The sequence below is a fragment of the Streptomyces sp. NPDC007896 genome (assembly GCF_042959425.1).
In the GTDB taxonomy this organism is placed as follows: domain Bacteria; phylum Actinomycetota; class Actinomycetes; order Streptomycetales; family Streptomycetaceae; genus Streptomyces.
This window is the reverse complement of record NZ_JBIBKX010000004.1, coordinates 1-461373: the sequence shown is the minus strand read 5'-3', so window position 1 is coordinate 461373 and position 461373 is coordinate 1. Positions and strand designations below refer to the sequence as shown.

The 461373-nt window shown below is 70.1% G+C and carries 403 protein-coding genes, 2 tRNA genes, 9 pseudogenes and 1 riboswitch (1 of these 415 only partly in view); of the genes and pseudogenes, 187 read left to right on the top strand and 227 right to left on the bottom strand.

Annotated elements, in window-relative coordinates:
- Positions 1-496 carry the 3' portion of a Shedu anti-phage system protein SduA domain-containing protein gene (locus tag ACFZDJ_RS16685; protein ID WP_391059699.1) on the top strand. 740 nt of this gene lie to the left of the window's left edge, so only the last 496 of its 1236 coding nucleotides appear in the window; the start codon falls outside the window, past its left edge; its stop codon occupies positions 494-496.
- 10 nt (positions 497-506) lie between these two features.
- On the opposite strand, the gene ACFZDJ_RS16680 is transcribed toward ACFZDJ_RS16685, so the two are convergent.
- Both ACFZDJ_RS16680 and ACFZDJ_RS16675 read right to left on the bottom strand, forming a co-directional pair.
- Complete coding sequence (locus ACFZDJ_RS16680) at positions 507-878, bottom strand: hypothetical protein (protein ID WP_391059696.1); 372 nt, start codon at positions 876-878, stop codon at positions 507-509.
- A 28-nt stretch (positions 879-906) separates the two neighbouring features.
- The gene (locus tag ACFZDJ_RS16675; protein WP_391059840.1) at positions 907-1785 is read right to left on the bottom strand and encodes an IS5 family transposase; all 879 of its coding nucleotides are present in this window, start codon (positions 1783-1785) and stop codon (positions 907-909) included.
- A gap of 499 nt (positions 1786-2284) precedes the next feature.
- Between ACFZDJ_RS16675 and ACFZDJ_RS16670 the strand changes: the two genes are divergently transcribed.
- Positions 2285-4564, top strand: coding sequence for an NACHT domain-containing protein (locus tag ACFZDJ_RS16670; RefSeq protein WP_391059693.1), 2280 nt, complete (start codon positions 2285-2287; stop codon positions 4562-4564).
- 342 nt (positions 4565-4906) lie between these two features.
- On the opposite strand, the gene ACFZDJ_RS16665 is transcribed toward ACFZDJ_RS16670, so the two are convergent.
- Positions 4907-6133, bottom strand: a complete 1227-nt coding sequence (locus ACFZDJ_RS16665; protein WP_391059690.1) for a DNA sulfur modification protein DndB — start codon at positions 6131-6133, stop codon at positions 4907-4909.
- Positions 6134-6909: 776 nt separating this feature from the next.
- Here ACFZDJ_RS16665 and ACFZDJ_RS16660 point away from each other — a divergent pair.
- Both ACFZDJ_RS16660 and ACFZDJ_RS16655 read left to right on the top strand, forming a co-directional pair.
- Positions 6910-7920 carry a DUF6215 domain-containing protein gene (locus ACFZDJ_RS16660; protein ID WP_391059687.1) on the top strand — a complete coding sequence of 337 codons (1011 nt, stop codon included), beginning with the start codon at positions 6910-6912 and terminating at the stop codon, positions 7918-7920.
- A 520-nt stretch (positions 7921-8440) separates the two neighbouring features.
- Positions 8441-8713, top strand: a complete 273-nt coding sequence (locus ACFZDJ_RS16655) for a hypothetical protein (RefSeq protein WP_390932119.1) — start codon at positions 8441-8443, stop codon at positions 8711-8713.
- 300 nt (positions 8714-9013) lie between these two features.
- On the opposite strand, the gene ACFZDJ_RS16650 is transcribed toward ACFZDJ_RS16655, so the two are convergent.
- The 3 genes from ACFZDJ_RS16650 to ACFZDJ_RS16640 all read right to left on the bottom strand — a co-directional run bounded on the left by ACFZDJ_RS16650 (position 9014) and on the right by ACFZDJ_RS16640 (position 12676).
- On the bottom strand, positions 9014-10243 hold the full coding sequence (locus ACFZDJ_RS16650) for a ricin-type beta-trefoil lectin domain protein (RefSeq protein WP_391059684.1): 1230 nt from the start codon (positions 10241-10243) through the stop codon (positions 9014-9016).
- 573 nt (positions 10244-10816) lie between these two features.
- Positions 10817-11320, bottom strand: coding sequence for a CAP domain-containing protein (locus ACFZDJ_RS16645; RefSeq protein WP_390932122.1), 504 nt, complete (start codon positions 11318-11320; stop codon positions 10817-10819).
- Between the two features lie 516 nt (positions 11321-11836).
- Complete coding sequence (locus ACFZDJ_RS16640; protein ID WP_391059681.1) at positions 11837-12676, bottom strand: patatin-like phospholipase family protein; 840 nt, start codon at positions 12674-12676, stop codon at positions 11837-11839.
- Between the two features lie 236 nt (positions 12677-12912).
- Between ACFZDJ_RS16640 and ACFZDJ_RS16635 the strand changes: the two genes are divergently transcribed.
- The 8 genes from ACFZDJ_RS16635 (at position 12913) to ACFZDJ_RS16600 (ending at position 28897) form a co-directional block, all read left to right on the top strand.
- On the top strand, positions 12913-14586 hold the full coding sequence (locus ACFZDJ_RS16635) for a M1 family aminopeptidase (protein ID WP_391059678.1): 1674 nt from the start codon (positions 12913-12915) through the stop codon (positions 14584-14586).
- Positions 14587-14954: 368 nt separating this feature from the next.
- Positions 14955-16919 carry an N-acetylmuramoyl-L-alanine amidase gene (locus tag ACFZDJ_RS16630; RefSeq protein ID WP_391059675.1) on the top strand — a complete coding sequence of 655 codons (1965 nt, stop codon included), beginning with the start codon at positions 14955-14957 and terminating at the stop codon, positions 16917-16919.
- A gap of 637 nt (positions 16920-17556) precedes the next feature.
- Positions 17557-20121: a Pls/PosA family non-ribosomal peptide synthetase gene (locus ACFZDJ_RS16625; protein WP_391059672.1), complete on the top strand. Its 2565-nt coding sequence runs from the start codon at positions 17557-17559 to the stop codon at positions 20119-20121.
- A 17-nt stretch (positions 20122-20138) separates the two neighbouring features.
- On the top strand, positions 20139-23387 hold the full coding sequence (locus ACFZDJ_RS16620) for an amino acid adenylation domain-containing protein (RefSeq protein WP_391059669.1): 3249 nt from the start codon (positions 20139-20141) through the stop codon (positions 23385-23387).
- Between the two features lie 150 nt (positions 23388-23537).
- The gene (locus tag ACFZDJ_RS16615; RefSeq protein ID WP_390932131.1) at positions 23538-24542 is read left to right on the top strand and encodes a TauD/TfdA family dioxygenase; all 1005 of its coding nucleotides are present in this window, start codon (positions 23538-23540) and stop codon (positions 24540-24542) included.
- Positions 24539-25609, top strand: coding sequence for a 2,3-diaminopropionate biosynthesis protein SbnB (gene sbnB, locus ACFZDJ_RS16610; RefSeq protein ID WP_391059666.1), 1071 nt, complete (start codon positions 24539-24541; stop codon positions 25607-25609). The genes ACFZDJ_RS16615 and sbnB overlap by 4 nt, the downstream gene beginning before the upstream one ends.
- A gap of 156 nt (positions 25610-25765) precedes the next feature.
- The gene (sbnA, locus tag ACFZDJ_RS16605) at positions 25766-26851 is read left to right on the top strand and encodes a 2,3-diaminopropionate biosynthesis protein SbnA (protein ID WP_168511165.1); all 1086 of its coding nucleotides are present in this window, start codon (positions 25766-25768) and stop codon (positions 26849-26851) included.
- 285 nt (positions 26852-27136) lie between these two features.
- Positions 27137-28897: a beta-ketoacyl-ACP synthase II gene (locus ACFZDJ_RS16600; RefSeq protein ID WP_391059664.1), complete on the top strand. Its 1761-nt coding sequence runs from the start codon at positions 27137-27139 to the stop codon at positions 28895-28897.
- A gap of 61 nt (positions 28898-28958) precedes the next feature.
- On the opposite strand, the gene ACFZDJ_RS16595 is transcribed toward ACFZDJ_RS16600, so the two are convergent.
- The gene (locus tag ACFZDJ_RS16595) at positions 28959-30062 is read right to left on the bottom strand and encodes a Ku protein (RefSeq protein WP_391059662.1); all 1104 of its coding nucleotides are present in this window, start codon (positions 30060-30062) and stop codon (positions 28959-28961) included.
- 159 nt (positions 30063-30221) lie between these two features.
- Here ACFZDJ_RS16595 and ligD point away from each other — a divergent pair, with 159 nt between their 5' ends.
- Entirely contained in the window at positions 30222-31088 is an 867-nt protein-coding gene (ligD, locus tag ACFZDJ_RS16590; protein ID WP_391059660.1) for a non-homologous end-joining DNA ligase, read from the top strand.
- A 148-nt stretch (positions 31089-31236) separates the two neighbouring features.
- Here the strand turns inward: ligD and ACFZDJ_RS16585 are convergent, their stop codons facing one another.
- Positions 31237-32040 carry an NERD domain-containing protein gene (locus ACFZDJ_RS16585; protein ID WP_390932141.1) on the bottom strand — a complete coding sequence of 268 codons (804 nt, stop codon included), beginning with the start codon at positions 32038-32040 and terminating at the stop codon, positions 31237-31239.
- Between the two features lie 97 nt (positions 32041-32137).
- Here ACFZDJ_RS16585 and ACFZDJ_RS16580 point away from each other — a divergent pair, with 97 nt between their 5' ends.
- The 8 genes from ACFZDJ_RS16580 (at position 32138) to ACFZDJ_RS16545 (ending at position 40465) form a co-directional block, all read left to right on the top strand.
- The gene (locus ACFZDJ_RS16580) at positions 32138-32644 is read left to right on the top strand and encodes a dual specificity protein phosphatase family protein (RefSeq protein WP_101403744.1); all 507 of its coding nucleotides are present in this window, start codon (positions 32138-32140) and stop codon (positions 32642-32644) included.
- Between the two features lie 198 nt (positions 32645-32842).
- The gene (locus ACFZDJ_RS16575) at positions 32843-33661 is read left to right on the top strand and encodes a hypothetical protein (RefSeq protein ID WP_390932143.1); all 819 of its coding nucleotides are present in this window, start codon (positions 32843-32845) and stop codon (positions 33659-33661) included.
- Entirely contained in the window at positions 33658-34995 is a 1338-nt protein-coding gene (locus ACFZDJ_RS16570) for an ATP-binding protein (RefSeq protein ID WP_390932145.1), read from the top strand. Before ACFZDJ_RS16575 ends, ACFZDJ_RS16570 begins: the two co-directional genes overlap by 4 nt.
- 101 nt (positions 34996-35096) lie before the next feature.
- Positions 35097-35615, top strand: coding sequence for an SH3 domain-containing protein (locus ACFZDJ_RS16565; RefSeq protein ID WP_390932147.1), 519 nt, complete (start codon positions 35097-35099; stop codon positions 35613-35615).
- An 80-nt stretch (positions 35616-35695) separates the two neighbouring features.
- Positions 35696-37090 carry an FtsW/RodA/SpoVE family cell cycle protein gene (locus tag ACFZDJ_RS16560; protein ID WP_390932149.1) on the top strand — a complete coding sequence of 465 codons (1395 nt, stop codon included), beginning with the start codon at positions 35696-35698 and terminating at the stop codon, positions 37088-37090.
- Entirely contained in the window at positions 37087-38541 is a 1455-nt protein-coding gene (locus tag ACFZDJ_RS16555; RefSeq protein ID WP_391059657.1) for a penicillin-binding transpeptidase domain-containing protein, read from the top strand. The genes ACFZDJ_RS16560 and ACFZDJ_RS16555 overlap by 4 nt, the downstream gene beginning before the upstream one ends.
- A 131-nt stretch (positions 38542-38672) precedes the next feature.
- Entirely contained in the window at positions 38673-39743 is a 1071-nt protein-coding gene (locus ACFZDJ_RS16550) for a permease (protein ID WP_390932153.1), read from the top strand.
- Entirely contained in the window at positions 39740-40465 is a 726-nt protein-coding gene (locus ACFZDJ_RS16545; protein ID WP_390932154.1) for a TIGR03943 family putative permease subunit, read from the top strand. The genes ACFZDJ_RS16550 and ACFZDJ_RS16545 overlap by 4 nt, the downstream gene beginning before the upstream one ends.
- Before the next feature lie 18 nt (positions 40466-40483).
- Here the strand turns inward: ACFZDJ_RS16545 and ACFZDJ_RS16540 are convergent, their stop codons facing one another.
- Both ACFZDJ_RS16540 and ACFZDJ_RS16535 read right to left on the bottom strand, forming a co-directional pair.
- A complete protein-coding gene (locus ACFZDJ_RS16540) occupies positions 40484-41392 on the bottom strand; it encodes an ADP-ribosylglycohydrolase family protein (RefSeq protein ID WP_391059654.1) in 909 nt (302 codons plus the stop codon).
- A 69-nt stretch (positions 41393-41461) separates the two neighbouring features.
- A complete protein-coding gene (locus ACFZDJ_RS16535; protein WP_391059652.1) occupies positions 41462-42568 on the bottom strand; it encodes a diiron oxygenase in 1107 nt (368 codons plus the stop codon).
- A gap of 150 nt (positions 42569-42718) precedes the next feature.
- Here ACFZDJ_RS16535 and ACFZDJ_RS16530 point away from each other — a divergent pair, with 150 nt between their 5' ends.
- The 4 genes from ACFZDJ_RS16530 to ACFZDJ_RS16515 all read left to right on the top strand — a co-directional run bounded on the left by ACFZDJ_RS16530 (position 42719) and on the right by ACFZDJ_RS16515 (position 46172).
- On the top strand, positions 42719-43648 hold the full coding sequence (locus ACFZDJ_RS16530; protein WP_385386586.1) for a diiron oxygenase: 930 nt from the start codon (positions 42719-42721) through the stop codon (positions 43646-43648).
- Between the two features lie 206 nt (positions 43649-43854).
- The gene (locus tag ACFZDJ_RS16525; RefSeq protein ID WP_168511145.1) at positions 43855-44580 is read left to right on the top strand and encodes a TetR/AcrR family transcriptional regulator; all 726 of its coding nucleotides are present in this window, start codon (positions 43855-43857) and stop codon (positions 44578-44580) included.
- A gap of 25 nt (positions 44581-44605) precedes the next feature.
- Positions 44606-44914, top strand: coding sequence for a hypothetical protein (locus ACFZDJ_RS16520; protein ID WP_384911312.1), 309 nt, complete (start codon positions 44606-44608; stop codon positions 44912-44914).
- A 103-nt stretch (positions 44915-45017) separates the two neighbouring features.
- Positions 45018-46172: an NlpC/P60 family protein gene (locus ACFZDJ_RS16515; protein ID WP_390932161.1), complete on the top strand. Its 1155-nt coding sequence runs from the start codon at positions 45018-45020 to the stop codon at positions 46170-46172.
- Between the two features lie 5 nt (positions 46173-46177).
- On the opposite strand, the gene ACFZDJ_RS16510 is transcribed toward ACFZDJ_RS16515, so the two are convergent.
- The 5 genes from ACFZDJ_RS16510 to ACFZDJ_RS16490 are packed head-to-tail and all read right to left on the bottom strand — an operon-like array spanning position 46178 to position 51903.
- Complete coding sequence (locus tag ACFZDJ_RS16510; RefSeq protein WP_384911317.1) at positions 46178-47431, bottom strand: styrene monooxygenase/indole monooxygenase family protein; 1254 nt, start codon at positions 47429-47431, stop codon at positions 46178-46180.
- Between the two features lie 24 nt (positions 47432-47455).
- On the bottom strand, positions 47456-48130 hold the full coding sequence (locus tag ACFZDJ_RS16505; protein ID WP_168511136.1) for an ATP/GTP-binding protein: 675 nt from the start codon (positions 48128-48130) through the stop codon (positions 47456-47458).
- Positions 48111-48518, bottom strand: a complete 408-nt coding sequence (locus tag ACFZDJ_RS16500; protein ID WP_075028888.1) for a DUF742 domain-containing protein — start codon at positions 48516-48518, stop codon at positions 48111-48113. Before ACFZDJ_RS16500 ends, ACFZDJ_RS16505 begins: the two co-directional genes overlap by 20 nt.
- Positions 48515-49018, bottom strand: coding sequence for a roadblock/LC7 domain-containing protein (locus ACFZDJ_RS16495; RefSeq protein WP_099920685.1), 504 nt, complete (start codon positions 49016-49018; stop codon positions 48515-48517). Before ACFZDJ_RS16495 ends, ACFZDJ_RS16500 begins: the two co-directional genes overlap by 4 nt.
- Positions 49015-51903, bottom strand: coding sequence for a nitrate- and nitrite sensing domain-containing protein (locus ACFZDJ_RS16490; protein ID WP_391059647.1), 2889 nt, complete (start codon positions 51901-51903; stop codon positions 49015-49017). Before ACFZDJ_RS16490 ends, ACFZDJ_RS16495 begins: the two co-directional genes overlap by 4 nt.
- 392 nt (positions 51904-52295) lie before the next feature.
- On the opposite strand from ACFZDJ_RS16490, the gene ACFZDJ_RS16485 reads away from it, so the two are divergent.
- The gene (locus tag ACFZDJ_RS16485; RefSeq protein WP_391059644.1) at positions 52296-53084 is read left to right on the top strand and encodes a protein phosphatase 2C domain-containing protein; all 789 of its coding nucleotides are present in this window, start codon (positions 52296-52298) and stop codon (positions 53082-53084) included.
- 18 nt (positions 53085-53102) lie between these two features.
- Here ACFZDJ_RS16485 and ACFZDJ_RS16480 read toward each other — a convergent pair whose 3' ends face one another.
- Both ACFZDJ_RS16480 and ACFZDJ_RS16475 read right to left on the bottom strand, forming a co-directional pair.
- Positions 53103-53546 carry a MarR family winged helix-turn-helix transcriptional regulator gene (locus ACFZDJ_RS16480; protein WP_168511132.1) on the bottom strand — a complete coding sequence of 148 codons (444 nt, stop codon included), beginning with the start codon at positions 53544-53546 and terminating at the stop codon, positions 53103-53105.
- Positions 53547-54065: a MarR family winged helix-turn-helix transcriptional regulator gene (locus ACFZDJ_RS16475; protein ID WP_384911332.1), complete on the bottom strand. Its 519-nt coding sequence runs from the start codon at positions 54063-54065 to the stop codon at positions 53547-53549.
- 289 nt (positions 54066-54354) lie between these two features.
- Here ACFZDJ_RS16475 and ACFZDJ_RS16470 point away from each other — a divergent pair, with 289 nt between their 5' ends.
- Positions 54355-55176, top strand: coding sequence for a GH25 family lysozyme (locus ACFZDJ_RS16470; RefSeq protein ID WP_390932171.1), 822 nt, complete (start codon positions 54355-54357; stop codon positions 55174-55176).
- A 173-nt stretch (positions 55177-55349) separates the two neighbouring features.
- On the opposite strand, the gene lon is transcribed toward ACFZDJ_RS16470, so the two are convergent.
- The 3 genes from lon to ACFZDJ_RS16455 form a co-directional block, all read right to left on the bottom strand.
- Positions 55350-57767 carry an endopeptidase La gene (gene lon / locus ACFZDJ_RS16465; protein WP_391059640.1) on the bottom strand — a complete coding sequence of 806 codons (2418 nt, stop codon included), beginning with the start codon at positions 57765-57767 and terminating at the stop codon, positions 55350-55352.
- 776 nt (positions 57768-58543) lie between these two features.
- The gene (locus tag ACFZDJ_RS16460; RefSeq protein WP_391059638.1) at positions 58544-59464 is read right to left on the bottom strand and encodes a rhomboid-like protein; all 921 of its coding nucleotides are present in this window, start codon (positions 59462-59464) and stop codon (positions 58544-58546) included.
- 144 nt (positions 59465-59608) lie between these two features.
- Positions 59609-60013 (bottom strand): hypothetical protein, encoded by a 405-nt coding sequence (locus ACFZDJ_RS16455; protein WP_391059635.1) that lies wholly within the window; start codon positions 60011-60013, stop codon positions 59609-59611.
- Between the two features lie 116 nt (positions 60014-60129).
- On the opposite strand from ACFZDJ_RS16455, the gene ACFZDJ_RS16450 reads away from it, so the two are divergent.
- From ACFZDJ_RS16450 to ACFZDJ_RS16425, 6 genes are all read left to right on the top strand, one after another.
- Positions 60130-60441: a hypothetical protein gene (locus ACFZDJ_RS16450; protein ID WP_391059854.1), complete on the top strand. Its 312-nt coding sequence runs from the start codon at positions 60130-60132 to the stop codon at positions 60439-60441.
- 55 nt (positions 60442-60496) lie between these two features.
- On the top strand, positions 60497-61174 hold the full coding sequence (locus tag ACFZDJ_RS16445; protein ID WP_168511119.1) for a spermidine synthase: 678 nt from the start codon (positions 60497-60499) through the stop codon (positions 61172-61174).
- A gap of 113 nt (positions 61175-61287) precedes the next feature.
- Entirely contained in the window at positions 61288-62025 is a 738-nt protein-coding gene (locus ACFZDJ_RS16440) for a response regulator transcription factor (protein ID WP_054236710.1), read from the top strand.
- Between the two features lie 47 nt (positions 62026-62072).
- Complete coding sequence (locus ACFZDJ_RS16435; protein ID WP_248296980.1) at positions 62073-63215, top strand: HAMP domain-containing sensor histidine kinase; 1143 nt, start codon at positions 62073-62075, stop codon at positions 63213-63215.
- 282 nt (positions 63216-63497) lie between these two features.
- Entirely contained in the window at positions 63498-67334 is a 3837-nt protein-coding gene (locus tag ACFZDJ_RS16430; RefSeq protein WP_391059632.1) for a multifunctional oxoglutarate decarboxylase/oxoglutarate dehydrogenase thiamine pyrophosphate-binding subunit/dihydrolipoyllysine-residue succinyltransferase subunit, read from the top strand.
- A 177-nt stretch (positions 67335-67511) separates the two neighbouring features.
- Complete coding sequence (locus ACFZDJ_RS16425; RefSeq protein ID WP_005312030.1) at positions 67512-67694, top strand: DUF6104 family protein; 183 nt, start codon at positions 67512-67514, stop codon at positions 67692-67694.
- A 27-nt stretch (positions 67695-67721) separates the two neighbouring features.
- On the opposite strand, the gene ACFZDJ_RS16420 is transcribed toward ACFZDJ_RS16425, so the two are convergent.
- Complete coding sequence (locus tag ACFZDJ_RS16420) at positions 67722-68549, bottom strand: hypothetical protein (RefSeq protein WP_391059628.1); 828 nt, start codon at positions 68547-68549, stop codon at positions 67722-67724.
- Positions 68550-68780: 231 nt separating this feature from the next.
- Between ACFZDJ_RS16420 and ACFZDJ_RS16415 the strand changes: the two genes are divergently transcribed.
- Positions 68781-69656 carry a DUF4097 family beta strand repeat-containing protein gene (locus tag ACFZDJ_RS16415; RefSeq protein WP_390932186.1) on the top strand — a complete coding sequence of 292 codons (876 nt, stop codon included), beginning with the start codon at positions 68781-68783 and terminating at the stop codon, positions 69654-69656.
- 1 nt (position 69657) lies between these two features.
- Positions 69658-70707 (top strand): helix-turn-helix transcriptional regulator, encoded by a 1050-nt coding sequence (locus ACFZDJ_RS16410; protein ID WP_391059625.1) that lies wholly within the window; start codon positions 69658-69660, stop codon positions 70705-70707.
- 92 nt (positions 70708-70799) lie between these two features.
- Here the strand turns inward: ACFZDJ_RS16410 and ACFZDJ_RS16405 are convergent, their stop codons facing one another.
- The 4 genes from ACFZDJ_RS16405 to ACFZDJ_RS16390 all read right to left on the bottom strand — a co-directional run bounded on the left by ACFZDJ_RS16405 (position 70800) and on the right by ACFZDJ_RS16390 (position 74662).
- The gene (locus tag ACFZDJ_RS16405; RefSeq protein ID WP_391059622.1) at positions 70800-71366 is read right to left on the bottom strand and encodes a Clp protease N-terminal domain-containing protein; all 567 of its coding nucleotides are present in this window, start codon (positions 71364-71366) and stop codon (positions 70800-70802) included.
- Complete coding sequence (locus tag ACFZDJ_RS16400) at positions 71366-71575, bottom strand: helix-turn-helix domain-containing protein (RefSeq protein ID WP_010984411.1); 210 nt, start codon at positions 71573-71575, stop codon at positions 71366-71368. The genes ACFZDJ_RS16405 and ACFZDJ_RS16400 overlap by 1 nt, the downstream gene beginning before the upstream one ends.
- A 169-nt stretch (positions 71576-71744) precedes the next feature.
- Positions 71745-72710: a zinc-binding dehydrogenase gene (locus ACFZDJ_RS16395; protein WP_168511106.1), complete on the bottom strand. Its 966-nt coding sequence runs from the start codon at positions 72708-72710 to the stop codon at positions 71745-71747.
- A gap of 677 nt (positions 72711-73387) precedes the next feature.
- Positions 73388-74662 (bottom strand): malic enzyme-like NAD(P)-binding protein, encoded by a 1275-nt coding sequence (locus ACFZDJ_RS16390; RefSeq protein WP_390932193.1) that lies wholly within the window; start codon positions 74660-74662, stop codon positions 73388-73390.
- 540 nt (positions 74663-75202) lie between these two features.
- On the opposite strand from ACFZDJ_RS16390, the gene ACFZDJ_RS16385 reads away from it, so the two are divergent.
- From ACFZDJ_RS16385 to ACFZDJ_RS16375, 3 genes are read left to right on the top strand one after another with little or no spacing between them, the layout of a single operon-like run.
- Positions 75203-76159, top strand: coding sequence for an ABC transporter substrate-binding protein (locus ACFZDJ_RS16385; RefSeq protein WP_168511102.1), 957 nt, complete (start codon positions 75203-75205; stop codon positions 76157-76159).
- A 38-nt stretch (positions 76160-76197) separates the two neighbouring features.
- Positions 76198-77136 (top strand): amino acid ABC transporter permease, encoded by a 939-nt coding sequence (locus ACFZDJ_RS16380; RefSeq protein WP_384911372.1) that lies wholly within the window; start codon positions 76198-76200, stop codon positions 77134-77136.
- Positions 77133-77930: an ATP-binding cassette domain-containing protein gene (locus ACFZDJ_RS16375; RefSeq protein WP_390932196.1), complete on the top strand. Its 798-nt coding sequence runs from the start codon at positions 77133-77135 to the stop codon at positions 77928-77930. The genes ACFZDJ_RS16380 and ACFZDJ_RS16375 overlap by 4 nt, the downstream gene beginning before the upstream one ends.
- Before the next feature lie 108 nt (positions 77931-78038).
- Here the strand turns inward: ACFZDJ_RS16375 and ACFZDJ_RS16370 are convergent, their stop codons facing one another.
- Complete coding sequence (locus tag ACFZDJ_RS16370) at positions 78039-78827, bottom strand: methyltransferase domain-containing protein (RefSeq protein WP_390932198.1); 789 nt, start codon at positions 78825-78827, stop codon at positions 78039-78041.
- 110 nt (positions 78828-78937) lie between these two features.
- Between ACFZDJ_RS16370 and ACFZDJ_RS16365 the strand changes: the two genes are divergently transcribed.
- Positions 78938-79567 (top strand): ABATE domain-containing protein, encoded by a 630-nt coding sequence (locus ACFZDJ_RS16365; RefSeq protein ID WP_168511098.1) that lies wholly within the window; start codon positions 78938-78940, stop codon positions 79565-79567.
- Here the strand turns inward: ACFZDJ_RS16365 and sodX are convergent.
- Positions 79471-79905: a nickel-type superoxide dismutase maturation protease gene (gene sodX, locus ACFZDJ_RS16360; protein ID WP_390932201.1), complete on the bottom strand. Its 435-nt coding sequence runs from the start codon at positions 79903-79905 to the stop codon at positions 79471-79473. The two genes, ACFZDJ_RS16365 and sodX, sit on opposite strands and share 97 nt — an antisense overlap.
- Before the next feature lie 144 nt (positions 79906-80049).
- On the opposite strand from sodX, the gene sodN reads away from it, so the two are divergent.
- On the top strand, positions 80050-80445 hold the full coding sequence (gene sodN, locus ACFZDJ_RS16355; RefSeq protein ID WP_004983535.1) for a superoxide dismutase, Ni: 396 nt from the start codon (positions 80050-80052) through the stop codon (positions 80443-80445).
- A gap of 198 nt (positions 80446-80643) precedes the next feature.
- Here sodN and ACFZDJ_RS16350 read toward each other — a convergent pair whose 3' ends face one another.
- A complete protein-coding gene (locus ACFZDJ_RS16350) occupies positions 80644-81597 on the bottom strand; it encodes a zinc-binding dehydrogenase (RefSeq protein WP_391059618.1) in 954 nt (317 codons plus the stop codon).
- Positions 81598-81729: 132 nt separating this feature from the next.
- On the opposite strand from ACFZDJ_RS16350, the gene ACFZDJ_RS16345 reads away from it, so the two are divergent.
- From ACFZDJ_RS16345 to ACFZDJ_RS16325, 5 genes are all read left to right on the top strand, one after another.
- The gene (locus ACFZDJ_RS16345) at positions 81730-82623 is read left to right on the top strand and encodes a helix-turn-helix domain-containing protein (protein WP_391059615.1); all 894 of its coding nucleotides are present in this window, start codon (positions 81730-81732) and stop codon (positions 82621-82623) included.
- A 40-nt stretch (positions 82624-82663) separates the two neighbouring features.
- On the top strand, positions 82664-83089 hold the full coding sequence (locus ACFZDJ_RS16340) for a helix-turn-helix transcriptional regulator (protein ID WP_054228117.1): 426 nt from the start codon (positions 82664-82666) through the stop codon (positions 83087-83089).
- 9 nt (positions 83090-83098) lie between these two features.
- Positions 83099-83515: a VOC family protein gene (locus ACFZDJ_RS16335; protein WP_391059611.1), complete on the top strand. Its 417-nt coding sequence runs from the start codon at positions 83099-83101 to the stop codon at positions 83513-83515.
- 113 nt (positions 83516-83628) lie between these two features.
- Positions 83629-84483, top strand: a complete 855-nt coding sequence (locus ACFZDJ_RS16330; RefSeq protein ID WP_168511092.1) for a hypothetical protein — start codon at positions 83629-83631, stop codon at positions 84481-84483.
- A 20-nt stretch (positions 84484-84503) separates the two neighbouring features.
- Positions 84504-85262, top strand: coding sequence for a VOC family protein (locus ACFZDJ_RS16325; RefSeq protein WP_391059608.1), 759 nt, complete (start codon positions 84504-84506; stop codon positions 85260-85262).
- Positions 85263-85276: 14 nt separating this feature from the next.
- Here ACFZDJ_RS16325 and ACFZDJ_RS16320 read toward each other — a convergent pair whose 3' ends face one another.
- The 6 genes from ACFZDJ_RS16320 to ACFZDJ_RS16295 all read right to left on the bottom strand — a co-directional run bounded on the left by ACFZDJ_RS16320 (position 85277) and on the right by ACFZDJ_RS16295 (position 90127).
- On the bottom strand, positions 85277-85609 hold the full coding sequence (locus tag ACFZDJ_RS16320) for a DUF952 domain-containing protein (protein ID WP_101400591.1): 333 nt from the start codon (positions 85607-85609) through the stop codon (positions 85277-85279).
- A 127-nt stretch (positions 85610-85736) separates the two neighbouring features.
- Complete coding sequence (locus tag ACFZDJ_RS16315) at positions 85737-86150, bottom strand: YciI family protein (protein ID WP_391059605.1); 414 nt, start codon at positions 86148-86150, stop codon at positions 85737-85739.
- Between the two features lie 105 nt (positions 86151-86255).
- Entirely contained in the window at positions 86256-86534 is a 279-nt protein-coding gene (locus tag ACFZDJ_RS16310) for a hypothetical protein (protein WP_390932212.1), read from the bottom strand.
- Between the two features lie 127 nt (positions 86535-86661).
- Positions 86662-87273 carry a GNAT family N-acetyltransferase gene (locus tag ACFZDJ_RS16305; protein WP_390932214.1) on the bottom strand — a complete coding sequence of 204 codons (612 nt, stop codon included), beginning with the start codon at positions 87271-87273 and terminating at the stop codon, positions 86662-86664.
- A 233-nt stretch (positions 87274-87506) separates the two neighbouring features.
- Positions 87507-88553 (bottom strand): family 2 encapsulin nanocompartment cargo protein polyprenyl transferase, encoded by a 1047-nt coding sequence (locus ACFZDJ_RS16300; protein ID WP_391059603.1) that lies wholly within the window; start codon positions 88551-88553, stop codon positions 87507-87509.
- 167 nt (positions 88554-88720) lie between these two features.
- Positions 88721-90127, bottom strand: coding sequence for a family 2B encapsulin nanocompartment shell protein (locus tag ACFZDJ_RS16295; protein ID WP_384911403.1), 1407 nt, complete (start codon positions 90125-90127; stop codon positions 88721-88723).
- A 266-nt stretch (positions 90128-90393) separates the two neighbouring features.
- On the opposite strand from ACFZDJ_RS16295, the gene ACFZDJ_RS16290 reads away from it, so the two are divergent.
- From ACFZDJ_RS16290 to ACFZDJ_RS16280, 3 genes are all read left to right on the top strand, one after another.
- Positions 90394-90627 (top strand): hypothetical protein, encoded by a 234-nt coding sequence (locus tag ACFZDJ_RS16290; protein ID WP_101400585.1) that lies wholly within the window; start codon positions 90394-90396, stop codon positions 90625-90627.
- A gap of 170 nt (positions 90628-90797) precedes the next feature.
- Positions 90798-91388, top strand: a complete 591-nt coding sequence (locus ACFZDJ_RS16285; RefSeq protein ID WP_391059600.1) for an N-acetylmuramoyl-L-alanine amidase — start codon at positions 90798-90800, stop codon at positions 91386-91388.
- Between the two features lie 55 nt (positions 91389-91443).
- Positions 91444-92400: a pyridoxal-phosphate dependent enzyme gene (locus ACFZDJ_RS16280; RefSeq protein ID WP_391059597.1), complete on the top strand. Its 957-nt coding sequence runs from the start codon at positions 91444-91446 to the stop codon at positions 92398-92400.
- 24 nt (positions 92401-92424) lie between these two features.
- Here the strand turns inward: ACFZDJ_RS16280 and ACFZDJ_RS16275 are convergent, their stop codons facing one another.
- The gene (locus tag ACFZDJ_RS16275) at positions 92425-94020 is read right to left on the bottom strand and encodes a Na+/H+ antiporter (RefSeq protein WP_391059595.1); all 1596 of its coding nucleotides are present in this window, start codon (positions 94018-94020) and stop codon (positions 92425-92427) included.
- Between the two features lie 61 nt (positions 94021-94081).
- Here ACFZDJ_RS16275 and ACFZDJ_RS16270 point away from each other — a divergent pair, with 61 nt between their 5' ends.
- The 3 genes from ACFZDJ_RS16270 to ACFZDJ_RS16260 all read left to right on the top strand — a co-directional run bounded on the left by ACFZDJ_RS16270 (position 94082) and on the right by ACFZDJ_RS16260 (position 96111).
- Positions 94082-94342, top strand: a complete 261-nt coding sequence (locus ACFZDJ_RS16270) for a UBP-type zinc finger domain-containing protein (protein ID WP_384911418.1) — start codon at positions 94082-94084, stop codon at positions 94340-94342.
- A gap of 261 nt (positions 94343-94603) precedes the next feature.
- Positions 94604-95017 (top strand): anti-sigma regulatory factor, encoded by a 414-nt coding sequence (locus tag ACFZDJ_RS16265; protein ID WP_054228129.1) that lies wholly within the window; start codon positions 94604-94606, stop codon positions 95015-95017.
- A gap of 17 nt (positions 95018-95034) precedes the next feature.
- Complete coding sequence (locus ACFZDJ_RS16260) at positions 95035-96111, top strand: SigB/SigF/SigG family RNA polymerase sigma factor (RefSeq protein WP_390932224.1); 1077 nt, start codon at positions 95035-95037, stop codon at positions 96109-96111.
- Positions 96112-96182: 71 nt separating this feature from the next.
- On the opposite strand, the gene ACFZDJ_RS16255 is transcribed toward ACFZDJ_RS16260, so the two are convergent.
- Entirely contained in the window at positions 96183-96632 is a 450-nt protein-coding gene (locus ACFZDJ_RS16255; protein WP_168511068.1) for a hypothetical protein, read from the bottom strand.
- A gap of 158 nt (positions 96633-96790) precedes the next feature.
- Between ACFZDJ_RS16255 and ACFZDJ_RS16250 the strand changes: the two genes are divergently transcribed.
- Both ACFZDJ_RS16250 and ACFZDJ_RS16245 read left to right on the top strand, forming a co-directional pair.
- Complete coding sequence (locus ACFZDJ_RS16250) at positions 96791-97759, top strand: diacylglycerol kinase family protein (protein WP_390932227.1); 969 nt, start codon at positions 96791-96793, stop codon at positions 97757-97759.
- 319 nt (positions 97760-98078) lie between these two features.
- Entirely contained in the window at positions 98079-98336 is a 258-nt protein-coding gene (locus tag ACFZDJ_RS16245) for a WhiB family transcriptional regulator (protein WP_006380970.1), read from the top strand.
- Positions 98337-98569: 233 nt separating this feature from the next.
- Here ACFZDJ_RS16245 and ACFZDJ_RS16240 read toward each other — a convergent pair whose 3' ends face one another.
- From ACFZDJ_RS16240 to ACFZDJ_RS16230, 3 genes are all read right to left on the bottom strand, one after another.
- Entirely contained in the window at positions 98570-100036 is a 1467-nt protein-coding gene (locus ACFZDJ_RS16240; protein ID WP_384911703.1) for a sensor histidine kinase, read from the bottom strand.
- 437 nt (positions 100037-100473) lie between these two features.
- On the bottom strand, positions 100474-101550 hold the full coding sequence (locus ACFZDJ_RS16235) for an SIS domain-containing protein (protein WP_390932230.1): 1077 nt from the start codon (positions 101548-101550) through the stop codon (positions 100474-100476).
- 154 nt (positions 101551-101704) lie between these two features.
- Entirely contained in the window at positions 101705-104611 is a 2907-nt protein-coding gene (locus ACFZDJ_RS16230) for an AAA family ATPase (protein ID WP_391059592.1), read from the bottom strand.
- 508 nt (positions 104612-105119) lie between these two features.
- On the opposite strand from ACFZDJ_RS16230, the gene nagB reads away from it, so the two are divergent.
- On the top strand, positions 105120-105905 hold the full coding sequence (nagB, locus tag ACFZDJ_RS16225; RefSeq protein WP_384911432.1) for a glucosamine-6-phosphate deaminase: 786 nt from the start codon (positions 105120-105122) through the stop codon (positions 105903-105905).
- Positions 105906-106007: 102 nt separating this feature from the next.
- Here the strand turns inward: nagB and ACFZDJ_RS16220 are convergent, their stop codons facing one another.
- From ACFZDJ_RS16220 to ACFZDJ_RS16205, 4 genes are all read right to left on the bottom strand, one after another.
- Positions 106008-107519 carry a glycoside hydrolase family 3 N-terminal domain-containing protein gene (locus ACFZDJ_RS16220; RefSeq protein WP_391059589.1) on the bottom strand — a complete coding sequence of 504 codons (1512 nt, stop codon included), beginning with the start codon at positions 107517-107519 and terminating at the stop codon, positions 106008-106010.
- A 9-nt stretch (positions 107520-107528) separates the two neighbouring features.
- Complete coding sequence (locus ACFZDJ_RS16215) at positions 107529-108377, bottom strand: ABC transporter permease subunit (protein WP_391059587.1); 849 nt, start codon at positions 108375-108377, stop codon at positions 107529-107531.
- A complete protein-coding gene (locus ACFZDJ_RS16210) occupies positions 108374-109360 on the bottom strand; it encodes a carbohydrate ABC transporter permease (RefSeq protein WP_384911440.1) in 987 nt (328 codons plus the stop codon). The genes ACFZDJ_RS16215 and ACFZDJ_RS16210 overlap by 4 nt, the downstream gene beginning before the upstream one ends.
- Before the next feature lie 727 nt (positions 109361-110087).
- A complete protein-coding gene (locus ACFZDJ_RS16205; protein ID WP_384911443.1) occupies positions 110088-111374 on the bottom strand; it encodes an extracellular solute-binding protein in 1287 nt (428 codons plus the stop codon).
- 425 nt (positions 111375-111799) lie between these two features.
- Here ACFZDJ_RS16205 and ACFZDJ_RS16200 point away from each other — a divergent pair, with 425 nt between their 5' ends.
- The 9 genes from ACFZDJ_RS16200 to ACFZDJ_RS16160 all read left to right on the top strand — a co-directional run bounded on the left by ACFZDJ_RS16200 (position 111800) and on the right by ACFZDJ_RS16160 (position 123574).
- Complete coding sequence (locus ACFZDJ_RS16200) at positions 111800-112564, top strand: GntR family transcriptional regulator (protein ID WP_101400572.1); 765 nt, start codon at positions 111800-111802, stop codon at positions 112562-112564.
- A 382-nt stretch (positions 112565-112946) separates the two neighbouring features.
- Entirely contained in the window at positions 112947-113228 is a 282-nt protein-coding gene (locus ACFZDJ_RS16195) for a DUF3311 domain-containing protein (protein ID WP_390932241.1), read from the top strand.
- Positions 113225-114835, top strand: a complete 1611-nt coding sequence (mctP, locus tag ACFZDJ_RS16190; RefSeq protein WP_384911447.1) for a monocarboxylate uptake permease MctP — start codon at positions 113225-113227, stop codon at positions 114833-114835. The genes ACFZDJ_RS16195 and mctP overlap by 4 nt, the downstream gene beginning before the upstream one ends.
- A 279-nt stretch (positions 114836-115114) precedes the next feature.
- Positions 115115-115621, top strand: coding sequence for a GNAT family N-acetyltransferase (locus ACFZDJ_RS16185; RefSeq protein WP_390932243.1), 507 nt, complete (start codon positions 115115-115117; stop codon positions 115619-115621).
- Between the two features lie 77 nt (positions 115622-115698).
- Positions 115699-115791: riboswitch (cobalamin riboswitch) on the top strand.
- Positions 115792-115932: 141 nt separating this feature from the next.
- Entirely contained in the window at positions 115933-118344 is a 2412-nt protein-coding gene (locus tag ACFZDJ_RS16180; protein WP_391059583.1) for a ribonucleoside-diphosphate reductase subunit alpha, read from the top strand.
- Complete coding sequence (locus ACFZDJ_RS16175; RefSeq protein WP_390932247.1) at positions 118344-119357, top strand: ribonucleotide-diphosphate reductase subunit beta; 1014 nt, start codon at positions 118344-118346, stop codon at positions 119355-119357. The genes ACFZDJ_RS16180 and ACFZDJ_RS16175 overlap by 1 nt, the downstream gene beginning before the upstream one ends.
- A gap of 389 nt (positions 119358-119746) precedes the next feature.
- Positions 119747-121828, top strand: a complete 2082-nt coding sequence (locus ACFZDJ_RS16170; protein ID WP_390932249.1) for a putative Ig domain-containing protein — start codon at positions 119747-119749, stop codon at positions 121826-121828.
- Between the two features lie 107 nt (positions 121829-121935).
- A complete protein-coding gene (locus ACFZDJ_RS16165) occupies positions 121936-122394 on the top strand; it encodes a hypothetical protein (RefSeq protein WP_168511046.1) in 459 nt (152 codons plus the stop codon).
- Between the two features lie 217 nt (positions 122395-122611).
- On the top strand, positions 122612-123574 hold the full coding sequence (locus tag ACFZDJ_RS16160; RefSeq protein ID WP_391059580.1) for a helix-turn-helix domain-containing protein: 963 nt from the start codon (positions 122612-122614) through the stop codon (positions 123572-123574).
- A 47-nt stretch (positions 123575-123621) separates the two neighbouring features.
- On the opposite strand, the gene ACFZDJ_RS16155 is transcribed toward ACFZDJ_RS16160, so the two are convergent.
- The 10 genes from ACFZDJ_RS16155 to ACFZDJ_RS16110 form a co-directional block, all read right to left on the bottom strand.
- Positions 123622-124992, bottom strand: coding sequence for a cytochrome P450 (locus tag ACFZDJ_RS16155; RefSeq protein WP_384911462.1), 1371 nt, complete (start codon positions 124990-124992; stop codon positions 123622-123624).
- Positions 124989-126074, bottom strand: a complete 1086-nt coding sequence (gene cyc1, locus ACFZDJ_RS16150) for an epi-isozizaene synthase (RefSeq protein ID WP_391059838.1) — start codon at positions 126072-126074, stop codon at positions 124989-124991. Before cyc1 ends, ACFZDJ_RS16155 begins: the two co-directional genes overlap by 4 nt.
- A gap of 349 nt (positions 126075-126423) precedes the next feature.
- The gene (gene def, locus ACFZDJ_RS16145) at positions 126424-127074 is read right to left on the bottom strand and encodes a peptide deformylase (protein WP_168511040.1); all 651 of its coding nucleotides are present in this window, start codon (positions 127072-127074) and stop codon (positions 126424-126426) included.
- 139 nt (positions 127075-127213) lie between these two features.
- Positions 127214-128194, bottom strand: coding sequence for a hypothetical protein (locus ACFZDJ_RS16140; protein WP_168511038.1), 981 nt, complete (start codon positions 128192-128194; stop codon positions 127214-127216).
- A gap of 153 nt (positions 128195-128347) precedes the next feature.
- Positions 128348-129628 (bottom strand): HD domain-containing protein, encoded by a 1281-nt coding sequence (locus ACFZDJ_RS16135; protein ID WP_390932253.1) that lies wholly within the window; start codon positions 129626-129628, stop codon positions 128348-128350.
- Positions 129625-131139: an HD domain-containing phosphohydrolase gene (locus tag ACFZDJ_RS16130; protein ID WP_391059576.1), complete on the bottom strand. Its 1515-nt coding sequence runs from the start codon at positions 131137-131139 to the stop codon at positions 129625-129627. Before ACFZDJ_RS16130 ends, ACFZDJ_RS16135 begins: the two co-directional genes overlap by 4 nt.
- A 155-nt stretch (positions 131140-131294) precedes the next feature.
- On the bottom strand, positions 131295-131597 hold the full coding sequence (gene rsrA / locus ACFZDJ_RS16125; RefSeq protein WP_054228151.1) for a mycothiol system anti-sigma-R factor: 303 nt from the start codon (positions 131595-131597) through the stop codon (positions 131295-131297).
- Positions 131594-132277, bottom strand: a complete 684-nt coding sequence (sigR, locus tag ACFZDJ_RS16120; protein ID WP_054228152.1) for an RNA polymerase sigma factor SigR — start codon at positions 132275-132277, stop codon at positions 131594-131596. The genes rsrA and sigR overlap by 4 nt, the downstream gene beginning before the upstream one ends.
- 255 nt (positions 132278-132532) lie before the next feature.
- Positions 132533-133165, bottom strand: coding sequence for an alpha/beta family hydrolase (locus ACFZDJ_RS16115; protein WP_391059573.1), 633 nt, complete (start codon positions 133163-133165; stop codon positions 132533-132535).
- A 63-nt stretch (positions 133166-133228) separates the two neighbouring features.
- A complete protein-coding gene (locus tag ACFZDJ_RS16110; RefSeq protein ID WP_391059570.1) occupies positions 133229-134044 on the bottom strand; it encodes an SOS response-associated peptidase family protein in 816 nt (271 codons plus the stop codon).
- Between the two features lie 50 nt (positions 134045-134094).
- Between ACFZDJ_RS16110 and ACFZDJ_RS16105 the strand changes: the two genes are divergently transcribed.
- The 4 genes from ACFZDJ_RS16105 to ACFZDJ_RS16090 all read left to right on the top strand — a co-directional run bounded on the left by ACFZDJ_RS16105 (position 134095) and on the right by ACFZDJ_RS16090 (position 137733).
- Positions 134095-134817, top strand: coding sequence for a M50 family metallopeptidase (locus tag ACFZDJ_RS16105; protein ID WP_391059567.1), 723 nt, complete (start codon positions 134095-134097; stop codon positions 134815-134817).
- A 79-nt stretch (positions 134818-134896) separates the two neighbouring features.
- A complete protein-coding gene (gene aroA / locus ACFZDJ_RS16100; RefSeq protein ID WP_168495373.1) occupies positions 134897-136237 on the top strand; it encodes a 3-phosphoshikimate 1-carboxyvinyltransferase in 1341 nt (446 codons plus the stop codon).
- A 16-nt stretch (positions 136238-136253) separates the two neighbouring features.
- The gene (gene rsgA / locus ACFZDJ_RS16095) at positions 136254-137264 is read left to right on the top strand and encodes a ribosome small subunit-dependent GTPase A (RefSeq protein ID WP_385385632.1); all 1011 of its coding nucleotides are present in this window, start codon (positions 136254-136256) and stop codon (positions 137262-137264) included.
- Positions 137265-137409: 145 nt separating this feature from the next.
- Entirely contained in the window at positions 137410-137733 is a 324-nt protein-coding gene (locus tag ACFZDJ_RS16090) for a multidrug efflux SMR transporter (protein WP_054228157.1), read from the top strand.
- A gap of 89 nt (positions 137734-137822) precedes the next feature.
- Here the strand turns inward: ACFZDJ_RS16090 and ACFZDJ_RS16085 are convergent, their stop codons facing one another.
- Positions 137823-138428 carry a TetR/AcrR family transcriptional regulator gene (locus tag ACFZDJ_RS16085; RefSeq protein WP_384911490.1) on the bottom strand — a complete coding sequence of 202 codons (606 nt, stop codon included), beginning with the start codon at positions 138426-138428 and terminating at the stop codon, positions 137823-137825.
- A 234-nt stretch (positions 138429-138662) separates the two neighbouring features.
- Between ACFZDJ_RS16085 and hisN the strand changes: the two genes are divergently transcribed.
- Entirely contained in the window at positions 138663-139463 is an 801-nt protein-coding gene (hisN, locus tag ACFZDJ_RS16080) for a histidinol-phosphatase (protein WP_067369310.1), read from the top strand.
- Between the two features lie 37 nt (positions 139464-139500).
- On the opposite strand, the gene xerC is transcribed toward hisN, so the two are convergent.
- Positions 139501-140505, bottom strand: a complete 1005-nt coding sequence (xerC, locus tag ACFZDJ_RS16075) for a tyrosine recombinase XerC (protein WP_391059564.1) — start codon at positions 140503-140505, stop codon at positions 139501-139503.
- A 180-nt stretch (positions 140506-140685) separates the two neighbouring features.
- Positions 140686-140901 carry a hypothetical protein gene (locus ACFZDJ_RS16070; RefSeq protein WP_391059562.1) on the bottom strand — a complete coding sequence of 72 codons (216 nt, stop codon included), beginning with the start codon at positions 140899-140901 and terminating at the stop codon, positions 140686-140688.
- A gap of 755 nt (positions 140902-141656) precedes the next feature.
- Here ACFZDJ_RS16070 and ACFZDJ_RS16065 point away from each other — a divergent pair.
- Positions 141657-142049 (top strand): cyclic nucleotide-binding/CBS domain-containing protein, encoded by a 393-nt coding sequence (locus ACFZDJ_RS16065; protein WP_217567773.1) that lies wholly within the window; start codon positions 141657-141659, stop codon positions 142047-142049.
- Between the two features lie 103 nt (positions 142050-142152).
- On the opposite strand, the gene ACFZDJ_RS16060 is transcribed toward ACFZDJ_RS16065, so the two are convergent.
- Entirely contained in the window at positions 142153-143622 is a 1470-nt protein-coding gene (locus ACFZDJ_RS16060) for a catalase (RefSeq protein ID WP_391059559.1), read from the bottom strand.
- 142 nt (positions 143623-143764) lie between these two features.
- Between ACFZDJ_RS16060 and ACFZDJ_RS16055 the strand changes: the two genes are divergently transcribed.
- Positions 143765-144181, top strand: coding sequence for a Fur family transcriptional regulator (locus ACFZDJ_RS16055; RefSeq protein ID WP_054228161.1), 417 nt, complete (start codon positions 143765-143767; stop codon positions 144179-144181).
- A 108-nt stretch (positions 144182-144289) separates the two neighbouring features.
- Here the strand turns inward: ACFZDJ_RS16055 and ACFZDJ_RS16050 are convergent.
- The 4 genes from ACFZDJ_RS16050 to ACFZDJ_RS16035 all read right to left on the bottom strand — a co-directional run bounded on the left by ACFZDJ_RS16050 (position 144290) and on the right by ACFZDJ_RS16035 (position 150133).
- A tRNA-Met gene (locus tag ACFZDJ_RS16050) sits at positions 144290-144363 on the bottom strand.
- A gap of 510 nt (positions 144364-144873) precedes the next feature.
- Positions 144874-146697, bottom strand: a complete 1824-nt coding sequence (locus ACFZDJ_RS16045) for a sel1 repeat family protein (RefSeq protein ID WP_384911498.1) — start codon at positions 146695-146697, stop codon at positions 144874-144876.
- A 265-nt stretch (positions 146698-146962) separates the two neighbouring features.
- A tRNA-Met gene (locus ACFZDJ_RS16040) sits at positions 146963-147036 on the bottom strand.
- A gap of 109 nt (positions 147037-147145) precedes the next feature.
- On the bottom strand, positions 147146-150133 hold the full coding sequence (locus ACFZDJ_RS16035) for a UPF0182 family protein (RefSeq protein WP_391059836.1): 2988 nt from the start codon (positions 150131-150133) through the stop codon (positions 147146-147148).
- Positions 150134-150296: 163 nt separating this feature from the next.
- Here ACFZDJ_RS16035 and ACFZDJ_RS16030 point away from each other — a divergent pair, with 163 nt between their 5' ends.
- Positions 150297-150839, top strand: a complete 543-nt coding sequence (locus ACFZDJ_RS16030; RefSeq protein ID WP_101400551.1) for a PPA1309 family protein — start codon at positions 150297-150299, stop codon at positions 150837-150839.
- Between the two features lie 93 nt (positions 150840-150932).
- Here the strand turns inward: ACFZDJ_RS16030 and ACFZDJ_RS16025 are convergent, their stop codons facing one another.
- The 4 genes from ACFZDJ_RS16025 to ACFZDJ_RS16010 all read right to left on the bottom strand — a co-directional run bounded on the left by ACFZDJ_RS16025 (position 150933) and on the right by ACFZDJ_RS16010 (position 154773).
- Positions 150933-152030, bottom strand: a complete 1098-nt coding sequence (locus ACFZDJ_RS16025; protein WP_390932269.1) for a PDZ domain-containing protein — start codon at positions 152028-152030, stop codon at positions 150933-150935.
- Between the two features lie 84 nt (positions 152031-152114).
- Entirely contained in the window at positions 152115-152321 is a 207-nt protein-coding gene (locus ACFZDJ_RS16020; protein WP_101400549.1) for a hypothetical protein, read from the bottom strand.
- A 150-nt stretch (positions 152322-152471) separates the two neighbouring features.
- The gene (locus tag ACFZDJ_RS16015) at positions 152472-152933 is read right to left on the bottom strand and encodes a molybdenum cofactor biosynthesis protein MoaE (protein WP_168495359.1); all 462 of its coding nucleotides are present in this window, start codon (positions 152931-152933) and stop codon (positions 152472-152474) included.
- Between the two features lie 724 nt (positions 152934-153657).
- Complete coding sequence (locus tag ACFZDJ_RS16010; protein WP_079065022.1) at positions 153658-154773, bottom strand: SDR family oxidoreductase; 1116 nt, start codon at positions 154771-154773, stop codon at positions 153658-153660.
- A 191-nt stretch (positions 154774-154964) separates the two neighbouring features.
- Between ACFZDJ_RS16010 and ACFZDJ_RS16005 the strand changes: the two genes are divergently transcribed.
- Both ACFZDJ_RS16005 and ACFZDJ_RS16000 read left to right on the top strand, forming a co-directional pair.
- Positions 154965-156395 carry a zinc-dependent metalloprotease gene (locus tag ACFZDJ_RS16005; RefSeq protein WP_168495355.1) on the top strand — a complete coding sequence of 477 codons (1431 nt, stop codon included), beginning with the start codon at positions 154965-154967 and terminating at the stop codon, positions 156393-156395.
- Entirely contained in the window at positions 156392-156919 is a 528-nt protein-coding gene (locus tag ACFZDJ_RS16000; protein ID WP_391059556.1) for an NUDIX domain-containing protein, read from the top strand. The genes ACFZDJ_RS16005 and ACFZDJ_RS16000 overlap by 4 nt, the downstream gene beginning before the upstream one ends.
- Positions 156920-156985: 66 nt before the next feature.
- Here ACFZDJ_RS16000 and ACFZDJ_RS15995 read toward each other — a convergent pair whose 3' ends face one another.
- The 4 genes from ACFZDJ_RS15995 to ACFZDJ_RS15980 form a co-directional block, all read right to left on the bottom strand.
- Positions 156986-157741 (bottom strand): AIM24 family protein, encoded by a 756-nt coding sequence (locus ACFZDJ_RS15995; RefSeq protein ID WP_060900241.1) that lies wholly within the window; start codon positions 157739-157741, stop codon positions 156986-156988.
- Positions 157742-157757: 16 nt separating this feature from the next.
- Complete coding sequence (locus tag ACFZDJ_RS15990; RefSeq protein WP_054228171.1) at positions 157758-158438, bottom strand: AIM24 family protein; 681 nt, start codon at positions 158436-158438, stop codon at positions 157758-157760.
- A gap of 11 nt (positions 158439-158449) precedes the next feature.
- Positions 158450-160123 carry a TerD family protein gene (locus ACFZDJ_RS15985; RefSeq protein ID WP_391059553.1) on the bottom strand — a complete coding sequence of 558 codons (1674 nt, stop codon included), beginning with the start codon at positions 160121-160123 and terminating at the stop codon, positions 158450-158452.
- A 135-nt stretch (positions 160124-160258) separates the two neighbouring features.
- Positions 160259-160855: a SprT-like domain-containing protein gene (locus ACFZDJ_RS15980; RefSeq protein ID WP_391059550.1), complete on the bottom strand. Its 597-nt coding sequence runs from the start codon at positions 160853-160855 to the stop codon at positions 160259-160261.
- Positions 160856-161072: 217 nt separating this feature from the next.
- Between ACFZDJ_RS15980 and ACFZDJ_RS15975 the strand changes: the two genes are divergently transcribed.
- Both ACFZDJ_RS15975 and ACFZDJ_RS15970 read left to right on the top strand, forming a co-directional pair.
- Positions 161073-162254, top strand: a complete 1182-nt coding sequence (locus tag ACFZDJ_RS15975; protein WP_391059547.1) for a TOMM precursor leader peptide-binding protein — start codon at positions 161073-161075, stop codon at positions 162252-162254.
- Positions 162247-163638: an ABC1 kinase family protein gene (locus ACFZDJ_RS15970; RefSeq protein ID WP_384911520.1), complete on the top strand. Its 1392-nt coding sequence runs from the start codon at positions 162247-162249 to the stop codon at positions 163636-163638. The genes ACFZDJ_RS15975 and ACFZDJ_RS15970 overlap by 8 nt, the downstream gene beginning before the upstream one ends.
- Positions 163639-163678: 40 nt before the next feature.
- Here the strand turns inward: ACFZDJ_RS15970 and ACFZDJ_RS15965 are convergent, their stop codons facing one another.
- From ACFZDJ_RS15965 to ACFZDJ_RS15945, 5 genes are all read right to left on the bottom strand, one after another.
- A complete protein-coding gene (locus ACFZDJ_RS15965; RefSeq protein ID WP_390932282.1) occupies positions 163679-163903 on the bottom strand; it encodes a hypothetical protein in 225 nt (74 codons plus the stop codon).
- Between the two features lie 118 nt (positions 163904-164021).
- Positions 164022-164345, bottom strand: a complete 324-nt coding sequence (locus tag ACFZDJ_RS15960; protein WP_101400540.1) for a hypothetical protein — start codon at positions 164343-164345, stop codon at positions 164022-164024.
- Positions 164342-164710: a WhiB family transcriptional regulator gene (locus tag ACFZDJ_RS15955; protein ID WP_054228178.1), complete on the bottom strand. Its 369-nt coding sequence runs from the start codon at positions 164708-164710 to the stop codon at positions 164342-164344. Before ACFZDJ_RS15955 ends, ACFZDJ_RS15960 begins: the two co-directional genes overlap by 4 nt.
- Before the next feature lie 175 nt (positions 164711-164885).
- Complete coding sequence (locus ACFZDJ_RS15950) at positions 164886-165209, bottom strand: hypothetical protein (protein WP_168510998.1); 324 nt, start codon at positions 165207-165209, stop codon at positions 164886-164888.
- A gap of 164 nt (positions 165210-165373) precedes the next feature.
- Positions 165374-167569 carry a UvrD-helicase domain-containing protein gene (locus ACFZDJ_RS15945; RefSeq protein WP_391059544.1) on the bottom strand — a complete coding sequence of 732 codons (2196 nt, stop codon included), beginning with the start codon at positions 167567-167569 and terminating at the stop codon, positions 165374-165376.
- A gap of 226 nt (positions 167570-167795) precedes the next feature.
- On the opposite strand from ACFZDJ_RS15945, the gene ACFZDJ_RS15940 reads away from it, so the two are divergent.
- Positions 167796-168038 carry a mycoredoxin gene (locus ACFZDJ_RS15940; RefSeq protein ID WP_054228181.1) on the top strand — a complete coding sequence of 81 codons (243 nt, stop codon included), beginning with the start codon at positions 167796-167798 and terminating at the stop codon, positions 168036-168038.
- Between the two features lie 123 nt (positions 168039-168161).
- On the opposite strand, the gene nudC is transcribed toward ACFZDJ_RS15940, so the two are convergent.
- The 5 genes from nudC to ACFZDJ_RS15915 form a co-directional block, all read right to left on the bottom strand.
- Entirely contained in the window at positions 168162-169112 is a 951-nt protein-coding gene (gene nudC, locus ACFZDJ_RS15935; RefSeq protein ID WP_180362056.1) for an NAD(+) diphosphatase, read from the bottom strand.
- 119 nt (positions 169113-169231) lie between these two features.
- Positions 169232-170644, bottom strand: a complete 1413-nt coding sequence (locus tag ACFZDJ_RS15930) for a dipeptidase (protein ID WP_391059541.1) — start codon at positions 170642-170644, stop codon at positions 169232-169234.
- Between the two features lie 10 nt (positions 170645-170654).
- The gene (locus ACFZDJ_RS15925; protein WP_391059538.1) at positions 170655-174245 is read right to left on the bottom strand and encodes a UvrD-helicase domain-containing protein; all 3591 of its coding nucleotides are present in this window, start codon (positions 174243-174245) and stop codon (positions 170655-170657) included.
- A gap of 123 nt (positions 174246-174368) precedes the next feature.
- A complete protein-coding gene (locus ACFZDJ_RS15920; RefSeq protein ID WP_391059535.1) occupies positions 174369-177764 on the bottom strand; it encodes a UvrD-helicase domain-containing protein in 3396 nt (1131 codons plus the stop codon).
- Positions 177765-178066: 302 nt separating this feature from the next.
- A complete protein-coding gene (locus ACFZDJ_RS15915) occupies positions 178067-178432 on the bottom strand; it encodes an MGMT family protein (RefSeq protein ID WP_248296975.1) in 366 nt (121 codons plus the stop codon).
- A 186-nt stretch (positions 178433-178618) separates the two neighbouring features.
- On the opposite strand from ACFZDJ_RS15915, the gene ACFZDJ_RS15910 reads away from it, so the two are divergent.
- The 3 genes from ACFZDJ_RS15910 to ACFZDJ_RS15900 all read left to right on the top strand — a co-directional run bounded on the left by ACFZDJ_RS15910 (position 178619) and on the right by ACFZDJ_RS15900 (position 184746).
- Positions 178619-181417: a lysylphosphatidylglycerol synthase domain-containing protein gene (locus tag ACFZDJ_RS15910; protein ID WP_390932294.1), complete on the top strand. Its 2799-nt coding sequence runs from the start codon at positions 178619-178621 to the stop codon at positions 181415-181417.
- A gap of 98 nt (positions 181418-181515) precedes the next feature.
- On the top strand, positions 181516-183060 hold the full coding sequence (locus tag ACFZDJ_RS15905; RefSeq protein ID WP_390932296.1) for an alpha/beta fold hydrolase: 1545 nt from the start codon (positions 181516-181518) through the stop codon (positions 183058-183060).
- A gap of 138 nt (positions 183061-183198) precedes the next feature.
- Positions 183199-184746, top strand: a complete 1548-nt coding sequence (locus ACFZDJ_RS15900; protein ID WP_391059533.1) for an alpha/beta fold hydrolase — start codon at positions 183199-183201, stop codon at positions 184744-184746.
- A gap of 227 nt (positions 184747-184973) precedes the next feature.
- Here ACFZDJ_RS15900 and moeZ read toward each other — a convergent pair whose 3' ends face one another.
- The 12 genes from moeZ to ACFZDJ_RS15840 all read right to left on the bottom strand — a co-directional run bounded on the left by moeZ (position 184974) and on the right by ACFZDJ_RS15840 (position 199786).
- Positions 184974-186152 (bottom strand): adenylyltransferase/sulfurtransferase MoeZ, encoded by a 1179-nt coding sequence (moeZ, locus tag ACFZDJ_RS15895; RefSeq protein WP_168510986.1) that lies wholly within the window; start codon positions 186150-186152, stop codon positions 184974-184976.
- Positions 186153-186215: 63 nt separating this feature from the next.
- Positions 186216-186965, bottom strand: a complete 750-nt coding sequence (locus ACFZDJ_RS15890) for a spherulation-specific family 4 protein (RefSeq protein ID WP_390932300.1) — start codon at positions 186963-186965, stop codon at positions 186216-186218.
- Positions 186953-187912, bottom strand: coding sequence for an NAD(P)-dependent oxidoreductase (locus ACFZDJ_RS15885; protein WP_168495319.1), 960 nt, complete (start codon positions 187910-187912; stop codon positions 186953-186955). The genes ACFZDJ_RS15890 and ACFZDJ_RS15885 overlap by 13 nt, the downstream gene beginning before the upstream one ends.
- A gap of 156 nt (positions 187913-188068) precedes the next feature.
- Positions 188069-189262, bottom strand: a complete 1194-nt coding sequence (locus ACFZDJ_RS15880) for a hypothetical protein (RefSeq protein ID WP_391059530.1) — start codon at positions 189260-189262, stop codon at positions 188069-188071.
- Positions 189262-191031: a DUF3492 domain-containing protein gene (locus ACFZDJ_RS15875; protein WP_391059527.1), complete on the bottom strand. Its 1770-nt coding sequence runs from the start codon at positions 191029-191031 to the stop codon at positions 189262-189264. The genes ACFZDJ_RS15880 and ACFZDJ_RS15875 overlap by 1 nt, the downstream gene beginning before the upstream one ends.
- A 189-nt stretch (positions 191032-191220) precedes the next feature.
- On the bottom strand, positions 191221-192801 hold the full coding sequence (locus tag ACFZDJ_RS15870; RefSeq protein WP_391059525.1) for a dipeptide ABC transporter ATP-binding protein: 1581 nt from the start codon (positions 192799-192801) through the stop codon (positions 191221-191223).
- Entirely contained in the window at positions 192798-193796 is a 999-nt protein-coding gene (locus ACFZDJ_RS15865) for an ABC transporter permease subunit (RefSeq protein WP_390932305.1), read from the bottom strand. The genes ACFZDJ_RS15870 and ACFZDJ_RS15865 overlap by 4 nt, the downstream gene beginning before the upstream one ends.
- Complete coding sequence (locus ACFZDJ_RS15860) at positions 193793-194953, bottom strand: ABC transporter permease subunit (protein ID WP_391059522.1); 1161 nt, start codon at positions 194951-194953, stop codon at positions 193793-193795. The genes ACFZDJ_RS15865 and ACFZDJ_RS15860 overlap by 4 nt, the downstream gene beginning before the upstream one ends.
- 4 nt (positions 194954-194957) lie before the next feature.
- Positions 194958-196676, bottom strand: a complete 1719-nt coding sequence (locus ACFZDJ_RS15855) for an ABC transporter substrate-binding protein (RefSeq protein ID WP_391059520.1) — start codon at positions 196674-196676, stop codon at positions 194958-194960.
- Between the two features lie 178 nt (positions 196677-196854).
- The gene (locus ACFZDJ_RS15850; protein ID WP_384911571.1) at positions 196855-196947 is read right to left on the bottom strand and encodes an Ms4533A family Cys-rich leader peptide; all 93 of its coding nucleotides are present in this window, start codon (positions 196945-196947) and stop codon (positions 196855-196857) included.
- A 68-nt stretch (positions 196948-197015) separates the two neighbouring features.
- Entirely contained in the window at positions 197016-198788 is a 1773-nt protein-coding gene (locus tag ACFZDJ_RS15845; protein WP_391059517.1) for a DUF3152 domain-containing protein, read from the bottom strand.
- Positions 198789-198796: 8 nt separating this feature from the next.
- Positions 198797-199786 carry an alpha/beta fold hydrolase gene (locus tag ACFZDJ_RS15840; RefSeq protein WP_384911576.1) on the bottom strand — a complete coding sequence of 330 codons (990 nt, stop codon included), beginning with the start codon at positions 199784-199786 and terminating at the stop codon, positions 198797-198799.
- Between the two features lie 187 nt (positions 199787-199973).
- Between ACFZDJ_RS15840 and ACFZDJ_RS15835 the strand changes: the two genes are divergently transcribed.
- The 4 genes from ACFZDJ_RS15835 to ACFZDJ_RS15820 all read left to right on the top strand — a co-directional run bounded on the left by ACFZDJ_RS15835 (position 199974) and on the right by ACFZDJ_RS15820 (position 201906).
- Positions 199974-200195 (top strand): hypothetical protein, encoded by a 222-nt coding sequence (locus ACFZDJ_RS15835; protein ID WP_389602692.1) that lies wholly within the window; start codon positions 199974-199976, stop codon positions 200193-200195.
- 198 nt (positions 200196-200393) lie between these two features.
- The gene (locus ACFZDJ_RS15830; protein ID WP_148010337.1) at positions 200394-201035 is read left to right on the top strand and encodes a TetR/AcrR family transcriptional regulator; all 642 of its coding nucleotides are present in this window, start codon (positions 200394-200396) and stop codon (positions 201033-201035) included.
- 146 nt (positions 201036-201181) lie between these two features.
- Complete coding sequence (locus ACFZDJ_RS15825) at positions 201182-201409, top strand: DUF3107 domain-containing protein (RefSeq protein ID WP_028801993.1); 228 nt, start codon at positions 201182-201184, stop codon at positions 201407-201409.
- 227 nt (positions 201410-201636) lie between these two features.
- Positions 201637-201906 carry a hypothetical protein gene (locus ACFZDJ_RS15820; RefSeq protein ID WP_168495303.1) on the top strand — a complete coding sequence of 90 codons (270 nt, stop codon included), beginning with the start codon at positions 201637-201639 and terminating at the stop codon, positions 201904-201906.
- Between the two features lie 73 nt (positions 201907-201979).
- Here ACFZDJ_RS15820 and ACFZDJ_RS15815 read toward each other — a convergent pair whose 3' ends face one another.
- The gene (locus ACFZDJ_RS15815) at positions 201980-202741 is read right to left on the bottom strand and encodes a ferritin-like fold-containing protein (protein WP_390932315.1); all 762 of its coding nucleotides are present in this window, start codon (positions 202739-202741) and stop codon (positions 201980-201982) included.
- A gap of 472 nt (positions 202742-203213) precedes the next feature.
- Between ACFZDJ_RS15815 and ACFZDJ_RS15810 the strand changes: the two genes are divergently transcribed.
- Both ACFZDJ_RS15810 and ACFZDJ_RS15805 read left to right on the top strand, forming a co-directional pair.
- Complete coding sequence (locus ACFZDJ_RS15810) at positions 203214-205658, top strand: DEAD/DEAH box helicase (protein ID WP_391059515.1); 2445 nt, start codon at positions 203214-203216, stop codon at positions 205656-205658.
- Between the two features lie 224 nt (positions 205659-205882).
- A complete protein-coding gene (locus ACFZDJ_RS15805; RefSeq protein ID WP_391059512.1) occupies positions 205883-206752 on the top strand; it encodes an alpha/beta fold hydrolase in 870 nt (289 codons plus the stop codon).
- 21 nt (positions 206753-206773) lie between these two features.
- Here ACFZDJ_RS15805 and ACFZDJ_RS15800 read toward each other — a convergent pair whose 3' ends face one another.
- Positions 206774-207679, bottom strand: a complete 906-nt coding sequence (locus ACFZDJ_RS15800) for an NYN domain-containing protein (RefSeq protein ID WP_384911712.1) — start codon at positions 207677-207679, stop codon at positions 206774-206776.
- A gap of 217 nt (positions 207680-207896) precedes the next feature.
- On the opposite strand from ACFZDJ_RS15800, the gene ACFZDJ_RS15795 reads away from it, so the two are divergent.
- A complete protein-coding gene (locus ACFZDJ_RS15795; protein ID WP_095852725.1) occupies positions 207897-208049 on the top strand; it encodes a hypothetical protein in 153 nt (50 codons plus the stop codon).
- Between the two features lie 121 nt (positions 208050-208170).
- Here ACFZDJ_RS15795 and ACFZDJ_RS15790 read toward each other — a convergent pair whose 3' ends face one another.
- The 3 genes from ACFZDJ_RS15790 to ACFZDJ_RS15780 form a co-directional block, all read right to left on the bottom strand.
- Entirely contained in the window at positions 208171-208776 is a 606-nt protein-coding gene (locus ACFZDJ_RS15790; protein ID WP_384911589.1) for a MarC family protein, read from the bottom strand.
- A 170-nt stretch (positions 208777-208946) separates the two neighbouring features.
- Positions 208947-209804 (bottom strand): PHP domain-containing protein, encoded by an 858-nt coding sequence (locus tag ACFZDJ_RS15785; protein ID WP_384911592.1) that lies wholly within the window; start codon positions 209802-209804, stop codon positions 208947-208949.
- A 223-nt stretch (positions 209805-210027) separates the two neighbouring features.
- Positions 210028-210669 (bottom strand): DUF6758 family protein, encoded by a 642-nt coding sequence (locus ACFZDJ_RS15780; protein WP_101400516.1) that lies wholly within the window; start codon positions 210667-210669, stop codon positions 210028-210030.
- A 189-nt stretch (positions 210670-210858) separates the two neighbouring features.
- Between ACFZDJ_RS15780 and ACFZDJ_RS15775 the strand changes: the two genes are divergently transcribed.
- Entirely contained in the window at positions 210859-212112 is a 1254-nt protein-coding gene (locus ACFZDJ_RS15775) for an MFS transporter (protein WP_391059509.1), read from the top strand.
- A gap of 62 nt (positions 212113-212174) precedes the next feature.
- On the opposite strand, the gene ACFZDJ_RS15770 is transcribed toward ACFZDJ_RS15775, so the two are convergent.
- Positions 212175-212759 carry a suppressor of fused domain protein gene (locus ACFZDJ_RS15770; protein WP_391059506.1) on the bottom strand — a complete coding sequence of 195 codons (585 nt, stop codon included), beginning with the start codon at positions 212757-212759 and terminating at the stop codon, positions 212175-212177.
- Between the two features lie 551 nt (positions 212760-213310).
- On the opposite strand from ACFZDJ_RS15770, the gene ACFZDJ_RS15765 reads away from it, so the two are divergent.
- Both ACFZDJ_RS15765 and ACFZDJ_RS15760 read left to right on the top strand, forming a co-directional pair.
- Positions 213311-214423 (top strand): magnesium and cobalt transport protein CorA, encoded by a 1113-nt coding sequence (locus ACFZDJ_RS15765; RefSeq protein ID WP_054228210.1) that lies wholly within the window; start codon positions 213311-213313, stop codon positions 214421-214423.
- A 43-nt stretch (positions 214424-214466) separates the two neighbouring features.
- Positions 214467-215012 (top strand): hypothetical protein, encoded by a 546-nt coding sequence (locus ACFZDJ_RS15760; RefSeq protein WP_390932324.1) that lies wholly within the window; start codon positions 214467-214469, stop codon positions 215010-215012.
- Between the two features lie 27 nt (positions 215013-215039).
- Here ACFZDJ_RS15760 and ACFZDJ_RS15755 read toward each other — a convergent pair whose 3' ends face one another.
- A complete protein-coding gene (locus ACFZDJ_RS15755) occupies positions 215040-215801 on the bottom strand; it encodes a hypothetical protein (RefSeq protein ID WP_391059503.1) in 762 nt (253 codons plus the stop codon).
- 328 nt (positions 215802-216129) lie between these two features.
- Here ACFZDJ_RS15755 and ACFZDJ_RS15750 point away from each other — a divergent pair, with 328 nt between their 5' ends.
- The 3 genes from ACFZDJ_RS15750 to ACFZDJ_RS15740 are packed head-to-tail and all read left to right on the top strand — an operon-like array spanning position 216130 to position 219338.
- Entirely contained in the window at positions 216130-217587 is a 1458-nt protein-coding gene (locus ACFZDJ_RS15750; RefSeq protein WP_391059500.1) for a magnesium transporter MgtE N-terminal domain-containing protein, read from the top strand.
- Positions 217577-218161, top strand: coding sequence for a DUF1003 domain-containing protein (locus ACFZDJ_RS15745; protein ID WP_384911609.1), 585 nt, complete (start codon positions 217577-217579; stop codon positions 218159-218161). Before ACFZDJ_RS15750 ends, ACFZDJ_RS15745 begins: the two co-directional genes overlap by 11 nt.
- 43 nt (positions 218162-218204) lie before the next feature.
- The gene (locus ACFZDJ_RS15740; RefSeq protein ID WP_384911612.1) at positions 218205-219338 is read left to right on the top strand and encodes an Mrp/NBP35 family ATP-binding protein; all 1134 of its coding nucleotides are present in this window, start codon (positions 218205-218207) and stop codon (positions 219336-219338) included.
- Between the two features lie 134 nt (positions 219339-219472).
- Here ACFZDJ_RS15740 and ACFZDJ_RS15735 read toward each other — a convergent pair whose 3' ends face one another.
- The 5 genes from ACFZDJ_RS15735 to sigE all read right to left on the bottom strand — a co-directional run bounded on the left by ACFZDJ_RS15735 (position 219473) and on the right by sigE (position 224634).
- On the bottom strand, positions 219473-220129 hold the full coding sequence (locus ACFZDJ_RS15735) for a hypothetical protein (RefSeq protein ID WP_390932331.1): 657 nt from the start codon (positions 220127-220129) through the stop codon (positions 219473-219475).
- Between the two features lie 180 nt (positions 220130-220309).
- Complete coding sequence (locus tag ACFZDJ_RS15730; protein ID WP_385374470.1) at positions 220310-220771, bottom strand: sec-independent translocase; 462 nt, start codon at positions 220769-220771, stop codon at positions 220310-220312.
- A 209-nt stretch (positions 220772-220980) separates the two neighbouring features.
- Entirely contained in the window at positions 220981-222816 is a 1836-nt protein-coding gene (locus ACFZDJ_RS15725; RefSeq protein ID WP_391059497.1) for a trypsin-like peptidase domain-containing protein, read from the bottom strand.
- 139 nt (positions 222817-222955) lie between these two features.
- Positions 222956-223936, bottom strand: a complete 981-nt coding sequence (locus tag ACFZDJ_RS15720) for a zf-HC2 domain-containing protein (protein WP_391059495.1) — start codon at positions 223934-223936, stop codon at positions 222956-222958.
- Complete coding sequence (sigE, locus tag ACFZDJ_RS15715) at positions 223933-224634, bottom strand: RNA polymerase sigma factor SigE (RefSeq protein WP_054228218.1); 702 nt, start codon at positions 224632-224634, stop codon at positions 223933-223935. The genes ACFZDJ_RS15720 and sigE overlap by 4 nt, the downstream gene beginning before the upstream one ends.
- Before the next feature lie 414 nt (positions 224635-225048).
- Here sigE and ACFZDJ_RS15710 point away from each other — a divergent pair, with 414 nt between their 5' ends.
- The gene (locus tag ACFZDJ_RS15710) at positions 225049-225573 is read left to right on the top strand and encodes an O-methyltransferase (RefSeq protein WP_054228219.1); all 525 of its coding nucleotides are present in this window, start codon (positions 225049-225051) and stop codon (positions 225571-225573) included.
- A gap of 144 nt (positions 225574-225717) precedes the next feature.
- On the opposite strand, the gene ACFZDJ_RS15705 is transcribed toward ACFZDJ_RS15710, so the two are convergent.
- On the bottom strand, positions 225718-225885 hold the full coding sequence (locus tag ACFZDJ_RS15705) for a DUF3117 domain-containing protein (protein WP_003966491.1): 168 nt from the start codon (positions 225883-225885) through the stop codon (positions 225718-225720).
- A 374-nt stretch (positions 225886-226259) separates the two neighbouring features.
- On the opposite strand from ACFZDJ_RS15705, the gene ACFZDJ_RS15700 reads away from it, so the two are divergent.
- Positions 226260-227063 (top strand): enoyl-CoA hydratase-related protein, encoded by an 804-nt coding sequence (locus ACFZDJ_RS15700; protein ID WP_391059492.1) that lies wholly within the window; start codon positions 226260-226262, stop codon positions 227061-227063.
- 81 nt (positions 227064-227144) lie between these two features.
- Here ACFZDJ_RS15700 and ACFZDJ_RS15695 read toward each other — a convergent pair whose 3' ends face one another.
- Both ACFZDJ_RS15695 and ACFZDJ_RS15690 read right to left on the bottom strand, forming a co-directional pair.
- Positions 227145-227726: a DNA-3-methyladenine glycosylase I gene (locus ACFZDJ_RS15695; protein WP_390932341.1), complete on the bottom strand. Its 582-nt coding sequence runs from the start codon at positions 227724-227726 to the stop codon at positions 227145-227147.
- Positions 227723-228073, bottom strand: a complete 351-nt coding sequence (locus ACFZDJ_RS15690; protein WP_391059491.1) for a DivIVA domain-containing protein — start codon at positions 228071-228073, stop codon at positions 227723-227725. The genes ACFZDJ_RS15695 and ACFZDJ_RS15690 overlap by 4 nt, the downstream gene beginning before the upstream one ends.
- Positions 228074-228265: 192 nt before the next feature.
- Between ACFZDJ_RS15690 and folP the strand changes: the two genes are divergently transcribed.
- On the top strand, positions 228266-229126 hold the full coding sequence (gene folP, locus ACFZDJ_RS15685) for a dihydropteroate synthase (protein WP_101400502.1): 861 nt from the start codon (positions 228266-228268) through the stop codon (positions 229124-229126).
- Between the two features lie 57 nt (positions 229127-229183).
- Here folP and ACFZDJ_RS15680 read toward each other — a convergent pair whose 3' ends face one another.
- The gene (locus ACFZDJ_RS15680) at positions 229184-229942 is read right to left on the bottom strand and encodes a TIGR00730 family Rossman fold protein (RefSeq protein ID WP_390932345.1); all 759 of its coding nucleotides are present in this window, start codon (positions 229940-229942) and stop codon (positions 229184-229186) included.
- A gap of 108 nt (positions 229943-230050) precedes the next feature.
- Positions 230051-231130 carry a succinyl-diaminopimelate desuccinylase gene (gene dapE / locus ACFZDJ_RS15675; protein WP_391059488.1) on the bottom strand — a complete coding sequence of 360 codons (1080 nt, stop codon included), beginning with the start codon at positions 231128-231130 and terminating at the stop codon, positions 230051-230053.
- Positions 231131-231227: 97 nt separating this feature from the next.
- Between dapE and ACFZDJ_RS15670 the strand changes: the two genes are divergently transcribed.
- Together ACFZDJ_RS15670 and ACFZDJ_RS15665 are read left to right on the top strand one after the other, a co-directional pair.
- Positions 231228-232214, top strand: a complete 987-nt coding sequence (locus ACFZDJ_RS15670; protein WP_391059485.1) for a heavy metal transporter — start codon at positions 231228-231230, stop codon at positions 232212-232214.
- A 350-nt stretch (positions 232215-232564) separates the two neighbouring features.
- Positions 232565-233008, top strand: coding sequence for an ATP-binding protein (locus ACFZDJ_RS15665; protein ID WP_168510944.1), 444 nt, complete (start codon positions 232565-232567; stop codon positions 233006-233008).
- A gap of 182 nt (positions 233009-233190) precedes the next feature.
- Here the strand turns inward: ACFZDJ_RS15665 and ACFZDJ_RS15660 are convergent, their stop codons facing one another.
- Positions 233191-234285, bottom strand: a complete 1095-nt coding sequence (locus ACFZDJ_RS15660) for a bifunctional succinyldiaminopimelate transaminase/glutamate-prephenate aminotransferase (RefSeq protein ID WP_384911639.1) — start codon at positions 234283-234285, stop codon at positions 233191-233193.
- A 154-nt stretch (positions 234286-234439) separates the two neighbouring features.
- Positions 234440-234760, bottom strand: coding sequence for a ferredoxin (gene fdxA, locus ACFZDJ_RS15655; protein WP_018089397.1), 321 nt, complete (start codon positions 234758-234760; stop codon positions 234440-234442).
- A 140-nt stretch (positions 234761-234900) separates the two neighbouring features.
- On the opposite strand from fdxA, the gene ACFZDJ_RS15650 reads away from it, so the two are divergent.
- Positions 234901-235941, top strand: a complete 1041-nt coding sequence (locus ACFZDJ_RS15650; RefSeq protein ID WP_391059483.1) for a GNAT family N-acetyltransferase — start codon at positions 234901-234903, stop codon at positions 235939-235941.
- A 17-nt stretch (positions 235942-235958) separates the two neighbouring features.
- Positions 235959-236810 (top strand): tetratricopeptide repeat protein, encoded by an 852-nt coding sequence (locus ACFZDJ_RS15645; RefSeq protein ID WP_391059480.1) that lies wholly within the window; start codon positions 235959-235961, stop codon positions 236808-236810.
- A 1-nt stretch (position 236811) separates the two neighbouring features.
- Here ACFZDJ_RS15645 and ACFZDJ_RS15640 read toward each other — a convergent pair whose 3' ends face one another.
- From ACFZDJ_RS15640 to ACFZDJ_RS15605, 8 genes are all read right to left on the bottom strand, one after another.
- A complete protein-coding gene (locus ACFZDJ_RS15640) occupies positions 236812-237426 on the bottom strand; it encodes a DNA-binding response regulator (protein WP_168510936.1) in 615 nt (204 codons plus the stop codon).
- Positions 237423-238598: a histidine kinase gene (locus ACFZDJ_RS15635; protein ID WP_391059478.1), complete on the bottom strand. Its 1176-nt coding sequence runs from the start codon at positions 238596-238598 to the stop codon at positions 237423-237425. Before ACFZDJ_RS15635 ends, ACFZDJ_RS15640 begins: the two co-directional genes overlap by 4 nt.
- Positions 238595-239335, bottom strand: coding sequence for an ABC transporter permease (locus ACFZDJ_RS15630; RefSeq protein WP_390932360.1), 741 nt, complete (start codon positions 239333-239335; stop codon positions 238595-238597). Before ACFZDJ_RS15630 ends, ACFZDJ_RS15635 begins: the two co-directional genes overlap by 4 nt.
- The gene (locus ACFZDJ_RS15625; protein ID WP_201264300.1) at positions 239332-240258 is read right to left on the bottom strand and encodes an ABC transporter ATP-binding protein; all 927 of its coding nucleotides are present in this window, start codon (positions 240256-240258) and stop codon (positions 239332-239334) included. Before ACFZDJ_RS15625 ends, ACFZDJ_RS15630 begins: the two co-directional genes overlap by 4 nt.
- 154 nt (positions 240259-240412) lie before the next feature.
- Positions 240413-242677: a hypothetical protein gene (locus tag ACFZDJ_RS15620; RefSeq protein ID WP_391059474.1), complete on the bottom strand. Its 2265-nt coding sequence runs from the start codon at positions 242675-242677 to the stop codon at positions 240413-240415.
- A 160-nt stretch (positions 242678-242837) separates the two neighbouring features.
- The gene (locus ACFZDJ_RS15615) at positions 242838-243257 is read right to left on the bottom strand and encodes a DUF6113 family protein (RefSeq protein ID WP_389598194.1); all 420 of its coding nucleotides are present in this window, start codon (positions 243255-243257) and stop codon (positions 242838-242840) included.
- Positions 243257-244222: an N-acetyl-1-D-myo-inositol-2-amino-2-deoxy-alpha-D-glucopyranoside deacetylase gene (gene mshB / locus ACFZDJ_RS15610; RefSeq protein WP_391059471.1), complete on the bottom strand. Its 966-nt coding sequence runs from the start codon at positions 244220-244222 to the stop codon at positions 243257-243259. Before mshB ends, ACFZDJ_RS15615 begins: the two co-directional genes overlap by 1 nt.
- Positions 244223-244291: 69 nt before the next feature.
- Positions 244292-244486: a hypothetical protein gene (locus ACFZDJ_RS15605; RefSeq protein WP_054228237.1), complete on the bottom strand. Its 195-nt coding sequence runs from the start codon at positions 244484-244486 to the stop codon at positions 244292-244294.
- Positions 244487-244662: 176 nt separating this feature from the next.
- On the opposite strand from ACFZDJ_RS15605, the gene ACFZDJ_RS15600 reads away from it, so the two are divergent.
- A complete protein-coding gene (locus tag ACFZDJ_RS15600; protein ID WP_390932368.1) occupies positions 244663-246792 on the top strand; it encodes a prolyl oligopeptidase family serine peptidase in 2130 nt (709 codons plus the stop codon).
- A 247-nt stretch (positions 246793-247039) separates the two neighbouring features.
- Here ACFZDJ_RS15600 and ACFZDJ_RS15595 read toward each other — a convergent pair whose 3' ends face one another.
- The 11 genes and pseudogenes from ACFZDJ_RS15595 to ACFZDJ_RS15545 form a co-directional block, all read right to left on the bottom strand.
- Positions 247040-248089, bottom strand: coding sequence for a dipeptide ABC transporter ATP-binding protein (locus ACFZDJ_RS15595; protein ID WP_390932370.1), 1050 nt, complete (start codon positions 248087-248089; stop codon positions 247040-247042).
- Positions 248082-249095 (bottom strand): oligopeptide/dipeptide ABC transporter ATP-binding protein, encoded by a 1014-nt coding sequence (locus tag ACFZDJ_RS15590; protein ID WP_390932371.1) that lies wholly within the window; start codon positions 249093-249095, stop codon positions 248082-248084. The genes ACFZDJ_RS15595 and ACFZDJ_RS15590 overlap by 8 nt, the downstream gene beginning before the upstream one ends.
- 5 nt (positions 249096-249100) lie before the next feature.
- Positions 249101-250087, bottom strand: a complete 987-nt coding sequence (locus ACFZDJ_RS15585) for an ABC transporter permease (protein ID WP_168510922.1) — start codon at positions 250085-250087, stop codon at positions 249101-249103.
- The gene (locus tag ACFZDJ_RS15580; RefSeq protein ID WP_168510920.1) at positions 250080-251003 is read right to left on the bottom strand and encodes an ABC transporter permease; all 924 of its coding nucleotides are present in this window, start codon (positions 251001-251003) and stop codon (positions 250080-250082) included. Before ACFZDJ_RS15580 ends, ACFZDJ_RS15585 begins: the two co-directional genes overlap by 8 nt.
- 73 nt (positions 251004-251076) lie before the next feature.
- Positions 251077-252702, bottom strand: a complete 1626-nt coding sequence (locus ACFZDJ_RS15575; RefSeq protein WP_391059468.1) for an ABC transporter substrate-binding protein — start codon at positions 252700-252702, stop codon at positions 251077-251079.
- 184 nt (positions 252703-252886) lie between these two features.
- Positions 252887-253236: pseudogene (locus ACFZDJ_RS15570) on the bottom strand (VOC family protein).
- A 127-nt stretch (positions 253237-253363) separates the two neighbouring features.
- Entirely contained in the window at positions 253364-254509 is a 1146-nt protein-coding gene (locus tag ACFZDJ_RS15565; protein ID WP_382182884.1) for an ABC transporter ATP-binding protein, read from the bottom strand.
- Positions 254502-255560 carry an oligopeptide/dipeptide ABC transporter ATP-binding protein gene (locus tag ACFZDJ_RS15560; RefSeq protein ID WP_390932378.1) on the bottom strand — a complete coding sequence of 353 codons (1059 nt, stop codon included), beginning with the start codon at positions 255558-255560 and terminating at the stop codon, positions 254502-254504. The genes ACFZDJ_RS15565 and ACFZDJ_RS15560 overlap by 8 nt, the downstream gene beginning before the upstream one ends.
- An 11-nt stretch (positions 255561-255571) precedes the next feature.
- Entirely contained in the window at positions 255572-256513 is a 942-nt protein-coding gene (locus ACFZDJ_RS15555) for an ABC transporter permease (protein WP_384911687.1), read from the bottom strand.
- Positions 256506-257435: an ABC transporter permease gene (locus ACFZDJ_RS15550; protein WP_384911690.1), complete on the bottom strand. Its 930-nt coding sequence runs from the start codon at positions 257433-257435 to the stop codon at positions 256506-256508. Before ACFZDJ_RS15550 ends, ACFZDJ_RS15555 begins: the two co-directional genes overlap by 8 nt.
- Positions 257436-257570: 135 nt before the next feature.
- Positions 257571-259202, bottom strand: a complete 1632-nt coding sequence (locus ACFZDJ_RS15545; protein ID WP_390932381.1) for an ABC transporter substrate-binding protein — start codon at positions 259200-259202, stop codon at positions 257571-257573.
- Between the two features lie 808 nt (positions 259203-260010).
- On the opposite strand from ACFZDJ_RS15545, the gene ACFZDJ_RS15540 reads away from it, so the two are divergent.
- Together ACFZDJ_RS15540 and ACFZDJ_RS15535 are read left to right on the top strand one after the other, a co-directional pair.
- Entirely contained in the window at positions 260011-260598 is a 588-nt protein-coding gene (locus ACFZDJ_RS15540; RefSeq protein ID WP_391059465.1) for a Uma2 family endonuclease, read from the top strand.
- A 190-nt stretch (positions 260599-260788) separates the two neighbouring features.
- Positions 260789-261553, top strand: a complete 765-nt coding sequence (locus ACFZDJ_RS15535) for an alpha/beta fold hydrolase (RefSeq protein ID WP_391059834.1) — start codon at positions 260789-260791, stop codon at positions 261551-261553.
- A 507-nt stretch (positions 261554-262060) separates the two neighbouring features.
- Here the strand turns inward: ACFZDJ_RS15535 and typA are convergent.
- Positions 262061-263968, bottom strand: a complete 1908-nt coding sequence (typA, locus tag ACFZDJ_RS15530) for a translational GTPase TypA (protein WP_329364706.1) — start codon at positions 263966-263968, stop codon at positions 262061-262063.
- Positions 263969-264355: 387 nt separating this feature from the next.
- On the opposite strand from typA, the gene ACFZDJ_RS15525 reads away from it, so the two are divergent.
- Positions 264356-264943, top strand: coding sequence for a hypothetical protein (locus tag ACFZDJ_RS15525; RefSeq protein ID WP_384912591.1), 588 nt, complete (start codon positions 264356-264358; stop codon positions 264941-264943).
- Positions 264944-265021: 78 nt separating this feature from the next.
- On the opposite strand, the gene ACFZDJ_RS15520 is transcribed toward ACFZDJ_RS15525, so the two are convergent.
- Positions 265022-267271, bottom strand: a complete 2250-nt coding sequence (locus tag ACFZDJ_RS15520) for an ABC transporter substrate-binding protein (protein WP_391059461.1) — start codon at positions 267269-267271, stop codon at positions 265022-265024.
- A 395-nt stretch (positions 267272-267666) separates the two neighbouring features.
- Between ACFZDJ_RS15520 and ACFZDJ_RS15515 the strand changes: the two genes are divergently transcribed.
- Genes ACFZDJ_RS15515 through ACFZDJ_RS15500 form a run of 4 tightly spaced genes read left to right on the top strand, consistent with a single transcriptional unit; the run spans position 267667 to position 271537 of the window.
- Positions 267667-267957, top strand: coding sequence for a hypothetical protein (locus ACFZDJ_RS15515; protein ID WP_099920808.1), 291 nt, complete (start codon positions 267667-267669; stop codon positions 267955-267957).
- A 24-nt stretch (positions 267958-267981) separates the two neighbouring features.
- Positions 267982-268803: a hypothetical protein gene (locus ACFZDJ_RS15510; RefSeq protein WP_390932390.1), complete on the top strand. Its 822-nt coding sequence runs from the start codon at positions 267982-267984 to the stop codon at positions 268801-268803.
- A 17-nt stretch (positions 268804-268820) separates the two neighbouring features.
- On the top strand, positions 268821-270764 hold the full coding sequence (locus tag ACFZDJ_RS15505; RefSeq protein WP_384912582.1) for a fumarate reductase/succinate dehydrogenase flavoprotein subunit: 1944 nt from the start codon (positions 268821-268823) through the stop codon (positions 270762-270764).
- On the top strand, positions 270761-271537 hold the full coding sequence (locus ACFZDJ_RS15500; RefSeq protein WP_391059458.1) for a succinate dehydrogenase/fumarate reductase iron-sulfur subunit: 777 nt from the start codon (positions 270761-270763) through the stop codon (positions 271535-271537). The genes ACFZDJ_RS15505 and ACFZDJ_RS15500 overlap by 4 nt, the downstream gene beginning before the upstream one ends.
- Here ACFZDJ_RS15500 and ACFZDJ_RS15495 read toward each other — a convergent pair.
- Genes ACFZDJ_RS15495 through ACFZDJ_RS15480 form a run of 4 tightly spaced genes read right to left on the bottom strand, consistent with a single transcriptional unit; the run spans position 271512 to position 274443 of the window.
- On the bottom strand, positions 271512-271856 hold the full coding sequence (locus ACFZDJ_RS15495) for a hypothetical protein (RefSeq protein ID WP_168510898.1): 345 nt from the start codon (positions 271854-271856) through the stop codon (positions 271512-271514). The two genes, ACFZDJ_RS15500 and ACFZDJ_RS15495, sit on opposite strands and share 26 nt — an antisense overlap.
- The gene (locus ACFZDJ_RS15490; protein WP_391059456.1) at positions 271853-272164 is read right to left on the bottom strand and encodes a hypothetical protein; all 312 of its coding nucleotides are present in this window, start codon (positions 272162-272164) and stop codon (positions 271853-271855) included. Before ACFZDJ_RS15490 ends, ACFZDJ_RS15495 begins: the two co-directional genes overlap by 4 nt.
- A gap of 45 nt (positions 272165-272209) precedes the next feature.
- Positions 272210-273217: a phosphotransferase gene (locus tag ACFZDJ_RS15485; RefSeq protein WP_391059454.1), complete on the bottom strand. Its 1008-nt coding sequence runs from the start codon at positions 273215-273217 to the stop codon at positions 272210-272212.
- Complete coding sequence (locus tag ACFZDJ_RS15480) at positions 273214-274443, bottom strand: hypothetical protein (protein WP_391059452.1); 1230 nt, start codon at positions 274441-274443, stop codon at positions 273214-273216. The genes ACFZDJ_RS15485 and ACFZDJ_RS15480 overlap by 4 nt, the downstream gene beginning before the upstream one ends.
- A gap of 166 nt (positions 274444-274609) precedes the next feature.
- Here ACFZDJ_RS15480 and ACFZDJ_RS15475 point away from each other — a divergent pair, with 166 nt between their 5' ends.
- Positions 274610-276094 (top strand): hypothetical protein, encoded by a 1485-nt coding sequence (locus tag ACFZDJ_RS15475; protein ID WP_391059449.1) that lies wholly within the window; start codon positions 274610-274612, stop codon positions 276092-276094.
- Positions 276095-276185: 91 nt separating this feature from the next.
- On the opposite strand, the gene ACFZDJ_RS15470 is transcribed toward ACFZDJ_RS15475, so the two are convergent.
- The 6 genes from ACFZDJ_RS15470 to ACFZDJ_RS15445 all read right to left on the bottom strand — a co-directional run bounded on the left by ACFZDJ_RS15470 (position 276186) and on the right by ACFZDJ_RS15445 (position 283277).
- Positions 276186-279089 carry a SpoIIE family protein phosphatase gene (locus tag ACFZDJ_RS15470; protein WP_391059446.1) on the bottom strand — a complete coding sequence of 968 codons (2904 nt, stop codon included), beginning with the start codon at positions 279087-279089 and terminating at the stop codon, positions 276186-276188.
- 403 nt (positions 279090-279492) lie between these two features.
- On the bottom strand, positions 279493-279924 hold the full coding sequence (locus tag ACFZDJ_RS15465; RefSeq protein ID WP_168495203.1) for an ATP-binding protein: 432 nt from the start codon (positions 279922-279924) through the stop codon (positions 279493-279495).
- A gap of 248 nt (positions 279925-280172) precedes the next feature.
- Positions 280173-280574: a (deoxy)nucleoside triphosphate pyrophosphohydrolase gene (locus ACFZDJ_RS15460; RefSeq protein WP_168495201.1), complete on the bottom strand. Its 402-nt coding sequence runs from the start codon at positions 280572-280574 to the stop codon at positions 280173-280175.
- Positions 280575-280663: 89 nt separating this feature from the next.
- Positions 280664-280846, bottom strand: a complete 183-nt coding sequence (locus ACFZDJ_RS15455; RefSeq protein ID WP_101400465.1) for an SPOR domain-containing protein — start codon at positions 280844-280846, stop codon at positions 280664-280666.
- A gap of 340 nt (positions 280847-281186) precedes the next feature.
- The gene (locus tag ACFZDJ_RS15450) at positions 281187-281939 is read right to left on the bottom strand and encodes a GntR family transcriptional regulator (RefSeq protein WP_390932404.1); all 753 of its coding nucleotides are present in this window, start codon (positions 281937-281939) and stop codon (positions 281187-281189) included.
- Between the two features lie 147 nt (positions 281940-282086).
- On the bottom strand, positions 282087-283277 hold the full coding sequence (locus ACFZDJ_RS15445) for a DUF4190 domain-containing protein (RefSeq protein ID WP_391059442.1): 1191 nt from the start codon (positions 283275-283277) through the stop codon (positions 282087-282089).
- Positions 283278-283793: 516 nt separating this feature from the next.
- On the opposite strand from ACFZDJ_RS15445, the gene ACFZDJ_RS15440 reads away from it, so the two are divergent.
- The gene (locus tag ACFZDJ_RS15440) at positions 283794-284900 is read left to right on the top strand and encodes a pyridoxal-phosphate dependent enzyme (RefSeq protein ID WP_391059439.1); all 1107 of its coding nucleotides are present in this window, start codon (positions 283794-283796) and stop codon (positions 284898-284900) included.
- 42 nt (positions 284901-284942) lie between these two features.
- Here the strand turns inward: ACFZDJ_RS15440 and ACFZDJ_RS15435 are convergent, their stop codons facing one another.
- Positions 284943-285776: an oxidoreductase gene (locus ACFZDJ_RS15435; RefSeq protein ID WP_391059436.1), complete on the bottom strand. Its 834-nt coding sequence runs from the start codon at positions 285774-285776 to the stop codon at positions 284943-284945.
- A gap of 573 nt (positions 285777-286349) precedes the next feature.
- Here ACFZDJ_RS15435 and ACFZDJ_RS15430 point away from each other — a divergent pair.
- The 3 genes and pseudogenes from ACFZDJ_RS15430 to ACFZDJ_RS15420 all read left to right on the top strand — a co-directional run bounded on the left by ACFZDJ_RS15430 (position 286350) and on the right by ACFZDJ_RS15420 (position 289135).
- On the top strand, positions 286350-287900 hold the full coding sequence (locus ACFZDJ_RS15430; protein ID WP_391059432.1) for a hypothetical protein: 1551 nt from the start codon (positions 286350-286352) through the stop codon (positions 287898-287900).
- A gap of 190 nt (positions 287901-288090) precedes the next feature.
- Positions 288091-288279, top strand: a pseudogene (locus tag ACFZDJ_RS15425) (hypothetical protein); the annotation flags it as partial.
- A gap of 58 nt (positions 288280-288337) precedes the next feature.
- Complete coding sequence (locus tag ACFZDJ_RS15420) at positions 288338-289135, top strand: DUF6177 family protein (protein ID WP_391059429.1); 798 nt, start codon at positions 288338-288340, stop codon at positions 289133-289135.
- Between the two features lie 153 nt (positions 289136-289288).
- Here ACFZDJ_RS15420 and ychF read toward each other — a convergent pair whose 3' ends face one another.
- Positions 289289-290377, bottom strand: a complete 1089-nt coding sequence (gene ychF, locus ACFZDJ_RS15415; protein WP_390932417.1) for a redox-regulated ATPase YchF — start codon at positions 290375-290377, stop codon at positions 289289-289291.
- 347 nt (positions 290378-290724) lie between these two features.
- Between ychF and ACFZDJ_RS15410 the strand changes: the two genes are divergently transcribed.
- On the top strand, positions 290725-291156 hold the full coding sequence (locus tag ACFZDJ_RS15410; protein WP_384912511.1) for a DUF6542 domain-containing protein: 432 nt from the start codon (positions 290725-290727) through the stop codon (positions 291154-291156).
- Positions 291157-291249: 93 nt separating this feature from the next.
- Here the strand turns inward: ACFZDJ_RS15410 and ppgK are convergent, their stop codons facing one another.
- Both ppgK and ACFZDJ_RS15400 read right to left on the bottom strand, forming a co-directional pair.
- Entirely contained in the window at positions 291250-291996 is a 747-nt protein-coding gene (ppgK, locus tag ACFZDJ_RS15405) for a polyphosphate--glucose phosphotransferase (protein WP_168510867.1), read from the bottom strand.
- Between the two features lie 29 nt (positions 291997-292025).
- Complete coding sequence (locus tag ACFZDJ_RS15400) at positions 292026-293051, bottom strand: 4-hydroxy-3-methylbut-2-enyl diphosphate reductase (protein WP_384912508.1); 1026 nt, start codon at positions 293049-293051, stop codon at positions 292026-292028.
- Between the two features lie 166 nt (positions 293052-293217).
- On the opposite strand from ACFZDJ_RS15400, the pseudogene ACFZDJ_RS15395 reads away from it, so the two are divergent.
- The 4 genes and pseudogenes from ACFZDJ_RS15395 to ACFZDJ_RS15380 all read left to right on the top strand — a co-directional run.
- A pseudogene (locus ACFZDJ_RS15395) lies at positions 293218-293424 on the top strand (hypothetical protein); the annotation flags it as partial.
- A 10-nt stretch (positions 293425-293434) separates the two neighbouring features.
- Positions 293435-294643, top strand: coding sequence for an exodeoxyribonuclease VII large subunit (gene xseA, locus ACFZDJ_RS15390; protein WP_390932421.1), 1209 nt, complete (start codon positions 293435-293437; stop codon positions 294641-294643).
- Positions 294644-294652: 9 nt separating this feature from the next.
- Positions 294653-294898, top strand: coding sequence for an exodeoxyribonuclease VII small subunit (locus ACFZDJ_RS15385; RefSeq protein WP_390932423.1), 246 nt, complete (start codon positions 294653-294655; stop codon positions 294896-294898).
- 285 nt (positions 294899-295183) lie between these two features.
- On the top strand, positions 295184-295774 hold the full coding sequence (locus ACFZDJ_RS15380) for a malonic semialdehyde reductase (protein ID WP_060901389.1): 591 nt from the start codon (positions 295184-295186) through the stop codon (positions 295772-295774).
- Positions 295775-295940: 166 nt separating this feature from the next.
- On the opposite strand, the gene ACFZDJ_RS15375 is transcribed toward ACFZDJ_RS15380, so the two are convergent.
- Positions 295941-296459, bottom strand: coding sequence for a DUF4245 domain-containing protein (locus tag ACFZDJ_RS15375; RefSeq protein WP_384912502.1), 519 nt, complete (start codon positions 296457-296459; stop codon positions 295941-295943).
- 125 nt (positions 296460-296584) lie between these two features.
- Between ACFZDJ_RS15375 and glpX the strand changes: the two genes are divergently transcribed.
- Positions 296585-297616, top strand: a complete 1032-nt coding sequence (gene glpX, locus ACFZDJ_RS15370; RefSeq protein ID WP_391059425.1) for a class II fructose-bisphosphatase — start codon at positions 296585-296587, stop codon at positions 297614-297616.
- A gap of 241 nt (positions 297617-297857) precedes the next feature.
- Here the strand turns inward: glpX and ACFZDJ_RS15365 are convergent, their stop codons facing one another.
- Positions 297858-298229: a WhiB family transcriptional regulator gene (locus ACFZDJ_RS15365; RefSeq protein ID WP_168510855.1), complete on the bottom strand. Its 372-nt coding sequence runs from the start codon at positions 298227-298229 to the stop codon at positions 297858-297860.
- 199 nt (positions 298230-298428) lie between these two features.
- Entirely contained in the window at positions 298429-299121 is a 693-nt protein-coding gene (locus ACFZDJ_RS15360) for a DUF1707 domain-containing protein (protein WP_168510853.1), read from the bottom strand.
- Positions 299122-299298: 177 nt separating this feature from the next.
- Here ACFZDJ_RS15360 and ACFZDJ_RS15355 point away from each other — a divergent pair, with 177 nt between their 5' ends.
- The 7 genes from ACFZDJ_RS15355 (at position 299299) to ACFZDJ_RS15325 (ending at position 309166) form a co-directional block, all read left to right on the top strand.
- Entirely contained in the window at positions 299299-300969 is a 1671-nt protein-coding gene (locus tag ACFZDJ_RS15355) for a fumarate hydratase (protein WP_168510850.1), read from the top strand.
- Positions 300970-301146: 177 nt separating this feature from the next.
- The gene (locus ACFZDJ_RS15350) at positions 301147-301650 is read left to right on the top strand and encodes an SH3 domain-containing protein (protein ID WP_391059422.1); all 504 of its coding nucleotides are present in this window, start codon (positions 301147-301149) and stop codon (positions 301648-301650) included.
- A gap of 240 nt (positions 301651-301890) precedes the next feature.
- Positions 301891-302784 carry a DUF2690 domain-containing protein gene (locus ACFZDJ_RS15345; protein WP_391059419.1) on the top strand — a complete coding sequence of 298 codons (894 nt, stop codon included), beginning with the start codon at positions 301891-301893 and terminating at the stop codon, positions 302782-302784.
- A gap of 80 nt (positions 302785-302864) precedes the next feature.
- Positions 302865-304265, top strand: a complete 1401-nt coding sequence (locus tag ACFZDJ_RS15340) for an aspartate ammonia-lyase (protein WP_390932434.1) — start codon at positions 302865-302867, stop codon at positions 304263-304265.
- Between the two features lie 126 nt (positions 304266-304391).
- A complete protein-coding gene (locus tag ACFZDJ_RS15335) occupies positions 304392-305084 on the top strand; it encodes a DUF402 domain-containing protein (protein ID WP_180362044.1) in 693 nt (230 codons plus the stop codon).
- A gap of 319 nt (positions 305085-305403) precedes the next feature.
- Positions 305404-307569: a SpoIIE family protein phosphatase gene (locus ACFZDJ_RS15330; RefSeq protein WP_384912481.1), complete on the top strand. Its 2166-nt coding sequence runs from the start codon at positions 305404-305406 to the stop codon at positions 307567-307569.
- A 133-nt stretch (positions 307570-307702) separates the two neighbouring features.
- Positions 307703-309166: a catalase gene (locus ACFZDJ_RS15325; RefSeq protein ID WP_391059417.1), complete on the top strand. Its 1464-nt coding sequence runs from the start codon at positions 307703-307705 to the stop codon at positions 309164-309166.
- A gap of 63 nt (positions 309167-309229) precedes the next feature.
- Here the strand turns inward: ACFZDJ_RS15325 and ACFZDJ_RS15320 are convergent, their stop codons facing one another.
- Positions 309230-311530 (bottom strand): transglycosylase domain-containing protein, encoded by a 2301-nt coding sequence (locus tag ACFZDJ_RS15320; protein ID WP_391059415.1) that lies wholly within the window; start codon positions 311528-311530, stop codon positions 309230-309232.
- Positions 311531-311886: 356 nt separating this feature from the next.
- Between ACFZDJ_RS15320 and ACFZDJ_RS15315 the strand changes: the two genes are divergently transcribed.
- The 5 genes from ACFZDJ_RS15315 (at position 311887) to ACFZDJ_RS15295 (ending at position 317063) form a co-directional block, all read left to right on the top strand.
- The gene (locus ACFZDJ_RS15315) at positions 311887-312837 is read left to right on the top strand and encodes an SPFH domain-containing protein (RefSeq protein ID WP_391059413.1); all 951 of its coding nucleotides are present in this window, start codon (positions 311887-311889) and stop codon (positions 312835-312837) included.
- The gene (locus ACFZDJ_RS15310; RefSeq protein ID WP_384912470.1) at positions 312834-313112 is read left to right on the top strand and encodes a hypothetical protein; all 279 of its coding nucleotides are present in this window, start codon (positions 312834-312836) and stop codon (positions 313110-313112) included. The genes ACFZDJ_RS15315 and ACFZDJ_RS15310 overlap by 4 nt, the downstream gene beginning before the upstream one ends.
- A gap of 398 nt (positions 313113-313510) precedes the next feature.
- Positions 313511-314035 (top strand): PadR family transcriptional regulator, encoded by a 525-nt coding sequence (locus tag ACFZDJ_RS15305; protein WP_095852791.1) that lies wholly within the window; start codon positions 313511-313513, stop codon positions 314033-314035.
- The gene (locus ACFZDJ_RS15300) at positions 314032-314718 is read left to right on the top strand and encodes an ABC transporter ATP-binding protein (RefSeq protein WP_384912466.1); all 687 of its coding nucleotides are present in this window, start codon (positions 314032-314034) and stop codon (positions 314716-314718) included. Before ACFZDJ_RS15305 ends, ACFZDJ_RS15300 begins: the two co-directional genes overlap by 4 nt.
- Positions 314715-317063: an FtsX-like permease family protein gene (locus tag ACFZDJ_RS15295; RefSeq protein ID WP_391059409.1), complete on the top strand. Its 2349-nt coding sequence runs from the start codon at positions 314715-314717 to the stop codon at positions 317061-317063. The genes ACFZDJ_RS15300 and ACFZDJ_RS15295 overlap by 4 nt, the downstream gene beginning before the upstream one ends.
- A 22-nt stretch (positions 317064-317085) precedes the next feature.
- On the opposite strand, the gene ACFZDJ_RS15290 is transcribed toward ACFZDJ_RS15295, so the two are convergent.
- A complete protein-coding gene (locus tag ACFZDJ_RS15290) occupies positions 317086-318039 on the bottom strand; it encodes a LysR substrate-binding domain-containing protein (RefSeq protein WP_352046034.1) in 954 nt (317 codons plus the stop codon).
- Between the two features lie 233 nt (positions 318040-318272).
- Between ACFZDJ_RS15290 and ACFZDJ_RS15285 the strand changes: the two genes are divergently transcribed.
- Together ACFZDJ_RS15285 and ACFZDJ_RS15280 are read left to right on the top strand one after the other, a co-directional pair.
- Complete coding sequence (locus ACFZDJ_RS15285; RefSeq protein ID WP_390932444.1) at positions 318273-318827, top strand: redoxin domain-containing protein; 555 nt, start codon at positions 318273-318275, stop codon at positions 318825-318827.
- Between the two features lie 6 nt (positions 318828-318833).
- The gene (locus ACFZDJ_RS15280) at positions 318834-319367 is read left to right on the top strand and encodes an alkyl hydroperoxide reductase (RefSeq protein WP_101400409.1); all 534 of its coding nucleotides are present in this window, start codon (positions 318834-318836) and stop codon (positions 319365-319367) included.
- Positions 319368-319633: 266 nt separating this feature from the next.
- On the opposite strand, the gene ACFZDJ_RS15275 is transcribed toward ACFZDJ_RS15280, so the two are convergent.
- The 4 genes from ACFZDJ_RS15275 to ACFZDJ_RS15260 form a co-directional block, all read right to left on the bottom strand.
- Positions 319634-321076, bottom strand: a complete 1443-nt coding sequence (locus tag ACFZDJ_RS15275) for an AI-2E family transporter (RefSeq protein WP_390932446.1) — start codon at positions 321074-321076, stop codon at positions 319634-319636.
- Positions 321077-321210: 134 nt separating this feature from the next.
- Positions 321211-321903 carry a transglycosylase SLT domain-containing protein gene (locus tag ACFZDJ_RS15270; RefSeq protein ID WP_391059405.1) on the bottom strand — a complete coding sequence of 231 codons (693 nt, stop codon included), beginning with the start codon at positions 321901-321903 and terminating at the stop codon, positions 321211-321213.
- 455 nt (positions 321904-322358) lie between these two features.
- Positions 322359-323684, bottom strand: coding sequence for a PhoH family protein (locus ACFZDJ_RS15265; protein WP_101400406.1), 1326 nt, complete (start codon positions 323682-323684; stop codon positions 322359-322361).
- Between the two features lie 297 nt (positions 323685-323981).
- Positions 323982-324755: an isoprenyl transferase gene (locus ACFZDJ_RS15260; protein WP_101400405.1), complete on the bottom strand. Its 774-nt coding sequence runs from the start codon at positions 324753-324755 to the stop codon at positions 323982-323984.
- A gap of 575 nt (positions 324756-325330) precedes the next feature.
- Here ACFZDJ_RS15260 and ACFZDJ_RS15255 point away from each other — a divergent pair.
- Both ACFZDJ_RS15255 and ACFZDJ_RS15250 read left to right on the top strand, forming a co-directional pair.
- Positions 325331-325666, top strand: a complete 336-nt coding sequence (locus ACFZDJ_RS15255; RefSeq protein ID WP_390932451.1) for a DUF192 domain-containing protein — start codon at positions 325331-325333, stop codon at positions 325664-325666.
- A gap of 278 nt (positions 325667-325944) precedes the next feature.
- A complete protein-coding gene (locus ACFZDJ_RS15250; protein ID WP_391059403.1) occupies positions 325945-327093 on the top strand; it encodes a DNA glycosylase AlkZ-like family protein in 1149 nt (382 codons plus the stop codon).
- 37 nt (positions 327094-327130) lie between these two features.
- Here ACFZDJ_RS15250 and ACFZDJ_RS15245 read toward each other — a convergent pair whose 3' ends face one another.
- From ACFZDJ_RS15245 to ACFZDJ_RS15165, 17 genes are all read right to left on the bottom strand, one after another.
- The gene (locus tag ACFZDJ_RS15245) at positions 327131-327904 is read right to left on the bottom strand and encodes a methyltransferase domain-containing protein (protein ID WP_391059400.1); all 774 of its coding nucleotides are present in this window, start codon (positions 327902-327904) and stop codon (positions 327131-327133) included.
- Positions 327905-328003: 99 nt separating this feature from the next.
- Entirely contained in the window at positions 328004-328255 is a 252-nt protein-coding gene (locus ACFZDJ_RS15240; RefSeq protein ID WP_391059398.1) for a hypothetical protein, read from the bottom strand.
- A 38-nt stretch (positions 328256-328293) separates the two neighbouring features.
- A complete protein-coding gene (locus tag ACFZDJ_RS15235; RefSeq protein ID WP_390932459.1) occupies positions 328294-329166 on the bottom strand; it encodes an LLM class flavin-dependent oxidoreductase in 873 nt (290 codons plus the stop codon).
- A 40-nt stretch (positions 329167-329206) separates the two neighbouring features.
- Positions 329207-329827: a dihydrofolate reductase family protein gene (locus ACFZDJ_RS15230; RefSeq protein ID WP_391059395.1), complete on the bottom strand. Its 621-nt coding sequence runs from the start codon at positions 329825-329827 to the stop codon at positions 329207-329209.
- Positions 329828-329839: 12 nt separating this feature from the next.
- Entirely contained in the window at positions 329840-330496 is a 657-nt protein-coding gene (locus tag ACFZDJ_RS15225) for an OmpA family protein (RefSeq protein WP_391059392.1), read from the bottom strand.
- Positions 330497-330498: 2 nt separating this feature from the next.
- Positions 330499-331092: a hypothetical protein gene (locus tag ACFZDJ_RS15220; RefSeq protein WP_391059389.1), complete on the bottom strand. Its 594-nt coding sequence runs from the start codon at positions 331090-331092 to the stop codon at positions 330499-330501.
- Positions 331093-331107: 15 nt separating this feature from the next.
- A complete protein-coding gene (locus ACFZDJ_RS15215) occupies positions 331108-331704 on the bottom strand; it encodes a pilus assembly protein TadG-related protein (RefSeq protein WP_391059832.1) in 597 nt (198 codons plus the stop codon).
- On the bottom strand, positions 331704-331943 hold the full coding sequence (locus ACFZDJ_RS15210; protein WP_101400396.1) for a hypothetical protein: 240 nt from the start codon (positions 331941-331943) through the stop codon (positions 331704-331706). The genes ACFZDJ_RS15215 and ACFZDJ_RS15210 overlap by 1 nt, the downstream gene beginning before the upstream one ends.
- 105 nt (positions 331944-332048) lie before the next feature.
- Complete coding sequence (locus ACFZDJ_RS15205; protein ID WP_390932468.1) at positions 332049-332780, bottom strand: response regulator; 732 nt, start codon at positions 332778-332780, stop codon at positions 332049-332051.
- A complete protein-coding gene (locus ACFZDJ_RS15200) occupies positions 332773-334206 on the bottom strand; it encodes an ATP-binding protein (protein ID WP_391059386.1) in 1434 nt (477 codons plus the stop codon). Before ACFZDJ_RS15200 ends, ACFZDJ_RS15205 begins: the two co-directional genes overlap by 8 nt.
- On the bottom strand, positions 334206-335096 hold the full coding sequence (locus ACFZDJ_RS15195) for a DUF5936 domain-containing protein (RefSeq protein WP_095852807.1): 891 nt from the start codon (positions 335094-335096) through the stop codon (positions 334206-334208). The genes ACFZDJ_RS15200 and ACFZDJ_RS15195 overlap by 1 nt, the downstream gene beginning before the upstream one ends.
- A 16-nt stretch (positions 335097-335112) precedes the next feature.
- Positions 335113-336054, bottom strand: coding sequence for a type II secretion system F family protein (locus ACFZDJ_RS15190; RefSeq protein ID WP_384912429.1), 942 nt, complete (start codon positions 336052-336054; stop codon positions 335113-335115).
- Positions 336055-336082: 28 nt separating this feature from the next.
- The gene (locus ACFZDJ_RS15185; RefSeq protein ID WP_391059383.1) at positions 336083-337423 is read right to left on the bottom strand and encodes an ATPase, T2SS/T4P/T4SS family; all 1341 of its coding nucleotides are present in this window, start codon (positions 337421-337423) and stop codon (positions 336083-336085) included.
- Positions 337424-337467: 44 nt separating this feature from the next.
- A complete protein-coding gene (locus ACFZDJ_RS15180) occupies positions 337468-337833 on the bottom strand; it encodes a TadE/TadG family type IV pilus assembly protein (RefSeq protein ID WP_390932474.1) in 366 nt (121 codons plus the stop codon).
- Complete coding sequence (locus tag ACFZDJ_RS15175; protein WP_391059830.1) at positions 337830-339449, bottom strand: AAA family ATPase; 1620 nt, start codon at positions 339447-339449, stop codon at positions 337830-337832. Before ACFZDJ_RS15175 ends, ACFZDJ_RS15180 begins: the two co-directional genes overlap by 4 nt.
- Positions 339450-339572: 123 nt before the next feature.
- The gene (gene cpaB, locus ACFZDJ_RS15170) at positions 339573-340286 is read right to left on the bottom strand and encodes a Flp pilus assembly protein CpaB (RefSeq protein ID WP_168495122.1); all 714 of its coding nucleotides are present in this window, start codon (positions 340284-340286) and stop codon (positions 339573-339575) included.
- 133 nt (positions 340287-340419) lie between these two features.
- Complete coding sequence (locus ACFZDJ_RS15165) at positions 340420-341295, bottom strand: hypothetical protein (protein ID WP_384912418.1); 876 nt, start codon at positions 341293-341295, stop codon at positions 340420-340422.
- 364 nt (positions 341296-341659) lie between these two features.
- On the opposite strand from ACFZDJ_RS15165, the gene ACFZDJ_RS15160 reads away from it, so the two are divergent.
- Positions 341660-343360, top strand: a complete 1701-nt coding sequence (locus tag ACFZDJ_RS15160; RefSeq protein WP_390932478.1) for a glycosyl hydrolase family 18 protein — start codon at positions 341660-341662, stop codon at positions 343358-343360.
- Positions 343361-343466: 106 nt separating this feature from the next.
- Here the strand turns inward: ACFZDJ_RS15160 and ACFZDJ_RS15155 are convergent, their stop codons facing one another.
- On the bottom strand, positions 343467-343835 hold the full coding sequence (locus tag ACFZDJ_RS15155) for a hypothetical protein (protein WP_390932480.1): 369 nt from the start codon (positions 343833-343835) through the stop codon (positions 343467-343469).
- A gap of 150 nt (positions 343836-343985) precedes the next feature.
- On the opposite strand from ACFZDJ_RS15155, the gene ACFZDJ_RS15150 reads away from it, so the two are divergent.
- From ACFZDJ_RS15150 to ACFZDJ_RS15140, 3 genes are all read left to right on the top strand, one after another.
- Positions 343986-344501, top strand: a complete 516-nt coding sequence (locus tag ACFZDJ_RS15150) for a SigE family RNA polymerase sigma factor (protein ID WP_390932482.1) — start codon at positions 343986-343988, stop codon at positions 344499-344501.
- 94 nt (positions 344502-344595) lie between these two features.
- Positions 344596-345891 (top strand): hypothetical protein, encoded by a 1296-nt coding sequence (locus ACFZDJ_RS15145; RefSeq protein ID WP_391059381.1) that lies wholly within the window; start codon positions 344596-344598, stop codon positions 345889-345891.
- Between the two features lie 190 nt (positions 345892-346081).
- Complete coding sequence (locus tag ACFZDJ_RS15140) at positions 346082-347419, top strand: M14 family metallopeptidase (RefSeq protein ID WP_385382698.1); 1338 nt, start codon at positions 346082-346084, stop codon at positions 347417-347419.
- A 67-nt stretch (positions 347420-347486) separates the two neighbouring features.
- Here ACFZDJ_RS15140 and ACFZDJ_RS15135 read toward each other — a convergent pair whose 3' ends face one another.
- From ACFZDJ_RS15135 to ACFZDJ_RS15115, 5 genes are all read right to left on the bottom strand, one after another.
- On the bottom strand, positions 347487-348077 hold the full coding sequence (locus ACFZDJ_RS15135; protein ID WP_391059378.1) for a hypothetical protein: 591 nt from the start codon (positions 348075-348077) through the stop codon (positions 347487-347489).
- An 86-nt stretch (positions 348078-348163) separates the two neighbouring features.
- Positions 348164-349651 carry a gluconate:H+ symporter gene (locus ACFZDJ_RS15130; RefSeq protein WP_391059375.1) on the bottom strand — a complete coding sequence of 496 codons (1488 nt, stop codon included), beginning with the start codon at positions 349649-349651 and terminating at the stop codon, positions 348164-348166.
- A gap of 131 nt (positions 349652-349782) precedes the next feature.
- Positions 349783-350193, bottom strand: a complete 411-nt coding sequence (locus tag ACFZDJ_RS15125) for a Rid family hydrolase (RefSeq protein ID WP_390932493.1) — start codon at positions 350191-350193, stop codon at positions 349783-349785.
- Positions 350190-350963, bottom strand: coding sequence for an IclR family transcriptional regulator (locus ACFZDJ_RS15120; RefSeq protein WP_168510774.1), 774 nt, complete (start codon positions 350961-350963; stop codon positions 350190-350192). Before ACFZDJ_RS15120 ends, ACFZDJ_RS15125 begins: the two co-directional genes overlap by 4 nt.
- Entirely contained in the window at positions 350960-352033 is a 1074-nt protein-coding gene (locus tag ACFZDJ_RS15115; RefSeq protein WP_391059373.1) for a PfkB family carbohydrate kinase, read from the bottom strand. Before ACFZDJ_RS15115 ends, ACFZDJ_RS15120 begins: the two co-directional genes overlap by 4 nt.
- Positions 352034-352185: 152 nt before the next feature.
- On the opposite strand from ACFZDJ_RS15115, the gene ACFZDJ_RS15110 reads away from it, so the two are divergent.
- Positions 352186-353469, top strand: a complete 1284-nt coding sequence (locus ACFZDJ_RS15110; protein ID WP_391059370.1) for an alanine racemase — start codon at positions 352186-352188, stop codon at positions 353467-353469.
- Positions 353470-353507: 38 nt separating this feature from the next.
- Positions 353508-355130 (top strand): amidohydrolase family protein, encoded by a 1623-nt coding sequence (locus ACFZDJ_RS15105; protein WP_391059367.1) that lies wholly within the window; start codon positions 353508-353510, stop codon positions 355128-355130.
- Between the two features lie 21 nt (positions 355131-355151).
- Here the strand turns inward: ACFZDJ_RS15105 and ACFZDJ_RS15100 are convergent, their stop codons facing one another.
- Positions 355152-356039, bottom strand: coding sequence for a trypsin-like peptidase domain-containing protein (locus ACFZDJ_RS15100; protein WP_391059364.1), 888 nt, complete (start codon positions 356037-356039; stop codon positions 355152-355154).
- A gap of 168 nt (positions 356040-356207) precedes the next feature.
- Positions 356208-356915 (bottom strand): hypothetical protein, encoded by a 708-nt coding sequence (locus ACFZDJ_RS15095; protein WP_391059362.1) that lies wholly within the window; start codon positions 356913-356915, stop codon positions 356208-356210.
- Between the two features lie 126 nt (positions 356916-357041).
- Between ACFZDJ_RS15095 and ACFZDJ_RS15090 the strand changes: the two genes are divergently transcribed.
- Both ACFZDJ_RS15090 and ACFZDJ_RS15085 read left to right on the top strand, forming a co-directional pair.
- The gene (locus tag ACFZDJ_RS15090) at positions 357042-358253 is read left to right on the top strand and encodes a pyridoxal phosphate-dependent aminotransferase (protein WP_075032310.1); all 1212 of its coding nucleotides are present in this window, start codon (positions 357042-357044) and stop codon (positions 358251-358253) included.
- A gap of 104 nt (positions 358254-358357) precedes the next feature.
- Positions 358358-358774 (top strand): hypothetical protein, encoded by a 417-nt coding sequence (locus ACFZDJ_RS15085; RefSeq protein ID WP_391059359.1) that lies wholly within the window; start codon positions 358358-358360, stop codon positions 358772-358774.
- A gap of 94 nt (positions 358775-358868) precedes the next feature.
- Here ACFZDJ_RS15085 and ACFZDJ_RS15080 read toward each other — a convergent pair whose 3' ends face one another.
- Together ACFZDJ_RS15080 and ACFZDJ_RS15075 are read right to left on the bottom strand one after the other, a co-directional pair.
- Complete coding sequence (locus ACFZDJ_RS15080) at positions 358869-359744, bottom strand: helix-turn-helix domain-containing protein (RefSeq protein ID WP_391059356.1); 876 nt, start codon at positions 359742-359744, stop codon at positions 358869-358871.
- 230 nt (positions 359745-359974) lie between these two features.
- Entirely contained in the window at positions 359975-361198 is a 1224-nt protein-coding gene (locus ACFZDJ_RS15075) for an RNA-guided endonuclease TnpB family protein (RefSeq protein WP_391059354.1), read from the bottom strand.
- Positions 361199-361223: 25 nt separating this feature from the next.
- Here ACFZDJ_RS15075 and tnpA point away from each other — a divergent pair.
- Positions 361224-361472, top strand: a pseudogene (gene tnpA / locus ACFZDJ_RS15070) (IS200/IS605 family transposase); the annotation flags it as partial.
- A gap of 35 nt (positions 361473-361507) precedes the next feature.
- Here the strand turns inward: tnpA and ACFZDJ_RS15065 are convergent.
- A pseudogene (locus tag ACFZDJ_RS15065) lies at positions 361508-361639 on the bottom strand (protein phosphatase 2C domain-containing protein); the annotation flags it as partial.
- A 294-nt stretch (positions 361640-361933) separates the two neighbouring features.
- Between ACFZDJ_RS15065 and ACFZDJ_RS15060 the strand changes: the two are divergent.
- The 3 genes from ACFZDJ_RS15060 to ACFZDJ_RS15050 all read left to right on the top strand — a co-directional run bounded on the left by ACFZDJ_RS15060 (position 361934) and on the right by ACFZDJ_RS15050 (position 364243).
- Positions 361934-362071, top strand: coding sequence for a hypothetical protein (locus tag ACFZDJ_RS15060; protein ID WP_391059351.1), 138 nt, complete (start codon positions 361934-361936; stop codon positions 362069-362071).
- Between the two features lie 331 nt (positions 362072-362402).
- Positions 362403-362972 carry a tetratricopeptide repeat protein gene (locus tag ACFZDJ_RS15055; protein ID WP_391059349.1) on the top strand — a complete coding sequence of 190 codons (570 nt, stop codon included), beginning with the start codon at positions 362403-362405 and terminating at the stop codon, positions 362970-362972.
- On the top strand, positions 362969-364243 hold the full coding sequence (locus ACFZDJ_RS15050; protein ID WP_391059341.1) for a glycosyltransferase: 1275 nt from the start codon (positions 362969-362971) through the stop codon (positions 364241-364243). The genes ACFZDJ_RS15055 and ACFZDJ_RS15050 overlap by 4 nt, the downstream gene beginning before the upstream one ends.
- Positions 364244-364311: 68 nt before the next feature.
- On the opposite strand, the gene rfbD is transcribed toward ACFZDJ_RS15050, so the two are convergent.
- The 3 genes from rfbD to ACFZDJ_RS15035 form a co-directional block, all read right to left on the bottom strand.
- Positions 364312-365232: a dTDP-4-dehydrorhamnose reductase gene (gene rfbD / locus ACFZDJ_RS15045; RefSeq protein WP_391059339.1), complete on the bottom strand. Its 921-nt coding sequence runs from the start codon at positions 365230-365232 to the stop codon at positions 364312-364314.
- A complete protein-coding gene (gene rfbB / locus ACFZDJ_RS15040) occupies positions 365229-366200 on the bottom strand; it encodes a dTDP-glucose 4,6-dehydratase (RefSeq protein WP_391059337.1) in 972 nt (323 codons plus the stop codon). The genes rfbD and rfbB overlap by 4 nt, the downstream gene beginning before the upstream one ends.
- 172 nt (positions 366201-366372) lie before the next feature.
- Positions 366373-366573, bottom strand: coding sequence for a hypothetical protein (locus tag ACFZDJ_RS15035; RefSeq protein ID WP_391059335.1), 201 nt, complete (start codon positions 366571-366573; stop codon positions 366373-366375).
- 27 nt (positions 366574-366600) lie between these two features.
- Between ACFZDJ_RS15035 and ACFZDJ_RS15030 the strand changes: the two genes are divergently transcribed.
- Positions 366601-367302 (top strand): hypothetical protein, encoded by a 702-nt coding sequence (locus ACFZDJ_RS15030; RefSeq protein ID WP_391059332.1) that lies wholly within the window; start codon positions 366601-366603, stop codon positions 367300-367302.
- Between the two features lie 376 nt (positions 367303-367678).
- On the opposite strand, the gene ACFZDJ_RS15025 is transcribed toward ACFZDJ_RS15030, so the two are convergent.
- Positions 367679-368278, bottom strand: coding sequence for a dTDP-4-dehydrorhamnose 3,5-epimerase family protein (locus ACFZDJ_RS15025; protein WP_168510750.1), 600 nt, complete (start codon positions 368276-368278; stop codon positions 367679-367681).
- 275 nt (positions 368279-368553) lie between these two features.
- Here ACFZDJ_RS15025 and ACFZDJ_RS15020 point away from each other — a divergent pair, with 275 nt between their 5' ends.
- Positions 368554-370011, top strand: a complete 1458-nt coding sequence (locus tag ACFZDJ_RS15020) for a DUF2079 domain-containing protein (RefSeq protein WP_391059329.1) — start codon at positions 368554-368556, stop codon at positions 370009-370011.
- Positions 370012-370132: 121 nt separating this feature from the next.
- On the opposite strand, the gene rfbA is transcribed toward ACFZDJ_RS15020, so the two are convergent.
- Positions 370133-371077, bottom strand: coding sequence for a glucose-1-phosphate thymidylyltransferase RfbA (gene rfbA / locus ACFZDJ_RS15015; protein WP_168510746.1), 945 nt, complete (start codon positions 371075-371077; stop codon positions 370133-370135).
- 292 nt (positions 371078-371369) lie between these two features.
- Positions 371370-373193, bottom strand: coding sequence for a phosphoenolpyruvate carboxykinase (GTP) (locus tag ACFZDJ_RS15010; RefSeq protein ID WP_168495060.1), 1824 nt, complete (start codon positions 373191-373193; stop codon positions 371370-371372).
- Between the two features lie 333 nt (positions 373194-373526).
- On the opposite strand from ACFZDJ_RS15010, the gene ACFZDJ_RS15005 reads away from it, so the two are divergent.
- The 4 genes from ACFZDJ_RS15005 to ACFZDJ_RS14990 all read left to right on the top strand — a co-directional run bounded on the left by ACFZDJ_RS15005 (position 373527) and on the right by ACFZDJ_RS14990 (position 377329).
- Positions 373527-374240, top strand: a complete 714-nt coding sequence (locus ACFZDJ_RS15005) for a hemolysin III family protein (RefSeq protein WP_054234786.1) — start codon at positions 373527-373529, stop codon at positions 374238-374240.
- A 114-nt stretch (positions 374241-374354) separates the two neighbouring features.
- The gene (locus ACFZDJ_RS15000; protein WP_391059324.1) at positions 374355-375923 is read left to right on the top strand and encodes a DHA2 family efflux MFS transporter permease subunit; all 1569 of its coding nucleotides are present in this window, start codon (positions 374355-374357) and stop codon (positions 375921-375923) included.
- On the top strand, positions 375920-376582 hold the full coding sequence (locus tag ACFZDJ_RS14995; RefSeq protein WP_391059323.1) for a TetR family transcriptional regulator: 663 nt from the start codon (positions 375920-375922) through the stop codon (positions 376580-376582). The genes ACFZDJ_RS15000 and ACFZDJ_RS14995 overlap by 4 nt, the downstream gene beginning before the upstream one ends.
- 12 nt (positions 376583-376594) lie before the next feature.
- A complete protein-coding gene (locus ACFZDJ_RS14990) occupies positions 376595-377329 on the top strand; it encodes a Mut7-C RNAse domain-containing protein (RefSeq protein ID WP_390934640.1) in 735 nt (244 codons plus the stop codon).
- On the opposite strand, the gene ACFZDJ_RS14985 is transcribed toward ACFZDJ_RS14990, so the two are convergent.
- From ACFZDJ_RS14985 to ACFZDJ_RS14965, 5 genes are all read right to left on the bottom strand, one after another.
- A complete protein-coding gene (locus ACFZDJ_RS14985) occupies positions 377316-379718 on the bottom strand; it encodes a galactose oxidase-like domain-containing protein (protein WP_391059828.1) in 2403 nt (800 codons plus the stop codon). The genes ACFZDJ_RS14990 and ACFZDJ_RS14985 overlap by 14 nt on opposite strands.
- Before the next feature lie 5 nt (positions 379719-379723).
- Positions 379724-380935, bottom strand: coding sequence for a glycosyltransferase (locus ACFZDJ_RS14980; protein ID WP_391059320.1), 1212 nt, complete (start codon positions 380933-380935; stop codon positions 379724-379726).
- Complete coding sequence (locus tag ACFZDJ_RS14975; RefSeq protein ID WP_391059317.1) at positions 380932-382602, bottom strand: phospholipid carrier-dependent glycosyltransferase; 1671 nt, start codon at positions 382600-382602, stop codon at positions 380932-380934. Before ACFZDJ_RS14975 ends, ACFZDJ_RS14980 begins: the two co-directional genes overlap by 4 nt.
- Before the next feature lie 131 nt (positions 382603-382733).
- Entirely contained in the window at positions 382734-383987 is a 1254-nt protein-coding gene (locus ACFZDJ_RS14970) for a glycosyltransferase (RefSeq protein WP_391059314.1), read from the bottom strand.
- A gap of 202 nt (positions 383988-384189) precedes the next feature.
- Positions 384190-386220, bottom strand: a complete 2031-nt coding sequence (locus tag ACFZDJ_RS14965; RefSeq protein ID WP_391059311.1) for a DUF255 domain-containing protein — start codon at positions 386218-386220, stop codon at positions 384190-384192.
- Between the two features lie 137 nt (positions 386221-386357).
- Between ACFZDJ_RS14965 and ACFZDJ_RS14960 the strand changes: the two genes are divergently transcribed.
- From ACFZDJ_RS14960 to ACFZDJ_RS14950, 3 genes are read left to right on the top strand one after another with little or no spacing between them, the layout of a single operon-like run.
- Positions 386358-389558, top strand: coding sequence for an AAA family ATPase (locus ACFZDJ_RS14960; protein WP_391059309.1), 3201 nt, complete (start codon positions 386358-386360; stop codon positions 389556-389558).
- Positions 389559-389593: 35 nt separating this feature from the next.
- Positions 389594-391558, top strand: coding sequence for a tetratricopeptide repeat protein (locus ACFZDJ_RS14955; RefSeq protein ID WP_391059306.1), 1965 nt, complete (start codon positions 389594-389596; stop codon positions 391556-391558).
- 5 nt (positions 391559-391563) lie between these two features.
- A complete protein-coding gene (locus tag ACFZDJ_RS14950) occupies positions 391564-392937 on the top strand; it encodes a hypothetical protein (RefSeq protein ID WP_391059304.1) in 1374 nt (457 codons plus the stop codon).
- Between the two features lie 45 nt (positions 392938-392982).
- On the opposite strand, the gene ACFZDJ_RS14945 is transcribed toward ACFZDJ_RS14950, so the two are convergent.
- Together ACFZDJ_RS14945 and mca are read right to left on the bottom strand one after the other, a co-directional pair.
- Positions 392983-393255, bottom strand: a complete 273-nt coding sequence (locus ACFZDJ_RS14945) for a hypothetical protein (RefSeq protein ID WP_391059301.1) — start codon at positions 393253-393255, stop codon at positions 392983-392985.
- Positions 393248-394108, bottom strand: a complete 861-nt coding sequence (gene mca, locus ACFZDJ_RS14940) for a mycothiol conjugate amidase Mca (protein WP_168517782.1) — start codon at positions 394106-394108, stop codon at positions 393248-393250. The genes ACFZDJ_RS14945 and mca overlap by 8 nt, the downstream gene beginning before the upstream one ends.
- A 158-nt stretch (positions 394109-394266) precedes the next feature.
- On the opposite strand from mca, the gene ACFZDJ_RS14935 reads away from it, so the two are divergent.
- From ACFZDJ_RS14935 to ACFZDJ_RS14920, 4 genes and pseudogenes are all read left to right on the top strand, one after another.
- Entirely contained in the window at positions 394267-394668 is a 402-nt protein-coding gene (locus ACFZDJ_RS14935; RefSeq protein ID WP_168495038.1) for a DUF4307 domain-containing protein, read from the top strand.
- Positions 394669-394889: 221 nt separating this feature from the next.
- Positions 394890-395387, top strand: a complete 498-nt coding sequence (greA, locus tag ACFZDJ_RS14930) for a transcription elongation factor GreA (protein WP_054234773.1) — start codon at positions 394890-394892, stop codon at positions 395385-395387.
- 101 nt (positions 395388-395488) lie between these two features.
- Positions 395489-395623, top strand: a pseudogene (locus ACFZDJ_RS14925) (flavin reductase family protein); the annotation flags it as partial.
- Positions 395624-395768: 145 nt separating this feature from the next.
- Entirely contained in the window at positions 395769-396716 is a 948-nt protein-coding gene (locus tag ACFZDJ_RS14920) for a zinc-binding dehydrogenase (RefSeq protein WP_391059826.1), read from the top strand.
- A gap of 61 nt (positions 396717-396777) precedes the next feature.
- Here ACFZDJ_RS14920 and ACFZDJ_RS14915 read toward each other — a convergent pair whose 3' ends face one another.
- The 3 genes from ACFZDJ_RS14915 to ACFZDJ_RS14905 form a co-directional block, all read right to left on the bottom strand.
- Entirely contained in the window at positions 396778-397908 is a 1131-nt protein-coding gene (locus ACFZDJ_RS14915; RefSeq protein ID WP_391059298.1) for a catalase family protein, read from the bottom strand.
- 55 nt (positions 397909-397963) lie between these two features.
- Positions 397964-399316 (bottom strand): Dyp-type peroxidase, encoded by a 1353-nt coding sequence (locus tag ACFZDJ_RS14910; RefSeq protein WP_391059295.1) that lies wholly within the window; start codon positions 399314-399316, stop codon positions 397964-397966.
- A 114-nt stretch (positions 399317-399430) separates the two neighbouring features.
- On the bottom strand, positions 399431-399904 hold the full coding sequence (locus ACFZDJ_RS14905; RefSeq protein ID WP_391059292.1) for a hypothetical protein: 474 nt from the start codon (positions 399902-399904) through the stop codon (positions 399431-399433).
- A gap of 621 nt (positions 399905-400525) precedes the next feature.
- Between ACFZDJ_RS14905 and ACFZDJ_RS14900 the strand changes: the two genes are divergently transcribed.
- Positions 400526-401203, top strand: a complete 678-nt coding sequence (locus tag ACFZDJ_RS14900; RefSeq protein ID WP_390934652.1) for a GAP family protein — start codon at positions 400526-400528, stop codon at positions 401201-401203.
- 107 nt (positions 401204-401310) lie between these two features.
- Here the strand turns inward: ACFZDJ_RS14900 and ACFZDJ_RS14895 are convergent, their stop codons facing one another.
- The 3 genes from ACFZDJ_RS14895 to ilvA form a co-directional block, all read right to left on the bottom strand.
- Positions 401311-402165, bottom strand: a complete 855-nt coding sequence (locus ACFZDJ_RS14895; RefSeq protein ID WP_384912277.1) for an ABC transporter permease — start codon at positions 402163-402165, stop codon at positions 401311-401313.
- A complete protein-coding gene (locus tag ACFZDJ_RS14890; protein WP_248296950.1) occupies positions 402162-403232 on the bottom strand; it encodes an ATP-binding cassette domain-containing protein in 1071 nt (356 codons plus the stop codon). The genes ACFZDJ_RS14895 and ACFZDJ_RS14890 overlap by 4 nt, the downstream gene beginning before the upstream one ends.
- A 217-nt stretch (positions 403233-403449) precedes the next feature.
- Positions 403450-404679 carry a threonine ammonia-lyase gene (gene ilvA / locus ACFZDJ_RS14885; RefSeq protein ID WP_391059289.1) on the bottom strand — a complete coding sequence of 410 codons (1230 nt, stop codon included), beginning with the start codon at positions 404677-404679 and terminating at the stop codon, positions 403450-403452.
- Positions 404680-404844: 165 nt separating this feature from the next.
- Between ilvA and ACFZDJ_RS14880 the strand changes: the two genes are divergently transcribed.
- The 3 genes from ACFZDJ_RS14880 to ACFZDJ_RS14870 all read left to right on the top strand — a co-directional run bounded on the left by ACFZDJ_RS14880 (position 404845) and on the right by ACFZDJ_RS14870 (position 406396).
- Positions 404845-405348 carry a MarR family winged helix-turn-helix transcriptional regulator gene (locus ACFZDJ_RS14880; protein ID WP_101400352.1) on the top strand — a complete coding sequence of 168 codons (504 nt, stop codon included), beginning with the start codon at positions 404845-404847 and terminating at the stop codon, positions 405346-405348.
- A gap of 216 nt (positions 405349-405564) precedes the next feature.
- On the top strand, positions 405565-406089 hold the full coding sequence (locus tag ACFZDJ_RS14875; RefSeq protein WP_391059286.1) for a sigma factor-like helix-turn-helix DNA-binding protein: 525 nt from the start codon (positions 405565-405567) through the stop codon (positions 406087-406089).
- Positions 406090-406147: 58 nt separating this feature from the next.
- Positions 406148-406396, top strand: coding sequence for a hypothetical protein (locus ACFZDJ_RS14870; protein WP_390934655.1), 249 nt, complete (start codon positions 406148-406150; stop codon positions 406394-406396).
- Positions 406397-406418: 22 nt separating this feature from the next.
- On the opposite strand, the gene ACFZDJ_RS14865 is transcribed toward ACFZDJ_RS14870, so the two are convergent.
- Positions 406419-407573 carry a cystathionine gamma-synthase gene (locus ACFZDJ_RS14865; RefSeq protein ID WP_054234766.1) on the bottom strand — a complete coding sequence of 385 codons (1155 nt, stop codon included), beginning with the start codon at positions 407571-407573 and terminating at the stop codon, positions 406419-406421.
- A gap of 187 nt (positions 407574-407760) precedes the next feature.
- Here ACFZDJ_RS14865 and ACFZDJ_RS14860 point away from each other — a divergent pair, with 187 nt between their 5' ends.
- The 3 genes from ACFZDJ_RS14860 to ACFZDJ_RS14850 all read left to right on the top strand — a co-directional run bounded on the left by ACFZDJ_RS14860 (position 407761) and on the right by ACFZDJ_RS14850 (position 412193).
- Positions 407761-408879, top strand: coding sequence for a hypothetical protein (locus tag ACFZDJ_RS14860; RefSeq protein ID WP_390934656.1), 1119 nt, complete (start codon positions 407761-407763; stop codon positions 408877-408879).
- 94 nt (positions 408880-408973) lie between these two features.
- Complete coding sequence (gene msrA / locus ACFZDJ_RS14855) at positions 408974-409642, top strand: peptide-methionine (S)-S-oxide reductase MsrA (RefSeq protein ID WP_390934657.1); 669 nt, start codon at positions 408974-408976, stop codon at positions 409640-409642.
- A gap of 115 nt (positions 409643-409757) precedes the next feature.
- Positions 409758-412193 (top strand): SpoIIE family protein phosphatase, encoded by a 2436-nt coding sequence (locus ACFZDJ_RS14850; RefSeq protein WP_391059283.1) that lies wholly within the window; start codon positions 409758-409760, stop codon positions 412191-412193.
- 117 nt (positions 412194-412310) lie between these two features.
- On the opposite strand, the gene ACFZDJ_RS14845 is transcribed toward ACFZDJ_RS14850, so the two are convergent.
- Complete coding sequence (locus ACFZDJ_RS14845) at positions 412311-413624, bottom strand: vanadium-dependent haloperoxidase (RefSeq protein ID WP_391059280.1); 1314 nt, start codon at positions 413622-413624, stop codon at positions 412311-412313.
- Positions 413625-414173: 549 nt separating this feature from the next.
- Between ACFZDJ_RS14845 and ACFZDJ_RS14840 the strand changes: the two genes are divergently transcribed.
- Positions 414174-414458 (top strand): hypothetical protein, encoded by a 285-nt coding sequence (locus ACFZDJ_RS14840; protein ID WP_384912240.1) that lies wholly within the window; start codon positions 414174-414176, stop codon positions 414456-414458.
- A gap of 269 nt (positions 414459-414727) precedes the next feature.
- Positions 414728-415675, top strand: coding sequence for a SpoIIE family protein phosphatase (locus ACFZDJ_RS14835; protein WP_391059276.1), 948 nt, complete (start codon positions 414728-414730; stop codon positions 415673-415675).
- Positions 415676-415992: 317 nt separating this feature from the next.
- Here ACFZDJ_RS14835 and ACFZDJ_RS14830 read toward each other — a convergent pair whose 3' ends face one another.
- Entirely contained in the window at positions 415993-416673 is a 681-nt protein-coding gene (locus ACFZDJ_RS14830; RefSeq protein ID WP_391059273.1) for a hypothetical protein, read from the bottom strand.
- Between the two features lie 122 nt (positions 416674-416795).
- On the opposite strand from ACFZDJ_RS14830, the pseudogene ACFZDJ_RS14825 reads away from it, so the two are divergent.
- The 3 genes and pseudogenes from ACFZDJ_RS14825 to ACFZDJ_RS14815 all read left to right on the top strand — a co-directional run.
- Positions 416796-416975: pseudogene (locus tag ACFZDJ_RS14825) on the top strand (DUF4291 family protein); the annotation flags it as partial.
- 306 nt (positions 416976-417281) lie between these two features.
- On the top strand, positions 417282-419540 hold the full coding sequence (locus tag ACFZDJ_RS14820; protein WP_391059271.1) for a tetratricopeptide repeat protein: 2259 nt from the start codon (positions 417282-417284) through the stop codon (positions 419538-419540).
- A 320-nt stretch (positions 419541-419860) separates the two neighbouring features.
- Positions 419861-420781: pseudogene (locus tag ACFZDJ_RS14815) on the top strand (transposase); the annotation flags it as partial.
- 33 nt (positions 420782-420814) lie between these two features.
- Here ACFZDJ_RS14815 and ACFZDJ_RS14810 read toward each other — a convergent pair.
- Positions 420815-422353 carry a MauE/DoxX family redox-associated membrane protein gene (locus ACFZDJ_RS14810; protein ID WP_391059268.1) on the bottom strand — a complete coding sequence of 513 codons (1539 nt, stop codon included), beginning with the start codon at positions 422351-422353 and terminating at the stop codon, positions 420815-420817.
- Positions 422354-422620: 267 nt separating this feature from the next.
- Here ACFZDJ_RS14810 and ACFZDJ_RS14805 point away from each other — a divergent pair.
- From ACFZDJ_RS14805 to ACFZDJ_RS14795, 3 genes and pseudogenes are all read left to right on the top strand, one after another.
- Positions 422621-422689 (top strand): annotated as a pseudogene (locus tag ACFZDJ_RS14805) (transposase); the annotation flags it as partial.
- Between the two features lie 524 nt (positions 422690-423213).
- Positions 423214-423450, top strand: coding sequence for a hypothetical protein (locus tag ACFZDJ_RS14800; RefSeq protein ID WP_391059265.1), 237 nt, complete (start codon positions 423214-423216; stop codon positions 423448-423450).
- Between the two features lie 120 nt (positions 423451-423570).
- Positions 423571-423795 carry a hypothetical protein gene (locus ACFZDJ_RS14795; RefSeq protein ID WP_391059262.1) on the top strand — a complete coding sequence of 75 codons (225 nt, stop codon included), beginning with the start codon at positions 423571-423573 and terminating at the stop codon, positions 423793-423795.
- 25 nt (positions 423796-423820) lie between these two features.
- On the opposite strand, the gene ACFZDJ_RS14790 is transcribed toward ACFZDJ_RS14795, so the two are convergent.
- The 5 genes from ACFZDJ_RS14790 to ACFZDJ_RS14770 form a co-directional block, all read right to left on the bottom strand.
- A complete protein-coding gene (locus ACFZDJ_RS14790) occupies positions 423821-424750 on the bottom strand; it encodes a YhjD/YihY/BrkB family envelope integrity protein (protein WP_390934664.1) in 930 nt (309 codons plus the stop codon).
- 118 nt (positions 424751-424868) lie between these two features.
- Positions 424869-426083, bottom strand: coding sequence for a cytochrome P450 (locus ACFZDJ_RS14785; protein ID WP_391059259.1), 1215 nt, complete (start codon positions 426081-426083; stop codon positions 424869-424871).
- A 23-nt stretch (positions 426084-426106) separates the two neighbouring features.
- The gene (locus tag ACFZDJ_RS14780) at positions 426107-427498 is read right to left on the bottom strand and encodes an FAD-dependent oxidoreductase (protein ID WP_391059256.1); all 1392 of its coding nucleotides are present in this window, start codon (positions 427496-427498) and stop codon (positions 426107-426109) included.
- Positions 427495-427722: a 4Fe-4S domain-containing protein gene (locus ACFZDJ_RS14775; protein WP_391059253.1), complete on the bottom strand. Its 228-nt coding sequence runs from the start codon at positions 427720-427722 to the stop codon at positions 427495-427497. The genes ACFZDJ_RS14780 and ACFZDJ_RS14775 overlap by 4 nt, the downstream gene beginning before the upstream one ends.
- A 320-nt stretch (positions 427723-428042) precedes the next feature.
- A complete protein-coding gene (locus tag ACFZDJ_RS14770; protein ID WP_391059250.1) occupies positions 428043-428573 on the bottom strand; it encodes a hypothetical protein in 531 nt (176 codons plus the stop codon).
- 509 nt (positions 428574-429082) lie between these two features.
- Between ACFZDJ_RS14770 and ACFZDJ_RS14765 the strand changes: the two genes are divergently transcribed.
- The gene (locus tag ACFZDJ_RS14765; RefSeq protein WP_391059247.1) at positions 429083-429313 is read left to right on the top strand and encodes a hypothetical protein; all 231 of its coding nucleotides are present in this window, start codon (positions 429083-429085) and stop codon (positions 429311-429313) included.
- Between the two features lie 153 nt (positions 429314-429466).
- Here the strand turns inward: ACFZDJ_RS14765 and ACFZDJ_RS14760 are convergent, their stop codons facing one another.
- On the bottom strand, positions 429467-431098 hold the full coding sequence (locus tag ACFZDJ_RS14760) for a multicopper oxidase domain-containing protein (protein ID WP_390934669.1): 1632 nt from the start codon (positions 431096-431098) through the stop codon (positions 429467-429469).
- A 131-nt stretch (positions 431099-431229) separates the two neighbouring features.
- Between ACFZDJ_RS14760 and ACFZDJ_RS14755 the strand changes: the two genes are divergently transcribed.
- Genes ACFZDJ_RS14755 through ACFZDJ_RS14745 form a run of 3 tightly spaced genes read left to right on the top strand, consistent with a single transcriptional unit; the run spans position 431230 to position 434404 of the window.
- Positions 431230-432291: an ABC transporter substrate-binding protein gene (locus tag ACFZDJ_RS14755; RefSeq protein ID WP_391059244.1), complete on the top strand. Its 1062-nt coding sequence runs from the start codon at positions 431230-431232 to the stop codon at positions 432289-432291.
- Positions 432292-432335: 44 nt separating this feature from the next.
- Positions 432336-433322 (top strand): iron chelate uptake ABC transporter family permease subunit, encoded by a 987-nt coding sequence (locus ACFZDJ_RS14750; protein ID WP_391059825.1) that lies wholly within the window; start codon positions 432336-432338, stop codon positions 433320-433322.
- Positions 433319-434404: an iron chelate uptake ABC transporter family permease subunit gene (locus ACFZDJ_RS14745; protein WP_391059241.1), complete on the top strand. Its 1086-nt coding sequence runs from the start codon at positions 433319-433321 to the stop codon at positions 434402-434404. Before ACFZDJ_RS14750 ends, ACFZDJ_RS14745 begins: the two co-directional genes overlap by 4 nt.
- 84 nt (positions 434405-434488) lie before the next feature.
- Here the strand turns inward: ACFZDJ_RS14745 and ACFZDJ_RS14740 are convergent, their stop codons facing one another.
- Positions 434489-435532, bottom strand: a complete 1044-nt coding sequence (locus ACFZDJ_RS14740; protein WP_391059238.1) for an alcohol dehydrogenase catalytic domain-containing protein — start codon at positions 435530-435532, stop codon at positions 434489-434491.
- Between the two features lie 175 nt (positions 435533-435707).
- Here ACFZDJ_RS14740 and ACFZDJ_RS14735 point away from each other — a divergent pair, with 175 nt between their 5' ends.
- Complete coding sequence (locus tag ACFZDJ_RS14735; protein ID WP_390934672.1) at positions 435708-436598, top strand: helix-turn-helix domain-containing protein; 891 nt, start codon at positions 435708-435710, stop codon at positions 436596-436598.
- Between the two features lie 83 nt (positions 436599-436681).
- Here the strand turns inward: ACFZDJ_RS14735 and ACFZDJ_RS14730 are convergent, their stop codons facing one another.
- The 6 genes from ACFZDJ_RS14730 to ACFZDJ_RS14705 form a co-directional block, all read right to left on the bottom strand.
- The gene (locus tag ACFZDJ_RS14730) at positions 436682-437452 is read right to left on the bottom strand and encodes an antibiotic biosynthesis monooxygenase (RefSeq protein ID WP_391059235.1); all 771 of its coding nucleotides are present in this window, start codon (positions 437450-437452) and stop codon (positions 436682-436684) included.
- A 91-nt stretch (positions 437453-437543) separates the two neighbouring features.
- On the bottom strand, positions 437544-440816 hold the full coding sequence (locus ACFZDJ_RS14725; protein WP_391059232.1) for a S8 family serine peptidase: 3273 nt from the start codon (positions 440814-440816) through the stop codon (positions 437544-437546).
- Positions 440817-441049: 233 nt separating this feature from the next.
- Entirely contained in the window at positions 441050-441733 is a 684-nt protein-coding gene (locus tag ACFZDJ_RS14720) for an ABC transporter ATP-binding protein (RefSeq protein WP_168494986.1), read from the bottom strand.
- A gap of 79 nt (positions 441734-441812) precedes the next feature.
- Positions 441813-443279 carry an ABC transporter permease gene (locus ACFZDJ_RS14715; RefSeq protein ID WP_384912194.1) on the bottom strand — a complete coding sequence of 489 codons (1467 nt, stop codon included), beginning with the start codon at positions 443277-443279 and terminating at the stop codon, positions 441813-441815.
- Between the two features lie 182 nt (positions 443280-443461).
- The gene (locus tag ACFZDJ_RS14710) at positions 443462-444727 is read right to left on the bottom strand and encodes an Ig-like domain-containing protein (RefSeq protein WP_391059229.1); all 1266 of its coding nucleotides are present in this window, start codon (positions 444725-444727) and stop codon (positions 443462-443464) included.
- Between the two features lie 266 nt (positions 444728-444993).
- Positions 444994-445341, bottom strand: coding sequence for a hypothetical protein (locus ACFZDJ_RS14705; protein WP_101400325.1), 348 nt, complete (start codon positions 445339-445341; stop codon positions 444994-444996).
- A gap of 110 nt (positions 445342-445451) precedes the next feature.
- Here ACFZDJ_RS14705 and ACFZDJ_RS14700 point away from each other — a divergent pair, with 110 nt between their 5' ends.
- Entirely contained in the window at positions 445452-445832 is a 381-nt protein-coding gene (locus ACFZDJ_RS14700; protein WP_384912188.1) for a hypothetical protein, read from the top strand.
- Between the two features lie 35 nt (positions 445833-445867).
- Complete coding sequence (locus ACFZDJ_RS14695; protein ID WP_390934677.1) at positions 445868-446608, top strand: DUF2625 family protein; 741 nt, start codon at positions 445868-445870, stop codon at positions 446606-446608.
- A 102-nt stretch (positions 446609-446710) separates the two neighbouring features.
- On the opposite strand, the gene ACFZDJ_RS14690 is transcribed toward ACFZDJ_RS14695, so the two are convergent.
- The 5 genes from ACFZDJ_RS14690 to ACFZDJ_RS14670 all read right to left on the bottom strand — a co-directional run bounded on the left by ACFZDJ_RS14690 (position 446711) and on the right by ACFZDJ_RS14670 (position 452598).
- Positions 446711-448339 carry a DEAD/DEAH box helicase gene (locus tag ACFZDJ_RS14690; RefSeq protein WP_390934678.1) on the bottom strand — a complete coding sequence of 543 codons (1629 nt, stop codon included), beginning with the start codon at positions 448337-448339 and terminating at the stop codon, positions 446711-446713.
- Between the two features lie 135 nt (positions 448340-448474).
- Positions 448475-448678 (bottom strand): cold-shock protein, encoded by a 204-nt coding sequence (locus ACFZDJ_RS14685; protein ID WP_028803001.1) that lies wholly within the window; start codon positions 448676-448678, stop codon positions 448475-448477.
- A gap of 192 nt (positions 448679-448870) precedes the next feature.
- Positions 448871-450409: a histidine ammonia-lyase gene (gene hutH / locus ACFZDJ_RS14680; RefSeq protein ID WP_168517770.1), complete on the bottom strand. Its 1539-nt coding sequence runs from the start codon at positions 450407-450409 to the stop codon at positions 448871-448873.
- A gap of 99 nt (positions 450410-450508) precedes the next feature.
- The gene (locus ACFZDJ_RS14675) at positions 450509-451690 is read right to left on the bottom strand and encodes a diguanylate cyclase domain-containing protein (protein WP_391059224.1); all 1182 of its coding nucleotides are present in this window, start codon (positions 451688-451690) and stop codon (positions 450509-450511) included.
- 101 nt (positions 451691-451791) lie between these two features.
- Positions 451792-452598, bottom strand: a complete 807-nt coding sequence (locus tag ACFZDJ_RS14670; RefSeq protein WP_391059221.1) for an enoyl-CoA hydratase-related protein — start codon at positions 452596-452598, stop codon at positions 451792-451794.
- Between the two features lie 555 nt (positions 452599-453153).
- Between ACFZDJ_RS14670 and ACFZDJ_RS14665 the strand changes: the two genes are divergently transcribed.
- Positions 453154-453969: a hypothetical protein gene (locus tag ACFZDJ_RS14665; protein ID WP_391059219.1), complete on the top strand. Its 816-nt coding sequence runs from the start codon at positions 453154-453156 to the stop codon at positions 453967-453969.
- A 12-nt stretch (positions 453970-453981) separates the two neighbouring features.
- Here the strand turns inward: ACFZDJ_RS14665 and ACFZDJ_RS14660 are convergent, their stop codons facing one another.
- Positions 453982-455268, bottom strand: a complete 1287-nt coding sequence (locus ACFZDJ_RS14660) for an adenylate/guanylate cyclase domain-containing protein (protein WP_390934682.1) — start codon at positions 455266-455268, stop codon at positions 453982-453984.
- 160 nt (positions 455269-455428) lie between these two features.
- A complete protein-coding gene (locus tag ACFZDJ_RS14655; RefSeq protein ID WP_391059216.1) occupies positions 455429-456295 on the bottom strand; it encodes a biotin--[acetyl-CoA-carboxylase] ligase in 867 nt (288 codons plus the stop codon).
- Between the two features lie 131 nt (positions 456296-456426).
- Between ACFZDJ_RS14655 and ACFZDJ_RS14650 the strand changes: the two genes are divergently transcribed.
- Together ACFZDJ_RS14650 and ACFZDJ_RS14645 are read left to right on the top strand one after the other, a co-directional pair.
- A complete protein-coding gene (locus tag ACFZDJ_RS14650) occupies positions 456427-458019 on the top strand; it encodes an acyl-CoA carboxylase subunit beta (RefSeq protein WP_054234736.1) in 1593 nt (530 codons plus the stop codon).
- A 24-nt stretch (positions 458020-458043) separates the two neighbouring features.
- Positions 458044-458250 carry an acyl-CoA carboxylase subunit epsilon gene (locus tag ACFZDJ_RS14645; RefSeq protein WP_384912168.1) on the top strand — a complete coding sequence of 69 codons (207 nt, stop codon included), beginning with the start codon at positions 458044-458046 and terminating at the stop codon, positions 458248-458250.
- On the opposite strand, the gene ACFZDJ_RS14640 is transcribed toward ACFZDJ_RS14645, so the two are convergent.
- The gene (locus ACFZDJ_RS14640; RefSeq protein WP_391059214.1) at positions 458247-459377 is read right to left on the bottom strand and encodes a GDSL-type esterase/lipase family protein; all 1131 of its coding nucleotides are present in this window, start codon (positions 459375-459377) and stop codon (positions 458247-458249) included. The genes ACFZDJ_RS14645 and ACFZDJ_RS14640 overlap by 4 nt on opposite strands.
- Positions 459378-459541: 164 nt before the next feature.
- Between ACFZDJ_RS14640 and mmpB the strand changes: the two genes are divergently transcribed.
- On the top strand, positions 459542-459670 hold the full coding sequence (gene mmpB / locus ACFZDJ_RS14635) for a morphogenic membrane protein MmpB (protein WP_096239832.1): 129 nt from the start codon (positions 459542-459544) through the stop codon (positions 459668-459670).
- A 102-nt stretch (positions 459671-459772) separates the two neighbouring features.
- On the top strand, positions 459773-460393 hold the full coding sequence (locus ACFZDJ_RS14630; RefSeq protein WP_390934685.1) for a Maf family nucleotide pyrophosphatase: 621 nt from the start codon (positions 459773-459775) through the stop codon (positions 460391-460393).
- Here ACFZDJ_RS14630 and ACFZDJ_RS14625 read toward each other — a convergent pair whose 3' ends face one another.
- Positions 460394-460927 carry a hypothetical protein gene (locus ACFZDJ_RS14625; RefSeq protein ID WP_390934686.1) on the bottom strand — a complete coding sequence of 178 codons (534 nt, stop codon included), beginning with the start codon at positions 460925-460927 and terminating at the stop codon, positions 460394-460396.
- Between the two features lie 355 nt (positions 460928-461282).
- On the opposite strand from ACFZDJ_RS14625, the gene ACFZDJ_RS14620 reads away from it, so the two are divergent.
- A partial coding sequence (locus ACFZDJ_RS14620) for a biotin carboxylase N-terminal domain-containing protein (RefSeq protein ID WP_308427085.1) occupies positions 461283-461373 on the top strand: 91 nt, incomplete at its 3' end.

The window sequence follows — 461373 nt, the reverse complement described above, 5'->3', positions numbered from 1 at the left end:
CTGGCTCTTCGGAGGAAAGTACGTTCGCGTCCTCCCGCGACGAAGGTTCACCTTGCTGGATGAGTTCGACATCCCTCTGCTTTGCGCCGACGGGTCCGTTCATATTGTGGAACTCAAAGGGCCATTCATTGAGAGTCTTGTCACGGATCAAAGGAAACACTTCATTGTCGGCAACGAGGTGCATAGAGCCGTAAGTCAAACAATCAATTACCTCCGCACAATCGACGATCAGCGTGCAGTAGTTCAAACCGAGCTGCGCGAAGAAATCAACTTGGACATAGATCTGCGCCGCATCCATGCGACTGTCGTCATCGGACACCCGCACCATTTGAATGACCGAGGGATCACTCGGTCACAAATCGATCAGGCTTTTCGGGCATACAATTCTCACCTCTCAAGGGTGAATGTAATGACATACGCCGATCTCCTCGACAGTGCTGAGCGCTCGCTGACGTTCGAGGTCGAGGCTTGGCTTCAAGCTTCAGACCGCGTTTGAGATCTGCTCTTTATCCGACGTCGTAGCTGATGCCGAAGACGCGAGTGATGCATGCGTCGAGTAGGGACGCGAACGCCTGAGCGGAGTCCACCGTCGGGGCAGGGATCACACCGGCGTCGTCGGTATCAGCGATGTAGTCAACGTCGGCCCACCCGCCACGATAGAGAACAACAAGGAGTTCGGCCTCGTCCGGGCCGCGCAGATGAATGCCGACTGAGTCCGGGTCGTTGACTCGGGAGCGATCTGTCTTCAGCTGCTGGGGCCACGCGTCCGCCTCGTCGCGCCAGGTTACGGGCTCGGCAACTAGCCCTGCGGCCAGCCATGCAGGCCGACGGTCCGCAACGGCAGCAACGGCTTCGTCGAGGTCTACAACACGCTCCATACGGCGATCATCGCCTACGGGTCCGGGTCTACGCCCCAGTGGTGCGATGCACGGGGCGGGGCCCTGGACGCGTGGCCGGGCGGCCGCGGGCGAGCCGGCGCACCATAACGCCGATCATGGTCTCGGCATGGGCGGGATGGTGCTCATAGTCGCGGGCCAGCCGGCGGTGGGCGGTCAGCCAGGAAAAGGTCCGCTCGATCGCCCACCGCTTGGGCTGGACCTGGAAGCCACGCTGCCCGAGGTCCTTGCGGACGATCTCCAGCTCGCGGCCAAGGATCTGGGCCATCCAGTCGACCAGGCGTCCGGCGAAGCCCTGGTCCGCCCAGACCTTCCGCACGGACGGATGGTCCAGACGCGCCCACAGCAGCGGGCGCTTGGCTCCGTCGCGGTCCTGGACACTTGCGGCCATGACGTGAACTGCCAGCAGCAGACCGAGGGTGTCGGTGACCAGGAACCGCTTGCGTCCCTTGACCTTCTTGCCCGCGTCGAAGCCCCGCGTTGCCGCCGAGACAGTGTCGGCGGTGCGGACCGACTGCGAGTCGATCAGGCCGGCGCTCGGTTCCTCGCACCGCCCCGCGGCCCGGCGGACCTGGTCCCGTAGGGCGTCATGGACGCGGATGACGGTGCCTTCGTCGTGCCAGCGCACGAAGTACCAGTACACGGTCTGCCAGGGCGGGAAGTCGCGCGGCAGCTGCCGCCAGGCGCAGCCGGTCCGCACCACATAGAAGATCGCATCAACGATCCGGCGACGTGGGTGCTTCTCCCGTCGGCCGCCCTTCGGCCCCGTTCGCGGTGGCGGGAACAGCGGCTCCACCAGCGCCCACTGCTCATCGGTCAGGTCCGACGGATACCCCCCAGCACCGGTCACGGCAGGCTCAACGACCACCTCCGCCACGGGACACGGCAGATCTCAAACGCGGTCTCAGATACTGCAGCGGGGCGCCGCATGGCCAACTCCGACGGGTGACCGGCCAGGCAGCTGTAGCAGTCGAAACACGGGCTTCGCCTCGTGGACTATCTGTGGACTGAGCGCGCGCGGGGCTTCCGCAAGCCCTACTGACCAGCAGTAACGCCCACGAGATAAGGGCCCTCCGGAAACACCTGTTCGAGGGCAGGGCATCGGTCGACACGAGCCATGGGCCGAACGGCATCACCACGGCGGTCTACCTTCAGGTGTTTCGCTGCACTTGTTGTTTATTTTGCGCGAGCGTCCTCTCCACGCGGCCTGAACTGTTCTTCCTTCCTTGTAACTCCCTGGCGTCCCGTAGCCCCGCGAGCTCGTAGGCCGACCGGGACTCAAGAGTTGCGGCGCCCAGCTGCCCACGTCCTGGCCACGAACTGACTGATCGGGGCTCGATTCTGCACATATGATGTGACGCGAGACACACGAGCCGGAGGGGGCCTTCGTGGCAGCGGACGAGAAGCAGCAGGAAGAGTCGGAGTTCGAGGCCGAGGTTCTGCGCATATCCCGCGCGCTCTTCGCGCCGGAGAACGAGTTCCAGGGCTCCACGTACATCGGCACTGCTGAACGTGACGGAGTCTTCGTAGGGCCGGACTCAGTCACCATCGTTGAGTGCACAGTCTCCCGCCGTAAGGACAAGTCGGCGAAAGATGGCAAGAAGCTCCATGAGGCCTGTCTGGCTATGGCCCGCCAGCACCCGTTCAAGTCGATCAAAGGGTTCTTTGTCACGCGCGACGAACCCAGCGCCGACCAGCGGGCAGTCATCAAGGGTTTCGGACCGCCTCTCGTCGCGTGTAGCTTCGCGCAGCTTCGCGGACAGCTCGTCGACTCCTTGCGGTACTTGGAGTTGCGTGCGTCCTACCCTTTTGGCAGCGCGCGCGAGCCGAGCAGCGGTGACTACAGCAACCTTAAGCCCTACGTATCAGTCGACCCGGTGGAGAGCGGAACCAACGAACAGTTCTCGATGGATCGCGTGGCCCAGCACGTGGGAGACGGCAGGTCCGTCCTCCTGTACGGGGACTACGGCGCCGGCAAGAGCATGTTCCTGCGCGAGCTGTATCAGCGTTTGGCAAAGGCCCACCGCCGAGACCCGTTTCGGCCCTTCCCTATCCTCCTCAACTTGCGCGATCACCAAGGCCAGATCCTGCCCGTTGAGGCCCTGGAGCGCCACGCCCGCGCCATCGGGTTTCCCGTGCCGTCTCAATTGGTCCGTGCTTGGCGGTCGGGTGACGTAACGCTCATTCTCGACGGCTTCGACGAGATCGCTACGCCCGGATGGATCGGGAAAACGTCGGCGATGCGGGACATCCGTCGCCGGTCTGTGGAACTCGTGCGCCGGTTCTGCGACGAGTCACGTGCCTCGACGTCCGTCGTCCTCGCGGGGCGAGCCCATTTCTTCGACAGCGAGCGCGAGATGCGTACTGCGCTTGGCGCCCGCATCAGTTGCCTCTTCCTGATGGCGGGCGAACCGACGGAGGAGCAGGCGAAGAAGATCCTTAAGGCCTACGGATGGCATGATGCGCTCCCGGACTGGCTTCCCTCTCGTCCGCTCCTCCTGAGTTACCTGGGTTCATCGAGCGAGTTCCACGGGTCTATCGAGGGGACGTTCGGCCGCTCAGCGGGTGAAGGCTGGCATTTGATGCTGGACCGCATCGCCGAGCGGGAGGCCAGCATGGAGGTGGGCGTTGATGGGTTCACCGTCCGGAAGGTACTGGAGCGGCTCGCTACGCAGGCACGACGCTCAAGCGACGGTCTAGGCCCGATCTCACAAGACGAGCTAACATCCGTCTTCCAGTCGGTATGCGGTTACGCCCCAGACGAGGGCTCGTACCAACTCTTGCAACGGCTCCCTGGCCTCGGGGCCATGGACAGCGTCGACGGTTCACGACGCTTCGTCGACGTCTCTCTCGCAGATGCTGCCCGAGCTGGCGATGTCGTGGCATGCGTCCTCGATCCGAACGCAGAGAACCCGCTGTTGGAGCTTACGGGCAGCGTCGCCTGCCTGGACGAAGTAGGCATCGACGTTGCCGCCGTGCTGCTTGAGGGGGAAGCTGCCGCCAGTCCGGGAGGTTCCTACTCATCCGCCGCGGCTTTCCAACGCCGGGGAGTCTCGAACGCTGTCATCGCGGATATCGTCCGGGTTTCCTCGCGTCTCTGGCCCGAGGATGAGCCTCGCACATCGATTTCCCTGCACGAGATCGAACTTCGAAGCCTCGCGCTGACCGCCGATGCCAAGAGCTACGACTGGCTGAGCTTCCATGATTGTGTGATCCAGGAACTGGACCTCACTGACCATAGCGGCTACACACTCCCGTACTTTCAGAACTGCCTCATTGGAGAGATGACAGGAGTAGCCGGGTGGTCGGCGCTCCAGGAGGATCGCTTCGTAGAGTGCGAAGTGGCCCAGTTTGATGCTCAGATGTCGACGGCCAAGGGCATCCTTGCTCTGAAGACGACACCGATGAACAAGGTGTTGCTCACAATATTGAAGAAGATCTACGCCCAGCGTGGAACGGGCCGCAAAGAGTCCGCTCTCTTCCGTGGCCTTGATGCTAAGCACCGCGAGCTGGTTCCGGAGGCGGTTCAAAGACTCGCCAGCGCTGGGCTCATCACCTCTGCCCGGTCCAGCGGCACGCGGATTTACCTCCCCGTCCGGGGCATGGCGAGCAGAGTCCGGCGGATCCTCCAAGCTCCTCAATCAAGCACCGACAGCATCCTCGACTAGAACAACAGGAAGAACCTGCCTGGCGAGAGGCTGCAACACTCGGGTGTTTCAGCCTCAACCAAAGCGTCTGCATGTCCACTTGAGGGCGCTTATTAACGGCGCCCAACGCTGACACCCGTCGACAACTAAGTCGCAGCGTTGATCGATTGCACCATCACAAGCAGTAGAGCCATTCCTTCACTTCTTCGGGTACTGAGCATGCCTCTGCCCACGTATAGCGTGACCAAGGTCGCCGAGCCGTGCCAGAACGAGGGGGACCAAGGCAAAGCACGGCAACGAACTGCAGGCCCAAACCAAATCGGCCCCTGACCAAACTTGCTGGTCAGAGGCCGGTTGCTACGGCTAGAACCGTCCGCGGATCTGCTTACCCGTGTCGCTCTCCGGGTGGTTCAGCGCGTCGTAGACCTTGTGTCCGGAGTCACGGGCACCGCCGGCCCAGGAGACGGCGCCCCGGTCGGTCACCTTGGCCGCGATGCCGCTCCAGTACTTCGCCTCGCGCTCCCACTCGATGCCTTCCAACATGCGCTCCAGGGTGACGCCCTCGGGCATGGGGTCGGCGCTCCAGGACATGGTGCGGTTCATGGTCGCGCCGAGGCCGGCCACGACGGCGGGGGCGGTGACGGCAGTCTTGGCGTGGAAGAGCGCGGCGTTCTCCTGGAGGAACGCGCCCACCGTCTCCATAACCTCGCGCTGGACGACCGCCTTGTCCGGTCGGTCGCCGCTCTCGTTGGCGGGGATGTCCTCATGCTCGATGCCGGTCGACGCAGCGTGGATACCAGCCTTACCGAGCATGGCCGTGGCGACGAGGGTCCGCAGGACCGACATCGTCATCCACTCCGGGGCCTTGTCCGACACCTGGCGCTTGCCGGTGAGGATCAGGCTGGACAGCGGAACCGTGGTCTCGCCAGCCGGCACCTGCAGCGACTCCATCAGCTTGCGCGTCACGGTGGTGCCGAAGTCGCGGCCATCCATGGACATGGCCAAGGACTTGTCGACCGGAACGCCCTTCAGGTTACGGTCGTGGAAGATCTGGCGGGCCGCCATGACGCTGATGCCGTGGAAGATCTCGAACGACAGCGGGATCGCTCCGAAGTCGCAGTCCTCCAGGCCGTACGCAGCCGGGTTCTTCTTGATCCGGTGCCAGGCGGTGACCTGAGTCTCGCTGTCGAGAGCGAAGAGGCCGTCCTTGATCGGCAGGGCCGACGAGCCGTCCTCAGCGAGGACCAGCGGGCGCGGCGACCACAGGGTGATCTGCGGCAGCGACCAAGCGTCGTCGTAGTCCCCTCGCAGGCCGGCCGCAATGTAGTCGGCGTACTCGCCGACGTTCTTAGCCTTCTTACTGCCCGCAGTGCCCAAGAGCCGCTGGATCTCAGCGCGCGTGCGGGCGTACTCGCCGATCGGCTGTCCGGCCTTCTGAGCGCGCTTGGTGGCGTCTTCGACCTCCTGGGGGTCGTTGACGATGGCCAGCAGGTTCTCGCAGTCGATAACGCCGTTCGCCATGACCCCCTTGCGGATCTCCCGGAGGTCGGCGGGCAGGCCAGTGGTCACCGGCTTCAAGGACGTGGACATGCTCAAGGTTCCTCCCCCTTCACGGGCGCCACTTTGACGCACCGTCATGATCGAGGACGCTACCGAACACGCCATCAGGAAGTCAACTGAGGTGGCCCAGACCATCCATAATCTATGCCGCAGTTGACAATTTTCGCGTGTTACATAGCCAAGTCCCCTGCAGATGCAACCGCGGTTTGCCTTCTTCGGTCAATCCAGCTGTCCGCGGAAGCAACGGAGACCCCGAAGAAGCGCGCCTTGATCAGCTCAGGTCATGACGGTCACGCTTGCGTGTCTGGCTGTGTGGACTGTGCGTGGACCAGCTCGACGCTGTGCGGCGGCCGCAGGGCCCCGACCTGCTGAAGCGCGTGAGACCCACGCGCCCTCCGGAGCCGTGTGCGCAGGTTTGAATCCTGCCGGGGGCACCGAAGCCGGACCAGCGCGATCAACCCGCTGACCAGCCAAAGTGCCAGACATTGAGAGCCGGACCCAGTCCTCCTGGGTCCGGCTCTTTGTCATTGTTACGCACTGATCGCGAGCGAGCAGCGAGTGGGTTTCAGGAAACCTGAAGGCCGGTAGCGGACGGCGGGGCACGGGCGTGCCGTGGGTGTCCGAGCTCAGGGCAGTGGAGTGGTACAGAACAGGCAGCTTTGGCTCAGCCCTTGCGCCCGCTGTCGTCCCGATGGCCGATCTCGGGAGCGTCGGCTTGGCGTCTCTTGCTTCGGCAGAGCCTGAACGTGCCCGGAACTGTGGCTTCCATCATGGCGAATGTGATCTTGTCCTGATGAGATCGCCGGATGCTCGGTTTCCTCCTCCGTCTCCTGCCGTTCTGGGTCCGCGAGCCCCTGCTCATCGCGGTCGGGTCTGTTCTCGGCGTACGCATCATGTATCTCGCCGTCCGCGATCACGATCGGGTCGCGGCCGGTCTCGGCGTGGTGTTCCTCGTGTTCACCGCGATACGCGTCCACGCGGTGATCCGGGCCCTGCGCGCACGCCGGAACCCGAGCCCGACAACCCCCGCCAACGAGGCGGCCGTCGATGCTGCCGCCCCGCCCCAGCCCCAGCCCGGAACCGGGCCGCGCCCCGGCCCGGGCACTCCGAAGAAGAAGGAGGAGCACAACGCATGGGGCCAGGCCTTCGCGGCCGTGGCCGTGTTCGGGGCACTGGCGGCCGCGCTGTGGGTGGCCCCACGCTTCATGCCGTCCGACGACAACGCCCCGCAGCCCGCCTCGTGTTCGGACGGGGCGCACGAGGAGCTTCCGAAGGTCTACAAGGACACGCCCCGGCCTGTGACCGGTGAGGAGCTGTGCAAGGCGCTCAACCGGCCGGACCTGGCCAAGTTCCTTGGGACGCCTGAAGAGACCGCGACCACTGCTTCCAGCACCAACAACACCGCTCCTCTGACCGATGGGAAGGTCGCCCAACCGGAGGCCGAGGTCGCGTTCGACACGTACACCGTGAATGTCTCGGCCACTTACAACGAGCTGTCGATCGACCAGTACGTGAAGCTGATGAAGTTCGGGGACGAGAAGGACATCAAGACGCTTACGGTTCTCGGTCGGCCCGCGGTCCTCTCCTCGGATCACACCATGAAGCTCGAGATCAATCTCGGGAGTGGCGGATCCGGCGGGCCGGTCGAACAAGGCCCCCTGGCCAGGACGCTGTCCGTGGCCCTGGACCGTAATGACCGAGGCGGCTACTGCGACATCACCGTGTGGAGCACGTCCGGAGCCCTCCCGAACGACAGCGTTCTCCTCAACATCGCCGAGAAGGTTCTTCCGAGGATCCCCGAACGACCTGTCCGATGAGACGCCGCTTCCTCGTGACCATCGACGCAACCGTGGTATCGACGATGGATCACTTCCGGCGAGCTACCCACCCGGTGGGCGACCTCGGCGATCGCAACCCCGGCGTTCAGCCACCGCGTAGTACACGCGTGCCGCAGGTCGTCGGGGCGCCCAGCCAACGGCCTCGCGTCGAGGGACGAAGGCGAGACGGCGGTACTGGTCGTGGTCGTACCCGCGGGCGCCGGGCGCAGCGTCGGGGCGGCGCCTGGGCCGGCGCGCTTGCCTCGCACCGGTGGGACCGCCCGGGCGAGCGGAACGAGTCGGTCAGGAGTGTCCCGCCGTGTCGGTCAGGAGTGTCCCGCCGTCGGGCCGCAGTGCGCCCGGCGGCGGATTGTTCTAGCGTCGAACAGAGGAGGGGCAGTCCTGCCGAGCCGACGGGTGGGGGCCCGAGGCCACGGTCGTACGCCGGGCGCGTCCGCTGCGCTGCTCGGCGCCTTGAATCCGCCAATCCCCGACCAGCCCCGGAGAGCAGGTGCCTCCCATGCACACGGCGGCCCGTATCACCGGTGTCCTCACCGGTTTGACCCTCACACTCGGCGGCGTGGCCCTCGCCGCCCCCGCCGCCCACGCGGACATCCCGGCCTGCACGAACATGGTCAAACAAGCAGGCGTCGAAGTCTCAGACGCCGTCAGACTGGCGTGCACCCAAGGTGTGCACGGTGACCTGCGGGCTTGTGTGAGCGACCTGACCCAGGTCGGCACGCCGGGCGGCGCCGCGAACGGTGCCTGCCGATTGGCGGCCAACCCCCCGTGACGGCCGCTGCCGGCATACGCCACCGCGGGCGTCGCGGGCGAGGTAGGTCTTCGTTGCCAGTCCGCCGCAGGACCGGCCGCCGTTCCGCTCGCCGCACCGCGGCAGGCACTTTCGGGGCACTCTCCCGGGATCAGCAGAAATCAAGGGCTGACCAGGGCGGATGCCGATGTGAGAGAGCGGGAGTCGGACTTGCCGGCTCCCGCTCCTTCTTGTTGTGTCTCGCTGTTCGCGACCCACCTGCGACACACCCTGCGGGCGGACGTATGGAGGAAGCGCCCCCTGTGGCCTAGGGCCTACGGCTCAGCCGACCGTCCACTTCTGGTTGGCGCCGCCCGAGCAGGTCCAGATCTGCAGTCGGGTGCCGTTGGCCGAGTTGTTGCCCGTCACGTCCAGGCACTTGTTCGCCTGCGGGTTCACGATGTCGTTCGCCGAGGAGACGGCCCACTTCTGGTTCGGTCCGCCCGCGCAGTCCCACAACTGGACCGTCGAGCCGTCCGCCGTCCCGTTGCCGGTGACGTCGAGGCACTTGCCGAGCGCGCGGATCGTCCCGTCCGAGCCGACGGTCCACTGCTGGGCGGCGCTGCCGTTGCAGTCGTAGAGCTGTACGGGGGTGCCGTTGGCGGAGTTCGCCGCGGCGACGTCCGCGCACTTCCCTGCGAGCCCTCTGATCGCGACGCCGGCGGCCGTTTCGCCCGTGGTCACCGACACCGAGTCCACCAGCAGTTGCTGCGGGAAGGCGGTGGAGCTGTCCGGGTCGCCCGGCCAGTAGCCGCCCACCGCCAGGTTCAGGATCAGGAAGAACGGCTTGTTGAACACCCAGGTTTTGCCGCCCAGGTCGGCGGGTGTGCGCCGCTGGTAGACGGTCCCGTCCACCGACCAGGTGATCGAGTCGGGAGCCCAGTCCACGGCGAAGGTGTGGAAGGCGTCGGCGAAGGCCTGGCCGCCGGGCAGGGAGTAGGCCGCGCCTATGCCGCCCGAGCCGGAGTAGCCCGGGCCGTGGATCGTGCCGTGGACCGTTGAGGGCTCGTAGCCGACGTTCTCCATGACGTCGATCTCGCCCGAGTCCGGCCAGTTGACCGGTGTGCCGAGCATCCAGAACGCGGGCCACATGCCCTGCCCGCGCGGGATCTTCATCCGGGCCTCGACGTGCCCGTACTGGGCGTTGAACTTCCCGGCCGTGTTCAGACGGGCCGATGTGTACTGGCAAGTCCCGTACCAACACTGGTAGTTGGCCGGGTTCTCCCGGCGGGCCGTGATGACCAGATGCCCCTGACCGTCCAGGGCCGCATTTTTGTTGCCCGACGTGTAGTACTGCCGCTCGTGGTTGTTGACGTTGTCGCCGGTCTCGATCTGCCACTTCGAGGAGTCGACGGCCGCTCCGGCGGGCCCGTCGAAAGTGTCGGAGAACGTCACGGCGGCGGCCCCGACACTCGGGGTGTCCGCCCGCGCCGGGCCGATCGCGGCGGTCGCGACCAGCATGGCGGAGAGGGCGGCGAGGAGACATCTGCGGAGCGATCGTGGCGAGACCACGGCTCTCCCTTCCGGCGCACGGGTGCGCCGAGCGAGGTGGGGGGTGAGTGCGTCGCCTCTTGATTTAAGAAGTGAGATAAGGGGGCGTCAATAGTTTGGTCCGGACCAAATCCTGAAGGCACGAGGGGCGTCACGCCGTGTTCGGCGTCAACGATGCCCGGTGACGGCGACCTCCTTGAGGCATACCCGCACGATTGCCTCATCGCAGCGGTCGGCACCAGGGCCGCCCTGCGATTCGGTGTGCGGCAACTGTGCGCGAACGAAGGCCGGTTGACTCCTCGAACAGCCCAAGACTCGGGGGCCGCTATGAAGAGAAGCGCTCAGACTCCCCGAGGACGATGCACAAGCGCCCCGTGCCCTCCTTGGGGCGTCGGCGATCCGTACGTCGGTACTCCGCCGTTGACTTCATCGGCTTCCTCGTAACGCCCGAGCGCGCGGAGGTTGCCCACCAGACGCGCGTGCGTATGTCTGGTGCCTGAGTGTGCCTTTCCGACCGCATGTGAATGTCCCGGTACAGGGTCAGCGCCATCCGGTGCCGCCCCAGCCCGACCTGTCTGCACGATGCCGCCGGAGTCAGGGCGCGTACTGGCACACCGTGATCGACCCGGTGGGAACGTCGTTCCTGGTGCCGCAGCCGATCTTCCCGTACCGCTCGTTGATCATGTTGTAGTAGTGACCCCATTTCTGGTAGCCGGGGCTGTCGGTGTCATGGTTGGGGTCGGCCTCGTAGGCGGCCTTCTCGCTTGCCCATCGGCCTGTGGCCGAGGCCGCCGGAGAGGACGAAATGTTTTCAGCGGCGTTGCTCATCGGGCCGTGGTGCAGCGTGCCGCCCGCAGTGGATGCCGGGTCGTCGGCCCAGTCCTGGGCTGCCTTGGCGAGCGAGTCGTCCCAGGTCAAAGGCGACTGGCCGGCCTGTTGGCGCACGCTGTTGGTCTCGGAGACGATGGCCTGTTGATCGGAGGGGCTGACGTTGGAGACGGTCGCGGAAGCGCCCGTCGTCAGTACCGTGCCACCGGTCAACAGCGCCGCTGCGACGACGGTCGCGGCGCGACGACGCAGCAGAGTGGGGTTCTTCATCGCGACTCCCTGGTCGCACAGAAAACAGCAAACTCCCTGGCCGCAAAGGAAACAGCAGCGGCGAGAAGGCCTGCTGGGGAGTGTCGGCGTGGAGCGCGGCCGCCACGGAAGCGAGCCGCACCGCCGACTCATGCCGTGGCCAGACAGCCATCGGCGACAAAGTGGTCTCGTCGGCGGCCGCCTGGCCGCATTCGGTACCACCAGCCTATGTCCGGGGCGCCTGTGCAGCGAACGGAGACGGCGACCGGAGGGACAGCCGAGTTGCGGGGAAGTGCGGCGGAGTATCCAAGGACGTAACTCGATTACGGACGCGGCGAGTTCGGCGGATGCGGCATTCAGTCCGGCTCCGCGTTGCGGCGAAGGTTGTGCCGAGACGGTCGGGCAGGAGGACCGGGAGCCCAGCGATGGACTCAAGATCGAAATCGGTGGATCGACATCGGTGGATCGACATCGGTAGATCGACATCGGTGGATCGACATCGCTGGTCGTCATCGGTAGATCGATATCGGTAGAGGCTCAGCCGTGCCAGATGGCTCGGACCTCTTCGACGTACTCGGCCGCCTGGCGTTGCCCTGCCTGGGCCGCACCCGGAATGCGGGACGCGTCCAGGGCGTTGCGGCCGAACGCACGGCGGGCCGCTCGGTCCGGGACCAGCAGGGCGGCCCGGGTGCCGCCCGCCTCCAGGGAGGCCACCTGGTCGAAGGCGCTCGGGGTCGCACCCGGCACGTCGGGGATCGGGGCCAGGACCACAACCCGTCGGCAGTCGTGTGCCAAGTCGGCGTTGGTCGTGGAGCGTACGCCTCCGTCCATCCAGCGGCCCGCCCCAATCGTGATCGGCGGGAACAGCGGCGGCAGTGCACACGTGGCCGACATCGCCGTCAGCAGGTCGACCCCGCTGTCGGCGCCGAAGCCGGCCGGCTCGCCGGTGAGCGCGTCCACCGCGAACAGCCGCACGGGCCGCTCCGGCCAGTCCTGAACCGGCAGTTGGGGGCGGATCGCGTCGAAGACGTCGGCCTCCGTCACGTCGCGCACGTTCAGGGAGAGCCGGCCCAGCCGCTTGACCACGGTCGCCGGATCGCGCGAACCGAGCGCGGCCCACAGGTACTTGACCGTCATCACGAAGGTGAAGTCCACCTCCATCATGGCTCGCTTCCGGGCGACCTGTACCTCGTACAAGTCGGCGGGCGCCGCCCCTGCGGCCAGTTCCACGGCGAGCAGCGAGCCGGCCGACGTGCCGGCGAGCACGTCGGCACCGCCGAGGTCCAGCCCGGCGTCGGCCAGTCCCGCCAACATGCCGACCTGCCATGCGTACGCGGTCAGGCCGCCCCCGCCCAACACCAGCGCCGTATCCGCCACGTCCACCCTCCCCACTAACGGGGACCGATCCCCGTTTCCCGTCCCGACGCTAGCATGTAAATGGGGAGCGATCCCCACTTCCGTCCGATCCGCATCCGATCGGCATCCGATCCGCATCCGCTCCGCGACTCGCACACCCGTCCGCCGCTCGAGCGGACCCGCGCGGGATGACCGACCCACAGGGATGTACAAGGAAATAGGCGGTTATGGGTTGATCCTGCTGACATAGTGCGGCCATGGAGATCCACGACCCCCGGCAGCCGAATCAGTTCCGTGGCCTGCGTGGCCTGCGCTGCCTCCGTGGTCTCCCAGGCCTCCGTACCCGCCGTACCCGCGATACCCGCCATACCCGCGATACCCGCGATACCCGCCGTACCCGCCATACCCGCCGTACGGCCCTCCTCCTCGCCCTCACCGGCGCCGTCGGGATCGGCGGTGCCGTCGTCCTCGTCGGTGCCCTCCCCCACGGAGACCACCCCTCCCCCGCCCGCCCAGGCACCCTCGCCACCACCACCCGCTCCGCCGGATCACCCGGCGCGGCCCCCTCCCCCGGCTCCCCGGGTATCGGCGACCCGCTGCTGCCGCTCGACGGCAACGGGGGGTACACGGTCCGCCGCTACACGCTCGCCTTCGACTGGCGGGCGCCCAGGACGCGCTTCGACGCCAGTACGACCATCAGCGCGAGCGCCACGCAGGCCCTGTCCCGCTTCGACCTCGACTTCGCGGGCAACACACTGCACTCGGTCACCGTGGACGACGTACCGGCGAGGGCCGTGCGCGACGGTGACGAGCTCGTCGTCACCCCCGCGAAGCCGATCCCCCAGGGCGGCGCGTTCACCGTGCGGGTCTCCTACACCGCCGACCCGACGCAGCGACGGCACCGCGGCGACGCGATCGGGGACTACGGCTGGGTGCCCACGCCCGACGGCACCGTGCTCTATCCGCAGCCCGACGGGGCCAAGATGATCTTCCCGGCGAACGACCATCCGAGCCTGCGGGCGCCGGTCACCTTCCTCATCACCACTCCACCGGGTGTCAGCGCGGTGGCCAACGGGCGGCTCGTCGACCGTGCCCCGCGGCCCGACGGACGGGTCCTGTGGACGTACGACTCCGAACAACCGGTCGCGGCGCAGCTGGTGCAGATGGCGATCGGGAAGTTCACGTTCGTCGAGAGCACCGGTCCGCACGGACTGCCCGTCCGGGACGTGGTCCCCGGTGACCTGGTCTCCGACACGGCGGCGTACCGCTCGCTCACGCCCGAACACCTGGCCTGGCTGGAGCAGCGGCTCGGCCCGTACCCCTTTCGCCGCTATGGCGTGCTGGTCGGGGACACGGACCTGCCGGTGGCGCTGGAGACACAGTCGCTGTCCCTCGTGCCGAAGGGCGACCTGCGGGGTGACCGGGTCGACGCCGAGCGCGACCTCGTGCACGAGCTGACCCATCAGTGGACCGGCGACAGCGTGGCCATCCGGCGTTGGTCCGACCTGTGGCTGAGCGAGGGGCACGCCCGCTTCTACGAGCGTCTCTACTCCGAGGCGCACGGCGGCGACAGCGTCGAGTCCGCGATGCGGGCGGCGTACGAGCAGCACGACCAGTGGCGTCACGACGACGGGGCGCCCGCCGAACCCCGCACCGAGGCAGCCCTGTTCAAGAAGGTGCGGTACGACGGCTCCGCGCTCGTGCTCTACGCCCTCCGGGAGAAGGTCGGCGAGAAGACGTTCGACAGGATCGAGCGGTCCTGGGTGACGAAGTACCAGGGCCGGGCCGCCGATACCCAGGACTTCGTCGCGCTCGCGTCCGAGGTCGCGGGCGAGGACCTGAAGCCGTTCCTGACGCCGTGGCTGCATGGGGACCACACCCCGCCCATGCCGGGACACCCCGACTGGCAGGTGGACCCGGTCCAGGACTGAGCCGTCACCTCCCCCGTACGACGGAGCTTCTGCGCGCCCCGTACGACGGAACTTCTGCGCGCCCCGTACGACGGAGCTCCCGCGCGCCCCGTACGACGGGACTCCCGCGCGGTACGGCGCGCTCGCGCCGACTCCCCGCCGGGGCGGACGTTCTGCCGCCGACCGGGTGGCCTCTGCCGGGTGGCTGGGCCACACCAGTGACGCTTGGCGCGACGGGGCGTGTCGGGCACGGAAACGTACGGGGGGTGATGCAGAGGGCAACTCCTTTGTCCTGATTGCGACGAGCATGATTGGAGACCCTTGCGATGAGAAAACGTGTCGCCCCCCGTGTCCCCAACTCCCCACGTGAGCAACGCCGTACAGTCCGCATGACCGCCTCCGCGGCGCTCCTGATGCCGCTGTTGGCCGGCCCGGCGGCGTGCGCCGGCGGGACATCGGCCGACCGGCATCTTCAGAACGTCTTCACGGACGCCGCGGACGAGTATCACGTGCCGCGCAGTGTGCTCCTGGGCGTGTCGTACCTGCAGTCGAGATGGGACGCCCGGCCGGGCACCCCGAGTGTCGTCGGCGGTTATGGGCCGATGCATCTGGTGGACGCCCGCCAGGTCAAGGCCAAGGACAAGTCCCCGACACCGTCTCCGTCGCAGACGCATCGCGGAGGTGCCCAGCCGCCCGCGGCCGCGGCGGGCCCCTCGGCCTCGCCCGGGGTGGCCTCCCCGGGCGGACGCTCCGCGCAGCCCGCGGACCTGCGCCGGGCCGCCGGCCTGATCGGAGCCCCGGTGGCGCGGCTGCGGACCGATGCCGAGGCCAACGTACGCGGAGGTGCGGCGCTCCTCGCGGAGACACAACGACAACTCGGCAAGCCGCTCAGCACCAACCCGGCGGACTGGTGGGAGGCGGTGGCACGCTTTCCGGGGACGGGAGACACCGCGTCGGCGGCGGAGTACGCGAACAACGTCTTCGCGGTGATCCGCAAGGGCGCGCACCGCACCACCGACTCCGGACAGCAGATCACCCTTCCCGCCAGCCCGAGCGTGCGCCCCCGCGCCCCTCACCCCGAGGCCGCACGCCGGCCCAAGGAGGTCGAGTGCCCCGCGGAGCTGACCTGCGACTGGCTCGCCGCGCCGTACGTCGAATACGACGACAACGGCGACTACGGCAACCACGACCTGGCCGACCGGCCCAGGGACCAGAAGATCGAGTACATCGTCATCCACGACACGGAGGCGGACCTGCCGTCCATGCGTCAGACCGTGCAGGATCCGACGGAGGCGTCCTGGCACTACTCGATCCGCTCCAAGGACGGCCATGTCACCCAGCACGTCAGGACCAAGGACGTGGCCTGGCACTCCGGGAACCAGTTCGTGAACGCACGTTCGATCGGCATCGAGCACGAGGGATTTCTCAGACAGCCCGACGCCTGGTACACGGAGCAGATGTACCAGACCTCGGCCAAACTGGTGCGTTACCTGGCGAAGAAGTACGACATCCCGCTCGACCGGCAGCACATCTTCGGGCATGACAACGTGGCGTCGCCGACCGCCTCCAGCATCCCCGACATGCATGACGACCCCGGCCCCTTCTGGGACTGGCGGCACTACTTCGACCTCCTCGGCGCACCCCTGCGTGCCACGGCCGGGCCCGACAGCGACCTGGTGACCGTGCTGCCGGACTTCGCCACCCACAAGCCGCTGTTCACGGGGTGCACCAAGAGCGGAGTGAAGTGCGCGCCGCACGGCTCCAGCGCCGTCCGCCTGCACACCGAGCCGAACGAGCACGCGCCACTGATCCAGGACCCGGGCCGGCGCCCCAATGGCGAGGACTCCACAGAGGACGTCAACGACCTGGGGTCGCGGGTCTCCGCCGGCCAGACCTACGCGGTCGCCGGACGCAGTGGCGACTGGACGGCGATCTGGTACCTGGGCCACAAGGCGTGGTTCAAGAACCCGAAGAACCATCCGACGGCCGTCGGCGCGAGCGGCCGGTTCGTGACGCCGAAGGAGGGCTTGAGCGAGATCCCGGTGTTCGGGCGTGCCCTCCCGGAGGAGGAGGCCTACCCGGAGGGAGTGGAGCAGCAGTCCGAGTCCCCGCTCCCGTACACCCTTCTCGCGGGCCAGCGGTACGTGGCGCAGTCCCGGCCCGTCGGTTCCTACATCGACAGATCGACCTTCAGCGACGCCCCGAGCCTGGTGGTGACGGGGCGCGAGGAGTACTACGAGATCCAGTTCGGCCACCGGATCGCCTATGTCCGCGCGAGCGACGTGGACCTGGTGCGTGTACCTGGCACGGAGAAGGCGCCGTCGGGACACGCGGCGCCCCCTGCCGGGCAGTAACGGGGTCCCCGCCTGAGCCGGAGGCGCCCACGCGACCGCGTGGGCGCCTCCGGCTCAGGCGTGCCGGGAGTTGCCTGCGGCAGTCCTCTTCGTGGACGCCCCTGTGCCCTCCCCTCGGCGCGCGTGAGCGACTGGAGGCCCGGCCGGCGCGCCGCGCCTCTCCTTCACGTCCCCGCAGCCCTCCACGTCCCCGCAGCCCTCCGCCTCCCCAGGGTCTCCGCGTCCGCGACTCCTTCGGCGGCGTCCATTCGCCCTTCTGGATCAGGTACACGTCACTCGTACGCAGTAAGGCGAATCCCCTGCGCGACTCGTCGCCGTGCCGTCGGGCGGGATGGTGGAAGAGGAGTGAAAACGGGTGGCGAGCGCTCTGTGCCGCGGGCGTCGGGCGTCAGCAGCGAGAACCCCCTGACGCCGTCGAAGGACAGTGCCATACCGACACGATCCGGTTCGAGTGGCAGCCCCCCGGGTGGGCGGATAAGACTGAGGCAACGGTCTTGTGACCGGACCTGTTTTGTGACCGGACAACAGATTCCGACCTCATGGCTTCCGGATTACTCGCTCCGGCCATCAAAAAGCGCGAGTGCAGGGCGTCGACCGTATTTCCAGGCGGCGTTCGAAAGTTCCTCAAGGAGCTCGTATGGAGGAGAAGTCCGTCGAAGTCCTGACGCCTGGTCCGGGTGAATCCGCACTCGACAAGCGTGGGTACACCGGACCGAAGAGCGACATCGAGAGAGATCTCGCCGAGGTGTTGGCCGGCGTCATCCACGTCGAACGAGTATCGGTCGAGAGTCACTTCTTCGACGACCTCGGCGCCAACTCACTGGTGATGGCCCAATTCTGCGCACGGGTCAGGAAGCGTCCGGATCTCCCCTCGGCGTCGATGAAGGACATCTACCGGCACCCGACGATCCGAAGCCTGGCGACGGGGCTCGGGGACGCCGAACCGCTTCCCTCCGAGTCGTCGGTTCCGGTGCCGGCCACGGTGGTGACCCGGGCCGGGACGGCGCGGTACGTCCTCTGCGGAACGCTTCAGTTCTTGTTCTTCCTGGGATATTCATTCCTCGCCGGAATTGTCGCCGACCGGGGCTACGGATGGGTGTCCGCCGGCTCGAACGCGATCGGTATCTACCTGCGATCGCTCGCCTTCGGCTCCATCGGATTCGTCGCTCTGTGCACCTTCCCGATCGTGGCCAAATGGATTCTCGTCGGCCGGTGGAAACCGCGCGAGTTTCCGATCTGGGGACTGACATATCTGCGCTTCTGGACCGTCAAGGCGCTCATTCACGCCAACCCGATGATTTTCTTCATCGGAAATCCCCTGTACGTGCTGTATCTGCGCGCCCTGGGTGCCCGGATCGGCAAGGGGGTCACGATCCTCTCCCGCCAGACTCCGGCCTGCCCCGACCTGCTCACGATCGGCGCCGGAACGGTGATCCGCAAGGACTCGTTCTTCCACTGCTACCGCGCGCACGCCGGCCGTATCCAGACCGGCCGGGTCACCCTGGGCCGGGACGTGTTCATCGGCGAGAAGACCGTGCTCGACATCGACACGTCGATGGGCGACGGGGCGCAGCTCGGCCACACGTCCACGCTGTACAGCGGCCAGGCGGTGCCGGACGGCCAACAGTGGCACGGATCCCCGGCACAGCCCACCGAGCACGACTACGTGAGGGTCGAGCCGACCGCGTGCGGCACACTGCGCCGGGCCGGCTTCGGTTTCGTCACGCTGCTTCAGGTGTTCTTCCTCTACGTGCCGCTGATGGTCGGGGGCGCGTACGTGCTGTTGGACCTGATTCCGGCGCTGCACGACCGGCTGGGCCCGGGTTCGGTGGGGTTCACCTCACCGAGTCTCTACGGCGACGCGCTGGTCCTGTCCTTCATGCTGTTCTTCGGCTTCGTCGTCTTCGGTGTGGCCGTGCTGTTCACCGTTCCACGCCTGCTGAACCTGTTCATCGAGCCGGACAAGGTCTACCCGCTGTACGGCTTTCACTACTCGACGCTCCGCGCGATCGGGCGCATGACCAACATCAAGTTCTTCAAATGGCTGCTCGGTGACAGCTCCTACATCGTCTACTATCTGCGCGGCCTCGGATACGACCTGTCCCGGATCGAACAGACCGGGTCAAATTTCGGCACGGAAGTGCAGCACGAGACCCCGTATCTGTGCTCCGTCGGCAGCGGCACGATGGTCGCCGACGGGCTCTCCATCGTCAACGCGGACTACTCGAGCTCCTCTTTCCGGGTGTCCAGGGCCTCGATCGGACCACGCAACTTCATCGGGAACAACATCGCCTATCCCTCGGGGGCCAGGACGGGCGAGAACTGCCTCCTCGCGACGAAGGTGATGATTCCGCTCGAGGGCGAGGTACGCGAGGGGGTGGGCCTGCTGGGCTCGCCGTGCTTCGAGATTCCCCGGTCGGTCGAGCGCGACTCCCGGTTCGACCATCTCCGCAACGGCGAAGAGTTCCGTCGCAGTCTCGCCGCGAAGAACCGTTACAACATGCGCTCGATGGTCCTCTTCCTGCTTGTGCGGTGGATCTACTTCTTCGTCCTCACGGTGGTCGCTCTCGCCGACGTCGATCTGTACGACTCCTACGGGCAGGTACTGATCGCCGTGTTCCTGGTGTTCAGCCTTGCTTTCACGCCTGTCTACTTCGTGCTGGTGGAGCGCTGCATCATGGCATTCCGCGGGCTGCAACCGCAGTTGTGTTCCATCTACGAACCGTACTTCTGGTGGCACGAGCGCCTCTGGAAGGTGCCCGAGAATTACCTCAACATCTTCAACGGAACCCCTTTCAAGAACCTGATCTGGCGCATGCTGGGCGTTCGGATCGGCAGCAGGGTCTTCGACGACGGCTGCCACCTGACTGAGCGGATGCTCACCACCATCGGGAGCGACTGCACGCTCAATGCGGGAAGCAAGATCCAGTGCCACTCGCAGGAGGACGGCACCTTCAAGTCCGACCGCAGCACGATCGGCGCCGGCTCCACGCTCGGTGTCGGCGCCCACGTCCACTACGGCGTGACGATGGGCGACGGCGCGGAACTCGCCTCCGACTCCTTCCTCATGAAGGGCGAGGAAGTCCCGGAGCGCGCCCGGTGGGGCGGAAATCCCGCGGCGGAGATGCGCGACACCCCCTATCAGCCTGCCGCACTGGCGTACAAGGCACAGCGTGACCGCCCCGGCCGGCAGGTCCAGTGAGTGAACGGGAAGATGCGATGAGAGTGCAAGTGGAAGCCGATCGGGAGTTCTGGCGCGGTCAGCTCGTGGCCGGTGGGTTCACCGCGATGCCGCGGTGGACGCCCCATCCGGTGGCGGGCGTCGCCGACCACGAGACGACGGTCCCGGAGGATGTCGCGGGACCGTTGCGCGGGCTGGCGCAGGACCTGGCGGTACCGCTCGACTCGGTGCTGCTGGCCGCGCACGCCAAGGTCCTCGCAGCACTGTCCGGTGAGCGCGAGGTCGTGTCCGGCTACGTCCCCGCCGACGGCGGCCGGCCGTTACCCTGCCGGCTGACGACCGAACCCTCGACATGGCGGACGCTGCTGCTGAACGCCCATCGGGCCGCGTCGGAGCTGCTGTCGCACAAGGACTTCCCGGTCGACGACCTCAGGCGCGAACTGGGCCTGACCGAACCGCCCTTCGAGGCCGTGTTCGATCCGGGCGGTGTGGGCGGTGACCTGGCCGAGGACACCGTGTTGTGGGTCGGCTTCTCGTGGCGGGACGGTCGGCTCGTGCTGCGGCTGCGGTACCGGACCGACGTACTCGACGCGGACTGCGCTGCCCGGATCGCCGGTTACCACGTCATCGCGCTCGCCCGGATCGCCGTCGGTCCGGATGCCGAGCACGGACGGCAGATCCTGCTCTCCGCCGAGGAACTCCACTTCCAGCTCGAAGGGCTCGCCGGACCCCACCGGGACCTGCCGGACCGCCGGATGCACGAGTTGTTCGAACAGAGGGTGCGGGAACACCCGGACGCCGTCGCGGCCGTACACGGTGAACGGCGGTGGACCTACCGCGAGCTCAACGCCCGGGCCAACCGGCTGGCACGCGCGCTGCTGGCGCGGGGTCTGCGCCGGGAGGACGTGGTCGCGGTGGTGACCGAACGCAACCTGGACTGGCCGGCCGCCGTGCTGGCGGTCTTCAAGGCCGGGGGCGTGTACCTGCCCATCGAGCCGCATTTCCCGGCCGGCCGCATCGCCACCACGCTCACTCGCGCCGAGTGCGCCTTCGTGCTGACCGAACACGGCAGCACCACCACCCTCGACCAGGCCCTGGAGTCCCTGCCCGGGATCGGGAAGGTCTTCATCGACGCCGCCTACGCGGAGGACCACGCCGACGACGATCCGGGCGTGCCCGTCGCACCGGACCAACTCGCCTACATCTACTTCACCTCCGGCTCCACGGGTGAGCCGAAGGGCGCGATGTGCGAGCACGCGGGGATGCTCAACCACCTCTACGCCAAGATCGACGACCTGGGGCTCGGCGAGGGACAGGTGGTCGCGCAGACCGCGCCCCAGTGCTTCGACATCTCGCTGTGGCAACTGGTGTCCGGACTCCTGGTCGGCGGGCGGACCCTGCTGGTGGAGCAGGAGGTGATCCTGGACGTCCAGCGGTTCGTCGACAAGATCGTCGAAGGCCGGGTCGCCGTCCTCCAGGTCGTGCCCTCGTACCTGGACGTCGTCGTGTCCTGTCTGCGGCAGCACCCCCGCGAGCTGCCGGACCTGCGATGTGTGTCGGTCACCGGCGAGGCGCTGAAGAAGGAGCTCACGGAGCGCTGGTTCGCCGTCCAGCCCGGGATCAAGCTGGTCAACGCCTACGGGCTCACCGAGACCTCGGACGACACCAACCACGAGGTCATGGACCGGGCGCCGGACCGCATCCTGCTCGGCCGCGCGGTCAACAACGTGCGCGTCTACGTCGTCGACGAGCACCTCACCCCGGTGCCGCTCGGCGCCCCCGGCCTGATCGTGTTCTCCGGCGTCTGCGTCGGCCGCGGCTACATCAACGACCCCGAGCGCACCCGGCAGGCCTATCTGGCCGATCCGCACCGTGAGGGGGCCCGGCTCTACCGGGGCGGCGACTACGGCCGCTGGCAGCCCGGAGGCAAGCTGGAGTTCCTGGGCCGCCGGGACACCCAGGTCAAGATCCGTGGCTTCCGGATCGAGATCGGCGAGATCGAGAACACCCTGTTGCGGGTGCCGGGGGTGCGTGACGGCGCGGTGGTCGTCGCCGAGCGGGCCGATCAGAGCAAGCACCTGGTGGCGTTCTACTCGGGCCCGCGGGCCCTCGACGGCGACGTCCTGCCGGCCCGGCTCGGCGAGTCGCTGCCCGAGTACATGGTCCCGTCGGCCTTCCACTGGCGCGAAAGCCTGCCGCTGACCGCCAACAGCAAGATCGACAGGAAGACCCTGCAGACGCTCGCCGGAGAACTCGGCGTCGTCCAGGACGACTACCACGCGCCGAACACACCGACGGAACACCGGCTGGCGGCCGCGTGGGCGAAGGTGCTCGGCATCCCGCAGCACCAGATCGGACGGCGGGACCACTTCTTCGACCGGGGCGGCACCTCGCTGTCGGCGGTGAAGCTGGCGATCACCCTGGACCGTGCGGTGTCCCTCAAGGACGTCACGCGTCACCCGGTCCTCGCCGACCTGGCCGGGCTGGTCGACGGCAGGTCCGAGCGGCGCCCCGGGCTGCTGCACCCGCTGTCGGAATCGGACGATGCGCAGGCCGGTGCCCTGGTGTGCTTCCCGTACGCCGGCGGCAACGCGGTGAACTTCCAGCCGCTGGCCAGGGCACTGCCGGCCGGCGGGCCCGCCGTCTACGCCGTCGAGCTGCCCGGTCATGACGTGGCAGCCGGCAGTGAACCGTTCGCACCGATGACAGAGGTGGTCGAACAGGTCGTCGACGAGATCGTCCGACGAGGCCTGACCAGGGTCCTGCTGTGGGGCCACTCCTCGGGCGCCGCGCCGGCCGTGGAGACGGCCAGAAGGCTCCAGGAGCGCGGGGTGGACGTCCAGCGGGTGTTCCTCGGCGCGCAACTGCTCGGCGACGCCGCCCGGCGGCGCGCCGCGATCGACGAGCTGACGGAACTGAGCGACGCCGAGATCGCCGCGAAGCTGAGCGCGGCCGGCGGGTACACCGAACTCGGCGAGCTGGACGCGCGGCACGCCGAGCAGGTGGGTGCCGCCTACCGGCACGACTGCGTGTCCGCACACCGCTGTTTCGCCGGCCTCCTGGACCACCCGCCGACGCCGAAGCTGTCCGCTCCGGTCACCGTGGTCGTCGCCGCCGACGACCCGAGCACGGCGGACCACCCGCACCGCTACCGCGACTGGCAGCTCCTGGCCGAACAGGTCGACCTGCACGAGCTCGCCGACGGCGGCCACTACTTCCCGCGCACCCGTCCGGCCGAAGCGGCACGGGCCGTTCTGCGCGCCGCCGAACTGTTCGCTCCTTCCTGAGTGACAACTGACTCGTGACAACCGACGAGTGACCGACCGACGAGTCACTGACCGACGAGTCACTGACCGACGAGTCACTGACCGACGAGTGACTGACCGAGTCACTGACCGAGTGACAACCGACTGAGTGGCTACGGAAAGGAAATCGAGATGTCGTCCACTTCCACGGCGTCGATGGTCGACGTGGAACTGCAGTCCGGCAGACCTCCGCTCCTGCGGGCCAAGGCCACCGGTGGCGCGGCGAGCTGGGCAGCCGGGCACCGGGACGCACTGCGTGCCGTCGTCGCCGAGCACGGCTGCGTCCTGGTCCGCGGCCTCGGGCTGCGCGACGCGGCCGAGACCGGTGCCGTCTTCTCGAAGCTCGCCTCCGGTCTGATGACCGAGAAGGAGGTCTTCGCGCCCCGGCGGACCTACTCCGACGGCGTGTACTCCTCGACGAAGTGGCCGCCGAACCAGCCGATGTGCATGCACCACGAACTGAGCTACACGCTCGAGTTCCCCGGCCTGATGATGTTCGCCTGTCTGAGCGCGCCCACCGACGGAGGGGCGACCGCGGTCGCCGACTCGCCGACCGTGCTCGACGCGCTGCCCGCCGAGTTGACCGAACGCTTCGAGCGCGAGGGCTGGCTGCTCACCCGCAGCTACAACGACGAGATCGGGGCGTCCGTGGCCGAGGCGTTCGGCACCGAGGACCGTGGTGCCGTCGAGAGCTACTGCCGCGCCAACGCGATCGCGTTCGAGTGGGAGGCGGACGGTGGGCTGCGCACCCGACAGCGCCGCAGCGCCGTGGTGCGTCACCCGGTCACCGGCCGCCGCTGCTGGTTCAACCAGATCGCGTTCCTCAACGAGTGGACGATGGCCCCCGAGGTGCGTGAGTACCTGATGGACGTCTACGGGGCCGACGGACTGCCGTTCAACACCCGCTTCGGCAACGGCGACCCGATCGGCGAGGACGTCGTGGAACTGCTCAACAGCGTCTACGAGGCCCACACCGCACGCGAGCCGTGGCAGGCGGGCGACCTGATGCTCGTCGACAACATCCGCACCGCGCACAGCAGGGAGCCCTTCGAGGGACCACGCGAAGTGCTCGTCGCCCTGGCCGACCCGGTGCCTCTGACCGACTGCTCTCCGACCGTCGAGGTGACCGCGTCATGACCACTATCCGTTCCACCGCATCGGAGCCCGCGCCGGCCGCGCCGATCACCGTGCCGCCGTTCGCGGTGATCCCCGGCGCCCAGGTCCAGCGCGCGCTGCGCGGACGCGAGAAGCAGATCGTGGAGTTGGTCGAGGCCACCTACCGGGTGCACGGCGCCGGTGACTCGGTGAACCCACCGTCGTACTTCCTGCGCTTCCCCGACCGCCCGTCCTCCCGGATCATCGCGCTGCCCGCCTCGATCGGCGGGGAGGTGCGGGTGGACGGCCTGAAGTGGATCTCCAGCTTCCCGGAGAACGTGAAGGCGGGTGTCCCGAGGGCCTCGGCCGTACTGATCCTCAACGACCATGACACCGGCTACCCGTTCGCCTGTCTGGAGAGCTCGATCATCAGCGCCACCAGGACGGCCGCGTCGGCCGCCGCGGCCGCCGACCGGCTCAGCCGTGAACGGCCGCGACCGGCGCGGGTCGGCTTCTTCGGGGTGGGCCTGATCGCCCGGTACATCCACACGTTCCTGGTCGGCACCGGCTGGTCGTTCGACGAGATCGGTGTGCACGACCTGTCCACCGACAGCGCGGCGGGTTTCCGGTGCTACCTGGAGCAGTCGGGCGCCACCGGCCGGATCACCGTGCACGACAACGCCGAGCAGTTGATCCGCAACAGCGACCTGGTGGTCTTCGCCACGGTCGCCGGGCAGCCACACGTCGGCGATTTGTCTTGGTTCGATCACAATCCGGTGGTACTGCATGTGTCGCTGCGCGACCTCGCGCCGGAGATCCTGCTCGCCTCGACCAACATCGTCGACGACGTCGAGCACTGCCTGAAGGCCGACACCTCGCCGCATCTGGCCGAGCAGCTCACGGGCAACCGGGACTTCGTGCACGGCACGTTGGACGACGTGCTGGCCGGGCGGGTGACCGTGCCGACGGACCGGCCGGTGGTGTTCTCGCCCTTCGGCCTCGGGGTGCTCGACCTCGCGGTCGGCAAGTACGTCTACGACGAAGTGACCCGCTGCGGAGAGCTGCACGTCGTCGACGACTTCTTCCACGAACTGAGCCGGTACGGATGAGCCGGCCGCGAACCCGGGCCGCGGAAGACAGCGACCCCTGACGCAGGGCCCTGTCCTACTCGGGTGGACACGGGCTCCCGCCCACAGAACCGAGAAGCCCGCCCACGGTCGGACGGACATTCCGAAAGTGCTCTGCTCCAGATTGAGGAGACCGTCGTGCCCGTCATTTCCGTTCCCCAGGCCTTCAACGAAGAGGATCTCTATGTCGACCTCCGGGCGATCATCGGGCACCCGCTCTTCCTGAAGTGCGAGGGCTTCAACTTCGCCGGCTCCATCAAGATGAAGGCCGCCCTCGAGATGGTGGAGGCCGCCGAGCGGGACGGAGTTCTGAAGCCGGATTCGATTCTGGTCGAGTCCTCGTCCGGGAACCTCGGCGTGGCGTTGAGCATGATCGCGGCGAGCAAGGGTTACCGGTTCCTGTGCGTGACGGACTCCCGCGGCAACCTGTCGACCCGGATGATGATGGAGGCCCTGGGCAGCCAGGTGCACATGATCGCCGGTCAGCAGGAGAGCAACGGCGGCTATCTCGGCGCGCGGATCGAGTACGTACGTACGCTGTGCGCCTCCGACCCCCGGTACGTGTGGCTCAGCCAGTACACCAATCCGAGCAACTGGAAGGCGCACTACCGCAGGACGGCGCCGGAGATCGCCCGTCAGTTCCCGCAGCTGGACGTGCTGTTCGTCGGGGCCGGCACCACCGGCACCCTGATGGGCTGCGCGCGCTTCTTCCGGGAGTGGCACCGGCCGGTGCGGGTCGTCGCGGTGGACAGCGTGGGCTCGGTGTCCTTCGGTGGGCCGCCCGGCCGCCGGATGATTCCCGGCCTCGGGATGAGCATGCGCCCGCCGTTGCTCGACGAGTCCTATGTGGACGAAGTGATACGGGTCGAGGAGAGAGACACCGTCCGTACCTGCCACCGGCTGGCCAGACGCGGATTCGTGTTCGGCGGCTCCACCGGCACGGTGGTCAGCGGCGCGACGGACTGGTTGAACCGGCACGACGCACGCGAACTCACCGCGGTGGCCATCGGTCCGGACCTCGGCGAGCGCTACCTCGACACCATCTACCAGGCCAGCTGGCTGCGGGATCTCTACGGCGACGACGTGCTCAACTCCCGCGAGATCGCCGCCGATTCCTGGGCGCCCTCCCCCACGCCACCGACACGGTGGGGCCGGGCGGTCGACCTCGAGAACGGCGAGCGCAGCAAAAACCAACGCCCTCAGCTCCAGGACCGTAAGACCTAGGCCCGTCTTCGGGTCGGGTCGCCTCGCGATGCGGCGTCCGATCGGTGCCGGTGGGCGGCACCGGGCTTCGCGGCCCGGGCCGCCCACACCGGGGCGGTACTTCGACGAACTCGGCGGCCACGGGATTCGGTTGTCCGACCAGGCGCGGTATGGGAGGTACAGGAGCGAAATACTGATCACTGTTTTCGGTGACGTTGCCCACTATGTGATGGGGACATCTAGGCAATTCCTACTTTGTCACCGAAAGTTGGGGACTGAAATCCCCACAGAAAGCAATCGCTCCCCATGCACCGTTCGTCCGACGTTCCCGTACAGCCCCACGCCGTCACCGTCGCCGAAGTGATCCCCGGTGATCTGGTCGCCCTCTCCGAACAGGATGTGGCGAAGAACACCTGGTACGTGGTGATGCACACTCTGCCCGAGACTCCCCACACCATTCGCCTGACATTGCGGCCACCGCTCGGCGGAATTGATCACGACGAGGTATTCGAACGCGGCCACCAAGTGACCACGGCCTGGCACCGAATGGATGTCAGGGCAATTCCCGAGATCACCTCCACCGACCTCGGCCCTGTGGAATTCCGGGACGGCGACCGCATCACCTCACTGCGCGCCGTGGACCCCCGGGCCGTCGAGGAGTCGTACACCCGCAGGTGGGGTCACTGGCACCGGGACCTGGACCGCCGGGCCGAGGCTCCCGTCCCCGACGAGGAACTGCGGGACTTGGCCGAACAGGCCTCAAAAAAAGGACATGTCGTACGGCATCACCCGCGCCCGCGTCGGGCCGCCGAGGTGTACGCACCCCGCCGGGTCGTCGTCACCGGGCTCGGTGCCGTGACGCCGCTCGGTGTCGGGGTCGAGGAGCTGTGGCGGGGCCTGGTCGAGGGCCGGTGCGGGATAAGCGAGTTGGAGGGCGAGGAGTTCGCCGAACTGCCCGTGCGGATCGCGGGCAGCGTGCCCGTGGACCCCGTCGGACTGCTGCCCCGGCCACAGGCGCGGCGGATGAACCGGTCCGCCCAGTTCGCGGTGCTCGCCGCCCGGGAGGCCTGGCAGGACGCCGGGTTGGACCCGGCCGGCACCACGGAGAGCGGGCTGGCGCCCGAGCGGGTCGGCGTCTCGGTCGGGGCCATCCTCGGTGACGCCTCCGTGCTCGTCGGCGGCGACCGCAAGCTGCGGGACAAGGGCCCACGCGCGGTCTCCCCGCTCACCACACCGATGACCGTGCCCTCGCAGGCCGCCTCCCAGGTGTCGCTGGCGCTGCACATCACCGGCGAGGCCCGCACCGTGACCAGCGCGTGCGCCTCCGGCACCGAGGCCATCGGACAGGCCATCGACCGCATCCGGTACGGCCGCGTGGACGTCGCCCTCGCCGGGGGCGCCGAAGCCGTCGTCACTCCCGCGATCATGGCCTCGTTCGCCGCCATGCGCGCGCTCTCCACCCACGAGCTCGGATCCACCAGCCCCTCCCGGCCGTTCGCCAGCGACCGCGACGGCTTCGTGAACGGCGAGGGCGCGGGTTTCCTGCTCCTGGAGGCCGAGGAGCACGCCCGGGCACGCGGCGCGCGCATCTACTGCGAGGCCGCGGGCTGGGGGCTGTCCGCCGACGCCCACCACATGGCCGCGCCCGACCCGTCCGGCAGCGGCGTGGCACTGGCCCTGCGCCGGGCCGTCCACGACGCCGGTGCCCATGTCGTGGACGTCATCCACGTCAACGCCCATGCCACCGCCACCGTCGACGGCGACCTCGCCGAGGCGAGCGCGCTGCGCGCCGTGCTCGGCCGGAGCGTGCCCGTGACCGCGCTGAAGGGCCACCTCGGCCATCTCCAGGGAGCCGCCGGCGGTGTGGAGGCCGTCGCCACGGTGCTCACCCTCCACCACGGCCTCATCCCGCCCACCATCGGCTGCGACGACCAGGACGACGCGATCGACCTGGACGTGGTGACCAAGAGCCCCCGCCGGCTGCCCGCGCTCGGCGACCTCGCCCTGAGCAACTCGTTCGGGTTCGGCGGGCACAACGCGGTGCTCGCCCTGCGGCGTACGGGGTGAGCCGGACGAGGTGACGGGGCTACGGGGGTGTCCCCCGGGTCCCGTGGGTGCTCCGGGGCGGTCAGGCCGAGGCGCGCCCCCGCGGGGTGGCCTTCTTCGCGGCCGTCTTCTTCCCCGTCGCCTTCTTGGCGGTCGTCTTCTTGGCCGCCGTCTTCTTCGCGGTGGACTTGGTGGCCGTCGTCTTGCCGGCCGCCTGGCCCGTCGACTTCGCCGTGGACTTCGCGGCCGTCTTCTTCGGCGCCGTCTTCTTCGCGGTCGACGTGGACTTCTTCCCGCCGACCTCCTTGGGCGCCGTACGGGCCGACCTGCGGGAGGGCAGCGGGGTGACCTCGGCGGCTCCGCCGGTCCGCGCCCCGGTCTCCTCGCCCGTCTCCTCACCCCGGGACACCTTGGCCGCGCGCACGCTCTTCTCCAGGGCGGCCATCAGGTCGAGCACCTTGCCGCCGGCCCGCTCCCCGGCGGGGGGCGCGGCCGGGAGTTCACCGGAGGCCTTGGCGGCGACGAGTTCCTCGACGGCCTCGCGGTAGTCGTCGTGCAGTTCGGTGAGCTCGACCTCGCCGAGGGTGTCCATGAGGGCGTCGGCCAGGTCGAGTTCCTTGTCCCGTACGGTCACGGTCGCGTCCGGGGCGACCTCCTGGGTGGACCGGATCTCGTCCGGCCACAGCAGCCCGTGCATGGCGATCACGTCGTCCACCACACGCAGCATGCCGAGCCGCTCCCGTCCGCGCAGCGCGAACTTCGCGACGGCGACCTTCTGGCTGCGCTTGAGCGCCTCGCGCAGCAGGACGTACGGCTTGGTGGCGGGGACGCCGTTCGCGGCCAGGTAGTACGCCGTGTCCATCTGGAGCGGGTCGATCCGCTCGGCCGGCACGAACGCCACGATCTCGATCGTCCTCGCGGTGGGGATCGGCAGCGCGGCCAGGTCCTCGTCGGTGATCGGGATCAGCGTGCCGTCCGCGTCCTCGTACGCCTTGCCGATCTCACCGGTGGTGACCTCGCGGTCCTCCAGTTCGCAGAACTTGCGGTACCGGATGCGGCCGCCGTCGTCCAGGTGGATCTGGCGGAAGGAGATCGAGTGGCTCTCCGTCGCGTTCACGACCTTGATCGGGATGCTGACCAGGCCGAAGGAGATGGCGCCGTTCCAGATGGATCGCACGTGCGGCACCTTCCTGGTGGTTCCTGCTGACGCGGGTTCTCTTGCTGACACGGGCTCGCGGGGTGCGGTTGAAAGCCAGGCTAGACGGGTGTGCGCGACCTCACATCCGCAAAGGGGCGGCGGGGCGATATGGGCGCCTTGATGGCTGTTTCATGCGACTCTCGTCGTATGACGCCGATCACGGAAGTGGAGGGGCGGCGGCTCGCGCTCACCAATCTGGACAAGGTGCTGTACCCCGCGACGGGTTTCACCAAGGGTGAGGTCCTGCACTACTACGCGACGGTCGCAAACCCCCTGCTGGCGCACCTCCACGACCGGCCTGTGTCCTTCCTCCGCTACCCGGACGGGCCGGACGGAGAGGTCTTCTTCACCAAGAACGTGCCGCCCGGCACCCCCGACTGGGTCCGGACCGCCGAGGTCCCCCGGACGGAGGGCCCCGCCCGGATGGTCCTGGTCCAGGACCTCCCCTCGCTGATGTGGGCGGCGAACCTCGTCACCGAGTTCCACACGCCGCAGTGGCAGGTGGACGCGCCCGGTCTGGCCGACCGGCTCGTGTTCGACCTCGACCCGGGGGCGCCGGCGACGGTCGTCGAGTGCTGCGAGGTCGCGTTGTGGCTGCGGGAGCGGCTGGCTGCGGACGGGATCGAGGCGTACGCGAAGACGTCCGGGTCGAAGGGGCTGCATCTGCTGGCGACGGTGGTGCGGATGCCGTCCTCGGATGTCAGCGCGTACGCGAAGGAGCTGGCCGTGGAGGCGGAGCGGGCGTTGCCGGCGCTCGTCACCCACCGGATGACCAAGAGTCTGCGGCCCGGGAAGGTGTTCGTCGACCACAGTCAGAACGCCGCGCGGAAGACCACGGCCACGCCGTACACGTTGCGTGCGCGGTCCGCGCCCACCGTGTCCGCCCCCGTCACCTGGGACGAGGTCGCGTCCTGCGGCGACCCGTCCCGGCTCGTGTTCCACGCCGACGACATCGCTCCGCGCCTGCGCCGACACGGCGACCTGCTCTCCCCCCTCCTCACCCCGTCCCCCTGACCGGCCAGTCCCTCGCCCCCGCCAGGGGCGCTGCGCCCCGTGGACCCCCGCGGGGGGTCTTCAGGGGCGCGGGGAACTGCGCGACCAGCCCCCACCCACCCGCAGCCGAACGCATACCGGCAGACAGGGATCTCCGGGGTCTACGGGGTCACGTTCGTAGCCATGTGTGGCGGTCGCGGGCCATCGCGTGGAGTGCCTCCACGTCCGCCGGCTTCAGGACACCCCCGAGGCCGGCCAACGAGGACAGGTCGGTGTCCTGGAGGACGCGGACCTCGCGGAGGGGGGCGAGGACATCGAGGTCGGCGGGGCCGGCCACGGCCAGGACGGCGTGCACCTCGGCGGTCAGCGCGTACGAGGCCCGGTCGGCGTCGGCACGAACCCGGCGCAGAAGCGGATACGACTCCCGGCGGCCGACGGTCACCATGGGGTCGGTGACGAGAACCCGCTGCTTGCGGGCGTACAGGGAGCGCAGGGCGAAGATGCCGCCGGGGCCGATCAGCAAGTGGTGGACGCGGTCGCCGCCAGGGAGCGGGATGGAGTGGAGGGTGTGCCAGCCCGCGCCCTCCAGATGGTCCAGTGCCTCCCCGACCGCCTGCTCGGCGGCGAGCGCACGGCGTCGCGGGTCGGGCCGCAGGCGGCGCGCCGGTCCCGGGTCGCGGTCGAGGTCGATCATCAGCGCCTCGCCGGGCCGGTTCGGCGCGAGGTCGTCGTCCGGGTGGAGGGTCAGCCGGGCCAGTTCCGCGGGGGTCGGGACCGGTGGGGGCCCCACCGTCACAGGGCCGGTCAGGAACGGGCCGAGCGCGTCGAGCACGTCCTCTCGCCGCTCCTCGCTGAGCAGATTGACGCGGGCTGCCTCACGGTCGTACCAGGCGACGTTCCTCCCGTCGGTCAGGCACACGTACAGGCGCTCCTGCCCGTGGCGCCAGGTCGGTATGACGCGCAGTCCGTTCATGCACCATCACCCCATGCCCATGGGAACAGGCGGGGTGCTCCAGGGGCAAGAACCCGGTTACCTTTGTGAGCAGTTGGGGGAGTTGTGGGAGGCGCTGTTGCGGACTCGCAGAAAGCAACCCGATGTGCCCGCTCCGGACAGCCCGTGGAGCGAGATCGTGCCTGGCCTGTGGATGGGCGGACACGCGTTCGCGGGGCGTACCGGCGAGCCGGAATTCGCGGTCGTGAGGGATGAGTTCGACCTGGTCCTGACGCTGCTGCGGCTGCCGGGGCACGGCCCCGACCCGGGCGTCGAGCACCATGTGTGGCCGATTCCCGACGGTCCCCTGGACGGGACACAGCTCGCGGGGGTGATCCGGCTCGCGCGGGCCGCGGACGACGCGCTGGAGGACGGGCGCCGGGTCCTGGTCCGCTGCTATCACGGCTACAACCGCTCGGGGCTCGTGATCGCGCACGCGCTGGTCCTCGCGGGACACAGCTCCGACGAGGCGATCCGGCTGATCCGGAGCCGCCGCTCGCCCTGGGCCCTGCACAACGAACTGTTCGTGGAGTACCTGCGCGCCGGTCTGCCCACGGCCCGCCTCCTGGAGGAGCTGGCGGAGTAGCCCTCCTCTTGCGTCGCCCGCACGTCCGGTAGCCCACGGCCTCACACCCTCACCAGCCCCATCGACCCCACCCGCAAACAAAAAGGACTTCCCTACGAATATGGTGTAGGCCGTCGGTTTCGTCGATTTCACGCCGACCTCGCGCACCGAGCCGTCCCCCTGGCCCCGGATCGAGGCCGGCCCGGACGCAGGAGAGCAGTGACCCCCATCCGGCCCAGCCGCCTCGTGCTCGCAGCCCTCGTCGCCCTGCTGGCGGCGGCCATGGCGGGCTGTGGCGACTCCGGCGCCCTGCGGGGCGCGGGGGCGACGCCCACCGCCGTCGGCCCGGCCCGGCTCTGGCCCGAGCTGCCGCCCGCGTCGACGGCCGCCCTCGACTACGGCGAGGCGGACACCGAGACGGTCACGGGCATCACGGCGCCGGGCGACGACATCCACAAGGTGGACCCGATCGCCGTGTTCCGTGCCGAGGTCGGCCGCCACCCGGACGAGTACAGCGCCGTCCACGGCCCGTACCGTGAGACGGCCCAGCAGCTCAGGTACTGCACCGGCAAGGACACGCTCGGCGGGAAGTGCCCGATCCTCCAGGCGTACTACCGTGATCTCACGGGTGACCGGAAGGACGACCTGGTGCTCGGCATCCGCTTTCCGCAGAATCAGCTGGCGGTGCGTGTGTACACCTTCGAGCACCACAAGCTGGTCCAGATCATGGGCACCGCGGACAGCACGATCAGCGTCGAGGTCGCGGGCCGTGACGTGATCATCCGCTCGCCCTCGACCCTGCCGGGCTACGAGTACCGCACGGTGTGGACCTGGGACCCGCACCAGCACGCGATGCTGGCGACCCGGGACGAGATCCTCCGCGTGGGCACGCGCAGGCCCACCAGGCGCGGCACCGTCGCGCCCGTCCCCTCGGCGCCCCCCGCCCCGCCGGTCTCGCCCTCAGCCTCTCCCGCGGCCTCGCCGTCGGCCTCCCCCTCCGCCTCCCCCACGCCGTCGAGCGCCGCGAGCGCCCCATGAGGCTGCCCCCGAGCCGTCTCCGGCCGCCCCGCCGTCTCCCCCACTGGGCCGCCACGCTCACCTGGAAGGCCGCCGCCTTCATCACGGTGATGTGCTGCGGTCTCGCCGCTCTGCTCGGCGTGCTGGTGCATGTCTCGGTGACCAACCAGACCGTCGGCGAGGCCCGCGGCCGAGCGCTCGACCGGCTGGCGGAGGTGACGGCGGACTACGAGGCGGGCGACCGGCTGCCGCCGGGCGCGGGGGTGGATCTCCCGGGGCTGCCGGCGCCGCTGCGCGAGCTGGCTACGGACGGGCACCGCGGCACGATGGTCGGGGAGAACGACCCGCACCCCACCATGTGGGCGGCCGGACCCGCGAGCGGCGGCCGGGCGCTCGCCGTGCAGTTCGACTACTCGCAGGGCGCGCACGCCATCGACGCCCTGGACCGGTCGATCGTGTGGTCCTCGGCGCTGGCGATCGGCGCGACGCTGCTGGTGGGAGTGTTCGCGGTGACGCGGGTGACCCGTCGGCTGCACGCGACGGCGCAGGTGGCCCGGCGGATCAGCGCGGGCGACCTGGACGCGCGCGTCAACGATCCCCGTACGGCCGTGGACCGCCGTACGCGGTACCCGGCGGGCCCCCAGGACGAGGTGGCCGCGGTCGCCGGGGCCCTCGACACGATGGCGTCCTCGCTGCAGAGCAAGCTGATGAGCGAGCAGCGCTTCACCGCGGACGTGGCGCATGAGCTGCGCACCCCGCTGACCGGGCTGCACGCGGCGGCGGAGCTGCTGCCGCCGGGCCGGCCGACGGAGCTGGTCCGCGACCGCGTGGCCACGCTGCGGACGCTCACCGAGGACCTGCTGGAGATCTCCCGGCTGGACGCCGGGCGGGAGCTGCTGGAGCTGGACTCGGAGCCGCTGGCCCCGCTGGCCGAGCGGGTGGTGCGGGCGTCGGGCACCGAGACCGAGGTGCGGGTCGTGCGTGACGCCCGGGTGGAGACCGACCGGCGCCGTCTGGAGCGGGTGCTCGGCAATCTGGTGGCCAACGCGCACAAGCACGGGGCGGGCCCGGTGGTGCTGACCGTCGACGGCCCGGTGGTGACGGTGCGGGACCACGGCGGCGGCTATCCGGAGTACCTGCTGGAGCACGGGCCGCAGCGGTTCCGTACGGAGGGCGGTTCGAAGGGACATGGGCTGGGGCTGACGATCGCGCTCGGCCAGGCGGAGGTGCTGGGCGCGCGGCTGGTCTTCGCCACCGCTCCCGGGGGCGGTGCGATCGCGACGCTGACGCTTCCTCAGGACGAGCGGGGCGCGCCCGGACCGAGCGGTGGGGAAGGGCCGACCGGGGCACGCTGAGCGTCCTCGCGTCCCCGATGGCGCAGTGCGGCCTGCGCGTATCCCAGCGCACTCCTAATGTGGCGATCAGTCAGATAAGTCACATTTCCGGAGGAGCCCCCATGTCCCTGCGCCACACCCTTGCCCGCACCGGGATGGTGCTCGCCGCCGGCACGCTCATCGCGGCCGCGGGCGCCGGACCCGCCCTCGCCGCCGGCAAGCCCACCGCGATCGCGGGCACCGGACCCGGCATCGCCGACGACTTCGGGAGCTCCGTCCGCGACTGGGACAGCCGCGAGTGGGACGACCTCGACTGGGACAACGGCGACGACCCCTACTTCGACGACGACGGTCTGGGCGACGACCGCTTCGACGACCCGCACGACGGACGGTTCGACGACCACCGCCGCTTCGAGGGCCGGATCATCTCCCGCAACGGCCTCGCGCTGCACAACCGGCCCGACCGACGCAGCCGGATCATCCGTATCGCGCCGTTCGGCGAGCGGGTCCACATCTTCTGCAAGACCAGGGGCGAGCGCGTCGGCGGCAACCCGATCTGGTACCTGATCACCGACGGCACCTGGTCCTGGGGCTCGGCGCAGCACATCGACAACCTCGGCCCGTCCCCGCGCTGGTGCTGACGCCGGGTCGCGTCCACCGGATCGGCCCGTTTGACACCACCTAACGGGACATCAGGTTCACCGCTTGCTACGTTCCGGACATGATTCAGCCCGGAATGCCCGGAATTCCCGGTACGCGGGGAACGACCGTGGCAGCGGACCCGCCCACCCCAGCTGTCCGCCTGCCCCGGCGCCGTGGCATCGAGTTCACCCTGATCGTCATGGCCCTTCTGCTGTCCGTGTTCGGCTACTGCGCGGTCGGATACGCACGGCACGGCACCCTCCCGCCCGGCGCCGCGGTCTACGGCGCCGGGCTCGGCGTGCTCGCACTCCTCGCGCATCTCGCGGTGCGGCTGCGGGCTCCGTACGCCGATCCGCTGCTGCTGCCCATCGCCGTCCTGCTCAACGGCCTGGGCCTGGTGCTGATCTACCGCCTGGACCTGGAGACCCCGGGCGACCGGGCCGCCCCCGTCCAGCTCATCTGGTCGACGCTCGGCGTCTCGCTCTTCATCGCGGTCGTCCTCTTCCTGCGCGACCATCGCGTCCTGCAGCGCTACACCTACGTCTCGGTCGTCACGGCGTTGGGCCTGCTGGTCCTGCCCATCTTCTTCCCCGCCGTGAACGGCGCCCGGATCTGGATCCGGATCGCCGGGTTCTCCATCCAGCCGGGCGAGTTCGCGAAGATGCTGCTCGCGGTCTTCTTCGCCGGATACCTCGCGGCCAACCGCAACGCGCTCGCCTACGCGGGCCGCCCCGTCTGGCGGTTCAAGCGGCTCCAGCTCCCCACCGGCCGGATCCTCGGCCCGATCGTCGCGGTCTGGCTGCTGAGTGTGCTGGTCCTGGTCCTGGAGCGGGACCTCGGCACCTCGCTGCTGTTCTTCGGCCTCTTCGTGATCATGCTGTACGTCGCCACCGGCCGCACCGGCTGGATCGCCGTGGGCCTGCTGCTCGCCTGTGTGGGTGCGGTGGCCGTCGGCCGGCTGGAACCGCACGTCCACAGCCGGGTGCAGGACTGGCTGCATCCCTTCGCGACGATCGAGGCGGGCCAGGGGCCGAACCAGCTCGCCCAGTCCCTGTTCGCGTTCGCCGCGGGCGGGATGCTGGGCACCGGCCTCGGGCTCGGCCACTCCATCCTCATCGGATTCGCCGCCAAGTCGGACTTCATCCTGGCCACCGCGGGCGAGGAACTGGGCCTCTTCGGACTCTGCGCGATCTTCCTTCTCTACGGCCTCCTCGTGGAGCGCGGCTACCGCGCCGGCCTCGCCCTGCGCGACCCCTTCGGACGGCTCCTCGCCATCGGCCTCGCCTCGATCGTGGCGCTCCAGGCCTTCGTGATCGCGGGCGGTGTGACCGGTCTGATCCCGCTGACGGGGATGGCGATGCCGTTCCTCGCCCAGGGCGGCTCCTCGGTCGTCACCAACTGGATCATCGTCGCGCTGCTGATCCACGTCAGTGACTCGGCACGCAGCCAGTACGACGGGACGGCGGCGCCATGACCAAGTACATCCGCCGGGCCGCCGCTCTCTGCGCCGTGCTGCTGGTGGCCCTCCTCGTCAACGCCACCCGCATCCAGGTCTTCCAGGCCGGGGCGTACGACGACAACCCGGCCAACCGCCGTCAGACGATCGCCCGTTACGGCCAGCCGCGCGGTGACATCCTCGTCGGCGGCCGGACGGTCACCGGCTCCAGGGACAGCGGCCAGCAACTCCGCTACGAACGGACCTACACGGACGGCCCGTTGTACGCGCCCGTGACCGGCTTCGCCTCGCAGGTGTACGGGACGACGTTCCTGGAGAACTCGCAGGACGGCATCCTCTCCGGCAGCGACCCGCTGCTCTCGCCGTTCCCCCTGTGGAACGACGCCACCCGCGCCCAGAACCCCGCCGGCAAGGTGGTCACGACGATCAACCCCGCCGCACAGCGCGCGGCGTACCAGGGTCTGGGTTCCCGGCGCGGAGCGGTGGCCGCCGTCGAGCCGTCCACCGGCAGGATCCTCGCACTGGTCTCCACCCCGTCGTACGACCCCGGGGAGCTGTCCGGGACGGGCACGGCGGTCAAGCACGCCTGGGAGCGGCTGAACGGGGCGGCGGACAAACCGATGCTCAACCGGGCGATCCGGCAGACCTATCCGCCCGGGTCGACGTTCAAGGTGGTGACGGCCGCGGCGGCCCTCGACGCGGGGGTGGTGACGGACCTCGACACGTCGACCACCTCCCCGGACCCGTACCGGCTGCCCGGCACCACGACCCGGCTGACGAACGAGCTCGAGGGCTGTGAGGACGCCTCGCTGCGGTACGCCTTCGAGTGGTCCTGCAACACGGTCTTCGCCAAGCTGGGCGTGGACGTGGGGCTCAGCGACATGACCCGCACGGCGGAGGACTTCGGTTTCAACGACCGTCTGCGGATCCCCTTCTCCGTCGCCCCCAGCAACTTCGACACGACACTCGACAAGGCGCAGCTCGCGCTCTCCTCCATCGGTCAGTTCAACACCCGGGCCACTCCCCTCCAGATGGCGATGATCTCGGCGGCCGTCGCGGGCGGCGGGTCCGTCAAAACGCCCTATCTGGTGGAGAAGACGACCACCCGGAGCGACAGCACGGTGTCGACGACCGGTCCCCGCACGCTCCACCAGGCGATGAACCCGGCGACGGCCATGCGGATGCGCGAGCTGATGACGGACGTGGTGACGGAGGGCACCGGCGCCAACGCCGCGATTCCCGGGGCGACGGTCGGCGGCAAGACCGGGACCGCCCAGCACGGCATCGACAACCTGGGGATGCCGTACGCCTGGTTCATCTCCTGGGCCCAGGCGGACGGCACGATGGAGCCCGCGGTGGCGGTCGCGGTCGTCGTCGAGGACGCGGCGGCCGACCGCGGGGACATCAGCGGGGGCGGGGACGCGGCGCCGATCGCGAAGGCGGTGATGGAGGCGGTACTCGGGTTCTGACACGGGAGCCGGGGCCGCCCGTCGGGAATGAGCGACCCCGCCTGAACGGACGTACCGATACGGGCGTATTTATGGGGAGGGGAACCCACCCACGAGATTCCAGCCCGTGCCCTGCCGGAGGTACCTCGCCCGTGAGCATCACCAAAGCGGCCCCGCCCGGGGCCGACCACCGCGACGCGGACGCACCGGATGCTCCACAAAAGCAGGCGGCCGCACCGGACGGCCCGAGGAAACAGGCGGGCGCTTCCCAGGGCTGGCAGTTCAACTCGCCGCTCGTCCTGGTCATGCTGCTGCTCGTCCTGGTGGTGGCTCAGGGGCCGATCCGCCGGGCGCTGTCGACGCCGGTGATGCAGAGCTGGATGACCGTGTTCGTCGCGGTGGTCTGCCAGGCGCTGCCCTTCCTCGTCCTCGGTGTGCTGCTGTCGGCGGCCATCGCGGTGTTCGTGCCGCCGGCGTTCTTCGCCCGGGCGCTGCCGAAGCGGCCCGCGCTGGCCGTGCCGGTCGCCGGGATGGCCGGCGCGGTGCTGCCCGGCTGCGAGTGCGCGTCGGTGCCGGTGGCGGGGGCGCTGGTACGGCGGGGGGTCACGCCCGCGGCGGCGCTGGCGTTCCTGCTGTCGGCGCCCGCGATCAACCCGATCGTGCTGACGGCCACCGCCGTCGCGTTCCCCCGCAACCCCGAGATGGTCGTCGCCCGGTTCGTGGCGAGTCTGCTCGTGGCCTGCGTGATGGGGTGGCTGTGGCAGCGGCTGGGGCGGGCGGACTGGATGCGTCCGCCGGCCCGGCCCTCGCACGAGGGGCTCGGCAAGGGTGCCGCGTTCTGGGATTCCGTACGGCACGACGTGATGCACGCCGGCGGGTTCCTCGTCATCGGGGCGATGGCGGCGGCCACGCTGAAGGCCGTCGTACCGGCGACCTGGCTGCACGCCGCGGCCGCCAACCCGGTGGTGGCGATCCTCGCCCTCGCAATCCTCGCCGTGCTGCTCTCCATCTGCTCCGAGGCCGACGCGTTCGTCGTCTCCTCGCTGACCCAGTTCTCGCTGACCGCGCGGCTGGCCTTCCTCGTGGTGGGACCGATGATCGACCTGAAACTCTTCGCCATGCAGGCGGGCACGTTCGGCCGCGGGTTCGCCCTGCGGTTCGCGCCCGCCACCTTCGCCCTGGCCATCGTCGGCTCGGTCCTCGTCGGGACGGTGCTGCTGTGAACCGGCAGGCACAGGCGGCGGTCCTGTTCCTCGTCGGCGCGGCGGTCCTGCACGCCGGGCTCACCGACCTCTACCTGCGGTACGTCAAGGCGGGGTTGCGGCCGTTGCTGCTGGCGGCCGGGGTCGTGCTGATCGCGGCGGCGGTGGCGACGGTCTGGTACGAGCGGCGGGGTGGGAGTGGGAGTGAAGGCGGCGACGGGCACGGGCACGTCCACCGCGAACCCCGTGTCGCCTGGCTCCTCGTCCTCCCCCTCCTCGCCCTGATCCTGGTCTCCCCGCCCGCGCTGGGCTCCTACAGCGCCATGCACGCCGGTACGGCCCTGCAGGCGCCCCTCGCCTACCCGTCCCTGCCGGCCACCGACCCGCTCCCGCTCGGCGTCGTCGACTACGCGGGCCGCGCCGCCTACGACCACGGCCGCACCCTGGCCCACCGGCGGGTCGAAGTCACCGGCTTCGTCGCCCTCGCCAAGGACGGCACCCCGTACCTGGTCCGGATGGCCCTCAACTGCTGTGCCGCCGACGCCCAGCCGGTCAAGATCGGCCTGACCGGCCACATCCCGCCCGTCCTTCAGCCCGACATCTGGCTCCAGGTCACCGGCACCTACACCGCCAAGCAGACCAAGGACCCCGTCAACGACGGCCGCATCCCGTTCCTCGACGTCACCGCGGCCAAACCGGTCCCGACCCCGCACGACCCGTACGACGAGAGCTGGAACAACTGACGCGGTGCCCGGCGCGGCCTAGGCGGCGCCGGGTACCGCCTCGCGGCGACTCAGCCATTCCTCGGGTACGTGCCCCACTCCCGTACGGGCGCCCACGATGCCGCCCGTGATGGCGCAGGTCGTGTCGACGTCGCCGAAGCCCTCCGCCGTGCTCCACAGGGCCGAGGTCAGGTCGTCGGGGTGGCGGGCGGCGCACCAGACGGCGAAGGGGACGGTGTCGTCGGCGCGGATGCGCTGGCCGTTGCCGAGGATGTCCGCGGCCTTCCAGGGTTCGGTGGTGAAGGGGAGTCCCGCGGCGCGCCGCAGCCCCTCGCGGACAGCGCTGTCGGGCGTGGCCTCGACGACCGTGCCGATATTCAGGTCCCAACGAGTCGACAACGCCGCCGCGACGGCCACCGCCACCGCGCCCGCGATGCCCTCCGGGTGGGCGTGGGTCACCTCCGCCGACAGCGTCGCCTGTGCGATCACCAGGCGCAGGTCGCGCCGGAACCAGGCGCCCAGCGGAGCCACCCGCATGGCCGCGCCGTTGCCGAGGCTGCCCTCGCCGTCGAAGAGTCCGCGTGCCAGTTCCGCCCAGCGGTCCGGCTCCTGGAGAAGGCGCGGGAGCAGTTGGTGCATGCCGTAGCCGTAGCCCCGGGCCGGGTCGGCGTCGTAGCCGAGGGCGAAGGCCTGGGCCAGTTCCGGCTGCCGGATCTCGCCGTGTTCGTCGAGGACACGGAAGATGCCGAGTGCCATCGCCGTGTCGTCCGTCCAGTGCCAGTCCGGTTCCTCGGGGGTGCGCCGGGCGCGGATCTCCTCGTACGCCTGGGGGCGGTCCCGAAAGAGGGGGAACCAGCGTTCGCCGAAGGCATCACCCAGGGCCAGACCCTCCAGACTGCGGCGGGCCAGGGCGCGTGGTGTGAAATGGGGGTTCGGGGCGGATGTCATGATGTGAGCATGCCGGTCCGAGTGGGCCGGCGCACGCGCGTTCGGGCAGGCCGTCTCTGGCGGTTCGTCCTACGAGCCCTCGCCCTTCTCGATCATCTCCTCCACCTCCGCCACCCGTTCCCTCTCCTCTCTCGCGAACCGCTCCGCGTCCAACCGCTCGGCGACCTCCTCGTCCTGGGCCATCAGCAGATCGAGGTTGGAGTCGCCCATCTCGAAGACGCCCATGTCCACGTACGCCCGCTGGAGGCGTTCGCCCCACAGGCCGATGTCCTTGACGCACGGGACGATGCGACTGAAGAGCAACTGGCGGAAGAGCCGCAGGAATTCGGACTGTTCGCTGTATTCCTCGGCCTCGGCCTTCGGGATGCCGAAGTTCTCCAGGACCTCGACGCCGCGCAGCCGGTCCCGCATCAAGTAGCAGCCCTCGATGACGAATTCCTCGCGTTCGCGGAGTTCGGTGTCGGAGAGTTGCGTGTAGTGGTCGCGCAGCGCCATCCGGCCGAAGGCGACATGGCGGGCCTCGTCCTGCATCACGTACGCGAGGATCTGCTTGGGGAGGGGCTTGTCGGTGGTGTCCCTGATCATGCCGAAGGCCGCCAGGGCCAGGCCCTCTATGAGGACCTGCATCCCGAGGTACGGCATGTCCCAGCGGGAGTCCCGGAGGGTGTCGCCGAGGAGCGACTGCAGGTTGTCGTTGATCGGGTAGAGCATCCCGATCTTCTCCTGCAGGAAGCGGGCGTAGATCTCGGCGTGACGGGCCTCGTCCATCGTCTGGGTGGCCGAGTAGAACTTGGCGTCGAGGTCGGGGACCGACTCGACGATGCGCGCCGCGCAGACCATGGCCCCCTGCTCACCGTGCAGGAACTGGCTGAACTGCCAGGACGCGTAGTGCTTGCGCAGCTCGCCCTTGTCCCGGTCGGTCATCTTCGCCCAGTACGGGGTCCCGTAGAGGGTCATCGACTCGTCGGGGGTACCGAGAGCGTCGTGGGGGTCGACCTCCAGGTCCCAGTCGATTCTCTTCTGGCCGTCCCACTGTTTGTCCTTGCCCTTCTGGTACAGGGCGAGGAGTCGGTCGCGGCCGTCGTCGTACTCCCAGCTGAAGCGTGCCGCCCCTGAGGCCGGTATCTGCCAGAGGGGGTCTCCCGGGTCCTTGGCGTACAGCTCGTGCGTCGGCATACCTCGCAGGCTCACACGAGGTAGACGTGTCGTCAACAAGTCGCGCGCAAGGGATTGACGAGCTTGCTGACAGGCAGTCTCATAAGTCGTGACCGCCGGTAACCCGGATGGGTCCCGTACTGGATCCCGTACGACGAGGTGGGAACAGCCATGACGACCGTGACCGAAGTGGATGTGCTGCGCGATGCGCTCGGTCTGCTCAAGGACCGGGAGCAGGTCGCCGAGCGGCTGCTCGACTCCTCCGCCAAGCACTCCTTCGACCCGGACAAGGAGCTGGACTGGGACGCGCCCTTCGAGGAGGGCAAGTGGTTCTGGCCGCCGGAGCTGGTCTCGCTGTACGACACCCCGCTGTGGAAACGGATGGGCGAGGAGCAGCGGGTTCTGCTCTCGCACCACGAGGCCGCCGCGCTGGCTTCGCTGGGGATCTGGTTCGAGATCATTCTGATGCAGTTGCTGGTGCGGCACATTTACGACAAGGCGGCGACGAGTGCGCATGTGCGCTACGCGCTCACCGAGATCGAGGACGAGTGCCGGCACTCGAAGATGTTCGCCCGGCTGATCTCGCACGGAGGAACGCCGTACTACCCGGTGAGCCGGACGCATCTGAACCTGGGGCGGGTCTTCAAGACCATCTCGACCACGCCCGGGTCCTTCACGGCGACTCTGCTCGGCGAGGAGATCCTCGACTGGATGCAGCGGCTGACCTTTCCGGACGAGCGGGTGCAGAGCCTGGTACGGGGGGTCACACGCATCCACGTGGTGGAGGAGGCGCGGCACGTGCGGTACGCGCGGGAGGAGCTGCGGCGGCAGATGGTGACGGCGCCGCGGTGGTCGCAGGAGTTCACGCGGGTGACGTCGGGGGAGTTCGCCCGGGTCTTCTCCGTCGCCTTCGTCAATCCCGAGGTCTACACGAACGTCGGCCTCGACCAGCGGGAGGCCGTGGCGCAGGTGCGGGCGAGCGGGCACCGGCGGGAGGTCATGCAGACCGGGGCCAAGCGGCTGACCGACTTCCTGGACGACATCGGGGTGCTGCGGGGGGTCGGGCGGCGGCTGTGGAAGGCGTCGGGGTTGCTGGCCTGAGGGCGGGACGCCTCGTGGCCGTGGCGGGTCCGGGCCGTGGCGGTGCGTCGAGCCCGTCGCCGCCGGATCAGACGCGGGCCGGGCAAGGGAGCCGCTGCTCGATCCGAACGTAAGCGACGGGCTTGCGACGCACCGCCACGGCCCCTTCCGTGCGCGCGCGGCCGCGGCTGGGATGGGGCTCGTGTCCTGGCCGTTACGCTGCCGATATGACCTCGCAGGCTCCCACCCCCGCATACCGTCGGCTGAGTGTCGAGGAGCGGCGCTCGCAGCTCCTCGAAGCGGCGTTGTCCCTCTTCGCGCACCGGGCGCCCGAGGAGGTCTCGCTCGATGACGTGGCGGAGGCGGCGGGCGTGTCGCGGCCTCTGGTGTACCGGTACTTCCCGGGCGGCAAGCAGCAGCTGTACGAGGCTGCCCTGCGGTCCGCCGCGGAGGACCTGGAGCACTGTTTCGCGGAGCCCCCCGAGGGGCCGCTGAGCGAGCGGCTGGCCCGGGCACTGGATCGATATCTGGCGTTCGTGGACCAGCACGACGCCGGGTTCACCGCGTTGCTTCAGGGTGGCAGTGTCGTCGAGACCTCCAGGACGACGGCCATAGTGGACGGCGTGCGGCGGGCGGCGGCAGAGCACATTCTGGATCATCTGGGCGTGAAGGATCCGGGGCGACGGCTGCGGATGACCGTGCGGATGTGGATCACGGCGGTGGAGGGTGCCTCGCTGAGCTGGCTGGACGGTGGCAAGGAGCCGCCGTTGGACGAGCTGCGGGACTGGCTCGTGGAGCAGTTCGTGGCGATGCTCGTGGTCAGTGCCGGACGTGATCCGCAGACCGCCGCGGTGGTGCGGGCCGCGCTCGTCCTGGAGGAGCGGGAAGGGGCCCTGGGCGGGCTGGCCCGTGCGGTTCTTCCGGTGATCGGTGATGCCGCTCGGCTGCTGTGACGGGTGCGTTTGTGACACTGGTGCCGTGAAGAGCGAAGACACCCCCTTCGAGGGCGGCCCGCTGGACGGGCGTGTACTGCCCGTCCTGCTCGGTCTGACCGGACACCCGCCGAAGGTGTACCGGGTTCCGGTTCCGGATGCCGACGGCGGGCCGCCGACCGTGCTCGTCTACCGGCGGGTCCATGCGCGGGTGAGCAAGCGACTGGGGCTGCATCAGGCGTGGAAGTACGAGTACGACCCCTCCGGCGACCCGAGAAGCGGGCCCAAGTGGCCCTGGTCCAAGCCCGGCGGCAAGAGTGCGGGAGCCACGCCGGAGTCCCACGCCGACGAGTGAGGTTCTTGGGCCGAACCGGTCAGGCGAGCGCGCGCTCGGAATGCGCCGACCCGATCCTTCCGATACGAGGTGGAGGTACCACCCCGGCACCGGAGGTGATGACGTGTCAGGAAGACTTCTGCGTCTGGCTTGTACGGCCGCGATGGCGACGGGGGCGTTGTTCGTGGCCGCGCCCGCGGTGGCCGTACCGGATCCCGGGCCCCAAGGGCGGCCCGTGGCTCAATTGCTGACGGATCTTCAGCGGCTGTACCGGGACGCCGAGCGCGCCAGCGAGACGTACAACGTCACGGCGGAACAGCTGAAGAAGCAGAAGAACGAGGTCACCCGGCTCGACGGGGGCCTCGCCAAGGCCCGCCTCTCGCTGCTCGACAGCCGCGATGCGGCGGGGCGGCTCGCCCGGCAGCAGTACCAGAACAGCAGTGAGATCTCGTCGTACGTACGGCTGCTGCTCGCCCGTGATCCGCAGCACGCGTTGGACGAGGGCCATGTGATCGGGCAGCTGGCGCGGCAGCGGGTCGAGACCGTGGACCGGCTGATGCGCACGGAGAAGAGGGCCGATGGGCTGGCGCGGGAGGCGCGGAAGGCACTCGACGGTCAACTCGGCCTCGCCGAGCGGCAGAAGAGGGAGCGCGACGAGGTACGGGGGCGGCTGAGGGGCGCCGAGGAGCTGCTCGCCTCACTCAGCACCGATCAGCTTGCCGAGATGGCCCGGCTGGAGAAGTCGGGCGTGAGCGCGGCACAGCGGGAGCTCGTGACCTCGGGGGCTCTCAGCAGTGCGCGGCCGCCGTCGCGGGAGGGCGAGGAGGCGGTGCGGTACGCCGTGGAGCAGCTCGGAAAGCCGTACGAGTGGGGGGCCGTGGGGCCGATGTCGTACGACTGCTCGGGGCTCACTTCGCAAGCCTGGGATCACGCCGGACGGCCCATCCCCCGCACCAGCCAGGAGCAGTGGGCCCAGCTGCCCCGCATTCCGCTGAGCAAGCTGCGCCCCGGGGACCTGGTCCTCTACTTCCCCAAGGCCACGCACGTCGCCCTGTACGTGGGGGACGGGCTGGTCGTGCAGGCCCCGAGGCCGGGGACGAAGATCAAGGTCTCCCCCCTCGCCACCAACCCGCTGTTGGGCGCGGTCCGTCCGGACCCGGACGGCAAACCCCTTCGCCGCTACACACCCCCGAGCATTCGGGAGGGGTCCAAGGTGAGCGCCCCGTCAAGGGCGCGGGGAACCGCGCGGCCGGCCGCAGACTCCCCGCACCCGAAGTGACAGGTTCAGTGCCCGGTCACGGAAGCCAGGTACGCCTCCGTCTTCTCCGGCTCATAGAAGAAGTTCTCGAAGTCCGCCGGGTCGTTGAACCCGTTGGCGAAACGATGCGCCACCGCCGGAATCTGCCCCCCGGCCCCGAGCAGGTTGAGGACGTGCTCCGGCGGCACGCCCAGCATGGCGTTCGTCCACTTCGTCACGTGCTGGGCCGTGTCCCAGTACCGGTCGAACGCGGACCGCATCCACGCCTCGTCGAACTCCTTGTCCTCGTGCTCGAGGATCGCGCCGAGGTACGCCGCCGCGCACTTGGAGGCGGAGTTGGAGCCCTGGCCGGTGATCGGGTCGTTGGCGACGACCACGTCGGCGACGCCCAGGACCAGGCCGCCGCCGGGGAGGCGGCCGATCGGGTTGCGGACCGTGGGGGCGTAGCGTCCGGACAGTGTTCCGTTGGCGTCGGTGAGTTCGACCTTGGTGGCCCGGGCGTACTCCCACGGCACGAACTTCTCCATGAGTTCCAGGGTCAGGGAGAGGTGTTCGGCGGGGTCCTTGATGCCGTTGAAGGCGTCGACCGGGCCGCCGGGTATGCCCTCCCAGAAGAGGATGTCCGCACGGCCGGAGGTGGTGAGGGTCGGCATGACGAAGAGCTCGCCGACGCCGGGGACCAGATTGCAGCGCACCGCGTCGTAGTCGGGGTGCTCGGGGCGCGGGCCCAGACCGTGGACGTAGGCGACGGCGAGGGCGCGCTGCGGCTCCGCGTACGGGGAACGGGCGGCGTCCCGGCCGAACATGGAGACCAGCTCGCCCTTGCCGGCCGACACCATGACCAGGTCGTACGTACGGGAGAAGTAGTCCAGGTCGGAGACCGCGGCGCCATGGATGACCAGTTGGCCGCCGCGCTGGGCGAAGGTCTCCATCCAGCCGGCCATCTTCACCCGCTGGTCGACCGACTGCGCGTAGCCGTCGAGCCTGCCCACCCAGTCGATCGCCCGCTGGGTCGGACCGGGGTCGTGCGAGCCGGGGGCGGCGACCGAGACGCCGAGTCCTTCGATCTTCGGGGCCTGGGACTCCCAGAAGTTCAGCTGGAGATCGCGCTCGTGCTGGAGTGCCGTGTGGAACATGCACTGCGTCGACATGACGCGGCCGGTGCGGATCTCGTCCGCCGTCCGGTTCGACATCAGGGTGACCTCGTACCCGTGCGACTGGAGGCCGAGGGCAAGCTGGAGTCCGGACTGACCGGCTCCGACGACGAGTATCTTCCGCATGCGCGTCCTAACTCCGTGTACGTCTTATTCGGGGCTCGCGTCGAGCGCGTGCCCCACCAGCGCGAGCAGGGTCTCGACGACCGAGATCCGGCGCCTGGCATCCATGATCATGACAGGTATGTGTGGGGGCACCGTGAGGGCGTCGCGCACGTCGTCGGCGTCGAACCGCTCGCTGCCGTCGAAGTGGTTGACCGCGACGACATACGGCAGTCCGCAGCTCTCGAAGTAGTCGAGCGCCGGGAAGCAGTCCTTGAGGCGGCGGGTGTCGGCGAGGACCACGGCGCCTATCGCGCCGCGCACCAGGTCGTCCCACATGAACCAGAACCGCTGCTGGCCCGGCGTGCCGAAGAGGTACAGGACCAGGTCGTCGTCGAGTGTGATGCGGCCGAAGTCCATGGCCACGGTCGTGGTCACTTTGTCCGGGGTGCCGGTGAGGTCGTCCGTCTCCTCGCTGGCCTGGGTCATCAGCGCCTCCGTCTGGAGGGGCGTGATCTCGGAGACCGCGGTCACCAGCGTGGTCTTGCCCACGCCGAAGCCGCCCGCCACCACGATCTTCGTCGCGATCGGGGCGCGGGTGCGGTCGGTCTGCCAGGCCTGGAGGTTCTCGTCGGACTCGGACAGCGGCACCGGGGCCAGAGGCATCGGAGCCGAGGCGGGGGAGGCCGTTCTCGGCGCACCCTCAGAGACGACGGAGTCCATTCAGCACCCTTTCCAGCAGAGCGCGGTCCGGCTGTCCCGGGCCGTGACCTGTTCCGTACACACGGATCTTTCCCTGGTCCGCCAGGTCGCTCAGGAGGACGCGGACCACGCCCAGCGGCATCCTGAGCAGGGCGGCGATCTCGGCCACCGTACGCATCCGGCGGCAGAGTTCGACGATGGCCTGCATCTCGGGCATCACCCGGGTCGCGAGGGAGCCGTTGGTCAGCTCCTTGCGCTCCTCGGGGGCCTCGAGCGCCGCCACGAACGTCTCGACCAGCAGCACGTGCCCGAAGCGGGTACGGCCGCCGGTGAGCGAGTACGGGCGCACGCGGGCCGGTTTGCGGTCCCCGCCACGTATGGGGAGCTTGGGCGCGGAGGAAGAACTCACTGGGCACTCCCCGTCGGCTTGGCTTCGAGTGACTGGCGTAGCTCGCTGCGGAGTTCGGGCGTCAGGACGTGTCCGGCACGGCCGACGAAGAGCGCCATGTGGTACGCCACCACGCTCATGTCGCAGTCCGGGGCGCCGTGCACCCCGAGCAGCGAGCCGTCGCTGATCGACATGACGAAGAGGCTGCCCTCGTCCATCGCGACCATCGTCTGCTTCACCCCGCCCGCGTCCATCAGCTTGGCGGCGCCGATGGTGAGGCTGCCGATGCCGGAGACGATGGTGGCGAGGTCGGCGGAGGATCCCTTGGGGCCGGTGGGGCGCGCCTCCGCCCCGGTGCGGACCTCCGCGTTCCTCCCGGGGTCGGAGGACAGCAGCAGCAGACCGTCGGAGGAGACGACCGCGACCGACTGGAGGCCCGGCACCTCCTCGACGAGGTTCGTCAGCAGCCAGTGCAGATTGCGGGCTTCACTGCTCAGGCCGAAGGTACTGGGCGCGGTCAACTGCTTGCCTCCTCGACTGTGCCCCCCGATGCGTCTACTGCGTCCTGCTGTCTCACCGCGTGCTGCGCTTGGTCCGGCGCGGTGTTTTGTGCGGTGTGATGCGGGGTGGGCGTCTGGGCCGTCTGTTCGGCGATCTCGGCCTCCACGTCGCGGCGGCCCTCCGTCGCGCCTCGGTGGAAGCCGCCGAGCCTGCGCCGCAGCGCCTCGGCGTCCACACCGCCGACACGCGGCCGGGGAACCGGTGCGGGCGCCGAGATCTTCGGCGTCCGCTTGGGCAGTCCCTTGTCGGTGACCCGCTCCGGCTCCTCGTCCGACACCCGTTCGTGGGAGTCGGGGCCGATGGCGTAGGGGTCGGGAGTGCCGGCGTAAGGGTCGGTGGTGGCCTGCGCGGGGAGGGCGACGTCCGGGACGGGGGCCGGCCCGGACGCTGCGGGCTCGTCCGCCGGGGCCACCGGCTCGTCCGGCGGGACCAGCGGTGCCAGCAGCTCCATGGTGGTCTCGGAGAGCGTCGGCTCGGGGGCGTATGCCGCCTCCTGCGCGGCGGCGTCCGCCCGTACGGCCTCCTGCGCGGCGGCGATCAGCGGGTCCTCGTCACCGGCGGGAGCGGTGGGAACGGCGGGGCTCGCCTGGTTCCGTGCCGTGAGGGCCGAACGGCCGCGCAACACGTTCGAGTTGGCCTCCGCGTCGGCGCCCGGGAGGACGACCGAGGGGGCGGCACCGGCGACCGGGGAGGCCGAGGGGACCGTGACGGCGGGGGCGGTCGCGAACAGGGTCTTGGGGAGGACGACCACGGCCGCGGTACCGCCCTGCTTCTGCTCCCGCAGCTGTACGCGGACGCCGTGCCGGTGGGCGAGGCGGGCCACCACGTACAGGCCGAGCCCGAGTCCCTCGCCGCTCTCCTGGTCGTAGGCGTCCTCCGGGTCGAACTCGGAGAGGCGGGCGTTGAGCTGGGCCATCCGGTCGGCGGCCATGCCGATGCCCTCGTCCTGCACGGAGAGCATCACCTCGCCGTTCTCCAGCAGCCAGCCGGAGACCTCGACGGGCAGGTCCGGCGGCGAGAACGAGGAGGCGTTCTCCAGGAGTTCGGCCACCAGGTGCGAGAGGTCGTCCGCGGCGAACCCGGCGAGGTGCGCGTGCGGCGGCAACACGGCGATACGGACGCGCTCGTACCGCTCGATCTCGCTGACCGCGGCCCGTACGACGTCGACCAGCGGGACGGGGCCCGCGTGGTGCTGGACGTGCTCGTGGCCGGCGAGGACGAGCAGGTTCTCGCTGTGGCGCCGCATGACGGTCGCGAAGTGGTCCAGCTTGAAGAGCGTGCCGAGGCGGTCCGGGTCCTGCTCGCGCTCCTCCAGGCCCTCGATGACCCCGAGCTGCCGCTCGACCAGGCCGAGGGTGCGCAGCGCGAGGTTGACGAAGGTGCCGTGGATGGTGCCGCGCACCTGCTCCAGGTGGGCCGCCGCGTCGGCGAGTTCCGCGCGCAGCCTGTCGCGCTCGTCGGCCATCAGCTGGCGCTGCCCGATGAGGTGCTTGCGGTCCGCTTCGAGGGTGGTCAGCCGCTCATGGAGCGCGGCGGCGTGCGCGTGCAGCGCGTTGACGGAGCGGACCACCTGGGCGAACTCGTCGTTGCGGCCGGTGAACTTCACCGGCTCCTGTGCTCCCGGGTCCGCGGCGAGGCGGGCCGAGCCCAGGCGCAGCACGGCCAGCGGACGGGTGAGCGTACGGGCCATGGCCATCGAGACGCCGACCGCGACCAGCAGCAGGGTGCCGATGAGGGCGATCCGGACCTCCAGCGCGGTGACGTCGTCGTCCCGCAGCCGCTCCAGGTCCTTGGTGCGGTGGTCGTTGAGCGAGGCCTCGCTGCCGCGCATCAGCTCGACGCGGGCGGAGAGCGCCGCGTCCACCTTGTTCTTGCTGGAGTCGAGCTCGGAGTCGGAGAGCGTCGGCTGGTCGGTGAGGTCGGTGAGGTACTTGTCCGCGGTCGTGACGTCGGGTCCGTTGACCGTGGAGTCGTACGAGGCCTTGGCTTCCTCGGGGGCCGTCTCGCGGAAGTCCGCGAGGGCCGCGTCCGAGCGGAGCCGGGCCTGCTGAGCGGCGGCGCTGAGCGCGTCGCGCTGCTTGGTGTCGGCCGAGGACGAGCTGCTGATGGTGGACGCCAGGCCGGTGACGGGGTTGATGACCGTCTGGGTGGTGCGCGGGATGTTGAGGGCCGCGAGGAGCAGTCCGCGGGCGGCGGCGGACTGCTGGACCGCGGAGTCCAGCTCGGCGAGGGCGTGCGTGCCGGAGCCCGCGCGGGGCGGCAGCTGCTCGGCCAGGTCCTCGGCGAGGGCGTGGAGTTCGGTGATGACGTCGGAGTACGCCTCGTGCGCTTCGAGAGCGGTGCTCTTGCCGGTGAGCGCCGCTCTGCGGGCGGTGCCGATGCCGTCCAGGTCCTTGAGGAGGACGGCGGGCGCGTCCTCGTCCGCCCGCACCTCGTCGACCTGCCGGTCGACCCGGGCGCTGCGCTGCTCGGAGGGCGCCTTGGACTTCGGCCGGCCCGCGGCGATGTACGAGGTGACCTCGTCGCGCTCGTCGGCCAGCGAGTGGGCGAGCGTCAGCGCCTGCTGGGTCCGCCCGGCGAGCGTCACCAGGTTCTGGGAGTCGTTCAGCTGCTCGGAGGCCGCGAGGACCGTGGGGGCTCCGGCGCCGGCGATGGCGGCCGCGACGACCGCCACGGCGACGATCAGCCGATTGCGCACGTGAGCCGAACGGCCTTTGCCCGCGGAGGTGTGCCCCGCGGCACCCGGCGAGCGTTCCGCACCCCCGTCGGAGGTCGGCTGCCCGGCTCCGGAGGTCGGCTGCTTGCCTGTGCGCCGAGACCGCATCTTCTGCACCGGTGCTCGCATTCCTGACTCGTGTACCCAAGGGCTCGGGTGACGTTCCGTCAACTGGGCGTCCGCCCTCCCCAAGCTCTCGACTTCGCTCGAGCAGGGGGTGTCCCATCGGCTCCCGACCCTCCCAGTGCCGGTGGGCAGTGGTCCCGCATCATCCGGCCCGCCACCCGAAGGAGTGAACCCCGGACGGGAGTTGGCGGGCAAGTTCCTCTGGCGCGTGCGACCCCCCTGCGCGGCGGGCCGGTTGGACGTCTGCGGCGCGCTTTGGCAGTATTCGCCGCCACGCCTTGCCGGAGTCGATCATTCCATGCCAAACCCGGCGGCTGAGCTGCTGGTCCGCACCGGTCCCGCGACCGTTGCCAGCCTTTCGTGGACCTTGTGAAGGGCTCGTGCAGACTGGCTGGATGCGCATCGAACTCGTCTCCGAGCCGGGCGATCCGGCCCGCCCCAATGAGGACTTCGCATCGGTCGGCCTTCCGGCGTCAGGACAAGGGGGATCACTCGTCGTCCTCGACGGCGTGACTCCCCCGCCGGGCGACGACGGCTGTCTGCATTCCGTCCACTGGTTCTCCGCACGCCTCGGCGGAGCCCTGACCGAACTGTCCGTTTCCCACCGGGATCTGACCTTGGCGGAGATCCTTTCCCGGTCCATCCGGCGCACTTCCGAGGCCCACTCCGACACCTGTGACCTTTCTCACCCGCGTACGCCCCAGGCAACCGTGGTCCTCGCCCGCTGGTCGGCCGACCTCGTCGAGTACCTGGTCCTCTCCGACTCCGCCCTTTTGCTGGAGTCCCCCTCGGGCGCGGTGACACCGCTCCTGGACGACCGCCTCACCCGTGTCCCCCGCGCCTCCCTCGCCTCGGACGCGATCGCCGACGCGACCGTCCGCAACAAGGAGGGGGGCTTCTTCACGGCCGCCGCCGATCCGTCGGTCGCGGCCCGGGCGGTGACGGGGACCGTGCCCCGGGCCGAGGTCCGTGCCCTGGCCGCCCTGACGGACGGCGCGACCCGCTGGCTGGAGAAGTTCGGGGAGGGCGACTGGGGCGGCCTGTTCACCGTCGTCCGCAAGGAGGGCGCCCAGGCCCTCGTGGACCGCGTACGGACGCTGGAGCGGGCCGACGCCGAGGCGCGGACGCGGCTGGGGCGGAGCAAGACGCACGACGACGCGACGGTGGTGTTCGTGGACTGGTGAGTCGGGCGGATCGGGGTGTTACTTCTCCATGCCCCGGTTCAGCTGGTTGAGCAGCCGGGCCAGTTCGGCTACCTCGCGCGGGTCCCAGCCCGCCAGTTCGCGGACGTACCGTGCCCGGCGTGCCTCCCGCACCGCGCGGAACCGGTGCCGGCCCTCGTCCGTGAGACGGACGAGCCAGGCACGGCCGTCGGCGGGGTCGGGCTCACGGGCGACCAGACCGAGCTCCTCCAGGGCGTGGAGCTGACGGGACATCGTGGCCTTGCCCACGCCGATGTACGCGGCGAGCTCGGTGGCGCGCTGGCGGCCGCACTCGTCGAGGCGGAAGAGAAGCCCGTACGCGGAGGCCTCCAGGTCGGGGTGGACCTCGCGGGCCATCTCGCCGGAACTGGCCCGGGCGCGCCGCAGCAGCACGGTCAGCTCCCGCTCCAGCGCGGGGAATTCCTGGTCCACGCCCGCCTCCATCTACTTCTCCATGCCGAGGTTCAACTGGTGCAACAGCCGCGCCAGCTCCGCCACCTCGCGAGGATCCCAGTGGGCGAGCTCGCTCACGTACCGGGCGCGCCGCGCCTCGCGCACCTGGCCGACCCGGCTGCGGCCCTCCTCGGTGAGGTGGACGAGCCAGGCACGGCCGTCGGCGGGGTCGGGCTCACGGGCGACGAGGCCGAGCTCCTCCAGGGCGCGCAGTTGGCGGGACATCGTGGCCTTGCCCACGCCGATGTAGCCGGCCAGCTTGGTGGCGCGCTGGCGGCCGCACTCGTCGAGGCGTACGAGGAGTCCGTACGCGGCGGACTCCAGGTCCGGATGGACCTCGCGGGCCATCTCGCCCTGGTTGGCGCGGGCACGGCGCAGGAACACGGTCAACTCGCGCTCCAGGGAGAGGAACTCGGGGTCCGCGCCGCCGTGCGCGGCGGGCTGGTCCACACCCCTGCCCGACCCGTCGAGGCCGGCCGGATACCGGCCTCCGTTCCTGTCCTCGCGCACGTCTGCCCCTCACCCGGTTTCCCGACTCTGAAAGTTTCCGCCAAAGGTGGCCATAGCCACAGCTCCGTAAGTATTTCTCAGGCGTAGACCAACGGCAGCCCACGGCCCCTCTTCCCAGCACGTTCTCCCCGTGCGTAGCTTCGTGAACAGGCACCCAATGGCATGCCCACGCCACCAGGTCGACGAGGACCTGCCCCCCGCTCACGGCGCGCATGCCCGCACCACTCACGGCACGCAAGTCCGCACCGTTCCCCCCACCTGGCTCCATCGAGCCCTTCGGAGGCACGTCATGCCCGTGCACAGATCCGGAACGCCCCACCGCCTGCGCCTGCTCGCGCTGGGAACCCTGCTCGCCGCCTTCTCCCTGCTCTGCGCCCCGCCTTCCTCCTCCGCCGCCGACACACCCGCCCGGGGCTCCGCCCGCATGGGCATGGGCGTCCTCGCACACGACGGCCAGGCCGGCACGCCCACCACCGGTGACGCCACCCAGACGGAAGGCGTGGACGTCAGCGGCTACCAGGGCAACGTCGCCTGGTCGACCCTGTGGAGCAGCGGGGTCAAATGGGCCTACACCAAGGCCACCGAGGGGACGTACTACACGAACCCCTACTTCACCCAGCAGTACAACGGCTCGTACAACGTCGGCATGATCCGCGGCGCGTACCACTTCGCGACCCCCGACACGACGAGCGGCGCCACCCAGGCCAACTACTTCGTGGACCACGGCGGCGGCTGGTCCGGCGACGGCAGGACGCTGCCGGGCACGCTCGACATCGAGTGGAACCCGTACGGGGCCGCCTGCTACGGCAAGACGCAGAGCGCGATGGTCAGCTGGATCAGCAGTTTCCTCACCCAGTACAAGGCGCGCACCGGGCGGGACGCCGTGATCTACACGGCGACCAGCTGGTGGAGCGACTGCACCGGCAACTACGGCGGCTTCGCCTCCGCCAACCCCTTGTGGATCGCCCGTTACGCCGCCGACCCCGGCACGCTGCCGGCCGGCTGGGCGTACTACACGCTGTGGCAGTACACCTCGTCCGGACCTACGGTCGGTGACCACGACAAGTTCAACGGCGGCCTGGACCGGGTGCAGGCGCTCGCCAACGGCTGACCGATGGCGGCTGACGACTGACAGCTGACAGCTGACAGATTTCAGCTGACAGATTTCAGATTTCAGATTTCAGACGGCCGATGTCGGCTGACAGCCGACAGAAACGGCTGACGGCACGGCGAAGGCCCGGGCCTCCCTCACGGGACCCGGGCCTTCCCTTCCGGCAGCGTCCGTCACGCCGCTACCGGAACCTCCGGCGTCGCACCGTTCATGGCCGGCGTCAGCGCCAGTTCCAGGACCTGGCGGACGTCCGTGACGGCGCGGACGTCCAGCTTCTCCAGCACCTCGGCCGGGACGTCGTCCAGGTCGGCCTCGTTGCGCTTCGGGATGATGACCGTGGTGACACCCGCCCGGTGCGCGGCGAGCAGCTTCTGCTTCACCCCGCCGATGGGCAGGACACGGCCGGTCAGTGAGACCTCACCCGTCATCGCCACGTCCGTGCGGACCAGTCGGCCGGACAGGAGCGAGGCCAGCGCCGTCGTCATGGTGACGCCCGCGCTCGGACCGTCCTTGGGGACCGCGCCCGCCGGGAAGTGGATGTGCACGCCCCGGTCCTTCAGGTCGCCGACCGGCAGTTCCAGCTCGGCGCCGTGCGAGCGGAGGAAGGAGAGCGCGATCTGCGCCGACTCCTTCATCACGTCACCCAGCTGACCGGTCAGGGTCAGACCGGCCGCGCCCGTCTCCGGGTCGGCCAGCGACGCCTCCACGAAGAGGACGTCACCGCCGGCGCCCGTCACGGCCAGACCGGTGGCGACACCGGGCACCGCGGTACGGCGCTCGGCCGGGTCCTGGGCGGACTCGGGCACGTGGTGCGGCCGTCCGATGAGCCCGCGCAGATCGGCGTCGGTCACCGTGAAGGGCAGCTTCCGCTCTCCGAGTTCGTGCTGCGCCGCGACCTTGCGGAGCAGGCGTGCGACGGCCCGCTCCAGGTTGCGTACGCCCGCTTCCCGGGTGTACTCCCCGGCGAGCTTGCGCAGCGCGCTCTCGTCGAGCGCGACCTCCTCCTTCTCCAGACCGGCCCGCTCCAGCTGACGCGGCAGCAGGTGGTCACGGGCGATGACGACCTTCTCGTCCTCGGTGTACCCGTCGAGCCGGACCAGTTCCATACGGTCGAGCAGCGCCTCCGGGATGGCTTCGAGCACGTTGGCCGTCGCCAGGAACACCACGTCGCTGAGGTCGAGCTCGACCTCCAGGTAGTGGTCCCGGAAGGTGTGGTTCTGGGCGGGGTCGAGGACTTCGAGCAGCGCCGCGGCGGGGTCGCCGCGGAAGTCGGAGCCGACCTTGTCGATCTCGTCCAGCAGGACCACCGGGTTCATGGACCCGGCCTCCTTGATGGCGCGCACGATACGGCCGGGCAGCGCGCCGACGTACGTACGCCGGTGGCCACGGATCTCGGCCTCGTCCCGTACACCGCCGAGCGCGACCCTGACGAACTTGCGGCCCATCGCGTGCGCGACGGACTCGCCGAGCGAGGTCTTGCCGACACCGGGCGGACCGACGAGCGCGAGCACCGCGCCGCCGCGCCGCCCGCCGACGACACCGAGACCGCGCTCGGAACGCCGCTTGCGCACGGCCAGGTACTCGGTGATGCGCTCCTTCACGTCTTCCAGACCGGCGTGCTCGGCGTCCAGGATGCCCTTGGCGCCCTGGATGTCGTACTCGTCCTCGGTGCGCTCGTTCCACGGCAGTTCCAGGACGGTGTCGAGCCAGGTCCGGATCCAGCCGCCCTCGGGTGACTGATCGCTGGACCGCTCCAGCTTGTCGACTTCCTTGAGCGCGGCCTCACGGACGTTCTCGGGGAGGTCGGCGGCCTCGACGCGGGTGCGGTAGTCGTCGGACTCCTCGCCCTCCTTGGCGTCGCCGTTCAGCTCGCGCAGTTCCTTGCGGACGGCTTCGAGCTGGCGCCGCAGCAGGAACTCGCGCTGCTGCTTGTCGACGCCCTCCTGGACGTCCTTCGCGATGGACTCGGCGACATCCTGCTCGGCGAGGTGCTCACGCAGCTGCTCGGTGGCGAGCTTCAGCCGGGCGACCGGGTCGGCGGTCTCCAGCAGCGTGACCTTCTGCTCGGTGCTCAGGAACGGGGAGTAACCGGAATTGTCGGCAAGGGCGGACACGTCGTCGATGGCCTGTACGCGGTCCACGACCTGCCAGGCGCCGCGCTTGCGCAGCCAGCTGGTGGCGAGGGCCTTGTACTCCTTGACCAGTTCGGCGACGTGGCCGGGCAGCGGGTCGGGCACGGTCTCGTCGACCCGGGTGCCCTCGACCCACAGGGCGGCACCAGGGCCGGTCGTCCCGGCGCCGATCTTCACGCGCCCACGGCCGCGGATCAGCGCGCCCGGGTCGCCGTCGGCCAGTCGGCCGACCTGCTCGACGGTGCCGAGCACGCCCGTGCTCGGGTACGCCCCGTCGATGCGTGGCACCAGCAGCACCTTCGGCTTGCCGGGCTCCGACCGCGCGGCGGCCTGGGCGGCCTCCACCGCGGCGCGTACATCGGCGTCGTTAAGGTCCAGCGGAACCACCATCCCGGGCAGCACGACCTCGTCGTCGAGCGGCAACACGGGCAGGGTGAGCGGTGTGGACGTCGAAGCCATTATCTCTCCCTAGGCAGTCAAGTTGAGCTATGCCGACTCAATGCACGTGAGCCCCGGATTGTTCCCCAGGGTCTGTTCGCTGTGAGCGATCGCTCTCCACAGAGAAATCTGTGCAGGTCAGCGGGGTATCCGCCACGCTTCCCTCTTGGTCGGCGCCACTCCGCCGCAAACCCGCGGCGAACGCCTGTGGTGCGGTCAACGCCGTCGGCCCGCCGTCCCTTCCCGTGCGACCGCGCCCGGTCGACGCGGTCGCGAGAGTGCAAGAGCACCCCCACACCACTGCAATCGCATTCACAGCCGCCTCCTTCACACTGCAGGGACGGGTCCGAGGAGGCGGCCGAGAGGCGGGCGCCCGCGGCGCCGGCCATCGCTTCGCAATCCGGCACCGCACCCGACGTCTCAGACCGCACGATCACGCCAACCCGGACACCCCGCAGGACGGCCACTCGCTGCTCGGCACCCGGGACCGCGACCATGTGCTCGCCGAGTGGTGGTGGAATCGCCAGGACAAGCAACCGATCCACAGGTGAGCGACGTACATCGGCAAGACCGAGCAGTACGCGGAGTACTACGGCCTCGTACTGCGGCCTCCGCCTGGACCGGCAGGGCCGGCTGCCCGGCGGGGTGAACGGCGGCGAGGCTCCACGGGGCGAGTGCGGAACAGGAGCGCCGCCTCGGAGTCCCGGAGCTGGCCCGACAGCTGACGGCGGCCCGGGCGACCTGACCCGACCCGACCGGACCGGACCGGTCCCGACCCGCCGCGACCTCCCCGGATGCTAGGCGGCGACGGTGTCAGGCGTCTGAGCGGTGTGTACGACGGCGGGGGCGCCGGGGCTGGAGGCCGCCGCCGTACGGGCGCGGCGCCAGCCCCGGACCAGCGGCCAGGTCGACACCCCGATCGCCAGGGACATCACATGCCCCCAGTCCGTCATCGGGTCGGCGAATTCGAGCAGGTCCCCGACGACCATCGAGCCGAAGACGACCAGCAGCGGCCAGCGCAGCCAGGGCCTCAGCAGCCCGGCGAGCGCGCCGACGCTCGTGGCCACGCCGAAACTGATGCCGTAGTCGAGGCGGTGCAGGGAGCTGTCGGGAAGGTCTCCCGCCAGCACGGAAAGGCCGACGGGCACCTCGGTGGCCAGGGTGGCCACGACATGCCCGAGCAGGAAGACTCCGGCGGCCCGCAGGCCGCCTATCCGCCGCTCCAGCGCGGTCAGCACCAGCACGAACCCGATGGCGTACGGCGAGGTGATCCCGCCCGCCATCCACAGCGCGCTGGCCAGCAGCACCAGCACCGGCTCGCGTATGAGGTGCGCGACGTCGGTGCTGGACCCCTGCTGCAAGGCGTGCACGAGGGAGGGGTCCGCGTGGTCGGTGACCATCGCGGTGACGGTGAGCACGGCCGCGTACCCGAAGGTGAAGGGCGTTCCGGTGGGGGTGGGCAGCAACCGCCAGGGACGGAGCGACCGGAGCCGGGCGAGGGCGCGGGAGACGGGTGGAGCCGATGGGGCGCGAGGGGCGAGTACAGGGGTCGCCGGGCGGGGGGCGGGCGGCACGGCCGTGGCGCCGCGTTGTCGCGGCACTCCGTCCAGGAGAAGCGAGCCCGTCTGGGGGTCCTTGAGCGCGGCATCGGCCGAGGAGGCCGTCGGGGCCGTGGTCGTCGCCACTGCCGTCGCCGTCGCGGTCGTGCTCCGGTCCAAGGTGAGGGGCTCCTTCCGTCCCGCCCCACCCTTGGGGGCTCGCGGCGCCGCTGTCTATGACCGACGCCACGTGGGAGGCGATTCATAGCAACCTGATAAGCGCGTACGGCGTCCGCGGTCGCCGTGTCCGCACACACGTCCGAGTCAGCCCGTATGTGCGTCCGACGGCGGCCCCGCGCCGCCGCTCGCGACCGCCTCGCGCAGCGCGCCCGCGCCGACCTCGACGAGATCGGCGTAGCGCTTCACGAAGAACGCGTGGGCGGGGTGGCCGGGATCGCCCGCCTCGGCGAGCAGAACGTTGAACATCTTGGTGCGTCCCGGGCGCCGACTGTTGCAGTCGGCGAGTCCCACCAGCGCGGCGAAGAACTCGGCGGCCGAGTGCGCCTCGACGGCGAAGAACCGCTCGACGTCGTGCTCCTCGCCGCGCCGCAGTACGCAGACGGGGCACCTACGGTGCGCCGTTCCTCTTCTGTCGCCGCCGTACTGGACGCACTGGCCGTCCAGTACATCCGCTTCCTCAAGTAGCCCCTTCTTTAAGAAGCCCGTCACCGCGATCCGCACCACCCTGGCCGCGGCGGGCCAGCGCCCACTGGTCGTGCGACGCCTTGGTGATGCTGCCCGCCCAGCGAGACGACGAGAGAGGCGTCGGCTCGCGCTTGCGGGCAATGTCGTACCCGATCCCGTCGACGCGGACCTCGCGGTGCTGCGCCTGCGCACGCCCCACGAGGAGCGCCGCGGTCTCTTCGAGTCCTTCTTCCTCTCGGCCCGAGATCGCCGCGAGGGCGGCCGCGCTGGTCGCCGACTACGGCGCGAGCGACACGGCACTCCTGGACGTCGCCTTCGGACGGGCGCGGGCCCAGGGGCGACTGCCGTTCGAACTGCCGCGCTCCATGGCGGCGGTGGAGGCGTCGCGGCCGGACGTCCCCGACGCCACCGAAGACCCCGTGTTCTCCTACGGGCACGGACTGAACCTCTGACCCCCTGAGGGTTAATTCGGCTGCCCATCCTGGCGAAAGTGCCAGGATGGGAGCCATGACTGCCTCGTACGACATCCCTGTAGTCATCGATCGCCGGGAAGGCCCCTACGGCGAGGTCGTGTTGCGGCGCCACGGCGCACTGCTCCAGATCATCGCCAACGGGTGCTTCCTGATGGACACCTCCGACGGCCGCTCGGAGCGACTGCTCGTCGACGCCGCACTGGACGCCCTGGACGGGCGGGCGGAGCCGAAGGTGCTGATCGGGGGGCTCGGTGTCGGGTTCTCTCTGGCACACGCCGCCGCCGACCCGCGCTGGGGCCACATCACCGTCGTCGAACGCGAAGGGGCCGTCATCGACTGGCACCGCGACGGACCGCTGGCCGAACTCTCCGCGGCGGCGCTCGCCGACCCCAGGACCGAGATCGTGAGATCCGACCTGCTCGCTCACGTCAATGAGACTTCCGACACGTACGACGCACTGTGCCTCGACATCGACAACGGGCCCGACTGGACCGTCACCGAGGACAACACCGGGCTGTACGGACCGGCCGGACTGGCAAGCTGCGCAAGGGCGTTGAAGCCGGGCGGGGTACTCGCCGTGTGGTCGGCGCAGCCCTCTCCGGAATTTGAAGGAACGCTGCGGAATGCCGGATTCCACCAGGTGCGTACCGAAGAGATCCCCGTTGCCCGGGGCGTTCCGGACGTCGTCCATCTCGCGGTCGGGCCTGGATAGCCGAGCGAAGGTGACTGCCCGTACCCTGCTTCCCTGGCGCAGATCATTCAAGCGTCAAGCGCAGTCATGGGATCACCCCACGGATTCCGGAAAGCACACTTCAGGGGCGGGCGATGGAGCAGACACACACCTCGCACAACGGCACGGCGGCCACGCCAGGCGCTCAGCGCCGCGTGCTGGTGGTCGAGGACGACCCGACGATCGTCGACGCCATCGCGGCCCGCCTGCGAGCCGAGGGATTCCTCGTGCAAACCGCGGGCGACGGACCGGCCGCCGTCGACACAGCAGAGGCCTGGCAGCCCGACCTGCTGATCCTCGACATCATGCTGCCCGGCTTCGACGGCCTGGAGGTCTGCCGGCGCGTGCAGGCCCAGCGCCCGGTGCCGGTGCTGATGCTCACCGCGCGCGACGACGAGACCGACATGCTGGTCGGGCTCGGCGTCGGCGCCGACGACTACATGACCAAGCCGTTCTCGATGCGCGAGCTGGCCGCGCGCGTGCACGTCCTGTTGCGCCGGGTCGAGCGGGCCGTGGTGGCCGCCTCGACACCGCGCAGCGGGATCCTGCGCCTCGGCGAGCTGGAGATCGACCACGCACAGCGCCGGGTACGGGTGCGCTCGGAGGACGTGCACCTCACGCCCACCGAATTCGACCTCCTGGTGTGCCTCGCCAACACTCCGCGCGCGGTACTCTCCCGCGAGCAGTTGCTGGCCGAGGTCTGGGACTGGGCGGACGCCTCGGGCACACGGACCGTGGACAGCCACATCAAGGCACTGCGCCGGAAGATCGGTGCCGAGCGGATCCGTACCGTCCACGGCGTGGGCTACGCGCTGGAGACCCCGACTCCCTGAGCCGGGTCTCCGCAGGGACCAGGAACCTCATGTAGGGGGCTGATGTCATGAGCGGGCTCGGTGAATCGGGCAGAACCACGGGCCTCGTGAGCGGTCCCGGCGAGCCGGGCCGCGGCGAGGGGTCCTGGGGCTCCGTACGCCCCTTCTCGATCAAGACCAAGCTGGGCGCACTGGTCGTCATCTCCGTGCTCATCACCACGGGTCTGTCGATGATCGCGGTGCACACCAAGACGGAGCTCCGCTTCATCACGGTCTTCTCGATGATCGCCACACTGCTGATAACGCAGTTCGTGGCCCATTCGCTCACCGCGCCGCTGGACGAGATGAACACGGTCGCCCGCTCCATCTCGCACGGCGACTACACCCGCCGGGTGCGTGACGACCGGCGGGACGAACTGGGCGACCTGGCCCAGACGATCAACCTCATGGCCGACGAGCTGGAGGCCCAGGACCGCCAGCGCAAGGAACTCGTGGCGAATGTCTCGCACGAGCTGCGCACCCCCATCGCGGGCCTGCGCGCGGTCCTGGAGAACGTCGTGGACGGCGTCTCGGCCGCCGACCCCGAAACGATGCGTACGGCCCTGAAGCAGACGGAGCGGCTGGGCCGGCTGGTCGAGACGCTGCTGGACCTCTCCAGGCTGGACAACGGCGTCGTACCCCTGCGCAGGCGCCGTTTCGAGGTGTGGCCGTACCTGTCCGGCGTGCTCAAGGAGGCCAACATGGTCGCCTCCGCGCGCGCGGGCATCGCCTCCGGCTCCGGCAGCCACACCCGCACCGACGTCCATCTGCACCTCGACGTGTCCCCGCCGGAGCTGACCGCGCACGCCGACCCGGAGCGGATCCACCAGGTCGTGGCGAATCTCATCGACAACGCGGTCAAGCACAGCCCGCCGCACGGCCGGGTGACGGTCAAGGCACGGCGGGGCGACTACCCCGAGTCACTGGCCCTGGAGGTCCTGGACGAGGGCCCCGGGATTCCGCAGTCGGAGTGGCACCGGGTCTTCGAGCGCTTCAACCGCGGCGGGGTGCCCTCGCCGCACGGCCCGGGCAGCGACGGCGGTACGGGCCTCGGGCTCGCCATCGCCCGCTGGGCGGTCGATCTGCACGGCGGCCGGATCGGCGTGGCCGAATCCCAGCGGGGCTGCCGGATCCAGGTCACCCTTCCAGGGCTTCCTTCTCTGCCAAGTTGACGTAAAGTTCGAACCGGAGCCACAAGATCCACCGTCGTCCCGTGCTCGTGGACACGTGTGATCAGGCACAGGGCCGTGTGAGTCGTACCGCGACCCTGAATCGACGTACCCATTCCGGATCGAAACCCCGCTTGTTTCCCGCCATTTCCCTCCCCGAAACACGCTTTCCGATGTGACTTACACGACGTTGGACCGGCCCGGCCTGACCTTCTCGGCCAGGGGGGCGTAGCCTTAATTCCCGCTGTCCATCACCTTGTGAAGCGGAAGAGGGCGGTTGCCGCCGTGTCGCCACAGTCCCCCAGTAACTCGAGCATCTCGACCGATGACCAAGCCGCCGGGAAGAACCCCGCGGCCGCGTTCGGTGCGAACGAGTGGCTCGTCGACGAGATCTATCAGCAGTACCTCCAGGACCCGAATTCGGTAGACCGAGCCTGGTGGGACTTCTTCGCCGACTACAAGCCGGGGGCCCCTGCCGCCTCGGCTTCGGCGGGTACTGCGGCCGCGGGGGCCGCAGGGACCACCACCCCGTCAGCAACGCCTCAGGCCGCGCCTGCCGCTCCGGCAGCCCCTGCCGCGCCCTCGACGCCCGCGGCCCCGGCCCAGGCCGCTCCTGCGGCTTCTGCGCCCGCCCAGGCCGCCGCTCCCGCGGCCGCTCCGGCGGCGCCGAAGCCCGCTGCCGCCGCCCCGGCTCCCGTGAAGGCCGCTCCGGCCGCCGCGAAGCCGAAGGCCGAGCCCGCGACCGGGGCCCCCGAGGGTCCCGAGTACGTGACGCTGCGTGGTCCCGCCGGTGCCGTCGCGAAGAACATGAACGCCTCCCTGGAGCTGCCCACGGCCACGTCCGTGCGCGCGGTCCCGGTGAAGCTGCTCTTCGACAACCGCATCGTCATCAACAACCACCTGAAGCGCGCCCGGGGCGGGAAGATCTCCTTCACCCACCTCATCGGCTACGCGATGGTGCAGGCCATCAAGGCCATGCCGTCGATGAACTGGCACTACGCGGAGAAGGACGGGAAGCCGACCCTCGTCAAGCCCGCGCACGTCAACTTCGGCCTCGCCATCGACCTGGTGAAGCCGAACGGCGACCGCCAGCTCGTCGTCGCCGGCATCAAGAAGGCCGAGACGCTGAACTTCTTCGAGTTCTGGCAGGCCTACGAGGACATCGTCCGCCGCGCCCGCGACGGCAAGCTGACGATGGACGACTTCACCGGTGTCACGGTCTCCCTGACCAACCCCGGCGGCCTCGGCACCGTCCACTCCGTCCCCCGCCTGATGCCCGGCCAGTCGGTCATCATGGGCGTCGGCTCCATGGACTACCCGGCGGAGTTCCAGGGCACCTCCCAGGACACCCTGAACAAGCTCGGCATCTCGAAGGTCATGACGCTCACGTCGACCTACGACCACCGGGTGATCCAGGGCGCCGCCTCCGGCGAGTTCCTCCGGATCGTCGCGAACCTCCTCCTCGGCGAGAACGGCTTCTTCGACGAGATCTTCGAGGCCCTGCGCATCCCCTACGAGCCGGTCCGCTGGCTCAAGGACATCGACGCCAGCCACGACGACGACGTCACGAAGGCCGCCCGTGTCTTCGAGCTGATCCACTCCTACCGGGTCCGCGGCCACGTCATGGCCGACACCGACCCGCTGGAGTACCGCCAGCGCAAGCACCCCGACCTCGACATCACCGAGCACGGCCTCACCCTGTGGGACCTGGAGCGCGAGTTCGCGGTCGGCGGCTTCTCCGGCAAGTCGATGATGAAGCTGCGCGACATCCTCGGCGTGCTGCGCGACTCGTACTGCCGCACCACCGGCATCGAGTTCATGCACATCCAGGACCCGAAGCAGCGCAAGTGGATCCAGGACCGCGTCGAGCGCCCGCACTCCAAGCCGGAGCGCGAGGAGCAGCTGCGCATCCTGCGCCGCCTGAACGCGGCGGAGGCCTTCGAGACCTTCCTGCAGACGAAGTACGTCGGCCAGAAGCGCTTCTCCCTGGAGGGCGGCGAGTCCGTCATCCCGCTCCTCGACGCCGTCATCGACAGCGCCGCGGAGTCCCGCCTGGACGAGGTCGTCATCGGCATGGCCCACCGCGGCCGCCTGAACGTCCTCGCCAACATCGTCGGCAAGTCGTACGCACAGATCTTCCGCGAGTTCGAGGGCAACCTCGACCCGAAGTCGATGCACGGCTCCGGCGACGTGAAGTACCACCTGGGCGCCCAGGGCACCTTCACGGGCCTGGACGGCGAGCAGATCAAGGTCTCGCTGGCCGCCAACCCCTCCCACCTGGAGACGGTCGACCCGGTCATCGAGGGCATCGCCCGCGCCAAGCAGGACATCATCAACAAGGGCGGCACGGACTTCACCGTCCTGCCGGTCGCCCTGCACGGTGACGCGGCCTTCGCGGGCCAGGGTGTGGTCGCCGAGACGCTGAACATGTCGCAGCTGCGCGGCTACCGCACCGGCGGCACGGTCCACATCGTCATCAACAACCAGGTCGGCTTCACCGCCGCCCCGGAGTCCTCGCGCTCCTCCATGTACGCCACCGACGTGGCCCGCATGATCGAGGCGCCGATCTTCCACGTGAACGGCGACGACCCCGAGGCCGTCGTCCGCGTCGCTCGTCTGGCCTTCGAGTTCCGCCAGGCGTTCAACAAGGACGTCGTGATCGACCTCATCTGCTACCGCCGTCGCGGGCACAACGAGTCGGACAACCCGGCGTTCACGCAGCCGCTGATGTACGACCTGATCGACAAGAAGCGCTCGGTGCGCAAGCTCTACACCGAGTCCCTGATCGGCCGCGGCGACATCACCCTCGAAGAGGCCGAGCAGGCGCTGCAGGACTTCCAGGGCCAGCTGGAGAAGGTCTTCACCGAGGTCCGCGAGGCCGTCTCGCAGGGGGCCGAGGTGCAGATCTCGGACCCGCAGGCGCAGTTCCCGGTGGCCGTGCAGACCGCGGTCTCCCAGGAGGTCGTGAAGCGGATCGCCGAGTCCCAGGTCAACATCCCCGACAACGTCACCGTCCACCCGCGTCTGCTGCCGCAGCTGCAGCGCCGGGCGGCGATGATCGAGGACGGCACGATCGACTGGGGCATGGGCGAGACCCTCGCCATCGGCTCCCTCCTCCTGGAGGGCACCCCGGTCCGGCTGTCGGGTCAGGACTCCCGCCGCGGCACCTTCGGACAGCGCCACGCGGTCCTGATCGACCGGGTCACGGGCGAGGACTTCACCCCGCTCCAGTACCTCTCCGACGACCAGGCCCGCTACAACGTCTACGACTCCCTGCTCTCCGAGTACGCGGTCATGGGCTTCGAGTACGGCTACTCGCTGGCCCGCCCGGACGCCCTCGTGATGTGGGAGGCGCAGTTCGGCGACTTCGTCAACGGCGCGCAGACGGTCGTCGACGAGTACATCTCGGCCGCGGAGCAGAAGTGGGGCCAGACGTCCGGCGTCACGCTCCTCCTCCCCCACGGCTACGAGGGCCAGGGACCGGACCACTCCTCGGCCCGTATCGAGCGCTTCCTGCAGCTGTGCGCGCAGAACAACATGACGGTCGCCCAGCCGACGCTCCCGTCGAACTACTTCCACCTCCTGCGGTGGCAGGTTCACAACCCGCACCACAAGCCGCTGGTGGTCTTCACCCCGAAGTCGATGCTGCGTCTCAAGGCCGCCGCGTCGAAGACGGAGGAGTTCACCACGGGCGCCTTCCGCCCCGTCATCGGCGACGACTCGGTCGAGGCCACGGCGGTCCGCAAGGTCGTCTTCTGCGCCGGCAAGCTGTACTACGACCTCGAGGCCGAGCGGCAGAAGCGCGGCGTCACGGACACGGCGATCATCCGCATCGAGCGCCTGTACCCGCTCGCGGGTGCCGAGCTCCAGGCGGAGATCGCCAAGTACCCGAACGCCGAGAAGTACCTGTGGGCCCAGGAGGAGCCGGCGAACCAGGGCGCGTGGCCCTTCATCGCGCTCAACCTGATCGACCACCTGGACCTGGCCGTCGGCGCCGACATCCCGGGTGCCGAGCGGCTGCGCCGCATCTCCCGCCCGGCCGGCTCGTCCCCGGCCGTGGGCTCGGCGAAGCGGCACCAGGCCGAGCAGGAGCAGTTGGTGCGTGAGGTGTTCGAGGCGTAGCCCTCGATCCACTCAAGTCCGGTGAAGGGCCCGGCCTCCGAGAACACCGGAGGCCGGGCCCTTCCCTGTGCCACCGTTCCGGCGGTGATACAGGGTTCGAGGCCCTTCGGGCGCCCCGTGGGCCCACTTATCCTTTTCTCAGCGTTCCCCTTCACTTTCAGCGACGGAGCACCATCCATGTACTTCACCGACCGTGGCATCGAGGAACTGGAGAAGCGGCGCGGCGAGGAGGAGGTCACCTTCGAGTGGCTCGCCGAGCAGCTGCGTACGTTCGTCGACCTCAATCCGGACTTCGAGGTGCCGGTGGAGCGGCTGGCGACGTGGCTGGCGCGGCTGGACGACGAGGACGACGAGGAGTAGGCCCCCGGCGTCGAGAGCGGGTGGGCGTCAGTCGAAGGCGCGCAGCCGGTCGTACGCGAGGCCGAGCGCCCCGTGGAGCATCAGGAGCGTCCCCGCGACGATCCAGCCGGCACTGTGGCGCCGTACGCCCCACACGGTGAGCGGCAGCCCGGCGGCCAGCTGCCCGGTCGCGAGGACACGGGCCCGGCGCCCGCGCGGCCAGGAACCCGCCCCGGCGCCTTCCACCGCCTCCAGCTCCGCCCGGACCGCCGCACGCCACCCGTTCCACTCGATCTGCTCGGCACCGGGCTGGATCCGGGCCACCTCGAGGAGCCGGTCGGCCGGCTCCCCGGGGCCGAGTCCGGCCGGCAGCCGCACCCCCGCGTGCGTGAGGACGGCGAGCAGTCCCCGCAGGCGCGCGCGGGCGTCCGCCCCGGACACCGGCCTGGTCAGCGGGTCGAGCGCCTGCATGTCGAGGACCGGGTCGAGGCCGAGCCGCGTGGCGAAGGTGCGCATCGCCTCGTCCTCACCGACCGGGGTGCCGTTCGCCAGCCATTCGTAGCCCACACTGCGCCGGAAGCCCGCCGCGAGGGTGAGCCCGCTGCGGTCCGCGTCCCACCACAGGGCCAGTACGGGCCAGGGGGCGCTGACGGCCAGGGCGGTGGCCCACCCCGTGACCACGCGGTCGACGGGCTCGGCGCCGTGCAGCCAGGGCTCCCCCTCGGGAACGAGCACGCTCCACTCGGGGCCCGCCCCGGTGAGCAGCATCCGCTCCCGCAACAGCTGGGCGGCGAGGCCGACGGACTCGTGCCCTGCCCGGCAGAGCAGCAGCGCGCCAGCGGCCTTGGCCTGGGACGAGTCGGGCGTCGTGGACATGAGCACACCGTAGATCGACCACGACTCGAATTGCCTGTTTTGCCCGTCAAGTCCCCGCCGCTCACCCGCAAGCCCTGATCGCGAGAGCCCCATTTCCCCCAAACGAGTGCCTTGACTTTCCGCATCCGCGATATATCGTGAATGACGGAAGACGCGATATGGCGCGTCGAGTCCAGATTACGTCGAGTCCAGACGCGTCCGGTCTGGTCGGGTCGTTGGGAGGTCTGCACCATGTCCGAGTGGTCCGTCGCAGAGCCGAGGAAGCTCACCTTCGACGACCCCGTGACGGCACTTCATGTGCGCGTCGTCAACGGAACGGTGAACGTCGTGGGGACCGACGAGGGTTCCGCCCGCCTCGAGGTTTCCGAGCTGGAGGGCCCCCCACTGCTCGTGACCCAGCAGGACGGCACGCTCACCGTGGCGTATGAGGACCTGCCCTGGAAGGGCTTCCTCAAGTGGCTCGACCGCAAGGGCTGGCGCCGCAGCGCCGTCGTCACACTGGCCGTCCCGGCCGGCACCCCCGTCGAGGTGGGCGTCGTCGGCGCCGCCGCCGTGGTCTCCGGGATGGAGAACCGGGTGGAGGTCAAGGGCGTCACAGGCGACACGACCCTCGTACGGATCGCCGGCCCCGTCCGCGTGGACACCGTCTCCGGGAGCCTGGAGGCCCAGGCCGTCGCCGGCGACCTCCGTTTCCACTCCGTCTCCGGCGATCTGACCGTGGTCGAGGCCTCGGGCTGCTCCGTGCGCGCCGAATCGGTGAGCGGCTCGATGATCGTGGATCTCGACCCCACGGGCACCCCCACCGACGTCCAACTGTCGAACGTCTCGGGGGAGATCGCCATCCGCCTCCCGCACCCCGCGGACGCCGAGGTGGAGGCCAACACCGCCAGCGGCACGGTCTCCAGCGCCTTCGAGGACCTCCGGGTCAGCGGCCAGTGGGGCGCCAAGAAGATCACCGGCCGACTGGGCGCGGGCAACGGCAAGTTGAAGGCGGTGACCGTCTCCGGTTCCATCGCCATGCTCCGCAGGCCGACGACGGAGGACGAGCCCCGCGAGGACGGATCGTCCACCTCCCCGGAGACCCCGACCGACAAGAAGGTGCTCTGACATGCCTCCCGTCTTCGCCCACGGCCGCCTGCGCCTCTACCTGCTGAAGCTGCTGGACGAGGCCCCCCGCCACGGGTACGAGGTGATCCGGCTCCTGGAGGAGCGCTTCCAGGGGCTGTACGCACCCTCGGCAGGCACCGTCTACCCCCGGCTGGCGAAGCTGGAGGCGGAAGGACTGGTCACCCACACCACCGAGGGCGGCCGCAAGGTGTACGCGATCACGGACGCGGGCCGCGCCGAACTGGCCGACCGCAGTGGCGAACTGGCCGACCTGGAGCTGGAGATCCGCGAGTCGGTCGCGGAGCTCGCCGCGGAGATCCGCGCCGATGTGCGGGGCGCGGCGGGCGATCTGCGCCGAGAGATGCGGGCGGCTGCCACCGAGGCGAGGCGCAGCGGCAAGAGCGGCACCGGCGCCGGAGAGCACGAAGGTCCCGCGGGCGACTTCGGGGACTCCCACGACAAGGAGTCGTGGCGGGTCGCGAAGGAGGAGATGCGGCGGGTCAAGCAGGAGTGGAAGGAACAGAACCGGCGCGCGAAGGACGAGAGCCGCCGGGCCCGCGACGAGGCGCAGCGCGCGCGGCGCCAGGCCAAGGAGGCGCAGGACGAGATGCAGCGCATGGCCAAGCGGGTCCAGGAGCAGGTCCAGGACCGCTTCGCGCGCGGCGACTGGCCGAACGGGGTCCGTGAGGGCCTGAGCGAACTGGCCAAGGAATTCGGCGACTTCGGGAAGACCTTCGGCAAGGACTTCGGTAGGGACTTCGGCTTTGGCCGTGCGGGTGCGGCGGCCACCGGGTCGGCGAAGCGCGAGTACGCCGAGTACACGGACACTCCGGAGGACTTCCCCGCCGACTGCGCACCCTCCTGGGCCCACGAGGACTCCACCGGCGACCCCGCCCGTGACCTCGAACGCCTCCTGGACCGCTTCCGCGACGACATCCGCGACGCGGCCCGCGACCACGGGGTGACGGAAGACCAACTCCGCGCGGCCCGCCGTCACTTGTCGACGGCGGCGGCGCACATCGGAGCCGCGTTGCGCACGCCGAAGAGCTGACGCCCAGCGTCGCCCGGGGCTCTTCGAGGTCCGGGGCGGATCCCGTGGGCTTCGGCCGGGGGCTCCTGGTAGAAGCCCCCGGCTCCGACCGCTCACCCCGCCTTGGCCTCCCCGCCGCCGTACAGCACGCGCGTGACCGTCTCATAGGTGACCCCGTGGTCGGCGAGCACCTCCGCCGGCACACCGGGCCGAGCGGTCAGGGCCATCAGCAGATGCTCGTCGCCGATGTGCCGGTCATGACGGGCGAGCGCCGCACGAAGGGACCGCGTCAGCACGTCCTTGGCCCCCGGGGCGAACGGCCGACGCCTGGACCGTCGCCCGCCACCACCGCCGTTCCCCGATCCCAGCGCTCCCACCCCGTGGGCCTCTTCCACCCGGGAGACGATCTCCGAGAGGTCGATCCCGAGCCCGGAGAGCGCCTCCGTATCAGCGCGGGAGAGCCCACCCCGCCGGCGCGCCTCGGCAAGCGCCCGTTCCATCGAGTCGCGACGACCGGCCGCACCGAGCGAGGCCAGCGCGAACGAGCCACGGCTGCCCTCCCGGTCGAGGAGTGCGAGAAGCATGTGCTCCTCGTCCACCGCCTCGGCACCCGTGCGTTCGGCGTGTCCGACCGCTCCCTCGACCACGGCCCGGGCGTCCTTCGTGAACCGCTCGAACATCACTGCCTCCCGTACTTCTTGTGCACGGCCTGCCTACTCACTCCGAGTTCCGCGGCGATCTCCTGCCACGACCAGCCCTGATTGCGCGCGCTGCGCACCTGCACCGCTTCCAACTGCTCCAGCAGCCTCCGCAGCGCGGAGACCGCCCGCAGTCCGATCCGCGGATCGCGATCACCCGCACGCTCGGCGAGATCCGTTGCTTCGGTCATGCCGTCAACCTAAGTTGACAGCAGAGCGATTGTCAACCCCAGTTGACATCCGGTACGCGAAACGGCGGGCCCGAAACCTCCCGAGCCCGCCGCGACCGCCCCGCACTGCGCCCCGGCCCGAACGGCCGAGGAATCCCTCAATCCCCCACCCTCATACTCACCCTCACGCTCATCCCACCGTGAGAACGATCTTCCCGAACTGATCGCCCGCCGCCAGCCGCTCGAACCCTTCCCGGGCCCGGTCCAGCGGAAGCACCTCGTCGATGACGGGTCGCACACCCGTGGCGGCGCAGAAGGACAGCAGATCCTCCAGCTCGTCCTTGGTGCCCATCGTGGAACCGACGATCTTGAGTTCCAGGAAGAAGACGCGGGTGAGCTCGGCGTGCGAGGGGCGGTCGCCGCTCGTCGCGCCCGAGATGACCAGCGTGCCGCCGGGCCGCAGCGACTTGATGCTGTGCGACCAGGTGGCCGCGCCGACCGTCTCGATGACCGCGTCCACGCGCTGCGGCAGCCGTGCGCCGGACTCCAGGGCCTCCACGGCCCCCAGTTCGACGGCCCGCTTGCGCTTGGCCTCGTCGCGGCTGGTGGCGAAGACCCGAAGACCGGCGGCCTTGCCGAGCACGATCGCGGCGGTCGCCACGCCGCCGCCGGCGCCCTGGACGAGGACGGAGTCGCCGGGCCGTACTCCGGCGTTGGTGAACAGCATGCGGTAGGCCGTCAGCCATGCGGTCGGCAGACAGGCGGCCTCCTCGAAGGAGAGTTCCTTGGGCTTGGGAATGACGTTCCACGTAGGGACGGAGACCTGTTCGGCGAACGTGCCCTGGTAGCGCTCGGTGAGGATGGAACGGGGCTCCTTCGGGCCGACCCCGTGCCCCGTCTGTCCGATGACCGAGTGCAGCACGACTTCGTTGCCGTCCTCGTCGACGCCGGCCGCGTCGCATCCGAGGATCATCGGCAGCTTGTCCTCGGAGAGGCCGACGCCGCGCAGGGACCAGAGGTCATGGTGGTTCAGGGACGCGGCCCTGACGTTCACGGTGGTCCAGCCCGGCCTCTGCTCGGGGGCCGGGCGCTCCCCCAACTCCAGGCCGGTGAGCGGCTGGTCACGGTCAATGCGGGCGGCGTAGGCAGCGAACATGACCTTGACGATAGGCTCCGCCCCCGCCCGGCGGAACCACGTCCCCCTGTGACACACGTCCCGCCACCCTCACGCCCCACGTCACACCGACCCCACCCCACCCACACCCAGAACCAACCGCCGCCTTCCGGACCGTGGCGGAGCCCGGCCGGGGGCCCAGGGCGGAGCCCCGCCAGGGGGGCCGAAAGCGGAGCCCCGCCGGGGCTCAGGGGTGGAGCCCCTCGGGGGTGATGGAGGCGGAGGCCCGCGGGGGTGAGCGGGGGCGGAGGCCCGCGGGCCCGAGGGCGAAGTCCCGCGGAGGCCAAGGGACGAAGCCCCACCGGAGCGAGAGCACAGCCCCGCGGGGTCAGGGGCGCAGCCCCGCGGGGTCAGGGGCGCAGCCCCGCGGGGTCAGGGGCGCAGCCCCGCGGGGTCAGGGGCGCAGCCCCACCGGGGTCCCAGGGGCGGAGCCCCTGGCGGGGGCCGAGGCGGGGCGCAGCCCCCTCCCCCTCCCCCCGCAGCCCCCGTCCGGGGTCCAGGGGCGGAGCCCCTGCCGGGTCGAAGGGGCGGAGCCCCTGGGGATGGGACGGGTAGGGGCGGCGGGGGCGAAGGACGGGGACCCGTACGGACCAGTCCGGGACAGAAAACAGGGCCCCGCCGGGAGCAACCCGGCGAGGCCCTGGAATCACGCGGCCGCGTCAGCGGCGGGCAACACCCTCGGCCCGAGCAGCCGCAGCCACCGCCGCGGTAACCGCAGGAGCCACCCGCTCGTCGAACGGCGACGGAATCACATAGTCCGCGGCAAGTTCGTCCCCGACGACCGCAGCCAACGCCTCCGCCGCCGCGATCTTCATCCCCTCGGTGATCCGAGACGCCCGCACCTGCAACGCCCCCGCGAAGATCCCGGGAAACGCCAGCACGTTGTTGATCTGGTTCGGGAAGTCCGACCGCCCGGTGGCGACCACGGCCGCGTACTTGTGGGCGATCTCGGGGTGCACCTCGGGATTCGGGTTGGCCATGGCGAAGACGAAGGCCCCCTCGGCCATCGACGCCACCGCCGGCTCCGGCACCGTACCCCCGGACACACCGATGAAGACGTCCGCGCCCGCGAGCGCCGACTCCAGCGACCCCGTGAGCCCCGCCTTGTTGGTGATCCCGGCGAGCTCCCGCTTGACGTCGGTCAGGTCCTCCCGGTCCGCGGAGACGATGCCCTTGCGGTCCGCGACCGCGACGTCACCGATCCCCGCCTCCAGCAGGAACTTGGCGATGGCGACCCCGGCCGCCCCCGCCCCCGAGATCACCGCACGCAGATCACCCAGCGTCCGCCCGGTCAGCTTCGCGGCATTCCGCAGCGCCGCCAGCGTCACGATCGCGGTGCCGTGCTGGTCGTCGTGGAAGACGGGAATGTCCAGCCGCTCCTGGAGCTTGCGCTCGATCTCGAAGCACCGCGGCGCCGAGATGTCCTCCAGGTTGACGCCCCCGAACGAGGGAGCGAGCCGGACCACGGTCTCCACGATCTCGTCGACGCCCGTGCAGTCCAGCGCGATCGGCACGGCATCCACCCCGCCGAACTGCTTGAACAGAATGGCCTTGCCCTCCATCACGGGAAGGGAGGCCTCCGGGCCGATGTCACCGAGTCCCAGCACCGCCGTGCCGTCCGTCACCACAGCGACGACGGACGACTTCCACGTGTAGTCGTAAACGAGCTCGGGCTGCTCGGCGATGGCGCTGCACACCTTCGCCACGCCGGGCGTGTACGCCAGGGACAGGTCGTCCTTGTCACGGACGGGCACGGTGGCCTGCACGGCCATCTTGCCGCCACGGTGCAGCGCAAATGCAGGGTCGAAGTCGAGGGAGTCGACGGAGCCGTCGGAACCGACGGTGCCGACGGAGCCGGCGGAATTGACCGGCTCCACGTCGCCTTCAAGACCAGTACTGCTGTCGCTGCGAGGATTGACGATCTCCGCTGCCACTTTGTTTTACCCCTTAAGTCTTCATTGTTTGAGGGTGACCACTCCTGGTTGAGGGGTGGGCGGGCACCGCGTAATCCTGCCGCCGTGGTTGCGTACGGGCGGATACGCGACGGGCGCGCCGCACACGCGCCCTGAGCCCCGGATGAGGGGTGTAAAGAACCTTCTTACCGGACGGACCAGGTCGGCGACGAGTCCATACCGCGAAGCTCACACGCCGGTGACATGACTCATACCTGGATATGTCGACAAGTCCAAGACATGACCTCAGGACACCACAAGTGCGGCGTAGTGTCGGCCCGCATCGTGAGATGCGCCGAAGATCTTCCGGCCGGAAGGAGGGATTCCCGCACAAGGTCCGGCCCTGATGGAGCCGTCCGCGGCGGTTCGGGGGTCACCCGTTATCCGATTTTGACATAGCGAGTCCCCTGAAGCGCGCAGTCCGAATGGCAAGATGCCGTCATCACACGAGGTCGCGACACCCAAAGGTGTGTGTTCTCGTCGACCCATCGGCAACTCCCTCATCCGCCGGAGGCACCCACCATGACCGCAAGCACCACCCGTCGTACGACCGCCGCGCAGTCCCGGATAGCAGCGGTCGGCGCGATCGCGGTCGCCGGGGCCCTGGTCCTCACCGGCTGCGGCGACCAGACCAAGAAGGACTCCAACAGCTCCTCCTCGAGCGCCGACTCAGCTCCGCTGGCCTCCAAGCTGCCCGCGTCGATCCGTGACGCGGGTGTCATCAAGGTCGGCTCGGACATCGCGTACGCGCCGGTCGAGTTCAAGGACAGCTCCGGCAAGACCGTGGGTATCGACCCTGACCTGGCGGACGCGATGGGCAAGCAGCTCGGCGTGAAGTTCGAGTTCCAGAACGGCACCTTCGACACCCTGATCACGGGTCTGCGCTCCAAGCGGTACGACATGGCGATGTCCGCGATGACGGACACCGCGGACCGCCAGAACGGTGTCGACGCCGACACCGGCAAGAAGGTCGGCGAGGGCGTCGACTTCGTCGACTACTTCACCGCGGGTGTCTCGATCTACACCCCCAAGGGCAAGACCCAGAACATCAAGACCTGGGCCGACCTCTGTGGCAAGAAGATCGCGGTGCAGCGCGGCACGGTCTCGGAGGACCTCGCCAAGTCCGAGTCGAAGAAGTGCACGGGCGGCAAGAAGATCGCCATTGAGTCCTACGACAACGACCAGCAGGCCCAGACCCGGGTGCGCGCCGGTGGCGCCGACGCCGGTTCCTCGGACTTCCCGGTCGCCGCGTACGCGGTGAAGACCTCGGGCGGCGGCAAGGACTTCGAGCTCGTCGGCGAGCAGGTCGAGGCGGCGCCGTACGGCATCGCGGTCGCCAAGTCCAACACGCAGCTCCGCGACGCACTGCAGGCCGCGCTCGACGCGATCATCAAGAACGGCGAGTACGACAAGGTGATAGCGAAGTGGGGCGTCGAGGCCGGCGCCGTCAAGACGGCCGCGGTCAACGGAGGAAAGTGACCGCGGGCGCGAGCGGGCACTGAAAGGCAACAACACCCGTGACTGTTGACATCGACAAGACGGCAGGGCCGGAGGACACTCCTCCGGCCGGGCCGGAGGCCATCAAGGCCATCCCCGTCCGGCACTACGGACGGTATCTCTCGGCCGTCATCGCGATCGCCGTGCTCGTCGCGATCATCTACGCGTTCGGCCAGGGCAAGATCAACTGGCATGCCGTACCGGACTACTTCTTCGACCACCGCATCATCAAGGGCGTCGGCCAGACGCTGCTGCTGACGGTGCTCTCGATGGCGATCGGCATCCTCGGCGGCATCCTGCTCGCGGTGATGCGCCTGTCGAAGAACCCCGTGACCTCGTCCATCGCGTGGTTCTACATCTGGTTCTTCCGCGGCACCCCGGTCCTCGTCCAGCTGTTCGTCTGGTTCAACCTGGGTCTGGTCTTCGAGTACATCAACCTCGGGCCGATCTACAAGGACTACTGGTCCAGCTTCATGACGCCGTTCCTGACGGCGCTGCTGGGCCTGGGCCTGAACGAGGCCGCGTACATGGCCGAGATCTGCCGTGCCGGTCTGCTCTCGGTCGACGAGGGCCAGACCGAGGCCTCGCACGCGCTGGGCATGAGCCACGGCAAGACGCTGCGGCGGATCATCATCCCGCAGGCGATGCGCGTGATCGTGCCGCCCACGGGCAACGAGGTCATCAACATGCTCAAGACGACCTCCCTCGTGTCGGCGGTGCAGTACTACGAACTCCTGCGGTACGCCCAGGACATCGGACAGACCTCCGGCGCCCCGGTGGAGATGCTCTTCCTGGCCGCCGCCTGGTACCTGATCATGACCTCGGTCCTGAGCGTGGGCCAGTACTACGTCGAGCGGTACTACGCCCGCGGTTCGAGCCGTCAGCTGCCGCCCACCCCGTGGCAGAAGATCAAGGCCAATCTGACGTCCCTGTCGAACCGTCAGGGAGCGGCGGCATGACCGAGAACGAAACCACCAAAGACATCTCCTCCGGTACGCCGATGGTGAAGTCCGAAGGCGTCCACAAGTCCTTCGGCGCGGTCGAGGTCCTCAAGGGCATCGACCTGGAGGTCAGGCCCGGCGAGGTCTTCTGCCTCATCGGCCCCTCCGGCTCCGGCAAGTCGACCTTCCTGAGGTGCATCAACCACCTGGAGAAGATCAACGCCGGCCGGCTGTACGTCGACGGGGAGCTGGTCGGCTACCGCCAGAAGGGCGACAAGCTGTACGAGCTCAAGGACAGCGAGGTCGCGCTGAAGCGCCGGGACATCGGCATGGTCTTCCAGCGCTTCAACCTGTTCCCGCACATGACGGCGCTCGAGAACGTCATGGAGGCCCCGGTCCAGGTCAAGGGCATCAGCAGGACCCAGGCCCGGGCGCGTGCGGAGCAGCTCCTGGAGCGCGTCGGCCTGGCCGACAAGGCGGCCAACTACCCCTCGCAGCTCTCCGGCGGTCAGCAGCAGCGTGTCGCCATCGCCCGCGCGCTGGCGATGGACCCGAAGCTGATGCTCTTCGACGAGCCGACCTCGGCGCTCGACCCGGAGCTGGTCGGTGACGTCCTCGACGTCATGCGCGACCTCGCCGAGTCCGGCATGACGATGATCGTCGTCACCCATGAGATGGGCTTCGCCCGCGAGGTGGGCGACTCGCTGGTCTTCATGGACGGCGGTGTGGTGGTCGAGTCCGGCCACCCGCGTGACGTACTGACGAACCCGCAGCACGAGCGGACGCAGTCGTTCCTGTCCAAGGTGCTCTGAGCCACGGACAGGAGGAAAGGGGCGGTACGGGATTCCCGTACCGCCCCTTCTTCGTGCGGTTCGCGCCCGGACCCCCGCGGCTTCTTCGTCCGGACCCCCGCGGCCTGCCTACTTCACCGCCAGCACCAGCGCGTCGGACGGCGAGCGCCACACCGCCCGCGCCTCCCCGAAGCCCTTTTCGCGCAGCACGCGCGTGTGCCAGTCGACGGACGGCATGTCACCGTCGGCGTGCTCCCCGTAGATCTCGAAGCGGCGGGCGGTCGGCGCCGCGAGGGCGGGGTCCTGGGCCGCCAGCTCCCACCATGCGGCCCAGTCGAGCACCCCGCGCGCCTTGGCCTGGTCCATCCGGGCGTGTCGCTGGGCGCGCTCGGCCGCGTTGATCCGGGGCGTGGATTCGTCGATCATGTGGTCGGCGTTCATGAAGACGCCGCCGTCGCGGACGAGCTGCGCGACCTGACCGTAGAGGACCGCGAGGGGTTCGCTGTGCAGCCAGTGGAGGGCGGTGGCGGTCAGGACGGCGTCGTACGAGTCGTACGGCAGCCGGGTCGCCCAGTGCGGGTCCTTGAGGTCGGCCGTGACGAAGGAGACTCTCTCGTCGCCCGCGAAGGTTCCCTCGGCGATGGTGAGCAGCGCCGGGTCGAGGTCGACCCCGGTGCTGGTGGCCTTCGGGAAGCGGTCGAGGAGCCGCGCCGTGATGGTGCCGGTGCCGCAGGCCAGGTCGAGGACGCGCGGCTGCGGGCCGACCAGTGCCTCGACCATGTCGAGCATCACCCGGAAGCGCTCCTCGCGGTCCGGCATGTACCACTCCTGTTGCCGGTCCCAGCTCTCCTGCCAGGCGTGCCAGTCGGTTCCGTTGCCGTGGATCTCGTCGCTGTCGATACCGGTGCCGACGGTCATGGAAGTCCCTTCTCCGTTCGCCTTCACTCGCCCGCGTAATACCCTGGAAGCGCAATCAGCCGTTACCTGACCGCACGCACGACGATAGAGCGCCTCTGTAAGGACTACAAGTGGAACTGGCCTATTACTCGGATTACGCGGTACGCCTCGTCAACACCGAGGAGCCGACCCGGGGCAAGGACTCGCTCACCTCGGTCGAGGCGGTCCGGGACCTCTTCGGAGGGAACTCCTCCGCGGCCCGCCGCGCCACGGACGCGGACGTCACCCGCTTCCGGTCGGTCCGCGCCCGGCTGCGCGCCGTCTTCGAGGCGGCCGACGGCGGCGACGAGACCCTGTCCGTGGACCTGCTGAACTCACTCCTGCTGGAGTTCCCCGTCAGCCCGCAGATCTCCGGGCACGACCACCGGGACGACGACGGGCGCCCGCTGTGGCACATGCACCTGGCGGACCACCCGTCGAACGCGACGGCGGGCTACGCGGCGATCGCCGCCATGGGACTCGCCTTCCACCTCACCTCGTACGGCGTGGACCGCCTCGGCCTCTGTGAGGCGGCCCCCTGCCGCAACGCGTACCTGGACACGTCGACGAACCGCTCCCGGCGCTACTGCTCGGACCGCTGCGCGACCCGCGCCAACGTGGCCGCCTACCGGGCCCGCAAACGCCTGGAGGCCGACCGGTCGGAGAGCACGGGCCTGGCGGCGCCGAGCGCCCAGCGGACGAGTGCCAACGGCGAGCGCTGACCCGGCAGGTGGGGCCGGTAGCGGAAACGCACCTTTCCCAGGACGAGGTCCTCGGGCACGGTCCCGTAGTCGGTGCTGTCCCCACCCGCGTAGGCGTTGTCCCCGAGCACCCACCAACCCCCCTCGCGCCGCTCCGCGATCCGCTTCACGACCAGCAGGTCCTGCTGGAACGGATGGCGCAGAACGACCACGTCACCGGCCCTGACCCGGGCCCCGTACTGCACGACGAGCCGATCTCCGTGCTGGAGCGTGGGCACCATGGAGGGCCCCGTCACCTCGGCCGCCCCGAACGGCAGCACGGCCCTCCCACGCTCGGTCTCCTGCGACAGCTCCGGCATCACCGGCACCTCCCCGGTCCATCCTCCACCAGTCCCAGTCTCACCCTGGACTTTTGTCCTAAGCCCATGGGGGCACTCGAGAAAAGACGTCTCCTACGGAGTAATGTCCCACCTGAGAAGACGATCACGAGGAAGGACAGCTCAATGCTCTCCCGCCTGTTTGCCCCCAAGGTCAAGGTCAGCGCGCACTGCGACCTGCCCTGCGGTGTGTACGACCCGGCCCAGGCCCGCATCGAGGCGGAGTCGGTGAAGGCCGTCCAGGAAAAGATGGCCGGCAACGACGACCCGCACTTCCAGGCTCGCGCCACCGTCATCAAGGAGCAGCGCGCCGAGCTCGCGAAGCACCACGTGTCGGTGCTCTGGAGCGACTACTTCAAGCCCCCGCACTTCGAGAAGTACCCGGAGCTGCACCAGCTGGTCAACGACACCCTGAAGGCCCTCTCGGCCGCCAAGGCGTCCACGGACCCGGCCACGGGCCAGAAGGCGCTGGACTACATCGCCCAGATCGACAAGATCTTCTGGGAGACCAAGAAGGCCTGACCTTTGGTCAGACGGCTCGACCCGCGACCTGTTCGGTTTCTCCGGGCACGCGGTCCCGCTGCCCGCACCCGGCCCGCGGGACGCCGAACACGGCGTCCATGACGGTCCGGGTGCGGTCTTCTTTCGCCGGACTTCTTTCGCCGGACTTCTTTCGTCGGGGCTTCGTTCGCCCTTCGTCAGGGCTTCGTTCGTCCGGCCTCATTCGGATACGGCGACCACGTGCTTGCCGACGACGCCGCCGCGTTCGAAGGCCTGGTGCGCCGCGGTGATGTCCGCGAGTGGGTACACGCTGTTCACCACCGGGCGCAGCGCGCCCGAGGTGACGTGGTCGGCCAGGGCGCGCAGCACGGTGGCGTCGGGGTTGGCGCTGAAGGTGCGGATGCGGCGGGCGCCGTACACGCTGGATGCCGCGATCGCGGCCAGGGCGGGGGCCGACAGTCCGACGGTGACCATCCGTCCGCCCTTGGCCAACCGGCTCCGGTAGCAGTTCAGTTCCGTGCCGACCGTGTCGACGATGACGTCGAAGGGGCCGATCAGGTCCGAGGTGGTGGAACCGTGGTCGAGGACCTCGTCGGCGCCGAGGTCGGCGAGGGCGGGGGTGTGACGGGCGCGGGCCAGTGCGGTCACGTGGCAGCCCAGGGCGTGCGCGAGTTGGACGGCGGCCGTGCCGACGCCGCCCGCCGCGCCGCGGACCAGGACCTTCTCTCCGGGCGCGAGGCGCACGGTGTCCCGCACCGCGATCAGCGCCGTCGCACCGGCGACGACCAGGGAGGCCGCGCCGGCCGCGGAGAGCGTCGCCGGGGCGGGCGCGAGCCGGTCCTCGGGGACGACGACGTACTCGGCCGCACCGCCGACGGTGTGCCGCTGTCGAGGGTGAACCATGCCCCACACCCGGTCCCCGGCCCGGTGGCCCGCCACGCCGGCGCCGGTCGCGGCGACGGTGCCCGCGAAGTCCAGGCCCACCCCGAGCGGGAACCTGCGGCCCGACACGATCTTCAACTCCCCGGCGCGCAGCATCACATCGTGGCCGTTCACGCTGGACGCCTCGACGCGGACCTGCACTTCACCCGCGCCGGGGGCGGGTCGGTCGACGTCGTTGACCCGCAGCACGTCCGCTGCGTCGCCGTAACTCATGATCTGAGCGGCCTTCATGGCGCTGTTCCCTTCCGCGGTCGGCTGTTGCGGTTCCGATCCTGGTACCGGGCCGCGGCATCACGGTCGTTCGCCTTTTCCTGGGTCCGGCGGACCCACCCTCGCGGGCCGCGCCGCGGGCATACTGGCGCCGTGACTGACGCGCCCGTCGCGGTGAGCGACGACCCCCGGCACGAACTCGGCGAGTTCCTCCGGACTCGCCGCACCCGGCTGCGGCCGCAGGACGTCGGCCTGGAACCCGGCCCACGGCGGCGCGTCGCCGGGCTGCGGCGCGAAGAACTGGCTCTGCTGGCCGGGGTCAGCTCGGACTACTACCAGCGCATGGAGCAGGGCCGCGACGTACGCCCGTCCGAGCAGGTCCTCGACGCCCTGGCACGCGCCCTCGGCTTCTCCGCCGAGGAGACCCGGCATCTGCACAGCCTCGCCGCCGCCGCGCGCACGCCCACCAGGCGCCCGCGCCACCACGCGCCCGAGGAGGTGCCCCCCACCACCCTGCGGCTGCTGCGCACGATGACCTCGCCCTCCGTGGTCGTCGGCCGCTTCCTGGACGTACTGGCGTGGAACCCGCTCGCCGGCGCCCTGCTCGGCGAGTTCACCCAGCGCCCGCGAAGCGAACGCAATCTGCTGTCGCTGCTGCTGCACCCGGAGGCCGACCGGACGTGCCCGGAGCGGGCCGCCACCGTCGCCGAGCTGGTCGCGATGCTGCGGACGCAGGTCGCGGCCGAGCCGGGGCATCCGCGCGCCGTCGAGCTGGTCGGTGAACTCGCCGTCCGCAGCGACGAGTTCGCGGGCCTGTGGGCGCGTCACGACGTGGCGGAGACCACCCGCGGCCGGATGCGCGTCCATCACCCGCTGGTCGGGGAGCTGAACCTGGACTGGGACGCGTACCCGATGCCGGGCGCCACCGGCCCCGTGCTCATCGCCTTCACCGCCGAGGAGGGCGGGCCCGACGCCGAGCGCCTCCAGTTGCTCGCCGGCCTGCTCGCCGCCCCCGGTCCGGCGGCTGCGCCCCGCCCGCGGCCTTGACCCACCGGCCCCTGTCAGTGGGCCGTGCCATCCTGAGGAAATGACTCTGGAGGATCTGGTCCGGCTGCGCCGGGCACGCGACCGGATGGACCGCGAGTACGCGGAGCCGCTGGACGTCGCCGCGCTCGCGCGCACCGCGCTGATGTCACCCGGCCACTTCCAGCGGAGCTTCCGGGCCGCGTACGGGGAGACGCCGTACAGCTATCTGATGACCCGCCGAATAGAACGGGCCAAGGCCCTGCTGCGGCGGGGCGACCTGACGGTCACGGAGGTCTGCCTCGCCGTGGGCTGTACGTCGCTCGGTTCGTTCAGCTCCCGCTTCACGGAGCTGGTCGGCGAGACCCCGAGCGCGTACCGGGCCCGGCCGCATGATCACGGCGCCCCGATCCCGCCGTGCGTGGCCCAGCGCCTGACCCGCCCGACCCGCCACCGAAACCCGGAAGCGGAACCGGGTACGCGCCTCTAGCGTGGGGCCATGGACCTGAAACTCTCACAGTGCTTCATCGCCGTGGACGACCATGACAAAGCGCTCGCGTTCTACCGGGACGTCCTCGGCCTGGAGGTCCGGGGTGACGTCGCCTTCGAGGGGATGCGCTGGGTGACGGTCGGCTCCCCGCTCCAGCCGGACGTCCAGATCGTCCTGGAGCCCCCCGCCGCGAGCCCGGACATCTCCCCCGCCGACAAACAGGCCATGGCCGAGCTCCTCGCCAAGGGCATCCTGCGCGGTGTGATCTTCTCCACGTCAGACTGCGACGCCCTCTACGAACGCGTCCGTGCCTCCGGCGCCGACGTCCTCCAGGAGCCGATGGACCAGCCGTACGGCGTCCGCGACTGCGCCTTCCGCGACCCTGCGGGCAACCTCCTCCGCTTCACCGAACGCCCCGATGCCTGACCCCGACCACCCCCGCATCGGCCGGCGCGAGGGAGACTACGTCCGTGCGTTCCGTGGGAGCGGGTCGCCCATGGAACGGAACGTCTGAAGTCCCGTAGTCCGAGGAGTCATCGATGCCGTCCGCGCGCCCCCGTGTCCTCTACGTCAGTGACCTGGCCTACCCGGCCAAGGGGCGGCGGTACTGCGACGAGGACATCTTCCTCACCTCCCGGCTGCGCGAGGAGTTCGACCTCGCCGTGTGCCACCCCCTGGACGCGGCCGCGCTGATGACCGGCTTCGACGCCGTGGTCGTGCGGAACAGCGGGCCCGTGCTGCACTACCAGGCGGAGTACGACGCGTTCCGGAAGCAGGCGGTCACGGAAGGTGTCCGCGTGTACAACCAGCTGTCCGGCAAGGGGGACATGGCAGGGAAGGGGTACCTGCTGGACCTCACCGCGGCGGGGTTCCCGGTCATCCCGACCATCGAACGCGCGGAGGACCTCGACCGGCTTCCGGACGTCGACACCTATGTCGTGAAGCCCAGGATGGGCGCGGACTCCATCGGCCTGGAGTTCGTACCGCGCGACCGGCTGCCCGAACTGTCGTACGACAACATCCTCGTCCAGCCACGCATCGACTTCCGCTACGAGGTGTCCTTCTACTTCGTCGACCACACCTTCCAGTACGCCCTGTACGCCCCCCGCCCGGACGAGCGCTGGGCCCTGGAACCGTACGAGCCGACCGAGCGGGACCGGGAGTTCGCCCAGCGGTTCGTCGACTGGAACGACATCGCGTACGGCATCCAGCGCGTCGACGCCTGCCGGGCCCCCGACGGCGAGCTGCTCCTCGTGGAGCTGGAGGACCTGAACCCGTATCTGTCCCTGGACGTCCTCTCCCCCGACGCACGGGACGCCTTCGTCTCACGGGTGAAAACATCGTTGCGCGGGCTGATCGGGCAGGAGACGGTACGAGCCGCACACGACGTCTGAGAGGGAGCGGGAAACGACCCATGGCCGACCCCATTCGATGGACCTATGCCTTCGTCGACCGGCCCATGAAGGACTTCGATCGCGCCTGCGGCTTCTGGACCGCGGTCACGGCGACGAAACTGTCCGAACCGCGCGGTGAGCAGGGCGAGTTCGTGACCCTGCTGCCCGACGGTACCGACGCTTGCGTCAAGGCGCAGGGCATCGCCGCGGGCGACGGCGGCGCCCATCTCGACCTCGTCGTCGAGGACGTACGGGCGCTGGCGGAGTCGGCCCGACAGCTCGGCGCCGAGATCGTCACCACCGATGAGGACCTGGTCGTCCTGCGCTCCCCCGGCGGCCAGCCGTTCTGCGCCGTCCGTTGGCACGGCGAGTCGGCACGGCCTCCGGTCGTCCCCGGACCCACGGGCGCGACCAGCCGCCTCGACCAGGTGTGCCTCGACGTGGCGCCCACCCGCTTCGAGGCCGAAGTCGCCTTCTGGAGCGCCCTGACCGGATGGGAGTCGCACCCCGGCGCGCTCCCGGAGTTCCACCTGCTCAGGCCACCCACCGGGCTCCCCTTCCGCATCCTCCTGCAACGCCTGGACACCGCCCGCCCCGCCTCCGCCCACCTCGACATCGCCTGCTCGGACATCGAGGCGGTACGCGCCGACCACGAGCGGCTCGGTGCCGTGCTCGTCGGCCACGGTGCCCGCTGGGCCGTCATGCGGGACCCGGTCGGCGGCACGTACTGCCTGACCGGCCGGGACCCTGCGACGGGCAGCCTCCCGGCCCCGGCCTGATCCGAAGGGCGGCGCTACGCGGACTCCCACACCTCCACGTCCACCACGGCGGCCACCGGAATCGGCCCGTAGATGTGCGGGAACTCCTCACCTCCGGGCTTGACCGCCTCGTAGCGCAACGGCACGTCCAGCCGTTCGGGATCGATGACCAGGAGCACCAGCTCGTCGGGGCCGTCGTACCCGCCGTACAGGAAGGAGGCGACCGCGGGGACCTGGTGCCGCAGCGAGCAGTGGATGAAGCCCTCCTCCTGGAGGGTGCGGCCACGTGTGGACATCTCGTACGCGCCGGCCGCGCGGGCCGCGTCCCACAGGGAGCGCTCGGTGAGGTGCAACAAGGGTTCGGACATGCCGCCACGCTACGCGTCGGCGACCGAGGACCGACGACCGACGACAACGCCGCTCGGGGCCCCCTGATCGAAGAGCCTGGGGAGGGCGTGCCGGACACCGCCTTCTCGCCCCGTCCCCCCATCCCGCTCAGATGTCTCCGGCGCCGTCCAGGATGGGGCGGATGACCACCGGGTAGTTCGTGGCGCCCTCGGGGCCGGGGCAGCGGGTGACGCGCTCGGCGATCTCGGTGACCCGCTCCAGGCTCTCGCACTCCAGTACCCAGTAGCCGGCCATCAGCTCCTTGGTCTCGCTGTACGGTCCGTCGGTGATGACGGCCTTCCCGTCCTGCCCGGCCCTGACCAGGCGGGTCTGCGCCGGTTCGGCCAGCCCCTGCCCGTCGATGAGCTCACCGGACGCCGAGAGGTCGTCGTTGATCGCGCCCATGTACGCGTACATCGCCTGCAGCTCCTGCTCGCTCCAAGCCGGGGCGTGCGCGGAACCCTTGCCCCGCATGCCCTCGTAGTCCGCCTGCGTGCCCTGCACCATCACCAGGTACTTCATGAGTGCGCTCCTTCGGCTTCCTCGGCTCGGACCGCCCGTGGTGGGCTGCTCTCACAGGGGACGTCGGAGCCGGCCCGCGTCTTTCTGCACGGGTGCGCGCACGCGTCAGGATTCTTCCGCGACGGACTCCCCGGGATGCTCCCGGGGCTCCCTGGTGTCCCTGCCGGGTTCGGATCCGGTCGCGGGTACGGACCGGGACTCCGCGCCGCCTCTGGACCCGGTTCCGGCTCCGACCCCGGGCTCGCCGACGTACGCCTCGCACTCGGGGTTGTGGCAGGGGCCGGGACCCCATACGGGAACGAACGCACCCAGCGTCTTGTGGCGCCGCACGACGGTGGTGACCGGCTGCCGGCAGGCGGGGCAGACATGCTCATCGGTGCCCATGCATTCAGGGTAGGGCGGGAGAGACTTCAGCGCTTCCTGCCGTACGTCCGCCTGTACGTCCGCACGTAGACACCGTTGCTGAAGGGGCGGCGCGACCGCGATCAGGAGGGGGTGAGCCCCGGCCCGATCAGGCCCCCCGCTCGGGCTGCGGCTCGCGCCACATCGGCCACATCCGCGGGCCGTCCGGCAGGTCGAGGGGGCGCCCGGTGAGGTCGAAGCCGAGACGCTCGTAGAGCCGGCGGCTGTCGGCGTTGCTCGCCTCCAGATAGGCCGACCGGCCCTCGCGGTCGCAGCGGTCGAGGACCGACCGGACGAGCGCGGTGCCGAGGCCCTCGCCCTGGCGCTGCGGCGCCACGCCGATCATCCACAGGTACTCGTGGGCGCGGCCCGCGGGGTGGATCCCGGCCGTCAGCCGGCCGATCAGCTCGACCCGCTCGTTGTCCGGGTCGACGGCCTCGCGCAGCCGTACGGGACCGTCGTCCTCGTCGTCGGCGTGGCCGGCGTCGGCGGGCACGGACAGCCACAGCGCGCACGCCGAGCCGTCCTCCGTGACGTCGACGCGGCCCTCGGCGAGCACGACCTCGGTGAACATCCCCATCAGTCCGGGGTGCTTGGCGCGGCGGTGCGCCGCGTCCGGAAAGACCCAGACACTCACCGGGTCGTCCTGGAACGCCTCGTCGAGCAGCCGGGTGACCAGCTCCCGATCGCCCTCGTCCGCCGTCCGGATCACCACGCCCATGTCCCACCCTCTCGCCTCAACCGCCGCTGATCGTACGGCTGTTGCAGCCTAGGGCCTGTCGGGCCTGTCCGGGCCCGAGAGGGGCGGGCCCCGCGCACCGTGGGGATGCGCGGGACCCGCTCCGGCCGGAGCCCGGTGCCGTACGGAGGTCAGGTGCCGTACGGTCCCGGAGGCCCCGGGGTCTTCAACCGCCCTTCTGAAGGGTCGAACGGGTCATCTGAAGGTCGAGCGGGTCAGTTGCTGCGCCGCGTCACGAACTCCGCGAGCGCGAGGAGGCCACCCGCCGCCTCCGGGTCGGGGATCGCCCGGGACAGCTCGTGCATCGCCCGGGACATCCGGTCGGCCGCCTGGAGCTGCGCCCAGTCGCGGCCGCCCGCCCGCTCGACGGCCAGCACCGTGCGCTCCAGCTCTCCTTCCTCGTAGGGAACTCCGTACAGCTCGGCGAGTTCCGTCGCCGCCGGGGTGCCGGAGGCGAGCGCGGCGACCACGGGCAGGGACTTCTTGCGGGCGATGAGATCCGCCCCGGCCGGCTTGCCGGTGCGGCTCGGGTCCCCCCAGATCCCGATCACGTCGTCGATCAGCTGGAAGGCGAGCCCGGCCTCCCGGCCGAACGCGTCCAGCGCGTCGACGTCCTCCTCGTCCGCCCCCGCGTACAGCCCGCCGAGCGCGCATGCGCAGCCGAGCAGCGCGCCGGTCTTGGCCTCGGCCATGGCGAGCACTTCGTCGAGGGTGACCTCGGCGGGGCCGCGCTTCTCCATGGCCGTGTCCGCGTGCTGTCCCTCGCACAGCTCGACGACGCAGGACGCGAGCCGGGCGGCGGCGGCCCGGGACGCCGGGTGCGAGTCCTCGGCGAGCAGCCGCTGCGCGAGCGCCTGCATGGCGTCCCCGGTGAGGATCGCGTCGGCGTCGCCGAACACGGTCCACGCGGTGGGGCGGTGTCTTCGGGTGGTGTCCCGGTCCATGACGTCGTCGTGCAACAGCGTGAAGTTGTGGATCAACTCCACGGCGGCCGCCGCCTGTACGGCGGCTGCCTGCTGACCGCCGAGCGCTCCCGTGGCGGTGAGCACCAGGGCCGGACGGATCGCCTTGCCCGCGTTGCCCGCCGCCGGGGTGCCGTCCGCGTGCTCCCAGCCGAAGTGATAGAGCGCGATCCGGCGCATGGAACCAGGCAGCGAGTCGATGGCCCTGCGCAGCTCGGGGTCGACGGACGCCCGGGCGTGCTCCAGGATGCCCGCCGCCTCCTGTCCGTCCAGCGGGCCGGACGCGACCTGCCGTTCCATGGACCTCCCGTCCGCGGAACCGTCATCCGATGGACCGGCGTCCAGGGAACCACCGTCCATGGGCTTGCCGATGAGGCCCCGCCTGTCCAGGGTCTCGGCCGGACTCCGCCTCGTCCCCGGTGTTCCCGCCTGCTCGGGCGGGAACACGACGGCCGGCGTCGGGAAGGTCACCGCCAGCGGCCGATCTCGACGTTCTCCAGGATGCCGAGGGCGTCCGGCACGAGAACCGCCGCCGAGTAGTACGCCGTCACCAGGTAGGAGATGATCGCCTGTTCGTTGATGCCCATGAAGCGCACCGACAGGCTCGGCTCGATCTCGTCCGGGATGCCCGCCTGCTGGAGGCCGATGACACCCTGCTCGGCCTCGCCGGTACGCATGGCGATGATCGAGGTCGTACGGGTGTCGCTGACGGGGATCTTGTTGCACGGGAACAGCGGCACCCCGCGCCAGGTCGGGATGCGGTTGCCCGCGATCTCGATGCTCTCGGGGACCAGTCCGCGCTTGTTGCACTCGCGGCCGAACGCGGAGATCGCGCGCGGGTGGGCGAGGAACAGCTTGGTGCCGCGCCGGCGGCTGAGCAGCTCGTCCAGGTCGTCGGGGCTGGGCACGCCGTCGTGCGGCTGGAGCCGCTGGTCGTACTCGCAGTTGTTGAGCAGTCCGAACTCCCGGTTGTTGATGAGCTCGTGCTCCTGGCGCTCCTTCAACGCCTCGACGGTGAGGCGGAGCTGCTGCTCCGTCTGGTTCATCGGCTGGTTGTAGAGATCGGCCACGCGCGTGTGCAGGCGCAGCACGGTCTGGGCGATGCTCAGTTCGTACTCGCGCGGCGCGGCCTCGTAGTCCACGAAGGTGCCGGGGATGTCCTGCTCCCCGGTGTGGCCGGCCGCGAGGTCGATCTCCTTCTCGCCGTACTTGTTGGTGCGCTGCTCCGGAATCGCGCGCAGCTCCGTGAGGTGTCCGCGCAGGGAGTCGGAGCGCTCGGCGACCTGCTCGAGGTCCCGGCGGGGCAGCGCGAGCACGGTGACCGCGGTGACGGCGCGGGCCGTGTACTCCCAGATGGCGTCCGGGTCGATGAGCGCCTGCTCGCCGAAGTACGCGCCGTCGGCGAGGACGCCGAGGACCGCGTCGTCGCCGTACGGGCCGGTGCCGATCTTCTCCACCTTGCCGTGCGCGAGAAGGAACACCTCGTCGGACGGACTGCCGAACGAGGCGAGCACTTCGCCCGGTGCGAACTCCCGCTGCTGGCACCGCTGGGCGAGCTCGCCGAGCACCTCCTGATCCTCGAACGAGCGGAGCACGGACAGCTCGCCGAGCTCCGCGGGGATGACCTGCACACGGTCACCGGTCTTCACGAACGTCACACGGCCGTCGCCCACGGAGTAGCTGAGCCGCCGGTTCACGCGGTACGTGCCACCCTGCACGTTCACCCACGGAAGCATGCGCAGCAGCCACCGTGAGCTGATCTCCTGCATCTGGGGTGCGGACTTGGTGGTGGTGGCCAGGTTCCGCGCGGCTGATGTGCCGAGACTCTGCTGCGGCTTGCCCTGACCCGCACGGACCTCTTCGCCTACCGACATGAAAATTGCCCTCCCGGTCATGCACTGATCTGCGCCGACCAGCCTTCCATCACGGAGTGTGCCGGTGCTATTACACGAATGAGCGGGAATGGATCACGGCGGATTGGGCAGAGAGTCCGCTTTTGTCGAGCGATCGAACGGGCCGGAGCCGGTGCCCTCGAACAGCCGCAGTCGTCGCCGTCGAACAGCGCGGAGCCGTTGCGAGCGGGAACTCCGAGATCAGGCCAACCGTTTGACGCGGTGACGGACTACGACAGGAGACGGCAATGGCAGGCTTCCTGGACCGCGCCAAGGAACAGGCGCAGCGAGGGCTCACGCAGGGCAAGCAGAAGCTCGACGAGGTGCAGGCGCAGCGTGCGGGCGGCGACCTCCTGAAGAGACTGGGCGCGGCGTACTACGCGGAGCGGCGCGGCAGCGGCTCCCCCGAGGCGACCCAGCAGGCCCTGCAGGCGCTCGAGAGCCACATCGCCGCTAACGGGGACGCGTTCCTGCGCTCCTGACGGACCTCGCGGACGCGCCGTGAACGCGCTGGTCAAACGCGCCCGCACCCCTGACCGGATCGACTCGCACACCGTACGAACGGCTGGGCCGGAGCCCCCGGTTCCGGGTACAAGCTGCGGTACGAGACGGCCGCGACCGGTGGCCGCCGCGCAGTGCGAAGGAGGCGGTCATGGCCCCACCCATGTCCGCGGGCGGTTTCCTGAACCGGCTCAGGGAGGAAGGCCTCACCGTCGTCGAGGTCGGCGACTGGGAGCATCACAACCGCAATCACAAGGGGCCCTGGGGTCCGGTGTACGGCGTGATGATCCACCACACGGTGACCTCGGGCAGCGAGCACACCGTCGGGATCTGTCGTGACGGCCGCCCGGACCTGCCCGGTCCGCTGTGCCACGGCGTCATCACCAAGGACGGTGTGCTGCACCTCGTGGGCTACGGCCGGGCCAACCACGCGGGTCTGGGTGACGACGACGTGCTGCGCGCCGTGATCGCGGAGAAGGCGCTCCCGCCGAACAACGAGGCGAACACCGACGGCAACCGCCACTTCTACGGCTTCGAGTGCGAGAACCTCGGCGACGGAAAGGATTCCTGGCCCGAGGTGCAGTTGGAGACCATCGAGAAGGTCGCGGCCGCGATCTGCCGCCACCACGGCTGGACGGAGCGTTCGCTCATCGGCCACCTGGAGTGGCAGCCGGGCAAGGTCGACCCGCACGGCTTCACGATGGCCTCGATGAGAGAGCGCGTCCGCGACCGCCTCAAGTGACGGACGGACGCGGGGCGGCCGCCCGCATACCGGACAGGTGTCCGACAATGGTGGGGTGCCCAGCCCCGCAACCCCGGACCGCCCGAACGCCCCGGCCACTCCGGACGCCCCCGAAGCGCCCGACCCGACCGGTCTGCGGCCGCGGCTACCCTCGCCGCTGTACCAGGTCGCGGACGAGCGCTTCGCGCGCCATGACGTACGGCTGCTGCTGAAGCGGGACGATCTGATCCACCCGGAGCTGATCGGCAACAAGTGGCGCAAGCTCGCCCCGAACCTCCGCGCGGCGGCGGGCCGCACGGTGGTCACCTTCGGCGGCGCGTACTCCAACCATCTGCGCGCCACCGCCGCCGCGGGCCGCCTCCTCGGGCTGACGACCGTGGGGGTGGTCCGCGGCCAGGAGCTGGCCGAGCGCCCCCTCAACCCCTCACTGACCCGCTGCGCGGCCGACGGCATGCGACTGCACTTCGTCGACAGGTCGACGTACCGCCGCAAGAGCGATCCGGAGACGCTGGCCGCCCTGCTGCGCTCGATGGACGCCGAGGACGCGTACGTCGTCCCCGAGGGCGGCAGCAACTCCCTTGCCGTCCGCGGCTGCCAGGAACTCGGCGCGGAGCTGCGGGGCCACGGCGGTGTCGACGTGGCCGCCCTGGCCTGCGGCACCGGCGGCACCCTCGCCGGCCTGGCCGCCGGTCTCGCCCCCGACCAGCGGGCCCTGGGCATCCCCGTCCTCAAGGGCGGCTTCCTGGAGGGCGACATAGGCGCCCTCCAGGAAGCCGCTTTCGGCGGCCAGCGCGGCACCTGGTCCCTCGACGACCGCTTCCACTTCGGCGGCTACGCCCGCACCACACCCGAACTCGACACCTTCGCCGCGGACTTCGAACAACGCCACGGCCTGCCCGTGGAACGTCTCTATGTCGCCAAGATGCTCTATGGCCTTGTCACCCTGATGGAGGAGGGGGCTTTCACACGGGGGACGACGGTGGCGGCGGTGATCACGGGGGCACCGTTCTGAGCCCTCGCACGGCCCTGAGCGTCCTTACGCCGCCTCCCGATAGGCCGCCGCCTCCTCCAGGTCGAGTCTGCGCAGGAGAGTGCGGAGCATCTCGTCGTCGATGTAGCGGTGGTCGCGGAGCTTCACGAAGACCTCGCGTTCGGCGCCGATCATCTCGCGGGACATTCGGCGGTAGGTGTCGTCGGCGGTCTCCCCGGTCACCGGGTTGACGGCGCCGAGCCGCTCCCAGACGGCGTTGCGGCGGCGTTCCAGGACCGAGCGGAGCCGGTCGGCGAGCGGCGGGGGCAGGGCGTTGCGCTCGTCGTCGAGGAGTGCGTCGAGGCGCTCCTCGGCGACCCGGGACGCCTGCGCCTGGGCGTTCGCCTCCGCGAGCGTCTCCGCCTGGACGTCGCGCCCCGGCAGCTTCAGCAGGCGGATGAGCGGGGGCAGGGTCAGCCCCTGGACGACCAGGGTCCCGATGACGGTGGTGAAGGTGAGGAAGAGGAGGAGGTTGCGATCGGGGAAGGGGGCACCGCCGTGCACGATCAGCGGGATGGAGAAGGCAATGGCGAGCGAGACCACCCCGCGCATTCCGGCCCAGCCGATGATGAACGGCCCCTTCCAGGTGGGGGACCCCTCGCGCTCCCGGACGCGCGCCGACAGGATCCGGGGCAGGAAGGTGGCGGGGTAGACCCACACGAACCGGGCGGCGACCACGACCAGGAAGACGGCCACCGCGTACCAGGCGGCCTGGGCTCCCTGGTACTGGCCGAGGCCCTTGAGGACGACCGGCAGTTGCAGTCCGATCAGGGCGAACACCGCCGACTCCAGGACGAACGCGACCATCTTCCACACCGCCTCCTCCTGGAGCCGGGTCGCGAAGTCCACCTCCCAGGCACGGTGCCCGAGATAGAGCGCGACGACGACCACGGCGAGCACTCCGGAGGCGCGCATCTGCTCGGCGATCCCGTACGCGACGAAGGGGATCAACAAGGAGAGGGTGTTCTGGAGAAGTGCCTCCTTCAGGTGTGTGCGCAGCCAGTGGATCGGAACCATCAGGACGAGACCGACGGCCACACCCCCGACCGCCGCGAGCAGGAACTCGCCGACACCGCCCGCCCAGGTCGCGCCCGCGCCGGTGGCCGCGGCGAGGGCCACCTTGTAGGCGGTGATCGCGGTCGCGTCGTTCACCAGGGACTCGCCCTGAAGGATCGTGGTGATCCGCGAGGGCAGCCCCACCCGGCGCGCCACCGCCGTGGCCGCCACCGCGTCCGGCGGCGCCACCACCGCCCCGAAGACCAGCGCCGCGGGCAGCGGCAGGCTCGGCACGATCAGATAGGCGGCCCAGCCGACTGCCAGCGTCGCGAAGAGCACGTACCCCACCGACAGCAGCGCGATGGGCCGCACATGCGCCCGCAGATCGAGGTACGAGCTGTCGCTGGCCGCCGTGTACAGCAGCGGGGGCAGCACCAGCGGGAGCACGATCCCCGGGTCGAGTTCGTATCCGGGCACTCCAGGGACGTACGAGACGGCCAGGCCCGCCGCGACGAGCAACAGCGGCGCCGGCACCGGGGTGCGACGGGCGAGCCCGGCGACCGCAGCGCTCCCCGCGACCAGCAACAGCAGTGGCAATCCGTGCATCGTCTTCCGCCCACCCTCGTTTTCGCGCGACATCCCGCACGCCCGACGTAACCTGGCAATCATGAAACAGTGCACGCACGCCGACGAGCTTCAGCAGCCCGAACCCGGGCCGCTGAGCGAGACCTGCCTGGAATGCCAGGCCGCCGGGACACATCCGGTGCAGTTGCGGCTGTGTCTGAGCTGCGGGCACCTCGGCTGCTGCGACTCCTCGCCGCTGCGGCACGCGACGGAGCATTTCAAGGAGACCGGACATCCCGTGATGCGTACCTTCGAGCCCGGTGAGAGCTGGCGCTGGTGCTTCGTCGACCACGTACTGGTGTGACCCACGGCTCGGACGGTTCGACCGTCTGACGCCTGGGTACGTCAACCCGGCGCGCGCTCTTCCTATTTGGGCCCGCAGACCTCTAGCCACTGTCCGTACTCATAGGCTTACTATGAGTGACAGCAAGGGGCGGGGTCCCCAGGACAGGAAACTTGGGAGCGCGGTAGCGTCACCGCTGAACCACCTAGCGCGTTACCCCGGGGGGCGACCCTCGGCCCCCGAAAAGAGCTCGAAAGAGCTTGTACCACCTTGGAGGTGAGGGTGTCCCAGATCGCAGGCGAGCCCGCGACGAAGGACTTCGTGGAAGTCCGGCTGCCGGCCGCGGGTGCCTACCTGTCGGTGCTGCGTACGGCTACGGCCGGTCTCGCGGCCCGTTTGGACTTCACCCTCGACGAGATCGAGGACCTCCGCATCGCGGTGGACGAGGCCTGCGCGATTTTGCTGCAGCAGGCCGTCCCCGGATCGGTGCTCAGCTGTGTCTTCCGGCTCATCGACGACTCGCTCGAGGTGACGGTCTCCGCTCCGACCACCGATGGTCACGCTCCGTCACGGGACACGTTCGCGTGGACCGTCCTGTCGGCGCTCGCGGGCAAGGTCGACTCCACCGTCGCCGAGGACAAAACCGTTTCGATCAGCCTCTACAAACAGCGCGGCGCGGGACCCGGGCCGGCGTGAGGAACGGGGACGGGCCGGTGCGGGACGAAGAGCGCGGCACACGGGAGCTTCCCGCCGGACGTGTCGACGGCCTCGACGGGCCCCGGCGCGCGGTGGAAGGCGTCGACGGCATCCCCGAACAGGCCCGGCCGCACCCGGAGGACGCACAGGAGATCCTCCTCTCCGGCCAGGACGACGGGCAACGGGATCCGGAGGGTGCCGCGCCGAGCACGTCCTCGGAAGGGCGGCGGCTGGTGACGGGCGGGACTATGAGCGAGCACGAGCGACACGACAAGCCAGAGGTGCAGAGCGTGCAGGGCACGCAGCACGGGCCGAGCGCCCAGCACATCCAGCACGACCCTCAGGACCGCAGCGCCGCGCGGGCGATGTTCATCGAGCTGCGCAAGCTGCAGGACGGCAGCGCGGAGTACGCGGAGCTGCGCAATCAGCTGGTCCGCATGCACCTCCCGCTCGTCGAGCACCTCGCGCGCCGCTTCCGCAATCGCGGTGAGCCGCTGGACGACCTCACCCAGGTCGCGACCATCGGCCTGATCAAGTCGGTCGACCGCTTCGACCCGGAGCGCGGCGTCGAGTTCTCGACGTACGCGACTCCGACGGTAGTCGGCGAGATCAAGCGGCACTTCCGCGACAAGGGCTGGGCGGTGCGGGTGCCGCGGCGCCTGCAGGAACTGCGCCTGGCCCTGACGACGGCGACGGCCGAGCTGTCGCAACAGCACGGACGCTCTCCCACGGTCCACGAGCTGGCCGAGAAGCTGGCCATCTCGGAGGAGGAGGTCCTGGAAGGCCTGGAGTCCGCCAACGCGTACTCCACGCTGTCGCTGGACGTCCCCGACACGGACGACGAGTCCCCGGCGGTCGCGGACACGCTGGGTGCGGAGGACGAGGCCCTGGAGGGCGTCGAGTACCGGGAGTCGTTGAAGCCCCTGCTCGAGGACCTCCCCCCGAGAGAGAAGCGGATCCTGCTTCTCCGCTTCTTCGGCAACATGACCCAGTCGCAGATCGCGCAGGAGGTCGGCATCTCCCAGATGCACGTCTCCCGCCTGCTGGCCCGCACTCTCGCCCAGCTCCGCGAAAAGCTCCTGGTCGAGGAGTAGTAGTCGAGGAGTGACCTGACAGCCGCCGAGCGGGGCTCACGAGTGGCGTGGACCCTGCCGGAGTGCCGGAGCTACTCGGTTTCCTCGGCGGCACCGGGGCCGCGGATGCCCAGCGCCCGCGTCGTCTCGGAATTGACGAGCAGGACCAGCGCCGTGATCGCGACCGCCGCGAGGGCGATTCCGGCGGGGATCGCCACGCTGTCCGCCTGGAGCAGGCTGTAGGCGACGGGCAGCGCCATGATCTGGGTGATGACCGCGGGGCCCCGGCTCCAGCTGCGGCGCAGCAGCAGACCGCGGGCGGCCAGCAGGGGCAGCAGCGCGAGCACGATCAACGTCACACCCAGGGTCACGCCCTGCTGCCGGTCTCCCGAGCCACCCGTGGCCCCCCGGACGAGCATCCACACGCCCCCCACGGCGAGGACCAGCCCCTCCAGCGCCGCCAGCGCGGCCGCGGCGGTCAGCCGTCCGGGACGGGGCTCTGCGGTGGGGGCGTCGGGGGTGGGGATCTGCTCAGCGCTCACCCCTGAAGGGTATCCCTCGGGCCCCGACGAGTGGCCGGACCCCGGCCGCTCCCCCGCCGCCTCCCGCACCTCACCGTGTCGAGACTCACGCCCCTATCTCTTACCGGATCCCTAACTCGGTCTGGGACCAGTACCCCTCGGTAGGTACGCTGCATCGCATGCGTGCACTTCTCGTGGTCAATCCGGCAGCCACCACCACAAGTGCGCGCACGCGCGATGTCTTGATCCACGCGCTGGCGAGCGAGATGAAGCTCGAGGTGGTCACCACCGAGTACCGCGGGCACGCACGGGACCTCGGCCGGCAGGCCGGGGAGAGCGACGACATAGAACTGGTGGTCGCGCTCGGCGGCGACGGCACCGTCAACGAGGTCGTGAACGGCCTCCTGCACAACGGCCCCGACCCGGACCGCCTGCCCCGCCTCGCGGTGGTCCCCGGCGGTTCCACCAATGTCTTCGCCCGCGCGCTGGGTCTGCCCAACGACGCCGTGGAGGCCACCGGCGCCCTGCTGGACGCGCTCAGAGAGGACCGCGAGCGCGCGATCGGCCTCGGTCTCGCTGCGGGCACCCCCGGCACCGAGGACGAAGCCGTCCCCTCCCGCTGGTTCACCTTCTGCGCGGGGCTCGGCTTCGACGCGGGGGTGATCGGCCGGGTCGAACAGCAGCGCGAGCGCGGCAAGCGTTCCACCCACGCCCTCTATTTGCGCCAAGTGGCACGTCAGTTTTTGGACGAACCTCACCGCAGGCACGGAACGATCACACTGGAGCGGCCCGGCCAGGACCCGATCACCGATCTTGTGATGTCCATAATCTGCAACACCTCGCCCTGGACGTTTCTCGGCAATCGTCCGGTGTACGCGTCACCTAAGGCTTCGTTCGATACCGGGCTCGACGTACTCGCTCTCAACCGCATGTCGACAGGCGCGGTTGCCCGGTATGCCACCCAGTTGCTCACTTCGTCCCCCGAGCGCGGCCCCCATGGCAAGCACGCCCTGTCTCTGCACGACCTGACCGACTTCACCTTGCATTCGAAGGCGCCGCTCCCCCTCCAGATGGACGGTGACCACCTGGGACTGCGGACCAGCGTGACGTTCACAGGCGTACGCCGTGCACTGCGTGTGATTGTGTGAGCGGAAGGGCCCAAAGTCCTTTCACTCGAACGTTTAGACCAGGGTCCACCCCATGGAAGTACGGCTGTGACCTAGTCGACACCGAGGAATCAAAAAAAACTTTCCAGAAGGGGTTGTATCCGCCGCTGAGGTTTGCGAGTCTCTACGTGGCGATCGGGACGGCCCGCAACATCGGCCCCACAGAGAGCCAGAACCCCTCCTCAAATCACAGGACCACGTCAGGGAATCCTGACAGTCGGCCCTTCACTTGTTGAGGGATTCGTGAAAGCGTTCACATTCACAAGCAACGTGCATGTAATACCAAGGAGAGGTAGCAGCCATGGACTGGCGTCACAACGCCGTTTGCCGCGAGGAAGACCCCGAGCTCTTCTTCCCCATCGGCAACACCGGTCCTGCGCTGCTGCAGATCGAGGAAGCCAAGGCCGTCTGCCGCCGCTGCCCCGTCATGGAGCAGTGCCTGCAGTGGGCGCTTGAGTCCGGCCAGGACTCCGGCGTCTGGGGTGGTCTCAGCGAGGACGAGCGTCGTGCGATGAAGCGCCGCGCCGCCCGCAACCGGGCCCGTCAGGCCACCGCCTGACACCCCACCCCGTAACGAGCCTGAGCCCGGCGGCGCGTACAGCGAGTACGCATCTCCCGCCCCCGAGCCGCAGCGCGCAGTACCCCCGATGCGCATAGCAACGTAAGCAGTGGCCCCGGACCTTCTGGTCCGGGGCCACTGTCATGCACGACCTGTGGGTGCGTCAGACACTTCTCCTTGTACCTCTACTCGTACTTCTGCTCGTACTTCTGCTCGCACTCCTGCGTGTACTCCTACTTGTGCGCCCGCACCGGAATGTCCAGGATGACCTGCGTGCCGCGCTCCGGGGCCGCCACCATGTCGAAGCTGCCCCCCAACTCGCCCTCCACCAGCGTCCGTACGATTTGCAGACCAAGGTTGCCCGAGCGGTGCGGGTCGAAGCCCTCCGGGAGGCCGACCCCGTCGTCCTGGACGGTGACCAGCAGGCGGGTCTCCTTGCTGGTGCCGCCGCGGACCGCCGAGACCTCGACCGTGCCCCGGTCGCCTTCACGGAAGCCGTGCTCCAGCGCGTTCTGCAGGATCTCGGTGAGGACCATGGAGAGCGGGGTGGCGACCTCGGCGTCGAGTATGCCGAAGCGGCCGGTGCGGCGGCCGGTGACCTTGCCGGGCGAGATCTCGGCGACCATGGCGAGCACCCGGTCGGCGATCTCGTCGAACTCCACCCGCTCGTCCAGGTTCTGAGACAGCGTCTCATGCACGATGGCGATCGAGCCGACCCGTCGTACGGCCTCCTCGAGGGCCTCACGGCCGCGCTCCGACTCGATGCGCCGGGCCTGCAGCCGCAGCAGCGCCGCCACCGTCTGAAGGTTGTTCTTGACCCGGTGGTGGATCTCCCGGATGGTCGCGTCCTTGGTGATCAACTCGCGTTCGCGGCGCCGCAGCTCGGTGACGTCGCGCAGCAGGACGAGCGAGCCGACCCGGGTGCCCTTGGGCTTGAGCGGGATCGCGCGCAGCTGGATCACCCCGTCGCCGCTCTCGATCTCGAACTCGCGGGGTGCCCAGCCGCTGGCGACCTTGGACAGCGCCTCGTCCACCGGACCGCGGGACGGGGCGAGTTCGGCGGTGGTCACACCGAGGTGGTGGCCCACCAGGTCGGAGGCGAGGCCGAGGCGGTGGTACGCCGACAGCGCGTTCGGGGACGCGTACTGGACGATGCCGTCGGCGTCGAGCCGGATGAGCCCGTCGCCGACCCGCGGGGAGGCGTCCATGTCGACCTGCTGACCGGAGAACGGGAAGGAGCCGGCGGCGATCATCTGGGCGAGGTCGGACGCGCTCTGGAGATACGTCAGCTCCAGCCGGCTCGGGGTGCGCACGGTGAGGAGATTGGTGTTGCGCGCGATGACACCGAGGACGCGCCCCTCCCGCCGTACCGGAATGGACTCGACCCGTACCGGCACCTCCTCCCGCCACTCGGGGTCGCCCTCGCGCACGATCCGTCCCTCGTCCAGCGCGGCGTCGAGCAAGGGGCGGCGGCCGCGTGGGACGAGGTGGCCGACCATGTCGTCCTGGTACGAGGTCGGACCGGTGTTGGGCCGCATCTGCGCCACGGAGACATAGCGGGTGCCGTCGCGGGTGGGAACCCACAGCACGAGGTCGGCGAAGGAGAGGTCGGAGAGCAACTGCCACTCCGAGACCAGCAGATGCAACCACTCGAGATCGGTGTCACCGAGAGCGGTGTGCTGGCGGACGAGGTCGTTCATGGAGGGCACATCTGCGAGCCTACCTGGGGGTTTGGCCCGGCTCCGAAAACACCCGCGGGCCGCGGCGCCTGGGAGGGACCCTCAACCCTCCCGGCACCGCAGCCCGGAGCAGCAACGGCCGCGGGCTGTGCGGTCCCGGTCGGCCGAAGGAGAGGACCCGGAGCAGTCAGGGCAGAGAGCGCCGGTTCCTCGGTCCGCCTTCCTGTGCGGGGAAGGCGGATGCTTGTGCGGATCAACGCCTCGCCGTAAGCGACGCTTCGTCGATCGAAGGCTTTACCTTCACATTGTGGACTAGACCACGTGTCGCGTCCATGCGTCGGCGGATGTTTGTTGTTGTCTCTTTATCGAACTTCCAACAGCATCCACCACGCAGACTAGCCCGGTTCGGCCCCCGGTGGGGGCCGGATCGGCTCATGAACGGGGCCGGATGGCCTCGGTCAGCGGGTCTCCGTCACCTTCGCCAGGGCGCGCGGCGCGTCCGGGTCCTGGCCGCGGGCGATGGTGACCTCGTAGGCCAAGAGCTGGAGCGGAAGGATCTCAAGGATCGGCTGGAGTTCCTCGGGCACGCCCTCGGTGGGCAGGACGAACCCGGCCGAGGCCTGTTCCACCCGGTCCCGGGGGCCGATGACGACCAGGTCGGCGCCGCGCCCGCGCAGCCGGTCGAGCACGGGCTGGAGCGCCTCGCCGCCCTTGCCGTCGGTGACGACCGCGATGACCGGGGAGATGTTGTCGACCATGGCGAGGGGGCCGTGCAACAGATCGGCGCCGGAGTACGAGAGGGCGGGGATGTAGCTGGTCTCCATCAGCTTCAGGGCGGCTTCCTTGGCCGTGGGGTAGCCGTAGCCGCGCGAGGTGATCACCATGCGCTCGGCGAAGCGGTAGCGGGAGGCGAGCGTGCGGATCTCGTCCTGGCGGGTGAGGAGGTGCGCGGCGAGATCGGGCAGCACCTTGGCCGCGGCGCCGTCGCCGCCGCGCAGGCCTTCGACGAAGAGATAGAGGGTGAGCAGGGAGGCCGTGTAGGTCTTGGTGGCGGGCAGGGCCTTCTCGGGTCCGGCCATGATGTCGAGGTGGTACTCGGAGACGGCCGCCAGCGGTGAGTCCGGGTTGTTGGTCACCGCGAGCGTGATGGCGCCGGCCTCACGGGCGGCCCGGGTCGAGGCGACCAGGTCCGGGGAGCCGCCGGACTGGCTGACGGTGATGACCAGGACGTCGGTGAGATCGGGCCGCGCGCCGTACGCCGTGGTCGTCGACATCGAGGTGAGCCCGCACGGCAGGCCCAGCTGGATCTCCAGCAGGTACTTCGCGTACAGGGCGGCGTTGTCGGAGGTGCCGCGGGCGGTGAGCAGCACGAAGCGGGGTTCGCGGGCCGCGATCTGCCGGGCCACTTCCTGGATCCGCGGCGCGCCCGCCTCCAGGATGCGGCGCAGCACGTCGGGCTGCGCGGCCATCTCCCGGGCCATGATCCGACCCGGGCGGTCGTCGTCGGTCCGGGGGTCCGGGGTAGGGGCGGACATGGGGCCTCCTGGGGACGTTCCGGTCGTACGCGTCGACCGTGGGCCGGTGCGGGGTGGTGCGGGGTAGTGCGTGGGTGCGTGCGATGCGGATCGCGGGGGATCGGTATCAGCATCTCATCGCCCGTGGGCAGGGCTTTATCGGGTGTGCGGCTCCTCACGGGGGTGGGAAGCGGGCGTCCGGGCGGCGGGTGAGAAGGGTGGCGAGGGCCGCTCGGGAGGAGACGCCGGTTTTGCGGTAGACGCGGGACAGGTGGGTCTCGACCGTGCGGTGGCTCAGAGAGAGCCGTTCCGCGATCGCGGGGCTGGTGAGGCCCTGGGCGACCAGTTCGGCGACCTCCCGTTCACGGGCCGTGAGGGTTGCGAGGCCGCGTCCGGGCGCCCCGGCGGCCCGGGTCACCTCGGGCTGGATCAGTTCGGCCAGGCCGGTCAGCATGTGGGCGCCCCCGGCGGCGGCCAGTCGCTGTCCCCGGTGCCAGGCTGCCGCGCCCCGGCGTGGGTCGGTCGGGGCGGTCGCCAGCACGGGGGCGCCGAGGAGCAGGGAGTACGCCTCCCAGAACGCGGCCCCGCTGCGGGCGCTCTCGGCGGCGGCCGCGGCGAAGAGTTCGGCCGCCGCGTTCGGGTCGCCCTGGCCCAGCGGGATGTGGGCGGCGCTGCGCAGGGCGGAGGCGCGCTGGATGGGCAGGTCGAGTTGTTCGGCCTCCTTGCGGGCCCGTTCGGCCCAGGCGTCGGCCGCGTCGTGGTCGCCCGTGGCGACGGCCGCGGTCACCAGGATCTCCAGGAACAGAGGGCGCATGGAGGGTTGAAGACCGTGCAGGCCGGCGCCGCCCGCGTGGAGCAGCGCGTCCCGGGCCCGGTCCGGGTCGCCGCCGACCAGGGCCGCGTAGCCGAGCATGCACCAGGCGATCGAGGCCCACCAGTTGCCGCCGAGGCCGGCCGCGGCCACCGCCGCCTCGGCCATGGCGAGCGGCCGGGGATCGCCGGGTGGGCAGGCGGCGATCAGCGCGTGGGCCTTGGTGCCGAGGACGAAGGCCAGCAGTTCGTCGCTGCCGATGCCGCGGGCGATGTCCTCGGCCTCCTCAGACAGCTCGACGGCCGAGGGCAGTCGGCAGACCTGGATCCGGATGTGTGCCTTGCACAGCAGCAAGTGCGGAAGGAGGTAGAGCTGTCCGCTGCGCCGGGCGATCGCCAGGCCCCGGTCGGCGTGCCGTTCGGCGTCGGCGAAGCGTTCGAGGAACGCCTCGGCCCAGCCGAGCCGGGCGAGCGGCTCGCACAGGCCGGTGAGGTCGTCGTCGGGGAGCGAGTCCACGAGAGCCCCGGCCTGGTGGGCGTAGCCGCCAGCCGCGGCCATGTCCCCCTCGTACGCCTCGCCGAGCGCGGCGACGGCCAGCGCGCACGCCTCGGCGGCCTCGTCCCCGAGGTCACGGGCCGTGGACAGGGTCCGGGCGACATCGGCCCGTACGGTCGGGTAGGAGGTGTCGTGCGGTGCGGAGGAGCCGAGTTCCAGGCCCAGTGCCACGGCGTCGGCCGGTGAGGGGCCCGGACTGCGGTGCAGTTCGCGGCGCAGGAGCGCGACCGCCTCCGAGTACCGGCCGAGATGCCGCTCCATGACGGCGCACAGCACGACCGCGGCCGTCCGCACGCCGGAGCCGTCGGCCGTACCGGAGCCGTCGGCCGTACCGGAGCCGTGGTGGGCGGCGCCGGTCCGGTCGGGCCGGGCGATCAGGGTGTGCAGCAGGTCGCGGCTCTCGCGGAGTTGGCCGCAGGCGCCCAGGGCGCGGGCCCGGGTCAGGGTCAGGGTCTGGCGCCGGGGAGCGTGTTCGGGTGTGTGCGGGAGATGGCGCAGCACCACGTCCAGCCAATGGGCGCAGCTGGCGGGGGCGGTGTGGGCGGCCTGTTCTGCGGCCTCGATCAGGACGGCGGCGGTCGGCGGGTCCCAACCGGTCAGCGAGCGCTCGGCGTGGTGGGCCCGCTCGGCCACCGGGGCGCCCACGCGGGTCAGTTCGGCGGCGGCCAGGCCGTGGATCCGGGTGCGCAGCCAGGGGGCGATGCTCTCGTGGACGAGGCTGCGCAGGACCGGGTGCCGCAGGGCCAGCCGCCCGTCCGGGCCCGTGCGCAGCAGATCCCGCCGGACCAGCGCCGCCAGGTCGTCGGCGAGCTCGGCGTCGTCGCGGCCGGTCACGGGGCCGAGCATCGAGGTCGTGGCGTGGGCGCCGAGTGCCGCGACGACCTCGGTCACGCGCAGCTGCGCGGGCGTCAGCGGGGTCAGTTCGTCGAGGAGGAGCGCTCCCAGGCCGGTCGTGGAGAGGCGGCTCAGCGGGGCTCCCTCGCGGTGCGCGTGCAGGAGGGTGAGGAGGTAGAGGGGGTTGCCCTCGCTGGCCGCGAAGAGTTCGGCGGCCTCGGTGCGCGGCAGATCGGGGGCGAGCCCTTCGACGGACTCGCGTTCGCGGAGCGGGCCCAGCTCGATGCGCCGCACCGCGCCGGTGTCCGCGCCCCTGGCGAGGGCCGCGGCGAGCGGGGCGGGGGTCTGGCGGGCGCGGCGTGCGACGACCAGGAGGACCGGGGCGCGCACGGGATGGCGTACGAGGTGGTCGAGCAGTTCCAGGGAGGCGGCGTCCGCCCAGTGCATGTCGTCGAGGACGAGCACCGTCGGCGAGGCTCCGACGTGGGCCAGCAGGGCGGCGATGGCACGGTGGAGGCTGAAGCGGTCGGCCAGGCGCGGGGTGGCGCCCAGCACCGGGGCGACCTCGGCGGCGGCCGGGAAGGTGGCGAGCACGGCGGGGTCGAGGTCGGCGAGGGCGTCGGTGAACGGCTGGAAGGGGATGTGGCGTTCGTACTCCGTGGCCCGGCCGCGCAGCACGGTCGACCCGCGCCGCTCGGCCCGTACGCACAGCTCGTGGACCAGTCGGCTCTTGCCGATGCCCGCGTCACCGGTGAGGTCGACCACCGCCGGTCCGTGGTCCGCGCGAGCCGACCCGTCGAGTAGTCGCTCGAGTCGCTCCAGCTCCGCCGCCCTGCCGACGAGGGGCGTCCGGTCCCCGTCGGCCGCCCGGTCCGTCGCCATGCCCGTATCCATCCCTCCCCCATCCCGCCGTGTGTCCCTTCCCCGCCCGTGGTGACACCCCTTGAAGATTCCTGTCGCACGGCACCGACAAACCGGCCGCGGCGGGATGCTCGCGGCGCATTGCGTAGTCGGGGTCCGTGAATCTACGGATGCCCGTTCCGGCTCGGGCGATTTGACTGGGTCTGCTCGGGGGAGGGGCGAGGGCGACGACAGGGACGGGGGGAAGGCGCCGTCTGCGGGGGCGGTGCCCTGTCGTCGCCGTGGGCCTGGCGGCCGTACCCCGGCGGAGAATCGCGGACACCGCCATCGCCGATGCGTCGAGGAGCCGATGCACCCGTGCATCGATGCGTCCAGGAGCCGATGGGTCGAGGAGCCGATGCGTCGAGGAGCCGATGCGTCGAGGACCCGGCGACGGGCCGTGGGTGGGACACCTTTGCTAGATTGGTCTACACCACACGTGTTCCCTCACGGTTCCCGGCGAGCCCCTCTCCAGATCGGCAGGCCCAGCGTGGAAGTTGTCATCGTTCCCGATGCCAAGGCGGGCGGCGAGCTGATCGCCGAGGCCATGGCGGAGCTGCTCCGGCGCAAGCCCGACGCTCTGCTCGGCGTGGCCACCGGCTCGACGCCGCTGCCCATCTACCAGGCCCTGGCGGCGAAGGTGGGCTCCGGCGCCGTGGACGCCTCGCGGGCGAGGGTCGCCCAGCTCGACGAGTACGTGGGGCTGCCGGCCGAGCATCCCGAGTCGTACCGGTCGGTGCTGCGGCGCGAGGTGCTCGAACCGCTGGGGTTGGGCATGGACGCGTTCATGGGCCCGGACGGCACCGCCGAGGACGTCCAGGCCGCGTGCGAGGCGTACGACAAGGCGCTGGCCACGGCCGGGGGCGTCGACCTCCAGCTGCTCGGGATCGGCACCGACGGGCACATCGGGTTCAACGAGCCCTGCTCCTCGCTCGCCTCGCGGACCCGGATCAAGACGCTGACCGAGCAGACCCGGGTCGACAACGCGCGGTTCTTCGGGGGCGACATCGAGCAGGTGCCGCATCACGTCATCACCCAGGGCATCGGCACGATCCTGGAGGCGCGCCATCTCGTCCTGCTGGCCACGGGTGAGGGCAAGGCGGACGCGGTCGCGGCGACCGTGGAGGGGCCGATGGCCGCGGTGTGCCCCGCCTCGGCGCTCCAGCTGCACCCGCACGCCACGGTCGTCGTGGACGAGGCCGCCGCGTCCAAGCTGAAGCTGGCGGACTACTTCCGGCACACGTTCGCGAACAAGCCGGACTGGCAGGGGATCTGACCCCGAGGGCGCGAAGAGAAGCGCGAAGGGGAAGAAGGAAACAGGGAAGGTGCCGGACCTCAGGGTCCGGCACCTTCCCTGTTTCTTCCTTCCCTCAGACCGTCACTCGCCCGCGATGACCTCCGCCGCCGCCCGGCCGCACACCCTCGCCGCGCCGTGCGTGGCGATGTGGAGGGCGCCCCGGGGCGGGGCCTGGGGGATGCCCATCTCGACCACGATCGTGTCGGGGCGTTCCCGCAACAGCGTGTCCAGGGCGGTCGCCATCCAGGGGTGCCGGTGTTCGTCGCGGACGACGGCGACCACGCGGCGACTGCCCGCGGCGGCCAGGGCCGCCGTTGCCGCCCCCTCCCCCGCGAAGCTTCCCGTCTCCGTGCCGGGCAGCAGCCGGGCCAGTTCCGCGGCCACGCCCCAGGGGGTCTCGTCACCGACGGCGATGTTCGCCACCGGGGTGAAGGCGACGACGAACGGCGCTGCGCCCACCGGCTCGTACGACGGCGCGCGTGTCACCGTCAGCGCGCGTCGGGCGGCGACGAGCCCCACGTCGGCCGACTCCCGCTCGGCGGCCTGGGGGGCCGCGGGGGCCGCCGCCGTCCAACGGGCCAGCGCCCGTACCCGCTCCGCCGCGTCCACGAGGCGCTCCTCGGGGAGTTCACCGGTGCGCACCGCCGTGACGAGGGCGTCGCGCAGACGCCGTACCGTCTCGTCGTCCGCGAGCCCGCCGCCCACGCAGATCGCGTCCGCGCCGGCCGCGATGGCGAGGACGCTGCCCCGCTCGATGCCGTACGTCCCGGCGATGGCCTGCATCTCCATGCCATCGGTGACGATGAGGCCGTCGTAGCCGAGTTCCTCGCGGAGCAGGCCGGTGAGGATGCGGCGGGAGAGGGTGGCGGGGCGGTCCGGGTCCAGCGCCGGGACCAGGATGTGCGCGCTCATCACGGCGCGTGTGCCCGCGGCGATCGCGGCACGGAACGGGGCGAGTTCGCGGGCCTCGATGACCGACAGGTCGGCGTCGATGCGCGGCAGCGCGTGGTGCGAGTCGACCGCGGTGTCGCCGTGGCCGGGGAAGTGCTTGGTGCAGGCCGCGACGCCCGCGGACTGGAGGCCGGTGACGTAGGCGGCGGTGTGCCGGGCCACCAGGTCGGTGTCGGCGCCGAAGGACCGTACGCCGATGACCGGGTTGTCGGGGTTGGAGTTCACGTCCGCGGAGGGGGCCCAGTTCAGATTCACCCCGCAGGCCGCGAGGCGGTGGCCGAGTGCCGAGGCCACCTCCCGGGTCAGCTCCACGTCGTCGACCGCGCCCAGCGCGTGGTTGCCGGGGTAGGAGGAGCCGGCGCGGACCTCGAGGCGGGTGACGTCGCCGCCCTCCTCGTCGATGGCGACCAGGACGTCGTCGCGCTCCGCGCGCAACTGGGCGGTCAGGGCCGCGAGTTGTTCGGGCGAGACGATGTTCCGGCCGAACAGGCCGACGGCGGCGAGCCCTTCTCCGAGGCGGCGCAGCAGCCAGTCGGGGGCGGTGGTTCCGGTGAAGCCGGGCTGGAGGACAGTGAGCGCGTCGCGTGCCAAGCCGTTCTTGTCGGAAGAGGACGCGGTCGTACCACTGGCGAGTGTCGTCATCGGGGGGCGTTATCCCTTCACGGCGCCCGCGGTCAGCCCCGCGGCCATCTTGCGCTGGACGATGAGGAAAAGCACGACGATCGGCACGGCCATAATCGTGGCGCCGGCCATCATCGGGGCGTACTCGGTGCCGTGCTTGGTGGTGAAGTTGCCGAGCCAGACGGTGGCGGTCTGGTGCTCCTGGCTCATGAGCATCAGGGCATAGAGGTACTCGTTCCAGGCCTGGATGAACGCGTACACGGACGTGGCGACCATGCCGGGCGCGAGCAGCGGGAAGACCACCCGTATGAAGGCTCCGGTGCGCGAGCAGCCGTCGACCATGGCCGCCTCCTCCAGCTCCTTCGGGATGTTGACGATGAAGCCGCGCAGCGTCCACACCGTGAAGGGGAGGATGAAGGTCAGGTACGTGATGATCAGGCCGGAGAGCTTGTCGTACTGGTTCAGGTCGTTGAGCAGCAGGAAGACCGGAATGATCATGGCGACCAGCGGGATCATCTGGACCGCGAGGATGCCGACGATCACGATCTTGCGGCCGCGGAAGGCGAAGCGGGAGATGGCGAGCGCGGCCAGCATCCCCACCGCGACGCCGATCACGACGACCGACAGGGAGACGATCAGGCTGCGGCCGACGGGGCCCCAGAAGTCCGCGATGTCCAGCGCGCGACGGAAGTTGTCGAGCGTGAGCCCCGTGGGGAACAGGCTCGGGTCCGGGTCGATGGCGTCCTTCGCCGGCTTGAACGCCGTGTTCAGCATCCAGTAGACGGGGAAGCCCGCGATGACGAACGCGAGGAGGCCGACGAGGTTCCAACCGAGCTTGGACTTCCCCCGGCGCCGGCCCGCCGTGGCGAGGGTGCTCATTCGACCTCTCCGATCTGCAGCATCTGACGCATGTACACGGCGACCACGCCCAGCAGCAACAGCACGGTCAGCAGGGCGATCGCCGACCCCTGCGCGTAGTCGTTGACGACGAAGGCGCGGTCGTAGGAGTACGTGGTGAGCAGTTGGAACTCCGCCTCCGGGTGGCCGCCCCGCATCACGAAGACCTGCGGGAAGACGCCCATGTCCCAGATGACGGAGAGCGTCGTGAGCATCACGACGATGGGCTTGAGGATCGGGAGCGTGACGTAACGGAAGACGCCCCACGCGCCGGCGCCGTCCAGCCGGGCCGCCTCCTCCAGTTCGCTCGGCACCTGGGTCAGCCCCGCGCTGAGCGTGATGACGACGAACGGCACCGCGCCCCACACCACCAGGAGCATGATCACGGCCAGTCCCTGGGGGCCGCTGGCGAACCAGTTGTGGCCGATCATGTCGACGCCCGGCAGCTTGCTCAGCAGCGCGTTGAAGACGCCGTAGTCGGAGTCGAAGAGCCACTTGAAGACGGTGGTGGCCACGATGATGGGCATGCCCCAGCTGGCCACCAGCGCGATGTTGATCAGCGTCTTCACCCAGCCCGAGACGCGCTGGAGGAGCAGCGCGATCAGCATGCCGAGGACCATGGTGAAGACGACGGACCCGCCGGCGAAGACGATCGTGCGGACGACGACCGTCCAGAACTCGCTGTCGCCCAGCACCTTGGCGAAGTTGTCGAAGCCGACCGACTCGGCCGGCTGGAAGCCCCACAGCTGGGACTGTCCGAACTTCTGGAAGGAGAGGGTGACCAGGCGGACCAGGGGATATCCCATGACCAACGCGAGGATCAGCAGACAGGGCGCGAGCAGGGCCCAGGGGACCGCCCCCGCGCCCGAGGTCCGCCTTCTGCGTGGCGCCTCGGGGAGAGCCGGTGGCGGTGCCTGCCGCGGCGGCGGCACCTTGGCGGGGGTGGTCGTGTCTGCGGCACTCATCGCGCGCTCCTCAGCGGTCCCTCAGGTCGTACGTGGTCGAAGCCCCGCACGGGGTCGTACGCGGGGCAGGCCCCACACGGTCGAACACAGGCGCAACACGCCCGGGCCGTACGCGGCCGGCGCCTCGCACGGTCGTACGCGGCCGGCGCCTCGCACGGTCGTACGCGGCCCGTCTCCGCACGGTCTGCGCGAGGGCGGACCCTCGCGGTCGTACACAGTCCGAGCCCCGCGCAGGGTCGCGCACGGGCCGGCCCCACGCAGGTCATGCACGGTGGCGGGCCCCGGCGTCGTACACGGGTCGCTCACCGGGGCAGGCCCTGTAGGTCCTGCCCGAGCGGCACCGCCCGGTTCTGCTCGGCTGGAGTCCGGCGCGGGTCGTGCACGGTCCGAACCCGTGCGGTCGGTTCCGGCCGGGGCCGCCCGGCTCGTACGCGGCGGTCCGGCGTCGCACGGTCGTACGTGGCCGGGGCCCCGCGCGGTCGTACGTGGCCGGGGCCCCGCGCGGTCGTACGTCGCCGGGTCCCGCGCAGTCGTACGTCGCCGGGTCCCGCGTGGTCGTGCGGGAAGCGGTGGGAACCTGGGCCCAAAAGGCCTCGGCAGGCACGCCCGAGAACATCCCGGGATCGCCCCGGACGTACTCGGACGTGCCCCCGGAGGCACCCCTTGGACGCACCCCGGGCGAAGCCCCGGACGTGCCCCGGGGTCCCACCCCGCCCCCACGCTCACGTCACTTGGTGTTGATGACCTTGTCGATCGCGGCGTCCGCGTCCTTCGCGGCGGCCTCGACCGACTTCTTGCCGGTGCCGATGTTCTGCAGCATGGTCTGCAGGACCTGGGCCTTCTCGACCTGGCCCCAGCCGGGAGCCATCGGCACGAACCAGTTGGACTCGGCCGCGGTGGCCGGGACCACGGTCGCCGGGTCGTTCTTGAGGGTGGCGAGGTCGGTCTTGTTGTTGGGCAGGTTGCCCTTGGCCATCAGACCCTTCTGACCGGCGGGGCCCGTGAAGGCGTTGATCCACTCGGCGGCGAGCGCCTGCGCCTTGGACTTCACCGGGACGGCGAGGTCGGAACCGCCGAGGAAGACGGGGAGGTTCTTGCCGGACGGGCCGGGCATCACGAAGTTCTCGAGGTTGCCCTTGAGCTTGCCGGTCTTGTCGTTCTTCGGGTCCTCGGAGGTCGCGCCCTCCCACGCGGCGCCGAAGATCATGGCGGACTTGCCCTGGCCGTAGACGATGTAACGGTCGGACTCGTCCTTGGTCTTGTCGCCGTGCATGTACTTGTCGACGATGGTCTTCCAGTCGTTGAGTCCCTTGATGGACTCCGGAGACGACAGGTTGGCCTTCCACTGGCCGCCGTCCTCCTTGGCGATGGAGCCGCCGGCGTCGTAGACGAAGGACATCGCGGCGTACCAGTCACGCGTCGGCTGGTACCAGGCGCTGAACTTGCTCCCCTCCTTCTTCTGGATCTTGTCCAGGTCGGAGATGAGCTCCGTGTACGTCTTCGGGGGCGTCTTGACACCGACCGAAGCCGCCACGTCCTTGCGCCAGTTGCCGACGCGGCCACCGGCGTAGTACGGCACGCCGTAGGTCTTGCCGTCGTAGGTGACGGAGGCCTTCAGACCGTCCAGCCACGCGGCCGAGTTGTCGAGCTTCGACGCGTCGATGGGGGCGAAGGCGCCCTTGACCATGTAGCCGAGCATCTCGGTGTTGCCCATCTCGACCACGTCGGGCGCCTTGTCGGTGGCGAGGACCGCGTCGAGCTTGGTGTTCTTGTCCGGCCAGCCGTAGTACTCGTGGTTGATCTTGACGCCCGGGTGCGCCTTCTGCACCGCCGCGTCGGCGGCCTTCACCAGCTCGGGCCAGTTGTTCTGCGCGTCCACCGTGAGCCAGACGGTCAGTGCCTTCGCATCCGCGCCCTTGTCCGACCCCCCGGACTTGTTGTCGCTGCTCCCGCACGCCGCGATGGAGACCATCATGCCCGCGATACCGATCGCGGCTGCCAGCTTCCGCTTCACGCCACCCTCCTCAGGGATGCCATAAACCCCCCTGCCCACCGCGGTGACACATGCCGAAGCGCTGCCGAGTACGGCCCGTGGGACTGGGACTGGACCAATGGTGTAGACCAGTACGGGGAGCTTGGCCTAGACCTAGAGGGGTGTCAAGGGTGTGTAAGCCCGACTGGTCGTCCGTTATGGGACCTACATATGCAAGGACCTTTAAGTAGGTAAGTGGCATAAACGGCGAGGCCGTTCACCGGCCTCGCGCGTCTCCCGGCCACCCCGAGTCGACGCTATGGACTAGACCAACGGGTACGACGACGGTATATAGAGGGGATCACGGAGCGTGCGGGGGGACACTCACACACGAAGCCGTGCCACGATGTGAGCCGTGACCGGCGGGATGTCGGTCGCTTCGGCACCCGGAGCCGGGAAGGCAGAGCATGAGCACCGACGTCAGCAGTGCGGAGAACGAGGGTGGGGCCCCCATCCGTACCGCGCGCGTGCCCAAGTACTACCGCCTCAAGAAGCACCTGCTCGATATGACGGAGACACTGCCGCCCGGCACGCCGGTACCGCCCGAGCGCACCCTCGCCGCCGAGTTCGACACCTCGCGCACCACCGTGCGCCAGGCCCTCCAGGAACTGGTCGTCGAGGGCCGCCTCGAACGCATCCAGGGCAAGGGCACCTTCGTCGCCAAGCCCAAGGTCTCCCAGGCGCTCCAACTCACCTCGTACACCGAGGACATGCGCGCCCAGGGCCTCGAACCGACCTCGCAACTGCTGGACATCGGCTACATCACCGCCGACGACACCCTCGCCGGGCTGCTCGAGATCTCGGCCGGCGGCCGGGTGCTGCGCATCGAGCGACTGCGGCTGGCGAGCGGCGAGCCGATGGCGATCGAGACGACACACCTGTCCGCCAAGCGCTTCCCCGCACTGCGCCGGTCGCTGGTCAAGTACACCTCGCTGTACACGGCGCTCGCGGAGGTGTACGACGTCCACCTGGCGGAGGCCGAGGAGACCATCGAGACGTCGCTGGCCACCCCGCGCGAGGCGGGCCTGCTCGGCACGGACGTGGGCCTACCGATGCTGATGCTTTCCCGCCATTCACTGGACCGGGAGGGGAAGCCGGTGGAGTGGGTACGGTCCGTCTACCGCGGAGACCGCTACAAGTTCGTGGCGAGGCTGAGCCGCCCGAATCCCTGACCCCCGCCGGAGTCCCCGCCGCTGACGGACCACTCCACCACCACGCCCCTGCCGTCCTTGCGGTTGCCCCTCAGGCCGCATCTCTCGCCGTCCGGCTCGAAGCAGGCGTCACCGTCGCCCCACTCGGGACCCCAAGAGGCCGACTTGGTGTATGCGCTTGATCACGAATGATGTGCGCGACCACGAACCGATTGCCCGGCTCTGCCGGGAACGTGGGCCCGTCCCCGCACACGATGGTTCGAACCACCGTCATCCAGGCCCTCGTCGCGCCGATCAGCCCTGTGCGAACGGATATGCGGGCGAGGGGTTCCGCTGGGCTGACACCGTCGCCTAGATTGCCTGCGCATTGCACAGGTGAACAGCGAGGAGACGGAGCCGCCGTATGTCAGACGTGTCAGACGTTTCAGACGCGCCGAAGGTCGAACCGCCGGTGGTGACACCGATCCGGGTGGTCATAGCCCTGTGCCTGATCGCCCCGTTCGTGGCGATGCTGTGGGTCGGCTCCTACGCCAAGACCGACCCGGCGTTCATCGGCATCCCGTTCTTCTACTGGTACCAGATGCTGTGGGTGCTCGTCTCCACGGCGCTCACCGTGACCGCGTACCAGCTGTGGCAGCGTGACCAGCGCGCCCGCACCTCCCAGGGCGGGGGTGCGGCGAAGTGAAGGACGGTGTGAACGGCGTCGCGCTCGGCGTCTTCATCTTCTTCTTCCTGGCCGTCACGGTCATGGGCTTCCTGGCCGCGCGCTGGCGCAGGCCGGACGACGAGCACAGCCTCGACGAATGGGGCCTGGGCGGACGGTCGTTCGGCACCTGGGTCACCTGGTTCCTGCTCGGCGGCGACCTCTACACGGCGTACACCTTCGTCGCCGTACCGGCGGCGATCTACGCGGCGGGCGCGGCCGGCTTCTTCGCCGTTCCGTACACGATCCTCGTCTACCCGCTGATCTTCACGTTCCTCCCCCGCCTGTGGTCCGTCTCCCACAAGCACGGGTACGTGACGACCTCCGACTTCGTGCGCGGGCGCTTCGGTTCGAAGGGCCTGTCCCTCGCCGTGGCCGTGACCGGCATCCTCGCCACCATGCCGTACATCGCGCTCCAGCTGGTCGGCATCCAGGCCGTCCTGGACGTGATGGGCGTGGGCGGCGGCGAGAACACGAACTGGTTCGTGAAGGACCTTCCGCTCCTCATCGCGTTCGGCGTGCTGGCCGCGTACACCTACTCCTCGGGGTTGCGGGCGCCCGCCCTGATCGCGTTCGTGAAGGACACCCTGATCTACATAGTGATCGCGGTGGCCATCATCTACATACCGATCAAGCTGGGCGGGTTCGACGAGATCTTCAAGGCGGCGAGCGACAAGTACACGGCGGCGGGGGCCGGCGGGCTCGTGCCCGCCCAAGCGGGCCAGTGGACGTACGCCACGCTCGCGCTCGGGTCGGCGCTCGCGCTGTTCATGTACCCGCACTCGATCACGGCGACGCTCTCCAGCCGCAGCCGTGAGGTGATCCGCCGCAACACCACGATCCTTCCTCTCTACTCCCTGATGCTGGGGCTGCTCGCCCTCCTCGGGTTCATGGCGATCGCGGCCGGCGTCAAGGTCACCAACGGCCAGCTCGCCATCCCCCAGCTCTTCGAGAACATGTTCCCGGACTGGTTCGCGGGCGTGGCCTTCGCGGCGATCGGCATCGGAGCGCTCGTGCCGGCGGCCATCATGTCCATCGCGGCCGCGAACCTCTTCACCCGCAACATCTACAAGGACTTCATCAAGCCGGACGCGACCCCGCAGCAGGAGACCAGGGTCTCCAAGCTGGTGTCACTGCTGGTGAAGGTGGGCGCGCTGGTCTTCGTCCTGACGATGGACAAGACCGTCGCGATCAACTTCCAGCTCCTGGGCGGCATCTGGATCCTGCAGACCTTCCCGGCGCTGGTCGGTGGCCTGTTCACCCGCTGGTTCCACCGCTGGGCGCTGCTCGGGGGCTGGGCGGTGGGCATGCTGTACGGCACGCTCGCCGCGTACGGGGTCGCCTCTCCCACCCAGAAGCACTTCGGCGGCAGTTCGAAGGAGATCCCGGGCATCGGGGAGATCGGCTACATCGGTCTGACGGCCTTCGTCCTGAACGCCGTGGTCAGCGTCGTCCTCACCTTCGCCCTGCGCGCCTTCAACGCGCCCGACGGCGTCGACGAGACGTCTCCGGAGGACTACACGGTGGACGCGGGCGACCCGGGCGTCGAGACGGAACTTCCCCCGGCCACGGCCGGTTCCGCCCACTGAGCCCGGGGGGCTCCGCCCCCGACCCCCGGTGGATGCGTTGGCTGCGGGTGGGTGGGGGCTGGTCGCGCAGTTCCTCGCGCCCCTAAAAGCCTCCAGCCGCCCAGCGTGTGAGAACGAGGCCGATGAGGCACAGGGGCGCAGCCCCGTGCCCCAGGGGCGCGGGGAACTGGCGCCAAGCCCCCACCCACCCGCAGTCGAAGAACCGCGCGAACAACCCCCACGGGCCGTCGGACGAAAATCCGGCGGCCCGTTCCCGCACCCTGTTGCACACTCACCGGCATGGACCCCCGCATCAGACACGCGCACCCCCACGAATACGACCGCATCGGCGAGATCACCGCACAGGCCTACCTCGGCGACGGCCTGCTCGACTTCGGGGAGAGCGACGAGTACCTCGGCGAACTGCGGGACGTGGCCAAACGGGCCGCCGCCGCGGAAGTACTCGTCGCCGTGGACCACGGCCACATCCTCGGCGCCGTGACCTTCGTACCGCGCGGCGGCCCCATGGCCGACATAGCCCGCCCCGGCGAAGCCGAGATCCGTATGCTCGCCGTCGCACGCGAGTCCCGCGGCCGAGGTGCCGGCGAGACCCTCGTCCGCGCCTGCGTCGACCACGCACGCGCCACCGCCGGCTGTGTACGCGTCGTGCTCTCCACCCAGCGCACCATGCACGCCGCCCACCGCATCTACGAACGCCTCGGCTTCACCCGCACCCCCGACCGCGACTGGAACCCGCTCCCGGACCTCGACGACATCACTCTCCTCACCTACGAGTTGACACTCTGAAACCGGCAGGACACAACATCTGGTGGTGTCACTGCAGCCCGGCACAAGATGTATGCTCATGCTCGCTGTCGCCGCAGGGGAATCCGGTGCAAATCCGGAACTGTCCCGCAACGGTGTACTTGTACGTGTTCGCACATCCGCGCCCATGTACTCGCGTCAGTCCGAGGACCTGCCGACAGCGCGCCCGGCCATCCGGCCCGGGTGCATGACGTCCGGGCCTCGCGGAATGGGCCGGTGGACGCGACGCCGTGTGCGCTCGTGAGCTGCCCTGCCCTCCGCCAGGCCCCGTGCCTAGCGAGGGAGAGCCCCAAGTGACCATCGCGCCAGCCGACCCGGCTTCAGCTACCGCTTTCGCGCAGCAGAAGCAGGAGCCGCAGCGGAAGCAGGCCCCGGTGGAGACGGACGGTCCCGGTACCACGCTGCTGCGTACCCTGACCGACCTCACCGCCGACCTCCCCGACGCCGACCCCGGCCGGGTCGCCGCCGCCACGCTGCGCGGCCGTTCCGCGCGCGCGGACGACACGGAGCTGCGCGAGCTGGCCACCGAGGCGGCCGCGGGCCTCATCTCCGAGGACCCCGTCTACTCCCGGCTGGCGGCCAGGCTGCTGACGATCAGCATCGCGGCGGAGGCCGCCTCGCAGGGCGTCACGGCCTTCTCCGAGTCGATCGCCACGGGTCACCGCGAAGGCCTGATCGCCGACCGTACGGCGGAGTTCGTCCGGCTGCACACGGCCCGGCTGGACGCGCTGATCGACACCGACGGCGACGACCGCTTCGGCTACTTCGGCCTGCGCACCCTGCACAGCCGCTATCTGCTCCGGCACCCGATCACCCGCAAGGTCATCGAGACGCCCCAGCACTTCATGCTGCGCGTGGCGTCGGGCCTGGCCGAGGACGACACGAGCCGGGCCCTGGACGAGGTCGCGGCGCTCTACGGGCTCATGAGCCGCCTCGACTACCTCCCCTCCTCCCCCACGCTGTTCAACTCCGGTACGCGGCATCCGCAGATGTCGTCCTGCTACCTCCTCGACTCCCCGCTGGACGAGCTGGACTCCATCTACGACCGCTACCACCAGGTGGCCCGACTCTCGAAGCACGCGGGTGGCATCGGTCTTTCGTACTCCCGGATCCGTTCGCGCGGTTCGCTGATCCGCGGTACGAACGGGCACTCCAACGGGATCGTCCCGTTCCTGAAGACCCTCGACGCCTCGGTCGCCGCCGTGAACCAGGGCGGCCGGCGCAAGGGCGCGGCCGCGGTCTACCTGGAGACCTGGCACTCCGACATCGAGGAGTTCCTGGAGCTGCGCGACAACACCGGTGAGGACGCCCGCCGTACGCACAACCTGAACCTCGCGCACTGGATCCCGGACGAGTTCATGCGCCGGGTCGACGCCGACGGGCAGTGGTCCCTCTTCTCGCCCTCCGACGTGCCCGAGCTGGTCGACCTGTGGGGCGACGAGTTCGACGCCGCGTACCGCAGGGCGGAGGCGGCCGGTCTCGCCAAGAAGACCATCCCGGCCCGTGACCTCTACGGCCGCATGATGCGTACCCTCGCGCAGACCGGCAACGGCTGGATGACCTTCAAGGACGCCGCCAACCGCACCGCCAACCAGACGGCGGAGCCGGGCCACACCGTCCACTCCTCGAACCTGTGCACCGAGATCCTGGAGGTCACGGACGACGGGGAGACGGCGGTCTGCAACCTCGGCTCGGTCAACCTCGGCGCCTTCGTCGTCGACGGGGACATCGACTGGGAGCGGCTGGACGAGACGGTCCGCACCGCCGTCACCTTCCTCGACCGTGTCGTCGACATCAACTTCTACCCGACCGAGCAGGCCGGCCGGTCGAACGCGAAGTGGCGGCCCGTCGGCCTCGGCGCGATGGGGCTCCAGGACGTCTTCTTCAAGCTGCGCCTGCCCTTCGACTCGCCCCGGGCCCGCGAGCTCTCCACCCGGATCGCCGAGCGGATCATGCTCGCCGCGTACGAGGCCTCGGCCGACCTCGCGGAGCGCAGCGGCCCGCTCCCGGCCTGGGAGAAGACCCGTACGGCCCGTGGCGTCCTGCACCCCGACCACTACGGCGTGGAGCTGACCTGGCCGGAACGCTGGGCGGCGCTGCGGGAACGTATCGCCGCGGTCGGCATGCGCAACTCCCTCCTCCTCGCCATCGCGCCCACCGCCACCATCGCGTCCATCGCGGGCGTGTACGAGTGCATCGAGCCGCAGGTGTCCAACCTGTTCAAGCGCGAGACGCTCTCCGGTGAGTTCCTCCAGGTCAACTCCTACCTGGTGAACGAGCTGAAGAACCTCGGTGTGTGGGACGCGCAGACCCGGGAGGCGCTGCGCGAGTCCAACGGTTCGGTGCAGGGCTTCACCTGGGTCCCGCAGGACGTCCGCGATCTGTACCGCACGGCCTGGGAGATCCCGCAGCGCGGCCTGATCGACATGGCCGCGGCCCGCACCCCGTTCCTGGACCAGGCCCAGTCCCTGAACCTCTTCCTGGAGACGCCGACCATCGGCAAGCTCTCCTCGATGTACGCGTACGCCTGGAAGTCGGGCCTGAAGACGACGTACTACCTGCGCTCCCGCCCGGCGACCCGTATCGCCCGCGCCGCCCAGGCACAGGCCCAGCCCGAGAAGACCATCCCCGTGCAGGCGATCCCCGACGAGGACGCCGTCGCCTGCTCCCTTGAGAACCCCGAGTCCTGCGAGGCCTGCCAGTAATGAGCTCCACCGAAAAGAACCTGCTCGACCCGGGCTTCGAACTCACGCTCCGCCCCATGCGTTACCCGGACTTCTACGAGCGCTACCGGGACGCCATCAAGAACACCTGGACCGTGGAGGAGGTCGACCTCCACTCGGACGTGGCCGACCTCGCGAAGCTCTCGCAGGGCGAGCAGCACATGATCGGCCGGCTGGTCGCGTTCTTCGCGACGGGCGACTCGATCGTGTCGAACAACCTCGTGCTGACCCTCTACAAGCACATCAACTCCCCCGAGGCGCGCCTGTATCTGTCCAGGCAGCTGTTCGAGGAAGCGGTCCACGTCCAGTTCTATCTGACCCTGCTGGACACCTACCTCCCCGACCCGCAGGACCGCGCCGCCGCCTTCGACGCCGTCGAGAGCATCCCCTCGATCCGCGAGAAGGCAGAGTTCTGCTTCAAGTGGATGGACTCGGTGGAGAAGCTGGACCGTCTGGAGACCAAGGCGGACCGGCGTCGCTTCCTGCTCAACCTCATCTGCTTCGCCGCGTGCATCGAGGGCCTCTTCTTCTACGGCGCCTTCGCGTACGTCTACTGGTTCCGCAGCCGGGGTCTGCTGCACGGTCTCGCCACCGGCACCAACTGGGTGTTCCGCGACGAGACGATGCACATGTCCTTCGCCTTCGAGGTGGTGGACACCGTGCGCAAGGAGGAGCCGGAGCTCTTCGACGACGAGCTCCAGCAGCAGGTCACGGACATGCTGAGGGAGGCCGTCGAGGCCGAGCTGCAGTTCGCGCGCGACCTGTGCGGTGAGGGCCTGCCGGGCATGAACACCGACTCGATGCGCCAGTACCTGGAGTGCGTGGCCGACCAGCGTCTCCAGCGCCTCGGCTTCGCCCCGGTGTACGGCTCCGAGAACCCCTTCTCCTTCATGGAGCTCCAGGGCGTCCAGGAGCTGACCAACTTCTTCGAGCGCCGCCCCTCGGCGTACCAGGTGGCGGTGGAGGGCTCGGTCGGCTTCGACGAGGACTTCTGACGGACGAGGACTTCCGGCTGTACGAGGACTTCTGACGGTACGACACCGGTGATGCCGGGCCGCATGTCGCGGCCCGGCATCACCGCGTCTCGTCCATGGGCCGTCCATGCTCCGTCCATGGACCCCCTATGGGGCGGCAAAGTTCTTCGGGCGTGGCTATCCGGGCGTCATCGGCCCCGGCTAGGTTCTGGCCGTCCTGACATGTCACGTACAGCGGCATGACGGGACGCTGAATTGGCATGCCCATGGCACATCCGCACCTTTCTCACGCTACGCGCGTCACGGGCCTGCCACGCAACGCCGAGAACCCCCACTTCCGGCTGTGGAGCCGTGCGCGGCCCTACCCCGGCCCGCGCGGCACCGGCCTCAAACCGATGGAGGCAGCACCCATGCGTGAGACACCCCCCAGCAGGCCCGCCCGGCGACTGCGAAGACTTCTCACCGCCGCCGCGCCCGCCCTCGCCCTCACGGTCGCCGGACTCATGGCGGCCCCGGCCGCGAACGCGCAGCCGGCGCCGACCACCGCCAAGCCCTCCCGGGCCGCCCAGAACGCGAAGGCCCTGACCGCCCCTGCCGCGCAGGCCGTGCACGCCACGGGCAAGGCGGGCCAGAAGGTGCCGACCACACACCTGTGCGGCGCCCCGACGGCCGGTCACGCGGCCTGTTTCGCGCAGCGCCGCACCGACATCAAGCAGAAGCTGGCCGCCGCGATCTCACCGAACGCCGCCGCCGCGGTGTCCGGCCTGAGCCCGGCGAACCTGCACAGCGCCTACAACCTGCCCTCCACCGGCGGCTCCGGCCTGACCGTCGCCGTGGTCGACGCGTACAACGACCCCAACGCGGAGTCGGACCTCGCGACCTACCGTTCGCAGTTCGGCCTGTCGGCCTGCACCAAGGCCAACGGCTGCTTCAAGCAGGTCAGCCAGACCGGCTCGACCAGCTCCCTGCCGACCAACGACACCGGCTGGGCGGGTGAGGAAGCGCTCGACATCGACATGGTGAGCGCGGTCTGCCCGAACTGCAACATCGTTCTCGTCGAGGCCAACTCGGCCACCGACTCCGACCTCGGCATCGCCGAGAACGAGGCCGTGGCGCTGGGCGCGAAGTTCGTCTCCAACAGCTGGGGCGGCTCCGAGTCCTCCGCGCAGACCAGCGAGGACACCTCGTACTTCAAGCACCCGGGCGTCGCCATCACCGTCTCCTCCGGTGACTCCGCCTACGGCGCCGAGTACCCGGCCACGTCCCAGTACGTGACCGCCGTCGGCGGCACCGCCCTGTCCACCAGCTCCAACAGCCGCGGCTGGACCGAGTCCGTGTGGAAGACCAGCAGCACCGAGGGCACCGGCTCCGGCTGCTCCGCCTACGACGCGAAGCCGAGCTGGCAGACCGACACCGGCTGCTCCAAGCGCATGGAGGCAGACGTCTCCGCGGTCGCCGACCCCGCCACCGGCGTGGCCGTCTACGACACCTACGGCGGCTCCGGCTGGGCGGTCTACGGCGGTACGAGTGCCTCCTCGCCGATCATCGCGGGTGTGTACGCCCTCGCGGGCACGCCGGGCTCCAGCGACTACCCGGCGAAGTACCCGTACTCCCACACCTCCAACCTGTACGACGTGACCAGCGGCAACAACGGCTCCTGCTCGCCCTCGTACTTCTGCACCGCGGCCACCGGCTACGACGGCCCGACCGGCTGGGGCACCCCGAACGGCACCACCGCCTTCACCTCGGGCACCAGCACCGGCAACACGGTGACCGTCACCAACCCGGGCAGCCAGTCCACCACCACCGGCGGTTCGGTCAGCCTGCAGATCTCGGCCAGCGACAGCGCGGGCGCGACCCTCACCTACAGCGCGAGCGGTCTGCCGACCGGCCTGTCGATCAACAGCTCCACCGGTCTGATCTCCGGCACCGCGAGCACGGCGGGTACCTACAGCGTCACCGTCTCCGCCTCCGACAGCACCGGCGCCTCCGGCTCCGCCTCCTTCACCTGGACCGTCAGCACCTCCGGCGGCGGCACCTGCACCTCGGCGCAGCTGCTCGGCAACCCGGGCTTCGAGTCGGGCAACACCACCTGGAGCGCCAGCAGTGGCGTCATCACCAACTCCAGCAGTGAGGCCGCGCACGCCGGTTCGTACAAGGCCTGGCTGGACGGCTACGGCTCGACGCACACCGACACGCTCTCCCAGTCGGTGACGATCCCGTCCGGCTGCAAGGCCAGCTTCACCTTCTACCTGCACATCGACACCGCGGAGACCACCACCAGCAGCCAGTACGACAAGCTGACGGTCACCGCCGGATCGACCACCCTGGCGACGTACTCGAACCTCAACGCCGCCTCCGGCTACAGCCAGAAGACCTTCGACCTGTCCTCGTTCGCCGGGTCCACCGTCACCCTGAAGTTCAGCGGTGTCGAGGACTCCTCGCTCCAGACCAGCTTCGTCGTGGACGACACCGCCGTCACGACCAGCTGACCAGTGGGGCCCTGGCCGGCGTCGCGGCCAGGGCCCTGTGTCCCTGTGTCCCTGTGTGGATCCTGATGCGGGGGTGGCACGTCCAAGCGACAAGGAGGTGCCACCCCATGCGCCGTACGACCCACCATCGGATCCTCGCCCTCACGGCCCTGACGCTGCTCCTCGCGGGCTGCGGCACACAGGGCGGCGGTGACGCGGGCGGCAGCCGCACCGTGTCGCCGTCCCCCACGACGAGCCACCAGAGCTGCGACACGGCTCCCGCGGAGCTCGGCGCCGCCGACACCGGCCACACGTACTGCCTCGCGGCCGGCGGCGTACTCCGCCTCACCCTGGACGGCACCACCAGTCGGCCGTGGACCCCTGTCAAGGTCAGCGGCGCCGGGCTAGAGGCCACCAACAGCGGCGTCGTCCTCCAGGCGGGCGACGCGAGCTCCGCCTTCAAGGCGGTCTCGGCGGGAACCGCCCACCTCACCTCGTCCCGGCCGCTCTGCGCGACCGCCCCGGGCAAGGTGTCGTGCAAGGGCATTCAGGAGTGGACGGTCACGGTGCTGGTCACGAAGTCCTAGCTGACGGTCGATGCGCCGCTCGTGGGCCGCGCCGATCAGCGCGGGCAGGGCCAGGACCACGAAGATCGCGAGGACGGTCAGGATTCCGGCGGTGGTGTCCGAGTTGTCGATGAGCATCTTCATGAACACCACTGTCGTACCGCTCGCTCCTCAGCGTCAGTGGCAGGACTGCCGTAGACCCTCGATTTCCTGCCACTGACGAGGCACACTGGCGGACATGCTGAAAAACGTGGCCGCGGTCCTGCTCGACGGTGTGCACCCCTTCGAACTCGGGGTCGTCTGCGAGGTGTTCGGCATCGACCGCAGCGACGACGGCCTGCCCGTCTACGACTTCGCGGTCGCCTCCGCCGAGGGCCCGACCCTGACCACCCACGCGGGGTTCTCGCTGACCACCGAGCACGGCCTGGAGCGCCTGGAGAGCGCCGACCTCATCGCTCTCCCCGCCGGGAACTCCTATGTGTCCCGGTCCTATCCGCCCGAACTGCTCGACGCCCTGCACCGCGCCACGGACCGCGGCGCCCGGGTGCTCAGCGTCTGCTCCGGCGTCTTCGTGCTCGGCGCGGCCGGGCTCCTCGACGGGCGGCGCTGCGCCGTGCACTGGCACCACGCCGAGGAGCTCACCCGGCAGTACCCGAAGGCGATCGTCGAACCGGACGTGCTGTACGTGGACGAGGACCCGGTGATCACCTCGGCCGGCACCGCCGCCGGAATCGACGCCTGTCTGCACATCGTCCGCAAGGAACAGGGCCCCGAGGTCGCCAACGCCATCGCCCGCCGCATGGTGGTGCCCCCGCACCGGGACGGCGGGCAGGCCCAGTACATCGAGCGCCCGCTGCCCCGCTCCACCTGCGACACGGTCGGCGAGGTACTGGTGTGGATGGAGCGCCACCTCGACCGGGAGGTGACCGTCGACCAGCTCGCGGCCCGCGCCCACATGTCCCCGCGCACCTTCGCACGCCGCTTCCAGCAGGAGACCGGCACCACCCCCTACCGCTGGATCCTGCGCCAAAGGGTGCTGCTGGCACAGGAGTTGCTGGAGGCGTCGGACGAGACGATGGACGCGATCGCGGGCCGCACCGGGTTCGGCACCGCGGCCGCGCTGCGCCACCAGTTCGTCCGAAGCCTGGGGACGACCCCGCAGGCCTACCGGCGCACGTTCAGGGGCCCGCGGGCTGCCTGAACGCGCACCGGTACGGACACCGGGTCACCGCGGACGACACCGCGCGGTCACCGCGGCAGGGCCCTCAGCAGCAGCCGGTGCGGACGCAGGGTGATGCCGACGCGGGTCGCGTCATTGGACTCGGAGACCTGCTCGAACCGCCACCGGGACGCCACCGTCGCCGTGATCAGGCTCAGCTGCGCCATCGAGAAGTGGTCGCTCGGGCACTTCCGGTTGCCCACGCTGAAGGGGCTCATGGCGTACTTAGGGACGTCCTTGGCACGTTCCGGAAGCCAGCGGTCGGGGTCGAAATCCAGATGCCCGTCGTACGAGCGCGGATCACGCTGGATGGCGAACGGGCTGTAGACGATGTCGGCACCGGCCGGAATCCGATAGCCGCCGAGTTCGGTTTCGGTCACCGCCCGCCGGGTCAAAATCCATACGGCGGGGCGCAGCCGCATCGACTCGACGACGACATTGTTGGTGTACGACAGCTTCCGGACGTCGTCGAATGCGACGGGTCGGTCCCCTACGACGGATTTGACCTCCTCGGCCACCCGTGCGGCGTGTTCCGGGTGTTCGGTGAGTACTTGCAGCAGCCACATGATCGTGGAGGCCACGGTTTCGCTGCCGGGCGTGAGTATCGCTACGACTTGGTCGTGGATCTCCTGTTCGCCGATCGGCTCGCCGTTCTCGTCCTTCGCTTCCAGCAATGCCGTCAGCAAATCGTCCGGCTTTTGACCGGATGCGCGGCGCTCGGCGACGATCTCGTCGACGAGGAGATGCAAATCGGCCAATGCGCGGTCGAATTTGCGGTTGGCCGGAAGCGGCAGCCGATAGAGCGGGCCCGCCGGGATCACCATGCGCCGGTACATGCCGCGGAACACGGTGGCGAGCGCGATGCTCAGGCGCTCGGCGCGCTCGTCCATGAACTCGCCGCGCAGCAGACAGCGGGCCGCGATGCGCACGGCGACGCGGAACGACTCGGAGGTGCAGTCGACGGGCTCGCCCGACCCCATGCGCTCGGCGAGCGCCCGCGCCTCCTCCTCCATGATCGGTCCGTACTCGGGGATGATGTCGAGCCGGAACGCCGGCTGGATGGTGCGGCGCTGGCGACGGTGCCTGGGCCCGTTGGCGGTGGCGACGCCCTCCTTGCCGAGCAGGCCTTCCAGGGACTCCCAGAGAGGTCCGTCGATCTTGAAGTCGGTGCTGAGCGCCATCGCTCCGGTGAGGGCCGGCGAGGTGAGCGCGTACACCGTCTTGGGGCCCAGCTTGAGCCGTACGACGTCGCCGTGGTCGCGGAGCCGGGCGAGGAAGCCCAGCGGGTCACGGACCAGTTTCCAGCCGTGGCCCAGGACCGGCAGGCCGCCTCCGGCGAGAGGTGGAACGGGCAGCTGCGGTGGCGCGGGTTGCGCGGGCTTCACTGACTCGACGGTCATGACTCACCTGCCGCTTCGTTGTTGACGTACGGGGGTGTGGAGCGGTCGTCCCAGCTGTCGACGGTGTACCGGCCGGACTCGTGGTGGAACCAGTACACGGAGCTGAACCAGTTCCGCATATTGCCGAGGCACGCTTTCACGGCGAGGCTCAATTCCTTGCCGTGCACGGTGCCGTCCGCGAGGGTGTCGGCGAACCGGTTGAGGTCCTTTTCCGCGTCGAGGAATTCGGCGACGCATTCCTCGATCCGCCGCCGGATGTCCTGGACCGCTTCTTCGAGTGTCAGCCCCTCGTGGCGGATGAGGCTGATTCCGAGATTATGGACCTCGTCGCCCGCGATTTCTTTCGGGAGTGAACAGAGGTCGTTGTACCAGGCGGCGAATTCCTGACTCAGCAGAGCCGCCCGGCGATATGCGGAATTGTTCCGCACGGCAGTGGGAAGTTCACTGCCAGCACTCGGCTCCAGAAGGTCGGTCCAGATCCAGTGCGCGAAGGTGAGCCGCCGCAGTTCCAGATATTCCTCGACCGTGGGCACGGTGACGTTGACACGGTTGCGGAATTCCCGGTCGTACGCCTCGATCACCGCGTGGAAATGCCGGGAGAAGCGTGCGTTCCACTTCTTGGTCAGGAACGAGTACAGGCGCACCGTGCTGTCCGCGAACCCCGCGACCAGGGGATCCTGGTGGTGCAGATACTCCCTCGGGGAGTCGAGAGCCGCGTGCAGCTGGAACCTGAGCCTCCGCCAGGCGCCGGGCCTGCCGTGGACGACATCACGGTCGTGGCGGTCGTCCCAGACGAAGAACCACGCGCTGTAGTCGGCTATCGCCTGCATGACCTCGTCGGGGGCGCCAATGTAGTAGCCCGCCATGAGGTCCGTATAGCAAAGGCCGTCGGCATATTCGTCGACCTTGTCCGCCGGCATGAGACGTTTTTCCCTCAGCCACGAACGTGTGTTCTCTTGGAGCCTCGGCCAATACGGGTGCAGTTGGCGGGGAAACGCGGACTCGATCACCGGGAGAGAGAGCGCCGGTGGAACCGCGACCACGGTCGGTGTCGATGAAGTGCCGTGTGAGAATGCATGCACGAACAAACCCCTCTCAGCCGCCAGTTGACGCTGCGCCCCTCCCGCTGTGCCGGGCGTGCGCCGTTGCGTATCCCCGCACTTCCCATTCAGCACCACAACTGACCGTTCTGGGAACGGATTTGCTTCACTCACTACCCCACAGTGCTGAGAATGTCCCCTTGCGTGACCGAATATGGATCACTAGAGGAGCACAAGGGATCGAACGTGCGACGCACATGCGAGCGGCGTCTGGTCAGGGGATTCCCCCTGACCAGACGCCGCTCGGGCAGGCCCGCCAGTGCGTGCGAGCCCCAACTGTCCTACCGCGACTCAGTCGTTCAAGTCGCCCACCAGATCCTGTCCCGGTGTCCTAGTCGTTCGCGACGATCGGGTAGCGGGGCTCGTTCTCGGCCATCTGCCGCAGGGCCTCCTTGCGCTCGCGCTTGGAGAGCCGGTCGATGTAGAGGTAGCCGTACAGGTGGTCGGTCTCGTGCTGGAGGCAGCGCGCGAAGTAGCCGGTGCCGCGCACCTTGATCGGGTTGCCCTTCTCGTCCTGCCCGGTGACCTCCGCGTAGTCGGGGCGGGCCAGCGGCGCGTACGCGGTCGGCACGGAGAGGCAGCCCTCGTTGCTGTCGTCGAGGCGGCGCTGCTCGGCGGGCAGTTCGACGAGGACGGGGTTGCAGACGACACCGACGTGCCGCTTGCCCTCGTCGTCCTGGCAGTCGTAGACGAAGACCTTCAGATCGACGCCGATCTGGTTGGCCGCCAGGCCCACGCCCTCGGCGGTGCGCTGGCTGGCGAACATGTCGGCGATCAGCTCGTCGAGCTCGGGCCCGAACTCGGTGACGTCCTTGCACTCCTTGTGCAGCACCGGGTTGCCGACGACCGTGATCGGCCGCGAGGTACCGCGCTCACGGTAGGCCGCCTCACGCTCCTCACCGTCCTCGGTGTCGATGACGAAGCCCTCGTCGTCCACGGGGAGCACTCCAGAGTGCTGCTGCTCGGTGTCCTGCTGCGCCATGACCGACGTACGCCTTCCTCGAAACCAGGGGTGTGGTGCTCATACAGGGTACGGGGGTGGCGCCTCGCGAGGGCGCGGGACTGTGTTGATCTGCGGCTCCGCCACGTGGGCGCGACAAGCCCCCGCCGGCCGACGGCGCTCAGCACACCTCTTCGAGATCCCGCCAGTCCCGGGAGTCGGGGCTGTCCGCGACCCACCCGTCCAGCAACCCCCTGACCAGCGAAGCCGGCGCAGCGAGACCGCACTCCCGCTCCGGCACCCACAGCTGCCCGTCGGTGCGGTGACCGAGCGGTCCGGGATGCCCGGGCTCGCTGTGGTCGTGCGGGTCGAGGTGCTCACCGTCGCCCTCGTCGGACGGCATCCGCGACTCGGAACACATCCGGCACAGCAGCCGTACGGACGAGGACCAGTCCTCCGCTGCGAAGCCGGCGTCCGCCGCGAGCTGCTCCAGGGCGTCCCGGTCCTCCTCGGTGGCGGCCTCCAGGAGAACCACCCAGGTGGGTACCGGTGAGGGCGCCCACAGCTCGATCTCGTCGAAGACGGGATAGGCGTGCCCGGCGGCGGTCGTCCGCTCCCCGTGCGGGACACCGTCGTGCAGGACGACCTCGCCCCAGCGCCGTCCCGAGGACGGCAGCGGAATGGACAGGACCTCCACCCGGGCCGGATCGAGCCTGCGCCCCCACACGACCTCGGCCTCGCCCTCCGGCGACAGCCGTACGGCCGCACTGCCGAGGTCCATGCCCACCGGTTCCCCGGAGACGGCGGCCCCGCCGGGCACCCGCAGCCCGTACGCCTGCCAGGCGCGGCGGGCCAGCGGCCAGTCCTGCAGGGCGGTGGCGGCGATCCCGACGTTCCACCAGTCGGGGGCGCCCGTCTCCCGGTCGAGGAGTGCGACGGCCCTGAGGCCCGCGGCCCGTGCCTGCTCCCAGTCGTGCCGGAACTTGTGCAGCAGGGCCAGGTTGAACCAGGACTCCGACAGCCAGGGCTCCAGGTCCGCGGCGCGCGTCAGCAGCGCTCCCGCGTCCTCGTACCGGCCGTCGCCGATCAGCGTGAACGCGCGATCGGTGGCCTGCCGCCATGAGGCGGAGGGCCGGTGCCGTCCCTTGCCGAAGATCCTCACGATTCCCGCCTGCCAGTTCCTTGCGTGTCCCGCCTGCCGGTCCCTTGAAGAGTTTCTTGAAGACAGCGCAGCCCCGGGCTGGCCCGTGCCCCCGAACACCCTCTTCCTCGCATCCAACCACGGACCGTTGGACGGGCGCTCATTACCCATGGGTTACCCAGCCTGGGGCAGGGTAAGGCTGCCCCGCAACAGGACCCTGGCCAGCGACTCCACGACCTCGGGCTGATAGTCGCGGGCGGTGGCCAGGCGCAGCTTCTCCAGGGCGGTGAGGGGCCCGCCCGGGCCTGCTTCCCTGGCCATCTCCTCGTACGCGTTGACGGCCCGCACGATCCGTGCCGTGACCGGCTGCTCCCGGTACGGATCGGCCTGCCGCTCCACGACCACGGCGACCTCGGCGTCCACGCCGGTCTGGCGTACGACGGCACCGCCGAGGAGGGCGATGCGCCGCTGCTCGTCGGCGGAGAGCGCTGAGGTGGCTCCGGCGGGCACCGGGTCGACGAGGCTGAGCTGTCCGATGTCGTGCATGAGGGCCGCGTACTCCAGGATGGTCAGATCGGGCTCGGACAGCCCCAGCTCACGGCCGACGGCCCGGCTGAGCGCGGCGACCCGCCGGGCGTGCCCGGCGGGGGTGTACCCGGCGATCTCGGTGGCCCGCGCGAGTGAGGCGATCGTCTGCCGATAGGTGACGCGCACGGCGGCGAACCGCCGGACCGAGAGCTGGGTGAGCAGCAGGGGCAGCGAGAACACGGGCAGCGCCCACAGCCCGACGACCGCCACCGCGAGCGACATCACGGCCCCGGTCGCGCAGACCGCCGACCCGATGCCGAGCGTGGCCCGCAGCTCGTCCCGCAGCAGCGGTCCGAAGGGCCAGCGGGTCCGGGCGTGCGCCATCGCCGCCGCGAGCACGGCGTCGCACAGCGCGGTGAGCACCAGCAGGGAGACCAGCAGGAGGGCGTAGGAGGGACCGCTCCAGCCCGTCAACCTTCCCTGGTTGTAGAGGGGTTGGAAGCAGACGGCGGCGAAGGCGACGGTGAGGACGCGCCGGGTGAGGTGGTCGGCGGTGGGCCCGCGACCGCGGGCGACGTGCGGTACGCAGCCGATGAGGGCCGCGGCCACGACGACCGCGACGATCTCGAGGACGCCGTGCTCGGCGCGGTGTCCGGCGTTCTCGCCGAGCAGCGCGTACGCGAGGGCTCCGGCGGCGGCGAGGGGCGCCGCCTCCCGCTCCTCGGCCCCGCTCCAGCGGGTCAGCTCCCCCACGGCGATGAGGATCCCGAAGGCGAGCGCGACACCTCGTTCCTCGAGACCGTGCCAGAAGACGACGGCCAGCGAGACGACCGCGAGGAGCAGGGCGACCGCGTGAACGAGGGTGAGGGTGACCGGGGCTCGCCCGACGATCCCGTACCCGGGAATCTCCACCCCGACGGCACTCATGACCGCCCCCGCCCGACGACGCCGCTCGACGGAGGGTCGCCCCCCGTCGGCTCCCGGTCCGCGCCGGTCGACGGCCCGTCGGCGCCCATCGAGCAGCCGTCCGTACTCGCCGAGGACCCGGTTTTGTCTGTCGGGTTCCCCTCTGTCCGACTGGAAACGGGTGATGGGGGTCCCCCCTGTTCGAGCGAAGTCGAGAACTCGGGGGAGGGCGGGCAAACCCCCGCGGTCACCGCAGGATGCCACCCGTGTCGGTCCAGCGCTCGCACCAGGGCCCGTACCATCCCCGGATCGAACTGCGCCCCGGCACACCGTTCCAGTTCCTCCAGCGCCACCCGCACCGGCCGGGCCCGCCGGTAGGACCGGGTCGACGTCATCGCGTCGAACGCGTCGGCGACGGCCACCACGCGTGCGAACTCCGGGATCTGGCGCCCCACCAGCCCGTACGGGTACCCGCTCCCGTCGATCCGCTCATGGTGGTGCAGGATCGCCGACCGCGCCTCCCCGAGGAAGCCGATGCCGCGCACCATCTCGTGCCCGTACTCGGGATGCAGCTCGATGATCCGCCGTTCCTCCGGCGTCAGCGGCCCGTCCTTGCGCAGGAGCCGGGTGGGCACGCCCAGTTTCCCCACGTCGTGCAGGATCCCGGCGAACCGCAGTACTTCGACGCGCTCGTCGTCCATGCCCAGCTCACGGGCGATCATCATGGACGCCTGCCCGACCCGCTCACTGTGCCCGCGCGTGTACCCGTCCTTGATGTCGACGGCCTGCACGAGGGCCCGGATGGTGGCCTGGTGGGCGGCCCGCTCCCGGTGGTACTGGGCGAACGCCCAGCAGGACACGTACATCGGCAGCAGGACGAGCAGCGCGGCGACGGGACCGTACGGACTGCGCCACAGCACCGCCATCATCAGCCCGGCGAGCCCGTGCACGGCGACGGAGGCGAGGGAGCGCGAGAAGAGCCCGCGCCAGGCGCCCCGCACCGGCACCCGCTCGGCGAGCGCCAGGATCCCGCCGTCGAGGGCGGTCAGCACCACGCAGAAGGTGAGCACCGCGGCCCCGGCGGGCACGAGCGCGTGGGGGAAGTGGGGCCGGGCTACCGCGTCCCGGCCGCCCAGCGCCCAGTGCACCCGGGACGCCGCCCAGACCGCGACGGCGAGCTGGGCCGCGCGCCAGACCCGGCGCAGCCACCGCGGCCGCTGTTCGACACGGGCGAGCAGCGCGCCCGGCAGCGCCACGAGCGCGGCGGCCGACGGTGGCAGCAGAAAGGCCCCGGCGAGCAGCACGGGCAGGAAGGTGCCCAGCCCTCTGGGCGCGCCCCGCTCGGCGACGCGGGCGGCGGCACCCTTGGGGCCCTGCGGGAAGGGGATGCGCTCGCAGCCGGCGTACAGCGCGGCCAGCAGGGCGACGATCCACCAGGGTGCGTGAACGGCGGGCAGCGGAGCCAGGCAGGCCAGGGCGGCGGCGACGACACAGACGACGTAGAAACGGGCCCACGTCGGAATCGACCCCATCGCCTCGTTCCCTCCCCCGGACGTCCCCTGGCCCGGTCAGGCTCCGGAGCCTAGGACGAGGGGAACGGCACGGGGGCGGCAATGGCCGAATCCGCGGGCTCGGAGCCCGCGGATTAGCACGTTCGGGTGATAACCGGACGATCTTCCCGGGGAGTTCAGGACTCCTGGGGTGTCGCGGTGACGTCGTGCTCGGGCACGGTCTGACCGGACCGGATCAGGTCGATGCGGCCCATGACCTTGGCGCGCAGATCGGTCGGCACGTCGTCCTGGCCGCAGCACCGCTTGACCAGCTTCTTCACGGCCTGCTCGAGCCCGTACTTCTCGAGACACGGGGAGCACTCCTCGAAGTGCACCTCGAACTTGGTGCAGTCCGAGTCCGGCATCTCGTGGTCGAGGAACTCGTACAGGTGATCGAGTACCTCACTGCAATCCGTCTCGTGCGGCTCTCCGCAGCTCATGAGCCCGAGCCTTTCGCTTCGTTCGACTCTCCGGCGCCGGCCGGGACCAGCCCGCGGTCACGGGCGTAGTCCTCGAGCATGCCGCGCAGTTGGCGACGGCCCCGGTGCAGCCGGGACATCACCGTACCGATGGGTGTCCCCATGATGTCCGCGATCTCCTTGTACGCAAAGCCTTCTACATCAGCGAGATAGACCGCGATGCGGAATTCCTCGGGGATCGCCTGCAGCGCAGCCTTGACGTCCGAGTCGGGCAGGTGGTCGAGCGCCTGCGACTCCGCGGAGCGCAGACCGGTCGACATGTGCGACTCGGCACGCGCGAGCTGCCAGTCCTCGATCTCCTCGGCCGCACTGCGCTGGGGTTCGCGCTGCTTCTTGCGGTACGAGTTGATGAAGGTGTTGGTGAGAATGCGATACAGCCAAGCCTTGAGGTTGGTGCCCTCGCGGAACTGGTGGAAGGACGCGTACGCCTTCGCGTACGTCTCCTGCACCAGATCCTCGGCGTCGGCCGGGTTGCGCGTCATGCGCAGCGCGGCCGAGTACATCTGGTCGAGGAATTCGAGCGCGTCCCGCTCGAAGCGCGCGGTGCGCTCGGCGGACGACTCCGTGCTCGTGCCCTGGCCCTCGGGCTGCTCCGCCTGGCCGTGATCGGTCCCTGCGTCGGTCCCAGTGACCGGACCCACCTCCTCCAGCGACGTGGCAGGACCGAAACCGGTCCCACTCGAATCGGAGGATAGACGAACATCCACACCCGCCGCCGCTCGAACGGGGGCGGTCTTCGCCGCGTGCAGCACCGTCCAGTCCAGCTCAGGGCTACTGCTGCGGTTCGGGCAGATGGTCGAACCCATGCGGCGGACTTCCTCTCGTTCGAACGGTTCAGCACGCTCCGTGCTGTCTGCTGGGCACAACAGTGGTCCGCCGCCCGACATTCCCGTGCGTCACCCGAGTGACGCGATCCACCTCACGACGCCGTCGGTGATGATCTCCAGGGCCGCATCCTGGTCGATCGGTGCCCGTTTCGGCACGGCGAAGCCATGATCGCCGTACGGCACCTCGATCAGCTCGTGCGAGCCCTTCGGGAACTCCGCCGGCTTGCCGAACGGGTCGTTGCCACCCTGGACGACAAGGGTGGGCACCCCGGCGCCGAGGAGTTCGTCGGCGCGGGACTTCTCGGGCTTGCCGGGCGGGTGCAGCGGGAAACTGAGGGCGAGGACGGCGGTGGCGCCGAGTTCCGTCGCCGTACGGCAGGCGACGCGGGCTCCGGCGCTGCGCCCGCCCGCGACCACCGGCAGTCCGGGCTTCGCGACCGTGGGCCACAGGCCCCGCCATCCCACGTCCAGGGTCTTCGGCGCGGGCGCCACCTTCTTCCCTGCCACCCGCCAGGGCTGCTCGACGAGCGCGACGCTCACGCCGTGTCCGGGCAGTACCGCGGCCAGTGCCTGGAGATCGCGCGCCTCGATACCGCCGCCCGCGCCGTGACTCACGGCGAGCACGAGGCGCGGCTTCCCGGCCCGGTGCCAGGTGACGCGGGCGGTACCGGCGTCCGTCTCGATCGTCTCGATCGCTTCCATGATCTCCGTCACATCAGGCTTGCGGGAGCTCCGTCACGTCGGACTTCCATGAGCTCCGTCACGTCAGAAAAGTGTGCCCTCTTCGGGGCCCTCCAGCTCCTTCAGCAGCTCCGGCCCGTTGTTGCGGACATTGCTGACGGCCGTGGAGACGGGATAGGCGCGCATCAGCCCGGCGGGCGGCGGCGCGAGCAGCTCGCGCAGGCCGTCGACATCCGTACGGGCCGGGTCGAGCCAGGCGTCCCAGCGGTCCGGGGTGAGCATCAGGGGCATCCGCGGGTGGATGTCGGCGAGGGCGTACGGCCCCTCGGTGGGCGCCACCGCGAGCGGCGAGGTCTCCGCCTCGGTCGTGATCACCGAGCAGGTCGCCCACCAGGCCCGGGGGTGGTCGTCGGGGAGCGTCCTGTCGCGCCAGAACTCGTACAGCCCGGCCATCGCGAAGACCGAGCCGTCCGCGGGGAGCACGAAGTACGGCTGCTTGCGCGGCCGCTTCTTCTTGCCCTCGACCTCGAGATCGCGCTCGCCGGACCCGGTGACCCACTCGTAGTAGCCGTCGGCGGGGATGACGCAGCGCCGGGCGGCGAAGGCACGGCGGTACGAGGGCTTCTCGTGCACGGTCTCCGCGCGGGCGTTGATCAACCGGGCGCCGCCCTCGGGCGTCTTGGCCCAGGACGGGACGAGCCCCCACTTGAGTCTGCGCAGCTGGCGAACCGGCTTCGGGCTCTGCGCGTCCTTAAGTGGGCGGTCGAGGACGGCATAGACCTCCTTGGTCGGAGCCACGTTGTAGTCGGGGTCCAAGGTCTCCTCGGGCTCCCACTTCTCGACCTCAAAGATTCCTGCGAGATCCTCGGGCCTACGACTCGCTGCATACCGTCCGCACATACGTGCCAGACTGCCAGATTCCGCAACACCAGAGGGAGCCACCGCAGACAATGGACAGCACCGCATCCACCTCGCTGGCCTCACTCTGGGACCAGGTCTCCGGCACCCAGCCGGACCCCGATCTGTGGGTGGTGATAGCCACCATGGTCGCCGCCCTGGCGGTGATCGTCCCGCACGGCGTCTGGCGTGTCGCCCGCAACGCCATCACCATCGCGCACGAGGGCGGCCACGGGCTGGTGGCGCTGCTGACCGGGCGGAGCCTCAGTGGTATCCGGCTGCACTCCGACACCAGCGGCCTCACCGTCAGCCGCGGCAAGCCCACCGGCCTCGGCATGATCCTCACCGCGGCGGCCGGCTACACCGCTCCCCCGCTGCTCGGCCTCGGCGGCGCCGCACTGCTGGGCCTGGGCCGCATCACCCTGCTCCTGTGGCTGGCCACGGTCCTGCTCGTCGCGATGCTGGTGATGATCCGCAACGCCTACGGTGCGCTCACGGTGGTCCTCACCGGCGGCACGTTCCTGGTGGTGTCCTGGCTCGCCGGACCCCAGGTGCAGGCGGCGTTCGCGTACGCCGTGGTGTGGTTCCTGTTGCTCGGCGGCGTCCGTCCGGCCTTCGAGCTCCAGGCCAAGCGCAGCCGGGGCGGCGCCGGCGACTCCGACGCCGACCAGCTCTCCCGCCTCACCCACGTCCCGGCGGGGCTGTGGCTGTTCCTGTTCCACGCGGTGTCCCTGTGCTCCCTGCTGGGCGGCGGCCGCTGGCTGCTGGGGCAGTGAGGCACCCCTGAATCCATCGCTCACGTTCCGTCACTTTTGATCAAGATCTACCCCCACCCCCACCCACTAAAGTGGGCGCATGACCGCGAACCCCGCCCACACCGCCCTCTGGCCCGCCCCGCACGCGAGCGGAGCCGTCGACGCGACGGTCCACGTGCCGGGGTCCAAGTCGGTCACCAACCGCGCCCTGGTCCTCGCCGCGCTCGCCTCGGAGCCGGGCTGGCTGCGCCGCCCGCTGCGCTCCCGCGACACGCTGCTGATGGCGGGCGCGCTGCGCGCGATGGGCGTCGGCATCGAGGAGACGGTGGCGTCCAGCTCCACGGTCGCCGCGGGCCCGGACGCCTCCGGCGAGGCCTGGCGGGTCATCCCCTCGGGTCTTCAGGGCCCGGCCACGGTCGACGTCGGCAACGCCGGCACCGTGATGCGCTTCCTGCCCCCGGTCGCCGCCCTCGCGGACGGCCCCATCCGCTTCGACGGCGACCCCCGGTCGTACGAGCGCCCCCTGAACGGGGTGATCGACGCGCTGCGCCTGCTCGGCGCCCGTATCGACGACGACGGCCGCGGCGCGCTGCCGCTGACCGTGCACGGCGGCGGCGCCCTGGACGGCGGCCCGGTGGAGATCGACGCGTCCTCGTCGTCCCAGTTCGTGAGCGCCCTTCTCCTGTCCGGCCATCGCTTCAACCAGGGCGTCGAGGTCCGGCACACCGGCTCGACGCTGCCCTCGATGCCGCACATCCGGATGACGGTCGACATGCTGCGCGCGGTCGGCGCGCAGGTGGACACCCCGGAGTCGGGCGGCGAGCCCAACGTCTGGCGGGTCACGCCCGGCGCGCTGCTCGGCCGCGACCTGATCATCGAGCCGGACCTGTCGAACGCCCAGCCGTTCCTGGCGGCGGCCCTGGTGACCGGCGGCACGGTCGTCGTCCCCGACTGGCCCGCGCACACCACCCAGCCCGGTGACCGACTGCGGGAGATCTTCACCGAGATGGGCGGTTCCTGCGAACTGACCGACAGCGGCCTGGAGTTCACCGGTTCGGGTGCGATCCACGGCATCGACGTGGACCTGAGCGAGGTCGGCGAGCTGACGCCGGGCATCGCGGCGGTCGCGGCCCTCGCCGACTCCCCGTCCACCCTGCGGGGCGTGGCCCATCTGCGCCTGCACGAGACGGACCGGCTGGCCGCGCTCACCAAGGAGATCAACGAACTCGGCGGTGACGTCACCGAGACCGCCGACGGACTGCACATCCGCCCGCGCCGACTGCACGGCGGCATCTTCCACACCTACGACGACCACCGCATGGCGACCGCCGGCGCGATCATCGGGCTGGTGGTGGAGGGGGTGCAGATCGAGAACGTGGCGACGACGGCGAAGACCCTGCCGGACTTCCCCGATCTGTGGACCGGAATGCTCGGGAACTGACGGGCGGACCGGGATCATGCGCCGCTACGGCAAGCACACCGACGAGGACGACATCCGCCAGCGCCCCAACCGCAAGGGCAACCGTCCACGTACGAACATCCGCCCCAAGCACGAGGAGGCGGTCGAGGGCATGGTCGTCACCGTCGACCGGGGCCGCCTGACCTGCCTCGTCGAGGACCGCCTCGTGACGGCGATGAAGGCCCGCGAGCTGGGCCGCAAGGCCGCCGTCGTCGGTGACCGTGTCGCGATCGTCGGCGATCTGTCCGGCGAGAAGGACACCCTCGCCCGCATCGTCCGCATCGAGACGCGCAGCTCGGTACTGCGCCGCACGGCCGACGACGACGATCCCTACGAGCGCGTGGTCGTCGCCAACGCCGACCAGCTCGCCATCGTCACCGCCCTCGCCGACCCCGAGCCGCGCCCGCGCCTGATCGACCGCTGCCTGGTCGCGGCGTACGACGCCGGCCTGGAACCCCTGCTGGTGCTGACCAAGTCGGATCTCGCCCCGCCCGACGAACTCCTCGCGCTGTACGGAGCGTTGGGCGTCCCCTACGTCGTGACGAGCCGTGAGGAGCTGGAGAGCGGCGCGGCGGTGGACCGGGTGCGCAAGCAGCTGGACGGCAAGATCACGGCGTTCGTCGGGCACTCCGGCGTCGGCAAGACGACCCTGGTCAACGCGCTGGTCTCGCAGGAGCGGCGACGCAGCACCGGCCGCGTGAACGCCGTCACGGGCCGGGGCCGGCACACCACGACCTCGGCACGCGCGATCCCGCTGCCGGGCAGTGAGGGCTGGGTCATCGACACTCCGGGCGTCCGCTCCTTCGGACTGCACCACGTCGACCCGTCCCGGGTCATCCACGCCTTCCCCGACCTCGAACCCGGTACCGAGGGCTGTCCGCGCGCGTGCAGCCACGACGAACCGGACTGCGCGCTGGACCAGTGGGTGGCGGACGGCCACGCGGACCCGCAGCGGCTCTACTCCCTGCGCCGGCTGCTGGCGACGCGCGAGCGCACAGAGGGTGACTGAGTCCCCTGAGCCCCCTTGTGACCTGCGCGTTGTTTGCGTGGGCGGCCCGTCGGTAAGTGCTTAGCCGGTCGGTAAATGCATAATCGCACCAAGCCGGACCCAGGGCGGACCAAGCAGTCGACGTGCGGACACGGGAGGACGAAACATGGCGTGGCTGCTGGTCGTTGTGGCGGGACTGCTCGAAACCGGCTTTGCCGTCTGTCTGAAGCTCTCGCACGGCTTCAGCAGACTCTGGCCGACGGTCGCCTTCTGCGTTTTCGCGCTGGGCAGTTTCGGCCTGCTGACCCTCTCCCTGAAGAAGCTCGACGTCGGCCCGGCGTACGCGGTGTGGACCGGCATCGGCGCGGCGGGCACCGCCATCTACGGCATGATCTTCCTCGGCGACCTGGTGTCGACGCTCAAGATCGTCTCCATCAGCTTCGTCATCATCGGCGTCATCGGCCTACAGCTCTCGGGCTCCGCCCACTGAAGCGCCCCTAAGGGGCGCGGGGAAACCGCGCGACAAGCCACAACGACGCCGCACCCGCCCGCCCAGCTGCCGAGGCTCCCCGGAAGGCGTCACCTCAACTGCCGTGGCAACGCACCGCGTACCAGCTCCGTCACCCCGCCCTCCCCCGGCGGAGCCGCCACACACGACAACGACAACCGCACCACCAGCTCACACGCCCCGGTCAACTCCCCCGCGTCTCCTCTCATCGCCCCGGGCCCGGACAACGCCGCGACGGCCCGGTCCCGTACGAGCGCCACGAAGTCCGCCGGCGAGGGCAACGGTCCGTCCGCCCTGCGCTGCGCGGGCACCGCGGACGACGACGGCACCGCCGAGAGCGTCGGCGACGGCAGCCGCTCACTCCAGCACCCGGTCAGCATGGCCCGTACGAGCGCGTTGCCCCGGGCCGCCGACGTGGTCCACTCGGCGGTCGCGACCAGCCGCTCGCGCGCGTCCGCGTGGGCGGCCAGCGCACGCTCGACCCCGGCGAGATAGCCGTCGGCCTCCCGCCGTACGAGGGCGCGTGCGAGCCCCTCCTTGCTTCCGAACTCGTTGTACAGCGTCTGGCGGGACACACCGGCCACGGCGGCGACGTCGACCATCCGCACCGTGGACCACGGGCGGTGTGCGAGCGCCGTATAGGCGGCATCCAGAAGGGATTCCCGCGCTGCAGGCATCTTTCGCCTCCCTGGGGGCGAGCGGGCGGCACTGCAGCTCAGGTTTGACGCGCACAGGGGCACTGTCAAGGGTTCGCGGCGGCGTCGAGGGGCGTACGCCGCCCCCCGCACGCCGCGATGATCAACCAGGCCGTGCGGCCCGCGCCCCGGAGGCGCCCCCGACCCCCATGCCCGTGCCCGATGATCCCCCGGGCCGTATGGCTGTGGCCCGAGTGGGCCATATACGGTGCAGTCATGCCCGACTATCGCGATGACCTGCGCCTGGCCCATGTCCTGGCGGACGCCGCCGACGCGGCGACGATGGACCGGTTCAAGGCGCTCGACCTCAAGGTCGAGACCAAGCCGGACATGACGCCGGTGAGCGAGGCGGACAAGGCCGCCGAGGAGCTGATCCGCGGCCACCTCCAGCGGGCACGGCCGCGCGACGCGATCCTCGGCGAGGAGTACGGCATCGAGGGCACCGGTCCGCGCCGCTGGGTGATCGACCCGATCGACGGCACCAAGAACTACGTCCGCGGGGTGCCCGTCTGGGCCACGCTGATCTCCCTGATGGAAGCGGGCGAGGGCGGCTACCAGCCGGTGGTCGGGGTGGTCTCCGCGCCCGCGCTGGGCCGCCGCTGGTGGGCGGCGAAGGGGCACGGCGCGTTCACCGGCCGCAGCCTGTCCTCGGCCACGCGCCTGAAGGTCTCCCAGGTCTCGCGGATGGCCGACGCGTCCTTCGCGTACTCCTCGCTGTCCGGCTGGGAGGACCAGGGCCGCCTCGACGGCTTCCTTGACCTGACGAAGGCGGTCTGGCGCACGCGCGGGTACGGCGACTTCTGGCCGTACATGATGGTCGCGGAGGGTTCGGTGGACATCTGCGCGGAACCCGAGCTGTCGCTGTGGGACATGGCGGCGAACGCGATCGTGGTGACCGAGGCGGGCGGATCCTTCACGGGCCTCGACGGCCGCCCGGGCCCGCACAGCGGCAACGCGGCCGCGTCGAACGGCATCCTCCACGACGAGCTGCTGGGTTATCTGAACCAGCGGTACTGAAGGCACTTGCGGCTTGACCAGCACGTTTCCCCTGGTTTCAGACCCCCTGGGCCGCCGTGGGGCCGTCATCGGAGTCCGGTCCGCCCTCGAAGGCCCGGTTCACCGCCTCACGCGTCCGCTTCTCGCTGCTCTGCCGGGCGGCAGGTGTTCGCGCTTTGCCGAAGGGCGGTAAGACGCGCACCATCCCGTTGCCGGGGAGCGTCGCTCGCGCGCTTGAGGCGCACATCGCGCAATACCCGCCCGCGGCCATCACGCTGCCGTGGCGGACGGTCGACGGCTCACCGGTCGCGGCTCCGGTGCTCTTCCGCAATGCCGAGAGACGCGCGGTACACCGCATTGCCTTCAAGTCCACATCGTCAACGGCCAGGCCAAGCACTTCGCCCTGGCGCATGCCGCACCCGCCGGCCAGGTCCACCGTGGCGCGGTACCGCCCTGGCAGTGCCGAGCGCACCGCCAGCACTCGCTCAGGCCGCCATGGCTTGATCCGGCGAGGTTCCGGCTTGGGCGCCTTTACGGACGACGATCGGCATGGGTTGTGCGAGATCAGACGGTCATCGACGGCAGCCGCCAACATCGCGTTGAGGTTCGCGAAGATGACCCGCTGATAGGCGGGGGCCAGTCCCCCGTCTTCGAGCTTCCGCAGCCACTCGCGGATGTGGATCGGCCTCAGCGAGTCGAGCGATCGGCTGCCCAGATGCGGCAGGGCGTGCAGGCGGATGCGCGTCTCGGTGCTCACGAACGTACTGGGGTCCATGGTGAGGGAGGCCAACCACCGTTCAGCGTGCTGCCGCACGGTGAGGCGGCCGGCCCGCGGGTCGATGTACTGCCCTCGCGCCATGTCCGCTTCGATCCCGGACAGCCATTTCTCGGCGAGGCGCTTCTGTCCGTCGGGGAAGCTCTTGGACTTCTCGGTGCCGTCGGGGCCGATGTACCGGGCCCTGTAGCGCAGGCCGCTTCCGTGGCGGTCGCTCTTGATGCGTACGGTCTTGCCGTCGGAGTTGGTCTCGGTCTTGAACCAGCGGTCTTGGATGTGGCCTGCCATGTGGCGGTGGTCCTCTCAACACGCAGCAGGGAGAGCCGCTGGTCAGCGGCTCTCCCTGCTGTCTGTGGTGGGTGTTGGGCTAGGGCGTGTCCGACAGGTCGGCACAGTCCCTGCGACTCTCCCGGCTACGCTCGCGCGGGAGCGCCCCGCGGCGCGTGGCTGCGGGGCGCCTTGTGGGGTTTAGTCGACCGCCTGGCCGTCGTATCTACCGCCCACGCAGGGGTTGCCCGGCAAGTCGATCCGGGGCTCTCCGCCGCCCTCCCTGCACTGAGAGGGGGTGACGTAGGACGAGGCACCCTGTGCGGCGGTGGCGGTGGCGGTGGCGGCGCCTGTGAGGCCGAGTCCGGCGAGGGCTGCCGTGGCGATGACGGCGGCGAGGATTCGTCGAATGGGCATTTGGTTCCCCTTTCACGGATTTGCCTCGATTGCGGCACTAGCCATCTTGATCTTCACCCATACGGGTGGCACATCATGTTGCGCCATTCGGGTGACATGACTGTCGGGAGCGGGGCCGCTGGCCCGGCCCGCCCAAGGCCTTCGCGGCCGACTGGGAAGGCGGGACGGACGGCGGAGCGATGGCAGCTCTGGCGGTGGGGACGGTCTGCATGACGCGACCCGTCAGACACGCTCCAGGCGTGCTCTAGGCGTGCTCTAGGCGTGCTCTAGGCGGCGTCTTGGTCGGTGCTCTTACGTTCGGCTACGTGGGCGAGCACGTCGGCGGGGTCGTGACGGATGTACTTGCCACGCGCCCGGCGCTCGCTGGAACTCCCCACTTCGTTGAACACCGGATCGAGTGGCGCGACGAGCGCACCTGGCCGTTTTCAACCGTGGGCCGTCCGAGGGCGGCCCACGACGACCAACAACGACCAATGACACCGGCTACCCGGCAGCTCCACAGGGGGATGCCGGGCAGCACTGCACCCCGCCGCAAGGGCAGTTCAATACCAGCGGACTGAGCCGACGAGCTGCCGGGATCCGAACCAGCGGTGCTGAAGAGCCGGTGGCGCGCCCTTGTGACCCATGGGCGCCCCCGAAACTCACCGCACGCCCTCTTGTTGACCCTCCCTTTAACTGCGACTCTGAGAGTCCCCCCACTTGTGAACTTGTGAATCGCTTCTCTTGGCGCTTCACCAAGGAGGTGGCTCCAGCCCATGCTCGTCCGCGACGCCATGAGCACGGTGGTCCTGACCATCGGCCCGGCACACACTCTCCGTCAGGCGGCCTGCCTGATGTCCTCCCGCCGCGTAGGCGCGGCCGTCGTCCACGACGAGGACTCCTCCGGCCTCGGCATCCTCACCGAACGCGACATCCTCAACTCGATCGCCCTCGGACAGAACCCGGACACCGAGACCGCAGGCACCCACACCACGACGGACGTCGTCTTCGCCGCCCCCGTCTGGACCCTGGAGGAGGCCGCGGCGGCGATGGCACACGGGGGCTTCCGGCACCTGATCGTGCTCGACGGCAACGGCCCGGTCGGCATCGTCTCGGTCCGCGACATCATCCGCTGCTGGGCACCGAAGCGGCAGCGAGTACCCGCGTAGACGCCCGGGAACCGCCGGGCCCGCACATGCCGACGGGCCGGACCCTCTCATCACTCAGGGGGATCCGGCCCACCGCCCACGACAAGCGATCCAGTGCTGGTGGTCAGCCGCGCAGGGCCTGGACCGCGGCCTCCAGCCGCTTGCCGAAGTCTTCGTCAGCCTGACGGAAGTTGTTGATCGCGCGCTCGGCGATGTCGTCACGGGAGACCTTGGCGACGAAACCCGCCAGGTTCGCGATCAGACGCCCCCGCTCGTCCTCCGACATCAGGCGGTACAGATTGCCCGCCTGCACGAAGTCGTCGTCCTCGGAGTGGGACGGCGCCTCGGTCTCACCGGTGTGGCCGGTCACCGCGATCGGCTGCCACAGCGGCCGGTCCGTCTGGAACGGACCGCCGAAGCTGTTCGGCTCGTAGTTCTTCGCGCCCTTGTGACGGCCGTCGTACAGGAAGCCGTCACGGGAGTTCGTGCGTGCCTCGGCGGCGTGCGGGCGGTTCACCGGCAGGTGGTCGGCGTTGATGCCGACGCGGTAGCGGTGCGCGTCGCCATAGGCGAAGAGCCGCCCCTGAAGCATCTTGTCGGGCGAAGGCCCGATGCCCGGCACGAAGTGCGCCGGCGAGAAGATGGACTGCTCGACCTCGGCGAAGATGTTCTCCGGGTTGCGGTTGAGCTCCAGCCTGCCGATCTCGATCGGCGGGTAGTCCTCGTGCGGCCACACCTTGGTGAGGTCGAACGGGTTGAACCGGTAGGTCGCCGCGTCGGCCGTCGGCATGATCTGCACCTGCACGGTCCAGGACGGGAACTCACCGCGCTCGATGGCCTCGCGCAGGTCGCGCTGGTGGGAGTCGGGGTCCTCACCGGCGAGCTTGTCGGCCTCCGCCTGGGTGAGGTTCTTGATGCCCTGGTCGGTCTTGAAGTGGTACTTGACCCAGAAGGCCTCGCCGGCATCGTTGTTCCACTGGTACGTGTGCGAGCCGTACCCGTTGAGATGCCGGTAGGAGGCCGGGATCCCCCGGTCACCGAAGAGCCAGGTCACCTGATGCGTGCTCTCGGGGCTGAGGCCCCAGAAGTCCCACACATTGTCGGCCTCCTGCGAACCGGTGTACGGGTCGCGCTTCTGCGTGTGGATGAAGTCGGGGAACTTGATGGCGTCCTTGATGAAGAACACCGGGGTGTTGTTGCCGACGAGGTCGTAGTTGCCCTCTTCGGTGTAGAACTTCAGCGCGAAGCCGCGGGGGTCACGGACCGCGTCCGCGGAGCCGAGGTTGCCGGCCACCGTCGAGAACCGCAGAAAGGTCTCGGTCTGCTTGCCGACCTCGGAGAGGAACGTGGCGCGGGTGTACCGGGTGACATCCGCGGTGACCGTGAAGGTGCCGTAGGCGGCGGCGCCCCGGGCGTGCACGACACGCTCCGGGATGCGCTCACGGTTGAAGTGGGCGAGCTTCTCGAGAAGCAGCTGGTCCTGAACGAGTACCGGGCCACCGACGCCCGCGGTCTCGCTGTTCTGATTGTCGGCCACCGGCGCGCCGGCCTCCGTCGTAAGCGGTCCCTGCGTCACGTGCGCCTCCTGCGTCATTCCGGACCGGCCGTGCCTGGTCCCACCCAATGCCCAATGTCCAATGCCGAACCGATCCTACATTAGACAATATCCAAGTCAATCACTCGTCCAAATTCACACCCATTCAGGATCTGGTCACCTTGCTGTTAAGCTGGCCTGTATGAGTGACCTGTTGGAACGACTGCGCGGACGCGGATGGCGAATGACCGCGCAGCGGCGTGTCGTGGCCGAGGTCCTCGACGGCGATCACGTCCATCTGACGGCCGACGAGGTGCATGCCCGAGCCGTCGCCAAGCTGCCCGAGATCTCCCGGGCGACCGTCTACAACACGTTGGGTGAGCTGGTCTCGCTCGGCGAGGTGCTGGAAGTCGCGACGGACAAGCGCGCCAAGCGCTACGACCCGAACGCGCACCGTCCGCACCACCACCTGGTCTGCGCCCAGTGCGGCTCGATCCGCGACGTCCACCCGAGCGGCAACCCGCTCGCCGACCTCCCCGACTCGGAGCGCTTCGGCTTCACGGTCTCGGACGTAGAGGTGACATACCGGGGCCTGTGCCCCACCTGCGCATCAGCCTGACTCCCCGAAGCCCCGGCCTCCACGGACGCCGGGGCTTTCCTCTGCCCCCGCATCCCCGAAAACGCCGAAGGACCCAGATCTGCATGATCTGGGTCCTTCGCCTTCAAGTAGCGGGGACAGGATTTGAACCTGCGACCTCTGGGTTATGAGCCCAGCGAGCTACCGAGCTGCTCCACCCCGCGTCGATGAACTGAACATTACGTCAACCAGGTGGACCAGCGCAAATCCCGTATACGCCCCCTACGACGCTCGAACGCGCCCTCTTCAAGCGAAGGTGTCCAGGGTCGCCCCCCGGGGCTACACCGAGAAGCCCCCACGGCGGTCGGGGCGAAGCGCCACGGGCGTCGCGGGGGGAGCCCCGCGGGGTTCGCGGGGGCCCCACGGGGTTCGGGGAGGTCTCCGGGGTTCGAGGAGGGGTCTCCGGGTGCAGGGCCGGAGCCCTCTGGGTTTCGGGTCGGGGAGCCTCATGGGCTTCGAGAGCGCAGGCCCTGACGGGTGCGGGGGGCGGGGCTCCAGCGGGGTGCAGGGGCGCAGCCCCGCAGAGGGGCCAGGGGCGCAGCCCCAGGTGGGGGTCAGGGGGGCCAGGGGCGCAGCCCCAGGTGGGGGTCAGGGGCGCAGCCCCTGGGATGGGTCGGGTAGGGGCGGCGGGGGCGAGAACAAGCCAAGTCCAGCCCCCACCGACCGCCCCACACTCACGCAGACAACTCCTGCCGCAACGCATCCCGCAACCGAGCCGCCCGCTCAGCCACCTCCGCAGGCCCCAGCGCAACCGCCCGATCAGCCCACCGCTGCCCCTCCGCCAACTCCCCCCGTCGCGCATACACGAGCGCGAGCCGAAGCGCCGCCCGCCCATGCCCCGCATCCGCCGCCCGGGTCCACCACAACGCGGCCTCCGGCTCACTCCCCTCCCGAGCCAACAGCAGCCCCAGATTGAAGGCCCCGTTCCGAGACCCGGCCTCCGCGGCCGACCGGTACCACCGAGCCGCCTCCACCACATCACCCCGAGCCGCGGCGAGCATCCCGACCCGCACCTGCGCCCGCCGATGCCCGAGGGAGGCAGCCCGCTCGTACCACTCCTCGCACTCACTCTTCTCCTGCGCCGGCTCCCCGAGCTCATGCGCGGGCGCCGGCGGCCGCCGAGCGTCGAGCACGGCGGCCAGCCGATACGCGGCCTCCGCGCTACCGCCCCCCGCCGCACACCTCAGATGCCGCTCCGCCTCCAGCTCGTCCCCGTCCCGCAGCCGCGCGATACCGACCTGCAGCGCCGCCTCGGTGTGCCCGGCGGAAGCCGCCCGCTCGTACCACCGCAGCGCCGCCTCCTCGTCGTCCTCGCTCCCCCGCCCGGCATGCAGGATCCCGAGGTTGAACGCGGCGTCCACGCTCCCGGCCTCCGCGGCCTTGGAGAACCACGGCTCGGCCCCGGCCGAGTCACCGACCTGAAGCAACAGGATCGCCAGCGCGTTCGCGGCCTCACGGTGCCCCGCGTACGCGGCCCGCCGATACCACTGCTCGGCCTGCGCGGTCCGCCCCTGCTCTGCGCAGAGCAGCCCGAGGTTGTACGCGCCGTTCACATCACCGGCGTCCATGGCGGCCCGGTACCACCGCTCCGCGGTCTGCGTCTCGCCGCGCTCGGCGTGCAGCGCCCCCAGCGCGTTCGCGGCGTTCCCGTCCCCGTCCTGCGCGGCCCGCAGCCACCACACGGCCGCGCTCTCCGTGTCCCCCGCGTCCCGCAGCAGGAACCCGAGCGCGCAGGCGGCCCGCGCCTCTCCGTCCTTGGCGGACGTCAGATACCAACGCCCGGCCTCCTTGAGGTGCCCCCGCTTCTCCAGGATCGCCCCGAGGTGCAGCGCGGCCCGCCGGTGCCCCCGCGCGGCGGCCTGCCGGTACCACTGCTCGGCCTCTTCACCGGCGGCTCCTATGACCCCGATGACACCGTTGTCGCCCCTGCCCTCGCCCGCGTCCGCGGCCTTGCGGTCGAGCGTGCGCGCGAGCCGGTACGCGGCCTCGCGGTGCCCCCGCTCGGCGGCCGCCCGCATCCACTGCTCCGCGCCGACGTCACTGCGGTGCTCCAGCAGATCGGCCAGCGCGTACGCCCCGAGGGCATGCCCCTGCTCGGCGGACTGGCGCAGCCAGTACTCGGCGGCAGGCTCGTCTCCCCGCTCGCGGTGATAGCGCCCGAGCGCGTGCGCGGCGGCCGCGGACCCGGCTACGGCGGCGATCCGCCACCACCCGGCGGCGTCGTCGGTGTAACCGCGCTGGTGCAGGAGGACACCAAGGTTGTTGGCGGCGGCGCGGTCACCGGCGGCGGTGGCAGCGCGCAACTGAGGCTCGGCTCCGTCGAGATCACCGCGGCGCAGCAGCATCGCTCCGAGGACACTCATCGCCTCGACGTCGCCGGCCTCGGCGGCGAGCCGCTGACGTGCTTCCTCGGCAGCCTCGCCGGTTTCGTCCCGGTCTGAAGGCTGCACAAAACGCCCTGTCTCCAACAGAGTTGCCTTGTCCCCCATAACGTCCATCGTCGCACCACCTGCAACCTGGGTACACCTGGTATACCGCAGTCAGTGAGGTCACTTCAGCGTTTTGTCGACATGCCCACAGAGAGACAAGTCAAACACAGTTCTCCCAACTCCCCACGGATGGCGCAGTCTTCGGCGCGTCGCCCATGGTCGCCGCCCGCACCCCGCGCACGCGTCCTGCTCAGGTCGCCATACGGGTGCAGTACACGTGTGCGCACACAACGAAGGCCCGGATCCTGAGAGGATCCGGGCCTTCGCTTTTCAGTAGCGGGGACAGGATTTGAACCTGCGACCTCTGGGTTATGAGCCCAGCGAGCTACCGAGCTGCTCCACCCCGCGCCGTTGTGTTGCAACCGTACCACGGCGCGGAGGTGGCCTCTGACCAGCGGCTGATCCAAGAACCGGACCAGCCGTCGGCCGACCCGACGGGCCGGCCGACGGGTCCGCCCTAGCCCGTACCGCCGCTGGGACTGCTGCTGCCGCTGGGGCTCGGACTGCTGCTGCCGCTCGGGCTCGGACTACTGCTCGGACTGCTGCCCTTGTCGTTGCTCTTGCTACCGCCGCTGCCACCGGTTGCACTCTTGTCGGCCTTGGTCTGCGCGTCCTCGGCCCGCTTCAGCGCGTCCTGAAGATCCTTCTGCGCCTGCCCGTACGCCGTCCAGTCGCCCTTCTTGAGGGCGTCCTGGCCCTGGTCGAAGGCCTTCTGGGCGTCGGTGAGCGCCTGCTGGACCGTCGGGTTGCTCGACGTCGGCGGTGGCGTGGTCCCCGTGTCCGTCGGTGGACTGGTCGTACTCTCCGTCCCGAAGATCTTGTTGAGCGCCTGGTCGAGCGTGTCCTCGAAGGCGGTGTTGCCTCCATAGGTCACCAACACCTTGCGCAACAGGGGGTACTTGAGGTCGCCACCGCGTACGTAGACGGGCTCCACGTAGAGCAGTCCTCCGTCGAGCGGAACCGTCAGCAGATTGCCGTACTCGACTTCCGAGTCCCCACCCTTCAGAAGTCTGATCGACTCGGCGATGTCCTGTTGGGAGTTGAACTGGCTCTGGACCTGTTTGGGCCCGTCGACAGGTTCGCTGGTCGGCAGTTTCAGGATTCTGATCTTGCCGTAGTCACTGGTGCCCGCCTCGGAGTCGACCGACATGAAGGCGCTCAGGTTGTCCCGGCCGTTCGGCGTGAACGTCGTCGTCAGCGAGAACGTCTGCGCCTTCTGGTCGGGCATCTGCATGCTCAGGTAGTACGGCGGCACCGCGTTGCCCGACTTGTTGGTCGGGTCGTCCGGGACCTGCCACACCTCGCTGCCGCTGAGGAACGTCTGCGCGTCCTTCACGTGATAGCGGGTGAGCAGCTCGCGCTGGACCTTGAACAGGTCCTGCGGGTACCGCAGATGGTCCATGAGCGACTGCGAGATGGACGTCTTCGGCTTCACCGTGTTCGGGAACGCCTTCATCCAGGTCTTGAGGACCGGGTCCTTGGTGTCCCACTGGTAGAGCTTGACCTCGCCGGTGTACGCGTCGACGGTCGCCTTCACCGAGTTGCGGATGTAGTTGACCTGGTTCTGCTGGGCCACCACCGCGCGCTGGTTGTTGGTCGCGGTAAGTGAGTCCGCCGTCGTGTCACCGAGGGTGGTGCGGGAGGCGTACGGGTAGCCGTTGGTCGTGGTGTAGGCGTCGACGATCCACTGGATCTTGCCGTCGACCACGGCCGGGTAGGCGTCGCCGTCGATGGTCAGCCAGGGGGCCACCGCCTCGACACGGTCCTTGGGGGTGCGGTTGTAGAGGATCCGGGAACCCTCGCCGATCGCGCCCGAGTAGAGGATCTGCGGCTCGCCGAATGCCACGGCGTACGCGGCACGGTTGACCGGGCTGGAGAGGCTGACCCCGCTCTCGCCCTTGTAGCTGGTGGTCTTCTCACCGCTGTCGTCGGAGTAGTCGATCTCCTTCTGGGGACCGCCGACGATCGAGTACTGCGTGGTCTTCTCGCCGTAGTAGACCCGCTGCTCGTACGTCCCCAGGTCGCCCTTGGACGGCAGGTCGGACTCGGTGAAGACGGGCCGGCCACCGGAGGTCGCCGTGGTGCCCTTGGCGGCCACCACGCCGTATCCGTGCGTGTAGCGGAAGTGGTCGTTGATCCAGTTGTTCTTCGGAATGCCGTTCAGGTTCAGCTCGCGCAGTCCGATGACCGTGTCCTGGTCCTTGCCGTCCTTGCTGTACCGGTCGACGTCCAGGTTGGTCGGGAACGCGTAGTAGTTCTTCATCTGCTGCAACTGCTGGAACGTCGGCGAGACGATGTTCGGGTCCAGCAGACGGATGCTCGCCGTGGTGTCGGCGTCGGCGCGCTGCTTGGTCTTGTCCTTGGTGTCGCTCTTGCCCGCGTACTCCGAGACCTGGGTGCCGTCGATGCCGTAGGCCTCGCGGGTCGCCTTCAGGTTCTTCTCGACGTACGGCGCTTCCTTGGCCTGCTCGTTCGGCTGGACCTGGAACTTCTGCACGATCGCCGGGTAGAGACCGCCGATGAGGATCGCCGACAGGACCATCAGGCCGAAGCCGATGACGGGCAGCTGCCAGGTGCGCCGCCACAGGGTGGCGAAGAACAGCAGCGCGCAGATGACGGCGATGCAGAACAGGATCGTCTTGGCGGGCAGATACGCGTTGGCGTCGACGTATCTGAGACCCGTCCAGTTGCCGGTCGCCTTGAAGTCGCTGGACTTCACGGCGAGTCCGTAGCGGTCGAGCCAGTAGGCGACCGCCTTCAGGGCGACGAAGATGCCCAGCAGCACCGACAGGTGCCCGGTGGCCGCGGCCGTGGCGCGCGCGCCCGGGGAAGTGACCCTGAGCCCTCCGTAGAGGTAGTGCGTGAGCGCGGCGGCGATCAGCGAGAGCACGGCGGCGGCGAAGCCGAAGCCGAGCAGGAAGCGGTACCAGGGCAGATCGAAGGCGTAGAAGGAGACGTCGAGGTGGAACTGGGGGTCCTTCTGGTGGAAGGGGACCCCGTTCACCCACATCAGCCACGTGCGCCACTGGCCCGACGCCGACGCGCCGGCGATCAGCCCCACCAGGGAGGTGATGCCGAGCAGCAGCCACCTCTTGTAGGGCGCGATCCCCATCCGGTACCGGTCGAGGCTCTGCTGCTCCATCGACATCGCGCTCAGCGGCGGTCGCAGCCGGTGTGCCAGCCAGATGTTCACGCCGACCGAGGCCGCCATGAGCAGGCCGAACACGAAGAAGAGCCCGATCTTGGTCCACAGGGTGGTCGTGAAGACGGACGAGTAGTGAACCGACCGGTACCAGAGCCAGTCCGTCCAGAAACCCGCGAACATGACGAACGCCATGGCCAGCACGGCCAGCACGCCCAGTGTCATGAGCAGGGTCCGGACACGCCGGGACGGTCGGCCCACTCTGATCCGTGGCCCCGTCGGGCCTCCGCCGCGGTCCGGCATCTGGAAAGCCAAGGTGCGCACCTCGAAGTTCGCTGTTGATCCGTCAGGTCCCCGTGAAGCGGACCATCCGTCAGGCTCCGTGATCGTGGAGCCTCATCTATGCAACTTACTCACGCTTTACTCGGTTCCCGGTTCCGGGTACGAACGAGGCAGGATTGTGACCATGTCCAACACTCCCATGGCAGCGAGCCCGCTCACCCGGGCCGTACTCGAGATCGACGAGTACGCATCCGGCCTCGGCTGGGACCAGCCCGCTCGCCTCTTCGCCCTCGTAGACACCGCGCGACTGCGGACCCAGGAGCCCGGCCTCGCGGCCCAGCTCGGCCTGCAGGACGAGCCCGAGACCACTGGTCTCACCCCCATCGAGCAGGACGAGATCCCTGCCGACAAGCCGCTGGACGAGTTCCTCGGCACCATCGCCTGGCCCGACGCCGTGGTCGGCTGCGCGCTCACCGTGGAGCGGCTGATGCTGCCGCCGTCCGCGGAGGCCTCCGTCCCGGAGGGCCTGAGCGACAAGAAGCTCGCGAAGTGGGTCGCCGAGCACCCGGACCGCCAGGAGGTCCGTATGACGGTCGGCGTCCTGCGCGACGGCACCCGCGACTCGGCACTGCGTCTGCGCGAGAAGGACGCGCCGACCGAGGTCCTCACGGGCGCGGGCCTGGTGCCGGGTCTGGCGGAGGCGCTGTCTGCGACGTTCGCGGACTGACGTCCCGGTGTACGTGGATGGGGGCGCCCCCGGACTTCCGGGGGCGCCCCCATCACGCCGTACGGCCCTTGTGTGCCGCCGCCGCTCGCTCCCTCAGCCCTTGGTGGTGCACTTCGGCAGGTCGGCGGTCTTGCCGGAGCTGATGTCCTTCAGGGCGTTCATCGCGTCGTCGATGGTGTTGACCTTGACGAGGGTGAGCCCGTCGGGGGTGTCCTTGGCGGCGGCCGCGCAGTTGTCCTTGGGCGTCAGGAAGTACTGGGCGCCCTTCTCGCGCGCTCCGATCGTCTTCAGCTCGATGCCGCCGATCGGGCCGACGGTTCCGCTGTCGTCGATGGTGCCGGTGCCGGCCACGAACTTGCCGCCGGTGAGGTCGCCCGGGGTCAGCTTGTCCACGATGCCCAGCGCGAACATCAGCCCGGCGCTCGGACCGCCGACGTCGGCGAGCTTGATGTCGATGCTGAACGGGAACGTGTGATCGGTCCCGGCCGAGATGCCGACGATGGCACGGGACGCGCCGCTGTCGCTGGACTTCGCCGTGGTGATGGTCACATCCGTGGTCGCGGTGGCCGTCTTGCCGGCCTTCGCGGCGGCGGCCTGCTCCTTGGCGGGCACCACCGTGAAGACGACCTTCTCGCCGGGCTTGTGCTTGGTGACCAGCTTGGCGACGTCGTCGGGCGCCTTGACGGCCGTACCGTCGACGCTCTTGATCACGTCACCGGCGTGCAGCCGCCCCTCGGCCGGGGAGCCCTTGACGACGGTCGACACGATCACCCAGGACTTCACCGGGATGCCCAGCTCCTTCAGCGCGGCCACCTTGGCGCTCTCCTGGGACTGGCTGAACTCCTCGGCGTTCTCCTGCGTCGACTGCTGCTCGGTCTTGCCGTCCGGGTAGAGCGTGTCGTGCGGCACGACCTTGTTGTCATGCGCGAGCCACCCGTAAACGGCCTCTACAAGGTTCATGTTGTAGTCGGCGCTGGTGACCCGGACCGTGGTCATGTTCAGGTGCCCGGTGGCCGGGTACGTCTTGCGCCCGGAGATCTGCAGCACCGGCTCGCCGTCGTGCTCGCCCAGCGTGTTCACCGTCGGCCCCGGTGACATCTCCGAGTACGGCACTTTGATGAACACTCCCGCGCACAGGAGCGCGATCAGGATCAGGGTGGAGGCGAGCATCGTCGCGGTGCGGCGTGGCATGCCACGACAGTACGGGACGGTGCTGTCAGCGCACTGTCGGGGCCGTCCGTACGGGGCCAGGGCGGCGCTGGCGGAGCCCCGGCCTCAGACCGCGTCGGATTGCGGCTTCTCCCCGCCACCGGGCCGCACCATGACGGCCTCGGAGCGCTCCATGGCCGCACGGAAGCGCGCGTACCCCTCGAGCTCGACACCGTCTCCCGCCGTCTTGCGGTTCCGGCTGGCCCAACTGCCCCACAGTCCGGCACCGATCGCAGCCAAAAGCGGAATCAGCAACCAGGCGAGCGACGCCATGCCGACCTCCCAACCCCACAAGCGACCGCAACTGACTGATCAGCAGATTAACCATCTGCCTTGTTAACGCTCATACCAGGGGGTCGGTTACGCAACCGGAGCAAGGGTGAGAACTCGGTGAGGCCGGACTCACACGTCCGGCCGAATCCCTCAACAGGCTCCGACCCACTCCTCCGTGCCGTCGGAGAACTTCTGGTGCTTCCAGATGGGCACCTCGTGCTTGAGGTCGTCGATCAGCTTGCGACACGCCTCGAAGGCCTCACCGCGGTGCGGACACGACACGGCGACGATCACCGCGAGATCACCGACGGCCAGGTCACCGACCCGGTGCACGGCGGCCAGCGCCCGCACCGGATACTCGGCGACCACCTTCTCGGCGATCCGCCGCATCTCGGCCTCCGCGCTGGGATGACACGAATACCCGAGCCCCTCGACGTCGGCACCCCCGTCGTGATTGCGCACGGTCCCCACGAAGAGCGCGGTCCCCCCGGCGGCGTCGTCTCCGACCGCACGGAAGACCTCGTCCAAGGAGAGCGGCTCGTCCCGAATCGCCAACAGCCGAATCGGATCCTGCGCGCCCAACTCACCCGGATGCTCAAAGGTAGCTGCCATAGCCCCATCGTGCCGCACCCCACAGCCCCCACGAAATACGCCTTTCACCCCGCACACGCGCGTGCCCTTTTGGAGCCTCCTACAGAGACCAAGCCCACACCTCAGCCCGTCGGCACTTGAGGACGAGACCGCTCAGCCCGCTTCCCGGGAGCGGGGGCGGAGCCCCGCGGTTCAGTCCGCTACCGGGAGTGGGCGGAGCCCCGCGGGGGGGGCGGGGGCACGAACCCGCCGAGACACAGGGGGCGGAGCCCTGCAGGGGGTTCAGGGGTGCAGCCCCGCCGGGGGTTCAGGGGCGGAGCCCCGCCGGGGGTTCAGGGGCGGAGCCCCGCCGGGGGTTCAGGAGCTCAGCCCCGCCAGAGGTTCAGGAGCTCAGCCCCGCCGGGGGTTCAGGGACGGAGCCCCGCCAGAGGTCGCGGCCGCAGTCGCACCAGAGTCCAAAGGCGCGCCCCCGCCGGGGTCCAGGCGCTGAGCCCGCCAGGGGCCCGGGGCCGCAGCCCCACCGGGTGCAGGGGCGCAGCCCCGCCAGGGGTCCAGAGGCGCACCTCCGCCGGAGTCCAGGAGCTCAGCCCCGCCGGGGTGCAGGGGCGGAGCCCCACCGGGGTGCAGGGGCGCAGCCCCGCCAGGGGGCCGGGGGCGGAGCCTCCGGGGATGGGACGGGTAGGGGCGGCGGGGGCGAGACACCGGCCCCCAGCCACGACGCACCCGCACCCGCACGCCCCCGGACTCAGATCCGTCGCCGAGCCTTCCGAGCCCGCCGAACCAACGCGGCCGTACCCAGAAGAGCAACCGTCGCCCCCGCGGCCCCCGCCGCCGTCGCATCCTTCCGCCCCAGCCGCCGCCCAGCCACGGTGTGCCGCCCGGCAACCTCCTCCAGCAGCTCCGCGAGAACCTCCTCGTTGGTCCACTGCGGCCGCCACCCGGCGTCATGCATCCGGCTCCCACTCACCACCCAGGGGTACATCGTGTACGCCAGATCCCCGGCGGGCGAAGGAGTGAGCCCAATCCGGTGAAGTCGCGCGGCAGCCCCCAGCGCGACGGCGGACGGCAACTCCATCCGCCGAATCCCACTGAGCTCCTCGACCTCCTCCTGCTCCAGCCACCCGTCGCACCCGACGGCCAGCTCCCCCTCCACCTTCTCCAGGACGGCGTACTCCAGAGCACTGCACAGATCCTCGACGTGGCAGAACTGCCAGGCAGGCCGTGACCCCGCCACCACGAGGAGTCGAGGAGACTCGAAGTACCTGGTCAGCGCGGTGTCGGTACCACCACCGACCAGGACCCCAGGCCGTACGACGGTGACATTGAGCCCCGGATGCGCGCGCGGCGCCCGCCGGGCGAGCCGCTCGATCTCCAGCAGGTCCCCGACCCCCGTGGCCTCGGCGGTCGCCCGCAGTTCGGCGTCTTCGGAGAGGGGCAGTTCGTTGTCGGGCAGCGCCCCGTAGACCATCGCGGACGTGCACAGCACGACCCGGTGCACCCCGGCCGCGGCGGCGGCCGTCAGCACGGTCTGCGTCCCCCGGACGTTGTACGCCGTGCGCGCCGCCGCGTCCGTCTCCAGGTCGAGGTCGAGCGCGAGATGCACCACGACGTCCGCGCCGCGCAGCTTCTCGGCGATCGCGGGGTCCCGGACGTCGAGGATCTGCCACTGGGCGCCCTCGCACTCGCCGCGACGCTCGTCGATGGCGATGACCTGCTTGATCTCCTCGCTCGCGGCAAGCCGCTCGGTCAGCATCGCGCCCACGCCGGACGCGGCGCCGGTGACCGCGACGACGGGCCCGCGCAAGGGCGGGCTGGTTGAGTGGTTTCGCGCTGCGCGAACCTGTGGATCTGGGGAACTCACCGGGCGTCTCCAGCGGTTGTCTTCAGTAACGGACGCGCGTGACGCGCCCGTACCAGGTGGCATCCATCCTGCCGCAGGCCAAGAGTCGGCGAAGCACCGAGGCCCGATCGGGCTCGGGTGTCTACGCTGGGTGGTGTTGTCGGGCAGTCGCCGTCGGAATGAACCGGCGGCCTTACCAGCCGAGGAATCCCGTGAGTGACACCCCATTCGGATTCGGCCTTCCGCCGGAGGAGCCGGAGAACGGCGACGAGGGCAAGAAGAAGGACCAGCAGAGCGGCGGTGGACAGGGACCGTTCGGTTTCGGGCCGCCCGGAGCCGGCGGCCCCGGCGCCGACAATCCGCTCGCAGCGATGTTCGGTTCCATGAACCCCAACGACCTGGGGGCCGCGTTCCAGCAGCTGGGCCAGATGCTCTCGTACGAGGGCGGTCCGGTGAATTGGGACATGGCCAAGCAGATCGCTCGCCAGACGGTCTCCCAGGGCACTTCTGACGGCACCAAGGACGCGAGCGTCGGTCCCGCCGAGCGCACCGCGGTTCAGGATGCCGTACGCCTGGCCGACCTGTGGCTGGACGACGCGACGTCCCTGCCGTCCGGCGCCGCTTCCGCCGTGGCCTGGAGCCGCGCGGAGTGGGTCGAGGCGACCCTGCCGGTGTGGAAGGAGCTCGTCGACCCGGTCGCCGAGCGGGTCGGCGCGGCCATGGGTGATGTCCTGCCCGAGGAGATGCAGGCCATGGCGGGCCCGCTCATCGGCATGATGCGCTCCATGGGCGGCGCCATGTTCGGTACGCAGATCGGGCAGGCCGTCGGCGTGCTCGCGGGCGAGGTCGTCGGTTCCACCGACATCGGCCTGCCGCTCGGCCCGGCCGGCAAGGCCGCGCTGCTGCCGCTGAACATCGCGTCGTTCGGCAAGGACCTGGGCATCCCCCTGGAGGAGGTGCGGCTCTACCTCGCCCTGCGCGAGGCCGCCCACCAGCGTCTCTTCTCGCACGTGCCGTGGCTGCGCTCGCACCTGTTCGGCGCGGTCGAGGGCTACGCGCGCGGGATCAAGGTCGACACGGCCAAGCTGGAGGACGTGGTCGGCCAGCTCGACCCGCAGAACCCCGAGCAGCTGCAGGACGCTCTCCAGCAGGGCATGTTCCAGCCGGAGGACACGCCGGAGCAGAAGGCCGCGCTGGCCCGTCTGGAAACGGCGCTCGCGCTCGTCGAGGGCTGGGTGGACGCGGTCGTGCACGCCGCCGCGAAACCGCGTCTTTCCTCCGCGGACGCGCTGCGCGAGACGCTGCGCCGACGCCGTGCCACGGGTGGTCCCGCCGAGCAGACGTTCGCCACGCTGATCGGCCTGGAGCTGCGCCCGCGCCGGCTGCGGGACGCCTCGCGCCTGTGGGCCTCGCTCACCGACGCGCGCGGTGTCGACGGCCGCGACGGCCTGTGGGCCCACCCGGACATGCTGCCGACCGCGTCCGACCTCGACGACCCGGACGGCTTCGTGCACCGTGAGCAGCTGGACTTCTCCGAGCTCGACAAGATGCTCGGCGAGGCGGCGAGCGGCTCCGCCGAGAAGCCGAACCTGAAGAAGGACGACGCTCCCAAGGACGACGACAAGGGCGACGGCACCGAGTGACCCTTCACGACGACGCCGTCCTCGTACTGAAGCAGTACGAGGACCAGGAAGAGCTGCGCCAGGTCTATCTGGACCACCTGTCCGAGCACCCCGACGGCATCTGGAAGGCCTGCACGGCGGGGCACGTGACGGCGAGCGCCCTGGTCATCGACCCGGTCGGCGGCCGCGTCCTGCTGACGCTGCACCGCAAGCTACAGATGTGGCTGCAGATGGGCGGCCACTGCGAGCCGGGTGATCCGACGCTGGCGGCGGCCGCGCTGCGCGAGGCGACCGAGGAGTCGGGCATCGAGGGTCTGATCCTGCTGCCTGGCGGCCCGGTGACCTTGGACCGGCATGCCATCCCGGCGCCGTGCAACTGGCACCTGGACGTCCAGTACGCCGCGCTCGCTCCGGCCGAGGCCGTGGCGGCGATCAGCGACGAGTCCCTGGACCTCCGCTGGTTCCCCTACGAGGAGGTCGCGGACGTGGCGGACGCCTCGGTCGTACGGCTTCTGGAAGCGACCCGCGCACGGCTCTCGGCCTGAGGCACGTGTGAGGGGCGACCGCCGTGGCGGTCGCCCCTTACGTTTGCTGCCCGGACCGTCACCCGGTCAGCTCCAGACGTTGCCCTGGTTCTGCGCCCGGGCCCCCTGCTGCCCCATGCCGTACTGGGCGCGCAGCCCCTGGCCGATCACCGCGTTCTGCGGCGGCAGCAGCTCGCTGGGCTGGACGAGCGCGAAGCCCTGGCCCAGGAAGCTGAGCTCCCAGCCCTCACCGGTGTTGCCACGCCGCCGCCACACCCCGGAGGAGTGCGTCTGGGCCTGCATCTGGACACGCAGGCCGGTGGACCAGGCGACGATCGCGTCGGCGTCACAGTTGACGTACTTGTCGGGCGTGACCTGCATCATCAGGGGCATGCCCGAGGTCATCAGGGCGACCTTGCCACGGCCGGTGATGTTGAGCTGGTACTTGCCGGACCCGGAGATGCCGTACTGGCTGTCCACGGCGATGACCTCGTGGTGCAGCGAGGAGTCCATCGCCAGGACGTAGCTGCTGTCGACGGTCAGCCCGTCCTGCTCCACGTCGACCACGTGCACGTGCTGGGCGAGATTGGCCAGATAGACCGTCCCCTGCCCGTGGCACCGCATCAGGTCGAGGCCTTCACCGGTGTACGCACGTGCGCGGTGCTGGCTGTTGTTCTGGTACTCGGCGTCGAACTCCACGAGGCCCTGGTACGCGACCATGGTGCCCTTGCGGGCCAGGATGTCGTCGTGCCCCTCCATGACGACTCGCAGCATCTGCGAGTTCTGGAGGCTGTAGCGCTCCTGGGTCTGCTGCTCGTTGTAGCCGAAAAGCGGGCTCTGCATGATGTGGTGCTCCCCCTCAGCCCCGGATCCGGAGGCGGTCGGTGCTGTCCTCGCTGGGCTGGACGACGACGATGCCCTGTCCGGAGAACGCCATCTGGTACGCCTCGCCGCTGCCGCGTCCGATCAGCGACTGCGCCTTGAAGCTGCGCTTGCCCTTCACCTTGAGGTTCGGGGACCAGGCGACGAGCGCGTCCGGGTCGACGTAGGTCTCGTCCTCACCGCCGCCGCAGTCGACCACGATCGGCTTGCCGCGCGAGGTCAGCGCGACCCAGCCCTGACCGGAGATCTTGGTGTTCCACAGGCCCTGTCCGGCGAACTTGGCGAGCCCCTTCACCCTCTCGACGCCCCACTGGAGATGGGCATCGAAGGCGAGCAGGTTGGTGGCGTTGACGGAGATCGCGTCCCCGTTGAGGTTGATGACGACGACGTTCGCGCCGTAGTCGGCCAGGTAGAGCAGGCCGTCGCCGGTGCACTTCATGAGGGGCGCGCCCTCACCGGTCATCCAGTCCCGCGCGATCTGGCGTACGGCGGGCGGGTTGGGCTCGTACTGGACGAACCCTTCGTAGGCGACCATCGAGCCCACGCGCGCGAAGAGGTCGTTTCCGGTCTGCATGGCGACCTTCAGCATGTGGTTGCCGTGGTTCTCCATGCGGGCGGTGACCGGTGCCGGGGCGAAGCCCGCGAGTGGCTGGTTCATGACGGGCTCCCTCAGACCTCGTACGGCTGGACGACGATGAAATTGCCGGGCGCGCCGCGGAACTGGAGGTTCACGCTCTCCCCGGTGTCGCCGGGGTAGGCGTTGCGGCGCATCCGCACCTGGCTGGAGACGATCACCTGGGAGGCCGCGGACCAGGCGACTACGGCGTTGCAGTCGGCGAAGGTCGTCGGCGTCACGGGCAGCACGACGGGAGCGCCGTGCGTCTTCACGACGATCGTTCCGGTCCCCTGGAACTGCATGGTGAACAGCGCGCCTCCGGGGATGCCGTGCCCCTCGATACGCCGGACCTCGTGCTGGAGGGACTCGTCGAAGGCGAGCACGCTCTCCGCGGAGACACAGATCGCGTCGCCCTGGAGTTCGATGGGATGCACGTGGGTGGCGTTCTCGGCGAGGAACACCTGCCCCTGGCCGGTACAGCGCATGAGCTGCATCTCCTGGCCGGTCGCGTTGCCCACGATCCGCCCGGCGAAGCCGGCGCCCTTGTAGCTGAAATCGACCTTGCCCTGGTAGAGCACCATGCTGCCCTGGCGGGCCAGCACGGGCTGGCCGCCGATGCCGAGGTCGACGCGGATGAGCTTCTTGTTCTGCTGGGTCCACCGCTGACCGGTGGCCGTCTCCTTGTAGGCCCCCAGCGCGGCGGCCACACCGGCACCACCCTGCGGGGCGCCCTGGGGAACACCGTAGGGGGACGGCGCGCCGGGCTGACCCGGCGCCTGGCCCGGAACCTGGCCGTACAGCGGCTGCTGGCCGTAGCCCGGAGGCGCCGTCGGAGCCTGCTGCCCATAGCCGGGGCGCGCGGGCGGTGCCTGCTGGCCGTAACCGGGCGGCATGGGAGCCGTCTGGCCGGGAGGCTGCTGTCCGTAGCCCGGCGGCGGACCGGGCGGACCGGGCGGCTGGATGTACGGAGCGGGGCCCGGCGGCGGCACGGTGCCGCCCGGCGGGGTGTGCAGCGGAGCGATGATGGTCGGCGCGGCGTGCACCGACGGCGAGGTGGGCGGCGGTGTGAACCCCTGCGCGGCGGGCTGCGGCGCGGGAGCCGGAGCCGGGGCGCCGAACGCGGGGGGAGCGGTGGCCTGGGCGGGCGGCGCGAAGGACGGTGCGGCAGTCGCCTGCGGCTCCTGCGCGGCGGGCTGCTCGTCGGCGACCTCACCACCGAAGTTCTTGAGCAGCGCCTCGAGGCCGCCGTCGAAGCCCTGCCCCACGGCGGCGAACCGCCAGACGTCCTTCAGGTAGAAGTCGCCCAGCATCACGGCACGCTCGGTGGAGAACTCCGCGCCACTGAACGAGTACCGGGCCACCTCCTCGCCGCCCGCGACAACACGGAGGTATCCGGGGGCGATCTGCGACATCTGCCCGGCGCCGTCGATCGTCGCCGTGAACGACAGCTTCTGGATCTGCGCCGGGATCCGGTCGAGCGTGACGCGGAAGGACTCCGTGTCACCCGACTGGGTGCCGAGCAGCTGGATGGATTCTTCGGGGGTCTTCGGCTGGTTGAAGAAGACGAAGTACCGGTCGTCCGAAAGCCTTTCGTCGGCGTCCAGACCGAAGCAGCTGATGTCGAAGGTCAGTCCGGGACCGGTGATCTGCACACCTACGTACAGATCCGTGCCCGCGGTGAGGTCACTGATCCTGGCCTTGTGGCCGCGTTGGAATTCCCTGGCCATGCGTAACGACCGTCCCCCATCCCGAGTGCGATTGCGTCGCGTCAGGCTAACGGGAAACTCTGGGAGTGAACGCCGCCGGTACAGACCCGGTACACAATCGCCCCCCGGCGGGGACGGTCCGCCGCCGCCCGCCCGCTACTCGTCGCTCGCCACGGGCAGATGGGGCAGCCGTTCGGCCGCGACCACCCCTTCGAGATAGCCGCGGGCGCGTTCCGTACGCGGATACGCCTCCAGCAGCCGCCAGAAGCGGGGTCCGTGACCGGGCACCAGAAGGTGCGCGAGCTCGTGGACGAGGACGTAGTCGACCACGTACTCGGGCATGCCCTGGAGCCGGTGCGAAAGACGGATACTGCCCTCGGCCGGGGTACAGGAACCCCAGCGCGTGTTCTGATTGGTGACCCAGCGGACCGAGGCGGGGCGGGCCCGGCCGTCGAAGTACTGCTCCGACAGCCGCGCGGCGCGTTCGGTCAGCTCGGCGTCGCCGAGCACCCGTTTGCTTTCCTGGGCGGCCAGCTTGTCGAGCATGACGGAGACCCAGCGCTGTTCCTCCGCCTCGGACATACGGGCGGGGATGAGCACGACGGTGCGATCGCCCTCGCGGTACGCGGAGACCGTTCTGCGCCGGCGCGCGCTCCTGCGAACCTCGATCGCGCTCGCCCCCGAGCCGCTTGGCGGCAGGCTCGTCGTGCTGCGCTGTGGCTTTCCGGCGCGGTGCAGTGGGTCGGCGGGCACGCCCCGACGTTACCCGCTGCACATGGGGGAAGTCCCGTCCCCTGGACGGTTCGATGCCGATCCGGACCCCGTGCGCTTGATTTATACGACGAACACCACCGCCTGTGGACAACTTTCGGCACGGTTCGGCCGGGCCGGGCATGCTGGCATTCGATCGGCGGGCCCGGGACGGACCGCGCCGACACACGGGGATGCTCTACGGGTACGGGGGTCGGTCATGCATCCGATGGTGAAGCCCGCGCTGCGGCGCGGCTGGCGGGATCTCAATACCGTGCAGTTCGGAATGGCGCCCGCGCACGCGATGGTGCTGGGCCCGGTGGACACGGCGACAGGCAGCTTTCTCGACCTGCTCAACGGAACACGCGGGCTGCCGCTCCTTCGCGACCTGGGACGCGCGATGGGCCTGCCCGACGGTCATGTCGACGCACTCGTGGAGCGGCTGGCCCGCTCCGGTCTGCTGGACGACGCGACGGGCGGCGGCCGGGCCGCGGACGCCCTGCGCGAGAAGAAGGCGGTCGTGGACCGGCTCCGCCCCGACCTCGCGTCCCTGTCCCTCGTCGCCCGCGCGCCGGGCGACGCCATGAAGCAGCTGGCCGCCCGCCGCTCCCTGCGCGTGCAGGTGCGGGGCGCCGGCCGGGTGGGAGTCGTCCTGGCCTCCCTGTTGGCCGGCGCGGGTGTCGGCCAGGTCGAGGTGCGCGACGTCGGCAGCGTCGAACCCTGGGACGTGGCACCGGGCGGGCTGCCCCCGGCGTCCATCGGCGAGCGCCGGGAGGAAGCCGCCCGGCGCGCGGTGCGCCGAGCGGCACCGGATCGACCACCCCGGCCCGCCGCCGAAGGAGAGGAGCTCGGTTTCTCCCTGGTGATCCTCGCGCCCCGGGACGGCCTGGCGGTGCACGCCCCCGATCCCGCCGTCGCCGAGCCCCTGATCACCTCCGGCACACCCCATCTGTACGCGGGAGTCGTGGAGGGAACGGGTGTCGTCGGCCCCCTGGTGCTGCCCGGCGACACCGGCTGCGCGGGCTGCCTGGACCAGCAGCGCATCGACCGGGACCCGACCTGGCCACGCCTGATCGCCCAGTGGCGCTCCGGCGCCTCGCACCAGGTCCCGGCGTGCGACCTCGCTCTGGCGACCGGCGTCGCCGGACTCGCGGCAGGACACGCCCTCGCCTACCTCGACGGACGGCTGCCCTCCAGCGCCGGGGCACGCTGGGAGTCCTCCGTGCCGGGCTTCGACTGGCACGCGAAGCCGGTGTTGTCGCATCCCGAATGCCCGTGCGGCGCAGCGGAGAAAAGTAAGAAGGGGGAGCGCGCCGCCGAGGACGGGAAGCCGCACGAGACAATGGCGGGGCAACAGCCGCACGCGGCACGGCTGTCTGGGACTTGGAGGGCGCATGTCTGATCTTCCCCGGAAGGCAGTCACCCGTACTGCCAAACTCGCCGCACTACCGCTCGGCTTCGCCGGGCGAGCGACCTGGGGGCTGGGCAAGAGGATCGGCGGGAAGTCCGCGGAGATCGTCGGCCGCGAGCTGCAGCAGCGCACGGCGGAGCAGCTCTTCAAGGTTCTCGGCGAGTTGAAGGGGGGTGCCATGAAGTTCGGACAGGCGCTGTCCGTCTTCGAGTCGGCGCTGCCCGAGGAGGTCGCGGGACCCTATCGCGCGGCGCTGACGAAGCTCCAGGAGGCGGCGCCGCCGATGCCGACGCGCACGGTGCACTCCGTTCTGCGGGAGCACCTCGGCGAGGACTGGTCCGAGCTGTTCCAGAAGTTCGAGGACAAGCCGTCCGCGGCGGCCTCGATCGGCCAGGTGCACAGGGCGGTGTGGCACGACGGACGCGAGGTCGCCGTCAAGGTGCAGTACCCGGGGGCGGGCGAGGCCCTGCTGTCCGATCTGACCCAGCTCAGCCGATTCGCCAGGCTCCTGGGTCCCCTGATCCCCGGCATGGACATCAAGCCACTCATCTCGGAGCTGCGCGACCGGGTGTCCGAGGAGCTCGACTACGCGCTGGAGGCAGAGGCCCAGGAGACGCATGCCACGGAGTTCGCGGGCGATCCGGACGTGCTCGTCCCGGCGGTGGTCCACCAGTGCGACCAGGTCCTGGTGACCGAGTGGATCGACGGGATACCGCTGTCGGAGGTGATCGCCGAGGGCACTCAGGAACAGCGGGACCGTGCGGGCCAACTGCTGGCCCGGTTCCTCTTCTCGGGCCCCGCCCGCACCGGCTTGCTGCACGCCGATCCGCACCCGGGCAACTTCCGCCTCCTGCCGGACGAGAAGAGCGGCTGGCGGCTGGGCGTCCTGGACTTCGGCACGGTCGACCGTCTTCCCGGCGGTCTGCCCTCGACGATCGGCTACTCCCTCCGGATGACTCTCGAGGGCGAGGCCGAAGCGGTCTACGAGCTGCTGTGTGAGGAGGGCTTCGTCAAGGAGTCCATAGAACTCGAACCCGAAGCGGTCCTGGACTATCTCCTGCCGATCATCGAACCGGCCCAGGCCGACGAGTTCACGTTCACCCGCGGCTGGATGCGCAGTCAGGCCGCGCGCATCGCCGACCCCCGCTCCCCCGCACACCAGTTGGGCAGGCTCCTCAACCTGCCACCGTCGTATCTCCTGATACACCGTGTGACCCTGAGCACCATCGGAGTCCTGTGTCAGCTGGGCGCGACGGTCCGGCTGCGCGACGAACTCGAGGAGTGGCTGCCGGGTTTCGTACCGGGAGAGGACCCGACGGAGGAGCTGCTGGACACGGAGGAGCTGGACGAGGAGGAATCAGCGGCCGAAGCATGACTCGGGCCGCCTTCGCCCGCCCGGGCCGACCCGGGCGGGCCTACCACCAGGCCGAGTCCAGCCGTCCCTCGATCGCCCTGAGGTTGCTGCGGGCACAGTTGTCGCAGAAGTAATGGCGGGTGCCGTTCTCCATGGAGCAGGTCCACGTCAGTGGAGGACCGTCGGCCAGGGCGCCGCAGCGGGCGCACACGAGGTGCCGGGCCTCGGCCGTGTCGGGCCGCGGCATGGAGCCGGTGCTGTCACTGTCCCCGGGAAGACTCGTCACTCGGCGACGATAACGCCGTGGTCGGCGGATCGCCCGGCACAACGCACCGCGGGGGCCGGTCCGTTCGGACCAACCCCCGCGAGGAGTTGCTTACTGATACTGCCGCGACTGCTTTCGGCTAGTGCATGACCGCCATGGCCAGCGCGCGCCGGGCGCGCATGGAGGCGCGCTCGGCCCGACGCTGCATCCGACGGGCGGAGGCCAGGCGCACGGCCAGGCGTTCCCGCTCGGCCTCGTGCAGTCGCTCGTGCATATGCGCACGAGCCAGGGCTTCTGGGATGAGTTGCATCTCGCGGGTCCTGTTCTGACGCGAGTCGTTCGCGCCGGTGGTGGTGAAGTCTGGGATGGCGGAGCCTGCGGGCTCGCTGGCGGACGGCTTCATCGGGGCCTGTTTCTTGGGGTCGTGCGTCAGGGGGCGATCGATCGTTCCTACGGTGTTCATGCCGCAACCGGGTTCTTGCGCGGGCGGCCACGCGGCCGCTTGCGGGCCACGACAACACCCTGGACGAAGAGCTCGCCGCCCCAGACACCCCAGGGCTCGCGCCGCTCCTTGGCGCCGGCGAGGCAGGCCTCGATCAGCGGGCAGGTGCGGCAGAGGGACTTGGCGTACTCGACATCGGCCGGCGACTCGGCGAAGAAGACCTCCGGGTCGTAGGAGCGGCAGGGGACGGGTACGCCGAGGTTCTCGATGGCGTCGTCGAGCGCGGTGAGCGCAGTGAGCGGGATCAAGGTGGAGTCCTCCGTGAGGCCGGGCGGGGGGATCGTTTCGGAAGGCGGTACGGACGGGGCGTGCGCTTCGAGTTGCACGGTTGGTCTTCCTCGTCTGGTCGTGCCGGCCGGGTTGGCCGGTTGGCGGCTGGTACCGGGTTCTTTTCTTGTCCCGAGGCCCCTTCGCTCTGCCGTCCCCGGTCGGGGACAAACAGAAGGGCCGCGGATCCCGGGTGGGGTTCCGCGGCCCTGAAGGCGCCGGCCTGATCGAAGATCAGGCTGGATCACTCCAGGGTTCAGGCCCACGGAAGGCCCACATCGTGTGGTGCTGCTTCGTCTGCTTCAGGGATCCGGCACCGGCTGCCGCAAAGGCATAGGCCTGGGCCTCTGCCACTACTGCCGCTTCCAGTGCCTTCATCGGTCGCTCATTGCGCTCACGGATGGGAAGAACCGCGAGAGACAGAGGGGAGGCCGGCCGGACGGCAGCGATGCCGGACAGACCGGTGCCCAGGTTCGAGACGCCGAGCAGGCACGTGGAGACGACCGAGCGATCGGTCATTTTGGCGGTGCTGATGGAGCTGGTGTTGATGCTGATCACTGGAATCGCCTCCTCTCGGCGTCTTGGGGGACTGGGGTGAGCCAGTCCGACGGCTATTAAGTACAGCACGGAACCAGGGCCTCGGAGAAGGCCGCTGCTGCCGTGGTTAAGAACCTATGGGGATTGCCGGGGCATGCGCAAACTATTTTTTCGACGAGTTTGCATCAGTCATCCTCGCCGCCCGCCGCACGCTCCTGACCAGCACAGATGGCCAGAACATCGGCCCCGAACCGGTTGAACTTGCGCACGCCGACCCCGGGGATCCGCGCCAACTCGCCCTCGTCGTCCGGTGCGGCCTCGGCGATCGCCATGAGTGTCTTGTCGGTGAAGACGCAGAACGCGGGCTGCCCACTGCGCTGCGCCTGTACCGCCCGCCACTCCCGCAGCCGCTCGTAGAGGCCTTCGTCCATGTCGGAGGGGCAGTCCTCACAACGCATCAGTTTCATCTCACCGGCGTCGGTCAGCGTGCGCCCGCAGACCCGGCAGCGGGCCGGGGTCCGGCTGGTCCGCCGTACGACCGTGCCTCCACTGCTACCGATGCCGCGCTCGATGCCTCCTGGACCGCCGCCGGCGCTGCGGCCCGCGGTGGCGACGGAGCCGGGGCGCAGCCCGTCGAGGAAGCGGCTGGGCCGGCGGTTGGGCCTGCCGCCGGGTGAGCGGGACAGGGCCCAGGAGACGAGGAGGTGTTCTCTGGCGCGAGTGACTCCGACGTAGAGGAGGCGGCGTTCTTCCTCGATCTGCTCGTCGGTCTTTGCGTAGGTGATCGGCATCATGCCCTCCGCGACGCCGACCAGGAAGACGACGTCCCACTCCAGCCCCTTGGCGGAGTGCAGGGAGGCGAGGGTGACGCCCTGGACGGTCGGGGCGTGCTGGGCGCTCGCGCGCTCGTCGAGCTCGGCCACCAGGTCGCCAAGGGTGGCGCCCTGTTTGGCGGCGGCGAAGTCCTGGGCGAGATGGACGAGGGCGGCCAGTGATTCCCAGCGCTCTCTGACGGCGCCGGATCCGGCCGGGGGTTGGCTGGTCCAGCCCTCGCCGGAGAGCACCGCGCGGACCTGGGAAGGCAGGTCGACGGCGTCGTCGAGGAGGGAGTCGTTGGCGCCGAAGCGGGCGGCCGCGCGCAGGGCGGTACCTGCTTTGCGCACCTCAGGGCGGTCGAAGAACCGCTCGGCGCCGCGCAGCTGGTAGGGCACTCCGGCGTCGGCGAGGGCCTGTTCGTAGATCTCGGACTGGGAATTCGTGCGGAAGAGGATGGCGATCTCGCCCGCGGGGATGCCGGAGGCGATGAGGTCGCGGATGCGGCGGGCGGCGCCCTCGGCCTCGGCGGGTTCGTCCGTGTATTCGGCGTAGACGGGCTCGGGGCCCGGGGCACGCTGGGAGATCAGCTCCAGGCGGTGGTCGGCGGCCCGGCCGCGGGCCTGGGAGAGGAGGCCGTTGGCGAGGTGCACCACTTGGGGTGAGGAGCGGTAGTCGCGGACGAGCTTGACGACGGTGGCCCCGGGGTGGCGGGTGCGGAAGTCGAGCAGGTGGTCGGGAGTTGCACCGGTGAACGAATAGATCGTCTGGCTGGCGTCGCCGACGACGCAGAGGCTGTCGCGCTCGCCGAGCCACAGTTCCAGGAGGCGCTGCTGGAGGGGGCTGACGTCCTGGTACTCGTCGACCACGAAGTGCTGGTACTGGGAGCGGACTTGTTCGGCGATGTCGTGCCGGTCCTGGAGGATCCCGACGGTCAGCAGCAGGACGTCCTCGAAGTCGATGACGGCGCGGTCGCGCTTGAGGTCCTCGTACGTGGCGTAGAGCTGGGCGATCTCGGCCGGGTCGCGGGGCGACTGACGGCCGGTCTTGGCCGCGGCGGCCGCGTAGTCGGCGGGGACGGTCTGGGTGACCTTGGACCATTCGATCTCGGCCGTGACGTCGCGCAGCTCGCCCCGGTCGAGGCGGATGCGGCAGGCGGCTGCCGCGTCGGCGACGAGCTGGATCTTGCGGTCGATCAGCCGGGGCAGGCCGCCGCCGACCGCTTTTGGCCAGAAGTACTGGAGTTGGCGCAGCGCGGCGGAGTGGAAGGTGCGGGCCTGGACGCCACCGGCGCCGAGCTGGCGGAGCCGGCCGCGCATCTCGCCGGCGGCCCTGTTGGTGAAGGTGACGGCGAGCACACTGGAGGGCTGGAGGATCCCGGCACGCACCCCGTAGGCGATGCGGTGGGTGATCGCTCGCGTCTTGCCCGTGCCGGCGCCTGCCAGCACGCACACCGGACCGTGCAGGGCGGTGGCGACCTCGCGCTGCTCGGGGTCGAGCCCGTCGAGCACCGCGTCGGCCGTGTCCGGTGCCTGCGGGAAGAGGGTGGAGTGCGTTGCTGCTGTCACCCCGCCATGCTGCCAGGTCGGCGGGGACGCACGAGCCGGTTGTCCACAGGGAGGCCCTTGCAGTCGTACTAATGCGGCAGGCGCTGGGCGTGCTCTTGCTCACGCGTCTGCCGCCAGGTGCCCTCGTGTACCGGGCCGGGGTACCCGGGCACGGGAATGGTGGCCCGCTCGCGTACGTTCCACCTCTGCGACGACGCACCCCCAGCAGCAAAGGAGCGCGAGAGACATGCCGGGCACTGTGACGATGTACAGCACCACGTGGTGCGGATACTGCACGCGACTGAAGGGCCAGATGGACCGCGCGGGCATCGCGTACAACGAGATCAACATCGAGCAGGACCCGGAGTCCGCGGCTTTCGTGGAGAAGGCGAATGGCGGGAACCAGACGGTTCCGACCGTTCTGTTCGCGGACGGCTCGACGCTCACCAACCCTTCGCTGGCGCAGGTCAAGCAGAAGATCGGCGCGTAAGCGGTTCACCATCGGTGCGCCCCGGCGGTTGCCGCGGGCAGTAACAGGGGCGGTCCTTGAATCTGACTCAAGGACCGCCCCTGCTGTGTGACTTGCGCCACTCATGCGAGTGGTGTGTGCCGGTCAGGCGGCAGCCGCTCCCGGGCGCGGCAGGGGCTTGCCGTACCAGAGTTCGATCAGGCGGGCGGCGATGGAGATGCCGAACGGAGGCAGTACCTCGCCGGACTCGAAGGCGGTGCGCAGGTCCTCGCGGGAGAACCAGCGGGCCTCGTGGATCTCCTCGCCGTCGACGTTGATCTCGGACGAGGTGGCGCGGGCCATGAAGCCGAGCATGAGGCTGGAGGGGAACGGCCAGGGCTGGCTGGCGACGTACTCGACCTCGCCGACCGTGACGCCCGCCTCCTCGAAGACCTCGCGGCGCACGGACTGCTCGATGGACTCGCCGGGTTCGACGAAGCCGGCGAGCGTGGAGAAGCGGCCCTCGGGCCAGTGCACCTGGCGGCCGAGCAGGATGCGGTCCTCGTCGTCCGTCACCGCCATGATCACGGCCGGGTCGGTGCGCGGGTAGTGCTCGGCGCCGCAGGCGGGGCAGCGGCGGATGTGTCCGGCCGCCGCGATCACGGTGCGCTCGCCGCAGCGTGAGCAGAAGCGGTGCAGCCGCTGCCAGTTCTCCAGGGCGACGGCGTGCACCATCAGGCCCGCGTCGCGGGGTGAGAGCAGGAGTCCCGCCTCGCGTAGGCCCGCCGGGCGGGCGGACTGGTCGATGCGGCCGGGCAGTGCGTCCTTCTGGAGTGCGAAATAGCTCACCCCGTCGTCGTCCGTGCCGAGGAAGTAGCGGTGCGCCTCGGTGAGGGGGGCCTCGAAGGAGGGGGTCATGAGGAGTTCGGTGGTGCCGTCCGCCGTCTCGTCGATGAGCACCTGACCGCCGGAGACCACGAAGACGCGGGTGGTGGGGTGGCTCCAGGCCGCCGCGAGCCAGGCCTCGTCGAGCCGGTGGTGGGCGGCCCGGTCGATGCCGCTCGGGGCGGTGAGCGAGATGGGACGGTCGGCGGTTCGGTCGGTCCAGGTGGTCACGGGTGCTTCCAACTCCCCCGGTGGAACGGTTATTTCGGCGGGCGGTTCAGCAGGTCGGGTGCGAAGGGCGCTGTTCGGGGTGGGGACGGACTTTGCAGGAAGGGTGGAGACGGGCTTTTTCAGTGTGCCTCGCGCCAGTTCTCGGCCAGGTCGCCCCACAGGTAGGCGCTGGTTTCGACGCCCTTCATGAGGAGGTCGAGTTCGACCTTCTCGTTGGGAGCGTGCCAGCCGTCGGAGGGGACGGAGATGCCCAGGAAGAGCACGGGGGCGCCGAGGACTTCCTGGAGGTCGGCCGCGGGTCCCGAGCCACCCTCGCGGGTGAAACGGATCGGCTGTTCGAAGGCGCGGCCCATGGCGCGTACGACGGACTGCAGGGCGGGGTGGTCCAGCGGTGTGAGACAGGGGCGGGTGGCGGCACCGAACGTGATCTCATGCCGGATGCCGGCGGGCAGCCGGTCGGCGGCCCAGGCGCGGACCGCCTTCTCGATGTGGTCCGGGTCCTGGCCCGCCACCAGCCGGAACGAGAGTTTCACGGTGGCCGAGGACGGGATGATCGTCTTGCTGCCGGGGCCTTGGTAGCCGCCGCCGATGCCGTTGACCTCGGCGGTGGGGCGGGCCCAGATGCGCTCCAGGGTGGTGTGTCCGGCCTCTCCGTGGATGGCCGTCGACTTGGCCGTGCTCAGCCAGCGCTCCTCGTCGAAGGGCAGTTCGGCGAAGAGCTCACGCTCGCGTTCGGTGAGTTCGGTGATGCCTTCGTAGAAGCCGGGGACGGCCACGCGCGCGTGCTCGTCGTGGAGGGCCGCGACGAGGCGGGCGGCGGCCGTGGCCGGGTTGGGCACGGCGCCGCCGAAGGAGCCGGAGTGGATGTCCTGCTGCGGCCCGTACAGCTCGATCTCGCACTCGGCGAGGCCGCGCATGCCGGTGCACACGGTGGGGGTGTCCTCGGACCACATGCCGGTGTCGGAGACGATCACCGCGTCGGCGGCGAGCCGGTCGGCGTGGCTTTCGACGAGGTCGCGGAAGTGCGGGGAGCCTGACTCCTCCTCGCCCTCGATCAGGAGCTTGAGGTTCACGGCCGGTGCGCCGCGTCCGGTGGCGGCGAGGTGGGCGCGGACGCCGAGTGTGTGGAAAAACACTTGGCCCTTGTCGTCGGCGGCACCGCGCGCGTAGAGGCGGTTACCGCGGATCACCGGTTCGAAGGGATCGGTGTCCCAGCCGTCCTCGCGGGCCGCGGGCTGCACGTCGTGGTGTCCGTAGACGAGAACCGTGGGGGCCCCGGGGTCCTCGGAGGGCCATTCGGCGAAGACGGCGGGGGCGCCCTCGGTCGCCCAGACCTCGGTGGTCGGGAAGCCGGTCTCCTGCAGCTTGGCGGCAAGCCAGTCGGCGCTGCGCGCCACGTCCGCGGCGTGGTCGGGCTGGGCCGACACCGAGGGGATGCGCAGCCACTCCGCGAGGTCGTCGAGGAAGGCCGTGCGGTGGTTCTGGATGTACGTGCGGACGGTGCTGACGGCGTTGTCAACGGGCTTGCTCATGCTCACGAGCCTATCCGCCCACGGAGGCGTGTTCGTCCGGCGGATCCCCGGCAGACGCTTCCTGTGGGTCCGCCGGGTCCTGTGTGAGCAGTCGTTCCAGTGCCGCGCGGTCCGGGAGCTCGTCCGGGTGGACCACCTCACCGCTGCGGACGTACAGGAACGCGGCCTTGACGGACTCCAGGGGCACGCCCTGCTGTTCGGCCCAGGCGAGGCGGTACAGGGCGAGCTGGAGGGGGTCGGCGGTGCCGGTGCGGCTGGTCTTCCAGTCGACGATCTCGTACGTCGTGCCGGCGCCGTCCTCCGCCCGGTAGACGGCGTCGATCCGGCCCCGTACGACGCGTCCCGCGATGGCGAGCTGGAACGGTGCCTCGACGCGGTGGGGGGTGCGGTGCGCGTAGGGAGTGCGCTCGAAGGCGTCCTTGAGCTCCTCCAGGTCGCGTTCGTCGGCGATCTCGGCGTCGCTGCCGGGCAGCTCCTCCGGTTCCAGCATCGGCAGCCGCAGCTCTTCGAAGCGGGACTCCAGCCAGGCGTGGAAGCGCGTTCCGCGGCGCGCGGCGGGCTGTGGGGGGCGTGGCATGGGGCGCGCGAGCTCCTGTGCGAAGCCGTCCGGGTCGGCGGCCAGGCGCATGAGCTGCGTCACGGTGAGCGAGGCCGGCAGGGGGACGTCGGTGACGCTCGCGCGGGCGCGCAGGAGCTCCCCGGTCAGGGCGTCGAGGTCGCGGTCCCAGGAGACGAGGGTGCGGGCCTCCTCCGGGGTGAGATGCGCGGGTTCCTCAGAGTGCGGTTCCTCAGAGTGCGGTTTCGCAGGGTGCGGTTTCGCAGGGTGCGGGCGAGCCCCCGGAGCCGATGCCTGGTGCGGGACCGTCGGGCGGTCCTGCGGGGGTCGCGTCGGCCGGTCCTCGGGGCGGTCGGTCGACCAGGAGTCCCAGTCGGAGCCGTCCCCGTCGGGGAAGTCGTCGTCCCCGTAGGCCACGTCGTCGTACGCGGGGTCGTCGTCCTCGGGCGGGGGTGGCCAGTCCGGATCGTCGTACGAGGTGGGGTCGTGGTCGGCCGCGTGCCCGGCTCCCTCCGCCCCGGGGTGGGGCTCTTCGTGGGACGCCACGCGCTCCAGGTGGGCGAGTACGGTCTCGGCGGCGGCGCGGCGGCGGGCCAGTGCCGCGTCGTCGAGCGGGAGCGGCCACGCGTGGTCGGCGGCCGCCTCGCGCAGGGCGGGGTTCTCCTCGTCCTCGGCGGGCTCCTCGGCCCAGACCTCGATCTCGCCGTGTCCGGCGGCGCAGTGTTCGTAGAGGGCGTGCAGGAAGTCCGAGGGGCCGCGCGGCTTCTTCTGGGAGGGGCCCCACCAGTGGCCGGAACCGAGCAGGAGCGAGCGGGGGCGGGTGAAGGTGACGTAGCCGAGGCGGAGCTCTTCGGTGTGCTGGTGGTCCTTCATGGCCTCGTGGAAGGCCTTGATGCCCTTGGCGTCCCAGGTAGCGATCTCGGGGAGCGTGTCGGCGTCGCCGCGCAGTTCGTGCGGCAGGACCTTGCCCTGGGCGGTCCACTTCTCGCGGCCCTGGCCGCTGGGAAAGGTGCCGGTGACGAGTCCGGGGACCGCGACGACGTCCCACTCCAGGCCCTTGGACTTGTGCGCGGTGAGCACCTTGACGGTGTTCTCGCCGCCGGGCAGGGCATTGTCGAGGCCCTTCTCGTACTGGGCGGCGGTGCGCAGGAAGCCGAGGAAGGCCAGCAGGGTGGCCTCGCCGTCGCCCGCAGCGAAGGACGCGGCGACGTCCAGAAAGTTCGACAGGGTCTCTCGGCGGCGGGCGGCCAGCGCGTGCGGGGACGCGGAGAGCTCGACCTCAAGGCCGGTGACGGCGAGCACCCGGTGCAGGACGTCCATCAGGGGGTCGGCGAGCGAGCGGCGCAGGTCGCGCAGCTCGGCGGCGAGCCGCGCGAACCGCACCCGCGCGTCCGGAGAGAAGGGCAGCCCGTCGTCGTCCCCTTCGGCCTCGATGGGCATCTCCAGGAACGTGTCGAGGGCGTCGGCGAGCGATATCACCTCGGCCGGGTCGACCCCCTCCACGGCCGCGGCGAGCCGACGGTCCATGTCCTCGTCGGCGCCCACGCGCGCGTGGGACACGAGCAGGCGGGCGCGCCTCCCCAGGAGGGCGAGGTCGCGCGGGCCGATCCGCCAGCGGGGGCCGGTGAGCAGGCGGACCAGGGAGGCGTTCGCCCCCGGATCCTGGAGGACTTCGCAGACGGCGACGAGGTCGGCGACCTCGGGCAGGTGCAGCAGCCCGGAGAGGCCCACCACCTCGACCGGGATGTCCCGGGCGACGAGCGCGCCCTGAATCTCGGCGAAGTCGCCCGCCGTACGGCACAGCACGGCGATCTCGCCGAGTGCCTTTCCGGTGCGTACGAGGTGGGCGATCGAATCGGCGAGCCAGTCGATCTCCTCGGCGTGGGTGTGCAGCAGCGCGCAGCGGACCTGGCCGTCGTGCTCGGCTCCTGGGGCCGGGCGGAGGGCCTCCACGCCCTCGTGCATGGCGCGCAGGGGCTCCGCGAGGCCGTTGGCGAGGTCGAGGAGGCGGCCGCCGCTCCGGCGGTTCTCGCTGAGCGCCTGGCGGGCTGCGGGGCGGCCGTCGGCGTGTGCGAAGTGTTCGGGGAAGTCGTCGAGGTTGGCGACGGAGGCGCCGCGCCAGCCGTAGATGGCCTGGCAGGGGTCGCCGACCGCGGTCACTGGGTGGCCGGTGCCGCGGCCGAAAAGTCCGGCGAGCAGGATGCGCTGGGCCACCGAGGTGTCCTGGTACTCGTCCAGCAGCACCACCCGGAACTCGTCGCGGAGGATTTCCCCGACCTCGGGGCGGGTGCGGGCCAGGGTGGCCGAGAGGGCGATCTGGTCGCCGAAGTCGAGGAGGTCGCGCTCGCGCTTGGCCGACCGGTAGCGGCCCACCAGCTCGGTCAGTTCACGCCGGGCCGCGGCCGCCTCGGGGACCTTCCGCAGGTCGGCGTTGGTGAGTTTGGCGCCCTCCAGGGAGCGCAGCAGCTCGGCGTCGTAGGCGCGCAGGTCCTCGGGCCGTACGAGGTGTTCGGCGAGCTCGGAGTCGAGTGTGAGGAGGTCGCCGACGAGGTCCGGGAAGGAGCGGGTCAGCGCCGGGTACGGTCCCGGGGCCTCGCGCAGTACGCGGGCGGCGAGCTGGTAGCGGGTGGCGTCGGCGAGCAGGCGGGAGGTCGGTTCGAGTCCGATGCGCAGGCCGTGGTCGGTCAGCAGGCGGCCCGCGAAGGCGTGGTAGGTGGAGATCACCGGCTCGCCCGGCGGGTTGTCGGGGTCGATCACATCCGGGTCGGTGACTCCGGCCTTGATCAGCGCCTTGCGGACGCGCTCGGCGAGTTCGCCCGCCGCCTTGTTGGTGAACGTGAGACCGAGGACCTGCTCGGGGGCGACCTGTCCGGTGCCGACGAGCCACACCACGCGTGCCGCCATCACCGTGGTCTTGCCCGATCCGGCTCCGGCCACGATCACCTGCGGGGCGGGCGGTGCGGTGATGCAGACCGTCTGCTCCGGGGTGAACGGGATGCCGAGGAGCTCCTTGAGCTGCTCGGGGTCGGTGATACGGGCGGGCATGTCGGAGAGGCTAGCGGCGCCCACTGACAGCGGAGGCCACATCGGCCGCCGGGACGGAAGAAGTGCTGGTCAACACGTGTGGTGCCGTACGTCACTCGCTGACGTGACGTCCTCTTGGGCCCCTCACTCGACCACGTGGCGTCCCTCGGGCCGAGCGCTGCACGATGCCCGGAAAGCACAGTGTGCGCAGTGTTGACCCGTGGTCGGGGAGAACCGTTCGTCGAGGACCTTCCCGGCCGCGGTGGCCAGCAGGTCGCCGACCCACTCGCCCTCCAGGGGCTCCTGGGCCTGCACCTTGGGAAGGGTCTCGCCGCCGTTCTTCTTGGCGGCACCTTGGCGCAGCTGGACGAGTTCCGCGCCGCCCGGCTCGGGGCGTACGCCGTCGAAGGTGTCGTCGACGGCCCCCTCACGGACGGCGAGCTGGTAGACGGCGAGCTGCGGGTGGTGCGCCACCTCCGCGGCGCTGGGCGCGTGTTTGCCGGTCTTGAAGTCGACCACGTAGGCGCGGCCCTCGGTGTCCGTCTCGACGCGGTCCATGGAGCCCCGGATGCGCACCTCGTAGTCGCCCGCCTCCAGGGTCACGTCGAAGTCGTGCTCACTGGCCACCGGCACACGTCCCGCACGGACGCCGTTGGAGTCGACGTGCCACTTCAGGAAGCGTTCGAGCGCCACGCGCGCGTGCTCCTTCTCCTGCGCGGACTTCCAGGGCGCGTCGAAGGCGAGCGCGTTCCACACGGAGTCCAGACGTTCCATGAGGACGGCGAGGTCGGCGGGGGTGCGTCCGGAGGCGACCTCGTCGGCGAGGACGTGCACCACGTTGCCGAAGCCCTGGGCGGCGGTCGCGGGCGCGTCGGCCTTGACCTCGCGGCCCAGGAACCACTGCAGGGCGCAGGTGTTGGCGAGCTGGTCGAGGGCGCTTCCGGAGAGCACGACGGGCTGGTCGCGGTCGCGCAGCGGCACCTTGCTCTCGGTCGGCTCGTACATGCCCCACCAGCGGTAGGGGTGCGCCGACGGCACGAGGGGGCGGCCGTCCTCGTCGCCGAGGGCGGCGAGCTTGGCCAGGCGGTGGGCCGCGGCCTGCCGGAGGGCGTCCGAGACCCGCGGGTCGACCGTGGTGGCGCGCAGTTCGGCGACCAGGGCGGCGACGGACAGCGGGCGGCGGGGGCGGCCGGTGACGTCCCTGGGTTCGACGCCGAGTTCGGTGAGGAAGCGGGAGGGCTGGTCGCCGTCGTCTGCGGGGGCCTTCACGGCGGTGACGACCAGGCGTTCACGCGCGCGTGTGGCGGCCACGTAGAACAGACGGCGCTCTTCGGAGAGGAGCGCTCCGGGGGTGAGGGGTTCGGCGAGGCCGTCGCGTCCGATGCGGTCGGCCTCCAGCAGGGAGCCGCGACGGCGCAGGTCCGGCCACAGGCCCTCCTGGACGCCCGCGACGACGACGACGCGCCACTGAAGGCCCTTGGAGCGGTGTGCGGTCATCAGGCGTACGGCAGCGGGGCGCACCGCCCTGCGGGTGAGAGTGTCGGCGGCGATGTCCTGGGCCTCGATCTCCTCCAGGAAGTTGAGGGCACCGCGCCCGCCGGTGCGTTCCTCGGCGCGGGCCGCTGTCGCGAACAGCGCGCAGACGGCGTCGAGGTCGCGGTCGGCGTTGCGTCCGGCCGCGCCACCGCGCCGGGCGGCCCGCTCCAGGCGCTGCGGCCACGGTGTTCCCTCCCAGAGGTCCCAGAGCGCCTCCTCGGCCGTCCCGCCGCCCGCCAGGCGCTCCCGCGCCTTGCGCAGCAGCGCGCCGAGGCGCTGGGCTCCCCGGGCGTACGCCGGGTCGTGCGCGACGAGCCGCTCCGGCTCGGCCAGCGCGCGGGTGAGCAGTTCGTCGGAGGGCGACGGTACGTGGTTGCCCGCAGCGCGCTCCTCCTCGCGCAGCGCGCGCCCCAGGCGGCGCAGATCGGCCACGTCTATGCTCGCGAGGGGCGAGGCGAGCAGGGTGAGCGCGGTTTCGGTGTCGAGCCAGGGCGCGGCTCGCGCGTCGGCATCCTCAGGTACGTCGGCGTCTTCAGATGTGTCGGCATCCTCAGCTACGTCGACGTCTTCGGGTACGTCGCTGTCTCCGCCTGAGGGCGCGGCCGTACCCGACTCCGCGCGTGCCACCGCTCTCAGTGCCGTCAGCAAAGGCGTCACCGCCGGTTCGTGCCGCAGCGGCAGGTCGTCGCCGTCGATGTCGAGCGGCACACCCGCTGCGGTGAGCGCCCGTCTGATCGTCGGGATCGTGCGGGAACCGGCGCGTACCAGGACGGCCATGTCGCCCCAGGGAACGCCGTCCTCCAGATGGGCGCGGCGCAGGATGTCCGCGATGTTGTCCAGCTCCGTGCCCGCTGTCGGGTACGTGTAGACCTCGACGGCGCCGCCGTCCCGTACCGGAGACAGCCCGCGGTGGGCGCGTACCTTCTCCGCCGGAAGGCGGGTCAGCGGCATGCGCTGGGTGATCAGACGGGTGGCGGTGAGCAGGGCGGCGCCGGAGCGGCGGGAGGTGCGCAGCACCTCGACCGGCGCGGGACGGCCGTCGGCGCGCGGGAAGGCGTCGGGGAAGTCCAGGATGCCGTTCACGTCCGCGCCCCGGAAGGCGTAGATCGACTGGTCGGGGTCACCGAAGGCGACCAGGTTGCGGCCGCCGCCGGCGAGGGCGCGCAGCAGCCGGACCTGCGCGGGATCGGTGTCCTGGTACTCGTCCACGTAGACGGCGTCGTACTGCCCGGCGAGACGTTCGGCGACGCCCGGACGCCCGGCGAGCAGCACCGCGCGGTGGACGAGTTCCGCGTAGTCGAGCACTCCTTGGAGGTCGAGAACGTCCAGGTACTCGGCGAGGAAGGCGGCGGCCGCTCCCCAGTCGGGGCGGCCGATGCGCCGGGCGAAGGCGGTCAGGGCGTCGGGGCTCAGGCCCAGTTCACGGCTGCGTGCCAGTACCGCGCGGACCTCGTCGGCGAAGCCGCGCGTGGTCAGGCAGGCGCGCAGCTCGTCCGGCCAGCGGACATGGGCGAGGCCGAGCCGCTCCAGGTCGGGCTGGCCCGCGAGCAGTTCGCGCACCGCCACGTCCTGTTCGGGTCCGGACAGCAGCCGCAGGGGCTCCACGAACAGGTCACTGTCCTGGTGGGCGCGGACCAGGGCGTAGCAGAACGAGTGGAAGGTGGTCGCCCGGGGGGCGCGGGCGGCCCCTATGCGCAGCGCCATGCGGTCGCGCAGCTCGACGGCCGCCTTGCGGCTGAACGTCAGCACCAGGATGCGTTCCGGGTCGCCGCCCCGCGCGATCCGGGCCGCGACGGACTCGACGAGCGTGGTCGTCTTGCCGGTGCCGGGGCCGGCCAGCACGAGCAGCGGGCCCGTGTCATGGTCAACCACCGCGCGCTGCTCTGCGTCCAGACGAGGGGGCCCCACTCGGACCGGCGCGGTACGCACCAGTCGGTACGCGCCGCGGGTCCCCTGCCGCACCTGGGGGTGCGACAGGCGCCTGGTGGAAGAAGAGGAGCTCACGTGGTTCGCCGGTCCTGGAGGTTGTGCGGGATATCACTGCCGGCGCGGAGCGCCGTCGTCGAGGGGTGGTGGTCGGGCGACGGGTGGGAGGAGCACCGCGCGTTCAGGGCGGTGGCCGCGGGGTGAGGGGGACGCGTGCCGTCGACGCTACGCCGGTGAGCACCGTGGAAGGAGGCGTTCCCCTTCTTCCCTCACACCACGTGCGTCCCCCGGCTCTCGAACGTACGGCATGTCACGGACGTGCCCCGTTTCCCCCGTACGGGCCACAGGTTCCCCATCGCCCCGTCCGATGCCGGAAGCTGTCAGGTGTGACCCTGCGCGCGTTCGCCGCCGTCCCATCGTGCCCGTCTCATGTCGATGCGCGGCAGATGCCCCTCGGAGGCCCTGCTCGCCTCCTTCAGGGGCGTGCCCTCGTCGCGGTAGTGGCCCAGCGCCTCGAGTTCGTGGCCCGGGAGCAGCGCGCCGTCCGCGCGGACGACCCGCCACCACGCGACCGCTCCTCCGTAGAGGGCCATCACCCGGCCCACCTGGCGCGGTCCGCCCTCCTCCAGCCACTCGGCGACGTCCCCGTACGTCATCACGTGCCCGGGCGGGATCGAGTCGGCGACCTCAAGGACCCGCTCCGCGTACTCCGGCAGGACATCCGTCGGAAGGCTCTCCTCGCTCATCCGCCCCATCCTGCCCCATCCCACCGACAGTGCCACGATTCGGTGACTGTGCGTATCCCTCGCCACGAAGGCGCACTTCGGGCAGACTGTGCGCCCCCGTATTTGCACCCTGATGCCCCCGTGTGTCGGTGGGGCATGCCACCATCGTGCGGGCGGTGACTGGTGATACGAGATCAAGAAGAGACGATGAGGCAGCAGGGCGTGCACCCCGAAGACGCGGAGAGCACCTCCGCGGCCTCGTCGCGTCCGGACACCGGCGACACCGACCCGAAGGACTCGGGCGAGGCGGTGGACGAGCCCACCACGACGGTGGACGAAGAACCCGTTCCTGACACCCACGGACGAGCTCAGAAGCGGCTCGATCCGAAGGACGACTGCGGCGACGAGGTCCACAACGACGAGGTCGAGGGCGACGAACCGCTGCTGCCCGCGCGCGTGCACCGTCCGTCCGATCTGATGCGGCTCATGGTCGGCGTCCTCGCCATCGCCGTGCTGCTGGCCATCGCCGCGTTCGCGCACGGCACCACCTCGGGACTCGAACAGGACATCAACAAGGGCACGGGCCAGGCACCCGATCTGCTGATCAAGATCGCGGGTCTGGCGTCGAGCATCGCGATCCTCCTGGTGCCGGTCGCCTTCGCGATCGAGCGGCTGATCAAGCGGGACGGGCTGCGCATCGCCGACGGCGTGCTGGCCGCGGTCCTCGCGCACGGAGTGACACTCGCCACGGACCTGTGGGTCGCCAAGGGCGCCCCGAGCTCCATCCAGGAGGCGCTCACCCAGCCCTCGCCGGGTGACATCCATGCCCTGACCGACCCGGTGCACGGCTATCTGGCGCCGGTCATCGCGTACATGACGGCCGTCGGGATGTCCCGCAGACCGCGCTGGCGCGCGGTGCTGTGGGTGGTGCTGCTCCTCGACGCCTTCTCCATGCTGGTCACCGGCTACACCACGCCGTTCTCGATCATCCTGACGGTGCTGATCGGCTGGAGCGTCGCGTACGGGACGCTGTACGCGGTCGGCTCGCCGAATGTGCGTCCGACCGGGCGGACCCTCATGGCGGGCCTGCGGCACGTCGGCTTCCACCCCGTCAGCGCGGCCCGCGAGGACACGCCCGACACCACGGAGAACGGCGACCGTGGTCGGCGTTACTTCGTCACCCTGGAGGACGGCCCACCGCTGGACGTCACGGTGGTCGACCGTGAGCAGCAGGCCCAGGGCTTCTTCTACCGCGTGTGGCGCAACCTGACGTTGCGCGGCCTCGCCACCCGTCGCAGTCTCCAGTCGCTGCGCCAGGCCCTGGAGCAGGAGGCGCTCCTCGCGTACGCGGCCATCGCGGCAGGGGCCAACGCCCCGAAGCTGATCGCGACCTCCGAGCTCGGTCCGGACGCCGTGATGCTCGTCTACGAGCACACCGGCGGGCGCACCCTGGACTCGCTGCCCGACGAACTCATCACCGACGATCTCCTGCGCGACACCTGGCACCAGGTGCAGGCCCTGCAGTCGCGACGCATCGCGCACCGCAGGCTCGCGGGTGACGCGATCTTGGTGGATCGTTCCGGCACGGTGATCCTCACCGATCTGCGCGGCGGTGAGATCGCGGCCGGCGATCTGCTGCTGCGCATGGACATCGCCCAGTTGCTGACCACGCTGGGGCTGCGCGTCGGCGCCGAGCGCACGGTGGCATCAGCCGTCGGTGTGCTCGGCCCGGACCCGATCGCCGACTGCCTGCCGCTGCTGCAGCCCATCGCGCTGACCCGCTCCACGCGCGGGACGCTGCGCAAGCTGGCCCGGGAGCGCGCACAGCGCGAACGCGACGCGGTCCTGGAAGCCTCCCGGCAGAACAAGCTCGCTCGCGCGGACCAGACCCAGTACGCCGAGGCCGCGGTGGAAAAGCCCGGCAAGAAGGCCGTACGCGCGGAACAGCGGGCCGAGAAGCGGGCGATCGACGAGGCACTGGACGAAGCACGTGAGGAGGATCTCCTCACCCAGATCCGCCACCAGGTGCTGCGGATCCGCCCGCAGGCGCCGGTCGAACCGGCCCGCCTGGAGCGGGTGCGGCCGCGCACGCTGATGAGTTTCATCGCCGGTGCCATCGGCGGGTACTTCCTGCTGACGCAGCTCACCCACATCGAGTTCGGGACCCTCTTCGACAACGCCCAGTGGGGCTGGGTCGCCGCGGCCGTGCTGTTCTCCGCGCTGAGCTACTTCGCGGCGGCGATGGCGCTGCTCGGCTTCGTACCGGAGCGGGTGCCGTTCATGCGGGCCGTCGCGGCGCAGGTCGCCGGCTCGTTCGTGAAGATCGTGGCGCCCGCCGCGGTCGGCGGTGTCGCCCTCAACACGCGCTTCCTGCAGCGTGCGGGGGTGCGGCCCGGGCTCGCGGTGGCGAGTGTCGGCGCGTCCCAGCTGTTCGGGCTCGGCTGCCACATCCTGATGCTGCTGTCCTTCGGCTATCTGACAGGCACCGAGAAGACGCCGTCCCTGTCGCCCTCCCGCACGGTCATCGCCGGTCTGTTGACGGTCGCCGTACTGGTGCTCGTCGTGACGTCGGTGCCGTTCCTGCGCAAATTCGTCAGCACGCGCGTGAGGTCGCTGTTCGCGGGCGTCGTACCGCGCATGCTCGACGTGCTCCAGCGGCCCCAGAAACTGATCACCGGCATCGGCGGCATGCTGCTGCTGACCGCCTGCTTCGTGATGTGCCTGGACGCGTCGATCCGCGCCTTCGGCCACCAGCAGCCCACCACGCTCAGCCTCGCCAGCGTCGCCGTCGTCTTCCTCGCCGGTAACGCGCTCGGCTCCGCGGCGCCGACCCCCGGCGGCGTCGGCGCGGTCGAGGCGACCCTCACGGTCGGTCTGATCGCCGTGGGGCTCCCCAAGGAGGTCGCCGCCCCCGCGGTGCTGCTGTACCGGCTGCTGACACTGTGGCTTCCGGTGCTTCCGGGCTGGCTGTTCTTCAACCACCTGACCCGCAAGGGCGCCCTCTAGAGCCCCGCGCCGGCCCTCCCTCACGGGCCCCCGCGCGCCCTCACCCGCACGGCCCGCGCCCCGAGCGCCCCGCCCCGCACGACCGCAGGATGGGGAGCATGCCGAACCCGTCTCCGCCGCGCGCCGCTGCGCTGGCCCTCTCCGTCGCTGTGCTGTCCGCCGTGCTGGCGGGCTGCAGCGACGACTCGAAGAGCGAGGACCTGCCGGCCCAGAAGCTGAGCTGGAAGGACTGCCCGGCCCCCGCCGAGTCCGAGGGCGGCGGCAACGCCCCCTCTCCCCTGCCGGGCGGCACACAGTGGCAGTGCGCCACCATGAAGGCACCCCTCGACTGGGCCGATCCCAAGGGCGACACCATCGGGATCGCGCTGATCCGGGCGCGGACGAGCGGCGACCAGAGCAAACGCATCGGCTCCCTCATCTTCAACTTCGGCGGCCCCGGCGGCTCCGGCGTCAGCACACTGCCCGCCTTCGGCGAGGACTACGCGAAGCTGCGCACCCGCTACGACCTGGTGAGCTTCGACCCGCGTGGGGTCGGCCGCAGCGCGGGCGTGAAGTGCGAGGACGACAGCCGGCTCGACGTGTTCTTCCAGCAGGACGCCACCCCCGACGACACCGCCGAGCAGAAGAACCTCCTCAACAACACGAAGACGTTCAACGCGGCCTGCGAGAAGAACTCCGGCCGGACCCTCCCCCATGTGCGCACCACCGACGCGGCCCGCGACATCGACCTCATGCGCCAAGTGCTCGGCGACGCCAAGCTGCACTACTTCGGCATCTCGTACGGCACCGAACTCGGCGGCGTCTACGCCCACTTGTTCCCCAAGAACGTGGGGCGCGCCGTCTTCGACGCGGTCGTCGATCCGACGCAGAACCCCGAACAGAGCGCGCTCGGGCAGGCCAGGGGCTTCCAGCTCGCGCTCGACAACTTCGCCACCGACTGCACCTCGAAGACCGAGCCCTGCCCGATCGGCGACACCCCGCAGGACGTCAAGGACCGCATCGCCAAACTCCTCAAGGACCTGGACAGCAAGCCCATCCCCGGCGTCTTCCCACGCCAGCTCACCCAGACCGAGGCCACCAACGGCATCGCGCAGGCGCTGTACTCCAAGGACTTCTGGGAGTACCTGACGGAGGGCCTGGAGCAGGCGTACAACGGTGACGGCAAGACACTGATGCTGCTGTCCGACTCGATGAACGGGCGCAACCAGAACGGCCAGTACAGCAACCTCTACGCGGCCAACGTCTCCATCAACTGCGCCGACGAAAAGCCGCGGTACACGATCTCCGACGTGCAAGCCGGGCTGCCGGCGTTCCGGGCCGCCTCACCGCTGTTCGGCGACTTTCTGGCCTGGGGCATGCTCAGCTGCACCAACTGGGCCGTCCCGGGCGCCGCCGACCACCCGGACGTCAGCGCCACCGGTGCAGCGCCGATCCTCGTGGTCGGCAACACCGGCGACCCGGCCACGCCGTACCAGGGCGCGAAGAAGATGGTGGACGCGCTCGGCAAGGGAGTCGGCGTCGAGTTGACCTACAAGGGCCAGGGGCACGGCGCGTACGACAGCGGGAACAAGTGCGTGCACAACGCGGTGAACGGCTATCTGCTGGACGGGACCGTGCCGCCCGCGGGAACCGTCTGCGCCTAGATCCAACGCCTTCCGAACCAAGAAAAGTGCAGGTCAAACGGTTATCCACAGGCCTCCGCGGCGTCGGCCGCGGGCGCCTACCATGGCCTGCATGTGATCCGCGACATCCGGCGGACCACGGGCGAGGGGGGGAAGTTCATGACGCGTTTCGCACGGTGGACGGCCGCGGCGGCCGCCGCGCTGCTGGTGGCAGGCTGCGGCAGTGGCTCGTCGGGGGACGGCAAGGACGAGGGGAAGAACAGCGGCCGGCCGTCGGCCGGGGCCCCTTCCTCCGGCACCACCTCGGGGCTGCCCGCCTCGCTCACCTCACAGAAGCTCGACTGGGGCCACTGCAAGGGCTCCTCCGCGCCGGGCAGCGGCTGGCAGTGCGCGACACTCAAGGTGCCGCTGGACTACGCGAAGCCGGACGGCGAGACGATCGGCCTGGCGCTGATCCGCTCGAAGGCGACCGGCGGCCAGAGCAAGCGCATCGGCTCACTCCTGTTCAACTTCGGCGGCCCCGGCGGCTCGGGCGTCGACACGATGCCGTCGTACGAGAGCGCCGTCGGCCCGCTCCACGAGCGCTACGACCTGGTGAGCTGGGACCCGCGCGGCGTCGCCGCCAGCGAGGGCGTGCGCTGTCGCAGCGACAAGGCGATCCAGGCAGCCGAGTCCGTGGACGCCACCCCGGACGACGCGGCCGAGGAGACCGCGTACTTCAAGGACGCCGCCGACTTCGGCAAAGGCTGCGCGAAGGCCGCCGGAAAGCTGCTGTCACACGTATCCACGACCGACACGGCCCGCGACATGGACCTGATGCGCCAGGTCCTCGGCGACGGGACGATGCACTATCTCGGCTTTTCGTACGGGACCGAACTCGGCGGCGTGTACGCCCACTTGTTCCCCAAGAACGCGGGCCGTCTGGTGCTGGACGCCGTCGTCGACCCGAGCGCCGACACGGTCGGCCACGCCAAGAACCAGACCCTGGGCTTCCAGCGCGCCCTGGACGACTACCTCAAGTCCACCGGCCAGGACCCCAAGCAGGGCTCCCAGAAGATCGTGGACCTGCTGAACCGCATCGACGCGGACCCCCTGCCGACGGCCGACGGCCGCAAGCTCACCCAGACGCTGGCGCTCACCGGCATCGTCCTGCCCCTGTACAGCAAGGAGGGCTGGCCCCGCCTGACCAATGCGCTCAAGGGCGCCGAGGGCGGTGACGGTTCGGGGCTGCTGGCCCTCGCCGACGGCTACAACGACCGTGATTCCTCGGGGCACTACGGCACGACGACCCACTCCCAACGGGTCATATCGTGCTTGGACGACAAGCAGCGGCCGACTCCCGCGGAGACGAAGAAGCTGCTGCCCGAGTTCGAGAAGATCTCACCCGTCTTCGGGGACTTCATGGGCTGGGACACCGCGGGTTGGTGCCACGACTGGCCGGTCGCCGGCCAGTACGACAACCCGGAGGTCAGCGCGCCGGGCGCCGCGCCCATCCTGATCGTCGGCAACACCGGCGACCCCGCGACTCCGTACGAGGGCGCCCGCAAAATGGCCGACGAGCTGGGCAAGGGCGTCGGAGTGGAGCTCACCTGGAAGGGCGAGGGCCATGGCGCCTACGGGAGTGGGAGCGAGTGTGTCGACTCCACGGTGAACAGCTATCTGCTGGACGGGACGGTGCCGAAGGACGGGAAGGTCTGCGCGTCGTAGTAGTGGCGGGTGCGGCGGACGGGTGCGGGCCTGCACCCGGGCCCACCCGGCCGGCGAGCACCCGGCCGACGAGCACCCGGCCGACGAGCGACCAGCCGGCGAAGACCCGACGCACGGACGCACAGCCGTCGAACCACCGGTCCGCGAGGGACCGGCCAACGGAAAGGGGCCCGGCACGCGCGGTGCCGAGCCCCTTCCGAAAAGCCGTACGCCTGGTACACCGGCGCCTAGTAGACCGGCTTCTCCGGCTCGATCTGGTTGACCCAGCCGATCACGCCGCCGCCGACGTGCACCGCGTCCGAGAAGCCCGCGGACTTCAGCACGGCGAGGACCTCCGCGCTGCGGACGCCCGTCTTGCAGTGCAGGACGATCTTCTTGTCCTGCGGAAGGGTCTCCAGGGCGGTGCCCATGAGGAACTCGTTCTTCGGGATCAGCTTGGCGCCGGGGATCGAGACGATCTCGTACTCGTTGATCTCGCGGACGTCGATGATCTCGATGTTCTCGCCGTCGTCGATCCACTCCTTGAGCTGCTTGGGAGTGATCGTCGAGCCGGCCGCCGCCGCCTGGGCCTCCTCGGACACGACACCGCAGAAGGCCTCGTAGTCGATGAGCTCGGTCACGGTGGGGTTCTCGCCGCAGACCGCGCAGTCCGGGTCCTTGCGGACCTTGACCTGGCGGTACTGCATCTCGAGGGCGTCGTAGATCATCAGGCGGCCGACGAGCGGCTCACCGATGCCCGCGAGCAACTTGATCGCCTCGTTGACCTGGATGGAGCCGATGGACGCGCACAGCACGCCCAGCACGCCGCCCTCGGCGCAGGAGGGGACCATGCCCGGCGGCGGGGGCTCCGGGTAGAGGCAGCGGTAGCAGGGACCGTGCTCGGACCAGAAGACGGAGGCCTGACCGTCGAAGCGGTAGATGGAGCCCCACACGTACGGCTTGTTGAGCAGGACGCACGCGTCGTTGACCAGGTAGCGGGTCGCGAAGTTGTCCGTGCCGTCGACGATCAGGTCGTACTGGCTGAAGATGTCCATCACGTTCTCGGCCTCGAGCCGCTCTTCGTGAAGGACCACATTCACGTACGGGTTGATGCCCAGCACGGAGTCACGGGCCGACTCGGCCTTGGAGCGGCCGATGTCCGCCTGACTGTGGATGATCTGGCGCTGCAGGTTCGACTCGTCGACCTCGTCGAACTCCACGATGCCGAGCGTGCCCACGCCTGCGGCGGCCAGGTACATCAGCGCCGGCGATCCGAGGCCGCCGGCGCCCACACACAGCACCTTGGCGTTCTTCAGCCGCTTCTGCCCGTCCATGCCCACGTCGGGGATGATCAGGTGGCGGGAGTACCTGCGGACCTCGTCTACGGTGAGCTCAGCAGCTGGCTCAACCAGGGGTGGCAGCGACACGGGGACTCCGTTGGTCGGTCAATCACTACGGTTGTTCTCCCCGTAACACTGCCACGCCCTCCTTCATTCCGAGACACCCGTTCCGATCCGCGAGACGATTTCGTCCCAGTAGCCGGGCATCGTCTCCCACGGGTCGGCCCGTCCACCGTGATCCGTGCGGTCGGTGAAGTAGATCGTGGCGGCGCCCTGCCAGCGGGCGATGCGCAGCGCCTCGTCGAGATGGCCGCGCGGTATCCCGTGCACGAAGTGGCAGAAGCGCTCGGGCGGATAGTCGGCGGTCCACTCGGCCACCTGCGACCAGCGGTAGTCGCTCCAGGTGCCGGAGAAGGTCACCAGCTGGTCGGCGCTTTCGGCATAGCCGGGGTAGGGGTGGGTGCCGTGGCCGAGAACGAGGTGCGCGTCGTCGAGGAGCGTGCGCAGCGTGGTGGCCGCCCGGCGGACCTCGGGGAGCGCGGCGCGCTCGGTGGGGCAGCGATGCAGGAGGAACCCGCCGACCCGGTACCAGTCGAGATACCGGTGTGCGTCGGAGATCACCTCGGCGAAGGCGCGTGCGCCGTACGTCACGTCCAGGTGTCCCAGGACGCGCACGCCCGCGTTGCGGAGTCGGCCGGCGGCCTCCAGACAGTGCGGGTCGGGGCGGGTGCCGGGACCGTTGGCCACATTCAGGACGGCCCAGTGCACGGGGGTGCCGGGGCGGGTGAGTTCCCCCCACTCGGCCGGAGCGACGAGGGGGTGCGCATAGCCGGGGACGCCGAGGCCGACCCTTAAGTCCGTGCTCGCTATGCCCGTCGCGTCGCTGGTCAGATACGACATGCCGCCTCCATCCAGATATCGGCGAGGGATTCCTCGAGGTTGATCCGGGGCCGCCAGCCGAGCCGGTCGCGCGCGGTGCGCACATCGGCCTGCTGCCAGCTGCCGCAGCCGTCCGGGTAGGGGTAAGCGACCGGCGCCCCGTGATCCGGTTCGGTGCGGGGGTGGCCGATGGACGACCTCATGGGTCCGGGCGGGCCGTCGAGTTCGTGCAGCGTGCCCCCGTAGCCGGCCACACGGGCGAGGACGGCGGCGGCGTCGCGCAGACGGACGGCGCGGCCCGAGCCGATGTTGATGACGCCCTGCGCGGCGGAGAGCGAGGCGGCGTGCACGGCGCGGGCGACATCGCGGACATCGATGAAGTCGCGCTGGACGCCGAGTCCGCCGAGTTTGAGTTCGCCGTCGCCGGACTGCATGGCGCGGCGCAGGGCCTCGGCGAGACGGCCGAGCGGGGATCCGGCGGGGGTGCCGGGGCCCGCGGGCGAGAAGACGCGCAGGACGACGGCGTCGAGTCCGGAGCCGAGGACCAGTTCGGTGGCGGCGAGCTTGCTGACGCCGTACGGGCCGCCGGGGCGCGGTACGGCGTCCTCGGCCGTGGAGGAGCCGGGCTGGCTGGGCCCGTACTCGGCGCCGCAGCCGATCTGCACCAGGCGGGCGCCGCAGCCGCTGCGTCGCAGGGCCTCGCAGACGGTGGCGACGGCGACGGTGTTGTGCCGGGTCAGTTCGCGGGCTCCGCCGCGGGTGGCGCCCGCGCAGTTGATGACGACCCCGGGGTGCACCGCGTCGAGGAAGCGGGTGAGGGCGCCGGGGCTGCCCGAGGCGAGGTCGAACCGTACGTCGGCGTCGTCGCCCCGGCCGAGCGCGGTGAGCTGCACGGCCGGATCGGCGAGCAGTCTGTCGGCGACGAACCGGCCGAGGTATCCGTTGGCTCCGATCAGCAGGACTCTCATCGGGCGGCTCCCGGGGCGGATTCTCCGGTTCGGGAGGTGATCATCTGGCGTTCTCCTTCGGGGTGGTGCCGTGGGTCGGACGGAGCGCCCGCGGTGTCGGCCCCGCGGGAGGGTGCGCCCGGCACGAGGGCTGGACCCTCGGGCGCCGGTCGCGGCTCATGGCGTCCCGCCCGGTGCGGCGTGGGCCGAGGCCCGGGTCAGGGTGCGGGTCGCGTGGATCAGGAGGACGAGCGCGGCCGCGCCGCACACCAGGACCGGAACGGCGCCCGGACCCCAGGCGCCGACGATGGTCTCGACAGGGGTGGCGACGAACGAGCAGCCGGGCAGGCGGGCCGCGAAGACCGTGGTGAGGGCGGTCACCTCGGCCGCGCCCGCGGCGCCGAGGACGACGGCCGGGGCGTGGGTGAAGCCGCGCGTCGTGAGCAGGCGCGCGAGCAGCAGCAGCGCGCCGAGGGCGCCTGCTCCGGCGTACGCGCTGGGCCCGTTGTAGGCACCGGGCTGGCTCGGCGCCGCCCGGCACAGTGCGAGCAGCCCGCCCAGGGCGCAGAGGAACAGGGCGAACACTCCCAGAAGCAGGGGCCGTACGGAGACGGCGAACTCCTCCAGGCCTCGGCTCGCGGTCAGTTTGCGGCGGGCGCCCGCGGTGAAGAGGTGGGCGCACCAGGCCGCGGGGGCGCACGCCAGGGCGAGGGCCAGCACGGGTGCGGTGGCCGGGGGCCAGGGGCCGTCGGGGCCGCCTTCGATGCCGACGCTCAGCAGTCCGTCACCGAGCAGGGCGTACGCGATCAGCCAGCAGGTCCAGGCACGGGTGCCGCTCGTCGTGCGGTGCGTGGTGCTGAGGGGACCTCGGCGCAGCGCGGCGCGCAGGCCGAGCGTCACGGCGAGGGTGCCGGCGGCGGCGACCGCGAGACGCGGCTGCCCCTCGGTGAGCCGCAGCCCGGCCACGGTCGTCGCGTACAGGGCGCCCGGCAGCAGGGAGAGCACGGCCCAGTCGGCGCGCGCGCCGGGGTGTTCGGGGGCCACGGGCCGCGGCGCCGGGTCCGCGTCGCGGGCGACGCGTGCGTACATCTCCTCGGCGAGTGAGAAGACGTCCCGGTGCCTGAACCGTACGGCGGTGCGGTCGGTCACCCCGTGCGCCTCCAGGCCCGCCGCGATCTCCAGGGGGTCGACGGCGCGCTCGCAGAGTTCACGATGCCGGTGCATCAGCGCCTTCACGGGGTCCACGGCGCCGCGGCGACCACCGCCGAGGGATGTGCGCGCGCCCCCCGGGTCGCCGCCGGAGTCGCCCCCCGGGTCACCCCCGGCGTCGCCGCGTGCACCGCCCGAGCCGTCCCGTACGAGTTCGCTCATCACGCGCCCTCCCCCGCGGACAGCGGAGCTGTGGCGCGCACCGGTGCCCCCGCCGCCCAGCGCGGGCGTCCCGTGGCCATGAGCCGGGCCTCGGTCCACCGGCCGGGTACGTGGGCCTCGGCCGGCACGCCGAACGGCAGGGGGTCTCCCGTGTCGTCCACGACGAGCCGCCGGACCGGGGAACGCGAGACGATCTCCAGGTAAATGCCGTGAAATGCCGCGATGTTCTGCTCGACCGTGAAGAGTTCGAGGGCTCGCGCGCGGGCCGCCGCGCCCAGGCGTGCACGCCGTTCGGGGTCACGCAGCAGCGCCACGCACGCCTCGGCGAGCGCCCGCGGATTGCGCGGCGGCACCACCAGCCCCGTACCGCCGATGACTTCGACGACCGCGCCGACGTCCGTGGACACGGTGGCGCGGCCGCAGAACATGGCCTCGACCAGGCTGATCGGGAAGCCTTCGACGACGCTGGAGAGGACGATCACGGCGCCGGACGCGTACGCCTCCGCGAGGCTCGGGACCTCCGGGTCGCCGATCTCCTCGAAGGACACCGGGTTGTCGCCGACCGCGTGCACGCCCTCCGCCTCGTCGGGGAAGAGCTGGGCGGCCAGCGCTTTGCAGTGAGCCAGGTACAGCGCGCCCTCCGGCCCGTCGGCGGGTGCGCCGACGATCCGCAGCCGGGTCTTCGGTGCCTCCTTGCGGACCTCGGCGAAGGAGTGCAGCAGTGAGATCAGGTCCTTGGCCGGCTCGATGCGGCCGACCCAGACCAGGGTGTCCGGCTCCGCGCATCCGGAGCCGTCGGCCCGCTCGCCCACCTCCGCGAAGCGGGCGGCCTCCATGCCGGGGTAGACGGTGCGCAGTTTGGCACGGTCGGCGCCGCAGCGCTCCTGCCAGCGGCGCGCGTGGGTGTTGCCGGGCGTGATGAGCGCGGCCCGGCGGTAGACCTCGGCGGCCAGCGCGCCGCGGAAGGCGGCGAGCAGCGCCCGTACCGCGGGGGACTCCTCGGCGACGGAGGAGGCGAGGTAGTGCGCCCGCAACTGCACCCCGTACTCCGTGACCAGCAGCGGCACCCCGGCGAAGTGCAGGGCGAGCAGGCCGGGCAGGGCGGCCTCGCCGCCGGCCGCCGCGTGGCAGAGGTCGACCGAGCCGAGCCCGTCGTCCTTGTACCAGTCCAGCGAGAGGGGGCGCAGGGCGCGCTCGATGTGAGCGGCGACGGACAGCAGGTCGGGCACGCGCGCGGTACGCGCGGCACGCAGTGCGCCGGGCGCACGACAGGCGCGCTCCAGGGCGCGCACGGCCCCCTCGGCGCGCAGCGCCCCGACCAGCCCGCCCTCGTCGCGGGCCAGTTCCGCGAGCCCGTACAGCGCACTGCCGAAACGGTCCGCCTCTATACCGCCAGGGGCCTCCGCACCGCCAGGGGCCTCCACACCGCCGGAGGCCTCCGCACCGCCCGGAGCCTCCGAGCCGTCGAGGATCGCCGGCGCGGCACACACCGTCGCCACCAGTTCCCCGAAGCACTCGGCGAACCGTCGGCGCGCCCGTCGCCCGTGTACCACGCCGTCGTCCTCGGCCGTCCACAGCGGAGCCGTCCGGACCCGGCTGACCTGCGGCGGCAGCTGGATCCAGCCCTCGTCCTCCTGCCGCTCGCTGCGGCTGAGCGCGTAGATGTCGAACTCGTGCTGCCCGAGCCCGCGCACGAGCCGGTCGCACCAGAGTCTGGCGTCACCGCTCACATACGGATAGCCACCCTCCGTAAGCAGTCCGATGCGCACCAGTGCACCCCCGATCTCCCTATGGGGAGCCGCCGTTGACCCGGCGGCTCGCAGCGGGAAGAACGTATGCGTACATGGCGGTGGCGCGACGGACGGTTGTCCATCGCGCCACCAAAAGGGGTGAACGGTCGTAACTTTCCCGTGCGGGTCGCGTTCCGTCGCGCTACGAGATCAAGCAGTCACGTTGCATCACACCGCCGTCAGCTGCCTCCGGACCGTCCGTCGCTCTGCCGCGACCTGCGGATCCAGTGCCGGTACGGCGGCTAGCAGCTGCTTGGTGTACGGGTCGCGCGGAGACTCGTACACCTCGTCGGCGGGTCCGTACTCGACGATCCGGCCGCGTCGCATCACCGCGACCCGGTCGCTGACCTGGCGGACGACCGCGAGGTCGTGCGCCACGAACACGAGCGCGAGCCCGAGCTCCCGCTGCAGTTCGGCGAGCAGGGCGACCACCTGGGCCTGGGTGGTGACGTCGAGCGCGGAGACCGGCTCGTCGCAGACGATGACGCGTGGGTCGGCGGCGAGCGCCCGGGCGATGCCGACGCGCTGGCGCTGTCCGCCGCTGAACTCGTGCGGGTAACGGTCGTAGTGCGCCGCTTCGAGCCCCACGCGCTCCAGTAGTTCCCGTACGCGCCCCCGGATGCGCCCCTCCTCGTGTTCCCCGCGGGCGCGCAGCGGATCGGCGATCGACTCGCCCACGCTGCGGCGCGGGTTGAGGGAGGAGACGGGGTCCTGGAAGACCATCTGGACGTCCGGGCGCACGCCTCCGCCGGGCTTGATCTCCCCCGCCGTGGGCTCCAGCAGCCCCACGAGCATGCGTCCCAGGGTGGTCTTGCCGCTGCCGCTCTCACCCACGATGCCGAGGGTCTCGCCCCGGTGGATCGTCAGCGACACGTCGTCGACGGCCGCGAACGCCTTCTTCCCGCGTCCGAATTCGCGCCGCAGGCCGCTCGCCTCGAGAACGACCTCCTCCGTCGCCTCGGAGCCGGTGCGCGGCGCGTCCACGCGGGGCACCGCGCCGAGGAGCTCCTGGGTGTACGCCTGCGCGGGCGCCCCCAGGACGGCGCCGACGAGGCCGTGCTCGACGGCCCGCCCGTGCCGCATGACCAGGATCTCGTCGACGCTCTCGGCGGCGACGCCCACGTCGTGCGTGACGAGGAGCAGGCCCATTCCGGTCTCCTCGCGCAGGGTGTGCAGCAGGTCGAGGATCTGGGCCTGGACGGTCACGTCGAGGGCCGTGGTCGGCTCGTCGGCGATCAGCAGGTCGGGTTCGCAGGTCAGCGCCATCGCGATCAGCGCGCGCTGGCGCATGCCGCCGCTGAACTCGTGCGGGCGGGAGCGCGCCCGGCGCGCGGCGTCCGGGATGCCGACGCGGTCGAGCACCTCGACGGCACGCGCGCGTGCGGCGCGCCGGGAGGCCTTCACATGCGCCCGGTACACCTCGGCGATCTGGTCGCCGACCGCGTAGTAAGGGTCGAGGGACGACAGGGGGTCCTGGAAGACCATGGCGGCCTTCCCGCCGCGCAGCCGCCGCAGTTCGGCGTCGGACGCCTCCTGTACGTCGATGTCGGCCACGCGCACCGAGCCGCCGACGTCGGCTCCCGTACCGCGGTGCAGCCCCAGGAGGGCCGAGGCGACCGTGGACTTGCCCGAGCCGGACTCGCCGACCAGCGCCAGGGCGGCGCCCTGCTCCAGGCTGAAGGAGAGACCGTCCACAGCGCGCAGGGACCCGAACTCGACCGTCAGATCCGTGACGTCCACCAAGCTCATACGAGCACCACCCGTCGGTCGGCCACCGCGTACAGCACGTCCGCGACGGCGTTGGCGATGACCACGAAGAAGCCGATGACCAGGACCATGCCGACGACCACCGGCAGGTCGACGACGTTCACCGCGTGCACCAGCGCCTGTCCGATGCCGGGCAGTCCGAAGAGCGTCTCGGTGAGCACCGCGCCGCCGACCGCCGAGCCGACGTTGTTGGCGTTCAGGGCGATGATCGGCGCGAACGCCCCGCGCAGCGCGTGCCGCCCGATGATCGACCGCTCGCCGACGCCGTACGCCCGGAAGGTCCGGATGTGATCCTCGGCGAGGGTCTCCAGCATCGCGGCCCTGGTGAGCCGGGCGAACGCGGCGGCCTCGATGAGGGCGAGGGAGAGCCAGGGCAGCAGCAGGTTCCAGGCCCACTGTTCGGGGTCGTCGGTGAGGCTGACGTACTGCGGGAAGGGCAGTAGTTGCAGCTGACCGCAGACGACGATCATGAGCACCAGGCCGATCACGAAGACCGGCGTGGCGACGCCCGCGAGGGTGATGCCGGTCAGCAGGCGCTCGGTGAGCCGGCCGCGCCGCCACGCGGAGAGGATGCCGGTGCCGACGCCGAGGATCAGCCACAGCACCATCGCGCCGAACACGAGGGACAGACTGACCGGCAGCTTCGCCAGGATCAGCTGGGTGACCTGGGTGTCGCCCTGGTACGACAGGCCGAGACAGGGAGCCGAGCAGTGCTCCATCGAGGTGCCGGTGGAGAAGTCCTGGCCGACGAGGATGCCCTGCAGGAAGTGCCAGTAGCGCACATACAGCGGGTCGTCGAGCCTCAACTGCTGGGCGACCTGGTGCACTTGTTCCGGAGAGCAGCGCGGGCCGCAGGTGATCTGGGCGACGTTGCCGGGGGTGGCGTAGAAGACGACGTAGACGATCACCGAGATGGCGAGCAGGGTGATCACGGTGCCGACGGCGCGGCGCAGGACGAATCCTCCGAAGCCGCTCATGCCTTGGCCTCCTTGGCGACGTTCGCGTCCGCCGTTGCCTGCTTGGCACTCGCGTCCGCCGTGGCCTTCTTGGCACTCGCGTCCGCCGTGGCCTTCTTGGCACTCGCGTCCGCCGTGGCCTTCTTGGCGCTCGCGTCCGCCGTTGCCTTCTTGGTGTTCGCGTCCGCCTTGGCCTCCCGCTTGCGGCCCGTGCCGACGCGCAGGCGCGAGGCGGCGCGCGGGTCCAGGGCAGTGCGGACACCGTCGCCGAGGACGGTCAGGGACAGCACGGTCACCAGGAGCGCGCCGGCGGGCAGCAGCAGGTACTGCGGGGCCGCCTGGTACCAGACATCGGCGGCCGTGAGCATCTGCCCCCAGGACGGCGTCGGGGGCTTCACTCCGACGCCGAGGAAGGACAGCGCGGCCTCGGCGGAGATGTTCATCGGCACGAGGAGCGCGGCATAGGTGATGACGGGGGCGGCCAGTCCGGGCAGGAGTTCGCGGCGGGCGATGCGCCAGGTGTTCCAGCCGCTGAGCCGCGCGGCGGAGACGTAGTCCAGCCCCTTGAGGGTGAGGGTCTGGGCGCGCACGATCTTCGCGGTGTTGCCCCAGGCGATCAGGCCGATGACGAGCGCGACCAGCAAGGGCCGCGGGAAGCTGCTGGGCACGATCGCCAGCAGGGCCAGCGACATGATCATCAACGGCATCGCGACGAAGATGTCGGTGATCCGGCTCAACAGTTGATCGATCCATCGGTTGCCGAGTGCGGCCGCGACGCCCACCACCACACCGACGAGGACCTGTACGACGGTCGCGCCCAGCGCGACTCCCAGCGAGACCCGGGCGCCGTACACGAGCCGGGCGAAGAGGTCGCGGCCGGTCTGCGGTTCGACGCCGAGCCAGTGGTCGCCGCTGACGCCGCCGAACGAGCCCACCGGAACACCGCCGCGCGCGGAGTCGATCAGGGACGGGTGGTAGGTGGTCGGATCCTGGCCCTCGATCGCCGTGAGCAGCGGGGCGGCGAGTGCGAGCAGGACGAGCAGCGCGACGACGGCCGCCGCGACGAGGGCGGCGCGCTGCGTGCGCAGCCGCCGCCAGAACTGACGGGCCCCCGAGGCCCCCGGGACGGACGCGGGGTCCGTCCCGGGGGCCTGAGCGGCGACGATTGCCTCGCTCACGGCGCTACTTCACCGCGACCTGGGAGATGTCCAGCACGCCGGTCCAGTCACTGATCACGATGTTCTTGACCGCGCTGCCGTACAGGCGCTTGTAGACGGGGTGGAACAGCGGCACGGTCAGGGCCTGCTCGCCGATCTTCTTGTCCAGTGCGCCCCAGCGCCCCGCGGCCTCGTCGAGATTCGTCAACTTGTTGATCGCGTCGATCTCGTCATTGACGGACTTGTCGTCGAGGAGGCCGGTGTTGAAGTTCGCGCCGTCCTTGACTATCTGACGGCCGTCGAAGATCGGAGCCAGGAAGGGACCGCCGGAGGGCCAGTCGGCACCCCAGTGGGCGAGGAAGAAGCCCGGCTCGCTCTTGACGCTGTGGATCTTGTCCTTGTAGTCGTTGATCTCCAGGCCCTGGAGCTTGACCGTGATACCGGCCTTCTTCAGGGCGTCCTGGAGGGCGGTCGCGATCTCCGGGCTGGTCTCGAAGTCCTTGTCGTTGGAGTGCGTGAGGGTGACGGTGATCCCGTTCGGGTGACCCGCCTCCTTCAGCAGCTCCTTGGCCTTGGCCGGGTTGCCGGAGGCGCCCGCCGGGAAGTGGTCGTAGGGCGTGTAGCCGAAGGACTTCTGGTTGGGCAGGTACGTGGTCGCGGCCTCGGCCAGCGATGAACCACCCGCCGCGTTGATCACCGACGAACGGTCGACGGCGTATGCGATCGCCTGCCGCACCTTCGGGTCGTCGAACGGCTTCACCTTCGGGTTGAAGGCGATGTAGTTGGTGTAGCCGAAGTGCCCGGTGCCGACGCGTGCCGCCAGCGCCTTGTCACCCGTCACCTTGGCCAGCTCGGCCGGACCGAGGTTGGTGTCCGTGGTGACGGCGGCGGCATCCGCGCCCTGGGACGCGGACAGCCGCTGGTTGATCACGGAGGAGTCCAGGCCCGACCGTACGTCGATCTTGTCCGGGTAGGCCTTGCGCTCGGCGTCGGTCGCCGCGGACCAGTACGGGTTGCGCTCCAGGGTGATCCGCTCGCCGTCGTTCTCGTTCTTGACGACCTTGTACGGGCCGGAGGAGATCGGGTGCTGCTCGTACTTCGTGCCGTTGTCCTTGGCCTTCGGGACGGGCGTGAACTGGGTCTGCGTGGCGAGGTAGGGGAACTCGCCCTCGGGCTTGTCGAGGTGGAAGACGATGGTCAGGTCGTCCGGGGTCTCGATCGAGGTGAGGCCCTTCTTGTCCTTGTACGGCCCCTGGTAGTCGGCGCCACCGATCAGCCAGTCCCGCAGGTAGGGGGCGCCGCCGGAGAGCTCGGCCGCGAAGGAGCGCTCGATGCCGTACTTGATGTCGGCGGAGGTGATCGGCGTGCCGTCCTCGTACTTGAGGCCCTTCTTCAGGGTGTACGTCCACACGGTCGCGTTCTCGCTCGGGCGGCCGGTGTCGGTGGCGAGGTCGGGGACGACCTTGGCACCGGCGGCGCCGCTCTCGCGGTTGCGCGTGGTCAGCGTACGGAAGACGAGGGAGGGGACGTTGCCGCCACCGGAGGTGTAGAGGCGCGCCGGGTCGAAGTCCTCCTGCGGGCCCGCGTTGAGGACGGTGAGCGTGCCTCCCTTCTGGGGCTTCGAGTCGCCACCGGCGCCCTTGGCATCGTTGTCCTTCGGCCCGCAGGCGGCCGCGCCCGCTGCCACGACCAGGGTGACGGATGCCGCGGCCACGCGGCGGGCTATGACGGACGGTTGACGCATCGGAAGACGACCTCTCGAATAATGAGACGGATTGACGAGGAGTGAGACAGAAGTGAACGGACGTCTGCCCCGGCGTCAGGTCGTCAAAAAGGTCGCGAAGTCGGAGAACCAGTGACCAATACGGTCACCTACGGTCACGACGGAAGCGGAAGCACGACGCACACGCCAAGGGCGGGCGTCAGCGACAGAGGATGTCTGCCACACAGAGCGCGGTCACACCAATCAGCGCCAGCTCGATGGCGGCGCGACGGACGGCATGACTAGACCACATGCGCAGAAATATGAACGAACTTTCGGAGCATGTCAACGTGGCCCCAGTGGCCCCCCGCGGCCCCTCCGTCAACTCCCCGGGTAGGGCCAGGGGTTGGCCCGACAGTGGATTCCGTCATGGTCGAGGAACTTGGTCTGCTGCTGCATGACGGGCGCGAGCTCGCCGTCCTTGCCGCAGGTGACATGGCCGTATCCGAGGCGGTGGCCGACCTCGTGGTTGATGAGCATCTGCCGGTACGGGTGAATCGCGTCACCGTAGGTCTTGGAGCCCTGCGCCCAGCGGTACGCGTTGATCATCACGCGCTCGGTGGAGGCCGAGTCGCACGACACGTTGTCCTCGGTCGTGTCCAGCCCGGACTTGGCACACCACTCGGCGGTGGTGCCGGGGCTGGCCAGCGTGATCACGAAGTCGGGCTTGCCGGTGTAGATGCGTTCGAAGGTACGGGCGCCGTTGTGGGTCCAACTCCGTTTGTCGTTCAGCGTCTTCTGCACGGCCTGCGCGAAGAGGGCGGCGTCGAGGCCGAGACCCCGCTCCACATCCACCCGGTACGTGTACTTCTGCCCCTTTCCGGGCGCCTTGTCGAACCCGGGGACGGCGTCGAACTTCCCCGAGCCCTTGAGGGTGGCGCTGAGCGCGTACTTCACACCCATCTTCTGGTCGTACGTCAGCGGTGTCGCGCTCGGCGTCACGGACGGGGTCGACCCGGTGCCCCCCGGCGAGGTGGACGCGCGGGCGTCCAGTCCACCGCCGGCGGACTGCGTCTGCGCGGTGGCGTCGTGCCGCCCGGCGGCCACCTGTCCGGCGACCACTACGGCGAGCACGGTGGTGACGGCGGCCGCGGCGATTCCGGTGAACGCCCGCCCCTTGACGCCCTTGCCCTTCTCCGCCTCCTCGGTCCCCGGCTCGTCGCTCCCGTCCCTGCGCCCGTTCTCGCTCTCGTTCTCGCTCTCGTCGAAGGCGTCGACGTAGACCTGCCGGAGCCCCGGGCCGGGCCCGAGTCCGGCGTCGGCCTCCTGCCGCTGCCGGGGGATGCGCGGTCCGGGCGCCCCCTGGGGCATGCCTTGGGGCGCCCCCTGCGGCATGGCCTGAGGCCCGCCGTCCGCGGCCCCCGCCATCCGCGGGCCACCCCTGAACTCGCCCCAGCCACCGCCGGGTTCACGCTGCTCGGGGTGTCCCGCACGCGCCTGGGGCACCCCACGCACGGGGGTGCCGTCCGGCGACCGGGGCACCTCACGAGCGGGCGTACCGCCCGTCATACGGGGGATGCCGTGCGCGGGCGTCCCATCGGCGAACCTCGGGACACCGTGCGCGGGGGTCCCGTCCGGAAGACGCGGCACACCGTGGGCCGGGGTCCCGTCCGGATAGCGCGGCACGCCGCGGGCCGGAGTCCCGTCCTGGAGACGCGGAACGCCCTGCGACGGGGTCCCGTTCACCATCCGCGGGATGCCATGGGCCGGCGTGCCATCGGGATAGCGCGGGACACCGTGCGCCGGAGTCCCATCCGGAAAGCGCGGCACACCATGCGCCGGAGTCCCATCCGGAAAGCGCGGCACACCATGCGCCGGAGTCCCATCCGGAAAGCGCGGCACACCGTGCGCCGGAGTCCCGTCCTGGGGGCGGGGAACTCCGGACGGCGGAGTGCCGCTCGGCGCGGGGCGTCGAGGCCCCGGTGGCTGTGGGCCCAGGGGGCCGCGCGTGGCCCCCTGCGGCGAGGTCGCCGCCGGACCCGTACCCGGCGCCACCCCTTGAGCCGTGCCCGGTGCGGCACCGGGTGCCGGAACCCTCGGCATCTCCCCCGTGTCGCTCTTACCGGCCCGCCCCCGGCGACTGTGACGTCCCACGCCCCGCCTCAGCTCCCCGCGTCCGCGCCGGCAGGGGAGGTCAACTCGCCTGATTCCGCGAGGAGTTCGCGGAACGCCGAGGCCACCGTCTCCGGGTACTCCATCATCGCGACATGCCCCGCGTCGGGCAGCGACAGCAGCCGGGAGTCGCGGAAGGCGCGCGCCGCGCGCCGGGCCATGCGGTAGGCGACGAGCTGGTCACGGCCGCCGTAGACGAGCAGCGTCGGCGCGAGCACCCGCTCGGCCTGGCGCCACAGCCCGTGCTGGCCGCCCAGCGTGTACGCGTTCACGAGGCCGCGCGACGAACGCGCCATGGCGTCCCAGAAGTAGGGCAGCGCGAGCCGCCGCTCCATCTCCTCGACCGCGTCGCGGAACCCCTCGGCCGTCACCATGCCGGGGTCGCCGTAACAGAGCGCCATGACCCCGCGGACGCGCTGCTCGGCGCTCCAGTCCTTGGTGAGCCGGGTGAACAGCCGCGCCACCCCCGGCACCGAGAGGAGCGCGGTCGGCCACGCGGTGCGCTGCGCACGGATCTCCGGGAGCGCGGGCGAGATCAGGGTGAGCGTCTCGACCAGGTCGGGGCGTACGGCGGCGACGCGCGTCGCGACCGCTCCGCCGAGCGAGTTCCCGAAGAGGTGCACGGGGCCGCGCTCGGCCGCGTCGAGATAACGGATGACCGCGCGCGCGTGCCCGGTCACCGAGTAGTTGCCGTCGTCCGGCGGCGGCGAGTCCCCGAAGCCGGGCAGATCGAGCGCCTCGCTGTCCACGAGCCCGTCGAGCAGTGGCATCAGCGCCGACCAGTTCTGCGAGGAACCGCCCAGCCCATGGACGTACAGGGCGGGCGGCAGTCCTTCGCGCACGGGTGGTCTCGAACGCACGGTCAGGGTGATCCCGGGCAGACCGACCGATCGCAGGCGCTCCCCCTCCGCGACCCGGACGGTCCCGACCCTCGGCGTGACGGTGGTGGCCAGCGCGGCGGGCAGCTCGGTCGAAGACATGCGGCAATGTTACGAGACGATCACGCAGTGGTTCATGTGTTCGCTGTCACAGATCGTGCGCGGATCGTCTAGCGCCTCGATCGGGTGTCTCCTAGGCTTCGAACGAGGGCACTCGTACGTACGCCAGGATCCGAACCTCAGGATCCGTACACCAGGAGCGCACTCGCACCGCTCGGGAAGAGGAACCATGACAGTCGACCCGACAGACCCCGAGACTTTCGACGACCGGTTCCGGGAGATCGTTGACCCGGAAGCCCCGGAGGCGGATCTCGCCGAGCAGCTCAGCGAACTGGATCCGGTGGACGACATCGACCCGGAACCCCCCGGTGACCCCCTCAACGCCAACGAGGCCGACCTCGCCGAGCAGGCCAGGGTCGTGCGGCTCAACGAGGACGACTACAGGGGATGACCCCATGTGACCGGACCCCGCCGACCAGCGGTATCCGGCACGGCTTCACGCCCTTCTCACCCTGTTCGTCACCCTCTGTGTCGTTATCGCACGCGTCCGGTCCGTGAAATTCTGCGCTCGCACCGCGCACAGCGGGGTTACCGAAAAGTACGATGGCGGCGCGGCGCACACCGCATGTGGACAATTTTGGGAGGCGGCGTGACAGCCATCGAGCAGACAGAGGCGGCACGCCCGCGGGGCACTCGCCTGCCGCGCCGTGCCCGACGCAACCAGCTCCTCGGCGCCGCCCAGGAAGTATTCGTTGCGCAGGGGTATCACTCGGCCGCCATGGACGACATCGCCGAGCGCGCGGGCGTCAGCAAGCCGGTTCTCTACCAGCACTTCCCGGGCAAGCTCGACCTGTACCTCGCGCTGCTGGACCAGCACTGCGAGTCCCTGCTGCAGGCGGTACGGACGGCGCTCGCGTCCACCACGGACAACTCGCTGCGCGTCCGCGCCACGATGGACGCCTACTTCGCGTACGTCGAGGACGACGGCGGCGCCTTCCGGCTCGTCTTCGAGTCCGACCTGACGAACGAGCCCGCGGTCCGCGAACGCGTCGACAAGGTCACGCACGAGTGCGCGGAGGCGATCTGCGACGTCATCGCGGAGGACACGGGTCTCTCGCGTGCCGAGTCGATGCTCCTGGCCTCGGGCCTGGGCGGCCTGGCACAGGTGGTGGCCCGCTCCTGGCTGCACAGCGACCGCAGCGTCCCGCGCGACCAGGCGGTGCAGCTGCTGACCTCACTGGCCTGGCGGGGTATCGCGGGTTTCCCGCTGCACGGCACCGATCACCACTGACGCACGCCCGACCGTCTCTTTGTTCCCGTCCGCTGTTCGCTCTTGGCGTTCTCGGCCGGAACGTGCACGTCCCCTCACCGGGCTAATGTGTGCAGCGTACGGCGCGGAGAGACGCGCACATGACTGACCGTCGGAGGGACAAAGCCGTGGAGGTCAAGATCGGCGTGCAGCACGCGCCCCGCGAGATCGTTCTGGAGAGCGGTCAGACCCCGGAAGAGGTCGAGCGCGCGGTGTCCGAGGCGCTGGCCGGCAAGTCGCAGCTGCTGAGCCTCGTGGACGACCACGGCCGCAAGGTCCTGGTTCCGGCCGACCGCCTCGCGTACGTGGAGCTCGGCGAGCCCACGCAGCGCAAGGTGGGATTCAGCGCGCTGTAGTTCAGGCGAGCGGAAGGGGCCCGGTGACACTGTCGCCGGGCCCCTTCGCATGCGCGGAACAGGCCCCTCCGCGCGGCCCCTGCGCGCGCGTCGTGTCGGGCCCGTACACGTGGTCTCACCACCCCGGATGGAGCACAGAACATCCACAGGGGAGGATTGCGTTCCGCACGTCGGGGGTAGACCCGCTACGACCGATTTGCACCGGCCGTGCGGGAGGGACCCCCACCATGTTCTTGGAAGCGCTCGGCGCCGCGATGCTCGGTCTCGCCCTGGCGTGGTGGGCGGCGTACCGACTGCCGCACCGGCTGCCGAGCCGCGGCCTGGTCCTGTCGACCGGTGTCGCCGGAGCCCTGTTCGGGGCCTTCCTGACGCACACGGCGCTCGGATCCGGCCACTTCCTGGTCATCCTCGCCGGCGCCGCGATCGTCTGCGCCGCGCTGCTGTCGCTCCTGCTGCGCCCCGCGGAAAGATTTCGCCGCCGCTCCGCGACGGCGTGACCGAAGCGGGCGACGGCGAGACTCCTGAGGACGACAAGCCCCGAGACAGTCGAGGAAACCGGGGAGACCGGGTCTAGGCAGCCAGGCCCAGTGCCGCCATCCGCTTGGTGTGGGCCTCGGTGATCCGCGAGAACATCCGGCCGACCTCCGCGAGGTCGAACCCGTCCGCCACACCGCCCACGAGCATCGTCGACAGCGCGTCGCGGTCCGCGACGACCCGCTGCGACTGCGACAGCGCCTCGCCCATCAGCCGCCGCGCCCACAGCGCGAGCCGGCCGCCCACGCGCGGGTCCGCGTCGATGGCGGCGCGCACCTTCTCGACGGCGAAGCTCGCGTGCCCGGTGTCGTCGAGGACGCTGAGCACGAGCCCGCGTGTGTCGGCGTCGAGGCGTGCGGCGACCTCCCGGTAGAAGTCACTGGCGATCGAGTCGCCGACGAACGCCTTGACGAGGCCCTCCAGCCAGTCCGAGGGGGCCGTCTGCCGGTGGAAGCCGTCGAGCGCGGCGACGAACGGTTCCATCGCGTCGGTCGGCTCCGCGCCGACCGAGGCGAGCCGGTCCCGCAGCCGCTCGAAGTGGTGGAACTCGGCCGACGCCATCTTCGCCAACTCCGCCTTGTCACTGAGCGTCGGGGCCAGCTTGGCGTCCTCCGCGAGCCGCTCGAACGCCGCCAACTCGCCGTACGCGAGCGCTCCGAGCAGGTCCACGACCGCGGCGCGGTACTGAGGGTCGGCGGCGGCCGTGTCCCAGTTCTGCGCGGCGACTCCGGTGGCCGCGGGGGCGGTCTTGTCGGTGGCCTCGGCGGACTGGTCAGCGGCGTTGTCAGGCGTCGTCATGAAGCGCACAATAGCCCGCTCGACGCAACAGGGAAGTCCCTGGTCAATCAGTGTGACGACGACTACGTGACCAAATCGGCCATCGCATATGCGCGATTCCGGGGTATGGTGGTAATGCGCCCGGCGAGTATTCGACGGGCCGCACGAATGAGGATGCCCGGTCGGTGGCCCGATCGGCTCCGACCCGACAGCCCTCCTCGTCCGTACGGCACATCGCGTACGACATCCGGAGGGAACCCTCAGCGGTACGAGAGCTCGAGCGTCGGCAGTGGTCCCATGCCACTCGGCCCGCCCGTCAAGAGCGGCCGACGTCCCCGGCACGGTCCCCGACACGACCCCCGCGCTCGCCTCGCACCGCGTACACAGAAGAGGCAGCACCCTGACTACGACTTTCCGAGAGCTCGGAATCCTTCCCGAGACGGCCGAAGCCCTTGAAGCCGTCGGCATCATCACCCCCTTCCCCATCCAGGAGATGACGCTCCCCGTAGCCCTTTCGGGCTCCGACGTCATCGGCCAGGCCAAGACCGGCACCGGCAAGACGCTGGGCTTCGGCCTCCCGCTCCTCGAGCGTGTCACCGTCCCCGCGGACGTCGAGGCGGGCCGGGCCCAGCCCGAACAGCTCACCGACGCCCCGCAGGCCCTCGTCGTCGTCCCGACGCGCGAGCTGTGCACCCAGGTGACCAACGACCTGCTGACCGCCGGCAAGGTCCGCAACGTACGCGTTCTCGCCATCTACGGCGGCCGGGCGTACGAGCCGCAGGTCGAGGCCCTCAAGAAGGGCGTCGACGTCATCGTCGGCACCCCGGGCCGACTGCTGGACCTCGCGGGCCAGAAGAAGCTCAACCTCAAGCACATCAAGGCGCTCGTCCTCGACGAGGCCGACGAGATGCTCGACCTGGGCTTCCTGCCCGACGTCGAGAAGATCATGAACATGCTGCCGGCCCGCCGTCAGACCATGCTGTTCTCGGCGACCATGCCGGGTGCGGTCATCGGTCTCGCGCGTCGCTACATGTCGCAGCCCACGCACATCCGCGCCACGGCGCCGGACGACGAGGGCGCGACGGTCCGCAACACCGCGCAGTTCATCTACCGCGCGCACAACATGGACAAGCCCGAGCTGGTCGCGCGCATACTGCAGGCCGACGGCCGCGGGCTCGCGATGGTGTTCTGCCGCACCAAGCGGACGGCGGCGGACCTCGCCGACCAGCTCCAGCAGCGCGGCTTCGCCTCCGGCGCGGTCCACGGCGACCTCGGCCAGGGCGCCCGCGAGCAGGCACTGCGCGCGTTCCGCAACGGCAAGGTCGACGTCCTCGTCTGCACCGACGTCGCCGCCCGCGGCATCGACGTCGAGGGTGTCACCCACGTCATCAACTACCAGTCCCCCGAGGACGAGAAGACGTACCTGCACCGCATCGGCCGTACGGGCCGCGCGGGCGCCAAGGGCATCGCGATCACCCTCGTCGACTGGGACGACATCCCGCGCTGGCAGCTCATCAACAAGGCGCTGGACCTCGGCTTCGGGAACCCGCCGGAGACGTACTCCACGTCCCCGCACCTCTTCGAGGAACTGAGCATCCCGGCCGGCACCAAGGGTGTCCTGCCGCGTTCCGAGCGCACTCGCGCCGGCCTCGCGGCCGAAGAGGTCGAGGACCTCGGCGAGACCGGCGGGCGTGGCGGTCCGCGCGGCCGCGGTGGCCGTTCGTCGGCGCCGGCGCCCGTGGAGCGCGAGCGTGAGCGCCCGGCGCGCACGCCCCGCCGCCGTCGCCGTACGCGCAACGGCGCCACGCTGGAGGAGACGTCCACGACGCCGACTCCGGAGGCAACCACCGAGCCCGCCGCCGCGGAGGCCACCGAGCCCCGCACCCCGCGCCGCCGTCGCCGTACGCGCGTCGGGGGTACGGCGGAGACGGTGGCGGCTGCCGCCACGGTCTCCGAGCCGCCGGTGAGCGAGGCCCCGCAGGCCGCGGAGACCGCGGTCGCCACGGCCGAGGGCGCGATCGAGGCCACACCGGAGGACGCGGTCGCGAAGCCGCGTCGCCGTCGGACCCGCAAGACGGCGGAGGCCGCTCCCGCCCCGGTCGAGACCGTCGCCGTGGTCGCGGAATCCGCGCCCGCCGTGGAAGCCGTCGCCGAGGCCGTCGCGGAGGCTCCGGCCAAGCCGGTTCATCGCCGTACCCGCAAGGCCGCCGAGGCCGTCGTCGACGCGGCCGAGGGCGTGGTCGAGGCCGCGCCGGAGGTCCCCGCCACCAAGCCGCGGCGTACGCGGGCCAAGGCCACGGCCGAGGCGCCCGCCGAAGCGGCCGTGGACAGCGCCGAGGCGGTGGCGGCCAAGCCCGTCCGTCGCCGCACCCGCAAGGCCGTCGCAGAGACCGTCGACACCGTCGCGACCGTCGAGGCCGAGATTCCGGCGCAGACCGCCGCCGCCGTCGTCGAAGCCCCGGAGGCCAAGCCGCGGCGCCGTACCCGCAAGGCCGCGGAGGTCGCGGAGGTCGCGGAGGTCGCGGTCGACACGGCGGAGAGTGTCGCCGAGGCGCCGGCCGCCAAGCCGCGGCGTACGCGCAAGGCGGCGGTGGCCGTGGTGGACGCGGTCGAGGCCGCGCCGGAGGTCCCCGCCACCAAGCCGCGGCGTACGCGGGCCAAGGCCACGGCCGAGGCGCCCGCCGAAGCGGCCGTGGACAGCGCCGAGGCGGTGGCGGCCAAGCCCGTCCGTCGCCGCACCCGCAAGGCCGTCGCGGAGACCGTCGAGGCGGCGATTCCCGCCCAGTCGGCCGCCGTTGACGAGCCGGAGGCCAAGCCGCGTCGGCGTACGCGCAAGGTCGTGGAGCCCGCGGTCGCCGCGGACGCGGCGCCGGAGGCGGCAACGCCCCGTCGGCGTACGCGCAAGGCGGCGGCTGCCGCGGAGCCCGCGGAGAGCTGATCCTCAACCCGATGGCCCGGTCCCACGTGCGGTGGGGCCGGGCCATCGGCGTTCTCCCACCCCCCGGGTGGGTTTGTTGCCTGACGGCCTCGTCCTCACACACCGGACGAGCTGGGGCTCTTAGGGGCGCGGGGAACTGCGCGATCAGCCCCCTCCCACCCGCAGCCGGACAACTACGGGCATGCGGGGATCCGGGGCGCAGCCCCGCCCGATAACCTCGGGGCATGAGCAGGCCCCCCTCCTTCGCGCCGCCCGCCGGTGTCCGTGCCTACCGTCTCCGCACCACCCGCGGCGAGTTCGCCGCGCTCGACGCCGCGCCGCAGGCGCAGCTCAAGGGAACCGTGCTGCTGCTGCCGGGTTTCACCGGCAGCAAGGAAGACTTCATCGCGCTGCACGAGCCGCTCGCGGCGCGCGGGTACCGTACCGTCGCCGTGGACGGCCGCGGGCAGTACGAGAGCGACGGTCCCGAGCACGACGAATCGGCCTACGCACAGGCCGAGTTGGCGAAGGACGTGCTCGCGCAGGCGGCAGCAGTCGGCACCCCCGTGCACCTCGTCGGCCACTCCCTCGGCGGACTGGTCGCCCGCGCCGCCGTCCTCCTCGACCCGGCCCCCTTCGCCTCACTCACCCTCATGGCCTCGGGCCCCGCCCAGATCTCCACCTCCCAGCAGCAGCGCGTCAAACTGCTCCGGGACGCCCTCGCCGTGATGGACATGGCCCAGGTGTGGGACGCCATCCAGGCGATGGAACCGCCGGAGGAGACCGACACCGGCGATCTCGACGGTGGGCTGGACGACCGCGAGGACCTGCGGCGCCGCTGGCTGCGCACCCGACCGGCCCAGCTGATCGCGACGGGCCGTCAGCTGTGCACGGAGCCCGACCGCGTCGCCGAATTGGCCGCCGTACGCCTGCCCAAGCATGTGCTGTCCGGCGCGTTCGACGACACCTGGCCGGTGCCGCTCCTGGACGACATGGCCGTACGCCTCAAGGCCCGGCGCACGGTCGTACGAGGAGCCGAGCACTCCCCGAACACGGACCAGCCCGAGCAGACGGCCCTCGCCCTCGCCGAGTTCTGGGACGACACGGACCAGTAACCGGGGGCGGGCCGGTAGGAGCTAGTACTGCGCCTGCAAGTGCTCCCAGAAGCCGTCCCGCAGCGCGCGGCGCAGGTCCGCCTGGCCCCGCAGGGAGTACTGCAGCAGCCCCTCGGCCTCGACCAGCAGATCCTGGTCGACCGAGCCGGGCAGGTAGGGGTGGCCGGGCAGCAGCTCCACCAGCGCCTCGCGCCCCCGCGCGGCCAGCCATTTCGCGGCGATCTGGGCGCCCACGAACCGCACGTCCTCGCGGGTGGGCCGGCTCGCCGCCGTCGGGTCGTAGGTCGCGGAGGTGCGCCGGGACACGTACGGCTTGAAGAATTCGAGGTCGAACGTGCGCTGGCTGTCGACCTCCCACAGCAGCGGCTCGGCCTGGTTGCGGCCCTCGGGCGCCTCGATGCCCCAGAGGTGGACCCGCGCCCCGTACCCCTGCGCCGCCTCGACCGCCGACACCAGGTCCTCGTCGCCGCCGAGCAGCGCGGCGTCGCTGATGGCGCGGTGCCGGGCGAGGGACTCCAGGTCGGAGCGGATGAGGGAATCGACGCCCTTTTGCTGGTTGTTGGCGTTGAGGTTGCCCAACCGGACCTTCACGTCCGGGAGTTCGGCGATCGACTGCTGTTCCGCGGTGTGGATCCGACGGCGCGCGCCGTCGTACCAGTAGACGCGCAGCAGCCTGCTGTCGGCGAAGATGGTGCGGGCCTTGTCGATGAGCGCCTCGATGAGGCCTTCGGCGTCGAGGTCGAAGGCGCGGCGGTCCTCGGTCCCGGCGACGAGCCGCCCCGCGGCCGCGTACAGGTATCCGGCGTCGACGAAGATCGCATGGGTCGAGGGCGTCTTCGCCACCTCGGCGAGCATGCGCTGGAGCAGCTCGTTCGTGCGGTCGATGCGGGCGCCGAGCGCCGCGTGGTCGTCGTTCATCACCTCCATTGTCCCGGCGGTCACGCTGCGAACACAACTGGTCCCGTTCAGTCTCCTTCAGACTTCTTACCGGACGGTAATTAGGTTCTCGAAAAATTTCCTTAGCGTAGGGAATGTTTGTAACACGCATCCCGTTGACTACGAACGGAAGCGGGAGCACCGACGTCTCGCGCACCACACGCCAGTAGTTCTCCTCAGGAGGATGACCAGACGAAGGGAGAAGCCCATGCGCTTCGAAATCATGCGACTCGACGATGTCGACGGCACGCCCGTGGACACCACCGTTGTAGACGCCGCCTCCGTCAACCGGATCGTTCAGCAGGCCGCCGCCATCGGGCAGCGACTGTGGATCCGCCCGGCCGAATCGTCCGCTTCATAACAGTTCAGAGCAGTTCGAAGCAGTCACGGAGCAGTTCACCTCCGGGCGGACGCCTTCAGATTTCAAAGCCCCGTACGGCACGATGCCGTACGGGGCTTTGCGCGTTCTCACCGGCTCACGGTCAGCTCGCCCGGATCACCTGGGTGATCCCGTTGATGATCTGCTGCACGGCGATCGCGGACAGCATCATGCCCGCGAGCCGGGTCACCAGCACGACACCGCCGTCCTTGATGACGCGGATGATCAGCAGCGAGTAGCGCATGACCAGCCACAGGACGACGTGGATGGCGAGGATCGCGGCCCACACGGACACCTGCGTGCCGACGGTGTCGGCCTTCTGGACCGCGAGGATCACCGACACGATCGCGCCGGGGCCCGCGAGCAGCGGCATGCCGAGCGGTACGAGGGCGACGTTGACGTCCTTGGTCTGCTTGGGCTCGTCGGTCTTGCCGGTCAGCAGGTCGAGGGCGATCAGCAGGAGCAGCAGTCCGCCCGCGATCATCAGCGCGGGCACGGACACATGCAGGTAGTCGAGGATCTGGTGACCGAGGAGGCCGAAGACGGCGATCACTCCGCCCGCCACGCAGACGGCCTGGAGGGCCATCCGCTTCTGCACCTTGGCGGGGCGTCCCGCGGTGAGCGCGAGGAAGATCGGGGTGATCCCGGGGGGATCCATGATGACGAAGAGGGTGAGGAAGAGGGAGCCGAAGACGGCGACGTCGAACATGAGTGTGTGAGGCCTTGCGAAGGTGGGGAGATCGGCGCGGCGAGATCAGCCGCTACCGCTGGGGAAAGGTGTTCCGCCGGGCGGAACGGAGGCACACGACGGCCTGCGTCGGGCGCTTTGCCGGGCGCCTGGTCGGGCGCTTCGAGGAACCTGGGGAGTGAAGGCGGGCGTCAGGCTCCGCCGGTGCCCGGCACGGGGAACGCCCCGGTCGCCCGCCGGGTGATCTCGCCGTACACCTCGGGGTCGGTGGTGAACTCCCCGAGCACACAGGTCTTGCGGCTGCCGTGGTAGTCGCTGGACCCGGTGGCGAGCAGTCCCAGGTCGGCGGCGAGGCCGCGCAGCCGGGCGCGGGTGGCCGGCTCGTGGTCCATGTGGTCCACCTCGATGCCGTCGAGGCCGGCGGCGGCCAGGTCGGCGATCGCGGACTCCGGCACGGTCCGGCCGCGCTTGGCGGCGGCCGGGTGCGCGAAGACGGTCACGCCGCCCGCGGCCTTGACGAGGCGGATCGCCTCGAAGGGGTCGGTCTCGTGCTTGGGCACGTAGGCCCGCCCGCCGTCGGCCAGCCAGTCCTGCGTGAAGGCGTCGGAGACGCTGTCCACGACCCCCAGCTCGACCAGGGCGGAGGCGACGTGCGGCCGCCCGACGGATCCGTCGCCCGCGATGCGCGCGACCTGCTCCCAGGTGACCGGCACACCGAGCTCCTGGAGCTTGGCGACCATGGCCCGGGCGCGCGGCACGCGGTCGTCGCGCACCAGCTCGCGTTCGGCGAGCAGCCCGGGCTCCTCGGGGTCGAAGAGGTAGGCCAGCATGTGCATGCTGACGCCGTCGAGGCGGCAGGAGAGCTCGGCGCCCGTGACCAGGGTGAGCCCCTCGGGCAGCGCGGCCAGCGCCTCAGCGTATCCGCGGCTGGTGTCGTGATCGGTCAGCGCGACGACGTCGAGACCGGCAGCGCCGGCGTTGCGCACCAGCTCGGCGGGGGTGTCCGTACCGTCGGACGCGGTGGAGTGGGTGTGCAGATCGATGCGCACGACGCGGACTCCAAGCGGTGACGGGATGGGCGGGACCGCTCAAGGATAACGGGATTCCGGAGCACCGCCGTCACACCCGCACCCGCCGAGCGCCCCCTACGCCCGCCCTGTGAGCGCGCCATGGTTCCAGCGCCCCGCCAGGGGCGCGGGGAACTGCGCGCTCAGCCGACGACAACCCGCACGCATCCACCCGTCCAAGGCACCCCCGCACCACAGCGGAGCGCTACGGCTCCAGGATCCGCGGCGACAACGCCCCGCACGGCAACAGGTCCACCTCCGCCCCCGCATCCCGCAGATCCGTCAGCACCAGTTCGTCGTACATCAGCAGCCCCGTCTGCTCGGGCCACACCACCGCCCACACCCACAGCCCCAGCGCCTCGCCCGCGAAGACGGCACGGTCGTCGGGGCTGCCGGCCACATGCCAGAGCGGGGTCGGGCGACCGGCCGCGAGGACCTTCGCCTGGGGTGGTTTCTCGACGTTCATGTACGGCCCCGGGTCGGGTCCGTCGATGCCCGCGTACCGCGCGCCGAGGCCGACGCCGAGCTCCTCGGCGACGAGGATCAGCTCCCCGACACCGCCGAGCGGTCCGGGGCCCGAGCAGGCCACGGCCGTCGCGCGCCCTCCGCTGCGATCGTCACCGGCGAATGCCGCGCCGGTGAACAGCCAGCCGACCGGCAGCGGCCACGGCATCCACACCGGCACCCGGGCACGGTGCACCACTACACCGAGGGCCTCGACGCTGGGCGGGATCACGGGCTGCAGCGGATACACGGTCCCGTGCACATCGCACTGCCAGGAGTCGGCAAAGAGGCCGGGAGCCCTGACCCGGCCACCACACTTCGGGCAACTGGGTTCGCCCCTCATAGGGCCCAACGGTCCTCCCCGTCTTTCGCCGCGTCAAGGACGATCACCCGTCCGGAGCGCGCCGGTCACCCGATGGAACTAGATGCGGCTTGCATTAATTAGCCCTTCTAACTTATTATGTGTATATGCCAACGATCTAGCCATCGATCCACGGCCACCGATCTCTCCCTACGCAGTCGAGGAGCGAGCATGATCAACAACATGGGAGGTCCCGCCGAGGGGGACACGTTCGACGCCGGTGCGGGCAGCATCCTGCGGCAGCCGAAGGCCGTCTGGGCGACCGCCGGCGCGTCCGTCGTCGCCTTCATGGGCATCGGGCTCGTCGACCCGATCCTGCCCTCCATCGCCAAGGGCCTGGACGCCACCCCGAGCCAGGTCTCACTGCTCTTCACCTCGTACTTCCTGATCACCGCGGTCGCGATGCTGGTGACCGGCTTCGTCTCCAGCCGCATCGGCGGCAAGAAGACCCTGCTGCTCGGCCTCGCGCTCGTCGTGGTCTTCGCGGGGCTCGCGGGCACGTCCGGCTCGGTCGGCGAACTCGTCGGCTTCCGGGCCGGCTGGGGCCTGGGCAACGCACTGTTCGTCTCCACCGCCCTCGCCGTCATCGTCGGCGCGGCGGCGGGCGGCAGCGCCGCGGCGATCCTGCTCTACGAGTCCGCGCTCGGCCTCGGCATGGCGTGCGGGCCGCTGCTCGGCGCCCTGCTCGGCAACGCCAGTTGGCGCTACCCCTTCTTCGGCACCGCGTTCCTGATGGCGGTCGGCTTCCTGTGCATCACGGCGTTCCTGAAGGAGCAGCCGAGGCCCGCGAAGAAGACCTCACTGCTCGACCCGATCAAGGCACTCGGCCACGGCGGCCTCGCCTCGGCGGCCGTGTCGGCGTTCTTCTACAACTACACGTTCTTCACCGTGCTGGCCTTCACCCCGTTCGTGCTGAACATGACCCCCTACAAGTCGGGCGCCGTGTTCTTCTGCTGGGGCCTGCTGCTCGCCGTCTTCTCGGTGATCGTGGCGCCGCGGATGCAGGCACGGTTCGGCTCGCTCAAGGTGCTGGGCGGCTCCCTGGTCCTGCTCGCCGCCGACGTGCTCGTACTCGGGTACGGCAACCACACCGCGGCCGTGGTCTGCACGATCCTGTCGGGCGCCTTCATCGGCGTGAACAACACCGTCTACACCGAGCTGGCGCTCGGCGTGTCGGACGCGCCCCGCCCGGTGGCGAGCGCCGGCTACAACTTCGTCCGGTGGTTCGCCGCCGCGGCCGCGCCCTACTTCGCGCCGAAGATCGAGGAGTGGAGCAACATCCACATCCCGTTCGTGGTCGCCGCGATCACCGCCGTGATCGGCGCGGTCGTGGTCTACGTACGACGGAACGCGCTCTCCCACGAGGCCGAGGAGCTCCAGCCGAAGCACGCCACCGAGGACAGCGTGACCGTGTTCGCCAACTGACTGTTTTCAGCCAGGAAACCGACCTGGTCTCAGGTCGGCGGGAAAAGACGGGCGAGAAGTGCTCAATCCAGCGGAACGGACTTGCGCGAGGGATCACGCAGGTCCGTTCCGCCGTTCAGCCAGCGTTCCTGAAGGGCCCCGGCGCCGTGCACGCGCTTCCACGCGGCCTCGTTCGGCGTCATCGGGAGCAGCGGCAGGAACCGTACGGGATCGGCGGGCGCGTCCAGCTCCAGGTCCTCGACCAGGCCACCGGACTCCGCGACCAGGACCGAGGTGAACGGTGCGCCGGGCCACAGCGCCCCGCCCACGTCGAGCGAGGCACCGGGGGCCACGATCAGCCCCTCGACCTGCGGGGACGCGGCGAGCACGGCGAGCGGGCGGAGCACCTTGTCGGTGTCGGCGACGCCGGGGCGGACGGACAGGACCAGCTCCGCGCGCGGACCCTTCACCGGGTCGGCGAGAACCGCCGTGGGGTCCGCCATCGGCTGGGCGGACATACCGAGCGTGGCGTAGCGGACGACGTCACCCTCTGTGAAGCGCAGCACTTCGATGCGGTCGGTGCCGAGGAAGGTGACCGCGGCCCGGGCGTCGGGTTCGCCCAGCGCGGAGCGCAACCGGGCCTCGACCAAAGGAAGAACATCAGCCATGAGCCGAGCATAGAACTCGTCAGTAACGGGCAAAGCGGCGGCTTGACGCTTCAGTGCGCTGATAGTCTTGGCCGCTGGTCGGGACAGCACGCAGAAGCGTCGCTCTCAAGCTCCGACGCACTGAGACTGACTGTCTTCCCCCCGTGGGGGAGCCAGCTCCCCCACGGGGGGATGGATCGTCCCTCACGGGGGACCGACCGGAGGAGGTGGGGCTGCAATGGACCGAAGTCGACCTGGCAGTACCACCCGCTCTTCCGGTCGCTGAAGTTCTGTAGCTGGTTCCAGCCGCTCCCCGGCTCCCGTAGCTCTGTCGGCTGCTTCCTCCTGCAAACGTGTGCATACGTGTCAGCGTTGTCCCGGTGCACCACGGAAGAGCGCTTCGTTTCCGTCTGATCCATCCGATCTGTCTGATCTGAATCAGTAGCGAAGCTGCCACCGCGACGGTGCGGTGCTCCCCGCTTTGTGGACGTGCCAAACATCCGCAGTCAGGACGTCCCCATTCCGGGTAGTTCCAACCGTCGTCGGTCGCCTCCGTTGCGAAGGAGCCCGTCATGTCGATGATCCGTGACCTGCGTGCCGCAGTCCGCCCTCGTCCCTCGCTGCGCAAGGACAGTGGCTCGTACGACCACACCCGCGCCCCCGGGACCAACTCCGCCGTGGTCGACTGCGCCGTCTACCGCGACGGTGCCCGCGTCCAGACCCCCGAGCCGCTGACGCCCCAGGAGGCGATGCGGCTGGTGCACCGCGACGGCGGCTTCGTGTGGATCGGCCTGCACGAGCCCACGGAGGCCGAATTCGCCGGTATCGCGGGCGAGTTCGGGCTGCACCCGCTGGCCGTCGAGGACGCCGTCCAGGCCCACCAGCGGCCCAAGCTGGAGCGCTACGACGACTCCCTGTTCACCGTCTTCAAGACCATCCACTACGTCGAGCACGACGAACTCACCGCCACCAGCGAGATCGTGGAGACCGGCGAGGTCATGTGCTTCACCGGGCGGGACTTCTTCATCACCGTCCGGCACGGCGGGCAGGGCTCGCTGCGGGCGCTGCGGCACCGGCTGCAGGACGACCCCGAGCTGCTCGCCAAGGGTCCCTCCGCCGTGCTGCACGCCATCGCCGACCACGTCGTCGACGGGTACATCGCGGTCGCGGACGCCGTGCAGGACGACATCGACGAGGTGGAGACCGAGGTCTTCTCGCCGGGCCGCAAGGGCACCCCGCGCGGCACGGACGCCGGCCGCATCTACCAACTCAAGCGCGAAGTACTGGAGTTCAAGCGGGCCGTCTCCCCGCTGCTGCGCCCCATGCAGCTGCTGAGCGAGCGCCCGATGCGGCTGATCGACCCGGACATCCAGAAGTACTTCCGCGACGTCGCCGACCACCTCGCCCGCGTCCAGGAACAGGTCCTCGGCTTCGACGAACTGCTCAACTCCATCCTCCAGGCCAACCTCGCGCAGGCGTCCGTGACGCAGAACGAGGACATGCGCAAGATCACTTCCTGGGCCGCGATCATCGCCGTACCGACGATGGTCTGTGGCGTGTACGGCATGAACTTCGACTACATGCCGGAGCTGCACTGGAAGTTCGGCTACCCGCTGGTGCTGGGCGCCACGGTCGGGATGTGTCTGTCGATCCACCGGATCCTCAAGCGCAACGGCTGGCTCTGAGCGCACCGGGCGGCCGCCGCGCGCCCCTGGATAGGCTGGGCCCATGACGGAACAGCTGCTCGACCGGGCCCTCGTCGAGGAGGCCACGAAGAAGTCCGGGCTGATCTGGGTACGGAGCGGCGGCGTGCCGGCGCACGAGGCGCCGGGCGCCGAGGCGCCCACCCGGGCCCTGTGGCACGTGTGGCACGACGGCGGGGCCTGTCTGGTCGGCGACGGGCCCGGTGAGCAGCCGTTGCCCGGGCTCGTCGACGGGGGCGACGCGGTCGTCGTCGTCCGCAGCAAGGACAAGGGCGGGCGGCTGGTCGCGTGGACCGCGAAGGTGGTCGAACTCGCGCCCGGCTCCCCCGCGTGGGAGGCGACGGTCGCCGAGCTCAAGGGCAAGCGCCTGAACGCGCCCGACGGCGAGGAGATGCCGGCCCGCTGGGCCCGCGAGTGCCGGGTGCTGCGCCTGGAGCCCCGGGCGGGCACACTCCCGCTGCCGGACGGCTCGCTGGCCGCCGCGCCGATCCCGTCCCCGGCGACCACCCGGCAACCGATCCCGGCCGCCGTACCGCGCCTGCTCTTCAAGAAGCGGGGACGCCGCCGCTAGGTCCTGTCCGCCGGACAGGCCCCAGGGCTACGACGTCGGCAGCTGCTTGCCGTAGTCCACGGTCTCGTCCTTGGCGGGTTCCGCGAGGGCGACGTTCTTGCCCCAGTCGGTGAGGCTGAGCGTGCCCGCGTCGCCCGCGCGGACCAGGAGCAGCGGGTACGGGGTTCCCTTCAGGGAGACGTCCAGGGTGCCTCCCGCGCCCTTGTCGCCGGTGATGCGGATGGTGCGGACGCCGGACTGCTCGTGGTGGCCGTCCGTGGCGAGGGAGCCGTGCAGGGTCAGCAGACCGTCGAGCAGGACGTCCTTGTCCGTGAAGCTGATGAAGCGCTTGTAGGCCGGGTCGCCGCTCGGGACCTTCACGAACTTGCCGTCGAGCTTGTCGGCGGCCGCGGTGTCCGCCGAGGAGGTGGCACCGCTCTTGCCGCCCTGGTGGTTCCAGAACTCGGCGCCGGCCTTGAGGAAGAGGTGCCGGCCGACCCGGAGCAGATGGAAGCTCGCCCCCTCCGAGGTGACGGAACCGGTGCCGCCGTCGGACGTCAGCCGCATGTCGAGCTTGTACGTGCGCCCGTTCGATACCACGGTCCCGGCGAGTCGCACCGCCTCGGCGGACGTGGCGGCCTTGCGCGTCTTCGACTCGATCTCGGTGGCGGAAAGCTTCCCCACCCCGTTCGTGCCCGCGTCCGGATCCTCACTACCGCACCCCGTCAGCCCCGTCCCCGTCACGACCAGTGCGCACATCGCGCCCACCAGTGCGGCCCTGCGGGTACGGCCCTGGGAAATCGCAGTCACAGGTAGGGCTGCCTTTCATACGGGTGTCCATGCGGGTGTCCATGCGCGTCCGGGTGCGCGTGTCCGTGCGGGTGCCCATGCCGGGGTGGCCGTGCCGGGTGACCCCAACGGCGTACGGCAGCGTACCCGTGCCGCGCGTGCCCGGCGGAGCCAGTCCGTCCGGACCGCTCACCAGGGCGTATCCGACTGGGACGGGCTAGCCTGAAGCCCACCTGAGCGGACAGGCCGGGACCAAACGCCCGTACGGAGAAAGCTGGCAGGCGTCCGGAGCGACACACAACGAGCAACACGGAAAGAAAGAGCAACACGGAAAGAAGGAGGCGCGGGCATGGCCGCAGGCGCCCCCCGGATCTTCGTCTCGCACCTCGCCGGTGTCGCCGTCTTCGACCCCAACGGCGACCAGGTGGGCCGCGTGCGGGACCTGGTCGCCATGCTCCGCGTCGGACGCCGCCCGCCCCGGTTGCTCGGGCTGGTCGTGGAACTCTCCACCCGGCGGCGCATCTTCCTGCCCATGACCCGTGTCATCGGCATCGAGTCCGGCCAGGTCATCACCACCGGTGTCCTGAACGTGCGCCGCTTCGAACAGCGGCCCACCGAGCGGCTCGTCTTCGGTGAACTGCTCGACCGGCGGGTCCGGATCGTCGAGACCGACGAGGAGGTGACCGTGCTCGACGTGTCCGTCCAGCAGCTGCCGGCCCGCCGGGAGTGGGAGATCGGCCGCGTCTTCGTGCGCAAGGGCCGCAGCGGGACCTTCCGGCGCACCAAGGGCGAGACGATGACCGTCGACTGGTCCGCCGTCACCGGGTTCTCGCTGGAGGAGCACGGACAGGGCGCCGAGAGCCTCCTCGCCACCTTCGAGCAGCTGCGCGCGGCCGACCTGGCCAACGTCATGCACCACCTGTCGCCGAAACGGCGCGGGGAGGTGGCCGCCGCCCTGGACGACGACCGCCTCGCCGACGTCCTGGAGGAGCTCCCCGAGGACGACCAGATCGAGATCCTGGGCAAGCTCAAGGAGGAGCGCGCCGCCGACGTCCTGGAGGCGATGGACCCCGACGACGCGGCCGACCTGCTCGCCGAACTGCCCGAGGACGACGTGGAGCGGCTGCTGACGCTGATGCGGCCCGACGACGCGGCCGACGTACGACGGCTGATGTCGTACGAGGAGCGGACCGCCGGCGGTCTGATGACGACCGAGCCCATCGTGCTGCGGCCCGACGCCACGGTCGCCGACGCGCTCGCCCGGGTCCGCAACCCCGACCTGTCCCCCGCGCTCGCCGCGCAGGTGTACGTGTGCCGCCCGCCGGACGAGACACCGACCGGCAAGTACCTGGGCACGGTGCACTTCCAGCGGCTGCTGCGCGACCCGCCGTACACGCTGGTCAGCTCGATCCTCGATGGCGATCTGCAGGCGCTCGCGCCGGACGCGGCGCTGCCCGTCGTCGCCGGGTTCTTCGCCACGTACGACATGGTCGCCGCGCCCGTCGTCGACGAGAGCGGCTCGCTGCTCGGCGCGGTGACCGTGGACGACGTACTGGACCACATGCTGCCGGAGGACTGGCGCGAGACCGAGTTCCATCTGCACGAGGACGAATCGCAGGACGAGCGTCTGGACGAACCTCAGGACCGGCTCCCGGGCGAACGCGAGGACGACCGGGGAGACGACCGGGGAGACGACGAGGAAGGCGGCAAGGAAGGCGACCGGGAAGACGACCGCGAAGGCGTGGACGAAGGCGTGGACGAAGGCGTGGACGAAGGCGTGGACGAAGGGGGACGCGATGGGACCTGACCGCGAGACCCGCGAACGGGCCGCCACCGGGGCGACCGCCACCACCCGGCCCCGCACCCGCCTCGACCAGCCGCTGCCGCCGCGCCGCCGGCTGGTGCCCGAGTGGGACCCGGAGGCCTTCGGGCGGCTGTCGGAGCGGATCGCGCGTTTCCTCGGCACCGGACGGTTCATCGTCTGGATGACGGTCGTCATCATCGTGTGGCTGGTGTGGAACATCGCGGCACCGCGCCATCTGCGCTTCGACCCCTACCCGTTCATCTTCCTGACCCTGATGCTCTCGCTCCAGGCCTCCTACGCCGCCCCGCTGATCCTCCTCGCGCAGAACCGCCAGGACGACCGCGACCGGGTCAACCTCGAACAGGACCGCAAGCAGAACGAGCGCTCGATCGCGGACACCGAGTACCTCACCCGCGAGATCGCCGCCCTGCGCATGGGCCTCGGCGAGGTCGCCACCCGCGACTGGATCCGCTCCGAATTCGAGGACCTGATCAGGGAGCTGGAGGAACACCGCTCCGACGGCCGGGTCGTATTCCCGGCAGAACGGCCGTCGCGACGTGACGTAGACGACCGCTGACGGGGCTTTCCGGGCCCGGGGCCGGGCGCCGTACCATCGTCCTATGGCTACGGAAGACGCGGTGCGCGAAGCACTGGCGACGGTGAACGACCCCGAGATCCAGCGACCCATCACCGAGCTGGGGATGGTCAAATCGGTGGAGATCGGTGCGGATGGCGCGGTCGCGGTCACCGTGTATCTGACCGTCACCGGCTGCCCGATGCGCGAGACCATCACGAAGAACGTGACAGAGGCGGTCTCGGCGGTCGAGGGCGTCACCCGCGTCGACGTGACCCTGGACGTGATGAGCGACGAGCAGCGCAAGGAGCTGGCGACCGCGCTGCGCGGCGGCCAGACCGAGCGCGAGGTGCCCTTCGCCAAGCCCGGCTCACTCACGCGCGTGTACGCGGTCGCCTCGGGCAAGGGCGGTGTCGGCAAGTCCTCGGTGACCGTGAACCTCGCGGCGGCGATGGCGGCCGACGGCCTCAAGGTCGGCGTGGTCGACGCGGACATCTACGGCCACTCGGTGCCCCGCATGCTCGGTGCGTACGGCCGTCCGACCCAGGTCGAGAACATGATCATGCCGCCGTCCGCGAACGGCGTGAAGGTCATCTCCATCGGCATGTTCACCCCGGGCAACGCACCGGTCGTCTGGCGCGGCCCGATGCTCCACCGCGCCCTCCAGCAGTTCCTGGCGGACGTCTTCTGGGGCGACCTGGACGTCCTGCTCCTCGACCTCCCGCCGGGCACGGGCGACATCGCGATCTCGGTGGCCCAGCTGGTCCCGAACGCGGAGATCCTGGTGGTCACCACCCCGCAGCAGGCGGCGGCCGAGGTCGCCGAGCGCGCGGGCTCCATCGCCGTCCAGACCCACCAGAAGATCGTGGGCGTGGTCGAGAACATGTCGGGCCTGCCGTGCCCGCACTGCGGCGAGATGGTCGACGTCTTCGGCACGGGCGGCGGCCAGAGCGTCGCCGACGGCCTGACCCGCACCACCGGCGCGAGCGTTCCCGTCCTCGGCTCCATCCCGATCGACGTCCGCCTCCGCGAGGGCGGCGACGAGGGCAAGCCGGTCGTCCTGACCGACCCGGAGTCCCCCGCGGGCTCCGCCCTGCGCGCCATCGCGGGCAAGCTCGGCGGCCGCCAGCGGGGCCTGTCCGGCATGTCCCTGGGCATCACCCCGAGGAACAAGTTCTGAGCAACGGGTTCCAGCGCTTTCCGACCCCGGAGAGGTGAACGCGCCCCATCAGGGGCGCGGGGAACTGCGCGACCAGCCACGACGGCCCCGCAGCCACAGACGGCGCAGTTCCCGCAAGCCCCCGGAGGACACGGTCACGCGTACGCCGCGATGTCCTTGATCATGGCGAAGCCCAGCCCGTACGCGCTCATCCCCCGGCCGTACGCCCCCACATGGACCCCCATCCGGGTGGAACCCGCGAGGACCCAGCCGAACTCCAGCTCGCGGTAGTGGAACGGCGTGGGGACGCCGTCCACGGGGAGGGACAGCGAGGACCAGTCGGGCCCTTCGAGGTCGTCCGCGAGGACCCACGCCGTCTCGGTCTGCTGGTCCAGCCAGTCGTCCCGCCGGGTGTGGTCCATCTGGCCGGGCCAGGTGAAGGACAGCAGCCCCACACCGGCCAGCCAGGCCGCCGAGGACACCGACGTGGCCTCAAGGAGCCCCGCACCGTCCGCGCTGCGACGCGAGGGGCTGGCCGCGACGGTCACCACGACCGCGAACCGCTCCTTGTCCTCCGTGGACTCGCTGCGCACCGAGGGCTCTTCCCCGTGCCCGATCGAACCGTGCTCGACGGCACCGTCCGCCGAGGTACCGACCTGCATCAGCCAGCGCGGCCCCGTGAAAGCCTCGTCGAGGCCGTACCACGGAAAGGGTGCCAGCAGGTAACCTTCGGCCGTGCGGCGGGCGGAGGGGAGCTGCTGTCCGCCTTCCGCGGCCGGCGCCTGCGCGCCTACCCGACTTGTCGTCTCCATCTGCCCGGACGCCTCCTTGCTCTCGTCGGACCGGGCGGCCCGCCCCCCTCGGGCGTCCTCAGCAGTCCGCACAACAACTGGGCAGCATAGCCACACCACTCCGAGCAGCAGGGAAAGCACCCGGCGCGTGGGGCGCACACGCACCGTTTTCAGGCCGTGTCACACGCCTGCGGGTACGGCTCAGGTGGCGTCCGCGTCAAAGGGCGGGCGCTCGTCCGGGTCGCTCTTCTCGGGCTTCTTGGTCATGTCGATCGAACCGCCGGAGGAACCGGAGGACGAGGACGGGGAAGACGGAGAGGACGACGAGGAGGAGTCCGTGTCGCGGCTGTGGACCGCGTCCGTGACCTCGGCCATCTCCTTCTTCAGGTCGAAGCCGTTGCGGATCTCCTTGAGCCCCAGCTCGTCGTTGTCCAGCTGCTTGCGGATGAACGTCTTGGGGTTGAGGTCCTCGAACTCGAAGTCCTTGAACTCCGGGCCGAGTTCCTCGCGGATGTCCGCCTTGGCGCTCTCCGAGAACTCACGGATCTTGCGGATGGTGCGGGTGACGTCCTGGATCATCTTCGGGAGCTTTTCCGGACCGAAGACGAGCACGGCGAGGACAACGAGCGTCACCAGCTCGAGCGGTCCTATGTCATTGAACACCTGAAGCTCCTTGCGATGTTCTCAGTCCTCGGCCCTCGGGATTCTTCCGTGGTCCGGGCCGGGTCCACGGTACCCGCCGATCCCGTCCGTCCGGAACTGTCCCGGGCCTTCCGGGTTCGTGTACACGACGAGTTTCCCCGGATGTTCGCCGCTCAGCACGGGCCTGGGGCCCCTCCTGTGAAGTTCATGTCAGTTGCTGTCGAAAGAGGTCAGCCGCCGTTCGCGGAGCCGAGGACCAGGGTGACCGTCCGCTGCGAGCCGCCCCGCCGGAGGGTCAGCCGGAGCCGGTCGCCGGGACGGTGGGCGCGGGTCTTCACGATCAGCTCCTCGCCCGAGTGGACGCGCTGTCCGTCGACCTCGGTGATGACGTCGCCGGCCTTGATGCCCGCCTTGGCTCCGGGGCCGCCCGCGGTGACCGGCGCGCCGCCGCTGCCCTTCGTCCCGACCCGGGCGCCGTCGCCCGTGTAGTCCATGTCGAGCATGACCCCGATCACCGGGTGGGTCGCCCGGCCGGTGTTGATCAGCTCCTCGGCGACGCGCCTGGCCTGGTTGACGGGGATGGCGAAGCCGAGCCCGATGGAACCGGCCTGACCGCCCTGGAGGTCGGTGCCGCCGTCGGCGGAGCGGATGGCGCTGTTGATGCCGATGACGCGGGCCCGCGTGTCGAGGAGGGGGCCGCCGGAGTTGCCGGGGTTGATGGGCGCGTCGGTCTGCAGCGCGTCGACGTACGAGACGTCGCTCCCGTCACCCTTCTCGCCGCCCGCCGTGATGGGCCGCTCCTTGGCGCTGATGATCCCGGAGGTGACGGTGTTGGCGAGGTCGAAGGGCGCGCCGATGGCGACGACGGGGTCGCCCACCTGGACGCTGTCGGAGTTGCCCAGCGTCATGGGCCGGAGCCCACCGACTCCCGACACCTTGACCACGGCGAGGTCGTAGCCGCTGTCGTGCCCGACGACGGTGGCCTTGGCGCTCTGGCCGCCGCTGAACGCCACGGTTATCTCGCCGCCGCTGCCGGCCGGCGCGACCACGTGGTTGTTGGTGAGGATGTGACCCCGGGTGTCGAGCACGAACCCGGTGCCGGTGTCCTCTTCGCTGGAGCCGCGCACATGCAGGGTGACCACGCTGGGCAGCGCGCGGGCCGCTATCCCGGCCACGCTGTCCGGGGCCCGCCCGGGCGCCTCCTTGGCGGCCTGCGGCAGTGTGATGTCACCGACCCCGCCGTTGCGCTCCAGATAGGCCCCTACGGCGCCCCCGACGCCTCCGGAGACGACGGCGAGCGCGACGGCCCCGAGGACCAACGCCTTCCTCGCCCGCTTACGCCGCTGGGTCTTCGTCTCGACAGCCGCCCCGTTCTGCTGGAGCGGTCCCGGGGCGGCCCAGGGGTCGTAGTTCTGCCACGGGGTGGGAGCCGGGTGGGGGTTGCTCGGGTACGGCGCGGAGGGCGGGCCCGGGGGCACGGCGGTGCCGTGCGCGGGGGTGGCCGCCGGGTGCTGGACGGGCGGAGCGGGCGCCCAAGGGCCCGGCTCGCCGTACGGCGGGGTGCTGTAGGGGTCGGGGTCGTGCAGGGGCCGGGGGCGGTCCACGGGGGCCTGCTGCGCCGGTACGGCGGCGACCGGGGCCTGGTCGGCGGGCGCCGCGCCGGACGGCTCACCGGCCTCTTCGGCGCCGGGCCCGCCGCCCTGCTGAGCCGGAGCAGGGCGTTCCAGCTCGAAGTCGCCGTCGCTGCCACTCCCGGCGCCGGACCCCGAGGGGGCGTCGCCCGACAAGACCGTGCTCGACGGGGCGGCGCCCGACAGAGCCGTGCCCGATGAGGCGGCGCCCACCGACGGCCGGTCCAGCTCGTAGTCCCCGTCGGACCCGTAGTCGCCCTCAGGCCTGTGGTCCCCGTCGGACCTGTAGTCGCCCTCAGGCCTGTGGTCCCCGTCGGGCCTGTGGTCCGTCTCTGCCCCGGAGATGCCCTCGACCGGACCCACCGCGCCGACCCCCGGAGGGACCGGGCGGGGCCGACTCCACCACTTCGCCTTCGTGGGCTTCCCCTCGTTCATGCTCTCCCCACACCTGGCCCGCGGCACAACACGCCGACGGTCACCGCAGATTGCCGACTCCGCGCCCGGGAATCCCTCCGGCGGACGCGGCCCAGCCTGGATTCAACCAGGTTCCGGGGGCCGGGGCGCAGAGGGCCGGTCAGTGGGCGGTACGGGAGGAGGGGCTCGGGGAGGAAGAGGGGGACGGGGTGGCGGCGGGGGCGGCGAGCAGGCGCGGAGGCGTGAGGCCGGGCGGCGTCGACCAGGAGGTCTGCGCGATCGGCTGGGCCTCGGTGAGCGGATGTATGAGCGGGGACATCACGGCGGCACCGGCCACCACGGGGGTGGTCAGCGTGTGCATGACGTCGTCTGCCCGGGTCACCGGAGCGGGGACTCCGGGGAGCAGGGGTGCGGACACCGAGGTGGGCACCGCGGGCGCCACGCCGAGCGAACGCTCGCCCTGGGCGAGCAGCGGCCCGTCGGAGCGGCGACGGGCTGTCTCGGGGGCCGTCGCGGGCCCCGAGCCCGGCGTACGCGCCGGCGTCACATTGCTGCCGCCGGAGCCCCCGCGCGCGTCCGTGGTGTCGGCCGGCACTCCGGTCGACACCCCGCCGAGCGCGACCGCGGCCAGCGACACCGCGCCGGCGGCGGCGAAGGCGAAGCGCAGCCCGCGTGAGGCCGATCGGTCGGTCTCGTGACGGCTGACGTCATGGATGCGGAAACCGCGCCCGGAGTCGGGCGGCAGCACGTCGCCGTGCGGCGCGGCGGGCACGTACCCGAAGGGCTCTCCGCGCACTCCGAAGACGCCGGTCACCGGGGCGCCGGAGGGGAGTCTTCCGCCGAATCCGCCCCCGCCGAACGGTGAGCCATCACCGCCGTCGAAGTCACCTCCCCCCGGAAGTCCCTGGAGACGGGCCAGGAAGCTCTCGGAGGGGGGCGGAGGGGCGACTTCCGCGAAGACGTTCTTCAGTCGGCGCTGGGCGTCCGCCTCGGCCTTGCACTTCGCGCAGGTGACGAGGTGGGCGAGGACGCGATCGCGCGACTCATGACCGAGCTCTCCGTCCACCAGGGCGGAGAGTCGGTCCCCAAGATGCTGGTCGGCTACACGCCGCTCCGTAGGGTTGGGCCGGGATCCACTCACGCGGTCGCGCCCCCTCCTCCCAGCGCGGGAACTCCCGTGATCGCGAAGCCGCGGCGCTCGGCACGGGCCTCGGGAGACCGGTGTGCGAGGGCCTTGCGCAGCTGCGAACGGCCACGGTGGATCCGGCTGCGGACCGTACCGAGCTTGACGCCCAGGGTCGCGGCGATCTCCTCGTACGAAAGTCCCTCAATGTCGCAGAGGACGACCGCGGCGCGGAACTCGGGCGCGAGGGTGTCCAGCGCCTGCTGGACGTCCGCGTCGAAGTGCGCGTCGTTGAAGACCTGCTGCGGGGAGGGCTCGCGGCTGGGCAGGCGCTCGGCCGCGTCGTCACCGAGGGCGTCGAAGCGGATGCGCTGCTTGCGGCGCACCATGTCGAGGAAGAGGTTCGTGGTGATGCGGTGCAGCCAGCCCTCGAAGGTGCCGGGCGTGTAGGTCGACAGGGAGCGGAAGACGCGGACGAAGACTTCCTGTGTGAGGTCCTCGGCGTCGTGCTGGTTGCCCGTCAGGCGGTAGGCGAGCCGGTAGACCCGGCCGCTGTGCGTGCTGACGATCTCCTCCCAGGTGGGCGGAGTCCACGCCTGCGACTCCGCGTCGGTGGTGAACGTCGCGGTCTGCGCGGGGGCAGCAGCATGGAACTTGTCAGCGATGTCGGTCACGGATTTCGGCTCACCCGCCGATCTGAGAAGGCGCCGCAGCAGCCCGCCCCGATCCACAGGCGCAGCCGCACCTCCCCTGTCGGCTCTGGTGGTGTCCAGTGGAGCCCCTACCATAGCCACCTCGCCCGTTAGCTCCGGATAAGCGGTTTTACGAGAATTTGATACGTGCTCATATGGCTGCGTCAGCATGTGATCGCCACCCCGCTCCACACCCCGCTCCGCGCGCTGTTCCATCGACTTCCCCCCGCTCTGTTTCCGCACCCCTCTAAACGCCTGGTCCCATCTGCGGGTTCCCGGCACCAACGGATACAGTCACGCCCAGGCAACCACGGGGACAGGGAGAGGGTCATTACCGGCAACCGGCAGACGAGCTGGGCGTTCGCCGACGCCTTTGTCGCCGAGGACGAAGCGCTGCGCTGGGCCCGCGACCGGGCCCGCGAGGCAGGGCTGCGCCCGGTGTCGCCCGGCACGGGCGCCGCGCTGCGGTTGCTCGCCGCCACCGTGGACGCGAAAGCGGTGGCGGAGATCGGTACCGGGACCGGCGTCTCCGGAATTCATCTGCTGCACGGCATGCGGCCGGACGGGGTACTGACCACCGTCGATCCGGAACCGGACCGCCAGCAGTTCGCCCGCCAGGCCTTCCGCGCGGCCGGCTTCGCCAGCAATCGCGCCCGCTTCATCCCCGGCCGCGCGCTGGACGTCCTGCCCCGGCTCGCGGACGCCGGCTACGACCTCGTCTTCTGCGACGGCGACCGTCTGGAGTGCCTGGACTACCTCGCTGAATCGTTGCGTCTGCTGCGTCCGGGCGGGCTGGTCGTCTTCGAGGGTGTCTTCGCGGACGGCCGCACGGTCGAATCGGGCCCGCAGCCCGCCGAGGTCGGCCGGCTGCGCGAACTGCTGCGCGCGGTGCGCGAGAGCCAGGACCTGGTGCCCTCGCTGCTGCCGGTGGGCGACGGGTTGCTGTGCGGGGTCAAGCGCTGACCGCACGCTCGGTCCCGTACCCGCAACACCTGTCTGACCTGCGTCGATAGACAGGGGTATGCCGCTGCCGTACTCCAGGAAAACCACTGCCCCGGCACCGAATACGATGCCGGGGCAGTTGAAAAGGTATGGTCGCGTTCCGCGTCAGCCGACGACCTTCTTGAGGGCGTCGCCGAGCGCGTCGGCCTCGTCAGGGGTCAGCTCGACGACGAGCCGACCGCCGCCTTCGAGCGGAACGCGCATGACGATGCCCCGCCCCTCCTTGGTCACCTCGAGCGGGCCATCGCCCGTCCGCGGCTTCATGGCCGCCATGCTCGTTCCCCTTCCTGAAACCAGCTCATCGTCGCCGACGGCCCCTTGAAGGGCACGCACGTCCCCTCATAGGACACACGTCACCGGCATCGAACACATTGCTTCCAGGCCATTATCCCGCATCTCAGGACCCGATGACCAACATCAGTCGGCATCGCTTGCGCAACGCGCTTGAGCAAAACCACTCAATTCGGCGATGTGACTGCGATACTGCGCCGCTGCATCGACTTCCACGGCTCGGAATTCTTTGACGCAGGTCACATGTCCTGTCCACGCCCCGGACCGTGATCTCCGCCATGCTGTCCTGCATGCTGTCCTCGCACCAGGACGTACCGACCAGTACGTCGGAGCCGCGACACCGGAGGGAACCCACCATGGCCGACACCGTGCTCTACGAGGTGAGCGACGGACTCGCGACCATCACGCTGAACCGCCCCGAGGCGATGAACGCGATGAACACCGAGACCAAGGTCGCACTCCGGGACGCGGCCCGGGCCGCCGCGGCGGACGGCGGCGTACGGGCGATCCTGCTCACCGCCGCAGGTGACCGGGCGTTCTGCGTCGGGCAGGACCTCAAGGAGCACATCGGGCTGCTGGCCTCCGACAAGGAGTCGGGGTCGCAGCACACGATGAGCACCGTGCGCGAGCACTACAACCCGATCGTGCGCGCCCTGACCAGGGCCGCGAAGCCCGTGGTGGCCGCGGTGAACGGCGTCGCCGCGGGAGCCGGCTTCGGCTTCGCCCTCTGCGCGGACTACCGGATCGTCGCCGACACCGCCGCCTTCAACACGTCCTTCGCCGGGGTCGCGCTGACCGCCGACTCGGGCATGTCATGGACCCTGCCGCGGGTGATCGGACCGGGCCGCGCCGCCGATCTGCTGCTCTTCCCGCGCAGCATCACCGCGCAGGAAGCCCTCGAGCTGGGGATCGCCAACCGGCTCGTCCCGGCGTCCCAGCTGCGCGTCGAGGCGGAGAAGGTGGCGCGGGCGCTGGCGGCGGGCCCGACGGTCGCGTACGCCGCGCTGAAGGAGGCCGTGGCGTACGGGCTCACTCATTCTCTGGACGAGACGCTGGAGAAGGAGGACGAGCTGCAGGCGCGGGCCGGGGCGTCCGAGGACCATGTGATCGCGGTGCAGGCGTTCGTCAACAAGGAGAAGCCGAAGTACTTGGGGCGGTGACGCTTCGCCGGATTCGGCGGTCGGAGGTCGGTACGGGAACTGCGGGCCGTCTGTGGCTGGTCGCGCGGTTCCCCGCGCCCCTCAGGGGGCGCTCCTGGCCGCGCAATCCTCCAAGTGGTCGTTGACCAGGCCGCACGCCTGCATGAGCGCGTAGGCCGTGGTCGGGCCCACGAAGCGGATGCCGCGCTTCTTGAGGGTCTTGGAGAGGGCCGTCGACTCGTCGGTGACGGCCGGGACGTCGGCCAGCCGCTTCGGGGCCGGGCGGGTGGCCGGGTCGGGGGCGAAGGACCAGATCAGCTCGTCCAGCTCGCCCGGCGCCCAGTCGGCCAGCACGCGCGCGTTGGCGACGGTCGCCTCGATCTTGGCGCGGTTGCGGATGATGCCCGGGTCGCCGAGGAGGCGCTCCTTGTCGTCGTCCGTGAACGCGGCCACCGAGGCGATCTCGAAGTCGGCGAAGGCGGCCCGGAAACCCGGCCGGCGGCGCAGGATCGTGATCCAGGACAGGCCCGACTGGAAGGCCTCCAGGCTCAGTCGCTCGTACAGCGCGTCGTCGCCGTGGACCGGGCGGCCCCACTCCATGTCGTGGTACGAGACGTAGTCCTCGGTGGACAGGGCCCAGGGGCAGCGCAGCGCGCCGTCGGGCCCGGCAAGCGCATCGCTCACTGCTGCTCCCCCTCGACCGGCTTGCGCAGCGAGGTGGTCGCGGTGGCGCGGGCGCCGGCCAGCGCGGCCTCCAGGCCGGCGATCCTGGCGTCCCGCTCGGCGAGCTCGGCGCCGAGCCGGCCGAGGGCGTCGTCCACGTCCGCCATGCGGTAGCCGCGGGCGGCGAGCGGGAAGCGCACGGACTCCACGTCCGCGCGGTTCACCGGCCGGTCCTGGGGCAACGAGTCCACCAGCCGATCGGGCTCGGCGTCGGAAAGGGGGGCGCTCTCGCCGCCGCCCACCACGGACAGTGTCACCGCGGCGACCACGACGGCGAGCGCGACGACCAGGAACAAGAACATGAACATCGCTGAGGTCCCCACGCTCTGGTGCCGACGCGTTGAGCGTCGGCGCGAAAGTACTGAAGCTACTGAAAACGTCTGACGAGTGCCGAAGCGGTCCGGCGCCGAAAGTGTCAGGGTCCGATCGTGCCATGCGAGTCTGACAGTTAAGGTCGCAGGCGGCTAAGCAGCGGGACTTACTAGGAGAGGTCACAGGGGATGCTCAGGCTGGGCAGGCACGAATTCGACCCGCACGAGCCGGTGATCATGGCCATCGTGAACCGGACCCCGGACTCCTTCTACGACCAGGGAGCCACCTTCCGCGACGAGCCCGCGCTCGCCCGCGTGGAGCAGGCGGTGGCCGAGGGCGCCGCCATCATCGACATCGGCGGGGTGAAGGCCGGGCCCGGGGAAGAGGTGACCGCCGAGGAGGAGGCGCGCCGCACGGTGGGTTTCGTCGCCGAGGTGCGACGGCGGTTCCCGGACGTGATCATCAGCGTCGACACCTGGCGGCACGAGGTCGGGGAGGCGGTCTGCGAGGCGGGGGCCGATCTGCTCAACGACGCGTGGGGTGGCGTGGATCCTCGGCTCGCGGAGGTGGCCGCGCGGTACGGGGTGGGGCTGGTGTGCACCCATGCCGGGGGCGCCGAGCCTCGTACGCGGCCGCATCGGATCGCCTACGACGACGTCATGGCCGACATTCTGCGGGTGACTCTGGGGCTGGCCGAGCGGGCGGTGGCCCTGGGCGTGCCCCGGGAGTCCGTGCTGATCGACCCCGGGCACGACTTCGGGAAGAACACCCGGCACAGCCTGGAGGCGACTCGGCGGCTGGGCGAGATGGTGGAGACGGGGTGGCCCGTGCTCGTCTCCCTTTCCAACAAGGACTTCGTCGGGGAGACGCTCGACAGGCCGGTGAAGGAGCGGGTGGTGGGGACGTTGGCCACGACGGCGGTGTCGGCATGGCTGGGGGCGCAGGTGTATCGCGTCCACGAGGTCGCCGAGACCCGTCAGGTCCTGGACATGGTGACGTCGATCGCGGGCCACCGCCCTCCGACGGTGGCCCGCCGGGGCCTGGCGTAGACCTTCCTCGCCCCCGCCGCTCGCGCAGTTCCCCGCGCCCCTTGCGGGGCCTCTCCTCTACCGGCCTGCCTCCTTGGAGACCAAGGCCACCGCTTCCTCCACCTCGTCCGTGAGGTGGAACAGGAGGAGGTCCTTCTCCGAGGCCTTGCCCTGGGCGATCAGGGTGTTCTTGAGCCATTCGACGAGACCGCCCCAGTACGCCGTACCGAAGAGGACGATCGGGAAGCGGGTGACCTTCTGGGTCTGGACGAGGGTGAGGGCCTCGAAGAATTCGTCGAGGGTGCCGAGGCCGCCGGGCAGGACCACGAAGCCCTGGGCGTACTTGACGAACATCATCTTGCGGACGAAGAAGTACCGGAAGTTGAGGCCGATGTCGACGTAGGGGTTGAGGCCCTGTTCGAAGGGGAGCTCGATGCCCAGGCCGACCGAGATGCCCTTGGCCTCGCAGGCGCCCTTGTTGGCGGCTTCCATCGCGCCGGGCCCGCCGCCCGTGATGACGGCGAAGCCGGCTTCGACCAGGCCTCGGCCGAGCGCGACTCCCGCCTCGTACTCGGGCGAGTCCACCGGTGTACGCGCGGAGCCGAAGACGCTGATCGCGGGCGGGAGTTCGGCGAGCGTGCCGAAGCCTTCGATGAACTCCGACTGGATGCGCAGGACCCGCCAGGGGTCGGTGTGCACCCAGTCGGAGGGGCCGCCCGCGTCGAGCAGCCGCTGGTCCGTGGTGCTCGCCTGCACCTGGCCCCGCCTGCGCAGGACCGGCCCCAGCCGCTGCTCCTCCGGTGGCTGCTTCTTGCCCTCGGGGTTGCCAGTAGCCATGTGCGCTCCCTCCGCTTGCAAGTGGTTCTGCCCCAGCGTAGATCTACGCGGGTTACGGAGGGGGGACATGCGCATGTCCGCCGTGCACCGCGAAGGTTCGGGCGGGCCTCAGGACGTCAGCCAGGCGCGCAGGCGCTCCTCCGCCTCCGGGATCTCCGACGCCCGCACCCGCTCGTCCACCTTGTGGGCGAGGAGCGGCGCGCCGGGCCCGTAGTTCACCGCGGGCACCCCGAGCGCGCTGAAGCGGGCGACGTCCGTCCAGCCGAACTTGGGGCGGGCCTCGCCGCCGACGGCCGCCAGGAAGGCCGCGGCGGCCGGGTGCGTCAGGCCGGGCCGGGCCCCGCCGGTGTGGTCGTCGACGATGAACTCGTCGATGTCGCAGTCGGCGAAGAAGTCACGGACGAAGGCCTCGGCCTCCGCCTCGCTGCGGTCGGGCGCGTAGCGGAAGTTGACGACGACGGTGCAGGCGTCGGGGATGACGTTGGTGGCCACGCCCCCCTCGATGCGGACGGCGTTGAGGCCTTCGTGGAACCGGAGGCCGTCCACGACCGGCGTGCGCGGCTCGTAGGCGGCGAGCTTGGCGAGGATCGGGGCCGCCGCGTGGATCGCGTTGGAGCCCATCCACGCGCGCGCGGAGTGGGCGCGCTCCCCCTTGGTCTTCAGGAGCACCCGGAGCGTGCCCTGGCAGCCGCCCTCCACCTGTCCGTCCGTCGGCTCCAGGAGGATCGCGAAGTCGCCCGCCAGCCAGTCGGGGTGGGCCTCGGCGACGTGCTTGAGGCCGTTCAGGTGGGCGGCGACCTCTTCGTTGTCGTAGAACACGAAGGTGAGGTCGCGGTTGGGGGCGGGGACCGTGGCCGCGATGCGCAGCTGTACGGCGACGCCGGACTTCATGTCGCAGGTGCCGCAGCCCCACAGGACGCCGTCCTCGTCGAGGCGCGAGGGCACGTTGCCGGCGATGGGGACCGTGTCGATGTGGCCGGCGAGGATCACGCGCTCGGGGCGCCCCAGGTTCGTACGCGCCACGACGTTGTTGCCGTACCGGTCGACCGTCAGATGCGGCAGGGCGCGCAGCGCGGCTTCGACGGCGTCCGCGAGCGGCTTCTCGTTGCCGCTCTCCGAGGGGAAGTCGACGAGCCGCGCGGTGAGCTCGGCGGCGTCCAGCGTGAGGTCAAGGGTGGTGTCGGCCATGCCCTCGACCCTAGCGCCCCCTGCTCGGCGCTCTGCCGCGCACGGGTTGTCCACAACCCCATACGTCGCCAACAGTCGCCTCCAGTACCTTGTAGGCGTGCCAGAGCCGTCCCCCACTCCTGTCCGGCGCGGCCGCCTCTTCCGTTTCGGGGCGGCCGTCGTAGTGATGCTCGCGCTCGCGGGGTACCTCGCGGTGCAGTACCTCACAGGGGGGACGGGTGCGCCGCGCTGCAGAGTCGTCTCGGGCAAGAGCGACGGCGCGTCGTACGAGTTCACCCCGGAGCAGGCGGTGAACGCGGCGACGATCTCGGCGGTCGGCACCACCCGCGGGCTGCCGGAGCGCGCCGTGGCCATCGCCCTCGCGACCGCGCTCCAGGAGTCGGGGCTGCGCAACATCCAGCACGGCGACCGGGACTCGCTCGGTCTGTTCCAGCAGCGCCCCTCGCAGGGCTGGGGGACGACGAAGCAGATCATGGACCCGACGTACGCGGCCGGCATGTTCTACGAACACCTGGCCAAGGTGCCGGGCTACACGCGGCTGCCGCTCACCGTCGCAGCGCAGCGCGTGCAGCGCAGCGGCTATCCGCAGGCGTACGCGAAGCACGAGCCGGACGCGACACTGCTGGCCGCGGCCCTGACCGGCCGCGCGGCGGCCACGCTGACCTGTGAGGGCCGCCCGGGGGCGACCCCGGTCGGCGGCCCGGACTCGGTGCGCGCCGCGCTCGTACGGGACTTCGGGCGCGAGGTGGTGCAGGACGCGGGAGCCGATGTGAGCACCGCGGGCTCCTCCGCCTCCTCGGCGGCTTCCCCGACACCGACCCCCTCGCCGACCGTCTCCGGCCGGACCGTGACCGTGCCCGTGCGCAAGGACCCCACAGGCGGCTCCACCGTCCGCCAGCGTGGCTGGGAGCTGGCGCACTGGGCGGTGGCCAACTCCTCGGCGCTGCACATCCAGCGGGTCTCCTACGCGGGGCGGGAGTGGACGGCAGGGGAAAGGAACGGCGAGTGGCGCGCGGCGGACGCCAAGGGCGGTTCGACGACGACGCAGTCCGCCGCCGAGGTCCGCATCGTCACCGCGCAGTAGTACGGGGCCTCACCTGTACGAGGGATGCGCGGCGTGGCGCGTTGCCGCTGCGAGCAGGTTTTCGCGCGCTCACTCCAGAATCCGCCGGACCCCTTGGAAACAAAGGGCCGTAAGGATTCGGCAGACTTTCCGACCGGACACTCTTTGCCCGTTTTTATCCACAACTGATAATGCGACGCATTACCAACTCTTTACGTCGGGCCACCGCAACCTTCGCGGGTCTCGAGCGGTAGTCACTGCGTCCGAGCCCGGAACGATCAACGGGTCGCCCGACAGCCGGTCGGCGGCCGAACGGTCAGCTCCCGGGCACGGGTGGACACTTCACCGTTCTCTTCCGTCTAAGGAGCATCATGTCCCTCCCCCTGACCCGCCGGATCGCCCGTGCCGCGCTGCTCATCGCAGCGGGAGCGGCGCCCGTGGTCGGTGCGGCCGGCTCCGCCAGCGCGGCGGCCGAACTCCCGGCCACGCCCAACCTCGGCGGGCTGACCGCTCTGGACGGCGCGCACGTCGGCAACACGGTCGACGGTGCGACGCAGAACGTCACCGGGCTCGCGGACACGACCGGCGGCAACGCCCTCAAGAAGGCCGTCCCGGCCGCGGGCAAGACGGGTGGCAGTGTCGCCAGGACGGCGACGCCGGCCGCGCAGAAGGTGGCCGGGGACGCGGCGGGGCAGGCCGGGGGTCTGCTCGGTGACACCGCGAAGACCGCCGGTGGTGGTCTTCCGACGGACGCGGTGACCAAGGGTGGTCTGCCGACGGGGCAGCTGCCGCTGAAGGGGCTGCCGCTCGGCTAGCCGCCGGGACCGTACACATGCTGTAGCTGTACGGCGAAGGGGTCCAGGGAGTTTCCCTGGACCCCTTCGCGTGTGTCGGTTCCTGGCGTGCGGGCCGGTGGGGGCTGGGCGCGCCCACGCGGCGGAGCCGCAAATGTCACAGCCCCGCGCCCCTAAAGGGCGCGCTCCTCGCCAGGGGTTTCTCAGCCGAGGCGTTCTACCGCCGCCGCCACCCGCTCGTCCGTCGCCGTCAGGGCCACGCGGACGAAGTTCTCGCCCGCCTCGCCGTAGAAGTCGCCCGGGGCGACGAGGATGCCCAGTTCGGCCAGATGGGCGACGGTGTCCCAGCAGGACTCGCCGCGGGTGGCCCACAGGTACAGGCTCGCCTCGCTGTGTTCGATGCGGAAGCCGTGGCGCAGCAGCGCCTCGCGCAGGGCGGTGCGGCGGGCCGCGTAGCGCTCGCGCTGTTCGCGGACGTGGACGTCGTCCGCGAGGGCGGCGACCACCGCGGCCTGGGTCGGCGCGGACGTCATCATGCCGCCGTGCTTGCGGATCTGGAGGAGGTCGCCGAGGACGGCGGGGTCACCGGCGAGGAACGCGGCGCGGTAGCCGGCCAGGTTCGAGCGCTTCGAGAGCGAGTGGACCGAGACGATCCCCTCGTACGAGCCGCCGCAGACGTCCGGGTGCAGGACCGAGACCGGATCGGCCTCCCAGCCCAGCTCGAGGTAGCACTCGTCGGAGAACACGAGGATGTCGTGCTCGCGGGCCCACGCGACGATCCGGGTGAGTTCCTGGGCGGAGAGGACCCTGCCCGTCGGGTTCGACGGGGAGTTCAGCCACAGGAGCTTCAGGTCGGTCGGGTCCAGCTCCGTGGGGTCGTCGTAGACCACGTGGTCCGCGCGGGCCAGGCGCGCGCCGACCTCGTACGTCGGGTACGCGAGGCGCGGGTACGCCACCTTGTCGCCGGGGCCCAGGCCCAGCTGGGTGGGGAGCCAGGCGACGAGTTCCTTGGAGCCGACGATCGGGAGCACGTGGTGGTGCGTGACGTCCCGCGCGCCGAGCCTCCGCTCGACCCAGCCGGTGAGCGCGTCCCGCAGTTCGGGCGTGCCCCACACCGTGGGATAGCCCGGCGAGTCCGCGGCCGCGACCAGAGCTTTCTGGATCAGCTCGGGCACCGGGTCGACCGGGGTGCCGACGGACAGGTCGACGATGCCGCCCGGATGAGCGGCGGCCGTCGCCTTGAAGGGCTCCAGCTTGTCCCAGGGGAAGACGGGAAGCCGGTCGGAGACTGCGGACACGGGATCGGGCTCACTTTCTCGTTCGTACGACCCGTACAGACACGGCCTGCGCGCCTGTGGCCGGTACGGGCCGCTACGGCAAACGCCTCGGCCCCGCACGGCGATCGAGGAGATCGGGCCGTACGGGACCGAGGCGGCGCGTAGGTGCGGCCGCTTACTGGTTCTGCGGCGGCAGCGCTGCGATGAAGGGGTGGTCGCGCTCGATCAGACCGAGCTTGCTGGCGCCGCCGGGCGAGCCGAGCTCGTCGAAGAACTCGACGTTCGCCTTGTAGTAGTCCTTCCACTCTTCGGGAGTGTCGTCCTCGTAGAAGATCGCCTCGACCGGGCACACCGGCTCACAGGCTCCACAGTCGACGCATTCGTCCGGGTGGATGTACAAGGACCGGGAGCCCTCGTAGATGCAGTCGACCGGGCACTCCTCGATGCACGCCTTGTCCTTGACGTCGACACAAGGCTGCGCGATGACGTAGGTCACGCTGTCGTTCCTCCTCGATAGGGCGCTGGCGGGCCTCCATAGGCTCCGCCGCCTGGCGCGCGGGAGCGCGGCGTCGTCGATGCCCGCACCTAGTATCTCCGTTCCGGGGCGTGATCCATACAGGAGGGGTGAACTGACCTGTGGAAATCTCTGCGGCCGGACGTCTCGAGGTCCGAATCACCGCTGCTGACGTGGGCAAACGTGTCTCTGTTCGGCGGATGATCGTAGATATCGAAGGTGCCGCCAGGGGTGAGAAGTTCACTGACACGGTCGGTGTTCTCACATCATGGAACAAGGGTGTGCTGCTGATCACACGACGGGACGGCGAGATCGTCCGGATTCCGGAGTCCTCGCTGGTCGCGGGCAAAGTCGTACCGGCCGCCCCGGCGCGTCGGCGGGGCCCCGCGGCCTCGTACGAGGAGCTGGCGCGGGTCGCCGCGCGGGCCTGGCAGCCGGTGGAGAGCGAGCGGCTCGGCGACTGGGAGCTGCGGGCGGCCTCCGGGTTCACCCGGCGCGCGAACTCCGTGCTGCCGCTCGGCGACCCGGGCGTGCCGCTCGACGAGGCGCTGACGTACGTACGTGACTGGTACGCGGCCCGTGAGCTGCCCGCCTACGTCCAGACCGCCACCGGGGCCGAGGGCACGCAGGAGGTGCTGTGCGCGGAGCTGGAGGCGCGCGGCTGGGCGCGTGAGGTGAGCGCCGGGCTGTGGATCGGCGCGCTCGCGCCGCTCGCCGACCGCGAGGCCCCGGAGGCCTCCGGGGTGGTCCTCGCCCGCGTGGCCGACGAGGCATGGCTGGGCCGCTACCAGCGCAAGGGGCTGAGCGAGGTCGCGCTGCACGTCCTGGGCAGCGGGCCCTCGGTGTGGTTCGCGACGGTGCCCGGCGCCGAGGGGGAGCCTCCGGCCGCGATCGGGCGGTGTGTCGTCGACGGGCGGTGGGCCGGTTTCGCGGCCGTCGAGGTCGACCCCGCCCAGCGCCGCCGGGGCCTCGCCACCGCCGTCATGGCCGCGCTCGCCCGTCGCGCCCTGGACGAGGGCGCCTCGGCGGCCTGGCTCCAGGTGGAGACGGACAACGCCGGGGCGCGGGCGCTGTACGCCCAGATGGGCTTCGAGGCGCATCACACGTACCACCACTACCGCGCGCCTCAAGTGTCCGCCGACGACCGCCGTCGACCGGCGTGAAGGGGTACGAGACCGCCATGCCTTCCCCCCATCCCCCGGAGCCGGAGCGGGCCGCCGAGGTGCGGCGCAGGTTCGCCGAGGAGGCGCGGTCCGAGCGACCCGACCTGGCGGCGCTGTGTCTGCTGATCGGGGCGGCGGCGGACGGCACGCTGGACGAGGCGGGGACCGACGCGGCGCAGATCGAACTCGACCGGCTCGCCGGACAGCTGCCGTTCCGGCCCGGTGGGGCGCTGCCCTGGGCGACCGCGCTCGCCGAGCTGCTCGGCGGGCGCTGCGGGTTCCGGGGCTCGCCCGGGGACTATCAACGGCTGGAGTCGTCGCTGCTGCACGCGGTGCTGCGGCGGCGGCGCGGGCTGCCCATCCTGCTCTCCGTGGTGTGGATGGAGGTGGCCAGGCGGGCCGGCGCGCCGGTGTACGGGGTCGCCCTGCCCGGGCATTTCGTGGTGGGCTTCGGGCCGGCCGAGCAGCAGGTGCTCGCCGACCCCTTCGACGGGGGGCGGGTGCTGAGCGGCTCCGATGCCGAGCTGCTCGTGCAGGGCGCCACCGGGGCGCCTCTCGATCCCTCGATGCTCGTCCCCGCCCCTCCGCTCGACGTGGTCGTGCGGATCCTGAACAACGTCCGGGCGTGGGCGGCGGCGCGGCCGGAGCGGTCGGATGTCAGCCTGTGGGCCGTGGAGTTGTCGCTGCTGTTGCCTTCGCATCCTGCGCGGTTGCGGTACGAGCGGGCTCAGTTGCTTGTGCAGCGTGGGGATTTTCTGGGTGGAGCCGCGGAGTTGGATGCCTACGCCGATGTGGTCGCCGCGGTGGATCCGCCTTCGGCGGAGAAGGTTCGGGGGCAGGCTCGGGCGGCTCGGGCGATGTTGAACTGAGCTACAGCCAGCCCTTCTCTCGTGCTATCCGGACTGCCTCCGCCCTGTTGCGTGCCGCCAGCTTCTGGATCGCTGTCGAGAGGTAGTTGCGGACCGTGCCCTGCGAGAGGTGGAGGGCGGTGGCCAGTTCGGCGTTGGTGGAGCCGTCGGCCGCCGCGCGGAGGATCTCGCGCTCGCGGTCGGTGAGGGGGTTGGCGCCCTCGGCGAGGGCGGCGGCCGCGAGGGTGGGGTCGATGACCCGTTCGCCGGCGAGCACCTTGCGGACCGCCGCGGCGAGTTGGGCGGCCGGGGCGTCCTTGACCAGGAAGGCGTCGGCGCCGGACTCCATGGCGCTGCGCAGATAGCCGGGGCGGCCGAAGGTCGTGAGGATGAGCAGTTTGATGCCGGGAAGTTCCTTGTGGACCTCGGCCGCCGCCTCGATACCCGTCTTGCCCGGCATCTCGATGTCGAGGAGCGCCACGTCCACGTCGTGGGCGCGGGCCGCGGCCAGCACCTCGTCGCCGCGCGCCACCTGGGCGACCACCTCGATGTCGGGCTCGAGGCCCAGCAACGCGGCCAGCGCCTCGCGGACCATCGACTGGTCCTCGGCGAGCAGGACCTTGATCGTGCGGCTCATGCACCGGATCCTACGGGGTGATCGGCGGCCTCGAAGGGGGCCTGTGCCGGTACCCGTGCGACCAGCCGGAAGCCGTGCCGCACCCGGCCCGCCTCCAGGGCTCCGCCCGCCTTCTCCAGCCGCTCGGTCAGGCCCGTCAGACCGTTGCCCGGACCATGGCCCGAGCCGCCCGAACCGTCGTCCTCCACGCTCAGTTCGAGCACCGGGCCGTCCAGTGTCTGGCGGCGGACGAGCTCCACGGTGCAGCGCCGGGCCCCGCTGTGCCGTACGACGTTGGTGATCGCTTCCCGCAGCGCCCAGGCGAGCGCGGACTCGCTCTCCTCGGCGACATCGGTGAGGTCCGGCTCGGCGGGCAGCTCCGCGGTGACGCCCGCCGCCGTCAACGCGACCTGTGCGCCCGCGAGTTCGCCGGACAGCCGGGGCCGCCGATAGCCGGTGACCGCCTCGCGCACGTCGACGAGGGCCTGCCGGCTGACCTGTTCGATGTCCGCGACCTGCTGGGCCGCCTTCTCGGGGTGGTCGGGAAGCATCCGGCCGGCCAGCTCGCTCTTGAGGGTGATCAGGGAGAGCGAGTGACCCAGCAGGTCGTGCAGATCGCGGGCCAGGCGCAGGCGCTCCTCGTTCGCGGCCAGTTGGGCGACCGTCGCACGGGCCTCGCGCAGCGCGATCGTGGTGCGGATCAGTTCGCGGACGCCGGTCATGGCGAACCCGCCGAGGAACGCCGGGATGAGCAGCCCCGCCAGATACGCCTTGCCGCCCGAAACGGCCAGGGCGATCGCCGTCAGCACGGCGGAGACGGCCGGGATGGCCCAGCGCGCCAACCGCAGCGGGAGCACCGCGCCGGACGCGATCGAGACGTACACGAACAGGACGAGCCACTCCCGCCCCAGGGTGAAGGAGAGCAGGGCGGCCTCGGCCGCGAGGACCACGAGCGAGACGAACACGAAGGGGGTCGTCTCGCCGCGGCCGGTACGGAAGACCAGCGCCCCGTACCACCCGACGAAGGCCACCAGGCCGAACCAGCCGAGCACGACGACACCGGAGCTGTGCCCGCCGTGCACCAGGTCGCTGACGGGGGCGCTCAGATAGACGAGCCAGATGCCGGTCCAGATGGCCTTGACCATCTTCTGCCTGCGATTCTGCGGGGGTTGCCCGATGCCGACGCTGCTCACGCCTTCAGCGTGTCCTTCCGGTACAGCCATGCCGCGCCGCCCGCGAAGAGGAGGAAGGAGACGGCGAGGATGACGAGGTCCTTCGCGTGCGGGGCGTCGCCCAGTTCGATGGATCGCCCGAGGGCAGCGTACGCGTGCGTGGGCAGCCAGGACGCGATCTTCTGGAGCCAGTCGGGGAAGGTGGTCGTGGGCATCCACAGGCCGCCGAGCACCGAGAGCCCGAAGTACAGGATCATCGTGATCGGGCGGACCGCGTCGCCGCTCGCGAGATAGCCGATGGCCACGCCGAGCGCGGCGAAGACGAGGCTGCCGGCCCAGATCGCGCCGGTGAGCGCGAACCACTGCCAGGCGTCCAGCCGTACGTGCTTCACGGCGGCGGCGACCGCGAAGACGACCACGATCGACGGCAGGCTGATCACGGCGGCGCTGGCGGTCTTCGCCAGGACATAGCCGCGGCCCGGCAGGGTGGTGAGCCTGAGCTGGCGCACCCAGCCGCTCTCGCGCTCCTTCGCGATGCGTTCGCTGTTGCCCATCAGGACCGCGGTCAGGGCGCCGAAGGAGGCCATCGAGACCATGAAGAAGGTCGGCAGGGTGAGCCCGGTTCCGGCCACCTTGGTGGTGCTGTCGGCGCTGCCCGCGATGAGCAGGAACAGGGCCGAGGGGTAGACCACCGAGAAGAACAGGAACTTCTTGTTGCGCAGGGCGCGGGTGATCTCGAGCTTGATGAGGCTGTTCACTGCGACTTCGCCTCCTCGGCGGCCGTGATGGCGACGAAGGCCTGCTCGAGCCCGAGCCCGGCGACTTCGAGATTGCGGGGGTAGAGGCCGAGCCCGTACAGCGCGTGTACGGTCGCGTCGGCGTCGGAGGACTGGATGCGGACGGTGTGCCCGGAGACGTCGATCGAGGTCAGGAAGGGCAGGGCGCGCAACGGGGCCTCGTCGATGGGGCCTTCCAGGTCGAAGGCGATACGGCGGGCGCCGGCCTTCGCCTTGATCTCGGCGGCGGTGCCGTCGGCCAGCAGACGGCCCCGGTGCAGTACGAGGACGCGGTCCGCGATGGCGTCGGCCTCCTCCAGGTAATGCGTGGCGAACAGGACGGTCCTGCCCTGGTCGGCCTGCTCGCGCATGGTGGCCCAGAAGGCCTGGCGGGCGGAGACGTCCATGCCGGTGGTGGGCTCGTCCAGGACGATGAGGTCGTTGGCGCCGGCGGTCGCGAGCGCGAAGCGGACGCGCTGTTCCTGGCCGCCGGAGAGTTTGTTGACCTTGCGGTCGGCTATCTGCGAGATGCCCGCACGGGCCAGCACGTCACTGACCTTGTACGGCTTCGGGTGCAGATCGCAGGCCAGCTTCACCAGCTCGCCGACCGTCACCTCGTCCATCAGACCGCCGCTCTGCAGCATGGCGCCCACCCGGCCGCCGACGATCGCCTCGCGGGGACCGGCGCCGAACACCCGGACCGCGCCGGTGTCGGGGTGCTTGAGGCCGAGGAGCAGGTCCAGCGTGGTCGACTTGCCCGCGCCGTTGGGACCCAGCAGGGCGACGGTCTCGCCGGGGTGCAGGTCGAGCGTCAGCCCGTCGACGGCCCGTACGTTCCCGTAGCTCTTGCTCACCTGATCGAACCCGACCACCGGGGTGGTGGCGGGCGCCGCTGTTGTCGTCATGGGGACCATCGTGGCCGCGATGGCCCGGTGCCCGGCAGTGTCGACGGTCCCGAGTGCCGCATGACAGATGTCATGCCGTGCGGCACTCCGTGCTACCACGACGGAGCCCCCGCCCGATGCGGGCAGGGGCTCCGTTCATCCGGACGACCGGAGGTCAGCTCGCTTTGGCGCCGATGACCCCGACGCGCTGCGCCGCCGTCTTGCCGCGCAGGACCTTGCCCAGTGCGGTGACGACGTCCTGCGGCGTGATGGCGCGCTTCCCGCTCGCGGTCTGGATCTGCACGCCGTCGAAGGTGGTGCCGTACGCCTTCTTGAGCGCCGTGAGGTCGTACGTCTCCACGAGCTTGCCGTTGACGACCTTGAAGCCGAGGATCTTCGGCAGTGACACGGGACCGAACTTGATGCTGTGCACCGCGTCGGTCCGAACGATGACGATGTCGGACATCGCGGGCTGCGCGAACTCCTTCATCTCCCGGTCGACCTCGGCGTTCGAGACGGTCGGCTGACGGGTCGTGGTGGCGACCTTCACCGGGGTGGCGGTGCCGGTCTCGACCTGGGCGCGGTACGCGTCCTCGACGGCCTGGATCGAGGCCGCCACGTCGATGCCCTTGCCCGCCTTGCCGTACACGGCGACGGCCTTGCCGGACTCGAACTTGATGGTGCCGTCGCTCACCGAACCGGAGCCGCCTGCGGTGCGCTCCAGGGCGGCCTGGAGCTTCTCCTCGTCGACGGGCATCGCCGGCTCGACGACACGCTGCTGACCGAACAGCGAGCCGATCACGGAGACCGGGTTGTAGTCGCTGCCCGCGGCGGCACGGACCGTGTCCTGGGCGTTGAACTGGAGCCCGGCCTGGTCCGGCTTGAGCGAGACCGTGGTGCCGTCCACCGACAGCTGAAGCGCCTTGTTCATACGGGCCCCGAAGGCGTCGTCGAGCTTCTTGACGGCCTCGTCGCGGGTGCCGCCGCCGATGTCGACGCCGAGCACCGTGGTGCCCTTGGGGACGTCCGAGCGGTTCATCAGCAGCCCCGCGCCGTAGACGGCACCGGCGATGAACACCACGCCGACGACCAGGAGCGTCAGCTTGCTGCGGCCCTTCTTCTTCGCCGGCTTCTTCGAGGAGGCGGCGGGCTTCGAGGCCGGCTCGGGCGCCTTCGGCGGGGTGTGCGGCAGCGGTCCGTCGGTGTGCGCGCCCGGCCCGAACGGGGAGTTCTGGGCGGCAGGCACGACGGGGATGCCGCTGGTCAGGGTGTGCCCGGAGACGTTGTCCACGGGGCCGCCGTAGCCCTGGCCGCCCGGACCGGGCGCGGGCTTCTGCGGGGTGAGGATCGCGGTGTCGTCGCTGAGGCCACCACCGGGGTATCCCGTGCCGAGGCCGGCCGCGCCGTGCCCGCCGGGGACGCCACGACCACCGGGGCCACCGGGACCCGCGGTCAGGCTGCCCGGAGCCGCGCCCGGGCCGACCGGCGGCACCAACGGGCCGTCACCGGTGACCGGACCGCCGGTCGGGCCCGCGGGACCGCCCCGGCCGTTCTCCGAGAAGTTCTCCGCGAAGTACGGGAGGTCGTCACGGCGCGGTTCGCCACCCGGCCCTGCGGGGCCACCCGGGCCTCCAGGGCCACCGGGGCCGCCCGGGCCGTCGCTTCCTATGGCCGGGAACGAAGCCGTGTTCCCCAGCGCCGCGGAGACGTCGAAGGAACCGGTGCCGCCGCCGTGACCGGGGGCCACGGGTCCGGCGCCGGTGGCACCGGGCAGCCCGGCACCGTTCGTACCGCCGCTCCCGGGGCGGGGCGCGTTCGCCCCGCCGGGCCGGGCACCGCCCGCACCGCCCAGGGGACCGGCGCCGTTCGCGCCACCGGGGGCACCCGGACGCGTACCGCCGGTGCCGTTGCCGCCCGGCGCGCCCGCGCCCTGCGGCGCCCCGGGACCCGTGGGTCCCGAACCGCCGGGCAGGCCCGCGCCATTGGTGGACCCGCCGCCCGGACCGCCGCCCGGCGCACCGGACTTGCGGGGTGCGAACCAGTCGCTGGTCTTCTCTCTGGCCGGAGCACCGCCCGCGGCGGCGGCTTCGGCCGAGGTCTCGGTGGCCGTGGACGCTGCCACGGGCGCACTCACGGCACGCTGCGCCTCCGCCGGGGCTCCCGCGGAACCGGCGGACTCGGCGGGCGACTCGGCGTCCCCGACCGGTGTGCGCACGACGACCGGCGGGATGGGCCGCGATCCGGGGATGTTGATCCGGATCCGTGTCGTCAGCGTGGTCTCGGTCTTGCGCTCCTCCGGCGGGGTGCCGCCGGCCGAACGGCCCGCGTCGGCACCGTTCTCGGAAACCGTGGGGGTCCCGTAGGGGGGCGTCCCCGACGGGTACGCGGCTCCACCGCGCCCGTTGGGCCCGGAGGACGAACTGTCAGTTTCACGACTCAAGGCAGGTTCTCCCGGTTGGCTCCGCCGCCCGTTTACTCGACCTCATCTCGGGCAGCTCGGCGGCGCGCACCACCATACTGGCCGCATTCGGCGCGCAAACCTCGCCCGCCCAGGAAACTCGCACGGGACCCGCACCTGTCCGCTACGGCGAAGTGGTACGTCACTTCCCAAGTCGGACGACGGAGTCGTGCGGTTGCCGCCCCAGACCAAGCGTGGCGCACATCACAGCCACGGCCATCCCGCCGAGCAGGAAGAGGTAGGAACCGAATCCCGCGCCGAAGAAGAAGTCCCCTTCCGGACGGGTGGAGGTGAGCAGGACGACCGCGATCATCCAGCCCACGGCGGGCGCGACGGCGCCGGCCCGGGAACCGGTCGCCCGCGATCCGCCCAGGAAGAGCCCGGCCGCGCCGGCCAGGGCGAGCAGCAACCCGCCCGGGAACCAGGCGGCTTGCACCAGCGTCCCGGCGGCCCCGACCACCGTGCCGAGCAGGAACAGGCCCAGGTGGGCCACGATCCGCCCGGCAGAGGGCCGTGGCAGCGGCTGGGCGAGCGCGCTCCCCCGCTGTCCCGACATGCTCATCACGCGTCCGCCTTTCCCTGCTCGATCCCCGTGGATCTCCGCTCGGTCCCCGTCGATCTCCGTTCGGTCCCCGTGGAACCCTGTTCGATCCCCGCGAAGAGGTCGGTCTCACGACCGGGTCCCGCGCGCTCCCCTCGCACCAACTCGTAGTACTCGGTGGTGAACAGCGGTTGCGCGAGTGCGTTCGACAGCGCGAACCAGGGTTCGGCCACCTCGATCTGGGTGGCGTGCGCCCGCATGGCGGCGGCCTTCGCGGTGGCGTACGCGGTCCCGTCGATCGCGGTGGTGACCACCGTGTCGTCGACCACGCCGGGTACGTCGGCCACGGCGGCGGAGTGCTCGAAGGGCAGTCCGGGCAGGGCCTCGCGCAGCCGTCGGAAGCCTTCCTCGACGACGGAGCGCGGGGCGCGGTTCCAGTAGACCTTGGTGATCTCCCAGGGCGCGCCGAGGTCGGGGCGGGCGGCGGGGTCCGCGGCCAGCTCGACGGCGCGCACGGCGACGCGGTGGGCCTGGATGTGGTCCGGGTGTCCGTAGCCCCCGTCGGGGTCGTAGGTGACGAGCACCTGGGGGCGGACCTCGCGGATCACCTCGACCAGGTACTCCGCGGCCTTGTCGACGTCGGCGGACCAGAAGGCGCCCGCACGGTGGTTCTGCTCCAGGCCCATCATCCCGGAGTCGCCGAAGCGCCCGGGACCGCCGAGGAAACGGTGGTCGGTGACCCCGAGCTCCTTCATGGCGGCGGCCAGCTCACCGATCCGGTGCGGGCCGAGCCCGCCCTCGCGGTCGGGCGCGAGATGCGCCAGCTCGGGCGGGATGACCTCGCCCTCCTCGCCGAGGGTGCAGGTCACCAGCGTCACATGGGCGCCCTCGGCCGTGTACCTGGCCATGGTCGCGCCATTGTTGATCGACTCGTCGTCCGGATGCGCGTGCACCAGGAGCAGACGCCGGTCGGGCAGTTCCGTCATGGAACCCACCCTACGAGGCGCCCGGCCCACCGCCGAGGCGGGCACGGGTCGTGGCCCCGAAGCTCCCCGTCAGAACTTGAAGCTGCCGATCATGTCCGCGACGTTCGTCGTCAGGTCGCTGATCGTGGGGGCCATCGTCGAAGAGGCGAGATAGAAGCCGAACAGGACACACACGACCGCATGGCCGGCCTTCAACCCGGACTTCCTGACCAGGATGACGACGATGATCGCCAGCAGCACCACCGCCGAAATCGAGAGTGCCACGGCGGCTCACCTCCAAAGATCCCAGGGACACGGGGGGTCGGACATGGGGGTCGGTAAATCCGTACAACGGCCAGCGGGTTCATACCCACACACCGCCAGTGATCATAACTATCCATACGCGCGCATCGATCGGCGCACGGCCGCACAAGGGGGCGCATGGCCAATATGGTCAAGGCATGACGACCGAGCCTCTCTCCTTCCCCCGCCGGTACGCCCGGACGCAGCGCTTCACCCTCGGCGCGCCCCGCGCGTTCACCGTCTCCCCGGACGGTTCCCGGGTGGTGTTCCTGAGGTCCTCCTCCGGTACGGACCGGGCGAATCAGCTGTGGGTCCTCGATGTGGCGGAGGGGCAGGAGCGCGTCGCGGCCGACCCGCGGACGCTGCTCGGCGGCGCCACCGAGCGCCTGTCGGCGGCGGAGCGGGCACGCCGCGAGCGCAGTCGCGAGGGCGGCGCGGGGATCGTCGGCTATGCCACGGACACGGCGGTCGAGCTGGCCTCTTTCGCCTTGTCAGGGCGGCTTTTCACGGCGGAGCTGCGGGCCGGTACGGCACGTGAACTCCGGGTCCCGGGACCGGTGATCGATCCGCGCCCCTCGCCCGACGGACGGCTCGTCGCGTACGTCCGCGGGGGCGCCCTGCGGGTCGTCGGCGCCGAGGGGGAGGGTGACCGGGCGCTCGTGGAGCCGGAGTCCGAGGCGGATCCGGGGACGGTTTCCTATGGATTGGCTGAGTTCATCGCGGCCGAGGAGATGGGGCGTTCGCGCGGTTTCTGGTGGTCTCCGGAAGGGGACCGGCTGCTGGTCGCGCGGGTCGACGACGCGCCGGTCCGGCGCTGGTGGATTTCCGATCCCGCACAACCGGAACGCGCTCCGCAGCAGGTCGGCTACCCGGCCGCCGGAACGGACAATGCGGATGTAAGGCTCTTCGTGGTCAGTCTCGACGGGGTGCGCACGGAGGTGGTCTGGGACCGGGCGCACTATCCGTATCTGGCGCATGTGCACTGGTCAGCGGCGGGCGCGCCGCTGATTCTGGTGCAGGCGCGGGACCAGCGCAGCCAGCTGTTCCTGGCCGTGGACCCGGACACCGGGGTGACCCGGATGGTGCACGCCGACGAAGATCGACAATGGCTTGATCTTTTCCCTGGTGTGCCGTGCTGGAGCCCGGCGGGACAGCTCGTACGGATCGCCGACGAGGGCGGTGCACGGGTCCTGGCCTTCGGCGAACGCCCGTTCACGGGACCGCAGTTGCATGTGCGCGCGGTGCTGGACGTCTCGGACGACGACGTGCTGATCTCGGCGTCGGCCGGCGAGGCGGCCACCGCCCCGGAGACGGGCGAGGTGCATGTCTACCGCGTCAACGAGCTCGGTGTCGAGCGTCTCTCCCAGGAACCCGGCGTGCACGCGGCGGTGCGCGGCGGGGGCGTGACCGTGCTGGTCTCCTCGGTGCCGGACCGGCCGGGCGCCCAGGTGCAGGTGCTGCGGGACGGAAAGCGTGCGGCGACTGTCACGTCGTATGCGGAAAGTCCCGGTCTGTCCCCGCGCGTGACGCTCACCGAGGGGGGCGCACGAAAAATCTCATGCGCCCTGCTTATGCCTACTGACTACGACGGTGTCACTCCCCTCCCCGTGCTCATGGACCCCTACGGCGGTCCGCACGGCCCCCGGGTGCTGGCCGCGCACAACGCGCACCTCACCTCGCAGTGGTTCGCCGACCAGGGCTTCGCGGTGATCGTCGCCGACGGCCGCGGCACCCCCGGCCGCTCCCCCGCCTGGGAGAAGGCGGTCCGCGACGACTTCACGCTCACCCTCGACGACCAGATCGACGCGCTGCACGGCCTCGCGGAGCGGTTCCCGCTGGATCTGTCCCGGGTGGCGATCCGGGGCTGGTCGTTCGGCGGCTGGCTCGCGGGGCTCGCCGTGCTGCGCCGCCCCGACGTCTTCCACGCGGGCATCGCGGGCGCCCCGGTCACCGACTGGCGGCTGTACGACACCCACTACACGGAGCGCTACCTCGGTGACCCGGCGGCGGCCGCGGAGGTGTACGCGAAGAGCTCGCTGATCACGGACGACGGCCTGTCCGCGCCCGCCGAGCCGCACCGGCCGCTGATGATCGTGCACGGCCTCGCGGACGACAACGTGGTGGTCGCGCACGCCCTGCGGCTCTCCTCGGCGCTCCTGGCCGCGGGCCGCCCGCACGAGGTGCTGCCCCTGTCGGGCGTCACCCACATGACCCCGCAGGAACAGGTCGCGGAGAACCTGCTCCTGCTCCAGGTGGACTTCCTAAGGCGCGCCCTCAAACTGAGCTGAGCCACGAATCTCCGCAGAGCACCGCAACCATCAATTGAGGAACCCCGACGAAACCCCAGCCACGTCCGCGAGAGCGGCGCCGACTTAGGCGCAAAGGGGTGTGCGACGGGCCGGGGCGACATGGCGCGCCCCGGCCCATCTACGGCACCCGCACGGCCGTACGCTGATTACCTTGACGCGTCCGTATATCGGTGCCGCTTCGGCCAAGTTGCCTGCGTGTTAACGAAGTTCGCCAGCATTTGCGGGGTTATGTCGCCCGCTCGGGCGGTTCCTCCGGCGGTACGACCCGCTTCTCCTCCGCGAAGTGGCAGGCCGAGTCGTGCGCGGCCGGGCCCACCACGAAGCGGAACTCCGCGGGCACCGCGAGCAGCGGCACCTCCAGCGTGCAGCGCTCCTGGGCCTTCCAGCAGCGGGTGCGGAAGCGGCAGCCGGAGGGGATGTTCGCCGGGGAGGGCACGTCTCCGGTGAGGATGATCCGCTCCCGGCGTTCGCGGGCCTGCGGGTCGGGTACGGGCACGGCGGAGAGCAGGGCCTGCGTGTAGGGGTGCGTCGGGTGGTCGTAGATCTCGGCGTCCCTGCCGGTCTCCACGATCCGTCCGAGGTACATCACGCCGACCCGGTCGGAGATGTGCCGCACGATGGAGAGGTCGTGCGCGATGAAGACGTAGCTCAGGTCGAACTCGTCCTGGAGCCGCTCCATCAGGTTGATCACCTGCGCCTGCACCGAGACGTCGAGCGCGGAGACGGGCTCGTCGGCGACGATGATCTCGGGGCGCAGCGCCAACCCCCGTGCGATGCCGATGCGTTGGCGCTGGCCGCCGGAGAACTGGTGCGGGTAGCGGTTGATGTATTCGGGGTTGAGGCCGACCACGTCCAGCAGCTCCTGGACGCGTCTCCTGCGGTCGCCCTTGGGCGCGACCTCGGGGTGGATCTCGTAGGGCTCCCCGATGATGTCGCCGACGGTCATGCGCGGGTTGAGCGAGGTGTACGGGTCCTGGAAGACCATCTGGATGTTGCGGCGTACGGCCTTGAGCGCCTTGCCGGACAGCTTGGTGATGTCCTCGCCCTTGTACTTGATCGTCCCGTCCGTCGGTTTCTCCAGGTTGACCAGCATCCTGGCGACCGTCGACTTGCCGCAGCCGGACTCGCCGACGATGCCGAGGGTCTCGCCCGCGGCGAGTTCGAAGTCGACTCCGTCGACGGCCCTGACCGCGCCGATCTGCTTCTTGAAGAGGATCCCCCGCGTCAGCGGGTAGTGCTTGACCAGGCCCCTGACCTCCAGAATCGCCTCAGCCATCGAGGCACTCCCGCCAGAAGAAGCAGGCGCTGGTGCGGGCCCCGGCTTCCTGGTCCGCCCCTTCCTGGTCCATCCCTTCACGGTCCACCTCGAACAGCGGCGGCACCTCGGTGCGGCAGATGTCCTGGGCCATCGGACAGCGCGGGTTGAAGGCGCAGCCGGGCGGGATGTGCATCAGGTTGGGCGGCAGGCCCTTGATCGCGTAGAGCTCGTGGCCCTTCTGGTCGAGGCGCGGGATCGACTCCAGGAGGCCCTTGGTGTACGGGTGGGCGGGGGCCTTGTAGATGTCGTGGACCGGTGCGGACTCGACGATCCGGCCCGCGTACATGACGGCGATCCGGTCGGCGACGTCCGCGACGACGCCGAGGTCGTGGGTGATGAGGATGAGCCCCATGTCGAGCTCGCGCTGCAGCTCGGCGAGCAGGTCCATGACCTGGGCCTGGACGGTGACGTCGAGGGCGGTGGTCGGCTCGTCGGCGATGATCAGGGCGGGCTCCAGGGCCAGCGCCATGGCGATCATGATGCGCTGGCGCATCCCGCCGGAGAACTGGTGCGGATAGTCCCGCACCCGGTCGGCGGCGGCCGGGATGCGCACCCGGTCCATCAGCTCGATCGCCTTGGCTCGGGCGCCCTTGCGGGACATCCCGCGGTGCACGGTGAACATCTCGCCGAGCTGGTCGCCGACGCTGAGCACGGGGTTGAGGGAGGACAGCGCGTCCTGGAAGATCATCGCCATCTCGGCGCCGCGGACCTTGCGCCGCTCGTCCTCCTTGAGCTTCAGCAGGTCCCGGCCCTGGAAGAGGATCTCGCCGCCGGTGATCCGCCCGGGCGGCATGTCGAGGATGCCCATCACGGCCTGCGCGGTGACGGACTTGCCCGAGCCGGACTCGCCGAGGACGGCGAGCGTCTCGCCCTCGTCCACGCCGTAGTCGACCCCGTTGACGGCCTTGGCGACCCCGTCCCGGGTGCGGAACTCCACGTGCAGATCGCGTACTTCGAGCAGCACGGCCGTCACCTCAGCTTCGGGTCGAGGGCGTCGCGCACCGCGTCGCCGAGCATGATGAACGCGAGCACGGTGATCGCGAGGGCGCCGGCGGGCCACAGCAGCATGTGCGGGGCCGTGCGGATGTAGGCGGAGGCCGAGGAGATGTCGATGCCCCAGCTGACCGTGGGGGGCTTCAGGCCGACGCCGAGGTAGGAGAGCGTCGCCTCCAGCGCGATGTAGGTGCCGAGCGCGATGGTGGCGACGACGATGACCGGCGCGACGGCGTTGGGGGTGATGTGCCGCAGCATCAGCCGGGAGTTCGAGGCGCCGAGGGCGCGGGCGGCCTGGACGTAGTCGTTCTGCTTGATGGTGATGACGGAGCCGCGCGCGATCCGGGAGATCTGGGGCCAGCCGAGCAGCACCATGAATCCGATGACCGGCCAGATGGTGTTGCTGGTCACCACGGAGAGGAGGACCAGGCCTCCGAGCACGACGGGGATCGCGAAGAAGATGTCGGTGATCCGGGACAGGACCGAGTCGCCCACCCCGCCGAAGAACCCGGCGAGCCCGCCGAGCACCGAGCCGAGGATCGCGACGCCGAGGGTCGCGCAGACGCCGACGCTGATCGAGACGCGGGTCCCGTAGACCACCCGTGTGTAGACGTCGCAGCCCTGCCCGTCGAACCCGAAGGGGTGTCCCGGCTGCGAGCCCTCCTGGGCCTTGGCGAGGTCGCACTTGAGGGGGTTCTGGGTGGCGATCAGCGAGGGCCACAGGGAGATGACGACCAGGAAGAGGATGAGGAGCCCGGAGACGATGAAGACGGGATTGCGCCGCAGATCGCGCCAGGCGTCGGACCACAGGCTCCTGGGCTTCTCCTGAGGGCCCGTGCCCTCAGGACCGCCGGGTGTCCGCTCCAGGGTGGCGCCCTCGCTCGTGGCGAGGTCCATGGCGCCGCCCGCGCCGGTCGCGGCGATGGCACCGTCCCGCTGGTACGGCGGCAGCTGCTCAGGCATAGCGGATCCTCGGGTCGAGTACGGCGTAGAGGAGGTCGACGAGCAGGTTGGCGACCAGGAAGACGAGCACGAGGACGGTCACGAAGCCGACCACGGTCTGGGTGTTCTGCCGCACGATCCCCTGGTAGAGCTGGTAGCCGACGCCGTGGATGTTGAAGATCCGCTCGGTGACGATCGCGCCGCCCATGAGCGCGCCGATGTCCGTGCCGATGAAGGTGACCACGGGGATCAGCGAGTTGCGCAGCAGGTGCTTGGTGATCACCCGGTGCCGGGGCAGGCCCTTGGCGACGGCCGTACGGACGTAGTCGGACCGTTTGTTCTCGGCGATGGAGGTCCGGGTGAGCCGGGTGACGTAGGCGAGGGAGACCGAGGCGAGGACCAGTCCGGGCACGATCAGTTCGCCGAAGGCGGCGTCCGAGGAGACCGAGGGTCTGATCCAGCCCCACTCGACACCGAGCAACAGTTGCAGCAGCAATCCGGTGACGAAGGTCGGGATCGAGATGACGACGAGGCTGAGCAGCAGGACACCGGTGTCGACGGGCCGGCCGCGGCGCAGCCCGGTGACGACGCCCAGCAGGATACCGATGACGATCTCGAAGAGGATCGCGACGATCGTCAACCGGATGGTGACGGGGAAGGAGGTCGCCATCAGCTCGGTGACCGGCTGCCCGGTGAAGGCGGTGCCGAAGTCGCCGGTGAAGACATTGCCCATGTACGTGAGGTATTGCTGCCACAGCGGCTTGTCGAGGCCGAACTCCTTGCGCAGCTGGGCGGCGGTGGCGGGGTCGCACTGCCGCTCGCCGCACAGCCCCGCGATGGGGTCACCCATCACGTTCACCATCAGGAAGATCAAGAGCGTGGCACCGATGAAGACCGGGATCATCTGGAGCAGACGCCGGATCACATACCGTCCCATGAGGGCTCCGAAGGTTGTACGGGGCCCACACCCAGGTTCGCTTCAGCAACCCGGCGCATGCCCCGTGGACGGCTCAGCTGACCTTGATCTCGTTGTAGACGGGCACGCTGAACTGGTTGAGCGCCACGTTGGAGATCCTGTCCGAGTAGCCCGCGCTGCCGTTCTGGTACCAGAGCGGGATGGCGGCCATGTTGTCCCGTACGACCCCTTCGGCCTGCTGGAAGAGCTTGATGGCCTTGGCCTTGTCGGTCTCGGCGTTCGCCTGGTCGACGAGCTTGTCGAAGTCCTTGTTGGACCACTTGCCGTCGTTGGAGGAGGCGTTCGTGTAGTACAGCGGCTGAAGGAAGTTCTGGATCAGCGGGTAGTCCATCTGCCAGCCGGCCCGGAAGGGACCCGGCATCTTGTGCTGCCCGATCTGGTTGCGGAAGTCGGCGAAGGTGCCGACGGGGTTGCCGACGCAGGCCTTGTCGTTGCCCATCGCGTTGTTGATGGAGTTGCAGACGGCGTCGATCCACTCCTTGTGGGAGCCGCTGTCCGCGTTGTACGAGATCTTGATCTGGCCGCCGGGCAGTCCGCCGCCGTCCTGGATCAGCTTCTTCGCCTGCGCGGGGTCGTACCGGCAGGAGGCGCCGCACAGCCCGTCCTGGAAGCCGCCGGCCGCACCGAGCACCGGTGAGGTCCAGTCGGAGGCCGGGGTGCGGGTCTTCTGGAAGATCGTGCTGGTGATCTGGTCCCGGTTGATCGCCATGGACAGGCCCTTACGGACGTTCTCCATGCCGCTCTTGTCCCAGGCCTTGTCGTAGAACGGGAAGGCGATGGTCTGGATGATGCCGGCCGGGGTGTTGATGTACCGGCCGCCGAGGTCGCTCTTCACGTTCTTGAGCTGGGCGGCGGGCACGTCGTCGACGAGGTCGAGGTTGCCCGCCATCAGGTCGGTGTAGGCGGTGTTGCTGTCCGTGTAGACCTTCAGGTCCACCCCGCCGTTCTGCGCCTTGTCCGTCCCCGGGTACGTGTCCCACTTCCGCAGGGACATCATCGAGCCCTTGGCGTACGAGTCGACGGCGTAGGGCCCGTTGCCGATCGGCTTCTTCAGCCAGGCCGCGTGGTCGCTGAAGAACGCCTTGGGCAGCGGCGCGAAGGCCACGTAGCCGAGGGTGTCGGGGAACGTCGAGAACTTCTGGTTGAGCTTGACGGTGAAGGTGTGGGCGCCGGTGACCTTCAGCCCCGACAGCGTGTCCGCGCTCTGCGTTCCCGTCTCGGGGTGGACCTTGTCGTAGCCCTCGATGTACCCGAAGAAGTAGGCGTTCTTCTGGTTGTTCTTGAGACTGGCCCCGTAGTTCCAGGCGTCCACGAAGGACTGGGCGGTGACGGGCTCTCCGTTGCTGAACTTCCAGCCGTCCTTGACGGTGATCGTGAAATTCTGCGAGTCCGAGGTGTCGATCTTCCGCGCCAGCATGTTCTGGGCCGCGCCGGTCCTGGCGTCGTACCGCTTCAGACCCCGGAAGATCATGTCGAGGACCTTGCCGCCCTGCACCTCGTTGGTGTTGGACGGCTCCAGCGGGTTCTGCGGATCCCCCCAGGAGGAACTGAGCACTCCGGACGCGCCGCCACTGCCGCCACCCCCGCCACCGCAGGCGGTCGCCACGAGGGCCACCGCCGCCGCGCCGGCGGCCCATTTGGCGTGCGTCGCTCCACGCATGGAGTGCCTCCCAGAGTGCGCTGCCGCCAGCGCCGCGGCGCTGTTCCATTACCGGTCAATATCAACCGGTAAGGCACATACCGCACATTCAGCCCACCCGTACGTGGGATCGCACACCCATATGTGTCAGCCCGATACGTGTCAGGCACGACATGCGTCAGGCGCGCGCCACCAACTCCACCTCTCAGCCGTCCGCGTCCTCCAGATACGCGGCGCAGTGCTCCAGGCCGCCCGCGTGCGGATAGCGGACCGGGAAGAGGGGGGACCAGCCGTGGTGGGGTGCCTCGGCCACGAGTCGGTCCAGGGCCTGTCCGGCACGTGGAAGGCGAGGTGGTTCAGGCCGGGGCGTAGGCGGTCGTGGGAGTCCGTCTTCAGCACGGGCGACTGCTCGACGACGAGGTAGGTCTCGCCCCGGCGCCGGCTGCGGCCGTGCGGCCACTCCTGGTACGGCTCACAGCCCAGGCGCTCCAGCAGCCATCCCCGGGAGCGGACAGCGCGCTCCAGGTCCGGCACCCACAGTTCGACGTGATGCAGCGCCTTCCCCCACCCGGCCCTCGCCCGATCTTTCCCCGCCCGATCCTCCCTCACCCGGAAAAGACGGTTCCCGGCACCGCGGTGGCGGTGCCGGGAACCGGCCGGTCGATCACGGGACGAGGGGCGCTCAGGCCGCGTGCACGACGTCCTTCTCCTCGGCGAAGTGGCACGCCGACTCATGGGCCGCAGGCGAGTCCACGCCCATGAACACCTCGGGTACCGCGAGGATCGGGGTCTCCACGGAGCACTTGTCCTGGGCCTTCCAGCAGCGGGTGCGGAAGCTGCAGCCCGACGGCGGGTTGGCCGGGGACGGCACGTCACCGGTCAGGATGATCCGCTCGCGGTGCTCACGGGCCTCCGGGTCCGGCACCGGGACGGCCGACAGCAGCGCCTGGGTGTAGGGGTGCGTCGGGTGGTCGTAGATCTGCTCGTCGCTGCCGATCTCCGCCATCTTGCCGAGGTACATGACGCCGACCCGGTCCGAGATGTGCCGGACGATCGACAGGTCGTGCGCGATGAAGAGGTAGGACAGGTTGAACTCGTCCTGGAGCCGCTCCATCAGGTTGATGACCTGCGCCTGCACCGACACGTCCAGCGCCGACACCGGCTCGTCGCAGATGATGATCTCGGGGTTGAGCGCGAGACCACGGGCGATGCCGATGCGCTGACGCTGACCGCCGGAGAACTGGTGCGGGTAGCGGTTGATGTACTCGGGGTTGAGGCCGACCACGTCCAGCAGTTCCTGGACCTTGCGCCGCCGGTCGCCCTTCGGAGCCACCTCGGGGTGGATGTCGAAGGGCTCACCGATGATGTCGCCCACCGTCATACGGGGGTTGAGCGAGGTGTACGGGTCCTGGAAGACCATCTGGATGTTGCGGCGCACGGCCTTCAGGGCGCGTCCGGACAGCTTGGTGATGTCCTGGCCCTTGTAGAAGATCTCGCCCGCGGTGGCCCGCTCCAGGTTCATCAGGAGCTTGGCCACGGTGGACTTGCCGCAGCCCGACTCGCCCACGATGCCCAGCGTCTCGCCCTGGTGCAGATCGAAGGAGACGCCGTCGACGGCCTTCACCGCGCCGATGTGCCGCTTGAACAGGATGCCCTGGGTGAGCGGGAAGTGCTTCACCAGGTTGCGCACCTGAAGGATCGGTTCGCCACGGTCCACCGGTGCCTCGATCGCGGCGACCGCCTCCGTCTCGGAGTGGGCGTCGACGACCTCCACGTCGGAGACGTTCGGGGTGGCCTCCTGCTCGTCGTTCTTGCTGAGCTCAGCCATGGATCGTCTCCTTCCAGAAGTGGCAGGCCGAACCGCGGCCGACCAGCTCGGTGCCGTCCTGCTCGCTGACCGGGAGCAGCCCCGGGACGTCCGTACGGCAGATGTCCTGGGCCTTGGGGCAGCGCGGGTTGAAGGCGCAACCGGTCGGAATGCGCAGCAGGTTGGGCGGCAGCCCCTTGATCGCGTACAGCTCCTGGCCCTTCTGGTCCAGGCGCGGGATCGAGTCCAGCAGACCCCGCGTGTACGGGTGCGCGGGGCGCTTGTACAGCTCGTGGACCGGGGCACGCTCCACGATCCGGCCCGCGTACATCACGGCGATCTTGTCCGCGACGTCGGCGACCACGCCGAGGTCGTGGGTGATCAGGATCAGTCCCATGTTGTACTCGCGCTGAAGATCCGCGAGCAGGTCCATGACCTGGGCCTGGACCGTCACGTCGAGCGCCGTGGTGGGCTCGTCCGCGATGATCAGGTCGGGCTCCAGGGCCAGCGCCATCGCGATCATGATGCGCTGGCGCATACCGCCCGAGAACTGGTGCGGGTAGTCGTTCACGCGGGCCGCGGCGGCCGGGATCTTCACCCGGTCCATCAGCTCGATCGCCTTGGCCTTGGCCTCCTTCTTGGAGAGGCCCTGGTGCACCCGGAACATCTCGCCGAGCTGGTAGCCGACGGACAGGACCGGGTTGAGCGAGCTGAGCGCGTCCTGGAAGATCATGGCGATCTTCCGACCGCGGATCTTGCGGCGCTCCTCGCCGGACATCTTGAGCATGTCCTGGCCGCGGAAGAGGATCTCACCCTGTGGGATCCTCGCCGGCGGCATGTCGAGGATGCCCATGATCGCCTGCGCGGTCACGGACTTACCGGAGCCGGACTCGCCAAGCACGGCGAGCGTCTCGCCCGCGCTGACGCTGTAGTTGACGCCGTTGACCGCCTTGGCCACGCCCTCGCGGGTGTGGAACTCGACGTGCAGGTCACGCACTTCGAGCAGCGGCCCGTCGTCGGTGCCGCCTTCACGCGGGGCGGGCACTGGCGCGATGTCTTCGATGATGGTCACGTACGCCTCCCTCAGCGTAGCTTCGGGTCGAGGGCGTCGCGGACCGCGTCGCCGAGCATGATGAATGCGAGCACGGTGAGGCTCAGCACGGCGCTGGGGTAGAACAGCACGTGCGGCGCGGTACGGATGACCGTCTGCCCCGACGAGATGTCATTGCCCCAGGAGACGGCACTGTCCGGCAGACCGATACCGAGGAAGGACAGGGTCGCCTCGGTCGCGATGTAACCGCCGAGCGAGATCGTGGAGACCACAATCACGGGGGCGATCGCGTTCGGCAGGATGTGCCGGAGCAGGATCCGCCAGGTGCCGGCGCCGAGCGCTCGCGCGGCCTGCACGAAGTCCTGCTGCTTGACCGTGATCACCGATCCGCGCATGACGCGGGCGATCTGCGTCCAGCCGAGGAAGACGAGCGCGAGCACCACGGACCACACGGTGCGGTGGGTGAAGGCGTTCAGTACGACGATCGAGCCGAGCAGCAGCGGGATGCCGAAGAACACGTCGGTCACCCGGGACAGCAGCGAGTCCAGCCAGCCGCCGTAGTAGCCCGCGAACATGCCGAAGAGGCTACCGAGGATGGCGACACCGAGCGTCGTGCAGATACCGACGATGATCGAGGCACGGGCACCGTAGACGACTCGCGAGTAGATGCTCCGGCCCTGGCCGTCGTACCCGAACCAGTCCGCCTGGAAGAAGTGGGTGAACTGCGGCTTGCCCAGGTAGTGGTTGGCAAGGTCGGCGTACTTGGGGTCGACGGACGTGAACAGGCCGGGAGCCGCCGCGATGGCGACCAGCAGCACGATCAGCGCCGCCGACGTCACGAAGACGGGGTTGCGGCGCAGGTCGCCCCAGGCGTCCGACCAGAGGCTGCGCGGCTTGTCCTGCCCCGGGGTGGCGGCTGGAGCCGTGTCCACGGCGTCGTCTTCCGCACTCTTGGTCTTGAGAGCCTCAGGCATAGCGGATCCTCGGGTCCAGAACGGCGTACAGCAGGTCGACGACGAGGCTGGAGATCAGGTAGACGATCACCAGCACGGTGACAATGCCGACCACCGTGGCGTTGTCCGACTGGTTGATCGACCGGTACAGCTCGTTGCCGATGCCGTGCACGTTGAAGATGCCCTCGGTGACGATGGCGCCGCCCATCAGGGCGCCCAGGTCGGTACCGAGGAAGGTGACGACCGGGATCAGCGAGTTGCGCAGCAGGTGGACGCCGATGACACGGCTGCGCGGAAGTCCCTTGGCCACGGCGGTGCGGATGTAGTCGGCGCGGATGTTCTCGGCGATCGAGGTCCGGCTGAGCCTGGCGATGTACGCGAAGGACAGGGACCCCAGCACGATACCGGGCAGCACCAGCTGCGTGATGTCGTTGGAGTCCTGGACCGTCGGGGTCACCCAGCCGAGCTGGTTGCCGAACACGGTCTGGAAGACATAGCCGAGCACGAAGATCGGGATGGACGTCAGCAGCAGCGTGACCGCGAGCACGAACTTGTCGGCGAGCCGACCGCGGTTGAGACCGGACAGGAGACCCAGGGCGATGCCGACCACGATTTCGATGGTGAAGGCGACCAGGGCCAGTCGGATCGTCACCGGGAAGACCTCGGACATGACGTCCAGGACCTTACGGCCGGTCACAAAGCTGGTGCCGAAGTCTCCCCGAAAGACGTTGCTGATGTAGTGCCAGTACTGCTCGAGCACCGGTCGGTCGAACCAGTAGTCGTGCCGTAGGCGCGCCATCGCCTGCGGGTCGGCAGGTCTGTCGCCCCACAGGGCCCGGACGGGGTCACCGGGCAGTGAGTACACCATCAGAAAGATGAGCAGAGTGGTCCCGAAGAAAACCGGGATCATCTGGAGCAGTCGCCTCGCGACGTAGCGCCCCATCGAGCCTCCATTGTCAGCCGCTGTGACGGCCGCCCCTGCCGCGTTCCTCGTGGGGGTGCGGGGCGGCCGTCAGTTGCGAACGGTGGGCGCCCGCAGCGAAATGCGGGCGCCTGGGTGTATCGACCGTTGCGGCCTTTACTTCTTGTAAACCTCGACGTCGGCGTAGACCGGCTTGCCGAAGGTGTCGTAGCTGACGCCCTTGACGTTGGCCGAGTAGCCGGCGTTCGTCTTGTAGTACCAGAGCGGGATGGCGGGCATGTCCTGGTAGAGCGCCTTCTCGGCGTCCTGGTACAGCTTCACCGACTCGTCCAGCGTGGCAGCCTTGTCGGCCTTCGCCGCAAGCCCATCGAACGTCTTGTTCGAGTAGCCGCCCTCGTTACCCGCGGCCGTGGTGCCGTACAGGTCCTTGAGGAAGTTGGCGTTCAGCGGGTAGTCCTGCACCCAGCCGGAGCGGTAGAGGCTCTGGACCTTCTTCTTGGTGCGGACGTCGAGGACGGTCTTGAAGTCGGCCTTCGCGTCGCCCTCGCACTTGACGCCGGTGTTCTGGGTGATGTTGGCGCAGACGGCCGTCACCCATTCCTTGTGGCCGCCGTCGGCGTTGTAGAGGACGGTGATCGACGCGTTGGCGCCGCCCGCCTCCTGGACCAGCTGCTTGGCCTTCGCCGGGTTGTACGTGCAGGCCTCACCGCAGGCGTCGGCGTTGTAGCCCTTGACCGCGGGCGGCACGAAGCCCGTCGCGGGGGTACGCGAACCGGCGAGCACCTTCTCGGTGATCGTCTTGCGGTCGATGGCCATGGACAGGCCCTCGATGAACTTCCCGCGGTCCTTGAGGCCCTTGATCGTCGACGCGTACTCGGCGACGGCGATGGTCTGGATCGCGTTCTGCGGGGAGTCGACGGCACGCTTGCCCAGGTCCTGGTGGTACTTGGCCATGTCGCTCGGAGCGACCTGGTCGAGCACGTCCAGGTTGTTGGAGACGGCGTCCTGGTAGGCGGCCTCAGAGGTCGTGTAGAACTTGAAGTTGATGCCGCCGTTCTTGGGCTTCGTGCCCGCGTAATTGGCGTACGTCTTCGTCAGGAAGTTCTGGTTGTGGTTCCACTTCACGAACTGGTACGGGCCGTTGCCGATGGGCTCCTGGCCGTACTTCTTGGGGTTCGTGTAGAAGACCTTGGGCAGCGGGTAGAAGGCGCTGTAGCCCAGCTTGTAGGTCCAGTACGGCGCCGGGTTGGCCAGCGCGACCTTGATCGTGTAGTCGTCGGGCACGGTCAGACCGGACATCTTGTCGGTCTTCGGGTCGCCCTTGTCCGGGTGGACATCCGTGTAGCCCTTGATGTCCGCGAACCAGGAGGCGTTCTGCTGCGCGTTCTTCGCGTCGGCGCCCCAGTTCCAGGCGTCGACGAAGGAGTGCGCGGTGACCTTCTCGCCGTTGTGGAAGGTCCAGCCCTGCTTGATCTTGATGGTGTAGTGGCTGGCGTCGTCCTGCTTGATGGACTCGGCGACGAGGTTCTCCAGCGCACCAGTCTTCGGGTTGTAGTCGGCGAGACCGCTGAAGAGGGCGTCGGTGATGTGGCCACCGCCGGTCTCCATGACGTTGGCCGGCTGGATCGGGTGCTGAGGCTCGCTGCTCTGGTAGCTGAAGACACCCGCGGGGTCCACCGCCTTCGAGCTGCTGCCGCCCGAGCTGTCTCCCCCACCACCGCAGGCGGTCGCTCCCAGCGCCACAACCGCCGCTATCGCGACCCACTTGGCGCTCTTGGCACCGCGCATGGGTTCCTCCTCATGAGTCCATTGGTTCACCGCAAGAGAGGGCACTGGACACTCCACCGCCATGTGGGACGGAGAAAGTGCTGGTGCCCCCTGGGCTCGCGAGCCGTCGCTACCTGAAAGCGCATGACCCGTTGATCCGAGCTCTACGCGCCTAACTATCTGCCATGGGCCAGACCCCGACCACACTCACAAGGTCTCGGTTCGATCACACCTGCCGCCTACTTCTTCCAAAATCCGGACAAAGGGTTTGGCGAAAGATCCCTGCGAAACGGACTTGTTACACATCTATCGGTTGCAGGTGTCCGCATTCCGGACGCAAGAGGCAGGAAAAGCAGTTGCGGCTATCGTGGTCGCCATGCAGGGGCACCATTGGCGTGCTCACGCACTGCGGAACCTCGCGGGGCATTCGCCCATCACCCGGCCAACGAGCCGCCACGCCAAGGTCGCTCGGCGATCAAGCGCGTACGCGCGTCACGGCACGACTTTCAGAGCAAGGAGTGTCGTGGCGCCGGAACAGCGACCTATCTGGTCAGCAGAGTAGTGCGAATCAGCCACCCACTGAGGCGATTCTCCTGTGATTCAAGGGTTTTCCCTATCGTTTCCAGGCACTGCACGGTAAGGGGCAGCAGTCGGGTTTCGTAACGGCCCGACAGCACGCCGTATGCAAGCCCTTTGCCAGACGGCTTCCGCCTTGTTCCGGGTTGTCAAGTACGGCCGTCGGCGCGCCTCGGTCCGTCGCCTCGACCGCAGCTCAAAGCGCAAGCTCAAGAGACGGCGGACGGGGCATTGATCTCGCTACCCTGAAGGCATGGACTACGCCAAGATGCGCGCGATCGCCGAGCAGCTCACGGCGTACGCCGAGCACCTTGAGGGATCATGGGAGGTCGAAATCGGACCCTCCGGGCCGTTCCTCGCGATGATGAGCCCTTCGAAACGCCACGAGGGCACCGTGCGCCGGATCCGGAACCAGCTCAACGATCAGCTCCCCACCACCCATCCTGGTTACGTCTGCGAGAACGGCCCGGAGATCGAACATCCGGCGATCGGCCGCATGCGTCGCCCGGGCGCGGTCGTCATTCCCGAGGATGCACTCGACGAAGAGGGCCTTGCTGTCGATGCCACGCAGGTACTGGCGGTCATCGAGATCGTCTCCCCGTCCAGCCCCAGCAACGACTACAGCGAGAAACTCGCCGAGTATCCGGCCATGGGCATCCCGCACTACATGATCGTCGATCCCCGCACAGGCGCCATCGAGGTGCACTCCGCCCCGTGCAAGGACCGCTACCTGGACAAGGACCCCTATATCTTCGGGGACACGGTGCCCTTCGGCCCGTGGAGCCTTGAAACCAGCGCATTCCGCCGCTACGGGAAGACGGGGGCCGACAGCCAGAGGTGATCGCCGGCATCGCATCGCCGGCGGGATTCGCCAACGGCGTCGCGGCATCAACGGATCCGGCTTGTGGGGGACTCTGCGGTGCTCTGACCGCGAAGGTTCGCCGGGTTGGGCGTCGCCCCGTGAGCGAGCCGACGCGGTCGGGGGTGAAATGCAGGGGCACTTCGATCACTCGCCGCCTAGGGTCTGCCGCATGACTCTCGCTTACGACGCAACCGGAGACGGTCCCGCACTGGTATTGCTGCACTCCGCGGTGTGCGACCGAAGGATGTGGGATCCACAGTGGCCGGCCCTGGTCGATGCCGGATACCGGGTGGTGCGCTGCGATTTCCGAGGCTTCGGCGGGACTCCCTTGCCGGACCGGCGCCACAACGATGCAGAAGATGTGCTGGACCTGCTGGACGCCCTCGGAATCGAGCAAGCGGCGCTGATCGCCTCCTCGTATGGCGGACGTGTTGCCCTGGAGATCGCCGCACTGCGTCCGGACCGGGTATCCGCCATGGCGCTGTTGTGCACTGGGCTGCCGGAGCATGAACCCACTGATGAGCTGCGCGCGTTCGGCGAGCGGGAGGACGCGCTGCTCGAGGCGGGCGATGTCGCGGGGGCCGTGGAACTGAACGTGGACACCTGGCTGGGGCCGGAAGCCGACGAGGCGGTCCGGGAGGAGGTACGCGGGATGCAACGGCGTGCCTTCGAAGTGCAACTGGCCGCCCCCGAGGGGGCCGGACGGAACAAGGTGGAGATCGACCTGTCAGCGATCAAGGCACCCTGTCTCGCTCTTTCGGGCGGCCACGACCTGGCGGATTTCCGGCGGATCGCGGCCCAGCTGCCCAGTCTGCTCGCCGACACCCGGCACCTCGAACTGCCCTGGGCCGGCCATCTCCCCAGTCTCGAGCGGCCTGCCGCGGTGACGGACCTGCTGACCGGCTTCCTGCGTGAGACGGTCCCCGCCGGCTGAGCGTGATTGTCGGGTGTCTCGGTCGGGCCGCCCGTGCGAGGTGGTGTCCGCCCCAGCGGATGCCCTTCTCGCTGCGGATGCCGGCGCGCTCCTTGCATGGGGGGACCAGGACGTCGGGGTGGTGAGAGTTGGCCAGGGTGAACTACCGCAGCGGTTCCCCATCAGAGCAGGAGAGGCCGTCTCGCGCCCCGACCCTACGAAGACAGGCTCAACTTCCTTACCGAAGACTGGACTTGACCCGGTCCAACAGTGCCGCGAGCGCGGACGGGCTCGCGGTGACGACGGTCCCGGGGCTGACGTACCGAACGCGACTGCTCCGTCGAAGGGACGGATCTGGAGTGTGACGTTGGCAGTGTGGAGTTGCTGGTCTCCGAGGTCGTCACCAACCCGCACCGCCAGAGCGCCGCGCAAAAAGCCAGGGTGCCCCCACGACAGGGGCACCCTGGCTCAGTTGGCCGATGGGACCAGCCCTACTGGAGGGTGGACCGGCCGATACCGGACGGTGGATCAGCCGTGCTTGGCCCGGCTGGCGCTGCGACCGCGCTCCTTCTGGTCGAGGACGACCTTGCGGATGCGCACGGCCTCCGGGGTCACCTCGACGCACTCGTCGTCGCGGCAGAACTCCAGGGACTGCTCCAGGGAGAGCTTGCGCGGCGGGACGATCGCCTCGAACGAGTCGGCGGCGGCGGAGCGCATGTTGGTGAGCTTCTTCTCCTTGGTGATGTTCACGTCCATGTCGTCGGCGCGGGAGTTCTCGCCGACGATCATGCCCTCGTACACCTCGGTGCCGGGGTCGGTGAACAGCACACCGCGCTCCTGGAGGTTCGTCATCGCGAACGCGGTGACGGCACCGGCGCGGTCGGCGACCAGCGAACCGTTGTTCCGGGTCGTCAGGGTGCCGAACCACGGCTCGTGGCCCTCGTGGATGGAGTGGGCGATGCCCGTGCCGCGCGTACCGGTCAGGAACTCGGTACGGAAGCCGATGAGACCGCGGGAGGGAACGACGAACTCCAGACGGACCCAGCCCGAGCCGTGGTTCGACATGTTGTCCATACGGCCCTTGCGGACGCCCATGAGCTGCGTGACCGCGCCCATGTGCTCCTCGGGCACGTCGATCGTCATGCGCTCGACCGGCTCGTGCACCTTGCCGTCGATGATCTGGGTGACCACCTGGGGCTTGCCGATGGTCAGCTCGAAGCCCTCGCGGCGCATCTGCTCGACCAGGATGGCGAGCGCGAGCTCACCACGGCCCTGGACCTCCCAGGCGTCGGGACGCTCGGTGTCGAGCACGCGCAGCGAGACGTTACCGACCAGCTCGCGGTCCAGACGGTCCTTGACCTGACGGGCGGTGACCTTGCGGTCCTTGACGGCGGCCTTCGCGGTGGCGCCCTTACCGGTGCCGCCGCGGCCGACCAGCGGCGAGGTGTTCGTGCCGATGGTCATCGAGATGGCCGGCTCGTCGACCGTGATCAGCGGCAGCGCGATCGGGTTCTCGGGGTCGGCAAGCGTCTCGCCGATCATGATGTCCGGGATACCGGCGACCGCGCAGATGTCACCCGGGCCCGCCTTCTCGGCCGGCTTGCGGGTGAGCGCCTCGGTCATCAGCAGCTCGGTGATGCGCACATTGGACATCGTGCCGTCGCGCTTGATCCACGTGACGGTCTGGCCCTTGCGCAGCTCGCCCTGCTCGACGCGGAGCAGCGCGATACGGCCGAGGAAGTTGTCGGCGTCCAGGTTGGTGACGTGCGCCTGGAGCGGGGCGGACTCGTCGTAGGACGGGGCCGGGACGGACTCCAGGATCGTGGTGAAGAACGGCTCCAGGTTGTCGCTGTCCTGCGGGACCGTGCCGTTCTCCGGCTTGGTCAGGGAGGCGACGCCGTCACGCGCACACGCGTAGACGATCGGGAACTCGATCTGGTCCTCGTCGGCGTCCAGGTCGAGGAAGAGGTCGTACGCCTCGTTCACGACCTCGTCGATGCGCGAGTCGGGACGGTCCGTCTTGTTGATGCACAGGATGACGGGCAGGCGGGCCTGCAGCGCCTTGCGCAGCACGAAGCGGGTCTGCGGCAGCGGACCCTCGGAGGCGTCCACGAGGAGGACGACCGCGTCCACCATCGACAGACCGCGCTCGACCTCGCCACCGAAGTCGGCGTGGCCCGGGGTGTCGATGATGTTGATGGTGATGACCTCACCACCATCCTTCGGGTGGTACTTCACGGCCGTGTTCTTGGCCAGGATCGTGATGCCCTTCTCACGCTCCAGGTCGTTCGAGTCCATCATGCGGTCGTCAAGCGACTCGGCGGCGTGCGCGGCGAAGGCACCGGCCTGCTTGAGCATGGCATCGACCAGGGTGGTCTTGCCATGGTCGACGTGGGCGACGATGGCGACGTTGCGGATGTCGTGGCGCGTGGCCATATTGAGGCGCTTCTCCCGGAGTGAGTGGACGGCCTGCGCGTACGTCAGTGCTACGCGGACCCTGCCGGGCTGGACACGCCACGGCCTTACCCCATGGTACGTGGCTCTGGCGGACACCGCTTTCGCGAGGCCCCCGACCGCGTTGTAGCGCGGTTGCCTGCCGGCCAATGGCGCGGTGTGGCACGGGAGCGCCAAATCCTGGACACGGTTGGTTGGCCAGCGATCTCGATCAGTGAACCATCACACCTCAAATCTCCCTCAAATCCCTTTGGTCGCACAAATTACAAGCTGATAATTTGATCCGCTCCCGTCAAGCAGTCCGGGGCAAAACACCGTGCTGCTGTCATACACAGGTCGGCAGCACTAGATGGAAACGGGGAACAATCTGTGAACAAGAGACTCGTCTCGGTGGCCGCGGCCACCGGTATCGCGGCGGCTTCGATCGTGCTCGGGCCGGTGACGGCGGCGAGTGCGCGGCCGGTCGTCTGCGAGCCGGGGTACAAGAGCGCCAAGTGGAACGACCTCAGCTCGGGGTGGGTCATCACCCACGCCAAGCAGATCAACATTCCGCAGGACGGCACGGGCACCTACACGAAGTCGGCGACCTACCGCAGGACGGTCAGCTCGGGCCGTTCGGTGACCTCCGGCGCCAGCTACTCGGCGAGTTGGGTCATCTCCAGCATGGACGCCCACGTCTCAGGAACCCTCACCAGGGCTGGAGAGAAGACCAAGGAGACAAGCGAGTCGGTCCGGTTCAACTTCAACAAGCCCGGGGTCTACGTCGTCTTCAGCGGCGTCAAGCAAGCGTCCGGCTACTACACGGCCAAGACCTGCACCTCGGATGGCACCGGCTGGTCGAAGGTGGGCTACGGAAAGGCTCGTAGCTGGAACGTCACGGCGGAGGGTGCCGTCAAGTGCACCGAGAAGCCGGCCGCTGGAACCGTCAAGCGCGCGGCCAAGAACGGCTACTGCTGATCCCGCTCCCCATATGAGGAGCGGACGATGAACGCGGCCGGACCCTTTCCAGGGTCCGGCCGTGCAGCGTTGGCGCTCTTACTTCTTCCCTGGGCTCCCCGGCGTCTGCTGAGCCCCCTGCGCGCCCTTCTTCAGGAAGCCCATGTTCTCGTAAAGAGGGGTCTGGAATCCGAAGGAACCGGCGTTGGCGAGGTTCAGGCGGGTGGCCGTGAGCTGGGGGCGCTGATAGAGGGGAATCGATCCGGCGGCGGCCCAGATCCGGGCGTCGGCCTTGCGGACCAGGGAACGCGACTCGTCCTCGTCCAGCGTCGCGATGGCCTGGTCGAAGAGCTGGTCGACCTGGTCGGTTCCGACCCTGGTGTAGTTCTGCTCGACGGCGAGGGAGCCGTCGGCCGCCGGGACGGGCTTCGCGTAGATCGGGCGGGCGTCGGTGGCGGGGAAGGCCGAGGCGGGCCAGGAGTACAGCGCCAGGTCGTACTGGCCCGAGGCGATGTGGTCCTTGAAATAGCTGTCGTCCGGCACCTTGGACGTCTCGGTCCGGATGCCGATGCGCTCCAGCATCCGTGAGATCTCGTCGGCTACCGTGCGCAGCGACTCCGAACCGGAACCCGAGGGCAGGACGAAGCGCAGCGTCAGCGCCTTGCCGTCCTTGGCGAGCGCGCCGGCCGCGGCGCCCGCCGGGGCGGCCGTGCCCTTGGGCGCGTAGGCGCCGGGCGCCCCGCCCTGCCGGTTGTCCCTGGGGGCGTACTGCCTGCCGTCGAGGTCCTTGTCGGCCTGGTCGTCCGCGTGCTGCTTCCCGTGATTCCCCTGCTTCTCGGCGTGGTCCTTCGGGTCCTTCTTGTCCCGGCCGGCCTCGCCGTTCTTGTCGTCCTCGCCGACGATGAACGTCCCGTCGTCCGTGTCGGCGTCGGAGTCCGCCTTCTTGCCCTCGGGCCCGGCCGCCTTGTCCTTGTCCTTCTTCTGCCGCTGCTCGCTCACCGGTCCCCCGGGCACCCATCCGGCATCCGCCAGCAGCGCCTGCGCCTCCTTGGTGTCCTGACCGCCGAGCGCGCCGCTGTTGTCGGCGTAGGCCGGCTGGCCGGAGAGCGCGAGGTGGCTGCCGACCGGGACGGCGGGCAGACCCAGCGGGCCCAGGACGATCTTGGCGAGTTCGTCGCGGTTGATGGCGCGGGCGACGGCGCGGCGGACGCGCTCGTCGGCGAGCGGGCCCTCGGAGCCGTTCAGGGCCAGCTGGGTGTAGGCGGGCTCGAGGGACTTGCGGACCACGAAGTCGCGCAGGGCCGTCTGCTGACCGGCGTAGGTCGCGACCGCCGTGCGCTGCTCCTCGCGGGCCTTGATCTCGTCGGACGCGGCCTTCGCGTCGGAGCCGTGCGCGACCGCCCAGGAACGCAGCGCCTTCGCGGGCGTGAGCTCGGAGCCCGGTCCCTGCAACGGGGCGGTCCCCTTGTCGCGGGCGGCGAGCGTGATCCGGCCCGCCTCTTCGGGGTCGATCTCGGCCAGGTCGACCTTGTCGGCGGCGAGCGCCTCGGCCCGCTTGTCGCGCGGGACGGCGACCAGCGCGATCTCGGAGAGCTTGGCGGGGCGGCCCCACCAGTGCGGGTTGCGGGTGAGGAGGACCTGGCCGTCCTTGTGGTCGATCTTCTGGAGGGTGAACGGGCCCGCGGTGGCCTGGAGCTTGGTGCGCGCCCCGTCGTTGAAGGCGTCCGCGGTGCCCATCACGTCCTTGGGGTACAGCGGTGAGAAGAGCGACTTCCAGTCGGCGTAGGGGCGGCTGAAGGTGACGCGGACCTCCAGGTTGTTCTTGCCTTGCTCGATCTTCTCGATGCGGTCGTAGCCGGCGTTGCGGGCCGTCCAGTACGCGCTGTCCTTGCCGGACAGGGCGCGCCACTGGGCGGCGAAGTCGGCGGCGCCGATCTCGCGGCCGTCGCTCCAGACGGCCTGCTGGTTGAGCTTGTAGAGGACGACCTGCTTGGGCTCGCTCTCGACGATCTTGGCCGATTCGAGGTAGTCGGGGTTGAGCTGGGGGGTGCCGTTGGAGTCGAGGCGGTACAGGGACGGCAGTACGGCGCCGGCGATCCGGGAGGTGCCGGCGTCGGCGTCCGCCTGGAAGGTGTTGAGGGTCTGCGGTACGGCGTCCACCGCCCAGCGGAGGGTGCCGCCGTCCTCGATGCGGTCGCGGGTCGCGGGCGCGATGTCCTGCGCGGCGACGGGCTTGGCGACCTCCTCGTCCGCGCTGCACGCGGCGAGGGCGGGTACCGCGAGTGCGCCCGCGGTGAGGAACGCGACCGAGCGCATCACCGCGCGCAGTCCGACGCCGTCGTGGGTCATCTCTGCTACCTCCGGGACAAGCCGCTCCGCGGGCGAACAGGGGTTCTGATCATGTTTGGCGGTATATTTACCGATATAAGGAGTTGATCAGATCTACGGACCCACTGAAGAGGAAAGGTTTCGCCTGCCGGTGGCGACACGCGAGGAGCGAGAGCAAGCACACCCGTGCGGCGTAACACCGGCCGACTCGATTCAGCCCGTCCGGCGTTTGAGGACGAGACCGTTCAGGCCGAAGCGGGGGTCTGGGGGCGCAACCCCCAGGGGACGGCGCCCCCAGCGCACGCCCGCCAATTGGTGCACGTCCCTTCACACCGGCAGGTGTGACGCGCAACACTCGCAGGCGCATGAACGTTGCCACCCAGGGCCCCGAAGGCCCACGGAAGTGAGGTCACGTCATGTCCGTGCAAGACGACCTGATGTCAGTCCAGCGCTGCCTCGACGACCTGAACCGGTCAGTAGGCCGCCTGGAGCAGCAAATCGGCAGCGGCGGGCTCGAAATGCGCCGCGTCCGTGCCGACGCCGACCATCTGCGCGAGAGCGTCGCGCTGCTGCGCGAGACGGCCCCCGGCGTCGCCTCGCCGCGGCGCCCCGATCTCGTGGCCATCCCCGACACCCCGTACGACAACGCCCTGTGGACCGACTCGGACGACGAGGGTCTCGGCGCCCGCGACCGGCACGCCCCCTGACCCGACCCCGACCGGAGCTCTCCCTTGACCACTGGTACGGAACCCCATCCGAACAGCGGCGGCGTACGGACCAGCACGCGCGCCGCGATCACCGCCCCGCATCTGCGCACCGACCGCTGGTGGCTGGCGCCCGCCGTCACCGCGGCCGGGCTGCTGGCCTTCATCGTGTACTCGACCTGGCGCGCGTTCGCGGACACGAACTACTACTCGGCGCCGTACGTCTCGCCGTTCTACTCGCCCTGTCTGGCCGAGCGGTGCCAGACGATGCACGCGGGCCCGAACGCGGACCTCTTCGGGAGCTGGTGGGGCATCTCCCCCGCCATCATCATCCTGATCTTCCCGCTCGGCTTCCGGCTGACCTGCTACTACTACCGCAAGGCGTACTACCGCGGCTTCTGGCTGTCGCCCCCGGCCTGCGCGGTGGCGGAACCGCACAAGAAGTACACCGGCGAGACCCGCTTCCCGCTGATCCTGCAGAACATCCACCGGTACTTCTTCTACGCCGCGATCGTCGTCGCCGGGGTCCTGACCTACGACACCGTGCTCTCCTTCCGCGACGAGCACTACCGCTGGGGCCACATGGGCCTGGGCACCCTGGTCTTCCTGCTCAACATCACGCTGATCTGGGCGTACACCCTGTCCTGCCACTCCTGCCGGCACATCGTCGGCGGCAAGCTCAAGCACTTCTCCAAACATCCCGTGCGCTACCGGATGTGGCAGTGGGTCGGGAAGCTCAACGCCCGTCACATGCTGCTCGCCTGGGCGTCGCTGATCAGCGTGGCGCTCGCCGACTTCTACGTGTATCTCCTCGCGTCCGGTGCCTTCGACGATCCGCGCTTCTTCTAGCTGAGTGGGGCCCTCTGATGTCCGTGGTTGACAGGCAGGAGTGGGACGTTGTCGTGGTCGGCGCCGGGGGCGCCGGACTGCGCGCCGCCATCGAGGCGCGCGAACGCGGCGCCCGCACGGCCGTGATCTGCAAGTCGCTGTTCGGCAAGGCGCACACGGTGATGGCCGAGGGCGGCATCGCGGCCGCGATGGGCAACGTCAACTCCCACGACAACTGGCAGGTCCACTTCCGCGACACCATGCGGGGCGGGAAGTTCCTGAACCAGTGGCGGATGGCCGAGCTGCATGCCAAGGAAGCCCCGGACCGGGTGTGGGAGCTGGAGACCTGGGGTGCGCTCTTCGACCGTACGAAGGACGGGCGGATCTCGCAGCGCAACTTCGGCGGCCACGAGTATCCGCGGCTCGCACACGTCGGCGACCGGACCGGGCTCGAACTCATCCGGACCCTCCAGCAGAAGATCGTGTCGCTCCAGCAGGAGGACATGAAGGAGACGGGCGAGTACGAGAGCCGGCTGAAGGTGTACCAGGAGTGCACCGTCACACGGGTGCTGAAGGACGGCAGCCGCGTCTCCGGGGCGTTCTGCTACGAGCGCGAGTCCGGGCGCTTCTTCGTGCTCGAAGCTCCCTCCGTCGTCATCGCCACCGGCGGTATCGGCAAGTCGTTCAAGGTGACGTCGAACTCGTGGGAGTACACGGGCGACGGGCACGCCCTCGCGCTGCTCGCCGGAGCGCCGCTGCTCAACATGGAGTTCGTGCAGTTCCATCCGACGGGCATGGTCTGGCCACCGTCGGTGAAGGGGATCCTGGTCACCGAGTCGGTACGCGGGGACGGCGGGGTGCTCAGGAACTCCGAGGGCAAGCGGTTCATGTTCGAGTACATCCCGGACGTCTTCAAGGAGAAGTACGCGCAGTCCGAGGAGGAGGGCGACCGCTGGTACGAGGACCCGGACCACAACCGGCGTCCCCCGGAGCTGCTGCCGCGTGACGAGGTCGCCCGCGCCATCAACTCCGAGGTGAAGGCGGGTCGCGGGTCGCCGCACGGCGGGGTCTTCCTCGATGTGTCGACCCGGATGCCCGCCGAGGTGATCAGGCGCCGGCTGCCCTCCATGTACCACCAGTTCAAGGAGCTCGCGGACGTCGACATCACGGCGGAGGCGATGGAGGTCGGGCCCACCTGTCACTACGTGATGGGCGGCATCGCGGTCGAGTCGGACTCGGCCGCCGCGCGCGGCGTACCGGGGCTGTTCGCCGCCGGTGAGGTCGCGGGCGGCATGCACGGTTCCAACCGGCTCGGCGGCAACTCCCTCTCCGACCTGCTGGTCTTCGGGCGGCGGGCGGGACTGCACGCCGCCGAGTACGCCGCCGACCTGGCCGGGGACCGCCCGCCCGTGGACGACATCCAGATCGACACGGCGGCGGCCGAGGCCCTGCGGCCCTTCTCGGCCGAGGGTCCGGAGCCCGGTGCTCAGAGCGGGCGGCCACCCGAGAACCCGTACACCCTCCACCAGGAACTCCAGCAGGCCATGAACGACATGGTCGGCATCATCCGCCGCGAGGCCGAGATGGAACAGGCCCTGGAGAAGCTCGCGGAGCTGCGGGTGCGGGCACGGCGGGCCGGAGTCGAGGGCCACCGGCAGTTCAATCCCGGCTGGCACCTCGCTCTCGACCTGCGCAACATGCTCCTGGTCAGCGAGTGCGTGGCCCGCGCCGCCCTGGAGCGCACGGAGTCGCGCGGCGGCCACACCCGCGAGGACCATCCGACGATGGAGCGGACCTGGCGTCGCGTCAATCTCCTGTGCCAACTCACCGATCCCACAGGCGGGTTGGCGGCCACCGACCCGGTGCACGGCCAGATCGACCTCAGCCGCGAGACCACCGAACCCATTCGTCCCGACCTGCTCGCCCTCTTCGAGAAGGAGGAGCTGGTCAAGTACCTCGCCGAAGAGGAGCTCTACGAGTGAGCAGATACGAAGCCCGCTTCAAGGTGTGGCGCGGGGATGTGAAGGGCGGCGGCCTGAAGGACTTCGCGGTCGAGGTCAACGACGGTGAGGTGGTACTGGACATCATCCACCGGCTCCAGGCGACCCAGGCCCCGGACCTGGCCGTCCGCTGGAACTGCAAGGCGGGCAAGTGCGGTTCGTGCTCGGCGGAGATCAACGGACGACCCCGGCTGATGTGCATGACGCGCATGTCGGTGTTCACGCGGGAGGAGACGATCACCGTCACACCGCTGCGCGCCTTCCCGGTCGTACGGGATCTCGTCACGGACGTCGGCTTCAACTACGCGAAGGCGCGGCAGGTCCCCGCCTTCGTCCCCCCGGCCGGTCTCGGCCCCGGCGAGTACCGCATGCAACAGGAGGACGTGGACCGCTCGCAGGAGTTCCGCAAGTGCATCGAGTGCTTTCTGTGCCAGGACACCTGCCATGTCGTGCGCGACCACGAGGAGAACAAACCGGCGTTCGCGGGCCCGCGCTTCTTGATGCGCGTCGCCGAACTGGACATGCACCCGCTGGACGCGGCCGCCGACACCGGCCTGGACCGCAAGCGCACCGCCCAGGACGAGCACGGCCTCGGCTACTGCAACATCACCAAGTGCTGCACGGAGGTCTGCCCCGAGGGCATCAAGATCACGGACAACGCCCTGATCCCCCTGAAGGAACGGGCGGTCGACCGCAAGTACGACCCACTGGTGTGGCTGGGGTCGAAGATCAGGAGGCGGGATTCGTCGTCGTAGGAGCGGTGGGGCCGCCGCGGCGGCGGTCGCGGGTCGAGCGGTGGACCAGGACACCCCCGGTGATCATTCCGGCGGCGCTCACGAGGGCTCCGGCGAACTGGAGGAGACCGGGACCGGTCAGCGCCAGGTTCAGCGACTGGAGCGCGACGGCCGCCGTCATCAGCAGCGCGCCCCGGCCCCACAGGCGGCGCCGCAGCACGGGGCGGCGCTCCCACCCCGGCACCCGGCCGCCGCGCACGGCGACGATCCCGACGGCCGCCGCGAGTCCGAGGACCACGCCCTCGCCGAGGCCCGCCGCGAAGAGCCAGTGCGCTGTCATCGGCGTTCGGGGATGCCGGGGCGACCGGGACGCTTCGAGGCCATCTGCATCACGAGCCCCACGATGAACAGGGCCATACCGGTCATCGCGAAGGGCGCCATGCTGAGGTCGGGCCCTCGGAACGGGCCGATGAACATGTACAGGGACATCCCGGCGGCCCCCACCACCGAGCCGTACCCCCACAGCTTCGGCCGGACGACACGGGGGCGCAGCCAGGGCGGCACCCAGCCCGTGACGATCCCGCCGATCCCCATCAGCGCCGTGCCGGTCATCGCCAGCGTGGCGAAGCCCACCAGATACGGGTACACCGTCTCTCCCTCCCCCACAGCGCGCCGACCAGGCGCGCCCTCAGATCATGGCACGGGGTTCTCCAGCAGCGTGAGGGTCTGCCCGACGCTGTGTTCCGCGATCGCCCGCATGAACTCCGGATCCGGGAAGTCGCCGTCGAGGAGCCGGAGCGGGCCCGCGACCAGCGAGAGGTGCATGGCCAGGCGGTAGAGGCGCAGCCGGTCCTCGTCGAGGCCGTCGGCACGCAGAGCTGCGTAGGCGTCGTAGTCGTGGTGGAAGCGCTGGCGCAGGAAGACGTGCTCCCACTCGGCGTCGAAGTAGAGCAGGCCCTCGATGTCGATGAGGGCGGGGTGGCCGTGCTCGTCCACGAGGACATGGTCCGGGCCGAGTTCGCCGTGGACCAGGCCGATGCGGCTGCGCGGGCGGACCCTCTCGGCGAGGGTGTGCAGACGGTCGTGCAGGGCCTCGCGTACGGCGGCGATCCGGGCGTCGCGTGCGGCGGCCTCCGCCAGGTCGGCCAGGGCCCGTTCGAGGACGACCTGCTCGCACGAACCGCCGTGCGCGCTGCCGCCGTTGTCGACGACGGCGACCTTGCCGTGGCGGGGTGCGGGGTGGGCGTGCAGGGTGCGCAGGGCCTCGGCCAGTTCCCGCAGGGGCCCTGCGGCGGCCTCGGGGTCGCGGTGCAGCAGGTCCTCCAGACTGCCGCCGCGTATGTCCTCCACCACGGCCACGTCCGAAGGCACGCGCGTGTGCGTGCGGTCGGCGAACAGCAGGCGGGGGGTGCGGACGCCGAGGGCGGTGAGTCTGTCGTACGCGGCGGTGAAGAGGTCGAGCCCGGAGGCGTGCGAGAAGGAATCCCGGGGGTCGGCCGGCGCCGCGTCCCAGTAGTCCTCGGCCGGGTCCCAGACGTAGGCGACCGCGGTGGAGCCGTCGTCGAGGAAGAGCCGGTAGACACCCTTCTTGCTGCCGCCGCGCAGACGGGCGACAGCGGTGAGCGTCCGGGCCGGGCCGAGGGCGGCACGGGCGAGGGGCGCCAGCTCGTCCCTCGTGAGCGGTCTGCGGGTGACGGTCACCGGACCCAGCCTTCCTCGTACGCCGTCCAGTCCTTCTCCCGGGCGGCGAAGTCCACGTACAGGGCGACGCCGAAGTGTTCCCGGGTGCGGTCGGTGCGGGAGAGGCCGAGGCGGGCGCCGCGGACGGCCGCCGCGACCGTCTCGGCGGAGCCGTGGTGGTCCATGTTGTCCTCGTAGTAGAAGGGCAGCCCCATCAGCAGGTCGGTCGATTTCGGGGTGACTTCGAGAGCGAGGGAGGTCTGCTCGGCGACGTAACCCCCGTACAGGCTCTCCAGCGGAAGCGCGGTGTCGTACGACATCACGGCGATCTGGTCGACCCGGCGGGCGACCTGCCCGAAGAACGACTGGGACCACCACTTGGGGTGTGCCGTGAAGGCGCCCGCGACGGAGTGGAGGTTCGGGAGCGGGTCGATCTGGTGGGCGGCGACGGAGAGCTGGGCGTCGTGGGCCCGGGTGACGCGGCGCAGATCGCCGAGCAGGGAAAGGTAGTCCGAGTCGTCGGAGTGCAGGGGCTCCAGGTCGAAGTGGGCGCCCTCGAAACCGGCGTCGAGGATCTGCCCGGCGGAGCGGACGACGGCGGCCCGGGTGGCCGCCCGTTCCAGACGCATCCCGACCTCCCCCTCGGCGGCGAGCACGTCGCCGAGCCAGGCCTGGACGCGGACACCGGGCAGTTCGCGGTGCACGGCCTCGACCAGCCAACGCGCCTTCGGGTACGCCGACTCGGGCAGGGTCCCGTCGTGCTCCAGCGGTCCCGCGTGCACGTACAGATCCCGGATCCCGGTCGTCCGCAGCCGCTCCGCGAGCGCCTTGACGTCCGCGTCCTTCTTCCGGCCGTCCACCCAGGCGTGGCCCATCCAGAGGGCGTCACGGTTCCTGGTCCGGGTACCGGAGGCCGGGTCTCCGGCGTAGTTGACCCGCAGGGCGGTGCCCACGGCGAGCAGGGAGAGCACCGACACCAGAACGAGCGCGAGCGCGACCCGTTTGGGCCAGCGGAGGCGGGGGTGCCGCCAGCCCCGGCCCACCGTTCGAAGCCAGGCGGGGACACGGCTCGGGGAGGTACGGACCCCTTCGTCCTCCGGCCCGCCCGCTCCCCTGTCCGTCCCCGCCCCGGTGTCCGTCCCGCTGTCGGTCCCGCTGTCCGCCCCGGTGTCCGTCCCCGCCCCGGCCGGTGTCGCCGTGGTCTCCTCCACCGGCTCCGCCCCGGTCCCCGTGTGCTGCTTGTCCATCCCCCGTGCCCCCTCCGTACGCCCCCGTATCCCCCGTACCTTAAGCGGCACCGCCTCGGCGCACCCCCGGTCGCGCCCCGGCGCAAGCGGTCATACGCTCCCAAATGTGACGTCGCCCCTGAGCCGAAGCCGGTCACGCCGAGCCACGTCCCACATAGCCGCACGGGTGGCGCATGCCGTGCTCGGGGGGCTGCTGGCGGTGGGGTGGCTGCTGCTGCCCGTCGCACGGGCGGGTGCCGACGAGGTGCGGGCCGCGCCCGGGCGGGGCGGGACGAGCACCGGCGATCTCGTGCTGCCCCTCGTCGCGGTGGTCGCCGCGGGGGCGTTGGCGGCGTACTCGTACGCGCGGCGGACCCGGCGGGCCCGGACCCGCACGACACCCGGCGGCGGCACCCCGCACCCCGTGCCGTTCACCGAACTCGACCGGCGGGCGGGGCGGTTGCTCGTCGAGATCGACGACTGCGTGCGCACGGGCACGGAGGAACTCGGGCGGGCGGCGGACCGGTTCGGTGAGGAGGCCGTCGAGACGTACACGGAGGCACTGGCGTTCGCGCGCTCCGAGCTGACGGCGTCCTTCCGGCTGTGGCAGCGGCTGGACGACTCCCTGACGGACGACAGCCTCGTGCGGCGGCAGTTGCTGGAGGAGATCGTCGCCCGCTGTTCGGAGGCGGGGCGGCGGCTGGACGCGGAGGCGCCCGGGTTCGACCTGCTGCGCGCCCTGGAACGGACGCTGCCTGCCGCGCTGGAGTCGGCGCAGGCCCGTTTCCGGGAGCTCGCCGCGCGCACCCCGGCCGCGGAGGCGGCACTCACCGAGCTGCGCGAGCGGTACGCGCCCTCCGCGTCCCTGTCCGTCGCGGGCCACGTCGAACAGGCCAAGGACCGGCTCGTGTTCGCCACCACCCGCCTGAACCAGGCCCGGCGGTCCCTGGACCGGGGGGAGGGCGCGCGGGCGACGGCGTATCTGCGGGCCGCCGAGGCCGCCGTCGACCAGGCGGGCCTCTTCATGGACGGTATCGACCGGCTGGCCTCCGAACTCGCCTCCGCGGCGACCCTGTTGCCCGGCGCACTGCGTGCCGCGCGGGCCGAGCTGGCGGCGGCGCGCGGCCTCCCGGCCGTCGGTGCGCTGCCCGGTCGGATCACGCACGCCGCGTCGGCCGTCGCCGACGTGCGGCGGGAGAGCGCGGGCGGCGTCCGTCCGTACGACCCCCTCGGCGCCCTCCGTCGCGTCACCGACGCCGCGGCACCGCTCCTCGCCGAGGACCGTGTTCCCGTCGACCGGGCCTTCCTGGGCCGGGCCTTCCTCGACCACGCGCTCCTTCCGGCCCGCAGTGCCGTCGCCCTCGCCTCCGACTTCGTCACGACGCACCGGGGAGCGGTCGGGGTCGAGGCCCGGACCCGGCTGTCGGAGGCGGAGCGGCACCTCGCGCTCGCGCCCCGCACCCTCGTCGACGTCCGGCGCGCCGATGGGCTCGCCCTGGAGGCCCAGCAGCTCGCGGAGCGGGACGTGCGGGCGTACGGGAATCCGTATGCCGGGCCCGAGGGTGCGGGCGTCGGCGGTGCGGTGCTCGGCGGGATCCTGCTGGACGACACCCCCGAAGCCCCCGCGGCGAGCTTCGGCGGACCGAGGACACGCGGGCGCAGGGACTTCTGAGGGCGCGGGGGCTTTCAGGGGTGCAGGGGCTTTAGGGGGTACAGGAACTTTAGGGGCACCGGGGCCCTCAGGGGTGCGGGGAACTGTGCGGTCAGAACAGGCTCAGCAACGCCTCCGCCGGGTCCGTGAGGGGCGTGCCGCCGTCCGGGAGCGGAAGTTCGAACCAGACCGTCTTGCCGGCCGGTGTCCGCCGCGAGCCCCACGCGGCGGAGAGCAGACCGACGAGTTGCAGCCCCCGGCCCCCCTCGTCCGTGTCGCGGGCGCGGCGCCGACGCGGCTGGACGAGGCCCGCGTCCCAGACCTCGCACACCAGGGTCCGGTCGAGCAGCAGACGCAGCCTGATCTCACCCTCGCCGTAGCGCAGCGCGTTGGTGACGAGTTCGCTGACCAGGAGCTCGGTGGTGTCGACGAGCGGCTCCAGGTCCCAGGCGGTGAGCTGGGTGCGCGCGTACTCACGGGCCCGCCCCACACTGCGCGGCTCGCGCGGCAGCGTCCAGTCGCCCACGGAGTCGGCGGGCAGCCCCTGGACACGCGCCATCAGCAGCGCGATGTCGTCCTCGCCGTGGTGGGTGTCGAGGGTGTTGAGGACGTGGTCGCAGACGTCCTCCAGGGGGCGGGAGGGGTCGGTGAGCGCGCCGACGAAGGCCTGCAGGCCCTCGTCGAGGGGGTGATCGCGCGATTCGACCAGTCCATCCGTGTAGAGCGCCAACAGTGCGCCTTCGGGTAGTTCGACCTCCACCTCCTCGAAGGGCTCGCCGCCCACCCCGAGGGGCATGCCCGGCGGCACGTCGAGCATCAGCGCGCTCTCGCCGGGTTCGACGAGCACCGGCGGCAGATGGCCCGCGTTGGCGAAGGTGCAGCGGCGGGTCACGGAGTCGTACACCGCGTACACGCAGGTCGCCAGGTACACCTCGGAGAGGTCGGCGTCGCGGGGCTGGCGGGCCGCGCGGGTGGCCTGCTGGACCCCGCCGGGGGTGCCGAGACCGCGGGCGATCTCGTCCAACGCCGAGAGAACTTCGGCGGGTTCGAGATCGAGGAGGGCCAGGGTGCGGACCGCGGTGCGCAGTTCACCCATGGCGACTGCCGCGCGCAGACCGCGCCCCATGACATCGCCGACGACCAACGCCGTGCGGTGGCCGGGGAGTTCGATGACGTCGAACCAGTCGCCACCGACCTCGGTGGCCGCGTTGCCCGGCAGGTACCGACACGCGATGTCCAGGCCGGAGGCCTCCGGGTCGCCCGGCGGGAGGAGCGAGCGCTGCAGGATCAGCGCGCGTTCGTGCTCGCGGCGGTAGAGGCGGGCGTTGTCGATGCAGACCGCGGCGCGCGCCGCGAGCTCCACCGCGAGCGCCCGGTCGCGGTCGCCGAACGGCTCGCTGCCCTTCGTACGGGAGAACTGGGCGAGGCCGACCACCGTGTCGTGGGCGACCATCGGGACCGCCAGCGTGGACTGGATGAGCCCGCCGTCCTCGGCGGGGACGCGCTGGGGGCGGGCGGTGCGCAGGGCGTCCGCGCAGGGCGAGTTGAACGGGTAGTGGTGGACGGCGCCCACGGCCACGGGGGCCGGTCCGCCGATGAACGGCGCGTCGGACACGGCGCTGGCGAAGGCGACCCGGCGCAGCTCCGCGCTGCCGTCGGCGAGCGCCCGCGGGGTCTCGTCGCCCGCCAGCAGTCCCTGGTAGAGGTCGACGGTGGCGAGGTCGCAGAAGCCGGGCACGACGACGTCGAGGAGTTCACGCGCGGTGGTCTCCAGGTCGAGGGAGTTGCCGATGCGGGCGCCCGCCTCGTTCAGAAGGGCGAGATTACGCCGTGCGGCGGCCGCTTCCCGGGCCGCGGCGCGGCGGCTGGTGATGTCGGTTCCGAGCCAGGCGATACCGATGGGGCGGCCGCTGCCGCTGTGCACGCGGTAGAGGTTGATCGACCAGTGCCGGCGCTCGTCGGAGCCGGGTATGAAACCGGTGACGTGCATGTCCGTGATGGAGTCGCCGGTTTCGAGGACGCGACGCAGCGTCGCGGCGACCCGCTCGGCCTCGGAACGCGGCAGATAGTCGTGGACCGTACGGCCACGGTGGCTCTCCACGTTTCCGCCGAACACCGAGGCGAACCGCTTGTTGGCGCGCCGGACCCGCAGATCCGTGTCGATGAGCAGGAAGCCGAACGGAGATTGACCGAAAATCGCCTGCGAGGCGGCGAGGTCCGTCTCGATGCTGCGGAGGGTCCGGACGTCCACGACGATGCACACGGCGGCCCGCTCGCCGTCCTCCGTCGTGGTGGGCATCACATAGACCTCGGCGAGGCCCTCGTCGCCCGGCCCACCGTCCTCGGCGGCCGGCATACGGAAGGGGACCACACCGGTCCACTCGCGGCCGTCCAGGATCTCCGCCATCTTGCGCTGGCCGCGCTCGCGCTGGTCGGGTTCGAAGAACGCCTCGATGGGGTCCATGCCGAGGGCGCGCTCGGGGGATATCCCGAAGAGCTGCTCGGCACGCAGGCTCCACTGGTCGACGAGGCCGTCGGCGCCGATGGAGAACGAGGCGACCTTGATGTAGTCGTAGATCGAACCGGGCGGGCTGCTCTGCCACATCGCGTCGCCCAGGGGCTCCCCGGACGGCTCGACGGACGGCTCGACGGACGGCTCGACGGACGCTCCGCCCCGTGGTCCACCAGGCGACTTGGCCGTGGCTCGGCGCATGTCCGCGCCGATGTCCGTGCCGATGTCCGCGCCCGCGTCCGTGCCCGTTCCCGTCGGATCGCCCGTCGGGGAGCCCGTCGAGGCGCCCGTCGTCCGGGGCCTCGCGTCGCCGCTCGCTCCGGCGGGTGTGCCGCCCCATGGTGTGTTCGTCAGCTCGGTTCTCGCGTCGCCTCGCGGTCGGGTCATGGCGTCGCCCATCGCCCCGCCCGTCGCTCCGGCCACGGCGGAATCCCCCGCGACCCCCGCCCTCGCGCCGTCCGACGGGTCCTCGGACTCCGTGGCCTTCGCTGGTATCTCGCTCACGCGAACCGTCCCCTCCAGCTCACCGCGTCCGGCACCGGTCACCGGGGGCGGCTGCCCGCAGTATCCAGCACTACGGTGCCGCACAACACGGTGTTCACGATCACAGCACGGTCCCGATGGTTTTTGGACCGGCCGCGACATACTCCCAGTCTTCTAACCAGGTGGCGCCCCGTCGAATCAAAGACTCCGGACAACTCTGGTGGCCTGAACCAATCGGTCGCCCCACCCTCCGCCCGACGCACCCTCAGCACGACAGCCGACGCACCCTCAGCCGGGCACCGTCCGCACCCTCGACCGGGCACCGTCCGGCCAACCACCGGGCACCGTCCGCACCCTCGACCGGGCACCGTCCGGCCAACCACCGGGCACCGTCCGCACCCTCGGTCCGGCACCGTCGGCACCCTCAGCCGGGCACCCCCAGCTCGAACCACACCGTCTTTCCAGTGTCCCCGGGCCGGGTACCCCAGCGCCGCGACGACCCCGCCACCAGTTGCAGCCCTCGACCGCTCTCGTCGTCCGCGTCGGCGGACCGCTCGCGGGGCGGGTCGGGCAACGGGTCGGAGACCTCCACGAGGAGGGCACCCGGCAGCCCCCCGGGCCTGACCAGACGGACACCGATGGGGCCGGTGGCGTGCCGCAGCGAGTTGGTCACCAGCTCACTGACCAGCAGCGCGGTCACATCACCGAGGGAATCCAGCCCCCAGGTGCGCAGCTGCCCCCGGACGACGGCACGGGCGGTACGGACGGCACCGGGCTCCGCGGGAAAGCTCCACTCGGCACAGTCGCCTTCGGTGTCGATCACGCCGATCACTTCCCAGGCCAGGAACCCACCCATGTCCGGTTTCGTGGGGTTAATGGGCACATACCCGATATCCAGGACGCTTTACCGCACATGTGGGCGCACTGTGGCACGAACGGCGTACGGGACTCCGAGCCGCGGACATGGCTCGCGCTCTCCCGCCCCCGAAAGCCGTACACACAGCGCCGTGCACCGGCGCCCGCGCCCGCCCCTCGCATGTCACCGGTGCCCCCCAGAGAGAGGAGCCGGTGCGCGAAGCCCCGGTCCTGCGGCCCGTCGGCGCCTCAGCCGTCCCAGCGCCGCAGCACCGCCTTCACGGCGGGGACGTCCTGGTCCAGCCAGTCCACGTCCCAGAGCTCGTCCGGACTCAGCCAGCGCAGCTCGTCATGATCCTCGAGGGGCATGGGGTCGGCCGAGCCGGGAAGCAGCCGCGCGGTCCACACACGCAGGACGTACGGCGTCCGCAGGGGCCACTCCCCCGGGACGCGCTCGACGGACTCCGCCGTGACGCCGAGTTCCTCGCGCAGTTCGCGTACGAGGGCGACTTCGGGGGCCTCGCCCGGTTCCACCTTGCCGCCGGGCAGCTCCCAGCGTCCGGCCAGTTCGGGGGGTGCGCTGCGGCGCGCGGCGAGGAGGCGTCCGTCGTGCAGCAGGGCGCCGCCCACCACCACGATCGTTTCGTCCATGCGCCGGAGCCTACGGCAGGGCACACCGGACACGGACAGGACGTCGGACCGGGGCCGGGGCCTGGGCTGAGGCCGGGGCCGTCACACCGTCACCTGGATCCGTTCTGCGCGATCCGCTCGACCCAGTAGAGCTGCTTGTGGCCGCGGTCGTCGAGGCTGTCCGCGATCTTCTGGGCCTCGGCCCGGGTCGCGTACCTGCCGACGCGGTAGCGATTGCCGTTGTCGTCCTGCCGTATGACGAGCCAGGGAAGAGTGATCGTGCCGTCGTTCATCGAGCCCCTCCACTTCCCGCCCCCGGCCCGCGCCGTGCCCCACACTCTAAGGAAACCGCAATCCGCATATGCCCGAGCGTACGCCTAACCTTCACGCAGCGAATACGCCTTTACACAAAGAGGTACGCAACCAGCCAAGACGGAGGGGGCGCATGGGTACGAACGCGCCGTCGAGCGCCCTCCGTGCGCCCGTCAGACAGCGCGAACTCCGCCCGGGGCAGGGCATTCGAGAAAGGCCAGATTGCAACCGACCTGGCACGCGGGGCACTTGGCGGCCGGCTCGCCCGGGAACGAGGCGGTCCCCGCCCCGCGGACGCCGACCGCCCGTGAACTCCTACGCCTACTTCACCGGCAGGTGGTACGCGATGCGATACCGGTCCGCCGGTACGACGACGTCGGCCGTCTCCACCGGACGGCCGGAGGCGAAGTACGTCCGCTGGATGACGACGACGACATGCCCGGGAACACCACCCAGCGCGAGGAGTTCCTCGGCGAGGCCGGGACGGGCGCCCACTTCCTCCGTGACGTTGTCCACGATCACGTCGATGGCCGCCATCCGCTCGACGACGCCCATGCCCCCGAGCGGGCCCTCTTCGGGGAGCATCACCGGGGTGCGGCCCGTGACGGCGAGGGGCTCCCAGGAGGTGGAGAGCATCATCGCCTCGCCGGCGTCCCGGAAGACGTAGTTCGTACACATCACGCGGTCGCCGGGCCGGATCGCGAGGCGCTCGGCGATCGCGCCGCTCGCCTCGGCCTGCTCGCTGTGCGACTCCCAGGTGCCGCGCACGGCCAGGTCCGCCTGCTCCTGACGGAAGGGGGTCGCGCCACTGTCCGGGCGGTACCCGGAGCGGGCCACCCGGCGCGGCACCGGCCGCTCCCGCACATACGTCCCCGAGCCGGAGCGGCCCTCGACCAGACCTTCGGCCATCAGCACCTTGCGCGCTTCGAGGGCGACCGTGTCCGAGACGCCGTACTCCTCGCGGATCCTGGCCTGGGAGGGGAGGCGGGTGTGCGGTGGCAGCGAACCGTCGACGATCTTCTTGCGGAGATCACCCGCGACACGCAGATACGCCGGCTGCTCACCGAAAGTCACTGGCCGCTCCCATCAGGTTGTACAGACAGCTACAGCCTGGCAACCGTGGGTTGTGCCATGCAAGCGAAGGCCAGAGAATCACTCGATGTGATTACCTATCCCCGCCGAGGGCTTTACCCAGGCACTTTCTCCCCGCTATAGCCCGCGTCACACCTCCAGGCCGCCACTGCTTCCCCCGTCGCCCCGGCCGCCCCCGCCCCCGTCGCTCGACGGCGGGGTGGTGGTGAGGCCCAGAACCTTGCGTGCGGTGACCGTCCTCCTCGGGTCGATGAGCTTCAGGCCCTTCTTGTAGTGGGCGGAGAAGGTGCCCGCGTCCTTGGCGGCCGCCGCCTTCGCCCACTCCTTCCGCGAGGCCTCGACGTCGTCGACGAGGGTGGCGACGGGCTTCTGGGCGGCGGGGAACCAGCCGTGTCCGCGCAGCAGATGCGCCTCGCCGTCGAGCGCGACGGCCACCTTGGTCGCCCACTCCTTGTAACTCCGCAGGTCGTCGTCGACGTACTTCGCGGCGGGCGCCTCCCGCAGGGCTTCGTCGAGCGTGTTCACGGCCCGCAGATACGCGAACTGGTCCGCGTTCAGGGTGAAGTCGTCCTTGCGCAGCGAACCCTTCAGGCCGCTCTTGCCGTCCCCGCTCTCCAGCATGCAGATGATCGAGTGACGACCGAGGTTCCAGCTGTCGCGGGTCGGGATGAAGTGGTACAGCCGGACATCGTCCGGGACGGCCCAGGCGTCCATCGTGTACGCGCGCTCGAACGCGCGGCACTTGGCGTCGGCGACATCGCGCAGACTGCCGCGACCGGGGTAACGCGCGCCGCTCGTGGCGAAGTTCGCGATCACCTCGGCGTGGTGCCTCGCGGCGCACGGCACCTTGTCGATGCGGACGGTCGTGCCCTTCGGCGAGTCGCCCGGCTCGTCGAAGCAGTCCCCCTTCCTGAGCGAGAAGACCGTGCCCGTGCCTGTGCCCTTGCCCGCCGGGTCGTTCATCCCGCCCTTGAAGCCGTCCCAGAAGTCGCTCGCGCCGCCGGTGGCGACGGCCAGGACGAGCAGCGCGACACCGAGCGAGGACATCACCATGCCGCCCACCGCAAGCCCCTTGCCCCGTTCGCCCCGCTTCTTGATCTGCGCGAGCGCGACGATCCCGAGGACCAGCCCGACGGCGGGCAGGAAGCAGAGGATGCCAAGCACGAGCGCGACGATCGCGAGCCCGTTGACGGGCGCGGGACGGTTGTACGGGGAGTAGCCCTGACCCCAGACCTGGTACGGCCCTTGGTACGGCCCCTGAACGGGCGGCGGGTACGGGCCCTCGGGCCGCTCGGGCCCGGGCGGCGGGGGTATGGCCACGAATGCTCTGCTCCTGGTCCGGGCGGGCTCGGCCGTACGGAAAACCAGTACGGCACCGACGTACGACGGGCATACGTTCGCCGCACAGTTGGGCGCATCGTAGGTGCGGCACGGTGGGGCGGCATGGCCGGGGGCGGGGACGAGCTGGAGGTACGCGAGAAGTGGGCAGCGGGGCTGCCCGACGGGACACGCGGAGAGCTCACCGGTGACCCGGCCACCGACCACGGAACGCTCGACGCGTGGCGATGTGGGCCCCGGCCTGCGCGTGGTGAAAGTGCGCTGTGAACGGCCCCAGCCGCCGACTCTTCATGTCACGGCCGTCGCGTACGAACTGACGGCCGACCACGATCTGCTGGAACGGCACAGCCTGTTCGGACTCACCACCGCGAGGGACCTGAGCCGTGGGCACTTTCCCGGCATCGGCGACCGGCCGCCCCTGGCGGTGGGCGGCGGGCTGGGTCACGGACCCGGAGCCGTTCCCCGAGGATGTCGAGGTGCACGCATAGCCTGCGCCCCATGACACCTTTGCCGGATTGCTTCTGCCCGGCGGACGGTACGCGCGTCCCCGGCGGCTCGCTCGACTGGTGCTGCCCGGTCTGCCGCGGCCCGCTCGACCTGGACTTCGCACCGACCCCCGCGCCCCTCAAGTCCCTGACCGGGCGCGTGAACTCACTGTGGCGGTACACGGAGTGCCTGCCGCTGGCCGCGCCCACGGTCAGCCTGGGCGAGGGCCGTACCCCGCTGGTGGAGCTGCGCGGGGGCATCTCGGCCAAGCTGGACTTCCTGATGCCGACCCTGTCCTTCAAGGACCGCGGCGCCGTCCTGCTCGCCGAGCTGGCACTGCGGCTGGGGCCGCGGCACGTGATCGCGGACAGCAGCGGAAACGCGGGGACGGCGATCGCCGCGTACTGCGCGCGGGCCGCGCTGCCCTGCACGGTGTACGTCCCCGAGGACACGTCGCCGAAGAAGCTGGAGCAGATCGAGGCGCACGGGGCGCGGACGCACGTCGTGGACGGGGACCGGGAGGCGACGGCCCGGGCGGCGCGCGAGGCCGCGGACCTCCCGGGCACGTTCTACGCCTCGCACGTCTTCAACCCGTACTTCCTGCACGGTACGAAGACGTACGTGCACGAGCTCTGGGAAGACCTGGGCGGGCGCCTGCCCGACGTCATCGTCGTCCCCGTCGGCAACGGCACGCTGCTCCTCGGCGCCGCCCTCGCCGTCGCCGAGCTGCACGGGGCGGGGCTCATCGACCGGCGGCCCGCGCTGTACGCCGTCCAGGCCGCCGCGGTGGCGCCGCTCGCGCACGCCTGGGCCGAGGGCGCGGACGACCTGGTCGGCGTCACTCCCCCGGCCCCCACCTTCGCCGAGGGCATCGCCATCCCGCGCCCGCCCCGGGCCCGCCAGATCCTGCGCGCCGTACGCGCCTTCGGCGGCACGTTCCTCACGGTGACGGAGGACCAGATCCGCCACGCCCAGAGGGACTTGGCGTCGCGGGGCCTGTACGTCGAGTCGACGGGAGTGGCGTGCTGGGCGGCGGTACGGGAAGGCGTGCTCGGGGGACGTACGGCGGTGGTGCCGTTGTGCGGGGCGGGCGTGAAGACGGGGCCGGCCCGGGGATAGGCGGTCCGGGCGGCCCGAGGCTTTACCACGCCCCGCCGGCGGTCACTCGTCGAAAGACGTGCTCCGCGTGCGCTTCTCCCAGGTCGCGATGTCACCGCGCACCTGGTCGAGGTGGTCGAGTACGGCGGTGACGGCGTCGTCGCCGAGGGGCAGGCGCAGCGGGGTGTGCTCGGCGTCCAGCGCGGCCAGGACGAGGGCCGCCGCCTTCGCGGGGTCGCCCGGCTGGGTGCCGTCGGCGGTCTCGACCATGCGGCGGGTGGCGCCGACCGAGGCGTCGTACACGCCGAGGTCGGGGCTGACGCCGGCGCGGGTGCTGTCCATCAGCGCGGTGCGGAACGCGCCGGGCTCGACGATCAGCACCCTGATCCCGAACTCCCTCACCTCGTCGGCGAGCGCCTCCGACATCCCCTCCAGCGCGAACTTCGTACCGGAGTACGCCGAGAAGCCCGCGAAGGACATCTGCCCGCCCATGCTGCTCATCTGCACGATCGCGCCGGACCGCTCGGCCCGCATGTACGGCAGCACGGCCCGTGCGAGCGCCGCCGGACCGAACACATGCAGATCGAAGAGCGAGCGCAGCTCACTGTCCCCGGTCTCCTCCATGGCCCCCACGTGCGTGCGCCCGGCGTTGTTGACGAGCACGTCGATCCGCCCGTGCCGCTCCACGACCCCCCGCACGACGTCCTCGGCCGCCGTCACGTCGGTCACGTCGAACGGCACCGCCTCGGCCCGTTCGGGGTACGCGGCGACGAGATCCGCGAGCCCCTCCACGCGCCGCGCCGCACCGACGACCACGTCGCCCGCCCCGAGCGCCGCCTCCGCGATCGCCCGCCCGAACCCGCTACTGGCTCCGGTGATCAGCCACACCCTGTTCATGGCGCCCCCTGGTCCACGCAGCCGTGACCCTCACGGCTCCCGCGCACCACCCTGCCCCGGCCCCACGCCCTCCGCCAGTCGTATTTGCTCCTCCTCCACGATGCGGCGGGCGAGGGCGCTGTCGGAGATGTCGACCGCGTCCGGGCTCTGTGACGTGCTTCAGCCGGGAGACGGGGATGGACTCCAGCTCCCTGCCGACGAGTTCGGCGTGGATCGGCGCCAGCGCCGCGCGCACCGCTTCGAGCGCGCGGGCGTGATCGGCGAGCACACCCCGCGCGGCCTCGTGCAGTACGACGCCCTCGGCGAGCAGACTCCGCTCACGTTTCCCCACCGGCCCGACATTACTGCCCACCACCGACAGCCCGGCCCGGCTCCGGGTGCGCGGGAGCGCGGTCGACCGAACAGGGCTCCACGGCCCGCCCGTTGGCCTTGCGGGGCCACCGCCGCCTGCCTGGGCGCGAGGGGCGGGGGCCTGATCGAACACGTCGGCGGCAGGGCTACGATGGGGCAGCTTCGGGGTCGGGGTCCGGAGCTGGAGGGGGAGTCATGACTGCAAGACGTACAGCAAGACGGATGCCGCTCGCTTTCGTGGGCGTGGCCGTGCTGGTGCCGTTGTTCGTTCCGGCGGCTTCCGCGCAGGCGGCGTCGGCCTCACTGGCCGTCACCACGCTGGGGCGGCACGGCAGTAAGGTCGCGACGACGGTCAACGTCGTCGCCGTTCCGTCCGGTGAGTCGTACAGCGTCGCGTCCGGCAAGCGGATCAACCTGCCCTCGGGGCGCTACATCGCGATGACCGACATCTACGAGAGCGCCGCGAACGGGCTGGGCACCGACACCCTCGGCGCGCAGGTCGTGTCGGTGTCGGGCAGGGCCTCGGTGACGCTCGACGCCCGCAAGGGCAAAGCGGTGAAGGCGTCGCTCGACACCCCCGCCGACGTGACCGGGCCGCCGCAGATCAGCGGACAGGTGTGCGCCGCCACCGTCGGCAACATGCCCTCCGCCTTCAGCGTGGCGGGCTGGAACACCGCGGGGTCCCTCTACGCCATTCCCAACTCCTCCAAGCTGCTGCAGTTCGGATACCTGGCGCAGTGGACGGGGAACGACACCTACGTCGCGGTGAAGAAGACCACCGGGATCCCGGCACAGCCGGGCGGGTCGTTCAAGCGCTCGGGGCTGGCGGCCATGCGCTTGTCGGTGCGCGGCGGGACGCAGATGGCCCGTCGGAACGACACCGCGCTCCAGGCCCTGCCGAAGGTCTCGGACTGCACGACCGACCTCTACGCCAACGTCCACGACGCCGATGCGCCGTACAGCGCCACCGTCCATGTGACTCCCGGACGCTGGCAGCCGCGCGACGACATCTTCGCCGACAACGGCGACGACGTCGGCGGCGGTTTCCCGGCGGCCAGGACGCTGAAGGCGGGGCAGAGTGTCACCCAGTCCTTCGGCCGCGCCGCGTGGAGTCCGCTCCACTCCCTGCCCATGGTCCGGCAGAAGTCCGTCCAGTTCTATCCGGGATCTCTGATCGGTGACCCGGACGTGGGCTGGGCCGACCCGACGAAGGAGACGGTGGCCCTGTACAAGGGCAGCACCACCGTCAAGAAGCAGACTCTGACCAACTGGCGCTCCGACCCCGACTTCTCCGCCCGTATCCACGCGGCCGGCTGGTACCGGCTGACCGTGGACGCCCACCGCTACCGCCCGGGCATCACCTTCCCGTCCGGCATGCTGTCGCCGCGCGTCACCCTCGACTGGCGGTTCAAGGCCGACCCGGCCAAGTCGACGGTCGCGCCCGTCTTCCTGACACGGTTCCTGCCCGCCGGCCTGAACAACCGCAACCAGGCGGCGGCCGACAGCACCACGACGATCACCGTCAGCGCCGGGCGCGGCTCCCAGGACCCGGACGTGAAGTTCACCAAGGTGGCGGTCAAGTCCGTACGGGTCTGGGCATCGGCCGACGGAGGCAAGACCTGGAAGGCCGCCGCCGTCACGCGCTCCGGCTCCGCCTGGAAGGTGTCGGTGCACAATCCGGCCTCCGGCGCCATCGCCCTGCGCTCGGAGGTGACCGACTCCGACGGCGACCGCTCGGTGCAGACCGTGTACCGCGCTTACGCCATCGGGTGACTCCGTCACCCCCGAGTGACGGCCGCACGGTCCTCCCGGATTTCACGATCAGATCTCTGTCCGGACCTCGCCCTCGCCCCTCCGAACACCATTGATCAGCTGGGTGGTTGGCCGGGACTATCGTGTGCCGGTCAGCCGACCCACCGTCAGACACCGCCCCGTGGAATGGATCGCGTCACTTCGCAGTGCGGAGCCCGCGTTCACGGGGCCGCGCATCGTGATCCTCGTCGACGACTACGACATCCTCACCACCGCCGGCCAGCAGCCCCTGGCTCCGTTCCTGCCGTACATCTCCTCCGCCCAGGACATCGGTCTCCACTTCGTCATCGCTCGCCGCACCGCCGGATCCTCCCGCGCCCTGTACGAACCCCTGCTGACCGCCCCCAACTCATACAGACCGCGCTCGCGGACGAGGCGGACGAAGAGGCCGGACAGCCGTGACCAAGGACGTCATCGCCCTCACCCCGAAGATGCCGGACCTGCGCACACTCCTCGCGGGCCCTACGCCGGCGGCCCCGACCTCGGCGTCAACACCCTGGCCGACGGCGCTGTCATCCAGCTCTGCGCCCCTGGCGGCCGCCCGCTCGTCTCCGTTCATCATCTCCCTACGCACCTTGCACTCCGCCGACGAAGACCTGGTCCTCGGCCGCGCCCTGGAAACCGCCTGGCACACCCTCACCGGCACCGCACCCGCCGGATGGAGCACCGCCGAACCCGTCAACCTCCTGTGGTCCGCCCGCCAGTTGACCGATCTCGCCCGTCGCCGCGCCCCCCGGCCGACCTGGCTGATCGCCGTCGGCCACCCCGACCGACCGGCCATCGCCACCGTCCGCGTCACGCGCACTCCCGCCGGCGTCGAGCAGGACATCACCCTCACCCTCGGCCAAGGCAAGGACGAAACCCCGCCCCTGCACGCCATCGAGCCCCTCGCCGAAACCCTCGCCGCGGAGCACGGCCTCACGAGCATGCTCACCTCACTTCGCAGCGCCCGCCGCGACCTGACCGTCCCCGCGCACTTCGAGACCCCGCCCATCCCGGTCTCGTACACGCTGGGATCGGAATCAGTCAGGGACATCGACCTCGACAGGGCCCTCCGCCCGCCCCTCGACCTCGTCCCCACCCGACTCGGCCCCACGGCGCGACCTGCCCTGCACTACGCCCTCGGCGACGGCACCGATCCCCGCGCCTGGAACGTGCTCGGACAACTCACCCAGCACCTTGCACAGGTCTCGTGAACCCCGACCCGGACGATTCGGCACGCAGCGGCCACCCGACAAACGGGAGCCACGCCAAGACACCGGGTACGCCGACGGGGCCGACCCCGACTTGGGTCGACCCCATCTGACCTGCGCGTTTACTAACGCATCGCCTCCGCGGTGTCGCGGCCGCTACACGTTGAAGCGGAACTCCACCACGTCGCCGTCCTGCATGACGTAGTCCTTGCCCTCCATGCGGGCCTTGCCCTTGGCGCGGGCCTCGGCGACCGAGCCCGTGGCGACGAGGTCCTGGAAGGAGATGACCTCCGCCTTGATGAAGCCCTTCTGGAAGTCGGTGTGGATGACTCCGGCGGCCTCGGGGGCGGTGTCGCCCTTCTTGATGGTCCAGGCGCGGGATTCCTTGGGGCCGGCCGTCAGATAGGTCTGCAGGCCGAGGGTGTCGAAGCCGACGCGGGCAAGGGTGGCGAGGCCCGGCTCCTCGGCGCCCACCGACTCCAGGAGCTCCATGGCGTCCTCCTCGTCGAGCTCGGCGAGGTCCGCCTCCAGCTTGGCGTTGAGGAAGATCGCCTCGGCGGGGGCGACCAGGGTGCGCTGCTCGGCCTTGAAGTCCTCGTCGACCAGCTCGTCCTCGTCCACGTTGAAGACGTAGAGGAAGGGCTTGGTGGTCAGGAGGTGGAGGTCGTGCAGGAGCTCCTCGTTGCCGGAGCCCTGGACGATGCCCTGCGAGAAGAGGGTGTCGCCCTTCTCCAGGATCTCCTTCGCCGCCTCGACCGCCGCGACCTTGGGAGCGATGTCCTTCTTGATGCGCGACTCCTTCTGGAGGCGCGGCAGGACCTTCTCGATGGTCTGGAGGTCCGCGAGGATCAGCTCGGTGTTGATCGTCTCGATGTCGTCCTTGGGCGAGACCTTGCCGTCGACGTGCACGACGTTCTCGTCCTTGAAGGCGCGGATGACCTGGCAGATCGCGTCCGACTCACGGATGTTCGCGAGGAACTTGTTGCCCAGGCCCTCGCCCTCCGAGGCGCCCTTCACGATGCCCGCGATGTCGACGAAGTCGACCGTCGCCGGAAGGACGCGCTGCGAGCCGAAGATCTCGGCCAGCTTGGTCAGCCGGGCGTCGGGGACGCCGACCACGCCCACATTGGGCTCGATCGTGGCGAACGGGTAGTTGGCCGCGAGCACGTCGTTCTTGGTCAGGGCGTTGAACAGGGTCGACTTGCCGACATTGGGCAGACCGACGATTCCGATCGTGAGCGACACGTTGCGACTTCCCGTACGTGAGGGTGGGCGACAGGTCCGCGAAGGTGCGCGGGCCGATCCACCAGTCTACGGGGTGCGAGGTCCCATACCGGCGACGTATCGAACGCATGGCCAAGGTCGACCCATCGGCGTGTCTGAGGGGCTATTCCGCACATAAACCGACCTAAGTTGGTCCAGTGGAGCAACACAGGACGCGTCCCCCTCAGTACAGACCGCGACGCGGCGCACCTCTGCCTGCCCAGGCCGGGCGCGCCACGGCCGACGGCGTACGCAGGGGTACACCCCCCGCGCGGCGGCCCGCACCCGCGCCCAGGCCCGCGCCCAGGCCCGCTCCGACGCGACGGCGGATGCCGAACCCCCGGCTCACCGGGCTCGGCGGCGGACTGTTCTGCGGGGCGACGATGTTCGCGCTCGCCTGTCTCGACCAGCTGCTCTTCGGGGCGTCGCTGGTGGTCTACGGGGTGCTGTTCCTGCCGGTGGCGGCCCTGACCGCGCTGTGGGTGCGAAGGGGAGACCTCGTCACCGCGCCCGTCGTCGTGCCCATCGCCTTCGCGTTCGGGCTGCTGCCCGTCGCCGACGGGGGCGGCGGGATCGGCGGCGAGCTGATGGGACTGGTCACCGCGCTGGCGACCCAGGCGGGATGGCTGTACGGGGGGACGCTGGTCGCGGGGGTCATCACCACCGTACGGAAGGTCCGTCTGATGATCCGCAGGGCCGCCCAGCGCAGGGCGGCCCAGGGGCCCCGCCCGGGGATCCGGCCGCGCCGCCGTCCGGCCTGACGGACACGACAGACACCGGGGGCGCGACGGACACGACGGGCGCGACCACACGGGCGCCGGGCTCCCGCTGCCGCCCCCTGCGCCCCTGAGGGCCTACGCGGACTTCGCCGCCCGCATCGCCGCACCCACGATCCCCGCGTTGTTCTGCAGCTGCGCCGGGACGATCTCCGCCTTGATGCCCTCGATCAGCGGCAGGAACCTGTCGGCCTTGCGGCTGACGCCGCCGCCGATGATGAAGAGCTCGGGAGAGAAGAGCATTTCCACATGGGCGAGGTACTTCGTGACCCGGCGCGCCCAGTGCTCCCAGGTCAGCTCGTGGTCCTCCTTGGCCTTGGTGGAGGCACGCTTCTCCGCGTCGTGGCCGTTCAGCTCGAGGTGTCCCAGCTCGGTGTTCGGAACCAGCTCGCCGTCGACGAAGAGCGCGCTGCCGATACCCGTGCCGAAGGTGAGCAGGAGGACCGTGCCCTGACGGTCGCGCCCGGCGCCGAACTGCATCTCGGCGACGCCCGCCGCGTCCGCGTCGTTCAGCACCGTCACCGGGAGGCCGCCCAGCCGGTCGCCCAGCAGGGCCCGCGCGTCGGTGTCGATCCACGCCTTGTCGACATTGGCAGCCGTACGAATGGTGGCGCCGCCGGTGACCACCCCGGGGAAGGTGATGCCGACGGGTCCCGTCCAGCCGAAGTGACCGACGACCTCCTTCACGCCGTCGGCCACCGCGTCCGGGGTCGCCGGATGGGGAGTGAGCACTTTGTAGCGCTCCTCCGTCAGTTCGCCGCGGTCCAGGTCCACAGGGGCACCCTTGATCCCGGATCCGCCGATGTCCACGCCGAAGATCTGCATGGCCCTACGCTACGTCGTACGACTGACAGTTACTTCTCGGAGGGGGCGGAAGCACCGGCCGCCGTGCGCTGCTCCACCAGCGCCGCCGCCTCCGCGCGCAGATCGCGGCGCAGTTCCTTGGGCAGCGAGAAGGTGATGGACTCCTCGGCCGCCTTGACGATCTCGACGTCCTCGAAGCCACGGGCGGAGAGCCACTCCAGGACCTGCTCGACCAGGACCTCCGGGACGGAGGCGCCCGAGGTGACACCGACCGTCGTCACGCCCTCCAGCCAGCCCTCCTCGATCTCGTCGGCGAAGTCCACGAGGTACGCCGCCCGCGCCCCCGCGAGCTTGGCCACCTCGACGAGACGCACGGAGTTGGAGGAGTTGCGCGAGCCGACCACGATGACCAGGTCCGCCTCCTCGCCCATCTGCTTCACGGCCAGCTGGCGGTTCTGCGTGGCGTAGCAGATGTCGTCGCTGGGCGGGGAGATGAGCTGCGGGAACTTCTCCTTCAGCGCGTCGACCGTCTCCATCGTCTCGTCGACCGACAGCGTGGTCTGGGAGAGCCAGACGACCTTGGAGGGGTCACGGACCTCGACCTTGGCGACGTCCTCGGGGCCGTCCACAAGAGTGATGTGGTCGGGCGCCTCGCCGGAGGTGCCGATGACCTCCTCGTGGCCCTCGTGGCCGATCAGCAGGATGTCGAAGTCCTCGTTCGCGAACCGGACGGCTTCCTTGTGGACCTTGGTGACCAGCGGGCAGGTCGCGTCGATGGTGGCGAGCCTGCCGGCCGCGGCCTCGTCGTGGACGACCGGGGCGACGCCGTGCGCCGAGAACATGACGATGGACCCCTCGGGGACCTCGGTCGTCTGCTCGACGAAGATCGCGCCCTTCTTCTCCAGGGTCTGCACGACGTACTTGTTGTGGACGATCTCGTGGCGGACATAGATCGGGGCCCCGTACTGCTCAAGGGCCTTCTCGACGGCGATCACGGCGCGGTCCACGCCAGCGCAGTAGCCACGGGGGGCGGCGAGCAGGACACGGCGGCCAGGCGAAGCAGTCATGGCACCCATCGTAAGGCCGCACTCGGCGCCTCAAAGATCGCCTCCATGGGGAGACTGAGGAGGAGCTGGGCGGGGTGGGGGGACGCGACCCCCGGGAGGCACGATGTCCGACACGCGGACCACCGCCGGAGCGGCCGACGAGACCGGTGCCGGGTACGGACTGCGGCGCAGCCTCGCGGTCACTGTCGCCGTGATCGTGGAGGCGTCCGGGGCCGCTCAGGTGGTCGGTGCGGCGTGGTCGGCCTCGGGGGCGGGGGTGCTGCCGGCCCAGCGGGGACGCGTCCGCGTGGAGCGGGGGGCTGCTTCGGCGCTCCGCGCCAGGAAAACTACGGCGCTCCGCGCCAAGAACGCGTGCGGGCCTCGTGTCAGTGGGGGCCGTTAGTCTCGGGCGCATGGCTCTCAACACGTCCGCGGACGCCCCACTGCCCGTCGGTGAGGTGTCGCGGCTCATCGGAGGGTGGATCGACCGGCTCGGCGCGGTGTGGGTCGAGGGGCAGATCACCCAGTTGTCGCGGCGCCCCGGCGCGGGCGTCGTCTTCCTGACCCTGCGCGACCCGTCGTACGACATCTCGGTGAGCGTCACCTGTTACCGGCAGGTGTTCGAGGCGGTGGCGGACGTGGTGAGCGAGGGCGCCCGCGTCGTCGTCCTGGCGAAGCCGGAGTGGTACGCGCCGCGCGGGCAGCTGTCGCTGCGGGCCACCGAGATCAAGCCGGTCGGCGTCGGAGAACTCCTCGCGCGCCTCGAGCAGTTGAAGAAGTCCCTGGCGAGCGAGGGGCTGTTCGCGGCCGATCGCAAGAAGGCCCTGCCGTTCCTGCCGCAGCTCATCGGGCTGGTGTGCGGGCGGGCGTCGGCGGCCGAGCGGGACGTGCTGGAGAACGCGCGGCATCGCTGGCCGGCCGTCCGCTTCGAGGTGCGCAACGTCCCCGTGCAGGGGGTGCACGCGGTGCCGCAGGTCGTGCAGGCCGTGAAGGAGCTGGACGCGCTCGACGCCGTGGACGTGATCATCGTGGCGCGCGGCGGCGGCAGCGTGGAGGACCTGCTGCCGTTCTCGGACGAGCAGCTCGTACGGGCGGTCGCGGCCTGTCGTACGCCGGTCGTGTCGGCCATCGGGCACGAGCCCGACAACCCGTTGCTGGACTTCGTGGCCGACCTGCGCGCGTCCACGCCGACGGACGCGGCCAAGAAGGTCGTGCCGGACGTCGGGGAGGAGTACGAGCGGGTGCGGTTCCTGCGGGACCGGGCGCGGCGGAGTGTCCAGTCCTTCATCGACCGGGAGGAGCGCGGGCTCGCGCACGCGCTGGCCCGGCCCTCGATAGAGGATCCGCACCGGATGGTCGACGAGCGCGCCGACCAGGTCGCCGCGCTGCTGGACCGCGGGCGGCGCACGCTCGGGCATCTGCTCGACCGCGCCGACTCGGAGCTGACGCACACCCACGCGCGTGTGGTGGCCCTCTCCCCCGCCGCGACCCTCCAACGGGGCTACGCGGTGCTGCAGAAGGCCGACGGTCATGTGGTCCGGGATCCGGACGAGGTGGCGCAGGGCGAGGCGCTGCGGGCGCGGGTCGCCGAGGGTGAATTCACGGTACGAGTCGATGCATAGGGTGGGCGCATGACCAGCAAGGTGGACGAGGCGCTCGGGTACGAGCAGGCGCGGGACGAGCTGATCGAGGTCGTACGCCGACTGGAGGCGGGCGGCACGACGCTCGAGGAGTCCCTGGCGCTCTGGGAGCGGGGCGAGGAGCTGGCGAAGGTCTGCCGCCGCTGGCTGGAGGGCGCGCGGGCCCGCCTGGACGCGGCGCTGGCCGAGGAGGAGTCGGAGGACGGGGACGCAGACGGGGGCCGCGACTCCGAGTGACGTGACGACGCTCGCCCCCCCTTCCGCAGCCGGTGACACCCGGCTTTCCGCAGCCGGTGACACCCGGCGACATCCTCAGTGACGCCCGGCCGCCGTCCCGCTCTGTGACGGTGGCCTCGTCGTTCCCCCGGAACCCTGGCGCCCGGAAGCGACCTCGTTCCCCCTCACCGCTTGTGAAGCGGATCACCTCACCCCGATTTTGATTGAACCTTAAACCTCCTCCACGTACTGTCGACATCGCCAGCCGATCCCCCGGATCCACCGCACATCCCGAGAAGGTTTCCGATGTCTCTCGTTCTTGACCCCGCCGCCCAGGACCTGCTGTTCCGCGAGGCCCGCACCGCCAACACGTTCACCGACGAGCCGGTGACCGACGAGCAGGTGCAGGCGATCTACGACCTGGTCAAGTACGGCCCGACCGCCTTCAACCAGTCGCCGCTGCGCATCACCCTGGTCCGCTCCGCCGAGGCCCGCGAGCGCCTGGTGCAGCACATGGCCGAGGGCAACCAGCCCAAGACCGCCACCGCCCCGCTGGTCGCGATCCTCTCCGCGGACAACGAGTTCCACGAGGAGCTCCCCGCCCTGTTCCCGCACTTCCCGCAGGCCAAGGACGTCTTCTTCGCCGAGCGCCCGGCCCGTGAGGGTGCCGCCGCGCTGAACGCCGCCCTGCAGGCCGCGTACTTCATCATCGGCGTCCGCGCCGCCGGCCTCGCCGCCGGCCCGATGACCGGTCTCGACTTCGCGGGCGTCCAGAAGGAGTTCCTGGACGACGACCACACCCCGCTGATGGTCGTCAACATCGGCAAGCCGGGCGAGGACGCCTGGTTCCCGCGCTCCCCGCGCCTGGAGTTCGACCAGGTCATCACGACCGTCTGAGCCCCCGCGTACGCCCCGGCGCGTACGTGCACGAGAAGGGCCCCCGGCAATGGCGCCGGGGGCCCTTCTCACGTCTCACGTGGATGCATCACGCAGACGCATCACGCCCGTCACGCCGTCCCGACGCCACGACGCCCCGACGCCCCGACGCCCCGACGCCACACAGTCACGACGTCTTCAGCGCCTCCGCCATCTTCGTCAGCTGCCCGAACGACGCCGTCCCGGTCACCACAGTGGTCGCCCCCTTGGCCTTGAGCACGAGGGCGTCGTACTTGTCGCCCTCGTACCGCTGCCACGTCACGTCACCGATCCGCTGGGTGGCCTTCGTCTCCTTGGCGCCCTGGCTGGCCGAGTCGATGAAGGCAGCCGCAGGCTGAGTGGACTGCTCGATCGCCACGTACTGACCGTCGGGGTCGTGGAAGCCCAGGTGCCAGGCGTCGAACTCGGCGCCGTCGTACCGCACCGAGGTCGCCTTCCACGCCGTCGGCAGACCCACGGGTGCCGCCACGGGATACGACGCCGCGCGGCGCGCCGTGAGCAGCTCGACGCGGTAGTCGACGCGCTTGAGAGGAGGCGCGGAGTCGTCGTGCGGGATGAAGATGTAGATCACGCCCGCCATGAGCCCGATCAGACCCAGGGAGAGGAGCATGTCCCGGACGCTCTGCTTGCCTTTCGTACCTGCCACGCCCCTATCGTCGCAGGTGCCCTGGCCTGCTCATCCGTGGGGCCCCCTGCTCATTTTGTCAGCCTGACGATAGAGTCGGGGCACACCCTCATCCGGCCGTCGTCGTATCAGAAAGGTGCGCTCCGATGACCGAGCATCATCTGCCGTCCGAACTCGAGGTCCCTTCCGAGGCCCCCGACCGAAATCTCGCCCTGGAACTCGTCCGGGTCACCGAGGCCGCCGCGATGGCCGCGGGCCGCTGGGTCGGCCGCGGCGACAAGAACGGCGCCGACGGCGCCGCCGTCCGGGCCATGCGGACCCTCGTCTCCACCGTCTCGATGAACGGCGTCGTTGTCATCGGTGAAGGCGAGAAGGACGAGGCCCCGATGCTCTTCAACGGGGAGCGCGTGGGCGACGGGACCGGCCCCGAGTGCGACATCGCCGTCGACCCGATCGACGGCACCACGCTGACCGCCAAGGGCATGAGCAACGCGATCGCGGTGCTGGCCGCCGCCGACCGCGGCACCATGTTCGACCCGTCCGCGGTCTTCTACATGGACAAGCTGGTCACCGGGCCGGAGGCCGCCGACTTCGTCGACATCAACGCGCCCGTCTCGGTGAACATCCGCCGGGTCGCCAAGGCCAAGAAGTCCTCGCCCGAGGACGTCACCGTCGTGATCCTCGACCGACCGCGCCACGAGGGGATCATCAAGGAGATCCGCGAGACCGGCGCCCGGATCAAGCTGATCTCCGACGGCGACGTCGCGGGCTCGATCCTCGCGCTGCGCGAGGGCACGGGCATCGACCTGCTCCTGGGCATCGGCGGTACGCCCGAGGGCATCATCTCCGCCTGCGCCGTGAAGTGCCTGGGCGGCACCATCCAGGGCAAGCTGTGGCCCAAGGACGACGAGGAGCGGCAGCGCGCGGTGGACGCCGGGCACGACCTCGACCGTGTGCTGTTCACCGACGACCTGGTCTCCGGCGAGAACGTGTTCTTCGTCGCCACCGGGATCACGGACGGGGAGCTGCTGCGCGGGGTGCGGTACCGGGCGGAGACCGCGACCACCGAGTCGATCGTGATGCGGTCCAAGTCGGGTACGGTCCGCCAGATTCGGTCGGAGCATCGGCTGAGCAAGTTGCGGGCGTACAGCGCGATCGACTTCGACCGCGCCAAGTAGCTCCGCGGGGGCGCTCCGCTGGGAGTGCCGGGGAACTGCGGGTTGTGGGTCACTGCGGGCGCGTCGTGGTCGGTCGCGCGGTTCCCCGCGCCCCTTGCGGGGCGCTTGCCTTACGTACGGGGCGCGTGAAGAAGCTTGCCTTACGGGGCGCGTGAAGAAGTACGTACGGCAAACGCAAAGAAGTACGTACGACAAAGGGGCCGGCCCTGTGCGGAGGGCGGCCCCTTTGGCGTACGTGCGATCAGCCGGCCGCGGCTATCGTGCCGCGGGCGGCCTTCTTGAGTTCCACGTCGCGGCGGCGGCGCCGGGCGAGCACCACGCGGCGCTCGGCGGCGGTGAGGCCGCCCCACACTCCGTACGGCTCGGGTTGCAGCAGCGCGTGTTCGCGGCACTCGACCATCACGGGACAGCGGGCGCAGACGCGCTTCGCCGCCTCCTCGCGGGACAGCCGGGCGGCCGTGGGCTCCTTGGAGGGCGCGAAGAACAGGCCGGCCTCGTCCCTGCGGCACACCGCCTCCGTGTGCCATGGGGCTTCCTGATCCCTGTCCCGCACTGGCGCCCGCTGGGCCGGAACGGCAGCTACCTGCAGGGACTGATGCGGCGGTTGCAGCACGGTCTACTCCTGACGACGGCTTCGCGGGCGTGCCGGGCACCGCAGGAAGTCCCACAGCGCCCTCCAAGAGGCGATGCAGCAAGCCCTACCCGCTGTGCGCGCGCCTATGCACTGAGTTCCCAAGAGCGGAGCCGGTCGTTCAAAACGGGGCGCGGGTGAGTGGACCAATGCGCCCCGCGCGCCGTCGCGTTCACAGGCGTCAACGGTCGAGGTGTTTGCGCAAAGTCCTGTCCACCCGGTCCATCGTGCGGTCGAGGATGTCGGCGACGAGCTTGCCGCGCTTGGGCCGCGCCTCGATGTTCCCCAGCACCGCGAAGCCTTCGACGTAGACCACGGGGGCGTCGGGGTCGCCCGCGTCCGTGGTGTGCGTCTCGAAGTTGCCGAGGACTCCGCCGCCGCTGCCGCGCAGCGAGACGTTCTCCGGGACCTTGATCTCGACGTTGCCGAAGACCGAAATCGCCTTGATCACGACCTGTTGGTACTCGAAGATCGCCTCGCTGAGGTCGATGTCGACGGAGCCGAAGACGGCGTAGGCGTGGATGCGGCGCCCGGCGCGCCAGCGGCCCTTGCGCACGGCGGCGCTGAACACCGCCACCACGTTCTCGTCGGCCTCGGCCGGGATACCGCCCGGCTGGGGGCGGTTGGGCACGGACGTGTATGCGGGGGTCGCCCGGCCCGCGCGCGCGGCGGGCAGGTCCTGGACGAACCGGTCGAGCTCTCCCACCGTCTTCGTGGCCAGCACCCCCTCGACCCGCTCGGCATGCTCGTCGGCGGTGAGGCGCCCCTCGGCGAGGGCATCGCGCAGAATGTCGGCGATCCGGTCACGGTCGGCGTCGGAGGCCCGGAGTTCGGCGTCGGAGGCCCGGGTTTCGGTGCGCTTCTGAAGGTCCACGGCAGCAGCGTACCCAAACGCGATAGATCGCGACTACCCCTTCTCGCGACCTGTGGAAAACCGGCCCTTCACGCCAACTGAGCCTTACCTCACAGACTCACCGTCCGTGCCAGGTTCTACGCTGGTGGACGCTGCCAATGGAGGCATGCCGCTGTCTGTCGAGTGAGGAATGGGCTAGTGCCTGAGTTCGCGTACACCGATCTGCTCCCCCAGGGAGAGGACACCACCCCCTACCGGCTGGTGACCTCCGAGGGTGTCTCCACCTTCAAGGCCGACGGGCGCACGTTCCTCAAGGTCGAGCCGGAGGCGCTGCGCAAGCTCGCCGCGGAGGCCATCCACGACATCCAGCACTATCTGCGGCCCGCGCACCTGGCGCAGCTGCGGCGCATCATCGACGACCCCGAGGCGTCCGGCAACGACAAGTTCGTCGCCCTGGACCTGCTGAAGAACGCGAACATCGCGGCCGCCGGCGTGCTGCCGATGTGCCAGGACACCGGCACCGCGATCGTCATGGGCAAGCGCGGGCAGAACGTGCTCACCGAGGGCGGCGACGAGGAGGCCCTCTCGCGCGGCATCTACGACGCGTACACCAAGCTGAACCTGCGCTACTCGCAGATGGCTCCGCTCACCATGTGGGAGGAGAAGAACACCGGGTCCAACCTTCCGGCGCAGATCGAGCTGTACGCGACCGACGGCGGCGCCTACAAGTTCCTGTTCATGGCCAAGGGCGGCGGTTCGGCGAACAAGAGCTTCCTGTACCAGGAGACGAAGGCCGTTCTGAACGAGGCCTCCATGATGAAGTTCCTGGAGGAGAAGATCCGTTCGCTGGGCACGGCCGCCTGCCCGCCGTACCACCTGGCGATCGTGGTGGGCGGTACGAGCGCCGAGTACGCCCTGAAGACCGCGAAGTACGCCTCCGCGCACTACCTGGACGAGATCCCGGCCGAGGGCTCGGAGCTCGGGCACGGCTTCCGGGACAAGGACCTGGAGCAGAAGGTCTTCGAGCTGACCCAGAAGATCGGCATCGGCGCGCAGTTCGGCGGCAAGTACTTCTGTCACGACGTGCGCGTGGTGCGTCTGCCGCGGCACGGCGCGTCCTGCCCCGTCGCGATCGCGGTGTCCTGCTCCGCCGACCGTCAGGCCGTCGCGAAGATCACCGCCGAGGGCGTGTTCCTGGAGCAGCTGGAGACGGACCCCGCGCGCTTCCTGCCGGAGACCACGGACGAGCACCTGGACTCCGCCGGGGACGATGTCGTGCGGATCGATCTGAACCAGCCGATGGACGACATCCTGGCCGAGCTGACGAAGTACCCGGTCAAGACCCGGCTCTCGCTCTCCGGCCCGCTCGTCGTGGCGCGCGACATCGCGCACGCCAAGATCAAGGAGCGGCTGGACGCGGGCGAGGAGATGCCGCAGTACCTCAAGGACCACCCGGTGTACTACGCCGGTCCGGCCAAGACCCCCGAGGGTTACGCGTCGGGTTCGTTCGGCCCCACCACCGCCGGCCGCATGGACTCCTATGTGGAGCAGTTCCAGGCCGCGGGCGGCTCCAAGGTGATGCTCGCGAAGGGCAACCGTTCCGCGCAGGTCACCCACGCCTGTGACGCGCACGGCGGCTTCTACCTCGGCTCCATCGGCGGCCCCGCCGCGCGGCTCGCCCAGGACTGCATCAAGAAGGTCGAGGTCGTCGAGTACGAGGAGCTCGGCATGGAGGCCGTCTGGAAGATCGAGGTCGAGGACTTCCCGGCGTTCGTCGTCGTCGACGACAAGGGCAACGACTTCTTCAAGGACCCGGCGCCCGCCCCGACGTTCACGTCGATCCCGGTGCGGGGGCCTGGGCTGGCGTAGCGTCCCGGGACGCCAGAGGTGGCTGTTCGCTGCCTGGACGTGTCCCGCCACGCCCCGACGCTGTCCCACTTCGTCCCAGGAACGAGTGGGACAGCATTTTTGTGAGCTTTGCCGGAAACCCTCCGTGATGACCGGATCACAGCCTGTGGTCCGCAGGTCATCTCGGAGGGAAATCCCATGATTGGTCGCACCTTGCGCAACGGCCTGGTGGCCGCGATCGCGGCTGTCGCCGTCTTCCCGGTGACAGCCGTCGCCTCCGCCGCCCCGGCCGCTCCACACGTTCCCGCCCGGGGCGCCGCGTCCTCGCCGGTCGCGTCGTCGAGCTGGTACCCGGCGTCCCCGCAGTCGTCGATCCCCGGCCTCCAGCGCGCCTCGCACGCCCTGTCACTGGCCCCGAGGCACCACCACAAGCACTACGTGATCACCCACACGCACCACCACCACGCCCGGCACGTCCTGGGTCGGGTGACCACCCATCACACGCGTCTGCGCGTCCGGTCCGGTCCGGGTACCGGCTACCGGGTCGTCGGCTCGCGTCGGGCCGGCCGCGTGGTGACTCTCGTCTGCAAGAAGAACGGCTCCTCCGTCATGGGCAACTCGCGCTGGTACAAGCTCGCCAACGGCCGGGGCTACGTCTCCGCCCACTACGTCCGCAACAGCCGCGCCGTCCGCTGGTGCTGACGAACGCCCCGCCGCTCGCCTCCTGAGGTCCGGCGCCGGGCCGGCGGGGCGAGGTCCGCCCCGCCGGCCCGGTAGGACAAGTCGATCAGCCGACGACCCCACTCTCCTGACGAAACAGCAGGTCAACTCCCCTTCATATTCGGTTCGCATTCGGGCGATCGGGGTGTGCCCGGGCACCGTGCGAGGGAACACATCAGGGCGGTCACCCCGGCAGGGCGAGGGAGCGAGAGGAAGAGCCACGTGAGGGTCAAGAGACAGCCGCTGCCCGACTCGTCGGACGAGACAGAACACAGCAACGCAGTACGCACAAAAACAGACCATATCGACACGGGGTACATCGATACGGAGCGCATCGGCACGGAGGACATCGACGAGGAGCAGCTGCTGATGGAGCGGCTCCGGTGCCTCAAGCAGCGGACGGGCCTGAGTCTGGCCGCGCTGGCCTCCGTCACCCCGTTCAGCAAGTCGACCTGGCACCGCTATCTGAACGGCGATCAGTTTCCGCCGCGCTCGGCCGTCGAGTCGCTCGGCCGTCTGGCGGACACCGACCCGGGTCCTCTGCTCTCCCTGTGGGACGCCGCGTCCCAGGCCCAGTCAAGGGCGGCGACCCCGCCCCTGGGGGCCCCGGTCCCACAGGCCGCGGTTCCGGACGCGCCGGTTCGGGGCCGGCGCGTCCGGGGGTCCAACCGGGCCGTCATCGCCCTTGCGGCGATGGCGGCCACGGTGGTGGTCACCGCGGGCGCCGCCGACGTCCTCGACCCCGACCAGCCCGCGGCCCCCACGAGCGCCTTCTGCCGGGGCCGCGACTGCCAGGGGCAGTTCCCGACCCCCGAGGCCTGCGGCCGTGACGCGCGTACGGAGAGCACCGTCACGCGCGCCGGGCAGGTCGTGCTGCTGCGTTTCTCCCCCTCGTGCGCGACGGTCTGGTCGGAGGTCCGCACCAGGACCGGCGGGGCGCGGGAGATCTCGATCAGATCCGACCAGGACGAGCTGTCCGCCGCCTACCGGGGCGACCCCTCGGACGGCTACAGCAGCCCGATGCTGGCCGCGTCGAGCCCGCGCGGGGCGGAGGCCTGCGCCAAGGTCGGCGGGACGTCGGCGTGCACCGGACCGCTCGGCGGCTCACAGAGCTGACTCCCCGGGAGAAACGGGAGCCGCCTGGCCGGGAACACGGGGCACGTCCGCGATGCTGTCCCCACTGGAGGTGATCGTCGATGGCCGACGAACAGGCAGCCCCGTACCGGATCGAGCACGACTCCATGGGTGAGGTCAGGGTGCCCGCGGACGCGAAGTGGCGGGCCCAGACCCAGCGGGCCGTGGAGAACTTCCCCGTCTCGGGTCAGCGTCTGGAGCGCGCGCACATCGAGGCGCTGGCGCTGATCAAGGGCGCGGCCGCCAAGGTCAACGCGCAGCTGGGGGTGGTCGACAAGGACGTGGCCGAGGCCATCCAGGAGGCGGCGGGCGAGGTCGCCGAGGGGCGCTGGGACGCGCACTTCCCGGTGGACGTCTTCCAGACGGGTTCCGGAACGTCCTCCAACATGAACACCAACGAGGTCATCGCCACGCTCGCGACCGAGCGGCTCGGCAGGGACGTACACCCCAATGACCATGTGAACGCCTCGCAGTCGTCGAACGACGTGTTCCCCTCCTCGATCCACATCGCGGCCACCGCCGCCGTCACGCGGGATCTCGTTCCGGCCCTGGAACACCTCGCCGCCGCCCTGGAGCGGAAGGCCGAGGAGTTCGCGGACGTCGTGAAGTCGGGGCGTACGCATCTCATGGACGCCACGCCGGTGACGCTCGGGCAGGAGTTCGGGGGGTACGCGGCGCAGGTGCGGTACGGCGTCGAGCGCCTCCGGGCCTCGCTGCCCCGGCTCGCCGAACTGCCGCTGGGCGGGACCGCCGTGGGCACCGGGATCAACACGCCGCCCGGGTTCTCCGCGGCCGTCATCGCGGAGGTGGCGCGGGCCACCGGGCTACCGCTCACCGAGGCCCGTGACCACTTCGAGGCGCAGGGCGCGCGGGACGGGATCGTCGAGACGAGCGGGCAGCTGCGGACCATCGCGGTCGGGCTGACGAAGATCGCCAACGATCTGCGGTGGATGGCGTCCGGTCCGCGCACAGGCCTGGCCGAGATCAGCCTGCCCGACCTCCAGCCCGGCTCCTCGATCATGCCCGGCAAGGTGAATCCGGTCATTCCCGAGGCGGTGCTGATGGTCGCGGCCCAGGTGATGGGCAACGACGCGACGGTCGCCGTCGCCGGGGCCGCCGGCAACTTCGAGCTGAACGTCATGCTTCCGGTCATCGCGAAGAACGTCCTGGAGTCCGTCCGGCTCCTCACCAACGTCTCTCGCCTGCTCGCCGACCGCACCGTCGACGGGATCGTCGCCCACCGCGAACGGGCCCGCGAGTACGCCGAGTCCTCGCCGTCGGTCGTGACACCGCTCAACAAGTACATCGGCTACGAGGAGGCCGCCAAGGTGGCCAAGAAGGCACTGGCGCAACGCAGGACGATCCGCCAGGTCGTCCTGGAGTCCGGGTACGTGGAGCGCGGTGACCTCACCCTGGAACAGCTGGACGAGGCGCTCGATGTCCTGAGGATGACGCATCCGTAAACGGCGTTCACCCTCCGGATGACCTTGGAAGCCCTTGGATGACGCCTTCGTTACGTCATTCGCTCCATGGCGCGAACCGTGACGCGCACCGCAGCGTCGTATGCCTGTGGCACCTAATATCTGGTCATGGCAGAGGGTGGAGCGGTGAGGCGAGTGGCGGCGGGCGGGTCGACGGTGTACTGGGCCCCCGGGAGTCACATTCTGTGGCGGTACCGGGAGAACGCCGGTGAGCAGTTCCACATCTGCCGCCCCGTGACCGTCGTACGGGACGACGAGGAACTGCTCGCGGTGTGGATGGCGCCCGGCACGGAGTGTGTGAAGCCCGTGCTCGCCGACGGTACACCGGTGCACGGAGAACCGCTGGAGTCCCGCTACACCAAGGCGCGAACGGTGCAGCGGGGCCGCTGGTTCGGCAACGGAGTGCTGAAGTTGGCGCGGCCCGGCGAGCCCTGGTCGGTGTGGCTGTTCTGGGAACCGGGCTGGCGGTTCAAGAACTGGTACGTGAACCTGGAAGCCCCGCTCGCCCGTTGGGAGGGCGGGGTCGACTCCGAGGATCACTTCCTGGACATCTCCGTCCACCCGGACCGCAGTTGGCACTGGCTCGACGAAGACGAGTTCGCACAGGCGCAACGGGCCGGATTGATGGATACTCAACTGGCCGCACAGGTAAGAGAGGCAGGGCACTGTGCGGTGGAGGTGATCCGTGCCTGGGGCGCGCCGTTCTCGGACGGCTGGCAGCACTGGCGCCCGGATCCCGCCTGGCCGGTTCCTTCCCTGCCGGATGACTGGGACCGTACGCCCGCGCACGTGTCCTCATGAGACCCTTGATGCGCCCCCGTGGTACAACCGTAGGATCGTCCTCCGCAAGGGCGCACAGCAGCAACTCCCGCAGCATGCGCTGGGCTTGACCATACGTCACCGAGGGGCGGCAGGACGTGAGCGAGGGGTACGAGGGCCACGGCGGTACGGTCGGCGGACGGCCCACCGGGCCGCACAGGGCGTTCGGCCCGACGACGGCGTTCACGTCGGCGACGGGCAGGCCCCGTCCTGACGACGCGCAGATTCCGTTCCCGGGACACACATTCCGGGTATCGGGGCTGCGGGACGAACTGCACGCACGGCGCGCAGCCCCGGACGGATGGATTCGACACGCGTGACGGAGCACCCCACCTCGCACGAGCGCCGCCAGAGCGGCGCCGGCCGGCCCTCCACCCCCGCGGACCCCCGCGGGGCGCTCCTCCATACCCCGGAGCCGCTGCGCGCGCCCGGCGCATTACCCGCGCAACCCGCCCGCACCGGCGACGCCCCCACCGGTTCCGCGCCGAGCACGCCCTGCGGTCAGCACGGATCGTCCGCCACGCAGGCGTCGGCGAGCACCGACACGCCGTCGCCCTCGGGCACCGGCGCGTCCACGCCGCCGCCCGCCTCCCCCGGGCCCGAGCACTCCCAGCCCTCGGCCAGCGAGCCCGACGCGCACCGCCCGCGCCCGGCTCCCGAGGGCATCCCGGCCCAGCCGGGCATGGATGGGGACCGGCCGTCCGGGAACTCCACGGGCACGGACCGGCGTACCGGGCAGGGGCTGCCGCACGCGGGCCCGATGCCGATGCGGCGTGACGGGGACCGGCTGCGCTTCGTGGGCGCAGCGACCCGCCGGATCGCCCGCGGCATCGACCTGGACGAGATCGTCATGGGTCTGTGCCGGGCCACCGTGCCGACCTTCTCGGACGCGATCCTCGTCTATCTGCGCGACCCGTTGCCGGTCGGCGACGAGCGGCCCACCGGGCCCCTCGTGCTGCGGCTGCGGCGCACCGACCGAATCCCCGAGGAGCGGGACACCGAGAACGGCTTCATGCCCGCGCTGCGGCCCGAGCCGAACGAGCTTTCGGCGATGACGGCCGAGCTGTGCGAGGTGCGCCCCGGCGGCGCCCTCGCCGAGGTGCTGCGCGGCGTGCGCCCGGTCTTCGCGGACGCGCCCGCCGCCCGGGCCGCGCTGCCCGAGCTGCTCGGCGACGAGCTGATCGTGCCCACCGGCCAGCGCGCGATCCTCGCCCCGCTGCGCGGGCGGCGCCGGGTGATCGGCGCGGCGCTGTTCGTGCGCCGCCCCGAGCGGATGGCGTTCGAGACCGACGATCTGCTGGTCGCGGCCCAGCTCGCCACGCACAGCGCGCTCGGCATCGACAAAGCGGTGCTGTACGGCCGCGAGGCGTACATCGCCGACGAGCTGCAGCGCACCATGCTGCCCGAGACGCTGCCGCGCCCCACCGGGGTGCGGCTGGCCTCGCGCTATCTGCCGGCCGCGGAGACCGCGCGGGTGGGCGGCGACTGGTACGACGCGATCCCGCTGCCGGGCAGCCGCGTCGCCCTCGTCGTCGGTGACGTCATGGGCCACTCGATGACCTCGGCCGCGATCATGGGCCAGCTGCGCACCACCGCGCAGACCCTCGCCGGGCTCGACCTGCCCCCGCAGGAGGTGCTGCACCACCTGGACGAGCAGGCCCAGCGCCTGGGCACCGACCGCATGGCGACCTGTCTGTACGCCGTCTACGACCCGGTCGCGCACCGGATCACCATCGCCAACGCGGGCCATCCGCCGCCGGTGCTGCTGCACCTGGGCGGCCGGGCCGAGGTGCTGCGGGTGCCGCCGGGCGCCCCCATCGGCGTAGGAGGAGTGGATTTCGAGGCGGTCGAGCTGGACGCGCCCGCCGGGGCGACGCTCCTGCTGTACACGGACGGCCTGGTCGAGTCGCGCCTGAGGGACGTGTGGACCGGCATAGAGCAGCTGCGCGAGAAGCTCGCCGCCACCGCGCAGCTCACCGGCCCGGACCATCCGCCGCCGCTGGAAGCGCTCTGCGACGAGGTGCTGGACATGCTCGGTCCGGGCGACCGGGACGACGACATCGCGCTGCTCGCCGCCCGCTTCGACGGGATCGCGCCGAGCGATGTGGCGTACTGGCACCTGGAGCCGGAGGACGCGGCCCCCGGGCGGGCCCGGCGCCTGGCCCGCCGGGCGCTGTCCCGCTGGGGCATGGAGGACATGAGCGACTCCGTGGAGCTGCTGGTCAGCGAGGTCGTCACCAACGCCGTGCGCTATGCGTCACGCCCGGTCACCCTCCGTCTGCTGCGTACGGACGTGCTGCGCTGCGAGGTCGGCGACGACGTGCCGCAGCTGCCCAGGCTGCGGCAGGCGCGCGCCACCGACGAGGGCGGGCGTGGCCTGTATCTGGTCAACAAACTGGCCAGACGGTGGGGCGCCACGCGTCTGAGCACCGGAAAGGTGGTCTGGTTCGAGTTGAACCGGGGCTGAATGGACCGGGGGCGCAGGGGTACGCGATCCACCTCGCCCCACGGCGGCCCGGTTGCCGACATCCTGTCGGCAGAGTTGACTGCTGAGGTGAGCGAAGCGATCTGACGACTCTCTTCTTGACGGGAGGACGCTCATGACGCAGGCACCCCAGAAGGCTCCGTACACCACGAACAACGCCGGCATTCCGGTGGAGAGCGACGAACACTCGCTGACCGTCGGTCCCGACGGCCCGATCCTGCTCCAGGACCACTACCTCATCGAGAAGATGGCCCAGTTCAACCGGGAGCGGGTTCCCGAGCGGGTGGTCCACGCCAAGGGCAGTGGCGCATACGGGTTCTTCGAAGTAACGAATGATGTCAGTCAGTTCACCAAGGCCGACCTTTTCCAGCCGGGCAAACGCACCGAGATGCTGGCCCGTTTCTCCACCGTGGCCGGCGAGCAGGGTTCGCCCGACACCTGGCGCGACCCGCGTGGTTTCGCGCTCAAGTTCTACACCGAGCAGGGCAACTACGACCTGGTGGGCAACAACACCCCGATCTTCTTCGTGCGCGACACGATCAAGTTCCAGGACTTCATCCGCTCGCAGAAGCGCCGCCCCGACAACGGGCTGCGGGACAACGACATGCAGTGGGACTTCTGGACGCTCTCGCCCGAGTCGGCGCACCAGGTGACCTATCTGATGGGCGACCGGGGCGTCCCGAAGACCTACCGCAACATGAACGGCTACGGCTCCCACACCTACATGTGGATCAACGGCGCCGGTGAGCGGTTCTGGGTGAAGTACCACTTCAAGACCGACCAGGGCATCGACTTCCTCACCCAGGCGGAGGCCGACGAGCTGGCCGGTACAGACCCGGATCTGCACCGCATGGACCTCTACAAGGCGATCGAGTCCGGGAACGCGCCGACCTGGAGCCTGAAGGTCCAGATCATGCCGTTCGAGGACGCGGCGGACTACCGCTTCAACCCCTTCGACCTGACCAAGGTCTGGCCGCACGGCGACTACCCGCTGATCGACGTCGGCCGGATGACCCTCGACAAAAACCCCGAGGACTACTTCATCCACATCGAGCAGGCCGCCTTCGAGCCCTCGAACCTGGTCCCGGGCGTCGGTCCCTCACCGGACAAGATGCTGCTCGGCCGGCTGTTCTCCTACCCGGACACACACCGGTACCGGATCGGCCCGAACTACGCCCAGCTGCCACCGAACCGTCCGCACGCCCCGGCGAACTCGTACGCCAAGGACGGCCCGATGCGCTACGAGCCGTCGCTCGCGGCCCGCCCGTACGCGCCCAACTCCTACGGCGGCCCCGCGGCCGACTACGGGCAGTTCGGCGACCCGGCGAGCTGGGAGGCCACGGGCGAGCTGGTGCGCGAGGCGTACAAGCTGCACAGCGAGGACGACGACTGGGGCCAGCCGGGCACGATGGTCCGCCAGGTCCTCGACGACGCGGCCCGCGACCGCCTGGTCTCGAACGTCACCGGCCACCTGAAGGCCGACGTCTCCCGTCCGGTCCTGGACCGCGCCCTGCAGTACTGGCGCAACATCGACAAGGAACTGGGCGACCGGATCGCCCACAACGTCAACGGAGGCTGAACACTCCAGAAGGCACGACAAGGGCGCGAAGACCGGCCGCACCGGTCTTCGCGCCCTTGTCGGTCACTGCTGGTTGTTCGGGTTGAACGGGTCCTCTGGTGTGATCACGTCGGTCGGGGTCCCCGTCGGAGTGGTCGGGGGTGTCGTCACCGGGGTGGTCGGAGGCTCGGACGTCGGGGTCGGCGGGGCGCTGGTGGTGGGCGGCTCGCTCGTCGGCGGCTCGGTGGTCGGGGTCTGCGAGGGCGTGTCGCTCGGCGTCTCGCTGATCGTCGGCGTGGTGCTGGGCTCCATCGCCGCGCCCTGGGTGGTGTCCAGGTCGAACGTGGTGACGCTGCCCATCGCGTTGAAGGTGTACGCCGCCCATATCTGGGCCGGGAAGCCGCCGCCGTTGACGCGGCCGCCGCCCGCGGCGCCCTTCAGGGAGACCTGCGTACCCTGCTTGACCACCTTGCCACCGGTGTCCTTGCGGTCCTTGGGGACCTCTCCGAACAGACCGACCGAGGTGACCAGGTTCGGCGTGTACCCGGAGAACCATGCCGACTTGTTGTTGTCGGACGTACCCGTCTTGCCCGCGACCTGCTGGCCGTTGCGGTCGACCGCCTGGGCCACCGAGCCCTGGGCCGTGCCGTCGTTGACCACGCCGGTGAGCACCGAGGTGACCGTGTCGGCCGCCTGGGAGCTGATGACCGCGTCGCCGATCGGGTTCGGGAAGTCGACCGAACTGTCCTTGTGCTCGGCCGAGGCGACGACGGCCGGGGTGACCTTGCGACCGTGGTTGTCGAGGGTCGCGTAGATGCCCGCCATCTCCAGCGGGCTCGCGCCCATGGTGCCGAGGGTCTGCGCGGGCACCGCCTGCATGCCCTTGGTGTCCATGCCGAGCTTGCCGGCGACCTTGAGGACCTCGTCCATTCCGACGTCGACGCCCATCTGCGCGAAGACGGAGTTGATGGACTTGTTCATCGCGGTCTGGACGGTGACGTCGCCGTAGTTCTGGTCGTCCTCGTTGGGCGGCGCGAAGCCGATGGCGCTGCCCTTGACGGAGCGACCGCTGGTGCCGTCGTAGACCGTGTCCGCCGTGATGTCCTGGCCGTCCTGCGTCTTGGCCTGCTCGTCCAGGGCCGCCGCGAAGATCAGCGGCTTGAAGGTGGAGGCGGGCTGGTAGTCGCGGCGGGTCGCGTTGTTCACGTAGTGCTTGAAGTAGTCCTCGCCGCCGTACATCGCCACGACCTTGCCGGTCTTGGGGTCGACGGACGCGGCACCGGCCTCGACATCACCGTCGACCCTGCGCTTCTTGGCGTCCAGCTTGCCGGTGAGCTTCGTCTTGACGGCGACTTCCAGCTGCGTCTGCTTCTTCTTGTCGATGTTGAGCGTGATCGTCCAGCCGCCCGCGTCGACCAGCGCCTTGGCGTCCTCGTAGTTGGCGGCGGCGCCCTTGGCCACCAGCCGGTTGGCCAGCGCGCTGTTGGCCGCGTCCACCAGATAGCCGGTCTGGCCCTCCATGCCGGGCACGCCCTTGGGGTCCTGCGGGGTCGGGAACTTCAGGGTCGCGCGCTTGGCGGCGGGCAGCCAGCCCTCCTCGACCATGTTGTTGAGGGTGTAGTTCCAGCGAGCCGTCACCAGCCGCTTGCCGGTGGGCGTGGCGACACCCCAGTCGTACTGGCTCGGGGCCTGGAGCAGCGAGGCGAGGTACGCGCCCTCCTCGACCGAGAGCTCGCTCGCGTCCTTGCCGTAGTACGCCTGGGCCGCCGCCTGGATGCCGTAGGAGTTGCGGCCGTAGTAGCTGGTGTTGATGTAGCCCGCGAGGATGTCGTCCTTGGTCTGCTGACGGTCCACCTTCAGCGCGATGACCAGTTCCTTCAGCTTGCGCGTGATGGTCTGGTCCTGGGTGAGGTAGTAGTTCTTGACGTACTGCTGGGTGATCGTCGAACCACCCTGCTTGCCCTTGCCGGACAGGGTGTTGATCAGACCGCGGGCCGTGCCCTTGAGGTCGACGCCGGCGTCCTTGTAGAAGGACTTGTTCTCCGCGGCGACGAAGGTCTTCTGGACGTCCTTGGGCACCTTGTCCAGGCCGACGATCTCACGGTTGACCTTGCCCGTGCGGGCGAGCGTGCTGCCGTCGCTGTACTTGTAGATGTTGCTCTGACGCTGTGCGTCCGCGTTGCCCTTGGGTATGGAGACGACCATGTAGAGCACGATGAAGGCACCCATGCCGAGCAGACAGAAGCCCAGGAAGGTGCCGAGGATCGTCTTCCAGTTCACGAACCGGCGTATGCCGGTGCGGCGGGGCTTTCCTCCGGACGAGGGCATGGCCGCCGCGCGGCGGCCACCGTGCTGCCGCGCTCGTCTCTCTTCCGCTCGTCCCATGGCTGCGTTCGCTCCGCTCGCTCTCGTGTCGCGCTCTCTTGTACGCGTGTCCTGCCGCGTTCACTCACGCGCTCGGGTGTCGCGTTCGTGTTCGCGCGTCACACAGGTTCGCCGCTGAGGTCAGCTCAGCAAACTAACACCACGCGCTATGACAAAGGGCTGCCGATCCGGTCTTTTGCGGACGTGACAATCAGCACGTACTACTCAGGACTTCGCATCCGCCCCATCTCAACCGACGACCTGGAGGGGTGGAAGGTTGCGCTGCCGGGTAAAGTGATATCACTTAGATAGGCCTGCATGGCCTTGGACGGGTGGGAGTCATACGGGCTTCCGCCGTACGAAAACGGGGGGCACCAATGCCGGAACACGACTCCACTCCCAGCGACCCCACCTCTCTCGGGGATGTGCCGCGGATGCCCGACCCGCGGGTACGGGAGTTCGCCGCGCACAGCATCGGCGGCGGGCTCGCGCTGCTGTTCGGCCTGGTCGGGCTGCTGCTCGGCGTCGGCCTGATCGCGGCCGCCACGACGGTCGACGCCGGCGGGGCCAAGGCCGCGCTGATCGTTCCCGGCATCCTGATCGGCCTCGCCGCGTTCATCGCGATGTGCGGGCTGAACACCGTGGCACCCGGTGAGGCGCGGGTCGTCCAGCTCTTCGGGCGGTACCGGGGGACGATCCGCCAGGACGGGCTGCGCTGGGTGAACCCCGTCACCTCCCGCACGAAGATCTCGACCCGGGTACGCAACCACGAGACCGCCGTCCTCAAGGTCAACGACGCCTACGGCAATCCGATAGAGCTCGCCGCGGTCGTGGTCTGGAGGGTCGAGGACACCGCGCAGGCCACCTTCGAGGTCGACGACTTCCTGGAGTTCGTCGCCACGCAGACCGAGGCGGCCGTACGGCACATCGCGATCGAGTACCCCTACGACGCCCACGACGCGGACGGTCTCTCGCTGCGCGGCAACGCCGAGGAGATCACCGAGAAGCTCGCCGTCGAACTGCACGCGCGTGTGGAGGCGGCCGGGGTCTCGATCATCGAGTCGCGCTTCACGCATCTCGCGTACGCTCCCGAGATCGCCTCCGCGATGCTTCAGCGCCAGCAGGCCGGGGCGGTGGTCGCGGCGCGGCGCGAGATCGTGGACGGGGCGGTCGGGATGGTCGAGGCCGCGCTCGCCCGGATCACCGAGCGGGACATTGTGGAGCTGGACCCCGAGCGGAAGGCGGCGATGGTGTCGAACCTGTTGGTGGTGTTGTGCGGTGACCGGGCTCCGCAGCCCGTCCTGAACACGGGGTCCCTCTACCAGTGACGGATCCCTCCGGGGGGTCGGTCCCCGAGCGTCGGCCACAGCCACAGCCACAGCGGCAGCCGCAACAGCGCAAGCAGGTTCTGCTGCGGCTGGATCCGCTTGTCCATGAAGCGCTGACTCGATGGGCGGCGGATGAGCTGCGCTCGGCGAACGCGCAGGTCGAGTATCTGTTGCGGCGGGCGCTCGCGGAGGCGGGGCGGTTGCCGGGTGGGGCGGGGCCGATTCCCCGGCGGGGGCGACCGGCCGCTTCCGCGACGGACGCGGCGGAGGAGTAGGCACCCCCGGGTTCCTCTCCCCCGCCCCCCGCCGCGTCCGCCTGTCTGCTGCCTACGAGTGAGTGGGGGCTGATCGCGCAGTTCCCCGCGCCCCTGAAAGCCGGAGGTCGCACTTCGACTGCGGGCCGGTGGGGCCCGGTCGCGCAGTTCCCCGCGCCCCTAAGAGCCCCGGGCCGCATCTTCAGCCCGTCCGGCGTTTGAGGACGAGGCCGTTCAGGCCGATCGGGGGTTTGGGGGCGGAGCCCCCAGGGATGGGACGGGTAGGGGCGGCGGGGGCGAGGGAACCGTGGTGACGGAACCGTGACAATCGGGGGTGACCTGCACGGACGCTGGGTTCACCATGATCTATTCGCGGTGTGTATACGTGCGGTGTATACGCCGTATGTAGAGTGCTCGGCATGTCCATCGGTCACACCCTCCTAGGACTCCTGGAGTCCGGGCCCCGTCACGGTTACGACCTGAAGCGGGCCTTCGACGAGAAGTTCGGTCACGACCGGCCGCTGCACTACGGCCAGGTCTACTCGACGATGTCGCGGCTGCTCAAGCACGGACTCGTCGAGGTCGACGGGATAGAGGCGGGCGGCGGCCCGGAGCGCAAGCGCTACGCGATCACCGACGCCGGGATCACCGACGTACAGCAGTGGCTCGCGACGCCGGAGAAGCCCGAGCCGTATCTGCAGTCGACCCTCTACACGAAGATCGTCCTCGCCCTGCTCACGCACCGGGACGCCTCCGAGATCCTCGACACCCAGCGGTCCGAGCACCTGCGGATGATGCGCATCCTGACGGACCGCAAGCGCAAGGGCGACCTCGCCGACCAGCTGATCTGCGACCACGCCCTCTTCCACCTGGAGGCCGACCTGCGGTGGCTGGAGCTCACCGCCGCGCGCCTCGAAAAACTCGCCGAGGCGGTAACCCGATGACCCCCGCAGGCTCCCTGCTCACGGCCCACGACCTGCGCAAGGCGTACGGCCCCACCAACGCCCTCGACGGCGCCGAGTTCTCCATCCACCCGGGCGAGGTCGTCGCCGTGATGGGCCCCTCCGGCTCCGGCAAGTCGACCCTCCTGCACTGCCTGGCCGGGATCGTGACACCGGACTCCGGGTCCATCGTCTACAACGGCCAGGAGATGGCGACCATGAACGACGCCCAGCGCAGCGCGCTGCGGCGCAGCGAGTTCGGGTTCGTGTTCCAGTTCGGGCAGCTCGTGCCCGAACTGACCTGCGTCGAGAACGTCGCCCTCCCGCTGCGGCTCAACGGCACCGGGCGCAAGGAGGCCGAGCGAACCGCCCTGTCCTGGATGGAACGGCTGGAGGTCCACGACCTCAAGGGCAAGCGGCCGGGCGAGATATCCGGCGGCCAGGGACAGCGGGTCGCCGTGGCCCGGGCACTGGTCACCAGCCCGCGCGTACTCTTCGCGGACGAGCCCACCGGAGCACTCGACTCCTTCAACGGCGAACGCGTGATGGATCTGCTCACCGAGGCGGCCCGCTCGACCAACGCCGCCGTCGTCCTCGTCACGCACGAGGCACGGGTGGCCGCCTACTCGGACCGCGAGATCGTCGTACGCGACGGCAAGTCCCGCGACATGGAGCGGATCGTATGAGCGTCGCTCCCAGCGTCCGGCAGTGGTCCAGAGACCTGGCCATGGGCGCCAAGTTCGCCTTCACCGGCGGACGCGAGGGCTGGATGCGTGCGGTCCTCACGGCCGTCGGGGTCGGGCTCGGCGTCGCGCTGCTGCTGCTCACCACGGCGCTGCCGAGTGCGCTCCAGGCCCGCAGCGACCGCGAGAAGGCCCGTACGGACATCACGTTCACCGACGTGGGCATACCCAAGGCGTCCGATCGGACCCTTCTCGTCGCGGCCGTCGACGACACCTACCGCGACAAGGACATCCGCGGACGCGAGGTGCAACCCGAGGGGGCCCGGGCGCCGCTGCCGCCGGGGGTGAAGAAGATCCCGGCGCCGGGCGAGATGGTGGTCTCCCCCGCGCTGGCGGACCTGCTGAAGTCCGGCAGCGGGAAACTGCTGCGCGAGCGGCTGCCCTACCGCACCATCGGCACCATCGGGGAGCCCGGTCTCGTCGGCGCGAACGAACTCAGCTTCTACGCGGGCGCAGACAACCTCGCCCCGAGGATCGACGGCTCCAGAGTGACCCGTATCGACCACTTCGGGGAGCCCCTCGGACCGCCCGACAAACTGGACCCGGTACTCCTCCTCCTGATCATCGTCGTCTTCGTGGTGCTGCTGCTGCCGGTCGGTGTCTTCATCGCCGCGGCCGTGCGCTTCGGCGGCGAGCGGCGCGACCGGCGGCTCGCGGCACTGCGCCTGGTCGGCTCCGACAGCCGGATGACCCGGCGGATCGCCGCGGGCGAGGCCCTCTCGGGCGCCGTCCTCGGGCTCGCCTTCGGCACGGTCTTCTTCCTGCTGACCCGTCAACTGGCGGGATCCGTCGAGATCTTCGGCAAGAGCGTGTTCCCGAGCTATCTGAACCCCACGCCCGCACTGGCCGCCCTGGTCGCCGTCGCGGTGCCCGCGGCCGCGGTCCTCGTCACCCTGCTCGCACTGCGCGGGGTCGTCATCGAGCCGCTCGGAGTGGTCCGTGCGGCCAAGCCCGCGCGGCGCCGGCTGTGGTGGCGACTGCTGCTGCCGATCGGCGGACTCGCGATGCTCTACCCGATGATCGGCAAGGGCAACACCAGCGGAAACTTCAACCAGTACCTGGTGATCGGCGGTGTCCTGCTGCTCCTGATCGGCGTCACGGCGCTGCTGCCCTGGATCGTCGAAACGGTCGTCGCCCGGCTCGGATTCGGCTCGGTGTCCTGGCAACTCGCCATCCGCAGACTCCAGTTGAGCAGCGGAACGGCGGCCCGCATGGTCAACGGCATCGCGGTCGCGGTGGCCGGCGCCATCGCCCTGCAAATGCTGTTCGCCGGGGTCGAGGGCGACTACACCAAGGACACGTCGAACGACCTCCAGCGGGCGCAGATGCAGATCCGCCTCCCGTACGACGTCCCGCTCGACCAGGCCCGCGAGCAGTTCGCGCGGACCAAAGGCGTACGACAGGTCACCGCGATCGGCTCCGGTTCGCTGGGCGACCGGAAGCGGGACCCCAACACGTCCACGACCGCGACCGTCGGCAACTGCGCGTCGCTGCGCGAGGTGGCCACGCTGCCGACGTGCCGCGACGGCGACGTCTTCCTCGTCAAGGGCGCCGACAGCGACCTGGACGCGGCGAAGCTCGGCAAGCCCGGCCGAACCCTCTACATCGACCCCTCCTACGCCCAGAGCTTCAGGGGCAGGCAGGCCGCCTGGACCGTGCCAAAGGACATCAAGGCAGCCCGGATCCGCACGGATGCGACGAACGGTCTGACCGGCGGCATCCTGTTCACCCCGAGCGCACTGCCGGCCGGGGCCGCACAGGCGATCGAGGGCAACGCCTACCTGCAGATCGACCAGTCGACACGGGACGTCTACGACCTCGTTCGCAACACCACGGCCAAGCTCAGCCCGCTGGCCCACGCCTGGACCTGGGCGTCGACCGAGCAGGACAATCGCTACACCTCCATCCGCACCGGCCTGTCCGTCGGCGCGGCCTGCGTCCTGTTCCTGATCGGCGCGAGCCTGCTGGTCTCCCAGCTGGAACAGCTGCGCGAGCGAAAGAAACTGCTCTCCGTCCTGGTCGCCTTCGGCACTCGACGCCGCACGCTGAGCCTGTCGGTGCTCTGGCAGACCGCGATCCCGATCGCGCTGGGTCTGTTGCTCGCTTCCGTGGTCGGCGTGACCCTGGGCGTGGTCCTGCAGAAGATGACGAGCGTCTCGGTGCGCGTGGACTGGCCGAGCCTGCTGTCGATGACCGGCATCGGCGCGGGAGTCGTCCTGCTGGTGACCGCACTCAGCCTGCCACCGCTGCTGCGCATGATGCGACCGGACGGACTGCGCACCGAGTGACGGGGCCCGTGGACCGGGACGCTCAGGCGTCCCGGTCCCACACCCGTACCGGCAGCGGTCGCAGCGCTTCTCGGAGCGCGGCGGCCAGTTCTTCGTACTCGCCGCCGCGCGCGGCCCCGGCGCGCATCGCCAGCGCGATCCGGCGGGTCGGCGCCGGGTCCGCGAAGTAGCCGGTCAGGAGCTGGTTGCTGCGGGTCGTCTCGACCTTGACGGCGGTGCGCGGCAGCAGGGTGCAGCCGAGGCCGCCGGCGACGAGCTGGACCAGGGTGGACAGGCCCGCGGCCGTGGTGGTGACCGGCGCGTCCTCCCGGCCCGCCTCCCGGCAGATGTCGAGGGCCTGGTCGCGCAGGCAGTGCCCCTCGTCGAGCAGGAGCAGGTTGAGCTCGCGCAGGGCTTCGCGGGGGATGCCCTCCCGGCCGCCGAGCGAGTGGTCGAGCGGGGTGACGAGCACGAAGTCCTCGTCGAACAGCGGGAGTTCGGTCATGCCGGGCACACCGAGCGGGACGGCGAGCAGCAGCAGGTCGAGACGGCCGGAGGTCAGCCCGTCGAGGAGGTTGGCGGTCTGCTCCTCGTGGACCTGGAGGTCGAGGTCCGGGTAGCGGTCATGGACCAGGTTGAGGACGGTGGGCAGGAGGTAGGGCGCGACAGTGGGAATGACGCCGAGGCGCAGCGCCCCGGTGAACGGCGCCCGCACCGCCTCCGCTTCCTCCATGAGCGCGCCGACCTCGTCCAGTACCGCCTTCGCGCGGACGGCGAGACGCTCGCCGGCGGGTGAGAGCAGCACCTTGCGGGTCGTACGCTCCAGGAGGGTCACGCCGAGCGTCTCCTCCAGGACGGAGACCGCGCCCGACAGCGCGGGCTGGCTCATGCCGATCGCGGCGGCGGCGTCACGGAAGTGCAGGTGTTCGGCGACGGCGGCGAAGGCGCGCAGCTGGGCGAGGCTCGGCTGACGGCGCCCGTTCCCCTTGGGGCTCATGACTCCCTTGCCACTCATGGCCCCCTTGCCGCTCATGGGGCCCTTGGAGCTTGCGTTGCCCAGCGGGCTGGCCATGGCCGTACCTCTTACTCATAGTCACTGATAGCTGCAGTCGATCAACACGACCGAGTGTAGCTATTTCCGTAATCAATGCAGCTTGTGACAGCATCAGCAGCGTCCAACCCTCGGGAAACGCCCCCAAAAGGGGCTTTTCCCTGCTGCAAGGAGAGCGCGTGCTCACTGTCGGTGACAAGTTCCCCGAGTTCGACCTGACCGCCTGTGTCTCGCTGGAGAAGGGCGAGGAGTTCCAGCAGATCAACCACAAGACCTACGAGGGTCAGTGGAAGGTGATCTTCGCATGGCCCAAGGACTTCACCTTCGTGTGCCCGACCGAGATCGCGGCCTTCGGCAAGCTGAACGAGGAGTTCGCCGACCGTGACGCCCAGGTGCTCGGCTTCTCCGGCGACTCCGAGTTCGTGCACCACGCCTGGCGCAAGGACCACGACGACCTGCGTGACCTGCCCTTCCCGATGATGGCCGACTCGAAGCACGAGCTCATGCGGGACCTCGGCATCGAGGGCGAGGACGGCTTCGCCAAGCGTGCGGTGTTCATCGTCGACCAGAACAACGAGATCCAGTTCTCCATGGTGACCGCCGGTTCCGTCGGCCGTAACCCCAAGGAGGTCCTCCGGGTCCTCGACGCGCTCCAGACGGACGAGCTCTGCCCGTGCAACTGGACCAAGGGCGAGAACACCCTCGACCCGGTGGCGCTCCTGGCGGGTGAGTAACCCTCCATGGCCCTCGACGTACTGAAGTCCGCCCTGCCGGACTACGCGAAGGACCTGCGTCTCAACCTCGGCTCGGTCATCGGCAACTCGGACCTTCCGCAGCAGCAGCTGTGGGGGACGGTGCTGGCGTGTGCGATCGCGGCGCGGTCGCCGCGGGTGCTGCGGGAGCTGGAGCCGGAGGCGAAGGCTCAGCTGTCGCCGGAGGCGTACACCGCCGCCAAGTCGGCTGCCGCGATCATGGCGATGAACAACGTCTTCTACCGCACGCGGCACCTGCTGTCGGACCCCGAGTACGGGACCCTGCGGGCCGGTCTGCGGATGAACGTCATCGGCAACCCCGGTGTCGAGAAGGTCGACTTCGAGCTGTGGTCGCTGGCGGTGTCCGCGGTGAACGGCTGCGGTCAGTGTCTTGACTCCCATGAGCAGGTGCTCCGCAAGGCGGGCGTCGACCGGGAGACGATCCAGGAGGCGTTCAAGATCGCTTCTGTGATCCAGGCGGTCGCCACGACGCTGGACGCCGAAGCCGTCCTCGCGGAGTAACCTCCGCCGCTCTACTCAGGCCCCGTTCACCCTGGTCGGGTGGGCGGGGCCTTGGCTTTCTCGCCCCCGCCGCCCCTACCCGTCCCCTCCTCAACCTGGGGGCTCCGCCCCCAGACCCCCGAGGTGGCTTCTTCGGCTGCGGGCCGGTGGGGGCTTGGCGCGCAGTTCCCCGCGCCCCTGGGGCACGGCGCTACGCCCCGGCGCCCCAGGCTTTCAGGGGCGCGGGGAACTGCGCGACCGGCCCCCCACCCGCCCGGGGGGAATCGTCACGGGGATGGGGGGCGTACCGGGGCCACATCGATCGCCGTGGCGCCCCGCGGCTCCGGCGCATGGCGGAGGGCCGGCTCGCGGGAGTACGAACGCAGGTATCCCACCACCGTGTTGGTGACCGCCACCAGCGGCACCGCCACCACGGCCCCGCCGATCCCGGCGACCAGCCCACCCGCCGCGACGGACAGCACCACCGCCAGCGGATGCACCCGCACGGCCCGCCCCAGAATGAACGGCTGGAGGATGTGGCCCTCGATCTGCTGGACCGCGAGCACGACGAGCAGTGTCATCAGCGCGGTGAACACACCCTGCGTCACCACCGCGACCACCACCGCCAACGCCCCCGACATCACCGCGCCCACCAGCGGAATGAACGCGAAGAGGAAGATGAAGACAGCGAGGGGCACGGCCATGGGGACGTTCAGGAAGTAGATGCCGAGGCCGATGAAGATCGCGTCGATCAGAGCCACTATCACCGTGCCGCGCACATAGGCCGTCAGGGTCCGCCACGCGCGGGGCCCCGCCCCGGCCACCCCCGGCCGCGCCGCCGCCGGCACCAGCTTCAGCGTCCACTCCCAGATGCGCTTGCCGTCGTAGAGGAGGAAGAGCGTCGAGAACATCGTCAGGAGGATGCCGGTCAGCGCTTCCACTATGACCGTCACGCCCTCCAGCCCCGCCGACGTGATCTGGTCCGTGTTCGCGCCGATCGCCTCCCGCAGGTTCTTGGCGATCTCGTTGATCTGCTTGTCCGTCACATGGAACGGGCTGTTGAGGAGCCACTTGCGCAACTCGTCGATGCCGTCCTGGATCTGGTTCGAGAGGTTGTCGATGTTCTCCTGGACCTGCCAGACCACGAACCAGCCGACCAGCCCCATGATGACGAAGCCGAGGATCGCGGTGAGCGCGGTGGCGAGGCCCCTGGGGAATCCCACTCCCTTCAGGCGCGCCACGGTGGGCTGAAGCAGCGCGGTGATGAGCAGCGCGGCGACGAAGGCCAGTACGACCAGTTGTACGGCGCTGATCACCCGCATCAACACCCAGAGGGTGCCCGCGAGAACGAGCAGCCGCCAGCCGGCCTCGGCCGCGACCCGTACGCCCCACGGCACGGCCAGGACGGGATCGGGCCGGGTGTCCGTCTCCGGCCCACGGGTGTAGTGGGCGGCGGGGGCGGAAACGGCGGAAGGCTCCGGCTCGGAATCGGATCCGGGTTCACGTTCGGGGGTGGGTTCGGGAGCGGCGTCGGCCGGGGCTGCGGAAGGCTTCGCGTCCGTCCATGCCGTCGTCGTGGAGCCGCGCGGCGACCGGTCGTCGGTCTCGTCGATCAGGTCGAGCGAGCCCCCCGACTCCTTCTCCACCTCGGCGCGGCGCTCGTCCAACCGCGCACCCAGCTCCGTCAGCTTGGCGCCGAGCCGGCCGAGCAACCCTGGCACTCTCGACATGATCCGTCCTCTTCCCCCGCTTCTCCCCACCACTCCCCCCTGGAGTCGTCGGTTCCGACCGTACATGGCCGAAGCCCCTCACCCTAGGACGGGGAGGGGCTTCGAAAGGTTGAGCGGCCGGAGGTGACGGCGGCTCAGTAGTTGCCGTGAGCCTGCCAGTACGACCAGGCATCGCAGGGGCTGCCGTAGCGTTCGTTCATGTAGTTGAGGCCCCACTTGATCTGCGTGGCCGGGTTGGTCTGCCAGTCGGCACCGACCGACGCCATCTTGCTGCCGGGCAGCGACTGCACGAGACCGTACGCGCCGGAAGAGGGGTTCTGCGCCCGGTAGTTCCAGGTGGACTCGTGGTCCACGATGTTGCTGAAGCACTGGAACTGACCGCTGGGGATGATCTGACGCGCGATGGCCTGGACCTCGGCGACGGTGTACGAGGACTGCGGGGCCAGGCTGACAGCGGCAGTGGCACGCGTCTGGGAGCGGCTGGCCGCTTCCGCGGCATCCTTGCGCGCCTTGGCGTCCGCCGCGGCCTTCTGCTTCGCGACCGCGTCCTTGGCAGCCTGCTTGCGGGCAGCCTCCTCCGCGTCCTTCTTGGCGCTCGCGTCCGCGGCGATGGCCTGTGAATCGGCCTGCTGCGTCAGGGACGCGGTCTGCACCTGGGCCTGCTGGCCCGCAGGTATGTCCGCGAGGAGAGTCGAGTCACTCGCCGTCGCCTCGGCGTCGTTCGACGGCTGGCCAGTGTTGCCCGAGGCAACACCACTCACGGCGCCGACAGCGGTGACCGCGGTGGCCGAAGCCACTGCGAGTCCCCGGACCGAAATCCGGCTCACACGGTTTCCTTCCAGCATCGCCCGCTTAGGTGACCCTCGCGGACGCAATCGTGCCCCTGAACGCTGGCCTCCCAACTACGGGGTCACGGGAGGCACGGGCCCGGTGGGCAACTCCCGTGACGGAAGTGCCGCGTGGTGCGCGGGCGGCATACGACGACTCTATGGAGTTCTGGTGTTCCTGAGGTGCGGTACCGCTGGGGGTACACGTGTGTCGTATGCGGGGCCTGACAGGAGTGAGACTCTGCCGTAACCCGACGCCGCGAGGCAATTCCCCGTTGCGTGTGAAAGCTCACACCCCGTTTGCCCCAGGAGTTTTGCGGAAACAAGCGCGCACGAAGACGCCGCCCGGCTAGGCTCTTCGCCTTTTGCCGGGCGGCGTCAACTACCGTGCATCCACCACGTTTTGACCAATCGGGTCAAGTGGTGCCAGATGGGTCCAGATGGAGCCAGGTGGGTCAGATCTGTCCGTCCTCCAGCATTTCGGTCACAAGTGCCGCGATCTGGGACCTCTCGGAGCGGTTCAGTGTCACGTGCGCGAAGAGCGGATGACCCTTCAGCTTCTCCACGACGGCGACCACGCCGTCGTACCGGCCGACGCGCAGATTGTCCCGCTGTGCCACGTCATGGGTGAGAACCACCCGCGAGTTGGCGCCGATACGGGACAGAACGGTCAGCAGCACGTTCCGTTCCAGTGACTGGGCCTCGTCCACGATCACGAAGGCGTCGTGCAGGGAGCGGCCGCGGATGTGGGTGAGCGGCAGGACCTCCAGCATGCCGCGCGCGGTGACCTCCTCGATGACCTCGCGCGAGGTGACCGCCGACAGCGTGTCGAAGACCGCCTGCGCCCAGGGGCCCATCTTCTCGGCCTCGGAGCCGGGCAGGTAGCCGAGCTCCTGCCCGCCCACCGCGTACAGCGGCCGGAAGACCATCACCTTCTGGTGCTGACGCCGCTCCAGCACGGCCTCCAGGCCCGCGCAGAGCGCGAGCGCCGACTTGCCGGTGCCGGCCCGGCCGCCCATCGACAGGATCCCGATGTCGGGGTCGAGCAGCAGATCGAGCGCGATGCGCTGCTCGGCGCTGCGGCCCTTGATGCCGAAGGCCTCCCGATCGCCGCGCACCAGCCGGACGTTGCCCTCGGAGGTGACACGGCCGAGGGCCTTGCCGCGCTCCGACTGGATCGTCAGACCGGTGTGGACCGGCAGGTCGGCCGCTTCGGGGACGTACGCATGTCCCTCCTCGAAGAGGATGTCCACCTGCTCACCGGACAGGGTCAGTTCGGACATTCCGGTCCAGCCGGAGGAGCCCGTGATGGCCAGTTCCGCGCGGTACTCCTCGGCGAGGAGGCCGACGGACGAGGCCTTGATCCTGAGCGGCAGGTCCTTCGAGACGACGGTGACGTCGTACCCCTCGGCCTGCAGGTTGCGGGCGACCGCGAGGATGCGGGAGTCGTTGTCCCCCAGGCGGTACCCGCTGGGCAGGACGCTGGGGTCCGAGTGGTTGAGCTCGACGCGTACGGTCCCACCGAGTTCCCCGATCGGGATGGGGGCGTCGAGGCGGCCGAACCGCACCCGGAACTCGTCGAGCAGGCGCAGGGCCTGTCGGGCGAAGTAGCCGAGCTCGGGATGGTGCCTCTTGGCCTCCAGTTCCGTCACCACGACGATCGGAAGCACGACCTCGTGCTCGTCGAAGCGGCTCAGGGCGTTCGGGTCGGCCAGCAGGACGCTGGTGTCGAGAACATAGGTGCGCCGGTCTGGCATACGACGCTTTGTGCTGGTCACCACGGAAGGACGTACCCCCTCGGATGAGGTCGGGGAGCGACGGAGAGGAGCTGGACCGGTCCTGGCCGCATTGCGCGGGCCGGAGACCGGCCCTCCGTCTCGTCCGTACGGACCGCACGGTCGGGCTGGTGCAAAGGGCCTCCCGGGCGGACGGCCCCGTGCCGTCCGCTGAGATACGACACCCGTGGTTCGGGCGTCGACCTGCATGGCTTATGCCCTCGAACATGCGCGGCCATGCAAGAGCATGTGACCACGCGTTCGTTAACTCCGGGTGACGCGCACCCCTCGCACCCCCCTGGGTCAGCCTCCGTAGCGGCGGTGTCGCGCCGCGTAGTCACGCAGGGCACGCAGGAAGTCGACCTTGCGGAACGCAGGCCAGAAGACTTCGCAGAAGTAGTACTCCGAGTGGGCGGTCTGCCAGAGCATGAATCCGGACAGCCGCTGCTCGCCGCTGGTGCGGATCACCAGGTCCGGATCGGGCTGGGCACTCGTATAGAGGTGCTTGCCGATGAGGTCGATGTCCACGGACTCGGCGACGTCCTCGATCGAGGAGCCCTTGTCGGCGGCGTCCAGGAGCATGGAGCGCACGGCGTCGGCGATCTCCTGGCGGCCGCCGTAGCCGATGGCGACGTTGACCACTATCCCGTCGACGTGCGCGGTGGCCTCCTCGGCCTCCTTCAGCGCGGTCTGCATCTGGGAGGGCAGGATGTCCGGCGTTCCCACGTGGTGCACGCGCCAGCGGCCGTCGGCGGCGAGGGTGCGTACGACGCCCTCGATGATGCCGAGCAGGGGGACGAGCTCGTCCTCGGGGCGGTCGAAGTTGTCCGTCGACAGCAGCCAGAGGGTGACGACCTCGACATCGGTCTCCGAGCACCAGCCGAGGAACTCCTCGATCTTGTCGGCGCCGGCGCGGTGCCCCTGGGCGGCCGTGCTGCCCGCCGCCTTCGCCCAGCGCCGGTTGCCGTCCATGATGACGCCGATGTGCTTGGGCACCTGGTCGTGGTCGAGGTGGCCCTCCACCCTGCGCGTGTAGAACCTGAGCAGCAGCCGGCGCAGGTTGTCCCGCAGGTTCACGTGTTGTCAGCCCCTCCGTGCGGATCGGACGGGCGCGGCAGAGCGGCCTCGCTCAGCGCAACCCCTGTCCATATGACGGTCCCCGGGGGCGAAGCCTACCCCCGTGAAACCAACGGCCCCGCAAGAGGTGTCTGTGGTCCGACAAGTGGGCCGGGGTGGGGGCGCTGTGTCACCAGGGCCGGTTCCCGAGGGCAGGGGGGCGCACGGGGGCGCAGGCGGAGGCGGCGGTGGGGTGGGGTGTGGGGGCACAAAAAACGGGCCGGTCCGTGGGGGGGAGACGGACCGGCCCGAGGGGGGGTTTCCACCATAACCCTTCGTAAGTGATGCTGCGTGCATCGGCGTGCCACAACTACTCTCCGAAATCGGACGGCGACGCCACGGTGGTCGCGGAACCTCCCATTCAGGGCTTGACCATGGCCGAATCACAGCGGATTCAAAGGGAATGGAGAGGTAAACGGAGAGATCCGGAGGGTTTGCGACCAACTGGGTCTTCCCCGCCGACTCGCCCCCACGTACTCCGGGAGAGTGACGCGCGCCCGTGTCGCCCGCTTGACGGCGCCGCTAACTTCGCACCCATGGCCATGCTCACCACGCCGGGGATCCCCGCACCGGTGCCACTGGAGGTCGCCGTGTCGGCCCGCGCCCGGCGCCGTGGACTGCTCGGGCGCGACGGGATCGACGGGGCCCTGCTGCTCTCGCCGGCCAGTGCGGTGCACACCCTGGGGATGCGGTTCGCGATCGACGTCGCCTATTTGGACCGGAAGTTCCGCGTCTTGGCGGTACGGACGATGAAGCCGGGGCGTATGGGGCGCCCCCGCCCACGCTCCCGCCACATCCTGGAGGCGGAGGCCGGGACGATGCAGCGATGGGGTGTACGGCGCGGGGCACAGGTCACGGTGCACGACCGGTGACGTGACTTCAGACAGGGAGCGCAGCACCGCGCAGCCCCCTCCACTGCGCGGTGCCACACGCGCAGCTTTGCTCACGCGAATTACCTTGGTCTGAACTTACGTGAGGCGAACACCCCGGACGACCCACCCCCGATAACGATGTGGAAACCCTGTGCGGAAGTCCGTCATACGGACGGACATCTCACTCATGGATGGTCGCATCGGGGTGTTTTCGGTCAATCGGTTCCCGGACGCTCCAGCGGACAGGATCTGACCTCATTCCCGCCTACCTTCGCCGCATGCCCCTGAAGATCACATGGAACGAGGCGAGCGCGCGGCGAATGGAGCGCCAGTTCCTGGCCGTTCCGGCGCGCGGCGGGACTCCGGTCGCCGACACCGTCGGCGCGATGCTCGGCGCGCACGCGCAAGTCCTGTCGGCGGCCGAGGTGTCGGTGGGCGTACGCGCCGAGGGAGTCACGCGGGCAGACGTACGCGCCGCGCTCTGGGAGGACGGGTCGCTGGTGAAGACGTACGGTCCGCGCGGCACCGTACATCTGCTCCCCACCGCGGAACTCCCCCTCTGGACGGCCGCGTTGACGGCGATCCCGTCCGGCCGGAGCCCCTTCGCGCCCGCCGTCCGGCTCACCGAAGAGCAGGCGGACCAGGTCGTGGCGGCGATCGGGAACGCCCTGGACGGCACGCGGCTGACCATCGACGAGTTGAGCGACGAGGTGGTGGCGCGCACCGGGTCCTGGGCCGGGGACCTGGTGATGCCCGCGTTCCAGGGCATGTGGCCGCGCTGGCGGCAGGTCATGCACCGGGCGGGTCAGCGCGGCGCACTGTGCTTCGCCCCGAACCGGGGCCGCAAGGCGACGTACACCCGGCCCCCGCACTTCGAACCGCTCGCCGCCGACGAGGGGCTCGCCCTGCTCGTAGGGCGCTATCTGCGCGCGTACGGACCGGCGACGCCGGGGCGGTTCGCCAAGTGGGCCGCGGCTCCGCGTGGTTGGGCCACCGAGCTCTTCGCCTCGCTGGCGGGTACGGGGGTCATCGAGGAGGTCGACTTCGAAGGGCCGGCGTGGATCGCGGCGGGCGACACGGAGTTCCCGGGGACGCCGGTGAGCGGGGTGCGGCTGCTTCCGTACTTCGACGCGTACGCCATCGCCGCGGGGCCCCGCGAGGTGCTGTTCCCCGGGCCGGCGTACGCACGTGCCCTCGCGGGCGGCCAGGCCGGGAACTTCCCCGTGCTGCTGGTCGACGGCGTGGTGGCCGGGGTCTGGCACCAGCGGCGCCGGGGACGGCGTACGACGGTCACCGTGGAGCCGCTGGAAGGGCTGACGGCGGCACGGGAGAGGGAGTTGGCGCAGCAGGTGGAACGGGTGGGTGAAATCCTGGAGGCGGGGGCGGAGTTGGTGGTGGGGAGGGTGACGGCGGGCCCGCACGCATGAGCCTGAACGCGAGCCCTCCCGGGGATCCCGCGGACCCCTAGGAACGACGCGGCTTGCGCGCCTCGATCAGGAAGCGGGCGCTGTGGGCGACGAACGGGCCCTTCGCCTCGATCCGCTCGTGCAGGGCGCGCAGCTCGGTCCGGTACCGGTCGACGGTGAAGCCGGGGACCATCCAGATCACCTTGCGCAGGAAGTGGACGACGGCACCGATGTCGTAGAACTCGATGCGCAGCCGCTCCGCGCGCAGGTCGGCGACGTCGAGCCCGGCGGCCTCGGCGGCGGCGCGGGCGCGGTCCGGGTGCCGGCCGTTCCTGACGTCCTCCGGCAGCGGGCCGAGGAAGTACTCGACGAGTTCGAAGACGCTCGCCGGGCCGACCTGCTGGGAGAAGTACGTGCCGCCGGGGCGCAGGACGCGCGCGATCTCGGACCAGTGCGCCGTGACCGGGTGCCGGCTGGTGACCAGGTCGAAGGCGGCGTCCGCGAAGGGCAGCGGGGCGTCTTCGGGAGAGGCGACGACCAAGGCGCCACGGGGGTGGAGCAGGGCGGTGGCCTTCGCGACGTTCGGAGGCCAGCCCTCGGTGGCGACGGTGAGCGGGGGCAGCGTCGGCGCCGAGGCCAGCACCTCACCGCCACCGGTCTGGATGTCCAGCGCGGCGGACGCGTGCGCGAGCCGCTCCCCCATCGCCCGCGCGTACCCCCACGAGGGCCGCTCCTCGGTGGCGCGCCCCTCGAACCAGGAGAAGTCCCACCCCTCGACGGACGCGGCCACGGCCTCGTCGACGAGAGCTTCGAAGGTACGGGTGGTGGTCATGGGGGGATCTTCTCAACGGGGCGGCGGGGAGGCGAGGCGTTTTCCACCGGGCAACGGGGGGCCGGGGCCAGGTGTCCAGGGCGCTCGTCGCCGGTGCTTTCACTCCTCGGGGAGTACGAGCAGGGTGTGGTCGTCGTTGCCGTGGCGGACGGTCCCGTGGTGCTGGAAGCCGTGCCGTTCCAGGAGGCGTATGGACGCGGTGTCGCCGGTGAAGGGATCGGCGTACAGGGGGCGGTTCCTCTCCAGCTCGAACCTCGAGCGCCGGGCCGCCTCGGGGTCCTGCTCGTAGGCCAGGAACAGGTCGAGGTCGGTTTCGACCGCGTCCCTCAGCCGTACGTCGTCATCGCTCATACCGACGAGTGTGGCAGCGGGCACTGACAACGACCGGCCTACACGATGAGCGGACGGACCTCTCGGGCCGCGAACCGTACGAAGGCCTCGGGGTCCGGTTCGTCGGCGGTGGGCTGCAGGACCACGGTGTCGGCGCCGGCCTCCGCGAGGCGCTGTACGGCCTTGGCCACCGCGTCCGCGTCCCCGGCGACGCCGTGCTCCGGCAGCGGATCCTCACCGTTCGCCTCGATCTCGGCGCGCAGCCGCGCCGCCGCGTCCGGTCCGGTGGCCGTGTGGAGGTAGACGATCACCCGGTGGTGGTCGGTCCGGCCCGCCGACTCCCGCCCCTCGTCGATGAGTCGGCGCGCCCGCCGTACCCCTTCCGGCGCGGTGGCGGCGGTGAGGACGGTGCCGTCGGCGGCGGCCCCCGAGAGCCGGAGCGAACGCGGCCCGGTGGCGCCCGCGAGCACCTCCGGTGCCGCCGCCGGGGGCCAGTCGAGGGCGACGCCGTCCAGCTTCACGTACCGGCCGTCCGTGCTGACCCGCTCGCCCCGCAGCAGCGCGCGCAGCGCGTCGAGGTGCTCGCGCAGCAGCGTCACGGGCGACTCCGCACGCGCCCCGACCTGCCCCATCCAGTCCTGGACGCCGTGGCCGACGCCCAGGATCGCGCGCCCCGGGAACATCCGGTGCAGCGTGGCGGCCTCCATCGCGGTGACGGCGACGTTCCGCAGCGGGACGGGCAGCAGGCCCACGCCGACCCGGACCCGTTCGGTCCAGGCGAGGGCGGCCGCCGCGGCCGAGATGCCCCCTTCGAGGAAGCAGTCCTCCCACAGCCACAGCTCCTCCAGGCCCGCGTCGTCCGCCGCGCGCGCGACGGCCCGCAGACGCTCGGGGGGCAGTTGGGGCCGGAACACAACGCCGAGAACAGTCATGGAGCCTTCCTACCGATGCCCCGACTCGCGGACAACTCCTTTACGTGTCGGCGGTTCCGGGGTCGGTAGCAGTGGCGGGGACGATGACGGTGCTGTCGCGTTCGTAGCGCAGGAGTACGACCCCGTTGCCGAAGGCCCGTGACTCGACGAACCGCAGATCGGTCGGGGTGTGCGACTCCGGGAACAGGGGTTTGCCGCGGCCGATCAACACCGGATGGACGTACACCCGGAACTCGTCGACCAGGTCGTGCCGCAGGAACGCGGCCGCGAGGTCGGCGCCGCCGAGGCCGAGGTCCCCACCGGGCTGTTCCTTGAGCGCCCTGACCTCGTCCGGTACGACGTCCCGGACGATCGTGGTGTTCCAGTCGGCCCGCTCCAGTGTCCGCGAGTACACGTACTTGGGGATGTCCCGCCAGATCCCCGCGAACTCGACCATCTCGGGCGTACTGTCCGGGCTGTCCGGATCCTGGTCGGCCGTCGGCCAGAACCCCGCCATCAGCTCGTGCGTGACCCGGCCGTCCAGCAGGCCGCCGAGCTTCCTGATCTCCTCGTTGAAGTGGCGGTGCAGCTCCGCGTCGACGCGGTGCCAGTCGATCTCGCGGTTCGGTCCCTCGATGAATCCGTCCAGGGACACCGACATCATCAGGACGATTCTTCTCATGACACCAGGTTCTCAGCTCTGGGCTCCCGAGGACCCACTGTTCGCCGCGCCACGTGGGAACGTCACCTCCACCCGACGGTTCTTCCGGCGGCCCTCCTCCGAGGTGTTGTCGGCGATCGGGTAGTCCTCGCTGTAGCCGCGCACCTCGAAGGTGACGTCCGTCGAGCCGAGCACCGCCGCCAGTTCGTCGTGGACGATCTCCGCGCGCTTCTTGGAGAGGACCAGGCCGTGGGCGTACGAGCCGAGGTTGTCGGTGAACCCGAACACCCTGACTGTCGTCGCCTTCTGGTTCTTGATCTCGTCCGCGATCGCCTGGATACGGGAACGGGCGTCGGGGTTCAGCTTCGAACTGTCCTTGGGGAACAGCACCTCGGCCTGCAACGCGAACGTCACGTCCGAGTTCGTGTCCTCCCGCCGCTCCTCACCACCGAGGTCCTCGACGACCGACTTGATGTCCAACACCTTGGCCGGCGCGAGCGTGGCGCCGTCGGCGAGCTTCAGGCCGGGGCTGGTGGGGTCGACGGTGGGGGGTGGGGAGGTGGTGACGCTGCCCGGCGGGGCGCTGGGGTCGGTGCCGTCGGCGTGCGCCGGGCCGCCGGTGAGGCTCAGCGCGGCCAGTACGGCGAGGGCCGTGAGCGTGGTCGCGGCGCTGCGGGGTGGGAGGGCCATGGTCACTCGCCGTCGGAGATCTGGATGGAGGCGGGGGGCATGGAGCCGACCTGGAAGTCGACGTTGGTGGTGTCGGCGGGGGGTGCGGGGAATTGGGCGAACCAGTCGGCCGACTGGCCCGCTTCCACACCACCGCCGTCGAACTTCGTGCAGAGGCAGCGCCCCTGGGTGTCCCGCAGGACGAGGTACTTCTTCTTGCCCTTGCTGTCGATCAAGGAAGCTCCGGCGAGGGATGCACCGTTACCGAGCAACTCTCGCTCGTCACCCCGCCAGTTCGAAGCGATCCAGAACTGGCCGCCTCCATTGGTCACCTTGCCGCTCACGGTGATATAGCCGCCCTGGTCACGGACGGCCGAGGTGACGGTGAGTGTGATGTCGCCGCCCTTCACCTCCGCCAGTGCCGCCGCCTGGCTCGGTGTCGAAGACGCCTGCGGTTTACCTCCGTTGCCGCCTTTGCTCGACTGGGAGGTCGAAGTCCCGCTCGGCTTGTCACCTCCGTCCCCCCCGCCGCAACCGGACACCGTGAGGAGCAACCCAGTCGTGATGGCCATCGCGGCCAGTGCCCGTCGGCCCTTCATGGTGTGCCGGAGATCCATCGGTACGGCTTCCTCTCACTCGGCCAGATGCACAGAGAACAGCACGGACGCGTCCGGAAGGTCGCCCGGATGGAACTTTCCGGGGTCGATGTCGACGGGCTGTCCGTCGCAGTTCAGTTCCACGGGCTTCTTGGGATCCGCAGCCGGATCGAAGTCACAGCGCGGCTGGATGACAGCGGTGGCATGGGCCATCGCGTTCTTGTCCGTGCCGGGAATGATCGACTTGCCAACCGTGTACCGGGTCTCGATATCCACTCGGTAGCCCGGAAATCCGTTCACTGCGGTTGGGGTAAAACCGTGCACGGTCGAGTCGTTCTCGGCGGCCAGCCGACCGGCCGCAGCCGCGGCTCCGGTGCCTTTGAACAGGTTTCCCTTGAGCCAGTCCAGCCAGTGGTCATCCTTGCCCACGGCCCCCGTCAAGCCTGTCATCAGCTCGTCCCGGGAGTCCCGTGCGGCCGCCAACGCCGCAGCGTCCGCCGCGGATTGAGCTCCATTCCGGGCGGACGCTGCTTGGGCGAACACGAAGAAGGCGAGCGCGGCGAAGAGAAGAATCCCCGACAACCAGATGTAGATGGGAAGGGTCTGTCCTCGGTCGCTGCGGGCCGGGTGGATCAGCCGCCGCCTCCACCGGTGACCTTCTGGACTGCGTCCCGGATCGCACCCGAGATCATCCCGTCCAGGCCGATCTGATCGATCAGCGTGAAGATCCCGGCGATGATGATCATCAACCCGGCGTACTCCACGAAACCGGCGCCGGCGTCCCGTCCGCGGCCCCGCATCCGACCGGCGACGGTCTTCGCCCAGGTCTCCACCCGGACTCCCGCCCTCAGCGTCCAGTCCCTCGTCACCATGGCCCCTGTCCTCCCACCCGACGCCACCACTACCGACCCGAGCACCGTACGTGAGACCGCGCCTACTCCGGGTGGGCCCAGGGGCCCAACTTCGGGTGGGTGGAGTCATCGGCTCCACCCCTCACGTGCCGTGCCCAGCCAGTGGGCGATCGCTTCGCTGCGCGAGGAACTGTGCAGCTTTGCGAAGATGCGGTTGATGTGGTTCTTGACGGTCTTCTCGCTGATGAAGCACGCGGCGGCGATCTGCTGATTGCTCATGCCGGACGCGATGAGATCCATGACCTCCACCTCCCGTGAACTCAGGCCGAAGTCGAGCCGGTTGGGCACGCGACGGCGCAGCCTCGCCGCATAGCCGGGGCGAACCTTCGACGACTGTCCCACAAGTGGTTGCAGATGCGAAGAGAAATCGTTCGGTTCGTACGAAACACCGAGTGAATCCGGGACAGTCGCCTTCGCGTGCCGTATCTCCCGTACGGCGGAGATCAGTTCGGCGGCCGTGAACTCGCCGTGGACGAGATAGCCGACCGCGCCCCGGCGCAACGCCTCGGCCACGACCTCGGGTTCGCGGCTGTAGGTCAGCATCATCACGGGGGCGAGCAGGGAGAGGGCGGGAAGGGCCGTCAGCCCGTCCGTGCCGGGCATGCGGACGTCGAGGAGGACGACGTCCGGGCGCAGCCGGGTGGCGGCCGCGATGGCCTCCTCGCCGTCGGCCGCCTGCGCGACGACCTGGAGGTCCGGGTGGCCGTCGAGCAGCGCGGCCAGGCCGGCCCGGACGACCGGGTTGTCGTCGGCCACGAGTACACGGAGGTTCGGGCCGGGAAGTGCCTGGTCAGGCATGTGCGGCCTCCTCTTGGGGGATGGGGGCGGGGTGGGGGGCGGCGGAGGACCGCGGGAGGGTCAGGTGGATCTCCGCGCCTCCTTGCGGGGAACGGGTCAGGTCGATACGGCCGCCCAGCGACGCGGCTCGCTCCGCCATGCCGAGCAGCCCGAAGTGGCCGGATCTGGTCAGGTCGTCGAGGGTCGGGTCGTCGAGGGCGACGGGCGGGGGCAGACCGACTCCGTCGTCCCGTACGCGTACGGCGCACTCGGCTTCCGACACGTCGAGTTCCACCGTCACCCGCGTCGCGTCCGCGTGGCGGTGCGCGTTCTCCAGCGCCTCGGACACGATCGCCAGGACGTGGTGGGCGGTGGCGTACGGGAGGGTCGGGGGCTCGCCCCGGTGGTGAAGGGAAGTGGGGAGGTGGGTGCGGGCTTCGAAGGCTCGTACGCGGGCGTCGAGTTCGGACAGGACGTCCGTGTTCGCACGCGCGAGGTCCGTGTGGCGGCGCAGGTCGGAGAGGAGGTCGCGGGACTCCACGGCCGCCCGGCGGGCCGCTCCCGCGACGATCGTCGCCTGCCGCCCCAGCGTGTGCGGGTCCGCGTCCCCGGCGGCGGCCGAGGCGGCGAGGGCCTCGGCCGCCAGCGCCAGGCCGTGCAGGGTCTTCGCGACCGAGTCGTGCATCTCGCGGGCCAGGCGGGCCCGTTCGGACTCCACCGCCTCGGCGACGGCCAGGCGGGAGTTCGCCTCCGACAGCGCCTGGCTCGCCGTACCGAAGCGGAACATCAGGTTTCGCAGGGTGACACCGATGATGCCCGCGCCGACGCAGAAACCCGCGACGAGCAGGGTGCTGGCGCCCGACCCCGGGTGGTGTTGCCAGGCCCTGTACACCGTCACCAGCACGATCAGCTGGAGGCCGGTGAAGATGCCCGAGCCGCGCCAGCCGTACAGCAGGCCCGCCAGGAGTGGAGTGCAGACCGTCGCGTACGCGAGGGGGGACGCGGGCGACGCCGTCAGGAGCAGGACCGCGCCGAAGGTCAGGTCCACGGCCATGAGGCCGGGGTGCGCGAGGAGGCGGGGGCCGAACCGTTCCCAGTCCCTGAGCATGGCGTACGAGCCCATGACGCCGAGGACGGCGGCGACCAGGACCGTGTAGCGGGGTGGGCCGTTCACGGCGTTGGTCATCGCGAAGGGGGCGCCGATCGCGATCGCGGCGAGGCGGACGCCGAAGGCCTGGCGACACAGCGCCTGGAGGGCGTTGAGCTGGAGGCGGACGCTGCCGGGGGCCGGGGCGTCGTCGGCCAGGTAGCCGTCCTCGGTGCTCGCGAGGTGCCGTCGCGCCCACAGGCGGGTCAGCCACGGCGGGGGCTGCGACAGCCACAGCGAGAGAGAGGACAGCGTCGAGAGCGGTGACGGGCGCGGCAGGGGTGTACGGCGGCTGTTCATCAGCGGCCCAGGATCGAGCCGAAGTTCGTGCCGGACCCCAGGAACATGCCCGTGGCGATCAGGATCATCGTCGCCGGGAGCATGAAGACGAGGGTCACCATCGTCGCCTTGGGGATGGTCTTGGCGGCGCGGCGGCGGGCGTTCTGGGCGTCGGTGCGGCGCATGTCCGTGGCGAGTTGGATGAGGGTCTCGGCGATGGGGGAACCCAGCTCCTCGCCCTGCTGGAGCGCCGAGACGAACTGGGCGACCTGCTCGGAGGAGTTGCGCTTGCGCAGTTCGTCGAAGGCCTGGCGGCGGCTGACGCCCATGTCCATCTGGCGGAGCGTGATGCGCAGTTCGTCCGCCCAGGGGCCCTCGTACTTCTCCGCGACCCGGTCCAGCGCCTGGCGGAAGCCGAGGCCCGCCGAGACCACGACCGCGAGGACGTCGAGGAAGTCGGGGAGCGTGCGGTCGATGACCTCCTTGCGTTCGCGGACGGCCTGCCAGATGAGGGCGTCGGCGGCGACGAGCCCGAAGGTCAGGGTGAGGACGGCGAAGAGGAGCTGGCCGTTGGAGAGGAAGACGAGGCCGAGTACGACGCCGAAGACGCCGTACACCGCGCGGCGGGCGGCGTAGCGGTTGAGGGTCAGGCCGCCGGGGTTGCCCGCCATGTCGATGCGGCGGCGTTTGGCCTCGACCCGGCGGGGGCCCATGAGGCGCAGGACCGTGGGGGCGAAGCGCATGCCGAGGCGGTCGACGGCGGACTCGGCGGTGGAGACGCGGGTTCCGCCGACCTCCAGGGCGAGCGCGAGGTCGCTCGGGAGTTTGGCGTCGGCGCGGATCATGCGGATGCCCAGCAGGGCGCCCGCGACGGCCCCGGCCGTCAGGAGGGCGAGCAGCAGCGCGAGCAACGTGACCCCTCCTCTCTCAGACTTCGATCTTGCCGAGGCGGCGGATGACGAAGAAACCGACGGTGTAGAGGCCCAGCGAGATCAGGACGAGGGTCTGGCCGAGGCCGGAGCCGGTGACGCGGGCGAGCGCACCCTCGTTCGAGGAGTTGATCAGGAGCAGCGAGCCCAGACCGAGCATCGGGACCGTGAAGGCGGTGGCGTTGACCTCGGAAAGCATGGTGCGGACCTCGCGGCGGGTCTCCTTGCGGTCCTCCAGGGTGTGGGTGAGGTTGCGCAGGGAGCTGACGACCGAGCCGCCCGCCTTGTTGGCGAGGACCAGGGTCGTGACGAGGACAATCAGCTCGCGTGAGGGGAGGCGCTCGGAGAGTTCGCCGAGGGCGTCGTCGATGGTGCGGCCCAACATCAACTGGTCTGCCACGTGCGCGAGTTCCTCGCCCGCTGGGGCTTCGAGCTCCTCCGCCGCCATCGCCAGTGCCGTCCGCAGGGCCAGTCCGGCGGCGGTCGCGTTGGCCAGCAGACGTGCCACGTCGGGGAGTTGGCCGATGAAGGCCTCGATGCGTTTCTGGCGCTGCCAGTTGAGGAAGATGGCCGCGCTCCACACGCCCACGAGGGCGGCGATCGGACCGAAGAAGGGGGCCAGCACCGACGCGGCCATCAGCCACAGCGCGACGACGACGGCGGTGACGTACGTGGCGAACTCCCCCGCCGTCACATCCAGGCCCGTCGCCGACAGGCGCAGGTGGATCGTCCGGCCGAGGCGGGTGCGGCGCAGCCGGCGGTCGATCGCGGCGAAACGGCGTACGCGGCCGGCCGCGGTGCGCAGCGGGCCGCCGCCGGAGAGGCGGTCGACGAGGGCCTGGCGCTGGGCACGGCCCGAGGCGTACGTGTGGACGCCCGCGACGGCGAGGGTGCCGCACAGCACGGTGGCGCCGAGGGCGAGGAGTGCGGGGTCGTTCATGGCTGCCTCCCTTCGGGGGCGGGGTTGGTCATCCGATGGCCCGCCTCGTGTCGAGAACGTCGAGGACCTCGGCCACGCCGAACGCGGGCGGCAGCGGCTCACCTGCGACGTACAGCTTCTCGGCGACCTGGCGCGGCAGCGAAAGGTGCTCGAAACGGCCGTGTACGACACGGTCGGGGCCGACGGGGCGGGGGACGAAGCGGGTGACGGGGACGACACGGAACTGCTCGCGGCCGTGCGAGACGACCAGGGCTATCTCGGTGACCTTGCGGGAGCCGTCGGCGTGGCGGGTGAGCTGGACGACGACGTCCACGGCCGAGTTGATCTGGTCCTTCAGCGCCTCGAAGGGGATCTGGACCTCGGACATCGAGCCGAGGGTCTGGAGCCTCATGAGGGCGTCCTCGGCGGAGTTCGCGTGGACGGTGGCCAGGGACCCGTCGTGACCGGTCGACATCGCCTGGAGCATGTCGAGGGTCTCACCGCCGCGGACCTCACCGACGATGATCCGGTCGGGGCGCATACGCAGCGAGTTGCGGACCAGGTCGCGGATGGTGATCTGGCCCTTGCCCTCGACGTTCGGGGGGCGGGACTCCAGCCGGATGACGTGTTCCTGCTGGAGCTGGAGTTCGGCCGAGTCCTCGATGGTGATGATGCGCTCTCGGGACGGGATGAGGCCGGAGAGGGCGTTGAGCAGGGTCGTCTTCCCGCTGCCGGTGCCGCCGCTGACGATGACGTTGAAACGGGCCCGCACGAAGGCCGCGAGCAGCATCAGCATCTGCTCGTCGAGCGAGCCGAGATCGATGAGTTCGGGCAGGGTGTACACACGGGGGAAGCGGCGGATCGTGAGGGTGGGGCCGGTCAGGGCGAGCGGCGGGATGATGACGTTGACGCGTTCACCGGTGGGCAGCCGGGCGTCGACCATGGGGTTGGACTCGTCGACGCGGCGGTTGACCGTGGAGACGATGCGTTCGATGGTCTGCATCAGCTGGTCGTGGGAGGCGAAGCGGAGAGGGAGCTGTTCGACCCGTCCCGCGCGCTCCACGAAGATGGAGTCCGGCCCGTTGACCATGATCTCGGTGATCGACGCGTCGGCGAGCAGCGGTTCGAGGACGCCGAGGCCGAGGGCCTCGTCGACGACCCGCCGGATCAGCTGGGAGCGCTCGGCGGAGGACAGGACCGGGCCCTCACGGCTGATGATGTGGCCGAGCACGCGCTCCAGGCGTACCCGGCGTTCGGCTGCCGCCAGGCTCGACATCTCCGCGAGGTCGATCTCCTCGAGGAGCTTGGCTCGGTAGACGGCGACGAGGCGTCCGTCCTCGCGGGCGGGGCCCGACTCGTCGGGGGTGGAGAGTCGGCTGCGCAAGCTCATGGGTTCAGCTCCTCCCGGTCATGCGTCGGTTGTCCGTTTCCGGTTCATTTGTCGGTGGGCATGGTGGCGTGGCGGGTCACCGGATAGGGGCCGAAGAAGGGGATGACTCCGGGGACACTCACGGTGACCGTCGCCGTGGTGAGGTCGGCGCCCTCGTTGGGCTTCACGTTCGGCTTGAGCCAGCCGCTCACCGCGGCCTGTCCGGCCGCCCCTCCGTCGCCGCCCTGCGAGGCGACCCGTGCCGCCGCCCGCGCCCCCGTCCCCGCCTGGTTGATCCCGTACCCGATGAGGCCGAGCTGGATGGCGGCCATCCCGATGACGAGCAGGATGGGCAGGAACCCGGCGAACTCCAGCATGGAGACGCCCCGGTCGTCACGGAGCCGACGCCTCAGCCACCGTAAGGGCCTCATCCGTTGTTCCCCTCCAGCGCGGCGCCCGCGTCCGCCTTCACCTTGAAGCCGGCGTCGAAGCCCGGGAAGAAGAGCGGCACGTCGACCTTCACGGTGGCCTTCATCACCGAGCCCGCCGCGTCGCAGCTGATCTCGGCGCCGTTCCAGGCGCCCGGCAGATGCTTGCTCCCGGCCGTCTGGCACACCCCGGGTACGTCACCGTGGACCGCGTACGCCGCCGTCGCCGCCCGCGCCGCCTCGTCCGCCGCGTTCCCGGCCAACGAGTACGAGTAGCCGTACAGCACGCACTGCCACAGGATCGTCATCACGACGAGCAGGATCGGGAACATGCCGGCGAATTCGAGGGTGACCGCGCCCCGGTCGCCGCCCCGCCGCCGCAGCGCCAGCGCGCCCCGGTCCGAGGAGGCCTTGCGGCGCCTGCCGCCGCCCCCGCCGGGCTCCTGGGCGACCACCAGCCCCAGCTCCCCCGCCAGCGCCCACAGCGCCTGCTTGACCGTCGAGCGGGTGTCCAGGTCCTGGAGGCGCCCCGCGTCGACGACGGACTGGAGTTCCTTGAAGGCGGCGGGGACGGGGGTGCGGGCGACCTTGGTGCCGGTGACGCGTTCGACGAGGGAGGGCTGGATCTCCGTACCGCGGGCGAAACGGTTGACGACCGTGGTCGTCTCCTCCGCCTTGCGGATCTGGAGGCGGTCCCACATGCGGACCATGCGTTTGGCGGCGCGGACGGCGACGACGTCGGGGGTGACGAGGAGGAGGGCCCGGTCGGCCATCTCGACGGCCGCGGCGGTCGCGGAGTTCATCTGGGCGCCGCAGTCGACGACCACGACGTCATGGCGGGAGCGCAGAGCGCTCAGTACCTGGCGGGTGACCCGGTCGGTGACCTCCTCGCCGCGTTCGCCCTCGGCCGGGGCCAGCAGCAGGCCCACTCCGCTGTCGTGGGTGTAGACGGCGTCCTGGAGGACGCGGGGGTTGATGTCGCTGATTCCGGCGAGGTCGGCGATCGACCGCCGGAACTGGACGTCCAGGTACGAGGCCACGTCCCCGGACTGGAGGTCGAGGTCCACCAGCGCGACGCTGCGTCCCGACGCCTGCACGGCGAGGGCGAGTTCGACGGCGGTGACCGTCGCTCCGACGCCGCCCTTCGCCCCGGTGACCGTGACGACGGTGCCGCCGGGGCCCGCGTACAGCTCGGGCGTGCCGCTGCCGAGGTGGCGGCGCATGCCGAGCGACCACCCGGCGGCGGCCTGGACGCGTTCGGCGAGGGCGTCGTAGCCCAGCGGGAGGCCGATGATGCCGCGGGCGCCGGAGTCCATGGCGGCGGTGATGACACCGGCGCTGGTGTCCGCGGTGATGAAGACGACGCCGATCGCGGGAAAGCGCATGACCACGTCGCGGATCAGGTCCAACGCCGGTACGGGACCTATGCGTTCGTGGACCAGGACGACTTCGGGCAGTTCGTCGAGGGACTCGGCGGCGAGCCGCGCCAGGGTGTCGAGGAGCGCCGTCGAGTCGGGGACGGGCGGGGCCGGCTCGGCGTCCGCGAGCTGGCTCAGCAGGGTGGCGAGCGCGCGGGCCGAGTCGGCGTCACTGACGGCCGGGAGGATACGGATGGTCATCGGCGCTGCCCCGTAGCCATCGACCTCGTGGTCGTCGACCCCGTAGTCATCGACCCCGTAGTCGTCGGCCTCGTGCGGGGCCATCGGCGCAGTCCCGTGGGGATGGACCTCATGCGCGGCCTCCTACTTGTCCTCGTCGAGGGTGTACGTACGGTCGCCGGGGGCGACGGTCGCGTCGGAGCCGCCCGCGACCAGGGCGAGGCGGACGTGTTCGGCGAACGACTCGGCGTACGCGACGCGTTGGGCGTCGGCGGTGTCGAGCGCGAAGGTGATGGGGACGGCCTGGGTGGCGCTGTTGCGCCGGTCGTTGCTGGACTGCCCGGGGTCGAGGGCGGTGAGTTTGCCGACGTCGATGACGCGGGCGTTCGCCACGATGACCTTGGACTGGTCCTTCTGTTTGTCGTTCTCGGCCTTGAAGGTGGCGTAGATGTTGACCCGGGAGCCCGGGTCGATCTTTCCGGCCACACCGGTCGCCGCGTCGATCATGATCGCGATCTCCTGCTGGCCCGCCTCCAGTGCGGGCCGGTCCACGATCATGTCGGTCTGGAGCAGGGAGCCCTTCTCCAGTTGGGTGACGGCGATCTTCCCGCGGATCTGGCCAAGGCTCGTGACCGCCGTGCTCGACAGCCAGCGCTTGGGCATCGAGACCCTCTGGAACTGGTCGGCCGACAGCTCCTTGTAGGGCGCGATGTCGTCCTTCAGGCGGTACGCCGCCACCTCCGGGCCGACCTTGGAGTTCACGTCGCGGATCACCGAGAGCACTCCGGCGAAGGCGCCCAGGGCGCACAGGACCGAGAGGACCAGCAGGATGACGCCGCGGCGCTGGCGTGAGTTCATGACGCGAACAACCTCGATCGTGGGGCGGGGACGGGCGGGGTCGAGCGGTCGTGCCTGGCGTGGTTCAGCGTGTGTTCTTCGACGTGTTGTTCGACATGTCGATCAGCGTGTTGTTCGGGCGTACGGACGTGGCTTACGTGGCGCCTCGGGGCAGAGCGCGTACTGAGGATGCTGCCCGCACAGTGGCCGCCGGAAGCTCGGAAGGCGGGGGCAGCGGCGCGGCACAGAACCCGCAGCGGTCACCGATGAGTTCGAGGCCGCACCAGTGGCACTCCTCCCGGCGGACGGACGACACGAGCTGGTAGAGCACGGAGACGTCGTACAGACCGGCGGCGAACTCGGCGAGCTTGGTGGTGCCCCACCAGCGCGCCGACTCCTGCGGCAGCGGTACGGTCGCGACGCCCTGCACACGCCAGGCGGGCGCGAGGGTCGCGGTGACCCAGTCGGAGGGCGGCTGGCCCGCGGCGACGAGCAGCCGGGTGCCGAACTCGGGCCCGGGGAGCTCGTCCTGCCCGATCCGGGCCAGCTGGGGGCGCGGATGGGACAGTACGGCGAACTGGGCGCCCGGCACCCATGACTTGGCGTGCGACTTCAGCGTCACCGGGACCCGGTCGAGCTTGGCGACCGAGCCGAGCAGGGCGCCGGCGTAGATGTAGTGGGCGAGCAGCCGGGCGGAGGAGGCGAGCACGCCCGGGCTGAAGTCGCAGACCGACAGTTGTCGCAACTGCTGGGCCAGCAGCGCCACTCCGAGCGGCGGCAGGTCGATGCCGAGCAGGGCGATGCGGTCGCTCTCCAGGACGGAGCGCACGGTGTGCAGCCGCCGGGTGACCGCGTCCTCGACCGAGGCCGGGTAGAGCGCGATGACGTATCCGTGCTGCTCGATGAGGGCGTGCATGCCCGTGAGGGAGCTTTCGAGACTGTCGAGGGGCTGGACCACGGCGGGTGGGGTCTGCCGGTCGTGCGGCGGGAGCACCAGGTCGGGACTGGTGACGGCTATCGCGGTCGGCACGCTGCACACACCCCGTTCACTGTGGCGGGGTGGTCGACCACCGCCTCAGATGGCCCCTGTGACGTCCTCTTGCATCAGCACCATATCCACGGCATGGCCGCCTCAACACCGAATCCTCCACATCAACTCACGGAAGGTACGGCCTTGATCAACGGAGAGTAAGACGAATATGCCACAAGTCGCCCACGCTGTGGCACCGTTGAGGCGACCGGTCACCCCTGTCACCCACCAGAGGTCTTGACAACCCAATTGGTCTGGACCAACTTGTACGCCAGCAACGTACGACGGTGGCCACCGTTCCGCATCCCCTCCTCACCCCCCTCCCCTCCCCTCACCGGAGGTCCCAGTGGACCGCGTCATACGTATGCCCCGACCGCCCCGACGGAGATGGGCGGGCGCCCTCGCCGCCGTCGTCACCGCCTCCGTCCTCTCCCTCACCGGTCTGGCCGGCCAGGCCCAGGCGGCGGACGTCAACAACGCCAAGAACGGCGGCTACGAGTCCGGCCTGAGCAACTGGACCTGCACGGCGGGCAGCGGTACGACCGTCTCCTCGCCGGTGCACGGCGGCTCGGCCGCCCTCAAGGGCACGCCCGCCGGGCAGGACAACGCCCAGTGCACCCAGGCCGTCGCGGTCAAGCCCAACTCGACGTACACACTGAGCGCGTGGCTGCAGGGCGGGTACGCCTACCTGGGCGTGACGGGCACCGGCACCACCGACGTCTCGACCTGGACCCCCGACTCCGCCTCCTGGAAACAGCTCTCGACGACCTTCACCACGGGCGCGTCAACGACCTCGGTGACGGTGTACACGCACGGGTGGTACGGCCAGGCCCCGTACTACGCCGACGACCTCTCGGTCTTCGGCCCCGACGGCGGCGGAGGCGGCGACCCGGCCCCCACCATCCCGGCAGCACCCACCGGTCTGACGGTCTCCTCCACCACGTCCTCCTCCGTCTCCCTCTCCTGGAACACGGTGTCGGGCGCGACGGGCTACAACGTCTACCAGGCGGGTACGAAGGTCCAGTCGACGACGGGAACATCGGCGACCGTCTCGTCCCTCGCGGCCTCCACCTCGTACTCCTTCCAGGTCACGGCGACGAACGCGGCGGGCGAGTCGGCGAAGTCGACGGCGGTGACGGGCACGACGACCGCGTCCTCGGGCGGCGGTGGCGGCGGCACCCTGCCCAAGCACGCCGTCACGGGCTACTGGCAGAACTTCAACAACGGCGCGACGGTCCAGAAGATCTCCGGCGTGCAGTCCCAGTACGACATCATCGCGGTGGCGTTCGCGGACGCGACGGGCACGCCGGGCGCGGTGACCTTCAACCTCGACTCGGCCGGGCTCGGCGGCTACACCGTCGACCAGTTCAAGGCGGACATCAAGGCCAAGCAGGCCGCGGGCAAGAAGGTCGTCATCTCCATCGGCGGCCAGAACGGCACCGTGTCGATCAGCGACTCCACGTCCGCGACGAACTTCGCGAACTCCGTCTACTCCCTCATGCAGACGTACGGCTTCGACGGCGTCGACATCGACCTGGAGAACGGCCTCAACGCGACGTACATGACGCAGGCCCTGCGGTCGCTCTCCTCGAAGGCCGGCTCGTCTCTCATCATCACCATGGCCCCGCAGACGATCGACATGCAGTCCACGTCGAACGCGTACTTCCAGACCGCCCTGAACATCAAGGACATCCTGACGGTCGTCAACATGCAGTACTACAACAGCGGTTCGATGCTGGGCTGCGACGGCAAGGTCTACAGCCAGGGCTCGGTCGACTTCCTCACCGCCCTCGCCTGCATCCAGCTCCAGGGCGGCCTGGCCCCCTCCCAGGTGGGCCTGGGCCTCCCGGCCTCCACGAGCGGCGCGGGCAGCGGCTATGTCTCGCCCTCCGTGGTGAACAACGCCCTGGACTGCCTGGCCAAGGGCACCAACTGCGGTTCCTTCAAGCCCTCCAAGACCTACCCGGACCTGCGCGGCGCGATGACCTGGTCGACGAACTGGGACGCGGCGGCGGGCAACGCGTGGTCGAACTCGGTGGGGCCGCACGTGCACGCGCTCGGCTAGAGGATCCTTTGGAATGTCTTTGGACACGAGTGCCGGCCACCCCACGCGCGGGTGGCCGGCTCTCGCCTACCGAGTGACCGACCATCTTCTCTGAGCCGCCGGACGGCTACCCCAGCGGCCGGTAGTACCCCAGCACCCACGCCACCTGTGCGAACCACCCCCGCAACAACTCCCGCGGCTTCGCGTTCACCACGCACTCGTAGACCCTGCCGTCCAGGTGGACCACGGCGACCATCAGGGCCTTGCCGTTGGGGCTCGCCTTGTAGTGGACGCTGCGGATCTCGGCCCAGGGGAAGTCGACCGTGATGTCGTACATCTCGAAGGCCACACCCGACGCGTCGACAACGACCGAGTTGTGCTTGTCGACCGCCAGGAACTCCGGGCCCGGCGCCGAGGGCTGGGGTGGCCCCGGGGCGTACTGCGGCGGGGGCGGGCCGAAGCCCGGTGGGGTGGAAGCGGGCGGCTGGTCTGTCACCCCGGCAACCTATCCCCGCGCACGCGGATCCCCTGCGTGGAGGGGCCCCTATGGGCCCCCTCCGAACCTTCTTTCCGTGCCCTGAAACATTTCCGGGGGGCCGGCGCATCAATGGAGTGAAGGCGGCGGTACCAAAGACACGGGGGCGGGATGAGACAGGTCCGGGGGGACGAGTACGCCGAGTTCGCGGCGGCGCGGGCGGGGCATCTCTACCGTTCCGCCTGTCTGCTCACCGGCGGGGACACTCATCTCGCCGAGGACCTGGTGCAGGAGACCCTCGGTCGCCTGTACGTCCGCTGGTACCGGGTCTCCCGCGTCGTCAACCCCGCCGGGTACGCCCAGACCGTCCTCACCCGTACCTTCCTCGCCCACCAGCGGCGCCGCAGCAGCCGGGAACGCGCCACGGACGAGTTCCCCGACCTTCCCGACCCGCGCGCGGCCGACACCGACACGCCCCTGCGGCTGACCCTGGTCGAGGCACTCGGCCGGCTGTCCGCCAAGGACCGGGCCGTGGTCGTGCTGCGCTACTGGGAGGACCGCAGCGTCGAGGAGACCGCCGAGGCCATGAACGTCAGCTCGGCCGCCGTACGCACCCGCTGCACCCGCGCGCTCGCCCGGCTGCGGCTGCTGCTCGGGGACGCCCTCGGCGAGCACGCCAGACCCTGACCCCGGCCCAGCGCCGGCGTCGGCGCCGGCGCCGACGACCGTACTGACCGCTCCGACAGACAGCCCTTACGGAGAGCAGAGAGGGTGATTCGCCATGCCCGTTGACGACCGCGACCGCGACCACGACCACGACCGGTACCACGACCACCACCGGGGACACGACCACGAGGACCGCTTCGAGGAACGGCTCGGCGAGGCCCTGCACCACGCCGGCGGTGCCTACGAGACCGACCGGCGCGCCCTGGTCGCCGCCGGCGAGGCGCGCGGCCAGAGGCTGCTGCTGCGGCGCAGGGCCGCCGTCGTGGGGGGCGTGGCCTCGGTCGCGCTCGTGGGCCTCGGCGGGGTACTCCTCGTACCGGGGGGCGACGACGGGCGGCAGTCCGTGGCCACCGGCGCGAAGACCCCCGTCGCCTCGGCCGCCCCCAATAAGTCGTACACCGGCGACGAACTGATCGGCATCCTCGAGAAGTTGCTCCCCCGGGGCAAGTTCGGCACGGCGGAGGCACGTGGCACGGACGAGCAGCTGCCGCCGTACGCGCAGGTCGTCTACAACGACGGCAAGGGCGAGGCGGCCATCGCCGTCGGCCTCGGCCGGGAACTGCCGGGCAGCGAGCAGGCCCGCCAGACCGTCGAGTGCCCGGACAAGGTCCTGGCGCCGTACGACAGATGCGCCGTGACCAGGCTGCCCGACGGCTCGGCGCTCAAGATCGTCCAGGGGTACGAGTACCCGGACCGCCGCGCGGACACGAAGCTGTGGACGGCGGACCTCGTCACCGCCAAGGGTCAGCACGTCAGCGTGAGCGAATGGAACGCCGCGGCCGAGAAGGGCGCGCCGGTCAGCAGGGCCGAACCACCCCTGTCTCCGGCGCGGTTGAAGACACTCGCCACGGCCGGCGCGTGGCTGGGCGTCGTCGACGCGATCCCGGTGGATCCCAAGGCCCCGACGGCGGCTGCGGCACAGCCCTCCGGCGTCAGCGGCCGCGCGATCGGTTCGACGCTCGTCTCGCTGCTTCCCAAGGGCGTCAAGGTGGTCGCCAAGAGCGGCCCGGACAGCGGGTACGGCTATGCCGTCCTCGACGACGGCAAGGGCAGGAGCCTGGTCCAGATCAACGTGCAGCCGAACATGTCGGACGTCGAGCACCAGCTCTTCGGGGCGGACGCCGAGACGCTGGCCGACGGCACGAAGGTCGTCACGCACAAGAAGCCGGGCGAGAAGGGCGGCGTCGTCATGTGGACCGCCGACACCATCAGGACCGACGGGTTCCGTGTGGTGGTCAGTGCCTTCAACTCCGGCAGCCAGGAGACCGCCGCGACGCGCACCGCCCCCGCGCTCACGACGAAGCAGCTCCGGGCGATCGCCCTCAGTGCGAAGTGGCGCGGTCTGGGCTGAGTTCCCTGGCCGCTCTCACGCATCGGGCCCCGTCGGGCAGACCTGCCGGCGGGGTCCGACGCATGACCGGTTTCCGCCATCGGCTCTTTGTCGTCTCTTGACCTGCCCATGCCAAACGCTCACCATGAGCGCCACACCCGCACTCCGTACGTCGCACTGATTCCACCCCCCACTCCGCCAAGGAGACTTCATGCGACTTCACAGACGCGGCAGGCGCACCGTCACCCTCGCGACCCTGCTCGCGCTCGCCCTCGCCGCCCCGATCACCGCCACCGCCACCCACGCCACGGCGACGGGAGCGAAGGCCCCCGCACCCTCGGCCGACGACATCCGTCAGTACGAGATCCACCAGAGCACCACCCCGGTGACCCGCACCGCCATCCAGCAGACCGGCGTCACTGTGGACGAGGCCGACGAGGAGACCGTCGTCGTCTCGGGCCGCGCCGACCAGGTCACGAAGCTGCGCCGACTCGGCTACGAGGTCTCGCTGTTGGGGTCCGCGCCGAACCGGTCGAACGGCGCCGGTGACGTCCGCCTCCTCGACTTCCCCTCGGCCGACGCGAAGTACCACAACTACGCCGAGATGAACACGGAGATCGATCAGCGGCTCGCGGCCTACCCGAGCATCATGAGCAAGCGGGTGATCGGGAAGTCGTACCAGGGCCGGGACATCGTCGCCATCAAGGTCAGCGACAACGTGGCCACCGACGAGAACGAGCCCGAGGTCCTCCTCACCTTCCACCAGCACGCCCGCGAGCACCTGACCGTCGAGATGGCGCTGTATCTGCTGCGCGAGCTCGGGGCCGGATACGGCAGCGACTCCCGGGTCACCAACATGGTGAACAACCGCGAGATCTGGATCGTCCCCGACCTCAACCCGGACGGCGGCGAGTACGACATCGCGACCGGCTCCTACCGCTCGTGGCGCAAGAACCGCCAGCCCAACTCCGGTTCCTCGTACGTCGGTACGGACCTCAACCGCAACTGGAACTACAAGTGGGGCTGCTGCGGCGGCTCGTCCGGCTCCACGTCCTCCGAGACCTACCGCGGCGCCTCCGCCGAGTCCGCGCCCGAGGTGAAGGTCGTCGCCGACTTCGTGCGGAGCCGGGTCGTCGGCGGGAAGCAGCAGATCAAGGCCGGGATCGACTTCCACACGTACAGCGAACTCGTGCTGTGGCCCTTCGGGTACACCACCGCCGACACCGCGACCGGCATGACAGCGGACGACGCCGCCGCGTTCAAGGCCGTCGGCCAGAAGATGGCGGCCAGCAACGGGTACACCCCGGAGCAGTCCAGCGACCTGTACATCACCGACGGGTCGATCGACGACTATCTCTGGGGCAGTCAGAAGATCTTCGACTACACCTTCGAGATGTATCCGACGTCCAGTTCCGGAGGCGGGTTCTACCCGCCCGACGAGGTCATCGAGCGGGAGACCTCACGGAACCGGGACGCCGTGTTGCAGTTGCTGGAGAACGCGGACTGCATGTACCGGTCGATCGGGAAGGCGACGCAGTACTGCAGTTGACCGGGGCGGTGCGGTGTGTGGGGAACTGCGGGCCCGTTGTGGCTGGTCGCGCAGTTCCCCGCGCCCCTTACAGGGCGCTCTCCTCACCGTCTTCGAAGTAGGTGTCCAGGACCGCGTCCAGCTGGTCCTCCCACTCCTTGAAGCGCGCCCGGGCCGTCGCCTCGATCTCGATCGGGTACCAGCGACGGTCCGGGGTGTGCACCGTGATGGTGAACCGCTTCCCGAAGCGGGGCGACTCCGTCTCGACGGCGCCGATCTCGTCCCAGCGGAACTCGGCCTCCTGGTCGTCCAGACGCAGCCGTACGCCGCTGTGGTCGGCCTTGATCGAGGCGCGCCGGTCGGACGCCTCGAACACCGGCCCGTCCGGGTCCGGTTCGGGCTCGGAGTCCGGTTCGGACTCGGAGGTGGCCTCCTCTTCGGCCTCGGCGGGCGCTTCCTCGGAGACCTCGTCCTCGGGGGCGGCGTCCTCGACAACCGCCTCCTCGGACACGGCCTCCTCGGACACGGCCTCTTCGGAGGCGGTCTCCTCGGACACGGCCTCCTCGACGGCCGCGTCCTTCGGCTCCGCCTTCGCGGGTGACGTAAGCCCGGGGATGTACGCCGGGTTCACCGCGGCGGCGTCCAGGGGCTGGCTCTTCGAACCTATGCGCTGCTCCACAGCGGGCAGTATGGTCGAAGATCCTGTGTCGGACACAGCCAGCCCCCAAGTTGGCAACGCGACCGTTGCACGAAGACGCCCCGTACCTACACGAACAGGCTCACCACCGCCGCCACCGCGAAGCCCGCCACCGACAGCACCGACTCCAGGACCGTCCAGGTCTTGAGGGTGTCCCGTTCGGAGATGCCGAAGTATTTCGCCACCATCCAGAAGCCGCCGTCGTTGACGTGCGAGGCGAAGATGGAGCCCGCCGAGATCGCCATGATGACCAGGGCGACGAAGGCCTGGGAGTGGTCGCCCTCGGTCAGCAGCGGGGCCACGATGCCGGCCGTGGTGACGATGGCGACCGTCGCCGAGCCCTGGGCGACACGCAGGACCAGGGAGATGAGGTAGGCGAGGACGATCACCGGCAGGCCGACGTCGTTGAAGGTGTCGGAGAGGGCCTGGGCGACCCCGCTGCCCTTGAGGACCGCGCCGAAGACCCCGCCCGCGCCGACTACGAGCAGAATGTTGCCGACCGGCTTCAGCGAGGCCGTGGACACCGTCTCCAGCGACTTGCGGGACCAGCCGCGACGGAGGCCGAGCAGGTAGTACGCCAGCATCAGAGCGATCGTCAGCGCGACGAAGGGGTGGCCGAAGAACGTGATGACCGAGCGGCCCGTGGAGGGGTCGAAGGCGATCGAGGAGAAGGTCGCGAGCAGGATCAGCACCAGCGGCGTGCCGATGATGGCCAGAACCGTGCCGAGCGGCACCGGCTTCTCCTGCGGCGCGACCCCGGCGGCCCGCTGCTCCTCGACCAGCGCGGCCCTCGCCTCGTCGGCGGCCTCGGCCATGTCCTGCGGCACGGGGACGAAGATCCGCCTGCCGATCCACGCGGACCAGACCCAGGCGGCGAGCACGGCGGGGATGCCGCAGACGATGCCCATGAGGATGACCCAGCCGAGCTGCACGTGGAGCAGTCCCGCGGCGGCGACCGGGCCCGGGTGCGGCGGCAGGAACGCGTGGGTCATGGAGAGACCCGCGAGCAGCGGCAGGCAGTAGAGCAGGATCGACTTGCCGCCGCGCTTGGCGGCCGCGTAGACGATCGGCGCGAGGACGAAGATGCCGACGTCGAAGAAGACCGGGATGCCGAAGATGAGGCCGGTGAGGCCCATGGCGAGGGGCGCCCGCTCCTCGCCGAAGAGGTTCAGCAGCCGGGACGCCAACACCTCCGCCCCGCCGCTGACTTCGAGGATCGCGCCGAGCATCGTGCCGAGCCCGATGATGATCGCGATGTGGCCGAGGGTGCCGCCCATCCCGGACTCGATGAGGGAGACGGCGTCGGAGCGCTGGACCGTGCCGAAGAGTTCGGTGACGGAGAGACCGGCCGCGAGCCCGACGGCTATGGAGACCGCGAGCAGCGCCACGAAGGGCTGGAGTCTCGCCTTGATGATCAGGACGAGAAGCAGGGCGATACCGAGGGCGGCGACGGTCAGCAGACCGGCGGTGCCGTGGATGAGGGCGATCAGGCCGCCGGTGTGGGGTGGGGCCGGTGGTGCGGTGGTGGCGGCGAGCAGGGGCAGGGGTGAGGACATGAGCGGAGGACCTCTGCAGTCGGGTAAGTGGGGCATGCGGCTTTCGGGCAGGGGGGATCGCGGCACGGCGTCCCATGAAGGTGGACGCCGTGCCGTGATGACGTACGGGGTGCGGGAGTTGGAGGGGGCGCTCAGCCCAGTACGGCGAGCGCGTCGATCTCGATGAGGAGGCCGGCCGGCAGGCCGACGTAGACCGTGGTGCGGGCGGCGGGGGGCGCGGTGAGGCCCTGCTCCTCGAAATAGGTGTTGTAGATCTGGTTCATCTCGGCGAAGTGGTCGACGTCCGTGAGGTAGACGCGGATCATCATCGCGTCGTCCCAGCCAGCGCCGCCCTCTTCGAGAATCGCCTGGACGTTGGCGAGGGTCTGGAGGGTCTGTTCACGCAGGGTCGGACCGGCGGGCGTGGGCGGCCTGCCCTCCTCGGCCGGGAGGAAGCCGACCTGTCCGGCGACCTGGAGGATGTTCCCCTTCTTCACGCCGTGCGAGAACTTCGCCGGCGGCGTGGTGTGGGTCTTGGGGGTGAGGGCGGTCTTCTCGGTCATGGACGTCGGGAACTCTCTTCCTTGGCTGGGGGCTTGCCGGAGTACTCGTGGCTGATGGCGTCGGCGGTCCGGCGCACCAGCGGGAGCAGGGTGAGGAGTTCGTCGGCGGTGACGACGACGTTCGGCGCGGAGACCGACATCGCGGCGACGACGCGTCCGTCGGCGCCGCGGATGGGGGCCGCGACGCAGTTGATGGACTCCTCGTGGCCACCGAGGTCGGTGGCCCAGCCCTGTTCGCGCACCGTGGCCAACTCCTTGAGGAAGGCAGGCGCGTTGGGGGTCGAACGGGCCGTGTACATGGGGTAGTCGAGCTTGTCCGCGACGGCGCGGCGCTCGGGCTCGGGGAGATCGGCGAGGAGGAGTTTGGCGACGGCGGCGACCGTGATGGCGACCGGTTTCCCGATCCGCGAGTACATGCGCACCGGGTAGCGGCTCTCCACCTTGTCGATGTAGAGGACCTCGTTCTCCTCGTACACCGCGAGGTGGACGGTGTGCCCGCAGGTCTCGTTGAGCCGTACGAGGTGGGGGTGGGCGATCTCGCGGACGTCGAGGTTCTCGACGGCTTCCTGGGCGAGGGCGAAGAGGCGGGCGCCGAGGCGGTAGCGCTGGTCGGACTGGCGGTAGACGAGGCCGTGCTCGTGCAGGGTGCGCAGGAGGCGGAGCGCGGTGGACTTGTGGACGCCGAGGCGGTCGGCGACCTGTCCGAGGTCGGCGGGGCCCTCGGCGAGCAGCGGCAGGATGCTCAGCGCTCGGTCGACGGTCTGGCTCATGGGGTACGTACCTCCTCCTGGGCCCGCGTGACGGCTTCGGTCCAGCCGGGGCCGAGTCGAAGTGTCTCCCACGCGTCGTCGTCCAGAGCGGCCAGCCGGTCGGCGTGGTCGCGGGAGGGGGGTACCGCGAGGTCGCCGTGGACGGTGAGGGCGGCGGCGGCCATGAGGTGGCCGTGCCGGAGCCGGTCCCGGGCGGGCAGCGCGCGCAGGGTGGCGGAGAGGAACCCGGCGGCGAAGGCGTCGCCCGCGCCGACGGCCGCGATCACGTCGACGTGCAGGGCGCGTACGAACGTGGTGGTGTCGGGTGCGTCCTGGGCGGCGCCCGCCGCGGCCCTCTCGAACACGGTCGCTCCGTCCCCGCCCTGCTTGACGACGAGGACAGCCGGTTCCGGCAGCGCGTCGCGGATCGCCCGTGCCCCGCGCAGCCCCCAGGCGGCGCGGGCCTCGTCGTCCCCGACGAACACGATGTCCGCGCCGCGCGCGAGGTCGAGCAGGACGCGCGGTCCGTCGGCGTCGCGCCACAACCCGGCGCGGTGGTTGACGTCGAAGGAGACGAGGGGGCGCCTCGCGCGAGGCGCGGTGAGTTCGCGCATCAGGCCGAGGCAGTCCTCGGACAGCGCCGCGGTGATGCCGGACAGGTGCAGTACGCGGCCCGACCGCAGGGCGCCCACGTCCACGGTGTCCCTGGTCATCGCGGAGGCGGCGGATCCGGCCCGGTAGTAGGCGACCTCGTGGGCCTCGCTCGCCCGGTCGCCCGCCGTACGGAAGTAGATGCCCGTCGGGCGCACGGGATCCCGTCGTACGGCGGAGGTGTCGACGCCGTACGCGGCGATCGCCTCGACGAGGTGGTCGCCGAACCCGTCGGTGCCGACCCGGCCGACCCAGCGCACGGTGTGCCCGGCCGCGGCGAGCACACACGCCACGTTGGACTCGGCTCCGCCGATCCCCCGCTCGAACGACGGCACATCGGCGAGGCGCCCCGGCCGGGTGGGCAGGAACGTGACCATGGACTCGCCGAGCGCGACGACATCCACGACGTCCGGGGCGTCGACAGGTCCGTTGGGGGTCACGATGTCTGGGGCTCCTCGCTCTCGCGGCCGACGGGGACCAGGCGGCACCGTTGACCCTGCGTTGGCTGGGATGTTAGACAGCAGTAAACGACATACGCAATGACCGTTGCACATGATGCAACGCGATGCAGCACCCTTGAAGGGATGGCCCCATGACCGCCTCCGAAGCCGCCGCCCGTCTGGCGGCGGACCGTCTCGCCGCGGACCGCGTCGACCACCGCTTCAAGGGCCTCCCCCCGGACGCCGAGGGTCTGACCGTCGGCGAGCTGGCCGCCCAGCGCCGCGACCTCTTCACCGGCGGCTTCACCACCCCCGTCCTCGCCCTGTCCGCCGAGCGCCTGACGCACAACCTCGAACTGATGGAGACGTACGCCGTCCGCCACGGCCTCGCCTTCGCCCCGCACGGCAAGACGTCGATGGCCCCCCAGCTGTTCTGGCGGCAGATCGAACACGGCGCCTGGGGCATCACGCTCGCCGTGCCCCACCAGGTGCGCGTGGCGAGGGAGTTCGGGATCGAGCGGATCTTCCTCGCGAACGAACTCGTCGACGCGGCGGCGCTGCGCTGGATCGCGTCCGAGCTGGCGGCCGACCCGGACTTCCGCTTCGTCTGTTACGTCGACTCGGTGCGCGGCGTCGAGCTGATGGACGCGGCGCTGCACGGCTCCACCCGTCCGGTGGACGTGGTCGTCGAGCTCGCCGCCGGCGCGGGGGCCCGCACCGGGGTGCGTACGGAGGCGGAGTGCGCGGCGGTCGCGGACGCGGTGGCCGCGACGCGGACCCTGCGCCTGGTCGGCGTGGCCGGTTACGAGGGCGAGGTCCCGGGGGCGGACCCCGAGCGCGTGCACACCTGGCTGCGGCGGCTGACCGCGCTGGCGGTGGACTTCGACAAGGCGGGCCGGTTCGAAGGAGTGGCGGAGATCGTCGTCAGCGCGGGCGGCAGCGCCTGGTTCGACGCCGTCGCGGACGTCTTCTCCGAGCTCCCCGCTCTCTCCCTGCCCGTACTGAAGCTGCTGCGTTCGGGCGCGTACGTCTCGCACGACGACGGCCACTACCGCCGGCTGACCCCCTTCACCCGGGTCCCCGAGGAGGGCGCGCTGCACCCCGCGTTCCGCCTCTGGGCCCAGGTCGTCTCCCGGCCCTCCCCCGAGCAGGCCTTCATCAACGCGGGCAAGCGCGACGCGGCGTACGACCTCGATCTGCCCGAGGTCCAGGTGGTACGGCGGGACGGTGCCGAGCGGCCGGCGACGGGACTGACGGTGACCGCGCTCTCCGACCAGCACGCGTGGCTGCGCACGGACCCGGAGGCGGACGTGGAGGTCGGGGACTGGGTGGGCCTCGGGCTGTCGCACCCCTGCACGTCCTTCGACAAGTGGCAGCTGATTCCGCTGGTGGAGGCGGACGGCACGGTCGTGGACTACGTCCGTACGTTCTTCTGAGAGGCCGTTGTGACGAATGTTTCCAGGAGGCCCCTGTGATGGATCTCGTCATCCGCGACGCGGAGGTCGTCGACGGCACCGGAGGCCCCTCGTACCGCGCCGACGTGGGCATCGAGGGCGGCAGGATCACCACCGTGCTCAAGGAGGGGGCGGCGGCCGGCTGTCTGCGGCCGGTCGCCCGGCGGGTCCTTGACGCCGAGGGCCTGGCCCTCTCCCCCGGTTTCATCGACATGCACGCCCACAGCGACCTCGCCCTCCTGCGCGACCCGGACCACAGCGCGAAGGCGGCACAGGGCGTGACCCTGGAGGTCATCGGCCAGGACGGGCTGTCGTACGCGCCGGTCGACGACCGCACCCTCGCGGAGGTCCGGTCCACGATCACCGGCTGGAACGGACCCGGTGACGACATCGACTTCGACTGGCGTTCGGTGGGCGAGTACCTGGACCGGCTCGACCACGGCTTCGACGGCGAGGCCATCGCGGTGAACGCCGCGTATCTGATCCCGCAGGGCACCGTCCGGATGCTCGCCGTCGGCTGGGACGACCGTCCGGCGACGGCGCGGGAGCTGGAGCGGATGCGGCGGCTGGTGGCCGACGGGATGCGCGAGGGCGCCGTCGGCATGTCCTCCGGCCTCACCTACACCCCCGGCATGTACGCCCAGGACGCCGAACTCACCGAGCTGTGCCGGGTGGTGGCGGAGTACGGCGGCTACTACTGCCCGCACCACCGCTCGTACGGGGCGGGCGCCCTGGCGGCGTACGAGGAGATGGTGGCCCTCACCCGTGAGGCGGGCTGCCCGCTCCACCTCGCCCACGCCACCATGAACTTCGGCGTCAACAAGGGCAGGGCCCCGGAGCTGCTGACCCTCCTGGACGACGCCCTCGCCGCGGGCGCGGACATCAGCCTCGACACGTACCCCTACACCCCCGGCTGCACCACGCTGGTCGCGATGCTGCCGAGCTGGGCGAGCGAGGGCGGCCCGGAGGCGATCCTCGCGCGCCTGAAGGACGAGGAGACGGCCGAGCGCGTCCGGCACCACATGGAGGTGATCGGCGCCGACGGCTGCCACGGCGTGCCCATCGAGTGGGACACGATCGAGATCTCGGGAGTCACCGACCCGGCGCTCGCGTCGTACGTCGGCAGCACGGTCCGCCAGTCCGCCGACCGGCTCGGCGAGAGCCCCTGGACGACCGCCCGCCGCCTGCTCCTCGACGACCGGCTGGGCCCGACGATCCTCCAGCACGTCGGCCACGAGGAGAACGTCCGCGCGATCATGCGGCACCGGGTGCACACCGGCGGTTCGGACGGCATCCTGCGCGGCGACAAGCCGCACCCGCGCGCGTACGGCACGTTCCCGCAGTATCTGGGGAAGTACGTACGGGAGTTGGGCGTCCTCTCCCTGGAGGAGTGCGTCGCCCATCTCACCGGCCGCCCGGCCGCCCGGCTGCGGCTGCCCGACCGCGGCCTGGTCCGCGAGGGGTACCGCGCCGACCTCGTCCTCTTCGACCCGGCCACGGTCGCGGCGGGCTCGACGTTCCAGGACCCGCGCAGACTCCCCACGGGCATCCCCTACGTCCTGATCGACGGCCGGTTCGTGATCGAGGACGGGCGGCGCACGGACGTACTGGCGGGGCGGGCGGTCCGCCGGACTCCCCGGTGACCGCCCGCCGCCGCACAGAGGTCACGGCTTGGGCAGGGTGCATCCGCTCGCGCTCAGGCTGAGCTTGTTGCCGGTCGTGAAGCAGGCCGGGATCTGGTAGGTCTCCTCGGCGTAGTTGATGCCCGGGTGAATGGTGACGTTGCCGCTCGCGTCGACCTCACAGGGGTTGTTCACCGTGCAGGTCTCGCCGTCCTCGTTACCGGTGTTGTTGACGGCGACGACCTTGCCGGTGGACTGGTCGATGACCGGCGAGCCCGAGGTGCCGCCGATGGTGTTGCAGGCGGAGGTGTAGCGGATGGAGTCCTTCCAGGTCCAGTCGCCCTCCTTGAGGCGGTACGCGAACCCGTCGATGCTGCAGTTGTAGAGCCGCTTCCAGTAACCGGAGGCGACCGTGATGGCGGTGCCGACGGTCGGGTGCGTGTCCTGCACGGTCAGCGCGCTGATGCCGTACGAGTTCCTGATCGTCGTGTAGGTGCTGGTGAGCTGGTAGATCGTGACGTCCGTGTCGGTCATCGTCGAGTACGCGACCTTGCTGGCCCGCAGGGTCGCCACCCGGGTGCCGGCGGAGTTGAGCAGGCCGAAGGTACGGCTGGACGCCTGGTCGACGATCACTTCACCGGGCTCCGGGAAGCCCGTCTCCAGGCAGTGGCCGTTGGAGAGCACGAGCGCCGGGTCGCTGTCCGCGGAGTTGGGGAAGCGGATGACGGAGCCGGAGCAGTTGCTGAGCGCGACGGTCCCGGCGAGGCTGACGGCCTGGAGGGTCGGCGCCGCCGCCTTCGTGTCCGCCTTGACCGCGGACGTGGACACGGACGTGGACGCCGCCGCGGGTGCGGGTGCCGCGACCGCGGGTGCCACGCCCGCCCCGGTGATCACCAGGGCGAAGAGCGCGGCGACGAGAGGCTTGCTCATGTGGGGGTCCCCTCTTGCGACTTGGGCGACCGGAGATCTTCCGGCCACTTCCAGTTTTGTCATGCGCATTGTCAATCGAGGGGACGGGAGGGACAAGGAGCGGTTTCCGGCCATGGGCATGCCGGAGTGACGGGACGGGGCGTGTCGTATACGCGAGCGAGCCGACGGCTACTTCGGCCGCTTGGTGGCGCCCTGGCCGTGGCCGGGATTGCCGTTGGCGGCGCCGCGGCCCGTGGTCGCGGTCGTCGTGGGGCTGATGGTGGGGCTCCCCGTGGGGGTGGTGGAGATCCCCGCCGACGGGGATCGCGGCGCCGTCGTGGACGGCGTCGCCGAGGTGGACGCGGACGCGCCCGGGGAGGTCCGGTCGGCGCTCGCGCCGGAGGCGGCGGGCGAGTCGCCCGGCGCCGTCCCCGCCTCGTCGGCGGCCGAGCCGCTCACGGAAGCCGTCGGCTCCGGGGACGCGGACGCGCCCCGGCCGTCACCGTCGCCCTGCCCCGAGGGCGAGGAGCCTGCGGACGACCCGGAGTCGAACAGCCCCACGAGCACCACGGCGAGGACGACCGCGCACACCACGCCGCCGGCCACCGCCACCCGCCGCCGCGGGAGCCGCTCCGGGCGGCGGCGCCGCGAGCCGCCATGGCGGCCGGTCCCGGTACGCGCCGCGGCGCCGTCGCCGCCCGTCCCCGACCCTGACCCGCCGTCGCGCGCCCCCGACCCGTCGTCGGCCCTCACCGCACCCGGCCCGTCGTACGCGTCCTGCCAGCCGTGCGCCGCCGCCGGATCCGCGTACGCCTCGTACGCCGGAGGCGCCTCGCCGTCGCCGCTCGGGAGGTACACCCTCGGCTCGGCCTCGGTCTCACCGTTCTGCCAGGACATGAGCGCGGATTCTAAGGACCGCAAGGGCTTGCGGCACAACGCGGGAAGAAAGCGACCCAAAACGTCACGTCTCACGTGGTGGAAAACACCCCCCGCCGAGCGTTACGCGGCCGTAAGCTCACCGTCATGCAGGTGATCCAGTCGACCAAGCTCGCCAACGTCTGTTACGAGATCCGGGGCCCGGTGCTCGAGGAGGCGATGCGGCTGGAAGCGGCGGGTCATCGGATCCTCAAGCTGAACACCGGCAATCCGGCCGCGTTCGGGTTCGAGTGCCCGCCCGAGATCCTGGAGGACATCCTCCGGAACGTGTCGACGGCGCACGGCTACGGCGACGCGAAGGGCCTGCTCGCCGCCCGCCGCGCCGTCGTGATGCACAACCAGACCCTCGGCATCGAGACCGACGTCGAACACGTCTTCATCGGCAACGGCGTGTCCGAGCTGATCGTGATGGCGATGCAGGGGCTGCTGGACGACGGCGACGAGGTCCTCGTACCGGCGCCGGACTACCCGCTGTGGACCGCCGCCGTGTCCCTGTCCGGCGGCACCGCCGTGCACTACCACTGCGACGAGCAGTCGGACTGGATGCCCGACCTCGCGGACGTGGAGCGCAAGGTCACCGACCGCACCAAGGCGATCGTCATCATCAACCCGAACAACCCGACGGGCGCGGTGTACGACGAGGCGATGCTGCGCGGGCTCACCGACATCGCCCGCCGTCACAACCTCCTGGTCTGCTCGGACGAGATCTACGACAAGATCCTCTACGACGGCGCCACGCACACCCCGACCGCCTCGGTCGCGCCCGACCTGCTCACCCTCACCTTCAACGGCATGTCGAAGGCCTACCGGGTGGCGGGCTACCGGGTCGGCTGGATGTCGATCTCCGGCCCCCGCGCGCACGCCGACTCCTACATCGAGGGCCTGACGATCCTCGCGAACATGCGCCTGTGCGCGAACATGCCCGGCCAGCACGGCGTGGTCGCGGCGCTCAGCGGGCGGCAGACCATCAACGACCTGGTGCTGCCCGGCGGCCGGCTGAAGGAACAGCGGGACGTCGCCTACGAGCTGCTGACCCAGATCCCGGGCGTGAGCTGCGTGAAGCCCAAGGGCGCGCTGTACCTCTTCCCGCGACTCGACCCGAAGGTCTTCAAGATCAAGGACGACCGGCGGATGGTCCTCGACCTGCTCCGCCGCGAGAAGATCATGGTCGTCCAGGGGACCGGCTTCAACTGGCCCGAGTCGGACCACTTCCGGGTGGTCACCCTGCCGAGCGTGGGCGATCTGACCGACGCGGTGACCCGGATCGGGAACTTCCTGGACGGCTACAGCCAGCCGTGACACTCACGCTGTGTACGCGACACGACCAGATGTGCGACATGGCTCAACTTTAGACGAAATCCAAGCTAGGATGGTTTCCTGAAAGACCACAGGAGGCCGTCCCCATGTACGAACCGATCCGCACCAAGTCGGTCCACACGACGGCCGGCACCCCCTCCGACTTTCCCCACCGGTCGCGCGAGGAGGAGCTGGACATCCAGCTCGCCGGACACCTCGCGGCGCTCCTCGCGGTGACCGACGAGATCCGCGCGATCGAGCCGTCCGCCGACCTGGACGCGGCGGCCGAGCGGCTCGCCGAGCAGGTGGCGCGGCTGCGGGCAGGAGTGGCGCCGGTCCGCGCGTCGGCCGCCGCCGTGCGCGAGCCGCACGTCGTCGCGCTCCACCAGCGGGCCCACGCCCTGGCCGGCCGCGCCCTCGTCGTCGCCGCGTCCCGCGCGGACACGGCGGGCGCGATCCTGGCCGCCGAGCGCATGGACGCCCACGCCCCGGCCGCCGAACCCCGCGAACTCGCGGCTCACTGAGAGCCCGCGTCCGAGCCTCCGGGCTCCCCTTGTACGGCCCCGGTCCGCGCGCACCCGCAGCGACGTGCGGACCGGGTGCCACACATCCCACCGGTCAGCCGAGGGCAGTGCCCGTCGTCTGCAACCCCACCGTCGCGAGCAGCGCCAGCTGCTGTGCCGCCTCCGTGCCCGGCGCCGCCGAGCAGATCGTGATCCGCAGGTCCCCGCCCGGCACCGCGAGCGTGTCGCAGTCCAGGAGGATCGTCCCCACCTCGGGATGGTGGACCGTCTTGGTGTCGGCCTTGTGGAACCCGACCGCGTGCGAGGCCCACAGCTCACGGAACGGCTCGCTCTCCCGCCGCAGATCCGCGATCAGCGAGCGCAGCCCCCGGTCGTCGGGATAGCGGGCGGCGGCGGACCGAAGATCCGACACCAGGGCCGTGCGCAGCCTCTGCTCCTGCTCCGGGGTGTGCGTGGTCCGGCTGGGCAGACCCGTGAACTGCCGCCACACGTAGTTGCGTTCCCGCCCGCGCCACCCGGACGGGTCCCCCGCCAGCGCGGCCCACAGCGGGTTCCACGAGATGAGGTTGTACGCCGCGTCGTGGACCCCGATCGGGGACTGGCTCAGCTGGTCCAGGAGGCGCTGCACGCTCGGCGGGATGTGCTGCGAGATGTGTCCGGCCGCGGGCGGGGCCTGCCCGGCCAGCCGGTAGAGGTGGTCGCGCTCGGGCTCCGACAGGCGCAGGGCGCGGGCGAGCGCGCCGACGACCTGGCCGGAGGGGGCGGTGGCCCGGCCCTGTTCGAGGCGGGTGACATAGTCCACCGAGAGCCCGGCGAGCTGCGCCAGCTCCTCCCTGCGCAGTCCGGGCGCCCGCCGCGCGCCGCCCCTCGGCAGCCCGGCCTCCTGGGGTGTGGTCCGGTCGCGCCAGTACCGCAGCGCGGTACCGAGCTCTCCGTGCTCGCGATGGTCCCGAGGGTCTCGTTGGCTCACTCCTCCATGGTGCTCCCCCCGCGCCACCACAGCCTGGTACTGCCAGTCCCCCCGAGACGGAGGGCTCGAAGCCGCCGTTCCGGTGGCATACCGGGATCGGTCGGACACCCTCCGTTCACCTGGCGCGACCGGGAATGTTGGGTGGTCCGGTCCTGCTGATCGGCGGCGTGTTGACTTGCTCCTCGGGCTGAAGCCCGAGGATTCCGGCCTTCTCGTCCGTTGCTGTGCCGCTACGCGGCACGGAGTTCGGACGGGAATCCGTGGCTTCCTGTTTCTTCGCGCTGTGCCGGGACGAGTCCTGGTCTTACCGGCGCTCCGCAGGCTGATACCGCCAGTCCGGCGGCCGTCTTGACGTTGATCGCGGCGTTGTGGTCCCGGTCGTGGAGGGAGCCGCAGGCGGTACAGGTCCATTCCCGGACGTTCAGGGGCTTGGGTCCGTCTTTGATACCGCAGGCCGAACAGGTCTGGGAGGTCGGCTCGAACCGGCCGATCTTGACCAGGGTCCGGCCGTACCGGGCGGCCTTGTATTCCAGCATGTGGACAAATGCCGACCATCCGGCGTCGTGGACACTCTTGGCCAGCCTGGTGCGCGCGAGTCCTTTGACCGCCAGGTCTTCCACGCCGATCGCTTGGTTGTCGCGGATCAGCTTCGTGGAGAGCTGGTGGTGGAATTCGTGGCGGGCGTCGGCCACCTTGGCGTGGGCGCGGGCGACCTTGAGGCGGGCCTTCTCGCGGTTCTTGGACCCCTTCTGCTTGCGGGACAGCTCCCGCTGGGCTCTTTTGAGTTTCTTCTCCGCGCGGCGCAGGAACCGCGGGGAGTCGATCTTCGTGCCGTCGGAGAGGGCGGCGAAGTGTGTGAGGCCGAGGTCGATGCCGATCGTATGGTCGGTGTCGGGCATCCGGGCGGCGTCGGCGGCCGAGTCGGTATCGATGACGAAGGAGGCGAAGTACCGCCCGGCAGCGTCCTTGATCACAGTGACCGAGGAAGGCTGTGCGGGCAGGGTGCGTGACCACTTCACCTTCACCGCGCCGACCTTGGGAAGATTCAGCCTCCCGGAATCGGTGATCGACCACCGGGCATTGGCCGTGAAGCGGATCGACTGCCGCTTGTCCTTGCGGGACTTGAACCGGGGCGCACCGGTCTTCACGCCCTTGCGCTCGCCCTTGAGAGAGGCGAAGAAGTTCCTGTAGGCGGCCTCCGCGTCGCGCAGGGACTGCTGGAGCACCACCGAGGAGACCTCGCCCAGCCAGGCCCGCGAAGCGGTCTGCTTCGCGGCGGTGATCAGCTTCTTGGACAACTCGCCGGCCGCCGGGAATGCCTCGCCCGCCCTGCGGGCGTCCTCGCGGGCACGCACCGCGTCGTTGAATACGACGCGGGCGCACCCGAACGCCTTGGCCAGTGCGGTGCGCTGGCCGGAATCCGGGTACAGGCGGAAGCTGTACCGAAGCTGCATGGCGGTCACCCTACGTACTTGGGTCATGGGTGAGATGCAGAAGGTCAGAACTGGTCGCCACTGTGTTTTCGCGATGAATTTCCACTTGGTCTTCGTGACCAAGTTCCGGCTCAGAGTGTTCACCGATGCTCATCTGACGCGCATGGAGCAGATCATGCGGTCGGTGTGTGCGGACTTCGAGTGCGAGCTGGTGGAATTCAACGGCGAGGACAACCACGTCCACCTCCTGGTGAACTTCCCGCCCAAGGTCGCCGCCTCGGCGGCCTGCGGCAGCAGATGGGACTGCCGCTCACCGTCCTCCGTACCGGCGCGTACGACGACGAAGCCGTCGCCCAGGGCGAGGTGGCCCAGCCAGCCTCGGGCGAGCACCACGACGGTGAGGGTGGTGGCGAAGTCGGCGGTGTCCGCCCCCTTCTGCTCGGCGTTCGCGCTGGCGGACATCATCTGCAGCAGCTCACAGAAGTAAAGAACCCCGCAGCCGGGCGTGGAGCTTCGGCGCGAAGGCCTGGAGCACCTGTTCGCCCATGTCGGTGATGCCGCCGACGCCTATCGCATAGAACCGAAAGTGGCAGGCCCGCTGTTCCTCGGCGAGTACCGGGATCAACCGGTGCCAGGAGTGGGTGCGATGGGGTGACTGACGGGTGTGCGCACCCCACTCACCTCATTTCGGGATTCGTTGCAGGATGCCCCTGAGTGTCCCGCGAACTTCCGGTCGGGGCACAGGTGATGCCGGAAATGGGCACCAGGACCACGTTCGACGCGGTTCGGGAGGCGATGGGCGTCGGCCGCGAGGCATCGGCCCGCGCGGGGCACAGCCCGGACGTCGCACCGACGCGGCGCCACACGCCCATGCCGAAGGCGAGCAGGAAGTGAGGTCGGACTCCGACAGGTCGAGTCCCTTCCGGCCGTCGTGCATCGGTGTGAGCGCGGTGATGATGGCCTATCAGAGGATGAAGAGCGCATTCGGGTGGTCTGCAAACCCCGAGCGCCTGCCGCCTGGCAGCTCGTCAGGACAGCCTCGTAACGTCGGTGAAGATGACGGTGGTTCGGAATCCGGTACCGCTGGCAACGCCGCGGTCTTTCGCTATCGGCCGTCTGAGATCAGCCGCATCAATCCGTCCCTCACTATTCCACGAGATGTGACCAAGTGAAACGTAGGCGATTGTGGGCAGGGCTCGCCGGAACGCTGGCGATTGCCACAGGCGTGACCGTCTGGGCGATTCAGCCTCATCCGACCCCGGCCACGGAATCCAAGTCCGCGCCAGGAACCTTGACGACGCGCCATCAGGTCGACGTGCTCATGCAGACCGCCCTTCTGCAACAGAGTGAGATCCACGACTCCAAGGGGGCGGCCGATACCTACAGGCGGCTGCTGAAACTGGACCCTCGCAACAAGGTCGCCTGGTACAACCTGGGCGTCATCGGGCAGCAGGACGGCACGCCGGACGATGCCCGTGCAGCCTACGACAAGGCTCTGGAGATCGATCCGTCGTTCACGTCGGCTCTCTTCAACGAGGCCATCCTGCTGAAGTCGAGCGACCCCGACCGGGCCATCGGACTCCTGAAGAAGTGCATCGCCGCCGATCCGAAGGCGGGAACGGCCTATCTGCAACTCGGTGAGGTCCTGGCGGAAAAGGACCGCGACGACGAGGCCGGGGAAGCATTCCGTCATGCCGTCGCGATCGATCCCTCCCTCCGTTCCCAAGTACCCGAAAGTTTCCGGGACTCCGTAACACCCCCCTCGACATCGAGCCAAGCAGGGAGCACCAGATGACGTCGACCGCGACTCCGAGGTTCTCCGTCTTCACGCCCAGCCACCAGCCTCGTTTTCTCGATGAGTGCCTGGCGACCCTGCAGGCGCAGACCTGTGCGGACTGGGAGTGGATCGTCCTGCTCAACAACGGCGCCCGGTGGCGGCCGGAGCGACCCGACGACAGGGTCCGGGTGGAGATCGCGGACGACCTCCGCGGCGTCGGCGCGGCCAAGCGCAGGGCCTGTGAACTGGCGCGCGGCGAGATCCTCGTGGAACTCGACCACGACGATCTCCTGGCCAAGGCCTGCCTGACGGAGCTCGGCAAGGCGTTCGACGCGCATCCCGAGGCCGTTTTCGTCTACAGCAACACCGCGCAGATCACCGAGGACGGGAAGCGGGACGAGAGCCGTTTCGACGAGACGTGCGGCTGGCAGTACGAGGAGGTGAACGTCGACGGCCGCAAGCTGCTCCAGGTCATCTCCCTGGCGCCGACGCCGCACAACGTCTCCTACATCTGGTACGCGCCCAACCACGTGCGCGCGTTCCGCAGGGACAGCTACGAGAAGGCCGGCGGTTACGACGCCGCGCGTACGGTGCTGGACGACCAGGACCTGATGTGCCGGCTCTTCCACGTCGGCGACTTCCACCACATCAACCGCTGCCTGTACCTCCAGCGGGTGCACCCCGCGAACACCCAGCGCGACCCGGAGATCAACGGGCACATCCAGCGCGAGACCGTCACCCTCTACGACAAGTACATCGAGGCCAACGCCCTCGCCTGGACCCAGCGGCGCGGACTGCTCGCGCTGGACCTCGGCGCGGCCCGCCGGAAGCCGCCCGGCTATGTGGGCGTGGACCAGCGCCCGGAAGAGGGCGTCGACATCGTCGCGACCCTGCCCGGGAAGCTGGACCTGCCCGACGGCTCCGTCGGCCTGATGCGGGCGGTGGAGTTCTTCGAGCACGTGCCCGCGAAGGTGCCGCTGATCAACGAGCTGTACCGGCTGCTGGCGCCCGGCGGCATGCTTCTCGTCATGTCGCCGAGCTCCGACGGCCGCGGGGCCTACCAGAACCCGGCGCACGTCGCCCACTACAACGAGAACTCCTTCTGGTACTACACGGACGACCAGTACCGTGCCTTCGTGCCCGAGATCGAGGCCCGGTTCCAGTCGTCGCGGCTGGTCACCTACTTCCCGACCGAGTGGCACTCCCAGAAGGACATCTCGTACGTGGTCGCCAACCTCATCGCGATGAAGGAGGGCACCCCGCGGTGCGGCGGACCGCTGCTGGTCTAGGGCCTGTACGCGGAAGGCGCCCGGCGGGACTGTCAGGTTCCGCCGGGCGCCTTTCTGCGTTGGCTTCCTCAGCTCGGCGGGCTTCCGCCGCTCGTGCGCGCCGCGGCGACCAGAGCGGCGAAGGCGGGCGCCTTCAAGGCCGCGGTCAGCTGGTCGTCCCAGCGGGGCAGTGGCGCGAGACCGGCCCGCAGCCAGTTGCCGTGACCGAGTACACCGAACGCCGGGCGGGCCGCCGGACGCGGGAACTTGTCCGAGTCGACCGGGCGGACGCGCTCAGGATCGAGTCCGCTGAGACGGAAGGTCTCACGCGCCAGGCCGCACCACGTGGTGTGGCCGGCCGCGGTGCCGTGGTAGATGCCCGCCGGTGCCCGACCGGCCAGGGCGGCACGGCCGAGGGCCGCCAGCTGCCGGGCGAGCGCACGGGACCAGGTGGGCTGGCCGTGCTGGTCGGCCACCACGTCCAGGGTCTCGCGCCGGGCTGCCAGTTCGAGCATGGTGGCCACGAAGTTGGGGCCGTGCGCGCCGTAGAGCCAGGCGGTGCGCACGATGTAGCCGGTGCCCGGCAGCAGTTCGGCGACGGCCCGCTCCCCTGCCAGTTTGCTCCGTCCGTACGCGTTGACGGGGCCCGTCGGTGCGTCTTCGGGGTACGGCCGACGGGAGTCGCCCGGGAACACGTAGTCGGTGGAGATGTGCAGCAGCAGGGCGCCACTGTCCGCGCAGGCGCGCGCGAGGTGGCGGACGCCCGCGCCGTTCACGGCTGTGGCCGCCGCCTCCGCCCGCTCGGCGCCGTCGACGTCCGTCCAGGCGGCGCAGTTGACGACCACCCCGTGACCGGTGACGGCCGCGCGGACGGCCGTCGGGTCGGTGATGTCGAGCTGGTCACGGCCCAGTCCCGTCACCGCGGCATCCGGATCGGCGGCGAGTTCGGCCAGTACGTCCTGGCCGAGGAGTCCGCGCGCACCGGTCACCAGCCAGCTCGTGGTCGTCACAGCACGGCCCTCTCCTTCAGCGGCTCCCACCAGGAGCGGTGTTCGCGGTACCAGGCGACCGTGGCGGCCAGCCCCTCCGTGAAGGACACCTGTGGCGTGTAGCCGAGCTGCTCGCGGATCTTGCTGTCGTCCAGCGAGTAGCGCAGGTCGTGGCCTTTGCGGTCGGCCACGTACTCGACCCTGTCCCAGCCCGCGCCGACCGCGTCCAGCAGCAGGCCGGTGAGCTTGTGGTTGCTCAGCTCGGTCCCGCCGCCGATGTGGTAGACCTCCCCGGCCCTGCCGCCGTGCAGGACCAGGTCGATGCCCCGGCAGTGGTCGGAGACGTGCAGCCAGTCACGGAGGTTGCGGCCGTCTCCGTACAGGGGGACCGTGTTCCCGTCGATCAGGTTGGTGATGAAGAGCGGGACGACCTTCTCGGGAAACTGGTACGGCCCGTAGTTGTTCGTACACCGGGTGACCACGACATCCAGGCCGTGGGTGCGATGGTAGGCGAGCGCCAGCAGGTCGGAGCCGGCTTTCGACGCGGAGTAGGGGGAGTTCGGAGCCAGGGGCCACCCCTCGGTCCACGAACCTTCGCGGATCGAGCCGTACACCTCGTCGGTGGAGACGTGGACGAAGCGGCCGACGCCGTGCCGGTGAGCCGCGTCCAGGAGCACCTGCGTGCCCATCACATTGGTGCGGACGAACGGACCGGCCCCGTCGATCGACCGGTCCACGTGCGACTCGGCGGCGAAATGGACCACCGCGTCCTGGGCCGCCATCACCTGGTCGACCACATCCGGGTCGCAGATGTCGCCCCGGACGAAGGTGTAGCCCGGGTGTTCAGCCACCGGTGCCAGATTTGCCTCGACCCCCGAATAGGTGAGTTTGTCGAGGACGGTGATCCGCGCTGTCGGGTCCGAATTCAGCCGCCGCCGGATGTATTCCGAACCGATGAATCCAGCGCCGCCGGTCACAAGGATGCGCATAGTTCTCAGAGTCTTTCTTACTGCCCGGGGTCCAGCACCAAGGCTTCAGACGCCGGGTCGCGGGCGCGGACACCATGCGAACGGTGCCCGCGAGGCCGAAGCCTCGGGGGCACCGTTCGCTCGATCTCAGCGAAAACGGATGGCCGACAGTGCGCCACCGTTCGTGTGGGAGTTACAGATCGTTGCAGATCACGTAGCCGTCGGTGGTGGAAGACCCGGGCGGTGCCGTGACGGCGGCCGGGGTGCCAACCTGCCAGCCAATGGGGGTGCTTCCCGTTGCGCTGGGGATGGGCTTGTTGACCGCGATGTTGGCGCCGCCTGAAGCGAATCCGCCGCCGGTGGCTTCGTCACCGGGCAGGCAGAAGATGTCCACGAACTTGGTGGGCTCAGTGAACGAGTCGTGAACGACGTACGTGTGGATGGTCTTGCCCTGAGCACCCTGAGCACCCTGAGCGCCCTGAGCACCTTGCGCGCCCTGGGCACCCTGCGCGCCCTGGGCACCCTGCGCGCCCTGGGCACCCTGGGCACCCTGGGCACCCTGGGCACCATTCTTACCCGGGTCACCCTGCGGGCCCTGAGCACCCTGGGCACCCTGGAAGCCCTGGAAGCCCTGCTCACCCTGCTCACCCTGAGCGCCCTGGGCACCCTGGAAGCCCTGGAAGCCCTGCTCACCCTGAGCACCCTGCGCGCCCTGAGCGCCCTGGGCCCCGTTCTTACCCTGGGCGCCCTGCGGACCCTGCGGACCCTGCGGACCCTGCGCACCCTGGGCGCCCTGGGCACCCTGGTGACCCTTCTTGCCCTGTGGACCCTGCGGACCCTGCGGCCCCTGGGGGCCCCGCTTGCCATCGTGGCCGCGCGGTCCCTGCGGCCCGCGGTCACCATGACCACCGCCGACGGCACTCTTGACGCCGTTCGGGCCGGGCAGCCCCGCGCTGACGTCGGCGCCGGACCTGTGGATCGCGTCGGCGATGGCCGTCGTGCTCGGGACGACGTTGAGTGCGACAGCAAGCGCGCTTGCCGACACCAGAGTGGCGGTCTTCAAGCGGGAACTTCGGATCGTTCTACGGCTCACCAGAGAACCTTTCTTGCGAACTTGGAGTGACCACATCGCATGCGCGCGCACTCGGTGCGCTTTACTCGCAAGCGTGTCGCGTACGCCTACGCCTACGGCTACGGACAGACCTATTCTTTACTCTCCGCGATTGAATGATCACGAGTTGCCCCGTGTCGTAAACGAGGATCACCCGTGCGGCCTCAATGCCGGACGGTCCGGGACGACCGGGACGACACCGGCCGCATTTCTCCGCGATTTCCCCGGATTTTCCTTCACAGGGCGGAGGAGGCAGATTCCGGCGAAGTACTGACTTTTCAAAGCGCGAGGTCGTGGAGACTGACACGCGGTGATTCGGGCGGCAGGGCGTCGCCGCGACCGTTGTCGCCCCGCCGCAAGGGCGGGGCTCCGCCGAAGGGCAGCTCTCTCAGGCCCTGCTCACGAGACTTCCGCGATACGCACTGCAGTCCTCGAAGGAGGGCAGCAGACCTTGCCGCTCGGCTTCCGCCAGCGTGGGCGCCGCGGCGTCCTTGTCGGAAAGACGCGGTGCGAGGTCCTCGGGCCAGGCGATGGCCAACGTCGGGTCGAGCGGGTCGATCCCGTGCTCGCGCTGCGGCGCGTATCCCTGCGAACACAGGTAGACGACGGTGGAGTTGTCCTCCAACGCCATGAAGGCGTGGCCCAGCCCTTCCGAGAGGTAGACGCAGCGGTGCGTCGTGTCATCGAGCCGCACCGCCTCCCATTTCCCGAAGCTCGGGGAACCGGTGCGGATGTCGACCACCACGTCGAGGACGGCGCCGCTGACGCAGGTGACGTACTTGGCCTGACCCGGCGGGACCGACGCATAGTGGATACCGCGAAGAGTTCCGCGAACCGAGCGAGAGCAGTTCGCCTGCTCGAGTGAGAACCCCTGGCCGATGGAATCGTGGAACCTGTCGCTCTTGAACCACTCGTGGAATCGCCCCCTGCTGTCCTCGAACGCCCTGGGTGTGTCCACCCAGGCCCCTTCGATGCCCAGTGGTCTCACGTGATTGCTTCCTTCCGCCACTCAGGTCTCTTCGCCGATTACTACGTCCTTGTCTTCGGGACATCCGTCGCGGGACTTTAGGCCGCACGGCGGCCGCCGTGTGCAGCCATTCGGTGGATTCTGACTACACAGGAGTTTGACCGAGGTCGAATAACGCAGGCTGCTGGCATCTTGATGGCCGCCACTCCCGGTTTCCTGAAGGGCTCTCGATGCAGAAATCGCCCACCAAAAGCGCAACGGTCCCGACGCAACAACCGCTCCTGCAGAAGGAGGCGATGCCCGACCCACCTCCCAAGGGCCGCTTCGACGGCACATGGTGGATCTGGGCCATGGCGGGAGCGCTGTTCGTGATGTACGCGGCGGTATCGCTCCGTCTCCACCAACGGATGCTCACGAGCAGCTATGACCTGGGAATCTTCGAACAGGTCGTCCGCTCATACGCGGAAGGGCACTTGCCGGTCTCCGAAGTGAAGGGCCAGGGCTTTCCCGTCCTGGGCGATCACTTCTCTCCCATCCTGGCGCTGGTGGCGCCTTTCTACTGGGTATGGCGGGGAGCGGAAACACTCCTTGTCGTGCAGGCCGCGCTCCTCGCCGTGAGCGTCGTCCCGCTGGCCCTGTGGGCGCGCCGAACCCTGGGTGGCCCGGCCGGTGCGGTGATCGGTGCCTGCTACGGGCTCTCCTGGGGAATCGCGAGTGGGGTCGGCTACGACTTCCACGAAGTGGCCTTCGCTGTTCCGCTCCTGGCGTTCTCGCTGACCGCCCTCGGCAATGACCGGCTGATGGCCGCGGCGTGCTGGGCTGTGCCTCTGCTCTTCGTGAAGGAGGACCTCGGACTCACGGTTGTCCTCATCGGTCTCGTCATCGCCCGGCGGGGCGACCGCGGGCTCGGACTGTTCACGGCCACAGCCGGCCTCTGCGGGTCGGTGCTGGCGCTGTTCGTAGTTCTGCCGGGCTTCAACCCGAGCGGGTCCTTCGCCTATTGGTCCCTGGTCGAGGACGGTTCTGGAGCACCGGGATCCAACGGCGCCAGTGCGGGCGGTCTGCTGGATCTGCTCCACCGGGGCACGATCGGTCTGGTCACCCCCGAGACCAAGGTGACGACACTCCTCCTCGTGCTCGCTCCCACCGTGTTCCTGGCCATGCGGTCCCCACTGCTGTGGGTCGCCGTGCCGACTCTGGTGTGGCGCTTCACGTCGAGCAACGGCCTGCACTGGGGGACCGGCTTCCACTACTCGCTCGTCCTGATGCCGATCGTTTTCGCGGCCTTCATCGACGCCCTGGTGCGACGTGGGACGAGCGGGCGCAGTCTGCGCCGCTACCTCGTGGGCTCCGCCGCCATCACCCTCGTGATCCTTCCGAACTTCTCTCTGTTCCAACTGGTCCAGCCGGACACCTGGCGGACCGACCCTCGCGTCGCCGTCGCCCATCGTCTGATGGACAAGATCCCCGACGGCGCCAGGGTCCAGGCGTCCAACGAGCTGGTACCCCAGCTCGTCCACCGTACGAGCGTCGGCCTCTACGGCTCGCCGGGCAGCCGCCCCAACCCTCAATGGATCATGGTGGACACATGGGTTCCGGACAGCGGACGAGGGTGGCCGGGCGAGCCACTGAGTGTTGAAGCGGAACAGTCGCAGTTGGCGGAGAACCGCCGTACGGAGTACGACCTGGCGGCGGAGCAGAGCGGCTTCGTGCTGCTGCACCACCGGGAGGCGAAGCCGCACCACCGGAGCTGATCGGGCATCAAAGGCATTCGGCGGGGCATCCGTGCGGACCGGGTCCCCGGGGTACCGGTGGCCGCCGCCGTCCATCCACATCCTGTGCGGGCAGGGTGGGACGGGCGGCGGCGACCAACCGTCACACAGGAGCTCCCGGCCCTGTCCGCAGCGGTTCTTCGCGACGCGATCCGCTGCCTCTTTGGGGCATGACGACGTAGCGGGAGTCCTCCAGAAGCCCCAGCAGATAGTGGCCGTATCCGCTCTTGAGCAGCGGCTGGGCCAGCTGCCGGAGCCGGTGGTCGTCGATCAGGCCGGCCCGCCAGACCGCCTCCTCGACGCAGCCGACCTTGAAGCCCTGACGCTCCTCGATCACCCGAACGAATTCCGAGGCCTGGACCATGGAGTTGAAGGTTCCGGTGTCAAGCCACGCGGTGCCCCGGTCGAGCCGGGTGACGTGCAGCGCCCCGGCTTCCAGATAGACGCGGTTGAGGTCGGTGATCTCCAACTCGCCCCTGGCACTCGGCCGTAGAGCGCGGGCGATGTCCACGACCTGGTTGTCGTAGAAGTACAGTCCGGGCACGGCGTACCGGGAGCGGGGCCGGTCCGGTTTCTCTTCGATGGACAGCGCTCGGCCCAGTTCGTCGAACTCCACCACGCCGTAGGCCGAGGGGTTGGCGACCTGATAGGCGAATACCCTGCCGCCCTTCAGATCGTCGTGGCGGGCCAGCCGTGTACCAAGGCCGCTGCCGTGGAAGATGTTGTCGCCCAGAATCAGGGCGACCGGCTCACCGTCGATGAAGTCGGCTCCCAGTACGAAAGCCTGAGCAATGCCCTCCGGGCGCTCCTGTGCCGTGTATTCCAGCCGCAGGCCCAGTTGGGTGCCGTCGCCGAGCAGACGACGGAACTGGAACTGGTCTTCGGGGGTGGTGACGATCAGAATCTCGCGAACACCGGCCATCACCAGTGTGGTTAGCGGGTAATAGACCATGGGCTTGTCGAACACCGGCAACAGCTGTTTCGACACCGAGCGGGTCAACGGCCAAAGTCGCGAGCCGGTGCCTCCGGCCAACAGGATTCCGCGCATGACGTCACCATAGGCGAATTACCCATGAATAAGCCCTTTTCACACCGTTCATGGCGCGCGTAAGGGTAGGCCCGATGCGGATCACGCGAAGTCGCCGCCGCCGGCCGCGTCGTGCCGTGCGCGAAAACGGGCCCGGTGTGCGCACCGTACGTCGTTGTACGGCGCGCACACCGGGCCCGTTCGTGATGTCGTCCCCGCGGCCGGCCTGGCGACGTCGCAGGTCAGGGCAAGTCGGACCGGCCGCGGAGTTCAGGGGTGGACGGCAGCCGCGAGGCCGCCGTCCACTCGGAACTCAGCCCAGGCGCCGCACCAGCGCGCGGTACTCGTCCCACAGTTCCTTCGGGGTGTGCTCGCCGAAGGTGTTGAGGTGCTCGGGCACGAGCGCCGCCTCCTCGCGCCACACGTCCTTGTCGACGGTGAGCAGGAAGTCGAGGTCGGCCTCGGAGAGGTCGAGCCCCTTGGTGTCCAGCGCACCCTTGGCCGGCAGGATGCCGATGGGGGTCTCGACGCCCTCGGCCCTGCCGTCGAGGCGGTCCACGATCCACTTCAGGACGCGGCTGTTCTCACCGAAGCCCGGCCACACGAACTTGCCCGCGTCGTTCTTGCGGAACCAGTTCACGTAGTAGATCTTCGGAAGCTTCGCCTGGTCCTTGTCCTTGGCGACGTCGACCCAGTGCCCCATGTAGTCGCCCATGTTGTAGCCGCAGAACGGCAGCATGGCGAAGGGGTCGCGACGCAGCTCGCCGACCTTGCCCTCGGCGGCAGCGGTCTTCTCGGAGGCCACGTTGGCGCCGAGGAAGACGCCGTGGTTCCAGTCGAAGGACTCCGTCACCAGCGGTACGGCGGTGGCGCGGCGTCCGCCGAAGAGGATCGCCGAGATCGGCACACCCTTGGGGTCCTCCCACTCGGGCGCGATGATCGGGCACTGCGAGGCGGGGACGGTGAAGCGGGCGTTGGGGTGGGCGGCGGGCGTACCGGACTCCGGCGTCCAGTCGTTGCCCTTCCAGTCGGTCAGGTGGGCCGGAGTCTCCTCCGTCATGCCCTCCCACCAGATGTCGTTGTCGTCGGTGAGCGCGACGTTGGTGAAGACGGAGTTGCCCCACAGCGTCTTCATCGCGTTGGCGTTGGTGTGCTCACCGGTACCGGGCGCGACGCCGAAGAAACCGGCCTCGGGGTTGATCGCGTACAGCCGGCCGTCCTCGCCGAACCGCATCCACGCGATGTCGTCGCCGATCGTCTCGACCGTCCAGCCGGAGACGGTGGGCTCCAGCATGGCGAGGTTGGTCTTGCCGCAGGCGCTCGGGAAGGCGGCGGCGACGTACTTGGACTCACCGGTGGGCGGGGTCAGCTTCAGGATGAGCATGTGCTCGGCGAGCCAGCCCTCGTCACGCGCCATGACGGACGCGATACGCAGGGCGTAGCACTTCTTGCCGAGCAGCGCGTTGCCGCCGTAGCCGGAGCCGTAGGACCAGATCTCGCGGGACTCGGGGAAGTGCGAGATGTACTTGGTGGAGTTGCACGGCCACGGCACGTCCGCCTGTCCCTCGGCCAGCGGCGCTCCGAGCGTGTGCACAGCACGCACGAAGAAGCCGTCGGTGCCGAGCTCGTCGAGGACGGGCTGTCCCATGCGGGTCATGGTGCGCATGGACACGGCGACGTAGGCGGAGTCGGTGATCTCGACGCCGATCGCGGAGAGGTCGGAGCCGAGCGGGCCCATGCAGAACGGGACGACGTACATCGTCCGGCCCTTCATCGAGCCGCGGAAGATGCCCTTCTCCCCCGCGAATATCTCCCGCATCTCGGCGGGCGCCTTCCAGTGGTTGGTCGGGCCCGCGTCCTCCTCCTTCTCGGAGCAGATGAACGTCCGGTCCTCGACCCGCGCGACATCGGTCGGGTCGGAAGCGGCGTAGTAGGAATGCGGGCGCTTGATCGGATCGAGCTTCTTGAAGGTGCCCTTGTGAACGAGCTCCTCGCACAGGCGCTCGTACTCGGCCTCGGATCCGTCACACCAGACCACGTTGTCCGGCTGGGTCAGTTCTGCGATCTCGTTGACCCACGAGATCAGTTCCTTGTGCTGGGTGGGGACGGTGGAGGGAGCCGCGATGTCGCGCGCCACGATTGCTCCTAGATGAGGGGTTTTTTGTTGAGGCCCCGTGGGGGCTGCGACCCGGATGCTTCGGGGTGTAGAGACCCAAGGCGCTCATCCGGTGCCGACCGCACTCATTTGATCATCCGACGGGTTCGCCCATATGTCCAGAGGGCCTCACACGTGAGCGGAGTGACCATCGCCACGTGTATCCGCGATTCTTTGCGTACACGTTGGGTTCAGCTGAAGGTTTTTTTGCGCGTGCGCCGCCTTGCGCCACGCTCGTGAGAACATGGCCACTCTTGGCTGTTCAGTGCGCCGTACTGACACGTAACTTACGGTTCCGTAGGTAGGATTCCGCCTATGACTGCGCCCGTCCCCGACGCGCCCACGGACTCGCCGGCCGCAGGCCGCAGTCCCGCAGCGCTCTCCCCGTCGCATCCGGTCAAGCCCAAGCTCCGCGGCTGGCTGCACCTCGGCATGTTCCCGGCCGTCCTGATCTCCGGTCTGGTGCTCACCGCTCTGGCCAGTTCCACGCGGGCCCGCATCGCCTGCGGGATCTTCGTCCTGACGGCCTGCCTCCTGTTCGGAGTGAGCGCGCTCTACCACCGCGGCAACTGGAGCCCGCGGATGGACGGCGTGCTGCGCAGACTCGACCACGCCAACATCTTCCTGATCATCGCCGGCACCTACACACCGCTGACGATGCTGCTGCTCCCCGGCGCCAAGGGGCAGTGGCTCCTGTGGAGCATCTGGGCCGCCGCGGCGGCGGGGATCATCTTCCGGGTGTTCTGGGTCGGCGCCCCGCGCTGGCTCTACACCCCCTGCTACATAGCGATGGGCTGGGCGGCCGTCTTCTTCCTGCCGGACTTCATGCGCACGGGCGGCATCGCCGTGCTGGTCCTGGTGATCGTCGGCGGACTGCTCTACAGCGCGGGCGGAGTGATCTACGGGATCAAGCGCCCCAACCCCTCACCCCGCTGGTTCGGCTTCCACGAGGTCTTCCACTCCCTCACCCTCGCGGCGTTCGTCGTGCACTACGTGGGCATCTCACTGGTGGCCTACCAGCACGGGTAGCGCACCCCCCTTCCTCCCTGAATGGCCACGGCTTCCGAGCCGTGGCCATTTTTGTATGCCCCGACAGTCCATCCCCATTGACATCAACCATCTTTTGACAGTTACTCTCATTTCATGGTTACTGTCACGCAAGACGATGGCGTACGGCGCGACCCGCGCCGCTGGTGGGCCCTCGGGGCCCTGGTCGCGAGCATGCTCACGCTCGGCTTCGACACGACGATCCTCAACGTGGCCCTGCCGACGATGGCGGGCGAACTCGGCGCCACCACCGGCCAGCAGCAGTGGATGGCGGACGCGTACGTGATCGTCTTCGCCGCGCTGATGCTCCCGGCGGGACTGCTCGGCGACCGGTTCGGACGGCGGCGGATGCTCGTCGTGGGGCTCGGGATCTTCCTCGCGGGTTCCGTGGCCGGCGCCCTGGCCGACGACGTCAACTGGGTCATCGTGGCCCGCACGGTGATGGGCCTCGGCGCCGCGCTGGTCATGCCGCTCGCCCTGTCCGTGCTGCCCTCGCTCTTCGGACCCGACGAGCGCACCAAGGCCGTCGGCATCATCTCCGCCGCCTCGTCGCTCGGTCTGCCGCTCGGCCCGATCATCGGCGGCTGGCTGCTCAACCACTTCTGGTGGGGCTCGGTCTTCCTGGTCAACGTCCCGATGGCCGCGATCGGCATCACCGCCTGCGTCTTCCTGCTGCCCGAGACCCGCGACCCCGCCTCCCCCAAGGTCGACACCCTCTCCACCGCGCTCACCGCGGCAGGCCTCGGCGCCCTCATCTACGCGATCATCGAGGCGCCCGGCCGCGGCTGGGGCGACCCGCTGATCGTGGGCATGCTCGCTGGGGCCGCCGTTCTGATCGCCGCCCTGGTGCTGCGCGAGCGGCGCGTGGAACGCCCCATGCTCGACATGTCGCTGCTCACCCACCGCGGGTTCCTGTTCAACACGATCGCGGCGACCCTGGTGATGTTCGTCCTGTCCGGCCTGCTGTTCGTGCTGCCGCCGTATCTTCAGGCGGTGCTCGGCCACGACGCCTTCGGCACCGGCCTGCGGCTGCTGCCCATGATGGGCGGCCTGATCGTCGCGGCCCGGGCCGCACAGCCGGTCGTCGCCCGGTTCGGCTCCCGCGCGGTGGTCACCGCCGGACTGGTGGTACTGGCCTTCGCCGCGCTGCTCGGCAGCCGTACGACGGTCGACTCGGGCTACGGCTTCACCGCGCTGTGGCTGTCCGTCACCGGCTTCGGCTTCGGTTTCTCGGTCGTGCCCGCGATGGACGGCGCCCTCGGCGCCCTGCCCCGCGACCGGGCCGGCAGCGGCTCCGGGCTCCTCATGACGACGCGCCAGGTCGGCAGCGCGATCGGCATCGCCCTCCTCGGCAGCCTGCTGGCCGGCACTTTCCGCGACCGCCTCGACGTCACCGGGCTGCCCGCGAAGGCCGCCGACACCGCCGGGGAGTCCGTGGTCGCGGCGCACATCGTCGCCCAGAAGGCGGGCTCGGCCGATCTCGTGGCCTCCGCGAACAGCGCGTACGTCCATGGCATGGGCCTGGTCCTGCTGGTGTGCGGCGTCGCGGCCCTCGTCACCGCCCTGCTGGCCGCGGCGTTCCTGCCCAACACCCCGGTCACGCACGCCACGAAGGAGGACGAGGACCCGGCCATGGTCACCGTTGTCGCGGATGCCGGACAATGAACAGCATGACGGCCGCACCCTCCCCCTTCAGCCCCGCCGACCGCCCTCAACTGGGACTCCGCGAGCGGAAGAAGATCAAGACCCGCGAGGCGATCCGCACCGCGACATACGCACTCGTCAGGGAACAGGGGTACGACGCGACGACGATCGAGCAGATCGCCGAGCGCGCCGAGGTGTCGCCGTCGACCGTCTTCCGCTACTTCCCCACCAAGGAGGACATCGTCCTCACGGACGAGTTCGACCCGCTCATCATGGAGGAGCTGCGGGCCCGGCCCAAGGACGAGCCGTGGATGGACACCCTCCGCTATGTGATGCAGAAGGCCATCCGGCTCGGCATCAAGGACGACCCCGAAATCTCCCGACTGCGAACCCACCTGATGGTCCAGGTCCCGGCGGTGCGCTCGCGGATGATGGAGAGCATGTCGGTCACCGGCACCATGCTCTGCCAGGCGATCGGCGAACGCACCGGCCGGGACCCGGACAGCCTGGAGGTGCGGGTCTACGCGATGGCACTCATCGGCGGCCTGATGGAGACCTCCCTGTACTGGGCGGAGAACGACCACCGGGACGAGTTCTCCGATCTGGTGGACCGCACGATGGACGTCCTGGAACACGGCCTCCCCACCCAAAACCCCCGAGACCAGGGCTCTCCGGCGTGACATCCTGACCGGGTGAACGGACCCGAGATCCATGTCGCCTTCGCCCCCGAACTGACGGTCTTCGTCCCGCGCGAGCGGCGCCGGGCCCTCACCACCGACGGCGTCTCGACCCTCGGCCATGTCGTCGAATCCCTCGGCGTTCCGCTGACCGAGGTCGGCACGCTCCTCGTGGACGGCCGGGAACTGCCCGTGTCGCACATCCCGGCGGCCGGCGAGTCCGTGACCGTACAGCCGGTAACGCGCCCCCAGCAGGTCCCCGGCGCCCCGCTCCGCTTCCTCCTCGACGTCCACCTCGGCACCCTCGCGCGCCGGCTGCGCCTCCTCGGAGTCGACGCGGCGTACGAGTCGACGGACATCGGCGACCCGGCCCTCGCCGCACGCTCCGCCGCCGAGCGGCGCGTGATGCTCAGCCGCGACCGGGGGCTGCTGCGCCGCCGCGAGCTGTGGGCGGGCGCGTTCGTCTACAGCACCCGGCCCGATGACCAACTCCAGGACGTACTCGGCCGGTTCGCACCCGAGCTGAGGCCCTGGACGCGCTGCACCGCCTGCAACGGCCTGCTCAAGGAGGCCACGAAGGAGCAGGTCGTGGACCAGCTGGAAGGTGGCACCGAGCGGTCCTACGACGTGTTCGCCCAGTGCGAGGAGTGCGGGCGCGCCTACTGGAAGGGCGCGCACCACGACAGCCTGGAGGCCATCGTGGAGCGCGCCCTCGCCGAGTTCGGGAGCCAGACGCCTAGCGGCGCTTGAGGTCCTTGGCTCCGCAGGCCAGCCCGTCCTTGTTCGGGTCGAGACCCAGCGGGTCGTCCTTGCCGTTGACCTTCAGACGGCCGTAGTCGTTCGTCTTCAGCCAGGCGCAGCGCGAGGCCGTCGTCTTCTTGACGCCGTCCGGGAAGACGGTCGGCACGCAGACGTTGATCGTGCCGTAGTGCCGGTCGCAGCCGGAGATCGTGGTGCTGACCTTCTGCGAGGTCCGCTTCTTGCCGCCCTTGGTGACCGTGCCCTCCAGGGAGTCGGCGAAGGAGTGGACGTGCGCCGAGGCGGTGTCCGTGGCCAGGGCGGCGGGGCCCTGGAGGTGGACCCACTTGGCGACCGAGGGGACGCCGTTGGCGTCGACCGCGAAGAGCATGTACCAACCCGGCGGGGCCATGTTGGGGTTGCTCGTCACGTTCAGGTCGACGTTGTTGCCGTCCACCGACAGCGGCAGGTCCACGAAACGCTGGTTCGGGTCGGAGGAGTGCGTCACCGCGGCCGGGCGGATCAGCTCGGCCTTCACGATGGGCCGGTCGACCGTGATGCGCTGCGTGTCCCCGTACACCCACTCGTTGTCGATCACCGAGGTGATCGTCGGACGGGTGCCCTTGAGGAGGTAGGGCGGGGTGTAGATGGACACGTTGTGGTTCCAGGTGCCGTTGCCCGGGTTGTCACCGGTGGCCATCACCCGGCCGTCGGGCAGCAGGAACGCGGAGGAGTGGTAGCCGCGCGCCTCGGGGTCGGCGGCCACCGGGTCGAAGGTGGAGGTCGCCGGGTCGAACATCGACGCCTCGAAGACGGGGTTGGCGCGGTTGTGCAGGCCGCCGCCCGTCTCCAGCACCTTGCCGTCCGGCAGGAGGACGGCGGAGACGTACATCTTGCCCTGGTTGCCGGTCTCGGCGACCTTGCCGTTGCCGAGGTCGACCGTGCCCTGCGGGATCTGCGGGCCGACGGTGTACGCCGGGTTCGCGGCCTTCAGGTCGATGATGTCGGTGAGCCGGTTCGCCTCCGGGTTGGAGTCGATGTTGCCGCCGCCGATCGTCAGCACCTTCTGGTCCTGGGCCGGGGGCAGCAGCACGCTCGCGGACTGGTCGCGCTCGTCCTTGCTCTGGAGCCCGGGGATCGCCGTGACGGTGTTCGCGTCGTAGTCGTAGATCGCCGAGCCCGTGCCGGGTGTGCCGTTGCCGAAGACATGGCTGCCCGAGTAGAAGAGCCGCCCGTCCTGCATCAGGATCATCGACGGGTACAGACCCCAGTACGACCAGGTCTGGTTGACCTGCCACAGCGGCAGCCACTGCTGCTGCGCCGCCGACCAGCGCTCGGCCGTCACCGACCCGGTGGAGTCCTCGCGCAGTCCGCCGAACGAGATGACGTCACCGTTGCCGAGCTCGGTGGCCGACGGATACCAGTGACCGTCGTTCAGGTCGTTCGTCTTGCTGTACGTCTCGGTGACCGGGTCGAAGATGTACGAGTCCTTGTACCCCTCGTAGCCGTGGCCGCCCGCGACCGGGAACGCCTTGTTGCCGCTCATCACCAGCACCCGCCCGTCGGCGAGCTGGACGTGCCCCGAGCAGAACATGTCCTTCGGCGTGGGGATCACCTTGTACGTGCCGTTCACCGGGTCGTAGACCGCGCTGGTGAAGGTGCCCGCGTCGAAGTTCTCCTCGCTGTTGCCGGACCCGGCGATCAGCAGCACCTTGCCGTTGTTGAGGACGACGGAGTGCATGGAGCGCACCGGGTTCTGCGTGGGCAGCACGTCCCAGCGGCCGTTGGCACACTGGTCGGCCGTGGCGGTGCAGGTGGCCGGCGGGATGGGGTCGGAGACCTGTTTCATCGTGTAGTCGTCGGTGGTCGCCGAGCCGGTGCCGTACACCGAGACGCCCCAGGTGATGCGGTCGGTACCGGCCGGGACGGCGGGCGTACGGACGCTCGCCTGCGTCCAGCTCGCCGCCATGTCCAGCGTCTTGAGGTCGGTCCAGTACTGCCAGCCCGCCGTGGTGTCGTGCCGGAAGAGGGTGATCGCGGTGTCCGGTGTCGTCGACTTGTACCAGAGGCCGAGGTCGTACTGCTTGCCCACGGTGACCACCGGCGCGCAGGTCGCGGACTCCGTGATCAGGGCCTTGCGGTCGCCGTCGACGCGCCGGGTCAGCGTGACCTTCATGGCCTTGGAGCCGGAGTGGGAGTCGGCGACGGTGGCGAAGGTGAAGTCGTTGTCGCCCCAGCCGGACTTCTCCCAGCAGGACGGCATGCCGTCCGTGCCGTCGGTCTCGAAACCCGGGTTGGTGACGAGGTTGGCGGCCGAGGCGGGCTGGGGCGAGACGAGCAGCAGCCCGGCGGCCAGGCCCGCCACGGCCAGCAGTGAGGTTCTCCGTCTGGGTCGTGCCAGATGTTTCACGCGGCTCTCCTCGTTGTGCGGCTGCGGCTCCCGCCCGGGGCCTCGCCGCCGCGGCGCGGCAGATAGACCAGCGCCTCGGTGCCCACGAAGCGCAGGACGAAGGTCATCACCAGGGCCAGCGCGGTGGCGGACAGGGCGCCCATCCCGAAGTGGCCGACGAACAGGGCGATCAGCGGGATGCGCAGCACCAGGTCGGCGTTGGCGAGCAGTCCGAACCGGCCCACCCGGTCCCACCAGGTGCGGTGCCTGCGGCGCTCGCGGAACAGCAGATGCTCGATGAGCAGGAAGTTCCAGGCGACGCCGAGCTGGTTGGCGAGGATCTCGGCCGGTACGTAGTGCATTCCGGCGGCGGTGAGCGCGTACAGGCCGAGCAGGTTCGGCAGGAAGCCGGTGGCGCCGATCAGGCCGAAGACGACCATCCGGGCGACCGGCGAGGCGGTGCGCAGCCCGACGAGGTGGCGCAGGAACCGCAAGCCCTCCTGCGCGGTCGACTTGGACTCGCCCGCGAACCGGTCCTGGAAGACGAAGGGCACCTCGGTGACCTGGCGGGGGCGGCTGCGGACGGCGAGTTCGAGGAGGATCTTGTAGCCGAGCGGCTGGAGGATGTCGGCGGTGACCGCGCTGCGGCGGATCGCGAAGAAACCGCTCATCGGATCGCTGATGCCGCGCAGCCGGCGCGGGAAGAGCGTCTTGGTCAGCCAGGTCGCGCCGCGCGAGACGGCGATGCGGTAGCCGCCCGCGAGTCCCTCGCGGCTGCCGCCCTTGATGTACCGGCTGGCGACGACGAGCCCGGCGGCGGACCGCTCCCCCGAGGCCACCAACTCCGGTATCAGGGACGGCGGATGCTGGAGATCGCCGTCCATGACGACGATCCAGTCGGAGCTCGCCGCCTTCAGTCCCTCGACGACGGCGCCGCCGAGCCCGCCCACGGCTTCCTCGCGGTGCAGCACGGTCACCGGGAACGGGCAGTCCTGGGCCTCCCGGGAGATCACCTCGGGGGTGTCGTCCGTGGAGTCGTCCACGAAGACGACCTCGCAGGGCAGCCGGTCGGGCACCGACTCGGTGATCCGGCGAAGGAGTTCACGGATGTTCGCGGACTCGTTGAAGGTCGGTACGACGATGGTGACGGCGCCCGGTTCGGGCACCTCGACCGCCCTTACGGCGGGATCGCCGAGCTCCCCGGGGACGGTGCTCTCGAAGCTGCTCATCGACTGCCCCCGGACGTCGTCGTGGTCATGGTGTTTGCCGTGCTCCCGTCGATCTGCCGGATCTCGATCCGGTCGGCGCCCTTGCCGAAGGTGGCGACCGGCGTCGAGTGTTCGATGGCCGCCTTGACGTTGGGCAGGTCGACCGCGTCACGCCGCACCGTCGGGGAGGCGACGACGTAGTCGATGTCCTTCCAGCCGCGCGGCATCGTCTTGGTCACCGCGGGGTCGAGGTCCGCCTTGTAGAACCAGATGACGCCGAGCCCGGGCCGGTAGCCGTCGTGGACCAGGTCGAGCCAGAGGGCGTCGTCGACCAGGACCCGGGTGGCCGCCGGGTCCTGGACCTCGGTCTTCAGCCAGGTGGCCGCCGCCCGGTAGGGGGCGTTGGCGTCGGCGGTGACGGCGGTGTGGTCGCCGTCGTACCAGCGCGGCAGCACGTAGAGCGCGGCGACCGCCACGAGCGCGGCCGCCGTCACCCGCCGTCCCCAGGTGACGTAGGGCTTCTCCTCGTCGCTCCGCCACCTGCGCAACACCAGATGGGCGAGGCTGGCGGCGCCTCCGGCGAGGACCAGCGCGAGGAACGGCAGCGCCTGGATGATGTACATCGCGGGCAGATAGCCGCTCGGGCGCAGCGCCACCAGGGCGAGGATCGCCACCGTGAGGGCGGGTCCGGCGAGGGCCCGGGCGGTGACGGACCACCGCCAGGTGGCCAGGAGCAGCAGGGCTCCGGCGAGGCCGCCGATGATCAGCACCCGGTCGTAGTAGAGCCAGGAGTGCAGCACGCCGTACGAGCCGGTGCCGGGGTCGAGGATGAAGCCGGAGCCGGGTCGGCTCATCTGGTACGTGATGCCGTCCCAGAGCGAGACATGGCCCGCGCCCGGGAACAGTTCACCCTTGAGCAGGGCGAACAGCGGGTACGCGAGGCCGATCAGGGTGCAGGCGGTGATGGCTCCGGTGAGCGCGAACTTGCGGGTGTCGCGGTGGCCGTGGCGCCACATGGTGACCAGGAGCGCGGGCAGGACGACGAGCATCGTCTCCTTGGTGAGCACGGCGGCCGCGGCCGCGATGCCCGCCCCGAAGTGGTGCCAGAGGTGCCGGCTCGGGGACGCGGCGAGGCAGAACGCGAGCAGCGTCCACATCACCGCGATGTTGTCGAGGAAGATCTCGCGCTGGAGCACGACCGACAGCGGGGAGAGCCCGAAGAGCACCATCGCGAGGCCCGCGGCCCAGCTCGGCAGCGAGAGACGGCGCGCGAGGACGTACAGCAGGACCGAGCTGGCGGCGCTGACCGCGAGCATCGCGACGCGCATCGAGCCGACCGTCATCAGCGAGGGGCTGAGGTGGGCGGGGATCCAGGTCAGTGCGGCTATCTGGATCCAGCCCAGCGGCGGGTGGTCGTACCAGTACGTGTAGTGCGCGAGGCCCTTGCCCTGCTGCACGGCCCACGCCTGGGCCAGGTAGGTGCCCTCGTCGTCGCTGAGGGACGGGTAGTCGGTGATGTTCCAGCCCTGCACGACGATGATCGCCAGCAGCAGGGCGCCGCACAGCAGCAGGTCGGCGCGCGAGGTGCGCAGCCGCTGGAGCGGCGGGCGGTCGTGGACGATGTCGGGCACGGTGGGTCGCGTCGCGGGGACCGTGGACGTGGTCACCGCGGGAAGTGTCGAGGTCACGCGGGAAGGTCCTCTCGGGACTTTCGGTATGTTTCGGTAGATACGGGCCCAAGGCCAGCGGCACCAGGGCGTACGGAACCAAGGCCGCCCGCCGGATCTCGGACCGGATGCCCGGCGGGTGACCTCGGGCCCTAGTGGGTCGCTTCGGCCTCGGTGAGGTGCGCACCGACATGACTGGTCAGCTCCCAGTCGTTGCGGCCCCTTTGCTCACGCCAGACGGCACGGACGGCCGCACCGGCGAGGAGCACCTGATAGAAGGGGCCACCGACCACGAGCTTCAGATAGTGGACGAATCGGACGCGGAGCCCGTACTGCTTGCCGAAGTCGTGCAGTCCGACGAGCTCGAAGACGAAGGTGACCAGGGCGGTCACGGCCGGCAGGAAGGTGATGAAGGCGATCCCGACGGGCACGTCGAGGAAGAGCGCGATGGCCACGTTGAGCGGGATGACCACCCCGGAGACGGCCTGCAGATACGGCGTCATCAGCGTGTAGCGGGCGAGCAACCGCTGTCCGAATCCCGGCAGTTGCTTCCAGTCCTTCTTGCGGTAGACCTGCAGGAAGCCCTGGTTCCACCGGGTGCGCTGCTTCATCAGTGACACCAGGCTGCCCGGGGTCTCCTCCCGGGTCACCATGTCGGAGTCGTAGGCGACGACGACCTTCTTGCCGACGCTGGAGAGCCGTACCCCCAGGTCGCAGTCCTCGGCGAGGCACTCGGGGTCCCAGCCGTCCGCTTCCCGCAGTACGTCCGTCCGTACGAAGACGGTGTTGCCGCCGAGCGGGATGAAACCTTTTTGCGCATGAAGGTGCAGCCGCGAGCGGAACCAGAAGAAGTACTCCAGGCAGTTGCGCAGGCTGTACCAGTTGGAGTGGAAGTTGATGAGCTGGACCCCGCCCTGGACGACGTCCGCACCCGTCGTGCGGAACGCGTGGTCGACATGGGCGAGCAGCTCCGGATGGACCTGGTCCTCGGCGTCGAAGACCCCGACGACATCGCCGCGGCAGTGCGGCAGCGCCGTGTTCATGGCCTTCGGCTTGTTCTTCTTCTCGTGGTGGTCGACGACGACCCGCACCCGCTCGTCGCGGGCCTCGGCCCGCCGGGCGACCTCGGTGGTCTCCGGATCGTCGTGCCCGACGATGACGATGATCTCGAAGTCGGTGTGGCTCGATTCCAGCAGTCGCTGGATGGTGTGGTCGAGCACGGCCTGTTCGTGGCGGGCCGGCAGCAGCAGCGAGAACGCCAGCCGGTCATCGCCGTCCGGTCTGCTGAACCGGGTGGACGCCAGCACCTCGGGCGTGCGCCACGCGTGCATCTGCCACCAGAGAGTGAACGCCGCCATCCAGAACAGGGCCAGTGAAACGGCAGCAATAAAGACAGACGTGAGCAACAGATCCCCCCAGATCCCAAAACCCCCAGTCGCGACGATGTGTCACATCCGCCGCGTCACGATGCAGAGACTATGGGCGGTCTGTGAAGCGCACAGGCTGATCTGGTGAAGAGCGTGTTTCATCACAGTCGGATCATTTGCTGAACATTTCGAACACTGGTCGCGTTTCAGCCGGTTGATGAGCAGTCCGATGATCTATATTTCAGCTGCTCAGAGCCGTTCGGAGCCGGTCGGGATCGGTCGTCGGAGCGTCACAAGTGAAGTTACGGCAGACATACGCGGCGGGTTCGCCCTGCACGAGGGGGCGGTCGACGAGGAGCGGCAGCTCGTCACTCTCCGGAGTGCCCACGGCCACCACGGCACCCGGCGCGGTACCGAGCAGCGCCGTCCGGTGCAGGGCCTTGGTCAGGGGATGCCCCTCCGGCCCCACGACCGCGACCTCACGTGGCCCGTCGAGCAGCGCCTCCGCCACCGCGAGCCCCCAGCCGATGAAACGGGGAGCACGCGGCCCGAGCGCCTTCACGACGCCCAACGCCCTTTCGGCGGCGGTCCGATGGGGCTCGGCGCCGGTCTGGGCGGCATAGCTCAGCAGGGCACCGGCCGCCGCGCTCCAGCCGGAGGGCGTGGCGTTGTCGGTGGGGTCCTGGGGCCGGCGGATGAGCCGCTCGGCGTCGGCCGCGGTGTCGTACAGCGCGCCGGACTCGGGATCGGTGAACTGCGCGATCACCTGGTCCAGCAGGAACCCGGCGAATTCCAGCCACACCCCTTCCCCGGTGACGGAGGCCAGCGCGAGGAACCCCTCGGCGACGTCCGCGTAGTCCTCCAGCACCCCCGCGTTGGCCCCGGCCTGCCCGTCCTTGCTGGTACGGGACAGCCGCGCCCGGTCGTCCATGTGCACCCGTACGAGGAGATCCGCGGCGGCGATCGCGGCGTCCACGAGGTCGGGGCGGTCGAAGTAGGCGCCGGTCTCCGCGAGGGCGGCGACGGCCAGCCCGTTCCAGGCGGCGACGATCTTGTCGTCGCGCCCGGGAGCGGGCCGCTCGGCCCGCGCGGCGAGCAGCCGACGCCGGATGCCGGCCACCTTCTCCGCGTCGAACAACTCGTCCTGCTGCGGCAGTTGCAGCACGGAGGAGCCCTCCTCGAAGGTCCCCTCCTCCGTCACTCCGAAGTACCGGGCGGCGAGTTCGCCGTCCTCCGCGCCGAGAATCTCGCGGAGCTGTCGCGGGGTCCACACGTAGTACGCCCCCTCGACGTGCTTCCCCGTGCCGTCGTCGCTGTCGGCGTCGAGCGCGGAGGCGAACCCGCCTTCGTTCGTGCGGAGTTCGCTCACCATGAAGTCGGCGGTCTCCAGGGCGACGCGACGGGCGAGCTCGGAGCCGGTCGAACGCCAGAGATGCGCATACACCCTGCACAAAAGTGCATTATCGTACAACATCTTCTCGAAATGGGGCACAACCCACTCGCGATCCACGGAGTATCGCGCGAACCCCCCGCCCAACTGGTCGTAGATCCCGCCCCGCGCCATCCGCTCACAGGTGTCCTGCGCCATCTGGAGAGCGCCCTCGGAACCGGTCCGTGCGTGATGCCGCAGCAGGAACTCGATCACCATGGACGGCGGGAACTTGGGCGCGCCCCCGAAACCGCCGCGCGAGGCGTCGTACTCCCGGGTGAGCCCGAGCAGCGCACCGGCCAGGTCCTCCTCGCCGGGCACCCCGCCGCTCCCGAAGCTCATCTCCCGCTCGCCGAGATCCCGCACGATCTTCCCCGCGACCTCGGCGACCTCGCCCCTGCGATCGGTCCAGGCCCCGCGCACCCCCTCCAGCACCTGCCGGAACGACGGCATCCCGTGCCGGGGCGCGGGCGGAAAGTACGTCCCGAAATAGAAGGGCTCCGCATCCTGCGTGAGAAACACGGTCATGGGCCACCCGCCCTGCCCCGTGGCCGCCTGCACGGCCTCCATGTAGACGGCGTCGACGTCGGGCCGCTCCTCGCGGTCGACCTTGACGCTGACGAAGTGCTCGTTGAGGTAGGCCGCGGTCGCCTCGTCCTCGAAGGACTCGTGCGCCATGACGTGACACCAGTGACAGCTGCTGTACCCGACGCTGAGCAGCACGGGCACACCCCGCTCACGGGCCTCCTCGAAGGCCTCTGCCGACCAGGGCCACCAGTCGACGGGGTTGTCGGCGTGCTGGAGCAGGTAGGGGGACGTCTCGTGGGCCAGTCGGTTCGGCATGGGTCCATCCTGCCGCAGTCCCCGGCCCCTGACGCGCCGGGCGCAGCCGCCCATTGATCGCGTCGCACCCTCGCGCTCACGCCCCCCACCAAGGACACTTGAAACGCAAGGGAGTTGCCGCCGAAGGGGGACGTGACATGCGGGAAGGCCATCGGGCGGAGGCCGAGCGGCTGTTGGCCCGGGCCGTGGAGGAAGAGGTGCGGCGCTCGGGCGGGCGGAGCGACGGGGCCGTGTTGCTGTCACGGGCCCGGGCCGCGCTCGACACCATGGCAGAGGCCGCCGCCGAGGAGTACGGGACGTACACCCGGGCGCTGGACGAGGCGGAGGCCGGCCGGCTGACGTTCGGACAGCGGTACGCCCGGGAGGGCGCCGGAACTCCCCTGCTGGTGGCGGTGGTTGCCGCCGTCGCGGCCTGCGCGGCGGACCTGGCGCTGGGCACGGGCGCCGCAGCGGCCGTGGGCGCGGGGGCGACCGTCGCCGTGGTGGGCGCGGCGGCCACCGTGCTCAAGGTGACCGCCTCGCACGTGCCGGCCGCGAGCCGCAGGGCGGGAGCCCTGGGCCAGCCGGGCGGCCCCGAGCAGTTGCGGCTCCAGTGGCTGACGGCGCTGGAGGTACGGGGCATCCGGCCGTTCCTCGATCAGCAGCGGGTGCTCAGCGCCTCCACGGGGGCCAAGCAGGGCGCTCCCCAGCTGCGGCGCACCGACAAGAGTGCCGCGGCGCGCAGACGCAACGTACTGGAGCAGTCCTTCGGGCAGCTTCCCGAGCCGGCCGGCCCGTTCACCGGGCGCCGGACCGAGCTGTCCCGGGTGGCGCAGTGGGTGCACGCGGCTCGCGCCGGCACCGAGACGAAGCCGACCGTGGTCGTCCTGCACGGCGCCCCCGGATCGGGCCGCAGCACCCTCGCGATCCGGGCGGCGCACAGCCTGAAGGACCAGTTCCGCGGCGCGTGCGTGGTGGACCTGCGCGGCGACAGCACCGAGGAGCCGCCCCTCACCACCCGCGACGCCATGCTCCACCTCCTCAACCGGCTCGGCGCACCCCGCGAGCAGCTCCTCTTCCGTGAGCGTTCCTCGCAGGACCAGCAGGTCAGACGCCTCAGCGAGCTGTACCACCAGCATCTGACGGGCCTGCCCGTCACGATCGTGCTCGACGACGCGAGCGACGCCGAGCAGGTCCGCGCCCTGGTCCCCGAGCGCTCGGAGAGCCTGGTCCTGGTCACGGCCCGCAAACCGCTGGACCTGCCCGCCGACCTCGCCGCCTGGGTGCACCAGCTCCCGGTCGACGCCCTGGACGCGGCGGGCGCCGAGGAACTGCTCAACGCGGCGGCCCAGGAGAAGCCGGACCCGTACGACGCCGAAGCCTCCGACCAGGTGCGGGAGCTGTGCGGCAGCCTCCCCCTCGCCCTGCGCATCGCGGGTTCCTCCCTCGGCCCGCGCACCCCGCGCCAACTGGCCTCCGACCTCGGCGCGTACGGCCCCGTGGAGCCGGTCGAGCGGGTGCTGTGGCTGCGCTACACCGACCAGACCGACACGGCCAGGCGCCTGCTGCGCCGACTGGCGCTGGCAGGCCGTGCCTCGCTCGGCGCCGCCGCGGCGGCCTCCCTGCTCGCGACGGACGAGCAGGAGGCCACCCGCCACCTCACCGCGCTCGCGCAGGCGGGCCTCATCGACCACGTCCGCGGCAGCCGCTACCGGCTGCACGACCTCGTCCGGGCCTTCGCCCAGGCACGGCTGCTCGACGAGGAGGAGCCGTCCGAGCGGACGGCGGCCCAGGAACGCCTGATCGTGAACTACGCGGAGCTGGCCGACTCGGTGATCCGCCTGGTCGACGGCAAGACGTCGACGCGGGCGGATCAGTTCGGGCCGCACGGCTTCACCTCCCTCGACGCGGCTCTGCGCTGGCTGGACGACGAGTCGAGCTTCATCACGGCCGCCCTGCGCCACGCGGAAGGCGTGAACCAAGCGGCCGTACTGAACCTCCTCGGCGCCCTGTGCGACTACTGCCTGCTGCGCGGCGACCTCTACCGCCTCGGTGAGATCAGCGAGTTGACGCAGGCCGTCGACCAGGGCCTGCTGGTGCGCTCGGTGCAGTGGCGCACCGGTATCGCGGCCCGCCAGCTCGGCGAGCTGGACAAGGCCCACACCACCCTGTCGTCCGTGGTGAACCTCTACTTCGAGGCGCACCACGACGCGGGCGCTGCACGGGCCCTGGGCTCCCTCGGCATCACCCTCCACCACCAGGGCAACCTCACCGAGGCGGCCGCCAAGCTCCAGGAGGCCATGGACCTTCAGGCCTCCCCCGAGCTGGCGACGGACCGCGCGTGGACGATGCACGCGCTGGCCGCCGTGGAGCGCGACCGGGGCCATCTCGCCCTCGCCCTGAACCTGCTCACCGAGGCCCTGGTCCTGCACCGCGCGGGCGAGTCCGTGCACGGCGAGGCGTGGGCCCACTTCCAGCTCGGCCAGCTGGGCCTGCGGATGGGCGACGTACCGCGCGCGGAACGGGAGTTGCGTGACGCCCTCGACCTGTACGGCCGTACGCGCGACGCCCGCGGCGAGGCCTGGGCCCTGACCCAGCTGGCCCGCGCCCGCCTCGTCGACGGCGACCCGTCCACCGCGGTCGACGGTCTGCGCCAGGCGGCCTCCCGGCACCGGGAGAACGAGGACGCGCGCGGCGAGGCATGGACGATCTACTACCTGGGCCAGTCCCTGGAGGAGACCGGCAACCTGGACCAGGCGGTCCGTGAACTGGAACGCTCCCGCACGATGTTCTCGCGGATGCGGGACGTGTACGGGCTCGCCTGCGCCCGCCACCACTCGGCGCGCGTCACCCGAGACCAACGGGCCGCCCAGACCGGCTCCCTGCGCAACTCGGGCTTCGCGCGCCAGCTCCTGGTGGACGCGCGCGCCGACTTCCAGCGCATCGGCGTGGCCCACGGCGAGGCGTGGACCTGCCTGGAGCTGGCGGTGGTCGACGCCGGAAACGCCCGTACGCCGGTCGCCCTCGCCCTGTGCGACGAGGCGGCCGGCCTGTTCGCCTCGTACGGGGACCGGCGCGGCGAGGACTGGGCCAGGTTCCTGAGGTGCACCCTTCTGCCGTACGGCTCCCCGGGCGGCCTCGAAGTGGGCAGCGCCGTCGCCCAGGAGGAACTGGCGCAGCTCTCCCGCACCGGCCACCCGCTCCGCGACGGAAGGCTCGACGACTACGTGGAGGCGTACCAACTCTTGCTCGAACGGGGGGTCGACCTGGACGCGGGATGGCAGGCTTGGCGCCTGGGAATGGTGCCGAGCCGGCATGCCCGGGAGGTCATGGGGGTGACGGTGACCGCGGCGCGCTAGCGCGGTGGGGATGTTCGGGTACGAGGGGGACTTCGGTGTCGTTCGTCGGGCGCACGCTCGAACTCGCTGCGGCACGGCGGGAGTTGGAGACCAAGCGGCTCCTGGTGGTGAGCGGCGGACCCGAATCGGACCGGTCCGCGTTTCTCGACGCGGTGGCACGAGAGGTCGCGGACGAGGCGGGACTTTTGGTGCACCGATTACGGGTGGCGGACGCCGGGGAGCGGTCGGGGGAGGCCGGGCGGACGCCGGGCGAGGTGGCGGACACGGTCGTCGAGGCCTGCCGGGGCGTGTTCGCCGTACATCCCTGCGTCGTGGTGGTGGACGGAGTCCCCGCGGGGACGGCGGACGGAATCCCCGCCGGGATGGCGGACGGGTCCCTTCTCTCCGACCTGATCAGCGCCTTCGCCGGGTCGGAGTCCTTCCTTCTGGTGGGCTCGACGGACGCCCGGGAGGGCGCCGCTCCACCGTTGGCCCACGCCCCCGACGACCACACGGTCCTCCTCGAACGGGCCGTCACCGCCCACCGCAGGGGCCGCCTCGGCGAGGCCGAGCGGCACCTCTCCGCCCTCTCCTCCGACCGGTGCGCCGACGGCTGGGCGCTGCTCACCCGGGCCGCCGTCCACTGCGACCGGGGTGATCCGCGGGCGGCCGGACCGCTGCTGAGGCGGGCCGTGGAGGCCCACCAGGTCGCGGGCGACCGGCGCGGCGAGGCGTGGGCGGTCTTCCTGTACGGGCGGATGTGCCTGTTGCGCGGCCGGGCCGAGGACGCGCGAAGCCTGCTGGGCGCCGCACGGGAGACGTTCCGGGCGATCGGTGAGGCCCGGGGCGTGGCGTGGGCAAGCGGCGAACTCGCGCGGCCGGCCGCTCGGTCGGGCGCCCCGGACCCGGACGCCCTCGGCGAGGCGCGTCGGCTGCACGAGCGCGCGGGCGACCGGCGCGGCGCGGCCTGGGCGCACCTGTGGTGGACCGTGGCACGGGCGGACGAGCCCGGCTTTCCCTGGCAGGAGGAGTTCACGGACGTCCTGCGCCGCTTCCATGAGGTCTCCGACCGGCTCGGGACGGCATGGACACTGCACCACCACGCGCTGACCCTGGCCCGTACGGACGGGACGGACGGCGTGGACGGGACTGGCGGGACTGGCGGGACTGGCGGGACTGGCGGGACGGGCGGGACGGGCGGAACGGACAGGACGGACAGGACGGACAGGACGGACAGGACGGACGAGCGCCGACGTGAGGCGGACCGGCTGTTCGAGGGGGCCTTGGCGCTCTTCGAAGAGGCGGACTGCCCGCACGGGCGGGCCTGGACCATGCTCGAGTACGCGCTCCGCTCCCCCGCCCACCGCTTCCTGAACGGCGAGTGGGCGGCCGAGATCCGCCATGTGTTCCATGGGATCGGCGACGAGGCGGGCGAGGCCTGGGTGGACCTCGCCGAAGCCGGACCGTCCCCGGGCGGCGAGCGACCGTACGAACTGGCCTGCCGCTACCCCGCCGCCCTGCTGGACACGCTCGGGTGGACCGAGGCCGGCGATCCGCTGATCCCGCGCGCCGCCCGTGACACCCAGCCCGAACCGCGTCCGGGCTTCCCGCGCCCCGGTGACCGCGACCGCCCGGACGACTCCAGGGCCCACGTCCGGCTGACCCTCCTCGACGACGTACCCGTCCCGGACGTGCCCGCCCGTATCGCCCTCCAGGTCGTACCCGGGCCGGGGCACCCCTGGTCCACCGCTCCGCTCCCCCCGCTCACGGCCCGCGCGGCCTCCCTCGGCCACGCGGAGATCGACCCCCCGCACGGCGTCCCCGCCGACGGGGCGGAGTTCCGCTTCACCCCGCACCGCCCCGGCCCGCACCGGCTGCGCTTCACCGTCGAGGACCCGGCCACCGGGACCGTCCTCCAGCAGGTCGAGGCCGTCATCGACGTGGTCCCGTCCGATCCGGGGCCGCACCGGCCCACCGCGGCCACTCCCGCGCCCCGCCCCGCGTCCGCGCGGAGGGCCTGAGCCCGATGGCCCGCGAACTTCTCAGCCAGGTCGTCCAGGACCCCGGCCGCGGCTTCACCCGCCACCCGGCCCCCACCGTCCGTCCCCCGGACCTGGTCCTCGCCCTCGACTCCCACGCCGACGACCACATCCGGGCCCGGATGTACGGCCCGGCCGCGCCCCCGTCCGCGACCGAGCACGCCCTGAGGCTGAATGTGAAGCCGGCCGCCGTCACCGCCGCCGCGGCGCGTCTGCGGGAGCTGTGGAAACGGGAGCTGGTCGATTTCCAGCCCGTGGACGAGCGCGGGATCCCGGTCGGGGGGCGCCCCCACTTCCCGTACGCCACGTGCCCGGATCTCACCGCCGAACCCCGGGAGGAACTGCGCGGGATCCTCGACGAGCTCGCCCGCCAGGGCTCCCACCTGCTGTACGGGGAGCTGCTCGGCGACGGCGGCCGGGGCACCCGGCGCTTCGGCGAGATCCTGACCGGCGCGCTGAGCCGCGAGGAGCCGTTGCGCATCCGCGTCGACTCCGACCTGTTCCTGCCCTGGCCGATGCTCGCGCTGCCCGAGGACACCGCGAACGGGCCCGGCGGCCCCGGCAGCGACACCTTCCGCCGTTTCCTCGGCTACCGGCACCAGATCGAGCAGACCGGCGGCCACCACCCGCACTTCCCGGTACCCGCCGACGACGAGCACGCCCGGCTGCCGCCCTCGTCACCGGTGGTGAGCCTGAACCACGACAAGGGCATCGATCCGGAGGGCGTCACCCGGGCCGCCGAGGTCGCAAGCGCCCTCGCCACCGGCACCGTCCGCGTCGAACGCGTCCTGTGCGACGAACTGCTGCGCGCCCTGCGCTCCGGCGGGCTCGACGAGCAGCTGATGTACTTCTGGTGCCACGGACACTTCAGACCCGTCGCCGACGACAGGGCCCCGCTGTTCGTCCTGCGGCTGAGCGACGGCAAGGACATCGACGTCCCTGCGGTCCTCGCCGAGCGCGCCCCCGCCGAACCCCTGTTCCCGCAGCGCCCCTTGGTGTTCCTCAACGCCGGTTACGCCGGGCTGCCCGCCGCCGCCGAGCCGGCGCGCCTGGGCGGCGCGCTCATCGAGGCGGGCGCGGGCGGGGTGCTGGCGCCGCAGATCGAGATGCCGCAACCGTTCGCCGCCGAGTACGCCCACGCGTACGTCACCCGCTATCTCGGCGGACGGGAGACCGCGGGCGAGATCGTCCACGGGCTCGCCCGGCACTTCGCCGACGCGTGGAGCAACCCGCTCGGCTTCGCGTACGCCCTGCAGTGCGGCATGGACAACAGGCTGGAGCGGGCCACGGTAGGACCACGCCGACGGCCGCCCCAGCGTTCGGAGAGACCCCTGCGTACGAGAGGACAGTGCCGAGGGTGAGGGGGCGCACTCCGGCCACCCGTGGCCGGAGTGCGCACACCAGGCTCAGCCCTTCGCGGGCGAGGCCTTCCCGCCGGGGCCGGGGCCGCTCCCCTTGCCGGAGGCCGCCGCGGCGCCCTTACCGGGCCGCTCCGGGTCCTCCTCGAAGGTGACCTTCCCCATGTGCCGGTTCATGGACTTCATCAGGCCCCACACCGCCAGGGCCAACGCCGCGAAGACGATGAAACCGAGGACGCCGGGGGTGACCTTGTTCTCGTCGACCTCCTTGGCGAGGGGAACGAGGTGCGTCAGTGCCAGGCTTGCGCTCATATCAGGCATTGTCGCGGATGCCCGCGAAGAGGTCGTCCTCGGGGAGGGAGGTATCGACCAAAGAGGTGGCGAGCTCGTACTCCTCGGTCGGCCAGACCTCCTTCTGGATCTCCATGGGGACCTTGAACCAGCCGCCGTCGGGGTCGATCTGCGTGGCGTGCGCGATCAGCGCCTTGTCACGGATCTCGAAGAAGTCCGCGCACGGAACGTGCGTGGTCAGCGTGCGCTCGGTGCGCTCGAACTCGCTCCACCGCTTCAGCCAGTCCCCGTACGGCGACTCCAGACCGCGCTCAAGGAGGGCGTTGTGCAATGCCTCGGTCCTCGGGCGGTTGAAGCCCTGGTTGTAGTAGAGCTTCTGCGGCTGGAACGCCGGGCCGTACTCGGACTCCGGGTACTTCTCGGTGTCCGTCGCCCCCTCGAACGCCACCATCGAGATCTTGTGGGTCATGATGTGGTCGGGGTGCGGATAACCACCGTTCTCGTCGTACGTGGTGATCACCTGCGGACGGAACGAGCGGATCTGCCTGACCAGCTCTCCGGCCGCCTTGTCCACGTCCTCGAGCGCGAAGCAGCCCTCGGGCAGCGGCGGCAGCGGGTCGCCCTCCGGAAGGCCGGAGTCCACGAATCCGAGCCACTCCTGCTTGATGCCGAGGATCTCGCGGGCCTCGTCCATCTCCTTCTTGCGTACCTCGTGGATGTGATCCTCGATGTACTGGTCGCCCTGGAGCTTCGGGTTGAGGATGGAGCCGCGCTCCCCGCCCGTGCAGGTCACGACCAGCACGTCCACCCCCTCGGACACGTACTTCGCCATGGTGGCCGCGCCCTTGCTCGACTCGTCGTCGGGGTGGGCGTGCACGGCCATCAGTCGCAGCTGGTCAGTCAAGACTCGATCCTCAGTAAGTCGGCCGTGAGGCCAGTCGGCAAGTCGGCGCCCGGCGTGTTTCGGCGTCATGGGCGGCTTCTATAGTGACGGAATCGGGGGACGAATAATTCCGGGACCCCGTCCCCGAGAGGACGATCATGAGCACGGCGAGCACACAGCTGCCCGAGGGCCGGTACGGCCGCTCCGAGGACGAGCGCGCGGACCGGAAACTCAAGGTCATCGGCACTGTGCTGGGCGTGGCCCTGCTCGCCCTGATGGGCTGGTTCGCGTACTACTACGTCTTCTCCAACAAGATCAGCGCCGAGGTGATCACCTTCAAGGCCGTCTCGGACAACGCGGTCGAGGTGCATCTGGAGGTGCGCAAGGACGCGGGCGCCCACGGCTACTGCACACTGCGCTCGCAGGCCGACGACGGCAGCGAGGTGGGCCGCGCGGACTTCCGTTTCGACCAGGACTCCTCCCGTATCGACAAGGTCGTCACGCTCCGTACCACCTCCCGCGGCGGCACGGCGGAGCTGCTCGGCTGCCACGCCGACTGACACCACCCGCTGTCGCCCCCTGTCGCCCCCCTTGCACCGCCCGCCGCCTCCGGCATCACCCGTGGTACCTACGCGCTGACCTGCGTTGACGTAATTCTGATGTCTTATGTCCTCCCCCTTCTGCCCGGGAATTGTTAGGCTCGTGGTTTCGCCCACCCGTGAAAGCACATTCTTCTGGGTAGGGCGATGCTTTGTATTCCCAGTACCTACGAGGAGCACCTGTGACCCAGACCAGCGAGAACGTCACCTGGCTGACCCAGGAGGCGTACAACCAGCTCAGGGCCGAGCTGGACTACCTGTCTGGTCCTGCGCGCACGGAGATCGCCGCCAAGATCGCGGCCGCGCGCGAGGAGGGCGACCTGCGCGAGAACGGCGGGTACCACGCGGCCAAAGAAGAGCAGGGCAAGCAGGAGCTCCGTGTGCGCCAGCTGACCCAGCTCCTGGAGAACGCCAAGGTGGGCGAGGCTCCCGCTGCGGACGGCATGGTCGCCCCCGGCATGGTCGTCACCATCGCCTTCGACGGCGACGAGGACGACACGCTGGACTTCCTGCTCGCCTCACGCGAGTACGCCAGCGCCGACATCGAGACCTACTCGCCCCAGTCCCCCCTGGGCTCCGGCGTGAACGGCAAGAAGATCGGCGAGGACGCCCAGTACGAGCTGCCCAACGGCAAGCTCGCCTCGGTGAAGATCCTCAAGGCCGAGCCCTACAAGGGCTGAGCCGGGACCGACCACAGCAACGATGCCCCCGGCCACGCCGGGGGCATCGTCACACCCGCGTCACCACCGTCAGGCGTGCCGCGCCCCGTACACAGCGTGTGGACCTCGCCCCGCACTCCTTCTTCAGCATCGCCAGTACCGACCCGCCGATCGTGCAGTTCACCTCGATCGGCCGCAAGGATTCCCTGCGCAATGTCGAGGACACCGGGGAGTTCGTCGTCAACTCCACGCCGCAGTGAACGAGGAGTACATCAAGCCGCATCCCCTACGAGGAGCCACGGCCTGAATAGCCCAGCGGCCGACTGTCGAGAGCACGTTCCGTGGGCGACCATGAAGAGGGGATGCGGGCCGACTTCTTGGAGTGATCACGTCGTGAACACCATGCACGCCGTACGGGCCCACAGTCGTGGCGGACCCGAGCAGCTCGTGTACGAGATGGCGCCGCGTCCGCGTCCCGCACCGGGCGAGGTGCTCGTCGCCGTTCGGGCGGCTTCCATCACCTCGGACGAGCTCACCCGGGACGCCACCTGGACCGACCGCCTCGACGCGACAGGCAAAGACCGCACCCCCATCGTCCCCTCGCATGAGGTGTCCGGGGTCGTGTCCGAGCTCGGTCCCGGGGTCACCGCTGTGACCGTGGGGGACGAGGTCTACGGGCTCATCCCGTTCACACGTGACGGTGCGGCCGCCGAGTACGTCAGCGTGCCGGTCGATGTTCTGGCGGCCAAACCGGCAGGGCTGGAACACGACAGGGCGGCGGCTGTTCCACTGGCGGCGCTCACCGCCTGGCAGGCGCTGGTGGACCACGCCGCTGTGAAGGCGGGACAGCATGTCCTGATCCTGGGCGGGGCGGGGGGCGTCGGCTCGTTCGCCGTACAAATAGCCTCCGCCCTCGGCCTGCGGGTCACCGCGACGGCGGCCGCACAGGACAGTGACTTCGTGACCGGCCTCGGTGCCCAACAGGTCCTGGACTACGCGGGCACCCGCTTCGAGGACCACGTCAAGGACGTCGATGTCGTACTGGACCTGGTGGGGGGCCAGACGCAGACACGGTCCTGGACCGTCCTGCGGCCAGGCGGCGTCCTCGTCAGCATCGTGTCGCCGCCGGATCCGAAGAAGGCGGCCGAGCACGGTGCCCACGGCGCGTTCTTCATCGTCGAGCCGAACCACGACGAGCTGGATGCGATCACCCGGCTCATCGAGAACGGCCGACTCGCCCCGGTCGTGGACCGCGTCGTCGCACTCACCGACACGCGCGACGCGTATGAGGCGCTGCGCCAGAAGCATCGGCGGGGCAAAGTCGTCATCCATGTCGCGGCGATGAGCTGAAGGGGACCGAGCCTCCCCCGGGAAGTACCGAGGCACTGGCCGAAAGGCCGCCGAAGCGGCTTCATCGGGCCGGGCCGAGTACCTCGTCGGCGCTGCGCGGCTCTGTGCGCGGCTGCTGGTTGAGCTTGTGACGCTCGATGGAGGATCGCCGGTAGACCTCCTTGCGGGCCCGCATGATGTTGCCCAGGGGCGCGTGCTCGGCGGTGACCCGCCAGGGCGTGAAGGACAGTGAGTCCATCTTCTCCAGGTTCTCCGGGCCGGAGATGTCCTGCTGCGGCAACCGCAGCTTGGCCACCGTGACGGACGGCGAGAGCCGCTCGGGCCACTCCACAGTGGTGTCCTCCACCGGCATCCGCTCCAGGTCGGTGCAGAGTTGGACCTGGATGTCGAAGGCGTAGGGCCGCTCCTGCAGCTCGGCTTGCAGGGCCGGCCGGAAGACCTCCTGCGCGGAGGTCGGGTCGATGGTGCGCCGGACCACCGCGGCGGCGCAGGACGGATCGGGGGTGATGCGCACCTTGGCGATGTAGTCCCCGTGCCGGACCGCGCCCATCGTCCAGTAACTCGACAGCAGCAGGTTTGCCGGAGGGGTCTTCGACAGCCGCAGGAAGGCCAGGAACTCGTCCCACGCCCAGTTGTCCTGGTCCAGCGTTCCCTTTCCGGTCACGAACTCGGTGAAGAAACGACGCGCACCGGGTCGGCCCTGGGAGAAGTAGGCCGGCGCGTTCAGGAACAGTTCCTGGATGAACAGGTAGTGCTCGACCGTGTTGCAGAAGAAGATCGGCCCGTTGATGTTGGCGTAGTCGAAGGTGCCCGAGTCCGGTTCGTCTTCCAGCAGGGTCGGCCCGGGGACATCGAACATCTTCAGCGCCAGCCCGGTGGCCGCGCCCAGTCGTGCGTCGGCTCCGGCGTGGGGCGAGCCGTTGGAGAAGCGGATGAGCGCATCGTGGGTTCCCGGAGTCGCGTAGATGCCTTGGGCGTACTCGGGCGCAAGCCCGTCCAGGATCTCCACTTCCCCCCGGACCAGCCCGTAGCCCTTGGCGTGGGCGTCGCGCAGGGCCCGGCCGGTGCCACCGGCCTCGACCGACTCGGCGATGTAGCTCTCGGTCTTTTCGATCACCGTCTGCACGTTCTGGTCGAAGTGCGGGTCGTCGTCTTCGACGTCCGGCGTGTAGGGGACGAACTGTGCTGCCATGACGTCGACCTCTTCTCGAAGACCGTGATGGCGCCTCAGGGGGGAGGAACTGCCCTCAGTCCTCCAGTTCGGCGAGCCAGCGCAGGGCGCGCAGACCCGGCACGAAGCAGTACTCGCCGCCCCGGGTCACCACGAAGCTGGGCAGGTTCTGCAGCCGACGCCGGACCGGCTTCTCCGGGATGGTGACGCTGCCGGTTCCGCCGTGGTGCCCGGCCACCGGGTCCTTCTCGCCGGGGTAGCCGATGAAGTTGCCGTCGTTGACCCACTCGGCCTTGATGAACTCAAACTGCCGTTCCAGATGGGCCCCGAGGAAGACTCCGACCAGGCCCCGGTCGGCGCCGTCGTCCTCCAGCACGCCCTCGGGCAGCGGCGGCCCGTACGTGGTGCCGCGGCGGATGAGGCGGTGCATCCGTGCGTCGCCGATGATGGTGGAATCGCGAGGGTTGGTGCGCCGGATGTGCGCACCGGCGGGGCACCGGAAGCCGCGATCGTCGTTCTCCCGGTACAGGAAGTTGTTGACGCGGTGCGGATCGGCCGCCAGCTCCGGATCATCGTGCTCCGGCGCCAGCGTCAGCGGCGCCCCGCTGGGCCAGCGACCGACCATCTTCGCCGCCAGAAGTGCCTCCTCCTCGGCGGTGGAGGTGTTCGCGCGCAGGTACTTCCGCCAGGCCGCCACGTTGGTGTGGATCTTGCGCACAGCCGCGTAGGTCCCGTTGCGTCCCAGCACATCGGGGCTGGGCATGGGCGGCACGTTGCCGGTCTCGTCCGGGTAGCCGAGGATGAACTCGCCGGCCTTGATGGGGGCTTCCTGCGGGTTCGAGCCGGGCAGTCCGACGCCCTCGATGTTCGGATGGCTGATGCCGTCGCGGAAGCCGAAGGTGGTGCGCCCGGTCGGGAGCTGGTGGACCTCCTGCTGCCAGATCACCTGGACACCGGGCGTGTCCTCGTAGGCGACGCGCGCCCGCACCAGCTCCTTGTCCAGCTGCGCCGCGTCGGAGGAGAGGGCGCTCAACGCGATGTGGATGTCGCCCGTTCCAAACGGTGCCTCCCAGTGGGCCGGGGCGCTCTCGCCCACGTCGCCGATCAGCTCCGCCCGAGCGGCCATGCCCTCACGAAACGCCCGCGGAAAGCTGTCCAGCGATTCCTGAGGCACGCCCAGTGCCCTCAGCCCCTGGTAGGTGAACGCCACAGCCACCCAGGCATCCTGGCTCCGGTCCACGCCGGGCAGACCACCCGAGGTCACCGGGAGCAGCCGTCGCAGCAGGGCGCGCCCGGCGTGGCGGTCGTCGACGCGCAGGAAGACGAACTTTCCCTCATACGGCACGGGCCGTGGACGCAGTGCCCCGCTTTGGACGTCGTCGATCTCGACACCCACACTGGCCGCGCTGCTACTTGCCGCAGTGTTCATGATCGCCTGTGCCTCCCTATCGGCCTCTGCATGGGCAGACCTGCAGCGGCCGACCCGCGCCCGACGCGGTCCACCGATGTCGGGTCGGCTCTGAGGGTTGGGTGTGTGCGGGTTCTAGGCCGCGGCTTCCTCCAGCAGCTTCTGGAAGGCCGGCGTGGCCAGCAAGTCGGCGTTCGCCGGGTTGTCCAGCGCCGCCCGGAACTCAGCGGTGTCCAGCACCGCCTCGAACGCCTCCTCCACGCGGTGGTCCTTGTAGATCTGCTGAACGGTCAGATCGGGATAGGCGCTGACGAAGACTCCCGCGGGCTCCTGGTTGGCAAGGAACCAGTCCTTCGCCCCTGGGTCGGTGACGCCGGGGAACCCTTCGCTGTGCGAGAAGACCTTGTCGAAGCGGGCCCCGACCACCGTCTTGGCGAAGTCGTCGATGTACGTGTCCCAGGAGCCGTCGAAGACACTGGCGAACATGAACCGGGTGTCGTTGTCGAAGATCACGTGCCGTGCGTCATGCAGGGTGCCGATCTGGCGCAGTGCCGCATGGACGTTCTCGTCAGCCGCCGCGTCGGCCATCGCGGCGAGATCCTCACGCAACGCATCAGCATGGCCGGGCTTGATCTTGGTAAAGACGGTGAACTCGTTACAGACCCCATCCGACCTGCCCGGGCGCTTGGGCTGAGCCGAATGAGCTGCACCTGTCGTCGCAGTCATCGTGAGACTCTCCTGCCACGGATCGGACCGAGGGTCGCCAAGCGCCCTGACATGGGACGCCATCGCCCTCACGTCCAATCCTCACTCCACGCACACCGCCCCGCACACCCGGCCGTGGGTGTCGTCCCGCGCCCGGACGACACGTGACCGGCGTCCCCCTCCGGGGGTAAGGCAAGCCACCTCGGGCCAAGGCCAGGGTCCCCGCGTCCCGAGGAGCTCCCTAGGACAGATCCGGAAAGGCGCAGGAAGATGGAACGGGAACTTGCCGAGTTGATCGTCGTCACGTTCTCGGGCAGCCGCTTTCCCGGGGCCGTGCCGAGGAGTTCGCCGTTCATGGGGACCACTTCCGGGATGGCTGTGCCCCCGGCCCAGGGCTCCCCAGCGGGCCTGCGTATGTCCACGGCAGTCCCGCAGTCGGCCGCCGCCCAAGCGGTTTGGTCGCTCGCTCCCGCCCAGCCTTGCTCAACTCGATCGCCGCCCTGGCCCACCCACCCGGAGGTAATCATGGGCAAAGTTCTCGGTGACGTGCTGGGTCTTGCGGCCGCCGTCGCGATCAGCCCGCTCCCGATCATCGCCATCATCCTCATACTCGCCACGCCTCGGGGACGTCTCAACGGCCCCCTCTTCACCGTCGGCTGGATCGTGGGGCTCTCGGCACTGGGCGCGGTGATGCTGGCAATCGCTTCCCCCGCAGGTGCTTCCGCCCACAATCACCCGGCCACCTGGGTGGGCGCCCTCAAGCTCGCTCTGGGCGTGCTCCTCGTCTTCTTCGGCGCCCGGCTGTGGCACCGGCGCCCGAAGGATCCCTCACAGGCCCAGTTGCCGAAGTGGATGGGCGCGATCGACCGCCTCACGCCGGTCAAGGTCTTCGGACTCGGACTGGCCCTGGCCGCGCTCAACGCCAAGAACGCCCCGCTGACCATCGCCGCGGCCGCCTCCATCGGCTCAGCCGGACTGCCGGTCGGGCAGGAGATCGCCTCGCTGGCGATCTTCGTCCTGATCGCCACCCTCGGCCTGCTGGCCCCACTGGGAGTCTTCCTGCTCGGAGGAGAGCGAGCCAGAACCACGCTCGGCAGTTGGAAGGACTGGGCAGCCCAGCACAACGTCGCCGTGATGGGAGTCCTGTTCTTCGTCCTCGGGGTGAAGCTGCTCGGAGACGGCATCTCCATCCTCACCTCCTGACAGGCAACGACAGAGGCCCCGGCGTCTGCCAGGGCCTCTGGTCAATCCTTGCTGGTCAGGCTGCTCCTAGCCGACGGCCACGCAGGGCGCGCGGCGAAGAAGCGTGATCAAGCGTCTGCCCGGCGGTACTTGCGAACCGCCAGCGTTCGGAAGAACACGACGATCAGCACGGACCACAGCAACGATGCCCACACCGGGTGCTGCATGGGCCAGGCGTCCGGCACCGGATAGCCCGCCGGGAGGTTGCCGAAGAGCTGGCGGCAGGCCTGCACGGTGGCGCTGAACGGGTTCCAGTTCGCGATGGTCCGCAAGAACGTAGGCATGTTCTCCGACGGCACGAACGCGTTCGAGATGAACGTCAGCGGGAACAGCCAGATCAGGCCGCCGGAGGTGGCCGCCTCGGGGGTGCGTACGGACAGGCCGATCAGCGCGCCGATCCACGAGAACGCGTAGCCGAGCAGGAGCAGCAGGCCGAATCCGGCCAGCACCTTGCCGAAGTTCTCGTGCGTGCGCCAGCCGACCAGGACGGCGACGACCGCGAGGACCACCAGGGTGAGGGCCGTCTGCACCAGGTCGGCGAGGGTCCGGCCGGTCAGGACCGCGCCGCGCGCCATGGGCAGCGAGCGGAAGCGGTCGATGAGGCCCTTGTGCATGTCGTCGGCGATGCCCGCTCCGGCGCCCGCCGTGGCGAAGGTGACGGTCTGCGCGAAGATGCCCGCCATCAGGAACTCGCGGTATCCGGAGGGGCTGAGGCCCGCACCCGGGACGTTGATCGAGCCACCGAACACATAGCTGAACAGCACCACGAACATAATGGGCTGGATCAGCCCAAAAATGACCATCTCGGGAATCCGGGTCATGCGGATCACATTCCGCCGGGCGATGACCAGGGAGTCGCGCACGGACTGGACGACGGCGCCCTGGGGGGCCGCCGCGGGGACGGCGTCTGTCACGGCACTCACTTCGCGTCCTCCGTCTGCGCGGTTTCCGTCTGCGCGGTCTCGTTCTTCGCCGGGTCCTTCTTCGCGGGGTCCTTCTTCGGCTTGCGACCCCTCGCGTCCCCCGCCGCCCCGCTCTCCTCGTCTTTCACCTCGGCGACATGCCCGGTCAGGGAGAGGAAGACGTCGTCGAGCGTGGGCCTGCGCAGCCCGATGTCGTCGATCTCGATGCCGCGGGAGTCCAGCTCGCGGATGACCTCCGCGAGGAGCTTCGCGCCGCCGGTGACGGGCACGGTGAGCTTGCGGGTGTGCTCCTCGACGGTCGTCTCGCCCTTGCCGAAGCCGCGGAGCACCTCCGAGGCCGTCGCTATGTGCTCACGCTCGTGCACGACGACCTCGACGCGCTCGCCGCCGGTCTGCGCCTTGAGCTGGTCGGCGGTGCCACGGGCGATCACACGGCCGTGGTCGACCACGCAGATGTCGTGCGCGAGGTGGTCGGCCTCTTCCAGATACTGCGTGGTCAGCAGCAGGGTCGTACCGCCGGAGACCAGTTGCTTGATGACCTCCCACAGCTGCTGCCGGTTGCGCGGGTCGAGGCCGGTCGTCGGCTCGTCCATGAACATCACCGGCGGTGAGACGACCAGCGCGGCGGCCAGGTCGAGCCGGCGGCGCATACCGCCCGAGTACGTCTTCGCGGGGCGGTCGGCGGCCTCCGTCAGGTTGAACTGCTCGAGGAGCTCGGCCGCGCGGACCTTCGCGGCCTTCGCCCTCATCTGGTAGAGCTGGCCGACCATCTGGAGGTTCTCGCGGCCGGTCAGGTACTCGTCGACGGCCGCGAACTGTCCGGAGAGGCCGACCCTGCGCCGTACCGCGTCGGGGTGCTTGAGCACGTCGACGCCCGCGACAACCGCCTTGCCGCTGTCGGGGCGCAGGAGGGTCGTCAGACAGCGGACGGCGGTCGTCTTGCCCGCGCCGTTCGGTCCCAGCAGGCCCAGGACGGTGCCTTCCGGGACATCGAGATCGACGCCGTCCAGAGCCCTTACGTCACCGAAGGTCTTCACCAGGCCTTCGGCATAGATGGCGCCTGGCATGTGAGTTCTCCACGTCGTTGGGGAATTTTCACGGTAACTTCTTACCTTTGCCCGTCTCGTCCCGCCTCACAGACTGCCACGAGCACAGCGAGAGGCCGGGCGAGGGCCGGGCGCGACACACACCGTAACGCGATGTATCGCGTTACTCAACAGATTTTTCCAAGGTTCGAGGACAGGGGCCCTGACCTCGAACGATGAATGTCAGTCGATCATTCGATCAGTCGATGACCGTGTAGCCGGCCTCGCGCAGGGCGCGGCCGACCTCGGCGCAGTGCTCCGGACCCTTCGTCTCCAGGTGCAGCTCGACCTCCACCTCCGTGAGCCCGAGCCGGGGATCGGTCCGTACGTGGCTCACATCGAGGACGTTAGCGTCCGCCACTGACAACACCCCGAGAAGTGTGGCCAGAGCACCGGGACGGTCCGTCAGCCGGAGCGTGACCGCGAGGTAGCGACCGCTCGCTGCCATGCCGTGGCGCAGGATGCGCTGCATCAGCAGCGGGTCCACATTGCCGCCCGACAGCAGCGCGACGACCGGGCCCTCGAAGGTCCCGGGCTCGCTCAGCAACGCCGCGACGGGGCTCGCGCCAGCCGGTTCGACGACCAGCTTGGCCCGCTCCAGACAGAGCAGCAGCGCGCTCGACAGGTGGCTCTCCGACACCGTGCGGACCTCGTCCACCATTTCCTGGACGATCCGGAACGGCACATCGCCGGGCCGTCCGACCTTGATGCCGTCGGCCATCGTCGCCGGGTTGTCGACCGACACCGGGCGCCCGGCCGCCAGCGAGGGCGGATACGCCGCCGCGCCCGCCGCCTGCACGCCGATGATCCGTACATCGGGGCGCAGCGCCTTCACCGCGACCGCGATACCCGCGGCCAGCCCCCCGCCGCCGATCCCGACGACGATCGTGCGCACCTCCGGGCACTGCTCCAGGATCTCCAGGCCGACCGTGCCCTGACCCGCGATGACGTCGGGGTGGTCGAAGGGGTGGATGAACACCGCGCCCGTCTCGGCCGCGTACTCCTGGGCGGCGGCCAGCGTCTCGTCGACCACCTGACCGTGCAGCCTCACCTCGGCGCCGTAGTCGCGGGTGGCCGCGACCTTCGGCAGCGGGGCGCCGGTCGGCATGAAGACCGTGGAGCGCACGCCGAGCAGCGAGGAGGCGAGGGCGACGCCCTGCGCGTGGTTGCCCGCGCTGGCCGCGACCACACCCGCGGCGCGCTCCTCCGGAAGCAGCCCCGCGATCCGCACATACGCGCCACGCAGCTTGAACGAGCCGGTGCGCTGGAGGTTCTCACACTTGAAGTGCACCGGGGCGCCCACCAGCTGGGACAGGTACCTGCTGCCCTCCATCGCGGTCATCCGCGCCACGCCCGTGAGCATCTTCTGGGCGCCTCGTACGTCGTCCAGAGTCACCCTGGGCAAGGAGTCGGCCGTGCTGTAGCTCATGACCACCAGTCTCGCAGTTCACACCCGAGGACTCCTGGTGTGACCACGGGCCGAGACCGGTTTTACTCAGCGTCGGTACGACCCGCGTCCGAGCCGCGTACCCTTTCCCCCAACCCAGCTCCCCACGCATGAATTGAGCCCCCGGCCATGCCCACAACACCAGAGATGTCGATGGACATGACGACCGTCGGTGACACCGGTCTTCTCGACACGCTTCAGCACGAGGTCGCATTGTTCGCGCGCCGTGCCGAACAGACCCGGCTCGGCGGAGTGGGGCAGGTCCGCAACTCCATGGACCGCGCCGCATACCTGCTGCTCAACCGCCTCGACAAGGAAGGCCCGATGGGCGTCAAGGCGCTCGCCGCGAGCATGGGCATCGACTCCTCGACGGTCACCCGGCAGGTGGCCCCGCTGGTCGACACCGGTCTCGTCAAGCGGACCTCGCACCCCGAGGACGGACGCGCCGTGGTGCTCCAGCTGTCGCCGCGCGGGCAGTCCCGGCTCGACGAAGTGCGCTCCTCCAGGCGTCAGTTGATGGCCGAGCTGACCCACGACTGGGCGCCGGAGGAGCGCGAGGCCTTCTGCTCGCTCCTCACGCGCTTCAACAGCGCGCTCTCGTCCCGGATGGCCACGACGGGGGGCACGGCGGGGGAACAGCCGGCTTCCTGAGCCGCCCGCCGCCTTCCTGAGCCTTAACGCGCGCGTGTGCTTGCGGCTTCACCCGCGCGTGTCCTTTCGGCTTCACACGCGTGTGCCGGCCGGACTCTTGACCGCGGGGCCGCGTCTGGCCTCATATGAGACCGGGTCCTTGTCGCACGCGGTGCGGCCCGTCGTACACGGCCGGGCCCTTGGTTCCGTCAGGGTCGTCCTCGGGCGGGAGGCGTGGTGCGAGAACGGCGTGCGCTCCAAAGCGCCCGCCGGGCCCGGGAGTTCGAGGCATTCGTCGCGGGCGCGGCAGGGCGGCTGCTGCATGCCACCACACTGCTCACGGCGGAGCCGCCGAACGCCAATCCGCGCGCGCGGCGCCTGCTGACGCTGGCACTCGCCCACACGTACGCCTCCTGGGACCGGCTGCGCGGTGAGGACCCGTACGACCGGGCCCGCCAGCAGCTGGCCGTCCGCTTCGCGCGTGGGGCGTGGCACCAGTACGGGGCTCTGGGACGCTCCCGCCCATCCCCATCCCCATCCGGCTCCGGCTCGGGCTCCGTGGCCGTCCTGGCCCGTCTGACGCCCCAGGAGCGGCTGATCCTGGTCCTGAGGATGTACGAGGGGGTCGCCGAGGAACAGACTGCGGCCCTGCTCGGGCTCCCCGTGGAACGGGTCCGGGCGATCTGTGCCCGGGCGATGACGACACTGCTGCACCCGCCGCGCGGACCGGCACCGACCATGGCGAAGGTGGTGCCGTCGTGAAGCACGGTGATGCGGTCATGAAGCACGGTGATGCGGCCGTGAGGCTGGTGGTGCGGTCGTGAACCTGCCCGAGCGCGAGGCGAACGTACGGCGGCTGCTGGAGCAGAAGCAGCCCCCCGTGCCGCCCGACCTGTACGCGGACGTCGTACGCCGCGGGAGCCGGATGCTGCGCCGCAGGACGCTGGCCCGGCGGGTGATGTGGCTGCTGCTGTTCGCCGCGGCCGTCGCCTTCGTGGTGTGGGCGTCGATGGTCCGTCCCTGGGTGGAGCCGCCTTCGCAGACGACCCCACCGCTGACGGGCTGGTGACCCCGAGGGGCCGGTGGTGGGTTTAGCCGAGTGCCTGCTGCAGGTCCTGGAGCAGGTCGTCGACGTTCTCGATGCCTACGGAGAGGCGGACGAGGTCGGCGGGGACCTCCAGGGCCGAGCCGGCGGCGGACGCGTGCGTCATGCGCCCGGGGTGCTCGATCAGGGACTCGACGCCGCCCAGGGACTCACCGAGGGTGAAGACCTTGGCGCGGTTGCAGACCTCGACGGCCGCTTCCTCGCCGCCCTCGACCTGGAAGGAGACCATGCCGCCGAACGCCTTCATCTGCTTGGCGGCGATCTCGTGACCGGGGTGCTCCGGCAGGCCCGGGTAGAGAACGCGGGTCACGCGCGCGTGCCGGGTGAGCATGTCGGCGACCTTGGTGGCGTTCTCGCTGTGCCGGTCCATGCGCACCGAGAGCGTCTTGGTGCCGCGCAGCACCAGCCAGGAGTCGAAGGGCCCGGCGACCGCGCCCATCGCGTTCTGGTGGTACGCCAGCTCCTCGCCGAGCGCCTGGTCGCCGACGATCAGCGCGCCGCCGACGACGTCCGAGTGGCCGCCCATGTACTTGGTCAGCGAGTGCACGACGACGTCCGCGCCGAGCGCGAGCGGCTGCTGCAGGTAGGGGGTGGCGAAGGTGTTGTCGACGACGAGCCGGGCGCCCGCCTCGCGCGCGATCTGCGCGACCGCGGCGATGTCGGTGATGCCGAGAAGCGGGTTGGAGGGGGTCTCCACCCACACGACCTTGGTCTTCGGCGTGAGGGCGGCCCGTACGGAGGCCGGGTCGCTGGTGTCGGCCACGGACCACTCGACGCCCCACCGCGAGACGACCTTCGCGAAGAGGCGGAACGTACCGCCGTACGCGTCGTTCGGGATGACCACGTGGTCGCCGGGGCTGAGCAGCGTACGCAACAGGCAGTCCTCGGCCGCCAGTCCGGACGCGAACGCGAGGCCGCGACGACCGCCCTCCAGGGCGGCGAGGTTCTCTTCCAGGGCGGTCCTGGTGGGGTTGGCGCTGCGGCTGTACTCGTAACCGCCGCGCAGCCCTCCGACGCCGTCCTGCTTGTAGGTCGAGACCTGGTAGATCGGCGGGACGACCGCGCCGGTGAGGGGATCGGCGGTGTTGCCCGCGTGGATCGCGAGGGTCTCGAAGTGCTGACTGATGTGCCTGTCGCTCATGGGTCCCGAGCGTAGTGCGCCCGCGGGGCTGATGGCGGCTCACGGCCTGTGCGGGGCGCCTCGTGGTCTGGTCGGGGGCAGCTCGTGGTCTGGTCGGGGGCAGCTCGTGGTCTGCGCGGGCGGCCGGGACCGGACCGGAACCGGACCGGGTTGGCCAATTGTCGGACCCGTCTGGTTCGCTTGAGGCATGGAGATTCTCTGGGTCCTGATGGCGCTGGCCATGTTCAGCCTGGTCCTGCTGCCGGTCCTCAGGCGCAGGCGCACCGGCATTCAGCTGGTCTCGCCCGGCGACCCGGACGCGGCGGACCCGGCGAACTACGGATTCCTGCGTCAGGAGGAGCTGGACATCCGCATGCCCGGACCGGACGGGGACCTCCTGGACGTCCTGGACCTGGTGCAGCGCACACAGGACTACCCAGCGGCCTCGCAGCTCCTGGCGGGCACGGAGATCTCGGGCGAGACGCGCTGGCAGCGGGTGCAGGCCTTCGCCGGCGCCGCGTCCCTGGAGCTGCAGCAGCGCCCGGGCGGGGTCAGCGAGACGCCGGGCGGGCAGTGGCTGCGGGTGTGGCGGGCCGAGAAGCCCAAGGACGCGGGCGGCGCGGCGGTGCACGCGGAGTTCCTGGTGCAGCAGGCGTGGCGGACGTCGACGCCGGGGACGGACGAGTTCCGGATCATCATGGAGGAGGCGAGGACGGCATGCGGCGAGGCGGCCCTGCTCTCCCCCGGTGACCCGATCCCGTACATCATCGAACTGTCTGTGGCCCGCGGACTCGCCTACTCCCAGCCGGAGTTCGAGGCGCTCTGGCTGAAGATCCTGGACCGCGCGCCGGCCCACATGGGCGCGCATCTGGCCGCCCTGCACTACTGGTGCGAGAAGTGGCACGGCTCGCGCGAGGTGGCGTACTCCTTCGCGGAGGCCGCGGCGGCCCGCGCCCCTCAGGGTTCCCTGCTGGCCGCCATGCCGCTCTTCGCGGTCTTCGAGCACCTCCCCGAGGTGAACCTGGTCCGCGGCTTCTACCAGAGCGAGGTCGTCACCAAGGCGGTCCACGGCGCGCTCTACGCGGTGCACGCGGCCCGCCCCGACGACCCGATGCTGGCGCACGTGCGCCACCTCCTGGTGCTCTTCCTGGTCCGCGGCGAGCGCTGGGCGGAGGCCATGAACCAGCTGGTGCACGTGGACGGCCACGTGGGCGCCCTCCCCTGGACCCTCACACCCGACCCCGCGGCTGACTACGCGCTCTACCGCGCCCTGGCGGTGGCGGGCTACGAGGCGAACGGCGGAACGCCGGCGTCACTGCCCCGCTGAGGACGTACGAGCCCCGGAATCACGACCGGGGGCTCACACGTTGAGAACACCACGGCGCCCCGGCCCCGTGCCCCCGCGACCCCGTGGAGACCGCATGTTCCTGCACAGCCGTACCCCTCAGCTCCCGACCGCCGAACAGGCACTGCGCGGCCGCCCGGAGCCGATCTTCACGGTCCCCGACCGGCACACCGTCCTCGGCAACCCCCTCCTCGGCCCCTACCCCGAGGGCCTGGAGATCGCCGACTTCGGCATGGGCTGTTTCTGGGGCGCCGAGCGCACGTTCTGGCAGCTCCCGACGGGCGTGTACACGACCCTGGTCGGCTACCAGGGCGGCTTCACCGAGCACCCCACGTACGAGGAGGTCTGCTCGGGCCTGACCGGTCACACGGAGGTCGTCCGCGTGGTCCACGACCCCGGCCTCATCTCCTACGAGCGCCTCCTCCAGGTCTTCTGGGAGTCCCACAACCCGACCCAGGGCTTCCGCCAGGGCAACGACGTCGGCACCCAGTACCGCTCCGCCGTCCACACGCACACCCCCGTCCAGGCAGCCACCGCGGCCTCCTCCCGCGCCGCCTACCAGAAGGTCCTGACCTCCTCCGGCTACGGCACCATCACCACCGAACTCCTCCCCGCGCAAGGCCGCACCTTCTACCCGGCCGAGGGCTATCACCAGCAGTACCTCGACAAGAACCCGGCGGGCTACTGCGGGCTGGGCGGGACGGGTGTTTCGTGCCCGATCGGCGTGGCTCTCGCCGAGGGGTGAGTCTCGCCGTAGCGCCTGATCGCCGTACCACTCCTGCCCGGCCCGGGAGGAACGGGAGGTCGCGAACGGAGACCGTGGGGAGGAACATCGGAGTCACACAGGCAAGGTGGTGGCTATGGGGACGCCGTCGATGCATTTCAGCGAGAGTCCTGAGGATCCGTTCGCGCTCGGGCGTGGCGCCTCGGCTGCGCTCGACGATCAAGGCACCGTGGTCGGCTGGAGCGCACGTGCACAGGAGTTGCTGGGCTATCCGGCCAAGGAAGTGATCGGACGGGCGTGGCAGGACCTCCTGATCGACGCCCGTGACCTGCCTGTCGCGCGGTCCGTCGTCGTGGACGCCATGAGGACGGGCGGCTGGTTCGGGGTCCTGCCCGTCCGACACCGCGACGGACGGCGGGTGGAGATGGGTTTCCGGGCCCGCGCGATCACGCGGGGCGGGGACAGTCAGGAGTGGGTCCTGGTCGGAGCCCCCGCCGCGGAGGTCAGTGCCTGGCAGCGGGACCGCGCGCTGCTGGACGGCCTGTACCGCCGGTCCCCGATCGGTCTGGTCACTTACGGCCCGGACAGCAGAGTGATCCGGGTCAACCGTGCGGTCGCGAAGGCGAGCGGTGTCCCGGCCGAGGCGCCGGTGGGCCGTCGCCCCCGCGAGTTCATGGTCGACGAGGACGCGGGTCCGACCGAGGAGCGGGTACGGCACGTCCTGGAGACCGGCGAGCCGTTGATCTTCACGGAGCAGTCGGCCCGGGCACGCCATGATCCGGGCCGGGACCGGATCGTGTCCGTCTCGGCGTTCCGGATGGAAGACCCCGCGGGCCGGGTGCTCGGCGTGGCCGAGACGATCGAGGACGTGACCGACCGCCACCGGGCCCAACGCAGGCTCGCCCTGCTGAACGAGGCAAGCGCCCGGATCGGAACCTCTCTGGACGTGGCGCAGACGGCCCGGGAACTGGCCGAGGTGGCCGCCCACGGCCTGTCGGACTACTGCTCGGTGGACCTGCTGCAGTCGGTGACACTTGGTGACGAACCACCCCCCGGTGTGAGAGGTCCCCTGCTCCGCGTAGCCCTCTCGCCCCCAGAACACCGGGTCCCGTACCAGGAGGGCGAGGTGGTCCCGCTCCTTCCGGATTCTCCGCAGGCGCGTTGCCTGGCCGAGCGTCGCCCGATTCTCGACCGGCTGCTGTCCCTCCGCCCCGAGTGGTACGCCATGGACCGGCGGCGGATCGAGATCGCCATGGGTCTCGGCGTTCATTCGCTGATCGTGGTGCCCTTGGTGGCTCGCGGCCTGGTACTGGGCGTAGTGAGCCTGTGGCGAGTGCGCCATTCGGAGCCTTTCGAGGACGACGATGCCGCGGTGGCCCATGAGTTCTCCTCGCGTGCGGCCGTCTGCATCGACAACGCGCGCCGCTTCACCCAGCAGCAGAGCGCCGCTCTGACTCTGCAGCGCAGTCTGCTGCCGAGCGCGGTGTCCGATCTGCCGGCTGTCGAGGTGGCCTGCCGATACCTCCCGGCGAGCGGTGAACCGGGCATCGGCGGTGACTGGTTCGACGTGATCCCGTTGTCGGGAGCCCGGGTCGCACTCGTCGTGGGAGACGTGGTCGGCCACGGGATCCACGCCGCGGCCTCCATGGGCCGCCTGCGCGCCGCCGTGCGCACCCTGGCCAGCCTCGACCTGGAACCGGACGAGGTGGTGGCACGGCTGGACGATCTGGTCAGCCTGCTGGCCGCCGAGCTGGAGGCGAACGCCGACGGCAGCGGGTCCGCGGTGGAGCAGATGCTCGGGGCCACCTGCGTGTACGCGGTCTACGATCCGGTCTCCCGGCACTGCTCCCTGGCACGCGCCGGTCACCCGGCACCGGTGCTGTCCACCCCGGACGGCGAGGTGACCGTGCTCGACCTGCCCGCGGGTCCACCGCTGGGTCTGGGCGGGCTGCCGTTCGAAACGTACGACCTCGACCTCCCCGAGGGCAGTCTGCTCACGCTCTACACCAACGGTCTTCTGGAGGCGCGCAACGGCGACATCGACGCCGCGCTGGAGCACCTGGACCAATGTCTCACCCACGTCGCGGATCCTCTGGACAGCACCTGCCATGCCGTGGTCGAAGCGCTGCTGCCGAAGGAGCACCTCCCCACCGACGACGTCGCGCTGCTCATCGCCCGTACCCGGGTGCTACCGCCACAGGATGTCGCCACCTGGCAGCTGCCCCTGGAAGCAACCGCCCCTGCCCGTGCCCGGCAGCTGACCACGGAGAAACTGACCGAATGGGGGCTGACGGAACTGGCCTTCACCACCGAGCTGGTCGCCAGCGAGCTCGTCACCAACACCTACCGGTACGCGGCCGGCCCCGTCACCCTGCGCCTCATCCGTACGCACTGCCTGATCTGCGAGGTGTCCGACACCAGCCACACTTCCCCTCACCTCCGACGGGCCCTCAGCACGGACGAGGGCGGCCGCGGGCTCTTCCTGGTCGCGCAGCTCACGGAGCGGTGGGGCACCCGCTACTCCCACGACGGCAAGACCGTTTGGACGGAGCAGCCCCTGCCGCACGCGTGACCCGCGACGAACATCGGCAGGCGCCGGGCGGCAGCGGGACCGAATGACGTAGGTCATCAAAGCTCAAGACAGGACCGGAAGCCCGGCTCGACGCCAGGTCCTCTTCGGCTCCGTGGTTCAGTCGGCGCCGTCGCCGCACTTCGGCTCGGCGAGCCTGTCCTGCCGAGCCGTTCGTGTCGGCGAAGACGGCTGGGTGCCGTCCTTGGCGACCGGCTGGAAGTAGTGGTCCAGCGCCCAGGCGGCCATGTGGGTGCCGGCCCGGCAGCCGGCCACGTCCGCCGTGCGGGAGTGGACGCCGCCCCACACACGGGCGTCGACGACGTCCCGGTTGAGGTCGTCGGCGGACCCGTAGAACCGCGTGGTGCCGGTGACCTCGGAGGGGACGTGGAGGTCGATGCGCGAGGTGCCGAGGACGCCGGTCAGGGCGCGTGCTACGGCAGCGGCGACGGTCGTATGGCCGGCGATGTAGTCCGGGTGTGGTGGGGTGAGGAGCAGCGGCTCCCAGGCCGGGTCTGCCGTCGTCGCGGGGTTGCCGTCGGTGTCGGCGAGGCGGATGGCGGTGATCGGCCGCCAGGTGCCGTAGTGGAGCTTGGCGTCCCATGCCGTGACGACGGCATCGGTCGCCGACGCGTTCACCGCGGCGAACAGCCGGGCCGTCTCGGCGATGCCGAGCCGGTGCCGGGTGGCGAGGTCTCGTACGGCTGTCTGGACCTGTTCGACCAGGTTGCCGCTGAAGAAGAGGGCGGTCTCGGTCTGCTGCGCGCTCCTGCCCGAGCCGGTCTTCGCGCCCATGGCCTTCAACTCCTGGACATCCTCGGCGTAGCGGGCCGAGGAGATGGCGGGCGGTCCGCCGGGGCGGAACTGCTGCGGGGAGGCGAGCAGGAGGGGGCGGAGCCTGGCGAGCCAGGTGTCGATGAAGGGCTGGAACGCGGGCGGGGTGGGCCGCCAGACCCCCGGTGCCGGGGAAGCGGTGAAAGGAACGTCCGCGAACCTTCCGTCCCCTTCCCGGAGTTCGATGATGCGGGCGGCGGCGCGCTTTCCGTAGTCAACGCCCCGGTCTCTGGCCTGACCGGCCGGTAGAGCGGCGAGCGAGTTCGCGTAGGCGGTGTCGAGCCGCTCCTTGAAGGCAGGGAAGTAGGTGAGCAGCACGTCGTGGGCCGCGGTGGCGGCGGCCGCCGCGGAGGACGCCTTGGCCGGACCGCGCTCGCGCCATTGGTACAGGGCGTAGCCGCCTTCGATCCCCACCACGGCGTTGTACACGGCGACGGAGACGAACCCCTCCCAGATCGCCGCCTGCCCGGAAGGGCGTGGGCCAAGGCTGGTCTTGATCGTGTCGGTGGCGATGGCGTTCCACTCGCGGACCACGGCTGCCGGGACCGTCGCGGTCCGGGTGCCCGCGTCGGGGGGACTTGTCGCGGCGGTGAGCGTCACGAGGGCGCCGGCCGCGACGGCGCAGATCAGTCCCCGGGTACGTGAACGCGGAGGAGCGGGAAGAGGGGACTCTTGATACACAGCGTCCTCCATAGAGTTGAGTGCCCAAGGCTTAGCAACGGCCCACTGCGCGAGCAAGACAACTCGCCGCGAACCGGGCAGGCCCGGGGCGCCCTCGAACGCCTCACCGCCCGCTACGAGAAGATCACCGCCGGGCGGACCCTGCACCCGCCCCGGGCCACAGCGAACAGGCCATCCGGATGGCCAGGATCCGGCGGAAGGCCGCCTGGCAGCATCCGGTCAAGCGATCATGCTTGGTCGGGCAGCTGGACCACGCGGTCGTGGAACCCGGCTGCGTTGAGGACTCGAAGCGGCCACCGGCGGAGCGTTGACGTGCGCAGAGCCGTGTGTCCGGGCCGGCGGCCGCCATTCGGATCACCCAAGGCGGCCCTTCAGGTGATTGCCGGACCCCTCATGGGCCGGGCAGCCGTCGCAGGGGTACGACGTCTCAGCAGAGGACGAACCCGGAACTCCGTGAGGAGCTTGGCAATGTACGCAGCAGTCCGGCGGTACGAAGGGGTGACCGATTCGGCCGAGGCCGCACGTCTCGTGAACGAGGGGTTCGTGCCGCTCATGCGTCAGGTCTCCGGCTTCGTGGCCTACTACTGGATCGATGCCGGAGACGGAGTGATGGTCTCGACCAGCGTCTTCCAGGACCAGGCCGGTGCCGACGAGTCGATCTCGAGGGCCGCGGACTTCGTGCGGGACAACCTTGCGTCGCTGCTTCCCAACCCTCCCCAGGTCATGGCCGGCGAGGTGGTGGCTTCCGCATGACGGCGTTCGGACCAGCCACATGAGATGGCCTCCAAGGCTGTCCCGGTCGACGTGGATCAAGCCGTCGTTGCTCGACCAGGCTTGGTGACGTTTCGACTTGAGTCACCCTGACGTACTCCGCTCGGATGGTAGCCCTCGCGTGTGTGGGAACACGGCGTAAGCGTGTCGGGGGGCGCAGAGGAGCGGGGCGGACAGGGGACAGGGGACAACTAGCCTAAGCCGCGCAGGAGCCCAGGAGCCCAGGAGCCCAGCAACATCAGGAGCTACACGTGGCAAGGCTGGGAGCGTGGAAGTGGGCGGGGAAGTGGAGCCGTCTCCTGCCGGCCGTCCTGCTTCTGCTTGCCGTATTGATCGACCTCAGCACGCCCCGCACCGTCAGCGCCGCGGCCCTCTACGCGGCTGCGATCTTGTCGGCCGCTCCTCTGCTGTCTCTGCGGGGCACCGTCCTCACCGGGGTGTTTGCGCTCCTCATCGACTGGATGATGTTCCGGTATTTCGGCTATCGCCGGAGTGCGATCGCGATGAGCGAGCTGATCACGGTCGCGACAGTGACCGTGATCGCGAGCTTCCTCAATCGCCTCTTGTACCACCGCAAAGCGCAGTTGGAGTCCGTACGTGACATTGCGGCGGCTGTTCAGCGTGCCGTCCTGCCACACCCTCCGGACAGAATCGGTCCGCTGCGCTTCGCTGCACGTTACGAGGCTGCTCGGGCGGATGCTCGGATCGGCGGGGACCTCTACGTAGTGGTCGACGCTCCGTTCGGTGTGCGCTGCGTGATCGGCGATGTGCGTGGCAAGGGGATGGGGGCAGTCAGGGCGGTCGCGGTCGGCATCGGGACCTTTCGAGAGGCGGCCCTGCACGAGCCCACCCTGACCGGTCTCTCGGAACGGCTGGAGCAGGCCGTCGTCCTCGAGACCCAGCAGTCAGGGAACCTGACCGAGCTGGGCTTGGGGGCCCTCGACGCCGGCCCTGAGTGCGTCGACACGGTGCCGTTCCCCGAGGGGGCCAGTCTGCTGCTTTACACCGATGGACTCACGGAAGCACGGGACGAGACGGGTACCTTCTTCGACCTCATCGGCACGTGCACGGGACATCTTCGTGCCGGCCCGGATGCTCTTCTTGACGCTCTGATTGCCGACCAGTGCCGACACACCGGTGGCCGAAGAACTGATGACATGGCCCTGTTGGTCATCACCCATGCACCCAACAACTCATGACCGATGAGCGTCCGCCAGTGGCGCTCCGGCCTTCGATGGCGATTGCGCCTCGCCGGCGGCAGGAAGGGGCCCGAGACCGGATCACCACCACACAGGCTGCGCGTGATCACGAGCATAGGGGCGCGGCCGGTCCGGAACGCTCGGGCGACGGCCGGCGTCCCTCGGCGAGGCTCCTCGCCGAGCCCATCACCTCGGGTCGGGGAGGCGGCAGTGAGCTGTAACGCCTCCGCCTCTCTCTTGACCGACGGCTCCGCGCAAGTCCTGCCGCGATCGTGGCCATCGCCGGGTCGCCGCACAGCAGTTCGGGGCGGCCACCGCTAGACATGCGCGGGCATGTCGTCAGCCGCGTCTGGAGCCGGACCGACGGGCACCGCGACGTAGCGGAACTCGCCCCCCGCTCCGCCCAGTTCGGAGTACGGCTCCCAGTCGAGGAGATACGCACCCCGCAACGTGCACGTGTTCCTCTCGTAGGCTCCCTCAGCCCACCGCAACGTGCCGGTGAGCTCACGCCCTTGGTGGATCCTGAAGTCTCGATCCCGAGTCTGCCGACGGCCGGCACCGGGCGCAGTCCACAAAGACGCGTCGTTGGTCAGCATGATGGCAAGACCGTTCTGGTCCGACCGGCGGCAGAAACGCTCCAGCCTGGCTATGTCCCGTACGAAGTGCAGGCGAGCGAGGTCTGTGGCGGCATGCTCCTTCAAGGCATAGTCCTCGGCGGGAGTGCCTACCGTGCCTGTCCATCTCCGGGTGAAGTACTTGAACTCGATCGCGGTACGGCCCGAGGGGCCGACACACAGAAGGTCCAGGTATTCGGTCTTGCCCACCAGCCTCTGCGGTACTTCAAGCCTGGAAAGCACGTCCGGTGCCAGCTCCCAGAGCACCCGAGCGAAACTGTGCTGCAGATCGGCTTCGGAATGGAAGACCGGCCTGTGCCGACGTAGTCGCGCGATGACGTCGCCGAGTGAGATCTGTCCGGCGACGGTCTGGTTGTCGTCCATCGGTGCCATGGTCACGGTGCCATTGAAGTGGTTCCTCAACGGGACTCTCAAGCCATGTCGCCTCGCGGAGGGCGGTCCAAAATCATTGGCTGCCCGGACCAGTGGGTCGCACGCTGTACGCCATGGAAGAACCGCAGCGCGGCATCCGTGCGCTCCACACGGCGTCCACGATCACCGTCTACCAGGCGTACTCCCCGGAAATCGGCCTGCCTGCCGTCCGGGAGGGCCGCTTTCCGGCTGCGTGGAAGCGGGACCGCATGGCGTGGGTCATCATGCCGCGTTGGCAGACCCTTGTTCGTTGCCGACATAGGAGGCCGTGGACAGTTGGGCGCGCGGCATGAGCGCTTGGACCACGTTTCTCTCCGCCTTGTGAAGCGAGACGAGCTTCGCGGTCGGCACCGCTACTGGCTCTCCGGCTCTGGTCGGGCTGTCTAGTACTTCGGACGGACACCTCTTGGCTCTTCGGTGTCGCCGGCCCGAACCGCGGGCATGGATAACCCCGCAACGGCACGCTGGGCAAGGAGCAGGGCATGCGGCGGCGGTCTCAGGCCCGCACGGGTGCGGGAGTCTCCGGTCTATTGGCTGCTACAGCGGTGCTTCTGGGCCCGGTGACGAACTACGCCAGCAACTCCGTACCTGCGTGGGCCACCAGCGCCTGGGTGATCTGGCCGACCTTCGCCGTGCTGGCCGTGCTCAGCATCGGTTTGACGTGGTTCAGCCAGCGCCTGGGAGGCGAGGAGTCCCCGCCTTCGGCGCTGCCCCCCATACGCCCACTTACCGCTGCGCGTCCCGTATCCCTGCGACCCCCACACATCGAGACGGAGCGGATGCATGGCCGACAGGCGGACCTGGACCGTCTCACCCTCATGCTCCACACGCCAAACGGACGCTTCGCCGTGCTCTGCGCAGGTGGCGGCATCGGGAAGACAACGGTGGCCGCGATGCTGTGCGCCGACGCGGCGGACATGGGGTACAAGGTCTTCTGGATACGCTGGCAGGGCCTTGAGCCCTTACAGGCACAACTGACGCAGGCCGCCGTTGCCTGTGGGCTTCCCAACGCGCTCCTGGAACGGGCCTGGGCAGGCCATGACAGTCTGCCAGACGTCATCTGGCAGCATCTGGCCCGCACCCGTAAGTGGCTGCTCGTCATCGACAACATCGATGATCCCAGCCCGATCGTCCCGGACACCGAACAACTCAGGGACTACCGCGGTTGGATCCGGCCCTACGGCGGCGGCCTCCTACTCATCACGAGCCGTGACACGAGCCAGGATGTCTGGGGGCCGGCAGCCGAACTGCTGAGGCTCCGGCCGCTGACCACACCGGCAGGAGGGCAGGTTCTTCTCGACCTGGCTCCCCAGGCAGGCACGTTGTCCGAGGCCGAGTCGCTCGCCGGCCGCTTAGGAGGTCTTCCCCTTGCGCTGCGGGCAGCCGGCCGCTATCTGACCGAGCAGACCAGCCGATACCGCGCGTTCACCGAATACCAGCAGGCACTGGACCAGGATCTGGCTCCCTTGCTCGGCCCGGAACAGCCCGATGCGACCGACCCGGAAACAGCCCGTGCCCTGGTCCGCCACACCTGGGAGATCTCCCTCGACCAGCTTGCCGTGGACCGGAGGCCGCTCGCCCGACCCGTTCTGCGGCTGCTGTCGCTGTTCGCAGACGCGCCGATTCCCCGGGACCTCATCGTCGCGGACTTCGTCCAGGCGGTCGTCGGCGAGACCGTCACCGAAGGAATCCTCGACGAGGCCCTGTCCGGCCTCCGCCGCTATGACCTTCTGCAGACTACAGAGATTTCCTTTGGGGGTGATGTCGCAGTCTCATGCCTCGTCCTGCATCCGCTGGTGCGTGAAGTGAACGCGTACATTCTGTCCGCGACGACGGCGGACGTTTCAGGGTGGCGCATGAAGGTCGCTCTACATCTGATGTCAGGAGCCCGGGCACTGTCTGGAGTCTCGCAGTCGTCATGGGACCGCGCCCGGCTCGTCGCACCTCACTTCGCTCTTGTCTCCGAACTCGGCGCGGACGGCTCCATTCCGCTGCCCGATGCCCGGGACGCGCTGGAGAATCTCGCCGCGCTTCTCAGTGACGCGGGCGCTCATCCGCTCCAGCTCGCCTTGCGGCGAAGCGCGCACGACATGGCGTGGCAGGTTCTGGGGGCCGACCACCCGGACACCCTGGAGTGCCTTGGCAAGTACGCTCGCGCGCTACGCGCCATGGGGGACTACAGCGCGGCCGTCGACCAGCACAGAGAGGTCCTGGCTGCACAGACGCGCGTGCTCGGCCCGAGTCACCTCGACACGATTTCCAGCCGTCATCACCTCGCAAGGGCCCTGCGATACCTGGGTCGTCACGCTGAGAGCGTTGACCTGGCCAGGGACACCACCGGCGCCCTGACCAGCGTGCTCGGCCCAGACCATCCCGAAACGCTGGCCAGCCGTGATGTCCTCGCCCTCGCTTTGGACAGCTTGGGGAGTCACCGGGAAGCAGCCGAGATCCACACCGAGGTGGCCGAAATTCGCACGCGAGTGCTGGGGCCTGCTCACCCTCGTACGATTTCCAGCTTCAACCACCTGGCCGACTCGCTGAACCGCCTCGGCGAACACGCGCGAGCCGCTCGTCTCGCACGCGAGACAGTGCAAACGGCCCGCCAGGCACTCGGCCCTGATCACCCCCGCACCCTGAATGGCCGTCATGCACTCGCCACGGCCCTGCACGGGCTTGGTGAGTTCGGGGCAGCAGTTCGAATTCACCAGGACGTACTCCAGGCGAGGACGCGGATCCTGGACGCCGAACACCCCGAAGCCGTCGAAAGCCGCAACGCACTCGAACGCTCATTGGCGGCACTGCGCGGTACTGGTCGCTGAAATCGCCATCACCGTTCCGGCGTCGTGGACGGTGGAACTCCACAACAGGCCACCTGGGCCGAATCGGTCCCACCAACGGCGCCGCGGCGGGAGCCGCCCGCGGGGTGCTCATGACCGATGGCTGTGCCGCCCGGTGGTCGTCGGCAGCCTTCAAAGAAAAGGACTGTGAGCAAGGCTTGAACGTGAGGTTGCATCCCTGGAGATGGTGTACGGGTTCGACCTGATCCGGGAGTTTGCTCCGGCTTCTGGCTGATGCCCGCATAGACGAACGGCCACCGGCTGATCTTCGAAGTGTCGAAGCCTCGAAGGAGATCAGCACGATGACCGCACCTGACAGTGTGCCCCTGCACGCCCTCGCGGAAGACAACCTGGCCGCGGCGAGTCCGGATCTGCTGCTCGCGATGGTGAAGACGTTCGCCGACGCGCTCGTGTCCGCGGAGACCGACGCTCTCTGCAACGCCGAATACGGGCAGGTCAGCGAGGAATGCGTCAACCACCGCAACGGCTACCGCCCGCGTGAGTGGAACATCCGCGCAGGGACCGTGGAACTGGCCATCCCCAAGGTCGAAAGGCTCGCCGCCTCTCTCGGCGTCACCCAGCTGTCGAAGTCCCAGGTCAGCGTGATGGCCCGGCACCTGGACGAGCAGGTAGCAGCCTTCCGCAACCTGCCCCTGGACCAAGGTGCTTACGCGTTCGTCTGGGTCGACGCGCTGACCCAGAAGGTCCGCGAGGGCGGCCGCATCATCAACGTCCACGCCCTGATCGCGGTCGGCGTCAACGCCGACGGGCGCCGCGAGATCCTCGGCATCGACGTCGCCACCGCGGAGGACGGCGCCGGCTGGCTCGCCTTCCTGCGCTCCCTGATCGCTCGCGGCCTGAGCGGTGTCCAGCTGGTCATCTCCGACGCCCACGCCGGCCTCGTCGACGCCATCGGCGCAGTGCTGCCCGGCGCCTCCCGGCCGCGATGCCGCACCCCCTACGCCCGCAACCTGCTCAGCCAGGTTCCGAAATCGGCTCAGCCCTGGGTGGCCACGCTGCTGCGGACCGTCTTCGAACAGCCCGACACCGACGCCGCCCAGCACGACCTGCTGGCGTTCACCGCCTTCCCTCGCGAGATCTGGCGGCAGATCTGGTCGAACAACCCGCAGGAACGGCTGAACAAGGAGATCCGCCGTCGCCCCGACGTGGTCGGCATCTTCCCCGACCGCACCGCGTTGATCCGTCTGGTCGGCGCGGTGCTGCCGACGACTCGCCGGAAGCTTAAGGGGCCGTGATCACTCGCCCCACAGCAGCTCCAGCCCCAATCCGCTAGGCGGAAGGTCATCGTCATCCGTGCCTGTCGGGCATGCTTTGGGGAGTGTGACTGAGAGGCCGATGCTCTCCATCGCGGCTTGGAAGGGGACTCCGGGTGGTGTTGCCGCTGACCAAATCACGGAGGTGCAGGTGCTGGTGTCGCAGTTTCCCCCGAATGTGAAAAAGTCGCCGCTCTCCACGGACTTGCAGCGGCACACAGCGTGTCTCGGGTTGCGCGGGTCGATTTCGCAGTCCACGTCCAGACAGTTTGCCCATTGTGCTCGGGATGCGCAGGTCATGGTGCGGGTATGGTGGTTGGTGTTTTGTGTCGAGAACGTCGATACCAATCTGTTGTGGACTGGTGCCCGTTCTGCACACGACTTATAGCCGTAGGAGTAGCCGTATTCCACCACGCAGCGGCAGATGAGGACGTTCGGGTCGCTCGGCGAGGGTTTGCAGGAGGCTTTAGTACACAGCGCGTAGCGCTGTTTGCAGAGCCATCCCCCAGCGAACTTCACTTGCTTTGGGCGCCAGTTCGCCCCGGTAACGCCGCTGGCCATCGCGCGGGTGGAGAGGACGGCGGGTAGCATCGTGGCCGAGGCGAACAACAGCGCGCGTCGTGCGATCGTTGATCTACCACGCGGTTGGAGTGCCCTGGTCACCAGGTCGGCGATCTCTGCTGACCCAGCTGCTGGCGCGGCGGCGAGGATCCGGTCGGTGTCGATCAGCATTGCGCTGGGTGTGGCGGTCAGACCGTAAGTGGTGAGCAGCATTCGGTCTTCGTCCACCAGTAGGTTCCGCAGCCCGTGCTCACGTGAGAAGGCAACGCTGTCTGCGGCGGGACCGCCGTTCACGATTGCGATGGTCAGCCGTTCTGCATAGGCCTGTTGCCACCGGGCCACCTGTGGCAGCAGTGCGTCGCACGCGCTGCACGCGTGATCAGTGAAGAGAAGCAGGAGTGGCTGATGCGCAGCGGCAAACAGTTTGTCGAGAGTCCATACTTGTCCCGTTGCGTCAGGCAGTGAAAAGCCCGGTGTGACCATGCCCGGTCGCACTTTCCCGGATCGCTTGAGTCCCAGCACCACCCAACACGTCGCTGCGATGGTCCCTAGGCCCGCGAAGAACCATGGGGCACGCCCGTCGGTTGCGACGAATCCCGCCGTAGCTGCGAGGAGCCCGTTGCGTGCGAGCGTGGCCCACCCGACCGGCGTGGCGCGTAGCCCTCCGAAGCAGTGGCAATCCGGGGTCCGGCCGCGTGCGATGCTCACCACGATGGCCAGGCAGAACGTCAGCAACAGTCCGAGCGCTCCAAGCGCACCGATTCTTGCCCATGGGTTGACGATGAGGGCCAGGGCTGTGGCGAACTCGTAGGAGACGAGAAGGTATCCAAGCGGCTTCCCCGTTCGAGCTGGCAGGCCGAAGCTTGCGATTGCGCGAGGCAGTCCCTCGCGGTCCATGAGTTTGGCGATCCCCGCGACCCCGAAGACCGCAACCAACACCAGCCGTGCTGCCAGGACCATGCCCGCTCACTCCAATCGTTCTGGACGCCCTCCGGACGGAGCGCAGGCATCACGCACACAGACCACGGCGCCCCGAACGACTCGTACCGCCTTGCGAGGCCGCGAACAACACTCCACAGGTCAGACTCACCCAGACGGCCGTGAGGCCGGTGGCCGATCGACATCAACGGCGTCCATTGAAGGTCCTCGGCAGGTTCCGAAATTTCCCCAAGGCCGGGTGGTCAGCGTTTCCGCAGGAGCAACGGAGCTCCTTGCGGGACAAGCTGCCGTCGCACCGACGTGGTCGGGATCTTCCCCGACCGCACCGCGTTGATCCGGCTGGTCGGCGCGGTGCTGATGCGCCGACAGCGCTTGGCGGCTACACCGGCATGTATGACGGTCTTCTACTGCACGAAGTGCGGAGTTGAACTCACCCCGGACTTGGTGAAGCAGCCCTCCGTGCCGGAAGTCTCGGACCGTGATGAAGATCGGGACAAGGAAACGGGACTGGCCCCCTTCACTGTGCCGCGAGGGCGCTATTTCGTTGATCCCGAGCCGTGGGGCGCACCGTTCACCCCGCCGGCCAACGAACCTCGGCCATACAATCCGCGGCAACTACTCATGCCGCCCGCGCTTACCGACTGGGCCCCGGCCGGTCCGAGGAACAGCTTCGTCGTGCATCCCCAAGACGTACCCGCTCTGAGGCTGCTGGATCGGGGTGGCTCGCACTGGGGTTGTTGCGGCCCGCTCGGCACCGGAGGCCGCAACATGTCCTGTGGATGCGGTGTCCTTGTCGCCACCCTCGCTGCCGACTGCATGGGTCCGTACGAACTCCACCTCGATCCCGCACGAGTGTGGGCGTTCAGTACGAGCTTGTGGCGGTGAAGCAGAAGTGGGCTGCCCTGGCCTTCCAGGCATTTCCTCGGCCGTGGAAGCGGAGTGGAAACTGGACGTCCGACGAGGCGGCCGGGCTCGACGCGCTGGTGGCCGAGTTCACCGTCGGCAGCGAGCACATCTGCGAGCGCTGCGGCATCGCTGGCGTCTGGGCGCTGCGCAACGCGTGTCGACCGGCTCACCGGCCCGCAGGCCGAGTACGGGTCCTGAGCAGGAGCCGGTGAACCGACGTGACATGGTGTCGCCCGCCTGCTCGCCCACCGCACGAGGTGAGCGACGGGTCGTATGGCACAACAGGCTCTCCGGAGCGGGCGTTTCGTGCTCGATCGGCGTGGCCGAGGCGGATGGCTGAAGCCCTCCCGCTGGGAGACGCGGCGACGTTGAACGCGTTGCTGACCGGCTCCGATGCGGTGAGCATCGCGCTGTGTGCTCAGCTTCCGTACGCCCGGGTGGTCGGCGGATGTGGCTGCGGCTGCGCGACGGTCGATCTCGTGGCGGACGACGCGGCGGTCCCACCGGCTGCCGAGAACTTCGGCACACGGAATCGCCGGCACGGCTCGGGAACGTGAATGTCGGCAGTGCCGGTCCGCCCACTCAATGGTTCGAGCCTTTGATCTGATGATGAGAGACCTGTTCCCGTGCCGTCCGCCACCGTGACCGGGTCTGCTCGACCACGTTGTCCCACTGTCGGTGGACCTCGTGGTCGGAAGGGCGGTGACCCTGACGGATCCGGCTGAGCTCGTCTCGTACTTCTCGTCCCAGTGCCGCCGACGCGACCAGAACGAGCATGGCTGCGAAGAGGGCGGAGATCATCGCGAAGACGGCACCGACCACCCCGTAGCGTGCGGCGGAGGAGTTGAAGAGGCGCGGCATGTAGATGGTTGCGCCCACGGAATAGGCCACCGTCAGAACGGCGGCGGTGACGCCGAAGGGGAGCAGGTCCGGCCGGCTGATCCGCTTCGCCGACAGGAGCCGGCCGCTCCAGACAAGGAATGCGGCGGTCACCGGTACCTGACACACCGAGGCGACAAGACCCATCGGGCCCTCGCCGAGGAGCGCGGAGAGCATCGCGGTGACCAGCACATAGCCACCGAGACTGAGGATCCACCACAGTCCGTTGCGCGTGTTGCGCACGCTGAGAGGCTTGAGTTCCCATGCCTGTTCGAAGAGCCGCTGCACGGCTCGCGCGAAACTGAGCACCGAGATCGTCAGAAACACGACCCCGAAGATGCCCACGCTCGCACTGGTGCCTTCGGCAGGAGAGAACAGGGAGCTGACCGCCGTGGCGCCTGCTCCGGTGAGGTTGTAGCGCTTGATGATCCGCTCGGCGGCGTCGTAGTGCACGAAGTTGCCGAGGACGGCGCCGAGGAGGATGGAGAGCGGGACCAATGCCGTCAAGGCGCTGGACGCCAGGGCCATCGAGCGGTCGAAACCCACGATCTTCTGAAACCGGTTGATGACCCGCAACGCGAAGGCGGGACGCAGCCAGAAGGTCAGCGTTCTGACGAGGCGCTCTCGATTCATCCCCGCCGTGCTGCCCTCCGTGAAGACCGGGACCTGTGTGGCGACGCGAGCCTAACGGACGGTCGCCACACCGATGAGGGGCGACACGAGCAGCAACATGCCGGGCTCGAACGCGCTGTCAGTTCTGGTCGACGAGTAGGTGGATGGGGCCTCGCAGGACGGGGCTGGGGCGGTACGGGGGTGGGTCGGTCACCAGCGTGGGGGCGGCGAGGCGGCGTACCAGTGCGGTCAGGGCGATCTGGGTTTCCAGTCGGGCCATCGGGCCGCCGAAGCACAGGTGGATGCCGCTGCCGAAGCCCAGGTGCTGGTTGTCCTGGCGATCGGGGTCGAAGCGGTCGGGATCGTGGAAGCGGTCCGGGTCGCGGCTGCCCGAGGCGAGCATGAGCATGATCTTCGAGCCCTTGGGGATGACGGTGTCGCCGACGGAGATGTCGCTGTACGCCGCCCGCCACGGAATGATGTGCACGGGGGGCTCGTAGCGCAGCAGTTCCTCGACCAGCCGTACGACCAGGTCCGGTTCGGCGCGCAGGCGTTGCAGCACCTCAGGGTGGCGCAGCAGCGTCAGCATGCCGTTGGTGATGAGGTTGACGGTGGTCTCGTGGCCGGCGATGAGCAGCAGGTTGGCGGTGCTGACGATTTCGGCGTCGGTCATCCGCCCGTCGGGCCCGTCGTCGTTGGCCAGCCGTGTCAGCAGGTCGTCGCCTGGGCGGCCGTGGCGTTGTTCCAGCAGTCCGCCGAGGTACTGGCGCAGGTCCTTGGTGGCCTGTACGCCGTTGTCCAGTTTCTCCTGCGGATCGGTCTTGGGGTTGAAGTCGATCGAGTCGATGATGGCGTTCACCCACACGTGGAACCGCGGTTCGTCCTCGCGCGGCACACCGAGCAGGTGGCAGATCACGGTGACGGGGAACGGATAGGCGAAGTCGTCGACGATGTCGATCCGCTCCTTGCCCGCGAAGTCGTCGATCAGACCTGAGACGATGGCGGTCAGGTCGGGTTCCATGCCGGTCACGAGGTCCGTGGTGTGCGGGGGGCCGAAGTGACGCATCGCCAGGCGCCGCAGACGGTCGTGCTCGGGCGGGTCGAGGTTGATGAACGACGGCGTGGCGCGTTCCTGCATCGCGGGCATCGGATGCGTCAGATTGCGGACGTCGGAGCTCAGGTGCGGGTCGTGCAGGATGCCGCTGAGTTCGCGGTAGGTGCTGATGACGTAGCTGCCGTCCTCCTGCAGGGCCACCGGAGTCTTGCGCAGTTCGGCGTAGAGCGGGTACGGGTCGGCCCGGGTGGAGTAGTCGAGGATCCGGGGCAGGATGTCGGGCGTCTCGGTCGTGGTCATGTCGCTTTCCCTCCTGTTCCCTCCTAGCGGTGCTGCCGCATGGCGGTGACGCGCCGCTCGCCCGGGTCATGGCCGGTGACGACCACCGTGGCGCCCTGGGCGAGCAGAGTGGGGCCGGGGAAGTCGACGGGCACCGGTTTCGCGTCGAGGGGCTGGTCGGGCGTGGGGCAGGGGGGCGGGAAGGGCGCCGCCGACTCGATCAGCCGCCGGTAGTGGTCCAGCCACTTCGCGTTGTTGAAGCTGACGGCCGCCGTGACACGGCCCTGGTACCCGTAGGTGGCGACGAAGCGGTGATCGGGCACGGATCCCTGGGTGATGACGACCTCGTCGGCGTAGGTCGGTACACCGACGGACTTGATGTTGACGCCGAACTGGATCGACCAGAACGTCGGGATGGACAGGTGCGGCCAGCGGTTCGCCTGGGCGCTGACCATGTTGTGCGCCGCGATCTCGGCCTGCTCCACGGCGTTGGCCCAGTGCTCCAGCGAGATGAACCGGTACTCGTACATCGGGTTCGGGCTGCGTGCCACGTCTCCGGCGACGAAGATGTCGTCGGTGACCAGGCCGTTGAGGTCGAAGGCGCGGCAGCCCGCGTCGCAAGCGACTCCCCATACGCCCACCGCCAGTCCCGAGTCGCTCAGCCACTCGGTGTTGCGGATGCCCCCGAGCGCCACCACCGCCACATCGGCGTCGACCGTGCTGCCGTCGTCGAAATGGGCGCGGCGCAACCGCCCCTGCGCGTCGCCCTCCAGCTGGGTGACTCTGACACCGCAGCGCAGGTCGACGCCGTGCGATCGCTGCATCTCCGCCGCGACCTCGCCGATCATCGCGCCGAGTCCCCCGACCAGCGGGGCCGGTGCGAGCTCGGCGACGGTCACCGGGATGTCGCGCTCGCGGCAGACGGAGGCGATCTCGGAGCCGGTGAAGCCCGCGCCGATGATCAGTACGCGGGAGGGCCCGGCGGCGACCGCCCGCTGCAGGCCGGCGGCGTCCTCGCGCGTGCGGACCACGAACACACCGTCCAGGGCCGCCTCGGCCTCGACCGGCCAGGGCCGGGCCCGTACGCCGGTGGAGATCAGCATGCGGTCGAAGGGGATCGTGCGGCCGTCGGCGAGCCGCACGTGGTTGGCCGCGAGGTCCAGTCCGTCGGCGGGGACGCCCAGGAGCCACTCCGCCTCGATGTCACGACGCCGTGGCAGGGTGGTGCCGTCGGCCGGCACCCATCCGGTCAGTACCTGCTTGGACAGCGGGGGGCGGTCATAGGGCTCCCCCAACTCGTCACCGATCATGGTCAGCTTCCCGGTGAACCCCTCGTCGCGCAGGGCCTCCGCGGCGCGCAGTCCCGCCAGTGACGCCCCGACGATCACGACGCGGCCGTCGCGCTTGAACCCCTGCAGGGTGTCGGCAGTGCTCATGACGGCGACGTCCCGACCGGCGCGTCCCGGCCCTCCAGCTGGTCGACCAGAATGGCTTGGAGCGGGCAGGCCGCCACGGCGCGCAACACCTGTTGGCGCTGGGCGTCGTCAGGGTTCGAGGCGTACATCAGTGCTTCCTCGCCGTGCATCCGGAACGCGTCCGGAGCCAGGAACGCGCACTGCGCATACCCCTGACACCGGGAAAGATCAACGACAACTCTCATCCCGACCTCCATTGCAGGGACCGCGAAGCCGCGGGTTCTGAGGCAGCACTCCTACGGCGCCCGAAGCGCGAGTCACGCCTTCTTCGAAGAAGGGAGTCGGCAGGTTTCCGCAGGAAGAATCGATCATCGCGAATGAGGCCTCGGCGTCTGCAACACCGCCCGGAGAACCTGACCTTGCCGTCAAAAGCGTATCCCCCGCGCACGTGGTCCGCACGGTGAGGATTCAGTACGGGGCGTTCTTGGCGTCGAGCGCGGCCAGGGCCGGCGCGAAGCCCGCCACGCGCTCAGCGCCTGTGCGTCGGCACCCGGGCACCCGGACCTCAGAACGCCCCGGTCATCCCCGCCACTCCGCCGATGAACGCGCTGAGCAGCATCAAGGCGCCCAGCGCACCGAGCAGCACCAGCAGCCCGCGCGGTACTCCACGCGCACCGCCCTTGCCGCAGACGACCAGAATCCCCAGCAGCAGCACCATCAGGCCGAGCAGGGAAATCGCCAGCCACCCGAACGAGGACGCGGTGCCCGTCTGCTCGTATCTGCCGGAGTCCACCCGCTGCAACGCGATCGTGTCGCCGACGGGCAGGTTCTTGCCGATCGAGGCGTTCGGGTCCACGACGGTGCCGTCAAAGGAGCGGAAGATGCCACTGCAGTGCGGATACCGGTGGCCCCCGACGTGTTCCCAGGCGCATGCTTCGACCCTGAGATGCCCCGGGGTGCCGGCCAGGCCGGTGGCATAGGCGAAATGCGTTCCCGCGAACCAGGTCAGCCCGAGGCCCGCGGCCACCAGAACGACGACCATGACCGCCGGACGGCCTGCCCGGCGTCTTTCCCCGAGCCGACCCCAGCCGTTCATCCGCTCTCCCCCAGAGTGTCCGCCCGAAACCCCGACCCGGTCGTCCCGGCCGTCCCAAGCTACGCTCCCGAACCCTGTCCGAGCCGACCGACCTGTCCGACCTCCATGGCGCGACCATCGACGCGATGGTCGGCCACGCCGGCCGCGCGACGCTTCCCTTTCAGCGAGCCGACCGGGGGGAGCAGTACGCGACCGCCTTCTGGTTCAACGAACTCGTGGAGAACACCTCCGCGGACGAATCCGACGGCCTGCGGTCGCGGTCATGCCCACCGCCGGGCTGCATGCGCACGGCACCCGCGAGGGGGGCGCTGGACGACCGATGAGGTCATCGACGGCGTCGCGGCCACGGATGAGGACATCGCGGGTCTCGGTGCGGACCCGGTCGTGGCCTGTCCACTGGGCCACGACGTCGCTGGCGGGAGTGGTGCCCGGGAGCAGGCCGTCGTGGTCGGCGCGGTCGCGCATACCAGTGGTGGCGGCGTCCGTCGGGTCGGCAGACTGCCACAAGAGTGCGTCGGCGCACCGGTGTTCATCGCCTCCCCCTCAGCGGGGACGGTTTCAAGCTGGTCTGCGTCGGGGTGGCGCTGCCCGGCGACGGTCACCACACGATCGCGACCTTCGACCGCATCCGCGCCGCGCTGCGCGCCGTTGCCCCGGACACCGCGACAGCCCATGAACCGACCGAACCGCTTCCTCCGACACCCGGACCGAAGCGCCGCTGGTGGCAGCGCCGCGGCTGATGTACGGAGGACGCGACGGCTCGACCGCCCGTCCGCGCAAGCGCGCCTCACCGAGGCCCGTACAGCCATGTCGGCGACCGGGAGTTCCTGGCCGCCCGGCTGGAGCACCCCGCTTCCGCGTGATCAAGTGACAACCCGTCGGTGGCTGATGCCTCACTTCCGGTAGCCGAGGATCGTCATCATGCCGGACTCCGAGTGGTACTGGTTGTGGCAGTGGAGCATCCACAGGCCCGGGTTGTCGGCGTAGAAGTCGACGACGAGTTTGTGGTGCGGCACTACATGGGCGGTGTCCTTGCGGGCGCCGACCACGCCGAAGCCGGTGAGGGCGAAGGTGTGGCCGTGCAGGTGCATGGGGTGCCACATGTCGGTGGCGTTGACGAGGGTCAGGCGGATCCGTTCGCCGTAGCTGACCGGGTGGCGTTGCTCTACGGAGTACGGCCGGTGGTCGAAGGCCCAGTCGAACTTCTTCATCCCGCCGGTCAGTCTGATGCGCAGCTCGCGGTCCGGTTCGTCGTCGCTGAGGGCCACGGAGTCGTCCGGCACAAGGCGTCTGGCCGGGACGAGCTTGCCGTCGAGTTCGTCCGGGTGCACGGAGGGGCGGGGATTGTCCCCACTGCCGGTGCGCAGGACGGCCAGGGCCCGGGCGTTCTTGCCCTCGGCGAGCGCGACCAGCGGGAACACCCCGTCCTTGGCGGTGATCAGCACGTCGTAGCGTTCGGCCATGCCGAGCAGCAGCGCGTCCGTCTTCGTGTGTTCGACGGGGTAGCCGTCCGTGTGCGTGATCGTCATCTCGTGGCCGCCCAGCGCCACCCGGAAGGCCGTTTCGGCGCCGGCGTTGATGATCCGCAGCCGGATGCGGTCCCCCTTGCGGGCCCGGAAGACCGAAGGAGCCTTCGGGAGACGGCCGTTGACCAGGTAGAACGGGTAGTCGACGCTGCCTCCCTCGCTGTGCAGGATGCGGCTGTGGGAGTTCCGCAGGACGCGGGAGGGGCCGTGGGGCTTCTCGTGGGCGGCCTTGTCATGGGACTTGCCCCCGGGTTCGTCGTCCTCACCCATGCCCATGCCCGTCGCCATGCCCTTGCCGTCGAGCAGTTGTGCGAGCACACCGTCGGGGGTGGAGCCGGCCACGCCGTCCACCCAGTCGTCCAGGATGACGACCCACTCCTTGTCGTAGGACAACGGCTCCCTGGGGTCCTCGACGATCAGCGGGGCGTACAGGCCGCGGTCGAGCTGCAGCCCCGAGTGCGAGTGCAGCCAGTACGTGCCCGGGTGGTCCACGGCGAAGCGGTAGTTGAAGTCGGCGCCGGGCCTGATGGGGTGCTGGGTCAGGCCGGGCACTCCGTCCATGTCGCAGCGCATGCGGACACCGTGCGAGTGCAGCGTCGTGGACACGGGCAGATGGTTGGCCAGGTTGAGATCGAGGATGTCGCCCGACTTGATCCGCACCTCCCTGCCGGGCAGCGAGTCGCCGTACGCCCATGACCTGACGGTCCGTCCACCCAGGTCGAGGGTGGTCTCGGCGGCCGTGAGCCGGAACGAGCGAACGGGGCCGGACCCGCGTTTCCTCTCGACGGCGAGGACCTCGGGATCGGACGGGTTCACGTACCCCTTGGGTCCCCTGGGGACGAAGGGTCTGCCGCCGTGGCCGCTCCCCTGGTGCTCGCCGGGGCCGGGGTGCGAGCCAGGTCCGGAGGGAGAGTCGGACCCGGAGCAGCCGGCCAGGAGTCCCGAGCCGGCGGCCGCGATCGAGGCACCGAGCACGGTGCGCCGCGTAGGTGAGTGCATGAATGAATAACACACGTTTTACGCTGATATGTCCTCGAACCCGGCACGGTGTGTCCCCCATCGGAGCAGACCCCATCACCCCGAAACGGAGGATAAGGTTAGGCTTGCCTTATCCATTGATCGGAGTACTCGTGCGCACCTTGGGGTCGAAGGCCGTCCTGGCCGTTGCCATCGTCGGCGGCCTGCTGGCCGGATGTTCGTCCGGGAGCGGTGACGGGGACAACGGCTCCTCACGGAGCAAGAACACCTCCAGCGGCGACCGCAATCTCGTGGGCGGGGCCTCCGAGGGCCCCTCCGTCGCCCCCGGCGCCGTCGCCGCCGGAATGGGCGCGGGCAGCGCCGAGGACGGCGAATTCCCTCGGACCGTCGGGCACTTCGAGGGCAAGACGGAGATCAAGAGCGCGCCCAAGAAGATCGCCGCGCTCAGCACCGGACAGCTGGACGACCTGCTGACCCTGGGCATCGTGCCGGCCGTGACGACCCGCGCGGACAACGCCGGGCTGGCGCCGGACTATCTGAACGACGCCTTCCCCGCGTACAAGAAGCAGTTGTCGGCCATGACCGACGCGGGAACCCGTACCGCGCCCAACCTGGAGACGCTCGCCGCCGCCAAGCCCGATCTGATCCTGATCAACGACTCGCTCGGCGACCTCTACCCGAAGCTGTCGAAGATCGCGCCCACCGTCGTGACGGCCGGCAACGGCATCAACTGGAAGCGGGATCTGCTCCTCGTCGGTGACGCGGTCGGCAAGGGTGACAAGGCGCAGGAACTGCTCGACGGCATCGTCAGCGACGCCGCCACGCGGGGGAAGCGGCTCGGCGATCCCGCCGTGTCCATGGTGCGGTTCACGCCGGACCGGACGCGGATGTTCGGAGTGTCGTCGTTCACCGGCTCCATCGCCGTCGACATGGGGCTCTCCCGGCCGAAGTCGCAGCAGTTCAAGGCCATTTCGCAGGACATCGGGGCGGAGAGCATCGATGTCGCGGACGGGGACTGGATCTTCTACTCGGTGCAGGGCGACGCCTCCAGGACCGACGCGGCCGGCGTGCTCGCCGGGCCCCTGTGGAAGTCGATGAAGGCGGTCAAGGCCAAGCATGCCGTGAAGGTCGACGACGACCCCTGGTACCTCAACGCCGGCCCCACCGCCGCCCGCCTCGTCGTACGACAGCTCGCGGACACCCTCGGCAAGTGACCGGTCCTGCGTCTGTCGCACGCCGCACATCCGCCCCGGCGGGCGTGCGGCGTGCGACCTGGCTGGGCGTGGCCCTCCTCCTCGCCGTCACCGCCGCCGCCCTCAGCCTCGCCGTCGGCACCCGCCCCGTCCCGCTGTCCGCCGTCCTCGACGCGCTGGTGCACGGCGGGAATTCACCGGACGCGCTGGTCGTACGGTCCCTGCGGGTGCCGCGGACCGCGATCGGACTGACCGCCGGTGCCGCCCTCGGACTCTCGGGGGCGGCGCTCCAGGCGGTCACCCGCAATCCGCTCGCCGACCCCGGCATCCTCGGGCTCAGTCAGGGCGCGGCGGCCGGCGTCGTGTTCGCCATCGCACTCGGCTGGGCGAACGGCTTCGACGGGTACGTCTGGTACGCCTTCACCGGCGCGGTCCTCGCCGCCTGCGTCGTGTACGCCATCGCCTCGCGCGGACGCGGCGGCGCCTCCCCGGTGAAGCTGGCGCTCGCCGGAACCGCGCTGTCGGCGATGACGGCGGGGGCCACGACCGTCGTACTGACGTCGAGTTCGGCCACGCTGGACCAGTTCCGGTTCTGGCAGGTGGGCGCGCTCAGCGGGCGCGACGCGGAAACGGTGGGGCGCATGCTGCCCTTCCTCGCCGCCGGGGCGCTGCTCGTGCTGGCCTGCGCCCGCGGCCTGGACGCGCTCGCGCTCGGCGACGACACCGCACGGGCGCTCGGCCACCGGGTCACGCTCGTACGGGGCTGTGCGGCGCTCGGCGCGACCGTGCTCACCGCGGCCGCGGTCGCCGCCGCGGGCCCCATCGCCTTCATCGGCCTCGCCGTCCCCCACCTCGCCCGCCGACTGGTCAGTGGCGGCCACCGCTGGACCCTCCCCCTCTCCGCACTCCTCGGCGCCGCCCTGCTGCTCGCCGCGGACGTGGCCGGCCGGGTGGTCCGCGCCCCGGCGGAAGTGCCGGCCGGAGTGATGACCTCGCTGGTGGGCGTGCCGGTCCTGGTCGTACTCGTACGGCGGAAGGGCACGGCCTCGTGACCACAGCCTCCACGACGCCCACCGAGCCCACCGCGAGCCGCACCACGTACCCGCACTCGGCCGGGCTCTCCGTACTCCGCCACCGGCGCCTCTCCCTCCTCCTGCACCGGCGCGCCGTGGCCGTCGTCACCGTCCTCCTGCTGCTCCTCGCGGGCGTGATGCTGCTCGCGGCGTGCGTCGGGCAGACGTACGTCCCGCCGGGCGAGGTCTGGCGGGTGCTGCGCGGCCACGGCGGCCCGTACGACCTGGTCGTCGGCGAACTGCGGGGCCCGCGGATCGTGCTCGGCGCACTGGTCGGGGCGGCGCTCGGGCTCTCCGGAGCGCTCGTACAGACCGTGACGCGCAACCCGCTGGCCAGCCCGGACGTCATCGGCGTCGGGCACGGTGCCGCCGCCGCGACCGTACTGGCGCTGGCCACCGGAACCGTCGCCTCCCCCGGCGCGCTGCCGGCCGTCGCCGTCACCGGCGGTCTCGCGGCCGCCGCCCTGGTGTACGTACTGGCCTGGCGGCACGGAATGCAGCCGAGCCGGTTCGTCCTGACGGGGGTGGGCATCGGCGTCGCCCTCTCCGCCGTCGTCCAGCTCTACCTCACCGAGAGCGAACTGGCCGCCGCCGAGCAGCTCAAGCTATGGCTGACGGGCAGTCTGAACGGGCGCGGCTGGGAGCAGGCGAGTCCCCTCGCCTGGGTCCTTCTCCTCTCGTTGCCCGCCCTGGTGTGGGCGAGCCGCGCGCTGCGCCCGCTCGGGCTTGACGCCGACACGGCCGCCGCGCTCGGCGTCCGCGTCCAGCGCACCCAGCTCGGCCTGACCGTCCTCGGGGTGGTGCTCGCCGCGGTCGCGACCGGCGCGGCCGGCCCGGTCGGCTTCGTCGCCCTCACCGGCCCCCAACTGGCCCGCCGCCTCACGCGCACCCCGCAACTCCCCCTTGCGGCTTCCGCCCTGACGGGCGCGCTGATCGTGGTCGGCGCCGACCTGGTGGCCCGCACGCTGGTGCCGCCGCTGGAGATCCCGGTCGGGGCGCTCACGTCCTTGGTGGGCGGTCCCTATCTGCTCTGGCTGCTGGGCAGGTCGGGCCGCCGCTGACGGGATTGCTGTACGTACGGTGGAAACGCCGAGGGCGCCGATCGGTCGTACGACCGATCGGCGCCCTGCGAACTCCGTCCGTGACTAGATGGTGGCGGTGTCGATCACGAAGCGGTAGCGCACGTCGCTCGCCAGCACCCGCTCGTAGGCGTCGTTGATCTCGGACGCGCTGATCAGCTCGATCTCGGCACCGAAGCCGTGCTCGGCGCAGAAGTCCAGCATCTCCTGGGTCTCCTGAATGCCGCCGATACCGGAACCGGCGAGGGTCTTGCGGCCGCCGATCACGGAGAAGAGGTTGAGCTTGACGGGCTCCTCCGGGGCGCCCACGTTCACGAAGGCGCCGTCCGTCTTCAGCAGGGACAGGTAGGCGTCCAGGTCCAGCGGGGCGGACACGGTCGACAGGATCAGGTCGAAGGTGCCGCGCAGCTCCTCGAAGGTCTTCGGGTCGCTGGTGGCGTAGTAGTGGTCGGCGCCCAGCTTCAGCCCGTCGTCCTTCTTGCGCAGGGACTGCGACAGGACGGTCACCTCGGCACCGAGCGCGTCCGCGATCTTGACGCCCATGTGTCCGAGGCCGCCCATGCCGAGGATCGCGACCTTCTTGCCGGGGCCGGCGTTCCAGTGCTTGAGCGGGGAGTACGTGGTGATGCCGGCGCAGAGCAGCGGCGCGGCCACGTCGAGGGAGAGGCCGTCGGGGATACGGACGGTGTAGTTCTCGTCGACGACGATCTTCTCGGAGTAGCCGCCGTAGGTCGGCTCGCCGTTCTTGTCGAGGGCGTTGTACGTGCCGACGCCGCCGCCGCCGGTGCAGTACTGCTCCAGGCCGGCCTTGCAGTTGTCGCACTCGCGGCAGGAGTCGACGAGACAGCCGACGCCCACACGGTCGCCGACCTTGAACTTGGTGACGCCGGAGCCGACCTCGGAGACGATGCCGGCGATCTCGTGACCCGGCACCATCGGGAAGATCGCCTCTCCCCAGCCCTCCCGGGCCTGGTGGATGTCCGAGTGGCAGATACCGGCGAACTTGATGTCGATCAGGACGTCGAACTCACCGACCGGGCGGCGCTCGATGGTGGTGCGCTCCAGCGGAGCCTTGGCGGCGGGGGCGGCGTACGCAGCAACAGTGGTCATGCCGGGGGTTCTCCTAGGGAGTGGTAAGTCCTGTGCCCGGCTGCCTTCGGTCGGGCACGCTGTTCAGCCTGCCCCACGGGAGAGCCTTCACCCAGGTCACGGCTTTGCGTACGTTCGCTGGTCCTACTACTGGTGGGGTCAGGTTCACCGGCGTACGACCGTGAATACTGGACGTATGGACGAACAGCCCTCCCCGCCCCTGGACCGGCGTGCCGAGCTCAGCGAGTTTCTGCGCACCCGCCGGGCCCGGTTGAAGCCGGAGGACGTGGGGCTGCCCGACTTCGGCCGGCACCGCCGGGTGCCCGGACTGCGGCGCGAGGAGCTGGCGCAGCTGGCCGGGGTGTCCGTGGCGTACTACACGCGTCTGGAGCAGGGCAACGGACGGAACGTGTCGGCGGAGGTACTCGACGCGATCGCCCGCGCCCTGCGGCTGACGGACGCCGAGCACGCGCATCTCACGCACCTCGCGAAGCCCAAGGCGCACAAGAAGAAGCAGCCGGCGCGGCCGCAGCAGGTACGGGGGGCGCTGCGGCAGCTGCTGGACTCGATGGACGGCGTCCCCGCGTACATCAGCGGGCGGCGCTCGGACATCCTGGTCTGGAACCGGATGGCGGCGGCCGTGTTCGGTGACTGGTCGGAGCTGGCGCCGCAGGAGCGGAACTGGGCGCGGCTGGTGTTCCTGAAGCCCGAGTACCGCGATCTGTACGTGGACTGGGAGCAGAAGGCGATCGACATCGTCTGCCTGCTGCGCATGGACGCGGGCTGTCACCCGGAGGACCCGCGACTCTCGGCCCTGGTCGGCGAGCTCTCGGTGAAGAGCGAGGACTTCCGGCGGCTGTGGGCCACGCACGACGTGAAGGAGAAGAGCCACGGGGTGAAGCGGCTGCGGCATCCGCTGGTGGGTGATCTCTCCCTCCAGTACGAGTCGTTCCGGCTGCCCGACGACAGCGAACAGTCGCTGGTCACCTACCACGCGGAGCCGGGGTCCGCCTCGGCGGAGGCGCTGCGGTTGCTGGCCAGCTGGGGCACGGACGCGACCCGCGCGGGCGCGAGCACGCCCACGTAGGGCCGGCCCCCCCTTTGTACGTTCTTCGCCTGCGGGCGGGCGGGGGTTGCTCGCGCAGTGCCCCGCGCCCCTAAAAGCCCCGGTCAGGGCTGGTACGGCGGGGCCGCTCCCCACGTCCACCTCGGTACCGGTTGGTCCCCCGGAGGGGTCGCGTCGGGGGCGGAGAAGTGGACGGCCAGGCGTGTGCCCCACTCGGCGTAGGCGAGGAAGGCGGAGCGGAACTCGGCGTCCGTGGGCAGGCCCGCGTCGTCCGCCGCGTCCTGGAGCAGGTTGACCCACCGACGGCGCTGCGCCTCGGTGATGTTCTTGCCGAGGTGTTTGGCGACCATGTGGCCATGGCCGCCCTGGGTCTCGGAGTAGGCGGGCGGCCCGCCGAAGACCTCGCCGAGCCAGAGGGCGACATGGGTCGCGTGTTCGGGGGCCAGACCCTGGAACACCGGTGCGAGGACGTCGTCCTTGAGGACCTTGTCGTAGAACGCCTCGGTGAGGCGGGCGAAGGCCTCGGCGCCCCCGGCCCAGGTGTAGAGGGTGGGGACCGACGCGCCCAGGCCCCGTACCGTCGTCGGCGTGTAGTGGCGCATCTCCTCGATGTAGGGGATGTAGGGCCGGATCTCGGCGAGGAAGCCGGGGAACAGCGCCGACTTCCGGAATCCCTCGACGTGGTCCTCGGTCGAGGTCCAGGTGATCCGCAGGACGAAGTGCTCGAAGTCCTCCTCGCAGCGCGCCAGCTCGTAGTCCAGGCAACTCGGCGACGCGGCGAGCTGGGCCGCGGCCCGGGTGTAGGCGGCCAGGAACTCCGCGGACTTCTCCTCGGGAATGCGATACCGGACGTACTCCACGGTCTGGTTGGTCATGGTGCCCACGGAAACACGGACGGCCCGTCGGAAGCTGCTCTTCCGACGGGCCGTTCGCTATCGGCACACTTCACATGGCCGCGCTACGGGATCACTTTCCGTAGTACGCGTTGTAGATCGAGACCGTCGACTTGTTGCCCTGCTTGTCGGTGATCTTCGCGTGGAAGGAGATGCCCTTCCCCTTCGCCGGGTTCTTGACGGTGATCTTGCCGTTCTTGACCTTGAGCATCTTCCAGGTCTGGCCGTAGTCGTACGAGACGTACACGTACAGCGACTTGAGGTTCTTGCCCGCGGCCGAGCCCTGCACGGAGACCGGGATCGTGACCGTCTTGCCGGCCGCGACACGGCTGTCGAGGCCGGTGGTGGCGTTGAAGCGGACCGTGGAGGTGGGCAGCTTCGCGAAGTCGGCCTTCTTCGACTTGAAGGTCCAGCTCGCGTCGATCCGTGTGGAGGCCGCGGCGACCTTCACCGTGCGCTTGACCGAGGTCGTGAGCTTGTAGGTGGCCTCGGCTGCCGGGACCTTGAACTCCTTCATCCCGACGAGCGGGTCGTCGTTCGAGCCGACCTTCGCGCCGTTGCGGTACAGCGTCGTCGTCACCGAGGTGTACAGCGAGGAGCCGGGGTGACCGCCCCCGTCGGCGAACAGCGGCAGATAGCCCGCGATGCTGTTGCCGGCCCGGAAGACGCCGTAGTCCGCGTTGATCTTCGGACCGAAGACGGCCGTGTTGTACGTCCTCGTGTAGCTCTTGCCCGCCTTGAGGGTCTGCGGGTAGTCGTCCGTGTAGTAGGCCTCGATGATCGGGGTCCCGGTGGCGTCGACGCCGGCGTCCTGCTCGAAGTCGAACGCCCACTGGACCTTCTCACCGGTCGACACGTACAGCGTGCGCGAGGACGGCAGCTTCTGGCTGACCCCGACGCTCATGCTGTCGTCGTCGGGCAGGAAGCCGTACGCGGTGACCGCGCCCGTCTTGCCGGACGCCGCGGCCCCGAGGTTCGCCTTCACCTTGGCCAGCTCGCTCGCCTTGTAGTGCTTGACGTGCGCGCCCTGGAGCTTGGTGGTCCTGGTACCGGTGAAGGTGTCGTACTCGGTGCCCGCGCCCTTGCTCCACTGTCCGGACCAGCTCTGGAAGAGGCCGGAGGAGACCGCCGGGCCGACGTGCGCCACGCGCACGTCCTGGAAGGAGCCCAGGCCGATGCCGATGCCGATGCCGGTGGCGTCGTCGAAGTAGTCGACGAGTGCCGACAGCGGCTTCGCCCCCGCGTCCGGGACCGTGATGTCGGCGCCCTTGGCGGTACGGGCGTCGAGGGTCACCGTGGTGTTCCTGGTGACGCTCAGCCGGGGCTGGATCAGCCAGTCGACCCCGCCCTTCGCCTCGACCAGGTCCTTCACGAAGAGGGAGTTGAGCACGTACTTGCCCTTGGGAACGCGCAGGGTCGCGGTGTCGGCCGTGCTCTGCGACGTGTAGTCCCGGGCCTCGCCGAGGCCGGAGTAGCCCGCCAGGTCGGTGAGGTGCGTGGGCGTCTCACCGGCACGGTCGACGTACTTGAAGGTGACGTCGTACGACTCCGACTCACGCTCGACCGCGACGGCCGTGCGCACGGCCTGGCCGCCGCCGCTCGCCGTCACGTACGCCGAGTACGCGCCGTCGAGGGTGCCGCCGAGCTTCGTGTTCGTGATGACGTCGACCGAGGCCTTGCCGCCCGCCGGGACGGTGACCGTCTTGGCGCCGAGCGCGAAGAAGCCCGCCGGAGCCGCCTGGCCCTTGGGGTTGGTCGCGGAGATCGCCAGGGTCAGGGTGACGTCCTTCGTACCGAGGTTGCGGTACGTCAGCTGCTTGGTCGTCGCCGTGTCGTCGGTGTGCGGCCACTGCGCGACGCCGAAGCTCAGCGACGACGGGTCGGCGATCACGGTCTGCCTGATCGCCTTGTCGACGGCGATCCGGCCCGAACCCTGCTGGAACGGCGTGTACTTGCCACCCTTCGCGGAGCCCGTCAGCGCACCCTTGAGCTCGGTGTACGTCCAGTCCGGGTGTTCCTGCTTGAGGATGGCCGCGGCGCCCGCGACATGCGGGGTCGCCATCGACGTACCGGAAATGGTCAGGTAGCCCGCGGGCTTCTCACCGACCTCCTGGTCGATGAGACTGCCCGGGGCCGCCGCCGCCGTGATGTCCACGCCGGGCGCGGTGACGTCCGGCTTGATGGCGCTGTCGCCGACGCGCGGGCCGGTGCTGGAGAAGTCCGCCAGCTTGTCGTTGTCGTCGACGGCGCCGACGGTGAGCGCGGCGTCCGCGCTGCCGGGCGAGCCGATCGACTCGGGGCCCTCGTTGCCCGCCGCGATCGCGAAGAGGATGCCCTTCTCGGCCGAGAGCTTGTTGACCTCGGCCTCCAACGGGTCGATGTCGGGGGTGTCCTGGCCGCCCAGGCTCAGGTTCACGATGTCGGCGCCCTGCTCGGCCGCCCACTCCATGCCCGCGAGGATGCCCGAGTCGTCGCCGCTGCCGGTGTCGTCGAGGACCTTGCCGTTGAGGATCTTCGCACCGGGCGCGACACCCTTGTACTTGCCGCCCGACTTGGCGCCGGTGCCCGCCGCGATGGACGCGACGTGGGTGCCGTGGCCGAAGTGGTCGGTGGCGTCGGCGGCGGTGGAGAAGTTCTTGGACTCGATCACCTGGGTCTTGAGGTCCGGGTGGCTCGCGTCGACACCGGTGTCCAGGACGGCGATCTTGACGCCCTTGCCGTCGTATCCGGCCGCCCACGCCGTGGGGGCGCCGATCTGCGGCACGGACTTGTCGAGGCTCGCCTTGCGGACACCGTCCAGCCAGACGTGCGCGATGCCGGAGGCCGTCTTCCCGTCGTCGGTGACCGCGGACCACAACTCGGCCGCGTCCCGCTGCGGCGTCTGCACCGCGTCCGCGTTCAGCGCCTTCAGGCTCCTGCGGAGCGTGCCGGCCTCGCGGACGTCGGCCTTGGCGGCCGCCGCGGCTCCCCGGTAGCCGACGATCACCTTCAGGCCCCGCTGCTGGGACTTGCGGACCGCCGCCTTGTTGAGCTCGGTGACATCGAAGAGCCGCCGGTCGAGCTTGCCGCCGGCTATGAGCGCCTGGGCGTCGGCCGGCACCACCAGGGTGTGGCCGTCGGCCTTGCGGATCTGCACGGGTACGTGCTCGCGGCCCTTGGCCCGCTCGAAGCCGACGACGCGCCCCTTGGCGTCGACGACCACCCGGTCACCGGTGATCAGGGTGATGCGGTGCTTGGCCGTGATCCCGGCCGCTTTCCCGGCCGCGGACACGCCCGCCGTGCGCTGCTCCGCCCGCGCCGACGCCGGGCTGGTCATACCCGCCGCCAGCGCCACGGACGCCGCCATGGCGATGCTCGCAGCGCACGCTCTTTTCACTTGTCTGCGCAAGTCTCCCCCTGGAGATCAGGTCCGGACGAATCCCCGTTCATCCGGTCGGGGGAAGCCTCGTACGCCTGCACGTACACCCCCCGGAATACGCAAGTATGCCCGGGGGGTGATCGCCCCCTCAATAGCGGGGCGAGGGTGAAGAGTTGACGGAGTTGTTGCGCTAAGCTCCCGCGCGCTCCTTTTGCACTTCTTTAGGCACCCGCGTTTTCCTTGACGGAGATCTTCCCCTTGCGAATCGTCGCGAGGCGCGGGGCCTTCTTCGCGATCGCGGAATCGTGCGTGACCATGATGAAAGTGAGCCCGTGCTCCTTCCACATGGCCTCGAGCACCTCCATGATCTCGTCGCGCATGGACTCGTCGAGGTTGCCGGTGGGCTCGTCGGCGAGCAGCACCTTCGGCTGCTTGACCAGGGCGCGGGCGATGGCGACACGCTGCTGCTGGCCACCGGAGAGCTCGGCGGGCAGATGCCCGAGCCGCTCGGCGAGCCCCACCGACTCCAGTGCGTCGGCGGCCCGTTGCCGCCGTTCCTTCACCTTCACACCGAGGGGTACTAGGGCAGTCTCCACGTTTTCCTGGGCGGTGAGCGTGGGAATCAGGTTGAAGCTCTGAAAGACGAATCCGATGTTCTCGCTGCGCACTTTGGTGAGCTTCGCCTCGGACAGTTTGGCCATGTCCGTACCGTCGAGTTCGACGCTGCCCGCGGTGGGCCGGTCGAGACCGCCGAGCATCTGAAGAAGGGTGGATTTTCCGCCACCGGTGGGTCCCTGGATGACGAGCCGGTCGCCGTCCGCGATGGTCAGGTCGACCCCGGCGAGCGCGTCGATCGTCTCCTTGCCCCGGGTATAGCGCTTGGTGACGCCTCTGAGTTCGTACATGGTGCAACTCCTGGATGAGGTGAGGGGGGTGCCCGGTACAGCGGGCGACAGCGGGCACCCCCTCGAAAGGGGCTGGGGCCTATTCGACGCGGCGCAGGGCGTCCGCGGGGCGGAGCCGGGAGGCACGCCAGCCGCCGAAGGCGCCGGCGATCAGACCACCGGTGACGGCGAGGGCCACCGCGCCGACGATGGTGCCGAGGCTGACGGGCGCGGTGAGCGCGACGTCGAGGGCCTTGGCCGCGGCCTGCCGGCCGGGACCGCCGAAGCCGCCACCGCCACCGGGGCCGCCCTGGCCTCCGCCGCCGCCCGAACCGCCCACCTGCGCCTGCAGGGTGGGGCTGATCTCGGTGACGATGTAGGCGCCCGCGAGGCCGATCGCGATACCGAGGGCGCCGCCGACCAGACCGTTGACCATGGCCTCGCCGACGACCTGCCGGGTCACCCGGCCCGACTTCCAGCCGAGCGCCTTGAGGGTGCCGAACTCGCGCACGCGCCTCGACACGGCGGAGGAGGTGAGCAGACCGGCGACCAGGAACGCGGCGACGAGCACCGCGATGGACAGCCACTTACCGACGTTGGAGGCGAGGCTGGAGGCCGTGGAGAGGGAGCCGGAGACGGTGGACGCGAGGTCGGCGGAGGTGGTGACCGTCGTCCCCGAGATGTTCTTCTGGATGGTGCTCTTCACGCTGGAGATCTGCTGCGAGTCCGACGCCTTGACGTAGATCGTGGTGACCTTGTCCTTGGAGCCGCTGAGCGTCTGCGCCTGCTTGAGCGGGATGTAGAGGTTGGCCGCCGCGTCACCGCTGTCGGGCGTGGCGATGCCGATGACCTTGTACTTGACGCTCTTGATGGTGACGGTGGAGCCGACCTTGAGCTTCTTCTCCTTGGCGTACGAGACGTCGGCGACGACCACCTTGGTATCGGTCTCGGACGTCTTGAACGTACGACCGCTGGTGATCTTCGAGGAGGTCAGCGGGCCGAGGGCGGGCTTGGTGACGTCGGTGCCGTACACCGAGTAGTTGTTGACGTCGAAGTTGGCGCCGCCGCCCTCGACACGGCCCTGCGGGGACTGCTGTGCGTTCGGGCGCCCGCCCCCCTGGCCGGTGCCGCTGTTCTGGTTCTGCTGGAACTGACCCCGCGTGAACTGGCCGTTGATCCTGATGACCTGGAGGCTCAGCCCGCCGACGGAGTCCGCGACGCCCTTCTGGGAGTCGACCTTCGTGACCGTGGAGGCGGCCAGGGTCTGGAAGCCCTGCACCATGACGCGGTCGCTGCTCTGCTCCTTGGTGGAGCCGTTGTCGTTCGCGTCGAAGTTGAAGCGCGGACGCTGGCTGGTGCTCGTCGCCGGCGCCGCCGCCTTGGTGACGGTCATGTCCGTACCCAGTCCGTACAGCGACTGGAGGACCTTGCCCTGCGCCTTCTCCATGCCGGACGACACGGAGCTGACCACGATGACCAGGGCGATGCCCAGGGCGAGTCCGGAGGCGACGACGAGCGCCGCCTTCCTGCGGCGGCGCAGTTCGCGCCTCAGGTAGGTGAAGAACATGGCGGAAAGCTAGGTACGGCGCGTGATGGCGGGATAAGCCCCGCATAAGAGAAGGATGAGAAGGCTGTGGCAGCCCGGGAATTCACCTGTGGGCGGTCCCTGAAGGCTGTGAGAACGCTGATGGCGGCGGCGGCCCGTGAGGGGCCACCGCCGCCATCGGCGAACGAGGGAGTGCGGCGGGACTAGGCGGCCGATCCGGCCTTCCAGGCGGACCAGCTCAGGTTCCAGCCGTTGAGGCCGTTGTCCGGGGCGATGGTCTTGTCGCCGGTGTTCTTGACGACCACGACGTCACCGATCAGCGAGTGGTCGTAGAACCAGGCCGCGGGCGTGTTCGGGTCGCCCGCACCCTTGGTGTCGGACAGACCCACACAGCCGTGGCTGGTGTTCACCGCGCCGAAGATGGACTTCGCGCCCCAGTAGTTGCCGTGGATGAAGGTGCCGGAGTTCGACAGACGCATGGCGTGCGGTACGTCCTTGATGTCGTACTCGCCCTTGCCGTCGGTCTTCGTGAAGCCGACCGTCGAGCCGTTCATCCGGGTCTCCTTGAACTTCTCGGAGATCACCATCTGGCCCTGGTACGTCTTGTGCTCCGGGGATCCCGAGGAGATCGGGATCGTCTTGATCGTCTTGCCGTCCTGCGTGACCTTCATGGTCTTCGTCTGGGCGTCGACGATCGAGACCTGGTTGCGGCCGATCTTGAAGGTGACCGTCTTCTGCTGCACGCCGTAGACACCGCTCGCGCCCTGGACGCCGTCCAGGTTGAGCTTGAGGGTGACGGTGGAGCCGCCGGTCCAGTAGTTCTCGGGACGGAAGTCGAGGCGGTTGGCGTTGAACCAGTGGCCGACGACCTCCTGGCCGCTGCTGGAGGAGACGGTGATCCCCTTCTGCACGGCGGCCTTGTTCGTGATCGCCTTGTTGAAGTTGATCGAGACCGGCATGCCGACGCCGACGGTGGAACCGTCCTCCGGCGTGAAGTTGCCTATGAAGCTGTTCGCCGGGGAGACGGTGGTGAACGAGGCGTTCTCGTGAGCGACGAGGCCCGCGGAGTCGGTGGCCTCGGCGGCCACCTTGTACGTGGTGGCGCGCTCGAGCTGGGAGGTGGGCTTCCAGCTCTTCTTGTCGGCGGATATCTGACCGGAAACCACCGTGCCCGACTCGGTCGTCATGGTGACGGCCGAGAGCGTGCCCTTGCTCACGGTGACCGCCGCGGCGTTGTTGATGGAGGCGTTGTCGGAACCGTCCGCGGGCGTGATCTTGATCTGGGCCTGGGAGCTCTTCTTGGCCGCCGCCGCGTCGGCCTGGGCCTGCGAGGTCTCGCCGTCCGAGGCATTGGCCTTGCTGCCGTCCCCGCTGCTGCACGCAGAGAGCACCAGCACTCCGCCGAGCAGTGCGGACGCGGCCATCAGACCCCTGCGCCGCTTACTGTCCGTCATCACACGCTTCTCCATCGTTGCCGAATCACCTGGAACCACATAAGCCCCGTTCAAACCATCCACGCTACGACCGGTTCGTCCCGTTCCACACACTTCTGAGGTGTGGGTAACACCACGTCGATCGACGGCGTCAACCGAATCGCCCCGGGCCGCCGGACCCCGATCGAGTGGATACCGACAGCCGGACCGAATTTCTGGTGCGGAGGTGGTCGGTGCGTCGCCGGAGACGAAAAACCCCGGGCAGCGGTTGCCACCCGGGGTCACGTTTTCCCCAAGAGGCGTCAGCCGACTCCGACTTCCTCGTCGTCATCCTCGCCGCCATCATCCTCGTCGAGGTCCCATTCCGGCGAATCGGGGTCGTAGTCGATCGGCTCGCTGCTCCAGGAAGCCTGGGCGAGGTCGACCCCGGGCACCTCGCTGACCAGGTCGAACGGGTCGACGAGATAGGCGAGGGCCTCGGCAGTGTCTTCCGTCACTGCGTTCTCGGCGTGGGTCCGCTCGTCGGCCGGCATACCGGAGTCGTCCGCGATGCGGCGCAACGCGGCCTTGGTGACGGCGTCCGCGTCGTCGACTTCCAACACCAGCTCCACACGAAGCCGGACAAATCGTGATGTCTCAGGAGTACTCATGAGACGGAGCGTACGGCCCGTGGCTCCCGCGACTTTCCCACGACCCGCGCCTTTCATTAGCATCGGCCCACACGGCCAATTCGCCAGCGCCACAAGGGGATCGATATTACGTGTCCGCCGCTCGTCGCTCGTTGCTGACCGCCACCGCAGCGGGAACCCTTCTGGGGGCCCTGTGGTTCGTCCCGTCCGCCAACGCGACCCCGGAAAAGCCTGCTCAGCACAGCAATATGTCGACGAACACCACGTCGAGAACCGCGGTGCAGGCGTCCACGGAGTCGAGCGACACCCAGTCGGGCGTCGCCGATGCGAGCGACGCCGGAGCGAACGACACGGGCTCCGACACCACCGGGTCGCAGGACAGCGGGACCCTGCTCGCCGACACCGGAAGCGTCGACACGACGCCGTACGTCGTCGGCGGAACCCTCTTCCTGGGCCTCGGCGCCGGCTTTGTGACCTACTCGGTGCGCCGGGAGCGCACGGCGGCCTTCTGAGCGCGACGCTCCGGCCCGGAACCCACGGGATACCCATGCGAGACCTGACCGAGCTGACTGATGTCGAGGAGCCCGCGTGGCCGCTCCTCTCCGAGGCGATCTCCAACAGCAGGGTGTCCATGGATGTGCTGCCGGTGGACCCGGCGCAGGCCCGTGGATCCCTGCTGCAACTGCAACTCACCGCGCGCTCCTGGCTCGGCTCCTTCGTGCTCAACTGCGGCGGGGTGCTGCTGGACAGCGGCTGGCTGCGCATCTACGGCAGCCCCGACGACGACGCGCCTGCGGGGACTCCGAGCTTCGCCGAGGTCAACGACCTCCCCGAGCGGTTCGACCCGGCGTGGCGGCCGGAGGGCGGGCTCGTCATCGCCCATGACGTCCTCGGCGGCGTCTTCGTGGTCAACGGACCCGACCCCGCTCAGGCCAACCGCCCCGGCGGTCCCGGCGAGGTGCTGTACTTCGCGCCGGACTCGCTGCGCTGGGACGCGCTCGGCGTGGGCCACGCGGACTGGCTCAGCTGGCTCCTGGACGAGGGCGGCATAGAGCAGTTCTACGACACCCTGCGCTGGCCCGGCTGGCGCGCAGAGACAGGGCCCATGCCGGGGTCCCACGGGATCACCTTCGACCCGGTCCTGTGGACGGCCGCCAACCGCCGCGACCTTCCCGCGGCCCGCCGCCGCGCCGTCCACATGTCGGATCTCATGGATCTGCACCGAGGCACGGGCCTGGAACTCGACAAGATCGACCCGGGCTTCCTGGGCAACTTCGACGACTACTGAGAAGTTCCGGGGCCCTAGGGAGCGCGCCTTGGGGGCGCTCCCTAGGGACGCGGGGAACTGCGCGACCAGCCCCCACCGGCCCGCAGATACAAACGGACCGGGCTACGCTGCGCGACGCCCGCCGCCCTGCCCGCCACGCTCCGTACGCCGCTGCTGCTGCGGGGCACGCCCACGGCCACCGGAGCGACCCGAACCCCCCGTACCGCCGCCCGTACCGCCACCGGACGTACCGCCGGCGGCGCGCCGCGGCTGACGGCCCTGCGACTCCGAACCCGCACCCGAACCCGCTCCGGCCGGGCGCCTCGCCCCGCCTCCGACCCGCGGCCGTGACCGCTTCTTCGGCTGTTCGGGCTGCTGCGGCACCTCGATGACGACCGGGACGCCGGAGGGCTCACGGGCGCCGGTGAGGCGGGCGAGCTCCTCGTCGCTGGACGCGATCCGCGCCGTGCGCGGGGTGATGCCGGCATCCGCCATCAGCCGCGTCATCTCCCGCCGCTGCTCGGGCAGTACGAGGGTGACGACACTGCCGGACTCACCGGCCCGGGCGGTGCGTCCGCCGCGGTGCAGGTAGTCCTTGTGGTCGGTCGGCGGGTCGACGTTGACCACGAGGTCGAGGTCGTCGATGTGGATGCCGCGCGCCGCGACGTTGGTGGCGACGAGCGCGGTGACCTGACCGTTCTTGAACTGGTCCAGGGTGCGGTTGCGCTGCGGCTGGCTGCGCCCGCCGTGCAGCGCGGACGCCCGGACGCCGCTCGCGAGCAGCCGCTTGGTGAACCGGTCGGCGCCGCGCTTGGTGTCGACGAAGAGGATCACCCGGCCGTCGCGCGCCGCGATCCGCAGGGCGACGGCCTTCTTGTCGGTCTCGTCGGCGACGTGGAGCACGTGGTGCTCCATGGTGGTCACCGCACCCGCCGAGGGGTCGACGGAGTGCACCACGGGGTCCGTGAGGAACATCTTCACGAGCCGGTCGATGTTCTTGTCGAGCGTGGCCGAGAAGAGCAGTCGCTGACCGCCCGGCTCGACCTGCTTGAGCAGTGCGGTGACCTGCGGCATGAAGCCCATGTCGGCCATCTGGTCGGCCTCGTCGAGGACGGTGATCGCGACCTGGTCGAGGACGCAGTCGCCGCGCTCGATGAGGTCCTTGAGCCGCCCGGGGGTGGCCACGAGCACCTCGGCGCCGCGCCGCAGCGTGCCGGCCTGCCGGCCGATCGACATCCCGCCGACGGCCGTGGCCACGCGCAGGTTGACCGCGGTGGCGTACGGCGTGAGCGCGTCGTCGACCTGCTGGGCGAGTTCGCGCGTGGGGACGAGGACGAGCGCGAGCGGCGCCTTCGACTCCGCCCGGCGACCCGCCGTACGGGCCAGCAGGGCGAGTCCGAAGGCGAGCGTCTTGCCGGAGCCGGTGCGGCCACGGCCGAGGACGTCGCGTCCGGCGAGGGAGTTGGGCAGCGTCGCGCCCTGGATCGGGAAGGGCTCGGTGACGCCCTGCGCGGCGAGGGTCTTGGTGAGGGCGGCCGGCATGTCGAGCGCGTCGAAGGAGTCGACGGCGGGCAGCGCCGGGGTGATGGTCTCGGGCAGGGAGAACTCCTGCGGCGCCACGGCCTTGCGGGCCGGGCCCTTGCCGGTGCCACGGCCGCCGCCGCGGCCCGCGCCCTTCGCGAAGCCGCCGGTCTGGGCGCCACCGCGTGCGTTTGCCGGCCGCTTACGGACGGGACGTTCGGATCGAGTCATGCTGGATCTGGATTTCCTTCCTGGGCCCCACGGACTGCACGCACAGCGCTCGCAACTGACAAGCACTCACAGCACGAGCCGGGACCCGCACCCCGAAGGTGCGGGCCCCGGCTCTGGAAAAGCGCGTCCCCGAAATCAGGCGGGGATGATGTTCTCCGCCTGCAGGCCCTTCTGGCCCTGCGCGACGTCGAACGAGACCTTCTGGCCCTCCAGCAGCTCACGGAAGCCGGAGCTGGCGATGTTGGAGTAGTGGGCGAAGACGTCGGGGCCGCCGCCGTCCTGCTCGATGAAGCCGAAGCCCTTTTCCGAGTTGAACCACTTCACGGTGCCAGTTGCCATGTTTTTCTCCTGAATAGGTAGGGCCCCAATCCGGAGATGCACCGGGAAAAGCCGGAGATGCCGGTAAAACAAAACGCGCCTGCGGAGGATTCCGATCAGGCGCACAAAGTAAATGGGTACCAAAAACGTATCAATGAGACAGTAGCACACTTCGGGCCGCCGCTGTGACAGCGGCGGCCCGCGGTGCTCAGGTCAGGCCAGCGGTCCGGTCACCGGCTCCACCGCCGCCACCACCTGACCGCCGCGCACGAACGCGTCCGCCGCCGCCAGGTCCGGGGCGAGGAAGCGGTCGGGGCCGGGGCCCTGGACGCCGGCCGCGCGGACGGCCCCGATGACGGCCTGCGAGGCGGGGGCCGGGGTCAGGCCCTCGCGCAGTTCGATCGCCCGGGTGGCCGCGTACAGCTCGATCGCGACGATACGGGTGAGGTTGTCCACGGCGGTGCGCAGCTTGCGCGCGGCCGACCAGCCCATGGAGACGTGGTCCTCCTGCATGGCGGAGGAGGGGATGGAGTCCGCGGACGCCGGTACGGCGAGGCGCTTCATCTCGCTCACCAGCGCCGCCTGGGTGTACTGGGCGATCATCAGGCCCGAGTCGACGCCCGCGTCGTCCGCGAGGAACGGCGGCAGACCGTGCGAACGGTTCTTGTCGAGCAGCCGGTCGGTGCGGCGCTCGGCGATCGAGCCGAGGTCGGCGGCGGCGATGGCGAGGAAGTCGAGGACGTAGGCGACCGGAGCGCCGTGGAAGTTGCCGTTCGACTCGACGCGGCCGTCGGGCAGCACGACCGGGTTGTCCACGGCGGAGGCGAGCTCGCGCTCGGCGACGAGCCGGGCGTGCGCGAGGGTGTCGCGTCCGGCGCCCGCGACCTGCGGGGCGCAGCGCACCGAGTAGGCGTCCTGGACGCGCGGGGCGTCGTCCTGGTGGTGGCCGGTGAGCTCCGAGCCCTTCAGCACGGCCAGCATGTTGGCGGCGCTGGCGCTCTGTCCGGGGTGCGGGCGGATGGCGTGCAGCTCGGGGGCGAGCACCTTGTCCGTGCCGAGGAGGGCTTCGAGGGAGAGCGCGGCGGTGACGTCGGCCGACTTGTAGAGCGTCTCCAGGTCGGCGAGGGCCATGACCAGCATGCCGAGCATGCCGTCGGTGCCGTTGAGGAGGGCGAGGCCCTCCTTCTCGCGCAGTTCGACGGGGGTGATGCCGGCCTCGGCGAGCAGCTCGCCCGCGGGCCGTACGACACCGTCGGGGCCCTCGGCGTCGCCCTCGCCCATCAGCGTCAGCGCGCAGTGGGAGAGCGGGGCCAGGTCGCCGGAGCAGCCGAGGGAGCCGTACTCGTGGACGACCGGGGTGATCTGGGCGTTGAGGATGTCGGCCATGGTCTGGGCGACCTCGGGCCGCACACCGGTGTGCCCGGAGCAGACGGTCTTGAGCCGCAGGAACATCAGCGCGCGGACGACCTCGCGCTCCACGCGCGGGCCCATGCCGGCGGCGTGCGAGCGGACGATGTTGCGCTGCAGCTGGGCGCGCAGCTCCGGGCTGATGTGCCGGCTCGCGAGGGCGCCGAACCCGGTGGAGACGCCGTAGACCGGCTCCGGCTTGGCGGCCAGCGCGTCCACGATCTCGCGGGCCGCGGCGAGGGCCGCCACCGCCTCTTCGGAGAGCTCGATCCGGGCGCCGCCGCGCGCCACGGCGAGAACGTCGGACGCGGTCACTCCGGACGTCCCCACCACCACAGTGTGCATATCCATATTCAGGAGCGTACGCAGTGAATTCGATGATGTCACTAGTGGGTGGGCGGTTGACCCCTTACTTCGACGTACGTCACACACGCCCGCGCGGACTCAGGGGCGGGGGTGCTCGTGGCGCCCCCGGAAGCGGCGGCGTTCCCCCTGCGCCGGGGAGGGCGCGTCGGCGAGACGCACGACCGGGTCGTCGGGGCCCTCGCGTCCGGCGACGACGGGCTTCGCGGCCCGTACGGCCTTCGCGCGGTACTGGGCGGCGTCGGCCAGCCGGAAGAGCCGTCGCGCCGAGCGCACCGGACCGATCGGGTCCGCGGTCGAGGCGACCCCGCACGCCACCCCCTCCCCCAGCTCCAACTCGGCGGCGCGGCGGCAGAGTTCGTCGGCGATGCGGACGACCTCGTCGGCCGGCGGGCCGACCGCGAGCAGGCAGAACTCGTCACCGCCGAGGCGGGCGGCGAGGGTGCCGGGGAGCATCGCCCCGCACAGCGACAGCACCGATCCGAACCGTTCCAGGAGCCGGTCGCCGACGGCGTGCCCGCGGGTGTCGTTGACGTTCTTGAGTCCGTTGAGGTCACAGACGACGAGACTGACCGCGGCCCCTTCCTGCCGGTACAGCTCGATGGCCTCGTCCAGGCGTACGTCGACCGCGCGGCGGTTGGCGAGTCCGGTGAGGGCGTCCGTGAACGCGAGCCGCCGGGCCTCCTCCAGGCGCTCGGTCTGGGCGAGCCCGGCGGCGACGACGGAGGCCAGCACGGTCGCGAAGTCCGCGTCGGCCCGGTCGAAGACGGGTGCCGCGACCGGGCGGGCCACATACAGCTCGCCCCACGCCCGTCCGTGCAGCACGATCGGGGCGACGACGCAGCAGCCCCGGCCGCGCCGACGCAGGGCGGCGGCCCTCCCCCGGCTAACGCCGGGAGGTGCCCCCAGGTGGCAGTGGCCGACGGGACCGTCCGCCGGCCCCTCGGCGGTCTCCACCCAGGCGTTCGGGCCACCACCCCCGGCCCAGCGCTCGTGCAGGAACTCGGTGATCTCCGGGAACTGGTGCACGGGGTAGGACTCGCCGTCCGGGAACTCCTCCTCGTCCGGCGCGCGTTCGCCCACGTTCGCCAGGACCCGCAGCCGGCCGAGCTCGCGCTCCCACACGGAGAGCGCGGCGAAGCTCCCGGCGAGCGCGTGGCAGGCACCGAGCGCCGCGGCCCGCCAGGACTCGTGCGGGGTGCGTGCCGCCGCCATCCCCTGCGCCAGCTCCACCACGGCCCTCAGCCGTCTGTCCTCACCCATCACTCCAGGCTAGGGATATTTACGGTGATTCGGGACATTGGTGAGGCGAACAGGGGTCCGAGTGGCCGTACCGGCCGCAGGGCGCCGGAAAGCGTGGGGGACTACTCCCCCGGCCACCGCGGCTCGCGCTTCTCGTTGAACGCGGCGACGCCCTCCGCACGGTCCCCCGAGAAGGCGACGGACCGCCATGCGGCGTCCTCCACCTCCAGGCCCGCGCGCAGGTCGAGCCCGTGCCCGAGCCGCAGCGCGCGCTTGGCGGCACGCAGGCCGACGGGGGAGTTGGCGGCGATACGGGCGGCGAGCGCGAGGGCTTCGCCGCGGTCCTGGCCCGCGTTCACGAGTTCGTCGACGAGGCCCAACTCCCGCGCCTCATCCGCCTCCAGCCGCCGCGCCGAGAAGATCAGCTCGGCCGCGCGGGCCGCCCCGACCCGCCGCGGCAGCAACTGCGTACCGCCGCCTCCGGGAATCACCCCGACCGACACCTCGGGCAGCCCGAGCACCGCCGTACGGTCGGCCACGATCAGGTCGCAGGACAGAGCCAGCTCGAAGCCGCCGCCGAGCGCGAAGCCGTGCACGGCGGCGATCGTCGGCATCGGCAGCTCCAGGACGCCGGTGTACGCGGCCCGCGCGACGGGGCGCTGGCGGACCAGGTCGGCATCGCTGAAGGAGTTGCGCTCCTTCAGGTCGGCGCCGACGCAGAAGGCGCGCTCGGCGGTGGAGGTCAGCACGACCGCGCGTACGTCGCGCTCGCCGCCGAGCGCCTCGCAGGCGGCCGTGATGGAGCGGGCCATGTCCGTGGACACGGCGTTCATGGCCTTCGGCCGGTCGAGGGCGAGCTCCGCGACGTACCCATGCCGCCGTACGACGACGAACTCCCCGAACCGCCGCTCGTCCCCTTGCTCCGCCATGACACCCTCCCGGTGAACGGTTAACGCGGGTTAACTCCCGATGCCTCCGATCATCGCAGCCACCCTCGCCCGGCGAAACCCGTTCCCTTTCCTCCCTTCGACCGCCGCTCCCCGTTCGAGTGACATCCCGCCCAACTCCCGACCCACGCCCCCAAAAGACGCATAACCTGCGCACCGCCCGGCGCTTCGGGGGGCGCGGCACATCGGGGAGGGATGACCATGGCGAACGGCACGACCACAGACGTGACGAGGCAGTCGAGAACACCGACGGACACGGGGCCCTCCGGGGGTTCAGCGGCTACGTCGGCGAGGTCGTCGGCCGCCCCCTCGCGGCCCGGCGACGCGGCGCCCCGCCGGGCGGCGCGTGTGCCGACCGCCAACCCGTTGATGGCACGGGTGCCGGGCGGCCGTCCCGCGGCGGGGGGCGATGGCACGCGGGCGGGGCGCGGGGCAGCCGCCGACCCGCCGAGCGGCCACGCACCGGGCGGCCACGCCGCAGCGGGGTCCCCGGCACCCGGCCGCGCTCCGGCGGCGCGTAGGGAAACGGCCGATCCGATGGCCGGTCGCCCGGCCGCCGACCGCGCGACGGCGGATCCCGGGCCGACCGATGGCGTGTCCGGGGGACCGGCGAGGGCCGGCGGCGCGGCACGTCGCCCCGGGGCGGCCGGTGCCGCGCGGGCGGGCCGGGCGGTAGCCGTCGAGCCGCTGATCGGCCGCACGCCCGCCGGTCGCCCGACGGCAGACCCCGCACCCGCCGGTGGCGCCTCCGCGAGCCTCCCGGAGGACGAGTCGATCGGTCCGCTCCCGGGGCGGGCCGGGCGGGGGCGGCACCGTAAGCCACGGCCCCGGCGGGCGCTGTTCGCCGTGGGTGGGCTCGCGCTGGCCGCGGGGGCGTTGAGTCTGGCGCGGATGGCGCCGGAGTCGGTGGTCGGCGGCGGGAGCGGGAACACGGAGGCCGAGCCGAGGCCCCAGGTCGCCACGGACGAGGCGATCGACGCCGCGCCGACGGTGTGGGCCGCGCCCTCCGCGCATCCCGCGTCCGCGACCGCCGCGCGGGGCGGGGCGAGCGCGACCCCGGTCCCGGGCGTGAGCCCCGCGGCCACGGCACCGTCGGCGGCCGCCTCACCCTCATCGACGGCGACGATCCCGTCCGCGCGGGCGAGCGCCCCCGTGGGGAGCCTGCCGGACACGACCGGCATCCCGACCGCGCCCGTCGTCGCACCGTCGCAGTCACACACGCGGCAGCCGCCGGCCCCGACCCCCACCACTCACGCCCCGACCCCGACGCCCGGCCAGAACCCGCCGGGTCTGTGCGTGCCGATCGTCGGCATCTGTGTGAACGATCTGGCGGGCCCCGCCGGGGGCCATTGAGAGAAACAGGACCTACGGCTGTTCGCCGTTGCGGCGGGCCAGCAGCCAGGGTTCGACCACGCCGAGGCCGCGGACGGGGCGCTGCCACATCGGCTGGAGGGCGAAGCGGTAGACGGGCGGCTCCTCGCCCTCCTTCTCCGCGGCGGCCGCGGCCTCGGCGGCCTCCGCCTCGGAGGCGGGCGCGTCCGCGGTGCGGATCAGTTCCTCCGCGAAGGCGCCGTCCACCAGCACGGCATCCCGTGGCGCTATCGACGTGAGCCGCGAGGCGAGGTTCACCGTCGTACCGAAGACGTCGCCCATGCGGGTCGTCACGGTGCCGAAGGCGATGCCGACGCGCAGCTCCGGCATCGTCTCGTCGTTGGCCATCGTCTCGATGAGGCGCAGGGCGATCTCGGCGGCGATCCCGGCGTCGTCCGCGGCGTACAGCACCTCGTCACCGAGGGTCTTGATGAGGCGCCCCCCGTGCGCAGCCACCAGGTCGGCGGCGGTGGTCTCGAAGGCCTCGACGAGCTCGCCGAGTTCCTCCTCCTCCATCCGGCGCGTCAGCCGCGTGAAGCCGACGAGGTCCGCGAAGCCGACGGCGAGGCGGCGGTCGACCATCTCCTCGTCGTCACCGGCCTGGACGACCCGGCCGGTCGCGGCGGCGAGCTGGCGCCGCCAGACGTAGACGATGAACTCCTCCAGCTCGGGCAGGAGCAGCTCGATCAGGGGGTAGGTGACCTCGGTGCGCGTCATGCCCGGCTCGGGGGGCTCGGTCAGGCCCTCCAGGAAGGAGTCGATCTGCCATTCGGCCAGGCGGGCCGTGGTCTGCCCGGTGGAGCGGGCGACCTGGACCGCCATCGCCTCGCTCAGCAGGCCCGCCTCGACGAGACCGGCGAGGCGCCGCAGCGCCAGCACGTCGGCCTCGGTCAGCGCCTTGGCCTGGCCGATGTCGGCGAAGCCCATGGCCCGCCAGAAACGGGAGGCCAGTTCCATGGAGACGCCTGCGCTGCGGGCGGCCTGGAAGGGGGTGTAGCGACGCTCGGCGCCGAGGATGAGCGTTTCGAGGCGCAGCGCGAGGGGGTCCTCGCCGGAGTCGACGGACTCCTCGTCGATCCGGTTCTGCGCCTCCAAGCGGCTCTGCCCGTCCATCCGCCCGGTCGTCTCGCCGGTCGGCCCTGCGATCGTCTCGCCGGCCATGTCACCGTTCGTGTCGACGCGTGCGGGCGCCGGGTCGGTGACCGGCCCGGCGGTACGCCCCGGCTCACCGTCGGGGGCGGGGTGTACACCCGTGCCGGAGCCCGTGTCGTCGACGGTCACGCCTGCTGCCCTTCCGATCTGCCGTGGTCAGGTATCGACCGCGCTCAACTCTACGGCAGGTGTGCGCTGGCTCACTCCTGACTCGTACGCCCGGCCGGAGCTCGGCACCACGATCGGTTCCGGGCTCCACAGCTGAGTACGGTCTGCCGACCTCCTCGGCTCACGCCGGCCGCAGATGGACGATGTCCCCCGCTCCCACCGGCTGCTGTACGCCCTCCTCCGTGGCCAGGACCAGACGCCCGTCCCCGTCGACCGCCACCGCTTCCCCGGTGATCGACGTGCCGCCGGGCAGTTCGGCCCGCACCACCCTTCCGAGGGTCGCGCATCCCGCGGCATACGTCTCCTGGAGACCGGAGGCGGCAGGGTCGCCGCCCGCGGCCCGCCACTTCTCGTACCACTGCTCCAGTGAGCGCAGGACGGCCCGCAGCACGGTGTCACGGTCCGTGGTCGTGGCGCTCGCGAGGGCGAGGGAGCCCGCGCCGGGCACGGGGAGTTCGTCCTCGCGCAGGGTGACGTTGATGCCGATGCCGACGACGACCGCGTCGTTCCCGGCGCGCTCGGCGAGGATGCCGCCCGTCTTGCGCTCCTCGCCGTCCACGGTGACCATCAGGTCGTTGGGCCACTTGAGTGCCGTGTCGACGCCCGCCACCCGGGACAGGCCCGTGGCCACCGCGACCCCGGTGAGCAGCGGCAGCCAGCCCCAGCGCTCGACGGGAACCCCGGTGGGCCTCAGCAGCACGGAGAAGAACAGGCCCGAGCGGGCCGGTGCGGTCCACTGGCGGTCCAGGCGGCCCCGCCCGGCGTTCTGTTCCTCGGCGACGAGGACGGCGCCCTCGTCGGCCTTCTGGTCCGTGGCGAGGGCCACGAGGTCGGAGTTGGTGGACCCGGTGTGCTGTACGACCTGGACATCGCACCAGAGCCCGCCCTCGCGGACCAGGGCCCGGCGCAGTGCGGCCCCGTTCAGCGGTGGACGGTCCAGGTCGGACCACCGGTTGTCGTTCGCGTCTGAAGCATCTCGCGGCGTCATGCAACCCACCCTAGGTGTGGTAAACGCCGCACTGCCGAACGGTATCGGCACCACTACCCTACGAGTCAGTAGCAACCCCCTGAGCACATCACCCTCACTTTCCCACTGAGCAGGCAGGGAGCCGCACCCCGATGTCCGAGCCGGAAGAGCTGCACCACCCCGACATCCACACGACCGCGGGCAAACTCGCGGACCTGCGGCGCCGCGTCCAGGAAGCGACGCACGCCGGCTCGGCACGCGCTGTCGAAAAGCAGCACGCCAAGGGCAAGCTGACGGCCCGTGAGCGGATCGAGCTGCTGATCGACGAGGGCTCGTTCGTCGAGCTGGACGAGTTCGCACAGCACCGCTCCACCGACTTCGGCATGGAGAACAACCGGCCCTACGGCGACGGTGTCGTCACCGGCTACGGCATGGTCGACGGCCGCCCGGTCGCCGTCTTCTCCCAGGACTTCACCGTCTTCGGCGGCGCCCTGGGCGAGGTCTTCGGCCAGAAGATCATGAAGGTGATGGACTTCGCGCTGAAGACCGGCTGTCCGGTCATCGGCATCAACGACTCCGGCGGCGCCCGCATCCAGGAAGGCGTCAGCGCGCTCGGCATGTACGGCGAGATCTTCCGCCGCAACACCCACGCCTCCGGTGTCATCCCGCAGATCTCGCTCGTCGTCGGCCCCTGCGCGGGCGGCGCGGTGTACTCCCCCGCGATCACCGACTTCACGGTCATGGTCGACCAGACCTCGCACATGTTCATCACGGGGCCGGACGTCATCAAGACGGTGACGGGCGAGGACGTCGGCTTCGAGGAGCTCGGCGGCGCGCGCACCCACAACGCGGTGTCGGGTGTGGCCCACCACATGGCGGGCGACGAGAAGGACGCCATCGAGTACGTCAAGCAGTTGCTGTCGTACCTGCCGTCCAACAACCTCAGCGAGCCCCCGGTCTTCCCCGAGGAGGCGGACCTCGCCCTCACGGACGAGGACCGCGAGCTGGACGTGATCGTCCCGGACAGCGCGAACCAGCCGTACGACATGCACGCGGTGATCGAACACATCCTGGACGACGCCGAGTTCTTCGAGACCCAGGCGCTGTTCGCGCCGAACATCCTCACCGGCTTCGGACGGGTCGAGGGCCACCCGGTGGGCATCGTCGCCAACCAGCCGATGCAGTTCGCCGGCTGTCTGGACATCGACGCGTCCGAGAAGGCGGCCCGCTTCGTGCGCACCTGCGACGCCTTCAACGTCCCCGTCATCACCTTCGTGGACGTCCCCGGCTTCCTCCCGGGCGTCGACCAGGAGCACACCGGCATCATCCGCCGCGGCGCCAAGCTGATCTACGCCTACGCCGAGGCGACCGTCCCGCTCATCACGGTCATCACCCGCAAGGCCTTCGGCGGCGCCTACGACGTCATGGGCTCCAAGCACCTGGGCGCGGACCTCAACCTCGCCTGGCCGACCGCCCAGATCGCGGTGATGGGCGCGCAGGGCGCGGTGAACATCCTGCACCGCCGCACCATCGCCACCGCCGAGGATCAGGACGCCACCCGGGCCCGCCTGATCCAGGAGTACGAGGACACCCTCCTCAACCCCTACACGGCGGCCGAGCGCGGCTACATCGACGCGGTGATCATGCCCTCCGACACCCGCTCCCACGTCGTACGGGGCCTGCGTCAGCTGCGCACCAAGCGGGAATCACTCCCTCCGAAGAAGCACGGCAACATCCCGCTCTAGAACCCCGGACCCTTGGGAGCAGACATGACGATCAAGGTCGTACGGGGCAATCCGACCCCGGAGGAGCTGGCCGCCGCTCTGGCGGTGGTCCGAGCGCGCGCCGCGGCGGCCACCACGCCACCCGGCGCGCCCGGCAGCCGGGACTCCTGGTCGGACCCGTCCCGCATAGCCGGCCAGCACCTGCCCCAGCCGGGCCCCACGGCCTGGACGCGCACGTACTGGCCTGCCTAGAAGCACCCCGCCACCTCCTCGGCCATCACCCTGTACCCGGCGTCATTGGGATGCAGGTGATCGCCGAAGTCGTACACACCCCGTAGCCGATCCGGATCGCCCGGATCGGCCAACACCTCGTTGAGATCCACCACCGCGTCCCACTCCCCCGCCCCGAGAATCCACCCGTTCACCTCACGGCTCACCTTCGCCGCCCGCTCACCCCAGTGATCGGACCCCCCGAAGGGCAGCAGCGTCGCCCCGATCGCCCGCAGCCCCCGCCCACGCGCCTGCCGTATCAACTCCCGGTACCCGTCGATGAGTTCTTCGGCCTCCAGCACCGGCGCGGGCTTGTACGTCGGCTGTTCGTCCGTCTCGCTGAACCCGATGTCGTTGAGCCCCAGCAGCACGACGACCGCCTCGACACCGGCCTGTTCGAGAACGTCCCGCCCGAACCGCCGGACGCCCTTCTCCCCGTACCAGGCGGAGTCGTTCAGCAGCAGGTTCCCGCCGATGCCCGCGCCCAGAACGGGCCGCCCCGTGCGCTCGGCGAGCGCGTCCGACCAGCGGCGGTTCGCGCCCGGAGTCGAGCCGAATCCGTCCACGATGGAGTCCCCGAAGAGCACGACACCGTCCGTACGGCCCGCGTCGACCTCGACGGCCGACAGGAAGTACCAGGACTCGCTCGTCTCGCCGAATCCGTCGCCGTCGAGGTCGTCGAGGCGGGCCCCTTCGCCCCGGTGGCTCGTCGCGAAGGCCTGGGCATGGAAGGTCGCGGGCCCGGTGACGGCGTCGAGGTACAGGGTGACGGTCACGGACTCCAGGGCCTGCACCACGAGTTCGGCGGGGTCGCTGGCGACCTGCCCGCGCGCCGGGATCTCGACACCCCCGGCCCCCTCGAAGGTGAGCCGCCGCAGCGAGCCGGGCTCGACACCGGCCCCCGCGCCCGCACGGGCCACGGTGGCCCCGGCGATCCGCAGCGGCGAGGTGCCGTACGCGTTCGACAGCCGTATACGAACCCGGCCGCCGCCCGCCCCGACGCGGACGACCTGGCGCAGGGACTGGCGCCAGAAGCCCTCCTGGGACCAGTTGGGGGTGAAGCCCACGGCGGGGAGCTGGGGCGATGCGGTCCAGGCGGTGGTGAACACGGCAGCTGCCTCCCTAAAAGGGACCAGAGTTCCTTTAGTGAATGCCATGACCGTAGCAGGCGGACGCGCATTAAAGGAACCCTGGACCCGTTTAATCGGGTCGAGGGCAAGTTGAGTACGCGTACTCAGGCGGTCCGCGCCCTCGCCGCCGCACGATCGGAGGCATGCTGTGGTCCGACCCGGAGAACGAGCCGCCCAAGGAACTTCGCGACATGCAGGAGATGTTGCGGCGGCTCGGCCTTCTCATGGCGTTGGCCATGCTGCTCGCGATGATCGTCCTCGGCGTGATGTGATCGGCGTGCCGTGATCAGCGTTTCGTGATGGGCGTGACGTGACGGGCGTGACGTGAGACGGGGCGACAGGGGGCGACACGCCCACGCCGATACCCTGACCGCATGACTGATCAGCCGCGCCGCCGCCTCGTGCTCGCCTCGCAGTCCCCCGCCCGGCTCGGCCTGCTGCGCCAGGCCGGACTCGACCCCGAGGTCATCGTGAGCGGCGTCGACGAGGACGCCGTTTCTGCCCCGACCCCCGCCGAACTCGCGCTCGCCCTGGCCGAGGCCAAGGCCGCCGTCGTGGCCGCCCGGACCGAGGTCCAGGGCGCCCTGGTGATCGGCTGCGACTCGGTCCTCGACCTGGACGGCGAGGCGCTGGGCAAGCCCGCGGACGCCGAGGAGGCCACCGCACGCTGGAAGGCGATGCGCGGCCGGGCCGGCACCCTCCAGACGGGGCACTGCGTCTACGACACGACGGCCAAGCGCTTCGCGTCGGGGACCGCGTCCACGGTGGTCCGCTTCGGCGAGCCGACCGACGCCGAGATCGCCGAGTACGTCGCCTCGGGCGAGCCGCTCCACGTCGCCGGGGCCTTCACGCTCGACGGCCGCTCGGCCCCGTTCATCGAGGGCATCGACGGCGACCACGGCAACGTCATCGGCATCTCCCTGCCGCTGGTGCGCCGCCTGCTGGCCGAACTGGGCGTGGGCATCACGGAGTTGTGGACCCCGCGGGAGAAGTGATCAGGACGCGCTCGGCGCCGGGGGCGCCGTGACCGGAGATCCCCCGGTACCGCCGCTCGTACCCCCGTCCGTTCCGCCATTGGTGCCTCCGTTGCCGTCCTCGCCGCCCGCGCCGTCACCCGGCGCGGCGTCGGCGGGACCCGCCCCGCGGTCGAAGGCCAACAGAGTGAACACGATCAGCCCGAGCGCCACCATCATGAACACGAACGCGCCCCAGCCCACCAGACCCACCGTGAACGCGCCGAGCAGACCGTGCACCACTGCGGCACTGATCAGCAGGATGCGGCCGAAGAGGCCAGGGGCGCGGTCGCGCACCGCGATGAGCAGCGCCGCGACGCCGCACAGCGCGAAGTAGAGGCCGAAGACCAGCCCCCCTACCTTGGACGAGACGGACATCATGTCCGAGTCGAGACCCGCCAGGGACATGTCCTGGCGGTCGACGACCACGCCGAGGAACCAGTTCAGCAGCGCGATGCCGATCGCCTCCACGAAGAGCACGATCGCCGCCACCCACGCCACCGGTCTACGCACCACCGGTCCCCACCCACTTCCGAGTGCTGTTACCCCAAGTATGTTCGAGACCTCCCGAACGCTACTAACGGGTAAACGCCGGGACAAGGGTTCGGCGGCGGGCAAAGAATCGTTGGGCCATTCGTAGGGACTCCACAAAGAAACGCTGTGCGTCGCAGCACGGCCGCACAGAGACCTTGGCCACACAGGAGGGCTAGGGTTCAGCCAAGGATTCCTGCGTACCGCGGTGTGACAAGGGATCTCGCGGGTCGAGCGAGCCTCGAATCACGCTCCGTGTGGGCAAGCTCACCATTGGGGACGGGTCGAAAGGTCGTGTCGGCAGTCCCTAAACTCGGCTTGTTTCAAGGAGGGAGCCATCGTGCGCAAGGTGCTCATCGCCAACCGTGGCGAAATCGCTGTCCGCGTGGCCCGGGCGTGCCGGGATGCCGGGATCGCGAGCGTTGCCGTGT

Coding starts and splice junctions, on each gene's coding strand:
- ACFZDJ_RS14830 (WP_391059273.1), bottom strand. CDS start 416,673: ATGGACGACAACCAGACCGTCGCCGGACAGATCTCACTCGGCGACGTC.
- ACFZDJ_RS14630 (WP_390934685.1), top strand. CDS start 459,773: ATGACTGATCAGCCGCGCCGCCGCCTCGTGCTCGCCTCGCAGTCCCCC.
- ACFZDJ_RS15275 (WP_390932446.1), bottom strand. CDS start 321,076: ATGTCGAGAGTGCCAGGGTTGCTCGGCCGGCTCGGCGCCAAGCTGACG.
- ACFZDJ_RS16300 (WP_391059603.1), bottom strand. CDS start 88,553: ATGGAACGGCAGGTCGCGTCCGGCCCGCTGGACGGACAGGAGGCGGCG.
- ACFZDJ_RS16490 (WP_391059647.1), bottom strand. CDS start 51,903: ATGCGAGCACCGGTGCAGAAGATGCGGTCTCGGCGCACAGGCAAGCAG.
- ACFZDJ_RS14695 (WP_390934677.1), top strand. CDS start 445,868: ATGCGAGACCTGACCGAGCTGACTGATGTCGAGGAGCCCGCGTGGCCG.
- ACFZDJ_RS14960 (WP_391059309.1), top strand. CDS start 386,358: ATGCGGGAAGGCCATCGGGCGGAGGCCGAGCGGCTGTTGGCCCGGGCC.
- ACFZDJ_RS16395 (WP_168511106.1), bottom strand. CDS start 72,710: ATGTTCGCTGCCTACGCCGCCCGCATTGACCGTGACCAGCCGCTCACC.
- ACFZDJ_RS16170 (WP_390932249.1), top strand. CDS start 119,747: ATGCGTGAGACACCCCCCAGCAGGCCCGCCCGGCGACTGCGAAGACTT.
- ACFZDJ_RS16540 (WP_391059654.1), bottom strand. CDS start 41,392: ATGACATCCGCCCCGAACCCCCATTTCACACCACGCGCCCTGGCCCGC.
- ACFZDJ_RS14650 (WP_054234736.1), top strand. CDS start 456,427: ATGTCCGAGCCGGAAGAGCTGCACCACCCCGACATCCACACGACCGCG.
- ACFZDJ_RS14710 (WP_391059229.1), bottom strand. CDS start 444,727: ATGGAGAAGCGTGTGATGACGGACAGTAAGCGGCGCAGGGGTCTGATG.
- dapE (WP_391059488.1), bottom strand. CDS start 231,130: ATGGCCGACACCACCCTTGACCTCACGCTGGACGCCGCCGAGCTCACC.
- ACFZDJ_RS15240 (WP_391059398.1), bottom strand. CDS start 328,255: ATGAGCGATGACGACGTACGGCTGAGGGACGCGGTCGAAACCGACCTC.
- ACFZDJ_RS16330 (WP_168511092.1), top strand. CDS start 83,629: ATGCCGTCCGCGCGCCCCCGTGTCCTCTACGTCAGTGACCTGGCCTAC.
- ACFZDJ_RS16340 (WP_054228117.1), top strand. CDS start 82,664: ATGACTCTGGAGGATCTGGTCCGGCTGCGCCGGGCACGCGACCGGATG.
- ACFZDJ_RS14645 (WP_384912168.1), top strand. CDS start 458,044: ATGACGATCAAGGTCGTACGGGGCAATCCGACCCCGGAGGAGCTGGCC.
- ACFZDJ_RS14915 (WP_391059298.1), bottom strand. CDS start 397,908: ATGGCAGCACAGTTCGTCCCCTACACGCCGGACGTCGAAGACGACGAC.
- ACFZDJ_RS15400 (WP_384912508.1), bottom strand. CDS start 293,051: ATGGGTGCCATGACTGCTTCGCCTGGCCGCCGTGTCCTGCTCGCCGCC.
- ACFZDJ_RS15050 (WP_391059341.1), top strand. CDS start 362,969: ATGACGTCGACCGCGACTCCGAGGTTCTCCGTCTTCACGCCCAGCCAC.
- ACFZDJ_RS15000 (WP_391059324.1), top strand. CDS start 374,355: ATGGTTACTGTCACGCAAGACGATGGCGTACGGCGCGACCCGCGCCGC.
- ACFZDJ_RS14655 (WP_391059216.1), bottom strand. CDS start 456,295: ATGACGCCGCGAGATGCTTCAGACGCGAACGACAACCGGTGGTCCGAC.
- ACFZDJ_RS16210 (WP_384911440.1), bottom strand. CDS start 109,360: ATGAGTGCCGCAGACACGACCACCCCCGCCAAGGTGCCGCCGCCGCGG.
- ACFZDJ_RS15800 (WP_384911712.1), bottom strand. CDS start 207,679: ATGGAGGTGATGAACGACGACCACGCGGCGCTCGGCGCCCGCATCGAC.
- ACFZDJ_RS15705 (WP_003966491.1), bottom strand. CDS start 225,885: ATGGCGGCCATGAAGCCGCGGACGGGCGATGGCCCGCTCGAGGTGACC.
- ACFZDJ_RS15435 (WP_391059436.1), bottom strand. CDS start 285,776: ATGAACAGGGTGTGGCTGATCACCGGAGCCAGTAGCGGGTTCGGGCGG.
- ACFZDJ_RS15915 (WP_248296975.1), bottom strand. CDS start 178,432: ATGAGCGAGGAGAGCCTTCCGACGGATGTCCTGCCGGAGTACGCGGAG.
- ACFZDJ_RS15520 (WP_391059461.1), bottom strand. CDS start 267,271: ATGACCCACGACGGCGTCGGACTGCGCGCGGTGATGCGCTCGGTCGCG.
- ACFZDJ_RS14790 (WP_390934664.1), bottom strand. CDS start 424,750: ATGAATCGAGAGCGCCTCGTCAGAACGCTGACCTTCTGGCTGCGTCCC.
- ACFZDJ_RS15535 (WP_391059834.1), top strand. CDS start 260,789: ATGACTCTCGCTTACGACGCAACCGGAGACGGTCCCGCACTGGTATTG.
- ACFZDJ_RS15210 (WP_101400396.1), bottom strand. CDS start 331,943: ATGGTGACGAGGGACTGGACGCTGAGGGCGGGAGTCCGGGTGGAGACC.
- ACFZDJ_RS15905 (WP_390932296.1), top strand. CDS start 181,516: ATGCCGAACCCGTCTCCGCCGCGCGCCGCTGCGCTGGCCCTCTCCGTC.
- ACFZDJ_RS16195 (WP_390932241.1), top strand. CDS start 112,947: ATGTCAGACGTGTCAGACGTTTCAGACGCGCCGAAGGTCGAACCGCCG.
- ACFZDJ_RS16320 (WP_101400591.1), bottom strand. CDS start 85,609: ATGTCCGAACCCTTGTTGCACCTCACCGAGCGCTCCCTGTGGGACGCG.
- ACFZDJ_RS15120 (WP_168510774.1), bottom strand. CDS start 350,963: ATGAGCCAGACCGTCGACCGAGCGCTGAGCATCCTGCCGCTGCTCGCC.
- ACFZDJ_RS16250 (WP_390932227.1), top strand. CDS start 96,791: ATGCGTGCACTTCTCGTGGTCAATCCGGCAGCCACCACCACAAGTGCG.
- ACFZDJ_RS16385 (WP_168511102.1), top strand. CDS start 75,203: ATGACCGCAAGCACCACCCGTCGTACGACCGCCGCGCAGTCCCGGATA.
- ACFZDJ_RS15985 (WP_391059553.1), bottom strand. CDS start 160,123: ATGGCCAGGGAATTCCAACGCGGCCACAAGGCCAGGATCAGTGACCTC.
- ACFZDJ_RS16565 (WP_390932147.1), top strand. CDS start 35,097: ATGTCCCTGCGCCACACCCTTGCCCGCACCGGGATGGTGCTCGCCGCC.
- ACFZDJ_RS15480 (WP_391059452.1), bottom strand. CDS start 274,443: ATGGACAAGCAGCACACGGGGACCGGGGCGGAGCCGGTGGAGGAGACC.
- ACFZDJ_RS14935 (WP_168495038.1), top strand. CDS start 394,267: ATGAGCACGGCGAGCACACAGCTGCCCGAGGGCCGGTACGGCCGCTCC.
- ACFZDJ_RS15190 (WP_384912429.1), bottom strand. CDS start 336,054: ATGAACGACCCCGCACTCCTCGCCCTCGGCGCCACCGTGCTGTGCGGC.
- ACFZDJ_RS16025 (WP_390932269.1), bottom strand. CDS start 152,030: ATGCCACGCCGCACCGCGACGATGCTCGCCTCCACCCTGATCCTGATC.
- ppgK (WP_168510867.1), bottom strand. CDS start 291,996: ATGCAGATCTTCGGCGTGGACATCGGCGGATCCGGGATCAAGGGTGCC.
- ACFZDJ_RS16090 (WP_054228157.1), top strand. CDS start 137,410: ATGGCGTGGCTGCTGGTCGTTGTGGCGGGACTGCTCGAAACCGGCTTT.
- ACFZDJ_RS16625 (WP_391059672.1), top strand. CDS start 17,557: ATGGAGGAGAAGTCCGTCGAAGTCCTGACGCCTGGTCCGGGTGAATCC.
- ACFZDJ_RS16485 (WP_391059644.1), top strand. CDS start 52,296: ATGCGCATCGAACTCGTCTCCGAGCCGGGCGATCCGGCCCGCCCCAAT.
- ACFZDJ_RS16570 (WP_390932145.1), top strand. CDS start 33,658: ATGAGGCTGCCCCCGAGCCGTCTCCGGCCGCCCCGCCGTCTCCCCCAC.
- ACFZDJ_RS16085 (WP_384911490.1), bottom strand. CDS start 138,428: ATGCCTGCAGCGCGGGAATCCCTTCTGGATGCCGCCTATACGGCGCTC.
- ACFZDJ_RS15505 (WP_384912582.1), top strand. CDS start 268,821: ATGTCCGTGGTTGACAGGCAGGAGTGGGACGTTGTCGTGGTCGGCGCC.
- ACFZDJ_RS16405 (WP_391059622.1), bottom strand. CDS start 71,366: ATGTTCGAGCGGTTCACGAAGGACGCCCGGGCCGTGGTCGAGGGAGCG.
- msrA (WP_390934657.1), top strand. CDS start 408,974: ATGTTCCTGCACAGCCGTACCCCTCAGCTCCCGACCGCCGAACAGGCA.
- ACFZDJ_RS14910 (WP_391059295.1), bottom strand. CDS start 399,316: ATGAACACTGCGGCAAGTAGCAGCGCGGCCAGTGTGGGTGTCGAGATC.
- ACFZDJ_RS15925 (WP_391059538.1), bottom strand. CDS start 174,245: ATGCCCGCCCGTATCACCGACCCCGAGCAGCTCAAGGAGCTCCTCGGC.
- ACFZDJ_RS15615 (WP_389598194.1), bottom strand. CDS start 243,257: ATGAGCATGTCGGGACAGCGGGGGAGCGCGCTCGCCCAGCCGCTGCCA.
- ACFZDJ_RS15580 (WP_168510920.1), bottom strand. CDS start 251,003: ATGGGACGGTATGTGATCCGGCGTCTGCTCCAGATGATCCCGGTCTTC.
- ACFZDJ_RS15385 (WP_390932423.1), top strand. CDS start 294,653: ATGACCAGCAAGGTGGACGAGGCGCTCGGGTACGAGCAGGCGCGGGAC.
- ACFZDJ_RS16510 (WP_384911317.1), bottom strand. CDS start 47,431: ATGCGGAAGATACTCGTCGTCGGAGCCGGTCAGTCCGGACTCCAGCTT.
- ACFZDJ_RS15975 (WP_391059547.1), top strand. CDS start 161,073: ATGCATCCGATGGTGAAGCCCGCGCTGCGGCGCGGCTGGCGGGATCTC.
- ACFZDJ_RS14850 (WP_391059283.1), top strand. CDS start 409,758: ATGGGGACGCCGTCGATGCATTTCAGCGAGAGTCCTGAGGATCCGTTC.
- rfbB (WP_391059337.1), bottom strand. CDS start 366,200: ATGCGCATCCTTGTGACCGGCGGCGCTGGATTCATCGGTTCGGAATAC.
- ACFZDJ_RS16290 (WP_101400585.1), top strand. CDS start 90,394: ATGGCAGGCTTCCTGGACCGCGCCAAGGAACAGGCGCAGCGAGGGCTC.
- ACFZDJ_RS16620 (WP_391059669.1), top strand. CDS start 20,139: ATGAGAGTGCAAGTGGAAGCCGATCGGGAGTTCTGGCGCGGTCAGCTC.
- ACFZDJ_RS14995 (WP_391059323.1), top strand. CDS start 375,920: ATGAACAGCATGACGGCCGCACCCTCCCCCTTCAGCCCCGCCGACCGC.
- mshB (WP_391059471.1), bottom strand. CDS start 244,222: ATGACGGAACTGCCCGACCGGCGTCTGCTCCTGGTGCACGCGCATCCG.
- ACFZDJ_RS15220 (WP_391059389.1), bottom strand. CDS start 331,092: ATGGATCTCCGGCACACCATGAAGGGCCGACGGGCACTGGCCGCGATG.
- ACFZDJ_RS14690 (WP_390934678.1), bottom strand. CDS start 448,339: ATGACTCGATCCGAACGTCCCGTCCGTAAGCGGCCGGCAAACGCACGC.
- ACFZDJ_RS14760 (WP_390934669.1), bottom strand. CDS start 431,098: ATGCACTCACCTACGCGGCGCACCGTGCTCGGTGCCTCGATCGCGGCC.
- ACFZDJ_RS16370 (WP_390932198.1), bottom strand. CDS start 78,827: ATGACCGTCGGCACCGGTATCGACAGCGACGAGATCCACGGCAACGGA.
- mmpB (WP_096239832.1), top strand. CDS start 459,542: ATGCTGTGGTCCGACCCGGAGAACGAGCCGCCCAAGGAACTTCGCGAC.
- ACFZDJ_RS16645 (WP_390932122.1), bottom strand. CDS start 11,320: ATGAAGAACCCCACTCTGCTGCGTCGTCGCGCCGCGACCGTCGTCGCA.
- ACFZDJ_RS16305 (WP_390932214.1), bottom strand. CDS start 87,273: ATGGGCGTGGTGATCCGGACGGCGGACGAGGGCGATCGGGAGCTGGTC.
- ACFZDJ_RS15960 (WP_101400540.1), bottom strand. CDS start 164,345: ATGAACACCGTAGGAACGATCGATCGCCCCCTGACGCACGACCCCAAG.
- ACFZDJ_RS14735 (WP_390934672.1), top strand. CDS start 435,708: ATGGACGAACAGCCCTCCCCGCCCCTGGACCGGCGTGCCGAGCTCAGC.
- ACFZDJ_RS14865 (WP_054234766.1), bottom strand. CDS start 407,573: ATGAGCGACAGGCACATCAGTCAGCACTTCGAGACCCTCGCGATCCAC.
- ACFZDJ_RS15020 (WP_391059329.1), top strand. CDS start 368,554: ATGCCCGACCCACCTCCCAAGGGCCGCTTCGACGGCACATGGTGGATC.
- rfbA (WP_168510746.1), bottom strand. CDS start 371,077: ATGCGCGGAATCCTGTTGGCCGGAGGCACCGGCTCGCGACTTTGGCCG.
- ACFZDJ_RS15335 (WP_180362044.1), top strand. CDS start 304,392: ATGGCAGAGGGTGGAGCGGTGAGGCGAGTGGCGGCGGGCGGGTCGACG.
- ACFZDJ_RS15995 (WP_060900241.1), bottom strand. CDS start 157,741: ATGCAGAGCCCGCTTTTCGGCTACAACGAGCAGCAGACCCAGGAGCGC.
- ACFZDJ_RS16315 (WP_391059605.1), bottom strand. CDS start 86,150: ATGAAGTACCTGGTGATGGTGCAGGGCACGCAGGCGGACTACGAGGGC.
- xseA (WP_390932421.1), top strand. CDS start 293,435: ATGGCTCTCAACACGTCCGCGGACGCCCCACTGCCCGTCGGTGAGGTG.
- ACFZDJ_RS16175 (WP_390932247.1), top strand. CDS start 118,344: ATGAGCTCCACCGAAAAGAACCTGCTCGACCCGGGCTTCGAACTCACG.
- ACFZDJ_RS16020 (WP_101400549.1), bottom strand. CDS start 152,321: ATGGCGTCGCTCGCCTGGTTGCTGATTCCGCTTTTGGCTGCGATCGGT.
- ACFZDJ_RS15735 (WP_390932331.1), bottom strand. CDS start 220,129: ATGGAGACGACAAGTCGGGTAGGCGCGCAGGCGCCGGCCGCGGAAGGC.
- ACFZDJ_RS15430 (WP_391059432.1), top strand. CDS start 286,350: ATGCCGCTCGCTTTCGTGGGCGTGGCCGTGCTGGTGCCGTTGTTCGTT.
- ACFZDJ_RS16635 (WP_391059678.1), top strand. CDS start 12,913: ATGGAGATCCACGACCCCCGGCAGCCGAATCAGTTCCGTGGCCTGCGT.
- def (WP_168511040.1), bottom strand. CDS start 127,074: ATGGCGCAGCAGGACACCGAGCAGCAGCACTCTGGAGTGCTCCCCGTG.
- ACFZDJ_RS16450 (WP_391059854.1), top strand. CDS start 60,130: ATGTCGTACCCGATCCCGTCGACGCGGACCTCGCGGTGCTGCGCCTGC.
- ACFZDJ_RS15330 (WP_384912481.1), top strand. CDS start 305,404: ATGGATTCGACACGCGTGACGGAGCACCCCACCTCGCACGAGCGCCGC.
- ACFZDJ_RS15690 (WP_391059491.1), bottom strand. CDS start 228,073: ATGTTCATGTTCTTGTTCCTGGTCGTCGCGCTCGCCGTCGTGGTCGCC.
- ACFZDJ_RS14705 (WP_101400325.1), bottom strand. CDS start 445,341: ATGAGTACTCCTGAGACATCACGATTTGTCCGGCTTCGTGTGGAGCTG.
- ACFZDJ_RS16505 (WP_168511136.1), bottom strand. CDS start 48,130: ATGGACTCCGTCGTCTCTGAGGGTGCGCCGAGAACGGCCTCCCCCGCC.
- ACFZDJ_RS16185 (WP_390932243.1), top strand. CDS start 115,115: ATGGACCCCCGCATCAGACACGCGCACCCCCACGAATACGACCGCATC.
- ACFZDJ_RS15665 (WP_168510944.1), top strand. CDS start 232,565: ATGTCCCTCCCCCTGACCCGCCGGATCGCCCGTGCCGCGCTGCTCATC.
- ACFZDJ_RS15235 (WP_390932459.1), bottom strand. CDS start 329,166: ATGACTGTTCTCGGCGTTGTGTTCCGGCCCCAACTGCCCCCCGAGCGT.
- ACFZDJ_RS16415 (WP_390932186.1), top strand. CDS start 68,781: ATGTCCGAGTGGTCCGTCGCAGAGCCGAGGAAGCTCACCTTCGACGAC.
- ACFZDJ_RS15145 (WP_391059381.1), top strand. CDS start 344,596: ATGCCCGTTGACGACCGCGACCGCGACCACGACCACGACCGGTACCAC.
- ACFZDJ_RS15245 (WP_391059400.1), bottom strand. CDS start 327,904: ATGACCACCACCCGTACCTTCGAAGCTCTCGTCGACGAGGCCGTGGCC.
- ACFZDJ_RS16680 (WP_391059696.1), bottom strand. CDS start 878: ATGGAGCGTGTTGTAGACCTCGACGAAGCCGTTGCTGCCGTTGCGGAC.
- ACFZDJ_RS15850 (WP_384911571.1), bottom strand. CDS start 196,947: ATGTGGTCTAGTCATGCCGTCCGTCGCGCCGCCATCGAGCTGGCGCTG.
- ACFZDJ_RS16135 (WP_390932253.1), bottom strand. CDS start 129,628: ATGAGTGCCGTCGGGGTGGAGATTCCCGGGTACGGGATCGTCGGGCGA.
- ACFZDJ_RS15090 (WP_075032310.1), top strand. CDS start 357,042: ATGCAGGTGATCCAGTCGACCAAGCTCGCCAACGTCTGTTACGAGATC.
- ACFZDJ_RS15595 (WP_390932370.1), bottom strand. CDS start 248,089: ATGGCTGAGGCGATTCTGGAGGTCAGGGGCCTGGTCAAGCACTACCCG.
- ACFZDJ_RS15105 (WP_391059367.1), top strand. CDS start 353,508: ATGGATCTCGTCATCCGCGACGCGGAGGTCGTCGACGGCACCGGAGGC.
- ACFZDJ_RS15315 (WP_391059413.1), top strand. CDS start 311,887: ATGCCGGAACACGACTCCACTCCCAGCGACCCCACCTCTCTCGGGGAT.
- ACFZDJ_RS15495 (WP_168510898.1), bottom strand. CDS start 271,856: ATGACAGCGCACTGGCTCTTCGCGGCGGGCCTCGGCGAGGGCGTGGTC.
- ACFZDJ_RS15255 (WP_390932451.1), top strand. CDS start 325,331: ATGGCCATGCTCACCACGCCGGGGATCCCCGCACCGGTGCCACTGGAG.
- ACFZDJ_RS15930 (WP_391059541.1), bottom strand. CDS start 170,644: ATGAGCAAGCCCGTTGACAACGCCGTCAGCACCGTCCGCACGTACATC.
- ACFZDJ_RS16310 (WP_390932212.1), bottom strand. CDS start 86,534: ATGGGCACCGATGAGCATGTCTGCCCCGCCTGCCGGCAGCCGGTCACC.
- ACFZDJ_RS15280 (WP_101400409.1), top strand. CDS start 318,834: ATGGCCCTCGACGTACTGAAGTCCGCCCTGCCGGACTACGCGAAGGAC.
- ACFZDJ_RS15600 (WP_390932368.1), top strand. CDS start 244,663: ATGACGACCGAGCCTCTCTCCTTCCCCCGCCGGTACGCCCGGACGCAG.
- ACFZDJ_RS15205 (WP_390932468.1), bottom strand. CDS start 332,780: ATGCCTGACCAGGCACTTCCCGGCCCGAACCTCCGTGTACTCGTGGCC.
- ACFZDJ_RS16535 (WP_391059652.1), bottom strand. CDS start 42,568: ATGCCGACGCACGAGCTGTACGCCAAGGACCCGGGAGACCCCCTCTGG.
- ACFZDJ_RS15745 (WP_384911609.1), top strand. CDS start 217,577: ATGGGACCTGACCGCGAGACCCGCGAACGGGCCGCCACCGGGGCGACC.
- ACFZDJ_RS15645 (WP_391059480.1), top strand. CDS start 235,959: ATGCCTTCCCCCCATCCCCCGGAGCCGGAGCGGGCCGCCGAGGTGCGG.
- ACFZDJ_RS16045 (WP_384911498.1), bottom strand. CDS start 146,697: ATGGACGTTATGGGGGACAAGGCAACTCTGTTGGAGACAGGGCGTTTT.
- ACFZDJ_RS14890 (WP_248296950.1), bottom strand. CDS start 403,232: ATGCCAGGCGCCATCTATGCCGAAGGCCTGGTGAAGACCTTCGGTGAC.
- ACFZDJ_RS15005 (WP_054234786.1), top strand. CDS start 373,527: ATGACTGCGCCCGTCCCCGACGCGCCCACGGACTCGCCGGCCGCAGGC.
- ACFZDJ_RS16480 (WP_168511132.1), bottom strand. CDS start 53,546: ATGGAGGCGGGCGTGGACCAGGAATTCCCCGCGCTGGAGCGGGAGCTG.
- ACFZDJ_RS15865 (WP_390932305.1), bottom strand. CDS start 193,796: ATGAGCGGCTTCGGAGGATTCGTCCTGCGCCGCGCCGTCGGCACCGTG.
- ACFZDJ_RS15740 (WP_384911612.1), top strand. CDS start 218,205: ATGGCTACGGAAGACGCGGTGCGCGAAGCACTGGCGACGGTGAACGAC.
- ACFZDJ_RS15700 (WP_391059492.1), top strand. CDS start 226,260: ATGGCCGACACCGTGCTCTACGAGGTGAGCGACGGACTCGCGACCATC.
- ACFZDJ_RS14810 (WP_391059268.1), bottom strand. CDS start 422,353: ATGGTCCTGGCAGCACGGCTGGTGTTGGTTGCGGTCTTCGGGGTCGCG.
- ACFZDJ_RS15765 (WP_054228210.1), top strand. CDS start 213,311: ATGTCGATGATCCGTGACCTGCGTGCCGCAGTCCGCCCTCGTCCCTCG.
- ACFZDJ_RS15780 (WP_101400516.1), bottom strand. CDS start 210,669: ATGAGGGGCGAACCCAGTTGCCCGAAGTGTGGTGGCCGGGTCAGGGCT.
- ACFZDJ_RS16030 (WP_101400551.1), top strand. CDS start 150,297: ATGTCCAACACTCCCATGGCAGCGAGCCCGCTCACCCGGGCCGTACTC.
- ACFZDJ_RS14780 (WP_391059256.1), bottom strand. CDS start 427,498: ATGAGCACTGCCGACACCCTGCAGGGGTTCAAGCGCGACGGCCGCGTC.
- ACFZDJ_RS15940 (WP_054228181.1), top strand. CDS start 167,796: ATGCCGGGCACTGTGACGATGTACAGCACCACGTGGTGCGGATACTGC.
- ACFZDJ_RS15680 (WP_390932345.1), bottom strand. CDS start 229,942: ATGGCTACTGGCAACCCCGAGGGCAAGAAGCAGCCACCGGAGGAGCAG.
- ACFZDJ_RS15200 (WP_391059386.1), bottom strand. CDS start 334,206: ATGAACAGCCGCCGTACACCCCTGCCGCGCCCGTCACCGCTCTCGACG.
- ACFZDJ_RS16065 (WP_217567773.1), top strand. CDS start 141,657: ATGCTCGTCCGCGACGCCATGAGCACGGTGGTCCTGACCATCGGCCCG.
- ACFZDJ_RS16410 (WP_391059625.1), top strand. CDS start 69,658: ATGCCTCCCGTCTTCGCCCACGGCCGCCTGCGCCTCTACCTGCTGAAG.
- ACFZDJ_RS15290 (WP_352046034.1), bottom strand. CDS start 318,039: ATGAGCCCCAAGGGGAACGGGCGCCGTCAGCCGAGCCTCGCCCAGCTG.
- ACFZDJ_RS15250 (WP_391059403.1), top strand. CDS start 325,945: ATGCCCCTGAAGATCACATGGAACGAGGCGAGCGCGCGGCGAATGGAG.
- ACFZDJ_RS15795 (WP_095852725.1), top strand. CDS start 207,897: ATGCGCTTCGAAATCATGCGACTCGACGATGTCGACGGCACGCCCGTG.
- ACFZDJ_RS15130 (WP_391059375.1), bottom strand. CDS start 349,651: ATGTCCTCACCCCTGCCCCTGCTCGCCGCCACCACCGCACCACCGGCC.
- ACFZDJ_RS15340 (WP_390932434.1), top strand. CDS start 302,865: ATGGCCGACGAACAGGCAGCCCCGTACCGGATCGAGCACGACTCCATG.
- hutH (WP_168517770.1), bottom strand. CDS start 450,409: ATGCACACTGTGGTGGTGGGGACGTCCGGAGTGACCGCGTCCGACGTT.
- rsrA (WP_054228151.1), bottom strand. CDS start 131,597: ATGAGCTGCGGAGAGCCGCACGAGACGGATTGCAGTGAGGTACTCGAT.
- ACFZDJ_RS15970 (WP_384911520.1), top strand. CDS start 162,247: ATGTCTGATCTTCCCCGGAAGGCAGTCACCCGTACTGCCAAACTCGCC.
- ACFZDJ_RS16165 (WP_168511046.1), top strand. CDS start 121,936: ATGCGCCGTACGACCCACCATCGGATCCTCGCCCTCACGGCCCTGACG.
- ACFZDJ_RS16070 (WP_391059562.1), bottom strand. CDS start 140,901: ATGCCCATTCGACGAATCCTCGCCGCCGTCATCGCCACGGCAGCCCTC.
- ACFZDJ_RS14945 (WP_391059301.1), bottom strand. CDS start 393,255: ATGCCTGATATGAGCGCAAGCCTGGCACTGACGCACCTCGTTCCCCTC.
- ACFZDJ_RS15910 (WP_390932294.1), top strand. CDS start 178,619: ATGAGGCAGCAGGGCGTGCACCCCGAAGACGCGGAGAGCACCTCCGCG.
- ACFZDJ_RS16245 (WP_006380970.1), top strand. CDS start 98,079: ATGGACTGGCGTCACAACGCCGTTTGCCGCGAGGAAGACCCCGAGCTC.
- ACFZDJ_RS14770 (WP_391059250.1), bottom strand. CDS start 428,573: ATGAACGGCTGGGGTCGGCTCGGGGAAAGACGCCGGGCAGGCCGTCCG.
- ACFZDJ_RS15325 (WP_391059417.1), top strand. CDS start 307,703: ATGACGCAGGCACCCCAGAAGGCTCCGTACACCACGAACAACGCCGGC.
- ACFZDJ_RS15770 (WP_391059506.1), bottom strand. CDS start 212,759: ATGGCTGATGTTCTTCCTTTGGTCGAGGCCCGGTTGCGCTCCGCGCTG.
- ACFZDJ_RS16220 (WP_391059589.1), bottom strand. CDS start 107,519: ATGACGACACTCGCCAGTGGTACGACCGCGTCCTCTTCCGACAAGAAC.
- ACFZDJ_RS15350 (WP_391059422.1), top strand. CDS start 301,147: ATGATTGGTCGCACCTTGCGCAACGGCCTGGTGGCCGCGATCGCGGCT.
- sbnB (WP_391059666.1), top strand. CDS start 24,539: ATGACCACTATCCGTTCCACCGCATCGGAGCCCGCGCCGGCCGCGCCG.
- ACFZDJ_RS16655 (WP_390932119.1), top strand. CDS start 8,441: ATGCACACGGCGGCCCGTATCACCGGTGTCCTCACCGGTTTGACCCTC.
- ACFZDJ_RS14665 (WP_391059219.1), top strand. CDS start 453,154: ATGGCCGGTCGCCCGGCCGCCGACCGCGCGACGGCGGATCCCGGGCCG.
- ACFZDJ_RS16015 (WP_168495359.1), bottom strand. CDS start 152,933: ATGGCAGCTACCTTTGAGCATCCGGGTGAGTTGGGCGCGCAGGATCCG.
- ACFZDJ_RS15225 (WP_391059392.1), bottom strand. CDS start 330,496: ATGGCCCTCCCACCCCGCAGCGCCGCGACCACGCTCACGGCCCTCGCC.
- ACFZDJ_RS15885 (WP_168495319.1), bottom strand. CDS start 187,912: ATGAGAGTCCTGCTGATCGGAGCCAACGGATACCTCGGCCGGTTCGTC.
- ACFZDJ_RS15625 (WP_201264300.1), bottom strand. CDS start 240,258: ATGACGACAACAGCGGCGCCCGCCACCACCCCGGTGGTCGGGTTCGAT.
- sodN (WP_004983535.1), top strand. CDS start 80,050: ATGCTCTCCCGCCTGTTTGCCCCCAAGGTCAAGGTCAGCGCGCACTGC.
- mca (WP_168517782.1), bottom strand. CDS start 394,108: ATGGCCGTGCACGCCCACCCCGACGACGAGTCGAGCAAGGGCGCGGCC.
- ACFZDJ_RS16615 (WP_390932131.1), top strand. CDS start 23,538: ATGTCGTCCACTTCCACGGCGTCGATGGTCGACGTGGAACTGCAGTCC.
- ACFZDJ_RS16525 (WP_168511145.1), top strand. CDS start 43,855: ATGACCTCGCAGGCTCCCACCCCCGCATACCGTCGGCTGAGTGTCGAG.
- aroA (WP_168495373.1), top strand. CDS start 134,897: ATGACCGCGAACCCCGCCCACACCGCCCTCTGGCCCGCCCCGCACGCG.
- ACFZDJ_RS16200 (WP_101400572.1), top strand. CDS start 111,800: ATGAGCACCGACGTCAGCAGTGCGGAGAACGAGGGTGGGGCCCCCATC.
- ACFZDJ_RS15175 (WP_391059830.1), bottom strand. CDS start 339,449: ATGACCATCCGTATCCTCCCGGCCGTCAGTGACGCCGACTCGGCCCGC.
- ACFZDJ_RS15440 (WP_391059439.1), top strand. CDS start 283,794: ATGACACCTTTGCCGGATTGCTTCTGCCCGGCGGACGGTACGCGCGTC.
- ACFZDJ_RS15585 (WP_168510922.1), bottom strand. CDS start 250,087: ATGCCTGAGCAGCTGCCGCCGTACCAGCGGGACGGTGCCATCGCCGCG.
- ilvA (WP_391059289.1), bottom strand. CDS start 404,679: ATGAGCTACAGCACGGCCGACTCCTTGCCCAGGGTGACTCTGGACGAC.
- ACFZDJ_RS15810 (WP_391059515.1), top strand. CDS start 203,214: ATGACGCTCCCCGTAGCCCTTTCGGGCTCCGACGTCATCGGCCAGGCC.
- ACFZDJ_RS16325 (WP_391059608.1), top strand. CDS start 84,504: ATGGCCGACCCCATTCGATGGACCTATGCCTTCGTCGACCGGCCCATG.
- ACFZDJ_RS16155 (WP_384911462.1), bottom strand. CDS start 124,992: ATGACCGTCGAGTCAGTGAAGCCCGCGCAACCCGCGCCACCGCAGCTG.
- ACFZDJ_RS16420 (WP_391059628.1), bottom strand. CDS start 68,549: ATGTCCACGACGCCCGACTCGTCCCAGGCCAAGGCCGCTGGCGCGCTG.
- hisN (WP_067369310.1), top strand. CDS start 138,663: ATGCCCGACTATCGCGATGACCTGCGCCTGGCCCATGTCCTGGCGGAC.
- ACFZDJ_RS16440 (WP_054236710.1), top strand. CDS start 61,288: ATGGAGCAGACACACACCTCGCACAACGGCACGGCGGCCACGCCAGGC.
- ACFZDJ_RS14775 (WP_391059253.1), bottom strand. CDS start 427,722: ATGAGAGTTGTCGTTGATCTTTCCCGGTGTCAGGGGTATGCGCAGTGC.
- ACFZDJ_RS15160 (WP_390932478.1), top strand. CDS start 341,660: ATGCCCCGACCGCCCCGACGGAGATGGGCGGGCGCCCTCGCCGCCGTC.
- ACFZDJ_RS16555 (WP_391059657.1), top strand. CDS start 37,087: ATGACCAAGTACATCCGCCGGGCCGCCGCTCTCTGCGCCGTGCTGCTG.
- ACFZDJ_RS15840 (WP_384911576.1), bottom strand. CDS start 199,786: ATGTCTTCGACCGAGCTGCCCGCCGCGCTGGCCACCACCGTCACGCCG.
- ACFZDJ_RS16425 (WP_005312030.1), top strand. CDS start 67,512: ATGTACTTCACCGACCGTGGCATCGAGGAACTGGAGAAGCGGCGCGGC.
- ACFZDJ_RS15410 (WP_384912511.1), top strand. CDS start 290,725: ATGCCGAACCCCCGGCTCACCGGGCTCGGCGGCGGACTGTTCTGCGGG.
- ACFZDJ_RS15575 (WP_391059468.1), bottom strand. CDS start 252,702: ATGCGTGGAGCGACGCACGCCAAATGGGCCGCCGGCGCGGCGGCGGTG.
- ACFZDJ_RS14950 (WP_391059304.1), top strand. CDS start 391,564: ATGGCCCGCGAACTTCTCAGCCAGGTCGTCCAGGACCCCGGCCGCGGC.
- ACFZDJ_RS15750 (WP_391059500.1), top strand. CDS start 216,130: ATGGCCGCAGGCGCCCCCCGGATCTTCGTCTCGCACCTCGCCGGTGTC.
- ACFZDJ_RS16600 (WP_391059664.1), top strand. CDS start 27,137: ATGCACCGTTCGTCCGACGTTCCCGTACAGCCCCACGCCGTCACCGTC.
- ACFZDJ_RS15760 (WP_390932324.1), top strand. CDS start 214,467: ATGACGGAACAGCTGCTCGACCGGGCCCTCGTCGAGGAGGCCACGAAG.
- ACFZDJ_RS15455 (WP_101400465.1), bottom strand. CDS start 280,846: ATGAACGACGGCACGATCACTCTTCCCTGGCTCGTCATACGGCAGGAC.
- ACFZDJ_RS15545 (WP_390932381.1), bottom strand. CDS start 259,202: ATGCGCGGTGCCAAGAGCGCCAAGTGGGTCGCGATAGCGGCGGTTGTG.
- ACFZDJ_RS14795 (WP_391059262.1), top strand. CDS start 423,571: ATGGCTGAAGCCCTCCCGCTGGGAGACGCGGCGACGTTGAACGCGTTG.
- ACFZDJ_RS15565 (WP_382182884.1), bottom strand. CDS start 254,509: ATGGCTGAGCTCAGCAAGAACGACGAGCAGGAGGCCACCCCGAACGTC.
- ACFZDJ_RS15460 (WP_168495201.1), bottom strand. CDS start 280,574: ATGGACGAAACGATCGTGGTGGTGGGCGGCGCCCTGCTGCACGACGGA.
- ACFZDJ_RS16270 (WP_384911418.1), top strand. CDS start 94,082: ATGAAACAGTGCACGCACGCCGACGAGCTTCAGCAGCCCGAACCCGGG.
- ACFZDJ_RS14740 (WP_391059238.1), bottom strand. CDS start 435,532: ATGACCACTGTTGCTGCGTACGCCGCCCCCGCCGCCAAGGCTCCGCTG.
- ACFZDJ_RS16560 (WP_390932149.1), top strand. CDS start 35,696: ATGATTCAGCCCGGAATGCCCGGAATTCCCGGTACGCGGGGAACGACC.
- ACFZDJ_RS14980 (WP_391059320.1), bottom strand. CDS start 380,935: ATGAGCAGCTTCGAGAGCACCGTCCCCGGGGAGCTCGGCGATCCCGCC.
- ligD (WP_391059660.1), top strand. CDS start 30,222: ATGACGCCGATCACGGAAGTGGAGGGGCGGCGGCTCGCGCTCACCAAT.
- ACFZDJ_RS16585 (WP_390932141.1), bottom strand. CDS start 32,040: ATGAACGGACTGCGCGTCATACCGACCTGGCGCCACGGGCAGGAGCGC.
- ACFZDJ_RS16350 (WP_391059618.1), bottom strand. CDS start 81,597: ATGAAGGCCGCTCAGATCATGAGTTACGGCGACGCAGCGGACGTGCTG.
- ACFZDJ_RS14920 (WP_391059826.1), top strand. CDS start 395,769: ATGCACGCCGTACGGGCCCACAGTCGTGGCGGACCCGAGCAGCTCGTG.
- ACFZDJ_RS16275 (WP_391059595.1), bottom strand. CDS start 94,020: ATGCACGGATTGCCACTGCTGTTGCTGGTCGCGGGGAGCGCTGCGGTC.
- ACFZDJ_RS15095 (WP_391059362.1), bottom strand. CDS start 356,915: ATGTCCTGGCAGAACGGTGAGACCGAGGCCGAGCCGAGGGTGTACCTC.
- ACFZDJ_RS15775 (WP_391059509.1), top strand. CDS start 210,859: ATGATCAACAACATGGGAGGTCCCGCCGAGGGGGACACGTTCGACGCC.
- ACFZDJ_RS15790 (WP_384911589.1), bottom strand. CDS start 208,776: ATGTTCGACGTCGCCGTCTTCGGCTCCCTCTTCCTCACCCTCTTCGTC.
- ACFZDJ_RS16060 (WP_391059559.1), bottom strand. CDS start 143,622: ATGACGCAGGAGGCGCACGTGACGCAGGGACCGCTTACGACGGAGGCC.
- ACFZDJ_RS15140 (WP_385382698.1), top strand. CDS start 346,082: ATGCGACTTCACAGACGCGGCAGGCGCACCGTCACCCTCGCGACCCTG.
- ACFZDJ_RS16215 (WP_391059587.1), bottom strand. CDS start 108,377: ATGAGCACCCTCGCCACGGCGGGCCGGCGCCGGGGGAAGTCCAAGCTC.
- ACFZDJ_RS16240 (WP_384911703.1), bottom strand. CDS start 100,036: ATGAACGACCTCGTCCGCCAGCACACCGCTCTCGGTGACACCGATCTC.
- ACFZDJ_RS15725 (WP_391059497.1), bottom strand. CDS start 222,816: ATGAACGAGGGGAAGCCCACGAAGGCGAAGTGGTGGAGTCGGCCCCGC.
- ACFZDJ_RS15075 (WP_391059354.1), bottom strand. CDS start 361,198: ATGCAGCTTCGGTACAGCTTCCGCCTGTACCCGGATTCCGGCCAGCGC.
- ACFZDJ_RS15555 (WP_384911687.1), bottom strand. CDS start 256,513: ATGCCTGAGGCTCTCAAGACCAAGAGTGCGGAAGACGACGCCGTGGAC.
- ACFZDJ_RS15230 (WP_391059395.1), bottom strand. CDS start 329,827: ATGAGAAGAATCGTCCTGATGATGTCGGTGTCCCTGGACGGATTCATC.
- ACFZDJ_RS15300 (WP_384912466.1), top strand. CDS start 314,032: ATGACCCCCGCAGGCTCCCTGCTCACGGCCCACGACCTGCGCAAGGCG.
- glpX (WP_391059425.1), top strand. CDS start 296,585: ATGACCGAGCATCATCTGCCGTCCGAACTCGAGGTCCCTTCCGAGGCC.
- ACFZDJ_RS16130 (WP_391059576.1), bottom strand. CDS start 131,139: ATGGGGTCGATTCCGACGTGGGCCCGTTTCTACGTCGTCTGTGTCGTC.
- ACFZDJ_RS16630 (WP_391059675.1), top strand. CDS start 14,955: ATGACCGCCTCCGCGGCGCTCCTGATGCCGCTGTTGGCCGGCCCGGCG.
- ACFZDJ_RS16335 (WP_391059611.1), top strand. CDS start 83,099: ATGGACCTGAAACTCTCACAGTGCTTCATCGCCGTGGACGACCATGAC.
- lon (WP_391059640.1), bottom strand. CDS start 57,767: ATGGCTTCGACGTCCACACCGCTCACCCTGCCCGTGTTGCCGCTCGAC.
- ACFZDJ_RS15380 (WP_060901389.1), top strand. CDS start 295,184: ATGTCTCTCGTTCTTGACCCCGCCGCCCAGGACCTGCTGTTCCGCGAG.
- ACFZDJ_RS14840 (WP_384912240.1), top strand. CDS start 414,174: ATGTACGCAGCAGTCCGGCGGTACGAAGGGGTGACCGATTCGGCCGAG.
- ACFZDJ_RS16230 (WP_391059592.1), bottom strand. CDS start 104,611: ATGGCGACGGACCGGGCGGCCGACGGGGACCGGACGCCCCTCGTCGGC.
- ACFZDJ_RS15990 (WP_054228171.1), bottom strand. CDS start 158,438: ATGAACCAGCCACTCGCGGGCTTCGCCCCGGCACCGGTCACCGCCCGC.
- sodX (WP_390932201.1), bottom strand. CDS start 79,905: ATGCCGGAGCTGTCGCAGGAGACCGAGCGTGGGAGGGCCGTGCTGCCG.
- ACFZDJ_RS15060 (WP_391059351.1), top strand. CDS start 361,934: ATGGGCACCAGGACCACGTTCGACGCGGTTCGGGAGGCGATGGGCGTC.
- ACFZDJ_RS16285 (WP_391059600.1), top strand. CDS start 90,798: ATGGCCCCACCCATGTCCGCGGGCGGTTTCCTGAACCGGCTCAGGGAG.
- ACFZDJ_RS16035 (WP_391059836.1), bottom strand. CDS start 150,133: ATGCCGGACCGCGGCGGAGGCCCGACGGGGCCACGGATCAGAGTGGGC.
- typA (WP_329364706.1), bottom strand. CDS start 263,968: ATGGCCACGCGCCACGACATCCGCAACGTCGCCATCGTCGCCCACGTC.
- ACFZDJ_RS15835 (WP_389602692.1), top strand. CDS start 199,974: ATGACAGTCGACCCGACAGACCCCGAGACTTTCGACGACCGGTTCCGG.
- ACFZDJ_RS15640 (WP_168510936.1), bottom strand. CDS start 237,426: ATGAGCCGCACGATCAAGGTCCTGCTCGCCGAGGACCAGTCGATGGTC.
- ACFZDJ_RS15890 (WP_390932300.1), bottom strand. CDS start 186,965: ATGTCGTATCTGACCAGCGACGCGACGGGCATAGCGAGCACGGACTTA.
- ACFZDJ_RS14725 (WP_391059232.1), bottom strand. CDS start 440,816: ATGGCGGCGTCCGTGGCGCTGGCGGCGGGTATGACCAGCCCGGCGTCG.
- ACFZDJ_RS15125 (WP_390932493.1), bottom strand. CDS start 350,193: ATGACCGAGAAGACCGCCCTCACCCCCAAGACCCACACCACGCCGCCG.
- ACFZDJ_RS15550 (WP_384911690.1), bottom strand. CDS start 257,435: ATGGGGCGCTACGTCGCGAGGCGACTGCTCCAGATGATCCCGGTTTTC.
- rsgA (WP_385385632.1), top strand. CDS start 136,254: ATGCGCCGCTACGGCAAGCACACCGACGAGGACGACATCCGCCAGCGC.
- ACFZDJ_RS15085 (WP_391059359.1), top strand. CDS start 358,358: ATGTACGAACCGATCCGCACCAAGTCGGTCCACACGACGGCCGGCACC.
- xerC (WP_391059564.1), bottom strand. CDS start 140,505: ATGGCAGGCCACATCCAAGACCGCTGGTTCAAGACCGAGACCAACTCC.
- ACFZDJ_RS15870 (WP_391059525.1), bottom strand. CDS start 192,801: ATGAGCTTGGTGGACGTCACGGATCTGACGGTCGAGTTCGGGTCCCTG.
- ACFZDJ_RS14715 (WP_384912194.1), bottom strand. CDS start 443,279: ATGTTCTTCACCTACCTGAGGCGCGAACTGCGCCGCCGCAGGAAGGCG.
- ACFZDJ_RS15465 (WP_168495203.1), bottom strand. CDS start 279,924: ATGGGTGGGTTCCTGGCCTGGGAAGTGATCGGCGTGATCGACACCGAA.
- ACFZDJ_RS15305 (WP_095852791.1), top strand. CDS start 313,511: ATGTCCATCGGTCACACCCTCCTAGGACTCCTGGAGTCCGGGCCCCGT.
- ACFZDJ_RS15515 (WP_099920808.1), top strand. CDS start 267,667: ATGTCCGTGCAAGACGACCTGATGTCAGTCCAGCGCTGCCTCGACGAC.
- ACFZDJ_RS16235 (WP_390932230.1), bottom strand. CDS start 101,550: ATGTCCGCCCCTACCCCGGACCCCCGGACCGACGACGACCGCCCGGGT.
- ACFZDJ_RS14685 (WP_028803001.1), bottom strand. CDS start 448,678: ATGGCAACTGGCACCGTGAAGTGGTTCAACTCGGAAAAGGGCTTCGGC.
- ACFZDJ_RS14880 (WP_101400352.1), top strand. CDS start 404,845: ATGTCGATGGACATGACGACCGTCGGTGACACCGGTCTTCTCGACACG.
- ACFZDJ_RS16055 (WP_054228161.1), top strand. CDS start 143,765: ATGAGTGACCTGTTGGAACGACTGCGCGGACGCGGATGGCGAATGACC.
- folP (WP_101400502.1), top strand. CDS start 228,266: ATGCTCAGGCTGGGCAGGCACGAATTCGACCCGCACGAGCCGGTGATC.
- ACFZDJ_RS14965 (WP_391059311.1), bottom strand. CDS start 386,220: ATGCCGAACCGACTGGCCCACGAGACGTCCCCCTACCTGCTCCAGCAC.
- ACFZDJ_RS15320 (WP_391059415.1), bottom strand. CDS start 311,530: ATGGGACGAGCGGAAGAGAGACGAGCGCGGCAGCACGGTGGCCGCCGC.
- ACFZDJ_RS15855 (WP_391059520.1), bottom strand. CDS start 196,676: ATGCGTCAACCGTCCGTCATAGCCCGCCGCGTGGCCGCGGCATCCGTC.
- ACFZDJ_RS15815 (WP_390932315.1), bottom strand. CDS start 202,741: ATGACGACGCCTGACAACGCCGCTGACCAGTCCGCCGAGGCCACCGAC.
- ACFZDJ_RS15185 (WP_391059383.1), bottom strand. CDS start 337,423: ATGAGCTTGCGCAGCCGACTCTCCACCCCCGACGAGTCGGGCCCCGCC.
- ACFZDJ_RS15150 (WP_390932482.1), top strand. CDS start 343,986: ATGAGACAGGTCCGGGGGGACGAGTACGCCGAGTTCGCGGCGGCGCGG.
- ACFZDJ_RS14675 (WP_391059224.1), bottom strand. CDS start 451,690: ATGGGTGAGGACAGACGGCTGAGGGCCGTGGTGGAGCTGGCGCAGGGG.
- ACFZDJ_RS15820 (WP_168495303.1), top strand. CDS start 201,637: ATGTTCTTGGAAGCGCTCGGCGCCGCGATGCTCGGTCTCGCCCTGGCG.
- ACFZDJ_RS15180 (WP_390932474.1), bottom strand. CDS start 337,833: ATGAGGCCCTTACGGTGGCTGAGGCGTCGGCTCCGTGACGACCGGGGC.
- ACFZDJ_RS14785 (WP_391059259.1), bottom strand. CDS start 426,083: ATGACCACGACCGAGACGCCCGACATCCTGCCCCGGATCCTCGACTAC.
- ACFZDJ_RS14860 (WP_390934656.1), top strand. CDS start 407,761: ATGGAGATTCTCTGGGTCCTGATGGCGCTGGCCATGTTCAGCCTGGTC.
- ACFZDJ_RS14730 (WP_391059235.1), bottom strand. CDS start 437,452: ATGACCAACCAGACCGTGGAGTACGTCCGGTATCGCATTCCCGAGGAG.
- ACFZDJ_RS16530 (WP_385386586.1), top strand. CDS start 42,719: ATGACGACCGTGACCGAAGTGGATGTGCTGCGCGATGCGCTCGGTCTG.
- ACFZDJ_RS15110 (WP_391059370.1), top strand. CDS start 352,186: ATGACCGCCTCCGAAGCCGCCGCCCGTCTGGCGGCGGACCGTCTCGCC.
- ACFZDJ_RS16665 (WP_391059690.1), bottom strand. CDS start 6,133: ATGTCCACGTCCTTGAAGCCGGTGACCACTGGCCTGCCCGCCGACCTC.
- ACFZDJ_RS15295 (WP_391059409.1), top strand. CDS start 314,715: ATGAGCGTCGCTCCCAGCGTCCGGCAGTGGTCCAGAGACCTGGCCATG.
- ACFZDJ_RS15805 (WP_391059512.1), top strand. CDS start 205,883: ATGAGCAGGCCCCCCTCCTTCGCGCCGCCCGCCGGTGTCCGTGCCTAC.
- ACFZDJ_RS16470 (WP_390932171.1), top strand. CDS start 54,355: ATGCCCGTGCACAGATCCGGAACGCCCCACCGCCTGCGCCTGCTCGCG.
- ACFZDJ_RS16110 (WP_391059570.1), bottom strand. CDS start 134,044: ATGTGCGGACGGTATGCAGCGAGTCGTAGGCCCGAGGATCTCGCAGGA.
- ACFZDJ_RS16375 (WP_390932196.1), top strand. CDS start 77,133: ATGACCGAGAACGAAACCACCAAAGACATCTCCTCCGGTACGCCGATG.
- ACFZDJ_RS16115 (WP_391059573.1), bottom strand. CDS start 133,165: ATGGAAGCGATCGAGACGATCGAGACGGACGCCGGTACCGCCCGCGTC.
- ACFZDJ_RS16105 (WP_391059567.1), top strand. CDS start 134,095: ATGGACAGCACCGCATCCACCTCGCTGGCCTCACTCTGGGACCAGGTC.
- ACFZDJ_RS15540 (WP_391059465.1), top strand. CDS start 260,011: ATGGACTACGCCAAGATGCGCGCGATCGCCGAGCAGCTCACGGCGTAC.
- ACFZDJ_RS15900 (WP_391059533.1), top strand. CDS start 183,199: ATGACGCGTTTCGCACGGTGGACGGCCGCGGCGGCCGCCGCGCTGCTG.
- ACFZDJ_RS14720 (WP_168494986.1), bottom strand. CDS start 441,733: ATGTACGAACTCAGAGGCGTCACCAAGCGCTATACCCGGGGCAAGGAG.
- ACFZDJ_RS16445 (WP_168511119.1), top strand. CDS start 60,497: ATGACTGCCTCGTACGACATCCCTGTAGTCATCGATCGCCGGGAAGGC.
- ACFZDJ_RS15880 (WP_391059530.1), bottom strand. CDS start 189,262: ATGAGCGAACTCGTACGGGACGGCTCGGGCGGTGCACGCGGCGACGCC.
- ACFZDJ_RS16400 (WP_010984411.1), bottom strand. CDS start 71,575: ATGACCGAAGCAACGGATCTCGCCGAGCGTGCGGGTGATCGCGATCCG.
- ACFZDJ_RS14670 (WP_391059221.1), bottom strand. CDS start 452,598: ATGGCGGAGCAAGGGGACGAGCGGCGGTTCGGGGAGTTCGTCGTCGTA.
- ACFZDJ_RS16435 (WP_248296980.1), top strand. CDS start 62,073: ATGAGCGGGCTCGGTGAATCGGGCAGAACCACGGGCCTCGTGAGCGGT.
- ACFZDJ_RS16660 (WP_391059687.1), top strand. CDS start 6,910: ATGCTCGGTTTCCTCCTCCGTCTCCTGCCGTTCTGGGTCCGCGAGCCC.
- ACFZDJ_RS15100 (WP_391059364.1), bottom strand. CDS start 356,039: ATGAGCAAGCCTCTCGTCGCCGCGCTCTTCGCCCTGGTGATCACCGGG.
- ACFZDJ_RS14900 (WP_390934652.1), top strand. CDS start 400,526: ATGGGCAAAGTTCTCGGTGACGTGCTGGGTCTTGCGGCCGCCGTCGCG.
- ACFZDJ_RS16295 (WP_384911403.1), bottom strand. CDS start 90,127: ATGTCGGTAGGCGAAGAGGTCCGTGCGGGTCAGGGCAAGCCGCAGCAG.
- cpaB (WP_168495122.1), bottom strand. CDS start 340,286: ATGAACTCACGCCAGCGCCGCGGCGTCATCCTGCTGGTCCTCTCGGTC.
- ACFZDJ_RS16160 (WP_391059580.1), top strand. CDS start 122,612: ATGCTGAAAAACGTGGCCGCGGTCCTGCTCGACGGTGTGCACCCCTTC.